This is a genomic window from Arcicella sp. GW821-FHT09D11 (assembly GCF_059416265.1).
The window spans coordinates 57672-519044 of record NZ_JBWKOV010000004.1; the positions used below are offsets into that span (position 1 = coordinate 57672).

Below are 461373 nucleotides of genomic sequence, written 5' to 3' on the forward strand. Positions count from 1 at the left end.
TAGGCTAGTTAAGTGTTAGATTAATGATGAATTTTATAAGTAGGTAATTAATTACGTTTATTCTCCCAGTAGGGCTGAATTTCATTCGGCCATTGTAGGTAACGATAGGGGACATCCATTGCGGACATACATCGTGGACATATGCAATATGTCCCTACCTGTAGGGCTGAATTGCATTCAGCCGTTGTAGGTAACGATAGGAGACGTACATCGCGGACATATTGCATTCATCCATTATTAGGTAACTATACGAGATATACATCATGGACATATACTATATCTCATTACGTTATATTGAAAATTTCTATAATTGTCAGTATTTCTGCAATAAAATCATTTTATAGGCTTTAAAATATGTAATTTTTTCAATTTTTTGTTTGAAAATTCCCCACGGATGATATATTTGTGATAAAATAGTATAGCTTATTCAATACTTTATCCAATCTCAGCATTTATAAAATTACCGTCAATTCTTACGTAGCGTAAATCTAAAATAGTAATAATAAAAATCGGAAAAAGTATTAAAATTATGCATGCAACTTACTATATCAAACCTACCGAAATAAATGATAGTTTACTGAAAACTATTAAAGACCTCTTCAAAAATGAAGAGGAACTTACGATAACGATTTCTTCTGAAAAGAAGCCCAAAGAAACAAAGGAACATCAGGACGAAGTCGAGCAAGCTTACCACAAGTCATTCGGGAGTTGGGAAGACGAGGTAAATACGGAATACCTCATCAAAAAAATCTATTCTGTTGGAAAAAGCCGTCCACGTGATATTGACTAGGCGGTATTTATGTACAACACTTCTCAAAAAATTATAACGCTTTATGAATTGCCCGTGGTTCTCACGGGCATTTTTTTTTGTATTGCTCTTCGATTGTTCATGTAGCACGAGTTTTCAACTCGTGTATTATTTTACGAGTTGAAAACTCGTGCTACATGAACAATCGAAGAATGAAAATCTTAGAGATATTGCGAGATTCTCGAAGAATCTCGCAATATTTAACTAATATTGTGTATAATTAATCTTTTGATATGATAGAAAAAGCTCCCATAATTAAACCGTTTGAAGATTCTATGGATTTAATGATATCGTTAGAAATGAATGGTACATTAAAAAATATTCAGGATGATTATTTGTATTGGGATAAAGCCAAGTATAAATCAAAAGAAATTCAGCCTATTGATTTCTGGAAAGCCATAAAATTTGATAGGTACTTAAAAAGCAAAAGGTTGTACTTTGGGGAGTATAAATTTACTTATGTTTTGACAGATTATATCCAACAAGCACTTCATCATTTTGATTTGAATATTGGCGGTACTTTAGGAAGTAACATTGGAATAGCCGAGACCGATAAAAATAAGTATGTGATAAGTTCTATCATGGAGGAAGCCATCTCTAGTAGCCAAATGGAAGGTGCTAACACCACCAGAAAGCAGGCCAAAGAGATGATTCAGAAAGAGTTGAAGCCTAAAAATAAATCAGAACAGATGATTTACAATAATTATGTTACAATGAAACATATTATTGCCCATAAAAATGATGACATAACACCTGAAAGCCTTTTGTATATCCATCAGCTAATCTCACACGATACCCTTGATAAAGCTGAAGAAGGAGTATTTAGAGATAATGATGATATTCATGTCATGAATCATATCAGTAGTGAAATCGTTCATACCCCTCCGCCCAAGGATGAATTACCTAAGTTAATAGATGCATTATGTGACTTTTTTAATCATGATGACGACACTTTTATTCATCCTATTATCAAAGGTATTATCATTCACTTTATGATTGGTTGGATACATCCTTTTGCAGATGGCAATGGACGGACAGCCCGAGCATTATTCTATTGGTATATGCTTAAAAAAGGCTATTGGCTTACTGAGTATCTTTCTATTTCCAGAATCATCAAAGATTCTAAAATACAATACGAAAAGGCATATTTATATACAGAAATTGACGATAATGATTTAGGTTATTTTATTACTTATCATATCAAAACGATGGAAAAGGCTTTTGACGCTCTGAAAGCCTATATAGCCATCAAGCAAAAAGAGGTAGTTCAGGCGGCTAAGTTTATAAAGATTCCGAGCGTAAATGAGCGAATGGCACAAGTATTAAAAATTTTTAGCGAAGATTCAGACAGGGTAATGAGTATTAAAGAAATAGAAAAAAGGTTTAATATTTCAAACTTCACTGCGAGAGCAGATTTAAAAACGCTTGTAGAATTAGGTTTTTTGACTATTGTGCACGTCAACAAAATCAAGCAAAACTATATTAAATCCAATAATTTTGATGCTATTCTTGAAAAATATCAGGTGCATTAACCTTATGGATTACTTGGTAAAAGTATAACTTCGATACACATTATTCGCTAAGCTTATAGATATTGCGAGATTCTCGAAGAATCTCGCAATATCTATAAGCTTTTATCACTACATCATCAAATACTAAATACAGCAATCCCCTCATTTATTTAGCATACATAAAACTGCATTTTACATCAATAAATCCACGGTTCAAATACTTTAGTTTGTATCGTATTGCTTCTTATGTATAGTTTAGCAGCAGAAACAACGACACACTACTATAAATAAACTTGACAAGCGAAAGTCGAGCATAAAATGACAACTTCGAGACCTGATGTTTTTTGTGAATAGGCTTGGTAATTTGCCCAATGCTATTTGGTTCTAACCGAGCCTATCGCCGCCGCCCCGACTCTTTCTTAGAAGGAGAAGGGGCTTTTTTATTCAAAATGAATGCTGAGGGAGATAGTTATTGAGTGCTAAACTCCAATCGTTCCTATTAGCGGGTGACTTAAGTCCTACTGATTACCCACAAGTATATAATTTATTGATAATCAATGTATAACAACCTCATCCCCCAGCCCCTTCTCCTTCAGAGAAGGGGAGCAGACCTTTGGATTTAAAGCTCCCCTCTCTGAAGGAGAGGGGCTGGGGGTGAGGTTTGAAAGGCGATTTAAGCCCATTTGAACCAATTTTATCAATAATTACATCTTCATTTCAACTTTTTAAAAGATGTGGGTAATCAGTAGGACTTAAGTCACCCGCTAATAGGAAGAATTCTGAGGATTATCTTATATCCAATAATTTAAATACAAAAAAAGCCTTCTGAACTACTCCAAAAGGCTTTTTGTATTGTATAATAACAAGAAACGATTATTTCTTATAAGTAACAGATTTAACAGCTTCGATGGTACGAGCAACGCTTGGAAGAATAGCTTCTAACAATGTCGGTGCGTACGGAAGTGGTAAGTCTAACGAGTTCACACGGATAACTGGAGCATCCATGAAATCAAATGCCCAACGCTGAACGTTATAAGCGATTTCAGATGATAATGCTGCAATTGGGTTAGCCTCTTCAACTACCACACAACGGTTTGTTTTCTTTACAGAAGTAAGCACTGTTTCGTAATCTATCGGTCTAACCGTTCTTAAATCGATAACCTCCGCATTGATGCCCATTTTAGTTAATTCAGCTACCGCTGGCATTACTACTCTAGAAAGCATTTTACCGAAAGTAACAATCGTTACGTCAGTACCTTCTTTTACAATATTAGCTTTACCGATTGGTGTTAGGTATTCGCCATCTGGCACAGGACCTTTGTCGCCATACATCAATTCAGACTCCATGAAAATAACAGGGTCGTTATCACGGATAGAAGATTTCAATAAGCCTTTTGCATCAGCAGGGTTTGAAGGAACTACAACTTTTAAACCAGGAGTGTTGGCAAACCAGTTTTCAAAGTTTGAAGAGTGTTGCGATGATAACTGTCCAGCGTTTCCAGTAGGGCCACGGAAAACGATTGGGCAAGAGTATTGTCCACCCGACATTGACATCATTTTGGAAGCCGAGTTGATTACTTGGTCGATGGCTACCAACGAGAAGTTAAAAGTCATAAACTCAACTACTGGACGCAACCCATTAGCGGCCGCACCAACAGCGATACCTGCAAAACCTAATTCTGCGATAGGTGTGTCAATCACACGGTCTGGACCAAATTCATCCAACATTCCCTGTGATACTTTATAAGCACCATTGTATTCGGCTACTTCTTCGCCCATCAAAAACACCGACTGGTCTCTACGCATTTCTTCGTTTAATGCTTCACGAAGTGCCTCTCTGAATTGTATTTCTCTCATTGGTTATTTTTATCGTTGTGAGGTTGAGAATCGTTGAAACGATTCTGTCTTCAAAATCTGCGTAAAATTAGATAACAAACCTCAGACTGCCAACGGCGAAATGCCTAAATTATGACTTAAATTGTTTGAAATGATTTTTTTATCGTTTTAGTCCTATATGAGAGGGATGAGCTGTGAGTTTTGAGCTGTGAGTTTTGAGTTTAAAGTTTATGAGTGTGCTTGCCTGTCCTTGCCTGATATAGGTTGCCCTGTGTTTTATTAAAGCAAAACCGAGGGGAATATTAAGATGTTACTAAGCTACGGTTGGGCTATTACATAATTATCATGCCTTTTGTCTAACAATGCAAATATATATTTGCATTCTGTTGTGATATATTGTATCTTTGTTATGAGCAATTTTTGTATATCATAACCTGCAACTGCCGGGGTTGCCAGTATTGGCACAGGATACAAAAGATTGCTTTTTTTTATCGCTATACATATCCATCTTTCCTAAATTCACCAGCTTTTTCAATCGTGAAAGGATTCTTGACACGATGATAATAATTTGACTTGTAATTTTTGAAATCGTACAAATCGATAATCAAGTTAAATTTATCGCACAATGCTTTGAAATAGCGAGATTCTCCCGACAGAATGTAGCGTTGTAATACCCAAAGCAAATAATCTATCAGACTTAATTCAGGCGTTTTATTACTCGGAGCAGTAATACACGAAAATGTTATTGCTAATTTGTTTTTTCTAAGCACATTATCTCTCGCAATTGCCTTTTCAATGGCATCTTTAAGCTTAGCAGAACTGCTACCAGACCTCCCTGCTAATATAATTTGGTAGAAAAAGCTATACTAGTGGTTTTTTCTTTTTAGCATAGAAAGAGGCGTCGCCACTTTCATCTATAAAAATGTATTTCTTTGGTAATTTGTTCATGGTAGATTAATAGGGTGTCAACTAAATAATGCTTGAAGAAAGTAGATTAAGGTGTAAAAATTTTGGGATAGCCCTAAAAGAAAATAACTCAGACGAAAATCGTCTGAGCTATTTGATTAATAGTTCTACACCTATTACTCAAAATTAGTATAATAGAAATTAAATAACAAAATTTTATGTAATTTTTTTTTCTATTTCTATAAAAAAAGATGTTTTAGCTACAATATTATTCTGTACTTGTAAAAAGTGTTAAGTTTTTCGCCACTTACTCTCCCTTTAAGTCATCCCTGTGATGGTAATTGATTCACGTTTTAAAGTGAGTAAATCTATTTTCAGGAACTATAATAGTTGATTGTGGAGATAATATCTTGGATGATTAATCCCAAAGGGTACCGTCTAATCCTAAAACGAAGCCAAGCCATAGTCCAACCAGACAGATAAAAAAGCTAAGAACGTTGGCTACTATTTTTTTCCAACCACCTTGGATACGAAGGAAATCTAAGAGATAAAAACATAATCCACCCATTGCTCCAGCAAAGGGAACGATGATGAGGGGTCTTGCCATCCAATATTTTGGCCAGCTAGGGTCGGGGTGTTTTACCTGTAGTAGGAAAAATATAATCAAGGCTAAAGCGATTACTGCTCCTAATGACATTAATTTCCATAATGCAATTGGATGGATTGATGGTTTTGTTAAATCGTTTGTTAGTGTCATGATGATTGTAAAGTAGTTAAGTAATAAATCTTTGCTCAAAGATAATATAAAGTACTTTGTATTTCAAAGTGTTTTGAGGAAAATATTTATACTAATAAGATTCTCTTTGGGACTAGTTTACAGAGTAAAAAAAAAGATTCATGAAAAAAACTGTAGTAGGCTGTCTAAAAAGTTTTTACAGCCAAATATTATTCCGTGAAAGACCTCATCCCCAACCCCTTCTCCTTCAGAGAAGGGGCTTTTTGAGCCTAAAAGTTCCCCTCTCTGAAGGAGAGGGGTTAGGGGTGAGGTTACAAACCAAATAATATTTGGCTATATTTTCCTTTTTAGACAGCCCCATGTTGTAGCAAATATGCAGGACGTATTTTTTACAATAGTACAAATCAGTCATCAGTAGGGCCGAATTGCATTCGGCCATGTCGCAGAACAATAGGGGACGTACATCGTGGACGTATGCAATACGTCCCTACTTTTTATCACCCTCGTTTCCTAGAAACCTCTACTACATTATAAATCTCATACACCTCAGAAAGATGCAATTCAAGGTTAGGATACGTAGATTTATCCGTATTCAGCGACATACATATAATAATACCTTGCTCAACCCAATGGTCAGTGATTCGTTTTACCAAAATGCCCCCTTCGTGAATAATGACATAATCCTCCCATTTGTGGAGGTAAAACTTATTCTTCCAGTATTTTTTATCGACACTCCTGCCCACTACCACATCTCCTGAACAGATAGAATCCCTAGAATTATTATCCATGCTATCGCCCCGCACCTGAAATGCCCTGTAGATACCCCTATAATGTTTATCAACTATGATAGAATGTTTTGGTAACTCTTCTAAAAAAACAGAATCGCCCCAGCCTGTTAGGTATCCCGCATAGGCATAGTGTTCTACCAAGGGGATATTCATTTGAATTTTCCCATTGCCAATATCGACAAACTCGTTGCCAGATTTTGTTTTATAAACATTTTCAGTTTCTAGTAGCCCCTCAAGATTACCAATGATTTCGGCTTCCTCTTTTTGAATATCTGTAAGCTTTTGTTTAGATAGATGGATGAAAAAATCTTCCAATTTTTTATGATCATCCACCTTGGGTTTAGAGCCACGTTGTTCCCAACCATTGATACGGCCACGGGGAATACCTACTTTTTCAGCAAGCTCTTGTTGGGATAAACCAAACTGGATTCTTAATTCCTTGATGTTCACGAAATTATAATTTGTTTCAAAAATGTTTCAGAAATTTTCAATAATTTGTTTCAAAATATTAGTTTTTTGAAACATTTATTCCTATATTTGTATTAATAATAAACAAAGTAACGAAAAAGTATTTAATAGAAACAAGTTTTGTTGAAGTTTTTTTAAGGGAGGTTTAGCAACAAACCTTCATGGAAGAGGCATGAACAAGCACTAAATCTTTTTAATTATCTATGATTTGTTTTTCTTTATCATTAACACACCCAAAGGAATTTGTTTCCTCAATATTGCATTGCGTGCTACTTCACCTGTATCGACGACCGTCGATATATCATACGCGCCTTCTTCTCTTTCAATGGGAGGTAAAATCCCCCTTGGGGGCTTTATGTTGATTAATTTTTTATACCTATACCTAGCTCTATAAACGAATTAGTTCTTAGCCTTTTAATGAAAATCTTTTACACCGTTGAATCACCTATACTCAATTTTAAAACCAGTAGTAGTACATCTTTTTCTTATTATTGAATACCTGTTGGTTTGTGTTAGAAAATCTCTAGCACAAACCAATTATTGCCTCATCTCTGGAGCATAACGAGAGATGCGACCTTTTACGCCTATACCGACACTAAAGTAGCCCCCTATGTATCTCTGGCGAGGAGATTTGATTTTCTCGCTGGAGGTACTAGGGGCAAAAGATATAAGTTTATGAAAAAAACAATGTTCAACACCTAACCTTTCTATTAGCGGGTGACTTAAGTCACCCGCTAATAAAAAGGGAATTTGAATTTTTTAACCATGGTCTGTGGCATACTTGAACACGGTTTAAAAAAACCTCACCCGCAGCGGCGGCCGCCCCAGCCCCTCTCCTTCAGAGAGGGGAGCAGATTATCGAGCTTAAAGCTCCCCTCTCTGAAGGAGAGGGGCTGGGGGTGAGGTTTTTATGGATGCCTACACCGTGGTCTGTGGCACACAGAACACAATACTTGACTATTTTGGTTTGTAAAACCATTGATATTAACATTTAGCTTAGTGTTCTGTGTGCCACAGACCACGGTTAAAGATAAAAGTTTATGAAAAACTAATGTTCAACACCTAAATTACTCTTAGCGGGTGACTTAAGTCACCCGCTAAGAGTAAGGGAATTTGAATTTTTAAACCGTGTTCTGTGGCATACTGAACACAGTTTAAAAAACCTAACCACTAAATCACTCATTCATTCAATCACTCAATGACTCAAGTGTCGTATAATGAAAACCGTTAATTTTTAAACGCCGTCCAAATGAAAGTAATTTTAGAAGAATTAAGCCTTGATAGCTTCAATACCTCGGGGAAAAATACACCCCTGTTTACTGATATGCACAACATTTACGGAGCCGACTGTACAGATAAAACCACCTCCGATACCTATATGTTGTTGTCTAGGAAAGGTCTTTGCGAGTCGAACAGCGCATCTGAAGTATTGAGCTTAGAAGTAGAGGGTGTAGTAGAAATGGATGGGCAAATGAATCGAAGTAAACGTTATGGCAAAGAAAAACGTGGAGGTGAGCATGATGACACAATGTTGAGGAATTATCAAAAAGAAAATGATGTTAAGGGCGATGCCCTGCAACGTGCCAGTAATATAGAAGCAATAAAGCTCCAGTTAACAGAACAAGAATATCAACGGGCATACTTACAGGAGCAGATCATCCAAAGGAATACAGAGTTAAAGAGACTGAATAATGCTTTGGTAGTAGAACAGCAAGCCTTAGTGAACCTAGCCGACAGTCGGGTGAAATGGGGTGCTGAAAGTTTTGTTTGTCCCACCTGCAAACGCGTGCATGAACCTACCAATGTTGAGGCGATGAAACAAAAGATGGTGAAGGTTTTTGAGAAAGATAAGACTGACAAAAGACGAATCATTAAAAAAAAATTGAAGGCATTGAAGTATGCTATCAAGCAGTTGGAGCTGGTGAATGCGGAGGATGTTCGACTCTTGAGGATTTATAAAAGTAATCGGAGTGTGCTAAATGCGGCACTAAAAACCCTTGAGGTGGTTAAGGGGAATAGGCATTCGGATGTTGGATGTCGGCTTTCGGATTTCGGTCGTCAGCTTTCGGAAGTCGGCTTTGGGTCGTCGGATATCGGCTTTCGGATGTCAGATTTTAGGTATTAGCTTTAGGCTTTCGGTCTTCGGCTTTCGGAAGATGGCTTTTAGTTTTTGGCTGTTCGCTTTCTGATATTAGTTCGGCTTTGATTTAGTAATTATATGATGACAGACTACCGACAGCCAGTAACCAAAAATAGATAGCTGATTCCCCAAAACAGACGACCGAAACCCGAAGACCGAAATCCGAAACCCGACGACTGACATCCGAAAGCTGATGACCGAAGACCGAAACCCGACGGCCGACGACCGAAATCCGAAACCCGAATGCCAACAAACATCTAACAACTATGACTAAACAAGCATTAATAGAAGCAATTGCTGCCAAAACACATCATACTGAAGGGCTAGTCTCGGAGATTATCGAGGCATTCAAAAGCGAGGTGATGCAACAGGTATCGTCGGGCAACCAGATAACCATCAGAAGATTCGGGACATTCAAATCGGTGACACGTAAGGCTAAGGTATTAAGAAAGATACAGTCGAAGGAAATAGTCGAACTGCCCGAACGGACGATTGTGAAATTTGTGCCTTCTAAGGAGTTTAAGGTAGAACGCAGTCGCTCGCTTCAAGCGAGTGACGACTATTAAAAGGCTTACAGCCGAAAAAACAGACAAGAGAGTAGCTAATTTAAATGAGGAGGGGAGGATTATCGCCTTTCAAACCTCACCCGCAGCGGCGGCCGCCCCGATCCCTCTCCTTCAGAGCTACGGTTTATACATAAGTTTTAGGCTCTCTTTAAATCTTTAGATGAAAATGTAAAGCTGATAGAAATAGGTTTAAATCAACGTCTAACAACCTCACCCCCGACCCCTCTCCTTCAGAGAGGGGAGCTTTCGACCCCAAAATCTGCTCCCCTTCTCTGAAGGAGAAGGGGCTGGGGGATGAGGTTGTTAGGCTTTGATTACAAATTACTTACATACTTATGTATAAACCGTAGCTCCTTCAGAGAAGGGGAGCAGACCTTCGAGTTTAAAGCTCCCCTCTCTGAAAAGAGCGGGACGCGTAGTCGGGTTGGGGGATGAGGTTGTTATGCGTTGACTATCAATAGATTATACACTTGTGGTTAATCAGTACAATTTAAACCCCACCTAAGCCTATTTTCTAACGGTTAGCCGTGTAGATAGCAAATCAGGGTACAACATTATTAAATATTTCTTCAAACGTATATAAAACAACGTTGACAAATGAGTGGTTATGAATTAACAAAAAAATGGTATGAGTGGTGCGGGAACAATATTGAAATTGTCAAACCGCATCATCATGCTTTATATTTCTGGTGTGTTGAGAAATGCAATCGTCTAGGCTGGGCCGATTGTTATGCCTTGCCTAGCGACGAAGCCATGCACTATTTAGGAATGACCACTTATAAAACGTACACAAAAACGCTAGAAGAATTGATTGGTTTTGGCTTCATAACCATGTGTCGGAAATCTACAAACCAGTACACTGCCAACATAATTGCTTTGGTAAAAAATGCCACAGCACTGCAGGAGCACTTACCACAGCACAGCAGGAGCACCTACCACAGCACGACAGAAGCAACTACCACAGCACAGCAGGAGCAAAGCGAGTATAATAAAACTAATAAAAACTTAGAAAACTTAGAAACAGTAAAAACAACAACAACAATAACAACAAATGATGATGTTGTTGAAAATGAAGTACCTGATTTTGTAAAAGAAGAACAAAAAAAAATTAAAGAGGGGGTGGCTACGGCACCGCAGACGACCTTGGAGGAGATTGAAGCCAATATGCGCAATGCTGCCTTGCTGAAAGAGTCGGCGAAAAGGAAAAATAATATCGATGAGGGGGATTATTACCAATTGTTGGAAAACTTTTTTATCGAAACGCGTGCTACCGATAAAAAAATTTCAAGTGAGTCGGACCACAAACGGCATTTTTTGAATTGGATTAGGATTCAATGTCAAAATAGAGGTCGGCATGGCATGATGCCCCAAAAAGGGAAAATTCAACATAATTATGACTCAATCACGCAGGCGATTTTGGAGCTTAGTGAGGAGTCGGGGTAGGTAAGTTGTCATCCTTCCTATTAGCGGGTGACTTAAGTCACCCGCTAATAGGAAAGTACTCTCTGTCAATAAGTTATATTAAGCCAAAGCACGACAATAATCCCGAAGGGATGAAATATTTATAGCATCAAAGATGCCAACCACGCACTAATTCGACTCCGTAGGAGTCTCACAGCTTAGGTGTTATTTGTTTTTCTATAAATATACCATCCCTTCGGGATTGGGGTTGGTAAAAGTTCTCTTTTTAAAAAACATTATTAAATCAAGCGATGAACACCATTCAACTAAGTCAAAAAACACTGCAAGCTGGCGTGCCTACCGTGGCCCTTGAGAAGCTCACCGAACGTCAGCACGAAATTGTGAAAGCAACCCACGGCACACGCATTGGGCAGATGACCAACGCGGAGGTTACCAAACTGGCAGGCGAAGTTATTTTTACCGCCAAAATGAGACTAGGGTATAGCCAGTCGCAAGGAGATGAATTGAAGGCTGAAATAAGATTGATCATAAATGATTTACGAGAGTATCAAGGACTTACACAGATGGAAGTTCAACTAGCGTTGAAGGCTGGACTTAATGGCGAGTTTTCTCCTGATGGCAAAGTATTCTTTTCCTCCTCCAACTTTGTGCAGTGGCTACGCAAATGGGTAGCCGACAAAAAACAGCCCGTCATGAAACAATATACCGCCCTTGAGCAAGCCAAAGAAAACGTGAAAATAGTCCCTACAGAAGCCGAACAAAAGGAACTTTGTAGGCAAATAGCCCAACAATATGCCGACATCAAGCGCACACATCCCGACTTTGAAGTACAAGTAGCCTCCAGCCTCTACGACGACCTTGAGCGGTTTGGTATCTGGAAAATGGAAGTGAATGAGAAGAAAGAGTTGTTTGAAAAACTACAAAGGAAATATACAAACACTACCCATCAGGAACTCGTGCTGATAGCTAAAAATATAGCCTATAATCGGTTTATAGCGGAAGTTGCCAAAGAAAAACTGATGGCATGACTTCAAGTCATGCCATCAGTATAAGTCGTCGCTCACTCATCAAAGGACATTACAGTCCGTTACCACTAACAATATACGTAACCACACCATTTAACACAACCATAACCCCTCAAACACCATGAAAACACCTTATGAAATTAACTGTATTTGCGAACACCACTATATACGTTTTATGGAAAACGGTATGATTCAACATGAGAAATTCAAGGCGTATGTAATAGAGCAGTGTCGCGTCGTCTTGATAGACCCTAAGAAAAGTAAGGAAAAGCTAGCGACCGAAACCGTGGCACTCAACCAGAAAATCAAAGATACCGTCAGCAAGGTATTTGACAGATGGATAGGGAACTATCATCAACGTACAGGCTACCATGATTGGCGACTTTATAATAGGATTTTGAATTTGAAGTGAGTACTAATCTGGTCGTAGGTTCTCCTACGACCTACAATGATAATGAGCGTCACGCTCATCTTAGCATAAACATTTGATAAATTTCGAGTGAGACGCTCTTCTGCATTTAGGGTCGTAGGAGAACCTACGACCAGCGTTTGAACATACAATCAGCATTTATTACCACCTAAAGCTCAAAAATGACACCCCCTGTCTAGGCAATTTCATTTTGATAAGGGCTTGTCCATTTTTAGTATTAATCCATTCTGGCGAGGTTAACAATTGCAATTGTCCTGCTTTTTCTAATACCTTGATTTGCTCGGCTGTAGGTTGTTTTGGCGACCCCATGCTTTTCCAAACCTCATAAGCATTGCTGTTTTCTTTATCAATACGATAGTGAAAAAGCTGTACTTTTAATGCTGGCAAACCTTTTACCACCACCTCCACCGTAGCATCTGCCACTGGAACGTTATCATCATGATAATTCCAGACCATCACGCCTGCCGAATTGGTGCTTTTTGAAGCAAGTGCATTAATATCAGCCTCGCCACGCACGCTTTCGTCACGTACTTTCTTGAAATCATAAGCCAAATTTTGGGTTACTTCTACTCTGTTTCCTTCCATCATACCAAACATACGGAACACATTCAGCACGGGTTTATCTACGCCGTTGGTCGCTAAATCACGGAAACCACGGAACCATGCTTGGTCTTCAAACTCGAATGCCCATGTAACAGCCCCCAACAAGTTTACACCTCTAGCCTCTGCCAATTCGTATTTTCTGGCAAAAGATGCCGCCGTATAACTTGAATACATGGTGCTATTACGGTATGCATTTTGTGGGTTCAGATCTTCAGAACAAGCCGCACATCCTTCTGGGTCAGACTCACCGATGATAATTGGGAGTTTTTTCAAGCTTGGATACGACGCCACAATTTCAAAGCCTTTGTCAAGGTCACGCAATTGTGTACCCATGTTCATTTGTACATGACCACTCACTACTTTCGGTCCGCCTTTGGCATGGTAAGTAATGAAATCCAAGGGCGAGCCTGTCTTGCCCGTTACGTAGTTTTTACCTTTGGTTACGTGGTCGAGGAAGGTCTTCAAAAAGATAGCCGACTTGTCCCAACCTGGTCCTGTTACTTCTGGTCCACCGATTTTGGCCGATGGTAAAGCACGTTTTACAGCATCTGCCGAATAGTCGTATAGCTTGATATATTCTTCGGTTGTGCCTTTCCAGTAGCCAATGTTAGGTTCGTTCCAAAGCTCCCAATACCAGCTTTCTACCTCTTTCTGACCATATTTTGCTACCGAATGTTTCACCCATTGGTACACCAACTCAGCCCATTTGTTATAATCTTTGGGCGGATATGCCCAGCCCGTATAGATGTCGTTATAATTATCACCCGGCTTCCAGTGGTGACGATAAGGCGTTGGGTGGCTCGACAATGCCTCGGGCATAAAGCCAATTTGAGCGATGGGTCTCATGCCACGCTCGATGAAAGTATCAAAGATTTTATCCACAATCGTCCAGTCGTAAATCGGGTTTCCGTTGGCATCTTCGGTGTAAGCATTGGTAGAACCCCACTTCAATGCCGCCGTGCCGTCGCCCGTCACGAGCAAGCTGTGTACCCTGACATAGACTGGTATTTTACTAAGTTGCGAGATTTCTGTGAGCAATTTCTTGCCATCTTTCATATAAGTATAGTTGGGTTCGTCATAGCCAAACCATGCCCAGATGGGTTTCATGGGCGCTTTGGTTTTGGCTAAATCAACCTGAATCGACACAGGGGCCTGTTCCTGAGCAAAGGCTGGGACAGACATTCCCACAGACTGGGCTGCCAATAATAACAACAATGATGTTTTTCTAAAGAGCATAGTTATTGATTTAAAAATGTTAATATTTTAATGATATGGTTTATGTATGATTATGCTGAAAAATAAGTGCTCCCCCTTTCTATTAGCGGGTGACTTAAGTCACCCGCTAATAGAAAATGAGCTAAAAAAAGGTTGACAAAACAAGTATTTAACAACCCTGTACGGGGCAATTGACGTTGATAAACTAACGCAACTATCTATACGAATACATCCAAATAATGCACCTCCTCTGTAATAGGCATAATGCCATGTTTTTGCAGACAGTTGAAATATAGGCTATCTCCCGCTTTGAGGTGATAGTCGATTTCGCCTACCGTCATCTTCATTTCGCCACTGATGATATAAATAAACTCCTCGCCCTCGTGGTGCAATAGGTGCGGTTTTACCTCACCCTTTCTAGCCACAAACAGCATAGGCTGCATTTTCTTCTGGTGATATTCCTGTCCGAAAGGATAAAAGAAATAGCCCTTATCGGTTTGTCTGAGGTTATCTTCCGCCTTTTGTTTAGTCGTAAGGATGGCATTCAAAAACGCCTCCGTTTCTAGCAGACTGGAAATATTAGTCCCCAATGTATTAGCAATTTTGATAAGCGCCGCCACCGAAGGAATCGTTTTATTGTTCTCGATTTTCGAGATCATGCTTTTAGACAATTCGCTTCCATCCGCTACCTCTTGCAAGGTTCTTTTTTGGTTAGTTCTTAATATCCGAATGCGGTCTCCGATATTAATATTATTGGGTTCATCTGCCGCCATATTTTCAATGTTGAATACTTTGTTTTATGATGTTTACCTTTATTCAACAAAGTTGAATGCAAATGTAAGCGTTATAATTGATTTTGCAAGTTGTTTGTAGAATATTTGCTTACTGACTAGTTGTGAGTGAGTGATTGAGTTGTGATTTATTGGATAATATTTGTTGCCCTACTTGGCGTCTTTTAGATATTTCAACGGACAAATATTGGAGTGTGTAAAATAGGTTATCCGTCTTAATCTCGAAGGGATTAAGACGGATAACCTATTTTTTTTCTCCCCGACTTGCCTATTGCTCGGTGCATTTATTTCAACACAGTGGCGGGTTTGCCAAATGTTGTTAGCAAATTCAAGAAACTTACCAAGGTTCCACTCTTTGTGACGGTATTGTCGAAATCTCTTCCAAATACAAAAGTCAACACCATCGACTTATTGATGGTATATTCAGCATTAAGGGTAAGCCTCCACGAAGGGTTGATTTTTAGCGCAGGGTCGTCCTGTTTACTTACTATCGAACGATACAGCGCCTCGCTACTTACCAATATATGATTATCGATACCCTTATAAATCAGTCTGCCACCAATATCGAAGGTATTCACATCTTTACTTTGCAAGACATTATTAACATCAGCAAAAGCTTTGTCAGGATTTTGTAAATACCTAGCCATTCCTATTACAGACAAATCTTTCCACTCTCCACCACCAACAATCCAAATACCAGCCTTGGCTACTTTCCCTGAGCCTACTTGGTTATTGGGATAATCCCAAGCCACCCCTCCAGCTACATCTATAAATCCGCCTACTCTGGCATAGTTAATTTTAGTAGTAAGTTTTTTAGCCATCGCATAAGCCTCTGCCATCTTTTGCTCACTAAGCGTCCGGATTCGTTCATCACGCTTCTTGGTATATTCAACGTCTTTCTTTCTAAGCTCTTCGATTTTTTTTGTATCAAGAGGTACTACTTCCAGTAAATCATCCATCTGTTTTTCTACACTTGCTATGCTTTCATTAATGCTGATTATAACAGAGTCTGTTTTTATAATATCTCTACGAAACTTTTCTATTTCTCTTAAAATACGGGTACTCTCTTCAATTTGGGCAGTAGTTGCCGAGTCTAATTTTCCTCTTAGCAAAGAAATCTTGAAGCCAACCCCAAACTGAGACTTATTCATTTTAATAGAAGTATCCTGTTTATAAGCGGCCGATATCACTAAGCTTTGGTAGATATTATCAGCCGTAAATTTTCTACTGTTATAATCTCTCAAGGTAATATTCTTGCCTCTAAAAAACCACTTTGGGGCAATATCCAAGGCAAAATTCTTTGGGATAGTTGTAAAACTATTCGAGGCATTCTGGAATTGCAAGCTAAGAGCCTTAGGGTCAGTAGGTTTTTGAATATCGTTGGGCGAAATACCAACCAAAGCTGCTCCTGGCGATGCAGGCGACTTCAACATATCTAACACATAGGTTGAATCTTTCTTTTCATCTGCGCCTCCATTAGTCTGTCCGACTGATGTTTGTATCACTCCCACAAGCAGACAGAATATCAGGCACAATAGTGTATAAGTATTTTTCATAGTATTAAGCTATTATCTGTATAGGTTTAAAAAACTTTATTTTAAAGGTAAACATCACAATCTGTCCTTCTTTAGCATCAAAAATGTCTGAATTAAATATTTGCTCGTTTTTACCGCCTGTCAATTTATACCTAATAAACATTCTGTTTTGGGGATTATTAGGATTATTTATATCATGAACATGGGTAGTGACTTCAAGCTTTTTTAGCCTTAAGACTGCACTATTTCCTAAATCTACCTCAAAATCCCCTTCAAAAATATCATCGCCACTCGAGCTCAATAAATTCTTTAAATTCAGCTCAACATTCGAAACTGCATTTTGTGCAAAGCCAATACTTACTGATAATGTGATTTTCTTATCCTCACTAGCAAGTTCGTAAAAGTCAACAATCGGATTAGGTCCCATGTATTTTTTGTTTAAAGATTTAAAAAATAATTATTATTATTTGCTGACCAAAAATAATGTCTTACCACAAAATAGCTTTAAAATCCTGAGTTTTTCTATCTGAAAACTTATTATACGGTAGAAGTATCACCTAATATAGAGTAGGGACGTAGGGCATACGTCCTTACCTAGCGAATCCCTACCAATAATTCAAAAACTCTTCCTTAATTTTGTTTTCGATACTAATATTTAACTGATGGAAGAGAAAGATTTTGTACCTGCTATGCTTACTGCCCAATGGAAGACCCTTCAACGGGGGCGTAATGCAAAATTCAGGTCTGGGCGGTTCCGCGATTCGATGATGAAGCATTTATCCCTGCAAGAATCTCAGGTAAATACTTTCTATGCCATCATTAATGGCAAGAAGACTGTAGAAACGGGTTACATTAAATATGCGATGGATTTAATGAAGCATTGTTTGTTGATAAAATAGGTGGTTTATTCTTCATTTTATAGTAGGGTAGTAATCCCAAAGGGATAATAACAGAGAACTTTCTATCACCCCTACGGGGTTTTGGTGATGTAATTATTTTTGTTTGCTACAATCCTTTCATCCCTTCGGGATTGGTTCCCCGCAGTCGCTCGTTTCTAACGAGTGACGACTATTACAAGGCTTCCAGCCTAAAAAACTACGGGAGTTGAAAGCCCAAGACCGACATCCAAAACCCCACAGCTTCCCTCCAACATTTCAGCATTTAATACTGTTTTTGTTCATTAAAATAGTAAAACCAGATATAAATACCTGCTTTTACGATGATAAAACAGGTATTTATGACCTGTTTTATTGAGTATTACTATGATAAATTTGTAGGGTAATATTACAAGGGGAGTTCTGAAACCACTTTAATAAACGGGGCGTTACGGAAAAGCCAAACGAGTACGAAAAAACCTTTTATCTTTTAAACTATGGAAAATACCCTACAAACACAAGCAGATGTTGCTGAAACTGATTTAACCACAAGTGGTTTTCAATTTAGAACGCCCGCTGCCATCCAAGATTTTTCAGATACTCCTGCAAAACAGGAGGCGATGAATGAGCTTTGGAGTGCAAACCTCAATGGTTTTACCCAACAAGGAATGTTGAGCAACCCGTGGAATACGACAAATACGCCCCCGACGACCAATTATTACAACCCTGTTGAGAATAACCCAAGTAGTGTCACGGCTAATGTGCAATGGAGTGCATTTCCGGGCAGATTAGCTTATAATTACCCAACAGCGTCTCAAACAGCCTTAGAACAAATGGCAGACACAGGCGTAATGCCTGCGCCGATTTCGGATAATCCATGTGGTGATACAGGAAATGCCGTTCCGTATTTCCCTTATGGCCCTAGAGGCTGGCAAGATGAATATTGCGAATGGGCTGTGACTAGAAACGCTGCTGGGCAAATTACCAGAATTGATTTTACTTGTGAAAACCCCGAATATTGGAATAGCTTATGGTTGATAGACCCTAATAAAGTGTTGGCACTGTATCAAAGCATTTTAGGTAAACCACAAATCACCTTAGCAGACCTAAGCGTGCCTAATATCACTGACCCCATTACCCAAGGGCCTGTTTATAATCCCCTTAATATATGGAATAGTGGTCCTGTTTCAAGTGACACACAAGGCGGAGCCATTCACCTTACCAGTACGCCCAACACTTTACAAACAGAAATAGGACTCGCTACGGCAGCCACTGTTCAACGTAATAATCCTAGCACTGGGAATACCTCTTGGCCATCAAGTGCTTATAATGCCCTACTTTGTGATGCTCAGTATGGACAAAAACATAGAAATAGCGACCCTAACATTGGCGGTACTGTAAACAGTTTTGTAACGGCTGCCAATGTAGTAACCTTAGCAGACCCTCCGGGGTTATATATCCAAACACCTGATTTTTCTGGTAACAATTATGTAGCTCCCAACGGTGACGACGCTGCTGCTTATTGGACAGTTGTCAGAGGTTCGGAAACACTAAATAGTCAGGATGGCACAAAACTACCGGGTAATTTTATCTTGCATGCCGTGTATGAAGTGCCTGCCGACAAGGGCTATACCGTAAGCGATATAACCATTAATGGAAGTCCTATCGAGTGGGGTTCTCAAGTAGCGGCTACCTTTAAAATGCAAATTGTAGCGAGTGCCTATCAAGGTACAAAACCTGCTGGATATGACCCCGTAGGAGACACAACTCCAGCCGATACATTTGCCCAACCAATTCAATTATTTTACGAAAGCTATTTTAATCAGGTATACAATACTAGTGTTCCGAATCCAGTAGATAATCCTATTTCATTGCTGAGCAATAGCACATTTATTCCTCCAACCGTTTTTATTGGCGCAAGCTCGATACAAATGGTACTTATCTGTGGCACTATTACTTATACCGAAGGACAGCCATCAACCTATCCAACAGTAAGCTTCACCAATGCGGGAGTAACTGCTACGGTGACGGCGGTACAAAATAATGTTTATTATGCCGTTCCGGGGAATAGCAAGCCTAGTAATAACTATGCCTTATACATAACGGTTTCTGTGAGCGAAAATGCCTCCGCAGGAGTAACAGGTGTGTATATTACCAATCAAGGACAGGTGATTAGCCAAGCCTTGCCAGCGTTGCTTTCGGTATTACCTATCACGGTTCAAGCAGCCATTCAATGGCAAAACACTGGCGTAGAAGTGGCGCCGTCTAGCTTATTATCTATTTCTTATGTGAGTGGCTTATGGACGGCCAATCCTCAAGACAATAATGGGCAGTTGTATAATGCTAATGGTACGCCTAGTAATATTCCAGCCCCAGCAGGCTATACCATGCCCGGACAAAATGAGGGTGCCTTAATCGGGAAAGTAGGCGATACGGTGTTTTTCATTGGCATGGGTACGACTATTCCTTCAAACCTTTCGGGTGAGTTATTACTATGTATCAATGACGATTTGGATGGTACTTATGGACAAGGTTTTGCGGATAATGAGGGTAGCATTATCGTGAAGGTTACTAGTCTTTAGGTTGTCGGTTTTAGGATATTTTCAAGGTCGCCATGCCATTTGTATGGCGACCAACATAACGCTCTTAATGGCTCATTGTATAAAATGAACTTACCTGATATGACTATAAAAAAGATGAAGAAGGTAGGGCTACTACTTATTCTTCCAATCATATTTATCAATATGATTGCTTCCAATCATCAAAAAATACAGCCAAATTCCTTTGTGGCGGCATCGGATTCATGTGCTTGTTATTCAACTAGTTCCCTTTACAACATTCAGGTGTATTTTAACAACAATGTGCCAGGGGATTTGAATTCATTCAACAATCAATCTCAGGTAGATTGTTTTGCTTGGCAAGAATTCATCGCCTTGAATTGGCCCGTGAATGCTAGCAGTAGCTTTGGCACGCCTTACGACTTGGCGGCGGTACAATGGGAAACGTATATGCCCAGAGAAGTTTTGTTCCAAGACCAAGGCATTAAGCCTCCGAATTGGGGAACGTTGGTGTCAGATAAATATGCGAAAAAGTTCAAGACTCAACGCATGTTGATGAACAAAACAACTACAAAATTATTAACGTTTACCAGTAAGATTGAAAATTCAGACTCCCTCAATGTCTTTAATGTCGAACAAGCAGCGCCTTTGGGAAAACCTAATTGGTTGGGTAGTCAGAACGGCAAGAATGTCTGGTATGAAATCCTGCTTAACAAAGATTATTACGACTTTGTGGTTCAGAAAGGATACTATAATGCCGTCACTCAGCACGATTCTGTGAAGGCAGGGCATCCCATTAATTTTCCTCAGGGAGTTTATAACGGTAAAACAGGCGCCATAGAACTAAAAGCTGCTTGGATGGAAGTAACCGATGCTCAGTCACCTCAGTGGGCTAGGTATAAAATGTCGCGTGCTACGGTACTTGACCCTGCGACCAATCAACTAAGGACAACAACGGTAGCCTTAGTAGGATTGCATATTTTACACAAAACCACCAACCAGCCAACATGGGTTTGGGCTACTTTTGAGCAGGTAGATAATGCCCCTAGCACTACGACGGTGGGCAGTCCACCGTACGGATATAATTTTTATAATGCGAATTGCACTCCTCAACAAATAAAAGTAAAAACAAAAACGGGAGATTCGTTAGTGACAGTTTCGTGTACGCCTAATCAATCACCCCCTTATTATCTAAATCAGGCTGCTTCGGTACCCATCCAAATAACAAGAAGTAACCCAATTGATGTAAACGATGCGGTTCCGATAAATCAGCGAATGCAAAATAGTATCAAGAACGTATATCCTAATTCGGTATGGCAATACTATCAGCTAGTAGATGTGATATGGTCACAAAGTGTTCAAAAAGACCCCACAACGCCGATTGATGCACCGAGAAAATTAAACGCATCAGCCATGTTTAGTGGCGTTCCGATTGTTGCCAACACAACCTTAGAAAGCTACGTCCAGAAAACAAGGACCTGTACCAGTTGCCATGTTTATAGTACGATTGCACCTTATCCCTTAGATACCATCAACAATGATATTTTTGGAGATTTTAGCTTTGCCATTAAATTTGCCAAGTATAAAAAGACTTTTACAAAGCCGTCTAGTAGTAACCTAAAAACAACACATCCTAATCTGAAAAGTTTGAAAAAGGCAATGAAAAAAGTTGCTCTTCAATAGTCGAGAAGGAGTTGGGTGGAGTAATCAGTTCCCTTTCTCTTACCTGGTGACCTAAGTCACTAGCTAAGAAAAAGGGTTTCCACTTTTATTGGCGTCCTAGAAATAATTTTAGGCTGGAAGCCTTGTAATAGTCGTCACTCGCTTGGAAGCGAGCGACTGCGGAGAGCAATCCCGAAGGGATGAAATATTTTACCCAAGGCTGGTGTCTTCACCAGCCCTCATCCAGCAAAGGGAGTTTCGCCTTTGGTGGTGTTTTCACCGCCAAATTATGCCTCAGCCACGTCATTTAGTTTTGATAAATGGTGCGTTGCTTTCGCACGTGTTGTTGGAGAACGAACGCTAACAACGGTGGGAAACTCTTATTTCTAGCGAGGGACTTAAGTCCCTCGCTAGAAATAAACACGTTGATTATCAATTATTTATATACTTGTTGATAATCAATAGGGCTGGAAGCCTTGTAATAGTCGTCACTCGCTTGGAAGCGAGGGGCTGCGGAGAGCAATCCCGAAGGGATGGAATGTTTATAGCACCTTATACCCTACCACCACCATTTACAATGATTTGTTGACCATTTACCCAAGCTCCTTCTGTACTAGCAAGAAATGCCACTACACCTGCGATGTCCTCTGGTTCGCCCATTCTTCCTAGGGTCATTGCTTGCCCAATCCTTTCCAATTCTTCTTTTGAAACCTCTTTTTCCATTAAAGGAGTCTTTGTTGGACCAGGGAAAACACTATTCACTGAAATTTGACGATGACCAAGTTCCTGTGCCAATATTTCAGTAACTACTTTGCCAGCGGCTTTACTAGGAGCATAAATACCAAGACCTGCTGCTGGATAAAGTGAGCTTGTGGAAGAAATCTGAATAATTCGTCCACCATTCCTAACGTGTTTGGCTGCCTGTTGCAACACAAAGTAGGTTCCTTTATAATTTACCGCATTGATACGGTCGAAGTCAGCTTCAGAAACATCAACAATGGGAATACCCATCACCGCAATACCAGCATTGGCTACAACAATATCAATACCGCCAAATGCCGTAACAACAGCACTATAAAGCTTAGTGATTTCGGCTACCGAACTAACATCAGCTTGAAATCTTATGGCTGATCCCCCAGCTTCTTTGATTTCATTCACTACTTCATCGGCTTGTTGGGGGTTCCCCATGAAATTAACGGCTACTGCAATGCCGTCTTGTGCTAAACGGATGGCAATAGCACGACCGATACCTGTTGCTGCACCTGTTATTAATGCTACTTTTTTTGTTGATGCTGTCATGGTTGTTTAATGTTTACCCCAAAAAAATCGTTTTTTTTGTTGATAGAAGCATTACTGTTACTTCCTGCAAATGCTAATATTTTCATGGTCTTCGTTTTATTTTGTCAATTTAATTTTTCCGTATTTCCCAGCATAAAAATCCCGATAGGCATCTGCTATTTCGCCTTGGGTGTTCATCACAAAAGGGCCTTCGGCTACTATAGGCTCTGTATATTCTTCACCACCAAAAAGTAATATATCAATGGCTAGGTCGGAGGTGTTTTTTAGCTCAATTTCACCTGCTTCTCTATCAAATTCTACAAACTCTCCTTTTTGAAATTCAGTATCGTTTAATACCGCATTTTGCGTGGGTAAAAAAGCAGCAACTTCAATTTTATCTTTTATTTCAAACGAAAATTGTTTCCCTGCATTCAATTGAATATGATACAAAAACTGCTCTGAATAATTTGGAATAATTGAACTCAATTCTTGGTAGTTTCCTACAATTACTTTTATAAAACCAGCTTGGTTAGGCAATGTTTTTTGTGGTATATCATTGGCTTGAATCGCTATGTGGGCAGGTTTTTCTGCTTTGTTTTTAGCGGGTAGATTAATCCAAAACTGAAAACCGTGTATATATTTACTATCCGTTTGGCTATCGTAATTAAAATTCTCATCGTGGATAATTCCATTGCCTGCTTTCATCCATTGTGCCCCGCCCGAATGTATTTTGCCAGTATTACCAGCACTATCAAAATGTTCCACTTCGCCTTGAAGCACATACGTCAACGTAGCAATGCCCCGATGCGGATGAGCCCCCATGCCATTTGTAGTGATAATTTCTTTGATGGCTGGCGCTACATAATCCAGAAACACAAAAGGTCCAACTTTGTCGGCGTAGCGATTGGGCAACATTCTACTGATACTTAAAGGGCCTAAATCGGCACTATTTCCTTTTGTTGAAAAACTTGTTTGCTTTTTCATAACTATATGTTTTGATGGTGTAAAATTGCACCCGAACGAAGCCCTAAAACGATGAGATTTGATAAAAAAAAGCGTTGACATTTATCAACGCTTTTTGAAATTTGTTTAATACCATACCGTTTGAACTTGATATGGCTATTATTCAGCAAAACTACCACCGCTCATTGCTTTCATAAAAGCTTGCGGATTCCAGTATTCACGGTAGTTTACAATAAGCCCATCACGGAAAGTTACAAAAGTGGCATAGCTCATTTCATAAGGATTACCATTGCTAATTACTACACCCGATGCACTCCATTCAGCAATGGCCACATTAGCATCATCAGTAGCATAGATTTTTAAGGTAGGGATAGATTTTACATCTATAAAGCTTGGGTAATTGCGTAAGTATTCATAAAGTGCTTCACGACCTTCAAACCTTGCAGGTGTACCTTCTGGGGCAAAAGGAAATTCGGCAACTACATCCTCAGCACAAAGCGCAGACCACCCTTTCATATCCTTGGCAAGAAATGTATCTAAACTATTACGAAGAAGTTGAGTAGCTGCTGAGTTTGTTGTATTGTCCATTTTATTAAAATTTAATGTTTTTTCTTTATTGATTTAACGTTACAAAATTGCATCATTGGCAAGCCCTGCAACGATGAGATATGATAAAAAAAACCGTTGACATTTGTCAACGGTTCTGTAAAATGGAGCATTAAAATGGAACGCTACTTCATCGCTTGTTTTCTGATTCTGCTTAAAGTTTCTTTGGTAATACCCAAATAAGAAGCAATGATGTGTTGCGGAAATCGTTGGATAAACTGGGGGTGATTATCTGCAAATTCTTCATAACGTTTTTCGGCCGTGTTACTGATAGTAGAGCTTAGTCTTCGTTGGTTAGCAATGGCATTTCTTTCGTCCATGAGTCGTATCATTTTTACCAATGCAGGTATTTTTTCCATTAAATCCAGCATTTCGGCCCTTGTAATAATCAGCATTTCGGTATCTTCCCAAGCATCAATATTATAATTGGATGGCGTAAGCATAATAGAACTTTCACGGTCGCCTGCCCAATAGTTTTCGATGTACAGGTGTACTATATGTTCTACGCCTTTGTCATCTACACTGTATTGTCGCATAGCACCTTTTACAATAAAACCAACGTATTTACAGACATCACCTTCTTGCAAAAAGTATTGTTTCTTCCTTAGCTTTTTGGGTTGGAAAGTCGCTTCAATTAAGGATTCTTCTTCGCCTGTAAGGGGTAAATTAGCATATTGGTTGATGTATGCCAAAAGGTTTTTATACATTGATTTTGATGATTAAATTAAGCAGATGCAAAGGTAAGGATTATGAGGTAGGAAGTATTAGTTATGAGATATGAATTATGGATTATGAGTACCTTTAGTTCGCATCTTAGATGCTGGAGTGCTGGGAACCTCGTTCAACGTCGGGGAGGTTTAAAACCCTGACGATTACCCACATCTTTTAAAAAGTTGAAATGAAGATGTAATTATTGATAAAATTGTTTCAAATAGGCTTAAATCGCCTTTCAAACTAAGCTTTGGTCGCCTCATGCCACAGCCTGACTACTTGAAACTCTTATTTCTAGCGAGGGACTTAAGTCCCTCGCTAGAAATAAACACGTTGATTATCAATTGTTTATATACTTGTGGGTAATCAGTAGGGCTGGAAGCCTTGTAATAGTCGTCACTCGCTTGGAAGCGAGCGACTGCGGAGAGCAATCCCGAATGGATGACATATTTATAGCACAAAAAACCCTTATCTACCCCTTGATTCGACTCCTTAGGAGTCGCAAAACATAGAATGCTGTTCATTTTCTTTTTCTATAAACATTTCATCCCTTTGGGATTATCCTTACATGATTCCCAAAAATTGCTCTTCTATTTTCCCTCCATAATAAACCAAGGAACAAATGAAATATACCTTATCGGGTATATTTAGGCTATATCTTTTCCATATTATACCCTATCAGGTATAATTTTATTTATATATCTCCATAATTTATGTATTTCTCTTGATATTATACCCTAAAAGGTATAATTTAGGCAAATCAATTATTAATATACCCTATTGGGTATAATCAGATGAAGATTGTACAGTTTATCAAAGAGAAAAGAAGGAATTTAGGGCTGACTCAAACTGACCTTGCGGCCAAATCGGGCGTTGGGCTTCGCTTTGTTCGAGATTTGGAGCAAGGAAAGCCTACTTTAAGACTTGATAAAGTCAACCAGATTTTAGCCCTTTTTGGTTCAGAGGTGGGCGTAATTAGAAAGGAGGTCGAAGATGAGTAGAAAAGGTAAGGTATTTTATCAAGACCAATTAGCAGGCATTATTACTGAAAACGAAGACGGATATTATTTTCAATATGACGTGGCTTACCTCAATAGTAATGATTGTCCTGCTATTTCTTTGACATTACCCCTCACGGAGAATGCTTATTTCAGTAAAATATTGTTCCCCTTTTTTGATGGACTCATTCCTGAAGGTTGGCTATTAAACATTGCTATCGAAAACTGGAAAATAAATCCGCGCGATAGAATGGGCTTATTGTTAACGGTTTGTGGCGACTGTATCGGTGCGGTAAGTATCAAGGCTTTAAATGATGAAGACCATGAATAAATGTTTATATTGCTACCAAGCCCTAAAGGATAGTGAGAATGACTTTCACTCGAAATGTGCTAAGAAACTATTTGGTGTAGGTGCTGTTCCTGAGATTGCTTTTGGCAAAGAAGAACTTCAAGAAATGGCAAGGCAACTCATCATCACAAGTATTGCCGTAACGGGTGTACAGCCTAAACTTTCTTTGGATTTGGAGAAGATAGATACACGACATCGTAGGTTTACGATCGTTGGTTTGCAGGGCGACTATATTTTAAAACCTTCTTCTGATGATTACCATCAATTGCCTGAAAATGAAGACTTAACGATGAATTTAGCGACACTATGTGGTATAAAAACGGCTGAACATACGCTGATAAGACTTACTTCGGGTGAGCTAGCTTATTTAACAAAACGATTTGACCGAAAAAAAGGGAAGAAGATTCATGTAGAAGACCTATGTCAATTAACAGAAACATTAACGGAACATAAATACAGGGCGTCGATGGAAAAGGTTGGGAAAACTATCAAAAAGTTTACTACCAATGCTGGATTTGATATCATTACCTTTTTTGAAATCAGTGTATTTTGTTTTTTAACAGGTAATGCAGATATGCACCTCAAGAATTTTTCTTTGATGAAAAACGAAATCGGGGAAATTCAATTGAGTCCTGCTTACGATTTGCTCTCTACAAAACTGGCGATGCCTCAAGATACAGAAGAAATGGCGTTAACCATCAACGGGAAGAAAAATCGTTTAAAAAGAACTGATTTCGATATTTTTGCCAGCACCCTTGGTATCAACGAGAAAGTAAAAGAGAATATTTATAAAAAGTTCAGCCTAAAAATTCCCTTGATGCTGGCGAAGATTAACGAAAGTTTTTTAGACGAAGCATCCAAACAATTGTATAAAGACTTGATTAATAATAGGGCTATTGTTTTAGGATAGATTATGCTAACATAGGTTCATTTTTAGGCTGGAAGCCTTGTAATAGTCGTCACTCGCTTGGAAGCGAGCGACTGCGCAAGTTTCAATTCAACCTGCGATATTCATTGGGTGAATAGCCTACGTGTTGTTTAAAGGAACGACTGAAATGTTGCGGATACTTAAACCCTAATTCATAGGCTATTTCACTAACTGATTTGCTCATGTCAAATATCTTCTCTTTGCCGATGTCCATCAGCTTTAGTTGAATATACTCTTGGGCAGATTTCCCTGTTTCTTTTTTGATTAAATCACCAAAATAATTGGCCGACAGATTCAGTTGCTCTGCACAATACCCCACTGATGGCAAACCCAATAGCTGGGGTTTTTCAGAGGCGAAATAGTCGTTCAAGAGTGTTTCAAATCTTCTCAAAATGCCCTTGTTGGCATTATCTCGGGTGATAAATTGGCGGTCGTAATAACGGACACAATAGCTAAGGAATAGGTCAATGTTGGCTACAATCAACGTTTTGCTGTGCTTATCGATGGTCTGTTTGAGCTCAGATTCTATCTTCATAAAGCAGTCGTAGATAATTTTACGCTCGCTTTCGGATAAATGAAGGGCCTCGTGTACTTCATACGAAAAGAAAGTATAGTCATTAATATGTCGCCCGAGGGAAGTACCTCGAATCAAGTCGGGATGAAACAATAACGCATAGCCTTGGGGCTGAAAATACTCTTTGTTTTCAATACCCATCACCTGCCCCGGTGCTACAAATACCAAGGTGCCGTCTTCATAATCATAATAATTACAGCCATAACGCAAATTCCCGCATTTGATGTCTTTGAGATAGATGATATAAAACCCAAAGTACATACGGGCATTTTGTTTAATACCGCCCTTGGAAAGGTCAATCACACTCACCAAGGGGTGGAGGGTCTCGTGGTTATAATAGGCATTATATTGCCCTATTGTATCAAATTTTATGATGTTTTCCATAACCTTATTGTTTCTTCTTATATCAAAGTTAAGGGTAATCTGTTGGTTTTTATCACGCCCATCCCTCAATCAGTAATAATGGTACGTAATCCTGTAATTGGTATAAGAAGCTTTGAAAAATAAGAGAGAATTTTGTAGGGACAAATAGGCTATCGGCTTTAGGATGTCAGCTTTGGGCTATCGGTCATCGGATGTCAGTCATCGGCTTTGGGCTATCGGTCATCGGATGTCGGTCATCGGCTTTGGGCTATCAGTTAACAACATGTTAATTACTGATTTATAAGACTTAAAGTCTTTAGTCTAACATCATTAAGTCTTGTATCTTTGAGTCTTTAGTCTAACGTCTTTAAGTCTTGTATCTTTAAGTCTTGTATCTTTAAGTCTTATGTCTAACGTCATTAAGTCTTGTATCTTTAAGTCTTTAGTCTAACGTCTTTCAATCTCTTATAAAAAAACATCTCAAAAAAATGGAAACAGCTTCTAATAACATCCCAAATCATATTTTTCCACAGGGCGATAGAGGGTCGGTAGACTATTTTACTGGTACTACATGGGTGACGATGTTGGTACAAAAGGGTGGCGACATCAATTATAGCGTAGCCAACGTGGTGTTTGAACCTAATGCTCGCACCAACTGGCATACGCATCCAGCAGGACAAATATTACTGGTTACTGATGGCGATGGTTTTTATCAGGAAAAAGGCAAACCTGCACAGCCTATTAAAAAGGGAGATACCGTAAATATTCCTGCTAATGTGGAACACTGGCACGGCGCGGGCAAAGATGGTCGCCTTGTGCATATTGCTATTAGTAATTATAGAGACGAGGTAAATGTCACTTGGCTACAGCCAGTCTCGGGAGAAGAGTATGGGAGTGTTGTGGAATAGCGATAGGATTGAATTTAAGAGTGCTGCGGTTCAGTGTTTGTTGATATTATTTCCGGAATGCTTGCCATCAGTAAACATCAGGAAAAATCTGAGATTGTTTTTCGGCTGGAAGCCTTTTAATAGTCGTCACTCGTTGGAAACGAGCGACTGCGTGTTTTAACAAAATCATCAAAAAGAACTATGAAAATCAAGAAAACCTGCTTTGCTATCGGCATATTGATAGCTCTATTTTCGTCAAAAAGTGCATGGGCACAACATAAAAATTTAATGGTACGTATCGCAAAAATTGAAGTAGATTCCGCTCAATTAGAAAGCTACAAGGCTATTCTAAAGACTGAAATCGAAACTTCTGTACGGGTAGAATCAGGGGTTTTGAGTTTGAATGCCGTAGCCGATAAGAACAATCCTACGCATATTACAATTTTAGAGGTTTATGCAAGCGTGGAGGCCTACAAGGCACATATCGAAACGCCACATTTTAAAATATACAAAACTTCAACAAAGGAGATGGTAAAGGCGTTACAACTTATTGAGGTCGACCCTATTATGTTGGCTAATAAGCATAAGAATCCGTAGTATTTTTAGCGAACCAACATTTATTATCTAAACATTAACATTTTTCTTCACCTTTGAAACCAATTAAAAGCAAGTTATTTTGCTATGTCTTGAACAAAACTTTACAACAAAAAATGGAAACAACAAACGTAAAAGCCTACGGTGCACAGTCGAAAGAAGCATCATTAGAACAATTAAATATAGTCCGTCGCGAAGTAACGGCTAAGGATATCGAAATCGAAATTCTATATTGTGGCGTATGTCATTCCGATTTACATACCGCTCGCAACGACTGGGGAGGAACGGTGTATCCAGCCGTGCCAGGACATGAGATTGTGGGTAAAATAACGAAAGTAGGTAGCGAAGTAACTAAATTCAAGGTTGGCGACACTGCTGCGGTAGGCTGTATGGTCGACTCGTGCAGAACGTGTGAAAGTTGCCAACACGACTTAGAGCAATATTGCATGACGGGCTTCACGGGTACGTATAACGGCAGAGACAAACATTTGGGCAAACAAACTTTTGGGGGTTATGCCGAAAAAGTGGTGGTAGATGAACACTTCGTTTTGAAAGTACCTGAAAACCTTGATTTGGCGGCTACAGCTCCTTTGCTTTGTGCGGGCATCACGACGTGGTCGCCATTAAGACATTGGAAAGTAACCAAAGGTAGCAACGTTGCCGTGATAGGCTTGGGCGGTCTCGGACACATGGCTATCAAACTTGCCAAGGCATTGGGAGCGAATGTTACGCTTTTTTCAAGGTCTCCAGAGAAAAAACAAGATGCCTTCGACTTGGGGGCTGACGAGATTGTTATCTCGACAGACAAAAGTCAGATGTCGGGAGCCAGAGGGAAGTTTGATTTAATCATTGACACCGTTCCGTATATTCATGACGTTAATCATTATATCCCAACATTAGGCATCAATGGCACTATTGTATTGGTAGGCTATCTTGGTCCACTCGACCCAATGTTGAATACCGTTCCGATGATTATGGGTCGTAAGTCTGTTGCAGGTTCGTTAATCGGCGGTATTGCCGAAACGCAAGAAATGCTTGATTTCTGTGGTGAACATAATATTACGTCTGAAATAGAAATCATCAAGATGCAAGACATCAATGAGGCCTATGAGCGTATGCTAAAAAGCGATGTACATTATCGTTTTGTGATTGATATGGCGTCGTTGAAGGAATAAAATTTGCTTTCGAGATTATTTGCCCCTATACATTCCTAGGGAGGGAATTAATTCCCTCCCTAGGAATGTACAGGACTTTTAGATTTTCATTTAAAACCTACTGATTACCAACAAGTTGATAATTAATTGATAATCAACGATTAACAACCTCATCCCCCAACCCCTTCTCCTTCAGAGAAGGGGAGCATACCTTGGTGCTTAGAGCTCCCCTCTCTGAAGGAGAGGGGTCGGGGGTGAGGTTTGAAGAACGATTTAAGCCCATTTGAACCAATTTTATCAATAATTACATCTTCATTTCAACTTTTTAAAAGATGTAGGTAATCAGTAGCATTTAAAACCTCATCTAATTAACCCATCATTAGGAATGTAGACAATCAGTATATTTTTAACGCTACAGTGCTTCATATGATTGTTTCTTATCATGAGCCATTAGTAACTATTTTTTGAACGTATCCCTACAAAATACCCCTCTTATACGTATATTCCCTATCAAGTACAGATTTTTAATCAACAGTTCTTAATAACACGCTTTACTATCAGGTATAAATACCTGATTTTGTAGGACTTATACTTTATTTTATGCCATAAAAATTGTTTTTTTGATAATCTTTAATTATCTTTGGTTAGCTTATTAAAGTTATCAAAATCATTGTTCTTTTAAATTGCTTAACTATACGGTTTTAATATTATCCAAACAAACAACCAAGGCTATGCAACTAACAGTACAACAATCTGAATTTATCATACCTAAGTGTCAAATCAAAGCCTTGAGTGTTTTTGATGAGAATTTAGCGCACTATTCCCTAGCTACAGAAGTCATCAAACCAGAAATGCCTATTAATTACCGAGGCACAATTTTTTTTATCAGCAACCGAGTATACTAACACACCATAATTTTATTTCTTAAAAGTCAATTTGTGTAATCTTTAGGCGGTGAATTAATTCACCGCCTACGGATATTGTTGTTTGATTGTAGGAGAAGCTACGACTAGATTCGGATACTATAATCCTAATAAATCCCGAAGGAATAAAAGGATTATAGCATTCTTGTTTGGTTACCGAACATTTTTTATATTTGTATCAACAAATAAATAGTATACACCGTATAAAACAACAAATGATTGAAGTATTGGAGGAATCAAAAGCGAATCTGAAGAAACGATTAGAGGTAGCACTTGAAAGCCTAACAGATGATTAAATCAACGAATACCTTGATGCTATTCTGAAAATAAACCAAATCATTGAAGCACTTAAAAACTAAAAAGGGAGTGAAAGCCTCCAATAAAATGATGGTACAAACGGTTAATGTCAAAACTGATGATATTCTCAATCAAGCCAAGGGACTTATTGAAGAGGCAAAGAATTTTATGCTTTCGGAAGGAAAGGTGATTGATTTAAGCAACTGGCTTACCATCAAGAACTATTGCAAAAAGTATGATATTGCTGAAGAGTCGTTGGTTACGAATTGGATTCGTAGGGGTATTATCTCTCAAGAAGATATCCATATATTTCCTGAGTTTAATAATATTAGATTAATCAGGGATAAAAAATATAGATAGACCGTCAGGGTTTTTGTTTATAAGTCCTAATCTCGAAGAGACGCCCGCCTCTGGTCGTAGGTTCTCCTACGACCCTAAATGCGGAAGAGCGTCTCGCTCGAAATTTATCAAATGTTTATGCTAAGATGAGCGTGACGCTCATTATTATTGTAGGTCGTAGGAGAACCTACGACCAGAGGCGGGAAACTGTGGAAATCAATCCCGAAGGGATGAAATATTTATAGCACCTCCATAGGAGTCGCACAGCGTAGAAAGATGTTCGTTTGTTTCTCTATAAACATTTCATTCCCTCAGGATTGATTTGGATAAAACTTACTCTTTACGCTCGCTTTGTGTGGTCATAGATTAGAGTAGGTTGGTGAGTTAGGGGTTTAGAAGGCGATGCCTAGTCCGTAACTAGGCAACCTTATAAAATGCGTTGTATTTTTGCAATGTAACATTACTGGTACACACTGACGTAGTCTAAGACTACGCCAAGCGGGGGCAGCCAATCGCTAAGCGGGGGGCTAGAAGCCTACTGATTACCCACATCTTTTAAAAAAGTTGAAATGAGGATGTAATTATTGATAAAATTGGTTCGAATAGGCTTAAATCGCCTTTCAAACCGAGCGTCAGTCGCCTCATGACATAGCCTGACTACTTGAAGTTCTTATTTCTAGCGAGGGACTTAAGTCCCTCGCTAGAAATAAACGCGTTTATTATCAATCATTTATATACTTGTAGGTAATCAATAGGGCTAGAAGCCTAATAATAGCAGTCACTCGCTTGGAAGCGAACGACTGCGAAAACCAATCCCGAAGGGATGAAAGGATTATAGCAAACAAAAATGATTGCACCACCAAAACCCCGAAGGGGTGACAGAGAGCTTTAGCTTTCTATCACCCCTTCGGGGTTAAATGTTTCCTGATTTCACGGCTTGCTATAATCCTTTCATCCCTTCGGGATTTGGCGTTCCCCACTACCAAACGCCAAATCAATAACCCCGATAACTGACATTCGAACCCCGAAGACCGCAAGCCGACATCCAAAGACCGAAACCCGAGGACCGAAACCCAAAGACCGAAAGCCGAAGACCGACATCCGAAGACCGACATCCAAAGACCGACATCCAAAGACCGAAACCCGACGACCGAAAGCCAATAACCTACCCTCTACGCGCTTCCCCCAAAATAGCCTCATACTCCAACTCTGCATCAGAAACTAACCCTGATTGGGCGATGGCGGTTTTTTGAGATAGGAGGGGTTGGTTGCCGTTGGCGGCTAATAGGTTATTGATTACCTCTTTGTTGTCGCGGAGGGTGAAGGGTACTATCTCGGGCTTGATACGCACATGTTGGACGTCGTTGGCTAGGGTGGTGTTTAGCGTGCCGACGAAGGCTTTGATGATGTTGATGCGTCGCTGAAGGTATTCGTCGAAGATTTCTCGCTTGTCTTGTACCTTCAAATGGGCATCCAGAAACAGCATTTCTAGGGCAATGCCCGAGATTTGGTTCAGCCCTTTTACCGACTCAAAACTAATATCTGGCGTCTGCGTCAGCGAGTAGATTAGCTTGAAAAGCGTGTCTATTTCCAGCTTTACGCTCTCGGGGGCGTGGTCCCACGAAAGGTATTGTGCCGTGGCACCAACCGACCCTTGGATGATGGCGCCGGTTTCGCCCTTTTTGGCAAAGCCTTGTATTTCGCCTTGCACAAAAATCTTCGGTGCGCCGTGGTAGTCGTTGGTGTCGGCAAAGTTGGATAATAGCGTTTCCAATCGCTCGATGATGTGCTGAACGTCGTGCCAGTCGGTTTGCTCTGCTTGTCCGAACACAACGGGGATTTTGCCGATGATGTTGGCGGTACGGCTCACTTCCGTCCAAGTTCCGCCTTGTGGTTTTGCCCAAATCAGGGTCTCTTCATCTGTATACGTTTCAAAGTATTCGGTGGTTTTGTTGTCGATGTCTTTGAAGGAAAACTGTCGCGAGAAGGCCACCAAGTCTTGATTTTTGTTGAAGAATGGATACAAACGGTTGCCGTCCCAAGGTGAAATTGGTAGTACTTTTAGCTTGAATTTCGACGAGAATCCGTACTCATTGCTAGGCTTGGCGAGTTCGGTGATGTACCAAATTTCGGCAAACTGTGTGGTGCGGAGGATGTCCTTGCACATCCTGCGATTAAAGGAGTCTATCTTGTTGTCTTCCAGTATTTTATGCAATGCCGACACGACTGCCTTTTCATTGTCGGTACTAGGTTGGGCGTGTAATACTACGGGGTTGCCAAAGGCAAACGACGTGGCAGTGGATACGATTTTGTTCTGAAACGCTATCGGAATACGCCCTACTTTCTCTACCCGTTGCTCTTCGTTGTCGGTGCGCACTATCTTGTCGGGGCGTTTGGTTTTGTCCAACACGCTGTGTCCGTCTATTTTATACTGTTTTTGATAGGTTGCAATATTGACGTCGTCGATGTTCGACTGTAGTATTTGGATGGAATCGGCAATCGATTCGGTTTTGGTGATGTCTATTACTTTCATGTGGTTAGAAAAATTTTGCTAAATCATTAGCAGTTTTATTGAAATTAGGGAGGTGATAATCAAGGGCATAGGCGATTAAATCCACATATTCGTCGTGTTCCTTGACGGGAAATCCGCAGACTTCATCGACAAAATCGTCGTTCCAATTGTCCGAAACCAAGTACACCCTGCCACATTCTATCTTCGGACTTTGGGCGTTCAAACGGGTGGTTTTGTCGTCCTTGGGCGAGGGCGTTTTGGTGATATTCAACGACGTTTGTGCCGATAATACTTGGATGATGGAAAGCCCATTTGCCTTGGGTTCTATCCTGATACTGCTGTTGTAGGTATAGCCATTGGCTAGGGCAAAGTCGCTCAAAAACCGCAACAGCTCTGGAAATTTATAATATACCTTTTTGGCTTTGGTGATATACAAGGCATTCCCGATTTGGCAGGTGGCTATTATACCGCTTGGGTCGTTTTCTTCCGAGCGGTTCGTATAGGCAGTATCGGCAAAGAAAATGATAGGTTCGGTAGTGTGTATACGTTCAAACTCATTGTTGGAAATATACTGAAACCATTCTTTTTTAATGATGTTCCCGCCGTCTTCGCTTGGCGACTGTTCGTACTGGTTGGCGTAGCCACGACTGCCCAAATCTACCTTGGCTTCTTCCAAGACAGTCCTGTTCAAACGGTTGATGTCCAACAAACCATTGGTGTAAAATTCCTTTAGTTCGGGCGGACTTACCTTTGTGGAGACCTCCGCAGGTAAGCAAAGATGCCTGATGCTTTCGCCTTTTTTATCCAACAAATACCCCGTTACGTCCTTGTCGTGGAGGCGTTGCATGATGGTTATCACGGGCGTATTTTCTTTGTTTACCTTTCGCGATGACAACGTCTTGGTATGTTCGTTCGCCGTCTTGCGGTCGGCATCAGAGGCCGCCTGCGAGGGGTTCAGCGGGTCGTCAGAGATAATCACATGGGCGTGTTTCCCCGTGATGGTTCCGCCCGTGCTGGTGGTGTAGCGTGCGCCAGTTTGGGTGTTTTCATAAGCCCCTTTGGACGATTTATCTCGCCTGATAACCACTTCTGGAAATAACCTTTTGTATTTCTCTGCCGTAATAATGTCCCGACTTTTCACGGAATGCTCTATCGACAAATCGTTGGAATACGAATTGGTGATGATGCGGATACTGGGGTCTTGCGTCCAGAGCCATGCAGGAAACATAATCGTGCTGATGGTCGATTTAGTAGTGCCGGGGGGAATATTAATGATGAGGTCGTAGGGTTTCTTCTCACGACTGATGATGGACTTTGCGAGGGTTTGTAGTTCGTCGCACAGCAAAGGAATGTGCCAGTTGTACACAGGTTCTTCTTTGATGACGACGTCCCAAAAAGACTGCACGAACTCGAAGAACGAGTTTTTACAGGCTTCCCTTTCAATGGCAATCAGCAGGCTATCAGGTATGTCGATATTAGTTTTCAATTTTTCGGGCGATTAATAAGAGTTGTTTTTTTTCGACTTCGGTAAAATCGTCAAGGTTCACCATCCTGCCAGTAGGGGTGGGTGGCTCACTATTTTTGGCATTATTCAAATTTCGTTCGGTTGCGTATAGACCTAAGAGTTTCCTGCGTTCCATGAGCTGATAACGGATTTCGGAGATATACCGAGGGTTGCCGTATTCCTTTACATCTTTGGTGGCTTGCTCGGTGTCGGTCAGGCTAATAAACGTTTCATCGTCGAACAGGCTGATTTGCTCTTTTTCTTTTTTGCTGACCGATATTTTACCTTTCTGTTTCGCCGAATGCTGTTGATAGTCGGTTTTGGATTTCTCCCAAGCTTCCCACAGTTCGGTAATCGCCATGTCTATGCGTTCGAGTTCCAATTGAATGGCTGCATCGATATTGCCCATTCTCTGCCGTCGCCATTCCTCGACTAGCAAAGCAATATCCGCCCGAATGGTTTGGGGGCTGATGGCTTTGTCGGAAGCCATCCGCTGTTGTGCCAACTCGGCTATCTTCCTGACGGAATAGCCCTTTTTGTATAAATCGGCTACGATTTGAAGGCGATGTTGTTTTTTCATGTGTTGTAGAAAAAGGTATGTATGTAGCACGAGTTTCCAACTCGTACATGACTTCACGAGTTGGAAACTCGTGCTACTTTAGTGTTAGCATCATCATTTTATCAAAACAATCACCATCACCACCCCGCCGACATAATTAAGTACCTTGGCAAAAAACAACTTTCTATTAAGTTTTGCCACTGCCTTTTCTTTGTCAACTAAACTATTCTGGTAAAAATCTCGCTCGATGGTCCTGAGGGTTAAATCGCCAGATGTTTGTTCAAGGGTCTTTTGCATGATGCTTAGTTTTTGCTGAAATGCCTCTGCATTGATTTTACTTGCCAGCGCATCTTTTGCCGCCAATTCTGTGAAAATGTAGTAACCCTTGGGCAACAATTTGCGGTAGTGGGCAATGGTAGTATCGCTATTGTTTAAACACGCTGTCGATATAACTTTGGAGGTCTTCGCCTTGCAAGTTATTGATATAGGTGTTGTTAGCATCAATAGTGCTATCAATCTTATGAAACTTTTGTTGGATAAGGCTATCATTTTTAGAGGGTTTAATCATTATTTGTGACCGACTTTCCTGTGGTTTAGGAGACTTTGAGCATTGTAGAAAAACTACAATCAGCACCACAATCAGGAAGGCAAAGAGCAGGGAAACCTTGTCGGCGGTGAGTTCAGTTTTTATTTTATTGATTGTTTGCCAAAGCGTAGCGAAGTTCATAATCGTGTCGGGTTTTGCGGTTTGCGGTATGTAATGTCTGGATTTTTTGGAGTTCAACTTCGTTGCTATCAAGGATTTGCTTCATCCTGAGGTTTTGTTTAGCCAGCTCGTTGGCCAGCAATCGGTTTTCGATAATCACCGACTTAAAGCCCGTTACGCAAGTGTCGCACACCCCAAATTGGTTCTGAGCAACGTTCTCGACTTCCTTGCGCATCACTGCTATCTGGTTGGTCTTTTGGAGCTGTACAGCCAAGTCTGTGGGTGCATGGTGAACTGTCGTAGCCGTCGATTCCTGACAGCTCGTTAGTCCGCTGATGATAAGGCCTGACCAGATAATCAGCGAGGAAATGGTGTTAAATGTACTTTTCATGTAGGTGGATTTTTTTTAAGTTTTCGATGCGGTTAAGCCATCCCCGCAGGAATTTTCGTTGAGTACCCACGCCTATGGCTTGGTAGTAGCGGGTGCGGTATTGGTAGATTTTGGTGTAAAGCTTTCTAGGGTTCGCCTTGTTGATTTTTTGGATGGTTGCTGTCCCAAATACGCCGTCGGGCGTGGCACCTACCATGCGCTGAATGGCCTTTACGTTGGCTTTGTCTTTGCCAGGGCCACAATTCACGAGGATGTCAACGATGGTTTCGGCGATGGCTTGGTTGTGGATGGTTTGAGCGTTGACGTAGTTCCAGTACATGGCTTTATAAATGGGCTTGATGTCGTGCTGGGTCGTGAGGGCAAGGTCGAAAGCCGAAACCTTGCCGTCGGCATCTTTGTCGCATGCAAGGGCGATGGCCCGTAGGCAGGCACGTTTGTAAGTGCTGAGGGTCACGCCGTATTTGGTGGCACCTCCGCGGTCGTATTGGGTGACGGTAAACAAGACACCCTCGGCTTTGAGGAGATGCGGGAAATAGCGGTTGAAGTCTGCTGGAAAAGCAATAGCCGACTTCAATACAATGCCCATTGTAAGGATGAATTTTTTTTTGTTCATTTAAAAAAAGGTGTTTTTTCGGGTGTTCAAGTGTAGTTTTTTGCCTTTTGAAAAAAAAATAAAATTATTTTTTCCAGCTAAATTTTCTAGTGTTCGGATAATACGAAGGTTAACTTTTGGGCTAAAAGAATTATACAAATTTATTCAAAAAGGGCATACAACGGTACTTTTTTTTCATATATCTTTGTGAAAGAAATCTACAATTCTTCTGAAAATTATGAAAGAAAAAATCTTAGCCTCGCTCAAAAACAGGTACAAAAATTTGGGTTTGAGTGAAAAAATTCTCGACGGAATTGCCGATATGTTGGCAAGCACTACTCCCGAAGAATCAGCGATTGAAACCGCCGTAGGTGGGGTCGAAACATTAGCCAAAAGTTTTCAGTCGGAAACCGACCGCATCAGAACGGAAGCCACCAAAGCCAAAGCCGACGCCTTGCGAAAAGAGGATGAAAACAAAAAAGTGGGCGCTACCGAACCCGACACCACAGACATGCCTGCGTGGGCAAAGGGGTTGATGGATGCCAACAGACAATTGACTGAAAAGTTGACGGCGTTGGAGTCTGGAAAGACAACTGAAACACGCAAAAGCTTACTCGAAGAAACATTGAAAGATGCCCCAAGGGCTTTTAAGAACAAGGTTTTAAAAGACTTTGAAAGAATGAACTTTGGCACAGACGATGATTTCACGAATTACCTAACCGACACCCAAACAGACCTTTCGGCTGTCACCCAAGAGATTGCCAACGTTGGCCTTTTAGCACGCCCCGTACCGATAGCGGGCAGTGGGGGCAAAGCCAAAGAGCCCTCAAAGGCTGAGCTGGATAGTGTGATGGGGAATATTATGTAGGTGTTAGTTGTGAGTTAGTGAGTTGTGATTGAGTGATTTTTTTCGCCCGTGGTTTTCAACCGTGGTCTGTGGCACACAGACCACAATATTTTCACTCATAATATAATATAACGCTTCCTCTTAGCGGGTGACTTAAGTCACCCGCTAAGAGGAAAAGAGGAAACTTAGGTATAAAAGATTTCTCCATTATGGATTGATTTTCAATTGCTTATCAATTAGGATAAAACAAATACAGTCATATCATGAAGAATCCCAATATTGTGTTCTGTGTGCCACAGACCACGGTTGAAGCAAAAATCAGCGTTTCAAATCAGCGAAAATCTGCGGGTAATATAACACGCCTAGCTTGTTGGAAATAATTCCAACAAGGGCAGAATATTGTGTTCTGTGTGCCACAGACCACGGTGACGGTTGAATAAAAAAATCACTCAATCACTAACTCACTCAATCACAACTGACTAACTCACTAACTCACAATTCACTAACTCAATCAATCACTAAATCACAATTAATTAAAATGGCAGGATACGCAAACCTTTCAAATACTGATGAAAGCATTTTATCAGAGAAAGATTCAATCGTTATCATGAATAACCTTGAATCCATCAAAGGTGGCAAAACGCTTGATATTACGGGCTTTGGCCCTACAATCATCAAAGCGGGGCATGTAATCATCCGTGAAACAGCCACGGGACTTTTCAAGCCCATGCCACTCGCCACCAACGATACCGTCTACGGATCATTGCCTTCGGGGCATACCTATGCGGGCATTTTGGTAGCCACCATCAGAACCGCAAAACCCTTTGCAGGTATCATGATTCGCGGCACTGTTAATACAGTAGCCTCACCTTTTTCTTTAACCTCAATTTTGTCGGCAGTAAAAACAGCCTTGCCACAATTGATTTTCACAGCAGACGAATAAATGGAACAATCATTATTTATTGAATGGGTAAACAAATGGTTTCCCGGTATCACTACACGCGTGGTGCAAGAGTTAAACGACGCTAAAAATGAATTGACCTATTTACACAGAGCCTTGCTGAGAAAACAGTTCTCTGCAACAGGTAAATGGGAGTCAATCAGCGTGGCGAATACCGCCATCATGGCCGACGTCGTGGCGATGGATAGCGAATTACCTTTGAAAAAGCGTGACTCAATCTCCAAAGCCAACGGCGACATTCCTAAGTTTGGCATGGAGCTAAAGATGAACGAACAGCAGTTGACCAACTTGGACGTAACCATCGCCCAAAACGCCACTGAAAGCCAGATTATTAGCGCCATTTTCAACGATACGCCCAAAGTAATTACGGGTATCTGGGAACGTAACGAGCAGGTGTTTTTACAGGGACTTTCAACAGGTGTAGCCTTGGTAGACAGCGACAACGTGGGAACGGGCATCAGAATAGACTATGGCTATAAGGCTGATAATAAGTTTGTTGCCTCGGTATTATGGTCGTCGGCATCGACAGCCAAGCCTATCGACGACATCGAAAATGTGTTTACAAAGGCAAGTCTTGATGGCAATGTGTTAGGCACTATTTACATGGACAAAACGGCCTTTAATAACATGACCAAGGCGACGTCGTTCAAGGAGATGTTTGCCTTTAATGCGGGCTTCTCAGGAGGGTCTATTCCTTCGCCATCGATTGAACAGGCACGTCAGGTGATTCTCTCACGCTTTGGGGTAAACCTCCAGATTATCGACAGAGCGGTGCGTTACGAGAAAAACGGCGTGCAGACGACTTTCAAACCTTGGCAAGATGGCATGGTGGTATTTACACCAGCGGGACAAATCGGCTCGTTGTTCTATGCTAAGTTAGCGGAACAAAACCACCCAACAGCGGGCGTGACGTATTCTGTGACGGATGATTTTATCTTGGTATCGAAGTTCAGAACCAACCGCCCGTCGCTATCAGAATTTACGACTTCGCAAGCAAGAGTAATTCCCGTGATTTCAAATGTGGAGGGGATTTATACGCTGGACTCGAAAAGTATTGGGTGATTTGTGATTTAGTGATTGAGTGAGTTGTGAATGAGTGATTGTTTTTTACTTCGCTACTCGACTTGTTCTGAAAGGCAAGTCGAGTATGGATAAAGAGGATTTCAAATCCTTTTTATCTGTACTTCGAGATGCCCTTCGGAACATCTCGAAGAGCAAAGCAAGAATCACTTTGTGTTCTGTGTGCCACAGACCACGGAAGTAGAAAATCACTAACTCACAAATCACTCAATGGAACACCTCACAACTAAAACAATCACTAAATCACTCATTCATTCAATCACTCAATGAAATAACTCACTAACTCATCACTCAAAACTCACAACTAGACACATGCCTTCCATCAAGCAAATCATTCAATCACGTATTTTGGAATTTGGGTTTACACTTGCTGACATCACGCTCGATGCATACATCACAAAGACAGGCATAGATGGCAGTCGAGAATACAGCACAGACAACGCCATGGACGCCGACAAGCTGATGTACGCCATCATACCCATGCTTTTGTTAGTACCCAAGGTGTCAGAAGGGCAATACTCACGAGAATACGCTATCGCCAATATCAAAGCCTATTACCAATCGCTTTGTTTAGAGCTTGGTCTTCCTGATACGCTGAATCCAGTACCATCAATCACCGATAAATCAAACCAATGGTAGTATCAACGCAATATCCTTATAGCCTATACCAGTATCAGATACTGGCCTCGAGCCAAGATGCCACAGGCGATTTTGTCAGCAACGGAGCCGAATGGGTATTGATGGCAAAATGTCGTGACGAAACCACTTCCGCCCAACGGATACCCACTGTTGATGATGGCATTGCATATATACCTGATGCGGTAGTGTATTGCGAGGTAGCTTGCGAAGTGATAAACGTTGGGTCAAAAGTACAGGTAAGAAACCCCGACAATAGCATCAGGTTGGAAGGAACTTGCCGAGGATTTTCAAAAGATACGTTTCATAGCAGACTATGGGTTTAGTAAAAACATTCGACCTTTTTGGTATCCATAAAAGGCTTGAGAAAGTAAACGTAAAGTTTAGGGAAAAAGTAATCAAAAGTCTTGACGAGATAGGCGCTGAATGTGTGGATACCGCCCTAGAAAATGCAGACTATGACGACCCAATGGGAAACCTCCGCAGTTCAATAGGCTACGTGGTGCTGGATAATGGCGAGGAAGTCAACTCAGGAGGGTTCAAGCAAATAGAAGGCTCGTTAGGCATCAAGTATGGTTCGCAGAAGGGGAAAGATTTGGCAGAAGAACTGGCGGGCAACCATAGCGAAGGCTTTGTGCTTATCGTAGTAGCAGGCATGGAAAATGCCGCTGCGGAGGAAGCCAAAGGGAAGGATGTGTTGACCTCTTCAGAAGAATTGGCCAAAAAAGAGATCCTGAAAGTACTTAATAAAGTTCAGCAAGAAATGAATGAAGAGCCATGAAAACACAATTCGACCAAATCGCCACGCTTTACGCCATCCTGAACGATTCGAACCTGAAAACTGCCATCAGCGGAGGACTGTACAAATTACGTCGACCCGTCAACAGTAGCCAAGAAGACGTAGTCATCAACAGCCTAAGCATCGGCGAAGGCAACTTACAACGTGGCATCGCCAATGTCAACATCCATGTACCCGACCTCATCGTGAAGCTCAATGGCGAAGCTCAGAACCAACCCAATATCAAGCGTTTAGGCGAATTGAGTAGCCTTGCATACGATATTTTAGCAGAAGTAAGCACCAGTACTTACTCGATTTTTATTCAATCATCCACGATTATCGAAGAGAGAGCCATCAATGCTCATTTTCAAAACATACGATTAATTTTCACTTTTTATAACACATAAAATGGCAACAGTAACCTACGGATTAAAAAGCATTAAATATGGCGACATCGCCAGCGACGGCGGAACAGCAACAGCCTTTGTTTCAAAAGGATTGACCCTTTCAGATACTTTCAAGATTGAAACGGGCGACAACGAAGTGCAGGAATTTATGTCGGAAGAAAACGACTATCCCGAGGAATCCATCATCACGATGGGCAAGAAGCAGTATAAATATACGGTGATGAATGCTGACGCAGACATTGCAGGATTTTTGTTAGGAGGGACGGTAGCCTCAGGCGTTTGGAGTTCACCCGACACAACTTCCAAAATTCAGAAATCTGTTCAGATTGAAACCAAAACAGGGCATATCATCACGATAAACCGTGCCTTAGTATCGGCAAAACGTGCGGGTGAATTCAGTAAAAAAGCCCTGGCAACCATCGAGGTTACGCTGACGGTAATGAAGCCACAAAAGGCAGGCGTATATGCCGAGACTTGGGAAGACCCATCATAATCAGTAAGATTTGAGTAATGAAATAATTGTTAAAAAGCCTGTAATTTTTATAGGCTTTTTTTACAAAATTATCGCAAAAATCGCTATATTTGTATAAGTGTTATGCATCACAAGACTCCCCTAAAAAACGGCTTCGTTTTTAATTTTATTAATTCTTTTTAGCTAATTTTATAGCTGAATCACATAAAAAGACATTAAGATAATAAAATGAAAAAGACCTTAATTATTACCCTAAGCTTATTAATCAGTAGTTACACCTTTTGCCAAATGCCTAGTAGTTTTGATAGAGAAGAGGTAGTGGAAGTGAAAAATACGAAAGCCAAGCTGTATGCCAATGCCCAAACATGGATAGCCAAAACCTTTGGCGACTATAAATCTGTGATTCAATTTGAAGATAAGGAGCAGGGGAGGTTGATTATTAAGGGGTTGTCTGAATTGAATGTAGAATTTTATCCTAATTTTAAATATACCATTACCATTGATGTAAAAGAGAATAAGTATAGGTATTCGATTACTGAGATAAGTGTTGGATTTGCAAGTACTAGTAATTTCGCAAGTTCATATTATCCGATTGAAGAGGAGGCTGATCATCTTAAAAAGATTAAATTAAAATTAGATAATATAACTGCATTATCAACTAGTAATATGTCTAAAAAAGAATTTAAAAAACATCAGGAAGAGGTTAATAGCTTAAAAACAGCCTATAATAGTTATTTTTCTAGAGTATCAAATGTAAAAGATATCTTGGATAGTATTTCTAATTCTTTTAAAACAGCCATGAAAAGTAATGATGATTTTTAAAGTTTAGAGATGTCTTCTTTAACGTATATTTATTAACGTTAAAATAGTTGATTTACATTATCAATAGTGAGGGACTTAAGTCCCTCACTATTGATAATGTACCAAATCTCCTCTATGATTGATATTTCATTCATGGCATGAGTAACTTATAGTTGACATTTAATAGTTTTTTCGGCTGGAAGCCTTTTAATAATGGTCACTCGCTTGGAAGCGAGCGACTGCTGCGATTGTATAAAATTTTTATCACCTACACCCCATGTCTGAACAAGAAATAAACAACCTTGAAAAAAAAGAGATAGACGCTCTGATAGAACGAGGTCTAAAATGGAACTGCAAGAAAAGCTCCATCCTACGATTTGTAGGTTCCGAAACCCGTGAATTTATCATCAAACCCTTTAGCTTAGGCTTAATCCTGATGCTAAGTGCGGAGTTTAAAAAAATAAATTTTAATCCGCAGAAGATTGATGACAACTGGATGTCGGAATCAAAAAACCTGATGGCAACCGCCCCAGAGCCCCTTTCGCGCATCATTATGATAGCCGTGTTAAGGAATAAAGTGTTGATTAAATACTTTGGCGGTTTTGTAGCCAACTATTTTCTGAATAGGGTAGAACCCAAACAGCTTTTGGAGTTGGCGATGATTATCAATCAAATGTGCAATCCAACGGATTTTATACTCTCTATCAAATTTCTTTCGATTCATCAGATGATAATCAAGCCTCCACATTTGATAGAGAAAATAGCGACGGAGGAGGAAGAAGTAATACTGGACTAAAATCAATCTATGGCAGTATAGGCATTATTTCAAAAGAATTTGGCTGGAGTTGGCACGAACTGATGTGGCAAATTCCGTGGGTAACAATTCAAAAGATTTTGGCCGATCAACCAAGGTATAATCTGCCCAAAAAAGAAAGTATTGAAGAAAAGACAATGAAGTTCGAAGATTACCTAAAGACCATTCATAAAGTAAAGAAAAATGAACAATAACGGTGGTGCCATAAGCTTTGATGCTTTGATAAATAATTCTCAATTCTTGAAATCATTTCAGGAGATGGAGGAACGTATCAAGGGTTTTACAAACAAAGCAGCAGCGGAAGCAGAAAAAACAGATACAGTATTTTCGAAATTAGGGAAAGCCATTGAAAATACTTTTACGAGTGATAATCTTAGGGAGGTAGCACAGCAAATCATTAAAGTGCGAGGCGAATTTCAAGCACTTGAAGGCTCGCTGAAGGTAATGCTGGGGTCTAAGGAAAAGGCAGATGAGCTAATGGCACAAGTAGCCGATTTGGCTGCTAAAACTCCTTTGTCACTGACGCAAGTAGGAGAATCTGCGAAGTTGATGGTGGCTTATGGTTTTTCGACAGACACCGTGATAGGGCATCTTCAAATGTTGGGTGATGTAGCACATGGTGTGAATATGCCTATTGAAGACCTTGTGAATACCTTTGGAGCAATCCGTACAAACGGAGTGGCTAGCTTGAGCGACATTGAGGGGATGGCTGGAAAAGGTATCCCTATCTTTGAAGTATTAGGGAATGTGCTGAATACCAACCGTGATGGAGTGGAAAAAATGGTTGAAGCTAGTAAGGTAGGGTTACCTCAAATAGAGCTAGCTTTCCAAAGCATGACTTCTACGGGAGGGATGTTTTCAGGGGTAATGAAGGAACAGGCTAAATCTGTTGATGCATTAATGACCAACTTGGAGGAGTCTATCAATAGGGTATATAATGAAATAGGGAAAGATACTGACGGTTTGGTTGCAGGTACGCTTCAGATGGGTGTTTCGATGCTTGAAAACTACAAGAGCATTGCTAAAATACTTGAAGTATTAGCTATTGCGTGTGGTGCTTACAAAGCAGCTTTATTAGTGGTTAATGCGACTGAGGCTGCTGCAATTGCTATAAAAGGAGGCTGGACGATTGCAACACTAGCAGAGTATCAAGCTTTGTTATTGGTAGAAGGAGCTCAAAAGGTGCTTAATGCTACTATATTGGCGAATCCTTATGTGGCTGTGACAACATTGATTATTGGTTTAGCAAGTGCGGTATATTTATTCAATACAAATACAGCAATCGCCGAAAGGGCACAAAATAGATATAATACAGAACTAGCAGAATCTAATAAAAAAATAAACAATCTAAAAGACGAAACAAATAAGCTTAATAATATTATAAGAAATAATAGCTCTGCACAGGGAGAGCAAATAAAAGCTTATAAGAGACTACAAGAATTGTATCCAGATATGCTTAAAAACATTGACTTGTATAAATACAAGACGATGGATGCGACAAAGAGTCAAAAAGAATTCAATGCTGCTCTTACTGGAATAAAGATTGGAGACACAAAAAATAAAATTGCAGAAGTTGATAAGCGAATTGCAGATAATCAAAAGAGAAAATCTGATTTATTTACAAAGCCCCAACTAGGTGTTAGTGGGGGTGTTACCTCTATGCAAGTTTACTTAGATAATCAAATAAATGCAGATAAAGCTTTAAGGAATGCATTGGCCAAAGGATATGTAAATCTTAGAAAAACACAGATTAACGAAAGGAAGGAATTAGAAAACGAAGGAAGCGTAAAGAATAAAGAGTATTGGGACAAAGAGTTAAAACAACTTCAAACGGAATTTGATAAGCAGGAAAAAAACACAAAAAAGTTTTTGGAATTAAAAGCTACTATTAAGAAAGTTAAAAAGGAACTGAAAAGTTATGAAGTGTCTGATAGTGAAGAAGATAAACCTCATAATACCCCTGCACCTAAAACCCCTGCACCAACCGCTCCAGCCCCCTATGGTAGTATTGCTTATTGGCAAGAAATATCTTCTAAAGCACAGTATATTTATGAGCATAGTAATAACCCAAGTGAAAAAACCGCACAAATAGCAGTAGTACTTGACGCAGAAAAAAAAGTAGCTGAAGGACGTAAGCAATTGGAAGAAGAGCTCTCAAAGGGTAAGATTAAAACTTTTGAGGAAGAGATTGAGGAGAAAAAGAAACAATATGTTTTGTATGAAAATTGGGTAAAAAATATCAGTAAGGAAGTCGCAGATGCTCATCCTCAGTTTAAAGATTTACTTCCTCAAGGGAATAATTATGTTGATTTTCTAAGTAAAAAGATTAAAGAGTTTGAGACTAAACAAAATGACGTCAATCTTGACCCTACCGCAAAAACCGAAGCACAAGGCAATTTAGTAAAGTATAAGATTGAATATCAGATAGTCACTGGGAAAAAATCTGGTGTGGAGTTACTCAAGGAGGATATGTTGAAGGCTAAAAAAGAAGCCAAAAGTTTGGTAGAGTATCTTGAGTATATTGAAAAGCTGAAAGATAAATTGAAAGGCGATACTTCTACAGACGGCATGGCTCAAACCAATACCCTTGTAGAGGAAACCAACCAGACTAATGAGCAAATTGCTGCTAATCTGCAAGAGTATTTACGCAATCATGAAACTTATGAAGAGCAAAAGGACAACATCATCAAGAAACATATAGGATTAAGAGAAGCCTTAGAGAGCCAATATACAGACAAAACAAATGCTGAATATCTTAAGAACCTAGAGAAATTAAAAAAAGGAAAAAAGGAAGAACTTGATATAATTGAAAAAACGAATGAAGAGAAAATAGCTTATCTTAAATCTCTTCAAGATTCTTTACGAATAATTGACCTTAAGTATTTAAAAGAAAAGGTTGAAACAGAGAAAAACAAACTTGATAGTCTGAAAGGAAAAGAAAATACTGATGATTACACTCAGCAACTAAAAAAAGTACAAGATGCAGAAAAAAATCTCAACGACCATCTATTAAGTGTAGTTTCCAAGTTCGCTAGTTTAGGAGGACAATTAGGCGGTGTAATGTCCAAAATGAATGGAGCGATTGGCGATACTGGTCAATTGTTGTCGGGCTTAGCACAAAATGCGGATAACGTTGTCAATGCTTTTAAAAAAGGAGCTACTCCTACGGATAAATGGATGACTGGCATTTCGGCTACGATTGGCTTGATTGATTTGGTTGCTAGTTCAGCCAATGAAAGGGAAAAAGCGGAAGAGGAGTATCGTAAAAATGCCTTACAGTTTGAACAAGATTATAAAGTAGCCATCAATGAGAGAATCGGGGCAGAGACGAAAACAAAAGAGAATGTTTTTGTCAAAGATTACGCTGGTAGGCTCAAAGACGGCTTCAAGATGTATAATGATGCGAGTACGAAATATCAAGAATCATTAAAAAAGCTAGAAGAGGGTAAAGCAAAGGTAGGACAACGAAATGCCATAGATTGGGGTAAAGTGGGTAGTGGTGTGGCAATGGGTGCAGCCTTGGGAACAGCCATTGTGCCAGTAATCGGTACTGCTATCGGTGCGGTTGTTGGGGGGATTATTGGGTGGTTTGGAGGAAAGAAAAAGAAGGATGAGTTTACGGGGCTGTTGAAGGAATATCCAGAATTAATACAAAAGGCTGCTAACGGGCAAGAGATTTTTAACAAAGAATTAGCCGAAACATTGATTAGCAATAACCAGGTGGATGATGCTACGAAGAAACTCTTGCAAGATTCCATCACTTGGTCTGAGCAAATGGAGAAAGCCAAAGGACAAATTAAAGAAGTTATCGCAGATTTGGCGGGCAACTTAGGGAATAACCTAAGAGATGGATTAGTGAATGCTTTTAAAGATGGAACTTCAGCGGCGGAAGCTTTTGGAAAATCTGTAAGTGGTATTCTGGAAGATATGCTTAGTCAATTGTTATTTAACCAAGTGTTTTCTAAAGCATTTGATGATTTGCAGGAACAAATGATGATTAGTGCCGACTTGGATAATGGCGGTGATAATAATTTTATTGATGATTTTAGCGTGTTCTTCTCACAAGCGAATGGGCTTTGGCAACAATTCTATGATCAATTAGATGCTGCTTCGGCATCTGCAAAAAGCTATGGTTTAGATATTTTTCAGAAAAATAAACCTGCAAGTCCTAATTCATTAACAGGCTCGGTAAAAAGTATCACTGAAGATACGGCAGGGCTTTTGGAAGGGAATATTACCCAGCTTAGGGTGGTGGCTACTAGTCAGCTTATCTCACTTCGGAATGTGGAAGTGATTGCTAGTCAGCAACTTACTTTACAAGCCAAGTTCCTGCCTTTTCTGGAAAGAATAGATAATAATTTAGATAAACTTAATTCTGGAGACAATATTCTACGCGTTAAATTTTAAACCCAATGGCTAATGAACTACAACTATACGTACCGTTTAATGAAACTAGCGGAGATATTGCTCTCGATATTGCGCAATATCATTATGATTTAAGCATCGAGGGCGGACAATGGCTGGAAGGCAAAGAAGACCATGCCCTCTATTTTACAGGCGAAGGTCTCGCCCAAACGATGGGCTATGAAATGATTGATTTCAGTCAAGATTTCTCGCTGTCGTGTTGGTTTAAAGCGGAGGCCTCGGGGGAATATCCACACAGCACTTGGCTTTTTTATCAATTCCACGGCGTGTTTGATTTCCTGTACTTGGATGCCAAGACGAAGTGCATCGACTGGACGTTGATTGAAATTATTCAAGAAGGACGAAAGGTGAGGTTGCTCGTGAATACCCACTTGGTGGCTGAACAGGATTTCCCTGACGACTGGGGAATGCCTACTGGCTTTTCGTTAATGAACGATAACAACAATGCAACGGGCTTTTTTGCCATCGACGAACTGAAAATATACGATGGCGTGGTTTATCAAAGTGGCACCATTAATCCTCCTATTATCAAAGAAATGGATATAATTTATAAAATAAACGGTAATAGTTTTAAAAACTATGGCGTGCGGGTTCAAGCCTCGACGGGGATGTTTGATGCCCCAGAAATAAAACCTCCTGTTACGATTGAATGGCAGGATTATCACGGCGATTTTGTTGATTTGAACGACGTTCGCTATAAATCAAAAGTGATTGAGCTAGACTGCTGGCTGTATGCAAGCTCTGCGGAGGATTTTGTCCAGAAATGTACCAATTTTATCAATCAGTTTTATGGTTCTGGGACGAAACGCTTGCATTTTGATAATGGTATCAAGGTGTTTGTGTATGAGGTCTATCTGGCTACGGGGCTGAAAATAGAGAAAAAATGGCGGCCTTCGCAGATGATTGGTAGTTTTAAACTGACCTTAAACGAGCCTCAGCCCATCAAAAGAAGCATTTTGTTTATCCGCAATGACGACAACACGACGGCGTCGATAACGCTGAATAGTCCGAAATTGGTGACCATCTACTGGGGCGATGGTACTAAAACTGATAACGTGTTTGGGGAAGTCACCAAAACCCATACTTATGCTACCAACGGTTATTATTACATCATTGTGGCAGGGGTGATTGAGGAAATTACGAGCTTTTCAACCAACGGAATCATACAAAATGCAGCAAATAGTTTTATCTAAAGCCAATGGCACAACGGTTTTATTACAGAGCATCAACCCCGTTATCAGCATTACGAAGGCCGAACAACGCAAGCAATTATTGGGCATCAATGAATTGAGCATCGAGATAGATGCGAGCGTGCCTGTGGTGATTGAAATTGGCGATAGTATTTTGATGTTTGGCGAGCGTTATACGTGTAATTACCTGCCTTCGCCCGAGAAGATTTCTCAGCACGTTTTCAAGATTAAAGCCACCTTTGAGTCGGTGCAGTACGATTTGCTCAGGGCGATTTATTTTGATACCGACGTCAGTGGTTTTAACACCAGTCCCGACTTTACCCTCACGGGCAACCTGCGAGATTTTGCGGATTTGGTTATCAATAATATTGCAAGGGTTTTTGCAGGTCAGTGGAGCATCGGGTCGTGTGTCAGTACCGAAGAAAAAACGATTAGTTTCAACGACGAAAGCTGTTTGGCGGTACTCCAGAAAATCTGTAAGGAGTTTGACACCGAGTTTGAAATCATCGAAGACGGTCACGGTAATAAGGTGTTGAATCTTGGTAAGATTGGTACGATACTCGCACATACCTACGAATATGGGCAGTCGGGAGGGTTGTATAAACTCAACCGCAATACGTTGTTGGATAAAAATGTGTACAACCGTCTGTATTTGTTCGGAGGGAATAAAAACATTCCTGCGGGCTATCGCAATAACTCGCTGAGGCTGAGGACGGGAGATGCCTATTTACAAGATGATGCTAGTATTGCCTCCTTCGGATTGATTGAAAATACCGTTACTCTGGAAGACATTTATCCCAAACGGCTGGGTACGGTAACTAGTCTAGGCAGTTCGGAATTGATATTTACGGATGCCTCGATGGACTTTGATGTCAATGCCAATTTGGTAGCAGGGGTTAGTCCCAAAATCAATTTTAATACAGGAGGCTTGTCGGGTATTGCCCTTGAAATCTCGCACTATGACCACGCCACTCAAACCTTTACCGTTAATACTTACCAAGACGACCGAGGGTACATCTTCCCGAATGCCACCGACACCGCCTTTCAGATAGCCGTTGGAGATACGTATGTGTTGACAGACATCAATTTGCCAAGCAGTTACATTGCCGCCGCCGAAGCCAAACTGTTGGCAGAGGGCATCACGCTGTTGAACCAAAACAAGTCGCCACGGGTGCAATATGGGTTAGAGATTTATGAATATTACCTCAAAAGCATATCGGGCGGAGGGGCAATCTTGAACTTTTTCAACCTTGGCGACTACATCAACATCATTGATGCCGATATGCAAATCAACGGCAGTACACGGATTACGGGCATCACCCGCGACTGTCAGTATCCCTATCGATACAGCCTTGAAGTAGGCGATTCCGTACAAGTATCCATCGTAGAAAAGGTTTTTAGCGAGATAAAAACCACCAAGCAAATCATCAAACTGAACAGGTTGTATGATGCTACCCGTGCGAGAATGGGTTGGAGAAATACGCAAGAACTGTTGAACATGGTGTTTGATACCGACGGTTTTTTTGACACGGGCAATATTAAACCGCTGAGTATCAATACTTCTATGTTGGTGGTGGGCGTAAAGTCACAGCAGTTTGTGTTGCAGGTAGTGATAGAACCCAATTATCAAGGTCACAAAAATGTCGTACAAGTATCCAACGGCACATTGGTACATTATGCCATTTTTGAAAACAACGTGACCTGGCAAATAGCAGGGGGGAATTATACCTTGCCAGACGATAACGCACGGTATATTTACGCCAAATGTCATAAGACCGACTACAATGATGGTCTGCTGATATTCTCGACAGAGCAAATCAGGGTAGACGACGAGCCATCGTATTTTCATTTCCTTGTCGGCACTCTTCATTCAGTCACGAACGGCGTGCGTTGGATTTCGCTGACGTATGGTGCAACGGCCATCAATGGGAGGTTTATCAAAACAGGACGCATCCAGTCGTTCGACGGGCAAACGTATTTTGATTTAGACACCAATGAGATAGCAGGCAAGATAAGTTTTATCAATGCCAATGGCGACTATAAAAATCTGGAGGAACTGAATCAAGATTTGGAAGATTTTGTAGATAGTACCACCAACTTTATTGATTCGACCTATCCGACGGATGTAATTGACATCAAAGGTCAAATAGATGGCAAGGTAGAGACTTGGTTTTATAACTATGTGCCAACAACAGAAAATGAGCCAGCCGTTAGTTGGGGAATGGAAAGAGATAAGCACATTGATGATTTATTTTTCAATACATCCACAGGGATAGCGTATCGGTATAAACACCAAGGTGGCGTTTACAGTTGGGACGAAGTAAGGGACACGGGCGTAACGGAGGCACTGAACAATGCGAGCATTGCCCAAGATACAGCAGACCATAAGCGGAGAATTTTTGCCGTTCAGCCCTATCCGCCCTATGATGTAGGCGACCTTTGGACGCAAGGTGTGTCAGGTGAAATAATGGTTTGCAAGACCGCTCGTGGAAGTGGCGATTTTGTAGGAACAGATTGGCAAAAGGCTAGTAAATATACCGACGACGCCAGCTTGATAAGTTTTGTAGATGATATTTTTTATCCTACGCAAACAGCCACCCAAACACAGCTAGACGGCAAGATAGAAGCATGGTTTCAGGATGCCGACCCGAACGTTTGGGAGGTAGCCGACCGAGCCAAGCATGACAAGGATATGTGGTATCATTTGACGGATAAGAAGCTCTACCGCTACAAAGCCAGTACCAATTTGTGGGAACGTATACAGGATACCGATGCCTTGGCGGCGTATGAATTAGCGAGTCGCGCACAGGATACTGCTGATGGGAAAAGGAGGATTTTTGTAGATACGCCCTATCCGCCTTATGATGTGGGCGACCTCTGGACAGACGGCACGGATTTGCGAAGATGCATTACCCAAAAGTTGGCAGGGAGTAGCTACAACGCCTTGGACTGGAACATGGCTACCTTTTATGACAATACCAAAACGACCATCGACGGGGGTGTGGTAACCTCAGGGAGAATCCAGTTAGCAGGCGACGACACGAACATCAAGGCAGGCATCACAGGTCAGGGAACGAGCGACGCCTCGGTAAGGTTTTGGGCAGGAACATCTTATGAAAACCGTGCGATAGCCCCGTTCAGGGTTTTGCAAGATGGCTCGACGTATTTCAGAGAAAAATTGGTCTTGACGGACGACAGTAATCAGGAGCAAGCAGGTATTTGTGGAGCAGATAATTCAAGCGACGGGTCGATTCGGGCGTGGTTTGGAGAGACGTATGCCAATAGGGCAATAGCACCGTGTCGGTTTTTTGCGGATGGGACGATGATTGCGACGAAGGGTAAATTTGGTGTTTTAGAGATATTTGGACAAACGATAAAAAATGATTTCAATTCATTGGCACAGATTGCTCTAAGAAATGATACTGAGAGCCAAAGAATTGAAATTGGTACTAATGTAGGTAGTTCTGGAAATAATATTTCGGCAAATGTTGAGCAAAATAAATACAATTCAACTGCTTGGAATATAGGCATTAATCTAAGGGTAAATAATAGCACAAGCAGGAATATTGCCATTTATGCAGAAGATGGAGAGGCTTTATTAAATGAGGCAACCTTGCAGGGGCGGTCGTGTTTGACATTCAATCTGTTTGGATATAACTATGAAGTAGATGTTTCCAAATACGATGTTATCGAAGGCACACCTTTGGCTTTTCCTTGCGGCGTGCATTTTGTCGGGACAGTGTATAATGGCAAAGAGGTAACCTTAATCAATACGAACGACAGTTCTCCTTACTTTTTGTACAGTACGGCAAGGGCTGGTACTGTGGAAATAGCAGGGGGGGAGGTAGTGACGATGATTTATTCAAGCGGGCATTGGTATGTGAAATCTAGATATGATAATGATTTTTAGTAGTAAAATTGCTTCCTATTAGCGTGTGACTTAAGTCACACGCTAATAGGAAGGGAAACGCAATAACAATATTCTTAGTGGGGGACTTAAGTGTTATTGATTATCAACGAGTTGATAAATGATTGATAATCAAAGAATAACAACCTCACCCCCAGCCCGACTACGCGTCCCGCTCTTTTCAGAGAGGGGAGCTTTAAGCTCGATAATCTGCTCCCCTTCTCTGAAGGAGAAGGGTGGCTCGCACAGGGGCTGGGGGATGAGGTTTTCCAACCGTGGTCTGTGGCACACAGAACACAAACAGCCCCTTCCAATTATTTAATAATTATCATGCAACTAAGACAGCCATGCCATAAGTAATTTCGGACGAATGACTTTTTGTTCTGTGTGCCACAGACCACGGTTTTTGGCCACGATTTTTTCAAAAACCTAACCACATAAAAAAAACAACAATGGGAGTTTTATTAGGCGTAAACGGATTTAAAGACAAGCGCATTGTGTATTTTAGCAATGAGCTAAACCTGCCTTCTGTGGGCGATTTTGGCGATTGCTATTTTATCATCAATGGCAACAACTCGTATCTGAAATACTGGAACGGAGCATTTTTCGCCAATGCCTCCGACCGTGAGGACGGTATCAAGGCCGTCTCAGATTATTTCAGGGACTACTATGCAAAATTTGCCGACATCGATACCAACAAGTATTTGGGCAGGTGCAGGGAAATCATGGTAATAGAAGACGAAAACAACGAAGGCGACACGGCAAAGTATTTTTTTGATGGCAGTGCATTAATAAGCAACTTGTCTAAAACGATTTTGAGTAGGATAGAAGCCTTGGAATATGTTCCTATCGTCATCTACTCGTTTATTAACAACGTCAACAATGTTGAGAAAGGCAGTACCGTCACCAGCATTACGTTTAGTTATACGTTCAACAAAAGTGCCAATGCCATCAACATCAACAATGGCATTGGCGTAGTAACGGGCAGTAGTATAACCAAGACCGTTAGCGTAACCACGAACACTACTTACACCCTCACGGTATCCGACGGTAGGAATGCCGTTACCGCCAATAGTGCCGTCAGCTTTTTGAACAAAGCCTATTGGGGTACTAATGCCAATGCTACATTAACCAATGAGGAGGTATTAGGGCTAGCCAACAACACCTTGGCTACCACACGCAACCGCACCCTTACGCTGAATGGCAATGGTGAATACATCTATTATTGCTATCCATCCAACTTTGGCGACGCCAGTTTTAGCATCAGCGGTTTGGCAAGTACGGCTTGGACAAAATCTGTTCAGCATGTAACAAATTCGTTTGGGAATGTAACGAGCTACAATATTTATAGAACACTTTCAGTTCAAAATGGAACAGGGATTAGTATTCAAATAAATTAAACAAAACCAACATTATGTCAAATAATTTAGATACAGGTAGCCTTAACGTTTCTTACTCAAAGAAGCTATGGATTGAAAGCACAGTGGATGGAATGTATAGCATCCCATCAAACAAACGAATTATTGGTATGCTAATAAGCGTACAAGAAAATGGAATCCTTTATAAATGGGATGGCACCAACTTCAACGAGCTATCCAAAGACGACGTAGGGCTCAGTAATGTTGACAATACTGCTGATGTAGATAAACCTATTTCTGTGGCCACCCAAACTGTATTGGATACGAAGTTAGATAATGGCTTTACTATTAGCCAGTTGAGGTTGCTATCTGATGAACAAGTAACTATTACTCAGTTGTTTTACTGTTCAGAAGGAGGCAAAGAAGGTTTTTGGAAATACAATGCAAGTAACACCACTGGAATAGACAATGTTGGTACTTTATTAGTAACTACCTCGGGGAATAAAAGATTAGAGAGAATTGTTGATGAGAATATACTTTTTACATGGTTTGAGGTAAGTGGTGAAACAGACCATACCTCTACATTGAATAATGCAGTCTTAGCTGCTAAATTATTGCATAAGCCGTTGATTTTAAAGGCTAATACTTCTATAACAGTTAATCAAAAGTTCGAATTATATCAATCATTGATAGGTAACAATTCTACGATTTATTTGAAGGACAATAGTACTATTGCGAATGGTGACAGCATCTTAACAATCATGAATCATAACATTACTTTGTCAGGTATTATATTGGATGGTAATAATGTCAATAATATAGGTACAGCTACTAATGGTATATTAGGAATAAGTGCCTATCAAAAGAAGTATCTTACGATTGATAATATAAAAATTATAAACACTAGGAATAGAGCATTAACGATACTGGATTGCCCTAATTTTAAATTCATAAACTCGCTCGTTGACAATTGTGGACGATACACCAGTCAAATGGCAAGTCCTCAAGCTGATAGAATTAGTGTTTTAATTGATAATAATGTTGCCACCAAAGGTACAGAATTTTATATGGGACTTGAATCTTATATTGACAATATAAAGATTACAAATTCTGGGCTTGATGGACTAGTTTTAGGAGTTGGTATGAATGTACTAAACTCAACATTTTCTTATAATGGGCAAGATTTGCTGAATTATTATGATGGCGGAGCGGGTATCTATACCAGGCCTCCTCAAAACTATAATAATGGTGAGATTGATGGGCTCAATATTATTAATTGTAATACCCATTGGAATACAGGTTTAGGTATTGATATTGGTTTTAATGCATTTTCAACCAAAAATCCAATTGGTAAAAATATTACTATACAAAACTGTAAATCATCTAATAATAATTTAGAAGGTATAGGTATTGGGAGTAATCAGGATGTTAGTATTTTAGGTAATTTTTGTTGGAATAATGGCATTAGGGCTTTATACTTTGATGGCAATGTGAACAGTCGGAGAAGTGGCATTGCATTAAATTCTGTTCCTATGGTAAATACCTTGACTTCATACTTCCCTACCAAAAATATATTAATAGAAAACAATACTTGTTATGATTCCAGAGATGTAACAGCGAATAAAACTCAGCAGTATGGGATATACATTGATAATAATCATGAATTAGCAGAGAGTGAAAATTTTATTATTAAAAACAATCACTTAGCAAGAAATGCCCAAAAAACTATTTTACTTCCTGCAATAAATAGGCCTGTTAAACTAGGTTCCATTTTTTATTTTAATGATAATACAGCTGAAAGTTCTATCACAATAGTTCCTCAGAATAATAGCGTAATATCACCAGTTAACCCTAATATTTATTTAAATCCTACTGCTGATTTAAATATAACGGGCATTGATGTATCTATCCTGAATACAATCATTAATGTTGAAAATGTTTCGAATAAAAATATAACGCTAGTAAACAGTACTGCGTTTAAATTATTGGGTAATTCAAATATTGTTTTAACACAGAACAAAACTGCTAAATTCATGTACTGCTTTGAAACAGGAGCATTTTGTTGGAAACAAGTTAATACTGGGAATGAAATAATTAGCAAACTCCTATCAACATCAAATGTCTTTTTGGCAAATCAGGCAATAGGAATTACTGCAGAGGCTACTACAAACTTCAGAGTAGATGCCAATGTGGGGGGCTCAACAATTGCTACAGGAGTTTGGAGTAGAGGAACAATACAGACAGATGTTACCACTAGTGCTTATTATTTTAGAACCGCCACAAGGACTGCCAATAATTTAAGCATTGGTTCAATTGTTCATTATATCACTAGTCAAGGAACACTTGGCAGTAATAATACTATCGAAGAACAAGTAGGTTTTTATGTAGATAGCTCACTTTTAGCTGGCAATGCCAATATAGCTTTTAAAAGTGCCATTCCTTCTGGAGCAAATAATTGGGGCATTTATAATATTGGAACGGCAAAGTCTTACTTTGGGGGTAACGTATTAATTGGCTCTACAACAGACTCAGGGGATAAACTTCAAATAACAGGTACTGCCAAAATCCAACACTTAAAAGGAGGAACTAGTACACCTACTATTTCGGCAGAGTTAGGAGCGGGAACTTCAGCAACTGTCAGTATTTCAGGTTCAGATTTATGTGGAACAATTACTATCACGACAGGAACATCACCCTTGGCAAATGCTGTATTAGCAACCATTAACTTCAATATTGCTTATGGTGTTGCGCCAATCGTCATTATCAAAGAAGCTAATGCTAATGCCGTTGGTGTAAACACGGTTTATGTTCCAGCGAACGGTCAGAGCAATGGCACAACTACTACAGCCTTTAATTTAACAACAGGAGCTACCGCATTGGTGGCATCAACAACCTATTTGTATTACTATCAAGTAATGCAGTAAGCAAAGAATATTACCACTAACACACTAATTAAATTTATATGGCAAACAATACAGGAACATTAGTTACCGCAGCGGTAAGGCCATTCTCTGAAGCAGACAAATTTCCGACAGCATACGGCAATGAGATATTAGGAGGCCTAAAGACCTGTCAATCAATCACCGAACGCAATACCATTCCTACGGAAAGGCTTACTGTCGGTACCCTAGTATACGTTGCAGATACAGACCTGCTATATTTCTGGAACGGGACAAGTTTTGATACAGGAAAAAGGCTAACCAAGAATGATTATGACGATACAGACAAAACATCTGTAAGCACCATCAATCAGTATATTACCTATCCGCTAACGATGGTTAATGGGAAGTACATCAATTTTGCAGGGACAGGCGAAGCCACCTCGTCCAGCAGATGTTACACCACCATCATCAACGACGGAAGCAAGCATTTTATCACCTCCTCTATCGGCGGGTCGGCGATGAAGCTATTGTTTTTTTATGATACCAACAACAACCTTATCTCGACACAGTATCAAGGGAATGATACGGGCGTAAACACCTCGTTTACAGATTTGGAAATACAGTTTCCTAACAACTGTGCGTACTATAAAGTAAATGGCTTTGTGGCGTCTGGAGGCGTTATTTTGAAGAAGAAGCAGAATATGTTCTCTTATCTGGGTAATGTGTTATCGAGCAATATCGTACAAACACCGACAAGCGACATTGAGGGAAAATACCCTTGGAATAACGCCAGCATTCATGATGATGCGACCAAAAAATACGCTACCTACAACATTTTACCGACCGACATTCTGAGGATTAGCACAGCCATCGGCGGGTCGGCGATGTGGGCGATAATCTATTTAAATTCGGCAAACCAAGTAGTAGGCTATGAAAATAGGGGACGAGATGGTTTTGTAGACTTTATTAATGATTATCAGCTTACGATACCCGTTCAGGCAACAAAAATGTACTTGAGTGGGGTGGTAGGACAAAATTACAGTCTGACGAAATACACAGTTTTTACAAAGGCGGTATCGACGGCACAATTATCGACAGAGCAAGAAAGGATTACAAAACTAGAAAATGGCTCATCGAATTTATTATCTGGCAAAACCTTTCTGCATTTCGGAACTTCAATTCCCGAGGGGGGCAGATACCCGACAGATGGGCCAGCCTCTCTTGGTGGATTTGGAATTAATATGGCTGTGGGGAGTTCTACGGCGAGGATTAGTCGGGCAGATGGGTCGTATAATGGTTTGGCTTGGCAAAATTACTGTTATGCCCTTGCCCATACGACGGCAGAAAAACAAACTATCATTAACAACTGGAATACTATTAAAACCAGTTTGTTGAATGCTCCGCCCGATACGCTAAGTACGGCAGAACAGACGAAAATTCTGCAATGCAGTTACGAATACCGATTAAAGCCCTATTTGGATGGCACCAAAACGATGCCCGATTTCTTCATCTTCGATCACGGGCGAAATGACGGCTATAGCAACGATTTGACGACTATACCGACGACAAGAAATGACCGAAGATATTTCATCGGAGCCATGAATTACCTGATAGACTTGATTTTACAATATAATAAGTTTGCAAGAATTGCCTTTGTGGGGCATTACGAAAACGATTTGCTTACACAAGTTTCGCAAGGACAAGAAGTACTCGCCGATTATTGGGGATTTCCGCTTCTGAGGATGTGGGAAAAGACAGGTTTTTCACAACAAATTGTACAAGGTTCAGCAACATTGTGGACACAAGAGCCTTGGAGTAATTACACGAACGGACAAAACACCACGCTAGATATGAACAGACAACGCATCTACCTGCCCGACGGTATCCACCCACATGCTGAAGGAACGGACAAAAATGCATCAAAGTTGCTGACGAAAATTTATGCTAATTTTATTAAGGAGTTGGTGTAGGTACTTTCTTACTGATGGCATGACTTCAAGTTATGTCATCAGTTTTTTTATTAATAATTTTAAGTAATAAGTAATTCTCACAAAAAGGAGTGAAAAATCTAAGGATTAGAGTATTGCTTACGTTTAAAGGTAAAAAAAGTGCTTAGATTTTATATAAATACTTTATAATAACGGAATTTTAAAATACAAATAAAGCACTTTAATTAAGTTATTTATAAATATTTTATTTTTATGGTGAAACATTGGTACTTTATAAGGCTAATATCTTTCGTACTTGTGTTACTAAATTTACCCAAAGTTCTTCTTGTTGAAGTTCGGTCATATGTAAAAGTGTATGACTTGGGGCGTTCATGGCTTGATAAATTGATAATGGTGTATTAAAAAAATCACAAGGTTTAGCTATAATGCTTAGTATTGTAGCACCTTCATGTTTTGCAGCATTTAATAGTTCTGGCAACTCTTTATTTGCTATAAATTCAGAGGCAAAAAAATCTGCACTTGCTACAAAGATGACAATTTTTGCTTTTTTCATTGCATTCTTGATTTCATCTTCCCATTTTTGACCAGGTTGGATTTTAGTATCTTCCCATAACACTAAACCATGGGTTCTTTCTATTTGCTTAAAGTGTCTTTTGAAAGAATCAACAACAATTCTATCATAATGTGAATAACTTACAAAAACTGAGTCTCTTTCAATTAAATTATTGATAATATTTGATTTGTCAACTAAAGTTGGAAATTCCTTTAAGAATTGATTAATATAAAAAAGAGAAGCCTCAAAATTAAAAGTGTATTTTTTTTGGTCATTACTATGAATGTTTTGACGAGCCAAGATAAAAGATTTATATTTAGAAAGTTGAACTTTCAATTCATCTAAGAAAAATACTTTATTTTCAGGGGAATAAAAATCCTCCAGTCTCGTCTTTAATTGATAATTGAAAATCCTTGGATTTCTAAATGAAGATTCAGAATTCACATTGGATTCGAATCGTTCATGATGAAAAAAATTATAGGCTTCAAATCTAATTACCTCTTCCTCTGAAATTTCCATTAAATTATAATTATTAATATTTAGCAGAAAATTATATGTTATTATAACTCTAAAATTTTACGTACTTCGCTAACAAGATTAACCCAGAGCTCTTCCCTTTGTAATTCATTCATGTGTAAAAGGGTATGAGTTGGGTTATTCATAGCTTGATAAATACCTAGTGGAGTATTAGAGAAATCACAAGGTTTTACAATTATACTGAGTATTTTGGCTCCTTCTTCCTCTGCTGCCCTTAAAAGCTCGGGTAATTCTTTATTCGTTATAAAATCTGAGGCAAAGAAATCAGCACTAACTACAAAGATTGCAACCTTTGCTTTTTGCATAGCTTTCTTTATTTCTTCTTCCCACTTTTGTCCAGGCTTTATTTTTGTATCATCCCATAAATCCAAATCATGAGTTCTTTCAAGGTTTTTAAAATGTCGCTTAAACGAATCTACATAAACTCTATCAAGATGAGAATAACTAACAAAAATCGAATTTCTTTGATTTTCAGAATTAACTTGATGCTTTGAAGTTACTAATGCAGGAAGTTCATCAATAAATTGCTGGACATAATATTTACTTGCTTCAAAATTTTTTTGATAATTTTCATCTTCTTGAGGATGATGAAAATTATCAAAAAAACTTAAATCTAAAAGATTCTTTATTTCATCTAAAAAAAATGCTTTAGATTTAGGTGAAAAAAAATCAATTAACCTGTTTTCTAGTTCTAATTTAAATACTCTTGGTGTAGTAAATGGTAACCAATATATAACTTTACCATCATTAGTTTCTTCATTTTTAATAAAGGATTTAGCTTCATATCTTACAATTTCTTCTTCAGTCATATTAGTAATTAGTGTATTATCAAGTTATTATTTAAAATAAATTTAAGCAATGTAAAATCTTAATAGGTTTATTATTCATTAACAGTTTTCGAGAGAGTCTCTAAATGTTTCTTAATATCAAGTGTGTTTTCAACTCTATTAGGCTTATTACTTTTATTTACTATTTTAAGTCTTTGAAAATATTTATCATCATTTTGAATAAAAGAATAAAGTTTAAATCAGTTGGATTAAAATAGTTGTTTTCATTTTTTGAAACATTAGATTCAACAATACCAAACATTTAATAGAAATCAGCTAGTGTTTTTACTCATAACTGCATATTTAAAACTGAAATAACAGTTAATATTAGTCTTTAATTTTCTAAGTCAAATATAACTTAATCTTGTAAGTTTTCTGCAAGAGAATTATGTTAGTAAACGAATTTTTTATTAAGTGGTCATTGAAGAGGGAAAACATAACAATTGGTAATTAATACTCTTCCATTAATTCTAAAAGACAACTAGAAGCTTTAATAAAAAGAATTTTAATCGATTAAACCTTCAGAGGACATTTTTATCTTTCATTCAACTTGTCCTTGCGCACAAATCAAATACCATGAGTATTAAATTAGCTTTTCTACATATATTGTGATAGTTTTTAAGTTTTGAAGAAATAAAACATGAATTACTCGTTTGCTGCTGGTTGCTTTATTTTTCTATCATTTGTTGTTTATATAAACCTACAACATAACATTAAAAATGCTAAAACTTGGTTTAGTAGCTTTTTGATTTGTGTTGGTTTAGCATTAATAGAGCGGGATTTGTATGACAAATATCCAAATTTTGTAGCGTTAAGCGAATGTAGCCGTTTTTTAATCGCACCATGTTTATATTTTAGCATTGTATATTTTACACACCCTAAGTATCACTTTTCTACGTACGATTTACTGCATTTTATCCCGTTTACGATATTTACTTTTTTCGCTTTTAGTTTTTTGATACAACATAAATATCCCATCATATCTCCACCCCAATTGAGCAGATACCTTGGTACAGCCGTATTACTTACATTAAGGGTGCAAATAATCGTGTATTGGACGATGTCATTTGTCTTATTAAGAAGACACCAAAAGGATATTAGATTATTTTCCTCTGAAGATACCTCGATAAATCTTAATTGGCTATTGAGGCTACTGTTTGTTATTTTGGCAGTCATACTTATTGGAATGTTGAAATTCAAATCCTTTCTAGGGTTTGATTATTTACCTGTCTTTTACAGTGTTGCTTGTGGTGCAATTGCCTATTATATTTTACAACAAAAAGAAATCTACCCATTCCCTGATACAATAAAAACAGAGATTCAAGAAATAATTGAAAACAATCATTCAAAAAAGAATACTGCTCCACGGTTAAATGAACAAGAGTCCGTCTTATTGAAATTGAAATTGGAGTCCATCATGGAAAGCGAAAAACCATACTTGCAGAGCGATATTAACTTGTATCAACTGGCTGAAAAACTATCCATCTCTACCCACGATTTATCCTTTTTACTTAATTCCAGTCTTTCCATAAGTTTTAATAGTTTTATCAATAATTACAGAATCAATGAAGCCAAAAGGCTTTTAATATCTAGCAAACACACTTTTTTAAGTATTGAAGGAATTGGCTATGAAGCTGGTTTTAGCTCAAAGTCTGCATTTTTCACTTGTTTCAAAAAAGTTGTTGGCTGCTCTCCTTTGGAATTTAAGAAAAATCAGGATATAACCTAGATTTTTAGTTCAATTGGATAATTCTGAACTTTTCGCTGTGGCTTCACCGATAGATTTGTGTTTTGAAAATTAAAAAATTTGAAACTTAAAATCTGAAAAAGAAATGAATTATTTTAAAAAAATTGGACTAATTATCTTGACAGGATTAGTCTTCCTAAAAGTATTAAGTAGGTTATGCTACTTCGTTTTAAAGCCAATTCCCCTATTATTCCTAATTATTCCTAGTCTTATCATTTTGGTTTGTTATGTTGGGTACTCATTGTGGTGGGTAAAAAGAGAAAAGGATTTTACGAAAATTTACAAGACCAACATCGCAATACTATGTGGCGCTATTGCCCTTGATTTGATTAGTTTCTGTTGGCAAAAATTTTTCCATTTTCAGTTTAATGTGCCATTAGGCATGTTAGACCTGCCTTTTACTGAAATTGATGATGTTTCGTTGATGTGGGCATTTTTCGGAAGGTCATTCCCATTTATTGTAACCATTGGTTTATTGCAAATGACGGGTTCATTATTGCTACTTTTCTCAAAAACCAGAAGTTTGGGGATTTTTACGCTCTTGCCGATCATGTTAACGATTCTAAGTATCGATATTTTTTACCATTTAGACTTTGGGGTGCTTAGTCATGCCATCATGCACGTCCTTGCTTTGTTTTATCTGCTCTTTCAAGATTTTGAAAAATTAAGAGATTTCTTTTTTTCTCAGAACTGGAATACCTCTCATTTGCTTTCAACAAGCCCCATCATTAAAACATTGCTACGATTAATTATTTTATTTTTACCCTTGTTCTTTGTCTTATTGCGTCTTCCAAGAGATAAAAACCCTGAACTTACAGGGAAGTATCAGGTACAAAAATTAGCAATTAATGGTATTGATAAAAAAGCAAAATCAGTTTATGACAGTACCTTAACAAGAGTTTATTTTGATGTAGTCAATGATATTGTATTTGATTTCAACACCACCAATACTCGATTTATAGGTACTTATGAGTTGAAAGAAGGTAAAATTATCGCCAAATGGCATTATCCTCGAAAAGATATTCCCCCATTTACAGGCAATATAAAAATTGAAGGAAATCGTCGAATACTTTCGGGAGTAATGGGTAAAGATACTTTGGAGATAGTGTTGGAAAGATAAAAATACTGAGGAACATACTGATGGCATGACTCCAAGTCATGCCATCAGTTGGATTTTACATTAAAGCGAATGTGGTAATTATTCCTGTCAGTGATTTAAACGAAATGGAAATAAGTTTATAATCTTAAGTTATTACGATTGTCTAATTGCTCGCTATATAATTGAGTGATTAATCCCGATACTGCCTTGTATTATTTCGAATAGTTTTTGACGCAGTATTTAATTAGGAATGTGAAGGATATGCCTTAAATAAAAAAAACTCCAAGCAGATGCTTGAAGTTTTTAGTAGTGGTCTCGTAGGGATTCGAACCCCAAACCTCCTGATCCGTAGTCAGGTGCTCTATCCAATTGAGCTACGAAACCATCTTGTGGTAATGTTTTCCCGTTGTTTCGGACTGCAAAGGTAGTAGGTTATTTTTCTAATCCAAAACAAAAAAGACGAAAAAATTAAACTTTTTTGTAAGTTTCTGATTTTTAGGAAATTAAAATTGAAAGATTTTTGAGGCAATAAGCTGTAAGCTATAAGCAATGAGCTTTTTGTTATGCTTGCCTAAAGCTTATCGCCTACAGCCTAAAGTTTTACCCGCTGATTGAATACGCAGATTTACGCTAATTTATTAAAACTGAATACCAAAAAACTGATACCTGACATCCGAAAGCCGAATACCGATAGCTAACAGCTGATAGCTCAAATCTCACAGCTTAATATATCTTCTCCTTCTGCTCTTTTACTTTGGCATCTGTGATATAATCATCGAAGCTCATTAGTTTATCTAAATAGCCTTTTGGCCCTAGTTCTAAGATACGGTTGGCTACTGTTTGCGTAAGTTGGTGGTCATGACAAGTGAAAAGGATAGTCCCTGTAAAATCTACCATGCCGTTGTTTAATGCTGTGATAGACTCTAAGTCTAAGTGGTTGGTTGGCTCATCAAAGATGGCAACGTTCGCACCCGAAAGCATCATTCTTGAGAACATACAACGCTGTTTTTCACCTCCAGAGATAACAGTACATTTCTTCAAGGCTTCATCGCCTGAGAACAACATCCTGCCCAAGAATCCGCGAATAAACGATTCATCTTTTTCAGCAGAATATTGGCGTAACCAGTCTACCAAATTTAACGAACCATCTTTGAAGTATTCAGCGTTATCGTTTGGTAAATAAGCCTGTGTAGTAGTTACACCCCATTTGTACGTTCCTGAGTCGGCAACACGTTCGCCCATCAATACGTCGAATAAGGCACTAATTGCCAGCGAGTCGCGTGAGAGTACTGCCAATTTATCACCCTTGGTCAATGTGAACGACACATCTTTGAATAAATAACCACCTTCTTGGTTTTTCACGGTTAGCCCTTCAACCGAAAGCAATTGGTCGCCCGCTTCGCGTTCTGGTTTGAAGTTGATAAATGGATAACGTCTTGACGATGGCTTGATGTCATCAACCTGCAATTTATCCAACATTTTCTGACGCGACGTAGCCTGCTTAGACTTAGCAACGTTGGCCGAGAAACGACGGATAAATTCTTCTAATTCTTTACGCTTCTCATCAGTCTTCTTGTTCTGGTCAGCACGCTGACGAGCCGCCAATTGTGATGATTCGTACCAGAACGTATATGTACCACCGTATAGTTGGATTTTTCCGAAATCTAAGTCGGCAATGTGTGTACAAACGTTATCCAAGAAGTGACGGTCGTGAGAAACGACAATGACCGTATTTTTGAAGTTTGTCAAGAAGTTTTCCAACCACAAGATAGACTCGATGTCTAAGTTGTTGGTAGGTTCATCCAATAACAAAATATCTGGCGAACCAAACAACGCCTGTGCCAAAAGTACCTTTACTTTCTCAGAACCAGATACATCTTTTAGCAAAGTATAGTGCAAATCTTCTTTAATGCCTAGTCCACTTAACAACGAAGCCGCCTCTGATTCAGCCTCCCAACCGTTCATTTCGGCAAATTCAGCCTCTAAATCAGCCGCACGGTTTCCATCCTCCTCGGTAAAATCTTCTTTTAGGTAAATAGCATCTTTCTCGATCATGATATCGTACAGACGTTTGTTACCCATGATAACGGCTTGTAGAACAGGCACTTCTTCGTATTCAAAGTGGTTCTGTTTCAACATCGACATACGTTCGCCTGGGTTCATGGTTACTGAGCCAGTCTGCGAGTCGATTTCACCTGATAAAATCTTTAAAAACGTAGATTTTCCTGCACCATTAGCCCCGATAAGACCATAGCAGTTGCCTTCTACAAATTTGATATTTACTTCTTCAAAAAGTACCCGTTTACCAAAACGGAGTGATACATTTGATACGTTTAGCATTATTGTAAGTATTATTGCTGGATATAGACACCGACTAAAAAAATCGCTTTGTCATCTGTTTTTAGGTTGATTATGAAGGTTTTGCTCCGTTTTTCTTATCAAAAAATCAATAATCAACAGCTTTGTATAAAAAATCATACAAAATTACGACAATGTGCTGAATTGACACGATAAAAAGCTGATATTCAAAAATTATTCTTTTGTGTATGAACTGGCTTCTCTAATCCCGTGGTTTGTGGCACACAAAAACCGCTAGTCGTAGGTTTTCCTACGACTCCAAATGACGAAGAGCGTCACGCTCGCATTTATTGATGAAATGGGATGTCTGACACCATGACTGTCTAGGTTGGCGCTGTCTTCAATTTGGCTGAGTACTATTACTTGAGCGAGACGCTCTTTAGTGTTTGGAGTCGTAGGAGAACCTACGATTAGAGGGAGGGGTACCACCTATGGCAAGAAGTAAACTAGAAAGGTGATGTTAGTTCTAATAGTTCAAATTCTTGTCCATGATACTTTCTTATAAGATAATCAAAATAAGGCAATGTCTTTTTCAAATATGAACCACTCATATGGTCATAACTTTTAAAAATAAGATCATGATTATGTATAATTCTTTGGTGAATTATTTTCTCATAAATTTCTTCTTTGTCAATTATTTTAAGTATTTCTTCTCTATTATCCTTGTTAATAGTTATATCCCAATTATACTCATCATTTGATGAAATGAATTTAGAGAATACTTCTGGTATTCTTTCCCAAGAATCACTGGAAATTTTCCATACAGAATTTTCTGGAGTATTCTGGATTATATCTAATAGTAAATCTCTTTCTGTTAGCATTATTCTAGAATTTTATGTCTATCATTTATATGGCTCGAACAACTACAAGTTAGCATTATCCATAGCTTGGACGTGAATTCAGAGACTTCGAGCTAGTATTTCGTTATGTTCGTTGGATTGAATGTAATCTACGACGAGTAACTATGTATCACTAGCGAGGGACTTAAGTCCCTCGCTAGTGATACATAGTTGTAAATCAGCATTTTATGATATAAAAGACATGGTCGTCAATGATTTATACCATATAGGTGCAAATCTTTACGCATGCGATTTTACTAACCTCATAAAACCACAAATAATCATTTATCTGTACTATGAAATGAGTGAGCGTTTAAACTAATTATACCCTAACCAAAAGTTCGCCCAGAGGGCTTCTGCGATACTCGTCACTCGGCAAAGCCAAGCGACTGCGAAGAAGTAAAATGCTTTATCTTGGTATTTTGTGATAACCCATTCATCATGAATATTGCATTCATAATCACTGTTAGAATAAGTAATCTTTTCATTTTTATTGGGTGTAAATATTGCCTGTTATGAATATGATTTATAAATATTCAATAAAATAATAAAATCCACCCAAAAGATGAGTGGATTTTATTAGAAATGAATAAAAATAATCAATTTTTAAAGAAAGACTCACTAATACCCAGGATTTTGCATTGCTTGCTTTTCAGCAGAAGTTAATGCCGCACCTTTGCTATAAATAGCATCAAGGAATGTTTGAGGAATTGGTCTCAATACATGATAATCTTTGATATACGTTACAGCCTCTGGATTATATGCTTTTGCTCTAGCCACTAGGGTTTTTGTTCTACTTAAATCCTCCCAACGGTGGAATTCACCACAAAGCTCTCTTGTTCTTTCATTTAATACTAAGCACAACATTTTGTCATAAGTAGAACTATATCCCAACTTATTAATTACGGCTACATCTTGCGCTGGCAACGTTGTAGCACTTACAATGTCAAGTGCCGTAGCAGTAGTGGTCGTAGCGATATTATTCGATTCATAATAAGAGTTTTCGGTCATGAATGAATTCATATCAGGGTTCGGAACTAACGCTGAAACTACGTACGCAGCAGCACCGTCAGTATAATATGAACGGTCTTCACCACTTTTATAAGCAGCTCTTTTTCTAACAGCATTGATATACGGAAGTGCAGCATCAAAAGAACCTTGTCCAAGGTTTGCTAAACGAATTTTTGCTTCTGCAGCCATTAAATACGTTTCGGCTGATCTTGCCAAAATCTCATCTCTTGTTCCTCTTGTTTCATTGATTGCCAAACGAGCGCCATCAAAATGCTTGCTCAATGATGGGAATCTAACATCAGTCATTAAACTTTTGCCATCAGAAGCGTGAGCAACAAATACAGATGGAATCGTTTTGTTGGTTTTTGAATAGACTATCTCATCCAAGTATTTTGTTTTTGTAAAACGGGTATCGCTTGGACTATTGATTACATACATAATCCCTAAATCACCGTTTACATACTTTCCACTTCCTTTATTAGTTCTGTGTTTGGTTCTGAAACTCTTCCAAAATCTTGAATCATTCACTTGGTCAAAAACATCGTAGGTAAAATAGGTAGGAGCCAAGCGACTATATGGTCTCATTCCTGTTAAATCACGCTGCATATAAGGCATATCATCATAACGAGCCGTAAATACTAGGTGATTGAAATTGAAAGTAGTTGCTGTTAAATCACCCGTAAACTGAGCTGAAAGAATTAATTCAGATAGCGACTCATTCGTTCCATTCGGTTTATTGTATGCCCAAATGTCACCATAGTTGGTGGCTAATGGGTGTCTTGCGATTACTTCATCCGAAAGACTTACCACCTTAGCAAGGTCAGAAGCTTTGGTGGATGTATTCCAAGCATCATTAATTTCACTTGCTCTCGAAAGATATGCTTTGGCTAAATAATGTGCAGCGGCATCTTTGGTAACCTTTGCAGGTGAAGCGCCTGTATTATCCAACAAGTCATAAGCTTTTGTTAAATCATCAATTACTTGAGCATATACTTTTTCAGCAGTCTCACGCGTAAATTCAAGTTCTACAGAAGTACTCACCGTCAATTTAAGAGGTACACCACCGAATTGACGAACCAATTTTAGGTAACTAAACCCACGGAAGAAATAGCCTTCGCCCAATGCCGTTTTTTTGATAGCATTGTTGGTTGAAGTTATCTCTGAGGCAGATTTAATAATCTGATTAGCCAAACCAATGCCAATATAAGAAGCATTCCATGAAGCATCTGCGGCAACAGTATTGGCATTTGAAACGGTAACGATAGATTTCAACCCACCGTCGTAATTATTCCAAGTACCATTAGAAGCATCTCCACCTACGTGAAATTCGTCAGTACCAGAATTCGTTGTACTAAACTGCATTTCGGTACTGAATGGAACGCTCAATACTTGATTATAAGTTCCTACTACCAATGATTGAATACCTGCCTCTGTATCATAGTAGGCTGAACCTCTTCTGGTAGTCAGTTCTTCATCAAGAAATGTTTTATCACAGGATATGTTCGCAAAAGTAGCGACGATGAAAACACCTGTTTTTATATATTTTAGATATGTCTTATTCATTTTGAATTTGTTATAACGTTAAAAATCAACATTGATACCCATTGAGAAGCCTTTGTTCCAAGCTGAATTTCTTAAATCCATATCTATCCAGTCGATGTTATTGAAAATCATTCCTGGGTTCAATGCTTGTACATAAATTCTCGAATGGCTTAACCCAATGCTTTTTGAAAATTTATCAGGTAGGTTATAACCCAATGAAATATTTCTGATTTTAAGGAACGACCCATCTTTATAGCCCAAAATCAACGAGTATGGGTCACCAGTACCTGCTGTATAAATAGGCTTTTGATAATCGGAAGTGGTGTTAACTTCTGTATAGTAATTTACCACACGTTGGTTGAAACGACCAGTCAATCCTTCGCCACCTGTGTTAAATAAGTAACTAAATCTTCCGTATAAGAATATTGAAAGCGAAAATCCTTTGTATTCAAAGTTGTTTGTAAAACCCACCAAGAATTTAGGGATAGTACTACCGATGATTACCCTGTCATTGTTGGCATCAATCTTATAGTCGCCATTTTGGTCAACTGGCCTTGACAAACCTGCTGAGAAATTCTGACCATTTGCATTAAATTTAGCCATCTCTGCTTGGTCAGACCCTTTCCAGATGCCATTTGATTGATAGCCATAAATCACCCCTTGACTTTGTCCGATAAACCAGTTGTTGTTGATATCATCCACTTTTCCATTAGCCAATGTAACGATGTGGTTATCCTGCCAAGAACCATTGAATGTTGAACTCCACTCAAAACCTCCTTTGCTAAAATTCAGCGTATTTAAGGTAAGGTCTATCCCTTGGCTGGCAGTTTCGCCTACGTTGGCATAGGTGTTAACAAAACCCGTTACCGAAGGAATCGTCTTTAACAACAATAAATCAGTTGTGCTAGATGTATAATAGTCTAAGCTACCACTAATTCTTCTTTTAAAAATAGAGAAATCAATACCATAATTGAACTGAGACGTTTTCTCCCATGTTAGATTTTGGTTTGCTAAGGTCGTTAGGTTGAGTACCCCAGAAGTAATTGTTCCTCCGAATGGATAGAAAATAGGATTCAAGCCACCTTTAGTTGAATAGGGGTCAATCGCAGAGTTACCAGTTACACCCACACCCGCTCTTACTTTTAGCTGGTCTATCCAAGTTAGATTAGACATAAAACGCTCGTTGTTCAATCTCCAACCCAAGGCTGTACTTGGGAAAAACGCCCATTTATTGCCTTCTGATAATTGTGAAGCACCATCATAACGTCCTGAAACGGTTACTAAGAATCTATTATCAAAGTCGTAGTTGACACGCCCCATGTAAGAAAGGATTTGTCTTTGTGTCAACGTTGAATTCCAAGAGGTTAATGGCAAGTTGCTAGTTGACAAAGCATTCCATTTCTGACTTGAAAAAGGAACGTTATCAGCACCCATACTACTTTGTTCATAGTCGTATTGGGTCTGCGTTTGTAGCGCAGTAATACCAAGCTGATGCTTATTATTGAAGGTTTTGTTATACGTAAGCATGTTGTCTAACGTATAAGACATCGACTGGTCTTTAATCAAAGCAGCATAACTAGACCCCGTTCTTACTACAGAGTTGGCGTCAAGATATACCCCATCTCTGTTCATTGAAATATCAGGACCAAAATTGATACGGAATTTCAAGCCATCTAGTGCTTTTGTGAATCCACCGAAATTAAATTCTGTATAAAAACTACCAAAAGCTCTTAAATTAATGCGTTGGTCTTGAGAATACTTCTCTTCATTAACAATCGTTTTAACGGCATCATCACCACCCGGCAATTCCACACGCTTTCCAGTAGCATCAAACGGCACGGCATAACTAAAAATAGCTCTTGAACTTTCATAAAGTCCTGCTGTATTTACGTTATTGTTTCTACCCACTGTTGACTGTCCGTACTCATTAATAGAATAAGCAGTATTTAAAGTACCTCCCATTGTAAACCACTCCGTAGGTTTTATATCAATGCTTAGTTTTCCTGAATAACGCTTATATCCTTGCCCTTTAACAGTACCTTGGTTATTAAGAAACCCAAACGAGCCATAGGCTTTCATTTTTTCTGTACCACCACTAACACTCAACGTATGCTGAGCTGTCAAAGATGTTTGAGTAATCATTCCTACCCAATCAGTAGTTTCCACTTTCGAACCGTCCCATGTGCCACTAGCCCATCCTTTTTGAATGTTAGCAAAAGCAGAAGGGTCTGAAGTACCAAGGAAGATATCTTTGTCATTTGCTAGTGTCGGCTGGTCACCACGAGGAAACACTGCTGTATTTGAATAATACTTAGACCATCTTCTGTATTCAATATACTGACCAGCATCCATCAACTTAGATCTGTTCTGCAAGGTTTCTGTCGTATAGGCAGTACTAAGACTGATGGTATATTTACCATTTTTACCTCTTTTTGTCGTAACGATCACTACACCATTAGCACCTCTTGAACCATAAATGGCTGTTGCGGAGGCATCTTTTAGTACGTCAATCGACTCAATATCATTTGGGTTAATATTATCGATACCTCCCGAAATCAATGGAATACCATCTACCACGTATAATGGTGAATTGGAAGCCGTAAGAGAACGAACCCCTCTAATCGACACACTCCCGATTGTACCCGGTCTGTCACTTGATGAAACATCTACCCCAGCTGCTTTACCCTGAATTCCTTGTAAAGCATTACTGACAGGTCGTTGATTGATTTCTGCTGAACTTACACTTACAATAGAACCCGTAACATCAGATTTTTTACGCTCGCCATAACCAACAACAACAACTTCTTCCAATGCCTTAATATCATTCACTAACACCACATTAATCACGCCACGTGAACCTACCGCTACTTCTTGGGTTTCGTAACCTGTCGAAGAAATCACTAACACCGCATTACCATCTGGCACCTCAATTTTGAAAGAACCATCAGCACCTGTGATTGTTCCTTTGGCAGTACCTTTGATTTTGATAGCTGCTCCAGGTAGTGCTTCACCATCACTACTGGTTATCTTACCTGTCACTGGCAAAGCAACCGCTACTTTGTTTGGCAACCTTTCTGAATAGGCCAACCTAATACTTTTGGTAGATACCAGACGTGTTTTACCCTGCACCTGAGTATAACAACCAGCAAAAACCATTAGTACACTCACTCTTAGTAATTTTTTTAGCATTGATTTCGGATTTTAAAATGAAACAGTGAAAAAGAAGTGAAATACATAATTTATCTAATATTTTTTTGTCTTTTTCATAAAAGTATTGCCATGTAAATCCCAAACCTTCATGGTGCATCCTGTAGAAAAGGGGATTCTGAACATATATTTATTCTTTGTTAAGTACTGTTTAAACTTAATATACTTCAAAATGTGCAATTCTTGAACAGGAACGTATAAGCTTAATTAGAAGCAGTTTTTTAGGAAAAGAATATTTTTAAAATCGCTTGAATGGTGGTTTAAATAGTTCAAAATTGACATGGGAAAATCCTATAATCATTAAGTACAATCAACCCATCATAGAGGTGTAATATATTGCACAAAAAAGACAAATCCTGTAGGAAATTAGCGTGAAAGCTCAGCACTTATGTAGTAGTTTTTGGAAGAAATTTACAAAGCCTTAAGGTATATAAATACCTGAAAATTTAGCAGTTGTTTATAAATTAGAGGTTCAATTACACTATAAAATATCCAAAAAAGGAAAGATGAAAATAGAAGAAAAATTATAGGAGGGGAGGATGAGTATTTAATGCGATTAATTAATAATATTTAAGGCATTTAACTAAAAGAACATGAGTAACTTGTTAAGCTAACAAGTTACTCATGTTCTTTTTAGGGTATATAAAATCTTAATAAACTGATTTATTGGTCATAACTATGATAAAAAGGTTGGAATGGTTTAACTGTCTTTTTGCTTTCTCCGAACAGGTTTTTTAGAATAGTAGGCCATGTTTCAGCTGTAAAAGGCAATATCTTAAAATTTCCACTGAACCCTTTGGCATTTTTAAAAGAGTATAAATTATCTGGCCATTCATACTTATTAAAAGTGCTAGATACGTGGGCATTATGACTTACCACAATCCCCTTTTCTGTACGTTCAACGGCAATATTGGCTTTGTTGGCGAGGATGGCAAACCCATTTCCTTTTAAATCTGTAAAAACTGCACAATCAACATGCTGACGGTTTCCTGCAAAATAAAGGTCATTGCTATTTAGGTGATAAATGCCATAATCGCTTAGTTTTTCTTTGCCAGGATAAGCTGCATAAGGACCTTTTCCTACCCATCTAAATTCGGTAAAGGTTGCTGGAATAAGCATCGAAACGCCTGTTTCTACGGCTTCTTCTTTCCCTATTGGAACAAAGTTATATTCGATATTGATTTGTCCATTTTCAGCGAAAGTGTAGGCAATATCTCCCGATATTGAACGCTCTTTTGAACTATCAGGAAAAAATGTGTCATTGATAATCAATTGTTTTGCATCAAATGTTTTTACCTGTGTTGTTGGTTTGGATAACAAATGTTCAGCCCAAAGTGTATGTTTCAGTTTTGACCTCTTGGAAGGAATCGTCGCATTTTGAGCCATAGAAGGTTTACGACCGACCCTCGCAAATAATCCTTCTGAAATGATTATTTCTCCTTGACTATTTTTAAGCTGAATGCCTCCCGTTTCTTTCACAAAGTCAAAACGATAGTTCTCTGATGTGATGCTTTCACCCGATTTGATAGGTTTTGATGCTTTAGGGGCTGAGATATTCGTTAACCTTTCGTTAAGTTCTTTGGCATGAATAGTATACGATTTTTCGTAAAATTGATAGTGTGTATTGTCTTCAAACATTAGTTTTAGGTAGTGTATCATAGTCGTGGGCTTTTCGGGTAAACTAGTGGCAATATTCAACACTAAAGTATCGTGTGGCAAACAATTCATAGGAATTGTTCCTGAACTTAACAGGCTATTATCTGCCCAAACCTGCCATTTGCATTTGACGGCACTTAAATTTGTGAAATCATAACGGTTGACCACCTTTATTTGAAAGGTTTGCTTGCCTGATTTAAAGGTCAAATCGGTATCAAGTACTCTTACAGGAGCATAAACTTTTCTCAGTTGAAAATAATCAACTTGTGGCGTTCTGTCTGAATATACTATACCATCCGTTCCTTGGTTGTCGGCAGTGTCATAAAAGGTGTTTTCTGTCGGCCAAACAAAAGTAGTTTTTTCATCTTTGTTTGGTTTTTTAGGCAATTTACGAAGGATTCCTTGGTCAACAAACTCCCATACTGCCCCGCCCGCTAAGGTTGGGTTAGTATACATAACATCATAAATCTCATCAGCTGAATTAAAATCAAGCCCTAATGCGTGGGCATATTCTGTCATAACCAATGGCTGTTTAATAGTCTTTGCTAATTCTCGTAACTCAGCAGCTACTAAATAATGAGGTGCAAGGATGTCTGAGACCATAGGGTGTTTTACCAACATTTCACGAAAATCTGTTGGTCCTTGTGGGAAACAATAGGGACGAGTGGGGTCTAGTGATTTTACATATTCTCCTGTTTTTAGCCCGATTTTTGTGACAGGATTTTCATTACCGACACTCCAAAAAATGATACTTGGATGGTTTTTGTCACGCCAAATGGTTGATTTTGCCCGTTGTAACAAATTAGGCAAGTAAGTAGAATCTTTCAAGTGTTCTTCTCCAAAACCATACGGAACTTCGTCGTCTACATAAAAACCTAAAGAATCGCATAATGCTAATAAGCGTGGATTAGGAGGGTAATGTGACGTTCTAATAAAGTTGATATTGGCTTCGCGCATCAATTTCAAATCGTGCTTTATTTCAGCTTCAGTAATTCCCCGTCCGTTGATTGGAGAAAGGTCGTGGTGGGTTGCACCCCTTAATTTAATCGGCGAACCATTTAATTTTAGCACACCATTTGCCCAAGAAATTTCTCTGATTCCCACGTGTTCACTATATTCTTGTAGGACATTCGACTCGTCTTTTAAAGTTAAGCGAAGGGTATATAAATAAGGTTTTTCAGCAGACCAAAGGGCAGGGTTATTTATTTTAACTACTTGCGAAAAAGCAATGGTCGATTCCTCTGATGCTTTCTTATCAGGCAAGATTGTGAAAGTATTCACCGTCTTCCCAGCAGCGTTTATGAGTTGTCCGACCAACTTAATATTCTTAGAAAACGATGCACTATTTGTCTTTTCTACGTCGGCTTTTATATGAAGGTTGGCTTTATCTGCCTGTAGGAATGTCTGCAAAAGAACATCTTTGATGTGTACAGGATTCAGACTAAATACCGTAACATCTCTATAAATACCCGACAGCGACCAGTCGTCATTGGTATCGAATTCCCAACCTTTGGGATGAGTTATCACCTTAACGGCTAAAGAGTGTGTTTTACCTGCTGTAACCAAAGATGAAATATCAAAGGTTTGACGGTTGAAAGCACTTGAAAACTCGCCTGCATATTTTCCGTTTACCCAAAAAGTATAGCCAAAGGCGACACCATCAAAGGCAATATAAATGGGACTTCCGTTCCAGTTGGTAGGAATTGAAAAATTAGTACGGTATAATCCCGTTCCTTCTTTTAGTTTTTTGTGATAAATGGGTTCGGCAAAACCTTGTAATTCCCAATTGCCAGGGGTTTTAATGTTTTCCCATTGCTTAGCATCAAAAGTAGTTTCGTGAAACAAGGAATCACCTTTTAGCTTAGACGAAGGGATGTACTTAAACTTCCATGTTCCATTGAGTGAAATACGTTTTGGAGAATCGCCCTTAGAAGGCATTTGTACCTGAGCCAATAAGCTATTGTAGGTACAAGACAAACACGTGAATGCGATTAAAATAGTGTACTTAAAATTCATAGAAATATTGTTAGCATTAACAAAAAGAAAAAATGAGCATTGTTTCTTCTTTGTCAGAAGAAGCAATGCTCAAAATTATGTAGAACACCCTTTTGTTAGCTTAAACGTAATTGACCAATCTTTGACCAAAATTATGGACAAGATAATTTGTTGATTATCAGTGAGTTTTAGGAAGATAGAAGCGTGTGTATATCACAGCATTTTAGCGAGTGATTAAAAATGATAAAGACTTTTGCCCTCATGAGTTTTCAAGTCACAATTTTTAACAAAGCCATTCCCTGCAAATTCAAGGAACAATCCTTTTATTTCACCGAGGGGTTGTATATAAGTGCCTTCAAAAAGAAGTTTGTTATTTACAAACAATGAAACATGCTTGTGATGATTTATTAATTTAACGGTATTCCATTTTCTTAGGTCAATCACAAATTGTGAAAGATTGCTTTTGCTTCCATTAAATACTTGCTCACTAAGGTTGTTCAATACTCCAAAACTACAGCCTTGGTTTACAAACATAAAACGAATTATGCTATTGGTTCCAGCTATTTGAAATTTTGTACTATTACAGTAAATACCATCTTCGTGTAATTTATTCTTAAAGGTAGTTTCAAAAACAAAATCATCAGCATGGTAATTTGTTGGTGTATAATTACACAGTCTGATATACATTCTTCCCACTGTATCCATGCCAGTCTTATAGAGTTGACTGTTATTGATATGAAAAACACTGTCTGTCCCCGTTTTTATAGCAGGAAATTCGTAGTGTCGATTAGGTAAATCTCGTTGGTTATGAAACCCTAGACCAATCCATTTATCCGAACGCACATATACTTTTGTGGTTGCTATGGTTTTACTCTTTGTTTGTAAACTCACTTGAAATATTCCGGGGAATAAATAATTATGTGCCGAGCTTTTCTGTGTAGCATCAACATAAGCCCGAGGAGATTTATCACCAAAATTGACAAAAATACTATCTTTGGTAGAAGGCAATTGCAAATCAAAAAAAACTGTTTGGGGCAAGATTCCTTCTATACGGGCTAATTTAATACTACCAGAAAGGTCATCTGTTGAGATTAAAATTTTGTATAGAAACAATCCACTAATAATAATTAAAGAGATGACTATAACCTGTTGATACTTTTTAAAAATAAAGGGGTTGTTTCTTTTGAGTGTATCTTCTACTTGGGGCAATGATATTGGGCTTATTTGTTGCGGAACATATCTACCATATTTTTTAAGGGCATCAATGGTAGCTTGTTGAGGTAAGTAATCATCATCAACGGAAATTTTTCCAAAGATACGTTTAAGTGTATTTGGACTGATATTCACACCTGTATCACGCATGATTTCGCGACTAAGATTTGCAAAATCACTATGTTTCCAATCAGTAGCTAAACCATTGTTAAAACGATTTTGACAGTAGATAATAATATTATTTAACGTTGTTCTTTTATCCATTAAAATGAATAGTAAATAGTTGAGGAGGTCTGGGACTTTAAATAATTAAAAATATCCTCTTCCTTATAAAACGAAAGTACAAGGTACATTTGAATTACAAAAATAATTCAAATGCAAAATTAAGAATACCTCGACTACTGTTATAGGATGCTAATAAAGTATTAAGAACTGTAGCAGCATTTGAAGGAGATTTTACTTCGAAAAGAACAAAGGAAGGAAAGCAAAAAAGAGAATTAAAGTAGATTAATCTGAAAGTATCACAAAATTAGTGATACTTTCGACCATATATGACCAAATTGTTTTAACCCAATAACCTAACATTTTTTACTCAGTCAAAAGTTTTACAGGGCCTAATAACCCTGACTTTTGTAAGGGCGAGGTTGCACTCCACTTATTATTTTTCGATTGTACAATCCTTTTATTTTCAGGTAAACGGTGGTCGCCAATCAGGCGATTCATCCATGTATTTACGAGTTCAATCTCAATACTATTATTTCCTTTTTTAATCTTTCCAGTAACATTCACCTGATAAGGGGTTGTCCATACTCCACCTACATATTCACCATTTACTTTTATTTTAGCCATGGCAGTAAGGTCTCCCAAATCCAAATATAACTGCTGACCTTTCAAGAGTTTGTCAATAGTCAATGTTGTTCTATAAATGGCCGTACCAGAATAATAACGTATTCGTTCATCATCGCTTTTCGTCCAGTCTTTCAATTCAGAGAATACCACTGGCTCAGAAGGACCTCGCTTTATTGAATCATGTTCAAATGTAACTTGCCACGGAGCATGAACGGTTGCAAGGGTAGTTTGAACAGGAAAATTTGCATGACGTCCATTCGCTGTAGATTTTCCCTGCTTGCGAAATACAATAAATGCACTACCATCAACACTTAAATGTAAGGGAATTTTTGTAGTACCATTGGCTTGTTCAAAGGCTGGCAAAGGCTTTATAGAGCCACTTAAAGCATCCCACAGTTCGGGTTGAAGTCCATTTACTCGAAATGTTGTTGTAAAATCTACCGCCTTGTCGCTAATGTTTGTCAGGAAATAAATTTCTTTTCCATTTACCGTACGGTGAGTATAGCGTATAGACTCGTTATCAGAAAAACAATCCGTTGTTGTATTGATAAGTTTTAGTACCTCCTTAAGGGGCAAGTCATTGATTATCATTCCCTTTCCATAAGCCCGCTGTTTTACCGAAAGGTCGCCCCACATTTTTTTGGCTAGTGCTTGGATTTTTTGGTCAGCACTCGGATAATCTTGCAAGCTTGGTGATTGGCTAGGAGGTGTCCCTACTATAATAGCACCATCTGACACTAATTGTTCAATTTTAGCTAATACTTCAGGACGCATTGACTGTTGAGGAGGAAGCACTAGCATACGATAAGTTGTACCATGCGGTAGTACTAACTTCCCGTCTTTGACAGACATATTACGGATGATTACTTCAGCGTTCACATAATCATAATTATATCCTTTAGGCAACTCTGGTTTACGAATACCTGTCATTTTCGGGATATCTTCCCCAATAAAGTAAGCAATGTCAGCTACATTTAACCCCTGCTGTAGCATAAAATTACAACGTTTATGATACAAGGTAAATAAATCCATTTGACTGAACCATGTATTCTTACGATTGAATTCTGTACCAAACCATGCATCTATGCCGGGATAGTCATTTACATAAGGTTGTTGAATATATACATGCAATAAGGTGCTGTTTACTCCCTCAGTAAATGCCCAATCTCCCACTCTTTTTAATTTCTGAGGATAACTTTTAAAGGATTCATTGTTCTCCCATGAGCCACTGGTAAAAGATTCTGCCCAAACTTTATTTTTTCCATAGATATGTGCTGCCGAAGATGCTCCACGATTTTCGTAGTATTTATCATTGATTGGTCTATCCCAATATTCTCCACTTATCTCATCCGCCTGACCGCCGTATTGAAGAAATTCTCCTGCAAAACCCGAATGTCCATAATTCTCAAGCCATGTTGTCAAGCCATGTTTATGACTTATTGCTGTCAATCCACCGACATAGTCATAAGAGATTTTATCGGCAATTAAACGACGCATATCCCAAAGAAAACGATTTGACAAGTCAATATTTTCGATAATATGTCCTTTCATAACTGGCAAGTACGCGGTAGCATCATATCCATAACGTTGCTTAAATTCGGCTAAAAAACCATCCGTGAAGTTTTGCCCTCCACGTTCATAGCTGTCTAATACTACTACTTTAAATGTTTGACGATTTTTTGCTGGGATGCGTTCTAGTATTTGTCCCAGAAAAGCATTAAAATGGCTTTCAAGGTGCGTTTTATTGATTTTATCAATTTCTAAGCCTTCGGCTTCAAACGAAGCTGGACCATTTCGTACATCAATAAATCGCATACCTGTACGCATAATTATCCAATTGCCATTGGGTACATTCCAATTGAGTGTACCATCTGATGCCATATATTGAGAGATATCCAATACTTGGTCTGCTTGGGGCATCTTGATTGTTGAGTCATAGGGAGTTTGAGTTTTCCACATGGCAGCATCCCAAGCAGGGAGACCGCTGATTATTTTTGCCAGCTTTTTTTCCTGCAAATTTTTAATTGCTGGTGTTGAACTCAAAACAATATTGCTGATTTGACTGTCTGTTTCTCCATTTTTATTAAAAATCAGTCTGAATGCTTTCCCTCTCAATTCATCTATCGGTAGCGTAAATGGGGCATAAGGTTCGAATCCTGTTGCCAAATTCTCTACAGTCTGCGCAGAAAAGACGCTAAAAGTCTGTATACTTTTATATTCATTGTTTTCTTTTACCTGCAATTCAACCTTCATGTTGATTGTAGCTGTTGTATAAAATGTAAGGCTACGAATCGTTGAAATATCGGTTAGTTCAATATCAATCATACCCTTCTTTTCGGATAATACATACTTTGATGCGTTAAGAGCAGAAGATTTAGACACTTGAAGATTAGAAGCAGTTAGCTTTGTTTCGGGTAAATCCAATAAATTTTGCTCATAATCAGGTGCCACTGGAATAGCCAATACTTTTACATCTTGAAAAAATGTATCTGGTTTTACCAGTTGTTGTGATAGTTTAACTGGACCTTTTACACGTACTTCAGACGCTTCTAAATAACGCATAGCCTGTTCAGGTTTTACCCATGGTCCACCAGATTGGCTCCACCCTGGACAATTAAAAATACCAATCTCTATCTTTAAATCAGAAGCCGTTTTTAAAGCAGTTTCTAACACACTCCACCATTCGTCAGAAAAAAACTTCACTTTCCCGAAATATTGTCCTGTAAGGTCTCTTGAAAAACTGGTTCGATTTCGGATATTGGTTCCAATAAATGCCCTATTGATCCCCGCCTTTTTCATTGCTTGCAAATCTTTAATTACTCCTTCCTTAGAAATATGGTCGTTTAGCCAATACCAATAACAAGCCGTTTGAGTACTTTCTGAAGGGGTAGTAAAGCCTTTTTCAATGACTGTAAAATCGCCTGACTTTTGAGCTTGGCAATAGGTTAAATGGCACAGTATTGTTATCGTTACTAAAAAGTATTTTTTCATGCTGGCGTTTTTCACTGTTGTAAATTTATAATATCTATTACAAGTCGATGATTATTAGTAGTTTGTCGTACAGAAGCTAGTGGATAAACGCTTAATTTTCTTCAACGATGAGTACTCCCCAAGGTTCTAATGTTAAACGTTCTCCTTTGTTTACTTTTCGGTCATTTGTCAATTCTTTAGCATCCGAATAGTCATAACTTACCGTCTGACTCTGAGCAGAATAATTATAGAAAAAGTGTACTTTTTTTCCGAAATCATTTGTACCCTCTTTGGTGATTAATGGCCAATGCAAATGCTGGTCATGTGTTTTGATACCTGCCCGTTGCATAGCATCTAAAAGAATTTTTTCTTGCAAAACATCCGAAGGACGAGTTCCTTCATAAACTAAAGAACCTTTTCCAAAAATATTACTGGTAATAGCAGGATATTTTCCGTAAAAAGGGTGGTCGTAATAGGCTAATACTTTAGCAGTTTCTGGAATAATCAATTCAGCCCATTCTGAAACTTTATTATCATTGTCACTCACCCCAAAAGGATTTGTTTTAAGTTTTAATTCTTTGATATTGGCAAACTCCTGATAATAAAATCCACAAACTTTACGGAGTGGTCCTGGCGCAATTGCTGGTCGAACCATCGAGTTTTGGTCACAGAAACCGCTTTTGAACATCATCACTACATGTCCGCCATTTTTTACATAATCAGCAATAACTGTTAGCAAGGAGTCAGACGCTACATACAGAGGAGGGACAATTATAAGTTTATAGTCATTCAAGTTTTTTGCACTATTGGCAAAAATATAATCAACCGCCACACTATTGTTATAGAGCGCACGGTGCATTTGGTCGGTTTGTGAACGATAAGCATTGCTACCATCTTTATAAGGCATAATATTCAAGGCATGATTTGAATCGTAACTAAATAGTATCGCCACTTCTGGTTTAATCTTTAAATTGACTAGGTGTTTACCAATTTTTTTAAGTTCCAAAGCTGTCTTTTTCATTTCATTATACACACGATTGGTATCTAAATCGTGTGATAAAATACCTTTCCAATAGGTTTCTTGCCCATAATGTAAGGAATGCCAATGCCAGTAAGCAACCATATTTGCCCCCGAACCAATGTTGGAATAAACATTCAGGCGTACTTGCCCATTGTAGGGTGGAGCTTGCTCTTTTGAATCCCACCCTGTTGTTTGTCCCGTCGTTTCTGTAACGAGGTAGTTTTTATTTTTCACAGAACGCAGATAATCTCCCGCCATAGCATATTCTGCCCCAGAACATTTGTCTTGTGCAGGTGGATATTTGTTCAAACCAAGCAAATCCATGCTCTTACTTGTAGCAGGTTTGTCAATTTCTGGAGTCGTCATAAAACAGTGCATTACAAACTGGTCAGAGCGTTTGTATTCGCCTACAATGTTGGTTTGCCAAGTCAGAAAGTCTGCAATTACTTTCATTTTATAACGTTCCCATTCTAGCTTATAGCCCGTATTGGTTACATCATCTCTTTTCGGAAATTCATCCCAGTTATTCATGGTCATGCCCCAGTAATTAAGTCCCCAAATCTTATTAAGGGTTTGCGTAGAACCGAATTTCTCTTTGATGTAATTAACAAAGCCCACATGAAATCCATGATTATTTGCTCCTCTTGTAAGGGTTTCATTATCTACCTGATAGCCGATAACGGCAGGATGTTTTGAATAATGACCAGCAATTTTTCGAATAATTCGTTCGGAATAAAATAAAAAAGAAGCATTGGTAATATCAATATTCTGACGGATGCCATAATTTGCTTTTCGACCTTCAGTATATTCTATCAATATTTCTGGGTACCGATGCCAAAGCCATGCTGGTATTGAATAAGTAGGCGTACCGACGATAACTTTGATATTAGCCTTGTGAAGCCTATCGATAATTCTATCCATCCAAGCAAACTCAAACTTACCTTCTTGCGGTTCAAAACCACTCCATGAAGATTCTGCTAAACGAACTACCGTAACGCCTGCATCTTGCATCATTTGTACATCTTTTTCTAAGCGGTCTTCCGTAGGCATATACTCGTGGTAATACGATGCACCATAAAGGATATTATCAAATTTGATTTGAGCAACGATAGGCTGACTGAGCGATAATAGACTAAAAAAGGTAAATAGTCTTAACTTATTCTTGAAGATTGTTTTGAACTGGATGGACATATTAAATACTGTTTGAGTGTTAAATTTAATGAGTAGAAGTCCTCATTTTAATTCAGCAAAGAACAAGAAGAAGACAGTTAAAAGGCTTGCCTTATTGGTTCATTTTTTTGCCCTAATGTACATTTCTACTGTTTTCCTGCTGTAGGAGAGCATGAAACAAAAAAATAGTAGGATATTCACGTCATAATTTTACTTGCTCATGCTGTTAAGAATAATTTATGAATCACCCCTGAACAGATTTGTCAATCGGATAAGTCCTAAGTTCATTCTGTTAGGCTTATTATTTTTTCTTTCCTTATTTAGCAACGCACAACAAGTTCCTGTAAAATTCTCTCACTTAACGGTTGATAATGGCTTGTCGCATACCGATGCCAAAGACATTAAACAAGACAATTTAGGCTTCATTTGGATTGCTACACTTTTTGGATTGGATAGATTTGATGGATATTCAATAAAATCTTTTTACAATAATCTTGAGTCCAAAAACAATGCTTTTAGGAATAGGATAAGAAGTCTGTACCCCGATGAAAACGGAAATGTTTGGTTAGTCACGGATGATGGGATTCAATGTTTTGATACCAAGCATGAACGATATTTGAACTTGAAAACCAATACGCTACAAGCTCAGAACTTAGGCTATAGCAAAATAATCAAACGGAAAGATGGCACCTTGTTTACCCTTAAATCAAATATACCCTTGATTCATTATATCACTAATGAACAAGTAAAGACCTTGCCTATAAAATATCCAGAAAAAGAAAAGTTTCATGATGCCCTTATGGATACTCAGGGGAGAATCTGGCTTTGTAGTAATCGGGAGATTTGGGTATTAAGTACAGATAATAAACTTCGTCAAGTTGCCAGTTTTTCAAGTTTACAGGAAAAAGGACCTATTGCTCAACTGTTTACTAATACAAAAGGAATGTTATCGTTTGTGTTCGGACAAACAATAGGTACTACTAATTTATCTGTCCGTCAGCCTGATAATGATATTATCAAAAGCGATGTTAAGGTTATCAACCAATTTAAGGCAACTCAATCCCTCATAATTAATGATGTGGTACAAGATGCCTTTCAACGCTATTGGGTGAGTACAGACGAAGGACTTCTTTTATTAGATGCTTCTTTAAAACCTTTACAGGAAATTCATGCGACTAGTCTTCCAAATGGATTGAACACGAATCGACTTGCTAAGTTATTAATTGACCGCACACAATGCTTATGGGTTTGTTCCATAGGAGGTGGAGTGAATTATATTGATTTAAACGCCAAACGTTTTTATACCTTACAACATAATCCTGACCTAAAAAATACACTCTCTGGGAATCATATTCGAGCCATTTTGGAAGAAAATGAGCATATTCTTTGGGTTGGGACGCATGAAAATGGACTAAATCGTTATGACCTTCGCACAAAAAAGTTTAGCACGATTGATAAAAAATCAACGCCTTTAGCTCTTCGTAGTGATGTAATTAATGCGTTAACACTTGATAAAAAGGGGAATTTATGGATTGCGACTGATAAAGGTATTGAAATTCTGGCAAAAGATAGAACAACACTACTCATTCCAAAAGGGGCTCAGAACTTTCCTACCTACAGCATCCAAAGCCTTGCCACAGATATTTTTGGAAATATATGGTTTGGGGCTTTAGAAAGAAATATGGGCAGAATTACCTTAGATAGTCTGGGAATCTATCGAGTGCAATATTTTAGCCCAGCTCATTTTATTTTTGCCGATGCTAATAGCCCTCAAGTATTTGCGGCAAGTATGCACGGCATTATTCATTTTGTGCTTAATCAGCAAGGAAAAGTCAGTCGTGTATTTAGGTATAAAAACGAAGGAAGCGTAAACCCTATTAGTTCAAACTACGTGTGGCCTATCAGAAAGAGTTCAAAGAATGTTTTGTGGGCAGGGACACTAGGAGGAGGATTGAACCAAATCATCATAGATTTAAAAGGGAATTATCGTGCTGTTTCATATAGTACAAAACACGGTATTTTTAATGACGTAGAGTGCTTAGAAATAGATAATAATGGGAAAATTTGGCTAAGTGGACGAGGTTTGGAAAGATTTGACCCAAAGGCCAAAACAACAACCAACTATGATTATTATGATGGACTCCAAGGTAATAGTTTCAAAGTCGGAGCATCATTGAAAGGGAAAGACGGACGTTTGTATTTTGGAGGAATTAATGGGCTCAACTATTTTTATCCAGACAGCATTTATACCAATTCCATTCAAGCAAACCCTGTTTTTACAGGACTATTAATCAATAATGTAAAACAAGAAGATACTATTCTTTCAGAGGGTATCTATTTTAGTAAAAAAACAGCACTCAATTACCTACAGAATAACGTGGTAGTTTCGTTTTCGGCAATGCATTATGCTAATCCACTCAAATGTAAATTCCGATACAAATTAGAAGGACTTGATAAAGAATGGATACAGACCGATGGGAAAAATCCAAAGGCAACGTATAGTAATTTAGCGTATGGTGATTATACTTTATTGTTACAGGCGACAAACAATGATGGTATTTGGTCTTCAAAGGTAGCAAGCCTACCTATTTCAGTGACTCCTCCGTGGTGGAAATCATTTATTGCCAAATGGATTTATGCATTGCTGATACTGGCGATACTTATCAGTATTTATCGCTATCAATTAAAATGGTATAGCCTAAAACGAGCAATTGAAATTAGAGATATAGAGGAACAAAAACGAACTGCAATACACCAGCATAAAGAAGAGTTATATCAGCAACAAGTACAATTTTTTACCAATATTTCGCATGAATTTAGAACACCTCTTTCTCTTATTATTGGTCCACTAGAAAAACTAAAAAAAGAAAATAAAATAGCAGACTGGGGCAATACCTTTCATGTTATGTACAAAAATGCCTCAAGATTGTTAAGCTTAATTAATGAATTAATGAACCTACAAAAGGTGTCAGATAATATAATTCAGTTACAAGTTCAACCGATACAGACGAGCGATTTTGTAAGTGATATTGCTAATGAATTTGAAGATTTGGCAGAAAGTAAGGGAATAACATTTAGGTATAAAAACGACAGTCCAGATAGCCCTCAATGGTTTGACCTCCAGATTGTAGAAAAAATAATACTTAATTTATTGTCAAATGCCTTCAAATATACAGCTGAAAATGGCGAAGTTACTTTTTCCATTTTTTCTGATGCAACAAATATTAAACAACGGTTTAATAATAGTATTGCAATCGAGAGTCCAGTCAAAGCGAAAAAATATACCTATTTCTATATTCAAGATACAGGTATAGGAATATCTGAAGAATTTATGCCCAACATATTTGAACGATATTATCGAGTAAGTAATGAGCATACAGGTTCGGGAGTAGGGTTAGCATTAGTAAAGAGCTTAGTATTGTTGCATAAAGGAAATATTTATGTGAGTAGTGAAATCGACAAAGGAACAGATATTCTAGTGGCCTTACCTTGTGATGAAGATGATTATACCACAGCTGAAAAGAGAGCCACTAAGCCCAGACAAGGCTTTTTAGAAAAAACAGAGCTTGATACTAGCTTATTAAATGTTACGATTACCACAAACTTGGATGATATTCAACAAGAACAGGTTGAGCAAATTTTAATCGTTGAAGACAATGAAGAATTAAGGTTGTTTATGCGTTCGGTTTTATCACAAAAATATATCGTTCATGAAGCTCCAGACGGGCTTTCTGGGTTTGATTTAGCCAAGGAACTAATCCCTGACCTGATTATCAGTGATGTAATGATGCCTTTATTAGATGGAATTAGCCTTTGTAAAATGATTAAAGATGACTTTGAAACCAGTCATATTCCCTTTGTAATTCTTTCTGCAAAAGATGCCCTAGAAGCTAAAATTCAAGGGTTGAACTTTGGGGCAGATTATTATTTTGCCAAGCCTTTAAGTATAGAATTGCTTTTATTAACGATTCACAATGTTTTTGAGCAAAAAAGAAAACTTAAACATAAATACACTACCGATTATTACGTAAAAGCATCTGCCTTGACACAATCTACCAAGGATAAAGAATTTTTAGATAATTTTCTGAAATTGATAGAAGATAATATTCAGTCAGAAGAAATCGATGTAGAATACATCTGCGAACATTTTTGTATTAGTAGAACCGCCTTGTACAACAAAATAAAAAGCATTTCTGGACAGTCTGTTGGAGAATTCATCAGAACGATTAGGCTTAAAAAAGCAATTCATATTATGACACATGAACAAGTAACCATCAATGAAGTAGTAGAACGCATAGGTTTACAAAGCGTATCTTATTTCTCTAGGGCTTTCAAAAAAGAATTTGGGAAGTCACCTTCTGTATTTATTCAAGGATTGAAAGGTAATTGAGATTGAAGTAAAAGAAGGTAATTGTAATATTGACAAGAGAGAAGATTTACTTTTCTGTACAATAAACAGAATATGAAGGTAATAAAACAAAAAAATCTACCTTTTGTGGTAGATTTCTGTTCAAATATCATTTATTTGATTGTGTAGAGAGTGAGGGATTCGAACCCCCGGACCTGTAACAGTCAACAGTTTTCAAGACTGCCGCAATCGACCACTCTGCCAACTCTCTTCGTTTTTGATGATGCAAAATTAGTACTTTCTTTCTTTTTGTGCAACTTTAAAGTGAAAAAAATATCAAAAAAAAATAACAAACAATTAACTTGTACTGATTATCAAGTAGATAAAATAAAAAAAACTTTTACACTTTTTTTTTCGTATATGATAATATAGCGTAGCTGAGGGTCTCCTAGGCATGTTTTATTAAACCAAATCCCTCTTGGAGACAGGGGGACATACAATCTTAATATGAAAAATCTACTATTGTCACTATTCATTGCTGTTATTACAGCGGCCTGCAAAGGTTATGCACAGGAGGAAATGCCTCAAAAGTTTGAAATTGAGAAGTCGGACGAGGCGTGGAAGAAAACGTTAACACCTGAACAATTCCAGATTACTCGAAAGAAAGGTACCGAAAAAGCTTTTTCTGGCAAGTATGTGTATAATCATCAGGTAGGAACTTATCATTGTGTGTGTTGTAAGCAAGAGATTTTTACTTCAAATACTAAATTTGAAGCTGGCACCGGTTGGCCATCATTCTGGAGTCCGATAAGTAATACTAATGTATTAGTAGTCTCAAATGACGGCGGAGGGATGTCTCAGGAAGAAGTAATTTGTAGCAAATGTGGGGCACACTTAGGGTATCTTTTTGATGATGGCCCTAAACCAACTGGAAAACGCTATAGTATTAATTCGCTATCGTTGGTATTTGAAAAAAAATAATAAAGAAAAATAATTAAGTTGATTCATACGCTTATTAGTGTATGAATCAATTTTTTAACATTAAAGCTTTCATTTTCTATCTTAATTCACTCCCTAATCTAAAAGTTTTGTCGTAAATTGTCACCTATTTTAGTTTGATAAATAAGTGCGTGATGAACAAGATAAAACAAATTATTCAAAATCTTAGTGTTATTCTTCAAGCAGCTCTATTGAATTCTCTGCATTGGCTTTGGCTTCAAACAGATAAATTGTTGGTTGGGATACTGGGTGAAGAAAAAGTACAATCATTTTACAAACGCCTTGATAGCATTAAGGCTTATTTTTCAGATTTTAAACATAGCTTCGATAAAGAGTCTACCTATTATCGTCCGATAAAAACACTCTGGAAATCTTTTGCATGGACAGTCTTCGCAGGCGCGTTTTATCTTTTTTGTATTCAAACAAACTTTTTGTGGCTAACGGGCGAGATGCCTTCGGTAGGTGAATTACAGAACCCTAAACTTTCGCAATCATCAGAGATTTATTCAGAAGATGGTGTTTTGATGGGCAAATTTTTTCAAGAAAACCGTACTCCCGTTAAAAACTATAGAGACCTTTCGCCTTATTTAGTGAAAGCACTAGTGGCTACTGAAGATGCCCGCTTTTACCAACATTCAGGAATTGACTTTAGAGCCGTCTTTGGGGTAGCTGTAGGGATTGTTACAGGTGCTAGCGAACGTGGAGGAGGTAGTACTATTACGCAACAATTAGCTAAAAACCTTTTTAAAACCCGTAAAAAACAAGGTGTTTCAAAGAAAGGCTTATTTGGATATGTACCTGTTTTGGGTAAATTCGTCATAAAGACCAAAGAATGGTTAACGGCTATTAAGCTTGAAAGATATTATACCAAAGAAGAAATCATTTTATGGTATCTGAATACGGTTGACTTTGGGAGTAATTCTTATGGTATAAAAGTGGCCGCCAAGACCTATTTCAATACGTCGCCTGATAGCTTAAATGTACAAGAATCTGCGGTATTGGTAGGCATGCAAAAGGCTACTAATACGTATAATCCGAGAAGGAATTACGAAAAATCGTTGAAAAGAAGAAATACGGTATTGTCGCAAATGTTAAAGTATGGTTACTTAACTAAAGTCAACTATGACTCTCTGTCAAAATTGCCGATCACTTTAAAAATTAATGAAGAGTCGCCTTATGATGGTACTAGTAACTATTTTAAAACGGCAGTAGCTAAGGCACTTAGAGAATGGGCTGATACCAGTGATGTAGATTTAGACTTATACCGAGATGGTCTGAAAATTATTACTACTGTAGACTCAAGGATGCAAATCTATGCAGAATCGTCGCTACAAGAAGGAATGAGGGTTTTGCAAAAAACATTTGATAACCACTGGGCAGGTAAAAATCCTTGGTCAGACGAAAAAGGAAACGAGATCCCCGGTTTTATTGATACCGTAGCCAAGCGTACAAGCTATTATAAATCGCTGGCAGTAAAATACAAGAACAACCAAGATTCTATTTGGCATTACATGAAAGATGTAAAGCGTAAAATGTGGGTATATTCAAGAAATGGGTCGGGTGAAGAAGAAATGACGATGAGTGCCTACGATTCGATTGTGTATTACAAACGCTTTTTACAAGCTGGTATGATGAGTATGGACCCTTTTACAGGGCACATCAAAGCGTGGGTTGGGGGGCTAGATTTTCAGTATTTCAAGTATGACCACGTTAATCAAGGACGCCGTCAGCCGGGTTCTACTTTCAAGCCCTTTGTATATACTACTGCCATTGATGGACCTAAGGATATGTCACCTTGTTCACAGATTACGGACGAACCTTTTGAGATAGAAGTAGAAGAGAAAGGCGAGAAAAAAATATGGCGTCCGCATAATGCCGATGGTAGGTTTACTTATCAGACGATGTCGCTGAGGCGAGCCATGGCACGTTCTATCAACTCGTGTGCGGCATGGCTTACCAACGAAGTTGGTCCCGACTCAGTCGTGTATTATGCCCAAAAGATGGGTATAAAAAGTCCACTGGCGGCTGTGCCTTCTATCGGGCTTGGGTCAAATGATGTTACCCTCTTTGAAATGGTCGGAGCGTATGGTTGCTTCTTGAACGAAGGAATGTACACCCAACCTATGTTGGTTGTTGAGATTCAAGATAGAAACGGCAATACGATTCATACTTTTGAACCTGAACGTCATCAAGCCATCAGAAAAGAATCGGCTCAGTTGATGAGATATATGCTAGAAGGAGGATTGGAAGAACAAGGGGGTACTTCGCAAAACCTTTGGTCGTTCAAAGATTTATTTGATGGTAAAGACCGCTATAAATCACGTTTTGCAGGAAAAACGGGTACAACCTCAAACCACTCGGATGGTTGGTATATGGGTTTAACTAGTAATTTGGTAACGGGTACATGGGTAGGAGGAGACGACCGCTCTATTCACTTTAGGAGTGGGGCGTATGGTGAGGGTTCCAAGACGGCCTTACCGCTGTTTGGACGATATATGTCTAAGGTAGTGAAAGACCCAACCCTCGAGGCTTATCATCCCGTACCTTTTGAAAAACTGGATATTAAGCGTGTAGGGAAGACATTCAATTGTGTGACAAGATACGCGGCAGTGAATGATTCAACCAGTGCCGATAGCAATGGTGTACGGTCTGATTCACTGGCTCCGATAAGACAAGGAGAGGCTAGGGTAGATACGAGTAGGAATTAGGAAAATGAGGTTCTTATCTTAAATTTTAAAAACTATGACAAAAGAAAGCATCTCGGAATACTTTAAGGAATTACAAAATCAAATTTGTATTGCCTTGGAAAATGCCGATGGAAAAGGAACATTTCATGAAGATAACTGGCAACGTGAAGGTGGTGGTGGCGGACGTAGCAGAGTAATCCAACAAGGGAATGTCATCGAAAAGGGTGGTGTAATGTTTTCGGCTGTTTGGGGAGACCTCCACGAGAAAATGTTGGCTTCGATGGGTTTAACAGAGAAAGTCGACTTTTTTGCGACAGGCGTATCGATTGTATTACATCCGCATAGCCCTAAAGTACCAATTATCCACATGAATGTGAGGTACTTTGAGATGTCTAACGGAACCTATTGGTTTGGCGGAGGTATAGACCTTACCCCGCATTATGTAGTAGAAGAAGATGCCGTTTGGTTTCATCAATACTTAAAAAATATTTGCGACCAACATAACGAGGCTTACTATCCTAAATTCAAAACTTGGGCGGATGATTATTTCTTTAATACACATAGAAATGAAACACGGGGTATTGGTGGAATATTTTTTGATTATCAGAAGCCTAACGAAACCCGTAATAAACAACAATTGTTTGCTTTTGTAAAGGCGATTGGCGAATCTTTTGCACCGATTTATACCCATTTCATGCAAAAGAACAAAGATTTACCTTTTACGGAAGAAGAGAAAACTTTTCAAATGCTTCGTCGGGGACGTTACGTAGAATTTAATTTAGTGCATGACAGGGGCACTAAGTTTGGACTAGAAACCAACGGAAGGACGGAATCAATCCTGATGTCGATGCCACCTATGGCACAATGGGTTTACGATTTTAAAGCCGAGGAAGGTTCAGAAGAAGAAAAAACCTTGAGCTTGTTAAAGAAAGGTATTAATTGGGTTTAGAGGTTTCTCTAAACCTTTTTTTGTCTATCCCCTAATTTTTTCTTCAAGCAATTTAATCTGAATTTGTAAGGAAGTAATTACAGATGATTTACTATCGAGTAATTGTTTTAATAACTGCAACTGTACCTCTAAGCCCTCAATTTGCTGGTGGAGTAATTTATTATGAAACTCTAGCTGTTTGTTACGGTCACTAAAATCACTAGGAGATTCTTTCTGAACAATGCTAGATTGGATAAGTAGGTTTTGTTGTAGTTCCTCCGCAGAAGTAACTGCAAAATCTAGTTTTTGTAAATTATCCAGGTTTATTCCGAAGTAGTTACAAATGGCATCACAAACATCTAATGAAGGGAAAGTATGTCCATTTTCATAGTCAGACAACGCACTTTTACTAACATCCAGTATCTTGCCCAATGCTTCTAATGTCAACTTATTTCTTTTTCTCAGGATTCTGAGATTGGCACTAAACTTACTTTCCATTTAATCTATTATTTGTTAACGCAATTTAACGATTTGTAGGATGTTCTGAAAATCAATAATTTGTTTAAATGGTAATTTGATTTTTCTAAATCAGAAAGGTCTCCGCAACACCTTTCGCAGAGACCTTTAGGTTCAATTATTCAACAAAGGTAACCTCATCCCCAATCCTTGCCCCGAAAGGCTCTCAGCTCAAAAAGTTTTCTTCTCAGCACGCGAGGAAGTTACACGGTCACCGACCGTTGTAGATGAGGTAAATATTTGTAATAACTTTTAGATACTCTTATTCAGCCTCTGCCGACCATACAATTTTTTTCTTTTTACCAACTACCAATACAATTCTGGTAGGGCTTGGCAAAAGCATTAATCTTGCATTAGCAACTGGGTTTTCTTCTAGTTCTACTTCTACGCCAGCATCAGCACCTACTTCAATGCCACCGTCGCTAGTTTCTTTGAACGAACGAGCCAAATAAGCAGTTGGTAATAATACATCTGAATCTGGACAATATTCTTTATGAATTTCTTGCAGAATATTCTCTAAAAAATCAGCGTATTTATCATTAAAATCATCTTCTAAATCGTGAAGGGCTTCTTCTACATCGTCGTAATCACGGTGATCATAACCCATTTGACTAAGAGCGATTCGTTTTTCAAACAAAGAAAGAAGTTCTTTATCAAGTTCCTGAATATTCATTGAATTAAATTTTGTAATTGATATATGCAATACAAAATTGCAAAGTACTTAGTTGAATCTCAAATTTATCGACAAAAATTTATCACAAAAAAATCCTAAACCAAAAAGCTAAGGGGGGCTAAATCCCAAGCCTGTTGAGGATTATACAGAATTTTGCCATCACTAATTTCTAGTGGTGAAGCAATATTATTATGGTACAATTGCCCCGTACCAAGGCCTTGGGGCAAAGGATTGTTGAATTCGGCAGTAAATTGACTGATGGCATTCAAGCCAACGTTCGATTCTAAAGCAGACGTAAGCCACCACCCAATTTTTAAACGATTGGCATTTTCAATCCATTCTCGGCATTGCTGAAAACCGCCCACTAAGGTAGGTTTTAAGATAATGTATTGAGGCATTATTTTTTTGAGCAACTTATATTTTTCAGTGTATTCTCGTACACCGATTAGTTCTTCATCTAGGGCAATTGGAATAGGGGTAACTTGGCAAAGCTCAGCCATTAAATCTTCGTTGCCATGACGAATGGGTTGCTCTATAGAATGTAGTTGATATTGAGCCAGACGCTGTAGCTTAGGCAACACTTCGTCTATCGAAAAAGCCCCGTTGGCATCTACCCTCAAGGTGATTTGTTCAGAAGTATAGCGTTTGCGAATATATTCTAGCAGTTCACATTCTTTATCAAAATCAATAGCACCTACTTTTATTTTGATGGTATGATAGCCAGCCGCTAGCTTTTGGTCTATTTGGCGAAGCATAAAATCTTTGCTTCCCATCCAGACCAATCCATTGATTTCTATTTGGCGTTCGGCCTTTGCAAAGCCATTGTTAAAGGGCTTTTGTTTGCCACCATTCATTAAATCGAGCATGGCGGTTTCGAAACCAAAAACAACCGAAGGAAATGATTTTTCGAGTACCTGTTCTAGGATGATGTTTAAGTTCCAAGGATATACCTCTAATTCAAGGGTATTGAAGTTTTCGCAGATACCAAGTAGCTGTAATTCAAAATCTGGGCGGTCGTCAATACTGAGTCCTTTTAAGGGAGAACATTCACCCAAACCAAAAACAGTAGGATTTTCGGAGTCAAAAATCTTAATGAAGTAGCTATCTTTGTGCGTTAGCACACCTCGAGACGTTCCTGCCTCGAAATTAAAATTCAGTGTATATTTTGCAAAGACAGCTTTAAGACTCATTTTCTGGTAAGCCCAATTGTTTTAAAGAATTTAGCAATAAGAATTTTGCCGAAATAAATAAATTTCAGCAATTATTTTGTAATTAATCGTCTGATTGTGTGTGTATTAATGGTTATGAATAGACCTTCCGAGAGCTAAGTACTTCGTTAAAGTATCTTAAAAGGGATTTGAAATTAGTAAAAAGTCAGAACTCTTTATGAATTTTACAGTGTAAAATTTTTATTTTTTCTGAACAAGGCAAAATTTAGTACTTTTTTGAAGGTAATTTCAAATAAAAGGTAAATATATTGTAACATCATTTACTGCCCGACCCATCCCTAGCGAGGGACTTAAGTCCCTCGCTAGGGATGAGATCTTCAAGGCTTGATTTTAATATTCCTAGTCGCAGGAAGGGTGAGGTAAAACAAAAAAAAACTATGCGGTTTTTTCTTTTTCCTTTTACATGGTTGTATGGTTTCATTACCGATTGTCGTAATTTCTGTTACGACAATCATCTGTTTTTTAAAGTCAGTCAGTTTGAAAAGCCTGTTATCAATATTGGGAATTTAACAGTTGGTGGAACAGGCAAGACGCCACATGTAGAATACTTGATTAAGTTGTTAAAAAATCGTTTTTCAATAGTCATTCTTAGCCGAGGCTATGGACGAAAAACCAAAGGGTTTATCGTAGCCGATGCGTTGGCAACGGCTGAAACCATTGGTGACGAACCGATGCAGTTTTATAATAAATTTCATAAAGTACTAAAAGTTACTGTTGGGGAAAAGAGAGCAGAAGCATTGACGAATATTTTTAAGATTTTTCCTAAAACAGACCTCGTTGTGCTAGACGATGCCTTTCAGCACAGGGCTGTAAAACCATCATTGAATTTATTATTGATGGATTATAACCGACCTATTTACGAAGATTACACATTTCCCGCAGGACGCCTCAGAGAACGCCGTCATGGGGCTAAAAGAGCGGATATATTGATAGTCAGTAAGTGTCCCGATGATTTATCTGTTGTAGCACAACAAAAAATCAGTGAACATATTTTGCCTTATTTATCCCCACAAACACCCATTTTTTTTACAGGAATACGTTATGGTACACCACAGACAATTAATGGAAATATTCAAGGAGCTTGTCATAAAACCGTCCTATTAGTGTCGGGCATAGCACGTCCTGAGCCTTTTGAGGCATATTGTAGACAAAATTTTAAGGTGGTTCAACATTTAATTTATAATGACCATCATCATTTCAATGAGAAAGATTTTAGTTTGATACTGGAAACATTTCATAACATTCAAGAACCAGAAAAAAGTATTTTAATGACTGAAAAAGACATGGTAAAGTTTCAAGCTTTCCTTGACAGTAAGGAGATATCAATGTTTTATCTACCAATTGAGATTTATTTCTTGAACAATAACCATCAATTATTTGATGATTTAATCTTGAGAAGAATGTAGGGCAACAAAATAAAGTTTAAATTGCCTTATTCAAGCTTTTTAGCAATTTATGATGTCTAGTTGGTACATGTGCTTGAACCTCTTTCGCCTTTTTTATTTAATTTTGTATTGTGAATTTTAAAAGATATATCCTGACTTTCTTAGGACTTCTGCTTTCGGAGGTCTTATTGGCACAAATTCCTTCAACTTTTGGTACGGGAAATACGTCAACAAATAATTTTCCGCAAGGAAAAACAACAGATAAACCTAAAAGTCCTACTGGTAGGGCAGGCGTGGATGACTCTACAAAGGTTATTTATGGGCCTACTTCTACCCAATACTTTTTAGAGGAAGATGTTTTCAATAATCGTAAAAAGCTTATCCCGATTGATACTTCCCTTGGCGAAGGACATAATTATAACTTTATTCAACGCAACAGAAACCTGTATCAAGATTTAGGGAATATTGGCACAGCGATACGTCCTATATTTTTTAAAGAACCTGAGCAAATAGGGACGATGCTAGGCTATGATGCCTATTCGCTTTATGCCTTTAAACCTAATCAAGTAAGGTATTTCAATACACGTTCGCCTTTTACCAACTTGGTGTATGTAACGGGGGGTAATGAACAAGATTTATTACAATTTGAATTTAGTAGAAACGTAGATTCTTTATGGAATTTTAGTATCAACCTACAGCGAATAGTGACGAATAAGCAATTGGTAACGAGTTCTACTTCAACCAATAAAAATGCGATTGGTCATTGGGACTTTATGTTGCATACCAATTACCAAACCAAGAACAAGAAGTACCAATTGTTGGCCTACGCCAATTTATCAGACCATAATTCTAATGACGAAGGTGGCGTGTTGCCCCAAGGCAGAAGCTACGATTTGATATTACAACAGGGCAATAATGCGGCTATCGTCAACAATGCTTCTACGCGGGATAAGTTTTATAACCTGCATTTATACCATGAATATGTAGGGTACAAGGCTTTTCAGGTATATCAAGTAGTGGACTATCAGACTAGGAAAGTACAATTTAGAGACCCTGACTATGTAGCCAACTGGACAAGCGGATTTTACCCAATAGCCTATGATTCATTAGGCAAAGGCTATCGCTATACTACTGATACCACTGTTACGAACAAAATGAAATTGGATTCGCTTTATAACGAAAGTCAATATAGCATTTTTGAACATAAGTCGGGTATCAAAGGATTTTACAAAGGATTCAATTATCGTCTTCATTTGCGTCAGCGATTCTTTAGTTTCAGTAACCCTTTGTATAATTATAGTATCAACAGAAACGAAAACTTTTTGGGGGTTTGGTTGAACCAATATTTCAAGGATAGCACTAGAGCCTTTGCGGAAGTAGAATATTTGCTGACAGGTAGTGATTTTAAATTGAATGTAGAGTTTCAAGGAAAGTGGCTAACATTGGGAGGAAGGGCAATGTCTACCTCGCCCACTTTGGTACAGCAAATAACCTTTAACGATGGCTTTAGGTGGGACAAAAATACCAATGTCTTCGTTACCGACCGTGGTATTAGCAATAATATGCAAACCTACCACGCTTATGCTTCGGCGAGTCCTAAGTTTGGGAAACTGACGCTAAGACCAAGCGTTGATATTAGTTTGGTGAACAGTTATATTTATTACGACACGCTAGCATTTGTAAAACAAGCAACCTCAGATATTGCTATTTTTAAAGCAGGTATCGGGTATGATTTTCACAAAGGAAGATTCTCGACAGTAGGGCAATTGTATTTAACCACGACAACTGGATCCGACTTAATCAGGATTCCGAAGATTTTTGCGAATACTCGCTTTGCCTTTGATTTACTCTACAAAAAGAGACTTTTTATTCATACAGGTGTCGAGCTCCACTACAAGTCGAACTACTATGCAGATGCCTATATGCCTGCTATTCAGCAATTTCATTTGCAAGATAAACAAATGATTAATGGGTATGTCCAAGCAGATATATTTGCTGATATGCGTATTAATAGAGTACGCTTGTTTGTAAAATTTGCCAACGTAGCCCAAGGACTTTTAGGCAATGGCTATTATGCCGCCCCAGGTTTTTTAGGAATGGGAAGAACCTTTGGATTTGGCTTGCAATGGTTGTTGTTTGATTAGGAGGAGGACTTTAGGACTAGAAGACTTTAGGATTGGAGGACACAAGATGTTAGATTTTAGACCTAAAAAATCTCCCAAATCAGCGTGTCAAATCTGTGTAAATCTGCGGGTTAAAAACTTTTGAAGAAGGCAGGTTTTAGGACTTGAAGACTTTAGGTATAGGGTTAAAAAAAACACCATTCACTTAATCACTCAATAGACAATTCCGAAAGCCGATGACCGAAAGCTGAAACCTATACATTATGACAAACGAACAAAAACAATACGCTACAAAAACAATGTTGGGTTTAAAACTTCCAACTGACCCACGTTGGGTAAATATTGCGGAGAAAAATATTGGAGAGATATTAATAGACCATGCCTATTGTGAGCAAAAGGCAGCCTCGTCATGTATTTCATTAATCATTCAGTTTCCTGAAAAAGAAAAACTCAGAGAAGTATTGATGCCTGTGGTTTCGGAAGAATGGGCACATTTCAGAATGGTAATTAAAGAATTAGACAAACGAGGCTTATCATTGGGCAATCCTCGCAAGGATTTGTACGTTCATCAGTTATATGAAGGCATGAAACGGGGAGGGTCGAGAGACGAGCAATTGGGCGAACGCCTTTTTATGAATGCTTTGATAGAAGCCCGTAGTTGCGAACGTTTCAGGTTGCTTTCTTTGGAGATTTCTGATGAAAGTCTCAGAGAGTTTTACCATGAATTAATGATTTCAGAAGCAGGACATTATGTTAATTTTATCGACCTTGCTAAGGAGTATTTATCTGAAAGCTATGTGAAACAACGCTGGAATGAATGGCTTGAAATGGAAGCTGAAATCATGAAAAATCTGGAGATGAGAGGAGATAGGGTGCATTAGTTTTTTAGATTGAAGACTTTAGGCCTGGAGGATTTTTAGATTTAAGACGCTAGACGAAAGACATAAGAAGCAAGAGAAAAGGCTTTTGATTCTAGGGCTAAAAAAATCTCCAAAATCAGCGTATCAAATCTGCGTAAATCAGCGGGTAAATATTTTTGGAGACACAAGATTTTATGACTAGATGACTTTAGGATTTTTAGATTTAAGACGCTAGACGAAAGACACAAGAAGCAAGAGAAAAGGTTTTTGATTCTAGGGCTAAAAAAATCTCCAAAATCAGCGTATCTAATTAGCGTAAATCAGCGGGTAAAGATTTTTTGAAGATAGAAGGAACAAGATTTTACTAGGTGACGTGTGATAGTCGATAGCCAATTTAATACCATAGCTGACAGCCGACGACTGATGACTGACAGCCATAAAAATAATTAAAATGCAAACCTTTCTTGATCAAGCTGCTGAACATATTTATAAACAACATACGCTCAATCAGATGAGTCGAGTTTGTATCGTTATCCCTTCACGCCGTGGGGTTTTGTACTTCAAAGAAGCCTTAGCCAGACTTTCCGATAAGCCCTTTTTAGCCCCTGATGTATTGGCAATTGATGATTTTGTAAATACAATGACGGGTGTCCGACAGATAGACCAAGTAGCACTACTGTTTGAACTCTACGATGTTTTTAAAGAAATAGATACGAATGTAGTTTTTGAAAGATTCATGACGTGGGCAAGTACCCTGTTGAATGATTTTGATAAAATAGATCAATATCTAGTAGATGCTAAAGCCCTATTTTCATACATGACAGAAGCCAAAGCCTTAGAGCGTTGGCAGATGCAATTAGGGGAATCTCAAAGAGAGAAAAACCTAAAAACTGACCGTACTGACCGTTATTTTAAGCTATTTGAAAACATCTATTCAGTTTATCTCAATTTGCGTCAAAGGTTAAAAGACAAAGGACTGCATTATCGTGGGATGGCGTATCGGGAGTTAGCAGAAAATGTTGATAAATATATTCTGGAAAAAGAGCGCCACACAAAGTATTATTTTGTGGGGTTTAATGCCCTGAGTGATGCCGAAGAAGCCATCATAAGGACGTTACTGAAAAGAAAAAACTTTGCCGAAACGCTGTGGGATTCGGATACATATTATTTATACAACAAAGACCAAAGGGCAGGAAATTGGCTTCGTCAATATAAAAATGGCGATGAGAAAAACGGTAAGACACCACTCTTTAATGAAGAATGGAAATGGCAGTCGGAAGAACTATTGAAGGGCACAAAGAACATTCAAATTATAGGCGTTTCTAATGCTAGTGTACAAGCCAAAGTAGCGGGAGATATTTATAAAAATTGGCAAAATTCAACTAATCTTACTGCTGATGACAAATCGCAAACAGCCATTGTGTTGGGCGACGAGAATCTGTTAGTACCCGTGATGAATTCTTTAGATGAATCCGTCAAAGATTTCAACATTACGATGGGACTTTCTTTGCGGAACTCCATGCTTTTTACCTTGATAGATGCCCTTTTTGAGCTACAAAGGAATTTAGTAGAATTTAAAACAGAAGATGATGAAACAGTAAAAATTCCAAAATTCTCGCATCGACAAATTGTAAGAGTACTAAATCATCCTTTCTTGAGGAGGTATGAGTTGGTAAAGTTTCAGGTTCAACAAGGGGAGGTTCAAAACGAAAACCCCATCCGCAAAACCCTAAGAGAAATCACTGAAAGAAATCGTGTTTTTTTAAGCTCTAAAGAACTATTAGAAATTGCGGAAAATGAACCACTGTTCACTACAATTTTTAAACATTGGTATAACAAGCCCAAAAATGCAATTAAGTGTTTTTACGAATTAATCGACTTATTAAGGGATGTTTACAGGGATAATCAAGATGCTATTGAAACAGAATACCTTTATCAGTTTTACCTGATTTTGCAGAGAATGGAAGTAATCATGCAAGAACGAGGCGAAACCGTGAGTATCCGTAGTTTCAAAACATTCTTGTATGAACTGATTAAACAAACCAAAATTCCTTTTGAATCTGAAACAGACGAAAGTCTACAAATCATGGGGATGTTGGAAACACGTACCCTTGATTTTGAAAAGGTAATTATACTGTCGGTTAATGAAAAAACATTACCGCAAGGGAAACGTCAAAATACGCTCATTCCCTTTGATGCCCTAAGTGACCCACAGTTCAATTTGCCGACACACAACCATGCTGATGCCGTAATGGCTTATCACTTTTTTAGGCTGTTACAACGTGCTAAAGAAATAGTATTAGTGCATGTGTTACCGTCTGATACCTATGGAGCTGGCGAAAAAAGCCGTTTTATCTTACAGATAGAACACGAATTAGCCAAATTGAATAAAAATTTAAACATTACTTATCCAACCGTAAAATTTATAGGATTAGGAGAGTCGGAAGAGGTAGAAGAAACCCCTTTGCTCATTCAGAAAACCGACGATATTCTGGCATTTATCGAAAATGAAATCACTGATAAAGGCATTTATCCTTCTCAGCTCAACCAGTTTCTAGATTGCTCTTTAAAATACTATTTTACACGCATTGCAGGTATCAAGCAAGAAGAAGAGGTTGAAGAAAAAATAGGCGTTGATACATTTGGTAACTGGGTGCATAAAAACTTTGAGAACATCGATAAAAACTTTGTCGAGAAAGGAAGTACTATCGAGAAAGAAGGTTTACAAATAGTACTGGATAACATCGATGACTATTTAAAACAAGCCTTTATAGAGACGAATCAGGGTTTGAAAGTAGATGATGGCATGAACTTTATTTTATACCAAATTGGTGAAACCATTGTTAAGAAATTTATTAATTATCAATTAACCAACGAGCTTTTCCCGATTGAACTATTAGACGTAGAAAAAACACTAAAAGTAAGTTTCAATGCCAATGTAAATGGCAAAGAATTAGTAGTGAAAATAGCAGGAAGAATAGACCGATTGGATAGGGTGTCAGGTAATAAAATCAGGGTAATTGATTATAAAACGGGTAAAGTAGAAGCCAAAGATTTGCTCATGAAACCCGAAGATTTTGAAGAAAAGCTACTAGGAGATACTGATAAAGACAAATTTCGCCAGCTTTGGCTGTATAAATACATGGTGCTGAAACAGATGCTTTCGGTAAAGGGATTAACCATCAGAGGCGTAAAATTACCAGAGGATGCCAACGAAGTAAGTGCTGGCATTTATTCGTTCCGTAATATAGATGAAGGATTGTTAGAACAAAAAATCAATTTTACGCTGGGAGAAACAGCACAGGAGTTTGTGATAGAATCGGAAAAATACCTCAATCGTTTTGTCAATGAGTTATTAGACCCCGTAAAACCATTCGAAAAAACCAAGGATCAAACCAAATGTGAATACTGTGATTATCGACGGATTTGTGGCAGGTAACAACATCAAAAAGGTAGGGTCGTATGCAATACGACCTCTCTACGACCTTACTAGCAAGGAAACAATTTATATGATACCAAAAATGACGAATGCAATTCGTCACTACTGAACTGTCCCCTTCAAAATATTTCCCAATTATTTTTCCTTCTCTTGTGATTTTTTCACCATGTTGTACACTAATACAGTATCATCAATAAAAAGGATAACATCTTAGTGGACAAAAAGGAAACATTTATCAAAGCAATAAAAGAGAATGAAGGATTTATCTTCAAAATTGCTGCTGTATATACCAATAATACAGACGATAAGCATGATTTAGTACAAGAAATCATTTACCAGCTTTGGAAATCGTACGACTCTTTTAATCACCAAGCAAGTCTGAGTACATGGATGTACAGGATTGCGTTGAATGTAGCAATTTATCAATTAAAAGTCTCGAAAAGAAGAGTTTTGACTGTCCCCATTGATGGTTATTTTTTGGATAATCAAGACAATGATGATAGTGATACAGAAGAACAATGGCAAATATTTAGACAACTAATTGATAGCCTGAATTTATTAGATAAAGGTATTATAATGCTCTATTTAGAGAATAAAAGCTATGAGGAAATTGCTGAAATTATTGGTATTTCAGTGAGCAATGTAGGCACAAAACTTTCAAGAATTAAAGAAAAACTAAAAGCACAAATTACTAAACAACGATAACAATGGAATTAGATGATTTAAAAAACACTTGGGAAAAGGCAAATAGTCCATCAGAAAAACAACGTTTAACCCCTCAAATCATAGACCAAATGACACAGCAAAAATATGACTCGAAAATGAAGAAAATTGCTTATCCAGAAATAGCAGGAATCGCCATTTGTTTAATTGGCGGAGCTTTTATAGCCATCAACTTTTATAAATTAGATACTGTTTTTTTACAAGGTGTCGGTGGTTTATCAATAATGCTATTACTAACGCTTTGTGGAATTAGTTTGTTAAGTTTACGACAATTCAATATATCCACAGATATCAATAAGCCTTACGCAGAAACGCTTAAAATATTTGCTAGTCAGAAAATGCAATTCTTCAAACTACAGAAAATCAATGTAACGTTGTGCTATTTATTGTTGGTTACAGTAATCATTTTATTGTCTAAACTCTTCAATGGTAAAGACATCACAAACAGTAAATATTTTTGGATATTCTCCTTTACGATTGGCTATATCTTCTTATTATTTTACTCGAAATGGGTAGCTAAATTTTATCAGAAAACATTAAAAGAGACAGAAGAATTATTGGCAGAGCTATAACTCTTTTTCAGCATCGGGCTGTTAAATCATATTTTTATTCTTAGCGAGCGACTTAAGTCGCTCGCTAAGAATAAAAATAGTAATAGCATTACTATTTCAATAAGGTAGTATGCTATACGACCCATAATTAATTTGTCTCCCTACAAACTCAAATTAATACCAGCCTGTAAAGCATTGCTTCGCATATACGTTTTTACTTCTTGATTTTGTACCCACGAATTAAATGAATTTTGGGTTGAACCTTCTATATGCAAACCCAATCTTGGAGCAAATTGCCAGCGAATACCCAGGCCAGCTCGAATACCAAACACAAAATCAGAAGCATTTTCAAGATGACCATCGGTGTAGCTAAATTTAGCTTTTTCCGCTAATGCTAAAGACGACATCAGCATCATTCGAGAATCGTTTGCTATATAAGTATAAGAGGTTTGTCTTTGAAAAACAAAATCAGCAAGTGCATATAGTTGAAAATTGATGTATTTTTTCTTTTTACTTTTAAAGGATATAATATCATTCTGAGTGGTTAATGCCAAGCTATAAGTCTTCATCGTATGATTTTCAAACAAGAATACGTCTCTTGTGGTATCTAAAGTATTAGGCACTTTTGTAACAAAACCATCAAACCTATCAATAGGAATATTAACTGTACCAGTTGGCAAAACTGCACTATAATATTGCATACCATTTTTGGTAGTTAAATTTATTTTAGGCGACACCCACAAACTACTCCAAATAGGTAAATAAATGTATGGAGCACCCACATCATAAGTATTGTATGCCAAACTTATGCCCATTCTTGATCTTTTTGTGAGTTTCCACGCAACGCCAGCTTTCAAATTATAGGCTGTTCCTTTGTCAGGATATTGGGTAGTGCCTATTAGGGATTTATCAGATTTTAAAGTCCATTCATTCCAGAGTTTACCATAATCGAATGAAAAGATAGGGTGTTTTAAACTGAATTTAGAGCCTGTATCTTCAGATTTATCCTCATGTTTGTCTAACCCTTCATCAGTCAACGGTTGAATGGGACGAATTTTACCAATAAGGTTTTTATTGTTTTTCGTTGATAAGTCATTCAATTTTAGGTCTTTATGGATGATTATATTCAGATTGTTATTAGCTACCTTGTTGTCTGTAGTAAGTATTGCGGTATTGTTATTGTCAATTGCTACAGATGATGAGTTTGTGGTACTGTTAGTTTTATCACCATCAACTTTAGTTGAATACAATCTTGTATGAGTTGCTGGCTTTCTATAAACCGTAGACTTGACAGCTTTTTGCTTCTCTACATGATTAACAAAACTAACTAAACTACTTGTTGAATTTTCAATATCATTCTTTTCAGATTTACCCTCATTAGCTATGTTGCTTGTGCCTACTTTTTCATCTTTTGAGTTAGCTAATACTTGTGTTGTATTTATTTCTTTACCAAGTGAAGTAATCTCTTGATAATTCGCCTTCAATGTTTCATTATCATCTGTTAAAAACCAGAAAGCGATACCAGCAGCAATGATAAGTCCCAATGATAAGATAGTATATTTAAGCAAAGGTGTTATACCTGCGTTTTCTTTACCAATGGTTTCGGTAGCGATACTACTCCAAAGGTTTTCGGGCGGAGGAAAAGCTTGATTTTCAAGAGACTTTTTGAAAAAGCTATCTAATTTATGTTCTTGGTTATTTTCCATTGTTAGTCTTTATTTCGTTACCCCCGATAATTTTTTCTGTAAAATTCTTCTAGCATCTGCTAAGTTAGATTTAGAAGTACCCTCGCCAATGCCCAATTGTTCAGCGATTTCTCGGTGTTTCAATCCTTCAAAAACATAAAGGTTAAACACCAATCTGTATGATGGTGGTAATTCTTGAATGAGTTGTAAAATTTCTTGGCTTGATAAATAACCTAGGATGTCATCATCGCTTTCTAGGTCAAAAGTCTCCTCATGGTTGTTTATCGTTACCTGCTTCCACTTGGTTTTGCTTCTGAAATACTCTAAGGCAGTGTTTACCACTATTCGTTTTGCCCACCCTTCAAAAGAACCTTCATTTCTGAAATTTTTTAGTTGGTGGTAAATCTTGATAAAACTTTCTTGTAAAATATCCTTAGCTTCGTCTTTGTCAGCCGCATAACGCAAACACACGCCAAACATTTTTGGCGAAATAACTTGGTAAATCTTCTCGAAAACAAGATGATTTCCCTCTTGAAATTGTTCTATGTATGATGAGAGTTTATCAGGCATAATTTTAAACGAATAGCTAAGAAATCGATTTCTAAAGATAAGATGGATTTTGTGTAGAAAAGGTGGGGTGGAGGAGAGAATTTTTTTTGAGATAAAAGACGCTAGATTTAAGACTTTAGATACAAGACTAAAGAAAGCGAATTACAGATGAATGAAAATAACATTAAGACTAAAAAATTCTCCAGAATCTGCGTATTAAATCAGCATAAATCAGCGGGTAAAGATTTTTTGAAAGAACTACTTTATTGGTCATGATTTTTTGCCCGCAGATTTACAGAGATTTGAATCACAGATTTACGCAGATTTTTCTAACGTCCTAAAGTCCCCTAAAATGCAACTAATTAAACCAACCCGCTACTTTCCGAATGAATTAATGGACAAACTTCGCCAAACTGGTGATGAAATAGCTGATAATATCATTCTACAAGTATTTCAGCAAACCGAGATGGCAGGGCTGCGTCATTTTTTCCAATGGCTCAATACTAACGAAACAGAATATTCTTTAGCAATTGTCAACGAATTCGTAAATCAGCAACCCATTTTACCAGACTTTGCTAATTGGAAAATGATGCAAAAAGGCATGAAGTTTTTTCAAGAAAATCAAGAACGTATTAGTATTATGTTGGCTTGTTTGGCTTTGCCGTATTGTTATGCAGGAGCAGATGGTGCAAGAGTGTTAGCAAAATCACAGCGGATTCAAACAGATACCCTAAAGCGACTAGAAGAAACAGGTGACTTTATATTTACCGTAATGCAAGAAAAAAACTGGCACAATGGTATTGCTTATCGTAAAATATTAAAGATAAGATTAATGCACGCCACCATCCGTTTTTTTTCAACATATCATGGAATATGGGATAACGCATGGGGAAAACCTGTCAATCAAGAAGATATGGCTGGTACAAATGGAGCTTTTTCATACATCGTTATCAGAGGTTTAAGGAAGTCGGGGAAAGCACCCGAAAGCACAGAAGCCGAGGCCTATTTGCATGTATGGAATGTAATTAGCCATATCATGGGCGTACAAAAAGTATTAATCCCTAATAACCTTAGAGAAGCCTTTACGCTAGACAAAGTAATTGCCAAGCGCCAGTTTCGGTCGTCTGAAGAAGGTAAGTTACTTACCAAAGCCCTTTTACAAACCTTAGAAAGCTTTGTGCCAAATACGTTGTTAAAATCATTTCCAGCAGCACAAATGCGTTTTTTATTGGGCAATGAAGTAGCAGATTTATTAGGCATTCCTGCTGTTCCATTTGAAAGTAAATTGATACCTTTTATTCCTAGCAAGGTATTATTTAAGAGTTCAGAATAATATTAGCAGAAAGTTGACACTTGCCTCACTTGGCGTAGTGTTCATACACTACGTCAGTGTGTACTGCAATGTTACATTGCAAAAATGCAAGGCCTTTTATAATTATGTTCAAGTTGTGTACTCATACCACTATCCTTTGTGGACTAGGTGTAGCCTTCTAAGAAGGCCTGACACACTGACGTAGTGTATGAACACTACGCCAAGCGAGGTCATTTATATTTATTATAATGTTGTTTAATCTCATTCTAATGTTTTTTTATTAAGCGATTTAGTGATTTTTTAAAAGTCAATCTATAATCTCGTATATTATTTGTTAAGGTCACTAAGTCATAAAGTCTTGAATCTAAAGTCTAGCGTCTACTAGTCCTAAAGTCCCTCCACATATTTTTTGAAATTATCAATCACCGCTTGTGTAAAAGCTTCTTGATCAGGGATAGGCGTTTGGGCTTCTGGGTCGAAGTTTTCAATTAAAATCGTTTCATCGCCATTTGACTTGAATATATTTACAACTTTTCGACCATCAAATAAAGTAGATTTAATGTATTCGTTGATAATTACTTTGTCGTAGATACCCGTAAAATTGAAGGCTACGCTACCATCTTTGGTTTTCATTTTGTAGATAAATGTTCCATTATCTTTTAAATCTAGCGTTACACTGGTAGTTTCCCAATCCTCCGAAGGATTATTCCATTGAATAATATCGGCTGGCGTTGTCCAGCATTTCCAAACCTTTTCTATGGGGGCTTTGATACTTGTTTGTACAGAGAGTGCTTCCATCTTTTAATGATTAAGATTTAATTATTTTTATCAATCAAGAAAATTCAAATAAGTTTTACTTGTTAAATAGATACCAAATTTATCTCAACACTATTCAAATTAAGAAAATAAACACAAAAATGCTAACACCACAATTAAGTTCAACCAACAATCCACAAGCTTTAGTATTTTGGAGTGTGAAGGATTAGAAATACTTATTTAATAAAGTTGCGGATGTAGCAAGCTAACAACTCGAACAACGTGTTATACAATGCCTACTGTTGAAATTGCAGGTACTCGTTATCCAGAAAAAACAATGGGTTTTGTAGATAAATAATATTTTTTAGTATAAAAAGAACAGAAAGTCCTTTCATTGATTTGAGAGGACTTTCTGTTTTATTATCTGTTCAAACCCCACAGGTTTGCATTGGTTTACGTAGATATTTTTTACTTTTATCTTACAATACCAAGATTCAATATTATTAAACGATGAACATCAACATAAATCAATTTGAACAGAATACTTATGATGCCATAGTAGTGGGCTCGGGAATTAGTGGGGGGTGGGCTGCTAAAGAACTTTCGGAAAAAGGATTAAAGGTTTTAGTACTAGAACGTGGGCGAAATATTGAGCACATCACAGGCTATAAAACTGCCTTAACTGACCCTTGGAATTTTGAGCATGGTGGAAAAGCCCCTTTAGATATTATTGCCAAACACCCTATTCAAAACCGCACGGGGTTTACCATTACAGAGTCTACTCATGAACATTTTGTGAATGATTTAGAAAATCCATACATCGAAACCAAACGTTTTGATTGGATTCGTGGCTATCATGTAGGCGGACGTTCATTAATGTGGGGACGTGTTTCGTTACGTTGGAGCGATATTGATTTTGAAGCAAATTTAAAAGAAGGTATCGGGGTAGATTGGCCAATTCGGTATAAAGACATTGCACCTTGGTATAGCTATGCCGAAAAATTTGCAGGAATATGTGGTACACGAGATGGACTGCCACATTTACCCGATGGCGAATTTCAACCACCGATTGAATTTACCTGTGCCGAAGAACATTTCGCAAAAGAAGTCCACCAGAAATTTCCTAATCGTTATTTGATTCACGGTCGTGGAGCACACATTACTAAGCCTACAGCCGAACAAGCTGCGTTAGGGCGTGCTTCGTGCCAGTCGCGTGATATGTGTATGCGTGGTTGTCCGTTTGGGGCTTATTTCAGCTCGCAAGCTGCTACTTTACCCGCGGCTAAAAAGACTGGAAACCTTACAGTACGTCCGCATTCTATCGTGAATTCTATTATTTATGATGAACAAAAAAAGAAAGCAAAAGGCGTAAGAGTAATTGATGAACAAACGGGAGAATGGCATGAGTTTTTTGCCAAAATTGTGTTCTTAAATGCCTCCGCATTGGGTTCTACCTTTATCTTATTGAACTCTGTATCCAACCGCTTTCCAAACGGAATGGATGATAGCGGACAATTAGGGCATAATTTGATGGATCATCATTTCAGAATTGGTGCTTGGGGCGAGATAGATAAATTTAAAGATAAATATTACAAGGGTAGAAATCCAGTAGGAGGGTATGTACCTCGTTTCCGAAATATTGGCTCAGATAAGCGTGACTACTTACGTGGCTTTGGCTATGAAGGGGGAGCAAGAAGATATAGGCAGTCGGGAGGAGAAACAGAATTTGGAGCGGATTTCAAACACAAGCAAACACAAATAGGCAATTGGAGCATGGATTTAGGAGGCTTTGGTGAATGTTTGCCTTATTATGAAAACAAGGTCGAACTGTCTAAGCAAATTTCGGATAAATGGGGACAACCTGTTTTAAAAATGGATGCTGAGTTTAAAGAGAATGAAAAGAAAATGCGTGTGGATATGAAAAATGATGCTGCCGAAATGCTGGAAGCCGCAGGATTCAAAAATGTAAATAGTTATGATGATATTAGTTACCCTGGGTTAGGGATTCACGAAATGGGAACTGCCCGAATGGGACATGACCCTAAGACTTCGGTGCTCAACAAATGGAATCAGGTTTGGGCTTGTAAGAATGTATTTGTAACAGACGGTGCTTTCATGACTTCGGCATCTTGTGTGAACCCATCGCTTACTTATATGGCCATGACTGCCCGAGCGGCTGATTATGCGGTGAAAGAATTAAAAAAAGGAAATTTATAAACAATCTAAAATCAACCAATGAAAACAGTTCAATTGATTGCAGGCTTACTCGTTTGCCTCGTGTTCAGTAATAAAACTTTCGCACAGGATGCTCCTAAAAAAGGGATAGAGATTCTTTCATATAACCACGTGGGTTTGGCAGTAAAGGATTTGAAAGTAAGTGCAAAGTTCTATCGAGAAATTATCGGATTATCGCCTGTAGATGTGCCAGATAACCTATTGGCTATAAGAAGATGGTTTAAAGTAGCCCCGGGGCAAGAATTACACCTATTATTAGGTAGAGAGCAACCTGTAGCGAATAATGATAAAAATGGTGCACATTTTTCATTATCAATTCCTACAAATTCTGCCGATGGTATTGAGGCTTTTTTAAAAGCAAATAATGTGGCTTATCATAGACAAATGCGTTTTGATGGTGCGTTCCAAATCTACGTTACCGACCCTGATGGTTATGTAATAGAATTGAATGAGCCGAAGAAATAGATACAAATGCAGTCGCTCGCTTCAAGCGAGTGACCATTATTAAAAGGCTTCCAGCCTTTATTATTTTTTCGGCTGGAAGCCTCATAATAGTCGTCACTCGCCTGAGGCTAGCGACTGCATATAATGGTCACTCGTTTGAAGCGAGCGACTGCGGTTGTATTACCTTTGACTAGTTTTTATGGGCGAAAGTGGGCAAGCACTGCTATACAGATAATAAGCAGGGTCTGTGACTATACCAGCCGCTACAGGATTGTTGTGAATATAATCTACTTTTTGTTGGGTTACTTTCTGAGAATATAATTCAATGGGATAATTTGTTTTTTGCCAAAACATAAACTCAGCATTTTGTGCATAGCGATTAGCAAAAAACTTAAACATATACATCATCCATTCTTGCCTACTTTCTTCTGGATTCGCTTGAATCAGTTTTAGAATTTCTTTGGCTGAATAACTCTTAAAGTCTCGTAATAAATCGCCCAATCGTAATGCATTATTTCTCCTACAAATTAGATGGATATGACTTGGCATGATTACATATTCAAAGATTTCTAAATCTTTGTGAGCCTGACAATACTTTAAATTTTTAATGATTTCTTCAGTATAGATTTGTCGTGTGAAAACATCAATCCAACCTACTACGGAGAGCGTTATGAAATAAGTAGCATAAGGAACGTTGGCTTTTCTTAGTTCAGACATATTAGTGTTTTTTTTAGGGGTAGATTTAGGCTAGAAGCCTTTTAATAGTAGTCACTCGCCTGAGGCGAGCGACTGCTTGTTTACCTTTCTTAGAAGTTTGGTTTCAACAAATACTTAGCGTAGAAGTCATCAATCACTTTTACGGCATCCGTCGGATTATCTACTAATGAAATCAAGTTTAAATCATCTGGATTAATATTTCCTTCCGAAATCATCGTTTCTTTTACCCATTCTAATAATCCACTCCAATACTTTTTGCCTACCAATACTACAGGGAAACGCCCTATTTTTTGCGTTTGCATCAACGTAAGCGATTCAAACATTTCGTCTAAAGTACCAAAGCCACCCGGCATAATGATAAACCCTTGAGAATATTTTACAAACATTACTTTACGAACAAAGAAATATTCAAAATCAATACTCTTATCACGGTCGATGTAGTCATTTGGTTTTTGCTCAAAAGGCAATTGGATGTTTAACCCTACAGATTTCCCACCTTGTAATTTTGCACCTTTGTTAGCAGCCTCCATCAGGCCAGGCCCACCCCCAGTAATTACGCCATAACCATGGCGAACTAGCTTAGAGGCAATTTCTTCAGCCATTAAATAATAAGGATTTTCGGGTTTTGTTCTTGCCGAGCCAAAAATAGAAACACATGGACCAATCTTTGCTAATTTGTCTACTCCCTCTACAAATTCAGCCATAATCTTGAAAGTTCTCCAAGATTCTTCAGAATGAATTTCTGCCCAAGTATGGTCAATAAACGCTTTTTTAATCTTATCATCGTGCGTCATTAGTTTCTCGCTCTCTCTGTCTGTCATAGCTTTTCGAATTTTAATCGTTAAAAAATATTGATACTTCCGTACCTTTGTTAATGAATAAGTTGAAGTAACGAAAAAAAACGTTAGATTTTACAAATACATACTTTTTTATGGAATTTATCAAGAAAATCGTCATCGGTGGTGACCATGCAGGGTTTGAATATAAAACCGAATTAATAAAATTTTTAACAGCCGAAGGCTACGAAGTAAATGATTTTGGGCCTTATAGTGATGCTTCTTGCGACTACGCAGACTTTGCTCACCCAGTAGCATCAGCCGTAGAAAACAAGGAATATACTTTTGGTATTTTGTTGTGCGGTAGTGCCAACGGAGTGGCTATTACGGCTAATAAACATCAAGGAATTCGTGCAGGATTGGCTTGGAACGTAGAAGTTGCATCATTGATACGTCAGCATAACGATGCTAATATCCTGTGTATTCCTGTTCGCTTCATGAGTTTAGCAGATGCTATTGAAATTACAAAAGTGTTTTTCTCAACTGAATTCGAAGGAGGAAGACATAAAACTAGGATTGATAAGATACCTTGTTAACCTCATCCCCCAGCCCCTTCTCCTTCAGAGAAGGGGAGCAGATTTTAGGGTCTAAAGCTCCCCTCTCTGAAGGAGAGGGGCTGGGGGTGAGGTTGTTAGACGTTGATTTAAACCTATTTCTATCAGCTTTACATTTTCATCCAAAGATTTAAAGAGAGCCTAAAACTTATGTATAAACCGTAGCTCCTTCAGAGATGGGGTGACCTGCATAGGGTAATCCATATATGAAGTTGACTTTTGGGATTAAAAAGTAGTTTCCAATCTTAAAATCTTTTGTGAGAATCTCCCCTTCTCTGAAGGAGAAGGGGGCGGGGGATGAGGTTTGCTTTTAATTCAACTCATAAACACCATTCCCAATCGCATGATATTTGCGGGCTAACACAGGTATTCTTTTGAATAACTTCGGTGTTAGATTTACCTTATCAATAATTACTTCTGGATAATCTTTCTCGAAATTGCTTAAAATATTAATCACATTATTATAGTTATCCAGATTCTCCAGTTCGTATTTTGCTAAACTCCAATTGATATAAGGCGTAGCAGCAAAATTATTTTTGTACTCCTCCATACCATCGCCAAAAACCAGTATTTTTTTATTGCTTAGTTTTATCTCAGGCTCTTCCTTTAGTTTCAAGTTTTTCAGTTGTACAAAAGTTTCTACCCCTTTGAAATATACTGCTTGATAGTGAATCAATAAAACAGCCGAAAACAACGCCAAGCATGTTAGCTCTGCCAGCCAAGCCCTTTTGGTATTATTAAAAAAACTAACGGTAAAAAATGCGATAGCAGGTACAAAAATGATGAATTGCATAGGTGCCAAGAAAGGCATCAAACCAATAGATACAACTCCAGCGATGGCCCAAATCATCATTACTTGTTGACAACGAATCTGGTAGTTGTTGAACCCAACGGCATTTACCAATCTTAGAAAGCCTAATACGCCAAAAGTAAAAGGAAGAAGCAAGGTGGCCAACAAACTTCGGAAGTCATTCAAATCATATTGACGAAGTTGTAATACAGAAGAAATAAAATTTCTAGAGAAAGCGTCATACGTACCATTCAGATAGAAAAATAGTGCAGTAAGTAATAAAGGGAACAAAAAGCCGAATATTGATAAAGAGTGCTGGCGCAACGTAGTACCACTAAAGAATAATAATGAGGAGGTCGCCCACAAAATAAATACCCCTGCTGGAGGATAAAATAAAGTAGCAAGTCCTATAAAAAAGCCAATTTCAAATACTTCATCGGTTGCTTGTAGACGGTTCATTTGTTTAACCAATGTACCTAACGACAGTAATACGAAGGTAGTAGCCATCAATACTGGTGACAGTGTACAGCAGTCGAACGATATGTTCATAAAAAGTAAATAGAACAAACCTGGCAGGTAATTCCTTTTCGCAAAGAGGTCTCTGTTATTGACCATTACGTTGAAGTAAACAGCTTGAAAGTAGGTAAGTAGCAAAGCCACAATTTGGTAAACAGACTGCGAACGTCCAAAGAGTCCGTCGATTCCTGCATATACCAATGTAGAAAGCGGAGCAGTGTTATCCCAGATTTCAGAATACATTACAAAGCCTTTGTTGATTTGCTCGCCAACCAACATCCATTGCAATTCTGGAATCAGTTGTGGCAAACCTACCAAATACACGGGCATTCGGATAAGGATTAGTAAAATCAATAAACTAAAAATTTGATAGACAGCGTTTACTTTAAAGAAACTGAGCATATTTTGTTAAGGTATTCAAGTTTTTCACGAATTTACGGTGAATCCAATAATTATTCCGAAATTTGTGAGATTATTGAAGAAGAGCATAAGAAGTTTATGCAACGGCGCAGATGATGATTATAAGTATTTGCAGAAATTAACATTAAAATGGAATCGAAAAGACAACAACAATTCGCTAAATTAATTCAACAAGATTTGAGCGACATTTTTCAAAAAGATATGCGTACAACTTTCGGAAAGGCATTTGTAACGATAACAGACGTTAAGATGACTCCCGATTTAGCAATAGCAAGAGTATATCTAAGTTTTATGCTAGCTAACGATAAAGCAGGTTTATTACAAGACATTCGTGAAAAATCTAAGCATATTAGAGGGATTTTAGGAAACAGAATTCGTAATCAAGCAAGGATTATTCCAAACCTTGAATTTTTTATTGACGATACGGCAGAATATGCTGCCCAAATGGATGCCTTAATTTCTGGTCTTGATATTCCACCTTTGAAAGAAGGAGAAGAGATAGAGGAGTAGAAAGTTGGTGATTGAGTGAGTTGTGAGTTAGTGATTTAGTGATTCGAAGATGCATTCTAGTTAATAAAAAAAGAATTCCACTTAAGAATCCAGTTTCCCCAATATTTCAATAAAAACTCACAACTCGCAACTCACTAACTTACAACTACCTAATTCACTCAATCACCAATCACTCAATCACTTTATTATGAATTTCCCTTTCTTTATTGCAAAACGATACTTTTTTGCTAGGAAAAAAACATCTTTTATCTCTTTAATATCGATGATTTCGATGTTAGGAGTGGGTGTTGGAACGATGGCTTTGGTAGTTGTTTTGTCAGTATTTAATGGGCTAGAAGATTTCCAAAGAGGCTTATATAAAAGCTTTGATGCAGATTTGAAAGTTAGTGCTAAAAAAGGAAAATACTTTAGTTGCCCACCAGCACTGTTAAAAAAAATCAGCAAAGTTCAAGGTATAGGAAGCATCACACAGGTAATTGAAGAAAACGTGTTGCTACGTTATCGCAATGCCCAAATGGTAGTAAATTTGAAAGGTGTTGACGAAAGCTTTCTTAAACAAGAACGTTTACAAAAAACGATGATTGATGGTCACGCCATCCTTCAAGATAGTGGTATTGCTTATTCCATTGTAGGGTCGGGGATTGCTGTAAAACTAGGAATAGATATTGATGCGTTCTTTACACCTTTAGAAGTATGGTATCCTAGAAACAAGCAAACTAAAACATTGGATTTTTATGCTACCGACGCTTTTAATAAAATGAATCTGGTACCAGCGGGTGTATTTGCGATTGAACAACAATATGATGACAATTATATTTATGCTCCGCTTTCGTTTGCCCAAAATTTATTTGAACTAGAGAATCAGCGAACGGCTTTAGAAATAAAAGTAGCGAATGAAGAGGAGGTGGCGACTATTCAAGATGCACTAAAGGATGTGTTAGGCAATGAATTTGTCGTGCAGAATCAAGATGAACAACACGCTTCTTTATTAAGGGCTATCAAAATTGAAAAGTTGTTTGTATTCCTAACACTTACTTTTATCATAGGTATCGCTAGTTTTAATATATTTTTCTCCCTGTCGATGTTGGCTATCGAGAAAAAAGAAGATGTAAAAACCTTGTATGCCATGGGAGCAGATGCCAGAATCATACAAAAGATATTTTTATTAGAAGGAGCAATTGTAGCGTTTACAGGTGCCATTGTAGGGTTATTATTAGGCTTCACCCTTTGCTGGTTACAACTAACTTATGGCTTTATTTCAATGGGAATAGTCGGTGCGTTAATAGATGCTTATCCTATTAAAATGGAGGTTTCTGATTTCTTCTTTACGGCTGTGGTGGTAGTAATCATTACGTTATTAGCCTCCTATTTTCCAGCTAAAAGAGCAGCTAGTGTTGAGATTGTGTAGAAGATAAACATCGCTTACTAATCCTTTTATCATTAGCGAGGTACTTAAGTGCCTCGCTAGTGATAAAAGGATTAATAGTTTCTTGCTTTGTTTGACCTTATTTAAGGAAACATTTTGTAAAAACGGCTCTTTCGATAATATAAACCTCAAAATCCTTTTCTATTAGCTGGTGACTTAAGTCACCAGCTAATAGAAAAGGATTTTGTCTAAATAATCTATAATACGGATTAAAATATTAAGCTTCGCTCAATTTCTCGCCTTCCCACTTACTCACTACTACAGTAGCCACAGCATTACCCACAACAGATGTTGCCGAACGACCCATATCCAAGAAAGGATCTACGCCCAAAAGCAATACCAAACCCTCTTGTGGAAGTCCAAAGAGCGTCATGGTGCCCATAATTACCACTAAACTAGCACGTGGCACACCAGCGATACCTTTGCTCGCTAATAATAGCGTTAATAACATGGTTACTTGCTGGTCTAAGTTCAATGGCATGCCGTATGCTTGGGCAATAAAACCTGTTGCAAACGTCATATACATCATCGAGCCATCAAGGTTGAAACTATAGCCTAATGGCAATACAAAACCGATGATTCTTTCGCTGATACCCAAGCCTTTCAACGATTCTATTTGTTTTGGCATCGAAGCCTCAGAACTTGCCGTACTGAATGAAAGTAGAATAGCCTCTTTCATCGCAGCCATCAATCGCCAGTAAGGGATTTTTAATAGGTAGCAAATCAGCCAAAGTACTACAAAAATAAAAAATAGCAATGCACTGAAAAAACAAACAATCAAGTAAGCGTATGATACCAAAACACCTAAACCATTGCGTGCAATAACATTAGTCATTGAAGCAAAAACGGCGAATGGAGCTAATAGCATGATATAACCAACTATTTTAAAAATAGCCTCACCAATCCAGTCTATTCCTTTTGATATTTTTTTTCCATGTTCGCCCATGGTTGCCAAGGCTATTCCAAACACAATTGAAATCATGATGATTCCTAATGTTTTGTTTTCAGCAAATACTTGGAAAATATTGTCGGGGAAAATCTCGAAAAGGAAGTCTCTAAAAGTCTTTAAAGGTTTGGCAGTTACGCCTGTTTCTATCCCTGATGGAGGGAGTTTCCAAGTACCAAATTCACCTGGACGAGTAATATTTACAAAAACTAAACCGACCAGTAATGATAAGATAGTAGCGAAATAAAAGTACGCCAACGTTTTCAAGCCAATTCGACCCACCAAGCGGAAATCACCCAATTTAGCCACGCCCACAGATAAAGTACAGAAAATAAGTGGACCTACAATCAGGTGAATACTTCTTAAAAAGATATCTCCTAATAATTTTATATTCTTGCTGGCTTCATTGATTTGCTCTTCACTCAGCTGAGTGTGCATAATTTGCCCTACAATTATTCCGATGATAAATCCGATGATAATTTTAGTGGTAATGTTTAGCTTCATTTAATATTAAGTTTGTTTGTGTCGAAATGATTAGATTTTAATCCTAAATTTCAATGAAATGTATTTTCTCAAAACGAATTAACACAAAAAATCCACCCTTTGCAAATATAGAGTGGATTTTGCTTTATTGAAAGTAACGTTTATAAATCGGTTTTCTATATAAAAATTGAAGATATAACAGTGGATATACTAAGTAATCCGTCAATAAGTAAGGAGTATTAAAGTCGATATTATCAGTGATTATCGTACCTGTTTGCTGGCTTTCTAGCCTATGTTCATGGTGCCAATATTTCAAAAAGAAAGGAAGGACAGTACCTTGGTCGATAAAATAAATGCTGTGTTCGCTATTTTTTTGTTCGATGATGTTTGAAATCCAATCTTGTTTGAAGAAAATAAAGTTCAATACCAGATGCACTACATCTCCTGTTCGACAGCCATCAAACTGTTTAATAACGACAGGAGGAAAAGGAGGGGCGAGTGCTTTGAATAATTTTAAATCAAAGCCTTCCCAAACACTGAGAAGGTCTTGATTTACGGTTGTCTTAATCTGTATTTTCATGGAGTATTAGCTTAAATAAGCCCTGATTTTCCATGCTATTTTTTCGTGTTCAGCCATTAGCCCCGTTAAAAAATCGCTTGTCGCAGCATCTCCCAACTCATCGGCAGTAGTTTTAATATCCTGTCTTAATACCCTGATAATCGTTTCGTGGTCGTTTAGTAATTCTTGCAACATTACTAAAGCAGAACTTTGTTGATGTTTAGTCTCTAATAGTCTGGTTACAGACAGAAACTCGTGCAAAGAAGCCAACGGAAAATGCCCTAGAGTACGAATACGCTCAGCAATTGCATCAATCTGCTCATCTACGAAATCATACAAGCTCTCAAAAAAAGTATGATATTCAATAAAATTGGGACCAGTTACATTCCAATGATAATTTCTGGTTTTGGTATAAAGTACGTATTCGTCAGCTAATAATGTATTCAGAAGTGTCGAGGTTTTCTGTAAACTCTCAATAGAAATGCCAATGTTTGGGGTCATAAATTTATTTTTTTTACTGATAACTTTCTAATCAACTAATTATATAAACCGCTTTTGAGGTAAATATATGGATAATGGCCGCTAAAATAGCCTTTCCAATATTAATAAAAGCACTTGTAATGAATTCAACCGTACTTTTAACCCCATTAGCCAACCATTGAATCAATGATTTTGTAAAATGGTTATTATCGGTTTTTTCAGGCTCTTTTTTTAAAAGAGTAGCTGTTTGTATAACGTCAAATTGTTGATTATTGTTTCTGAGCGTATCTTGTCTAGTACGGTGTTTTGTATGCATTACCGTAGAATATTCAATCAAACCAAAACCCGATGCTTTGGAAAAAACAAAGAAGGTAAGTATGAAGATGAATAAAGTTTTCATTTTTTCAGTTGAGGTCAAAATAACAATGCAAATTAATATAAGCAATTAAGATTGGTATGTAAAATTAAACATAATTATTGGAATATTCTTCATCCTTAAAGTTATTTCAATATCAAAAATGTATCGTATAAACGATTGAAAACAAAGCTTATAGCAGTATATCCAATACGAGTAGTTCACTAAAACCTATTATGCCAACCTCGTGCCATTCGGCACGTTTCTTTCTACTGCGGCTAATACTACTTCGCCATCTGGCAAAATAAAACCTGTTACCAATACTTCTGAGATAAAATTGGCTACTTGTCTGGGTGGAAAGTTCGTCACGCAAATAACCTGCTTACCTACTAGTTCTTCTTTAGTATATAATTTAGTAAGTTGGGCCGACGATTTTTTAAGACCAATTTCTGGACCTAAATCTATGATTAGTTGATAGGCAGGCTTTTTGGCTTTGGGAAAATCTTTAGCCTCTAAAATAGTTCCTATTTGAAGCTTTACTTTCTCAAAATCTTCCCATGAAATACTTTCAGAGCTATCTATGTTTAACATAAGGTAATAATAATGAGTAAAATTATTTTTTGTAAAACAGGTATTTTTACGCTAAAATCTTCTATAAAAACTCGCTTACTTTGTAACAGTAAATCGTACTTGAAAAAAGGAAAAATTTACGTCAGCCTAAGTATTTCAAAATATTATTCTTTTTTAAAGAGTTTGACTAGCCATTTAATTTATGACAGAGCACGCACCTTTTCAATTAACTAGTGAATCTGGTGAGGTATTTAATCCAAACGATGTTGCGTTTGTGATGTATTCTCAAGTGCTTAATTTACTTTTTGTAAAACTAAATAGTAACATTGCTCGGGAGTCTATACAAATAGGAGTACCCAAAAGAAAGAAAAATCTTCTACAAAACTGGCTTGATTACCACAAAATATACTATCCGCCTGAGGATTTCTTATAAATAAAATTACAATACCTATTATATACTTAATAATCTAACCCGTGCAAATTTTAGTTCCTATACACAAACTTCCCTCTTAACCTTATGGTTCTGTGGTACTACCTTTCGAAAGAAAGTGGTACCACTTTTATTTTTCATAGAATTCAATCGGTAAACCATCTGGGTCGCTGAAAAAAAAGAAGCTCTTTCCTGTAAATTCATCCACTCTGATATTTTCACAATCTACCTTACATCCTGTTAGATAATCGTGTGTTTCCTGAATATTGTTCACCTCAAATGCTAAATGCCTTAATCCACAAGACTCAGGGCGTGATGGACGAGTAGGAGGGTTCGGGAATGAAAATAACTCTATTTGATAAACTCCATTTACTGATAAATCTAATTTATAAGATTCCCTTTCAGCCCTAAATACTTCATTCTCAATATTAAACCCAAGTATTTCAGTATAGAATTTTTTAGAAGTAGGATAGTCCGAGCAAATAATAGCGATGTGATGAATTTTATTGATAGCTAGCATAATCTTCTTTTTTATTTTTACAAAGGTATTGATTGCTACAACATTCTTCAACTATAAAGGCTTATTCTTGACTAGTAATTTGGATAATAGGAAAGCTAATTTTAATAGCCTTCCTATTCAATTCATCTTAACTAATACAAACCCATTTCATCAGCACTTGGTCCATAACACCCTGGAATAGGAATATCCAGCAAACGCAAGAAAACACCTAATTGTGCTCTGTGGTGCACAATTTGACAATAAGCATGGCGGATAGTTTCGCTTTTGGGCGTAGTGCTATAAATAGTATCGCCATTCCTTAAAGTCCAGCTTTCATCTAATTGGTCTTCAGTAGCTGCTAATAAATGAGTTTTGGCATCTTCTAAATTTTTTTCGAATAAATCTAATAGGTCGGCTGTCGTATTAATAGTGGCAGGTTGATAATCGCCCACGCCAAAATCTAATTCACTCGTTGTTAATGCCAATCCCACCCACGATGGTAACTCCGCAATATGAGTTGCCAATCTAAGCACAGTCATACTTTTAGGATGAGGTTGCCAGTTGAATTTATCTGCTGGAACAATCGATAACATTTTACGAGTACTAACCGCTTCTTGGTCTAACTCCTTTAAGAACATTGCAATCATCGTCATTTTGTTAGTTTTTTTGGTTGATGATGCAAAGAAACGGTCTCTCACTGACAACCCTATGTCAGTACTTTTTGAAGAGACATAAATAAAATTAATAATTGACAGGAAGCAGTTTCATATAGTCTGATAGGGGGATATGATCATTTTTTTGAAAGGGCATTTGGGTATCTTTTACAACAATAATTCTAGATACCCTGAAATCTCGATACTCGTTTCTTTTATGACACCAAGCAATCAAATGCCAGTTGAAAGCATAGAAAATTAAGCCTATAGGTTCAGCCCGTCGATTACTGATTTCATCACTATTATTCTTATAGTCAAAGTCGATGATAGTTTTAGTAGAAATAGCTTGTTGCAAAGCTGATAGGTATTCATAGTTTTGCTGTTCACGGTTTGGATGAACCTGAATTTTGATATTATCTGAAAGAAAATCTATCTTATCTTTTTGGGCATTGGGCAACACAGACTTTACTTTATTCAAAGCGTTGGTATAATGTTTTTGTATTGATTTATCAGTAAAACGATATACGATAGATTCCATTAATAAAAGTGCATTGGCTTCATCACTCGTCAGAGAAATAGGAGGGAGGAAGAATCCCTGAACGATAAAATATCCTTTGGTTTGTTCAAAACCTAATGGTATTCCTGATTCATTCAAGGCTTTTAAGTCTCTATAAACCGTACGAATACTAATATGGAATTTTTCTGCAATTTTTTCAGCAGGAGTATATTTTTTGGATTGAAGTAAAGTAAATATGCCAAATAGTCTATCAATACGATTCATAAATGCCGAGGTTGAAAAATAAAATAATAGTGAAAATAAATAGAAAATATTAAGTGGAAATAACGTTAGAATAAATAAAAAAATACCAACAATCAACTTTTTGTTAAAAAAAATAATTCTTGATTAATCTTATATTTTTTTCGATTATACAATTGTTTAAGCGTTCATGATTTAGTATCTTTGTTTTAAATAACACACTAAGATACATTTAATAATATTTTTATTAATCAATTTCAAAAAACCTCGTATATTAACATATGTTAATGTTTCCTATTTTTAATTAGGCTTTTAATGAAATAATTAATCATCATATTATTAAATAAATTTGGACTAAGTAAGTAGAACGATAAATGTTAATTTCTCGACTTTTTAGAGAAATGGTTTTCTGTATAATATGTTTTGTTTTGTGCAATCATAAAACTTTCGCAAATGAAACAATCAACCTGACAAACCTTTCTTCACCCTTCAATATAGCTTCTTCACTGGAGTATTTCGAAACGAGTAATTCAAAACTCAGCTTTCGTGATATTCAAAGTAAACCTTTCTCTGCTTATAAAAAAAATAACATTCATGTTGGTTTTTCAGATGCTACTCAATGGTTTAAAATAAGTTTAGTTTCAGCAAAAACATCTAATTGGGTATTTGAATGTGACAATCCAATAATTGAATATTTTGATGTATTTATCCCCCAACAAAATAATCAATATAAGGTATTCAAAGGAGGCTGTTTTGTAGACAAAGATAAAAGAAGCTATAGCTCATATTACCCCATTATTCATTTTAATTTGTTGGCTAATCAACCCAAAACACTTTTTATTAAAACGACCAGTCAAAGAGCTTTTTATGCAACTTTCCTGATAATGCCCGAACCCGTCTATGAAATTAAAAGATATTCAGACGAACGTAAAGTATGGATTTTAGATGGTGTTCAACTTTTGGGAAACTTACTCATTTCTATTATAGCCTTCTTTTTATTGAAAACTAATACCTATAAGATTTTCGCTGTTTATTCATTCTGTATTTTGTATACGATATTAGCTTACCATGAATCTATCGGAGATTTCTTTACCAACGACCCAATACAATCTACCCTCCTCAACGCACTGCCTTATCGCCTTTTGGCTATCCTAGAAATTATATTGACATGCTGCTTTTTACCGATAAATACTTTATATCCTAAATGGATAAAATGGTATTTGTATGCATTCATCGTTTCAACTTTTATATTGACCCTAGCCATCTATTTTGATTATAACTGGAGGTGGATAAAAATGAATGTATTGAACACGCTGATTGTGGATATATCTATCTTGCTACTTTTTGCTTATGCTTATTACAAAAAGGTAAAATTGGAATGGTACTTTGTGTTGTCATTTATATTTAGCTTCACAGGCTTTATTCTTCTTCAACTTAGGCTTTTACAAGTCATAGATTTTGCTTTTATCAATAGCCTTGTATTTTTTTCAGACCCGATCAAAATTACCTTTTTTATTTTGTTAATCTGTAAAATCTACCTCAGGTCTCAACAATCGGAAGCTGACGCTACAAATATGTTAGAATATCAACCTGAATATCACAACATACCGCTTAATAATGATGACCTTCCTTCGCCGATTACCTATTTCCCCGACCCAAATTTTGAACAAGAGCAATTGTCTATACCCATACAACAAGAACAAAATATTAATCAACAAGACGAAATTTTTCTGCAAAGGATAGAACAAATTATTGAAGCCAATTTGTCAGATAGTGCCTTCAATATTACAGACTTAGCCGATGAACTTAATCTAAGTACTGTACAATTGAGAAGGAAATTAAAAACTTTAACGAATCAGACCACCGTTGAATTTATCAGAAATTACCGCTTAAAAAAGGCAGCAGAACTACTGAAAAATCGTAATAGGAATGTATCCGACGTGGCATTTCAAGTAGGTTTTGAAAGTCTTTCATATTTTACAAAAGTATTTCAAGAGTCTTTCGGAAAATCACCATCTGAATGGTCTAAAAGCTTTAAATAGTACTTTTTTTAGTTCGTAATACCTAAAGAATAGTACTTTTTGGATTTTTTTGTCATAAATGAACAAATTTTTGTCGATTTTAAGTTAACGTTTTCAATATCTAAATTGCAATTTTGTAGTAGTAATAATTATATAATTATGAAAAAATTATACCTTACTAAAAGTAGTCAAGTTGCTCTCACAGAAATTCTATATTTAAAGAGTGATGAAAATTATACAGCTATTTATACGACTAATCAAGAGCGTTTGATTGTCGCGCGTACGCTAAGAGTAATGCAAGAAAGAATAGAAGACGCACAGTCTTTTATTAGAATCAACAACAATTATGTTGTTAATATTTCTTTCATGAATGGTTGGCGGAAAGACGACAAAAAGCTAGTAATTATACTTGACGATGGTCAGGAATTTGTAGTATCCAGAAGAAGAGTTAGTGACTTTAGAGAGGCAATACGAAAATCTCCTAAAGCTTTATTATTGAAGAACAAAACCTCTTTAGAAATATAATATTAACCATTTATTTTAATTTTTTAGTACCTAACACACCCTAAAACCACAGAGTCGTCATGCATGATTCAAGCCTGTTAGTAAAGTATTTCTTTATTAGCAGGCTTTTTTGTGTTTAAGAAAAAATCTTTTAAAGATAGCAGTACACTTACAAATATAAAAAGGGCTATCTCTATAATCTGAGACAGCCCTTCGAGCAGTTAATTTATATAGTTTTTGGTTAAGGAATCCTTATTTAGGGTTTTTGGTAGCTGTCGAGCCTGTTCCAGCAGGGTTATAAGCTAATTCGTTGTCTGGAACATCCCAATAATCTAAGAAGCCATAAGTAATTGTAGCTTTTGTATTAACAACAGCAGCCTTGTCAACTACTACAGCGTTGATTCTCCCAGATTCAAGCACGCCCCAACGTCTAGCATCATAGAAAGACAACCCTCTCCAAGCACACGTAACACGTCTTTCTCTTCTAAACTCTTCTTTTGCAGCATCTAATGATAGACCTGTTCCCGCTACAGCGGCAAGCCCAGCACCTTGTGAATTACGGATTGCGTCAATTATTTTCAAAGCATCCTCTTGTTTGCTTAGATACAAATTAGCTTCTGCTTTCATTAATTCATTTTCTTCATAGTTCCCAGCAATCGCAAGTTCGTATAAACCTTCTGCCTGAGTACCATAAACAACAACACCTGCCATACCTTTACCACCATCTAAGATTGTGTAACGAGTATTAAATGAATTACCACGACCAGCATCACCTACCCATGTAGCAGTTAATGCAAAGTTATTCTGAAAGCGCTTGTCCTCAGGTTTGAACTCCTGTACAAATCTTTCACTCAGCTTATAGGTATTTTGTCCTGCCTTTGCAGCAATAGTTTTAGCCATTACCGAACCTGCTGAGGCTGACATAAAATCGTTGTCACCAGCACCACCAGAACGACTTGTGAAAATCAAGTCAGTAGATCTGATACCATTATTGGCTAAATCAAGAATTGCAGTCCATTGGGTTGCAGTCATTGTTTTTACAGGAGTATTAACCAAAATGTTTCTTGCCTTTAGTGTGTTGATATTACGTATCCACATATCAGGAGCAAGAATACCACCCTTACCTTTTTGGCAAAAATCAGGAATTAATCCACCTAACATAGTTCTATAGTCGGCTGATGCAGTAAGCGTTGCTAATATCGTAGATGCTTTATCAAGGTTTGCATTAGCTTCTTTGATAATATCTTCCTTAGATACATATTGATTATTAGTACTACCTGTTTTGTTATTAATTAAACCAGCATAATACATTGAGCCAATACGAGAATAAGCAAAACCTTTCCACCAATAACACCAAGCTTTTAAAACATTTTTCTTAACCGTTGCATCTCCAGTATAGCTAACCCCTTCGATAAGGTCAAGAATAGCATTACAAGAATTGTTCAATGAATACATGTAGGCCCATTCGAAAACGGTAGAATTGGCACCAGCATTTGAATTAATATTGATTGAACGCAAAAATGTGATTTGTTGATTTGGGCTACTTGGGTTTAATACTTTAGTACCATTATCTAAAGTAACAACATCAGGGCAACCAATTTGGTTAGCAAACTGATTAGCAGCTTCCATTCCTACAACATCTGCCATTATTTCGTGAAATCCGATAGCACCAGCCCAAAAACGACCATTTACACCATCATAATATTTTAAATCACGAAATCCATTGGCATAAATACCTCCTAAACCTAAAGATATAATACCAGATTCTGTTGATGCACTCGAGGGAGTGGGTAAGTTAGGATTTTTTATATCTAGTTGATCTTGACAAGAGGCAAGGGAAAAAATTGTGCAGCTCATCAAAATATATTTCTTTATTCTGTTCATATCTTTTTTGTTTAATTATTTGTTATCTCATGCCTGTAGCCATAAACATCTAATAATATCTTTTGACTATCTGCATAATGAAGTTTGATAACGATTAAATATAAATTACTTGATAATAACCTTCGGATATCTTATTAAAAACCAAAATTAAGTCCAACTTGATATGAACGTAAGTTAGGCATGGTGTTGTGATCTGTACCTCTATCCCAAGCAGAATTGTTTGTTCCTGAACTTACCTCTGGGTCAAAACCTGTATATTTAGTAAATGTCAATAAGTTACGTCCAGAAAGTACTAATTGTAATTTTCTGAAAGCTTTTATATTGAAGGCTTTTGCTAAATCAATACCAATTGAAATATTTCTCAGACGAACAAATGAAGCATCTTCATAGAAGTAATCTTTTGTACCATTTGCTTGGCGTTGTGCATACACACCACGATAGAAGGCCGTCCAAGCACCTGTTTGTCCACCAATAGTAATTGGTTTTTCGTAGTCAGCATGAATACCATCACGATACATCCATTGTTTAGTTTGGTTGTAAATGTGGCTACCATGTACCCAGTCAAATTGGAAACCTAATGTTAAATATCCCTTGAAGGTAAAGTCATTGATAAATGACATATTGAATTTAGGGTTCGGGTCACCAAAACTGTATCTATCCGCAGTAAAATATGGTTGTTTAGTTGCTGTCTCTACTACATAACCATTGCTTGCCACTTCGTATTTACTTTGACTTGCCTCTGGAATTTCAAAAGTGCCATCTGGTTTTTTAGCTTTAACGTCTGTTAAATATTTAAAACCATACAGTTGTCCAATTTTCTCGCCAGCTTTCAATACATAGTTTGTACTACCAGCACTTGAGATAATTACGATTTCACCATTTCCAGAAACTGAGGTAATCTCTGAAGTTTGCTTGCTAAAGTTGATAGTAGTATTCCATACAAAATCATTGCTTTTGTAAGCCATTGCACTGATTTGTGCTTGGATACCATTTGAACCAATACCAAATGCATTTGTTTTAAGCGTACCAGCACCAGTAGAAGGAGCGGCATCAACATTCCAAATAGCACCTTCAGTATTACGTTTCCAATAAGTAGCTGATAAACGGATGTCATTCAAAACATTTACATTTTTAGTTAAGTTTAATGACAAATCAGTACCTATTTCTAATTCTTTAGAAACCTCTACATTCAAATCAGGATTGCTTTGTGCTGTTGGGAAATAGAATGCACCACTTGCACCAATGTTTCTTGTACCCAAAGTTACGTAACGGTCAAATGGTCTTGGTTGAATACCCGCTTCGCCATAAGCCGCTCTGATTTTAAATTCACTAAGCGTATTAGCAATACCACCATCTTTCCAGAAATCCAGAGAAGAGAATCTTACATAAGCATCACCACGAGGGAAGGTAAATGGTTTAGACCCACCACCGAAGGCTGAAGAATAGTCACTTCTGAAACCTCCTGAAATCCCTGCAACTTCACCATATTCAATTCTTTGATTAAGAACATAACCGTAAGTAACGAATGGTTCAGTATAAGTTCCTGCTGGTGCACCTGTTGTTCCTGAAAAACTTAGTGGACGAACCAATGATGATGTTCCTTGAGCAGGCGTAAATGGTGTATACGTAGGTAAGCCTAACTGATAAGTTACATACTGGTCATTGGTTTGTTTACGCCAGTCAAACGCTAATTGAGTAGACGTTGTAATCGGAAGGTTGATATTAAAATCTTTTTTGAAATCTGTACGAATTGTAGCAGTAGCTAAGAAGTTTTGTGCATTCTTTGTAATACCAAAATTATCTATCTCTCCTTTTTTATCCGAACCATAGTTGGCCAAATAATAGTTAGAAGGCAACGCAGCTATATTAGGGTTGGTAGTTTGGTTTGCATAAATGTATATATCTTCATCTCGCTGATAATTTATACCATATTTAGCATCTAGTTCTACAAAATCGTTTAATTGATAGTTTAAGTTCAAATTTTGAATAATGTCAACTTTATTCTCATTATGACTTAAGTATTGCTGATAATAATTAGGGTTAAAACCGTTTACCCCTGCTGCATCACCTACATAAGCTGCATAATCTCCATTTGTTAATTTTTGGTCATAATTTGCAAATGGACGAGTATTATTGATAGAATACAGAATATTTCTATCAGTCGATTTTAAGGTATTTTTTGTATATACTAGCTGTGTGATTGAGCGAAACTTTAATCTTGGCGCTATTTCAGCACCAATATTAGCGGTAAGGTTGGTTCTTTTATAGTCACCATTATTAACCACATTACTTCCTTGATAATTATTAGAAAGCGAGAAGGCAAAATCAAATTTATCTTTGCCACCTGATATGGAAAGGCTGTTGTTAACAGTACTAGCAGGCACAAAGAAAGAAGCAAAGTGATCATAATATTTCAAGTTTGCATTATATGGCTTGTTCATTTGGCTAGTTACATCCAAAGGGTTGTAAATAACGTTACCATTATACAAACCTGTAATAGGGTCTTGAGCCAAAATTGGGTTTCCAGCACCAGCACTCAATACATTGTTGTTAGCATCCGTACCAAAAGCATGCAATTGCGCTTTTCTAACGCCACCAATGTTTAAATAAGAGTTTTCGGAAATACTAGAAGAAAAATCAATGTTTAATTGTCCACTTCTACCTTTTTTAGTAAATAACTGAATTACACCATTGGCACCTTGCGCACCATAAATGCTGGCAGAGGCAGCTCCTTGAACAACCTCGATTCTATCAATTACACTTAAATCAATAGAATTTAAGTCAGTAGAAGCAACCTGAATTCCATCAATCATAATCATAGGCGTAGTACCACGGTTAATGGTATTGATACCTCTCAATACAATATTAGTGGCTGCACCAGGAGTACCATTACTACTTGTAATCTGAGCACCCGCTATTTTACCAACTAAAGCCTGATCAATAGAAGCTGTAGGTGCTTGGGGAAGACTTTTAGAAGAGATAGACTCTACCGCAAAAGCTAATTTCGCTTTATTAGTAGCGACACCAACCCCTGTTACTACAATCTCAGAAAGCTGTCTGATATCAGCAGCCATTTTTACATTTATGACAGATTGACTTCCAATGGTAGCTTCTGTGGAAACCATACCGATAAATGAAAATTGAAGTTTTGTATCACCGCTAGGTACATTAATGGAATAACTACCATCAGCACCAGTCTGAGTACCAACATTGGTGCCTTTTAAGCGTACTGTTACACCTGGAAGACCTGAGCCATCCTCGGCCGAGGTAACTTTACCTGTTACTTTTCTATCTTGAGCATAAGTACTTAAACAACAAGACACTATAACAAGGAAAATAATTAGTAATTTTTTTTTCATGTATTAATTTAGTTAATGTTGAAATTGGCTTAATAATACTTAAGCAATACAATATACAAAATTGTACTATACAAACAAATGAAAAATGAAATTTATATACAATTCACGAATTTTTTCGCAATTTTTAGTATATATAATGAATTAAATTTTTATTAATTTCGACCAGTGAGATGAATATTAAGATAAAAGGTAGTGTTTTAGGGATTTATGAAGTGTAAAAAAGCTTAGATGTACAAAGCGTATAATTGGGTATATATACTTATTATTTTGTATTATTTGAAGATTATAGTTTACGTATAATGATAAAGATGCTACTCCTAAGGGTGGGTCATTAAATATTTCTCAAACAAGGTCGATAGACTAAGCACTTACCACTTTTAAAGAGAGAAAATGACTGAAAATAAAAAAGGCCATTGCAAATATTGCAATGGCCTTTTTACTAAATTATTCAATAATCAATTTATTAATATCCTTCGTTCTGCACCAAACTTGAATTGGCATCAGTTTCTCTCATCGGAATTGGGAAAATCAACTTCGGAGAGTTATAAGGATATGACTTTGTTTCATTTCCGAAGTTTTTCGTGAATGTCTGTTTGTTACGTTTGATATCGTGAATCCAGTGTCCTTCAAAAGCTAGCTCGAATCTTCTTTCTTTTAAGATAGTAGCAAGGTTAACAGAAGCGTAAGGATTTGCATTCGCACGTGTTCTTAGTCTGTTAATATCAGTTAATGCACTTGCGCCTACTGGAGTACCACCTACACGGAAGTTTCCTTCAGCACGTGTCAAATACATTTCAGCCAAACGAATCAATGGAATATTTGCAATTTGAACAGCCCATTTAGCCGTAAAAATATCACCTGCATCATAGAAGAAATCACCTCTATCATCAGGAATATCATAGCTATTATAGTGCTGAGGATTAATGATAATATCACCACGACCACCCTGAGATGCAGAAGCAAAGAATGTATTGAATGAGTTATCGTTATCTTGATCAGTTTGTTGAGCAGCAAAAATATCTTCAGATGAGTTTGAAGAGTTATTGAAAGCTTCGAAAAAAGTTGCTGTTAAACTATAAACGTTAGAAGCGATTACCCTGTTAGCAGCTTGACGAGCGCCTTCATAATTTCCTTGCATCAAATAAACTCTTGATAACAATGCAGCAGCAGTATATTTACCAATGAAAAAGCCATTTCTAGCAGGTAAAAGAGACTCAGCACTAGTCAAATCGGCAATAATCTGTAAATATACTTCTTCAACAGTATTTCTTTTTGCAAAGCTAGCCGTTGTAATTTCCAAAGTTGGTGTTGTAATAACAGCTACTCCTAAGTTAGTTTTAGGGTCGCCGTCCTGATATGTCTTAGCATATACTTTTACCAATTCAAAAAGCATCCAAGCTCTGATTACTTTTGCTTCACCTTCTACGGTTTGTTTTTTTGCAGCACTTACTACGCCTAAGTTTGCTAATACGGTATTCGCAATATTAATGGTGCGGTAAGTATCCAACCATGTAGTAGCGGCCTGTCCGTTATCTTTCAATAAGTTTTTACCAAAGATTTGCGCAGGAGCAGCAAAAGTACCTTGCCACTGAATATCGCCATTATCAGCAATTAATTCAGCATCTCTTTGTGGATTACCTCCAAGTACGTCGGCATCAACCATTGAATCGTAGGCACCAATCAAAATAGCTTCAACGTCAGCAGATGTTTGCACAGCCGAAGAGGCATCGATACTATTGACAGGCTTAACTTCAAGTTTATTTTCACAGCCCATTAGCGCAATGCCAAGTGCTATTGAATATATTATTTTATAATTTATTTTCATTTTTATATCCTTTTGTTGTTTGTAATTTATGAGACTATGCTCGTAATAGCTGACTCATAATTTCTAAAAAATAACAATCTTAGAAGCCAAGGTTTAAACCAACAGTTATTGTCTTAGGTTGCGGAGCAGCATAAAAATCGTTTCCAGCTGCTACACCAGTCAAATAATCTGTATTAACTTCTGGATCCCAACCTGTGTATTTGGTGAAAGTTAATAAGTTGTTGGCAGTTGCGTAAACTCTTAATTTTGATAATTTTAGTTTGTTTACAATTGCCTTAGGGAAAGTATAACCTAGTGTTACTGTTTTTAAACGAGTATAGCTAGCATCTTGTAAATAACGAGATGATTCAGCAGTACCATTGGCAACATCTGGTAAATAACGTGCCTGAGGAACCATAGTGATATCACCTGGTTTTTTCCAACGGTTCAACTGGTCGATTGTTTGGTTATCATAAAACTCGCCATTAGCCGACATGAATTTACCAGCACCATTGTAAACGTCATTGCCATACACACCTTGGAATGTGAAGCTTAAATCAGCACCTTTGTAAGAAAATTCGTTCGTAATACCACCAATCCATTTCGGGTTTGGATTACCAATTACAGTATATTGTGCTTCGTTAACATCATTCGTTACACTTCTGTCAATAGTGCCGTCTGCTTTAGTTGAGTTTTTGTAATAAATAGCATCACCATTAGCAGGGTCAACACCAGCGTATTCTGGACCGAAGAAAACACCTAATGGTTGGCCTTCAACTGCACGGTTCAAATAACCACCAGTAATGACTTGTCCTTGAAGATTCAAGATTTTGTTTTTGTTGGTAGCAGCATTTACCGATGCTTTCCATTTCAAATCGCCAAAGCTATTGTCTGTTCTCAATACAAATTCCCATCCTTTGTTTTCTAATTCACCAACGTTTTTCAATAAAGTAGCGAAACCACTTGTTCCTGGTACGTTTACGTTCAATAATAAGTCAGAAGTATGTTTGCTATAATAATCAACTTCAGCAGATATTCTGTTATTGAAGAAACCAATTTCTACACCAATGTCTGTCTGAGCTGTTTTTTCCCATTTCAAATCAGGGTTAGCCAATTGTGTAGCTCTTTGACCTGGAATACCTACATAACCAAAAGCAGCAGAATATAGACCTAATGAAGCATTGTTCGAAATCTCGGCATTACCCGTTAAACCATAACTACCTCTTAATTTCAAATAACTGATTTGACGAATATCTTTCAAGAATTCTTCTTCAGATAAAATCCAACCAGCAGAAGCAGCAGGGAAGAAACCATAACGGTTGTTTGCACCAAAACGTGAAGATGCATCGGCTCTACCACTGAAACTCAACAAGTACTTGTTATCAAATTTGTAGTTAACTCTACCAAAGTAAGATAAAAACGAATAGAATGTTTCAGATGAATTAGCATCTGCTTTAGTAGCACCCGATGAAAGCATTTTGTACGAATTACTTGGGAAACTTCTAGCAGTAGCATCAATATAATTTCTTTTTGATTGTTGGTAACTCATACCAGCCAATGCTTGGAAATCATGTTTCTGAGCAAACACTTTATTGAATGAGAAGAAGTTGTTAGTACTGTAGTTAAATACTAATGTATTTGTTTTATAAGCTTCTCCTTGCGTAGCAGTTGTATTATTACGAGCCGTCTCTTTACCATAATATTGGTCTTCAGCTTGGAATAACATATCATAACCATATTCAGTTCTGAAAGACAACGCAGGTAAAATATTCCACTGGCCATATACATTACCAATACTACGATATACCTCTGTGTTGTTATCAGTATATTTGATACTCAACAATGGGTTATAATACTGCGTAATTACAGCACCGTTATAGCTATCTGTATAGTCGCCTGTACGTGGGTCAATTACTGGTGAAAGTGGTGCTAAAGCAATAATTTGCATTGGCGTAGAAAATGCATTATCATTTGATAAACGAACGTTGAATGAACGAGCCAAACTAGCATTCAAACCAATAGAAATTTTATCAGAAGCTTTGTGGTCTAAGTTCAAACGAGTACTAAGACGTTCGAAGCTGTTTTTTACGATAATACCTTCTTGTTTACTATATGAACCAGAAGCATAAAATTTAGTTTTGTCGTTACCACCACTTACGTTGATATCAAACTGATTTACATTACCTTTTCTAAGTACTTGGTCTTCCCAGTTAGTGCTAGTATAATTAGGAGAAGTTGGGTCATTCCATCTTGCTCTTTCACCTAACGCATAACGGTCAAAACGAGTTTGTCCACCTGCAACATTGTAACCAGCATTAACACGTGCTTCAGTAAATAACTCTACATACTGTGCAGTATTTAAGAACTGACGGTGACCTGTAGCCTCGCTGATACCAGAGAAGTAATTGATATTGAAGTTAGTTTTACCAGCCTTACCTTTTTTAGTTGTTAAAATCACAACACCGTTTGAACCTCTAGAACCGTAGATTGCAGCAGCAGAAGCATCTTTCAAAATCTCGATAGACTCTACATCATTAAAGTTAATGTCTGCAATAGGGTTAGTAGGCCCACCAGTCGTAGATTGATCCGTTGAAGTAATAGGAATACCATCAACAATATAAAGAGGGTTATTACCCGCAGAAACAGAAGAAGAACCTCTGATTCTCATTTTGATACCTTGACCTAACTTACCATTTCCAGATTCAACAAAAACACCCGCTGCTCTACCTTGAATAGCCTGCTCAGCAGAAATTACTGGTAGATTTTCAATTGATTTTGCACTAATCTGAGCAACGTTACCCGTTAAATTTGTTTTCTTCTGTGTACCATAACCAACCACAACTACCTCTTCTAAAGACTTAGCATCTTCTACCAATTGTACATCAATGATAGATTTGCTCCCAATTGTCACTTCTTGTGAAGTAAAACCAACAAAACTAAAAACTACTGTTTTTTGATTGTTTGAAACGTTCAAAGAGTAACTACCACTTGCATCTGTTTGTGTACCTTTAGAAACACCTTTTACTTGAACTGTTACACCAGGTAGAGCAGAGCCATCGCCTGCTGCGGTTACCTTTCCTGTAATACGACGATCCTGAGCAATCATACTCAATGAACATCCAAAAAACAGAAGTAGATTGATAAATAATAAACGTTTGTTCATGAAATATTGGGGTTAATTGATAAAAAAAATAGTTTGCAATTTGTACTTTTTAATGTAATTGATTTTTTAAATGCTGTTTTTTTATAAAAATTTCAACCATTTTGAAATATTATTTTTGTAGAATATTGAAAAATGGATTGAAAAATATAGCTGAAAAATGTATTTTTTTTATAAAAATGAAAATTTATGTTATTAAATCAATCACTTTTTGTGAAAAAAGTAAAATTTATGAATTTAGTCGTTTAATTTGAATAGCAGATGGGAGACTTTTGCTAAGTTAAAAACACTTTTGTAAAATATCAATATAAAATCAAATAAAAAAATAAAACTTGCACTATTTTTATATTAAATTATCTTAAAGTATATTTTCAGGAAGAGATAAGGATTTTGCAAATTCATAACCTACTTTGAAGATATTACTAGCTTTACGGATATCCTGAGGGTCAAAGTTTTTAAGAAGGGGAGGTTCTATGAGGAAATTACATAATCCTAGCCTGCTTTTAGAATTGTTGTTGATGGCTAAGAAAAGTGATTTTTGAACCATTGAGGCCATTGATTTTGGTATTTGATTCATGCCATAAGGATTGCAATGACTACCAATAATATAATCGTATTTACCTATTAATGGTTCTATAGGCATGTTGTTTAAAATACCTCCATCTAACAAGGTTTGATTATTCATCACGATGGGCTCGAAAAGTCCTGGAATACAACACGACGCCATGATGGGTTTTAATAATTCGCCTGAGGAAAAATAAATGGTTTCGCCAGCATACAAATTAGTAGCATTGATGGTAAGGGGAATTTTCAGGTGTTCAAATGAATTATGAGGAATATATTTTAAATAAGCTTCTTCAGCACGTTTCATATTTAACAAGCCTACGCGGCTCCAAGCAGGGCGTAACGCACGCAAAGTATTGGTTGAAACTACTATTTCATAAATCTTATCGGGTGAATATCCTGCACAAAACATTGCCCCTGCAATAGCCCCTGCACTACAGCCAGAAATACCCGAAATTTCAATGTTTTTTTCTTGTAGGGCTTTTAGTATGCCAAGATGAGCAATACCTCTGGCTCCACCACCCGAAAGGACTAGACCGATTTTCATAGTGTTAGGTTGTTTTTCAGCAATACTGATTGTAATCCGTTCGTGTAAAATACTGCTCAAAGTAAACAACTTCTTATAAATTGCAAAGCTTATTGAAACAAAATCATATTAAGAATGAAATTACATACCATAGATGCAGGTTTTTTTAAGCTAGATGGCGGAGCAATGTTTGGGGTAGTGCCGAAATCTTTTTGGCAAAAAACAAATCATGCCGACGAAAATAATCTTTGTTCATGGGCAATGCGATGTTTGTTGATAGAGGACGGCAAAAAGCTTATTCTGATTGATACAGGCATGGGCGAAAAGCAGGATGCTAAATGGCAAAGTTATTATTACCGCCATGGCGAGGGCGATTTGGTGAAGTCTATCCGAGCCAAAGGGTATTCAGAAAATGATGTGACTGATGTCATACTGAGCCATCTGCATTTTGACCATTGCGGAGGTGCCGTAAAATGGAATGCTGATAGGACTCATTTTGAGTTGACTTTCAAGAACGCTCGCTATTGGACTCACTCCGAACACTTTGAGTCGGCTATGAACCCTAATCCTCGAGAGAAAGCTACTTTTTTTAAAGAAAATATTTTGCCTATTCATCAAGCCGAACAACTGTTTTTTACAGATAAAACCATAGAAAAACCCTTTGATAATATAGCAATATTAACTGCCGACGGGCATACCGAGAAGATGTTGATGCCCTTAATAACTTATCAGGACAAAAAGATATTGTTTATAGCAGATACCATTCCTTCATCATCGCATATACCAGTGCCTTATGTGATGGGTTATGACGTTAGACCACTACAAACAATGGAAGAAAAAAGTACTTTATTAAGTAAAGCTGTAGAAAATAATTGGATTTTATTTTTTGATCATGACCCTCTCTATGACTGTGCTAGTATAAAAATGACTGAAAAAGGCTTTAAACCAGCGCATCTCGGCAGATTAGATACTTTTATTTGATTTCTATTTAGCCACGGCGAAATAATTTTGTTGCATCAGTTTTCGTTATTAACTTTAAGAATTATAAAAATAAGTTTATTTATATTATTTCTCATTCAAACAAAATATCTCTTGAATCATGGGCGAATCGTTCAGGGGTATTTTAAAATTTAAGATTGATTCGTTCCTACAATAACAGATGAAATTAAAGAATATCTTACTTTGCTCAAGCGTAGTTTTGACTCCATTTTTAGTAAATGCACAAACTAAACCAGCTGCTAAAAAAGTTGCTGTAAAACCTAAAACAACTTCAGTTATACCAGCTCACACCACGGCGCACTCAGTTTCTTTGGCTTCATTAAAAGACTCAGCTAGTTATGGACTAGGAATTTTGGTGGCACAAAATTTTAAGATGCAAAACATAGAAATTAATGCAGAGCTTTTACAAAAAGGCTTCAATGAAGTAATGAAAGGAGCGCCTACGCCAATTACGGATATGCAGGCAAACCAGTTGCTTCAAAAATATATGCAAAAAGAGCAGTCTAAACAATTTGAACCAAACAGATTGGCTGGTGAAAAGTTTTTGGCTGACAACAAAAAGAAAGACGGAATCGTTACGTTAGCGAGTGGTTTACAGTATCAGATTTTGAAAAAAGGTGATGGCCCAATTCCAACAGCGAGTGATAAAGTAAAAACACATTATCATGGAACATTGATTGATGGAACGGTGTTTGATAGTTCAGTAGATAGAGGTGAACCAATTTCGTTTCCAGTGACTGGCGTAATTCAAGGATGGGTAGAAGCCCTTCAATTGATGCCAGTAGGCTCTAAATGGAGATTGTTTATTCCTTATGATTTAGCATACGGTACTCATGGTAGTGGCCCGACAATTAAGCCATATTCTGCTTTGGTTTTTGAAGTAGAATTGTTGGGTATTGAAAAATAGACTAATGAAAAATAAGATGATGAAATACTTTCTTGCTCTTGTGCCAATTTCGCTCCTTGCGTTTTTTGGCTTACAGTCCTTCTCGCACAATAATGGTAGCCTTTCGGGGGCTGATTATAAATTTGCGGCTGATGATTTACAACCGACTGCTACTCAAAAGAAAGTCGAAAACTTAGTGGCTGAAATCCTAAGTAATTATCATTATCGTCGTGTGCCTTTGAATGACTCTCTTTCTTCTAAAATCTTCGATAATTATATCAAAGAGCTGGATTTCAATAAAATGAATTTCACTGCGAGTGATATTGATGGTTTTGAGAAATTCCGTTATCAACTAGATGACCAATTGAAAAATGGTGAATTGACGGCTGCTTACCAAATCTATAATGTGTTTAGAAACAGGGCAAAAGAACGTTTTACGTTTGTGGCGTCTATGTTATCAAAACCTGTGGATTTTAAGGCTGACGAAACTTATACTCCCGACCGTGAAAAAGCTACTTGGGCAAAGTCTAACGAAGAATTAGATAATATCTGGAGAAAAGCAGTTAAAAGTACTTTGCTAGACTGGAAAATTAGCGGTAAGGCAGATACTTCGGCCATTAAGGATTTAAGAGAACGTTATAAGCGTACGGAGAAATACTTTGACAAGACGAAGAGTGAGGATGTATTTCAACAGTTTATGAATTCGTTTACCGAAAGTGTAGACCCACACACCACTTACTTTATTCCTAAAACGGCTTCTACTTTCAACCAAGAAATGGCTCAGTCGTTTGAAGGAATCGGAGCAACCCTTAGAAACGAAGGCGATTATGTAATGATTGTTGATTGTATCGTAGGAGGACCCGCTTTTAGAAGTAAATTGCTCAACCCGAAAGATAGAATTGTGGCAGTGGCTCAGGGCGACGATAAGCCTTATCAAGATATTGTAGGTTGGTTTACTGATGATGCCGTTAAGCTTATTAAAGGGCCTAAAAACACCGTAGTACGTTTAAAGATTTTGCCAGGCGATGCTCCGATAGGTTCAGTGCCTAAAGAAGTACGTTTGGTACGTGAAAAAATTAAACTGGAAGACGGAACTGCTAAGAAAGAAGTATTAAACTTCAATCGTGATGGTAGAGAGTTCAAATTGGGTTTAATCACTATTCCACTTTTCTATCGTGATGCAGAAGGTGCTAGAAATGGCGAACAAGGGTATAAGAGCACGACAGCCGATGTGAAAAGATTCTTAAATGAATTCAAAGCTGATAAAGTTGATGGTGTAATTGTTGACCTTAGAAATAACGGTGGAGGTTTCTTGAACGAAGCTGTAAGTTTAACAGGGTTATTTATTTCACAAGGACCAGTGGTACAACGCCGTCAGTCGGATGGAGAAATCAGTGTAGAAAACGATAGAGACCCATCTATTACTTATGATGGACCATTAACAGTACTAGTTAACCGTTTCTCTGCTTCTGCTTCTGAAATCTTCGCAGGTGCTATTCAAGATTACAAACGTGGTTTGGTAATTGGCGAGCAAACTTATGGAAAAGGAACAGTACAGAGTTTGGTAGACTTAGACCGTTTCTTGAAAGGTGAGCCAGAAGGAGTAGGGCAGTTGAAAATAACGATGGAGAAGTTTTATCGTGTAACGGGTAGCAGTACACAGCACAAAGGAGTAACACCTGATATCGAGTTGCCTTCTTCTTTCAGTGCATCTGAATTTGGAGAAAGTTCTCAGCCAAGTGCTTTGCCTTGGGATATGATAGCTTCAACTAAATATTCGCCTACGACTGATATCACAGACCAAACTGTGGTGAAATTGAGAACCTTGTATCAAGATAGACTAAAAACGGATGCTGATTTGAAAAAATTAGTAGCTGATATTAACTATATCAAAAAGGCTAAAGAAAAGAAAACCATCTCTTTACAAGAAGACAAGCGTCGTAAAGAAATAGATGAGCAAAAGAAGAAAAATTTGGCTGATTTGGGTGAAGAATTGACAGGAGCTACTGAAAAAGAACCTGAAAAGACTCCGACTGATTCAACTAGCATTGCTCAAGCAAAATTGAAAATTCTGAAAGACAGAAGAAGTAAAGATACTTATCTGAAAGAAAGCGAAAGAATCATCACAGATTTAATCTTGGTGAATCCAGCGACACCTCAGATAAAGCTTAGTAATGTAGAGAAGAAGAAATAGATAAGTAGCTGTAAGCATTAAGCTATAGGCTATAAGCCAAGTCAATAAAAAAGTCTTTAGGAATTTTCCTAAAGACTTTTTTATTGACTTTTGAGTAATGAATTAAAATTAAACAATATAATACAAATGAGTAATTTATAAGCGACTCACCACCGCAGTTAAAATGTATTAATCACTAAACCACTCATTTATTAAATCACTCAATTACAATTCGCAACTCTTACTTCGCTTCCATCTCAGCAGCAATTTTGTCAAAATCAATTGCTCCACACGAGCCACAACCTTTAGGGCAACCTGCATTCTTTTTGATACTGAAATTCTTGATAACAATATTGCCTAAGTATGCTACAGCCGCTAAAAATATGATAGCAATAATGACATTTTCCATGATAGTCTTTATTTAAAGTTAAGACTTTGTGATATTCCAATTACGAACAATCACCTCCTCTAATTCAGAAAACATTCCACAGCCTGCAATTAGTTCACGTCCGAACACGAAATCGTCGCCACCTTTAAAATCTTTTACAAATCCACCTGCTTCTTGAACAATCAAAGTGCCAGCAGCTACATCCCAAGGCTTTAGATTGTATTCAAAAAAGCCCTCAAAGCGTCCGCAAGCAGTATAGGCTAAATCTACAGCAGCTGCCCCAAAACGACGAAGTCCATGTGATTTTTGCATCAATTCTTTCAAGATACCAATATAGTTTTCCATCAATTCAAAATCATAATAAGGAAAACCTGTTGCTATCAAGCTTTCGCCTAGTGTTTTGGCAGAAGACACTTTAATAGGCTTTTCATTCAAATAAGCACCTCCGCCAAGCCATGCACTAAAGCATTCGTCTCTATTGATTTCGTAAACTACGCCTAATACAATTTTACCTTCTTTGATTAAGGCTATTGAAATAGCAAAAACAGGCACGCCGTGGATATAATTAGTAGTGCCATCTACAGGGTCAATAATCCAAGCTAGCTCATGATTTTCGGCTTGTTCCGCTGTGCCTTCTTCTGCAATAAATCCAGCTTCAGGAACAATTTTAGAAAGCCCCTCTACTAAAAGCTCTTCTGTTTGTTTGTCAACATAAGAAACTAAATCATTCAGCCCTTTGTATTCAATACTATCCTTACTAAATTCTGAGGCTGCTTTTCTAACAAATTCTCCCGTCTGACGGGTTAAATTGCTTACTTCTGTTGTTAGTTGTTGTAAGTTCAATGAGTTATTTTGTTAACTTTATTTTCCTGCCCCTCGTTCTATATTATTAAATATGAAATCTGATTTTACCCGCTGATTTTCAGAGATTTTACCCGCTGATTTACGGGGATTTTTAAAAACGAAATCCGATAACCGAAATCCGACGGCTATTTCTTCTTCACCTCAAAAAATATCGCTAAGCCTAAAACGCTTACCAATACAATTGACATAATAAGGTCTACAGTTCCACCTTTTTTAACTGATTCTGGTTCGAATTTAAATTCAATTGTGTGTTTTCCAGCAGGAACTACCATCGCTCTAAGGATATAATCTGCTCTTAGGTGTGGCTTATATTGTCCGTCGATATAGGCTTTCCAGTCTATATTGCCACGGTAAAATATTTCAGAGAAAACAGCCAATTGTTCTGTTTTAGCGTCTGACTGATAGGTTAATGCATTTGGCTTGTACGACGTCAACACAATTTTATTGGCAGCACTGTCTGGCTGAATTTTCAAATTAGCCACTTGGTCAGCAAATCTTTTGTCGATGAAAGCAATATCTTTAGGCTCAAACTTATCTAAAGCTTTCATTTCTTCATCAGCATTGGCTACAATTTTAAATGAATTAACAAACCAAGCATTACCACAAGCCTCTGGATTTTGCTGTGCCACTGGCTGACCTGTCTGCTGATTAGGCATGATGAAATACTTCGTATTCAGCATATTCAATACCTGCATATTGTTTTTGGCAATCTGGTTTTCAATGATTTCTGAATAGCGACGTAATTTAGCCCCATGATACCCACCGATAGATTGGTGATAATACGACGCTTTAGCATCACTACTGAAACCACCAGCGGCTGCGGCATCAAATACTCTGTAGATACTTTTATCTTTCAGAATTTGCTCATCGGCAGCAGTTGGAGTAAATAGTTCTTCGTATTCAGAATTAGAAACGAAGTTGTCATTATTGAAATAGCGTTTGTCAACTCCGAATAAATCTATTACGATTAATAAAATTAAAACAGGATAAAAAATACCTTCTTTGATTTTGCCCGAAACCCATGCCCAGATTAAACCCGCAGCCAATAGTATAAAGGCTAACGAACGGAAAGCATCTGAACGCATCAACGACTCGCGGTCTAGTACAATACCTCTCAGGATTTGAGCATCAACGCCCTTGTCACCTGTGATTTGCATTGCTTCGTCGCCTACAGATTTGAAACTAAAAAACAAGCTTGGTATAAGCGCAAAAATTACGCATAATCCAGCGGTTAATGCCAACCCATAAATCAATGGCTTTTTGATAGTTTCAAATGTTGGTTTGTTATCACTAATCTGTTTTAAAGCCAGCACGCCCAATATTACCATCGCTAGTTGCGTAAGCGATAAAATCATGGTAATAGCTCTGAACTTATTAAACATTGGGAAGTAATCAAACATTGGGTAGTTTAACAAAGGGAAGTTTTTACCCCAAGCAAGCATCGTGAAAAACACGGCTGTGCCTACTAACCACCATTTTAATGAGCCTCTCACTAAAAAAGCACCCAAAGCAAACAAGAAACAAATGATTGCTCCTGCATATACAGGTCCACCCACATTAGGTTGGTCGCCCCAGTAGGCTGGTCCTCTTTCAGTAAATGGCAAAGCGTTCTCTTCTGGAATACCCGCATTAACCATTGCTTTTAAGGTCTCTGATTTTTTGCCTCCCAAGGTTCCGCCCATTGTTCCACCATAAAAATTAGGAATCAATAAAGTGCCCGTTTCGCCAATGCCATAGCTATAACTAAAAGCATAATCGCGGTCTAAACCACCCTTCGACTCTGTATTGCTCGTTAATTCAGACTTACCACGAATGGTTTCTTTAGAGTATTCGTAGTTATTCCAAAGACGCATGGTGTGGTTTGCTACCCCAACAAACGACCCTAAGCCCAATGCTAATAAAGCAAAGACGAGTGATTTGATTTTTCCTTCCTTTACATGGTTGATTATCTCAACAATAACGTATCCGAAAAGCAACAAAGCAAAGTAATAGGTAATTTGTACGTGATTGGCATAAATCTCCAAACTCATAAAGAGTGCTGTCAAGGCTCCTCCCAATAAATACTTGCCTCTAAAGCATAATACTGCCCCTGCTGCTATCATCGGAGCATAAGCCAAGGCAATGGCTTTTGAAGTGTGTCCTGCGGGTAAAATAACCATATTGAGCGTGCAGAAAGCATAGCCGATGGCACCAATGATGGATTGCCAAGTATTTGCTCCCAATACGATTAATAGAATATACATACCCAGCATTTCTAAGAAAATAACGTTGATAGGCAATGGTAAAAAGCCCATTATATCACCACCAATGGTTGAGCCTATGCTATTTGGGTAGGCACCATGAATCATATAGGCAGGCATCCCTCCAAACATCGAGTTTGTCCACCAAGGCACAACACCTGTTGCTTTGGTAAATTCTGTAGATTCGTGTGAAGAAGCCAATGACATGGTGATGTCGTGTTGCTTTAATTTTTTGCCTTGTAAGGCCGGAGAGGCATAAATTCCTGCAAGCACAACAAAAGCAATGACTGCGTATAAATGTGGGAGGAATTTCTTGAATGAAAACTGCATATTTTTTTGTAAGATTTGGACTTAAATTACCTTGTATGCAAAGATAAAGTTTCTAATTTGAAATTTTGCATGAAAGCTACTTACTCCGCTTTAAATTAGGGTTAATAAAAAATAAGGTTAGCAAATCGTTAAATCGAGGCGATGGTTTATTGAAATTTTGAACTTTTTAAGCACCTTTGTGTTTTTATTACGATTGATTAAACCAAACAATACTTGTTTTGTCCAAACGAAAGCAAATTAAAATATATTACAAAATGATGAACAAAAAGATTTTTTCACTTGCCATTTGCTTAATAATTACTGTAGTAGGGGTAAAAGCTCAAGATTCGAAGGCTGGAGTAATTATTGATGCCATGCAGAAAAAGTACAAATCAATGAAAGCATTTAGTGCTTCATTTACGTATGGTGCGGATGGTTCAAGTCAGGTTTTGCAAGGAAATATTACGGTAAAAGGACAAAAATATCGTTTAAAAACAAGCGGACAAGAGATTTATAACAATGGTAAAGAGGTTTCTACGTATATCAAAGAAACGAATGAAGTGAATATTTCGGAATATGAACCATCGGATAATGATTTGAATCCTTCAAGAATTTATTCTTTTGATAAAAAAGGGTATCGTTATGTGTTTATTCAGGAAGTAAAAGAAGGAGCGGAGTCTTATGAAGTAATTGAGCTTTCGCCAGAAAAGAAAGGCACGCAGGTTTCGAAGGTGAAAATTAAATTGAATAAAAAAGATAAGTCTGTGAAAAGCTGGACTATTACCGATAAAAATGGTAAACGTCAGACTTTCAAAGTAAACAATTTTGTTCCTAACGTACCTGTAGATGATAAATACTTTGTTTTTGACAAAAGTAAATTTCCGGGTGTTGAGGTGAATGATTTGAGATAGGTTTCTGTGAGACTTTAGGATGTTGGACTGTAAGACTTTAGGAAACAGTCTAAGCATAATTTTTATAAAATAGATAATAAATGCCACTCACTTCACTAGCGAGGGACTTAAGTCCCTCGCTAGTGAAGTGAGTGGCATTCGTCTTTAACAGCGTTTTCTACTGAATTTCCTTTCTCTCCTCAAACTCTTTTACAAAATTAGGGCTTTCTGTTTTGCCTATCTTGTCCCAAAAGGTAAAGTACAAGCCATAATTGTAGCGATAATATTTATGGTGATGACTGTGATGTGTAGCGCCAATCATGTATTTGCCCAATTGGTTGCCAACGATGTTTTTAGGATAAATTTCAATGTCTAAATGGTTAATGGCCGCAGTGACGGTCATAATAGTTAAATGAATCACGATAGCAAAAATATGCATGGGTAGAAAAATTACAATCAATGGCATAATTAGGGCTTCTAAAATACCTTCGATGGGATGGAACGAGAAGGCCGTCCAAGCGGATGTAATTTTACTTTCATGATGAACATGATGTACTATTTTGTAAACCTTTGGTTGGTGCATCCAACGATGAATCCAGTAATAATAGGTTTCATGAATGAACATCGATAATAGAATACTAACAGGAAACCACATGAGTGGGAATGCATTAATATCCAGATAAATAGCTGTATGTCCTTGTTGCCAAAGTACTGCTGTAAAAGCTCCGATAACAGAAAATATCAAGGCGGTGAGTAATGACCAAAATATTTCTTTGCGGAATTGTTCTGGAGGATATTGCTTTTTGTTGAGCTTTCTAATTTCCCATGTTTTTGATTTCCAAATGTAGAAATAAAGGTGAAATATACTTGCCAACAAAAAGTAACGAAAAACCACTATGGCAAATATGACGATGCATAGCCACAAAAAAACAATCGGTTCAGCAAAGTTGAAATTAAATACGTTTGGTATCATATTGTTTCAACTTTATTGAACCGAAAAATGTTTTAAAAATTTTGAGCTATGAGCTATGAGCTATGAGCTGTCAGTCATCGGCTCTCGGATTTAGTTTGTTGCATGATAGAGGGTAGCGTAAGAAATTTGTAAATCACTAATTCACAACTCACAACTAAAAAAACTCATCACTCACAGCTCACTACTCATAGCTTTAAAGTCTTACAATCTCAGCACCGATAGCATTCAAACGCGTATCAATGTTTTGATAACCTCTATCTATTTGCTCAATGTTTTCAATGATAGAAGTACCTTTTGCTGACATTGCTGCAATCAAAAGAGATACCCCTGCACGAATATCAGGAGACGTCATTCTGATACCTCTTAATTGTTGCTGACGATTTAACCCAACTACAGTAGCACGGTGTGGGTCGCAAAGGATAATCTGAGCACCCATTTCAATCAATTTGTCAACGAAGAACAAACGGCTTTCAAACATTTTTTGATGAATCAATACCGTTCCTTTTGCCTGAATAGCGGTTACTAATACAATGCTTAGTAAGTCGGGCGTGAAACCCGGCCAAGGATGGTCAGAAACGGTAAGCATAGAGCCATCAATGAATGTTTCTAATTCATAATGTTCTTGAGAAGGAACATAAATATCGTCACCTCTGATTTCTAGTTTAATCCCCAATTTTTGGAAAACCAAAGGAATAATGCCTAAATCTGGAATAGAACAGTTTTTGATGGTGATTTCTGATTGCGTCATAGCGGCCATACCGATAAACGACCCAATTTCAATCATATCTGGTAACATCGTATGTTCAGTACCTGTCAATGATTCAACACCTTCAATCGTCAGTAGATTAGACCCCACGCCTGATATTTTAGCGCCCATTCTATTCAACATTTTACAAAGCTGTTGCAAATAAGGCTCGCAGGCTGCGTTGTAAATAGTAGTCGTACCTTCTGCTAATACTGCCGCCATTACGATATTGGCTGTACCCGTTACAGAAGCTTCGTCTAACAACATATAAGAGCCTTTCAATTGCGAGGCATCTACTTCATAAATTCCACCTTCTTCTTGGCTATAATTGAATTTTGCACCCAATTTCATAAAGCCATAAAAGTGGGTATCTAAACGTCTACGACCAATTTTATCACCACCTGGCGAAGGAATTCTACCTTTTTTGAAACGTGCCAACGTTGGTCCTAACAACATTACTGAACCACGGAGGGCAGCAGCTTTTCTTTTATAAGTTTCTGAATTTAAGTAATCAAGGTTTACTTCAGAGGCATCAAACTTTACCGAAGATTCTGCGATGCGAGTACAACGAACGCCCATATCGCCTAGCAGGTCGATTAACTGATTCACATCTCTGATATTCGGTATGTTATGAATCGTTACAGGGTCTTTTGTCAATACTACTGCACACAAAATTTGCAATGCTTCGTTTTTTGCTCCTTGCGGAATAATTTCGCCTTTCATTTGGCGACTACCAGTTACTTTGAATGATGCCATGTTTAAACCTTGTATTGTCTATCTAAAAAGTTGAGATAAGTATTTTGGAACGATAATATTGAAATACCTACATCACAAACTATCTTCTGTTTCTATTATTGCTGTTGTTATTATTATTGTTACGATTATCGTTTCTGCCGTTGTTATTATTACGATTATCGCTTCTACCACCGTTGTTTCGTGGGTCTCCACTACGATTGCCATCGTTTCTTCCTCCGAAGTTCTGACGACCTCCGCTATTGTTATTACGACCATCGTTTCTACCACCGTTGTTACTACTAACGTGTGTATTTGGTGGAGTAGGACGGTTGTTGGCATTACGAAGATTACCTAGCGACGAATGTCCTGAAATAGCATGCACGATAGGAGCAAGGGTATTGTTAGAAATCTCTAAGATATGTCCCCAGATTACCTCGTCGTCTACTACTTCACGATTCCAGTTTTGATAGAACGTTTTCATCAAACGCGCGATATGAGCCACCAAAATACGTTTTTCATTATCGTCTGTTTCTGCAATGGCTCTGGCAATCAACAATTCTACATTACGGCCATAATAGCGATAACGCAATTGATGCGTATTATAAGGAACTGTTTTAGGAAGTTTACCTACAGCATCAGGTGATGGCGGAGGGAAAGGACTATCAACATCCAACTTGAACTTAGACATGATGTATAAATCATCCCAAAGTTTGTTGGTATAATCTTGCGTATCGCGCATATTAGGGTGAACCTGACGCATCAATTCAACCAATAAATATGCATATTTGGTACGCTTCTCTCTATCTTGAACCGTTAGGATATGGTTCACTAATTTCTGGACGTTGGTTCCGTATTCTTTCATGATATAATAAGGACGATTTCGGTATTCGTCGTGAATGGCTCTTGCTAAAAGGCAAAAATAGGAATATTTATTCAATGAATTTCTGAAAGCCTTAAAACTTTCAGCAAGATGAATATTTATAACGAAAGTTTAGGGATAAATATGATAATTCCTACAATTATCGCAAAGATTGAGGCAATTAGCACCGCACCAGCGGCAATATCTTTGGCTTTGCCCGCCAACGGGTTAAAATCAGGAGAGACTAAATCTACCAAGGTTTCGATAGCAGTATTAACGGCTTCCAGTATCCAGACTAAGGCAATTGCTAGCAAAATCCAGAGCCATTCGTTTGAGGAAAGATGAAAATAAAAACCTGCTGATACTACTATGGTAGTAGCTAAAAGATGAATACGAGCATTGTTTTCAGTAATAAACATTGAAACTATGCCTTGAATGGCAAAAGACATACTTTTTATGAATTTCCGAAAATCAATCATTATTTAATAGTAGGTTTTAAATTTTACTAATCAAGATTTTATATTATTCTAGCGTGAGCATTTGATGAAATTCCACTGTTTGAGCGAAGCGAGACGGGTCGCCGTTGCGATTGGAATTTCTTGATTTTCTTTTGCGGTCCGCCGCGCGGTTACTTTTCTTGTATCAGACGGGCACGCCTAGTGAAGAAAAGTAAGGTCTTACAAAAGGAGAAAATAATTTTTTAAGTATAAAATATATGAAACATTAATCATTCAAATGAATTAAGCTATAAAGCATACAATATGCCAAGCCTATAAAAGTAGCAAATTCAAAAGTTATTAAAATAGCCGTTGGATTGCCAAACGAATGTAAAACATATTTGGCTAATGGCATAGGATGAATGAAAAAATCCCATGAATTAAAGCGTTCAATCCTACCCAAAAACACTCCATAGCCCGATAAAGTAATCGAAGCAATAGTAAATACCCTGCTTAGTGATTGAGAGAAACAGGCAGTCCATATTTTCTGAATCCAGTACAAAGAAAGCAGTCCGCAAATCAGACTTACAAAAGCAAAAGTATAAATCATTATCTGATGATGCCAATATGAACTGCCATTATTCGTATAAGGGTAAAGGTGAACCAAATCAGTGATAATATAAGGGGCATTCGGAAAAAACAATAACCATACAATGCTATAAGCCAATATTTTAAGAGGCTGATTCAAGTTGGTGGAAACTAGTTTTTCCATGTATAGCACAATGAAGACAGGTACCCAAGCAAGAAATAGATTCCAATTGATGCCTATTAAATAGATATTATGGAAAAAGAAAGCCTCAAAAAGAAATAAGGATACGGCCATGCCCGACATCAAGCCGAGGCTAATAAACACTTGTTTTCTCCTAGTAGAGATACTATACGTTTTCATGCTCATTTTCTTGGTGTTTAAAGTATAAATGATAATAGCAAAATATATTGACTAGCGAGTAGATAAAAAGAACTGCAAAACCTCCAATAATCCACGTTAATTCATCACCCTCATGTTTGCCATTATATAACATAAAGGCCGTGGCAAAGGCAGTAAGTGTATAGCAACAGAATATGGCGAAATAGTAATAAGTTTTTATATCTACTTTTTTATAGTAGGATGAATATAAAAACAGACACGTTTCAATAATGAATACCTGGATAAGCAATGCAAGCGTGCTATAGAATATTAATATCCCTAAAGCATTAAATGAAAATGTTATCTCATCTACGTATGTAAAGAGTCCTGTAAAAATTACAGCACTCCCCGCTAAGGGTGAAAGAATGATTGCTCTAGCTCTTCTTTTGCTCATTTGCTTATTTGTTTGAAAATTTGCTCATCAGCATAATTCCAAGACTGCCATTGTTTTGCCTTGTAATTATCCTCAAATCGTTTTAATGCGAGTAAAATAAATGCTCTTTGTGAAATGATAGGTGTAGAACTAGTATGATTGTCATTTTTTAAGTGGGTGTAGTTGTATACGTTAGTATTAAGATTGACTTTGGAATTACTTAGTAAAGACTTTGTCGCGGGTAAGGTGTTGTCGCTGAGGTTTAATAAATAGGTTACATCTAGCTGTTTGGCTGTATGAATATTGTATTGAGCAATGGCATTGTCCCAATTGATAAAACTGCTGATAAGCAATAGACTATACGCAAACCAAGTGTTGGTTCTTAATAAAAACCAAAGGGTTTTTCGGTGTTGTACTTTCCAGAAGGTGGTGATGATACCAGCCATAGAAAGTATTAAGAAAACATATACACCTATACGTTTGTAAGTCAAACCAAACTCGGTGATATACAATTGGTTTTTGAAAATAACACCTGTTAATAAGATAGTATTCTGCAAAAGCCATAGATAAGAAAGCCTTTGTAACCATTGATTGTTGGTATAGAAATTCTGGTTAGCTCTGAAATAATACAAAATAAGGCTAACGGCTAAGAGGGAACTAAAAATCAGGGTATTTACGCCTTGATGAACATATTCAGAATAATTTACGCCATTGGGTAATGCCTGATTTGAAAACATGGTAGAAAAATCAACAATGTTAAAAAATAGAATAAGCAAATTCAGCATCGTAAGCGAAATAATACCTTTTGTATTTTCCATTTTTAGGATAGTCAATTGAAAATGTCTTTTCACTTTTCTCTTGACTCTCACTAAGGCATTGGGTTGGGCAACATCCCATTCGGTGAGACTTTCACTAAAAAATTGGTAGTAAAAACCAAAGCTTATGAAGATGCCTAGTCCTAAGAAGAGGAGGTATTTCCCTGAAATAATGTCTAGTGAAAAATGAAAATAGCTTTGGAATACAGGATTGGCAGAAGCATATAAAAAATAAAAGACCAGCGTAATTAATAAAGGGAATATATAGAAGGCGGCAGATTTGCTGATTGAAAAACTACTCTTCTGTTTTGCAGATTGATGAAAAATATATTTATCAAAGCCTTCAAATAATACTTTAAAAAAGGACATCATCAACGTGCCAATGCCCTTATATAAACCTACATACACCGAACTTTGACTATGATTGCTCAGACCAATCAGTAAAACCAAAGAAAAACCATTGGCTATGATAGCCAACATAGAATGTTGCCAAATAATCATAAGAGCCGACAGAATACTTCCGCTGACAGCTATGAGCCAAGTCTTATTATTTAATAAAGCAGGGCGAACGATGAGCATCGTGCTAATAACTACAAGTGTAATAACTAAGAAATTAATGCCAGCCGTTTGTTCATAAAACATATAGCTGAATGTAAGGGAGGTAAGTGCCAGCGAGATTTTTTTAGTATCCATGATATCTTTAGTTGCAAATTACTTTGAGTTTAAATTTTTTATAGAGAGCCTTTGATTAATGCTTCCAAAGCATTCAGGTGTTCTTGAAAAGCCTGTTTTCCTTCTACAGTTGCCTGAAAAGAAGTGTGGGGCTTTTTGCCAATAAAGGCTTTTCTGATTTGTACGTATTTTTCTTTTTCTAAGGCGGTAATATGCGAGGCCAGATTGCCATTGGTAACATTGAGAGCCTCTTTGAATTCATTAAAATCAACCCAATCGTTCACTATCAAGAGTGACATAACGCCTAGCCTTACACGGTTTTCGAATGATTTATTTATGTTAGAAATAATAGTTTTCATAACCTTCAATCTGATAATTTATAAGATTCAATTATCAAACCTTTCAATCAAGATTCATATTTACGGTATGTCAGAATGCCGTAGGTAATGTGTAAAAATGCAAAGCCAATTGCTTACTATTGGTTGAGAAAACCAACAATTAAGCCCAAAACGATTGATAGGAATATTGAAATTTCTCATGATGTTTAGAAAAATGGACAGCTTGCCTGTTTAAGCAGACAAGACTGTCCTGCATAGAACTATTATTCTTTATTATTGTAGGCACGATACCAGTCTATATTTCGTGTTAGATACATCACAACCGTTAGAATGATTAATAAGCCGATACTTCCAAGGAGTAAAGAATAATCTTCCAGTTGTAGTAATGAATAGAAAAATCCATAAAGCAACGAAAGTATGCCATTGAATATCAGTGTTGTGCGTGAATTTTTGAAAATGCTTTGCGTGTAAAATGTAATTAAAGTCAGTATCGTGACACATCCGATTAGGTAGGCAATATTGAAAGAGAGATGTTCGGAAATTGCCAATAAAAGCACATAAAAAAGACAAATGGCAAACCCTACCAAAAGATATTGAATAGGGTGCAAGCGCTTTCGATTAAGAATTTCTACGAAGAAAAAGGCGATAAACGTGATGACAATAAACATCAAATTATACTTGGTTGAACGCATCGTTTTTTGATACTCATCAACTGGCAAAAGTAGTTTTACACCAAATGAACTTTGTAATTCGCCAATAACTTTTGTAGCCACACCGTCTGAATAAGCAACTGTTGTTTGGTCGTGAGGAGTATTATCTTGATAATTTAGGGCTAAACCGATAAAATTACCAACTCCTTGTTGAGGATAATTTCTATTTAGATGCAATTCATTCCAAACAGCTTTAAAGCCTTTTTCAGTTATTTGGCGTTCGTCGGGTAAAGATTCCCCCACGAAACTCGGCGTTCCCCAAGATGACTCTATCGTTACTTTTGTTGTTTTTCCAAATGGGAGAAAATCAATCTCTTTACTACCATTTAGGTTAATGTGAGCGTCAAAATTGATTGTTTCAGCCGCTAAGTTAATCGGGCAACTTGCCCCAGAAGCAAATAAATCTTTTGATTCAATGCCAGAATTCATTTCGGCATCTATACCATTGATTTTTAGTTTAATTGCTTCTTTAATTCCTTTCATATCGGTTATTCCAAAAGAGATAAAAGCTTCAGAAAATAAAAATCTTTCTTTCGGAATTTTCAATAGCTCTACATTAGGCTTTTTGAAAAAGCCCTGTATATGAAGTTGAGCATTATAAAGCATCACGACATAAATTCCCCTATATCTTTTTTCTGGAATCAGTTTTCCAGTAATGTTGAGTTGCTCGGGTAGGAAATGAGCGTATGCTATTACCGTTGACTTTTTACCTTTATCATCTTCCTGAATGATGGTGTAGGGAATGGTAATAACTGCCCCACCAATGGTCTGATTACTTCCCCATTTAGAAGTTATTTCTTCCTCAGCTATATCTCTGGTTATTTGTCTTTCATGAATCAAACTTTCTAACATTGTAGAAGGAATCATCAATAACAGTATGAGAATGAAGATGGAAAAAAGTTTTAGCATGACCGAGCTTTTTACCCAATTATTAAAGCGTTCAAAAAGTGATAGTTTTTCAGGAGTTTCCATGGTTATATTGGAGTTAAAATAGTGTTGTGCAAATTACTTTGAAATTCAAAGTGTAAAGTTTTAAAAAAACGAATGTATACCATTCGTCTAAGTTTGTTATAGAGAGCCTTTAATTAACGCTTCTAAAGCATTCAAGTGTTCTTGAAAAGCCTGTTTCCCTTCGACAGTTGCCTGAAATGATGTATTGGGTTTCTTGCCAATAAATGCTTTTCTCACTTGTATATATCTTTCTTTTTCTAGGGCAGTAATATGCGAAGCCAAATTACCATCGGTAACGTTAAGGGTATCTTTAAATTCATTAAAATCTACCCAGTCGTTCACCATCAAGATAGACATCACACCTAACCTTACACGGTTTTCAAAAGATTTATTTATGTTAGAAATAATAGTTTGCATAATGTTCAATCTGATAATTTATAGGAACTCAATTATCAAATCTTCAAATCAAGATTCATATTTACGGTACATTACTATTCCATAAACAATGTGTAGTACGCCAAAACCAATAGCCCAAAATAGTAAACCAAGCTTCCATTCGTCTAATACACCACAAATTAAGCCCAAAACGATTTCGATATAACCGAGGTATCGAATATCATCATAAGTATATTTAGAGGCATTCACAAGGGCTAAACCATAAAATACCAACGTGGCGGCATCTATTAAATGCGGTGCGTGCTTTAATAAAATCAAGCTAAACAAACCACCCGCCACCAAAGGAATAGCCATGTTTGAAAAGAGTCTTTTAGACGAACTACTCCAAATGTTTATCCCTTTACGTTTGGCATTTCTGATACTAAAATATGCCGAAACGCTAAGTGAAAGTATTAAAACACTGATGCCGTCGATGATAATATATTTTAACAACGGGGCATTGTCTTGTAAATTCAAGTAGTTAGAAGGATACTCAGACAAAATTCTTTGATAGGCCAAATAAGCACCTATCAAGGCAAATGAGCCTGCAAATACGCCTGATAATCCACTAAAGGAAATAAATCGGCTGGAACGTTCCATCATAGAACGTATTTCAGAGATATCTTGTAAGTGTTGATTCATTTTCAAATTACTTTGTATTGCAAAGTACAATCTAAAAAAATAAAATTCCAAATGTTTTTTGAAATTTTATTTAATAATGTTCATTACTCACATTTCCTACGCGTATCAGCCAAGGAAATAATTTTCCAACCGCTTTCGGTTTTATAGAATTGAAAGGCATCTACTCCACAATGTTGGCGTTTGCCATTCACATACAATTCGTAGGGCGTCCAAGCGGTTGCCATGTTGCTATCTACTCTGATTTCGTAGCTTAATACTCTTTCTTCTATTTGTATATTGGCTGGTAATGAGCCAACGTGTTTTATAAAACCATCTGCATTCTCCTCAGTGGTCAAAGCCATAAGGTTGGTCTTACGATCAATACCAATTGACTGCATTCTGATAGAAGGATGGAAGGTACTACGAATCATCGTAGAGTCGTGCTTTTGCATACCATCAAAAAGTTGCACTACTACAGCCTTCACCGCTTTTTCTTCGGGATTTTGAGCCAGAACAGCAAAAGTTGTACATAAGAGAAAAAACAAAAAGTAAATAGATTTTTTTAACATAGCAGTATTGTTTAGTGACAAAGTGAATGAGTAATTTAGGGATTAATTTACAGAAAAATAATCACTAAATCACTCATTCGCTCACTCACAACTATCAAAACTCTGCTGATTTCGGTGTACGTGGGAAAGGAATCACGTCACGGATGTTGGTCATACCTGTTACAAACATTACCAAACGTTCGAAACCAATACCAAAACCAGAGTGTGGTGCTGTACCGAATTTACGTGTTTCTAAATACCACCAAATCGTATCTTCGTGGATGCCTACATCTTTAGTACGTTGTAATAATTTTTCGTAATTATCCTCACGTTGCGAACCACCGATGATTTCGCCAATACCAGGATAAAGTACGTCCATTGCACGAACCGTCTTACCATCCTCATCCAGCTTCATATAAAATGCTTTGATGTCTTTTGGATAGTTCGTCAAGATAACTGGTTTCTTGAAATGTTTCTCAACCAAATAACGCTCGTGTTCAGACTGTAAATCGATGCCCCATTCAACTGGGTACTGGAACTTACCTTCTTTATGGCGTTTTGATGATAACAAAATCTGGATAGCTTCTGTATAAGTAAGTTTTACGTATTCGTTATCAATCACAAAGCGAAGTTTTTCAATCAATGCTAATTCCGAACGCTCTTCTGCTTTTTTAGTTTTCTCTTCTTCTTTCAAACGGTTTTCAAGCAAAGCTAAATCGTCTGCACAGTTTTCTAAAGCATATTTAATGACATACTTTGTAAAATCTTCGGCCAAACGCATGTTGTCTTCCAATTCATAGAAAGCAACTTCTGGCTCAATCATCCAGAATTCAGCTAAGTGACGAGCAGTATTCGAGTTCTCAGCACGGAAAGTAGGGCCGAAAGTATAAATCTTGGATAAAGCCATGGCTCCTAATTCACCTTCTAGCTGACCAGAAACGGTTAGGTTAGTTTCTTTTCCAAAGAAATCCTCTTTATAATTTACAGTACCGTCTTCGTTCAATGGAGGATTCTTAGGGTCAAGGGTAGTTACGTGAAACATTTCACCCGCACCCTCCGCATCCGACCCCGTAATGATAGGCGTATGCAAATAGAAGAAACCGTTATCGTTAAAATATTTATGAATAGCAAAAGCCAATGAATGACGAATACGAAGTATGGCTGAAAATGTATTAGTACGTGGACGCAAGTGAGCGATTTCGCGCAAGAATTCTAAAGAGTGTTTCTTAGGTTGAAGCGGATATTTCTCTGGGTCGGCAGTACCGTACACTACAACAGATTTTACTTGTAATTCTATTCTTTGTCCCGAACCTTTAGATTCTATTAATGTACCTGTTACGGCTACGCACGAACCCGTAGTAATTAATTTAAGCGTTTCTTCTTCAATAATACCTGGTTCAGCTACAGCCTGAATATTATGAATTACAGAGCCATCGTTAATATTAATAAAAATTACATTTGGTTGTACACGTTTGGTTCTTACCCAACCTTTTACGGTTATTTCTTGGCCAACTTGGGCTTCTGCTAAAATTTGCTTGATTTGCATTGGTATAATTTCGGATTTTTGATTTTTAGCTTGTTTATCAACAAACAAAAAACACTCGTACTATTGATTTACTAGAATTCAAAATTACTTACAATTACCGAATTAGATGGTATTTTTCATAGTTTATAATTTATCATACATTAAATTTTATCATTGAACGTTAAAATACTAAAGCGTTACTTGATTGTCTGGCTAGTTAATTTTCTTAAAAAAAATACCTTTATTAACTTTAAGGAATAAATTGACGGGGTGCTTAGTTTTTGATTATTAATATTTTACATATTTTTACTGGAAATAAATTGAAAATAATAAACAAGGTGTAATTAAATTCAATAAATTTGGCAAGATAGTTGATAAGGCTGTCATTTCGAATTTTCATTAACCATTTTGCCTTGATCGTTTTACGATTTCTAAATCGCATTTAATACTTTATGCAAAAATTAAGTCTTAATCAAAGTCTCCAACAAAGGCTATCTCCACAACAAATCCAGTTTATTAAACTGTTGCAGATACCTACTTTTGAATTATCCGCTCGGATTGAGGAGGAGTTAGAAATTAACCCTGCTTTGGAAGAAGGTGCAGAAGTAGAAGTAAAAGAAGCTGATGAATACGATGATGATTTTGACGATTATGCTGATGAAGAATTTAAAGAATATGATGATAGAGACATTGATGTAGAGTCGTACCTGAGTGATGATTATAATGGCTATAAGATGCAGGGAGATGGCAATTCGGATGATGATGATAAGGATATGCCGATAGCCATGTTGTCGAATCTGAACGATCATTTACTTTCACAATTGGGATATTTGAGGTTAGACGAGCATCAAGAAATAATAGGGCAACAGTTGATAGGCTCTATTGAATCAGATGGATATATTCGTCGCCCACTACAGGCTATCGTTAATGATTTGGCTTTTACCCAAGGAGTTTATACCACCATTGAAGATATTGAAATTGTATTAAAACAAATTCAAACCTTTGACCCCGCTGGTATTGGCGCACGAGATTTACAAGAATGTCTTTTACTACAGTTAGACCGAAAAGATATTCACGAACCTTTTGTGCAAGATGCCATCAGAATTATAGAGGATAGCTTTGATGAATTTTCAAAGAAGCATTACGACAAGATTCAAAAACGCTTAGATATCAGTGACGATGCCCTGAAACAAACCATTAAACTGATTACCAAGCTGAATCCCAAACCTGGGGCTGCCGAAGAAGATGGTGGCGTAATTCAATACTTGCTTCCTGATTATATCCTGACGAATACCAATGGTAAATTAGAATTGTATTTAAATGCTAAGAATGCCCCTGAATTGAGGGTGAGCCATTCGTTCCATGAGATGTTGGATACTTATGAGAAAAGTGATAAAAATAACAGGGCTATCAAGGAAACGGTTACTTTTATCAAACAAAAACTAGATTCTGCCAAATGGTTTATTGATGCTATCAAACAGAGACAAAATACGTTGTTAAGAACGATGAAGGCTATTTTGGATTATCAGAATGAGTTTTTTATGACAGGTGATGAAACAAAACTAAAACCCATGATTTTGAAAGACATTGCTACGCAAATTGACATGGATATTTCTACCGTTTCCAGAGTCGCCAGTAGTAAGTCTATTCAAACAGAGTTTGGGTTATATCCTTTAAAATACTTCTTTTCAGAAGGTATCGCTACCGATTCTGGCGAGGATGTATCTAGTCGTGAAGTAAAAAATATCTTGAAGGAATTAATTGATAACGAATCTAAGAAGAACCCTTTGTCGGATGATAAACTAGAGAAATTCTTGAATGAAAAAGGCTATAATATAGCCCGAAGAACCGTTGCCAAATACAGAGAACAATTAAATATACCTGTGGCTAGGCTTAGAAAGCAATTATAAAGTGATGAGCTGTGAGCAATAAGCATTGAGCTTAAGTAAAAGAAAAAATGCTCATAGCTCATAGCTCATAGCTCATAGCTCATAGCTCATAGCTCATAGCTCATAGCTCATAGCTCATAAAATCATAAATAAACAAAAACCACTTGAATACACGTTTTGCCCAAATATTATCAGCATTGTTGCATCCATTAGCTATGCCGACAATTATTTTTGCTGTTCTGTTTTATATTGCACCAGAATCCATTCATAATCTTGAGTTATTTAATGGTACTTCAAGAGTAGGCATGATGAGTTTGAAATTGGGGCTTTTGTTGCTCATATTCTTACAAACTTTTGTACTGCCAGTATTCAGTATTTATGCGCTGTATCGGTTCAAAATTATTACTGATTTAAAAATGGAAACCCTGTCGGATAGGCGAGTGCCTTATTTGGTTACGGTAGCTATTTATACGTTTGTAGCAGTATTTTTCACCTTCAAACTGCATCAGTTTCCCGAGGTATCCCTTATTCTTACCAGTATCGCTTTTTCTATTTCAGCCGTAGCTTTTATTAGTCTTTACTGGAAAATATCAGCCCATGCCGTAGGCATCAGTGGCACCGTAGGGGCTTTGTTGGGGATTGCCATAAAATTTGGTACGGTAGCATTGTTCTATCCAGTATTAATTGCCATTTTGGTGGCTGGTTTTCTCATGTCGGCTAGGTTATATCTTAACGCCCATACACCCGCACAGATTTTAGCAGGATCCATCTTGGGTATTACTGTTAGTTTGTCGGTAGTCATCTTCTTTATTTAAAATGTTATGCTTGCATAATAAATAAAAAAGCCTCAAATTAGAGTTGGTAAATCAAAAAACAACTCTCATGTATCAGCATCTTATCTATCATATTCAGGATGGTGTTTGCACCATTACGCTCAATCGACCAGAGGTTTATAACGCCCTTAACACAGCCCTCATTCAAGAAGTAACCCAAGCCATTGAAGCAGTGCATACTGACGAATCCGTGCGGGTTGTGGTGTTGACGGGTGCAGGCGAAAATGCTTTTTGTGCAGGTGCAGATTTGAAAAGTGGCATGAGCAATGCAACGAGCTTGGGAGATTCCCTTCGGAAAAACTATAATCCTATGATTTTAGCCATTCGCAATTTACCCAAACCCGTAATTTGTCGCCTAAATGGTACAGCCGTAGGAGCAGGCTGTTCGTTGGCATTGGCTTGTGATATCATCATTGCGGCTGATAATGCCAAGATGTCTCAGATTTTTGTGAGTATAGGGTTGATTATCGATGCAGGTTCGTCGTTCTTTTTACCAAAATTGGTTGGTTCACAAAAAGCCTTTGAATTGTGTTCGACGGGCAGGGTAGTAGAGGCGCAAGAATGTTTTGAATTAGGCTTGGTCAATTCAGTAGTACCCAAAGCAGACCTCGACTCAGCAGTCCTTAAAATGGCAAAACAATATGCTAATTCAGCTACGATGGCAATAGGTTTAATCAAAAAAGTATTGAACCAATCATCATTTTCTAGGTTAGAAGAAATGCTAGAATTAGAGGCCATTCATCAAGATTTAGCAGGACAAACAAAGGATTTTGAGGAGGGAGTGACTGCATTTTTACAAAAAAGAAAACCAGTTTTTAAAGGTATTTAAGATAGAAAACAATTACAATAAAAAAAAGTCGTTAGCATGGCCAACGACTTTTTTAATAACCCTAACCCATAAAAAATCTGTAAAAAACTATACTATACGTAATCAGCCAAATTAAAAATTCACCCAAAATCTATTATTAGTTGACGAAGAAATTCGTCAATTTTTGTTTATAATCGACTTAGATATTAAGTATGCAACTCAATGCCAATAGGCTAATACATTGATTTTGCCAAAAAGACAATAAGTAATAAACCCTATGGTTTATACCCTAATATGAAGAAGTGTATTCCAGAGAATACGATTCAACGAGTACCATCAACTCATTTGGTGAAATGATTTGATGATATATTAATTCTAGTACAAGATGTGAAACATTTTCATTAAAAACAAGTTAAATGCGGATTATTTTTGATTTAATGCGAAAATGTACTTTAAGTTTATTGTGAGTCTTAAGCGTGTAATGCTGTTTAATTTACCCTTTATCCCTAGCGAGGGACTTAAGTCTCTCGCTAGGGATTTATGAAATTATTTTAACCCAATTTCATTGTTTCTGGATTCCAAATGACGGGTTTGCCTATTTCAGCACTTTTATTACAAGCCAAGGCTGGGGCGGCGGCTCTTAATCCAAAAGTAGCATCTTCCCAAACTGCTTTGCCTGTCCGAACAGATTCGAAGAAATTGATAAAATGATCAAGCCTTGAGTCATAATTATCCACAGCTTTGAAAGTGATTTCTTTACCATATTGCCATTTAGTATCTTCGTCAGAATATAGGGCTTTGTAGGCTTTTTTAGATTCTTCTTGTTCTGCTTGCGAGAAAGTAAATAGTGAATCATACCCACCGATTTCTGGAGCTTTAGGTCTTTTAAAGTTTTTCACTTTCATACTACTCCACGATAATTCAATTACCCCTTCCGTACCAATCAAACGGGTAGGAGAACCTCCACTACCACCATCAGCTAGGTTTACTCGCGTAAAAAACTGAAATGAAGGATTATTATTCGTTGCAGGATAATTCATCAAAGCCGTAACAATATCGTAGGCATCTCTACCATCTTTCCAAAGATTCAAATCGCCCAAGGCAAATATTTTATTGGGTCCCGTAGACCCCGTAATCGTATGCAAATTGGTTAACAAATGCACAAATAAGTCGCCCGCTACCCCCGTTCCATAGTCTTTATAGTTTCGCCAGCGGAAAAACCTTTTGGCATCAAAAGGCATTTTAGGAGCATCGCCAACATAAGTATCCCAGTCAACTGTTTGGGTAGAAGCATCCGTTGGAATGGTATATTGCCAAGCACCATTGGCAGAAGTACGGTCGTTGGTAGCTTCTACATACACCAATTCGCCAATAATGCCCGACTCATAGATTTTTTTAGCTTCCGCAGTAACGGTGCTACTTGCTACTTGTGAACCTACTTGAAAAACTTTACCCGTTTTTTTCTGAGCCTCAATTACTGCCTTGCCTTCTTCAATATGATGAACCATTGGTTTTTCGCAGTAAACATGTTTGCCTGCGTGCATAGCATCAATGGAGATTTTATCATGCCAATGGTCGGATGTACACACTAATACCGCATCGATGTCTTTTCTATTCAGGATTTCGCGGTAGTCTTTCGTCGTAAAAATATCTTTTCCCCACTTTTCTTTTGCTCTTTCCAATCGTCCAGTGTACAAGTCACAAACTGCCACTAGTTCTACGCCAGGTACTTTCAAAGCAGTATCAGCATCATAATGCCCAATAATACCAGACCCAATCAAGGCGATTCTGACAGTATCATTAGCACTAATTTTTGCGGTTGATTCTAAGGTGAAAGTTTTGCCATAAGCATCACTCAGGGTTGTACCACCAATAAGCATTGCCGAGGTTCCACTGATTTTTCTAATAAAATCTCTTCTTGAATGTGACATAGTTAAATTGGATGTTTGATAGTATATTTTTAAGCGAGGAATTTCGTTAAATAAATTACTACTTAATTTGAACAAATGTGTGTTACTTTATCCTGATACGTTCATTTGGCATTTCAGCCATTTGGCGGTATCTTGCACGATACAATGTACAACTAACAAGATGAACGGAAACCTTAAAGATGGACTAAACCTACTCTCGAAACTTACGCCAAAGCGCATTTGGAATGGTTTAAAAGTGGCTACTAGTTTTTATAATTCTAAACTTTTGGGGAGACCAACGCAATGGGGAATGCCCATTAGTATTTCTTTTGAACCCACTACTTCTTGCAATTTGCGTTGTCCTGAATGCCCAAGTGGACTGCGTTCTTTTACACGCCCCACTGGAATGTTAGAGGGAGATTTATTCAAACGAACCCTTGATGAACTAGAAAGCACGTTACTCTATTTAATCTTTTATTTTCAGGGAGAACCATACCTACATCCACAATTTTTGGATTTGGTGGGTTATGCGGCTAAAAAAGGAGTTTATACTGCCACATCGACCAATGCACATTATTTAACAGATGCTAATGCCAAAAAAACGGTAGAGTCGGGTTTGGATAGATTAATTATTTCGATAGATGGCACTAGTCAAGAAACTTATGAACAATATCGTGTAGGAGGGAAGTTATCTAAAGTAATAGAAGGCACTAAGCATATTGTAAAGTGGAAAAAAGAGTTGAAATCTAGTACGCCTCATATCGTTTTTCAGTTTTTAGTCGTACGACCAAACGAACACCAGATTGAGGAAGTAAAGCAATTGGCTAAAGAGTTAGGCGTGGATGAAGTAGGCTTAAAAACTGCCCAGATTTACGATTATGAAAATGGCTCTGACCTTATTCCGACAATCGACAAGTATGCACGCTACAAAAAACAAAGCGATGGAAGCTATAGTATCAAGAATGAATTGATTAATCATTGCTGGAAAATGTGGCATTCGTGCGTGATTACTTGGGATGGACTAGTGGTGCCTTGTTGTTTTGATAAAGATGCCCACCATCGTTTGGGCGATATGAAAACCCAGACTTTTACTGAATTATGGCACGGAGCATCTTACAAACAATTCCGACAAACCTTAATTCGCTCTCGTTCAGAAATAGAAATGTGTAAAAACTGTACGGAAGGCACTCAGGTTTGGGCGTAGATTCGGGGCTGTCTGCTTTTGGTCTTCGGCTTTTGGTTTTTCTATAGTAGCACGAGTTTCCAACTCGTAAATTAACGATTGCTTTACGAGTTGGAAACTCGTGCTACAGAAACAAAAAAATAACTAGATATGGGCAAGGTATTATTTTTAGGGTTCTGTCTAATAACCTCTTGGTCAATCATTCGACCAGTTGAAGTGCAAACAAAGCAATTGAACTACGGACCTTATCAGGTGGGGTTTAGAATTGAGCATCAATATGATAGCACTCGGATTTATCAACCTAGCAAGGGTATAACGTACCGACCGTTATCTATTCATATTTGGTATCCTGCCAAGAAGGCATCAACCGCTAATCTGATGCTTTACAGAACGTATATAGGGCTAGAAACTCAAAGGGAGGTGTTTGCTCTAACTGATTCTACCCAAGTCGCTACGTATTGCACTAATGTGGTGGGAGGATATCGCCAATACGCCTTAACCTTTATAAAAAATCTTACAGTGAGCATAGATGATATATTGCATGCCCCCACAAAAGCGATTTATAAAGCAATGCCTGTTAATAGGCGGTTTCCTGTTATCGTCTATGCACCTTCGTTGAGCAAATCGGCGAATCAAAATCATATTGCTTGCGAGTACCTTGCCAGCCACGGTTATATTATCATTTCAGTTGCGTCAGCGGGTGAACAATCGCAGACAATGACGAAGGACACAGCTAGTATCATGGCTCAGGTTAGAGACTTGGAATACATCACGGCTCAAGCACAACAACTGCCCAATGTTGATACTTCCAAAATAGGGACTTTTGGATTCAGTTGGGGAGGTATGGCTAATGTCATTTATCAAATGCGGAACCCAAACGTAAAAGCGTTGGCCTGTTGGGATGGTAGCACCGAATATCAAGACTACGATCTTATCAAAACCGTAAGCGATTTTAACCCTGATAAATTGACGGTGCCTTACTTGTATTTCAGCAATCAAAACGAGGACTGGTCCACTTTCCCATTCTTTCGTTCGTTAGCAATTACCACAAAGCATTTATATAAACTTAAAAAGTTAGAACATGCGGAATTTACGGCCTATTGGCCTTTCTATGCTTCTATTAAACCAACTACTTCTTATCAAACTGACAGTTACAGTGCCCTATGCCACTATACATTGGCTTTTTTCGATGCTTATCTAAAGGATAGTAAAAAAGCCAAACGGGTTCTTCAGAATTCAAGTGAGGAAAATGGTTTTAGCACTAAGACAATTACTCGATTGCCGATTTGAGGTGTCTTTTAGTATTAGCAAAACTTATCATTCCGTTGTAAAGAGCAAATAGTGGTTGATAGGCTCAAGATAACGGATTTTGTCAATTGCGCATCGGCATACTAATGGAAAATTCAGGGAATATATCAATATAATTTAACCTTAAAACGATACATTCCTTGAAAGTATTCTTTCATTTTAATTACTTCACCACTTTTTTTAGAAAGATAAAAAAGGGCATAATAATTAGGATGAGTAGCATCTGTATGCTTTAATATCCAACAATTTGTCTTTGTATCAATATTGACAGCTATGGCTTCTTTCCCTCGTTTGGCGTAGTGTTTTTCACTACGTCAGTGTGTCAGGCCTTCTTAGAAGGCAACGCCTAGTAAGCAACGGATAGTGGTATATGAGTACACCACTTGGGAATAATTATAAAATGCTCTGCATTTTTGCAATGTAACATTGCCTGACACTCTGACGTAGTGAAAAACACTACGCCAAGCGAGGGATGTTTATTACTCATACAAGAATAAGTTTAGAAAAATAGTTGAACAAAATAAATAATTGACATCATGTTAAAAATAACTATTTTATTCTTCACACTTTCATTTATTTTATCTTGTGAAAGTAATAGAAAAGTATCAAAAGAAGAAATGGATACCTTTATTGAAAAATATGATAAAGTTCCTTTTTTAGAACTTAAAGGAGTTTTCATTCATTTGAGACAAGCTACACCTGTTTCTGATATTTATGTAATAAGTAAAATGAATGAAGATAAACCTGTTTATTTTATTACCTACAATTTTATACTTGGTAAAATAACCCAAATAAATAAATCTTTGCTACAAAAAAGAGGTATTTCTGATTACTTTACAGATTCCGAAATTAAAGAAATAGTTTACAACTTTCGTAAATATGATTTTGCTCTTGTAGGTGTTGATAAAGATGAAAATGTATTTATTAATCCTTTTGAATATAGTACTCCTCCGTTTTTTCTCAGAGTTAAAATATGACAAATCAAGATACTATTAGAAAAGGGTTTGTATATAAGCATTATAAAGGTAATTGGTATTTGAATTTAACGAAGTGATAAGGTTGTCCCTCGCTTGGCGTAGTGTTTTTCACTACGTCAGTGTGTCATGCCTTCTTAGAAGGCAACGTCTAAGTCCGAACTTGGAAAATTATAAAATGCGTTTCATTTTTGCAATGTAACATTGCCTGACACACTGACGTAGTGAAAAACACTACGCCAAGCGAGGGGGACTCAGCTTTTAAAGATTTTATTCGCAAAAGTTCAGATCAGCTTTCATTTTTGTAAGGTCGCCAAGTAGTTTGGTTTGTACTACATTATCGGCTTTTCCTAATTTTTTGGCAATAGCCACTATGGCAAAATTTAGTGTTTCAATCTCCGTTTTTCGTTTATGATTAATGTCTTGTAAGGTCGAGATAAGCTGGCCGTCGGACATCTTGCTAATCATTAATACACTTTCAATGACTTCCTCTTCAGTTATTTCAATACCAGATAAATTGGCAATTTGAACACACTCGCTAATTACATTCTTGGCTAAATCCATAACGCCTTTATCCCTTAAAAATATACCATTATCAGTATCTAAAAGAGGACAAATGGAATTGAAAACACAGTTTACAATCGCTTTTTTCCAGATAGTATATTGAATGTTCTCTTCTGCTCTAAATTGAAATATTGGGTTGTTTAGCTGGCTTACAATATGTTGGAGGCTATCTTCTTTACCATTAATGATACCAATTTGTGATGCTGCTACGGGTTTGAACCTTACTAGGTTTTCTGCTATTACTTGACATGTAGTAAACAACACACATCTATGAATATCTGTGAACCCTTTTTCAAGAAACGGAGATTCTACTCCTAATCCATTTTGAAGAAGGACTATCGGCGAGTATTTAGCACTTAACTTTAAGGTTTCAGCTAGCTTTTCATTTCCAAAAGATTTATTGGTGACGACCAATATACCATCGAATGCTGAATGGCTAGCAAGGGAACTCACTTCAATTTCGGCTTTCAAAATAGTTTGTTGGTGTGTTTGAACTGATATCGTTTCGTATTGTGTAGGGATGTTGTCTACGCTTCCCCTGATGATATATACGTCTTTGCCCTCTAATGTCAAAAAAACTGCTAACGCTTTACCAACAGCTCCTGCACCGATGATGTATATTTTATTTCCCATTTGTAGTGTTTGATAAAATGTTTACGGATATTTTACTTTCGCTGAATATTTTTATGGTTGCTTTCTGAAAATCTCTTTCGTTGGCTTTATAAATATTGTTTACAAATTTTTGAGGATTAACATCAAACAATGGAAAGGCGGACGACTGTATCTGAATCATGATGCTATGCCCTTTTTTGAAGGTGTGATAAACATCCTGAAGTCGAAAATCCAGATTAGTTTTAAGGTTTGGAACAAGTGGTTCAGGACGGGCGAATGAATTTCTGAATTTTGCTCTCATTATTTCACTACGAACCATTTGTTGGTAGCCAGCCAATTTTATACCTACTGGCGTATAAGGACTATTGGGTTCATTTTGAGGATAACTGTCGATAACTTTAACAAAAAAATCAGTATCAGTTCCTGTTGTCGAAAATTTCAGATTGACTTTTATATCTCCAATAAAGGTGATATCCTCCTGTAACTCTTCGGTTTTAAAAGTTAGCACATCCTTTCTATGAGTAACAAACCTTTGGTCGTCACTCATGTAATTAGGTAAAAACTCAAGGGTTTCAAATACTCCTTCTGCATAAGGAACTGGATTCTTAGGGTCGGATACATATTGCTGAAATCCTTTTTTGGGGAGGACTGCTGATAGTTTTTTATCTCTATGAAGATATAAATCTAAACTAGTGGCATCTTTAACTGGATATGCTGCAAAATTTGTCCATTCTTTTTTACCTGTATCAAAAAGGGAGGCTTTAGGCAATACCGTCCCTTTGTCGATTACGTTTTTTAAATGTTTTTTATAAAATGCTAATTCGATGTTTTTCTGAAAAAATGTTGCTAGACTATCACCAAAATAAATGTTTCCTTGCATGTGGTGCCCCTGTTCTCTGGACCAATCTCCATGACCAAAAGGTCCCATAATCAACGTGTTTGATACAGCAGTGTTGTTTTTTTCTATATGCTTATATATGTCCAACACACCAACCATATCTTCGGCATCGAACCAACCGCCAACATTTAATATGGGTGGCATTTTTGTATGGGTATTCAAATGGGGAATTATACTGCGTTTTTGCCAAAAATCATCATAGTTAGGATGCTTGATAATTTCATTCCAAAAGAAATTATCTGAATACAGTTTCCCAAAATTTTGTAGAGGAGTCATTGATTTATACCAATTGTAACCATTAATGGCGTTAATTTCAGGGAAATGTGCTAGAAACCAATGACTTTCGGTTGGTTTTTGGGGATGAATACCGAAAACTGGCAGGGCATTGCCAACAGCCAACACAAAAGCTCCATTATGGTGGAAGTCTTCAAAGAAAAAATCTGAAATGGGTGCTTGTGGAGACACGGCTTTGATAGCAGGATGTTCACTTAAAGCCCCTGTAATGGCATAAAAACCTGTATAAGAAATTCCGTATAATCCTACATTTCCATTATTGTTCAGGATGTTTTTCAATAACCATTCTATGGTGTCGTATGTATCAGAAGATTCATCTATGTCTTTTGACGTTTTTTTCGACGGAATAAAAGGCGTCATATTTGTAAAAATACCCTCTGACATGTATCTTCCTCTCACGTCTTGCTTGACAAAAATAAATTTTTCTCGCATTACATGGGTTGAATAATACAGGAGCTTTGGGTAATTGCTAGGTCCATAAGGTAAAGAACCAAAGCATGTACGGTGAATTAAGAAAGGGTAGGGGTTTTCACTGGAAATATCTTTAGGAATATAAATGGAGGTGAATAATCTAACGCCATCTCGCATAGTGATGTACACTTCTTGTTTAGTGAAATTTTCACGTACAAAAACTGAATCCTGTTGAGCCAATGTTAGCTTTTGACCAGTTAGCATCAGAGGGAAAAGAACAAGAAAGATGGCAGATAGAAAGTTTTTCATGGGTTGAATATTATTTTAGGTACTCATCTGTAAAATGAGTTTTCTGTTTTGGCTTAGAAAATTTGTTGTTATTGTAACTATCCGAATTACCTTTTGGAATAGATAAAGATTGCCAGTTATCAGTAGCCATTTTACCGATATAAACAATTTGCCCAACATGGTATGGATAATGAGCAAGCTGTCTGTTGATGGCTTCCTGCACGGTATGCCCTTGGTTTCGTATATAAATGACAGTGTCTAAATCGGCATTGGTTAATGTGTTGAGTGTATTGAATAGACAAGTCCACCCTTCATTCCATTTAGTCATTAATTCATCTTTGGTGCGGATGATGTTTTCAAATTCAGTATCCCTATTCCTCCATTCTTTTTCACCATCTGTTGTTAAGAAATCCGACCATCGTGAAAGCATATTTCCAGCAAGGTGGTTTACAATCATAGCAATACTATTACTTTCCTCGTTGTATTGCCAGAAAAGCTTATCATCGCTTACTTGGTTAAAGGTCTTTTCTGCAAGCATTTTGTAATACTCAAATTGCTTAATGGCACTATCTAAATAATTGTTATCCATCTTATTGTATTTTATAATATTCCTTCTTCTAGTTTTTCTAAGTAAATAAACGTTGGAGCTTTTACTCCTGCTTTCATTCTAATGTCAATTAGCTCGGGCGACTCAAAGAATTTCTTTGCATTTTCAAGGGAATTCCAAGCAGAGAAATGAACAATGTTGTTAGCATCCTGTTCGTATTTAAGTAACTCATAAGAAATTTCGCCTGCTAGTTTCCTAATGGTGGCGGCTTCGTCAAATACTTTTTTCCACAATAGATAATCTTTTACTTCGTGTATGATCAAGACGTATTTCATGTTAAAAGAGCGTTTTTGTTTATTTTATAAAACTGATAATCTCCTGTAGTAATTCTTCACTTTTCAATTCATGCCCAAGTCCCTTAGTAAGTTTCAGCGTTGAGCCTCTCCAAGCTTGACTTAGTTTTTCTGAATCTAAATAATTGGTAGATTTATCACCTGTATCATGAACAATCAGGGCCTTTGTTTTAATATATTGGGCAAAATTGATTGCTGAGAAATATGATGGCTTTTGATGTAGTTCTTTTTCAAACTGTTCGGAAATCAATTTGATGGCTTTATTTGAAAGTCCCAAGAATTGAACATAAAACGCAAAAAACTCTTCTACTTTTCCTGGAGCAGCTAAAATAATCGCCTTTTGAATGGATGCCTCTGGATTTCGACTTAGGTAATAAGTAGTAGCAAAACCACCTATTGAGTGCCCGATGATGGTGTGTAAATCGGGGTGATTTTCCAAGAATGCTGACAAAGTTCTTTCATAGATAACTAAATTCATGATTTTGCCCGTAGAGTTACCATGTGCAGGAGCATCTAGTGCCAAAACAGTAAAGTCATGTTCGACCAGAGCGTTAATATATGATTTCCACCTGAAACTATGACTTGCCCAGCCATGAACCAATAATACTTTTTTGGAACCAGTACCCCATCGGTAAGTTTGAATCTTGTTTCCGTCTATATCAAGTACTTCAGCAAAGGCAGGCATTAAAAATGCTTGGTGGTGTGGCTTGAGACCCTTAGAAAATGTAGTACAGAACAGGTTAAAGCCATCTTTTTTTAGCTTTTCAGGAAGTACAAAGGCTAACAGATTGAAATAAAGACCTGTTAGACTTGCTGATATTTTCTTGATGCTTGCCATTCCGAAATTTTAAATAAGAGTAAGTTAAAATAAACCGTTTGGTTTATTTTTGAATAAAAAAATTATCGTAAATATTGTGTACTAATAGTAGCTTTTAGGTTTTCTAACAAGCCATTTAATATTTTAGGGTTATCCGCCAATTTACTCATCATCAGACCCCCTTGAATAACACTAAATATTAAGGTTGCTTCCTTTTGAGCATCTAAGTCATCCCTAAATTCTTTTGAATGGATGCCCTTTTGAATGATTAACGCTAAGCCTCCTAATAGTTCATCTAGTGCTTTTTGTGCCTTTATTTTAAGGAAGGGTAGATTGTCATCAGATTCTATCGCTGTATTAAGTAATGGGCAACCACCTGCTGTTAAAGGACTTATGCTATAGTTTTTATAGAAACTTAAAATGGCGAAGAGTTTGTCTTTGGCAGTATTTTCTTTTTTAATTTTAAAGCGTAAAGCCTCTAAAAGCTTGCCTATAGAATGTTCAAATGCTTCAATAGCAATTTGGTCTTTACTTTCAAAATTTCCATATACACCACCCTTGGTTAGTCCAGTGGCCAACAAAATATCACTCATAGTGGTTGCACTATAACCCTTAGTATTGAAAATAGGAGCTGATTTTTCAATAATGGCTTGTCTGGTAATATCTGATTTCGTAAACATAAAACAAATATAAACCATTCGGTTTGTAAAATGCAAGTGTATTTTTAATTTTTATGAATTAATGTAGGTCACTAAAAACTTCTCTTTTTCAAAAAGGAGAAGATTTTTTTGTTTAATTCAAAAAAACTTTTAAAATTTGCGTAATCACTTACGTAATTGTTTACATAAAATGGATTTAATATCAGAATTAGGCCCTTTGGCTTTTGGAAGTAGGCTCAAACGACTCAGCGAGACCATCATGCGTGGTGGTGAAGATGTCTATCGTTTCTACGGAGTCGACTTTCAACCAAAATGGTTTCCTATTTTTTATTTTCTGTCTCAGAAAAACGAGGCGGGGATTATGGAAATAGCTGAAGGCTTGAATGTTACACATCCTGCCATTATTCAGATGGCGAAAGAATTGGAGAAAAAAGGTTTGATAATCTCTAAGAAGTCGGACGAGGACGCTCGTAAACGTAATTTGAAATTATCGAAAAAAGGAAAGACTTTATTACCGACACTCCAAAAAATTTGGGAGGAAATAAAATTAATGAATGCCGAAATCATCGAGAATCAAGAGCATAATTTACTGATAGCTGTAAAGGAAATTGAAGATGCTTGGACTGAGAAAAGCTACTTAGAACGCTTTAAGGAATTTCATGGATTGTAGGCTTTAGGCAGTAAGCATTAGGCTATATGCCATGAAATTTTCCATAAGAGTACGTTAAAAGACAACTGCAAACACAGCAAAATACTAACCGCTTATTGCCTAAAGCATACAGCATAAAGCCCCAAAATTATGAACCTAACAATCTATCAATTAGACGCATTTACAAATGAAGTATTTGCGGGTAATCCTGCCGCTGTAGTACCTCTTACCGAATGGATTGCCGATGAATTAATGCAAAAAATTGCTGCTGAAAATAACCTTGCCGAAACGGCTTTTTATGTTGCCGAAGGGGAACAATTTCATATACGATGGTTTACGCCAACCGTTGAAGTAAACCTCTGTGGGCATGCCACTTTGGCAACGGCCTATACCATTTTTGAGTACGCTAAATATCCAAAAACAACCATAGCATTTAAGTCTAAAAGTGGCATTCTGAAGGTAGAAAAGAAAGACGATTTATTAGAACTAGATTTTCCCGTTGATATTCCAGTGCTGGCTGAAACGCCTGAGGAATTAATAGAAGGGCTAGGAATAAAACCCATAGAAACCCTAAAAGGCATAACAGACTATTGCTTGGTTTTTGAAAACGAAAGTCAAGTAAAAGCCCTAACGCCCGATTTCAAGACCATTACTAAAGTAAAATGCAGAGGCATTATCGTTACTGCCAAAGGAGATGAGGTAGATTTTGTGTCAAGGTTTTTTGGTCCACAGTCAGGGATAGATGAAGACCCCGTCACAGGTTCAGCCCATACCACCTTAACCGCTTACTGGGCAGAAAAACTAGGAAAGAATATCCTAACAGCCAAACAAATATCTGCCAGAGGAGGGGAGTTACGCTGTACACTAACGGGCTACAGAGTAAAAATGGCGGGTCATGTAGCGCCATATTTAATAGGTCAAATTATAGTTTAAAGAGAACACAAAAATGATACAGATACAATCCTTTGAAAATCAATATACAGACCAAGTAGTGGAGTTAATTTTGAATATTCAGCAGAATGAATTTCAAGTGCCAATTACCATTAATGAACAACAAGATTTATTAGACATACCAAATTTTTACCAACAAAATAATGGTGATTTCTGGATTGCCCTTTACGATAATAAAGTAGTAGGAAGCATAGCTTTGATTGATTGTGGTGAAAATGTTGGAGCCATTCGCAAAATGTTTGTAAAGAAAGAGTTTCGAGGAAAAGAATACGGCATTGCTCAAAAACTACTAGATATCCTTACGGCATCAGCACAAAAAGCAGGCATGACAGACCTTTATTTAGGAACATTGGAGCGCCTACAAGCAGCCATTCGCTTTTATATCAGAAATGGTTTTGAGGCTATCGAGAAACAAAATATTCCTTCTGTTTTTCCTTTTATGCCTGTGGATACTCATTTTTTTGAAAAGAATATTCAAACAAATCCCCAAGAAAACATGGAGAATAATGTACAAATTATTGAATATCAAGAAGCTTATAAAGACGACTTCAAACGCATAAATGTAGAATGGATTGAAACATTTTTCAAAGTAGAGCCTCACGATTTGGAACAATTAGAAGCTCCAGATGAAATTATAGCCAATGGTGGACAGATTTTCCTAGCAAAATTAGGAGATGAGATTGTGGGTACATCTGCCTTAATTCATGATGGAGATGGTATTTATGAATTGGCAAAAATGGGTGTAACACCTAAAGCCCAAGGCTTAGGATTAGGTAAAAAACTATGTGTAAAAACGATTGATGAAGCCAAAGCTCGTAAAGCTAAAAGCTTATATTTGTTGTCGAATACGGCGCTAAAACCTGCCATTTCAATCTACAAAAGCATAGGGTTTGTGGAGGTTCCGATTGGAAAAACTTTATACGAAAGAACAGACATTAAAATGGATTACCCACTTTAGTATGAACATAAAAGTAGTCAATACAGAAGCTGAAATCCAGCTTTATTATACATTATTGCACAAAGCTATTACAGAAGAATCTCAGTTTTTTAGGGTTTCGCCAGTGGATATTGCTGGCGAAGCTTTCCCTACTGAAAATACTTTTGAAAGCTTTACTTTAGGAGCTTTTTCTGACGAAGGAGAGCTGTTAGGAACAGTTGGATTTAAAAGAGAAAGTGTGTTGAAACTCAAACACAAAGGGTTGATTTTCAGAATGTATGTAGCACCCGAAGCCAAAGGATTAGGACTTGGACGAAAACTATTGCAGGCTGCCATCGAAAGAGCCAAACAAGGAGTAGGCCTAAAACAAATTGTATTGACATTGATAGCTGATAATCATCGGGCTAAAAATTTGTATCTTTCGGAAGGTTTTGAAGTATTTAGTTTTGAAAAACAAGCTATCAAAATGAGCGATGATTTGTTTGTAGATGAAAATGCAATGGTGAAATATTTTTAGCTTTTAGATTTAAGCTTTGAGCCATGAGATTTTCTTAGATTTTACTAGATTGACAATAGACGATATAATTTTAAAAATTGCAGATTTACAGATGTCTGCTGATAGAACATATTTCCCTGAAGGCATTTTTGAGTCTTTCAGGGAAAATAATATTTTGCATTATCGTCGTCCAGATACTAATGTTTTTTTTACAACTATTACCGTTTTTACGTTGAATAGTATCAAAGAAAATCTATCTCAAACTTCGCAAACACTTATTGAAAAAATTACTGAAAAAGCGATTGGCACTTATCCACTTTTTCAGAATAAAGATGGACTGAATACCTATAATTTCTTTCAAACAAAACCGTCTCAGCATTTTCCTCATGGCAATATCCTCCACAAACTGAATCACTTTAAAATTCCTGATGATATTGATGATACTTCAATGGTTTTTCTGACGAAGCAATTCTCACAAGAAGAAGCTATTGCTTTGAAAGATAAACTAGTAAAGCATTCAAATGGCTATATACAGACTATCAAAAATACCTTTGAGGAATACAAAACCTTAAAGGCTTATTCTACTTGGTTTGGTAAAAAAATGTATATTGAATTTGATGCCTGTGCTTTATCAAATATGATTTATTGCTTGCTTTCTTATGATATAGCACTCGACCAACATGGGGAAGATGCTGTAAAATACCTTCAACAAATTATCTTATCGAATCAGTATATCAATCAACCCTTTAGAGTAGCACACCACTATGTCCGAACACCTATCATCATGTATCACATAGCTAGGTTAATGGCAAAATTTAGGATTGAGGCTTTAGAACTTTGCAGAGAAAAACTAGTAGCAGATATGTTGGGCTATTTGAAGCGGCCAGATTTAGCTTTGATGGATAGAATCCTTATCGAAACAAGTCTATTACGCTTCAATATCTCCTTTGAAAAAACCGAGCTTGTCGATTTCTCAAAGGAGATATTTACAGGTTTTTACTTCTTTATTGCAGGGTTGCTGACAGCCTACGAAAATCCGATATTATATAAAATTGCTTCTTCAAAGATATTTCATATCAATTGGACTTGCGAAGCCCATTGTTGGGCTTTACTAGCAGAATGGATGACTATTTCTTCACAAAAGGATTCATCGCATTGCCTTCAATCGTGATACTAGCAGAATCACTCAAATCAAATTTAGGTGATAGCAATGCAGTTTTATTCAATGATAAAGTAGATTTACCTTTCAATGAAATGTCCGAATTAGCAACCTTTGAATCTTTTAGATGGAAATGATAGTAACGATCCCAATCATCCCTCCAATTGTGTTTAACTTCTGCATTGTCAGCTTTGATGTTTACCGCCGTTAAATCACAATTGTTTAGCGTTAAGTCTCCAGTCGCAGTACTATTTACAGCTAAATTACTGTTGGCAAATTTGGTGCTTTTACCATTAATTTTTACCGATATTTCATAGCCTTGTAAAGAAATAGCAGGAATTTTAGGAACAGTAATAATTATTTTCCCATATATTTCTGAGCTACTATCAATCTTCAATGACTCTCCTACAACTTTAGCATTAGGCACGTTCTTGATACTGTATTCAGTGCCTTCTTCTATTTCAACATTAATATTATCATAATCTTCTAGTGATATCAATTCAAGGTTATTAAATGGTTTTAGTTTAATAACTTGTTTTGAAATATCAATTTTAGCAACCTTGTTGTTGTATTCAGCTTTAAGCAATATCGTAAAAGAGGTCATACCAATTACTATTATACAAGCCAAAGCTACCAATAATTTATTTGATGTTTTCATAAGGTTTGTGTGCTTAAAAATTAGCTGTTTTAAATGCCTCGAATCTGTCTTTAATAAAATCAAAATCTAGCCCTAACAAATGAATATTTTTAAAGAATACTGGTAATTCATTTCCTAAGAACTCTTCTTTTCTAAAGGCTAGTACTTTGTCTTGGGCATCATCTGATACAAAAAATCCCATGCCTCTTTTAGTAAAAATAATTTCCTTTTGTTGCAAGAACTCGTAGGTTCTCATTACCGTATTAGGGTTTACTTCTAACTGAACAGCTAGTTCACGAACTGATGGGATTTTATCGCCAATCATCCACTGTTTCAGTAAGATACGCTCACAAATATACTCTGCTATTTGGAGGTAAATTGCTTGATTATCTCTGAATTCCATGTTAAACCTCCTTTTCTTTTAATTTAAAATAGGCTATTATTGCTATCACTGGTGCTAGTAAATAATAGAAAGCATATTTTGAGCCATCCATCATGAATTGGAATTCACTTGAAAGATGTTGTCTATTATGATCTCCCATATCAATGTTATGTGAGCCTGAACCAATGATGATTTTGTACAACAAATACTGAATCAATCCCAACGATGCTAATATCAAGAATCCTGTAAAGGCTGTTTTGATGTAAGACATCCTGCCAAAATAAATAGCCCCTAATATCACAAACATCTGTAGGGCAACCCATACACATATTAAGAAACTATAATCTTTATAAGAATCTAGCACCATAGAATACAACATTTCGTTGTGGGGATTGCCAGAAAGCTTTACGAAAGCACCATCAACCAATCCGAAAGTAATTGCATAAACTACAGGAAAGGCAATGAGTGCATAAAACATACCAGCAGTGATTTTTTCAAAGTGCGATGCTGGTGTCATTAAGAAACTCAACGTCTGACTATTGTTGCCAAAATCTTTGAAAAGATAATTTGAAAATAATGTTCCTCCTCCCAAAAGACCAATAATAAACATCATTGTCTGCATGCCTCTTTTTAGCATATAATCATTTTCTGCGTCAAAATTGATGGAATAAATTACCGCAGTAATACAGACAAAAATGACTAGTCCCATCAGAAATATAAACTTGTTTTCAGTCCATTGTCTTTTCACGAGGAGTGAAAAACGGCTGTAATCAAAAAAGTTATTCATAGTATTTTGCTCTAAGTTGTTGGATAGTCATATTCGTGATGACTATTGAGTTAAACAGATAAAGGCTATTGAAAGATGTCTTTAATAGACTGACGATTGGCTAAAGCAGCATTGAATAATAATTCTAAATCTACTTTATTATTTTCGTGACCATTATTAGGCATCACCACTGAAAATCCTCTTATCGAATGTTCAGAATACAAAACTTTCTCATGGTCTGTCACTACAGAAACCGTTTTGAAAGATAATTTTTCAGAAATTTCTTCAGTGGTTGCATGCAATAACACTTCCGAACCGTCTAGGATAATGATAGGATCTATCAAAGAATCTAAATCTCGTACTTGGTGTGTCGAAATCACTATGATACGTTCGTCAGTAGCCACAGAAGCAATGATTTTACGAAACTGACTTTTTGAAGGAATATCCAAACCATTGGTTGGTTCGTCCATAATCAATACTTTAGTATTTGTTGCCAAACCAAAGCCAATCAAAGCCTTTTTCTTTTGCCCTAATGATAACTCCGTAAACTTCTCGTTATCAGAAATCTGAAATTCTTCTAAATATTCCAAAAATTGTTTTAGCGAAAAGTTTGGATAAAATGGCGAATAAGTAGCTACAAAATCCTTGATTTTTACTGGGGGTGTATAAAATTCTTCAGGCAAAAAATACATCTCTTGTAAAAAACTAGGCAGACGGTCTTGAGCTTTATAACCATTTACGGTACAAGAACCTTCGGTAGGAAATAACAAACCCGCTATATTTCTAAGTAATGATGATTTTCCTGCCCCATTTTTACCAAGTAAGCCATATACGTTTCCCGCAGATAGGTTTAGGTTTAAATTTCGGAACACAGGTTTTCGTTTTCCATAATTAAACGAGAGGTTGTTTATTGATATCATATACTGTATTAGTTTAATAGTACACTACAAATATAATACAATAGCTTTTGAAAAAACAAATTGTAGAGATTGAAAATGGAGGAATGGTTTTTTTATATGATAAATGGTGGAGGAATAATATTTATTTAATGTCCTCAAAATAATAGAAGGATGTGCTATTAAGACTAAAATGGAGCATCTCTTATTAAAAAATATAATGCAATAAACTTATTACGAATCATCTAAAACTTCAAACGCTATGCAAACACAAGCACACACATTACCAGCAATTTTATCATTTTTTATTCCAGGCTTAGGTCAGTTAGTCAAAGGACAAATTATCAAAGCAATTATTATATGGGTAATAGCTGGGGTAGTCTCTTTCTTTTTCTGGTGGACATACATCATTCCATTTATTGTTTGGGCTTGGAATGTTTATGATGCTTATACTGATAATTAATCCCTTTATAGATGAATTATGGCAAATTTAAAATCATAAAAAGCGGTCAAAATTAGTTTTTTGACCGCTTTTTATGATTTGGGGGCAATTCCTATTATTACATTGTGTATCAAAAACAAAATTACCTTTCTATTAGCAGGTGACTTAAGTCCTGTTGATTACCCACATCTTTTAAAAGTTGAAATAAAGATGTAATTATTGATAAAATTGGTTCAAATAGACTTAAATCGCCTTTCAAATCGAGCTTTGGTCACCTCATGTCACAGCCTGAATACGTGAAGTTCTTATCCCTAGTGAGGGACTTAAGTCCCTCACTAGGGATAAGAACTTGATTGTTAGCTATTTATATACTTGTGGGTAATCAGTAGGACTTAAGTCACCAGCTAATAGAAAGGTGATTCACCTATACAAGTCTAAAAACTTTGTTATTTAAGAGAACATTCTTGATAACTCACGTTTTACATGCCCTTCGCTACCTCCGCTACTTTATTCCATACCCTAAACACATTCTTATAACAAATCTTTTCAATATCCTTTTCGGTATAACCTCTTTTTAATAAAACATAAATCAAATTAGGCAATTGCGAACAATCTTTTAAACCGTCAGGCAGGGTTGGGCCTACACCATCGAAATCAGAACCTAGTCCTACGTAATCTATCCCTGCAATTTTCTTTACGTGGTCAATGTGGTCGGCTACTCTTTCCACATTCGTTAGTGGTGTTGGATGAAGTTTGTCATAATCCGCTTCATAAGCTTTAGCAGCCGAATCTTTAGGAACTAAATTATGCTCTTTTTGCCATTGACGTAAATGCGTTCTTTTGGTTTCGTAAGTTTTGTTAGAGACAGAATCCAAGAACATCGAAGAGTAGTTAATCATAATCACCCCTCCTTTTTTAGCCATTGCCTTTATCAGGTTATCTGGGGCATTTCTAATAAAACCAGGGGTAAAAGTTCTACAGGAAGAATGAGACGCAATCACAGGGGCTTTGGAAAGCGCTACAACCTGAGCAAAAGTCTCATCAGAAATATGCGAACAGTCGAGCATAATACCCAATCGATTCATTTCTCTGACCACTTGTCTACCAATTGGGCTTAATCCTCGCCATGTATTAGTAGTATCATACGAGGTATCGCAAATAAAATTATCCTCGCCGTGGCAAAGCGTAATGTAGCGTATACCTCTATCATAAAAATACTGCAAATTCGCCAAGTTGCTTTCTACAGGCGAACCGTTTTCCATCCCCATTGGCAATGAAATCAAGCCTTTTTTAAAGTTAGTTTCTATATCAGCAGGAGATTTTGCCAAGGCAAATTTATCAGGGTATTGTTTTACCAAATTCTCGACCATATCAATCAGCGAATCTGCCAAGGCTTTTGAAAATCCTTTTTTACGTTGTAAATCCGCAGGTACGTAAATAGACATAAAAGGAGCTGTTAAACCACCTTTTTTAGCACGTACATAATCAAAATCTCCGCCAGCGGTTTGTATAGATACATCTTCCATCTTGGCGTGGAGGCGATAGGGCAAGTCTACATGACCATCAACGATGATATATTTATGAGCCAGCTCATCCGCTTTTTTGCGAAGTAAAGCCTCTTTATCATCTGTTCGATGTATCGTTGGGACATGCGTGATTTTCTTCTTTGGCTTTCCGAATGATATTCCCTGAGTCAATATCAAAAAAGCGAACAAAGCAATTGAAAAGTAGTTTTTTAGCATCATATTGTCGTGAAGGTTTTATTATTAAATCTACTCAATTTTTACAGAATTATCAGTAATTTGCACGGATAAAGCACTAAAAATTATTGAATATTTGGGCTTTAATCCAGCAATCCATTTTTATAAATATGAAAAAATATGCATTACTTTCGGTTGGTGAGCTCTTGGCCGACTTTATTGGTACGGAAATACAAGAAAGTATTCTTGAAACTTCTACTTTCGAACGGTTTCAGGGTGGAAGTCCCGCCAATATGGCTGCCAATATGGCTCGTTTAGGAATGAATACCGCCTTGGTTTCCTGTATTGGCAACGATAATATCGGTATTTACCTAAAAACAGAAGTAGCCAAAACAGGAATTGACATCAGCCACATAGCCATTGATGATTTTCAGCCGACAAGTATTGTAGTGGTTTCTCGAACCAAAGGCACGCCAGATTTTATTGCCTACCGTATGGCAGACCGTATGCTTCAACCAGAGCATATTCCAGATAGTTTATTAGAAGTCTCCACTATTTTTCATACTACTTGTTTTGCATTGAGCCAAGACCCTGCCCAAACTACTATTGTGGATGCTGCCAAACGAGCAAATGCCCTCCATTGTAAAGTTAGTTTAGATGCCAATTATGCCATACAAATTTGGCCAGATAGAAAACAGGCTTGGGAAACTATTTCAGCCTATTGCTCACATGATGCTTTGGTAAAATTAAGCGAAGATGATGCCGAAAGAATATACGGACATAAAGTATCAGAAGGACAAATCCTGCAAGATTTTCATACAATGGGAGCAGAGCTAATTTGCCTAACCAAAGGCGGAGATGGCTCAATCATCTCGACTGAAAAAGGAACAAAACAAATTACTTTGGGCGTAAAACCCCTCGAAGTAGTGGATGCAACAGGAGCGGGTGATGCGTATTGGGCAGGCTTTCTGACAGCCTATACTGAAGGAGCTAGTCCAGAAAATTGTGCAAATGCTGGGGCTAATTTAGCAGCTTTAAAACTGGTAACTAAAGGGCCGTTACCTGCGAAGGTGGATAAGGGGATTTTGTATGTGTAGCTAAATCAATCAGATTCTACAACTTTTTAAAAAGTTGTAGAATCTAGTCTTTATACTTTGGAAACTAGATTTCTGCAAGTACTTCTTTAAACTCAACTGTTTTAATTCTTGTGACTAAAGGGAATGATATTTTTTCTAAAATGTTAAAATGATTATCTTCTGAAACAAGATAATGGGCATTAGCTGCTACTGCACAATCAAAAAATTTATTATCATCAGGGTCTTGTTCTATGGCATTCCATTCATAAAAACGAATAATTTGAATTACGTTTTTACTCATCATTATCTGTGTTAAGGTGGTTTCTGCATCTTTTACTGAAAAAAACCTTTCAATAATTTCAGCATATTCATCTAATATGTCAGTAGTAACACATAACTGGTATTTTTCTTGTAAAAAGGCTTAAACCCAATGAAATGGAGATTTCCTAGAAATACTTGCTACTAAAACATTGGTATCTAAAACAATTCTGAGCATATTAATGTGCTTTTCGGTCGTGCCCTTTTAATATTTTCTCAAAATCTTCATCAGTATATTCTTTATTAGCAACAGATTCATCCAAATGCTTTTGCATCTTTTGATGATTAAAGTCAATTAATAATTGCTTTAATTCATCTAAATCTTGCTCATTATATTGTTCTTTTACCACTTGTAAAACTAACATCTGAGCTTGAGTTAAGGGAGTTTTTAGCGAGTTTCTCATTGCTTTTCCGTTTTTACAAATATAACTGTTTTAGAGGGCTTTCTAAGCTTAAAATAAGTTATTGATTTTTGAGAAGCATTTAATGTATATCTGGTATTTCTCAAACTTCAGATTAGACAACTTTATAAAAGCTGTCTAAGCTTAATCACGCTACCCAATATAATAAAGTAAAGCTTCTTTCATTTCGCTGGCCGAAACTGAAATGTCATAAGTACATTTACCAATTCCTTCTAATAAAGAAAATCTAATTTCTTTGCCTTTATTCTTTTTGTCTTGTGCTGTTAATGCAATAATCTCTTCTAGTTCACTTTCTTTGATGGTCGCTTTTCCGTACACTGCAAAGATAAATTCCTCAATTTTTTCCAATGATTGTTGGTCAATCATGCCTCTTTTGAAAGAAATATACGCTTCACAAATCATTCCTGCCGCAATGGCTTCACCATGTAGTAAGTGCAATTTGGGCTTGCCTAAATAAAACGTTTCGATGGCATGCCCCAACGTATGACCAAAATTCAATATTTTCCTTAATCCTTTTTCAGTTGGGTCTGCTGCTACTACTGCCTCTTTGATGGCAACAGAATGTGCAATTAAGTCAGCAAAGTTCTGTTCTTCAAAATCTATTTTTCTGATTTCATTCCATTTGTCAGCATCTTGTATCAAACAATGTTTGATAATTTCACCAAAACCCGAACGAAGCTCTTGCTTAGGTAAAGTTTTCAAGAAAACTGGGTCAATCAGAACGGCATTTGGTATTTTAAATACTCCAATATGATTTTTTAATCCTTGAAAATCAATCCCAAGTTTTCCGCCAACACTTGCATCTACTTGTGACAATAAAGTTGTTGGAATTTGAATAAAATCAATACCACGTTTATAAGTAGCTGCACAAAATCCCCCCATGTCTCCAATTACGCCACCACCCACATTGATTACTAAACTATGCCTGTCTAAAGATTGATTCGTTAGTCCTTCCCAGATAACCTCGCAAGTACTTAAATTCTTATTGGCTTCACCCGATTGTATTTTTGTTAGCTGATGTTTAGGTAATAGAGGCTTGATGATAGGATAGCAATGACGATGCGTTTTTTCATCGACAATTACATGAATTTTGGTGTATTGGTTTTCAGCCAGAAATGCTGGGAGACTTTCGGTAATATTGGAAATAATGACAGACATTTTTGATTTTGATTAACGTTTGAGTTGCCCTTCTGGAAGCACAAGGCTAGTCCACATAAAATATGGCTACAAAATTAATCAATTATTTTCCATCAAGACTTACCTTTTTTATTTATAGGATGTATTTTACCAAATCATGGTACGGTTTTAATAATTCATGGCTCGGCGAAAGTTCGGTAATCAAGTAATCTATTTCATTTAAAGTACACACACGCAACCGCAAATCAGAATTTAGTTTTTCTGAAATAGTAGTGGCCACTACTTGTCTTGATGATTTTATCATCGCCTTTTTTACCTGTACTACCTCATAGTCGGAATCACTGATTCCTTCGGGGTCGAAGCCATTAATACCCAAAACGCATAAATCAGCTTTGATGTCATTAATTTTACTGACAACCTCACCTCCGACGCTGATTTTAGAGATATTGGAGATTTTTCCCCCTAAAAAAATCACTTCTACATTCGGATGTTCGGCTAATTCCAAAGAGATTAGTGGGCTTACGGTAAAGAATGTCACATGCAAATTATTAGGCAACTGATTCGCAATGGCTCGCATAGTAGTTCCTCCGCTGGTCAGGATAGTCATTCCATCCTTGATTAGCTTAATCATTTTAATAGCAATTATCTTCTTTTGGTCATAAGCATACGTATCCGCTTGGGTAGCCGAAACATTATATGATTTTGATAAAGCACCACCATGCACCTTCACAATTTTATTGTCGGTAGCCAATTCATTCAAATCACGACGAATAGTGTCTTCTGAAACATTCAGAATTAAACTGAGGTCGGAAGAAAGTATTTTATTATGAAGATTAATCTGGTGGATTATTTGTAACTGCCTTTCCTTTTTTAACAAAACTTTACTTTCTAAAATACTCATGCGTTTTTTTGCAGGTTTTTGATTGAATTTTTGAAAATTAAACAGAAATAAGTTGAAATTTTACGATAAAAATAATGATTTTTGAATTATTTTATTATTTTTGTTAAAAAGTAATTTTAATTATTGCATGAATTCGCCTACTATTTTACTTTTATTGCGGATAAAGATGCATAAAAAAGCATTTAACTCTTCACTCAACCCCCAAAAAATCAAATGAAAAAACATTTCCTATCTACTTTGCTTGGGCTGTTTGTCATGATGTTCTCATTGAACGCTTTGGCACAATCCATTGTCGTAAAGGGTAAAGTTTTGGATGAGAGTAACGAACCCTTAATTGGCGCTTCTGTCATCTTAAAAGGTACTCAAATTGGTACTGCTACGAATGTTAATGGTGAATTTACGTTAAATGTGAACGTAAAAAGCGGAAGTTATGATTTTGAATTTCGTTCGGTAGGTTTTCGTTCGGTCATCAAAAAAGTAATTATTGGCAAAGAAAGCCCAATCGTGTTGTCTGTTCAATTACCAACAGATGCACTTGGACTAGATGAAGTAATTGTAACGGGTACGTCAGTAGCCACTAGCAAAAAACAATTGGGTAATGCCGTTACTTCATTAAAAGCATCAGATTTACAATATTCTGCCGCTACTTCTATTGACCAAGCTTTATCTGGTAAAATTGCTGGAGCACAAATTACACAAAATTCTGGAAACCCAGCAGGGGGTATCAGTGTTCGTTTACGTGGGCCAAGTACAATTGTGGGTTCTTCTGATCCTTTATATATTGTAGATGGTGTAATTGTAAACAATGATTCACGTGAACTATTGGATTTAGGAGGGTATGCTCAAAACCGTTTGGTTGATTTAAACCCAAATGATATTGAAAGAATTGAGGTGATTAAAGGTGCTGCTGCTGCGGCTATTTATGGTTCAAGAGCCAGCAACGGGGTTGTTCAGATTTTTACCAAAAAAGGAAAAGATGGCAAAGCAAGCGTTAGTTTCTCCTCTACTTTCAGAGTAAGTGAAGTCCGCAAGACCTTGCCTTATAATACTTATGGAAAGACTTTCGTCAATACTGTTACAACAGATTTAACACAAACAGATGTAACACGTTATGATTTCCAGAAAGACATTTTCCGTCAAGCAGTAGGAAACGAGCAGTATTTGTCAGTTTCTGGCGGTAATCAAAATTCTAATTATTTCTTCTCTGGCTCGATGTTCCAGAATCAAGGTATTGTTAAAAGCTCTGATTTTAATCGTGCCAATGTAAGAATGAGAATCGGTCAGCATTTGAACAAATGGGCAAGCCTTACCATAGGTGGAAATTATACTTATAGTAGCTCAAACGAAATTCCAAACGGAGGTATCAACGAAGCCTACGGAGCTTTAACAGGATTTATCTTCTCGAACAACTTTGTGAATCCTACCAAAAATGAAACAACAGGGGCTTATCCATCTACAGCACCAACTGCGGTAGTTCGTAGAACAAACCCTTTGGAAGCTATCGACCGTTTCAAGTTTAAACAAAGTACTTCTCGTTTTACGGGTGATGTACAATTAAACCTTACGCCAGTAGAAGGACTAGGAATTGACTATACGTTTGGTTTAGATACTTATACACAATTGGGTACAGCTTATATTCCTCCAGTAAACACTACGCCAAGTTATGATGCTGGTTTGTCTCGTCGTGCTGATGCCAATGTGTTACAACTAAATAATGATTTGAATATTCGCTACCAAACTAAAATAGGTGACCTTATCGAGTCTACTACTGGTGTAGGTGGAACTATTCAATACGACCGTTCGCAGACTACTTCTATCAATGCACAACAATTGGGTATTTTTGGAGAAACCGTTAACAATGGTGCTTTGATAGTAGCAGGGGAAAGTCGTGCAGAGAGAGCTTTCGCAGGTGTTTTTGTACAACAAACTTTTGGAATTGCTAATAAATTATACTTGACAGGGGCTGGTCGTTGGGATGCTGCCTCAGTATATGGTATCGATAATCGTTGGCAGTTTTATCCTAAAGCAAGTGCTTCATACGTAATATCAAATGAAGAATTCTGGAAAAATAGCTTAGAGGATATTTTACCCAACTTTAAAGTAAGAGCGGCTTGGGGACAAGCAGGTAACTTAACAGCCATTGGTGCTTACGACCGCTTTACAAACTATTCACCCGTTACGACAGGTGGTTTAAATGGTTATTTAGCTCCATTGACTTTAGGAAACTTTACAGTAAAACCTGAAAGACAAACAGAATTAGAAATTGGTACTGATTTCAGTTTATTGAAAGACCGTATCGGGGTAGAATTTACGTATTACAACAAAGAAGTAAAAGACCTAATTCTGAACCGTACATTAGCGCCAACTACTGGTTATAACAACCGTTTTGTAAATATCGGTACGATGACCAACAAAGGTTTTGAAGTAATGGTACGTGCTATTCCGATTCAAAATAAAAATGTAAAATGGACTACTACTATCACTTACACACAAAATAAAAACGTAATTGATGGGGTAGAAGGAAACGGAGTACTACCATTTGCAGGTGGATTTAGCCAAGTGGCAGCCGTAAATGGTTATTCGCTAGGTGCTTTTTATTCAACATTCTTCGCACGTAAACCAGACGGTACTTTATTATTAACCCCAGGAGGTTTACCTCAACGTGAAAGAGGAACACAATTAGCCAATGGTCAATATACGATTGGTAGAGATGCTAGTGGACAACCAAGCGGTGCTATTTTAAGTAAAGTAATTGGTAATCCAAACCCTACTGCGGTGTATTCATTCATCAATGAAGTAGAATACAAGAAATTCACTTTCCGTTTGCAGTTGGATGCTATGCAAGGCTTTGATGTATTTAACTTTACTCGTAGAGTTGGCGAACGTGATTTATATGGTGGCTTGACAGGTTATGAACCAGAATTAAAAGGGCAAGTGCCAAAAGGTACAAGTGCTGCATTGTTTAGTATTTTCGAAAATTATATCGAAAAAGGTTCTTTCGTAAAAGTAAGAGAAGTCTCTATTTCGTATATGGCTACTCCTAAAGCGTTGGGCTTGAAAAACATCCGTATTTTATTGGCTGGCCGTAACTTATTATCATTCGATAACTACAGTGGTTACGACCCAGAAGTAAACGCAGCAGGGCAGTCTAATGCTGTACGTGGTTTCGACTTTGTGGAGGTACCTATCCCACGCCAATACTCTATTGGTTTAACAGCTAATTTTTAGGGAATCAATGAATTTTAAAATGTTTAATTAGGATAAAGTTTTAACAAATTGACCAACTCATTCTAAAAATAGATTATTCATTTTTAATTAAGAATAGACGATGAAATTCAAGATAAAAATATTTACAACCAGCCTTTTAGTCGCTTCAAGTATGATGCTGACTAACTGTAGCATGGACATTAAGAATCCGAACGGCCCAACAGACGCTCAGATTTTATCAACACGTGACGGACTTATTACTTTAAGTGTGGGGTTACGTCAGAATTATTCAACTACAGCATTGAGTGCCTTGATTTTAACCCCTGGTACTACATCACGCGAAATCAAAGGAATTACCACTTTTACAAACATCATTGAAATAGAGGCAGGCGGAACCGCTTTGCCTACATTCAATGGTAACGTATTAGGGGTATGGTCTAGAATGTTTCGTATCATGGGCATGGCTGATGATATTATTGCAAGTGCTCCTGGAGCTTTAGCAAGTGATGCTGCCCTTAAAAGTGGTATTGTAGCCCATGCTAATTTATTCAAAGCAATGGCATTAGGTGGTTTGGCAACTTCTTTTGAAAAACTGCCTTTACAAACTGACAAATTAGGACAAGCCATTTATTCTGACCGTACAGAAGCATTAAAACTGGCAGTAAAATTATTAGATGAAGCCGTGACAATGGTGTCGACGACAGCACCTTCGGCTGAGTTTAGAACAAAAGTAACAGGAGCAGACTTTGACCTTATTAATACCATTCAAGCTTATCGTGCAAGATATAACATGATGCTTGGCAACTTTGATGCAGCCATCGCAGCCGCTAATGCGGTGGACTTGTCAAAGAAGTCGTCATTTGTTTTTTCTTCACAAAGCCAGAACCCAATTTATACAGCTACGCAAATCAGCAAAGATTATGCTCCGCGTGATAACTTTGGTTTACCTAGCGCTTTGGTAGATGCTGATGACAAGCGTTTGGCTTTCTATTTAGCTACGCCAGATGTAGTAGTAGGAGGGGAGAAGTTGAAAAGACTAGTAGGCTTTTTTGATGCCGTTGATCGTCCTATTCCTGTGTATTTGCCAGATGAAATGCGTTTAATCAGAGCAGAAGCTAATCTTAGAAAAGCTACTCCAGATCTTGTAACAGCCTTGGCTGATATCAATGCCGTAAGAACACAGGCATCTGGCGATGCTTTTGGCGTAAATGCAGGCTTATCAGCTTATGCTGGCACTGTAACAAAAGATGCTTTATTAATTGAAGTATATAAACAACGTTCTGCCGAGTTGTTTATGACAGGATTAAGATTAGAAGACAGTCGCCGTTTTGGAAGACCTGCTCCACCAGCAAGTTTGATAGAACGTACTCGTAATTTCTATCCCTATCCTGACCAAGAAAGGTTGACGAACCCAAATACGCCAACTGACCCAAGTATTTAATCATCATAAACTAATATATGCCAGATAATAGGGCAAGCGAAAGCTTGCCCTTTATTGTTTTATTAATATTTATTAAAACTATTCCATGTTTTTAATGTATATTTATTTAGTGTTAACTATTTTTTCAATCAAGCTCACCGTAAATTATTACACTTACCAAAATTAGCTTATCATACCAATACCTAGGAACTAAAAAAATCTATAGCCTTCCTTCATCAGCTTGATAGAAGAATGGATTAAAATTGAATATGGATAAAGACCAAACTGAAGGAGAAAGGCTTAAAGAAGTACGTCGTTTTTTAGAATTGGATTTTAGTAAATCATCAGATTTGCAGGATATTGTAGACTTAGCCGCACAGGTTTGTGATAAACCTGTAGCACTTATTACGCTTTTGGATGAGAAAGTAAGCTGGGTAAAAGTAAGGTCTGGTCGTGCGTTTGATGTGGTGCCTAGAGAAACCTCATTTTGCAAATTCGGTATTGAACAAGACGATATTCTGGTAATTCCAGATGCTTCAAAAGATAAACGTTTTGATAAAAACCCTTTGGTGCAGTCAGACCCTAATATAAGATTTTATGCAGCAGCCCCCTTGATTTTAAATAACGGACTTAAACTAGGAACATTATGCTTGTTTGATTCAAAACCTAGTGAAATTAATTTCATACAAGAAAAGGCTTTAGCTGTACTTTCAAGGCAAGTAATGTACCTTATGGAATTAAAATTAGGGCAATTATTACTAAAAAAACAATTAGAACAAACAGAAGCCAGAAATGAATCCTTAAGGAAGATAGCTGTCATGCAATCTCATGAAATTAGACATCCACTTACGTCAATTATGAGTTTAGTTCAGTTAATTAAAGATAAGCTATACGCCGTAGATGAACATTGGTTAAGCATGATGATTGAAGCAACAAGCACTTTAGATAATAGAATAAAGGCTATCGTTAAAGAAACTACTGCTGATAGAAAATAATATTGTACATCAAGATATTTTCAAGGACAACTAAAGATGTAATAGAAGAATATAAACAATAATAAAAGACCGTTAGGGCTTTTTCCTAACGGTCTTTTGTCTAACGCCTTGTTTCTAAATTTCCTAACAATCTTTTGTCTAGCGTCTTGTTTCTAAAAACTACTCTACAGTAACAGACTTAGCCAAGTTTCTAGGTTGGTCTACATTACAGCCTCTTAAAACCGCAATATGATACGATAATAGTTGCAATGGAATAGTTGCCACCAGAGGAATCAAAGCCTCGTGCATAGCAGGGATTTCAATGGTATAATCTGCCATGGTTGGAATCAATTTATCGCCTTCGGTTACAATGGCAATTACTTTCCCTTTTCTGGCTTTTACTTCTTGAATGTTAGATACTACTTTTTCGTAAGAGCTATCTTTAGTAGCAATAAATACAACAGGCATTTCTTCGTCAATCAAAGCAATAGGACCATGTTTCATCTCTGCGGCTGGATAACCTTCAGCATGGATATAGGAGATTTCTTTCAATTTCAACGCCCCTTCTAATGCTACAGGAAAGTTATAGCCACGACCAAGATAAATAAAGTTACGCGAGTCTTTAAACTGCTCGGCAATTACTTTAATTTTCTCATCTGTTTTCAGAACCGTTTCTATTTTCGAAGGAATACGTTCTAGTTCAAACAACAATCTTCTGAAAGTGTCTTCGTGTAAAGTTCCTTTTTTGCGAGCAACGGCAATAGCCATCATCGCCAGCACCGTCACTTGTGCTGTAAAGGCTTTGGTAGAAGCCACACCGATTTCAGGCCCAGCATGCGTATAAGCACCTGCATGGGTAGCTCTTGGAATAGACGACCCTACTACATTACAAACACCAATGATGGTTGCCCCTTTAGATTTTGCTAGTTCAATTGCTGCTAAAGTATCGGCCGTTTCACCTGACTGAGAAATAGCAATTACGAAATCGCCTTCTTTGATGATAGGGTTACGATAACGGAATTCAGAAGCATATTCTACTTCTACGTTAATACGTGCCAATTCTTCAAAGATATATTCAGCTACTAAACCAGCATGCCATGATGTACCACAGGCCACAATCACGATTCGCTTGGTTTTAGCTAATTTTTCAACATAATCACGTAAACCGCCCAATACTAAAAGTCCGCTATCAGCATTTACACGACCACGCATACAGTCGGCTACCGAACGAGGTTGCTCATAGATTTCTTTGAGCATGAAGTGTTCGTAACCACCTTTTTCAATCGCTTCAAGCTCTAATTCTACCGTTTGGATATAAGGTGATTGAAGGATATTATCAACGTTCTTTACTGTTAATTCTCCATCACGCACTACAGCCAATTCATAATCATTCAAATAAATTACTTCGTTGGTATATTCTATAATTGGTGTGGCATCTGAAGCAAAAAAGAATTCACTATCGCCTACACCAATTACTAACGGAGACCCTTTGCGGGCAGCAATTAATTGAGAAGGGTTAGTAGCATCCATAATAACGATAGCATAGGCACCTACTACCTCTTTCATTGCCAAACGAACAGCTTCTTCAAGCAAACAACCTGTATTTACTTGGATATCTTCAATAAAATGGATGAATACCTCTGAATCTGTATCAGAATAAAAAATATGACCTTTCTTGAGAAGGTTTTTCTTGATAGAAGAATAATTTTCTATGATACCATTGTGAATAATGGCTAAGTTTTGGGAAGCAGAGTAATGTGGATGGGCATTTACGTCGTTTGGTTCGCCATGGGTTGCCCAGCGTGTATGCCCTATACCGATGTTGCTATGAAGGTTTTCGTTTTTAAGGGCTTCTTCAAGGTCTTTTACCTTTCCTTTCTTTTTGTAAACATTTAGTCCATCGTTCAATAAAGCAATACCCGAACTATCATATCCACGGTATTCTAAACGTTTTAATCCCTTGATAATTAAAGGATAGGCTTCACGATGCCCAATATAAGCCACAATGCCACACATATATTTATAGTTTAATTGGTTATCACTATTACTCCTTAATTAATTATTTAAATCATTAATCTGGTTACAGAAGAAATAGTCAGTAATATATTGCCACAAAAATAGAGCGGAGAATCCATATTATGGTTCTCCGCTCCAGAATAATTTCAAGAAATTACAGATTATTTTGTAACGTAAGTATAATAGACTTTTAGCTTGATATTATTACGGTCGAAAATCGCACGTGTAACATCAGGGTTTAGTACACTTTTCCCTAAGGCAGGACCTCTTGCACCAGTAGTAGAATTTGTTGCAAATAGCGTAGGAGTAATAATCCAACCATTACTATTTTTTCTACCCGCTAAAATGTTTTGTAAAGAACTCGTCACATTAAAGGAATACTCATTTGTCCTGCTTGCGTAAGATGCTGTCGTACCTTCACCCAATACAAAAGAAAAACTACCTTCACCCGTCGTTGTTGTTCTGAGTGGCCTATTGGCAGGTGTTGTTTCTACCAGTATCAAATCAGTTGGATAAGTATATCCCGCTGGATTACCTTTTGGCTCAAGGATTAATTGAGCTTTGTTGATAGCGATGTCTTTATTATTTTTTAGTTTCAATAAACTTGGGAATTTCACTTTTATCCCAACTCCTGTACCCGACTGTAAATACGCTTCATTATTAGTCTGGCTACTTGGTAAAATATCAGTTGCCTTAGTTAACTTACTGATTGTTGTACCAGTACGAGTAGGCGTTATTTTATTGAATCTTGCATTAAAGCTAGTCCCGTCAGCATTTGTAATAGCCACATAAAAATTATTAGATTTTGTGGTATCAACTGTAAGTGTACTATCTGCAGTATTGGCAGTATTTCTTATAGTATAGGTATATTTATAGTGATAATAAAGTTGCATTTGAACTCCTCCAGACGAGAAACCAACGATTGCTGCATTATTATTACTTTCCGAAACCAGTGCTAAGCCCCTTACAACTTCTTTGAACCCAGTACCTACTAATGCTTCAGTTTTAGCGATGTCTCTTTGACCTTCTAAAAATTTCACAAAAGATGGCTCGGTGATGGGTATTCTAAGCGAGTCAAATTTACCTGTTGTACCCTGAATTACTCTTTTATCTCTGATAGGGCGAATTTTTACATTATTTAATTGACCAATCGGAGTAGGATTCAACGCTGGAGCAGTACTGTTGTTATAATAAACAACGGTAGGGTCGAGAGTCGCAGTTGATGCTAATTGATATAATTTGAAACTCTGATTTTGAAGCGTATCTCCTTGAACAAAACTATAAGGTAAAATCAAACGAATAGAGTCATTTTTAGAAGGATACGTTATCCATTTTACATTACTTCTTCCAGCAGTATCAACGTTAGAACGGATGGTATCGGCTGTTAAGTTTGATATCTGGAAATAGGCTGTAGCTTGTACAGCACCCAAAGTAGGATCAATAAAACGACCAACCAAAAGATTACCTGTACTATAACTAGCGATAGAATCTAATAAAATGGTAGAAGCATCCACTGTTAAAGTATCAGTATATAATAAACCAATGTCTTCAACAAAAACATCTGAACCTACCCCTTTAGGGTCTTCGCAGGCAGATAAAATTGCTAAAAAAGAAAAGAAAACACCAAAAATGAATGCTTTACGCACTTGCCAACTCCGTGTAAATATTGTAGTAACTGTCAATACTCTCTTCTGGAACGTATTCCAATTTTTTTGCGGGTAATTCATTAAAAATAGTGTTAAATTTCTCAGATACTTCTTCTTCCATCGTAATCACGACGTCGGCATATTCTACGCCAATCTTAACAAAACCTTGATAATCTGCTGATTCTAAACTTCCCAGCATATCATCTTCAACATTCAACATTTTTACTTTGTCATATAGCCCTTCAAAAGCAAATTTATGAGCAAAGTCGTTGTTGAAAACAGAAAATACCGTTTTAGAATCTTTAAACATAGGGTCGTTTCTGTAAGTAGTCTTTAAATACAAAGGTATTAAAGCCGTCATCCAGTCGTTACAATGTACTATATCAGGAGACCATCCCAATTTCTTTACAGTTTCAAGCGCGCCTTTACAGAAAAATATTGCACGCTCGTCGTTATCTGCATAAAATCTGTCTTCTTTGTCGGTAAAAACGTACTTTCTTTGAAAATAGTCTTCGTTATCGATAAAATATACCTGTAATTTTGCCGATGGCAAAGAGGCTACTTTAATTGTTACGGGCTTATCGTCGTCACCAACTGGTACCGTAAACCCAGATAACCTTACTACTTCATGAAGTCGGTTTTTACGTTCATTAATTAACCCGAAACGAGGTACTAAGATTCTTATTTCAAACCCTTTTTCCTGCATAGCAGCAGGGAGTTTTCTAACAAAATTAGCTACTTGAGTCGTAGAGAGAAAAGGGTCAACTTCACTGGCAACGTAAAGGATACGCAATTTAGACATTGTTGTCGTTGTTAGGAGCTTTGATGTTGTTAAAAAGTGTTAAAGGGACATAGTAGTTCATGAAGTTGATGATTTTATTGAATGAAATCTTTCGATTTCACCAAAGCAATAAATACTTATTTGCCAGAATCTAAACAACAAACATTCTTGACTGAATTACCTAAAAACTACTAAAACAAAAAGTCAAAGCAAGAAGGATTCACATAAAAATTATGCAAAAATATAAAAAAAATACGGAAATTCCACAAAAAATTGAACGTGAATGTGTTTAGAATGAATAACAACACGTATAAAGTTGTATCAATGACACAATTTTTTGTTCATTTAAACCCGAAAAATTAAAGAATAGAATATTATGCAAGTATTTTTTGAGATTAAGACTTTACAAGCATATTTACAAAATCAGCGTAAGTCAGGAAAAATAATAGGCTTTGTGCCTACCATGGGAGCCCTCCATCAAGGACACTTGTCGCTGATTGAAACCGCTAAAAGCCAAAATGATGTAGTAGTGTGTAGTATTTTCGTCAACCCCACCCAATTTAACAATCCGCACGATTTAGCGGTATATCCCCGTACATTAGAGGCTGATTGTAAAATGCTTGAAGAGGCATCTTGTGATATCGTTTTTGCTCCGAGTGCCTCAGAAATGTACCCGAGCTTACCCACCTTAAAATTTGATTTTGGTACACTTGAAAATGTCATGGAAGGGAAGTTTCGTCCTGGGCATTTTAATGGCGTTGGTATCGTAGTTTCAAAATTATTTAACATTGTACAGCCCAATAAAGCGTATTTTGGACAAAAAGATTTACAGCAATGTGCCGTAATCAATTGTTTAGTCAAAGATTTAAGCTTTTCGCTTGAGTTGGTGATTTGCCCTACGCAAAGGGAAACAGATGGACTGGCGATGTCTTCAAGGAATCGGAATTTAAGCGAAGAACAACGAGTAATCGCTCCAGAGATTTATAAATCTTTATCGGCTGCTGGTAAATTACTCAAGACTAAATCATCTACAGAAGTCAAGCAGTTTGTAGCAGCATATTTTGAGGTAATTGAAGATATCGAATTAGAATATTTTGAGATTTCAGACTTTGAAACCTTATTGCCTATTGAGGAACTTTTGGAAGGAAAAACGGCTTTGTGTATTGCGGCTTTCTTGGGCAAAACCAGATTGATTGATAACATAATTATTTGAAATAGTCAATCATTAGGAAGCAGTAAAAATAATCTATCTTTGTAGCATAATTTTCAAAGAGTAGGTTAACACTGTTTGATATTCACGTTTATTAAAAAATTATTATGTTTCTTCATGTAATGAAATCAAAGCTCCATAGAGTAAAAATTACTCAAGCGGAGTTGAATTATGTCGGAAGTGTCACGATTGACGAGGATCTGATGGATGCCGCCAATTTGCTTGAAAATGAAAAAGTACAAATTGTAAATAATAACAATGGCGAGCGTTTTGAAACGTATGTAATTAAAGGAGAGCGTGGCTCAGGTACTGTTTGTTTGAACGGAGCCGCTGCCAGAAGAGCCCAAGTTGGCGATATTGTTATTATTATTGCTTATGCAATCATGACAGATGAGGAGGCTCGCGTGCATAAACCGAGTTTGGTCTTTCCTGATGATAACAACAGATTGGTAAATTAGTGTGTTGCTGTCTTTCTTGTTCAAATTGAGTATTGGTAAAATTACCGATTGATTATTTACCAATACTCAATTCCTATTTGTTGACTTCTCTTATGAAAAAAATACTTCAATATACCATTTCGCTAGTTTTGGCGGGAGGTTTGCTTTGGTTTGTGTTTAAAGACATCAGTTTGTCTGAAATGCTTGAAGAGTTCCGAAAAGCAGACTATAAATGGTTGATGCTTTCTGGAATTTTGGCAATCATCGCCCATGTCAGCAGAGCCCTCCGCTGGAAAATGCTAATGAAACCCCTTGGATACCGACCATCCACTTTTAATACAACCCTTGCTGTTTTTATTGGTTATTTTGCTAATTATGTCATTCCCAGAATGGGAGAAGTATCACGATGTGGAAGTTTGAAAAAAACCGATGATATCCCTTTTGAAAAATCATTTGGAACGGTATTGACGGAAAGAATTTTTGATGTAGTATCCTTGTTGATAGTATTATCCTTAAACTTGATTTTAGAGTTTGATAAGCTACAGCATTTTTTCATGGAACAATTCGCTTCAAAAATATATTTGATAGTTGGGCTATTGGCGTTTTTAGCCGTAGCGGGTATTGTAGGAATTTATTTGTTCAGAAAATATCAGCAAAAATTATCAGATGTGCCTGTGCTTGGTAAAATAGTAGGCTTTTTGAATGGCTTATTGGATGGTTTGATGAGTATCAAAAAAATCGAAAAGCCGTATCTCTTTATCTTTTTATCAGCCAATATTTGGGTAATGTACTGGCTTTCGGCGTATGTACTTTTCTTTGCGATTCCCGAAACAGCGCATTTAAGTTTATTGGCTGGACTGACTGTACTAACGATGGGCTCATTTGGCATGGCAGCGCCAACCCAAGGAGGCATTGGCCCTTTTCATTTTTTGGTAGGAAACGCCTTAGTGCTTTATGGCTTGCCACAGAAAGACGGTATTATTTTGGCTACTTTTATACATGGCTCGCAAATGGTTACGTTGTTAGCTTTAGGGGCACTAAGTTTCTTGATTACCTTATTTATTAAACCGAAAACTAATGACACAAGACAAAGTAGTAACCCTTAATGAAGCAATAGAACGAGCGGAAAATTGGCAAAGTGAAGGGAAAAAAATAGTTTTTACAAATGGCTGTTTTGACATCGTGCATTTAGGACATATTGATTATTTAGAAAAGGCCAGAAACCTTGGCGATAAGCTAATTTTAGGATTGAATACTGATGCATCCGTAAAGCGTTTAAAAGGCGAAAGTCGTCCTGTTGTGAATGAATATGCTCGGTCAAGAATGATGGCTGCCTTTGAGTTTATTGATGCTGTAGTGCTTTTTGATGAGCCTACTCCCAAAGAGTTAATCGAAAAAGTGAAGCCCGATATTTTAGTAAAAGGGGATGATTATACGATTGAAACTATTGTAGGGGCAGATTTTGTTATAGCAAAAGGAGGGGAAGTAAAAACAATACCTTTGGTAAAAGGTTATTCTACCACTACATTAATAGAAAAAATTAAACAAATTTAATAGCGAAGTAAATAGTGATTGGTGAATAGTCTGCCGTTGCGGTAGTATTTCAAATTGCTAACTATCAGTTGTTTACGATAAATAGAAACCTCCGTTAAATTGTATTGATTACTATTGTATAAATTAATTACGAGTTATTAATATTCAAAACTCATCACTCACAATTCATAACTTTTACTTATGATAGGCATATATTTAATTACTTTAGTTTTTGCAGGAATTGGAATGTTCGTGCAATGGAGATTAAAAAGTAAATTTCAACAGTACTCAGAAATTGGTTTGGCGAATGGGTTGTCTGGACAAGAGATTGCAGATAAGATGTTGCGTGATAATGGGATTTATGATGTAAGAATTATTTCTGTAGAAGGACAATTAACCGACCATTATAATCCAGCAGACAAAACTGTCAATTTAAGTCCTGATGTATTTTATGGCAGAAGTGCTTCAGCAGCGGCAGTAGCAGCCCACGAATGTGGACACGCTGTTCAGCATGCTAAGGCTTATTCTATGTTACAGTTTCGTAGTGCTATGGTGCCAGTATTGAGCATTGCTAACAACTTTATGCCCATAGCATTGATGATTGGGATGATGCTTTTGTATTCTACGGGTAATAAATTAGTATTGACGATTGGCGTGGCGATGTTCGCTTTAGCTACTTTATTCAGCTTTATTACATTACCTGTAGAGTTTGATGCTTCAAGAAGAGCTTTAGCTTGGATGAGCGAACGCAATGTGGTAACACAACGCGAACACGAAATGGCAAAGGACGCACTTTGGTGGGCAGCAATGACTTACGTAGCGGCTGCTTTGGGTATGTTAGCTCAATTATTGTATTATGTGTCTTTACTCTCAGGCAGAAGGAGCGATGATTAATTAGATGATTATGAGTTAATTTGCCATTAAACACGAGTCATCCTGAATTTTAAAGTTACAAAAAAAGCGGTCGAAATTAGTTTTTCGACCGCTTTTTTATGATTGATAAAATTCAGGAAACTTATATTTCTATGATAACTTACTAAATTTTACTTAGCAAGTTTACTATTTTTATAACCATACATAAAATAGATAACCAAACCGATAGCAAGCCAGATTAAGAAGATTGTCCAGTTAGTAATGCCTAATTCAGTCATTAAATAAAGGTTTGTCAGAATCCCTAGAACTGGTAAAATCGAGAATTTGTGCATATAAGCAAGTACTGCTAAACCAGCCCACACTAACCAGAAAACAATTAAAAGTGGTTTGGTTTCAAGCTCAGAGAAGAAAACATTATTATTAATAGTAAAAGCCAGTGCAATAATTAATAGCGGACCAACGATAAACTGCCCATTCAAATAAGGAATTTTGAATTTAGCATCTTTAGATAAACCTTGATAATCTAAATATAGCACGCCTCCACAAACCAAAATAAAGGCAAAGAATGTCCCTACACTAGTTAAGTCAACAAAGAAGCCCATATCCAAAAACAAAGAAGGGACTGCTACTACAAAGCCTGTAACGATGGTAGCGAAACTTGGCGTTTTGAATTTAGGGTGAATTTTAGAAAAACGTTTCCAAAGTAAACCATCACGACTCATAGCCATCCAGATTCTTGGTTGTCCCATTTGGTAAACCAATAAAGCACTCGTAATGGCTACTACGGCTGAAACCGAAATAATACCTGCCATGAAATTAAAATTGATTTTTTGGAAAACATACGCCAAAGGGTCATCAACTTTTAATTCAGTATAATTCACCATACCCGTCAAAACTAGCGTAATACAAACATATAATACTGCACAGATGACTAAGCAGTAAATCATCGCTCTTGGTAAATCTCGTTGTGGATTTTTACATTCCTCCGCTGTGGTAGAGATTGAATCAAAGCCGATAAAAGCAAAGAATACTGATGCTACGCCCCCTAGCACCCCCTGTACTCCATTAGGAGCAAATGGTGACCAGTTTTCGGGTTTAACATAAAATGCTCCTACTGAAATTACGAGTAGAATCACCACTAATTTTAATACAACCAGAAAATTACTAGCAGTTCTTGATTCTTTCATTCCCACATATACTAATGATGTTACGAGCATCGTAATAACCCCTGCTGGCAGGTCGATTAGCAACTTGATATTCCCTAAAACAGGTGCATGTTCATAGGCCTTTGCAGCGAATATATCACTATCAGTTTGTTTGGCAGTAACATCTAGACTAGCCAAAAATGCCTTATGAGCAGTACCATAATCTATCGTCAGGTAATCTGGAAAGTTTATGCCAAAACCATGAAGCATACCTACAAAGTATTCAGACCATGAGATGGCTACCACCATATTAGATACAGCATATTCCAGAATCAAAGCCCAACCGATAATCCATGCGAAAATCTCACCAAATGAAACATAAGCATACGTATAGGCACTTCCTGAAACAGGTACCATTGAAGCAAATTGTGCGTAGCAGAGTGCTGTGAAAATACAAGCAATAGAAACGAAGACAAAAAGTAATGAAACGGCTGGGCCGCCCTCAAAGCTTGCTCTACCAATTGTACTAAAAATACCAGCCCCGATGATGGCTGCAATACCGAATGAAGTAAGGTCTCTGACTCCAAGAATCTTCACTAATCCCCCCCCATGTGAGTCTTCGCTTTGTTGTAAAACGTTATTAATAGATTTGCGTCTGAAAATAGAATTGTCTGACATTTAGTTTGAAGTTAAGTATTTGCCATTGAAAATATTCTTAAATCTAAACAAGTAAATTGATAATGCCATAAATAATTAAGATAGATTCGTATTTCAAAAAATCAAATTATCTTTGCATTTAGATCATTGTAGTATTTCAAGGTTATTTGAAATATAATCAATTCTCATGAACCCAGTCTGTTATAAGCTTGAAGAAATAAGTGAAATTTCAATCTTAAAAATTGAAGCACTTTGCTCTAAAATAGCTAAAATTCCTTTATGAATCAAATCGCAGTAGTCATTTTAAATTATAATGGTCAAAAACATTTAGCTGATTTTTTACCCTCTGTTATACAATATTCATCTTGTGCTACAATATACATTGCAGACAATGCTTCTACAGATGCTTCGCTGGCATTATTAAAAACTGAATTTCCAACAGTTAATATTATTGAGCTTACCGAAAATCATGGCTTTGCACAGGGGTATAACGAAGCATTGGCATTGGTAGAAGCAGAGTATTATGTATTACTGAATTCTGATGTCGAAGTGACTCCGCATTGGATTGAGCCCATTATTGAATTGATGAATAATGATAAGACTATTGCGGCTTGTCAACCTAAAATAAAGGCTTATGACCAGAAAAGTCATTTTGAATATGCAGGAGCCGCAGGAGGATTTATTGACCATCTGGGTTATCCCTTTTGTCGAGGAAGAATTTTTCAGGAAATAGAAGAAGACTTAGGGCAATACAACGATAACAAAGAAGTATTTTGGGCTACGGGTGCGTGTATGTTCGTAAGGGCAGATGTATTTCATCAGGTAGGGGGCTTTGACGGAGACTTTTTTGCACACATGGAAGAAATCGACCTTTGTTGGCGTATACATCATGCTGGCTATAAAGTATATACTTGCGGTACTTCTGAAGTATTTCATGTAGGCGGAGGCACTTTACACAAATCGAACCCTTATAAAACTTTTCTGAATTTTAGAAACGGTTTGGCAATGCTGTATAAAAATCATCCAGAAGAAGGCTTTGCATTGGCTATCTTAACCAGACTAGTGCTCGACGGAGTCGCTGGAATAAAGTTTTTGTTTTTTGATACGTGGCAAGACTGTTGGGCTGTGGCAAGAGCTCATTTTGATTTCTATGCTCACTATTTTAGTTGGTATAATAAACGTAAACAGCTTCAACGGAAAAAAAATATCAGCACCGTATATCGTAGAAATATAGTTTGGCAACATTTTGTTAACGATGTGAAAACATATCCAGAAATACCTCAATAGGTATTACAATTCCCAAACAGAAGGATTGTTGTATTGACGAAGATAACGGCGGATATTCATCCAGAAGGCAAGCACTAAATAAAGGATTACTGGCGAACCAACAGTAATGAAAGATACATATACAAAATACAAGCGAATGCTACTGGTAGAGATACCTAATTTCTCACCAATTTTTGTACAAACCCCAAAAACGTGGTGTTCTACAGAGTATTTTAATTTTAATGTATTTGACATGGCTTTAGGTCAAAAAACTGAGTGCTAATTAATTATGCTATAAAAACTATATTAAAGTTACGTTGTTTTAATGGTTTATCAAAAAAAAATAGTGTCGTACAAAACGTATTTTTAAGAGTTATATTATTTTAATAATAATTTGTATTGAAATGGTATAATTTAATATAAATATAGTTATATTAAGTTTTTTATTTTTTAAAAAATATTTATTTAAAAATAGGAATACACAAAATTATACTTACATTTGGGTATTAATAGTAACAAGAGTGACAAGTTTTTAGTACAAAGTAATTAGTTTTCAAGAGTCCGTTGGTTCCCTTAGGTTCAATTCTCCTTGATTATCACATGCTTCGAATATCAATCTTAACTTTTATGGCTATTAATTATCAAAAGGCAGTTATGATGCTTTTGGATAACTATTTGTATCATTATCAAACATTCTTTTTTACGTCATGCAAACAGGAACAGTTAAATTTTTTAATGAAAGCAAAGGCTTCGGCTTTATAGTTGACAGTGAAAGTGGACAAGAAATATTTGTTCACGTAACGGCATTAGGTGGAATTCATTTACGCCAAGATGACAAAGTTTCATTCGATATCGTAGAAGGTAAAAGAGGTCTTAACGCTGCCAATGTTAAGAAATTGTAGTTAGTGTAAGTGCTGTTTTAGTGGATTCAATACGAAAGAATCGTAAAATAAAGTTCAGTACAGTATTATTGTGAATAAATTTAAAGTTTTGGTTTCATTACAAATGTAGCAGAACTTATTGTAGACCTGTTTGCTATGTTGCTTGGGATTAAAATTTTAATTCTATTTAGGTTATAAATTACTTCTTAACTATTTAAATTTTAAGAGTAAAAGGCGAAAGCCGAGTTAGCGAGACAAATCTTTCTTCTTTTAGAGGATTTAAACATATTAGTTTTGCATATATTGATTACCAGTATAATCAGAACAAACCGTAGTATTTTTTATTTTTTCAATTTTTTTTATATCAATTTTTATGCAAACTGGTAAAGTTAAATTTTTCAACGAATCTAAAGGCTTTGGATTTATCGTTGATGATGAGTCTAATGAAGAAATCTTTGTTCACGTAACAGGATTATCTGGCACAACGATTCGTGAAAATGACTCTGTTTCTTTCGACGTACAAGAAGGAAAGCGTGGCTTAAATGCTGTGAATGTGAAGAGAATCTAATTTTTTTTAGATAGATAGTCATTTAAAACCCTGGCCTTTTTAGGTTGGGGTTTTTGTTTTTTATAAATTGTCGCTTTCTCATTATAAATATTTAAAGCAGATGATGGCACAAGTAGAACATATCGGAATAGCAGTAAAAGACTTGGGTATTTCTAACGAATTATTTTCTAAACTTTTGGGTGTAGCGCCATTTAAACAAGAGGAGGTAACGTCTGAAGGGGTGATTACTTCATTTTTTCAGGTGGGACAAACCAAAATTGAATTACTGGAAGGTACTCATGAGAATAGTCCGATTACAAAGTTTATCGAGAAAAAAGGAGAAGGCATCCATCATATCGCTTTTGAAGTAGCCAATATTTATGAGGAGATGGAAAGACTAAAAGGAGAGGGCTTTACCTTGTTGAATGAAGTGCCCAAAGATGGTGCAGACAATAAATTAGTATGTTTTCTACATCCAAAAGGTACAAACTCAGTATTGGTAGAGATTTGTCAGAGTAAAGTATAAAAAAAGATTAGAAAAGATTGTACAGCTTTACAAAAGTTGTCTAATCTCAAGACAGATAGAAAAAAAGATTCGACAACTTTTTTAAAAGTTGTCGAATCTAAAGCTCAATACTAATAACGTTTAACTTTTAATTCTTGCAAACCACCATCAAAATTAATGTTGATTTTTTTGCTAGCTTTTTCAAAATTTGGTGTTTCCCAATGTCCATTTTTTTGAATAAATCCATCAAAATCTTTAGAGTTTAGTCCACCATCAATATCTATTCTACAACCAACAGCCTCAGGAATATTAAACTCGATAGAAGTTAAACCAGATTCTACTTGTACGTCTAAATTATCTACTTTGTCTCCTAGTTTAACATCCGTTTCAGTTACCCCAGTTTTAATAGAAAGCTTTTTGACTTTATATTCACTCAAATCGAAGTCTGCTTTGCCTGCTCCAAATTCAAAATTCATATCCCACAATACGCTTGGGTTTAACTTTAAATTGATTTTGTTATGATTATCATCGCTAAGGTTAAAATGATTTTTCTTTCCTTTTAAAGCAAAAGCAATGTTTGGACTGCTAGAATCGCCTGTTTTCTTAAGCGAGATATTACCGAAATTTAAGTCCGCATCAGCTTCTACTAAATCATTTGAAGAACCATTAATGACAAACTCTGCTGCTCCACCTGTAAATTCAAATGTTGCCGATTTAACTTGTGGACTCATTGATTCTACAAGTTTTTGCTTTGTTCCTTTAAAATGATATTCCTCGTTGTCATTATCATGATCATCGTCGTCATCATCATCCAAGTCGATATGAACATCATGGTCGTTGAAAGCGTGTTCTACTTTATCTTTACAGCTCCTTACAATAACAATAGGAATAGCTATGCAAAGTAAAATAATAGTAATGACAGTAGCTGAACGACTGCTTTTGCCAATAAAAGCAACCAATCCTAAATAGATTAATAAAAGTGGCCAAAGTCTTGAGATTTCGTGCCAATTGATATTAAACCAACCAAACTCTTTCCCTAGAAATAGGAAACCAAGTAAGATTAAAAATCCTCCGGTAAAAATACTTTTTGAATTCATCGTTAAAAAGCGTTTAAGTTTTGAAGCCGTTATTAATAACCGTTTTCGTATATTCATAACGGCCTCAAAATGTCGATTTAGAAGTTAGTTTTGTCGTTATCGTTATGGAAGTTGATTTTATCTTTTTCTTTGAAGATAATATAACCACCCACACCGATTAAAATAAGAGGCCAGAATTTGCCAAAGTCAAAATCAGGAATCCATTCGTCTAATAAGAATATCGTACCTAATACTATTAAAATAATGCCCCAAACTTTGCTTGAATCCTTTTTCATGTTAGTAAATGTTGTTGAGTTAAAATTTGAATCTTCTGGAGTACTTGTTGTTTCCCACTGATGTTTCACTGGCAATGCTATCCACAAGATAATATACATCCAGAAAAAAATACCATGAGTAAATATTAAACCCAAAAATAAAAGTAATCTGACTATTGATACATCAAAGCCGAAGCGTTCTGCTAGTCCAGCTGCTACACCCCCTAATTGTCCTTTTGAAGGTATGCGATAAAGTGAATCGTTCATGGTTGTTGTTGTTTAGTTTTTTTGTTTAGAGTTTTATAAAAAGCTGGTTTAAAAATAATTTTAAATAGTTCTTTTCGTTTGATGGATGAAATTTATACCGACCTTAAAGATTATCAATCTGAAAATGAATAGACGGTACATTTGACTTTATGAATGGATTTTTTTGATGGCGAGTTTTAAAATAAAAAATCCTTTAAGCATTTTTAGCCCAAAGGATTTTTAATGATGTAAGCAATAAGTTATGGCTTTTTGAGTTTGAGTTTGGCTTCTTCAACCTTTTTTTGCTGATTTACAAGCCCTTCATTCATCAATAACTGATCTTTTTTGTTTTGTTCTACTTCCATTTGAAGTCTTTCTAGCTCAAGTCTATTTTCCTCTATCTTCAATAAAAGCTTATCTTTTTCTTTTTTATTGTTTTCAATGGCTCTTGTCAGTTTGTCGGACGTCGTTACAGATTTAAGTTGTCTAGTTTTAATATCTTCCACATTTTTTTCTTCTACTCTAACCTCTTCATGGCGTTTTAGTACCTCTACAAAATCATTCAAAATCTTTTCGGCTGCTAAATACTTTGGATGCGAGCCATTAACATATACTTCGTCACCAAAGCCTATTGAAAGGAAAATTTTACTTCTCCCTCTTTCGGCGGTAATTTTACTGACCACCATCACAGGGTCTGGTGAAATACTTGGTATTCTAGCCCCTGTAATTCTAAAAACATTATTTCTGCCTACTTCTACACTTCCGTATTTGGCAAGCTCATTTTGCCAACTTTGCTTGATGTACTTATCTTCAATAGATACAGTAGTGTATACCCCCTCTTTGGTGGCTTTATCTATTTCTTGGGTTCCCGAGAATACTTGTGCACGAATACTTTGAATACTTATTAATAAAAGAAAAACTAAACACAGCTTTTTCATAAATAAAAAAAATGGTTATTATGAATGATTTGGTTAAATGCTTTTGCAAGTTAAGATGCTAAGGTTGTTTCAACAAAATAAGCCAACGTTAAATTAACCTATAATACAGATTAATTTGTAGATAATTTTAGATAGATTTATATGAAACAATCATCAGATATACCATGAAATTAAAATTACTTATCTTTTTCAGCCTCATTGCCCATTTGGCGGTAGCTCAAAATACAGATTGGTCTTTAGAAGGCTTTTCTAAACCAAAAGAAAACCCAATTTTAATGGCCGACTCTAGCTATGTATTTGCTTGTCCGATGACTAACACGTCGGTAAAATGGCAAAAAGCAGATATTTTTAATCCCGCAGCTATTGTTAGAAACGGAAAAGTATATGTTTTATTTCGGGCAGAAGATATACCCGGCACAAAAATAGGCTTTCGTACTTCTAGGATAGGGCTAGCAGTAAGCGATGATGGCATTCATTTTACAAGAAGAAAAACGCCCGTATTATTTCCTGCGAAAGACGAATTTTCTAAATACGATAATCCTGGTGGATGCGAAGATCCACGAGTTGTACAACGGGCAGATGGTACGTATGTCGTAGCATATACTGCTTGGAATAGAGATGTCGCCAGACTTTGTATTGCAAGTTCTAAAGACTTAATACATTGGAAAAAACATGGTCCTGCTTTTGGAAAAGCCTATGATGGAAAATTCGTGAATATATGGTCGAAGTCAGGCTCGATTGTTACTAAAATGGAAAATGGTAAGATTACAGCTACTAAAATTAAGGGTAAATATTGGATGTATTGGGGAGAAAAAGGAGTCAACATAGCCACTTCCGACGATTTAATTAATTGGACACCACTAGTAGAATCAAACGGCGAATTGAAATTTGTCATGAATACCAGAGCAGGCAAGTTTGATAGCGATTTAACCGAACCCGGTCCGCCAGCGATATTGACTGACAAAGGAATTTTACTATTATACAATGGAAAGAATGCCAACGGAGAAACAAGGGATATGAAACTTCCGGCCGAAACGTATTCGGGTGGACAAGTACTTTTTGATATTAACGACCCTACAAAAGTGATAGAAAGACTTGATGAATGTTTTATCAAACCAGATTTGCCACATGAGATGCGTGGACAATACAAAGCTGGCACTACCTTTATTGAAGGGTTGGTCTTTTTTAAGCAAAAATGGTTTTTATATTATGGCACTGCCGATAGTATGGTGGGCGTGGCTATGAAAAATGGTTTGTAAAATGACTCTTTTGTATCATTCATTTCTAGCGAGGGACTTAAGTCCCTCGCTAGAAATAAGGCTTGAAAACTCATTCGCCTTTGTTGGTGTTTTCACCAACAAATCAAGCGTCAGCAACACTCCAAAGAAAGAATAAAATCAAACTATTAAGTTGATAAGTTACTGACACTTAGATTGTTGGTGAAAAACACCAACAATGGATAAGATTTAAAACTTGGCATGACTTCCAATTAATTGTGAGCTATTATAAAACTTTCAAAGTCATGCCATGAGTGACTGAGTGATAACCAAATTAATCCTTCGCAAAGCGAACGATAAGATTGGTTACTTCAAAAATACAACGAGCAGGCTTTTTTTCATCTGGAACAATAATCCTAAAAGGACCTTTGCCGTTGGGTAGAGGTTTACCTTCCATTTGGTCGGCTAGGATAATCACTCTATCAGTAAAACTAGAGTCTAATTCAGTCAATGAAAAAAGTACTTCATAGCCATCTGCTGCTTTTACGATAAGGTATTTACTTAGATTTTCGCCTCTTAACTGTTTGCCTAACGTAACACCAGCCTTGCCTAATATTTCTGTTACGGGTACTCCCGAATATTTGTAAACTTTTCCATCGCGGTCTTTGGTACTGGTTTCTGCACGCTTCATTTTTGATAAATCATCAGCATTTAGTGTTAAAGGAGTCAATACTTCTCCTTCTACTTTTATAAATGATTGAGCAGGTTTGGTTTGCGTCCAAGCAAAATGAGCGGTCAGGCTCATAAAAATGATGGAAAACAACAATTGTTTTTTCATGGCTAATTATCTTTTGTGTGGATTTGAAAAACGAGGGTCATTGATAAACGTCTCGTCGGTAAGCATTTGTAAAAAAGCAATCATGTCACTTTTCTCTTTAACACTAAGGTGAATAGTGCTTCCGCCCATATTGTTAACCGTTCGTTGTAAAAAAGGACTTAGTGTGGCACTTTGCTTGATATGATCACTATAATGGTCTAGTACTTCATTCAATGTCTTGAATCTTCCATCGTGCATATAAGGAGCCGTAAGGGCGATATTGCGAAGAGAAACCGCTCTGAACCTGCCATTGTCGATGGCTAAACCAGTAAATTTTTCTCGACCAATATCGCTTGGGATGCTATCTAAACCATTATTATGAAATAGCTCTGAAAACATTTTTGGTCCTGTATGGCAATGTCCGCAATTAGCCCCACGTATGCCTTTTTCAGCCATCGGATTGGTAAAAAAAAGCGACATACCATTTGATTCCTCAAGCGTAGGAGTGTATTTGCCTTGTAAATAATGATCATATTTAGAGTCCGCAGAAATCAGTGTCCGCTCAAATTGTGCGATAGCTTTTACAATTTGTTCACCTGTGATGGTGGCTGTCCCAAAAACTTTTTTGAAAAATAGTGGATAGAAGGTAGTCTTTTGAAGTTTACGCGCTACGTTTTCCATCGACTCGCCCATTTCATTAGGATGTGTGATAGGTTCAGTGACTTGCCCTTCTAAACTGTTGGCTCTGCCATCCCAAAAAAACGAACGAACCCAAAGCAGATTTGCTAACGACATACTATTTCGGGTAGTAGGCACTTTACCAACGCCCATACTAAAAGCTTGCCCATCAGTAAATGCCAGTTTCTGTTGATGACATGAACCACAAGAAACAAGATTGTTGGATGATAACTTAGGTTCATAGAATAACATTCTCCCTAAAAATACACCCTGTTTAGTAAGAACATTTTTAGCATTTGTATTAATTCTATTGCCGAAATAAGCTGGATACTTCAATTCATAGTCACCGATAGGTATATCCTGTTCATGGCGTATTTGAATAGTAGCCATCGCAAAGCAACCAACAATGATTAGTGTTAGTAAAGAAACCAATTTTTTAGAAAATATTTGGTTTGATATACTGACTCCAGTAGCCATAAAAATCTTTTGAATATACCTTTTTGTCAAGAAAGCAATATGAGTTCGCCTTTTCGCTATATTTTTAAAAATATAGCGATACAAACCTAAATAATGAATTTGATATAAGCAATGCAATATGTAAAAAAGGCAATGCAAGTATTCCAACGATTGTGATTGATGATGCCAGTAGCTGTTTTAAATTACTTAATTCCACGGATAGGAAAATTCAACGTTTGGATATCTCCGTAATTAACAAAACAGCATAGCGATATAAATCAAGACTATTAATTTATATTTGCGAATATCATACTTTACAAATATGAAAATTACATCTTTAATCTTAGCAGCGGGTAGTTCAAGCCGTTTGGGAAGTCCCAAACAGTTAGTAACATATAAAGGGGAAATACTCATAAGTAAAATTACTCAATTAGCATTGGATGTAACGAATCATGTACTTGTAATACTAGGTGCGAACGAAACCTTGATTCAACCTAGATTAAGTGAGCTTGTTCAAGAAAATCAGGAACGTTTAACAATAAAGGTCAACACTCATTGGAATGAAGGTATTGGTAATTCTATCAGCTTTGGAATCAAAGAAATTGCGGGCGAATCTGATGCAGTATTGATTTTATTATGTGACCAACCACTTGTAAATGAAGCAATTTTGCAAAAAATGTTGCAAGTATTTGCAAATTCAGAGAAAACAATCGTTGCTTGTAAATATGCAAACCAATTTGGGGTGCCTATTTTGTTTGATAAAAAATATTTTGAAGTATTAATGGCATTAGAGGGAGATAAAGGTGCAAAAGTAATTTTGAACAATTATTTAGATGAGATTGTAGCGGTTGATTTCCCTGAAGGTATATACGATATTGATACAGAAGATGATATAAAAACGGTTTCTGCCCTTCATTGAGGGATAAAAAACAAAAAAGCCGAAGTATTAGCTTCGACTTTCTGAAAAATAATCTAATAGAATGGCTAAAAGTACGCTGGCGGGGATACTAAGATTCTGATTATTTTTATTAATGGATCATTGTTAAAATGGTGGTTAAGCATTGTTGAAACGACTCTGGCGGATAAATAATAATAAAAATGTATATAAACACATCAATAATTTATTATTATTACTAGTAGAGTAATTCACAATGCAAAGCTATGCAATGTTTGCTTGTTTAGAAATAGCCAAAGTGTCTATTTTACACAATTTCCTAAAAAAAATTAGTATAAAATACTCACATCTTTTTTTGCAAAGAAAATGTAAATTCTACAAAAAACAATGGAATCTTTATCTAATAATTCTATAGAACAATTATTCCGTAAATGTTTAGATGCAGTAAGTATGGTAGCGGGAAGTGCTACGGAGAAATCTGTTGAAAAATATTTACAAGAATTAGGCTTTTTTAGCCTTAGTTCTACTTTGCCCAATGCAGTGTATCAGATTCTGGATATGCGAACCCTCACCTACAGATTTGTCGCTAATACCGAATTGGCACTGGGTATCCATCCTGACGAATTTATAGAAAAAGGCGTCCCCATGGTATTAGGAACTATGGTTCCTAGTATGCAGAATGTATCGGCCATTCCAGAGTTATTGCGATTTATGTACAATTCTATCCGACAAGCCCCCCGTGATGCCCGTGAAAGTTTTGTTGCCTATGGATATGGTATGCAATATTATAGACCTAGCAAAAAACCTTTTCATTCAATGGTGCAATTGATAGGGTTAGAGTTTGATGATGAGGGGTTGCCTACTTTATGTTTTTTGATAGACCAAGACATCGAACATCTGGTAAAGAAATTGGATAATTATTTAGGCAGAGTAAGCTTTAGGCAGAGTGACCTTGTTACCACTTTTTCCTCTACAGAAATGCAACTAAAAAAGCAGGATGTTTTTTCGGATAGGGAATTAGACGTACTGAAAATGCTTTTGAGAGGCTACGAATCAAAACAAATTGCAGAGAAATTGTTTATCAGTTCGCATACTGTAGATAATCACCGAAAAAATATGATTCGTAAGCTAGGTGCTCGCGATACTACTGCCCTGATACAATTAGCTAAATTGATAGGTATTCTAAAGTAACGAATCAGCTTTAATGAATACTTAAACTATCCTTTGCCAGAAATATTTTTACTTTGTGTAAAACTACTATTCATTATTTTTAGTTAACAATTAGATTATTGATTAATAAAAGAAAAGTAGCACAACCAGAAACACTCAAAGTATTGATACCTTCTAAAGTCGAAATAGCTCAACAATTAGATATTCTTCCCGATTCATCAAAGGAATTTAGTATTGATGCTGTAGAAGATGTAAAGGACGAAGAGATTGCTTTGGTCGCCAAACATCTTCTAACATTACCAAATGTATCTTCCCCAAAAAGGATTTCTGAAAATACTGACGATACGATAACGCTTGATTTCAACAATGAAGGCGATTTGATATATTTAATAGGCACTTCTAAAAACGACATTACTGCTTCTGAATACTTATCTGCTTATAAAAACATACAAACATCTGTTGCTTCGGTTTTAGATTGGCAGGAAGAAAAAAGTATTCAGGAAGTATTAGCACAATTAATTGAAAATAAAGCTATTCAGTCGGCTCGTAGTGTATCATGCGGAGGTTTGTTTGTAGCGTTGGCTAAGTCGGCAATACCTAATAGCTTAGGATTTAGTATTAGAACCAATTCAGCTTTCCGCAAAGATGCTTTTTTGTTTGGCGAAGCTCAAAATCGTGTATTGGTATCCATTACACTAGACCAATATACTATTTTTGACGCCACCATAGCAGCTACCGACGTAAAGGCAAGTTTCTTAGGAAAAGTAAAGAAGGGGAATTTCTTGATTGATGCTGAAACAATTATGGCTACATCTGAAGCAAAATATTTGATTGAGAAAACTTGGTTGACTGATGAAACCAAGTAAGTGTTTATAAAAAAAGGTTGCCTCAAAAACATTTGTTATATTGTGTTTTGAAGCAACCCTTTTTAGGAAGAACTTACATTTTACTAAGGATCAATCAATTTATGCTTGTTGTTATATGCTACAATAAATACGATTACCTCGCCAATAATACCCACTGTCGCAGTGAAGGTATCTCCCAACCAAATTAATAAAAAAGCAAAAACGATAAACAAGCCAATCAACTGTGCGGTCGAAAGTTCGTTATCTTCTGAGTGTTGTGTTGAATTAGACATCGTTAAAAAATTTTGTGAATATATAATTTATACTAAGATATGAAAAAATGTAAAAATTTCAAGTGGATTTTAGTGTTTAATTGTGTTTTTTTTCAATTGATAGTACAAACTTATGTGCCAGCTCAGGAAAAATTAATTTCTCTGGGTAATTCTTCTGTTAAATTAAAAAACAACAACTTTTACTTGTTGAAGATTGTCGATGAGCGTAGTGATAAGCTTAATATCGGACTGGTGCATAATCAAGAAAAAGATGGTGTGTATTTGGATGTAGTAAAGGGCGTAGCAAAAGCAAGTAATGAATTTTTAGCGAAATTCTCCAAAAAGAATCCTGCTGCTTATCCTATTATTATCAGCATCAAAGAACTAAAAGTGGTAGAAAAAATAGTGAATCCTAAAACTATTAATGGTCAAAGTGAAGTAAAAGTAACATTTAGTTTTATGCGAGACACTACCTTACTTAATTTGACAACCTTCCAAACTAAAATTACGTTTACTCGCAGTTTTAATGCCGACAACCATTTTGAATACCTCATTGGGCGATTGTTGGATAAGTCACTGATATATTTTGACCAATGGATGACAATTAATTTCGATAAAAATCCAGCCTTGGCCAAATCACTTAAAATTAATATTAAAGCGGATTATGGTGTAGATAATCCTGTAAGTGGCGATACCGTTTTTTGGTCGCCCAAGCACAAATTATCTTGGCAAGATTTTGAGGGCAAAAGACCACAAAATACAAAGTATGCCGCACAAGTTTTTACGAATTTTGAGTACGGAGCCTTTACAGATATTAAAGACGGAGTATTGATAATCGATTTACAATTAAAAGCTTATTTATTGAAAAGTTCTTCATGGACGATGGGCATGCTTACAGAATATAGCCTTGCTCATGAACAATTGCATTTTGATATTACCAAAACAATTATAGAGCGTTTTAAAAAGAAAGCTACTAAAATATTGACGCTCGATAACTACGACAGCGAATTACAGCTATTATTTATTGAAATGTATCGAGAATTTAATCGTTTGCAAAGGGAATATGATGCGGATAGTAACCATAGTATTAATTTTGTAGGACAACAAAAATGGCAATCGTTGATTTCAGAGGAATTGAGAGAAATACGATAACCACAAAAATTTTAATTAACAATGCGAAAATTATCAATGGAAGACCTCAACCGCTTGACTGTGGAGGAATTTCAACAAGTAGAAAAGTTTCCCTATGTGCTGATTTTGGATGATATCAGAAGTATGAACAACGTAGGGTCGGTATTTAGAACAGCAGATGCTTTTAAGGTAGAAAAGGTGTTTTTGGGCGGTATTACGGCTACACCTCCACACCGAGAAATCCAGAAAACGGCTTTAGGGGCAGATGAAACCGTAACTTGGGAACATGTTGAAAACGTATTGGCATTGATAAAGACGCTCCAAGCGGAGGGATATATCGTAGCGGCAGTAGAACAAGTAGAAAATAGTGTATCTTTATTAAGCTTTGAACCCCAATTAGACAAAAAATATGCTTTTGTGTTCGGGAACGAAGTTTTTGGTGTAAATCAATCAGTAGTAGAGCAGGCTGATTTTTGTTTGGAAGTGCCCCAATTTGGTACAAAGCATTCTTTGAATATTTCAGTAACTACAGGTATCATTTGTTGGGATTATGTTAGCAAGTATTTAATTACAAAAAATAATTAATATTAGTTTTTGAAAAACTTAACACGAAAAACTTTTTTGCTTTCAACCTTATTAATACCTTCGTCTCAATTAAATAACAATAATTTAATATTAAATTAATATTGAACATGAAATCAAATAATAAGACTCTTGCCAACGAAATTTCAGCCCTTATTTTAGGAAAACTCCACGGGTTAAATGCAAAAAGTGCTAAAAAACTAGTAAAATCTGTTGATAAAACAACTGAAGACCTAGTGAAAAAATATACTAAACTTCAGAAAGAGGAGATTGACGAGAAAGAGAAGGAAGCAAAAAAAGAAGCTAAAAAAGCAAAAGAGAAAGCTGAAAAAGTAGAAAAAGAAAAAGCGAAAGCAGCAGCAAAAGCAGAATTGGCAGCCAAAATTGCGATAGTAACAGAAGACGAGCCAGTGGCTGAAAAAAAAGCTAAGCCTACTAAGAAAAAAGCAGCAGAAGTTTCAGAAGAAAGCACAAGTGCTGAGACTAGCGAAGAAACAGAAGCGTAATTATTACCGACTATCAAACAAATAAAAGAGTTTATCAAAAATTGACACCATTTTTGATAAACTCTTTTTGTTTTGTACTGTCGTTGTAATTCTTATTAGCTTTCTGCGACTTATTCCAAAACTTAAATAACTTTTAAACCCACACCGTTGATGTCGAATATTTTAGAAGCCCACCATGTGGTAAAGCGCTATGCAGGACACACTGCCTTGGATGATGTTAGTATAGAAGTACCAGCAGGCTCAATTTTTGGGTTGTTAGGTCCAAACGGAGCAGGTAAAACATCGTTGATAAGAATCATTAATCAAATTACTGCTCCCGACGAAGGACACATTGTGCTACTCGGTGAAAAATTACAGCCCAAACACATTGAAGTAATCGGCTATTTGCCAGAAGAACGAGGGTTGTATAAAAAAATGAGAGTAGGAGAACAGTTGCTGTATCTTGCCCAATTGAAAGGCATGAGCAAAGCGGATGCTACCGAAAAGCTGAAACACTGGTTTATAAAATTTGATATAAAAGACTGGTGGAATAAAAATGTTGAAGACCTTTCAAAAGGGATGCAACAAAAAACACAGTTTATCGCTACGATTGTACATGAACCTAAATTGATTATTCTGGATGAACCTTTCTCTGGTTTTGACCCCATCAATGCCAATCTTTTAAAAGACGAAATATTAGAACTGAAACAAAAAGGGACAACCATCATTTTCTCTACCCATAGAATGGAGTCTGTTGAAGAATTGTGTGACCACATCGCACTAATCAATAAGGCTAAAGTGGTGCTTCATGGAGCCAAGAAAGAAGTGAAAAATCGTTTCAGAGAAAATTCTTATACGATAGACTTCGTGGGTTCGTTAACCGAAAATCCTTTAGCTTTTGAATTGTTAAATACTAAACCTTTGGACGATGGAATTACACGAGCAAACATCAAACTAGTGGAAGGCGTATCTGTAAACCAATTGATTGCCATTTTGATTGAGCAAGTAGACCTTAAGTCTTTCAATGAAAATATTCCTTCATTCAATGATATTTTTATAAAAGTGGTGGGTGGTGAAGCAAACGACATTCTTTAAGAAACATTGCTAAATCCATTCAATCAGCATTCCTTTTAAAAAATCCCCAAAACTATGAATAAGATTTTACTGATTATCCAGCGCGAATATATTACCAGAGTAAGAAAAAAATCTTTTTGGATTGCTTCTCTCTTAGTTCCCGTTCTGATAGCGGCAGTATATGCCATTCCCCTTTATTTATTTTTGAATTCAAACGATACCAAAACTATTGAGGTAGTCGATGAAAGTAATTTATTCAAAGGTAAGCTTCAATCAGATGATGATGTTGCTTTTAAATTTATCAATGGTTCATTTGAGCAGGCTAAGAAAAACCTAGTAAAAAGTGGAGCCGATATTTTAGTGAACATCCAAAAGGATATTCTTGATAATCCGAATGGTGTGAAAATGGTAGGGAAAAAAAGCATTGGCATATCTACACAATACAAAATTCAAGGGAAAATTCAGACAGAATTACGTAATATTAAACTGATAAAAGCCAATATAGACTTAAAGGTATTGGAAGATAACAAGGTAAACGTAAATGCTAAAACCTATACGTTGGATGACGAAGGTGGCGAACAAAGTAGTAGCTCGGCAGGAGCGATGATTTTAGCAGGTATTTTTGGTTTGATTCTCTATATCTCTGCCTTTTTATACGGTTCACAAGTAATGAATGGTGTAATCGAAGAAAAAAGTAACAGAATTATTGAAGTAATGATTTCGTCTGTTCGTCCTTTTCAATTAATGATGGGTAAAATTGTGGGTGTTGGGCTAGTCGGGCTTACGCAGTTTCTCTTGTGGGGTGTACTTACTTTTGGAGCGTCTAGTGCTACAACGGCCATTATGTCAAGTAAAATTCAGGAGAAAGTTCAGACCCTTCAACAATCTGGAGCGAGCAAGGATGAAATCAAAAAATATAAAGAAAATGTAAAAGATACCAATCCATTATCAAGTATTTCACAAACGATTGATAACATATCTTTGACAAAAATCATTATCTGCTTCTTCTTATTTTATATGGGTGGATATTTGTTGTATAGTTCGCTTTTTGCTGCGGTAGGTTCGGCTGTAGAGAACTCTACAGAAGCACAACAATTTATGTTTCCCGTCACGATACCTATTATCTTATCATTTATACTTGGTCAGATAATCATTCAGAAACCAGATAGTTCAATCGCTTTTTGGGCATCTATGTTCCCCCTTACCTCACCGATAGACATGATGGTTAGGTTACCTTTTGGTGTATCAAATTGGGAAATTGCCCTGTCTTTTGCATTACTTGTCCTTGGTTTTCTGGGCACTACATGGTTTGCAGGCAAAGTATATCGCGTAGGTATCTTGATGTACGGCAAGAAACCCTCTTGGAAAGAGATTAGTAAATGGGTGTTTTATAAGGGATAACAGTCTTATTATCAATCATTTATCACTAGCGAGGGACTTAAGTCCCTCGCTAGTGATAAATGATTGAATTTTATATCCAGTAAAGCAACCTATATGAGGCAATGACAACTACTCACTCAAGACTCACAATTCATCACTCATAACTGTCTCCTCTCACTCTTTCGGCTTATTTAACAAACCTAAATCAGGCTGAGAATATTTTAAAATTTTGATATACATATCCGTTTTAGTCTGAAATACCCCTTCAATATTCGGAATCCTTTGATTAATTACTTCAAGTAAGTGATTATTATCTCTACACATGACATCTACTTGAATATCAAAATCTCCTGACGTAACCGCCAAAAAACTCACCTCTCTGAATTCTTGTAATTGTGCAGCTACAGATTCAATCAGGTTGGCTGGTCGTACCGAAATTTTGATATGCACATACGCATGAAAGCCTACTCTGGCAGTATTTACACGGCCAACTATTTGAATGGTTTTATCTTCAATTAGTTTACTTGCTCTGCTTCGTATCGTACTGGCTGATGTTTTTAAATTTTCAGCCATATCTGTAAATGAGCGACGCCCATCTTCTTGCAATTGTCCTAGTATGGCAAAATCTAGCTCATCTAAGTCAAATGAAACATCGTTGTTATTGGTTGGTTGTGTAAGGCTCATGTAGTAGAAAAAGGCTAAGTTGAGGTATTAATTTCGTAAATTTAACTGAAAGATAAAAAATAAATAAAATATAGTTATTGCAAATTCAGCAAAAAATAATCAATTTTTGATTAAAAAGTTAGAAAAAGAGTGTATTTGAAATAAAAATAACAAAAAGTACTTAGATGACAACTATCTATTTAAGCTCGCAAGTTTTAATGAAGGTTAGTTTTATAAAACTTATAAATACTTCATATAAAATTTTACAGCATTGAACCTAAGCCAAAAATTAATAGTTGAGTAGGTATAGTATCAATTTGCATTGAAGACAAATCAAGAGAGGTAAAATTTAATGATGATTTCCACCACAACTACTTATCAGGCAGCTCAAATGGTTTCTGAAACCATTGAAAGCCATTTTATATTTCACCATCAAAATGCAGTGAGGCATGATGGTAAAATACTTGCCCCTATTCCTAATAGTTTGGTCATAGAATCAATTATCGATGTTGGCTTTTGGGCGAGTCTCCGTCGTGAAGAGGGGCGTTCTCCTAAAATATCACTTGCCTTTTTACCGCCCTTATTAACCGAACGTCCCTTAATTTTTGAACATAGATTAAAGTTTAATCCTGATGTACTAACGAAATTAGCACCCTCTGTAGAACATGCAGGTATCCACTTAGGCGTTTGGATAGAAGATGATGAATTATATATTTGGGGAACTACTACCAATATTCCAGGCTTATGTTTTGTCTTAGAAGTTGTTGAACCAGGCCTGTTGGTCATCAAACATCGCAGAACAGATGGCTTTGGTAAATTTATCAATGTTGCTGTATTGAAAGGCGACCAAATAAAGGTAATCGACGAAAGCAGTGGTACTATGCCCGACTGCCCAGCAGTGTTGGGTTCTATGATTGGTATCGCTTCGCCTTCCTCTTGGAATGATTCCTTGAATGTACTTGTCCAGCTAGCAGTAGCCATGCGAGCACACCAAAGAGGAGGTGCCCTTTTGATTGTACCTTCTAAAAATGATAATTGGCGTTCTTCTATTATTTACCCTATTACTTATGCCCTCAGCCCTGTTTTCTCGGGTCTTTCTTTCTTGAATGAAAAAGGATTAGACATCTATAATCCTGCCTTGCAAAATAAGTTAAATCAAGCGATAAATGGTATAGCGGGGTTAACAGCCGTGGATGGTGCTACTATCATTAATGACCAGTTTGAAGTATTGGCTTTTGGTGCAAAAATTGGGCGTTCGCCATCAGGTAAAGCGTTAGAAGCCATCTTAGTAACAGAACCCATCGTTGGCAATGAACCTCAGGTAGTACACCCAGTTCAGAATGGAGGCACTAGACACCTTTCTGCAGCACAATTTGTGTATGATCAACGGGATGCGATTGCCTTAGTAGCTTCGCAAGATGGAAGATTTACTATTTTCTCGTGGTCTCCTTGTGAAAGAATGGTACATGCACATCGTGTAGATACGCTATTAATATAGTACTAGCACGTAAGCGTGAGGCCGTCGTAGGCGAGTTTTATATAAGAAGGTAATTCTTCTTCTACATCTCTATGCAGTCCCATCTGGTGGCTGATATGAGTAATATAAGCTTCGTCAGGCTTGATTTTCTCGAGTACCTCTATGGCTTCAGAAAGGGTAAAATGTGATAAATGCTTTTCTTTACGCAAAGCACCAATTACGACAATTTTAGAACCTCTTACTTTTTCCAGAGATTCTTCCGAAATATAGTTTACGTCGGTGATATAGGTGAAATCGCCTATCCTAAAGCCATATACTGGCAATTTGAAGTGTAATACTTCAATAGGAGTGAAGGTAACGCCTTCAATATCAAAAGGAGTATTATAATGAATTTCGTTCAGGGTAATTTGTGGAGTGCCGGGGTATTTTATAGCAGTAAATGCATAAGCAAATTCTTGCTGAATTTGCTCAAGTACTGACGGACGAGCATAAATAGGCATATCTTTCTGTTGAAAGAAATTGTATGCTCTTACGTCATCCAAACCAGCAGTATGATCTTTGTGTTCGTGCGTGAAAATAATAGCATCCAGCTTGTGAACACGTTCACGAAGCATCTGCTGACGAAAGTCGGGGCCAGTATCAATAACAAAGCTTTTGTCGGCTATTTCTAGGTGAATAGAAACCCTAAGACGTTTATCACGAAAGTCGAGAGATCGGCAAACTTCACAACCACAAGCAATTACAGGTACTCCTTGGGATGTTCCAGTGCCTAAAAAAGTAATTCTCATAGAATTATGAATTATCAATTATGAGTTATGAATTAATAATATTCGAGTAAATTATCTATCAACTCTCAGCTTCATAACTCATAACTCATTTTTCATAACTATTCGGTAAGTGCTTTTACTTGAGCAACCAATGCATCAAAGTTCAAAGGTTTAGCAAGCATATCATCAAAACCAGCTTCTTTGAAATCTTCCATAGAATAGTTTCTAGCATTACCAGTAATAGCAATAATTGGTATTTTAGCTTTAGCTTCGTCTTTCAAACTACGTACTGCTTTAGCACATTCCATTCCGTCCATTACGGGCATATTGATGTCTAGCAAAATGATGTCAAAATCTTCTTTCTCAAGAGCATCTAACACTTGTTGCCCATTTTTAACAGAATGGATTTCGAAATTTTGAAATTCTAAAATCTTCTTAGCAAGGTTCTGGATAACTGAGCTATCTTCGGCAATCAGGACTTTCTTCATACTTAAGGTTAATGATTGATTAATATGGTAAAGATAAGTAACAGGAAACAATTAACAATTACCAATTAAAAATTAAGCGTTTTTTTTGTAATAAATCTTAGTTTTTATATTAAGTATTTACATGTATAAACGCTGTAAAGCTAATGAAAAATATTAAAAATCGGCTATCAAATGATGAGCAAATTCAATAAAATGATATTTTTCATCAATTAGTCCTACAAAAAAAGAGGTTGCCTGCCTTTTATAGCAAACAACCTCTTTGATATGCTTATAGCAATTACTTTACTGTGAAAGTTACGGCTACTTTATCCCACATTAACGTTACATTACCATTGTTTTCAGCTTTGATGGTAAAACGTTCAGTCATATCGTTAGCCCTAGCTGGAGCCGTTACTCTTAAAACGTCTTCTGCTTCACTGTATTTGAATGCACCCCATTGTTTAGCAACTTTGTTGAAAATAATCGTCCATTCTTTTTCACCAGGAATCGTAAAAAAACCATATTTTCCAGCTTTCAATGTTTTTCCTTGTACGACTACATCTTTACTTACTTCAAAAGTTGTTGCTTCGTTTGCACCAGTACGCCATACTTTACCCAAAGGGGCAAGGTTGCCATCCCAAACATTACGTCCTTTTACGGCTGGCTGGCTATAATTGATTGTGAGAGTAGTTTCTCCGATAGTAGCAGAAGTAGTTGCTGGTGGAGAAGGCATTTTAGACTTGTCGTTACTTGCTTCGTGTTGTGCATTGCTGATGAAAGCGGTGATAGAAAATAACGTCAATAAAATTAACTTTTTCATTTTTGTAAATCTGTTTAAGTTTTTTGAAAGGAGTTCTTCACCTTAGGAAACGCAAAAGATTTCATAAAGTTTTATTTTAATGGAGTTATTTTGTCTCAAATTTGTTATATTTTTATTAAATGATTATTTTATTTTATTAAATGAAGAAATTTCTATTTTCAGAGAACCCCACATTGACCTATTTCGATATACAGTATGAGCAGGAGAACATTCGTAGGGAGCGACAAAGGGCTGGGGTTTTATTACTTTTTTTCTCGATAAGTTTTATCAGTTATGCCCTGTTTGCCAAAACGGTGTATCAGTTGAATTATTTAAATGGGCACGAAGGCATCCCTCAGATTATATTTTTGTATTTAGCATTTATGACTTTCTATGAACTGACGGTCTGGCTATCTATGAAGTATCTACTGAAAGTAATGAATAAAATGCCTTTGGTAGCGAAGTTTGGTAATGCAACGCTCGAAATTACGTTACTCACCTTGGTCATGTATTTTGCGGGACAAGAGTACAACCATCCTATCCTGATAGTACTTTCTCCGTTGGTGTATATCTACTTTATTTTTATCATTCTATCAACGCTAAGGCTGAGTTTTGCCGTGTCGTTGTGGACGGGCCTATTGGCAGGATTAGAATACTTTTTTCTGAGCTACCACCTGATAGAATCTGGAACGATTGTTTCAGAGCATGATATTTATACCAAACAAATGTTTTCATATCTGCTCAAAACTTTCTCCTTGGTTTTTGGTGGTTTGTCGGCAGGTTATGTGGCTACGCAGATTAGAAAGAGCATCCAGCTATCCATAGAACGGATGGAGACCCAAGAACATATCGTAGAAATGTTTGGGCAGCAGGTTTCGCCAGAAGTAGCGCAGGTAATGTTAGAGCAAAATGGTATTCTGAAAGCGAAGCACCAAAAAGTTAGTATCATGTTTTTGGATATCCGTAATTTTACGGTGTATGCTGACAAACATACTGCGGAGGAAGTAATGGAGTATCAGAATGCTTTTTTTGAGGTAGTGGTTAATACCGTTAATGAATACAATGGTATTGTAAATCAGTTTTTAGGGGATGGTTGCATGGTTACTTTTGGCGCACCCATTAATTTAGAAAACCCCTCTGAAAATGCCGTAAAAGCAGGACTGGATATTATCGAAAAAATCCAGAAGATGAATGAGTTGGGTTCGATACCTAATACAGGCGTAGGCATCGGTATTCATACAGGAGATGCCGTAGTAGGAAATATCGGAACGGACTCTCGTCAGCAATATAATATTACGGGGAATGTAGTAATTCAAGCTGCAAGGATAGAACAATTGAACAAAAAATACCAATCTCAATTGCTGATAAGTCAGGAAGTAATGGATGAAATTTCTGCTATTCCGATTGATACAAAGCAAGTAGGCTCTGTTAAATTGAAAGGAATGGAGAACGAGATGTTTTTATGGAAATTGGCGTAAAATGCTTTTGACAATTCTTTATTTCTAGCGAGGGACTTAAGTCCCTCGCTAGAAATAAAGAATTGATTATCAGAATTGTAGTGATGAAAGATATAAATACTAGAAAAACAACCCTGCCTTCACCGAAAACAAATGATTTTCTTCTGAAATACCATACATGCCCGTAATCACCACCATATTAAAAGGGGCAATCCAAATACCACCACCATAGCTTTGGTGCCATTTCTCTGAGTTTTCGTTTGGATTCCAAACCCTACCAACATCATTAAAGGCAAGTACGCCTGCATAAGCTGGAAATAAATATGATTTGAAATTGAGTACTTTTATGCGAACTTCTGTATTGTTATAAAAAGAAGATTTACCTGAAAAACGAGTACGTCTGAAACCCCTGAGGTTTGTTAAACCGCCCAATGAATTAGCCTGATACAATTCATAATCATCAAGGTTTACGCCTCCTCCAAAACGAGTTGCCAAGCTAACAACTGCGGGTAATTTAAAAGTATAATAAAATGATAAATCAGTTTTTAGGTTGGCATAATTGTTCTTAGTAACATCATTTGCACCTCGCTGAATAGTGGCATCAAAGTTCCATAAAATACCTCTGGTTGGAAAAATGATATTATCACGATTATCAAGGATAAAACCAGTTTTTAGACCGATAAAATTTTTGTCCTGATAGATTTCATCACCATGTGGGGCGAACTCGTTGATAAACCGTTTAGGGTTTTCTTTGATGTGCCATTCATTTCTTGCAGCACCATAATATATTGTTAGCTTATTAAATCGGGTTTTGAAAAGGGCTGTAATCTCTTCGTTTTCATATTGAATTCTGTAATAATCAATCCCTTTCTCTTTTTTGTATTCCGATTCGTTACTCAACCCAAAGAAGTTATCAACCAAACCACCTTGTTGAATATTGGCTTTTAATTCAAAATCGGTTTTGCCGATTACGTCAGTGAATTCTCCTTTATAGAAAATATTGTATGAATTAGTACCAAAAGCGTAATTACCCGAAATACTGTGCTGAGAAGCAAAAGGTTCTTTTCTAAAACCTTGGCGAGTCCATTGCAGACCAGTTCCTACAAAAATACCATCGTCAACGTTATAAGCAAAAGAAGCTAGCGGAGCTATTCTATCATACTTAAAAGCCTCGCGGTTATAATCGTTTACGTTCTTTTTATTACTGGTTAAATCCTTGCTCTCCGACCCTAAATTGAGCGTTGTATTATCTTTTTTATCATAAATAATGGTTTTTTTAGCTAAACCAGTGACAGAAGACGAGTCTGTAAAAATGTCTTTCCCTTTTCCGCCAATCAAACGCACCCTGATGCCTTTGTTGGCTTGACCAAATACTTTGAAGTTGTCTTCCCCGTCTAGTCCCCAAATCCTGATTTCTTTCGTGATTTTTGGGTCAAATGTTCTTTCATAAAGTGTCCGACCGATTCCGCCATTTTTCTTTTGGTCAAAGACTGACACTTTGGTTTGCCCATCTTCAAGTCGGCTTACAAAAAAATATTCATCCTTATCACTTCCCAGAATATCTACTTCTTTACTCAGAAATTTATACAACTCTTTAGTATATCCCGGAAGGTCGTCACGGCGTTGTTTTAGTTTTTTGGCAATAACTAGTGAATGCTCTGGAAAATTAGGGAAGTGCGTGATAGCAGAATCAATCACCGCATCACTAATTTTTTGTTGAAGTTCTTTTGCCATCGCCATCCAATCGTTCTCGGAAGATTGAGTCAGGAACGAACGGTCAAAATAGCGTGCATTAAATGCCAAACCTGCCACATCACGAATTTTATAATCAAACCCTTGAATTTTAGGCAATATCCATTTTCGAGAAATAATACGAGGTAAAACGCCTTCGTTTACAAAAAAAGCTTGGTCACGGTCACGTGGAATAGGTCTAAAGCTCAAACCTTTGTCATGACCATTTTCATAACCAGCCCAACGCCATTGATCTTCGTGGCGGTCCCAGTCGCCAATCAGCATATCTAATAACCTTGCTCTGATTACTTCTTTTTCGTTAATTTCATTGTGGTTATCTTCGGCTAATTTTTCAACTACTTTTTGGGTACTTTGGATTTTTTTAGAACCCGCAAAACTACCCTCTGGTCGTTCTTCAAAAAGAGCTAATTGGTTCGTGAAAAGGCGTTTGTAGTTGCCTAACACATTGCTTTCTGGAATAATCACCAACGAAGGATTCGTATGCAGTACCCCAGCAGCTTCTGCCAAATGTGAAGCCACCAAAGCTGCAAAGGGGTGTGAAGCAGAAATTTGGTCAGAAACAATATCAGTAGTAAACTGACTGCGGATAGCTTCTGGAACGGCTCTTTCTGGATATTTTTCTACGGAACGCGTAACAAATTGTTCGCCTTTAGGATTTTGATAACGTAATGAAAGCGTCTGATAACCTCCTCCGCGTTGAATAACTTTTAATCCTCCTTCTTCCTGTTCAAAATCAAGTGTTCTAGGTTTGATGGGCGTTGTCCAAATATCTCTATAATTGTTCCCCAACATAAAAGCTTTGAATTTCCCTGCTTTATATTTTGGGTTAGGTACAACACCCTGAAGATGGATTTTTTCGGTTTGTAAGTCTTTAGGGTCAATCGTGTTGGTATCCAACAGGATATCTGTACTATACAATTCATTACCATCTTTGCCATCACCGCCAAAGAATATCAACTTGATTTGGTTATCATAGAAATCTAGACGAGCAAACCCAATTTGCGAACTAGCAAATTTAGAATCGTTGCCCATTTTCACAGGCGTATTTTTTGAACCCGCCCCCGAAGTAATATAGTTGATAGAATCTCGCTGAATTAATTGTAGATTATGTTCATGTCCGTTGGCATAAATTACGTTTTTGTATTGCTTAAAAATGCCTACCAATCCATCACGCATTTGCTTATATTTAGGATGTGGAATATCTTGGATATTACCAATAAGGGTACGATACAATGGATAAATAGAGCCAAGTACTGGCAGAGGGATAGGCACTCCTAATTCATGAAATGGGAAAAGGTGGTCTTGTAAAGTATAATAACCACCATGAGAGCCATGCGAATACATGGGATGGTGCCCAACTACTAACACTTTTTTATGGCGGTTTCTATCCAGAATATCATTGACACTTATCAGCATTTCTTCCAATGACTTTACTTCACAGTCAGAATCTGCTTCTGGTTTTTTCCAAGGATGTAGCCACCATTGCGTATCAAGAATGACCGCAGTGATTTGGTCGTTCAGGGCAACTTCATGGGGTGTAGGACATCCACCTTTTGGAAAAAATACGTCTTCTCTTTTCAAAAAATCAGAAACAAATTTTTCCTGATTTTGGATATATTCCCAACCTTTTTTGCCTCCTTGTTGCCAGTCGTGGTTACCAGGAATGATAAAGGGCTTTCCTTGATAATCTTGCAAAATGCTTAATTGGTCAGCCAAACGTTCCTCATCATTTTTGCGATTAGGCTCATCGATATTACTTAACCCTTTAGGATACACATTATCTCCAAGAATCATGATGGTTGATTGCTTGCCTGCTTGTTGCATTTGCTTTTTCAAAGGGCTTAACACCATGTTTTTGCCATTCTTCGGAGGTTCGCCAGCATCACCAATTAAAAAAACTGAATAATTAGGCTTTTTTTGGCTAAAACCGATTTCAGCAGTAAGCAATAATAAAGGCAACAATATACTGAAGCTTTTGAAGATAAACTTTTTAAAGGGAGTCTCCATGTTTTCTTGGACGATTGATATGTTGGTTTAGTAAGATAGTATTTTTCTTAGTACTGAATTAATTTGTGCTAAGAAAAATCAATTAACAGTAATCTCAAACTATTATTTTTTATAATCAAAAGCCAAAATGTAGCCATCTCCGCCAGCGCCTTCTGATGAAATATACAAGTTGCCATTTGGTGTAAAACAAATGCCTTCGGGTTGTTTATATAAATTGGGGTTTAAATCTATAAGGGCTTCCTTGGCTCCGTCTTTAGACAAAATCAAAAGCTTTTTGCCTTGCGAAGCAATAATAAATACTTGTTGAGTAATTGGGTGAATAGCGATGCCCGATGGACGGAAAGTTTTTTTGCCATCTTTACCAATTAATTTTTCATCTGGAATAGCGATAGATTTAAATAAAATTTTCCTTTTAAAATCATAGGCATAAATCATCTTTTTATTATCTACCTCCTTTATTCTTTCTTTGGCTGCTAGTAATAAATTGCCTGTGGTAGGGTCATAGCTAAGACCTTCGTATTCAACAACATCAGGGTCTGAACAGTCGATTTCTCTTTCATAAGACTCGCCAATTTTAAAGCTCTTAATTAAGCCATCACTTCTCAATACAAATACCTCATTACCTACTACTTCTATGCCCTCATAATCACCTGATTTTCCGAAGGGAATCTTCTCACTAATTTCTTTTTTTGTTAAATCAAAAATAAAAACTTTACCTTCTTCGTCATTAATGCAGGCCAATTGATTATTTTTATAAAATGACAGTCCAGAAATTTCTTTAAGGCTCTTCGGTAAGGTTATTTTTTGACTCGGATTTTCCAAGTCATAGGGTACTGTAAACGCTGTAGTGTTTTCTTGAGGCATTTCTTTTTCTTTGTGCTTTTCTTTCTTTGCACAAGAAAAAAGAGATAATGGAACGAAAGTTAGTAGAATTAGAGTTTTGGAAGAGATCATCATGCTTTTATTTAATGTTGTAAGTTGATTATGCAAACGGAATTGCTCATAAAGGTACAAGAATATGCTGAAGGAATTTTAAACAAATTGCCTGCGGAATTGATTTATCATAATTTTGGACACACCCATCATGTGGTAAAAGTGACGGAGGAAATTGGTAAAGCTTCTGACCTCTCGGATAAAGCCCTTGAGACGATTTTGATTGCAGCTTGGCTACATGATATCGGTTATCAGCAAGGTTGTATCAACCATGAGGATAGAAGTAAACTTATGGCCAAAACGTTTTTAGAGGGCTTAGAAGTTCCAGAAAAGCGTATTGATAAAGTTTTGGGCTGTATTGAAGCCACCAAAATGCCACAAAATCCGCAGAATCGTAAAGAAATGATTTTGTGTGATGCTGACTTATCGCACCTAGGTTCACCCGAATTTATGAATTATTCTGAAAACTTACGGATTGAATTTTGCTCTATTTTAAAAAGCATTGGTGAGAAAAAATGGTGGGAGTCGACAGTAGAATTACTACAGCATCACCAATATTTTACAGAATATGCCCGTGAACATTTTGAACCACGGAAACAAGAGAACTTAAAAAAAGGCTTACTGAAGTTAGCAGAATTTCAAGGGGGAAGTTTTAAATTTAAATTCCCTTGGGAAGAAAAGGAAGAAGACAAGGAAGATAAAGAAGAGATGAACGATACTAAGTTTGAAAAGAAACAAAAAAAAGAAGCTGACAAGATAAAAAAACCAGAACGTGGTATAGAAACCATGTTCAGAACAACCTCTTCCAATCACTTTCAGTTATCAGCGATGGCAGATAACAAAGCCAACATTATGATTTCGGTTAATTCAATCATTATCTCTTTGGTACTCAGTGTGCTGGCGAGGAAATTGGAAGATTGGCCTAATCTAATATTACCAACAGCTTTGCTGACCATTGTGTGCTTGGTGGCTACGATTTTTGCTATTTTGGCAGTCCGTCCTAATGTTACTTCTGGTAAGTTTTCCCGTGAAGACATTGAAGGGAAAACAGCCAATTTACTTTTCTTTGGTAATTTCCACCAGATGGAATTAACTGATTATGAATGGGGTATGAAAGAAATGATGAATGATTCTGATTTCTTATATGCCAGCATGACCCGTGATATATATTATTTAGGGAAAGTACTTGGCAAAAAATACAAATTTCTGAGGTTTTCGTATACCGTATTTATGTTTGGTTTTGCGGCCTCGGTAGTATCTTTTGCCATAGCTATGTACTTTTTTAAGTAGTTTTTTTGTCGGAGTGTCCCAAGCTTTTTTCTGGACAGACAAGGTCTCGTACTATCTGTTTTAATTCTTTGGCTTCGGGGAAATGTCCTTCTCTTTTTCTATCAAAAATTACTTCTTGTTCTAAAAATACTTGAAAACGCCCAGAGACTTCGCTTGGGCGTAGGCTTACTTCTTGTAGTTCATCTACAAAAGTTGTCAGTAATTCCTGTGCCATCCATGCCGAACGCATCAGCCAATTACATTTGGGGCAATATTCTATGGTTATTTTTGGTTTCATGGTTTTGTTAGCTGTCAGCTTTGAGCTATCAGCTATCATTTTTTTAATTGTGGTAAATTGGTTTCGGTCATCTAATTATAGCTTTCAGTCATCGTTCGGATTTTGAATAAAAAATCTCCGTAAATCTGCGTATCAATCTGTGAAAATCTGCGGGTAAATCAGCTTTTAGTTATTATTCTTGACTCTCAAACCGTGGTTTTAGCTATGGGTTTTCGGCTATCAGCTTACGACCGACAACCGGTTGCCGATAACTCAAAGCTGAAAGCTCAAGGCTCATAGCTGTCACAAATTCCACCAATAAGTAAACTTCAATACAATTGCACGATTTTTAATATTTAAACTCCCTGGAATATAGTTATCAGTATATACTAAAAATATATCAGAGGCAGGTTTATATCTCCATTGGACACGACTATTGATATTGACATTTTGTACCTGCTCGTTATACTGTATAAACGTAGTCCAGAATAATTTATTAGTAAATGTAATATCAATTTTAGGACTAACTAGCCAAAAGTTTGATTTTACAATTAAATCATTTTGGTCTTTTACAGGGATTTTTACATCACTAATTTCCACATAATTGATATTGGCCGATAAGCTTACATAAGGCTGAAAACGATAACCTATGTCGCCCGAAATGCTAAGTAATTTACCATCACCAAAATAACTACCATAACTTCCAGTAAAGCCAAAGGTATATTTTTTCCGAGGTGTAGATAGGTAATTGATATTCATCGAACCAAATTTGTGTTCACTTCCAGCGGCTAGTTTATCGTTACTTCCCTTATTGGTAGGGTCGAAAGCAAAAGGCAATTTGATATAGTTGGTTTCGTAATAGGCAGTAAAACTACTACGGTCTTTCATGGTAAAAAGATAATAATATTGCCTTTGTAAATCTGTCAGTAATTTATCGGCATTCCAATACGCATAGGTTGAAAACAATGGGCCATGCGTCTGCACTATGCTAGCTTTGTTTTTTGGATAAAAATTATACTGTATCGGTACCGTAATTTTATGATAGCCCGTACGGGGTACATAGCCAATTTCAGGATTATAATTCTTCCCTACATATTCGTATTGAATGCCTGCATCCACTGCTAAACCATTATAGTTTAAATTAAAGGCACTTACAAAATCATCGTCCTTGCTATTAGGACTGAATGATTTTAAATACATTGCTTTGCCTATCCATAAATTACTGGCTGAGGCTAAATTGTATTCAAAGCCTACATTTCTGTTGTACTGATTAAAGCCCTTATTGATATTTTCATCGTAACTAAGCGATTGCTTATTCAATAGCATCATGCTAATATTTGAACGGCTAAATACTTTTTGTTGAAGTACCAAGGCAGAAAAGTTTTGAGCAGGTCTGTTTTCCAAACTACTCACACCCGTTTGGATATTCATAGCACCAATTCTGAGGTCGTTATTGATTTTACCGCTTAGTCTTACACCATAATCAATAGGAACGCCTAGTCCAATTCTTCTTGAAAAGAAAGGACGAATACTGCTCAAGCCAAAATTATTAAAGAGGTCGGCATTTTCAAGGAAAAATTGTCGCCGTTCAGGGAAGAACAACTCAAATCTACTAAGGTTCGTTACTTGGCGGTCTACATCCACTTGTGAAAAATCAGGGTTTACCGTTAAATCCAGATTCAGGGCAGACGAAACGGCAATTTTGGCATCAACACCAAAATCCTTTCTAACACTCGTCGAGCTAGCATCTTGAAAGTTTTTACTTGTTCCACCTAACACATAAGGAATAATTGAAATATTGCTTTTGGGAGTAGGAGGAGGGGTATCCCAAACCATTGTGCCTGTATAAGCCAAGGTAATACTAAAATATTGACGAGGGATTTTTGCCCACGTAGATTTTTCACCAGATTTGAGGTCTAATCTACTAAAATTCATCCCCCATTTGGTTTCCCCAGCCTTGTATCGAAGTGTTTTGAAAGGAATAGCGGCTTCAAATATCCAACGGTCGCCCAAGTATTTGGTTTCAGAAAACCACTTATTATCCCAGTTGGCATTCAGGTTTGTTCCTTCCGAAATAATGCCATCAAATTGTGCACCAGCCGCATTGACCCCAAACACAAAACCATTGGTCAAATCATTGAAAGGTTCGAGAATCAACCAAAAATTATCGTTATTCCCAAAATTGAAATCCCTTTTCAGCGACTCTACTACAAAGCCTTTGTTTTTAATTTTTTCATAACAAACAGCACTGATGTACAAAAAATGTTCATCATAAGTAAGGCGTACTTCTGTGGGGGTTAAACTCAGTGAAGTATCCATGGGCGTCATCATCCAAAAGTCTTTGGCAACATCAGTATTCTTCCAAGCTTCATCATCCAAAATACCATCAATTTTAATTTTTGTATGAGTCTTTTGGATATTGAATTGAAAAGCATCATTAATTTTTTGTGAGAAGCCAGAGAAAGCAACAAATAAGATTAATAATAACAGTAAGGGTTTATTCATTGTATAACGTTAATAGCGTTTGATTGATGTACGAAGATACCACTAATCCCTATGATTAAAGACCATAGCCATTGATAGGCTTTTCTATCCTGCCAGACCCGACAAACACGCCTTGTAGTTTATCCGTTTTTCGTTACATTATCAGAATATTAAGGCTTTTTTGTAATTCTACTCATCATTGATTAAATTGAGTGTAATTGTCAATCCTTAAAACCACATCAAATGAAGTCATCGCCTCCTAATCAAGGAAAACTAGTTCGCTCTATTGGACTTACCTCAGCCGTCGTGCTCATTATCAGCTCTGTAATAGGCACGGGCGTTTTTAAAAAAGTAGCTCCAATGTCCGCCGAATTGCAGTCTCCTTCTTTGGTATTAATTGCATGGTTAGTAGCAGGACTAATTAGTTTGGCAGGGACATTATCTAATGCTGAGGTTGCCAGTATGTTGGCAGATTCAGGCGGTGAGTTTGTTTACTTTCGCAAAATCTATAATCGTTTTTTTGCTTTTTTGTTTGGCTGGACCAACTTTGCTGTCATTCGTACTGCTTCTATTGCTTCCATCGCCTACGTTTTTGCACAATCCCTGAATAGCGTTTTCCCTTTTCCTATCACGGCAGCTTCTTTGGCCGACGTTAGCGTCTTTGGTTTACATCCTTTAGATAACCTCAGTGTAAAATTAGTAGCCATTGCTTTAATTATATTTTTGACCTATTTCAACTATAAGGGATTGAAACTGGGAGAAAACCTTAGTAGGGTATTAACAGCGTTGATGACTACCGTAATGTTATTGATTATTGTCTTGGGTTTACTTTCAAGCGTTGGAAGTTTTGAAAACATTACTACCAATAGTGTGAGATACAGTGCCGATGCCATGTCAGGTGCTACTCTTTTCAAGGCTTTAGCTTTGGCGTGTTTAAGTGCCTTTTGGGGATATGAAGGTTGGGCAAGTGTTGGTTTTATTGGGGGAGAAATGAAAAATCCACAACGAAATCTGCCTTTGGCCTTGATTATCGGCACGTTGATTATCATGGTGTTGTATATGTCTATGAACTTTGTGTATTTATATATTTTGCCCATTGATGAGTTTATCAAAATCTATGAATCCAAGAATGGAATTGCAGCTGTAGCCGTAGTTAGTCATTTTCTAGGTGCTTGGGGCGGGATGTTGATATCTGGATTAATCTTAGTAACTACTTTCAATTGTGCCAGTACTACTTTATTATTAGCATCAAGGTTGTTTTATGCGATGGCACACGATAAAATGTTTTTCAAAAGTGTAGATTATATTCACCCTGTTTATAATACTCCTTCACGTGCATTGTTTATCCAAGCTATTTGGACTTCACTATTAGTATTATCAGGAACATTCGACCAACTGACCGATATGCTGATTTTTGCTGCCTTTATTTTTTATGGAGCTACTGCTTTTGGGGTATTTGTATTACGTAAAAAAATGCCCGATGCACATCGTCCCTATAGAGTAATTGGGTATCCAGTAGTTCCTGCTGTTTTCGTACTTTTCTGTATCGTCCTTATCGTAAATACGTTAATCGAAAAACCAGAGGAAGCACTCAGTGGACTGGGATTGATGGCAACAGGTTTGCCTTTTTATTATTACTGGACTCGGAAGAAAGAATAGTTTTATATTGTCACTGCCCTGTGTTCTGTGTGCCACAGACCACGGAGAAGAAGACTATTTAAACAGCTCTTTTGATATTAACATTTTTAAAAACTCTTTCTATTAGCAGGCGACTTAAGTCGCCTGCTAATAGAAAGGTCTCCATCCGTGTTCTGTGGCACACAGAATACACTTCAAATAACTAACCTAATTCATCGTAATAAAACGGTCATTCGTCACTACTTCAGGTTTTGTAGTGCCTATTTCCACATTTTTAACGATTGTCGTTTCTCCATCACTAATCTCAATAAGATACTTTCCATCTTCCAATTCTTCTAAATTAAGTTTACCAAAGTATAGCTTATCTTTTTTCCTAAGATATTCAGCAAACAGCACAAAGCCAGATTTACTTTTTAAAATCACTGATGCTTTTCTGCCTATAATCTTCTCGACTACTACACTCATTCTAAGACTATTCACAGTTTGATATACTGCTACTTTCAGCGTCCTTTTATCATTTGTTGATTCATCGCCAGCATTAGCCATGAAAGACACTGTTGAAAATAAAGCAATGACGAAGGTTTTAAGTAAGGTTTTCATTTTTTTACTGTTTAGAATTTAAAGGTTCATTTTAAATTGTTTAGAAATTACTATTACGCTTACTATAAATAGGTTCATATCATTTTACTGGTATCGACTTTAGGTGTTATTATAAAATGAGGTGTTTTGTTCTTGTGTTTAGGTTTATGTTATCAAAGATATATGTAAAACATGGTATCTTGCAATGCAAAGTACCGTAATCGGTTTAAAATCCTTCTGAATGGTAAACTTTCTTAAAATACAAATGATTTTGGTTTAAGCGGATGCTTTAAAGTTGATGAGTTTTGATTTAAAAAAACGCAGTTCTCCTAAATCTCAGTCATAAGATGCAGGGAATGATTTGAAGGTTGCACTTATTTTAAAAAATATTATCCTTGATTATGTAACAGGGTTGTCGAATCCAATGTCCAATCACTAGGGAGGGACTTAAGTCCCTCCCTAGTGATGATAATTTGTACCAAATAATTTTTATTGTGTTTGAAATAGCATTATTCCATCATTTAATAGGGCATTAATATATCACTAACATTACAACATCATTCTTAAAGATTTAATCATTTCCCCTTGGTTTAAGATAACCCTTCGTTTACAGGCAGGTAATATGACAGGACTAAGTTTGTGACTTCAAACCCAAACTCTTATTACAAGATGAAACATAAAATTTTACTGAATCATGTTAGCTTGTTTTTCATTGCATTACTTATGCTAAGTAATGTAGTGTTGGCACAAGACAATGTTCTAACTGGGAAAGTTATCGAAAAGAATGGCGATGTAATTCCAGGCGTGAGTATTTCTATCAAAGGTACTACGCGTGGTACTACTACAGATGGCAATGGTGTATTTAAGTTGCCATTGGCAAATGATAAAATGGTGTTGGTATTTCGCTACATTGGTTTTGCTACACAAGAAATTGTGGTAGGAAATCGTACAACATTAGATGTAACCTTATTAGCGGAAAACAGACAATTAGAAGAAGTTGTCGTAACGGCATTAGGGATTAAGAAGGAAGCCCGTTCAATTGGTTATACTACCCAAGATGTAAAAGGTGAAGACTTAGTAAAAGCACGTGAACCTAACCCAATCAACTCTTTAACGGGAAAAATCGCAGGTTTAACAGTTTCTTCTTCTGCTGAAATGCTAGGTCGTCCGCAATTGATTCTTCGTGGTAACTCTGATTTACTTTTTGTTGTTGACGGTGTACCCATCAACTCTGATACTTGGAATATTTCTTCAGACGACATCGAAACGTATTCAGTTTTGAAAGGACCAAATGCAGCGGCATTGTATGGTTTTCGTGGACAAAACGGTGCGATTTTGATTACAACGAAAAAAGGCTCGAAAGACAAACGTCAGTTTCAAGTAGATTTCAATTCAAGTACAATGGCTGAGCCAAGCTTCTTGGCAGTGCCTACTCGTCAGAGCGAATATGGTTATGGTGTTAACTATCAGTATGCTTATGGTAACAAAACTTATGATGAAGACGGTAAATTCCGTCGTACAAACATTTGGGGGCCTCGTTTTGAAGGACAAAATGTACCACAATACAATTCGCCCGTAGACCCAGTAACAGGTATTCGTCAGGGGACACCTTGGTTAAGTGTTGGTAAAGATAACTTTGCTCGTTTTATGGAAACGGGAATTATCTCTACGAATAATATTGCCCTTTCGGCAAGCGGTGAGAAATACGATTTGCGTTTGTCTATCGCCAACAACTATCAAAAAGGAATGGCACCAAATACCAAATTGAATATTAATAACTTCAATATCAATGCTGGGTACAACTTTACGGATAGATTAAGATTAGAAGGAAACATCAACTTAAGTCTTCAAAATTCACCAAATATTCCAGAGCCAAGTTCAGGGCCAGAAGGTTATACGTATATCTTTAATGTATATGGTTCTAGTAGCTGGGATATTGCTGATATGCGTGATTATTACAAAGGCCCACAAGGTAAGCCAGGCGTTCAGCAGTATTATGCTGAATATGGTCGTGAAAATAATCCATATTTCATGGCTTATGAATGGCTACGTGAGCATAAAAAAACTGACGTATATGGATATGCGAAATTGAGCTACAAGATTAATGAATTCCTGAATTTTTCTGCCAGAACCCAAATCACTACTTGGACTCAATTCCGTACAGAGAAGTTGCCATATTCGATGATTACCTATAAAACACCAGATTTAAGACAAGGTGATTATCGTGAAGACAGAAGAAACTTATTAGAAAACAACTCAGATTTCTTGTTGAGTTTCAATAAGCCAGTAACGAAAGACTTAACGATTTCGGCTATTGCAGGGGCTAACCTTAGAACTTATAGCTATAACTCAAGCTGGGCATCTACTGACTTTTTGATTGTACCGGGAGTGTATGACTTCAGTAACTCGAAATATCCTGTAAAAGCCTATAACTACCGTGCTGACATGGAAGTAGCAAGTGCCTATTATACAGCAGACTTTACTTACAAAAACTTCTTGACGTTAGGAACAACTGGTAGAATTGACAAACTTTCTACGTTGCCTGCTGATAACCGTAATATTTTTTATCCATCGGTTTCATTGAGTACAGTAGTGTCAGATTATATCAATTTACCACAAGCAGTTTCTTTCTTTAAATTGCGTGGGTCGTATGCTAACGTAAAAGGTGGTTTAACGCAGTCGACTATCGGTACAGCGTATCAAGCTGTAACTGGTCAGGCACTTGCTAGTGGTTTATTAGGATATGGTGCTGAAATTGTTTCTGCTTATGACGGCCCAAGCTATGATAACCAAAACTCATACAACATCAATACTTCTATTTACAACAACACACCGATAGCCAACTATTCAGGGACGATTGCTAACCCAGCTTTACAGAGCTTCTCGGTTACTTCTTATGAAGTAGGCTTTGATATGAAATTCTTAAGAAACCGTTTGTCATTAGATGCTACTTACTTTACATCTATCAACGGCCCGCAGATTTTCCCTTTACCTGTCGCTTCTTCTTCGGGTTATTACAACCATACAATCAATGGTGTAACAACTCAGAAAAACGGATGGGAAGTTTCATTAAATGGTTCAGTGTTGAAAAATCCTAATGGTTTAAACTGGAACGTGTTAGCGAACTTCTCTACTTACAAAGAAACGTTGAAGGAAATCTACGGTGGTGAAACAAGTATCTATTTATCGGGTCCTGACCACGTTTTCCATATCGGAGACAGACTTGATGGCTATTATGACTATAAGTTCTTGAGAAACGGCGAAGGGAAAGTAATCTATTCGTCTAACGGTGTGCCTTTAGTACCGCCAACAGGAACAAACAACAAACAATTATTAGGAAATACAAACCCTGATTTCGTGTGGGCATTGAACAACAAATTCTCTTACAAAGACTTCAATTTTAGTTTCCAAGTTGACGGACGTGTAGGTGGTGTCATCAACGACCGTGTATGGGCTTACCAAGTAAACTCAGGTACTGCGATGGAATCTGTAACGGGTGCATTAGGTGAAGCTCGTTTGAAAGAATGGCAAAGTACAGCTTTGGGTACTAAAACTGCTGTACCAGCTTACATTGGCGATGGCGTTGTAGTAGCAAGTGGAACCATTAAATATGATGCTACTGGAAATATTGCTAACAGTAGTGAATTATCATTTGCTCCAAATGCTAAAGTAGTAACTGTTCAAAGTTATATGCAAGGTGTTTATAATGCCTTCCAATATGGTGAGCCTTATTTGATTAGCAAGACTTACATGAAATTAAGAGAAATAGTGATTGGTTATACTGTTCCTGCAAGATTATTAGGCAATAACAAATTTATCAGAAATGCTTCTGTGTCATTAGTGGGACGTAATTTATTGTATTTCGCAGAACGTACTGACTTTGACTTAGACCAATATGGTGCTGGGTATAGTGCTTCAAGCAGAAGTACACAAAAAGACCCAGGTTTGCAGTCGGCAACTACTCGTCGTTATGGTATCAACATTAGCTTGACATTCTAATTTGGCTGTCGGTATTCAGCTATCGGTTGTCAGTGATTAATAACTGATAGCTGAGGTCTGACAATGCTTAAAAAATATTTTTAGATATAAATCAGAAATAAAAATGAAAAGATATTTCAAAAAATTATTAATCATATTACCAATTTTGGTAGCAACTACTGGTTGTCAGGATTATGATCAATTATTACCAAACCCAAACGTTGCCAGTGAAAGTAATACGATTCCGCCTGAATATTTATTGGGTAGAATAACCTATGATATGTACGCTGGTGGTGGGGTAGTAGATGGAAGACCAGGAAACGTATCTGAACAACCTTTCGACCAAGCTCACCGTTGGAATCAATTTATCGTTTCTAACAACTTGTATTATGGTGGTAAAAATACCTACGATTGGTCGGTAACGGCTACACCTTATGGTATGTTGAAAAATGCCATTAAGATGGAAGAACAAGCTTTGAAAACGTTAGGAACAAAAACAAATGCTTATGGTGCGGTAGCAAAATTTGTGCGTGCTTATACAGCTGTTTGGCTTACACAACGTTTGGGTGATGTACCTGTGAGCGAAGCAGGTCAAGGTCTTGAGAACCTTACACCAAAGTATGATGCACAAAAAGATGTGTATATCAGTGCTTTACAATTATTAGAAGATGCTAATAATGACTTCACGAGCTTAATTGCTAATAGTACACAAGCTAGTATTTTAGCAGGAGATATTCTATTGGGTAATGACATCAAAAAATGGCAAAAAGCTGTCAATACGTATAAGCTAAGAGTATTGATTTCATTAAGTAAAAGAGCTGACGATACACCAGAGTTGGGTATTAAACAAAAATTTGCAGACATCGTTAACAACCCAACGAAGTATCCAGTAATGGGAAGTAATGCTGATAACATGGTTTTTACTTTCAATTCAGCGTATAACACCTATCCGCATACTCCTAAAGACGGTAATAATAACTACCAAAACATCGGTTCGGCATATTTGAAATTGACTACTGTTAATGCCGACCCAAGAACGTTCATCGTTGCTACTCCTGCACCAGCAGAGCTTGCTAAAGGAAAAACAGTAAGTGACTTTTCTGCTTATGTTGGTTCTGATATTTCTGATGCTGTGGCCGATTTATTTACCAATTCTACGGCGGGTAAATATTCATTTACAAATTTCAATCGCTACTATGGTTCAGTAGTTGGTCCAGAGCCATATATACTTATGGGTTATTCTGAAATGAATTTCAACATTGCTGAAGGTATCAACCGTGGTTGGGCAACAGGTGATGCCGCTACTTATTACACAAAAGGTATCAATGCATCGTTAGCATTTTATGGATTATCAGAAGGAGCTACTTTGACTATTGGAGACTTAACGGGTAAAACATTAGGAAATATAAATGTATCAATTGCTAGTTTTTTAGCTAATCCGAATGTCGTTTACAAAGGCAATAACACGAATGGTTTAGAGCAAATCCTAAATCAAAAGTATATTTCATTCTTCCAGAACTCAGGTTGGGAAGCATTCTATAATCAACGCAGAACGGGTTATCCTAAAACATTCATTACTGCTGGTAGTGGTATTAATTCAGTAGGTAAAGTGCCTCTTCGTTGGTTGTATCCAGTAGATGAATCAACTTATAACCCAGAAAACTATACAAAAGCATTAACGCAATTTGGTGGTAAAGACGATATTTATTCGCCTATGTGGTTATTGAAATAATTAACTGTTTTACTAAGATTTACAAGAGAAAATGCGTGGTAAAACGGTTTTCTCTTGTAGCATCACATTAATGTACTATTTAAGAAAAACATGAAAAAGATACTTTTTATACTTTGCTTATTCACTGTAGTAACAGAGTCATTCTCGCAAGATAGTTCAGTGGTTTTTAACCCGAAACGTCAGGTTAAATTAGAAGGCGGAAGCAATTTTCGTGATTTAGGGGGCTATCCAGCGGCTAACAAAAAGCATGTGAAATGGGGACATATCTATCGTTCGGCTGATGTAAGTAAATTAACAGATAATGATTTGGCTACTTTGTCAAACCTGCAACTTGCTACCGTATGTGATTTACGTGGTCCTGATGAGTTAAAAACTAACCCTGACCGTTTGCCTATAGGAATAAATTATATTAACCTACCTGCTGGAAGCGAAAAGGTACAGTCTAATCTTAACTATGCTACCATGAACCGTGATTCATTAATGAATTCATTTTATGGCGCTACTACCCATTTGAAGGCAAAATATAAGCCAATGTTCGAGCAATTGTTGGTATTGCCTAATGATAAATCATTGATGTTTCACTGTACTGCTGGCAAAGACCGTACTGGTATGGGAGCAGCGTTGATACTTTCTGCATTAGGCGTTGATAAAAAATATATTGTGGCAGACTATGCCGCTACGAATGTTTTTTGGAAAGATACTCGCGAAAAAATGTTACAGTCTATGGCAAAAAACGATGCTGCTATGACTGCCATGAAACCAATGTTGGCCGCTAATCCAACTTATATCAATACTTTCTTTGCTACTATCGACAAACAATATGGTTCAATGGATAAGTTCTTAGAAAAGGAAATTGAGCTGGACAAAGAGGATATTAAAAAGTTGAAAAAATTGTACTTAGAGTAATATTGAGTGATTTAGTGATTTAGTGAGTTGTGATTTAGTGATTTAGTGAGTCTTGAGTTGTGAATGGTGAGTTATTTATTGAGTGATTGTGTGAATGGTGATTTAGTGAGTTGTAATTATCTAACATTTGTTGCTCAGTGTATTAAATTAATTATACATAACTCTTTAATATACTAAAAGAAATGGGGTGTTGTCTTGCAACATCCCATTTTTGATTGTTACCAGTTAAAGACAACCTATGTTAGGCAATGACAACTCAAAACTCACCATTCACAACTCAAGACTCACTAAATCACTAACTCACAACTCACTCAATCACTAACTGTTAATAATACATTAAACTATCTAAACACAGAGCAATCCAAATCTTCTTAGTAATTTTGAAACTTAATTCAAGGCTCTGTGATTATTTAAGTAATAAATTAACATTGAAAGCCATAATACTAATGTGAAATTTATTGAATGTGAAAAATGTTAATCACACATCACTCATTCACTAAATCACTCAATGAATATAAAATGACGAAAAGAACTTACTATTCCCTTATTCTGATACTTGGTAGCCTAACGGCCTTAGCGCCTTTTTCTATTGACATGTATTTACCGGGTTTCCCTGCCATTGCAAAAGACTTGAACACTACGGCAGCCAAAGTATCTCTTACTTTATCTGGATTCTTTATTGGTATTTCAGCAGGGCAATTGCTTTATGGCCCTTTGCTAGACCATTTTGGTAGAAAAAAACCATTATACTTTGGTCTCTCGCTATATATATTGGCTTCGATAGCTTGTATATGGGTTAAAAATATTGATAGTCTAATTGTACTCAGATTCATCGAAGCTATCGGTGCATGTGTGGCTACAGTAGCTTCTGTAGCGATGGTACGCGACCTTTTCCCTGTGCAAGATAGTGCCAAAGTGTTTTCGTTATTGATGTTGGTGTTGGGTGTATCGCCAATGGTAGCACCTACTGTAGGGGGTATCGTTACCGCTAATTTTGGTTGGCAGGCCGTTTTTATTATTTTAAGCGTCATTGGGGCAGTACTTTTATTAGCAGTAATACTTTGGTTACCTAATAGTTTTAAGCCAGATCCTTCGCATTCATTAAAGCCTGAACCTATCATCCGTGATTTTATCTCTGTAATTATAGAACCACAATTTTATACATATGCTTTAACAGGAGCTATCTCTTTTGCAGGCTTATTTGCTTATGTATCAGGGTCGCCGTTGATATTTATGAGCGTTTTCAAAGTAAACGAGCAAGTTTATGGTTGGATATTTGCCTTTTTGTCTATTGGGTTCATTGGTGCTAGTCAATTAAATAACATAGTACTTCGTAGGTTCAAGAGCGAGCAAATCATTCCAGTAGCCCTCAGAGCACAAGTATTAATAGGTTTTATTTTCTTAGTGGCTTCTTATAACGACTGGCTCAATCTAGGCATTACTATTTTTATGCTTTTCCTATTTCTTTCTTGTATTGGCTTTGCCAATCCGAACATGGCAGCCCTTTCATTAGCACCCTTTTCAAAAAATGCAGGAACAGCTTCAGCCTTGATGGGAGCAATACAAATGGGAATGGGCTCTTTAATTTCGGTAATAATTAGTATGTTCGATGAACCCTCTACCTTACCGATGGTAGCCGCTATGGCAGGTTCGGCATCAATTGCTAATATTGTATATTTAGTAGGCAAAAGAACGATTAAGCAAGAAGTAGAGGTGAGTGAAAATACCGAAGCAGGTTTAGTACATTAGAATCTGGCAAAGACTTAATAATTATTTGGATATTAAAAACAATTGAATTTTAATACCATTATTATTTAAGACATTCCATATAGCGGTAACCCTTGCGGTTACCGTTTATTATATCAATCAGACGGTAACCGTAAAGGTTACCGCTACGTAACCTACCTAAATTAATTACGTTATTAAGCTCCAAATTGTAGCAAAACTACCGCTTAATAAAAATCACCCTACTTTCTGTCTGATTCCTTGTTGGTTATTACATTATTACCTTATGTTTGTAATGCCAATTCACTACTACAAAAAAATAGACATCCGCAGTTAAATGGGAATGACTATATACATATATGAATATGTATGATATCTCCTATAAAGTTTCAACGACCACTTCTTTAAATAAGCCACGTCCACAAAGAGTTTGAGCTAATTGTTCAAAAACAAACTCCTTTTATTTTAATTGAGCTTATGAATTCTCATGACGTATAGTGTCTTTATAAAACGCTAGAAAAACGCCATGTTATAGATTTATGCATCTTAAAACAATTAAAACAATTAAAACATACAAACATGGAAACCTTAGAATTATTGAGATTGGCTACAATTGAAACAGAATCAAGAGCATTGAAATCTTCTAGTATAGAGATTTTGAACTACAAACCTGATATTAAAAAGAGCAAAATATTGTTAACCCAACAGGGAACGGCAACATTATTTATGGCTAAAAAAAGAGAACCACTTTTAGATGAAATATATAAATACCTAAAATCAGGTGTTGGCACTGAACAGACCATTGTTGAAAAATTTATCAAACAATTTAGTGATATCAAAGAAATAGCACTAGAAGAAGCAGTACTCCTACAAAAAAAGCAAAACTTGCTTGCCTCTGTCAGATACGGAGGAAAAACATTGCTAGAAGGCTTTTTTATACCTGAAAAAATCAAAGTAGTAGGAGCATCCTTCCCCTATAATGGCGGAGGAATTTTAGAAGAAGGCTTTAAATTAATACAGCATTATAGCAAAGAAAATTTAAAAGAGGAGCTTCAATGTTTTATCGTATTGCATGAGCCTAATTTAACGAAAGCCGAAGCAGATATTCTTAAGCAATTGCCACTCAACCAGTTTGAGTTAAATATTGGTACTAATCCACGTGGATATGCAACGGCTTTAATTGCCATTGCCGCAGCGGTGAGTTTGGCCACGGGGATATGTTGCCCCCATAGAAATGAAGATTTTGTAATACCAAATTATGCTTTTGACCCTTACGATGTCCACCTGCCTGATGCTGTTTTAAAGCAAATCTCAGTGTCGGCGGCGGCCTCTGAAATATTAAAAATTCGTAGAAACTTTCTAGTTCATAAATATTAAAGTAGTTGTTTGATGGATATTTATGAATATATCATCCTCATATTCTTTGCGTCTTGGCTTGTATTAACTGTTATTTTTCATTTTCCATTAACGGGTAATTATAAGCTAAGACTCAAAGACCCCTTTGGTATTATTCCTGATTGGCGTTTTTTTTGTCCGACGCCTATCAAGAATAATTACCATATTTTATGTCGAGAGCTTTTAAGCAATGGCGAAAGCTCTGCTTGGCGTGAAATACAAATGTTACCTGCTAGAAGCTTGTTGGATGCTGTCTGGAATCCAGGGAGAAAAACCCGAAAATCATTTTTAGACATCACTATTGAATTGGCTAATGTAGCCACTACAAACAGAGACGAAGAAAATGTAATAGTTGGTTCCATTGCATATTTAACAATACTCAACTACGTTACCCAAGCCAACAGCAATGATAAATGTCGGTTCATACAGTTTGCTTTGATGACGAGCTGTTCTATCAACAAGCTCGAAAAATCAGAATTATTATTGTTATCAAAATTACATTTAATAAAAGATGAGCATCCAACTAGAAATACTTAGCTTAACTAGATTAATCTGTGGGGTCTGTAGTATTGTTTATGCCCTTGAAAAACTATTATATAAAAAGCCAACGCATGATTTATTAAGCTGGGAGGTGTTGCAATTAAGGCATCCTATCTTTATAAAAATACCTATATTCAATCAACTATGCGCTGAGAAAGGAATAAAAACAGTAACCATCGTTTTTCTTATTGCTTCAATAACTTCTATCGTTACTGACATCGAGCTACTATTGATTTTATGCTATTTCATGATGTCAATATGTTTGCTGATTTTTTCAGCAAGAAGTGCTTATGGGATGGATGGCTCTGACCAAGTAATATTCCTCATTGCTACTTGTTTGTTTTTTATCTACCTCCACAATACAGTTATCACAAGGCATATAGCATTTACGTTTATTGCACTACAGTTACTCTTTAGCTATTTTATTTCAGGATATGCAAAACTCACTGCCAAAGTGTGGAGGAATGGTGAAGCATTAGTTGGCATCATGGGGAATGATATTTATGGCAATGAGAATGTATATACGTTGTTATCTAAAAACATTAGAATATCACAATTGTTGTCTTGGGTTGTTTTTGGCTGGGAAGCACTATTTTTTATCTGTATATTTTGTAATCAACACATATTTATTTGTTTTATCACAATTGGCTTCTTATTCCATTTAACAAATGCCATCATAATGGGCTTAAATACATTTTTCCTTGCTTTTGTAGCTTGCTATTTCCCTTTGATACATTGCTATTTACTGGTTCATAGCGATGCCGTATTTAGTTTTCAAGTATTGGGTTGTCAGGTTTTTATGGCTTGAAGAAGATTTTTATCAAAAACTTAGATAAAGGCAAAAAGACTTATTTACCCTAACTCATTACTTGTTCCAAGGATACCATTACTTATTGCTTAAATCTAAGATTATTATGTTTTGTATATTCATAAATTTCTACAGCATATTTTTAAAAATTCATTATAAATTTTTATTTTTATGTAAGCGTTTCTTAAGATTACTCTATTCTACACTAATAAAAATTGATATATGGATATCTATAATGATAATGAAAGATTTATTTCGATTTTGTCCGACTATGGCTTCAAAGTAACATTTGGCAATGAAACGGATACTACTTTTTTAAAGAAGGCATTACAAGCCTTAATCAGCTCTAATCTATCAATAAGAGAAATTAAATTTTTCAAAAATGAAATATCAGCTATCACAGTTGACAGCAGAAGTGGCATTTATGATATAGCTTGTGTTGATGAAAATGGAAATCATTTTATTGTAGAGATGCAATTGAGTGAATATCCTGAATTTATTCAGCGAATGAAATTTTATGCTTTACATCGTTTTAATACGATGGTAAAAAAAGGAGCATATAAATTTGAGAACCTGTCTAAGATATATTGTATCGGTATTTTAGCAAAAAATATTTTCCCTTTAATTAAAGATTATCATAATATAGCAGTACTAAGAAATCATAAAAATGAAATTATTGATAATCAAATGACGTTTATAACATTAGAGCTGAGTAAATTCACAAAGCAACTATTTGACATACAAACAGATTTGGATAAACTGATTTATACAATGAAAAATTTACATACTGTTACAGATACCTCTCAATTTCCTACTTTTTGGGATGAAGAATGGCTTAAAAAAGCCATTCATGAAGTAGATTTGCGGGCTATGACAGCAGAACAGAAACTTGCCTATGAAATGGCTATTTCTGCAAATGCCTTAGCAGTAAAAAATGAAAATAAAAAAATTGAAGAAATTCGTTTGGCTGATAAAAAGGAAGCCATTAAAAAAGCCCTAAAATATGGTAAACTTTCAATTGAAGAAATAGCAGATTACAATAATATTTCTATTGATTTTGTTCTTGCTGTTCAGAAGGAAACATCAAATATTTAAACGATAATTAAATTTTTCAAAATAAAAAAATCGAGTATGCTAATGATATTACCCTTAGCATACTCGATTTTTTTATTTAACAATTACTTACCCAATATTATCAATATCAAAAGGCAATGTACGGATTCTTTTGCCTGTTAAATTATAGATAGCATTGCAAAGGGCAGGAGCGAAAGGCGGTAGGCCTGGCTCACCCACACCACCTGGGGCTTCTTCGTTATCAATAATATGAACTTCAGTTTTAGGCATTTCGCTGAACCTCAAAACATTATATTGATGGAAATTGCTTTGTTCAGCCATGCCATCTTTGAAGGTAATGCCGTTTTTGATAGCCGCAGTCAATCCCATCACGATATTCCCGTCAGTTTGGGCTTTTATATTATCAGGGTTTACCGTCATACCACAGTCGATTACCGAAACTACTTTGTCTATTTTTACCCCTTTACCATTTTTAGAAACCGTAACCGCATGGGCTACTATTGTTCCGAACGAACGAGCAATGGCAATGCCTATCGCTTGGTTTTCTGGAAGTTTCTGGTGATAATTAGTTTTCTTAGCTAAAGTTTGCAATACTCTAGTGAATCTTGAAGCATCCGCCAACATATCTAAACGGAAAGCCAATGGGTCAGTATTAGCAGCATGAGCTAACTCATCAATAAAGGATTCTTGTCCGAAAGCAGTCGTTGAAGAATATACCGAACGCCACCAAAGAATAGGAATATCAGTTTCTGCTAAATGGAAAGATGCTTTTCTATTGGTAAAATCATAAGGACTATCTTCGGTATTGGCCGTTTCAATCGCCCAATCATCTGGCGCATTTTTCAATGGATTGCCAAATACTTGGTGCTGAATAGAGCTACCTACAATTTTATGATTCACTGCCACAACATTACCTTTATCATCTAAGCCACCTTGCATCGCCGAAAGCATACCGGGACGAAATGGCCCTTGTGTAGTATCGTCTTCGCGTGTCCAAATTACTTTTACGGGAGCTTTGATTTGTTTTGACAAATTAGCCGCTTCCATTACGTAATCAAAATAGGCTTTTCTGCCAAAAGCACCGCCCATAAAAGGCACATTCACTTTTACATTTTCAGGCTTGATATTCAAGTATTGAGCTAGTTGCGGAATCAATCCATCTGGCCCTTGAATAGGCGCCCAAACTTCTACTTTATCACCTTGTACCCATACCGTAGCATTTTCAGGTTCTAGCGGAGCATGAGCCAAAAATGGAGTTTCGTACTGAGCTTCTATCTTTTTATTGGCTCCTTCAAAACCTTTGTTAAAGTCGCCTACTTTTTCTTTTTTATACTCTTGTCCTTCGGTTTTGGCTAAAGTACGCAAGTTTTCAAAGTATGCATCCGTTGAAATTTTATCAGAACCCTGAGCATCCCAAGTGATTTTCAATGCTCTTCGTCCTTTCAATGCTCCCCAATAGGTATCAGCTATAACGGCTACCGTTTCTACGGCTTTGTGTGGCATCTTACGTTCTGATTTCAGTACGTGCTTTACGCCTTTTACCTTCATAGCTGCCGAACCATCAAAATTCACTACTTTTCCATGAATAGTGGGTGAGCGTTCGATGCTAGCAAACAACATCCCTGGAATATCTGAATCGATACCAAAAATAGCGGTTCCATTTACTTTTGAAGGAATCTCTGGACGAGGTACTGATTTGCCCAATAACTTAAAATCATTAGGACTTTTTAGTTTTGGATTTTTAGGCACTTCTAATTTAGAGGCTTCCTCTACTAGTTCACCATACGTATAAGATTTTCCTGAAGGTTTATGAAAAACCTTGCCTGCTTGGGCATAGCATTCTGTAGTAGGTACTTGCCATTTTTTGCTGGCAGCCGTAATCAACATTTCTTTTACCGCAGCACCTGCTTTACGCATTGGTAGCCAACGTGTACGAACCGAAGACGACCCGCCCGAAAGTTGAGCGCCATATTTTCCTTGTCCGTCAGTATTACGGATTTCTACTTGATCTAAGGTTACTTCTAGTTCTTCGGCAATCAATAATGGAAGCGACTGGTAAGTGCCTTGTCCCATATCTGGGCGGGCATTGAAAAGAATAATCTTACCATCATCATTAATTAAAATGTATGGATCCAATTCTATTCCTAATGCAGCGGTAGTAGTATCAATTTTGTGAAGGCTTTCTGCTTTTCCGAGGGAAGAAAAAGAAAAGCCTATTGCCAATATCGTACTGGCTTTTATGAAGTCTCTGCGTGAGTTATTCTGTGTCATGTTCGTGTGGTTTAAAGATTACTTACCAGTAGAGTTCGTTCCCTCGTGCATCAATGCTGCTGCTCGATGGATGGCCTTACGGATACGTGGATAAGTACCACAACGACAAATGTTTCCAGACATCGCATCATCTATTTCGGAATCTGTGGGATTACTTTTTTCTTTTAATAACGCCACAGCCGACATGATTTGTCCTGACTGACAGTAACCACATTGTGGCACTTGTTCTTCAATCCATGCTTTCTGAACGGCACTATCAGTATTTGCTGAAATGCCTTCGATAGTCGTTATTTTGTTGGTCGCCTTCACTGTTGAAACAGGCGTCGAACAAGAACGAATAGGCTGACCGTCTAAGTGGACAGTGCAGGCTCCGCAAAGTGCCATCCCACAACCAAACTTAGTGCCTTTCAACCCTACATAATCGCGAATAACCCACAAAAGGGGTGTGTCGGCATCAGCATCTACATTATACTTTTTGCCGTTTATTAATAGATTATACTTTGCCATAATTTTAATTTATTGAATCGGAGAGAAGGCCATGAGCTTTAAGCTGTAAGCATTCTCTCTATTTTGTATTTAACGTAATGATTGTTAATGTTCTAAAGTTTTAAGTCGTAAGCTTTGAGCAATGAGCATTCTCTCTATTTTGTATTTAATCTTACTAAAATAATGCTTGATATTTTAAAGCTTTAATGCTGAGAATTTTACTTTATCCCAAAAACAGCTTATAATTTATTGCTGATTGCTCATAGCTCACAGCTTTCAAGCTATTCTACCCCATAAGCCATTATCTTATTTTTCAAGAAAGTGGGGATGATTAATAGTTTTTTGCTTGGAATATACTCAAAATCAGCCGTGTTTACTTTTGCATCAACAAAGTCAAGTAATAATTGTGTTTTTCCTTCTGTGTTGATATGCCAAACTTTTCCTCTCCATTCAGAAGCAAAATATCCTTTTTTGCCATCTGTTAAAATACCATCGATACCGCCCATTCCTTCAGCAATGGTTGAAAATTGTTGTGACTGTAAATCATAAGCCAATATTTTACCATCACCATTGCCAGCAATCAACTTACCATTTTCAAAGAATAATCCATTTGGACTTTTCAATGGTGCTCCTTCTACTACTTTTACAATCTGCCCTTTGTCTAATTTCCAAAGTCTGTCCGAACGCATATCCGTAAAATAAACGATTTTGTTTTTCGTATCTACGCCTATATCGTTCAAGAACTTCGCATCTGGCACGTCGTATTTGTTTAATACTTTTCCAGACTTAGCATCGATTTCTACCAATTTAAAAATTTCAGTTACATACAGTTTACCATCTAAAAAGCCCAAGCCTTTAGTCGATTGCAAGTTTTCAGTAAATTTCTGTTGCGTAACCTTTCCATTCAAATCTACTTTGGCAATATAACTGTTTGAGTTAGTAGCGGCTGGCCCACCATTGATACAAGAAACAAACACTGTTTTAGATTTAGGCTCAAACAAGATTGATTCTGGTGTAAGAAGACTTGTTGTATCGCTTTCCCATAACTTTTTAAGGCTTACTTGTGCTTGTGAAGAATTTGCTGAAGCAACTAAAACAACTAGTGATGCTATTCTCAATAGATTTTTCATAAAATATTAGATTTAAAAATAAGAGTGTTTGGATATAAATTAGTTCTTAAGTTAGTATTTTCTAATGACTTTACTATCTTTTTTTAGATGTATGAATGCATTTTGAAGCTATAGTGCCTAATTTATTGTATTAGTATTATGCAATTTATTTTTAAAATTAAACAATTGCCATTTTAATACTTCAAGGAGGGACAAAAAAAAAGCGAAAACACCTACATCCAAATAAGATGATAAGTGCTTTCGCTAGCAAAAATGTTGAAGATTATCACCAATCAGGAGTAACGCCACCACGTACTCTTGAATTAAGCGATACCCTGAGGCCTATCATGGTATTCTTGAAACCTGTAAAATCCTTATTAGGTATACCACGATTATTGTAGGCAAGAACAGCTTCTACTCTTAAAATTCTTAAGATGCCGTCTACTCCATAGCCCACTTCGATATTATGGATATTGTTGTTGGCAGTATAAAGGTAGTTGGCAAAAAGGTCTTCACGGATGCCTTTGTTACGTATCAGGGTCGATTGTGTCAACGCAAATTTCCTAAGACCAAACATCGTCATGATGTCAATGTATGACCCATTGGTTGAAAAATAAAATGGGTCAATTAACTTTTTACTTACCCCCCAAATATAGTTATCATAAAAACCTACCAAACGATGGGTAGTGAGGGCTTCGCCAATGGCAATCGTGTTATTGTTGCCATTAAAGTGCTTGTAGTCAGCAAAAGTCATTTTTTTTGCACTTAAAAAAGTACCTGCCTGAGCGATATAATTGAAATTTGTATTGATGCTCAACGGGAAATTGTGTGCAATGCCTAGCTCAATCGTATGGAAATCTATTTCACTACCAAACAATTTAGGAATAGCACCACGGTACTTGAAAGTAATTAATGGCGACGACGAGAAGTCTACATAACGAATATTATTACGGTATTGCTTTTTCAGCGTAGGGCGATAGTTAATCTGAAAATTAGCTAAGAAGGCATCATTGTTCTGAAACTTTGTATCGGGTAGTTCCTGACTTTTAGGAAAGTTCGGAGAGTATGCATCTCCCCCATAATTAAGCCAATAGTAGTTTGTCGTATTTTCTAGTGGATAGCGTTTTGCCCATTCCAAGGACGTTTTAATCCCTAAAGTATTAGAAAAACGGTCGGTGAATGAAATATTGATAAAGTCTTTTTCGTAGATTTTAACAAAGTTCTTTTTAAGAATAAGCGTCGATAACGAGTTTAAATCTAGGGCTACTGGCGTATCTACATTGTATTGAGAGATAAACTTTCCACCTGAAATACTTATTTCTTCTTTCTGCGTTTTCCAACGGAGTTTCAACATTCCCATCGAACGATTCTGGGTAACTGAATAACGCCAAGTAGGGTCAATCTCAAACCAATCGTATCGATTTCTTCTGAAACGAAATAAAGCACCCGTATTAAATACAAAGCCTTCTACAGTATTAAAGTTGAAATCTAGGACAGGAGATTTGTAATAGATTTCATAAGGATAGAATCCACGTTTGGTATCTCCCCAAAAATAAGAACGGCTAAACAATACACTACCAATGCCAAATTTTTGATTGGCTTGTCGGTAGGTCGAAAACTCGTCAGGTTGTAGCGGTAACGAATTTTTGTTTTGTGAATTAATGGGTAAATTCGGCGTGAAAGCCTGAAAGTCGGTATTATTTTTTAAGTCACTCCAAACATTATCGTTTTGGCGTTCGGCATTGCGTACAATTTCAACTTTATCATAGCGCTTCAAACCAGAGGCAATGTTGGCATCACTCCATTGGTTTTTTAGGTTTGTTCCCAAAGCCGACATCACTTGTTTGAATTGTTGCACTTCAAAATTACGTTCTTGCACATTCACTATTTCGTTGAACTCGCTTTCGTCAGGACGAATTAAATCGGGAATAATTTTATGGGCAATGTCCTGATAATCCCAGACTTTGGCCATATAAGTATATTCACCTTCAAAGCCCATCAAAGCTCCTGTGGCAACAATTTTATACTGTTGAGGTACCCACTGGGTATTAAAACGGGCATAATTGATGGTGATATGATACGTAATATTGTAGTTTTTGACGGTTAAGTCTAAATCTTGTAGATAAAAATCCCCGTCAGTCAAAGAGATTATCCCACTAAATACTTTTTCATCATTGTTGTGTTTAGGAGTAACTTTGATGTTGTAAACTTTTACCTTATTAATAGTTTTGGTATCTACCAATTCAAAATCGTAGTATTGGAAAGCCTTGGGTGAAAGCGGTGAAATAGCGCCTGTCCCTAAAGTAGCTTTATAGAAATTCGGGTTTACGTATTTGTCAGGACGAGCCTCGGCATGATAATTATTTCTCAACGCTTTGTGTTGAAAATAATAAGTATTATTACTGCTAACATAAAACTTAGCAAAAGACTCAGATTGGTAAACAAGCTTTTCTGCTATCCCTTCTTTAGCAAGTAAAGGCTCCCAAATATTTGGGATTGTATTCCATTTTGCCGAATTTTGGATAAATACTTCTGCTTCGTAATTCACAAAAGATTCATCATGCACTGGAGCAAGCTTGATAGCCTTCTGAATGATTTGGGTTACATCCGAGCTTGGCGCAGTATCATTTTTTTGAAAAGCGTATATATTATATAAATGGAAAATCAAAAATATAAATAAAGCACTTGTTTTTTTTGGGAACATATTTCTTATTTTGTTTCAGTCATCTAACATAAGTTATAGGAAGCTTTAGAGAGATGGGAAACGGAATTTAAAAGTTCAAAATCAAATAAAAAATTATTGGAGCAGAATATATTAAATACTTTTTAGAAAAGGTAGAACAACAAATTTACTAACAAACTTTGGTAGAATTATTTGTTGTTGATAAATCTTACTTTTATTAATGACATTAACCGCCTGTCAATTTATTTAGAATTTATCTAAACAAAGCAATTAATTTCGTTGTTAGGACAATTAAACAGAGGTTATTTCTTTATTTAAAGACAATAATATCACCCACATTCAAACACAAAACATATGCAATCCACTCAGTTAAGCCTTATTGTTAAGAAACTAACCGAGTTTTACGGTACTGATTTTGATAACTTCGCTTACCAATCGCCTCTTTCTAAACTAAAAACATTTAGTGCTGATGAAATTGATGTATTTGTTAATGCGCTGACTCAAGCCGCCCGTAAACAACAATTCTTAGTAGTAGAAAATTATGCCAGTGCGCAAGATTTCCCAGAACTCCTCAGAGGGAATAAACATCCAGTAATTTTTTTTGATGAAAGCGAAGATGCTATTAAAATCATTTTTGCTGCCAGAAAACTAAAAGACAATGAACCTCAATTTTATCAATTTGCCGATAATCGGGATGTAGAGAAGATTTCAGAAAATGAAACTTTCCAGCCTGTCAAAATCAATAATCATGCCGATAGTACTAAAAATGGCAAAGTAAGATTTTTGATTGTTTATCCGCTCGAAAACATGGATAATATTGCTGCACCAGAAGAATTGAGTCCGACGAAGCGGTTATTCAGGATGCTAAAAGCAGAGCGTAAAGACATCGGATACATTTATATTTATGCCATTGTCGTCGGAATAATCAGTTTAACTCTTCCGTTAGGTATCCAAGCAATTATAGGTTTAGTATCTGGTGGGTTAGTTTTTAGTTCGGTTTATGTATTGATTACCGTCGTAATATTAGGTGTTATTATTTCAGGTATTTTACAGATATATCAACAAACCTTGGTTGAAGTACTACAAAGAAGAGTTTTTGCCAAAGCCGCTTTTGAATTTACCTACCGAATTCCCAGAGTAAAATCAGAAGCATTATTAGGCTCGTATGCCCCAGAATTAATGAACCGCTTCTTTGATATTCTCAATGTTCAAAAAGCCCTCCCCAAAGTATTAATCGATATTACTGCCGCCTTAATTCAGATTCTCTTCGGCATGATTCTATTGTCGCTGTACCATCCTTACTTTATTGCATTCGGTTTACTGACTATCGCTATCGTCACTTTTGTGGTGTATATCAATGCAGGAAAAGGGATGGAAACTAGTTTGGCTGAATCGAAATATAAATACAAGGTAGCCCAGTGGTTAGAGGATATTGCCCGAACATTATATGCCTTCAAATCGGCAGGTTCTACCAATTTGCCAATGCAAAGGATGGATTATCTGGTGAATAATTACCTAAAATATCGTAAAAAACACTTCAAGGTACTATTGATATTGTATGGCAATGCCGTTTTCTTCAAGACGTTCGTTACGGCTGTTTTGTTGATTCTAGGAACTTCTTTGGTAATAGACCGCCAAATTTCTTTAGGGCAATTTGTGGCTTCCGAAATTATCATTGTCTTGGTGGTAAACTCAGTAGAAAAACTAATTTCTGGAGCAGATACCGTTTTTGATTTATTGACGGCTGTCGAGAAAATAGGGTTTGTAACCGATTTACCTTTAGAACGCCAAACGGGCTTAAATATCAATTTTCATGAAAATGCCCAAGGACTTGAGATTAAATTAAAGGATTTGAGCTACCGTTATCCGGGTGGAGCGAAACACGTCTTGAAAAAACTTAATTTAGAAATTAAGCCTAAAGAAAGTATTTGTATCACAGGTACGAATGGCTCGGGTAAAGAAACATTATTAAAGATACTTTCAGCTATTTTTACTGATTTTGAAGGAGGCATTACCTACAACGGGATGTCTATCAGAGACGTAAAATTAGATTCTATCAGAGACGCCATTGAAAGAAACTTAGCACTTGATGCCATCTTTGATGGTTCATTGTTGGATAATATCGCCATGGGTCGCTCGAGTGTGAAATTTAGTGATGTAAAGTGGGCTTTGGATAGCTTGAATTTAAGTGATTTTATTGCTGAATTGCCCGATGGATTAAATACGCCAATGATTGCAGGAGGAAAACGTTTTTCAGAAAGCTTTATCGCTAAAATTTCAGTAGCCAGATGTGTCGTAGAGAAACCTCAGCTACTGATGATTACGGATATTTACCGAGAATTGCATAAGGCAGAAAGGCTGAAAACAATTGCGTTTTTAACGGATAAGGCTAATCCTTGGACACTCCTTACCATCTCAAACGACCCTATGGTAATGGCTGCTTGTGACAAAGTAATCGTATTGAACGAAGGCGAAATCGTATTACAAGGCAGGTACCAAGATTTAATCAAAGACATCAACTTTCAAGAAGCTATAGATTAAGATATGTTAAATTTATCAAAACAAAGTATCAGTAAGCAGGTAAACGAGCAATTTGAATTGCACTCGCTTAATACCTTGCATACACCACGTTCGGCAGTAATTCTGAAACGTTGGCTGATGGCTATCGTAGTGATTTTATTATTGATTTTATTTTTGCCTTGGCAACAGAACGTTACGGGCAAAGGTGATATTTCGGCTTTTACGCCTAAAGATAGACCACAGAATGTACAAAATATTATTTCGGGAAGAATAGAAGAATGGTTGGTAAAAGAAGGCGATTTAGTAGAGAAGGGTGATACCTTATTGGTGATTTCAGAAACGAAGGATGATTATTTTGACCCCAACCTGCCTTCACGTTTACAAGAACAATTAACTGCCAAAAAAGCTGGACTAGCTAGTTACCAAGCTAAAATTGATGCCTTATCACAGCAGATTGTAGCATTAGAGCAAAACCAGAAATTTAGTTTGCAAAAAGCCAGAAACAAAGTGAAGCAGGGCTTTCTGAAAGTAACTTCTGATAGTACGGATGTGATAGCCGAACAAGTACAATTTAATATTGCACAAGTAAGGTATGATAGGGGCGAAGACCAGTACAAAAATGGTGGGTTGGTTTCGCTAAGCGAATTGGAATCACGTAAATTAAAATTGCAGGAAACAAGAACCAAATTGGTTTCTACGCAAAATAAATTAGCGATTTCTCGTCAGGAATTAACCAATGCACAAATTGAACTTAATTCTATTGGTGCTGAATACGCTGAGAAAATTGCGAAAGCTGAGTCTGATAAAAGCTCGGCATTTTCATCTTTGGCAGCTGGTCAGTATGAAATTTCACAATTGAGTAATAAAATTACCAATGTGGATATTCGTAGAAATCAATATTATATCAAAGCGCCCCAAGAAGGCTATGTAGTGCGTGCCTTAAAAGCAGGTATCGGCGAAAACATTAAAGAAGGGGAATCTATCTGTACCCTTCAACCTTTCAATCCAGAAATGGCAGTTGAATTGTTTGTCAAAGCAATGGATGTGCCACTGATTACAGAAGGACGTGAAGTACGTTTGCAATTTGAAGGTTGGCCATCATTGGTATTTTCAGGTTGGCCATCGGCTACGGTAGGTACTTTTGGCGGAATTGTCAAAGTAATTGATAGGATAGATAATACGAAAGGCGAATACCGCTTGCTGATTGTCCCTAAAATTGCTAAAGGCGAGCAAAAATGGCCAAAGCAATTAAGAATGGGTTCGGGCGTAGTAGGTTGGGTAATGCTCGACGACGTACCAGTTTGGTATGAAATCTGGCGTCAACTGAATGCTTTCCCACCAACATTAAAACAAGAGCCAGAAGGAGCTTTAAATCAGAAAAAAGCAAAGTAAAATGAAACAATCAATAATTAGTGGTGTTCATCAATCTAATGCTTTTGATAGGAAAGGTTTTTCAACACCACGATTTTATACCATATACGTCTTTATACTATTAATGAGTGTGATTAGTAATGCTAATGCACAAGCAACATTTAGTTATGAAGATTTTAAAAGTTTGGTTTTAAAGAATCATCCAACCGTAAAACAAGCCAATTTATACTTGGCTGATGCCGATGCCGAAATTATGCAAGCCAGAGGGGCTTTCGACCCGAAGTTATCATCAGATTTTGACAGAAAGGCGTTTAAAGGGGATGACTATTATAACCGCTGGCATAATGCCCTAAAAATTCCTACTTGGACGGGTATAGATTTTAAAGTGGGTTACGACCAAAGTACTGGTAAAAAGCTGTTGGCGGAAGAATCATCCCGACTCATCGTGGCGGGTTTAAGCGTGCCGATTGGTCAAGGCTTGGTGATTGATGCCCGAAGAAATACATTGAAGCAAGCTAATTTAGCCAAGAACATTGCCGAAACAGAGCGCCAAAAGCTGATTAACAAAACCATCTTGTATGCTGCCAAAAGCTATTGGGAATGGTGGTTTAGTCATCAACAATTACGATTTGTACGTGAAGGCTACGATTTGGCAAACCAAAGATTTATCGCTACTCGCGAACGTTCGAGAGTAGGCGAACAAGCTACGATAGATTCTGTTGAGGCTAAGATTACGCTACAAGACCGTGAAGTAGCTTTAGAACAAGCTCAGGTAGATTTACAGAATACTAGGTTGGCATTATCCAACTATCTGTGGGATGATAAAGAAAATCCACTTGAATTGCCAGAAAATGCTTTTCCACCATCGTCGGCGGTCATCAAAGTAGATGAAACTACCCTTCAAGGTTTGATTAGTCAGGCAAAATTAAGACATCCTGAAATTCAGAAATACGATTTGAAAATCCAACAATTAGGGATTGAAGAAAAGTTTAGAAGGGAAATGCTAAAGCCGACGCTGAATGCTAATTTCAATTTTATTGCAGATAGTTTTAGCTCAAATCCTGCTTATTCATACGAAAATTCCTTTTCGACCAATAACCACAAGCTGGGCTTTGAGTTTATTATGCCCCTGTTCCTAAGAAAAGAAAGAGGGAAGCTACAGCAAATCAGAATCAAACAATTGAGTACAGGTTTTGAATTGAATCTGGCACGCCGTGAAATCATGAATGATGTATATGCAGCTTATAACGAAGTGAAAAACTATGAACGTCAGCTACGTATTCAGCAAGATGCGGCAAAGAACCAAGAACTATTAACCAAAGCCGAACAACGGAAATTTGAAATAGGTGAAAGTACTTTATTCTTGATTAACAGTCGCGAAAGTAAACTGATTGATATGCGCATAAAAGTAGAATCGTTGAAGAGTAAATACGAGAAAGCACTGGCAAATTTAGCTTATACGGCTGGACTTACAGACTTGCTGTAAATTTATTTATAGAAACCCTTTGGATTGTCAATTTGTATTTGTCGTAAATTTTAGCTATCTTTTCAAAATTGAACATCAACGTTTGTTCGTTCTGTATGCTAAAATACTTTACTTTAGCGCCAACAAGTTCAATATAATCCTTGTTAGACGAGCAAAATTTAAACTAATATAAATTGACATTTCAAGATTTCAACTTTGATTCAAAGCTTTTAGACGGCCTAGAGTCGATGGGTTATACCAAACCAACTGCAATACAAGAACAAGCTATTCCGCTGATTCTTCAAAATAAAGATTTAATTGCCTGTGCTCAAACTGGAACAGGTAAGACTGCTGCTTTTTTGTTGCCAACTTTGCATAAGATTATCAATACGCCTGATAAACAGAGGCACCTCAATACGCTGATTATCTCGCCTACTCGTGAGCTTGCCACGCAAATAGACCAACAAGTAGAAGGCTTGGGTTATTTTACGGGTATCAGCTCTATTTCGATATATGGTGGAGGTGATGGCGCTGCTTGGAATCAGCAACGAAAAGCCCTTGAAGATGGTGCAGAAATCATTATAGCTACCCCAGGAAGGCTAATCGCTTTGTTGCAAATGGGAAAGATAAACTTCTCTCATTTAAAACATTTGATTCTGGACGAAGCCGATAGGATGTTGGATATGGGTTTTTATGATGATATTATCAAAATCATCAAGTATTTACCCGCTGACAGACAGACGATTCTTTTTTCTGCGACGATGCCTCCCAAAATCAGGTTGTTGGCTAATACTATTCTGAATAATCCAGAGCAAGTAAATATTTCTATTTCTAAACCATCAGATGGCATTTCGCAACAAGCGTATTTGGTGTATGATACCCAGAAAATAAAATTATTGACACATCTTTTGGAAGAAGGGAAATATAGTAGTGTTATTATTTTTGCTTCAACCAAGGAAAATGTAAAGCAATTAGACAAAGAACTAAGACAAGCAGGACTGAAAGCCAAAGCGTTTCACTCTGACTTAGATCAGAAAGAAAGAGAAGAGATTCTGAGAGAGTTCAAAAGTAAATCTTTGCCCGTGTTGATTGGTACAGATATTCTTTCAAGAGGAATAGATGTAGAAGGAATCAGTTTAGTGGTTAATTTTAATACGCCAAACGACCCTGAAGATTATATCCACAGAATCGGGAGGACGGCTCGTGCGGCAACTACTGGTGTAGCCATTACTTTTATCAATGACAAAGACCAGAAGAAATTTGCTGCGATAGAAGCCTTGATAGGAAGAGAAATTCCTAAAACGCCATTGCCAGAAGGAATGGGCGAGGCGCCAGTTTATCAGCCTAATAAAAGAGTTAATGCAAGTGGATTTAAGAAGAAGCCATTTAAGAAAAAGAACAAAGTGGTTAAGAAAGAATAGTAAAGTATGAGTGTTGAATTACGAGTGCTGTGTATTTTATAAATAGAGACTACTCATCACTCACAATTCATAACTCCTACTTAAAAATGCTGTAGTCAGTAGTTTTTTAATAAAATTGATAAGTACTGCCTACAGCAAATGAGTATGTTGCCCTGAAAAACGCCTATTATCTCAGAAATATCATCTCAACCATGTAATTTTGTAGCTTAAAAGCTAAAATTATCGAATCGTCTTCAACATATATACTATCGGAATCAGAAAAACACTTTGTGCAAACACATCTTCATGATGATGTAAATCAGTTACTTTTACAAGCAAAGCGTTTTCCAACCCTCAATATCCCTTATTTAGTAGCACAAATTCAGGCTAGACAAAAAGCTAAAAACAAACTGCCAGAATGGACTGAAAACCTTGATGTTTTCTTCCCCAAAATGCTGTCGCTAGAACAATCTTCTTCTGAAATTACAGCTAAGTTTAAAGCAAGTCTGGTAAACGGAGAAAACCTGTTAGACCTAACAGGGGGTATGGGAATAGACCTTGCTTATATGAGTAAAGGCTTCAATAAAGCTTTTTATGCTGAACAGAATAGTGAGTTATTGAAAGTTACTCAGCATAATTATGAGGTACTCGGTATTAAGAACATACAATTTATTGGAGGAAATTCTGAAACTTGGTTGAAAGAGAACGAAGATAAATTTTCATGGATTTACCTTGACCCACATAGGCGTGACGATACGGGTAACAAAGTAGTAAAATTACAAGATTGTGAGCCTAATATATTGGAAATCAAAAGCTTGATTTTTGAAAGAACGGATAACATACTCTTGAAGGTATCGCCTATGTTGGATATTGATTTAGCCATATTGGAATTAAAAAATGTATCAAACGTATATATCATTGCTGTGGGAAATGAGGTAAAAGAAATTTTATTTCACCTGCAAAATGACTACTATGCAGAAGCTAAAATCACCGCCATTAATTTTCTGAAACAAGGTCATTCTACTGAAACAAAGTCAACTGAGAAACACGTTTTCACCTTCCAGAAGTCGGAGGAAAAAACGGCTATGATTGGTTTTAGCAGTCCACAACAATTTTTGTATGAACCCAATGCGGCTATTTTAAAATCAGGTGCTTTTAGAATGGTGGCGCAACAATTTGGCTTACAGAAAATTGCTCCGCATAGTCATCTTTATACTTCTGAGAAATTAGTCAATGATTTTCAGGGCAGGGCTTTTCAAATAAAAGCAGTTTGTAAATTAGATAAAAAGGAAATTGCGAAATATATCACAGGAAATAAAGCAAATATCACCATCAGGAATTTTCCTTTGACTGTAAAACAAATCAGAGAAAAGTTGAAGCTGAATGAAGGCGGAGATGATTATCTTTTTGCAACCACCGATGCGCAAAATCAGAAGATTGTTATTGTTTGTAGTAGATAGTAAACTTTTCCCGCAGATTTTCGCTGATTTTAAAAGCGCGGATGATGGAGATTTTTAGCAAGGATAATCAGTGTAAATCAGCATATCAATCTCTTTAAATCAGCGGGTAAATATTTCCCGCAGATTCTCGCTGATTTTAAAACCGCAGATGATGGAGATTTTTTAGTAAAAAATATCTCACAAAAAATCAAAACATACTAGTCTGATAATTTCCTGTATGTTTAGCCTCATGTTCTAATAGCCATTTTTTTCGCCATAAATCACCGCCATAGCCTACCAAAGACCCATTTGCCCCAATTACTCTATGACAGGGTACGATAATATTAAATTTATTTGCCCCATTAGTAGTGCCAACCGCACGAATGGCTTTTTCATTGCCAATCCTTCTTGAAAGCTCTAAATAGGAAATCGTTTTGCCATAAGGAATAGTTACTAGTTTCTCCCAAACTGATTTTTGAAAATCTGTACCTTCGTGTTGAAAGGGAATATCAAAATCCTTGCGAGTACCCTCAAAATATTCTTGTATTTGTTGCTCATACGTTTCAATGATGGCTGGAACATACAAGGTTGCTTCTTTGCGTGGACTAGGCTTTTTTTGTGTTTCTACAAAAAGAATAGACGTAAGATAGCTTTCAGTAGCAGATACTTCAAGCTGTCCGAGGGGAGACTCAATATATTTTGTAAAAATTTCAGTACTCATATTTGCGAATGATTAGCAAGGTTTGGTTTTTATTTGAAGAAAACAATTCAGTATTTTGCAATAAAAAAACATGAATCAAATCTTCCTTCCTGTTCCTGCACAGTTTTCTTTTCAAGAATGCTTATGGTTTTTAGATAGAAACTATGATGATTGCCTGCACGAAGTTCGGGAAAATTCTGTTTTGAAACTGCTTTCCATTCATGAAAAACCAACTTTAATTGAAATTAAAGCACTCGACAATCATTTGCAGATAGATGTATTAACAGGGGAATGTGCCAAAGATGAAATCTGTCATTTTGTGACAGAATGGTTTGATTTAGAACGAGATTTAATGCCATTTTATCAGTTATTAGCCAAAGACGAGGATTTAGCTTATATGATTACTGACTATCACGGTTTGCGACTATTGGGTATTCCTGATTTGTTTGAAGCCTTATGTTGGTCGATTATTGGACAGCAGATTAATCTTAGTTTTGCGTATAAGCTCAAACGTAGATTGACGGAAACTTATGGTTACAAACAAACCTATGAAGGGAAAGACTTTTATCTTTTTCCTAAACCCGAAATAATTGCAAAGCTAACCGTAGAGGAACTTAGAAATATGCAATTTTCGACCCGAAAAGCAGAATATTTAATTGAGATTGCCCGTACTTTTTCAGAGAAAATACTCTCAAAAACCATGTTAGAAGAACTTTCAACAGCAGAGGCTATTAAAGCGTTGGTGGCTATCAGAGGAATAGGGGAGTGGACGGCAAATTATGCTTTGATGAAGTCGTTAAAGCGTTTAGAATGTGTAACTTACGGAGATGTAGGGTTGTATAATGCCTTGAATGCTTTGAAAGGTTTGCCTAAAAAGCCTTTAAGGGCAGACTTAGAAATCTTTTTTAAAGCCTTTCAAAAGTGGGAAGCCTATACTGTTTTTTACCTATGGAGAAGTTTAGCGGTGAAGAATAAGGCAATTCAATCAATTTGAGCGTAAAAAACTGTAACTTTGTTAATTCAAAAACTGTCAATCTGACAGAAACTAACAAATGGCAAAACTTTTGACAGTATTAGGGAAGTATAAAAATAAAGCGAAAAGTATATTGAAAATGGAAAATAAAGAAGAATTACAGACAGAAGAACAAGCGTTGAACCAAGAAACTGACAATGTTTCTGAAAATATAGAGGCAGTTGTTGAAGAAACAGTGGAAATTTCTGAAACTGAAAAACTTCAAGGAGAAATAGCGGAGTTGAAAGATAAATATTTACGCCTATATTCTGATTTTGATAATTTCCGTAAACGTACTGCGAAAGAGAAATTAGAAATGATTCAGTCGGCATCAGAAAAAGTAATTGTAGATATTATTCCAGTGATTGATGATATTGAAAGAGCTACTGCCAACGCACAAGAAGGAGAGATTTCTGAAGGAATCCAATTGATATTCAATAAATTAAGTAATACTTTGGCTACAAAAGGTTTAAAACCAATGGATGCTAAAGGACAAGTATTCAACCCTGATGTTCACGAAGCAATTACCCAATTCCCAGCCCCTACAGAAGAAGACAAAGGGAAAGTATTTGATGTAGTGGAAAAAGGATATTATTTGAACGAAAAAGTAATTCGCTTTGCAAAAGTTGTTGTAGCAAACTAAAAATATTATTAGAGTAATGTTATAATCCATAAAATATTGGATGATTTCCTGCTTAATTACTCAATTCATTGATTAGAAAAGATGGCAAAAAGAGATTATTACGAAGTATTAGAACTTTCTAAGTCAGCTTCGGAAGACGAAATAAAGAAGGCATATCGTAAGATGGCTATTAAATATCACCCAGATAAAAATCCTGGGGATAAAGCTGCTGAAGATAAATTCAAGGAGGCCGCTGAAGCCTATGAAGTGTTATCAAACGCCCAGAAAAAAGCTCAATATGACCGTTTCGGTCATGCAGGAATGAGCGGAGCTGCTGGCGGAGGTGGCGGTTTTAATGGCGGAGGAATGAATATGGATGATATCTTCAGCCAGTTTGGAGATATTTTTGGTGATAACAATCCTTTTGGTGGATTCTTCAATGGGGGTGGTCAACAACAAGGACGTAGAACTAGAAAAGGGTCCGATTTAAGAATCAAACTTAAATTGAACCTTGAGGAAGTAGCGAATGGTGTTGAAAAGAAAATAAAAGTAAAACGCCATGTCACTTGTAAGCCTTGTAGCGGAAGCGGTGCTAAGAACGGTACTGAACTACAGTCGTGCCAGACTTGTGGTGGTTCTGGACAAGTGCGTCGTGTTCAGCAGACCATGCTTGGACAAATGGTGACAACTTCTACTTGCCCTACTTGTAATGGTGAAGGTAAGATGATTAAAACACGCTGTGAAGTGTGTTTTGGTGAAGGTAGAGTATTAGAAGAAGAAGTTATTCCAATCAAAATTCCTGCTGGTGTAGCTGAAGGCATGCAGTTGTCGATGACTGGCAAAGGAAATGTGCCTCCTCGTGGTGGTGTGGCTGGCGATTTATTAATCGTCATCGAAGAAGAAGCAGATGAAGTATTGCACCGTGATGGTACTAACGTAATCTATGACTTATACCTTAATTTTGCGGATGCTGCTTTAGGAACTTCAGTAGAAGTACCAACAATCGGTGGTAAAGCGCGTATAACGATTGATCCAGGAACACAAGCGGGTAAGATTCTTCGTTTAAAAGGAAAAGGTATCAAAGAGTTGAACGGTTATGGCGTGGGCGATGAATTAATCCATGTTAATATTTGGACGCCTAAGAGTCTTAGCCGTGAAGAAACTGAACAACTTGAAAAGTTCAGAACCTCGCCAAACTTCCAACCAAAACCAAGCAAAAGCGACAAAAATTTCTTCGAAAAGATGAAGGATTTTTTTAATTAGGACTTTTTTTGAGACTTTAGACGCTAGACATTAGATTTTAGACTTGAGGAATTTTGGACTTGAGGACTTGAAGATTTTTTAGTCGTAGTTTTTTAAATATTAATCCCCTTATTCAGTGATGAGTGAGGGGATTTTTTATGACGCAGTCACTCGGCTAAAGCCAAGCGACTGCGTGTAGGTATTAAATTTTTCCTATAAACTTAATCATATCCAACTATCAATACGCCCAGAGGGCTTCTGCGAATAGTCGTCACTCGCCTAAAGCCAAGCGACTGCAATTACATCATGAATAACAAAAAATCCCCTTACTCATCGCTGAATAAGGGGATTAATATTAAAAAACCTAAGACTAAAAAATCTAAAATCTAAAATCTAGCGTCTATTATCTTAAAGTCCTAAAGTCCATCATCCTAAAGTCTAAAAGAAAGTCCTAAAGTCCATAATCCTCAAGTCTATACAAAACCTAAGAATTCGCTTTTGTCATTTGCTTATCAAACATCGCTTGGTATTTCGCAGCTTCAGGCAATTTAGCATTTTTTACACCCTCGATGATAATTTGCATCTCATAAAGGTTTGTCTGAATTTGTCTACCGTCGCTACTCTTTTTGTCGATTAAGTAATAATCCAAGGCCTTATTATTTCTGTTCATGATAGTTTCAGCCATTTCTAATCCTTTTTTCTTATCGCCAGCGGCTAAGTATAAGGCTACAAAATTTGCTGAAAGCTGGTCGTAAGGAATCGTTTTATCAGGCATTACTTTCAAGCAATAGTCTAAAGCAGCTCTAGCTTTATCTAATTTACCCTCACGAACCAATTGGTCTGTTAAACGTAAGAAAGCCAAACGAGCCGTTACTACTGGAACCTCTAAATAGAAATCTGAATGATAATATGTTTTAGGATTATCCAAATCTCTCCAGAACATCTTCTTTGTCATATTATTATACATGATGTCAGTATTTACAAAACCATCCTTCGCTTCAGGCACTTTGAAAGGCATCAATCTGTAAGCATAACCTTCTAGTTGCATATATTCTTTCAAGTTCAAATAACTTGCAGAAGGCAAAGTAGTTGCAAAGTAAATTGGGCGTTTCCAACCAGTTGCTGCATTTTGAGCAATCAAATCTAGTTGAATAAGCTCAGGCTTCATGATACCACCTTTACCTGTTGACCAAGCCATTTGATTTGTCACGAAAGGCTCCATATCTTTTGGAACAAATCCTGATTTTTTAACAGCCTCAACATCGATTGGTAAAAATAGGTTTTCAGTCGGCAACGTATTAATCATTGAGCCATCCGTCAAAGGCACTTTAATGGCTTGATTATCATCCTTTACTAATTTCAAATATTCAAGTAAGTTGATGCCCGTTTTTACATTTGGGTTTTCATAATACATGATTTGCTCGTTCAAACCTTCCAAGAAACGGTCTTTAGGTAAAGAAATCGGAAGTGCCTGCGAATCATACGTTTTACGCTTCATTTGGTCGATATACCAGTCTGTTCCTAATAATGAAAGGTTACAAACACGTACGTCAGTACGGTAGCCCTCTACCTCTTGAACATACCATAATGGGAATGTATCGTTGTCACCACCAGTAAATAAAATTGCATTTGGAGCACATGAATTCAACATGTTTTTAGCAAAATCTATTTGGTGATAACGGTGGTTACGGTCGTGGTCATCCCAGTTTTGTTGAATTAAAATCACAGGAACAACAGCCGTTACGACAGTGGCAACAGTACCAGCAACTACACCATTCTTTAAGAATTTACCTAACCATTCAGCCAATTGAATTACGCCTAGACCAATCCAGATAGCAAAGAAATAGAACGAACCAACATAAATATAATCACGCTCACGAGGTTCAACTGGCGGAGAGTTCAAGAAAACAACCAGTGCTAAACCTGTCAGTAAGAACATTAATGTAGTTACTAAGAAGTCGTTTTCGTTTTTACGTACTAATAATACAAAACCACATATCCCTAAAATCAGTGGTAGCCAGAAATAGTTGTTTCGTGCTTTATTATGTGCTAGTAATTCAGGAAGTTCGCCTGAACGAGTATAATCGATTACACCAGCATCTTGAATATCACTTTCGCGACCAACAAAATTCCAAAGCAAATACCTCATGTACATATGTCCCATTTGTTTTTTGAACATAAATTTCATGTTGTCTATAAAAGTTGGTTTTTCACCCGGTGCTAAATCCAAGATTTCCTCGTACAACTGAATATGCTGAGGAGCGCTACTGTAAACACGTGGCAACAACATTTGTCCGTCTTTAGAATAGATTAGCTTTTGCTTATAATCATATACCTCATACTTACCATCCTTCATTTTGTAAACAGGAGCACCCTTTTCTACACTTTCAACAGTAGCCGTATAAATTGGACCGTATAATAATGAGCGTTCTCCGTATTGTTCACGTTTCAGGTATTTTACATAATTCAAGATATTGCTTGGGTCGTTTTCGTTAATAGGCGTATTGAACGTAGAACGAACAAAAGCCAAGTTATACGACAAATACCCAATCAATACAAAAACCAACGAAAGCAATGATATATTAAGCGTAACTTTTTGTTTTTTGATAGAATATAAAATTCCCCAAACGATTGCACCTACCAAGGCGATGATGAAGAAAATTGCACCAGTACCATAAGGCAATCCTAAGCCATTCGTAAATAATAATTCGAATTTGAAAGCCATTGAAGGAATACCCGGAATAATAGCAGAGTTAATCACTCCGAGAATTGCTAAGCCAATCAATAATGCAATGATACCTCCTTTGAAAGTAGGAACAGGATATTTTTTGAAATAATATAACAATGCCAACGCAGGAACAGTAACCAAGTTCAGTAAGTGAACACCGATTGAAAGTCCAACGATATAGGCAATCAAAATCAACCAACGGTTTGCTGTAGCTTCATCTTCGATGATTTCCCATTTGAAAGCCGCCCACACTACCAACGCAGTAAAGAACGACGACATAGCGTACACCTCTGCCTCAACAGCCGAGAACCAGAAAGTATCTGAGAACGCATAAGCTAATGAACCAATAACACCAGCACTTAATAAAGTAATGGCTTCGCCTTTTGAAAGCTCTTCAAATTTTTTGTTGTAAACCTTACGTCCGATTAACACAATCGTCCAGTGCATAAACAATATCGTCAAAGCACTTGATAATACTGACATCATGTTGACCCAGTATGCTACTTGGGTAGTATCTGAACCAGCCAATAACGAGAACATTCTACCCAACAACAAAAATAGGGGCGCTCCCGGAGGGTGCGGAACTTGGAGTTTAAAAGCACAGGCGATAAATTCACCACAATCCCAGAAGGAAGCAGTGCGTTCAACTGTAGCGGTGAAGACAAATAATGAAATAGCAAAGACAATCCAGCCTATGAGATTGTTGATTTTTTTAAAATTGTTCATTGAGGGGTACGTTATCAGTTATTTGTTGATTCTTATTTTTTGGTAAAAATCTATAATCAACGTAAGCAAAAGACAAATTTGAATTCAAAAATACTAAATAAGATTGGCTTGAAGAGGGTAGGGCTGTTAAAATGTGTTAATTCTGCTAAGAAGTAGTTGAATTTTATGAACTTATATAAAATAAAAAGACCTGATTTTACAGGTCTTTTCAAAGCTCATTAATAAATCGTCTATAATCCTTCAAACTGACGTAAGAATCTCACATCATTTTCAGTGAATAATCTTAAGTCTTTGATTTGATATTTTAACATCGTAATTCTTTCGATACCCATTCCGAAAGCAAAACCTGTGTATTCCTGAGAATCAATACCACATTGCTCCAAGACGTTAGGGTCAACCATTCCAGAACCTGCAATTTCTACCCAACCAGAGTATTTACAAACATTACAACCTTTGCCTTTACAGATTAAGCAAGTAATGTCAATTTCAGCCGAAGGTTCAGTAAAAGGGAAATATGACGGACGATAACGCACTTTAGTATCCTGCCCGAACATCTCTTTGGCAAAATAATAAAGGGTATCTTTCAAGTCTTTAAAACCAACGTTTTTATCAATATACAAACCTTCTACCTGATGGAACAAACAGTGAGCTCGGGCAGAGATAGCCTCGTTACGATACACACGCCCCGGCATGATAGAACGCAAAGGAGGTTTTTGGTTTTGCATCAAACGAATCTGTACGTTGGATGTATGCGTTCTTAACAAAATATCATCCGCTACGTTTCCGCCTTTTTTCTCAATAAAAAAAGTATCCTGCATTTCACGGGCAGGGTGATTTTCGGCAAAATTCAATGCCGTGAAATTATAAAAATCAGATTCTATTTCTGGTCCATCCGACACATTGAAACCCATTTTAGCAAAGATTTCGATGATGCGGGCTCTTACCAATGTAAGAGGATGAATACTTCCGTTTTCAAAAGGAACGTTTGGAAGGGTTAAATCAAATTCAATCGCCACTGATTTTTCGGAACTAGCTTCAATCAATGCTTGAAATTCGTTGAATTTAGTCTGAGCAGCATCTTTCAACGTATTCAATGCTTGTCCAACAGCACGACGTTCTTCTTGGGCAACGTTTTTAAGTTCATCAAAAAGGTCGCCAATCACGCCCTTGCGTCCTACATAAGCGATACGGAAAGCTTCAAGTTCTTCCTTTGTGGAAAGCTGAAAATCAGCAATTTGCTGATGTATGTTGTTAATCTTATCTTGCATTTATCGGTATTGAATGCTGTGAGCCAAAGTGGTTGTTTACGTTGGCATCTTAAAGAATTTTGAGTGATTGTTTCTTGAAGATATGCAAAATTACACTATTCGTACTTAGAGGGCAAAAAAAATTGACAAATTTAGCTATTTGTCAATTTTTTAAAGGGTTAGTCTTTTCTATAAAATAAATAAAAAAGAATACTTAGGATTCAAATTTTATAGCCTAAAATATCAATTACCTCAGCATTTTAGATACTAAAGGGGGGGGGAGCAATTATTGCTTTCATCTTATTTTTAAAAACGTGTATCTCCGCCTGAGTTGAGAGGTAAAGAGAAACTTTTGCTTACTTCTATTAAATATAAACACAAGATAATTTATTCAAAAATTATCTTGTGTTTATTGGATAATGAGTTAAAAAGTAATTGTAAAACCATTTGTATTGAAGTAGAATTTTCCAATAAGGTTCTGTTTTGAAATTATTAATTAGCAGCGTTCTTCTCTGTGTATCGGTTATATTAATAAGATTTATAGTCAGTATTGAATTTCTTTCAAATTCAGTAACAGCATTTTCAATATCAGTAATTTGTTCGACTGAAATGTAGTACCAAACTTCTCTTATTCTTTCTAATGTATCATAATTAAGATTAAGGGTAGAGATTGATTCATCATAGTTACTATTGAGCGAAAACATTAAACCAGCTTTTCGATATGAAATTTCTTGTTCAATGGTGGATATATAAAAAAGAGGCTCAATAAACTCATTTTTTCTTTTATGGTTACAAGTATGGTATGTTGAACCTCTTGGGAAATCTCCTTTGCAAGAAACAGTTAGGTTCTCATAAGATATTTCAAGAGGAAAAGGAGGTGTGTTTAACCTAACATTTGACATTTCAAAAACAGATTGTAAACAAACATTGTTTCTAATTACTAGGTGATGAGTATATTGATTTAATATTTGCTGAGAAGTAGTTGATTGCGGAACAATGTGTTCTAGTGTAGTTGTATCATCATTTGTCAACTGACACATACAATAACAACATAAATGGTCTTGTTCATCTAAAAGCAATTGTTTTAGATTTTGTCTTAATTGTTGTTTGAATAATCTACTGTCATACTTAATTGGTTTATAGCTGTTCGATATGTTGTTCCAATTGTTTAATAAAAAGGCGTTAACTAAATTATTCCCATCAACCTGCCGTAAATTTTTATTAATAAATTTCATAGCTATTTATTGGCTTCTATTTTATCGTTTATTTCTTTTTCAATTATTTTATTGTCGTTCCCAACAATGGAAAATATCTCATTCCATATTTTTTTTGCATCAGATTCCTTATTTCTTAACTTAAGAATAACATAAGAATCAATGAGGCTATCAATTGTTGACTGTCGAAATTGGGTTTCCATTATATCCATTAAGCTAGTTGTATAATCAATTCCATAAATATTTTCCACCTGATTCCAACTATATTCATTTCCTTCATTTTCCAAACGAATGATTTTATTTTCTTCTTCTATATTATTATTACCTTTTAAATTACTTATTACCAAAGGCGAATGACTAGATACAATGAATTGAATCTCTGGAAATGTTTTTTTAAAGCGATTTAGCACTTCTTGTTGAAGTGTTGGATGGAGATGTAATTCAATTTCATCAATAATTACAATACCTGTAGGTTCTGAGGTTTTATTTAGAATAAAACTTCGGTATGCAATATCAAAAACAATGGAGAAAAGGCGTTTGTATCCCATTGGTAAGTTATCAAAAAACATTTTCCTCCCATCAATGAATTCGAACTGAATATGTTGCTCTGTCTTGTTTGTACCAATTACTTTTATTTGTTTTATTTCAAAATCTTTGTTAATAAATTTATATTTTTCGTCTAGAGAATCTGTAAATCTTTTTAATCTATCATCTACGAAGTTTAGTTCAATATACTCAGGATTATTCTTTAGCTTATTTCTAAGGGTCTCAAGTTGTTTCCTTAATTGCTCTGCTTTTTGTTCCCATCTAGCAATGTCTTCTCTATTTTTAGTAGTGGTTTCAATCAAGAGATACAGGTCATTTAATTCATTAATTACTTGATAGTCAGACCTATTAAAATTATTAAGAGATGTGTAAACTTTAGTGTATCTTTCCTTCCACAAACCAATACAGTTATTTTTTTCGTCCCATTTATAGTATCCAAAATTGCGAGGTAATCCATTTTCAGAAGCCAATACAGTTTTCGCATATCCACTGATATTTGATTCGATATGCGGGAATGAATCTGCGAAAAAAGCCAAAATTGGTAATGGCTTATTTATATCATTCTCGTTATAATAACGTTGAAATTTTTCAAAAGCCTTTTTATATAAAGAAGAAGCAAGACCTCCGCCTTTTTTATCTTTTACCATTGCCCATTCAATTATTTCATTGTTTAAAAAAGCTTCATTTGAAAGCTTGATAGGATATATATAATCATTAATTGATGAATCAAACCTTGCATCAAATGTTCCTTTGTTATCTATAGCTGCTACTTTTAAGTCAGGAGAACTCGTTCCAATAGTCTGTATCCCTTTGATTTCATTTTTGCCAAACGGAAAGCTGAGTGAGTAAACTAATGCTGTTAATAGATTTGTTTTCCCTGTTCCATTATTCCCAATTAACACAGTTGCTTTTCTTCCAAATAGAATTTCATAGTTTTTGAAACACCTGAAATTTTCAATATTTATTTTATTAATTCTCATATCTTAATAATAATCTTTAAAGAATAGTTTTTTCTGAATATTCAAAGTTTTTAGATGGAGATATTTAAAAAATCAATTTGTAATTATATCAATAAAATATTACAGATTTATATTCCTTATTCATCTTTTGTAATTAGTCGTTATGAAAGCTCTTATATAGAAAATATTATATGTATAAAAAAACTAAATATAATACTAAATTTAGGCAAGATTATTTTAGAAATAATTTTAAAGAGTTATTCATTAATAACTACCACCATTATAAAAAAGAGTCCAATACCTCAAATAAACTAAAGTATCACACTTGACAAAAATAAAGAATTCTAATAATTCATGACGCAAAATTTATTGAAATTTGTTTGCCACAAGCTAAAGTAGAAGCTAAATTTAGAATCGATTCTAATACATGAAATAGTAAAAATGAATTACATAAGCTAAGAATCATTTTTTATAATGTTAATCCCTTTCGTGAAATTTCGCCTTTAGTTTTAAGAATATATAGAGCATTTATAGCATTTTCTTCACTATTATAGTAGTACTTCTTGATGCCATCTATTGATATAAATAATCGATTGTTTATCTCAGTCATTATTTCTCCTTCGACACCATCAGCAAAAACTATTTTACCATTTACAAACGAGCGTACTGGAGGGATGGTATTATCAAAAGGAGGCTCTTGAGAAAAGTTATTTATTACAGGGTTTACAGGAATGGTATTAATGGATGGATTAGGTGAAATAGAATCAGAGACTGGCGAAGGCTCTACTATTTTTCCTTTTAAAGTAGCTTCAGCAATAATAGTCAAAAGCCTATTGTTTTCTTCCATTAATTCTATGCTTTTATTGATTTTCCAATACCAGCAATTCACTTCTCGTAAAAGCCAAAATATTCCAATTATAATAGCAAACGCAAATAATACCCCAACAATTAAAGTAATTAAAAATCCAGATGTTTCAGACATGATGTAAAATATTATAAGTTGAATGGAATGAAAAGCAATATATTAGATAATTACTTCCTCAACAAATTATCCTTCAAAACTTTGTCTAATACCTGCTCTTTGAAACTTCTGCTCAATGGAATTTTGAAGCCTTGTATGAATATTTCATTGTTTTCAATCGTCTTTATTTTTGAAACAGCAATGATATACGATTTATGCACTTGAATAAAGTGCTTGTTATCCAGATATTCCTCCACAGCCTTTAACGAAATCAAGGTCATGTATTTATTTGTTTCAGTTTGGATAAAAACATAGTTTTCTAAGGCTTGAATGAATAGTATTTCCTTGATAAATATCTTCTCGAATTTATGATCACATTTGATAAAGAAGAAATCGTTTCGCTCAATTTCTTCTATCATGCCAGCTTTATGATTCCGATATTGTTGATATTCTCGGGCTTTGGAAACGGCTTTGAAAAAGCGATTGAAGGTGATGGGTTTTAGTAAATAATCCATCACATCAAACTGAAATCCCTCTAATGCATAAGTTTGATAAGCCGTGGTGATGATTACCATTGGCAAATCTTTTTTAATTTTCAGGAAATCTAAGCCACTCATAAACGGCATTTGGATATCCAAAAATATTAAATCTACAGGTTCGTTTTCAAGCAGTTTATCAAGCTCTAATGGATTTTCTGCCATTCCCACTAACGTTAAATAATCGATGGCTTCCACATATTTAGCCAATCCTTCCCTTGCCAGAGGCTCGTCATCTACGATTACACAAGTTAATTTCATGCTTAAATTGTTTGAGGAATGAGATGTTGCTTTTTATTGAATGCCAATTTTAACACCACTTTATAACTATTGCTAGCGTCATTAATCGCTAGTTTGTAATGCTTGGGATATAATAAATCAAGTCTTCGTATGACGTTTTTTAGACCTATGCCGCTATTTTCATACATACCATTGTCTGATTTCTGAGCCACCACAAAACTATTTTCTATCATTAGATTAACCATCTCACTATCAATGTCTAGCCTCATGCTGATATAGTTTTTTTGTCCTTTGCCTTTTGAAACATGCTTAAACGCATTCTCTACAAATGGCATCAAGATAAACGGTTCAATCGTTTGCCCGATAGCGGAATGATTATTGATTTCAAATTTTAAATCAGTTTGTTTTTCGTCCAACCTCAGCCTTTCTAATTCAATAAAGTTATTGAGAAAGAACAATTCTTTTTCTAAGGCTATTTCGTTTTCGTTGCATTCGTATAGTTGATAACGGAGCAAGTCTGAAAATGAAGCCAAGGATTCAGAGGCTAAATCGGGGTTTTTATGAATCAAGACAAAGATGGAATTGATAGTATTGAACAAAAAATGAGGATTGAACTGCGATTTCAGGTATTTTAATTCTGTTTCCAATTTCTCTTTTTCCAATACATGTTGCTTTCGTTCTGATTGAATCCAATTTTTGGTCAGTTTGATACTCATTGCAAGGGTCGTACTCGCCATCGTCGACGGTAAAGCATTTATCAGGAAAAAGAACATAAAATCGCTCGGTTCTCTTTGATAAAGTTCCTTGAAGGTAAAATCAGAAAGATAAGCACTGGTATAATAGCCCGCGACAATAAACCAAGAAGTACTAAGCACAACGAGTAATAAAAATAAAATATACAGCCCGTATTTACCTTTTTGAAGGTAATGAGGAATCAGGTAAAATAAATTAAAATAAACCGCAATGGCTTGGAAGACCACATAAAACAAGAATTTGATAGAGTAGGCACTACTCAATAAATTATTGGCTACGGCACTAATATTACGGATAGTCAGCATCCACCAAGCGATGTGGTACAAAAACCAAAAAGGGATATGGTATAGTTTATATTTAATAAACCAACTGTTCTTTGAAAAGATATTAGCTTTGTTATTGAACATTTTATAAAAGAGAATAGCTTGCAAAATACGTTGACGCTCAATAATAACCTATCGATATTGACGAACGACATCAGTAAAATGACAAGATGTAATAATGACTCTTTAACCTGATTTTAAGCGTTTTCTGCATTTGGTCAATACAAATCTAAGGCTTGTCAATCAAATTATTTTATCTTGGAAATGTACTGTTGTTTTGACTGACAATCAAAATGACAAGCTCATGAAAACCAATGCCTTACTGATAATAACTGCCACTTTAATGGCAACAACTACTTACGGACAAATTACTGGTAAAATAATTAATAAAACCAACGAAGCCATACCTTTTGTCAATGTTGTATTATATCAAGCCAATGATACTACTATCGTTAAAGGAACCAATGCAGACGAACAGGGTATGTTTTCATTATCATCGACCAAAGAAGGTGTTTTTTTGATAGGCATCAGTAGTGTAGGATACCAATCTATGTTTACAAAACCTATCACCATAGCCATACAAAACGAAGCTGTGGACATAGGAGTTTTGCAAATGGCAGACAATGTTAATGCACTAACCGAAGTAGTAGTAAGTGCCAAAAAGGATTTGATTCAGACTACGCCAGTCGGACAGGTGATAAATGTACAAAGTAGCATCATGACCAAAGGGAGTTCTGCCCTACAGGTGTTAGAGCGATTGCCTGGAGTAATCATCGACTACCGAAATAATAGCTTTAGTTTAAACGGACAAAGTGGCGTGGCTATTATGATTAATGGTAGAACAGTTCGCTTATCGTTGACGGAAGTAATGGCAATGCTCAATGGCATGAATGCTGACAATATTGATAAAATAGAAATCATTACGTCGCCAACTGCCCAATATGATGCCGAAGGTGGGGCAGGACTAATCAATATTGTCTTAAAGAAAAATGAATATGAAGGGACAAAACTCAATTTTTCTTCAACGTTAGGTTATGGGTTTAGAGAGAAAGCATCGGCCTCTATTAATGTGTCACATGGCACTAAAAACTCCAATTACTATGCTTCCTACTCGATGCTACACGACGGTGCTAAATCAAGCTGGCAGGCCTATGGTGCATTGAATTTTCCTGCTTTAGGAGGGGCTTATACCAGTAGTTTTTATAGTGCTACGGTTAACTTAAAAAATAGTCATAACCTTTCGTTGGGGTTTGACCACAGACTAAACCCCAAAACATTAGTGGGAGGGAGCGTAACCTACTTGAATTCAACTACGAAACCCAATGTGCAAAGCGATGGCTTTTATGATTTTCAATCGGGTAACTACTTTGCCATGAAGATAAATTCGTTAGGCAATAATCTTGGGCAGAATATCCAATCTTCCGCATTTTTAGAAAAACAACTATCTGTAAAATCTAAACTGAACGTTGACGCCAGTTATTGGTATTTTAAGAACAACAGTCCATCTTTGATTAATAGCACCTATTATGATAAAGAGGGAGAAATAATAAAACCATCGTCATCAGTTTTTACAGAAGGTAACAGAGGTGAAGGCATTTCTGAACTGAATATTGGCGTGTTGAAAAGTGATTTTTCGACGAAGTTAACTGATAAAATAAATATTGAAACGGGCATCAAAGGGAGTTATTCTAGCAATACAAATAATAGCAAGGTAGAAAAAAAGGAGAATGACGTTTGGATATTAGATAGTCGTTCTCAAAGCACTGTGATTAGTAACGAAAGTATTTTAGCAGCTTATTCTTCCTTTGATTTTACTTTAAATACCAAAACATCTTTGACGGCAGGTTTGAGGTATGAGTATTGGGCAAGAGATATTAACCATCAGACAAATACCTATTCTCAATTTTTCCCTTCTCTAAATTTGAGTCATAAAATAGCTGAAAATAGTAGTGTTGTATTGAATGTTTCACGCCGAATCAGCAGACCCGCTTACAATGACTTGATTGCAGGCTTATTTTATAATGACCCTAGTTCGGTTTTTACAGGAAATCCATTACTAAAACCGAGTATTACCAATGCCTTCAAAACCACCTTTACCCATAAAAACATCAGTATTGGGCTAGGTATCCAACACGAAGTAAATCCAATCATTCGTTATCAATTAAGTACTACTGTCGCCAAAGATATATTTATCTTATCTCCTCAAAATCTGGATTTTATGAATAGTATCAGCCTTACTACTAATGTGCCGATTCAGCTTTTTAGTTGGTGGAAAATAAATATAGGGGGAACAACCGCTTATCGTAAATACAGAGTAGGCTATACTCCGCAAGTAGCCGAGAAGGCGTATTTGTTCCATAATTATTTCTTAAATCAGACCTTGAGTCTGCCACAAAATATCGAATTAGAAATTACAGGATGGCATAACACTAACCAATTTGATGGTCCCAATATGATAAAAGGGTTTGGCGTACTGAATATGGGCATAGCCAAAAAGCTAGATAAAGACAGAGGAACGATACAATTGGCGATTACGGATATTTTTAAATCCATGAATATTTATACCGAAGTAGGCGTAGTTACACCTGTCGTATTTATCGAACAAAATAAAGTGCATTATATGGATGAGACCGCTTATGCAAGAATTTTTAAATTAAGTTATTCCAGAAGCTTTGGCAGTACAATCCGTAGTCGTAGTAAAACAAATAATGTAGAAGAGGAGGGGAGTAGGATACGGTAGTGACTAACCTCATGGCATGACTAACGATTTGTCTGTTTATTATCACAGTAGTCTGTTAAGTCATGCCATGAGTAAAAACAAGAACTCATCCCCCTTCACAATATGGAAGAATATATTTTATTAATATTTCAAAAGGTAGTTTTGATTTGGAAGAATTATAACTATTCCCTGTAAATGCTACCACTAAAGCTAGGTCTGGTATTACCATAATATATTGCCCACCGTTGCCTGATGCAAATATTACATTGTGCCTGATTTTATCTGTTTGTATTGCTTCATTATACCAAGTATAGCCATAAAAGGTAGGCTGTGGTAGGGCATCTTTAGCTTTTGAGATTTTTACGTTTGAGAAATTTTCAATCTTGGTAATTGGCTGGGTAGCTTCCTTTATCCATTTTTCAGAAACAATCCTTTTGCCTTTATACGTCCCTTTGTTCAATACCAATGCTCCAATTTTAGCCATATCAGTCGGCAATATATAAAATGAACCCGCAGTCATTCCGTGTCCAGCAGGGTCTTTCGTCCAGCGATAATTTTTAATGCCTAAAGGCTGAAAAAGAAACTTGTCAGCGAATGCTAAAATAGACATTTTTGAGGCATTGGAAACAATACCACCAAGTATCATTGTATTGCATGACGTATATGCCCAATGCGTCCCTGAAGGATGAAGCATTGGTAAATCAAGTGAAAACTTTACCCAATCTTTAGTCTCCGCCATTTCATCCTCGCAATCTTTGGCGCCATCCCATTCTTCACAATCAAACCCTGATTTCATTGCTAAGAGGTGTTGGATTGTCATGCTTTCTTTTCTACTATCCGAGTTATTAAAATTTTTGTATTCAGGGAAGAATGAATAAACCTTTTCATCAACACTCTTTATATAGCCCTTGTCAATAGCGATGCCGACAAGCAGTCCTGTGATAGATTTGAAAGACGAGCGAGTATCATGTAAGCTAGCTTTTGTCAATCCATTAAAATATTGTTCATAGATTAATTTCCCTTTTTGTGAAACTACCATACCATCAATATTAGGGTATGCACCATGTTTAATAGCAATAGTAAGACTATCCAACAGCGTTTTGTTTACCTGAGAGAAGGATGAGATTGAAGTAAAAGCAATGATTAAACAGATGAATAAGATGATTTTTTTCATAGTGATGAGTGATAAGGTTCAGTTTACTCAAATCTACCAAAGAATCCAATGTATTCAAATGTTTGTAGGGGAAATTAAAGTTTCAATTGTAAGTGTTATTCTTAAGAAGTGTTAATTAAGTGTAATATTTTTTAGTATATTTGATTAATAAACAGCTACAAATTATGACACAGGTAGTATTGCAAATAGAAAATGAGAAGGACTTAGAGTCAATTCTGACAATAGCTCAACAATTAAATATTAAACACTTTACAACGAATACACATTTTCAAGATTCGAATGTATTGACGGAATCGGAACATAATCATCGAAAAAATGGACTGTCTAAGTTCAGAGGCATCCTTAAAGCAAATAGTGGTTATTATCCATCAAAATCAGAATTGTACGAACAATAACTAACATAAGTCATTCAGAGTTCTAAAGTCATAAAAAAAGCGGTCAAAATTAGTTTTTTGACCGCTTTTTGTGATTGATGGACAACGAATTCCTACTGTTTGAGCGAAGCGAGGCGGTTCGCCGCTGCGATTAGGAATTCTTGATTTTCTTTTGCGGTCCGCCACGCGGTTACTTTTCTTGTATCAAGACAAGAAAAGTAAGGACAAGGCGATAATAAATGTCAATCTTCTAAAATTCATTATCTAAAAGAAAAAAATCAAAATAATGCATATTTACATTAAAAACCAACCCATCAATACAATACCCAAGTATCCTTCGAGCCCCCACCTTGCGATGAATTAACTACCAATGAACCTTTACGTAAAGCTACACGGGTAAGTCCTCCCGGAATCACTTTTACGCCGTCTCCATAAAGAATGTATGGACGTAAATCAACGTGTCTGCCTTCTGAATGGTCATCAATCAAACACGGTACTCTCGACAGTGAAATCGTAGGTTGAGCAATGTAATTTCTAGGATTTGCTTTGATACGTGCTTTAAATATTTCTTGTTCCTCCTTCGTCGATTTTGGACCAATCAACATACCATATCCACCTGCTTCGTTTGCTTCTTTTACTACTAATTTCTCGATGTTTTCTAATACATACTTACAATCATCTTCTTCACCACAAATAAAGGTTTCAACGTTCGGGATGATTGGGTCTTCGCCTAAATAATATTTGATGATTCTTGGTACATAAGCATAAATTACTTTATCATCTGCCACGCCTGTTCCGGGGGCATTCGCCAAGGCAATTCTACCTTTTTTGTACACATCAAAGATACCTGGAATACCAATTAAAGAATCTGGATTGAAAGCCTTAGGGTCTAAGAATGTATCGTCAATTCTGCGATAAATAACATCTACAATCTGGAATCCCTTAGTAGTACGCATTTTTACATAACCATCATGCACTACTAAATCGCGTGAATCTACCAATTCAACACCCATTTGTTGAGCCAAATAAGAGTGCTCGAAATAAGCTGAATTATAAATCCCCGGTGTCAGTACACAAACCGTAGGGTTTGGTCGGTCGCTGATGTGTTGTAACATCTGCAACAATTTGTTTGGATAATCTGAGATAGACTGTACTCTGGTTTTACCCAATACTTCTGGAAAGGTACGTTTTAGCAGTTCTCTGTTTTCGAGCATATAAGAAACACCCGACGGACAGCGGAGGTTGTCTTCCAACACCATAAACTTACCATCGTCGCCACGAATCAAATCTGTTCCCGTAATGTGGATATAAATGCCTTTTGGTGGACGAATACCAACGCAAGGGCGTAAAAAGTCTTTTGAAGTTTCAATCAATTCACGGGGAATGATGCCGTCTTTCAATATTTTTTGGTCATGATAAATATCATCCAAAAACATATTCAATGCCGTAATGCGTTGTATCAAACCTTTCTCGGTTTTTTTCCAGTCATCCGCTTCTATTACTCGGGGGATAATATCAACAGGCATGATGCGTTCTGTTCCTTCATTTTCCGAGTAAACATTGAAAGTAATACCCATTGCCATTAAAGAGCGTTCTGCTGCTTGGTGGCGACGAATAAACTCCTCAATCTTTAACTGTTCTACCCGTTCCTTGAATGCTTCGTACCCCATACGCACATTACCTTGTGCATCAAACATTTCATCGAAGAAGCCTTCGGTTTGGTAGTTGTCAAAACTAAAATTCATAGGCTTTTGATAATTTATTAGTTGTTATTATTCTAATTTAAAAAAATAATACTGCGTGTCAAAATTGTTTTCCCAAAGAAAATTCTGAAAATGATAAATATCACAAAATATGTTGAAAAATGAGTAAAATTACTTACCAATTTTCCTGCTAAGTTACTCTTTGAACTTACTAATCAAGCAATCCGTTGCATAAATATAGTATTTTTCAAGAAATGAAACGGAAAGAGTTTATAAAAGCCTCTGTAGGGGTACTAACGATGTCAGCATTAGGAACATTAAAAGCATTTTCAGACCAGTTATCAAAACAAGAACAAAAAACGCCATTATTTTTTATTGGGCATGGCTCACCCATGAATGGCATCGAAAATAATCAATTTAGTCAACAATGGGCAACTTTAGCCAATGATTTTCCGGAGCCTACCGCAGTAATTGTTATTTCAGCACATTGGCTTACAAGAGGTACTTTTGTAACGGCAATGGAAAAACCGAGAACCATTCATGATTTTGGAGGATTTCCCAAAGCATTGTTTGATGTGCAGTATCCAGCCATAGGAAGTTTGGCAATAGCAGAAGAAACCCAAAAACTGATTACTAAAACGGATGTACATTTAGACCACGAATGGGGATTGGATCATGGCACGTGGACGATTATTCGCCATATCTATCCCAAAGCCAATATTCCAGTATTACAATTAAGCATTGATTATCACCAGTCACCGCAATATCATTATGAATTGGCACAAGAATTGGCGGTTTTACGGCGTAAAGGGGTATTGATTATTGGAAGTGGCAACATGGTACATAACTTACGCATGGTAGATTTTCGGAGAATAGACGGGGCTTATGGCTATGATTGGACAATAGAAATGAATGAGAAATTCAAAAAGAATATTGCCGAGAACAATCATAAACCTTTAATAAATTATGAAAGTATGGGCGAGGCTGCTAAATTGGCTATTCCAACGCCCGACCATTACTATCCATTATTATATATTTTGGGTATGCAAGAAAAGAACGAGGAAGTGAGTTTCTTTAATGATGTGCCTGTGGGTGGTTCTTTAACGATGACTTCTGTAAAAATTGCATAATTAGTGAACGGTAAATAGTGATTGGTGATTAGATTAGTATTTCAAATTGCTTACATAATAAATGATTGACAAAGCCCAATATTCTTTTTTAATAAAACAAAAAGCCAAAGAATTGGGCTTTGACTATTGTGGTATTTCTGAAGCAGGATTTTTGGAGGAGGAAGCTCCTAGACTAGAGAATTGGTTGAAAGCCAATCAGCATGGCAAGATGCAGTATATGGACAACCATTTTGATAAAAGGCTAGACCCAAGACTATTGGTGGATGATGCCAAGTCGGTGGTTTCCTTACTCTTTAATTATTATCCTGCCGAAAGACTTCCCGAAGGCGTAAATGATTTGAAACTATCAAAATACGCTTATGGCAAAGATTATCATTTTGTGGTAAAAGAAAAACTGCAAGCTTTTTTAGCCTATATTCAAGAAGAAATCGGGGAAGTAGGAGGGAGAGCTTTTGTAGATTCTGCACCCGTCATGGATAAGGCTTGGGCAAAAAAAGGGGGCATAGGATGGATAGGTAAAAACAGTAATATTATCAATAAAAACCAAGGCAGTTTCTTTTTTATCGCAGAGCTGATTTTGGATTTACCGTTAGAACCCGACGGCCCCGTAAAAGACTATTGTGGTACCTGTACACGTTGTATAGATGCTTGTCCGACGGATGCCATCGTCGAACCTTATGTAGTAGACGGCTCGAAATGTATCAGTTATTATACCATTGAGCTAAAGGAGGCAATACCCATAGAAGCCCAGCATAAGTTTGAAAACTGGTTTTTTGGCTGTGATATTTGTCAGGATGTTTGTCCGTGGAATCGTTTTTCAAAACCACACCAAGAACCCCAATTTAACCTTCATCCCGACTTGGCGAATTTTACTAAAAGCGATTGGGAAGAAATCACCGAAGAAGTATTTCAAACCATCTTTAAAAAGTCACCTTTGAAAAGAACTAAGTATGCAGGACTAAAAAGAAACATAGAATTTTTAAAGTAATTGTAATTATATTAGCTTTGAATTGTAAGCGATGAGCTATAAGCTATAAGCTATAAGCGATGAGCTATAAGCTATAAGCTATAAGCTATAAGCTATAAGCTATAAGCAATGAGCTATGAGCGTTTTTTCTTATCCTCTCAATCTAATTCTATTTATGTTAAGATGGGAACCAAAGCCTAAAACTCATTGCTCAAAGCTCATTGCTCATAGCTCACAACTAAACAACAATAACTATGAACCAAGAAATTATTAACCTTTTTGATGAGTACACGCACAAACCTTTGACGCGTGAGGATTTCCTTAAACGCCTTGTTAAGTTAACAGGGAGTACGGTAGCTGCCATGACGGTATTACCACTGCTAGAAGTGAATTATGCTCATGCCGCTACTATCCCTGAAAACGACGATGATATCGAAACATCAGATATTACCTACGAAGGTGATGGCTGTACGATGAAAGCCTATTTGGCTCAACCCAAAAAAACCAAAGGGAAAATTGGTTCAGTGATTGTCATTCATGAGAATCGCGGACTCAATCCACATACCAAAGACGTAGCACGCAGGGTAGCAAAAGCAGGCTATTACGCTTTGGCAGTAGATGCCCTTTCGCCTTTGGGAGGAACCCCAGAAAATGAAGATGAAGCACGTAATTTATTCAGTAAATTAGATGCTACTAAAAATACCAACAACTTCTTAAAAGGCTTTGATTACCTAAAGACTTTACCCAAAAGCAATGGCAAAACCAGTTGTGTAGGTTTTTGTTGGGGCGGAGGATTGGCTAATCAATTAGCGGTTAACTCGCCAACGTTAAATTCAGCAGTAGCCTATTATGGTCGCCAACCAGAAGCGGCTGATGTACCAAAAATAAAAGCCAAATTGTTATTACATTACGGCGGACTAGACGAACGTATCAACGCAGGCATTCCAGCGTATGAAACAGCCCTAAAAGCAGCGGGTACGAAATACGAATTATACGTTTACGAAGGCGCACAACACGCATTCAATAACGACACCGCACCCACCCGCTATAACGCAGAAGTAGCCAAAAAAGCGTGGGACGCCACATTAAGAGTATTCAAAGAAACGATTTCGTAGATAGATAGCTATGAGCAGTGAGCTTTGAGCTATCAGCTTTCGGCTATCAGTCATCGGCTATCACTAAGCTGTGAGCTATGAGTCATCAGCTTTGAGCTTTTTTAACATGAATACAAATGGGTAATAAGCTTTGAGCCATCAGCTTTTTTAAGATGTTCTCTTTTTGCATTTGCGTCAGCATTTAATGAAATTCTACTGTTTGAGCGAAGCGAGTTTAGAATTTCTTGACTTTCTTTTGTTACTTTTCTTGTGTCAAGACAAGAAAAGTAAGGACTTTAAGAATAAAAATCTTATTTAAAGACAAAAAAAATAAGTCTTTAAGAATAAAAAAGTCTTAATTAAAATTGATATTTTATTTTTGGGAACAAACCAAATATAATTAATATTAAAAATATAATCAATCTCAGCAACATGACTTTTGAAGAATTAACACAAAAAATCACCGCTTTGGCAGCCGCCAAAGGAGGACTAGGCTCATCTATTAAATTTGCAACCGATGCAGGAAGTATTTTTATTGGTGCAGACGGAAGCGTAAGTAATGCCGACGAAGCCGCAGATTGCACCATTGGCGTAAGCCTAAAAGATTTACAAGGCTTAATGACAGGCGATTTGAATCCGATGACAGCCTTTATGTTTGGTAAACTAAAAATCAGTGGTGATATGGGTATTGCCATGAAATTGAAGGATTTGTTTTAAATTTGTAGCACGATTTGGTACGAGGCGGCGTCTCGCTATCGTTACCGAACTCATTCAATCCACGATTGCGGGACGTCGCAACTATCAAATCGTGTTACAAATTCATGTTTAATCAAGATACAATTTGTGCCTTAGCCACTCCGCAAGGCATTGGAGCCATTGGCGTAATTCGTGTTTCTGGACCAGAAACCTTCCCGATTGTCAATAAAATATTCAAAGGTAAAAACCTAGAAAAACAACTTTCGCATACCATACATTTCGGTACCATCAGAGACAACGAAACCATTGTTGACGAAGTATTGGTATCGCTTTTCAAAGCACCCTCGTCTTATACCCGTGAAGATACCATTGAAATATCTTGTCATGGTTCAGACTTCATTATCCAGAAAATCCTTAAACTGTTATTGCGTGAGGGCGCTAGACTAGCGAACCCAGGCGAATACACACAACGTGCTTTCCTGAACGGACAGTTAGACCTTGCCCAAGCCGAAGCCGTAGCCGATTTAATAGCCTCAGATTCAGAAGCCTCGCATCAGACAGCCATCAATCAAATCAGAGGAGGATTTTCAAAACAAATTGCTCAACTCAGAGAAGCCCTGATTCATTTTGCGTCTTTGATAGAACTAGAATTAGACTTTGGTGAAGAAGACGTAGAATTTGCCGACCGTGACGATTTGCGTCAATTAATCTTTAAGATTCAGAAAGTACTGATTCCCTTGATTGATAGTTTCGAGATGGGCAATGTTATCAAAAATGGCGTGCCGACAGTTATTGCAGGGAAACCAAATGCAGGGAAATCGACCTTGTTGAATCGTTTATTGAACGAAGAAAAAGCCATCGTTTCAGACATTGCTGGAACTACCCGTGATGTCATTGAAGACGAACTCTTTATAGAAGGCATCCGATTTCGCCTGATTGATACCGCAGGGTTACGTAAAACCACTGATACCATCGAGGCTATTGGAGTAGAACGTACTTTGCAACAAATGGATAAAGCTAGTTTGATTGTCTATTTATTTGATGCTTCAGAAATACAGCTTTCAGAAATTGCCCAGCAGATTTCAGAATTCAACGCACCATATCTATTAGTAGGCAATAAAGTAGATAAATTATCGCCTGATAAGAAATCAGCTTTTGATACCACCTATCCAGACATTCTTTGGATTTCAGCATCCGAGAACAAAAACATAGACACCTTAAAGGATACACTGGTTAGAAAAGTAAAAACCAGAGAAATAAAATCTGGAGATACGGTAGTGACCAACCTCCGCCACTATCAACATTTATTACAAACCAACGGAGCATTAGAAAACGTTTTACAAGGCCTAGACCAAAGCATCACAGGCGATTTCCTAGCCCAAGACATCCGTTTCGCCCTACACCACCTAGGCGAAATAACAGGTCAAATCACTACGGATGATTTACTAGCCAATATTTTTTCTAAGTTTTGTATTGGGAAGTAAAAAGGTTTTTAGATTACTAATATTAAATTAAGCAGGTTGCTATTTTAGCAACTTATTATTATATTTGAATATGAGAATAATTGCTAAGAGTACTATACGTAATTTTTGGTTACTTCATCAACAAGCAGAATTTCCTTTATTAGATTGGTATAATACAGTAAAGCAATCTAATTGGACTTCCCCAAATGACGTTAAACAAACTTATGGAAATGCCAGTATCGTTGCTAATGATAGAGTAGTTTTTAATATCAAAGGAAATGATTACAGATTGGTTGTTGAGATAGATTACGAATACCAATTAGTTTTTATTATTTGGGTAGGAACCCACAAAGCATACGATAAAATAGACGTTACTAAAATAGAATACAATGGATAACATAGTAGATAATAAATATCATCAACTAGCATTGAGCAAAGTTCGTACATTGATGAAATTAAAGCCTAGCAAAGACAGCGAACAAGGACAAGAGTTGGAAATGCTTATTTCATTGATAGAAGCATACGAAGAAATACACGTTCCTATGCAAGCCAGTGACCCTATCGCATATTTGCAGTATAAAATGGAACAACAGAATCTAAAGCAAGTAGATTTAATTCCTTATATCGGAGATAAAACGAAAGTATCTAAAATAATGAATCGTAAACAAGAGCTTACAGTACAGATGATAAGTCGCCTTAGTAAAGGGTTAAATATTCCTGTGAACTTTTTAATACCTTCGTTGAGTGTATAAAATAAATGAAATGATAGAAGAGGTTTAATGACCTCTTTTTTTATGCTTCTGTAATTCTCAATAGATTGTAAGTCATATAAGTATGTGGAACAATTGTCAAGAGTAAAAAACGCTTAATTCACAAACGGCAATTCCACAAAAAACTCCGTTCCCTTATCTGGCTCGCTTTTTAGCCAGATTTTACCATGATGGGCTTCTATAATCTGTTTCGTAATGTATAATCCTAAGCCAAATGGTTGTTCACCTCCAGTGCCTTTTCTCCTAGCCGATGTAAATGGGTCAAATATTTTATCCTGCATTTTGATAGGTATGCCTATTCCTGCATCTTTTACGGTAGTAAGCGTCCCACTTTCTGACGATTTAGTATTGATGTAAATACTGCTACCCTCTGGACTAAATTTGATGGCATTCACCACTAGGTTATTAATCACCCTCGATATTTTGTCCCTATCAATATTCATCTTAATATTCGTATCCGTATTAAAAATCAATTGCTGACGCTTGTCTTTCGCCTTGAAACGTAGTAGTTGTACACATTCATTCAGTAATCCATCAAAGGATGTCTCTTTTTTGTCAAGGTCGTGCTTTTGCTCAAAATCAGTTTTTAGTAAGTCATTAATTAAATTTAGGCTGTTGTTAATCGATACCTGCATCAATTGTATTAGCTCGCTATCGTCTTCGTCCATTTCTTTTTCGGCGAGCATCGAAGTCATTGCACCTACTGCTCCAATCGGATTTCGGAGGTCGTGTGCTACAATTTTGATAAGACGGGCATAGTTTTTATTCATCGTCTCTAAATCATGCATGGTTACTTCTGCCTGTTGGAATTGTAGTCTTAGTGCCTCTCTAGACTTTTGGGTATTTTTCCAGTTTCGCCATAATATAATAATCATTACGATAGCCATCACACTGATTAAGATGGCTAATATCAGCAACCTAGATTGGTACTTTGCCAATAGGTTTGATGATTCAAGTTGTTGTTCTTTAGCTGCAAAGTCTTGATAATCAATGCCAAAAAGGTTTTCTTGGGCATCGACTTCATCATGAATTGTTTGACTTTGATTACTATATAAATATGCTTTGGTATAATCCTTTTGCTCGGCATACAAAGATGCTAGTTTTCTAGCCATGACCCCACTGTCTACTAAATAGCCTTTTTGAACCGCTATATCCAACGCTTGCTTGTAATATTTAGCCGCACTTACCTTATCCTTTTGATACACCTTATCTCCCATATCAATCAATAAAAGCATCGCCATGCTATAAAGATGACTATTTAATGCTCTTTCTGTTGATGCTTTTAATAGCGCTATACCTTTATCAAACTGATTATTTTTAATATAATTATCCGCTGTTAATAGTTCATACATTAACAGCATACGGTTGTCTCTATACTTAACTGCTATCTTTCTACCTTTATTAAGATAATGGTTTAGCGAATCTTTACTAACCTTGTCTGAGTATTTGGTGAAATAGTTGAAAATAACCAATGACATGATTGAATCACGGCTTAGTTTTTTGCCTAGTTCAAGTGCCTGATTGTAGTTACTAAATGCCTTTTTTTCTCGTCCCATTGCCTCATAAATGATAGCCATATTCATCAAGGCTTGTACTGTATTTGAAGAATCTCCAATGGTTTTGTACAGCAAATATCCTTCATTAAAATAACGTAGGCCATATTGTATATTGCCTTTGATGCTATATACAATCCCAAGATTATTGAGCGCATCAGCTTGCCCCTTTTCATATTTTAATCTATTGGCTATTTCCCTAGCCTTTTTGGTATAATAAAAGGTACTATCAATGTTTTTTTCATATAAAAGTATCCCAATCCTATTTAACGTATTTACATATACTAAGCTATCCTTTATAATGGGTAGCGATTTTTGTAGTTTCAAAAGTTCATTAGATTGCCCATAGCAAAACTTGCTACAGGAGAATAAGAGTAAAAATAAGGTAAGCTTTTTTATATAATAAAGGTATTTATAAGCCATGATTGTTTATAAAATTATTTATGAATGGATAAGAAGGTTTAATAATAAGTAAAGTTGATATAAAGAACAATTTACTGTAAGCATCTTCAAATATATAGTATTTAGGTATATATTACTGATGGCATGACTTGAAGTCATGCCATCAGTTGAGAATGGTATTAATTCACAAACGGCAATTCCACAAAAAACTCCGTTCCCTTATCTGGCTCGCTTTTTAGCCAGATTTTACCATGATGTGCTTCTATAATTTGTTTACTGATATACAACCCTAAACCAAATGGTTGTTCTCCTCCTGTGCCTTTTCGCTTTGCCGACGTAAATGGATCAAATACTTTATCTTGCATTTTTACGGGTATGCCTATTCCTGCATCTTTTACAGTAGTAAGTGTGCCACTTTCCGTTACTTTCGTAGTAATATAAATATTGCTCCCTTCGGGACTGAATTTGATAGCATTCCCTACTAGATTATTAATCACTCTTGAGATTTTATCTCTATCAATATTCATTTTAATATTCGTATCTGTATTGAAAATCAATTGCTGACGCTTGTCTTTTGCCTTAAAGCGAAGTAATTGTACACATTCATTCAGTAAGCCATCAAAGGATGTTTCTTCTTTATGGATGTCATGCTTTTGTTCGAAGTCAGTTTTTAATAAATCATTAATTAAGTTTAGACTATTGTTGATAGACGTCTGTATTAGTTCTATTAGCTCGCTATCGTCTTCGTCCATTTCTTTTTCGGCGAGCATGGATGCCATTGCCCCCACAGCTCCAATCGGATTTCGGAGGTCGTGCGCTACAATTTTGATAAGGCGTGCATAGTTTTTATTCATCGTCTCTAAATCATGCATGGTTACTTCTGCATGCTGAAACTGTAGTCTTAGTGCTTCTCTGGACTTTTGGGTATTTTTCCAGTTACGCCATAAGATAATAATCATTACGATAGCCATCACACTGATTAAGATGGCTAATATCAGTAGCCTAGATTGATATTTGGCAAGCAGATAAGATGACTCTAATTGCTGTTCTTTAACAGCGAAATCTTGATAATCAATGCCAAAAAGGTTTTCTTGAGCATCTATTTTGTCATTAATGGTTTGGTATTGCTTGCTAAATAAATAGGCATTATAATAATCTTTTAGTTCAGCATAAGTAGCGGCTAATTTCCTTGTGAGTAGCTCACTATCAACTAAATAACCTTTGGGAATAGCGATGGCAAGGCCTTGTTTATAGTATTGAATGGCTGTTAACTTATCCCGTTGATACATCTGGTCTCCCATATCAGTCAAGATAATCACAGAAACATTCGAGAGATTATTTTTTAATGCATCGTCGTTAGCCTGTTTTAATAAAGCCATGCCTTTATCAAACTGGTTGTTTTTAATATAATTATCAGCCGTCAATTGGTCATAGGCTAATAGGATACGCTTGTCTTTGTACTTTGCAGCAATGTTTCTGCCTTTATTGAGGTAATAGTTGAGCGAATCTTTACTAAACTTAGTGGGGTATTTGATAAGGTAATTATAGATTACCAATGAAAAAATAGAATCATGACTTATCTTTTTGCCCAATTCCAGTGCCAGATTATAATTAGTAGACGACTTCTTTTCTCGTCCCATTACCTCGTAAAGAATGGCGATATTCATCAAGGTTTGGACAATGTTTGACGAATCTTGAAGTTTTCTGTAGTGAATATTTCCTTCGTTGAAATAACGTAAGCCTAGCTGTATATTTCCCTTGATGAAATAAAAGATGCCGAGGTTATTCAATACATCCGCTTGACCTTTTGCATACTTTAGCCTATTGGCTATGGCACTAGCCTTTTTGGTATAGTAAAACGTACTATCAATGTTTTTTTCATACAACAACGTCGCAATTCTATTGAGGGCATTGACATACTTTAGACTATCACTTATCGTAGGTAAAGATTTTTGTAGTTTCAGTAGTTCATTAGATTGTGCATGGCAAATCTGAGAGCAAGAAAAAAATAGCACAAAGAATATGAGCTTTTTTTTAAAATAGAGAAGTTTTTTAAAGTGCATATTTTTATATGATTTATAGGATACTAAGGTTTAATAATTTTAACGGTAGTAAATAAATGTAGTATTTATAAAAATATTGCTAAACTATATAGCTTTAGTATAAAATTTGATTGGTATGTTAATGTACCCAAATATATTGTTTTTCGTGATTCAAACAGCCTTTCGGTATAAATAATTGATAAATACTCGAGATTTTTGGCTGTTGCTATTACTATTAAGGCAAAATAGTATTAGTAGAAACAACTCAATTTAATATTTAAGCAAAATCTCGATTAGCTTGTTGTTACTATACCCTAAGGAACAGGATGGAATAATCACTAAATCATATCAAGTTGCAGTTTTAAATCATGCGGATGGTTAATCCATAAATATTTAACATGAAAAAACTGATTCTAGTACTGGCGTGTTCGCTTTTAGGATGCACGCAAATGGTAGCACAAAAAACAGCGAAAGCTACTTTCCCTGATGGTAGCCCAATATCGAGCTGGTTTACGACTAACAAAAAAGTGACGCTTGCACAGCTTGGCAAAGCGTATGTGATTACCGATTTTGGCGTTAAGCAAGATAGTACGCTCGTACAAACAGAGCTTATCCAGAAAACAATTGATGTAGCAGCCCAAAAAGGCGGAGGTGTAATCATCATTCCGAAAGGCACATTTATGAGTGGTGCTTTGTTTTTCAAACCCAAAACGCATTTGTATGTATCAGAAGGTGCGGTATTGAAAGGGTCAGATAATATTGCTGATTATCCTAAACTGCCTTCAAGAATGGAAGGACAAAGTTTAGATTATTTTACAGCCTTGGTAAATGCCTACCAAGCAGATGGTTTTACCATTTCTGGTAAAGGAACGATTGATGGCAATGGCTTACACTACTGGGAGGCATTCTGGGCTAGGCGTAAAGAAAATCCAAATTGTACCAACTTAGAGGTTTCTCGCCCTCGACTGGTATTTATCTGGAAGTCTAATAATGTACAAGTGCAAGATGTAAAACTTCATAATTCAGGTTTCTGGACGAGCCACTACTATCAATGCAATAATGTGAAAGTATTGGATGTCCATATTTTCTCGCCCTATCAGCCCGTTAAAGCCCCTAGTACGGATGCCATCGATATTGATGTTTGTAATAATGTGCTTATCAAAGGCTGTTATATGTCGGTCAATGATGATGCCATCGCATTGAAAGGTGGCAAAGGTCCGTGGGCAGACCGTGTACCAAACAATGGCGCCAACACCAATATTATCATAGAAGATTGCGAGTTTGGTTTTTGTCATTCGGCACTTACTTGTGGTAGTGAGGCTATCCACAACCGTAATATCATCATGCGAAATTGTCACGTTAGTGAAGCAACAAGAATATTGTGGTTGAAGATGCGACCAGATACGCCACAACTTTATGAATATATCAGCCTAGAGAACATCAAAGGACAAGCCCATAGTTTGTTGTTTGTAAAACCTTGGAAACAATTCTTTGATTTGCAAGGACGTAAAGATGTACCTCTTTCGTATTCAGACCATGTGAGCTTGAAAAATATTGAAGTAAAATGTGATATTTTCTATGACGTAGCCATTTCTGAATATGACAAGTTATCGAACTTTAGTTTTGAAAACTTTACCGTAGAAAGCAAAAATGCTTCGATTGACAAAAGCGTGGTAAAAGGCTTTACATTGAAAAATGTAAAAGTGAATAATAAAATGATTGAGTAGTTTTTAGCATTCGCTAATGGCATGAGTAATTTTAACGTCTTTATTCCTAGCGAGGGACTTAAGTCCCTCGCTAGGAATAAAGACGTTTTCTGCCCTTGTTGGAGTTTTCTCCAACAAGCTATGCGTCAGCAAAGTTACTAGTATAATTAAATCGCCTCCTCATTAGTATCATGATTAATCATCCAATCAATACCAAATTTATCCTTAAACATCCCAAAGTAAGAACCCCAAAAAGTATCTTGCAAAGGCATCGTTATTTTTCCACCCTCTGAAAGTGCACCAAACAATTTATCAGCTTCTTCTTTTGAGTCTGCATTGATAGAAATAGAGAAATTTGTACCCGCACTTACATCTCCCATCGTTGTAGATGAATCGCTACCCATTAAAATAGTCTTGCCAATGGGCAACGACATGTGCATAATTCGCTCGCCATCACTTGGTGACATTTGCTGATCCGACGGAGCGTCCTTAAATCTTCCTACATAGGGAAATTCACCGCCAAATGCCGATTTGTAAAAATTAAAAGCTTCTTCGCAGTTACCATTGAAGATTAAATAAGGGTTAATTGCTGCCATGTTTGTTTTTGATTAAAATTTATTTTTCAAGTATTACTTTTAGATTTTTCAGTCCATCTTCTAAATCTTTGCCTATCAATGCTTCCATATCATAAAACAGCATCATCAAATTCATAGGGTAGGACATATGCCCTTCAAAAGTCCATGTAACTTTCGTTTGGTTTGCTCCCACAGCGTCAGTCGTGATGTGTGAAGGCGCTGTCGATTCAAAAGGTTCCATAAATCTTACCTCTGTATCTAATCTTTGTCCCTCTATAATTTTCAAGATTTCTTGCTCTCCTTGACCCACATCGGTACTATCACTTTTCCAAGCAGATATAAACCCTACGGTGCCGTCAGTCCCTCGAAATTCTTTTTTCATCGCAGGGTCCATCTTTGCCCATACGCTATAGTCGTTTTGGTTTTTCAAATATTTAACATAGTTAAATACCTCATTTTTAGGCTTGTTGATAGTGATTTCTCTTACTACTACATAATCTTTTTGAGTAAATAATGCAATTAGTAAGAACGCAGCAATGATGATTACGACAACCAGCAGGATTTTTTTTGCAATTTTCATATTAGTTAAATTTTGAAGTTTAATGATAAAACAAATGTATGGTAATGCATTGATTTTCAAAGGGTAGAATGTGTCAATTTTAAGTTAAATTGCGTCAAAGTGCTTGAGCAACAGAAAATTAATGGTATTTAGGATATTTCTGGGATTAATTTAATATCAATATTGTTCAGACCATGAGATAAGCGCATAAATATCACTTAATTTGCATAAGAATTATTCAATAAATTAATTATGACACAACCCACAGGAAAAATTTTTACACCCTATCAGATTTTCATGATAGCGGTTTTAGCCTTTATTCAATTTACGGTAATACTTGATTTCATGGTATTGTCGCCTCTAGGGGCTATTTTAATGCCCACTTTAAAAATCACTACTTCTCAATTTGGCTTTGTTGTGTCAGCTTATGCTTTCAGTGCTGGGGCTTCTGGTTTATTGGCAGCAGGTTTTGCCGACAAGTTCGATAGGAAGAAATTCTTATTATTTTTCTATGTTGGTTTTATCATCGGCACAGCCCTTTGTGCGTCGGCAACGAGCTATAATTTCCTATTATTTGCCCGAATCTTCACAGGGATTTTTGGTGGCGTAATTGGCTCTGTAGGTTTTGCCATTATTTCTGATTTATTCAAACTAGAAGTACGAGGAAGGGTAATGGGTTTTGTACAAATGGCCTTTGCGGCAAGTCAGGTATTGGGTTTACCGATTGGACTTTTATTGGCTAATAGCTTCGACTGGCATGCCCCTTTTTGGATGATAGTAGGAGTGAGTGCGGTAGTAGGAGTAGTCATTTTTGTTAAAATGGAACCTGTTACCGAGCATTTGAAAATACAAAGTGATTCAAATGCATTCCAACACCTTGCCAAAACCATTAGCGAACCTCACTATCTGAGGGCATTCCTTGGAACGATATTGCTTTCTACGGGTGGATTTATGCTAATGCCTTTTGGTAGTGCTTATGGTACTAACAATTTGGGCTTAAAATTATCAGAACTACCCATCATGTACGGTGTTACGGGTATATTCTCTATTTTCTTTGGCCCTATGATTGGTAAGCTCAGTGATAAATTGGGCAAGTTCAATACTTTTTTGATAGGCTCTATCATCAGTATCATCATGGTAGGTATCTATACACAATTAGGTATTACGCCACTTTGGGTAATTATTGTATTGAACGTAATCCTTTTTACAGGGATTTCGGCACGGATGATTTCATCTTCTGCCTTGATGACGGCCATTCCTTCGATGAAAGATAGAGGTGCTTTTATGAGCATCAACTCTTCGATTCAACAAATTTCGGGGGGTGTTGCCTCTTTTATCGCAGGGTTGATTGTTGTTCAACAACCTAACGGTATTTTAGACCATTATGACACTTTGGGCTATACTGTGATTGGCTCGATGGTCGTTGCGATTGGCTTGATTTATTGGGTAGACCAATACGTAAGACAACGCGAAGCGAGTAAGAAATTAGAAGATATGAAAGTGTAGATTGAGTTGATGAGTTTAGCTACCAAATACGTTTATATTTATTCCTAGCGAGGGACTTAAGTCCCTCGCTAGGAATAAGGCTTAAAACCTCATCCGTATAGTTGAGACCTTCTGCCTTTGTTGGAGTTATCTCCAACAAACTAGCGTCAGCAACACATTATGCTTATTGCTTACGCCCGATTTGTTGGTGAAAACACCAACAAAGGCAGAAACTCATATACTTTTAACTCATAAACTTCCAACCCGTGGTCTGTGGCACACATACCACGGGTTAAGGTTAAACCCTTAAACTCCTAAACCCTAAACTCATATACTTTTAACTCATAAACCCTAAATCATTCCCTTAGTATTCAAAAGTTCCTCCAAAGAATTACAGAAAGAGAACACCCTATGTACCTCTCTCGCAGGTTTCGCTTTAATCTCTTCAAAACTAAGCCATTTTACTTCTTGAATAATTTGCTCTTTTAATTCAGGGTCAAAGCCTTTTTCTACCTTCCCTTTCTCAAGATTGACTTTAAAGAATAACTCAATAGCATGAAGTGGCGTCTCTATAAATTCGCTGACAAACATAAAATGTTCTATGGAAACCTCTGTGAAAGTTTCCTCTAAAAACTCACGTTTTATCCCTTCTATCACATTTTCACCATACTGTAATCCTCCCCCTGGTGGGCACCAAAAAGCCGCATTTTCAATCACACCCTTATGGTTTATCATCAAAATTTTATCATCTTGCACACAAATACCGCATACTCTTACACGTAATTGTTCCCCATACTGCGCCATCACTTGCTCATGAACTCTATCTATCATCGCTACTTAGGTTTGTTGAAAATCGTTGTTTATAGTGGCTTTATTATGCTCAATCGTCTTGATGTATTTAATACTTCCTGCATTAAATATCTGAATAAAACCTCGTTCAGTCAAATCTTGCTCCTGATTAATACCAAATCTTTTGCTTTCCTGTGTATCTAGCCAAAACTGTTGGGCATCCGTGCTTTCCACTTTCTGAAAGCCCAAGGTCTCATAGCTTCTTCCATCCGACCAATCTCTATCGGCGTATGACATCACATCGTCTGGCTCATGTTCGTTGATAAAAGCCTTTAGCAGTTTGTCCATTCCGCCCACTACATGATGTTTTTTGAGCGTAGCAAAGCGGAGCAATTCATAAGAACGAGTACCTGCCCGCTCACCATATTTCATAGCCCTTCCTGCACTAAACGTAGCAACTGCAATCAACAAAGGCTGATTTGGGTGTTGAATAATGGTTGGTTCAATGAATTTTTCAAGGTACTGAGCTTTCAGAAATAAGCCATATTTGAACTTCGACTTGACTGACCCCTGTAAATGGTTTGCATTTAAAAATGCTTCTGCCGTTGGATTATCTATCCTTTCTACAAAGCAATGTCTTGCATTCAAGCGTTTTGAATGTCCACACATGGCCAAAATTCTGGCACTTACTAAGTCGGGATTACTGTTCCAGACGTCTTCCCAAAGGTGGATAATTCTTTGGTGTTGGCTTTGTATATCTTCAGATAAATCTTTGAAGAACTCAAAGCTTAGTTCAGTCGTTTGAAAGGTCTGTAGTGAAATAAAATGGATGAATAATTGATGTTCAGTCAGGTAAATTACTTCAAAAGGAGAGGCTAATGTCTTTGTTTCAAAAGAAATCTGATGGTTATTCAATACATGATAAATGGCTTCTTTCCACACAAGACTATTGTTTTGAAGTGAGATACACTTTGTCAATCATTTCCTGATACTCTGATTCGGTTTCCGAAAAAACCGTAATTCCTCCACCACTTTTAAAGATAAGCGTTTGGTTGGCTGTTTTTTCGATAAAACGAATCATGACGGCACTATCTAAGTTTTCGCCATCAAAGATACCAAATACCCCTGTATAATACCCTCTCTGATAGTTTTCGGCTTCTTCGATAATTGCTAATGTTTGGGCTTTAGGAGCACCACAAATAGACCCCGCAGGTAATAATTTGAATAATAAAGTCCCGATTTGTTCATGAAAGTTGTCAGGCAATTTTCCACAAATCTCCGAGCTTACTTGTAATAAATCTCCCTCAGAAGTTTGTACTTTACTAATATACCGAAAGCGTTCTACCCACACTTTTTCTGACACCATACTGATATCATTTCTGATTAAATCTACGATAGTAGCATGTTCTGCAAGTTCCTTTTTGTTTTTCAATATCTCTGCTTCTGCATTCGGAACATTCGCAGAAATTGTACCTTTCATAGGATGAGAAGAAATAATACCGTCCTTTATTTTTACAAAGATTTCGGGAGAAAAAAGCACAAATTCATCCTTGAAAAACAATTGATATTCGGCTGAACTACGTTCAAAAATTTCCTTCAAATTCAAATTTACTTTGATAGGAGTGGGCTTGGTCAGGTTTACCAGAAAGCTGTTGCCTCGTAACAAATGATGTTTTACGATGTCAAATGACTGTTGATAGGCTTGAAAACTAATCGGATATTTTTCTAAATAGAAAGGTTTTTCAAGTAAAGGTTTGTCAATATTGAAATTACGTTTCGTGCCGATTTTATACAAAATGTCTTCTTTTTCAGCTTCCTCAAGGGGCAATACAATCGGCTTTTTCATCTCATAATCGATGATGAAAAGAAAAGGTTTACGGTCACGACCCAACAAATTCATTTGTTCAATGGCGGTAGTAGCCTGATTGGGAAGTATTTGAGATTTGAAAGACAAGGGTGGTTGAAGTAAATAAAACTAAGGGTTAATGGATTACCCACAAGTTGATAAACAATTGATAATCAACTTATAATGACCTCATCCCTCAGCCCCTTCTCCTTCAGAGAAGGGGAGCAGACTCTGGGTCTTAAAGCTCCCCTCTCTGAAGGAGAGGGGCTGGGGGTGAGGTTATTACACTTTGATTATCAGCTAATTATATACTTATGGGTAATCAGTAGGACTTAAGTCACCAGCTAATAGAAAATATTAACTAAACCGTGGTCTGTGGCACACAGAACACAAAGCAAATGTTCATATCGATGATTTTATAAACTAACATACTCAAGTATTGTGTTCTGTGTGCCACAGACCACGGTTTAGGTTTAACCTCTGTAAATAAAACAATGAAAAAGACCTAAAAAGTTTATAAACCTTTTAGGTCTTGGAGATTAATATCTGTCAAACATTACTTTAAATCATTGATTTCCTGTTCAGAAAGACCTGTAGCCTGAATAATTGTTTCGATTGAAATTCCTAAAGAAAGCATGTTACGAGCTACTTCTAGCTTACCTTCTAATATCCCTTTCAGCATCCCTTCGATTTCTCCTTCCTCTCTGGCAGTATCCAATGAGTTCTTTAAATCTCTGTAATACTTCAAGCTATCTTCATAAGATAATACTTGCTCTTGTGTAAACTTCGCTATTTCTGCGGTTTCAAATACTTTCTCGAAAATTTGTTCTCGCAAACTATCTGGGACTCTATCTAGCTTATTTAGGTTACTAATTACATACAACCATTTATCAAATCTCGTCTCTAATTCATCAATTGTTTTCTTGAACTTAGGCATTTCTAAGTAGATGAAAGTCAACTTGTCATAAAATACTTTATTTGTTTCTGTGTCTTTCAACTTTACATCATACCTAAATTTATTGGGTTCATTTTTATCTGCATCGAAAACAAAATCAAGAATGGCAATGGTATAAACAGCCTTTAATTCATAATTCCAATCTGCTCGTTTAGCTTGCTCTCTGATTGGAAAAGTTGAATAGTAAACTGTTCTATCTTTAAAGAAATTCTGTTTAGTCTTTTGTAGCTCCACGATAAATTTCTCTCCACGTTCATTTTCACAATACAAATCAAAAATGGCTTTTCTATCTAATTCTGTCAGACCAAGATTTTCAGTTTTTAGATAGTTTAACGCTGTGATTTGTCCTTGCTCTTCTTTTAATAATTCGTTCAGAAAATCCAATAACAAGTCTTTGTTTAGCTCCTCGCCAAACAATTTCTTGAAACCGTAGTCGGTAAAAGGATTAATATATTTCTCTACAAATTCTGCCATTTGTGTGTAATTTAAAACATCTGGTTTAAATAAACGACAAATTTATGGGGTAATTTTCTGATAATTAACGAGTTACTTAAGTGACTGTTTGCTTAAACAGCAAGGGTTTTTCTCACAGGTCTTTTATCTTATTTAATTACTAATCATTTTCAAGAAATAGAAGAAAAGCTCATCACTCAATGCTTAAAGCTTATAACTAAACAGCACTTCTCCCTTTCTCAATAGCCTTCGCTAATCCTGATACATCTGAACCACCAGCCGTTGCAAAGAATGGCTGACCACCGCCACCACCTTTTACTTCTTTAGCCATATCACGGATGATTTGCCCAGCGTTTAGTCCTTTATCAGCTACCAAATTATCGGCAATCATGACTGCTAGTTGTGGTTTGCCTGCTACTTCCGACCCTAATACGCAATACAAATTATCCACTTTAGCTTTTAATTCATACGCTAATTGCTTCAACGCATCGGCACTTGGTACTGAAATCACCTCAGCAATGACATTTACCTCGCCAACTACTTGTACTTTCGTCAATAAAGTTTCTTTGATAGCCTGTAATTTTTCACCTTCAAAGGCTTCTATCTTTTTACTTAAAACAGCTTTCTCTTCTAGCAAAGCTTTCACGGCTTTTACGACGTCTGATTGCCCTTTGAATAAACCTTTTAATTCGTTCACAATCGCCAATTGTTCTTCAAACATTGCCAACGCATTTTCACCCGTATAGGCTTCTACACGACGAACACCTGCCGAAACAGAACTTTCTGCTACGAATTTGAACAAACCGATTTGCCCAGTTGCTGGCACGTGTGTACCACCACAAAGTTCTACCGAGAAATTAGGGTCAAACGTAATGACACGAACAAAATCTCCATATTTTTCTCCAAATGTAGCCGTTGCTCCTGCGGCAACTGCTTCTTTGATAGGTACATTGCGTTTTTCATCCAAAGCGATGTTTGCTCTGATTTTAGCATTGACGATGTCCTCAATTTTCGTCAATTCTTCATCCGTCACTTTCGAGAAGTGCGAGAAGTCGAAACGAGTAAGGTCTTCGTTTTGATATGATCCTTTTTGTGAAATATGCGAACCTAATACCTCGCGCATGGCCGAAAGCATCAAGTGCGTAGCCGTATGGTTTGAAGTAATTTTACTTCTACGAGCCGTATCTATTTTGGCTACTAAGTTTTTATTAGTAGCATATTGTTCAACAAATTTCTCGAAGTTTTTATCCGTAGAAATATGGATAAACAAATCGTTTTCCTTTTTAGTATCCGAAATTTTTACCGTTAATAACTCCTCACTCGGCACTCCTAACTCCAACACTCCAGAGTCTCCCACTTGTCCACCCATTTCTGCGTAGAAAGGCGTTTTATCTAACACGATATGGTATTCGCTTCCTGTTTTTGTTTTTACTTTACGGTATTTGATAAGGTTTGCCGATGCTTCCGTTTCGTCATAACCTACAAATTCAAAGTCAAAATCTTCGTCTGAAACAATCGTCCAGTCGGTAGCTTCTTTCGATGAATCCTTACGAGAACGATCTTTTTGTGCTTGTAGGGCTATTTTATAGCCTTCTTCGTCGATTGATAAACCATTTTCACGCGCAATCAAGGCAGTTAAATCAGAAGGAAAACCGAAGGTATCGTTTAATTCAAATACGATTTCTCCTGCAATTCTTCCGTTTTCCTCTGTTTCAGCAATGATTTTATCCAATCTCGTCAACCCTGTTTCCAACGTACGCAAGAAAGAATTTTCTTCTTCTAAAATTACTCTTTCTACAAATTCTTGTTGAGCGATTAATTCAGGGAAAACGCCATCAAATTGTTCAGCCAACAATGGAATGATGCTGTGCATAAATGGCTCACGGAAACCTAAATAAGTATAACCATAACGAACCGCACGACGCAAGATTCTACGGATTACATAACCCGCTTTGTTGTTTGAAGGCAACTGTCCGTCCGCAATCGCAAAAGCAATCGCACGAATATGGTCAGCAATTACTCTTAGTGCAATGTCTTCCCACTTCGCATCACCGTATTTTTTGCCTGCTTTTGCCGCTACAAAATTGATGGTATTAGAGAACACATCTGTATCATAATTCGATTGTTTGCCTTGAATTGCCATACACAAACGCTCAAAGCCCATGCCTGTATCTACGTGCTTGGCAGGTAACGAAACCAATGAACCATCCGCCATGCGTTCAAACTGCATAAATACGTTGTTCCAGATTTCTACCACTTGTGGGTGGTCGGCATTGACTAATTCTTTTCCAGATTTTTTGGCTACTTCGACCGCATCACGTAAGTCAATGTGGATTTCAGAACATGGTCCACATGGGCCAGTATCGCCCATTTCCCAGAAGTTATCTTTTTTATTTCCTAAGATAATACGGTCTTCGCCCACCATTGATGCCCAAATGTCCCACGCTTCTTGGTCGAAAGGCACGCCGTCTTTTTCGTCACCTTGAAACACAGAAACATAAATTCTATCTTTTGGCAATTTGAATACCTCCGTCAATAATTCCCAAGACCACGCCAAGGCTTCTTTCTTGAAATAATCCCCAAACGACCAGTTTCCCAACATTTCAAACATGGTGTGGTGATAGGTATCAAACCCAACGTCTTCTAAATCATTGTGTTTACCAGACACACGCAAACATTTTTGTGTATCGGCAATACGCTTTGACGGAGGCGTACCATTACCCAAGAAAAAGTCTTTGAACTGAGCCATCCCTGAGTTGTTAAACATCAAGGTAGGGTCGTTTTTGGCAACAAGAGGAGCTGAAGGAACAATTAAGTGACCTTTAGATTGAAAGAAGTCTAAAAACTGTTTGCGTATTTCTTTGGAAGTCATTATAAAATCGGAATTTGGTTTGTCCGAAGTAATGCTTCAGACAGTCTCTTTTAAATTAACCGCAAAATTAGTGAATAGTCTTGGAGAATGTTAGTAATTCAAGAGAAAATGAAATGATATGGAAAAAATGATGGTTTTTTAGGGGCTTGAATTGCTCAAAGACTATGATTTTACTTTTCACAGGATGATTTAACCGATGGTAAAAATAGGTAGATGTTGCTAATAGCAGGAAGCATTGTCTGAATAAAATCATGACAAAAGATGATGTGATGGTGTCTGAACTTATCAGACAGTTACCTATTTTTCGGGAGATATACAACGTTTTTTATTGATTTTTTGTCATTAATTAGTATGCGTATAATATAAGCGTTAGGGGATTTAGGGCTAATTTTTAATAAAAGAACCTTTAGGAAATGAGATTATTAAGGGCTAATCTTTTCATTAGCGGGTGACTTAAGTCCTATTGATTAGCCATAAGTGCATAAGTAATTGATAATCAATGAATAAAACCTCATCCCCCAGCCCCTTCTCCTTCAGAGAAGGGGAGCAGATTATCAAGCTTAAAGCTCCCCTCTCTGAAGGAGAGGGGTTGGGGGTGAGGTTAATGTATTTTGTTACAATCACTCATGGCATGACTTTGCCAATTCTATGGTTTTTGACAAATATTTGGCAGTCATGTCATGAGTTTTCACACAAATATTTTTCCTATCGTTTATTCAGGGTACGACTTGGTTAGACTTATGGTTTTTACCAAGTATTTTATAGTCATGTCTTGAATTTTAAAGCACTTTATTACAAGAAAACACGTTGCTAACCTATTTTTTTTGCTTTGGTATTTGCTCCTGCAGTGCTGTGGTAAAAAAGGCTACAGCACTGCAGGAGCAAATACCAAAGCACTGCAGAAGCAAAGCTAGTATAATAAAACAATAGAAAACTATTAAACCTTAAAAACAATAACAACAACAATAATAAAGAAAATTGATGTTGTTGATTTTTTTATTGATTGATGATAATGATTTTTACTGTAAAAATCTCTTAAAAAAATAAGGCAATAGTGTTTTGTTTTTTAAGAAAAAATCGCTATTTTTATAAAAGTTTTACAAACTGGTGCCCCCCGAGTTTTTTGCTAAAATTTACATTGTTTTTTAAGCTGAACAAATTAACTACACCCTACAAAAATGAAAAAATATATTGCCAATATTATTTTGATATTTGCCTGCCTGATTCTCCCATCTTATCTTGTTTTTATTAGAAAATACTTGAACGTCAAGTCGTTGCATGGTGTTTTTTCTTTATGTGCTGAAGTCGTTAAAGGACAATTGGCTGTTTATCAACGCCTGATTCTTTCAGTGAAATCTCAGTTGCTGCTATATGTTAGCCCTAGCGTTATTGAAAATAAAAGGCCGCCTAATCATTGCCTTCAATTCATGCATGACCAAGACGAGTTACCGCCGTAGGGGCATATCCAAAGTGTTTTTTGAAGGCAAAGGAGAAATGAGATAAGTTTTCAAACCCTACCTCAAGGTATAAGTCAACAGGGTTTTTCTTCTTTTCACTCAGCAGATAATGGGCTAGTGCTAATCGTTTTTGGGTAAGCCATTTTTGTGGAGTTGTATTGTAGGTCTTTTTAAAGTCACGCTTGAACGTCGTAAGACTTCGTCCTGTCAGGTAGCCGAATTTTTCCATCGTCATATTAAACATGAAGTTTTTCTCCATGTAATCCGACAAGTTGATTTTGCCCGGTTCTTCAAAATTGGCGAGTAGGGTATCTATGCTGATGTCGATAGTCCGCAGAATAGTGATGGCCTCCTCAATTTTAATGTTGGCAATATTGTGAGGTAGGGCATCTTTTAAATCAAAATAGGGAATTAATGATGCAAGGCAACTTTCTAACAAAGGGTGTTTATTGAAACTCCGAACGTTTTGTGGCTTTGGCAGATGGTTAGTAAAAGGCTTGTTTCTATGATAAAAATCCTTGAGCCTTTCTTTGGTTAAATGCATGGCAACGGCTTTGTGTGGTTGCCCATTTAAGGGATAATTAATAATCGTAGTCGGCTGATTGCGTGGGATTAAAAAGATGTCACCTGCACCAAAGTAATGCGTACTATCGGCCTGTACAATCTTGGTTTCGCCAGAAATAAACCATATCAACATGTGGTGTTCAAAAACAGTTTCCGTTTTGAAAGTACCTTCACCGAATTGTGAAAGCTTGATGTCTGGGGTCAGGTAATGTGTTTGAAATGCCATGTTTGTTGCAATTTTATAAAATACCATATCAGCCAAAAAAACTTTTGACTGATATGGTATCACCGAAATCAAATGTTCATTAATGCTCAAAAACTACCCCTGTCATTGCCTCACTTAAAGCCCATAATCTTTGTGCATCAGCGGTATCGATTGAATAGGGCTTTACGCCATGAAGGGTAAGAGGGTCGCCAAAGTTGTGTTCAATTTGTCCCTCATCAATGACTGCAATGTCGCAATTTTCACAATATAATCCGCCTATATTGTTTAAAAAAGCACTTGTAGCACACCATACCGTGGTGGCTGCGCCTTGTTCAGTATTTTTTAGTTTTGCTGCAACAGCTTCAAAGATGTTTCCGTCGGCATCGTGTGTGCCCATTTGCTGAAACAATTCCATCGGAGCTACACGCCCTAAATCTGTACCAATGACAGACCCAGGATGCACGGCAAAAGAATGAATATTGAATTGCTCGCCCAGTTGGTCAAGCCCAACGGTAAACAGGTTATTGGCCGTTTTAGATTGTCCGTAGCCTTGTAATGTTTCGTATTCACGGTGTTGGAAATTAGGGTCGTCAAAATTGAAAGGAGCCATTTGATGTCCGTAAGAGGACACATTAATCACCCTAGCGCCGTCGGCTTTTTTTAAGGCAGACCAAAGCCTTGCCGTCAACTGATAATGTCCTAAATGATTGGTAGCTAGCTGTGATTCATATCCACGGCTGTCGCGTTGCAAAGGAACCCACATGATACCCGCATTATTGATAAGCAGATGAAGCGGTCTGCCCGAAGCGATAAATTCTTTCGCAAATAAATCAATCGAATCGGGGTTCATCAAATCCATTGTCGTTACTTCAACATGAGGGATATTCTCCAGATTTTTGAGGGCTTTTGCCCTATCCCGAGCAGGCACAATTACGGTCGCCCCTGCGGATACCAAGGTTTTGGTCGTTTCCAGACCAATGCCTGCATAGCCACCCGTAACGATGGCAATTTTTCCTGTAAGGTCTATTCCTTTGATAACGTCGTGTGTGGTAGATGTTGCATTAAAGCCCGAGCCTATCGGTTTTTGTAATGTTGTATGGTTGTCTAGTCTCATTTTTTTTTTTGTTTGATTGATACAAAATTAGCTATTGCTGAACCAGACAACTTTGTTTTAAAGACCGTATTTGCTTTGTTTTAAGGGCCATTTGTTTGTGGGCGTATGCAATACGCCCCTACGTTTTCAAACCGTGTTCTGTGGCACTACCACCGTGGTCTGTGGCACACAGAACACAACACCTGACTATTTTGATTTGTAAAAACCAACGCTATCAGCATTTAGCTTTGTGGTTTGTGTGCCACAGACCACGGTGGTGGAATTGCTCAACTGATGGCATGACTTCAAGTCATGCCATCAGTAATCAGCGTACCCAAACCCACACTTCTCAAATATAAATAAATCAATAAAATCTTGTTTTATATAAGTTTGTAACTGTACTTTTACGCCCAATGTCGATTGTCGAAAGGATATCAACAGTCGATTTATCGGAAATTAGCCTAACCAACTCTTTGTTGAGCGTACACACAAACCCTTATTTTATCTTTGGAAAATAGCGTATTAACAGATAACGAGCTCATTGATTTAATTAGAAATGATGATTCCTCCGCATTCGAGGTATTGTATCGTAGATATTGGCAAAAGCTATTTGTTACCGCCCTCAACAAAACACAGGATGATGATTTGTCTAAAGAAATTGTACAGGAAATTTTTGTAGACTTATGGGAACGCAGGGCTAGTCTTCAGATTACGAATGTGCCAGCCTATCTGCAAACCGCTACCAGATTTAAAGTAATATCGGCTTATAAAGCAGAATTACAAACCCAAATTGAATTTTTAGAAATACCCACCAACCAAAGCACTAGCGACCAGCTCGACCTTGAAGATTTTGAAAGAGCCTTGTCTGCTGCGGTGCAATTACTGCCCGAAAAAACCCGAGATATCTTTGTGTTGAACCGTTTGGAAAACAGAACGGTGAAAGAAATTGCTGCAACGCTCCAAATCCCTGAGCGTACCATTGAATACCATATTACCCAGTCGCTACGCTTTTTACGCTTGCACCTGCAAGACTTCTTCCTTTCGCAAGGTATTTGCATTCTCCAATTTTTATTGTACTATAAAAAGAACTTTTTTAATTAATGTGCCTTTTTATATAAATATTAATAGAAAATGAATATTTAATTGCGGTTAAGTACCATTTTCCTGACTTATATATAACAGCCTCCTTCAGCTTGGTGAAGCGAGGAAATATTCCTTACAAACAGATGAGCAAAATCCAATTTAAAGAAATCTTAGAAAGATACCTCAGCGGTACTTGTAATGCTCAAGAGAAAAAGATTGTTGAGCAGTGGTATGAACTGCTGGATGAGGATTATAGAGTCCTTTTTCCAAATATGGATATGGCTTCGTTGGAAGAGGTGATTTGGGAGAAAATAAAACCACAAATGGCTGAACAAGCTCCTGTGGTAGTAGTACGCAAAGTGTGGTATCAGTCACCCGTAAAATGGGCTTGGGCTGCTTCGTTGGTTTTGCTCGTGGGCATCGGTGCTTGGGTGATGTTACAGTCGCCTATCATTTCGCCTACAGATGCCCTGACGTCCTCAGCAACTTTGCCAAAGGCTGGCTTAGTACACGTTGATAACAAAGGGCAAACCCAAAAATTAGTGAAACTACCCGACGGCACGATTGTGAAACTGAACGCTGGGGCATCTATTGAATATCCTAAACAATGGGCAAGCGACAAAAGAGAGCTTTTCCTGACAGGCACAGCATTTTTTGAAGTAGTGCGAAATCCAGAACAGCCGTTTTTGGTATATGCCAATGATATCGTAACGAAAGTATTAGGTACTAGCTTTTGGATAAATGCACAGTCGCCCGACAAAAAGGTAGAAATAGCAGTGGTAACGGGTAAGGTTTCGGTATTTAAACGTGACTCAAAGGCGGATTATATTTCAGCCAATACCAAGAGTGGTGTAATTCTGACGCCTAACCAACAAGTAGATTATTTCCCTGAAAATCAGGTGTTTGTTACCAGAATTGTAAAGGAGCCAGTATTGATATTACCAGATATACACCATAAGCAAGTAGCGATTACACTGCCCACTTTTGTGTATGACGAGCAGTCAGTAGCAACAGTCTTGGATGAAATCGGCAAGGCATACGGCATTGAGATTATCCTAGAAAACGAGCAAATTAATAATTGCCCTATTACTGCCGACCTGTCGCAGAGTAGCCTTTATACCAAATTAGATATTATTTGTGCCACCCTCAAAGCCAGTTATGAGATACGTGGAACGAAGATTCTGATTAGTGGGAAAGGGTGTTAAAGCAGAATACTTAACCATTTAAATATACATATAGTGAATATTACCTTTCATAAAGTAGATGCCAAATTGATTACAAGCGTCTGAAGTAGTAAAGACTTTGGACAAAAAAAGGCTACCCGTGCGCCAACACTGATAGCCAAAAGTGTTATGTCAAACCGTTCAAAATTTAACAAAAACAAGTAAAAGTATGCAAAAAATTCAAAAAATTAAACCTCCCTTGCTAAGGATTATGAAATATTCTTTGCTACAGTTGTTTCTGGCATGTGTTTTCTCTTCGCTATCCGTAGCGAATGTCTATACACAGGAGCTTCTCAACCGTACAGTGAGCCTAAAAGTTGACAATGCAGCTTTCAAAAATGTATTGCTCAACCTTGAAAAAGAAGCAGATGTAAAGTTTGTTTATAGTTCTCGCTCGGTTCAGCTTGACCGAAAAATGAGTGTACACGTTACCGACAAAAAGCTTTCTGAAGTATTAGATATGGTGTTGCGTCCGTTGATGTTGAACTACCAAGTGGTTGGAGGACAGATAATTATCAATACAGTAGATGAAGAAGACAAGGCTTTGTCGGAAGCAAACGTGGTAGCACAACCCATCAAAGACCAAACCGTAAAAGGGAAAGTAACTGACGAGACAGGTGCAGGATTACCGGGGGCTAATGTATTAATTAAAGGAACTAAAAAAGGTGTAAGCACCAACGGAAATGGAGAGTTCTCGATTAGCTTTCCCGATGGTAGCGATGTTGTTTTGGTGTTTAGTTCTGTTGGTTATATTACTCAGGAAACTGCGGTAGGAAGCCGTACATCCATCAACATTTCGTTAGTTCCAGACAACAAATCTTTGGCAGAGGTGGTAGTAGTAGGATATGGAACGCAAAAGAAGAGTGACGTAACAGGGGCGATTTCATCTATCAACGAAAAAGCCATCAAAGAAGTACCAACCTCCAACATTGGTTCTGCCTTACAAGGACGAGTAGCAGGTTTAGAAATTCAGCGAGCAGGCTCAACCCCAGGGTCGGGCAATCAGATTCGTATCCGTGGTGAGCGTTCTATCAACGGTAGCAACGACCCGCTGATTGTATTAGATGGTATCCCGTTTGATGGTGGCTTGAATGATATTAATAACAACGACATTGCCTCAATCGATGTCCTCAAAGATGCTTCGGCTACGGCTATTTATGGTTCTAGGGGTGCGAATGGTGTTATTTTGATTACGACTAAAAGAGGGAAATCTGGGGAAACAAAAATTACGTATAATGGCTATTATGGCGTAAGCAGTATTATCAATAAATACCCTGTTTATAATGCCGAACAATACCAAGCTACCCGTAATATCTCGGTATACTCTTCGGGCTATATGCCTGGAGAAATAGCCTCTATCGCTAGTGGCAAAACTACCGACTGGCAAGATTTGATGTATAAAAACGGCTATATCACCGACCAAAACATCAGTGTGTCAGGTGGAAAAGATGAAAATCTATTCACCATTGGCGGAGGATATTTCAAGGAAAGTACTGTATTGCCAGGTCAGGATTTTGAACGTTTTACGGTGAAAGGTTCAACAGATACTAAAATAGGACGCATCCTGAAATTTGGGATTAGCTCGCTCACTACGCTTACTACTACCAATGGTTCACAGTTTGTAAACCCAATGTATCCGATTCTTACGCTAAGTCCGTTGATGCAACCTTATGATGCCAACGGCAATATCGTGATTTCGCCAGCAGGTAATAATGATGACGTAAACCAGTACAACCCATTGTTGTTGTACAGAGATACCAATTCTTGGGTAGATAGAGTACGTCGCTTGCGTACCTTCAATAGCTTGTATGCCGAAGCTCAGTTGGCAGAAGGATTAAAATATCGTATAAATATTGGGGTTGATTTAAGTTTTCAAGAGAACGCTCAATTCCAAAAAGGAGATAGCTATTTCAGACCCAATGCCAATAGTTTGGGAAGCATGAACAATGCAAAGGCTTCGTCATTATTGATGGAACATTTATTATACTATGACAAAACAATCGCTAAAAAGCACAAATTGAATTTCACAGGTTTGTGGAGTGTTCAAAAGTCTCAATCATACAATACTTATATCAAGAGAGAAGGTATCGCCGCTGATTTTATCCAGTTTTACGACCTATCACAAGTAACAGACGAGGCCAAAGCCAATACTGTTATCAGCGGTAGCGAGTCATCAAGAGGGATGATTTCGATGATGGCACGTATAAACTATGCTTATGATGACAAATATTTACTAACCCTTACGGGTAGGAGAGATGCCTCTTCGGTGTTGGCAGATGGTCACAAAACATTGTTTTACCCTGCGGTATCTGTAGGATGGAACATTGCTAACGAAGAGTTTATGAAAGAGATTCCTGTCATCGCCAGTCTGAAATTACGTGCAGGTTGGGGAACAACTGCTAACCAGTCTATCGGGCCATACTCTACGCTAGGGGGCGTAGTGCCATATTTATACCAAGGTTCGCAAACAGTACCGATTAAGTACAACTTCGGTTCGACAGTCGTATCAGGATATAACATCAATACGTTGCCTGACCAAAACCTTACTTGGGAAAGCACAGAAGGTAAAAACGTAGGGGTTGATTTTGGGATTTTAGACAACCGCATTACGGGTAGCGTAGAATGGTATCATCAATATACTAAAGGTATTTTATACGGAGTGACCTTGCCTGCGACAACGGGGGTAACAGGACAGTATTTGACCAACGTAGGAGAAATGAGTAACCACGGGATGGAATTCTCGGTATCGTCAGTGAATGTAAAAACGGCACAAGGTTTTACTTGGAATACAGATTTCAACCTTTCGTTCAACCGTAATAAATTAGAAAAACTAGACGGTTCGGTTACGCAAAACATTGCCAATGGTTTATATGTTGGGCATCCGTTGACTGCCATTTATGACTATACTAAGTTGGGTATCTGGCAATTGAACGAAGCCGAACAAGCTGCTAAATATGGCTCAGTGCCGGGACAATTGAAATTGGCTGATTTGAACAATGACGGAAAAATTACGGATGTAGACAGAAGCGTAATCGGTAGCGGACAGGCAGATTTTCAGGGTGGTTTGACCAACCGTTTTTCTTATAAAGGCGTCGATTTATCAATCGTTTTATTTACACGTGTAGGCGGAACGTTAGTGAGTACTGTTCACCAGCCATTATCGAATTATTTAACCAACTTAGACGGACGTAGAAACCAATTAGCCGTTGATTATTGGACGCCCGACAACCCGACTAATTCATTCCCAACGCCAGCAGTGGCTAACCCTAGTCCTGTAGGTGCGGCATGGTCGACATTGGGTTATTTTGACGCTACTTTCCTGAAAGTAAGAAGTATTAATCTTGGGTATAATTTGCCAGCATCTTTGTTGAAAGTAATCAAAGCATCATCAGTAAAACTTTACTTTACTGCTAGCAATCCGTTTATTTTATTCTCGCCTTATGTTCAGGCAGGAGGGATAGACCCTGAACCAAGCGGACAAGGTTCTAATGGTTTAGTGGGCGGTGGCCCAGGTAATATTTCAGGCAGAAACTTGAATATTCGCCTTACGACGCCATCTACTAAAAGCTTCATTTTTGGCATGAATGTGACGTTCTAAACGTAGGAAGGATTGATTGCACAACAAATGATTTAACATTTTTTATTCGATACATAATGAAATTAAAACATACATTTTCAGCTTTTCTATTGGGCATAACGGCATTTGCTTTTTCTGGGTGCCAATCGGTCTTGGAAGAAACCCCAAGAACTGCCTTTACGATAGATTATTTCAAAACGCAAGACGGTCTGCAATCTGCTATTTATACCGCTTATGCAGGGTTAAGATATGACTTCGGCCCCATCGGGGCAATGGTCTTGGGGAATGTTGGGACAGACGAATTTACCTATGGCGACCAAGGAGCTTCTGGGCAGACACTGGAATGCGGTATCTATAGCATTAGCCCTACCAACGGCGCCATTGGTACACCTTGGAACAGGAATTATTCCAACATCAATCTTTGTAATGCCGTAGTGGAATTTGCCCCAAATGTGACGATGGATGCTACGAACAAAAGCAAATTGTTAGGCGAAGCCCGTTACCTGAGGGCGATGTACTACCTATTGTTGGTAGAAAATTTTGGAGCCGTTCCGTTAGACTTAGGTTCTGGCGATTTGAAATTCAATAGTACGCCTAGTTGTACTTTTAGAAGAAATGACCCAGATTTGTTGAAGAAAAACTTCCAGTCAATGGTAGATGATTTATTGTTTGCGGCTGAAAATCTCCCAGACCAGCGTCCTGCGGGGGAATATCGTTTGGCGAAAGGAGCAGCTTTGCATTTATTGGCAAGAGTATATACGTACCGTGCCTATTCGGCAGTAAAGCAAGCAACCGATTTTCAGAGTGCCTACGACACTGCTAAAAAACTAATTGACGGTAAAGCCAAATATGGTACAGATTTATTACAAGACTTTGGCGATGTACACAAAGAAGGAAACGACTATAACAAAGAATTGCTTTTTGCTGTAGAGCGCTTGCCATTGAACAACATTGCCAACGAAGTAGTAAACCCAAGTTCGGATTTTGACCAAAAGGTGAATATTTCTTGTAATATGTTTGTATCTAACTATACGGCTGTTACCAAAAATGGTGTGACGATTTTCCCTGTCCGTGTATTACAATATGGTCGTCCGCTTCGTCAGTTTTGCCCAACCCGTTGGACATTAGATGTAGCCTTTGCAGACAAGCTAAACGATAGCCGTTTTAACAATACTTTCCGAGATACTTATCCAGTAGCTACTTTTTACACGGCTGGTTCATCAGACTACACCAAATATGTAGCTGATATGGCAGCAATAGGTTTTGCGTTGGGCGATACCGCTTTTTATATCGCTCCAACCGATGCCATTGCTAAAACGTTGAAAGCGGCTAATAAAAAGTATGTGATTTATTCACCTTCGGAAACGTATAGCAATCAAAACAGGGCCAATAATATTTATCCTGCTTTGAGAAAATACGAGGCCGTCAACCGTAACTCTTACCAAGATATATCTGGTCGTCCGTTTGTGGCAAGTAAATTTTCAGAAGTGTATTTGTTAGCCGCAGAGGCTGCTATGGCTTTAGGAAAAAATGCAGAAGCAGCACAGTTTATCAATGTGTTACGTGACAGAGCAGCTTATCGCCCAGGACTTTCGGCAACAGAATTAGCCAGTAGAAAAGCTAAAATACAGGTGTCAGCAAGTGATATTACGCTAGATTTTATCTTGGATGAACGTACCCGTGAATTATGTGGAGAAAGCATCCGTTGGCCAGATTTAGCCATGCGTGGCAAGTTGGTAGACAGGGCTAAGAAATACAATCCAGATGTTACTAACCTGCAAAGTTTCCATTTGTTACGCCCAATTCCACAGTCGCAATTAGATGCAACGTGCGAAACAGATAAATCTCAATATCAAAATCCGGGGTATAATTAATATAATATTTGAGTTGCAAATAATTGAGAATAATCAAAAAGAAGACAAAACCTGATGTTCTTTGGTTTTCAACCTCACCCCCAACCCGACTACGCGTCCCGCTCTTTTCAGAGAGGGGAACGTTTGAGCTCAAAAGCCCCTTCTCTGAAGGAGAAGGGGTTGGGGGATGAGGTTGAGTGCAGAAGAATATTTACTTTTTACTTCTTTCCACGATTGATGAACAGACAAAACATGAAAAGACATACATTATTATATAAGCTAGCACTAGTAGCCTCGATGGGCTTGTCGAGTGCTTGCGAAAAAGACCCCATTAATATTCTTAATGCCAATACTTACACAGCGGATGGCACGTTGAAAACCGCTACAACGGCCTTCCCAGTAGGATTGAGTATTGATTATGATTTATTTCTGAACAATGCTCAATATCGTGCTGTAGTAGCGGCTGATGCACAAAGTACTACCTTCGGCTATCACATGAAGCACGGAGCATTAGTAAGAAACGACGGAACGATTGACTTTACCAAAGCGGATGCCTTGTATGATGCCTGTAAAAGTGCAGGTATCGAAGTATTTGGTCATACGTTGGGTTGGCACCAAAACCAAAATGCTACCTACATGAAAACGATAACAGGCGGAGGCTCTGGTCCGACGGCTGTAAACCTTGTTGCTAATGGTAGTTTTGAAAGTGGCTCGGGTGATAATTTTAATAACTGGGGGAAATACAACGGAGGGACATCATTAGTAGCTACTACCGTTACCTCAGAAGTTCAGGCTGGTACAAAGGCATTGAAAGTAATTGTAGCTGCCGACGGTAATCCTTGGGCTGTACAAATGGCTAGTGACGAGTTTGCTACTACGGTAGGCAAAACGTATAACATGACGTTTTTTATCAAATCGGCTGTTGCAGGTGGACAAATGCGTATATCTACAGGCGGTACGGGTTCAACGGCTCAGTATTCTGGGAACTACTCAACCTCGACAGATTGGGTACAAAAAACGTATTCCTTTACGGCTAATGGCCCCCTTACGCGTGTATTGATTGACATCGGGAGCAAAGCCAATACGTATTTTATGGATAACGTCGTGGTAGTAGATGCCTCTGCTTCTGTGCCACCAACGGGCGGAGCCTTGGTAACGGCAGTTGATAATGCCTTGAAAGATTTTATTACACAGACGGTAACGCATTACAAAGGAAAAGTAAAAGCTTGGGACGTGGTCAACGAACCAGTCTCTGAAAGTGGTACATTGCGTACGGATGCTAACACCACGGTAGCTGCGACAGCGACAGACTTTTTCTTTTGGTCTAAATACTTAGGTCGCAACTGGGCATTAAAGGCATTTCAATATGCTGCCGCTGCCGACCCAACGGCTGAGTTGTACATTAACGATTATAACTTAGAGTCGAACAGTGTAAAACTAGATTCTTTGATTGGCTATGTAGCAGAATTAAAAGGCAAAGGAGCGAAGATAACTGGAATCGGCACGCAAATGCACGTGCTTTGGAATACGCCTTATAGTGGTATTGATAATATGTTCAAGAAGTTAGCCGCTACGGGTTTAAAAGTGCGTATTTCAGAACTAGACGTTCGGGTGAATCCTAACAAAAAGGCTCAGTTTGTCTTAAACAAGCAATTTGAATCATATCAAGCTGATATGTATGCCTATATTGTACGTTCTTATTTGACAAACGTTCCTGTAGCACAGCAATCAGGGATTACGATTTGGGGAATATCAGATAATACAAGTTGGCTGTATGAAAATGGCTTAGATTTTCCTTTGTTGTTCAATAAAGATTATTCTAAAAAAGCGGCGTATTATGCTGTTTTGAAGACTTTGAAGGAGAAGTAGTTTAGGAAGTTGTAGGTAATCAGTCACCCGTGGTCTGTAGCACACAGACCACAGTGCTTGACTATTTATGTTCTGTGTGCCACAGACCATGGGGAAGTACAAACTGATGGCATGACTTCAAGTCATGCCATCAGTGAGACATAAATAAGCTTGAATAAAGAATATAAATACCAAGAGAACCTTAAGAATAGCTAAATTTGCTATACCTTAAGGTTTTTCTATTTTTTGACTTTTATTACATAAAAAGTACCCACGCTATCATCATGAAAAGCTACGCTAAAAAAGCCTTTATCTTTCGAGATTCCGCTATTCAAGCAGAAATCAATGCGCTTGATGCTGTCAATGATCATCAGCGAATAGTGTATTTATTGACGGCTTATGAATTTACTTTTGATATGGTACGTGCCTTAGAATTAGCCTTGTTTCATACCTATGCTAGTCCGAGTATTTCGGGACTCTTGCAAAAGACAGGAGAGTTTGAGCGAAGAGGACAAAAAAGATATGATGATACAGGCATCCTGATTGCCCAATTTATGCAAGCAGGTTATGATAGCGAATTAGGCAAAAGGGCAATTGCTCAGATGAATAAAATTCACGGTCATTATCGCATTGCCAATGACGACTATCTATTGGTATTGTCCACCTTCGTGTTTTATCCCATCAATTGGATGGAAACAAATGGTTGGCGAAAAATGACTGACAATGAGCAGTTAGCCTTGTTTCTCTTTTTTAAAGAAGTCGCCAAACGCATGAACTTAGTAAATATCCCTGAAGATTTAGCTGCTTTAAAATCCTTTGCAGCACAATACGAAGAACAATATTTTTGTTATGCTAAAAGTAATGAAGTAATTGCCGATGCGACTATTAAGATTGTTGCCAATTGGTTTCCAAGCTTTTTGAGGTTTGCGGTAAAGCCTGTTTTTGCGGCATTGATTAATGAAAAACTACGAGAAGCCTTTGGTTATAAAAAGCCTTCTGAGCTATTTTGTGGATTGCTCCATGCCAGTTTTCAGGTAAGAAAACAATTTTTAAAATATATTACGTTTAAAAAATATCCTACAGAAATATCCAATACCTATTATCGAACCTATCCAAAACATGAGTTTACGATAGAAACCCTTGGCCCTGAATATTTAACGCGGAAGAAATAATTTGTAAAAGTGTATTTTGTTCGGTAAATTTACTTTGTTCGTTTATTTAGAACAATGTATAAATCCGAACAAAATGGAGAATCAACAAGAAATAGCCTATTTGGCAATAGATACTTTTAGTGAAATAAGTCATTTAGATGCGACATTTCAAGTTAGCAAGAATGATAAAATAGATGGCTTTTTAACAATAAAAGATAAAGAAAATGACCAAGAAATAAATTTAGCAGTTGAGATAAAAACCAAACTACAAAATGCTCATATTGCAAAGCTATTGTTGCAAAATAATGAGCATGAGCATTTTATCGTAATTGCTGAAAGTATCATTCCTGATTTACGCAAAAAATTAAGAGGATTGCATATTAATTACTTAGATATTACTGGGAATGCTTATATTAAATATCCGAATGTCTTTTATTTTGTTGAAAATAATAAAATAAATTCATCAAAACTGTATGCTAGCAATAGTCCTTCTGCAAAGAAAACATTGACAAAAAATGGATTAAAACTTGTGTTTCATTTGCTTGAACATCCTGCTCTTTTACAGACAACCTATCGTAAAATGTCAGAGGTCGCTCAAGTTAGTCTTGACACAGTACATAAAACGATTGTAACGTTAAAAAACTTAGGGTTTATTATTCCTCTTGATGGTAAAAAGGATTATTTGTCAAATATTCCAAAGTTATTTGAACGTTGGATGATTGATTATGATGCAAAGCTTAAACCAACTTTGTATATTGGAAAATATAGAAGCTTACCCAATATAGATTGGAAAAGTATAACCTTAGATAATAAAAGTAAATGGGGTGGAGAAGCTGCTGCCGAAATCTTGACAGACTATCTAAGAGCTACAAATCTTACACTTTATACAGAAGATGGAAGAAGTGAACTTATGAAAAAATATAGGCTCGTTCCTGATAATGTAGGGAATATTGATGTATTTCATGCGTTTGCAAAAACGGATGAAGATACTAATCAAACAGTAAGTCCTTTATTAGTCTATGCCGATTTAATAAATTCTACAGATTATAGAAATCAAGAAACTGCACAAAAAATCTATGAAAAATTCGTTCAAGATAAGTTATGAACAAATAAGAACAGAAGCGCTAAGAAGTGTTTTTGAAGCTTTTGAAAGAGCCTTCGTTAATACAGGTGTTGATTTTTATGTAATTGGGGCGTTAGCGAGAGATTATTGGTTTTCAAAGCATCACATAGAGACCAAAGGAACTAAAGATATTGATATAGCGATTCAGATTGCTAATAGTTTGAAATTTGAAGCAATAAAACAATATTTAGTAACATCAGAAGGCTTTACGATTCATAGTGAAAATCCTATTTTAGTATTTGATGCTCATGGTATTCAAATTGATTTGTTGCCATTTGGAGCGGTTGAACAGGATGGGAAAGTGTTTTTAAATAGTCGGGCTTTTCCTGAAATAGATGTGGTAGGAATTAAGGAGGTTTTTGAAAGAGGCGTCATTGAAGTGAATGAAAATGGATTGGTCTTTAAATTATCGAAGCTAGAAGGTATTGTTATTTTAAAATTTATTGCTTTCAACGACCGTCCAGAAGATAGAGGAAAAGATATTGTTGATATTGGAATGATTTTAAAAAACTATTTCGATATAGCCAGTGATGACATCTATGATTTTCATCAGGATTTATTTGATGAGGATTTAGGAATAGAATATATTGCAGCAAGAGTATTAGGACGAGAAATGCGCCATGTTTTGGCATTATCCCAAACACTTGATACTAGGATACAAACAATTATTGAGGATGAAATGATGCTCAGCCAAGAAAGTTATATGCTGAGAATTTTAGTTACGCAAATACCCAATACTAATATTAGTTTTTGGAAAGAAATGTTGATTAATCTTTTGAAAGGAATTAGAGAAAAAAGTTAAACTTTTAATTACTCCGTCAAGTATTCTACAAAAGTTCTATCTTTGCAATGTTTATTAAATCCTTATTTTGTTTCTTTATAAATGGAAAGTATTGCCCTAACCAAACGATATTATTCAATTTCGGAAGTTGCCCAGATGTTTGATATGAACATCTCGAAACTTCGTTTTTGGGAAGAGCAGTTTCCTTCTCTGGAACCTAAGCGTGATCGTTCGGGCGATAGAAAATACACCCAAGAGGATATCAAGCATCTTGAAGAGATTGTAGATTTGGTTGAAAATCAGGGATATACCATCGAAGGAGCGAAAAGAGCATTAGAGAATCAGAAACGTAAAAAACAAGAAAACCAAGCGATTATCGATAAGTTAACAGAAATTAAGAAATTTATGAAGAGTCTTCGGGAAGCGATGGATGAGCCAAACGAGGAGTCTGAAAAATTAGCCGATAGTTAATTTTATCATCTACCATCAATCAAAATTTATCAAATTCTACCTTATTAATATGTCTACAAAAGAAAAATTACACTACCAAATTGCACTAACCTTGATTCCTAAAATCGGAGATGTGCTTATTCGTCAACTTATTAGCTACTGTGGCTCAGCAGAGGAAGTCTTCAAAACACCTGTTTCTAAACTACTCAAAATCCCGAATATCGGTAAAACATTAGCCCTGAATCTTCAAGATAAGTCTGTGTTAGACAAAGCATTTGCCATTATTGAAGAAGCAGAGAGACAAGAGGTTAATTTGCTGTTTTATACGGACAAAAACTACCCGAATCGGCTAAAACAACTTTATGATGCGCCAGTATTATTGTATTATAAAGGGAATGCCAATTTGAACCATACCAAGACAGTCGCCATTGTAGGCACTCGTCAATGTACTGAATATGGCAGAAATGTTACAGAAGAAATCATAGATGATTTAAAAGCTTTTAATCCTTTAGTCATCAGTGGATTGGCTTATGGGATAGATATTGCTGCCCACAAAGCTTGCTTGAAAAGCGATGTTGCTACGTTGGGAGTAATGGCTAGTGGTATCAATTTTATTTATCCTTATCAGCACAAAAATACGGCTATTCAAATGCAGGAAACAGGGGGGATTATTACCGAACAAACGTTTGGAGTACAACCTGACCCAAGATTTTTCCCACAAAGAAATAGGATAATAGCTGGAATGTCGGATGTGACAATTATCATTGAAGCCGCCGTAAAAGGAGGGGCTTTGATTACGGCAGAATATGCCAATAATTACCATCGTGATATTTTTGCAGTGCCCGGACAGCTAGGCAAGTCCTTTTCAGAAGGTTGTAATAAACTTATCAAAGAAAAAAAAGCGGAGATTTATACCAGTATTAAGGATGTAGTAGAAACATTAAATTGGGATTTAGTAGGGCATGAGAAAAACCATAGCCTTAAAAACACATTAGACTTGACCAATTTTACTGACGATGAGAGTCAGGTGATGGCACTGCTCCATAAAAATCAGGTGATGGAAATAGATGTATTGGCTTGGCAGTCTCAGATTCACATTGCCAAATTATCATCATTATTGTTGAATTTGGAATTTCAGGGTGTATTGAAATCCTTGCCGGGGAAGAAATATGCTATTTCAATGCGGTAATTGTTAAGGTAATTGTGTTTTGGATGTCAGCTTTCAGCTTTATTCAAATGTTATGAGAAATTCGCAATATCTCATGTTTGTGAATTTCTCATAACATTTGAATTTTTAAAAGATTTCATAGATTTTGAATTTATACTCGACCTTACTTTTTGTCTTGATACAAAAAGTAACAAAAAAATCAAGAATTCCTAAACTCGCTCCGCTCAAACAGTAGGAATTCGATATCTCTGAATCAGCAAAAAGCGGTCTAAATTAGTTTAGGCCGCTTTTTTGTAATTTAAATTCGGTATGACCTATGTTTGATGTTTTCCGAATTCCTACTGTTTGAGCGGAGCGAGTTTAGGAATTCTTGATTTTCTTTTGTTACTTTTCTTGTATCAAGACAAGAAAAGTAAGGACTAGACGATAATAAATTTATATTTAGCTAATAGCTGATTATACTTTCCATTCCGAAGGATTATGTCTCCATTCTTGCAAAGTGATTTGCTGACTTTCAGAAACATAGTTTTTAGCCACTGCTTCCTTAATAAGTGTTTCATAATTACTCAAAGTATACACTTTCAAGTTTTTCTCAGCGAAATTTTTGTCCGCAATCTCAAAGCCATACGTGAAAATAGAAACCATTCCTAATACATTTGCTCCAGCTTCACGCAAAGCATCCACTGCTTTTAAAGAACTGCCACCTGTTGACACTAAGTCTTCAATTAAAACTACTTTTTGTCCAGCCTTAATTTTTCCTTCTATTTGGTTACCCATACCATGTTTTTTAGGTTCAGGACGAACATAACAGAAAGGAAGGTCGAGCCAATCTGCTACTAATGCTCCTTGTGCAATACCTGCTGTAGCAACGCCAGCAATAATATCAACATCGCTCCAATAAGCTTTAACAGCCGATGCAAGCCCATTTTTGATAGCAGTACGCACTTTTGGATACGAAAGCGTGATTCTATTATCACAGTAAATAGGTGAGTTCCAGCCAGATGCCCATTTGAAAGGTTGGTCGGGGCTTAGTCGAACAGCCTTAACTTCAAGTAACATAGAAGCGACTGTTTCTGCAAGAGTACGTTGTGCCATTTTGGGGTTTTTGTTAAATCTATGTGCAAAATTAAAAACTCTCAGTAATGTTTCGTAACAAAAGTTTAATTTTACGATGAAATATAAATTTTCATTTTAATTCACGAGCAAATCATTAGGGACCAATCAAACTAAAAATGATAATTTTCATTAACGAAAGACCTATCAAGGTCATTGGGAAAAAGAAAGCCCAAGCACTCACATCAACAGAATTTGACCACTTAATAGATGCTCAGCTAGAAGCCATTAAAGCCAATAGTCTACAAGGACACGTATTGATTATCAATGTGCTTTCTCCGACGGTCTCTAGGTTATTTACTATTTTAAAAAATGACGAGCTTCCTAATTTACAATCCATAACGTTAGTTTCAGCCAATAAAGATGCTACCGAAGACCAAATCAAATCTCAATACAAAGTTGTGCGAGCCGCAGGAGGCGTGGTGAGAAATGAAAATGGTAAAGTATTGATGATGTATCGTTTGAAAAAATGGGATTTGCCCAAAGGCAAATTGGATAAAGGTGAATCTTTCAAAATAGCTGCCGTACGTGAAGTAGAGGAGGAGTGTAATGTTAAGGCCAGATTAGAAGAAAAAATCTGTACGACTTACCACACCTATACCTACAAAAACGAAGCTATTTTGAAACAGACAAAATGGTATTCAATGGAACTGATTGATGCTGGCAAAATGAAACCTCAGTTGGAGGAAGGCATTGAAAAATTAGAGTGGATGGATAGAAAACAAATCCATACTGCGATGATTAATTCCTATTATTCTATTCGCTTTGTCTTGAAAAAATACTTTTACGAAGGAGAATAGCAGTAGGCTTAATCAAAAAAGTCTGCATGGAAATTTAATAGAAATACTTCATGGGTTGCACGGGTGACAGCCGTGTAAAGCCATCTGATGAAGTCTTCGTTGATATTTTCGTCCGTCAGGTAGCCTTGCTCAACAAAGACAGCATTCCATTGTCCACCTTGCGACTTATGGCAGGTAAGGGCATAAGCAAATTTTACCTGTAGAGCATTCAAGTAAGGGTCTTTCCTGATGTCTTCGTTTCGGAGTTTTTTACTGGCTATGTGGGCATAATCAGCCGAGACGGAATCATACAGTGCTTTGTTTTCATCTTTTGACATCGCAGACGTGTTGGTATAAAGCGTACTGAGCATTACTTTGGCATCGATGGTCGGATGGTCTTCATAATCTAGCAGTCTGAGCGTAAGGGTAGCAAACCTAAAACCATGCATTTCTTCGATACCCCTGATTCTCATCACCTCCACGAAATCTCCATTGGCCAAAAAGCCCGCAGGCGAATCCTCCGCAAGCCAATGATAGTTATTTCTGACAATCATGAGTAAGTCGCCCGTCGATAATTCATCTTCCATCGAAAAGATTTGCTGACGGATATAACGGTTATACTGAACAGCCGTTTTATTAGAGCGCGTCAGGATAATCGTGTTTTCACGACCAAACTTTCGGTAAGCATAATTCAGCCCATCTTCTAGTTTCTCACCCGTCATTTTAAAGAAATCCTTAAAGCCTTTGGTATTAAAACTAATTTGAGGTTTTTCGTCTTTTAGAATATCACGCAGATTGGTTGCATTAAACAAAATGCCCGATTCTGCATCCTGACGCATTACTTCGGTTAATTCCTGTTCCATGACACCCACATGAAACTGACCTTCCATATAACCTTTTTCTAGGGCAGGAGACATCAACTTGCCCACAGGAGGTAATTGAGCGGTATCGCCCACAAAAATCACTTTATTAAAATTATAATCAGCCTCAGGATGTGTAAAAATAAATTTCATCAAGTCGGTCAATAATCCTGGCGTACCAAATTCAGCATCATCCGAAATCATCGAGGCCTCATCAATGATAAAAATAGTCTTGGTCGCATAATTATTTTGTAATTGAAACTCCAAACTACCCGTATACTGATTAGCTACTTGTCTGTAAATCTTTTTATGTATCGTCAGCGCTTTGGTTTTAGAATAGTTGCCCATCACCTTAGCAGCCCGCCCTGTAGGAGCAAGGAGGATAGCTTTGTAGCCAAATTTAGGCAACACCTTCATAATCGTACTTAGCACGGTAGTCTTACCCGTACCAGCATAACCCTTCAACAAAAAGCATAAAGGTCCAAAATCATCTTGATTAGGGATGAATTTATCCATTTTCAGGAAAAGGTCTAATTGCCCATTGGTAGGTTCAAAGGGGAACTTTTGGCGTAGTAAGAAAGAGGGGGTGGGTTTTTCTGTTGACATTTATTCAAAAATATAAGAGTTCTTCAATGAAATTTCGGTAATCGTAGTCGTTAATATCAAATTCTTCTATTGAATTAGTTATTTCTCTTCTGAAATTCCGAATAGCTCTTAATCGCATTTTAATTATACTTTTATCATTTAAATTAAAAACTTTTATAGTCGCTTCAGCTCGCGCTGAATATTCTTTTCCCTTTGTTTCATTGACGAGAATCTCTCCAGTACTTGTGTCAAAAAAGAAGAAATGACTGGGAATATAATCATCAGCATCAGGTCGTAAAATTAAGTCATTATATTGAGCTAACTTAGGTTTATTACACCCTCCACAAGCTAGAAATAGATTTGTCCAATCGTATGCTAGTCTTGTGAACTCAGGGTTACTAATAGGTTTGAAATGATCTATTTGAAGGTCTATTTTACCTCTTTCATCAAGCGGATATTTATCACAATATGAACAATGATTGTGTGTTAAGTTACCAAGAGCTTTTACAATTTCATCATGATAATTTGTAGCCCCTTTTCTCCAACTCAGTTTGTGTGTAGGATTTTGTTGTCTTTTTTCGAGAAATTTTTCAGTCCATTCTTTTGATTTCTCTATTAGTATTTGAGGTTCTGATGCAGCACTTCTTGTTATTTTATACATTTGAAAACTAGGCGATAACTTGTTTACGAATTCTGTTAATTTGATGTATTTGCGGAGTAATGAAAGACATAATTTCGTCAGGTCTAGTTTGATTTTGAAAGATTGAAATAATTTGTTGCCATCTTTCTAACCTTGCTTCATTACCTTTTAAAATTTCTTTTGTGATTTCTCTGAATTCTTTGAGTAGTACTTCAATGTCTTTACCAAATCGCTCTTTAATACCAAAAACTTCTTCTAAAATAGTATCGTAACTCTCAGCATCCTCTGTTAAAACAGGCTCGCCATCCAAAACCGCATAAGCGCCTTCTTTCTTTAATTTATGCACCCAAGCACCATCCACAGAACCCACTACAAAAGGAGAATGCGTAGAAATGAAAATCTGTGCATTTTTAAAGAGCTTTTGAACGACAGGCAAAATTTTACGTTGCCAAGCTGGGTGAAGATGTACTTCTATTTCGTCTAAGAAGAGGATGAAGTTTCGGTCGAAGATTGGCAAATCTTTTTCCCATACCATTCTATCTAATCGCATCAATAAATCCCCGATCCAAGAAATCAATGATTTTAAGCCGTCTGGCAAAGTATCAAATGATAATTGTTGGTTATCAATAATTATAGAAATACTAAGGGGGTCATATTCAAAGTCAAATATAATATTGCTTGAGGTTATTGAGCTTATTGTACTTTCAATTCGTTGAACAGACTCTTTATATTTATCAGCTTTTACAATATCATTTTTCCCTCTTGCAATAAATTCTTTAGTTTTAATATTTGCAATCCATTGAATTAATGTTTTTGGGTCTATGTTCTTATTGAATTGGAGAGCATTTACTAAAGGATGAGTTGTTATCTCTTCCATTGCATTTATTTCAATATCAACAATATAACGATTACTTGTATAAGCAAAAAAGGCACAAGAGGGGATTTCGTATTGAAAAGTTGCATTAGAATCTATTTCTTGTAATCTCTTAACACGACTTCTTAACGGGATTGTAATTTCAATTTGATTTGTTTCATTTATTAGAAAAGGATGTGAAAGTGGAAATTCAACGGTATAATTAACTTTTTCAATTGTTGGATTGAATGGTTTTCTAAAGTTCCAACTTCTTTTATAAATGCTATCATCATTATTTTTATCGGCAATACTTGCTAACAACATTAAAATCGTACTCTTCCCAGTCCCATTCTGACCAGTCAAAATATGAATTTCAGCTTTTTCAGGGTCAGTCTTTTTAGGAAAGTCCATTTTTAGATGCTCAAAAGCTCCTATTTTATTGATTTCTAAACTTTCTATCCGAAAATTTTCCATGATATCTTTGGCTTGTTTTCTTAAAAATACTCAAAATATTGATGTAATCACTTATCAAGTCTAAATCAATAACATTTTTTCAAAATGCTAAGTTTATACCTGAATCGGTGCTTGGCTATTGGGAAATAGTATTTTGCTTAGAGTATGTTTAAATTTCGAAAAGATTTATTTTTTAAAGTTTTATCCTATCTAGGCGTCAGCATTTAGTGAAATTCCACTGTTTGAGCGATAGCGAGACGGGTCGCCGTTGCGATTGGAATTTCTTGACTTTCTTTTGCGGTCCGCCGCTGCGGTTACTTTTCTTGTGTCAAGACAAGAAAAGTAAGGACTTTGGAAAGGAAATATTGCTTTTTGGATATAAACGAAATATAATTTTCAAACATGTTCTAAATACAAAAGTAAGAAAAGCCATTGATTGAAAGAAGACAGCAATAAAAAAGTGTCAAATCTCAGGCATATTTACCATGAAATCTGACACTTTTACTATCACTATACAATACAAAACACTTAGAATACTCTAAGCCCAATAGTCATTTGCCAAAGGCTTCCTTTTTGTGAATAGTTAATGCTTTTTGATAAATCGACTACATTTGAGATGTCTGAAAGACTACCTTCATAACGTAAATCTACTGATAATGAGCCAATGTCTAAACCTGCACCTGCCTGATACCCATAAGAGGCATTTTTGAATGATTCTCCGATGCTGCTTGAATAGTTTTTCAAGTCATCCCCAATACTTTCTGATACCTTAAATGACGCTAAAGGCCCAGCATTCAGACGAAGAGGTCCAAGCTTATAGCCAATCAATAAAGGTACATCAATACTTGTGTAATCAACGTTTACTTTTTTTGAATTAAAGTCCATGCTTCCACCCTTTGCCGAGAAAATTAATTCTGGCTGTAAAAATATCGTGTTCCCAATGCGGAAATATACGCCACCAACATAACCCGTTTTTGTATCTAAACTTTGTTGTAGATTTGCCCCAGCCGACTGATTTTTGAAATCAGTTTTTAATTGAGAAAAGTTTACACCACCTTTGATACCGAAGGTAAATTGAGCAAAAACACTGCTGGTTTTTGTCAAACAAAATAGGACGAGGAGTAATAAGATTTTTCTTTTCATCATAAGTAAGAGTTTGTTTCAACGACAATATAACGGTATATTTTAGACAAGAAGTACTTTATTCTTCATTTTTTTTAATATAATTTAGTAATCGGTAGGTATTTTTGATTTTAAATAAGTAATTGACAAATAAATGTGAGTATAGTCCTAGCGCAGGATTAATTAAGAAATTATAATTCTTGTTATCTGTTGATAATGAGTGTGTTAAATGTAAATATGGCAAAAGTAAAAACCTCATTTTTCTGTCAAAACTGTGGGAATCAGGCTCCTAAATGGCTGGGTAGATGTCCCGCTTGTGGTGAATGGAATACCTTCGTAGAAGAAGTAGTACAGAAAGATGAACCCACAAAAGGCTCTTGGAAAGTGTCTACTTCGTTGAAAGTAGCATCAAAACCTAGGGCTATTCAAGAGATTAATTATCAGGAACAAGACCGAATTTTAACAAAAGACAGAGAGTTAAATAGGGTATTAGGAGGAGGCATCGTATTAGGTTCTTTAATCCTGATTGGCGGTGAACCGGGCATTGGGAAATCGACGTTGATGCTCCAAATTGCCTTGATGCTTGATAACTACAAAGTATTATATGTTTCTGGAGAGGAATCAGAACATCAAATCAAGATGCGGGCAGAACGGTTGGAAAACAAAAGTGATAATTGCTTTATCCTGACAGAAACCCAAACTCAAAATATCTTTAAGCAAGTAGAGACTTTTGAACCTGATATTTTGATTATCGACTCTATCCAGACGCTACAATCATCTTTTATCGAAGCTGGAGCAGGAAGTGTGTCGCAAGTAAAAGAATGTGCGGCTGAATTAATGAAATTCGCAAAAGAATCAGGCACGCCTGTGTTTATCATAGGACATATCACCAAAGACGGTTCGTTGGCTGGTCCGAAGGTATTAGAACACATGGTAGATACCGTCCTTCAGTTTGAAGGCGACCGCCATTTGGCGTATAGGATTCTACGCACTACCAAAAACCGTTTTGGAAGTACGTCTGAACTAGGCATTTATGAAATGCTCAATTCGGGATTAAGAGAGGTATCTAATCCTTCCGAAATCTTGATTTCGCAAAGGGATGAAGACTTTTCTGGAATTACCATCGGGGCTATGCTAGAGGGCAATCGCCCGTTGTTAATAGAAACCCAATCGCTAGTTTCTATCGCTACTTATGGCACACCACAACGAAGCTCGACAGGGTTTGATGCCAAACGATTGAATATGCTGTTGGCAGTATTGGAAAAAAGAGGAGGATTTAGATTGGGCAATCAAGACGTTTTCTTGAACATTGCAGGAGGTTTGAAAGTAGAAGACCCTGCCATTGATTTGGCAGTCTGTGCGTCTATCGTATCTTCTTACGAAGATATTTCTATACCGAGTACCATTTGTTTTGCGGCAGAAGTAGGGCTAGGTGGAGAAATCAGGGCGGTAAATCGCATTGAAAATCGTATTTCCGAAGCCGAAAAATTAGGTTTTAAAGAAATATGGATTTCAAAGTTTAATGCCAAAGGCTTGGATGTAAATAACTATAAAATCAAAGTCAGCATGGCTTCAAGATTGGATGAAGTGTTTATGCAGATTTTGAGGAAATAATTTGAATATGAGTTACCCTTAATTTAAAAATTATAAAAAAGTGGTCTAAATTAGTTTTAGACCACTTTTTTGTGATTGATGGACAACGAATTCCTACTGTTTGAGCGAAGCGAGACGGGTCGCCGTTGCGATTAGGAATTCTTGATTTTCTTTTGTTACTTTTCTTGTATCAAGACAAGAAAAGTAAGGACAACGAGATAGGATAAAATCTATAAAAGCTCATTATTTAAAGAAAAATTCGGTATCCCATATTTTTATAAATCATTCCCATGTATACTCAATGAGATTAAGGTATAAATGATATTCTGAGTCTTAACACTATTAAAAATCTCCTTCAAATGCTTCGTCAAAGCTTCTTCTGTTTCTATGGCTGAAGAATATAAGGTTGAATCTAAATAGATACTGCAAGGATAGAAAAACAGCGATTTTTGTTCGATTGTTAATAGTGAATACTGATATCCTTTTGAATTGAGAATTTTAGTATCTGGGGCTTCTATTTCAAAGATATACTTAATGATGCCACTATTGTTTTCAATCGTTTTCCTGATACTTGCTTTAATCGTTTGCTGGGTGATTTGTTCTAAAAAACTAGCTTGTTCTAATAAAACTACTTTAGGACTGCGTACGGGTTTATTCAGAGAAAATTCTGGCCAAAGGTTTTCTGATTTCATAATAAGGCGGATATTATAGTATAAATTATGGTTAGTATGTTATTTTTAGACGGTATTCTAAATTAAAATTTCTATGGGTTTTTATTGAAATAGAAAAATTTGTAAGATTAATTTAATATACATTTTTGGGTTAAAATCAATGATTAAGCGGTTTATAACTGATTTTAATCAAAATGTTATATATTTTTTAAGAATAAGAATATAATCTATTTAAGAAATATATTACTTATTAAATCAATTTCAATATAGTGCATTTTTTCAATATTCTTCAATTCTTTTCCCACTTTTTAGAAGTCTTAGCCGCAAGTTTGTATTTTTGTAAAAACATATACATTATTCATCTTCAATAGTTAATTTGATTTTCAATCATTGATGTTCAGCCTACTTTTTGAGCAAATAATACAGATTGATTTTTTTTAATAATCACATGGCAAGACCTTCTAAAAATACTGACGACACAACTAAATCCATCAAAAAAGCTAACGAAACACCCCTTGCCAAACAGTATAATCAAATAAAAGCGCGTTACCCCGGAGCATTACTATTATTCAGAGTAGGTGATTTTTACGAAACTTTTGGAGAAGATGCCGTGCGTGCTTCAAAGATTTTGGGTATTACGCTTACGCGTAGAAATAACGGAACTGCCGACGACCATCTGGCTGGTTTTCCACACCATTCCTTAGATACTTATTTACCACGTTTAGTCCGTGCGGGTGAACGTGTAGCTATTTGCGACCAACTAGAAGACCCTGCCACTGCCAAAGGCATTGTAAAAAGGGGCGTGACCGAATTGGTTACCCCAGGGGTTTCGTATAACGATAATGTGCTTGATACCAAGCAAAACAACTACTTAGCGGCTATCAGTTTTTCCTCTTTTTCTTCGGAAATCATAGGGATTGCTTTCCTAGATATTTCTACGGGAGAATTCCTTTGTTCGCAAGGAAGCCCTGCTTATATCGAAAAGCTTTTGCAAAGCTTTGGCCCATCAGAGGTGCTTTTTTGTAAGAAGAACCGACAAGAATTTACTGCGTTGTTTGGTGATAAGTTCAATACATTCGGCATTGATGATTGGGCGTTTACCCGTGATTTTACCTATCCATTGCTAACGAATCATTTCAAAACCAATTCGTTAAAAGGTTTTGGGATAGAGTCGTTGGCAGAAGGTATCATTGCCGCGGGGGTAGTGATGCACTATTTGGCAGAAACAGAACATAAAGAGGTAAGCCATATTTCCAGAATCAATCGACTGGAAGAAGAAAAATATGTGTGGTTGGATAGGTTTACTATCCGCAATTTAGAATTGGTCTCTGCCCAACAAGAAGGGGGTATTTCCTTGATTCAAATTCTTGACCAAACCATGACTCCGATGGGAGCGAGGTTGCTCAGGAAATGGTTAGTATTACCTTTGAAAGAAAAATCTTTGATTCAAGAGCGTTTAGAAACGGTTTCCTTTTTCAAAGAAAATACTGATTTGCGTGAATTTATTGAGCAACAGCTAAAACCCATTGGAGATTTAGAACGCCTTATTTCAAAAGTAGCTGTTCGTAGAATCAATCCGCGTGAACTAGCTACCTTAAAAAGAGCCTTGTCGCGTATAGAACCTATTAGGGAATTATTGATAAATTCAGTGCATTCTGAAGACAAAACAAAATCGGCTCAGACGGCCAATGTAACGATGTTACGGAAGTATGCCGACCAGTTGAATCCTTGTCAGTTTTTGTTAGATAAAATTGAAAATGAGTTGCGTGACGAATCATTGCCAATTGTGACAAACCAAGGATGTATGATTAAGGCTGGGGTAGATGAAGAACTAGACAGGCTTTTAGGCATTGCTCATACGGGGAAAGACTTTTTATTACAATTACAAAATCGTGAAATAGAGCGTACAGGAATTTCGTCGTTAAAGGTTTCTTTCAATAAAGTATTTGGGTATTATCTGGAAGTGACCAATGCCCATAAAGATAAAGTGCCGAACGATTGGATTCGTAAGCAAACTTTAGTGAATGCCGAACGATACATTACCCCCGAACTAAAGGAATATGAAGAAACCATTTTGGGTGCAGAAGATAAAATTGCAGTGATTGAATTCAGAATTTTTAATGAATTAGTCAATGTCGCAAACGATTATGTGCATCAGATTCAGCAGAATGCTAAAATCATAGCTGTATTGGATGTACTGACGAATTTTGCGAAAATTGCGGAGAAAAATAATTATGCTAAACCTCAAGTGTCTGATAGTAAAGAACTTGTTATTAAAGACGGTCGCCATCCAGTTATTGAACAGCAATTGCCTTTAGGAGAAAATTATGTCCCAAACGATTTGTTTCTGGATGATTCAAGCCAACAGATTATCATTATCACAGGACCCAACATGGCGGGTAAATCTGCCCTCTTACGTCAGACGGCCCTTATTGTGTTAATGGCACAAATTGGCTGTTTTGTGCCTGCTAGTGAAGCTAAAATTGGGGTTGTCGATAAAGTATTTACCAGAGTAGGAGCAAGCGATAACCTTTCAAAAGGGGAGTCGACTTTCATGGTAGAAATGACTGAAACGGCAAGTATTTTGAATAACCTGTCAGATAGAAGTCTTGTGCTAATGGATGAGATTGGTAGAGGAACTAGTACCTATGATGGCGTATCTATCGCATGGGCAATTGCTGAACATTTGCATAATCATGCGAATTATCGTCCTAAAACACTCTTTGCTACGCACTATCATGAATTGAACGAACTGGCGAATGATTTTCCAAGAATCAAAAACTTTAATGTTTCAGTAAAGGAAATCAACGGCAAAGTAATTTTTATGCGGAAGCTAAAAGAAGGTGGTTCAGAACATAGTTTTGGTATTCATGTGGCGCAGTTGGCAGGTATTCCACAGCCAGTGGTGTATCGTGCAAGTGAGATTTTGGTTGAACTAGAAAAAAATCGCTCAAAAGAACAGCATCGCCAGACAATTAGAGATATGCCTAAACAGAATTTCCAAATGAATATTTTCGGAGGCGAAGCTAATCCTAAATTTGAAAAAATCGAAAAGCTATTAAAACACCTTGACATCAATGCGATGTCGCCAATCGAAGCACTTTTGAAATTAAATGAGGTGAAGAAAGCTATTGAATAAGTTCAGTTCAATAATTTGAAAACCGTGTTCTGTGGCACACAGAACACGGTTTGAGAACACCAACAAAGTCAAACTCTTAGTCACTAGGGAGGGACTTAAGTCCCTCCCTAGTGACTAAGAGTTTGCTGTCAACAATAGTCTTGATATTGAACTATAAGATTATGTTTATAAATTTATAGTTCAATATACAACATAATGTTATCCTGTAGTTGTCTAAATCAATGATATAATATTTATGAAAAAAGCTTTTATCCTATTTATGATAGTTTTGTGTGGCAATGTTGGGTTTGCTCAGCGTTTCTACGCTACTATTTTTGATAACCTCCCTCAAAGCTATCAGCTCTATCCAAGAAATGAAAAAAACGAAGCCTCAGTTCCTATCTCTGGAAGAATAGAACTGGAAGGCTGGTCATATTTTTCCCTCAAAGTATATCGAAATAAGCAATTAATTGCCTATCAAAGAGCCCCTGTTAGCTATAAGAATAGTCTAGGTACTTTTGCCTTTACGCCTGTTGTGATTAAAGCCGAAAAAGCGGAATACGACTTTAAAATATTTGCTGTAAAAGGAACAGATTCCTTGGATTTGGTTACCAGAGAAAATGTAGTCGCTGGCGATGTGTATGTAATTACGGGGCAATCAAACTCTACTGCATTTTTTTCAGAAACCCAAACGAATGAATTTTGTAGAACCTTCGGTAAAATAACAGGCACTTATAATGTGGAAGCGTATAATCCAGCCGATACGCTATGGACGTTATCTAACCAAGAAGTATATTTCAAAAATGTAGGAACGCTTGGCTATCAATTTCAGAAATACATATTAGATAATTTTGGTATCCCTACTTGTTTGATTAATGCAGGCTTTCACTGGTCTTCTGCTCGTCAGCATGCCAATCGTACGGCATCCAACCCCGCAGATTTGAACAATGGTTATGGTAGAATGCTATATCGTTTGCAAAAAGCAGGGGTAGACAAATATGTTAAAGCACTAATTTACAGACAAGGAGAAACGGAAGCTTATGGTGAAGGGGCTGATTTTGGAGGATACTTCGATACGTTTTATAAGAACCTGAAACTAGATTTACCGTCTATTAAACAACTCTACGTCTATCAAATAGACATTATCAATCCAGCTGTGGGCGAAGCTCCCAAAGTGCGAGAAACCCAAAGAGCTTTGGTTGATAAATATCAGAACCTACAGGTGGTGGCTTCCATAGGTACAGCAGGTTTTGATGGGTTACATTATACTACAGAAGGCTATACCCAGAATGCTATAGAATTAGGCTGGTTGGCTGGTCGTGATTTTTATAATGTATCAAATACGGATAATATAGATGCTCCTAACGTCCGAAAGGCGTACTTTTCTCAAGCCGATAAAAGTGAAATAACTATCACTTTTCCAGTGGGGCAGGAGCTTACTTGGAACGAGAAAACAAGGAATCTTTTGATGAAAGATTTCTTCTATTTGGATGGTGTCGCGGGCAATGTAGTGAGCGGCACGACTGTCGGGAATAAAGTAATCTTAAAATTAAAGACGAGTAGCTCGGCTACTAAAATATCTTATTTGCCTTCCTTTATAGAACCCACCAGTCCCGACTATCCCTATACTGGTCCATACATCACGAATAAAAAAGGGTTGAGGGCACTTTCTTTTTATGAATTCAAATTAGAGGAAGTTCCTACTACTAAGCTAAATGCTGTGGCTACTAATTTTGAAACGATAAAATTACAATGGGAGGCTATCGCAGGCATTAATGGCTATATTATAGAAAGAAAAACTGCGTCAACAGCTTTTCAACAGATTGCCCAATTGAGTGCTAATATCTTGGTTTATGAAGATAAATCTTTGAAAGGAGGAGAGCTTTATACCTATCGCATAAAAGTAGTGGGCAATTATTGGGAGTCGCTGTACGCGAATGCCGAAGCTAAAACGCTTGCTTATTTAGCCACACCTGCATTGGCTGTAAACATTGTTTATAACAATTCCCTGAGTCTTTCATGGCAAGCTGTTACTCAATCAACTGCTTATCAGATTGAAAGAAAAGTAGGTACAGAAGATTTTAAACTATTGAGTACCCAACCTGCCAATCAGTTGACGTTAGTGGATAAAGATTTAACGCCTAATACCACGTATGCTTACAGGATTAAAGCCATCGGAAATCTGACAGAATCATTATATACTACTGTAGAAAGTAAGACTCCTGCATTATTAGCAACCCCTGTGTTACAAGCTGAATCAGTAGCCTATGGCATTGCTAAAATTTCATGGAAGAGCATTCCTAATGCGACTAGTTATGTGTTAGAAAGAAAAGTGACTGAATCAGGGAGCTACGCGGAGTTAGCCAAATTAGATGCTTCAAGAACTGATTTTCTGGATATGCCACTCACCGAAAAAACGAATTATTATTATCGTTTAAAGGCTTTTGGAGATAAAACAGAGTCACTGTATGCTGCTATGTTGACTGTTACTACACAATCAGTTTTGGGGGTAGAGGAGGAGCAAAATTTGGGTTTGAAATTATATCCTAATCCGAATAAAGGACTTCTGATAATTGACTTTCCGAAATCGGTAAGTGGACAAATTTCAATCATTGATTTTAGAGGTGCCAAATTATTAGAAGAGTCAATTAAACAACACGATAAGCATCAAATCGATTTAAGTCATTTAGCGAAGGGAAATTATATTGTCATCTTTAATAATAGCGATACAAGTATCTCTAAAAAACTTATCCTTGAGTAATGTTTTGGGTATTCAAGGATAAAAATATTCTTGAATACCTGATTTTTATGAAAGCCTGTCTAATAATTAACTTCCATCAAAAATAGTCCTTGCGGAGGGGCAGCACCACCAGCTTTTTGGCGATTTTTAGATTGAATGATTTTTTCAAAGTCTTCGATACTGATTTTGCCCATTCCTACCTCAATCAACGTTCCGACGATGGCTCTTACCATTCCCCTGAGGAAACGGTTTGATTTGATGTGAAATACCAAGATACCATTTTCTCTTTCTTCCCAACGTGCTTCCATGATGGTACAGTTGAAAGTGAATACCTGCGAATGCAATTTGCTAAAGCATTCAAAGTCTATGTACTGGAAAAAGTATTTGCAGGCCTCGTTCATGGCTTCGATGTTCAATTCAGGCGTGAATTGATAACATAAATCTATCAAGAATGGATTTTTCTTTCGGGAGATATGATATTCGTATTTTCGTGAACTTGCCTCAAACCTAGAGTGATAATCATCTGCTACTTCAAAAATGTTTAAGATTGAAATATCAAAAGGAAGCATTTTGTTCATTCTGTAAACGATATTCGCTGGATTCGGAATGGCTTCTTCTAAATCAAAATGGGCCGTTTGGTGCTTGGCATGAACGCCCGTATCAGTTCTGCTACTTCCTACAATTTCAATCGGTTTTCTTAATAAAATAGACAGTACTTTTTCTATCTCTCCCTGAATAGTACGGGAGTTTTCCTGTGCTTGCCAACCACAATAATTTGTGCCTTTATATGAGCATTCTATAAAATATCGCATTTGCCTTTAAAAGGTAATAGTTGTATGAAAGGAAACATGGGCATCCATAATTCTATCTAAATTCGTAAAGTTAAAGGGTTTTACAGTTTTGGACTTGTTCTACTTCTTACTTTTTGTCTTGATACAAAAAGTAACAAAAAAATCAAGAATTCCTAAACTCGCTTCGCTCAAACAGTAGGAATTCGGGAAATACTAATCAAAAAGAAGCGGTCAAAACTCACTTTTGACCGCTTCTTTTTGATGTTAAAACTCGAGATGACTTATGTTCAATGAATGTATGAAGAAAACTATTTCATATTATGATACACGTTCTGAACATCGTCATCTTCTTCCAAACGTTCGATTAGTTTTTCAACATCGGCCATTTGTTCTTCCGTTAGTTCTTTGGTATCATTTGGAATTCTTTCAAAATCAGCACCTAATAATTCAAAACCTTTTTCTTCCAAGAACTTCTGGATAGCTCCAAAGGCTGTGAATTCTCCATAGATGTTTACTTGATTGGTTTCTAAATCCAAGAAAATCTCGTCAGCACCGTAATCAATTAGTTCTAATTCTAATTCTTCAACGTCTATTTCAGCCGTTTTAGCGATTTTGAAAACAGATTTACGTTCGAAAATAAAATCTAACATCCCTGTTGTACCTACGCTACCTCCACATTTAGTAAAATGACTTCTGATATTGGCAATAGAACGATTGGTATTATCTGTAGTACATTCTACTAATACAGCAACACCATGCGCCGCATATCCTTCATACACAATCTCTTTATAGTCTTCTTGCTCTTTAGATGATGCTTTTTTGATAGCACGCTCCACATTGTCTTTCGGCATATTTACTGCCTTGGCATTCTGGATAATGGCCCGTAAACGTGAATTTGAATGAGGGTCTGGTCCACCCGATTTTACTGCAATGACAATATCTTTACCGATTTTGGTAAATGTTTTTGCCATTTGTCCCCATCGCTTAAATTTTCTTGCTTTACGAAATTCAAATGCTCTTCCCATTTCTATTTTTAATTGTGATTGCTACCTTTTCTTTTTGAGTTTGCAAAGTTAGGAATTATTAGGTTTTTACGCAAAGGAGAGTTTGTTTTAGCCTTTGCGATTCTACAAAAAAAGCCCATGAATTTCACGGGCTTCTCAAGAATTATATTTTTGTTGACCTACCAACCATCATCAGCTTTTGGTTTTACGTTGGCCGCAGATGATTTTTTTACGGCTGGTTTGTTCGTAGCAGCTACTGGGCTTGCCGAAGCAGCAGTTCCTTTCGCTTGCGTATCCAAGTCTGTACGGCTGAAAACACGGCTAACGATTTTCCAATCGTTGCCAAATTTTAGCATACTCAATAAGTCAACATATTTAAAATCACCGAAACGTAATTCAACGGTTGCTAAGGCAGATACCCCAATGTATGAATATCCAACTAGTTTTGTCGAACCTCCTTTTGTTTCTATTCCTCCAGCAGGAGTCGTCGAAATAAATTTAGCCACAGGAATATCTTGCAAAGCGCCTGTATTCGTATTTACAGTCCTGAGCATAGCCGTTGGGTGAAAAGCAAGGTTCAAGCGGGCTGCATCACCTTTTAAAACACCATCCAAATAATTATTTACACAAGTTTTGATAGCATCGTCTTCACTCTGTGCCTTTACAGAAAATGAAAGACATAACAACAAGCAAAAGGAATGGAGGAGTAACTTTGAGATTCTCATGTTTTTTGTAATTTTCATAAAGGTTTTTGTCCCTCTAAAATTAGCTTTTTTTTATGATTTAACGACTTTTTTAATACTTTATTATTGAGTAATTCTTACCAAATTATTCTATTTCTAATTCGCCAGGCATGTTTTCTCCGCTCATAAAATACCATGCTTTATCTGGATATAAAATAGATTGCGCTACTTTTATTCTACCTAACGCCCTGTTGGAAACATTCTGTAGAATAATGATAGATGAATTGTCTCTATTATTGTGCATATAATAGTTTTTAAATCCATGCCACCAGCCCGTATGGAAGGTCAGCCAAGTGCCATCATCCAATAGTTGAAGGCGCCAGCCATAGCCGTAGTTTTTGGTGAGTAAGTTTTTAAAAGAATGCACTGGCAAGAAAGCTTCGTTCAGTGTCGTCATTTTTACTAATTTCTCGCTGTTCAAAGCCATGTCCCACTTATACAAGTCTTCCACGGTTGAATATACTCCTTTGTCGCCCACTACGCCATCAAGGTGGTCGAATGGTACTGGCCAAAAACCTCTGCGACGAGGAGTATAACCAATGGCTGCTGTGGAGTTCAATTCGGGCTTGCTAGGGTCATACACAAAACTTCTTGACATACCCGCGGGTGCAAATAAATTTCGTTTGGCATATTCTCTAAAGTTCATCCCCGAGAGCTTCTCGACGATATAAGCTAACAAAGCGTAGTTTGAATTGTTATAGTTGAATCTGGTATTGGGATAATAATTGATACCGGGCTTATAACGAGCAAACAAATCGACTATCTGACTATTTGTCAAGGGTACTTTTTTATTGACAATTTTGTCTAAACAGTACACATAATTCGGAATGCCCGAACTATGCGACAACAAGCTTTTAATGGTAATACTTGGGTCGTAAGGAAAATTCGGAATGTATTGATAAACGGGGTCATCGTAATCAATCAATCCTTTTTCGTGTAATTGCATGATAGCAACTGCTGTAAACTGTTTGGATACCGAAGCTAACTGAAATTGCGTTTGAGTACTGTTGGTATCTTTGCTCGAAAAATTGGCATAGCCAAAGGCTTTCTTGTAAATAATTTTTCCGTATTGAGAAACCAAAACGGCTCCATTAAATCCATTCAGTTTATGCAATTTTTTGAAAAAAGTATCAAGCTTACTCGCTTTTCTGACAGCTATTTGTGGATCAAATAGCTTCGCAATGCTATCATTTCTGATGGAAATGTCAGAGGAGGTTTTTTTAGCTAATTGCTTGGGTTGATGTGAGCAGGCTAATAAAACAATGCCTGAGATAAAGCAACTTACAAAAATGTGTTTTGTGTATTTCAATATTATCACGATATGATTAAGGATTATATTTTCTATCGAGTGGTCGATTAATCAAGCAATTTACTGCTGGAATTTGAAAATTGCCAATCTCTTCTCTAAATTGAATTCAATTTTACTATTTTAAATCAAACGATTCTGATGTCAAAAAGATATATTATTCAAAATAAAAACTTAGGAACATCGCCTGGAACGCTTACCTATGTGGGGCAAGAAGTGAGTTTTGAAACTAAAATATGGTGGACTAGCTATAACTTTGATAAGTATGAAATTAGCGAAGTCCCTGATTTGGGTAATTTTAATGTCGAGCTTGCCGATGATAAAACTTATTGGATGAACGTAGATGGTATTCATGAACCTGCCGTAATAGCGAACATTGGCGATATGTTTAATTTACACCCGTTGGTATTAGAAGATATTTTGAATACCCACCAAAAGCCCAAGTTTGAATATTATAACGACGACCAGCTTTTTGTCACCTTAAAGATGATAGAGTACAATCCTTTTACCCGTGAAGCTGAAATAGAGCATTTGAGTTTTGTAATGGGTGATGGCTATCTAATATCCTTTCAAGAAGAACGCTCCCGAGATATTTTTGAACCTATTCTTACCAGAATCAAGGCATCTGCGGGTAAAACCCGTAAAAATGGGGCTGATTATTTAATGTATTCTTTGATAGACTTAGTCGTCGATAATTACTTTACCGTGCTGGATAAATTCTCTGAAAACATGGAACAGTTAGAGGAAGATATTATCAAAAATCCTAATCCAAAAGCATTGAATGAACTCTATAGTATGAAGAGAGAGCTTACGATAATGAGGAAAACTATCTTTCCCCTTCGTGAAATGTTGGCAAGTCTTATCAGAGAAGAAGCTCCGTTAATCACCGCGAATACTAGCCTGTATTTAAGAGATGTATTAGACCATGTGATGCAGGTAATTGAAACAGTCGACTCGTACCGAGATTTGGGGGCGTCATTGATGGATTTATACCTTTCGCAGGTAAGTAATAAGATGAATAACGTTATGAAAGTGCTAACGGTGATTTCTGTGATATTTATGCCCCTCACTTTTGTAGCGGGGATATATGGGATGAATTTCGACAATATGCCCGAATTGCATTGGCAATATGGGTATTATGTGGTGTGGATTGTGATGGTAATATTGGTAATTGTGATGTTAATATGGTTTAAACGGAAAAACTGGCTCTAAACATAAAAATATTTTTTTTGCTTTTATAGGGCTGATTTTACACCTGTTTTTATGAAATAAAGCACCTATTCGGTTGATTTATATATTTTTTGAATGCCTTCTTTATTAAAATAGCAGTTTTTGAAAAATTAAGGTAAAAAAGGAAACCTTTGCCAGAAAAAATACAATAAAAAAACTTTAAAATTCAATAAAATATTTTTTTCAGAGAAGTCCGTTTAAAAAATAAGTACTTCAAGCCTTAAAAATGGACTTTTTGGAAAAACAGCTTTCAAAAAGTAAATCGTTAAATAAAAAAAATAAAAATTCACAAAAAGTAGCCTTTCACAAATCTTCTGAGTAGAATCCTCTATAAGGGTAACAGCTTGGTTTTTAATGAGTTTTGTATGAAATTTGTATAGGAATAATAAGATTTATATTTCTATCGGTCAACGAATCATTAAATTTTGTGAATATGGAAAGTGCATTTAATTCAATTTTACTTATATCAGGCCCACACGGCACTTATGAAGGAGTACCACCGTTAGTAATGGCTGGATTTATAATCGTAGCTGGGGCATTAATATTTTTAGGTATTTATTTAAGCAGAAAACGTCGCGAATGGCTTCAACATTCAGTATTGACAAACGGTCAAGTTGTAGAAGTAAGCAAACGTTATGAACGTAGTGATAAATTAGGTCAAAGCCCAATTTTCTTCCCTGTCGTATCATTTATCGTAAACGGAAGACAATTTAAAATTGAAGCCGACAAAGGAATGTCTATGCTTAGTCAAGTTGGACAAACGATGCAGGTAAGATATAATCCAGAGAACCCTTATGATTCAGCTTTAGGAGAAAGAAGTATCCCAGGCTTGAATCCATCAGTTTTCTTGATTTTAGGAATCGTTTTATTATGTACTAGCGCATTATTGATGTTTTAATGTAGCACGAGTTTTCAACTCGTAAATTAAAGTCAAAAAAAGTGGTCAGAAAACTAATTTCTGACCACTTTTTTTTGATGTAGTACGAGTTTTCAACTCGTAAATAAATAATACACGAGTTGAAAACTCGTGCTACTAAATGTGCAATGTTTTGCAAACAAAAATTACAATATTTCAACATTTTTATCTCTAAAGCCTGATAATAAATTATCAGTAGGCGATAAACTCGTGATTAAATAGTCTAATGCCGTAAAATCGCATACCTTATAATTCTCTTCTCTGTTGATTTTCTCCTCTATCACACAAGTAACGATTTTCCTTGAAATACTCATCATTTTTTGTTTTAATAAAGACTCTTCATAGTGACGAATCGCTAACCCCAACTCTGGATTGATACTGTTTGTACCCATAAAATATAGATCAGCATGGATATGCTCTAAATCCTGAACCGTCTTTGAGCCAAGGGTTATTTGATAGCGTTTGTAAAAAGAACCACCTAATAGAATGATTTCCACCCTTGGATGCTCCGCTAAGGCTGTAGCTAAATGAGGATTGTTTGTCACAATGGTAAGTTCCATATTTTTAGGGAGTTGCTCGGCTATATAAAAATTGGTTGTTCCTCCATCCATCAAAATGATTTTGTGGTTTTCAATCAATTTCATTGCTTTCTTAGCAATTGTTACAAATTCTGTATTCACAATCCCCAACCCTTTACTTGCCTTGATAGATAAGTAGGAATTAGCGATAGCACCACCATGTACTTTTTTCAGAAGCCCTCTGTCTTCAAGTTCAATAATGTCACGACGAACGCTGTCGTAAGATACATTTAGGATTTGTCCTAAATCAACTAAAGTTACTTTTTTGTCTGTACTTAGCTTATCTAAAATTATTTGTTGACGTTCTTCTTTTAACATAATACCTAATTAGGAGGATAAATATTTTAATATTGAAATTGTTTGCAATTATTTGCAAATATACTTGCATTTATGCGAAAAGTTTGCATAAATTTGTATTGCAAACATTAGCCATTTTTTAAAAGAATACTATAACCATTTTTATATCAAACAATAAAGCAGTCAATCGAAAGCATTATACTCAAAATTGGTTTTGATTGAATTATGTTTTAAAAGGTTGAAAGTTAAAAGTGCAAGAATTATTTCTTGCACTTTTTTTATGACCTATAATTGATAGAAAACACGTTTTACTCTTTCGCTTACACTGGTTAACACTTCGTAAGGAATTGTATCTATCTTCTGAGATAATTCGGTAATAGTCAGCACTTTATTAAAAATAATCACTTCGTCTCCTTCTTGAACATTTGGTACATCAGTGATATCCACCATCGTCATATCCATGCATACATTGCCAACCACCTTGCATCGATATCCATGAATCAGTACTTCACCCACGCCTCGGCCATACCCTCTGTCAAAACCATCAGCGTATCCAATTGCTATGGTAGCAATTTTTGTATCTCGTTTCAATTCGCCTTTTCTGCCATAACCGACAGTTTCTGAAGACTTTACCAGCTTAATTTGCGAAATTACCGTTTTTAAAGTACCCACAGTCTGCAAATTTACCTGGTCTTCGGGTTTGGCGGCTACACCATACAGCCCAATACCAAGTCTTACCATATCCAGACGAGCTTCGGGGAAACGGGCAATACCAGCAGAATTAGCTAAATGACGTGAGGGAATATAGCCCAAGGCTTCCGAGATTTGATTCGCCATTTCGGTAAACGTTTTAACCTGCTGTCTTGTAAAATCATCAAAATCAACATCATCTGCTGCTGCTAAATGGCTAAAAATGGTTGAAACCCATAAATTGGGGTTCGATTGCAAACTTTTCAATAATTCGGGCAAAGCCTCTTTCTCAAAGCCCAACCGATGCATCCCTGTATCAATTTTAAGGTGAATTTTCGAGCTGAGATTACGGCTATCAATGTATTCAGAAAACTCATGGAGGATTCTTAAACTATATATTTCAGGCTCAAGCGAATAAGCCACCAATTGCTCAAAATCATTAGGAGAGGGGTTCATCACCATAATTGGTAGATAAATGCCGTTTTGTCTGAGCGAAACTCCTTCATCAGTATAGGCAACGGCTAGGTAATCAACGCCATGGAATTGAAGCAAATTGGCTACCTCTGTGCTACCAGAGCCATAGGCAAATGCTTTCACCATTACCATCATTTTAATCTGTTGCCCCACTTTGTCACGATAGTAATTCAAATTATTGGTAATGGCATCCAGATTGATTTCAAGGATAGTTCCATGCGTTTTTTGAACAAGTCTATTTACTATTTGTTCAAAGCCATATTTCCTTGCCCCCTTGATAAGAATAGTAGCATTATGCAATGATTTGATGGCTTGACTTTCCAGAAAATCCTTCGTGTTTTTATAAAACTGAATATTTGTATCAGTTTTGGCCGAACTAGCTATAAAATGATTTTTATTGCGGGAAATTACATCGCCGATACCAATAAACTGTGCTAAGTGCCTTTCTTTGACTAAATGGGCTATCTGTTTATAAAGTTCTTTTTCGGGGATACCAGTCTCCAATAAATCGCTCAGGATAAGTACTTTTTTCTGTTTTTGTTTTTGTTGGCTCAAGAAATTCAATGCGATTGTCAAGCCTGCTAAATCATTGTTATACGTATCATCTATCAAATAATTAGCATTGGTTCCTTGCTTCATTTCTAAGCGCATCGAAACTGGACGAAGGATTTGTAGTCTTGCCTGTATTTCAGAGGTGCTATACCCCAAATGCCAAAGCGTAAGGATGCAATGAATCGCATTTTCGATAGAGGCTTCGTCGGTAAAAGGAATATCGAGCGTTGTGCTGAATCTTTCTGAGTTAGGCGAAATAGCAGTTAAGTCTAAAAAGACTTTCGTATTTTCATTGTATATTTCCCAAGAGACACGCGCGCCAGTATTGGCCATGCGTGACCAATTAATAATTTTACAATCGGGGTTTTCAACCATGAAATCCGTTTTGATAATTTCATCAATCGCTACATAATCGGCACAATAGATTAAAGTAGATGCATGCTTGAAAAGCTTGATTTTTTCTTTAATCTTCTGTGAATTACTACTAAAAAACTCGTTGTGGGCTGTGCCTATATTCGTGAAAATACCAATGGACGGTTTCACTACTTTCTCCAGCTTTTCCATTTCCTCCACCTTGGAAATACCCACCTCGAAGATACCTAAATTATGACTTTCATTGATTTGCCATACTGAAAGCGGAACGCCAATTTGTGAATTATAACTTTTGGGACTTTTTACAATTTTAAAACGATTACTCAATAATTGTGCTAACCATTCTTTAACGATGGTTTTGCCATTGCTGCCAGTGATGCCAATAACAGGTAAATTAAATTGCTCGCGATGACGCTGAGCCACCTCTTGCATGGCAGTGATGCTATCTTCCACTTGCCATATTTTGGCATCTGTAAATTTCTTTAATTCGCGTACAATAGCAGGATTGAGGGCATCGGTTTCTACCACAAATTCGCGTACGCCTTTTCGGTATAAATCATCTAAAAACAGATGTCCGTCGTGATGTAAACCTTTAATCGCAAAGAAGATAGACCGCTGTGGTGATGACAACTGGCGACTATCATTCAAAAGATATTGTGCTTTAGTGTTGATGGGTAATGCTTTAAATTCCACGATTGTTATATTATAATTGTCTCAAAGATAAATACAAAAAGGCGATACAAAAATTGTATCGCCTTCAAAATAATGCAAATTTTTATTAGTTATTGCAATGCAGCAACACCTGGTAATACTTTACCTTCCATGTATTCTAACAATGCACCACCGCCAGTTGAAACATAAGAAACTCTGTCACCATAACCAGCGTTGTTTACTGCTGAAGCAGAGTCACCACCACCGATTAATGAGAAAGCGCCGTTTTCTTCTGTCGCTTTCACTACTGAATCTGCGATAGCGTTTGTTCCAGCCGCAAAATTAGGGAATTCAAATACGCCCATTGGGCCATTCCATAATACTGTTTTTGATGCTTCAATTACTTTCTTGAAAATTTCTGCCGTTTCTGGACCGATGTCCAATCCTTGCCAACCGTCTGGAATAGCACCCGAAGCTACTACTTGGCGTTCAGCATCGTTAGAGAACTTATCAGCACACAAGTTATCTACAGGCATATATACGTTAACACCTTTTTCTTTCGCTTTAATCAAAATTTCTTTGGCTAGTTCTACTTTATCTGGTTCAGAAATTGAATTTCCGATTTTACCACCTTCAGCCAGCACGAAAGTGTATGTCATACCGCCACCGATAATCAAATTATCAACTTTATCTAAAAGACGCTCGATAATCAAGATTTTATCAGAAACCTTAGAACCACCCATAATGGCTGTAAACGGACTCTCAGCACTTTCTAATACTCTTTGAGCATTCTCAATTTCAGCTTGCATTACATAACCACAAATTCTATCTTCAAAAAACTGACCAATTACTGCTGTTGAAGCATGCGCACGGTGTGCTGTACCGAAAGCATCATTTACCCAAACATCACCTAGCTTAGATAATTTCTCAGCAAATTCAACATTTCCTTTTTCTTCTTCTTTGTAAAAACGAAGGTTTTCTAACAATAAAATTTCTCCGCTTTGTAAACTAGCAGCCAAGTCAATAGCAGATTGACCGATACAATCATCTGCAAATTTCACTGGGCGACCAAATACTACTGAAAGAGGGGTTACAAGGTGTTTTAATGAGTATTTATCTGTAGGGCCATCTTTCGGGCGACCTAAGTGAGACATCAAAATCACCGAACCACCATCATTCAAAATTTTAGTGATTGTAGGAATTGTAGCTTTGATACGAGTATCATCAGTAATCTCAAAACGCTCGTTTAAAGGCACGTTAAAATCTACTCGGACTAAGGCACGTTTGCCAGCAAAATTGTAAGAATCGACAGTTTTCATGGATAATTAAATTATGTATTTTTTATTAATGGCAAAATAATATTTTGATAATATTGAGTATTTCAAAATATTTCTCTCTTTTATCAAGAAAGTAGACCTTTTGGTTGTTTAGGTAAAATTCGGACTAAAAGTATTACTAACAAAACCGAATTCAAAAAACAAATATACATTTTTCATCATCATTCACGAAAAAAGTAAATAATTTGAGTATTTTTTCTTAGATAATCATTGAATGGTTATATTTAATATTGCTATGTCAATATTCACTTCCAGCACCACCTCCGCCACTGCTTCCACCGCCAAATTTGAAAGGCTTATCGTGTGTATTTATTTTACTATTTACTACTTCAGCCAATAAAAGCGTGTCTAAATTAAAGCCCTCTAGGTTGTTATCAGGTGCATAAGTGAAGCCATATTTAGGTTCCTTCAAATAGTTGATGGCTACAAATGCTCCGCCAATCATCAAGCCTCCACAAATTAACAAAGCAATCTCAGTAGGAATTACTCCGAAATAATGTCGATAAGTAAAAAAAGAAAAAGCCATTGTAAGCAAGCCTAACATTAGGAAGGTACGATCACGTTTTTTGAGGCCTATATACACATACGCGAATGGAATAGCAGTAGTAAAGAAATAGAAAAGAGGAGCAAGACCTATTTGTGGCGCTACACTTGTAAAGACCTTATTAATCATGGCGTTACCCTCGCGAACGATAAAATAATTTACACTGAGATAGAACGACGCAATGGATAAGGTTTTTAAAATATCCAATGACGTTTCGTAATAAAGGTAATCTTTCCGCTGACTAAGTTTTATGACCAATCGATTCATGCCCAAGGAGAAAAACATCATCACAAAAGGTAAAATTGTTTTACCAACAGTAAATTCAAGACAAAAATCAACTAGCATGATGATAAGCAAAAAATAAATCCCACAAGCTACCAAGGCATCGGCATAGCGGATATAAGCGATAACAAAAAAGGGTAAAAAGAAAAAGCATTCTAACCAAGCAGGTAAATGAGAGGACTCTAACAGATAATAGATGAAAGTACAAAAAGCGCCAATGGAAAAATAGATTAAGGCATTATCGATACCTGATTGAAAAACTTGCTTTTCTCTTATCAAATATTCTAATAAAATAACCGCAGCAATGGCAAATATGATGGACAAAATAGTAGTGCTAGCAATAGGACTTTGTGTGAACGCGTTTTCAAAAATTAAGTAAAGCAACGAAATGCTAAATATACAAGCCAACGCCGTAAAAAGGAATAAGGCTATTTTGATAAAGACATTCGGTTGATAATAATCAAGGACAAACTGCTTTTTGACGTCAGCATTTTGCTGTTCAGTCAACAAACCTTTTTCAAACCAGTTTTGAGCTTTAGCTTGAAGGTAAGCGTGTTCTATCCATTGTTGTTGATATGCTTTCATAGATGTTTAGTTAGAAGTTTTAAGAATTTTCTTGAGATTGAACAACAGAAATATTACTCCTATGCCAGAGGCGATAAAGTAATAAGCCGCAAACCAGTTATTGACAGTTATCAAATCAAAAATGATATTCGTGATGGCTATATAGCCAAAAATAACCCCCGTCAACAAGAAAACATAAGATTGTTTGATTTTAGCATATAGGAACAATACTACGCTGATGGCTATGACGGTAAAAAAGTAGGTGTATTGAAGGTTTTCCTTAAAAATACCCACTGTGGCTGCTACCAAGGCCAAATTGCTCCCAAACAGAATGTACGTAAATGAAAAATGCCTTTTCAAGAGTTTGTATTCAGAAAGAAAGCCAATGGCCATGTAGGAAAGTCCCAAGCAAATAGAAGTAAAGATAAAATAAGGGGCAGTGAAATCATTATTAGTAAGGATAGACACAGGAGAAATAGAAACGCCTACCCACGAAGCAAAGGCAGTAATAGCCATTGAAAGCACTCCTCGATGGTCGAAAAAATAGGCAGTAAAGAAAAAAACTACGGCAGGAATAAACGTAATCAATCCGTACTTTTCTCCGAACAGGTCATATTGATATTGCAAGTATCCTTCTAAGGTAAGGAAGCTCAGACAGCCCAATAGCAACGTGAAGTCGGCAAAGAGATTATTTTGCTCAACCAGTTGCCAAGTAAATGGTTGCCTCTTCCAAAACGAAAAACCAAAACCTGCTACTACTAGCACGCTAATAAAAACGACAATAGCAGTATGCCCAATAGAATCGAGATTTTGATAGATAACAATGCCCAAACCGCTACTTAATAAAAATATACCTGCGTATAATATTAGCTTTAGTTCATAGTGCAGGGAAAAGGGTTTTTTATCTTCAAAGTCAATTATATGTTGCCCTGTTTGTGCAGATATAATAGCTTTCTCTTGAAATATTTCAAGGACTTTTTGGTTTGTCATACCTAAATAGGATTATTTATCTTTGTAAATTACGAAAAAAATATTTGATGGCTCCCGAACGAATAGAACTTCCTCCAAAATATTACTTAGAATACTTTCAATATTTATTGACTTTTGTCCAGAAAAAGTATCAACATATTCTGAACGAAAGTGAACAACAATTCTTGTCTCAATTTGATGCATTAACAGAAGACGAGCAATGTTTGTACATACGCTTTGTGAACAGAACAGGTTCTTTTTTTAGGGTTGAAAAATTGAAATATGCTGAAATTGAAAATATTCCAGCGGTACTGAACAGTTTGATTATTAAAAATTTTGTAGAACCACTCGGAATAAATCATCTTCAATATGCGTACGAAGTATTAGATATTTTTAATAAAACCGAGCTGATTTTTTTAGCCAAGATGCTCAACCTACCTACCAAGGGCAAATCATCTTTAAAAAAAGAAGAAGTGCTTGATTGGCTTTTAGAGGTGGGAGATTGGGAAGAAATGCTGTTTTTATTAGATGAAAAAGATTTCTCAAAAATTCATGCCATCGAGCATTCTGTCGTGAAAGTATGTTTTGAAGAGGAGGTACAACTATTGAAATTTCTTTTCTTTGGAACGCGTCATGGCGATATGTCAGAGTTCGTAACCCGCGATTTGGGCTATCAGAATTATGAGAAGTATGACGAAGATAAAATGGTGGCTTATTTTCAGACCCGACAAGAGGTAGAAGATAAACTAAAAGTGAGCTTGGCGAGGGAAGATTTTTATGTGATGCAAGAAACCAAAGTAGATTACCTTGAAATTTATAATTGGTTTATGGATTGGGCTGAAACACATGGAAAGGAACTGTCGGAAATAGCCATTCCTACCTTTGAACGCTTTACGTTGAAAGTAGGGGCTTACCTAGAGAAAATCAAAGCCTTGGACGAAGCCCTGATAGTTTTCCGCTTAACGGAGCAGTCGCCTTCCAGAGAAAGACAAGTACGGATTTTAGACAAGCTTAAAAACAAAGAAGAAGCTAAAGCCCTTTGTGAGGTAATTTTAGCAGAACCCCAGAACGCAGACGAACACTTTTTTGCAGAAGATTATTTGAATCGTTTGGAGGCACAGTTGCAAAAAAAGAAATCAAAGAAAGCCATTACCCAGCATTTGCATGGTTCAGAATCAATTATGATTGATTTAGTGTGGAAACGGCAGGTGGAGATGGGCGTGATAGATTATTACGAAAGGCAATATAAAAAGGCGACTTTTACCGAAAACCATCTTTGGAGGAGCCTCTTTGGATTATTATTTTGGGACATTATTTTTGATACCGAAACCTTGTCTATTCATCATCCCTTACAGCGTTCACCGTCTGATTTATTCAAACCTACTTTTTTTGAAAAGAGGAAAGAGAAGATAGAAGAGCGCCTTCAGATGTTGGAAGATATAGATGCTACGGCAATTTATATTTACAATATTTTCTTCGAAAAATATGGCATCACTAATCCATTGGTAGATTGGTACGGAGGACTTTTTCCGTTGATTCAGACCGTTTTAGAGAAGCTATCTTCTGAACAAGTTAGTGCTATTATGCTAGAAATGGCGAGGAACTTAAGAGAAAATATTCGGGGTTTTCCAGACTTATTTATGTGGGACGATGGCGAATATTGTTTTGTAGAAGTGAAGTCGCCAACCGATAGTTTATCTAATCAGCAACTGTATTGGCAACGCTTTTTTGAGAAAATAAATGTACGGTCAAAAGTACTGAGAGTAGCGTGGGAAAAGCCTAATTTGGACGAGTTTTTGTAGATTTCAAAGGGTTTTTTACCCGATTAAAAGCCGAATTTTGCACTTTTCTAATATAATTACCCTGTAACTATATAGTAGCATTCAATAACTTTGATTATTCAAAGAATGTGTATTTAACATTTGGATAATTGAAATTTAATGTCGAAATTCATTTAAGAAAAAGCTCAAGATAAGTTATAAACCCTGTCTTAGTCGGTAGGGTTTTTTTGACTAAAACGGAGAGTTCTTTGTTTTGACTTTAATGTTTCTTATTTCCATTTGTGTTGAATTATATTTTTTGTTTGATTGCAATAAAATAGATGTGTAGCGTAAGTGAAATTTGAATGAGAAACATTAAGGTAAAACAGAGAACTACTCCAATGAGCAAAAAAGCTTTGATTGAGGGCTTTCTTTTTAAAATTTGTTTAACTTAAACACCGAGTGCGTATGAAATTACAAGTGCATTCAATTCACTTCGATGCTGACATCAAGCTATTGGAGTTCATCCAGTCAAAACTAAACAAACTGGATACCTTTTATGACCGAATTACTGGAGGTGAAGTATTTCTAAAAGTGGATAAAGGAGATACAAAAAAGGTCAGAAGTAAAATGTTGGAAGTTAAAATTAATTTACCCGGCGGGACGCTTTTTGTAAAAGAACAGGGTAAGACATTTGAAGAAGCAATGGACATCGCCATTGAAGCACTCAAAATCCAACTTAAAAGATTTAAAGAACGAATACAAGATAAAGCTAATCCGACAAGAAACGTTTTAATGTCGATGGCAATGGAAAGTTAATATTTTAGTAAGTGCAATTTAGTAAGTGTAATTTGCTTTAAGGGGAGCTTCGCAAGAAGTTCCCTTTTTTATTTTCTAAAAATAGAGTATAAATACAGGAAATGTTGCTTGTGATGTATTAGATAATATTAAAAAAATGGTTATATAGTATCAAAAAAAAAGGCATCGATTGATGCCTTTTTTTTTGATAGATAATATATCTAAATTATGCCAAGCCAAATTTAGCTTTTACAGCATCTACATAGTCTAATTTCTCCCAAGTGAAAAGCTCAACTTCTTTCTCAAAAACAACGCCATCTGGCCCTTTGAAAGATTTCTTCACGATTTCGTTGGTACGTCCCATGTGGCCATAAGCAGCCGTTTCTGAATAGATAGGGTTACGTAATTTCAAACGTTGTTCGATAGCATAAGGACGCATATCGAAGATTTCTTCAACTTGACGAGCGATTTCTCCATCTGTTAAGTCTACCTTGCTAGTACCATAAGTATTGACAAAAAGACCACAAGGCTGAGCCACCCCGATAGCATAAGAAACTTGTACCAACACTTCGTCAGCCAAACCAGCAGCCACTAAGTTTTTAGCGACGTGACGCGTAGCATAAGCCGCCGAACGGTCAACTTTTGAAGGATCTTTACCAGAGAATGCACCACCACCGTGCGCACCTTTGCCACCATAAGTATCAACAATGATTTTACGGCCTGTCAAACCTGTATCTCCGTGAGGTCCACCGATTACAAATTTTCCAGTAGGGTTGATGTGGTAAGTGATGTCGCCATCAAATAAACCTTGTAATTCAGGTTTACATTTATCTTTTACTCTTGGAATAACAATATTGATAACATCAGCCTTGATTTTTGCTAACATTGTTTCGTCATCCGAGAATTCATCATGCTGTGTTGAAACAACAATGGTATCAATTCTTTGAGGAACGTTATCGTCAGAATATTCAATAGTTACTTGTGATTTTGCATCTGGACGAAGGTAGTTAATCAATTCAGGTTCGCTGTTACGAATGGCTGACATTTCCTTCAAGATTTGGTGAGCCAAATCTAACGCCAAAGGCATATAGTTGTCGGTTTCTTTGGTTGCATAACCAAACATCATTCCTTGGTCACCAGCACCTTGCGCATTTGCTTTCGATTCAAAATCATCAGCCGTTACTCTATCAACACCTTGGTTGATATCAGCAGATTGATCATGGATAGCCGAGATGATACCACAAGAATTTGCCTCGAACATATATTCAGATTTTGTATATCCGATTTTACGAATTACATCACGGGCAATGGTTTGAACATCTAAATAAGTATTAGTTTTTACTTCTCCTGCTAACACTACTAAACCTGTGGTTACAAGGGTCTCGCACGCTACTTTTGAAGAAGGATCAAACGCCATGAAATTATCAATGAGGGCGTCTGAGATTTGGTCAGCAATTTTATCTGGGTGTCCTTCCGATACCGACTCAGAGGTGAAAAGATATGCCATTATGAATATTTTATAATTTGTGAATCAATCAAAGCACAAATTTATCACTAATATTTTTATTTGACAATTTGGCTTATTGAATGCTGTATTTATAGATAAATTATCTTTAAATAAGTCTATATTTAAGGATATTGACTATAAAAACGAATGTTACCATAAAATATTAGGACTAATAATACTATAATTTAATAGAGTTTTGCCAATACAACACTTTTTGCACCCATGATAAATGGCAAAGTAGGCATACTTTGCATCAAGGCAATGTCTTGCCAGATAGTACTATCTTCATCCAGAAACTTTAATACATCTGCTGGACGATTATATTGAAATAACTTAGTGAATATCATATCAGCAGGCATTCTTTTATGCAACATCACATTGAGGAGTATACTATCTAACAACGCCTTCCAGCGACTTGTATTGAAATTACCAGGAAATATTATCGACTGATTTTCAGTATGGGCTACGACTAAATCCGAGACTAATTTTTGTAAAAATCGTTGGCTACGCTGAAAACTATAACCCGTTGAGGCTTTAACATACCCACCTGCCGTACCAATCCTGATAATTTTTGGAGAGGGAGAAATTACTTGCGGCTCGTCGGACATGGGAATAACGCCCGACTCTATTTCAGTGATTCGATAATCATCAATCTTCAACACCTCTTGAATATATTGTTTTAAGGTATTGTTATAGGAAGCTTCGTTGAGGAGGTTGTCTGAAAAAACCGTAAATTCAACCAATGCTTTAGTAGCGGAATGAGGCAAAACATATACGAATCTACATTCATTTTGCTGTGCTATTCTAAAATCAAAAAGCGTAGGTTTTTCTGGTTCAAAGCTTGGTTGAGTAGTTTCAATGATCCAACCCTTAAAATGTTGGAGCATATTATGGTAATTGGGTTTATTGAAGCTAGACACCGTAATGCTATCAAACACAAAGCCATTGGCTATAAATGTACCTTTGTTGGTCACCACCTCTGCTGAGGTAACAGTTCCACTAATCTTTTCAATATCAGCCTGCAAAAAACTAACGTTTGGGTTTTGTTTCAGGAGGGGAATAATATATTGATAAAAGTCTTCACCCCGAAGCATTTTGTAGGTGTACTCTTCAATATTCATAAATCTGGCAAACTGTTCCTTTCCATAGAACCAAAAGCCATTCCATTTTCTATAGATAATATCCTCAAAGGGGCTAGCATCTTTCTCCCAAAAACACCAAGTATGGTCATTAGCCCGTTTTACATCACGGTCGATAATAAGGATAGATTCATTCTTCAATAAGCTTTTATTCAAGTAAAAAGCCAAAGAAAGTCCAGCCATACCACCACCAGCAATGATATATTGATAAGTATTTGGAAGAGTTTGATTCATTATTCAGTAGAAGAAATATCAATTTAATGATATTAACTTGAAAATAGGGATGTTGTTTTGGAAATTGTGTAGTTGTCAGCTTTGAGCTTTCAGCTGTGAGGTTTTTAGGGTAAGGGTTTTTACTCTTGTTGGAGTTTTTCTCCAACGAATTTTGTGTCAGCAATATTTAATAATAATATTGTAAAAATAATTGGCAAATTGCTGACGCATGACTTGTTGGTGAAAAACTCCAACAAAGGCTAAACCACAATATGACTATCAAAAAAACAAATAAAATGAAAAAAAATGTTCTTTTATGCTTTGTGTTATTTCTGACTAGTCCCTTGGTTTTTGGACAAACTAAACAAGATACTTTAGCAATCAGACAAGCTGCTCTTGACTATATAGAATCTCAACACAAGCCAAACCCTGCGCAAATGGACAAGGCATTACACCCTAGAATGGTTAAACGTACCTTTTGGAAAGACAAAGCAACAGGGAAAGACTATGTACGAGAAACGACAACAGAGTCGATGGTTTTGCTTGCAGAGAGTTATAATAAGAATGGCGATAAATTTCCTGCATCACCTAAAAAAGAGATTTTTCTGCTTGACGTTTCAGAGCGTACTGCCTCTGTAAAATTAATTGCAGACGAATGGATTGACTATATGCACATTGTGAAACTGAATGGTAGTTGGAAAATTATCAATGTTCTTTGGCAGTATAAAGACATAAAACAGCATTGATGGGAAAGACTAAACTGATAAACAACGAATGGCTAACATAGATTTGACAATATGGTGGACTTAAATGTTTTTGTGAAAAACCTTTATAAGATTCTACATTAATAATTCTATTGAACATTAATGCTAAAAATGTGCCACCTCATCAGCTCGAAAACCATTATGTGCTATTTTAGAAAAATACCGATTAAATAATGAAACTGTTTGACAAAATATTCAAATCTAGCAAAACAGCTGAACCAGCGGACTTGACAACAATAACAAGGACAGAAGTACTTGAAGGGTTTTCTATTCCAGGAATAATACAGAATATGGGATACCACTTTACAGACTTACAAGTGTATAGTGATGGACTGATTTCTTGTTGGGAAATGGTTGACTTACCAATGTTTAAGGAAAAATTGAATCAAGGTTGGGTTGTTACATCCATTCCAGATGGAGAAGCTATTTCTGTTTTTAATTTAGGGTATTGGAACATTGAGCAGGGCGAATGGCTACACACTAAAGATAGTTTGTATAAGTATGTTTATTCTTTGGTAAAACGGCTCAATCCGACTCTTGAAAATTTGCACAATTACTACGGTAACAATTCAAAGATGGTAGGACAAGTAAATGTTGCAAAGCATTTTTTGCAACAGCCTAAACCCTACTATTTTGATGACCCAAATTCTTTCTTTCCTAAAAAAATCAACGGAGAGAAATTTCATTTGTTTTATCGAAATGACGACACGAAGACATATTTAGCTGAATTATCTTTATACAAAAATGGGTACATTGAAATTACCAATTTACCGACTAAGAAAACGTTCAAATTTGAAGACATACATGGGTTTATTGACAAAGGGACAATCACCACCGAATTAAAAACTGGGGAAATTGTTACAATCTTGAATTTAGGTTCTTTCAAAATTGTTTCAGGAAGCGGTGTTGATATAAAATTCAAACTTAATGAATTAGCTGACAAATTTAACGAGATTAATGGTAAAGAAAATAGTATTGCAAAATGTGCAAGGATTTTTGAAGAGTACAAACAAAGCCCCACAAAGAAATTAAGAAATGAGTTGAAAATTGCTTATGAAGAAGTTCCAGAGCATCAACGATTTTTTGTTGGGACGATGGACACAAAGGATTATGAAGTTCGTCAAGTTATCTATGGTGATATTGTAAAAAAAGAATGGGAAGAAGATTACGGCTACGACTATCCATATGACGATATGCCAAAACCAATTGACGAATGATAAAAACAACTTCAGCTCAATTTTTCTACCTGCTTGGCATAGAATTACAAAATCAACTATATTTATATAATACTTATCTGCTTTTAAATCAATATAAATCTAAACTTTATCTATCTTAAAACTTCTTTAGTAAGCACATATTATGGAAAACCAAGGAGCATCTGTAGTCATAACGCATCATATCATAGAAGGCAAAGAAGAGAAATATGAAGAATGGCTCAATGAAATTGGTCCAATTTGTAAGAGTTCAAACGGTTTTGTTGATTGGCAAATAATACGCCCAATTCCTAATCTAACGTTTATCTATACTGTTATTATTCGTTTCGATTCAATTACAAACCTTAAAAATTGGATAGAGTCTTCAGAAAGGAAACAGCTCATCGAAAAGGTAACTCCACTATTTGCTAGAGATGATAATTATGTTATAAAAAGTGGATTAGATTTTCTTTTTGTTTCAGAAACTGAAAAGCCCAAAGCACCTGTTCGTTGGAAACAGTATTTAGTAACGTGGTCTGCTATCTATCCATTATCACTCATTATTCCATTACTTATTTTACCAGTGTTGAGGTTTTTGCATTTTCCTCAGATTCGATACTTGGACTCACTTTTTATTTCAGGGGTTATCGTTTTTCTGATGGTTTATGTTGTAATGCCTCATTACACAAAACTTATAAAAAACTGGCTTTATAGGTAAGCTATCTTCCGCCTTCATTGGTCTGGGCGTCGCCGTGATAAACAGTAACAAAAGCTAAATTGAAAAATAATATTAGAAAAGAAACCAATCCCGAAGGGATGATATATTTATAGAAAAAGGAAAAAAGAATAGTATGACTCCGAAGGAGTCGTATATGAGGGGGTCATTTTAAGCTATAGACATTTGAATCCGAAGGATTCTTTCATTCATACAATTTTTTAAGGTTATAAGCTTCTGCCTACAGATACCTATTTCAGGTGGATTTTATTTGTTTTAAGTCATCCCATCTGTTTGAAAAAACTTTTTTAATTTTTTCAAATATTTCTGTAACCTTTCATAATTACTGCGGTTACCAGTACAAATAACACAAAATCATATTTAATTACTTGGATAATCTTTCTGACAACGCACTCATGCTAAAAGTAAAAGCTGGAGACCTCGACAAGATGGGTCTGCTCTTTGAACGGTACCATCGTTCTCTGTATGGCTTTCTTTTTCACATGACTAACCAGAAAGAAGCAAGTGAGGATATGACTCAGAATGTTTTTTATCGCATGCTTAAATATAGAAATGCGTTTGTGGGTGATGGTGAGTTTAGAACTTGGATGTATCATTTGGCTCGCAATGTGTTGAACGACCATGCTAAAAAGAATATCAGAAATAAGGCTCAATACGATATAAAAGATTTTGAGGAAAGAATAGGAGGGAGTACACTGGCTGATGAGCAATTTGAGAAAGAAGAAGAATTGAACATGCTCGAAAAAGCTCTTGGTAGTTTAAGTACAGAAAACCGTGAATTATTGATTTTGAGTAGGTATCAGGAATTGAGTTATCAGGAGATTGCCAAAATATTGGATACTACCGAAGGGGCAATTAAAGTAAGGGTGCATCGTGCGATGGGTCAATTAAAAAGTATTTATTTTAAAATTAATGTATAAAAAGGCAAGTCTTATGAAATGTGAATATGATAAAGAGCGACTTACTTATTTGTTGAATAATCCTATCAACGATGTTGAACGTATAGCGTTAGAAGAACATTTAATTGAATGTCCTGATTGTCAGAAAGAGTTTGAGCAATCTCAAACATTATGGACAATGATGGGCGAGCTTCCTAAGCCTATGCCTTCTGCGAATATGCGCACTGATTTTTATGCGATGTTGGAAGATTATAAAGAAACCGTTGCCGAAAAGAATAATCCGTTGACCAGTATATTGGCAAAATTCAAACAGCTTTGGACGATTCAACCTGCTCTGCAACTGTCGTATAGTTTTATGCTTTTAATTGTTGGACTTGGCATTGGTTATTTTATCAATCATTCAAATGATAAACTAACTTCTAATCAGGAAATAACGGCTTTGTCATCAGAAGTTCAGGAAATGAAAAAAATGATGATGATGTCGTTATTGGAAAACCCTTCGGCCTCTGAAAGAATGCGTGCGGTGAGTTATTCAGAAGAAATTACAGAAGTGAATACACAGGTAGTAGAGGCATTATTGATGACGCTGAACAATGATGAAAATGTAAATGTCCGCTTGATGACCTTGGATGCCCTTACCAAATTATCACATAATGCGAGGGTTCGTGAAGGATTGGTGCAAAGCATTACTAAGCAAGATTCGCCCTTAGTACAATCAGCTATTGCTGATGTAATGGTAAAATTACAGGAAAAAAAGTCGATAAAACCCCTTCAAAAATTGCTTAAACAAGACAATCTCAACGAGATGGTCAAGGACAAAATAAAACAAAGTATTAATCAACTCATTTAAATAAACCTTTACATCATGAAAAAAACATTATTCTCCTTTATAATAGGAGTGGTACTCTCTTGTGCCCAATCGTCAACAAATGCACAGAAATTTGATGAACATCTTCATAAAGAATTTGAGGTATCGAAGACAACCACTAACATTTTAGCCATTTATAATATCAATGGTTTTGTAAAAGTAGAAGGCTATGCTGGCACTAAAGTAGTCATAGAAGTGGATAAAAATATTTCTGCCCGAGAGGAAGATGATGTAGAGACTGGCAAAAAAGAATTCCAGTTGGCATTTGAACAAAAAGGCGATAGTATTATTGCTTATGTGGCTCAACCATTTGATTCTCGCCCTAATCGCAATAACGAACGAAGAAACGATAAACACATAGATTATCATTATAACGTATCGTATACGGTAAAGGTACCCTATAACATGAACTTACATATTTCGACCATCAACAATGGATATGTAGAGGTAAAAGACGTTGCGGGAGCATTGCACTTACGCAATATCAATGGAGAGATTTCTGTAGCTAATGCCAAAGGACAAAGTAATCTACATACCATTAATGGAAATATTACGATAAACTACGTGAGCAATCCTCCAGAACCATCGTCTTATTATACCTTAAATGGTGACATCAGGGTTAGCTATCTCAATGATCTTTCGGCAGATTTACAGTTTAAGAGCATGAATGGACATTTCTACACAGATTTTTCTAATACTGAAGTATTGCCAACGCAGGTAGTGAAGAATAAAGAGACCAAGGGAGAAGGAACTGTTTATAAACTAAACAAAACATCGTCTATCAGAATAGGCTCTGGCGGAAAAGCTTACCGCTTTGAAACCATGAACGGAAGTGTATATATCAAAAAACAACCATAAAATATTTATTACAAAAAATATATCAAACAGATGAAAACAATAAAAAAAGCAGGATTTCTGCTACTATCAATCCTATTGATGAACAGAGCCGTGGCTCAGACAGAATCAAAAGACCAGATAACGGTGCCTTTGACCGACCCAACTAAGCCATATTCGTTGACAGTGAAATTAATCAATGGCTCAATCAAAGTAGCTAGCTATGCTGGCAAAGAAATAATAATCGAAGCACAAGCAGCCTCAGGCAAAAAAGAAGAAAGCAAAACCAACGCCGAAGGTATGAAGCGCATCGTGGCAGACAATGGATTGGAGCTTACGGCCGAGGAAAACAATAACAAAATAATCGTACATTCTGATTCTTGGAAAAGAGCCGTTAACCTTACCCTAAAAGTACCACAAGGTGGAAATTTTAAACTCCATACCATCAATAATGGAGATATTACGGTAGATAACATCAATGGAGAAATGGAGGTAAACAATGTAAACGGTGCGATAAAACTGTCTAATATTTCAGGTTCTGTCGTGGCGAATACTGTTAACGGAAACATCATTACCAGTTTCAAATCGGTGGATGCTAAAGCACCAATGGCATTTACAACGTTGAACGGAAATGTAGACATTACTTTTCCTGTTACGATTAAAACGAATGTTAAGCTAAAATCTGATAGAGGAGAAATACTAAGCGATTTTGACATTGACATCGACAAAACTCAACCTAAGACAAATACAGCCAGTGAAAAAGGGATGTATAAAATTAAAATTGAAGACTGGATTTATGGGAAAATCAATGGCGGTGGCCCTGAAATCATGATGAAGAATATGCATGGTAATATATATCTAAGAAAAGCCAAATAAACCTATTTTAACTTAATCAATAAAGAATCTGTAGGTTTAGCATTTGTGTGAAACTTACAGATTTTAACCTCACCCCCAACCCCTCTCCTTCAGAGAGGGGGGCTTTGAATCCAATAGTCTGCTCCCCTTCTCTGAAGGAGAAGGGGTTGGGGGATGAGGTAACCTATTGACCTGTTTACTTGTAATTAATTTTGAAAAAATTGCAACAAATTAGTAAAACCTCTTGTCCTTGTCATAAAAAAAACCTCAACAAACAACCTAACAAACTATGAAAAAAATACTCTTGCTGATGCTACTGCTATTTATTGCTAGTATTAGCTTTGCCCAAACGTTTACTATCAATGGAACTATCAAAAATCAACAAAATGAAGTAGTTCCTTTTGCTACCATTGCCTTGCATCATACCAAAGATTCTTTGTTAGTAAAAGCTGATATTGCCACAGAAGATGGCGTGTTTAAAATGGCTAATATTGCTAAAGGACTATACTATCTTCAAATTAATGCGGTAGGTTTCAAAAGTTTTAGGTCTTCGCCCATTGAAATAATCAATCAGAATATTGATTTACCGCCTTTTACCTTATTAACCTCTGTCAAACAGTTGGAAGAAGTAAAGGTGGTAGCTTCCAAACCTTTGATAGAGGTGAAGCAAGACAAAATAGTTTTTAATGTAGAGAATAGTATTAATGCGACAGGCTCCAATGCGTTAGAATTATTACAGAAATCTCCCGGAGTACAAGTAGATAAGGATGAAAACGTGTTGATAAAAGGCAAAGCAGGCGTCAGGATTTATATTGACGGAAGACCGTCGCAGATGAGTGGGAAAGACCTTGCTTCAACCCTCAGAAGTATGAACTCTGCTGATATCGAAGCCATTGAAATTATCACCAACCCCTCCGCTAAATATGATGCCGCAGGTGACTTAGGTATTATCAATATCCGTTTGAAGAAGAACCGAAAAATTGGTACCAATGGCAATCTTAGTCTTGGGGCTAATTTTGGTATTACCCCAAAATACAATAGTTCACTGAATATCAATCATCGTGATAAAAAGGTTAACCTTTTTGGTTCGTATAGTTATAATCAAGGGGCTTGGCATAATACTACTTTGGATGACCAAATTCTGAACAATACCATCTATAATAAAACGTGGCATGGCTTATGGAAGGATACCTCGCAAAGTGCCAAAGTTGGCGTTGATTATTACATTGATTCAAAAAATACGATAGGCTTTAGTGTCAATGGAAGAATGAGCGACCATAACGGCGGAGGAGAAAGCCAAACGCTGATTGGCAAACGATTTAGCTCAGTCCCTGATTCTGTAGTACTTTATTCGCAAACATCTAACCCTGAAAAAAACAAGAACCTCAACTTAAATCTAAATTATCGTTTTGCTGATACTACGGGGCATGAACTGAATGTTGATGCCAATTATGGTATTTTTACTTCTAGGGGTATCAATTATCAGCCCAATAGGTATCAGTTTTATTCGCCAGAGATTCCTGCTATCGAACGAAACTATGTCAGTAAAACTCCGACAGATATTACAATCAGTTCTTTTAAAATTGATTATGAACAGCCTTTCCAAAAAGGAAAATTGGGGTATGGAGTAAAATGGTCGGATGTAACGTCTGATAATACGTTTGATTTCTTTAATGTCATAAATAATACAGAAGTCAGAGATATAGACCGAAGTAACAGATTTACCTATACGGAAAGAGTATACGCTGGATATATAAATTATAATGTTCAGTTAAACAAGAAATGGGATTTTCAAGTAGGGTTGAGGGCTGAAAATACTAAGTCGCTAGGTAATCTTACCAGTTATAAGCACAACGATTTAGATAGGGTAGATACTACTTACCTGAACTTTTTCCCAAGCGGAACGCTATCATTCAAGGCATCTGATAATCATTCTTTTAACCTTAATTATAGTCGCAGAATCAATCGTCCGAGTTATCAGAACCTGAATCCTTTTGAATATAGGATTGATGAATTGGTGTATTCAAAAGGGAATCCATTCCTCCGCCCTGAATTAGCCAATAGTTTTAAATTGACCCATGTGTATCAATCTAAATTAACAACTTCTTTAGGATATTGGCGAACCAAATTCCCAGTGGTGGGTCTAAGGATTCCTTATGATAGTAGCCGAACCTATTTTATTTCTAGGAACTTAGATTATTCTGAAGGAGTAAGTTTGGACATGAGTATCACCGCTTCTATCACAAAATGGTGGCAAATTTATTTCAATGTGAGTGCCTATCACAATATCTGGAAAGCCAATCTGGAAAATGGATTAGTCATTAATAACAGCACAGCGGCACTTAATTGCAACGGACAGAATACTTTCAAGATAAAAAACAACTGGACGATAGAATTATCAGGTTGGTATAATTCCCCCTACCGAAGAATCGATTACAACTCGGGAATGGGTATGATGGACATAGGTGTGCAAAAGAAGTTTTGGAGTGACAACGCCACTTTCAAGGTTTCTTATAGTGATGTATTAGGTACTGCCCGTGGTGGGTATCATTCACGCTATGCAGGAATTGAAACAAATTTAAGATTCACTTTTGAAGGGCAACAATTGAAATTTAGTTTCAATTACCGCTTCGGAAATAAGGAAATCAAAGGAGCGAGAAGTCGTAAATCAGGTTCTGAGGATGAAATGAATAGGATTAAGGGAGGGTGATAAATGTTATCATTCCCTATTAGGGGGTGAGGTAAGTATTAATTATTTTTCAAATGTTTGATAGTCAATACCTTATCACTAGGGAGGGACTTAAGTCCCTCCCTAGTGATAAGAGTAATCCTAATAAAACTTAGGCAAAGGATTCAATTTTAGATTTTGTCTTTGATGCCAATATGGATAAATTGGGGGCACTTCACTGGCTTGGTCTAATTTCTTTACTTGTTCAGTTGTCAAATTCCAACCTACCGCATCAATATTTTGAAGGAGTTGTGCTTCGTTTCTAGCACCGATAATGATACTCGATACTGTTGGTCTTTGCAATACCCAGTTGATGGCTACTTGTGCTAAGGTTTTGCCCGTTTCTTCTGCTACTTCATCCAAGGCATCGATGATATTATAAAATACTTCTTCGTTGATTACTGCTTCTGGAATGGGGCTACCACCTTGCGCTACTCTGCTATCTTGTGGCAAAGGTTGGTTTCTACGATATTTTCCGCCCAATCTACCTGCCGCCAAAGGTGACCAAATAATTCCGCCAACTTTTTGGTCTAAGCCCAAAGGCATTAGTTCCCATTCGTATTCACGATTGGCCAATGAATAATATACCTGATGTGCTACATATTTATTCCAACCATATTTGTCAGCAATGGCTTGAGATTTCATTAAATGCCATCCCGAAAAATTTGAAGCAGCAATATACCTGATTTTACCACTTTGAATTAAATCATCTAATGCCCTTAATGTTTCTTCAATAGGTGTGTTGCCATCAAAGCCATGCATGTGATAAAGGTCGATATAATCAGTGTTTAGGCGTTTTAAACTCCCTTCTACTTGCTTAATCAAACGATAACGAGATGAACCCTGATTGTTTGAACCCTCGCCAAAAGTAAAAGTAGCTTTGGTCGAAATAATTGATTTATCTCTTTTGCCAGCCAGTGCTTTTCCTAGAATCTCTTCTGAAAGCCCTTGAGAATAAACATCGGCAGTATCGAAGAAATTGAGACCTGCCTCTAAACAAATGTCTACTAAACGAGTAGCTTCTTCTACCTGAGTGCTTCCCCAAGCTTTAAAAAAATCGTTTCCACCACCAAATGTAGCAGTACCAAAACTTAGCACAGGCACTTCTAAGCCTGATGCACCTAACTGTCTGTATTCCATTCTTTATTGATTTTAGAGATTTGTTATATACTACTCTTTAAGGAGTAGCTGATAGTAAAATCCAAAAAGTAAAAAGTTGGTTCGTTTTTGGTAAATAAGATGTTAGACTTTAGGACTTGAGGACGTTAGATTTAAGACTTGAAGACGCTAGACTTAAGGACTTGAGGATGTTAGATTTTAAGATGCTGGACTTTAGGTGTTAAATTTAAGGTGCCAAACTTAATGACTAAGTCCAAATTCTTCAAGTCTTAAGTCTAGCGTCTTCAAGTCTAACGTCTTAAAGTCTTCAAGTCCAAAATCAAAACAGCTCCCCGAAACATTCAGGAAGCTGTCGCCTATTCACCTAACCACTAAAATAGTTTTTCTTTAATTAGCATACATTGACCAATTGGTAATCAAGCAATTGATTTTATTGTAAACTGTCTTATTATATTTTGAAACGCCACTTTGCGACGTCTAGCAATGTCTATCTTTTGTCCATCTATCATAATTACACATGGCTCACCTGTAGTACTGAATGCTTTTAAATATCTTAAATTAATCAAGAAAGATCTGCTTACTCTTACAAAATCATGGGGCTCAAATAATTCACAAAATTGTTTTAACGTTTTTGAAAAAAGTCTTTTACTACCATTCTTATAATGTACAAAAGTATAATTTCCTTCGCCTTGACACATCACAATTTCATCGATAAAGATTTCTGTTTTTCCTCTTTCTAAGAAAATAATTGTTCTTTTTTCACGACCATATCGTTTTGAAGAAAAGAGAAAATTGGTTTGGATTGGTAAGTTCATAGTTGTTTGGTTTACATAATCACCTTGATGAATATTTTTCCATAGTACAAAACAAAAGACTTTGCTTTCAATATTTTAGCGTAAAAACACTTTAATTGCTTAATTGCGTATTTTTACCCTCCGTAAAACCCCCTTTTGTGCTACATTTTCTTAGTCGTAAAAGCATTGAAAAATGGTAACAAGAAAATCAGAAAAATTTATGGTTTGAAGACACACGAATAATCCTTAATTTTGTAGGAAAACAAGATTGGTGGTTTTTCACGAATCATATTACAAATACTATGCTTTCAGAACAAGAAGTACTTCGCCGACAAAAGCGCGAAGATTTAATGAAGCTCGGAATCGACCCTTATCCAGCTGAACTATACGAAATCAATGTAACTGCCGAGGATATTCAGCAGAATTATGCGAACAATAAGATTGATTATAAGAATATCTCGATTGCAGGTAGATTAATGTCTTTCCGAATTATGGGGAGTGCATCTTTCGCAGAATTACAAGATGCTACAGGCCGTATTCAATTATATTTCCGTAGAGACGACCTTTGTCCAGATGAAGATAAAACGCTTTATAATACAGTTTTCAAGAAGTTATTAGATATTGGTGATATCATTGGGGTGAAGGGCTATGTGTTTACTACCCAAACAGGAGAAGTTTCTATTCATGTTACCGAATTCAAGATTCTGAATAAATCATTACGCCCATTGCCAGTAGTAAAACGTGATGAAGATGGAAATGTGTTTGATGGTTTAACAGACCCAGAAACACGTTACCGTCAGCGTTATGTCGATTTGATTGTTAATCCAGAAGTAAAAAATATATTTATCAAACGTTCAAGAATTGTAACGACGATGCGTACAATTTTTGATGGAAAAGGTTGGTTAGAGGTTGAAACACCAATTCTTCAACCAATTCATGGGGGTGCTTCTGCTCGTCCGTTCAAAACACACCACAATTCTTTGGATATTCCTTTATATATGCGAATTGCCAATGAATTGTATTTGAAACGCCTTATTGTAGGCGGTTTTGATGGCGTGTATGAGTTCGGCAAAATGTTCCGTAATGAAGGAATGGACAGAACTCACAATCCTGAATTTACTTCTTTAGAATTCTATGTAGCCTATAAAGACTACAATTGGATGATGGAAATCACCGAAGAAATTTTCGAGAAAGTTGCCATCGCTACCAACGGACAAACGAAAGTAAAAGTTGGCGAAAACGAAATTGAATTTGCTGGACCATTCACACGTTTGACGATTGCAGGAGCAATTGAAAAATACACAGGTGTTAATGTAGAAGGTATGGACGAAGTAACGCTTCGTAATCACTGTACTTCATGGGGTATAGAAGTGGATGCTTCGATGGGAACGGGTAAATTGATTGACGAAATTTTCGGTGAGAAAGTGGAAGGCAATTTGATTCAGCCAACGTTTATTATCGACTATCCAGTTGAAATGTCTCCGTTGACTAAAAAACACCGTAGCAAACCAGGGTTGGTAGAGCGTTTTGAATTATTTGTGAATGGTAAAGAAATTGCCAATGCTTATTCAGAATTAAACGACCCGATTGATCAGCGTGAACGTTTTGAGGAACAATTGAAACTAGCTGAAAGAGGTGACGACGAAGCAATGGCGATGGATGAAGATTTCCTTCGTTCATTAGAATATGGGATGCCACCAACAGCAGGTATTGGTATTGGTATCGACCGTCTGACGATGTTGATGACTAATCAAACGACTATTCAAGAGGTATTATTCTTCCCTCAGATGCGTCCAGAGAAGAAAGCTGAACTTTCTACTGATGCAGAATATGAGGCAATTGGTGTACCAACAGCATGGATACCTGTACTTCAAAAAATGGGCTTTATGACTATCGCAGGACTGAAAGAGGCTAATCCAAACAAAGTATTTAACGATTTAGGCGGAATGCGTAAAAAGTTAAAACTAGATATTTCAATTCCTACTAAGGACGATGTTCTTAAATGGTTTGAATAAAAAATAGAAAACGGCTACTTCATCGAGGTAGCCGTTTTTTTTACTCGCAGATTTATTAAATAATCTCCGAAAATCTGCGGTTTAAAATTTCCAAAATCTGCGGGTAAAATCTTTTCCCGCAGATTCTCGCAGAAAAGTATCGCTGATTTTTAAATAATTCAAAATCTCCGAAAATCAGCGGTTTTTAAATCTCCAAAATCAGCGGGTAATATATTTTCCCGCTGATTCTCGCAGAAAAGTATCGCTGATTTCCGCTGATTTTGATAATTTAAAACCTCCAAAATCTGCGGGTAAAATCTTTTTTCACAAATTCACGCTGATAATCTAAAAAATGACAATTTATCAACCTTGGTTTGCAATAATCGGCTATTTTGTCATGTAAAGATTATTTAAAATAAAAAACATAAGACATAATGGCATTAAAATGTAGGTGGTATAGGATTTGAGATAAAAGGGATGTCCAGCTATTATAAAAAGGACAAAACATTTTAACATTTAATCAAAAAACATTAAACAACATAAAACCATGAAACTTGTTAGATTCAATAACCCAGCATTCCAATTTTTCAATGAAGATTTCAACAACATTTTAAAAAACATAGACACCATGTATCCTTCAAAACAACACCATAGTGTAGCATATAATAACATTCCTGCTGTGAATGTAAAAGAAGTAGAAGGCGTATTTCATATTGAAGTAGCTGCTCCAGGTTTGAAAAAAGAAGATTTCAAATTAAGTCTTCATGAAAACCGTTTGACTATCTCGACTAAGAAAGAGCAATCAAATGAAGAAAAAACTGAGCAATATACTCGCCAAGAATTTAATTACACTTCGTTCCAAAGAACATTCAATTTGCCTAAGTCGGTAGACGGAGAAAAAATAGAAGCTACTTATGCTGACGGAATATTGAATATTTCACTTCCTAAAAAAGAAGAAGTAAAACCTGCGGTTAAAGAAATAGCAGTAGCGTAATAGATTAGCTTGCGCTAAGCTTTTAACCATGAGCTTCAAGATTATTAAGATCGATTCCTTCTCTGAAAAATAGTGTTAGAGAAGGAATCTTTTTGCCCTAAATGTTATATTATTGTTCTACAAAAAACTCATCACTCAAAGCTGATTACTTACTAATAAGTATTTTCTTAAAATATGTTAAAAAGCTTTAGAGGAATGCACCTTAAAAAAAGTTTTAGCGTTAAATTAGCAGATGTGAATTAAAGATCAAAAATTTATTCAATCTTGTATTGTTTTGTAAAATTTAACAAAATATCACAAACCATGGAAATTAAAAGTAATGTAAAAAACCTAGCTATAGCCGGAATATTGAGTAGTGCTACTACGCTTGGAGCCTATAAGCTTTTTTTAGAAAAATCATCATCAGACGCCTTATTTACCAATACGCCTTCTGCTTTCACACGAATGGTTTCAAATGTTGGAGCTGTTCCAGCAGGTGCACCAGGTGAGTTTACGTATGCGGCAGAAAAAGCTACGCCTGCGGTAGTACACATTAAAACAAAAATGACACGCAACGTTAGCCGTCAAATGATGGACCCGTTTGAAGATTTCTTCGGAGGTTTTGGCGGAGGTGGTCGTCGTCAACAAATTGAACCTCAAGAAGCATCAGGTTCTGGGGTAATTATTAGTTCAGACGGTTATATTGTTACTAACAACCACGTAGTACAAGATGCCGACGAAGTATCAGTAATTTTGAATGACAAACGCGAGTTAAAAGCAAAAGTTATCAGTACTGACCCAGCGACGGATATTGCAGTAATTCAAGTAAAAAGTGCTAATCTACCATTCTTAACTTTTGGTGACTCAGATGCTATCAGAGTAGGAGAGTGGGTGTTGGCTGTAGGTAATCCGTTCAATTTAGAATCGACTGTTACAGCGGGTATTGTTTCAGCAAAAGGACGCCAAAACATTATCGACCGTGGTGGAGATGTTAATCCATTAGAATCATTTATTCAAACAGATGCAGCCGTAAATCCGGGTAACTCTGGTGGTGCTTTGGTTAACTTAAAAGGAGAACTAATAGGTATCAACACTGCTATTTATAGCCGTACTGGTCAATTTGCAGGATATTCGTTTGCCGTACCAGTAGGAATTGTTAAAAAAGTAGCGGCTGATTTGATTAAATATGGCAATGTGCAACGTGGCTATTTGGGTATCAACATTACCGAAGTAAACGCTAAATTGGTTGAGGAGAAAGATTTAAAAGTAGGTGATGGCGTATATGTAGGTGGTTTCCCAACAGTAGGCGGAAGCTCTGCTCAAGCTGCTGGATTAAAAGTAAACGATGTAATTGTAAAAATAGACGGTATCGAAACCAGATCAATGTCTAAATTGATGGAATTGGTAGGTCGTAAACGCCCAGGCGAAACAGTAGTAGTTACTGTAAACCGTGATGGAGACCTTAAAGACTTCAATGTTGTGTTAAAAAATAAAGATGGCAACACAAACATTGTAAAAGGTGAAGTGGTTGGAAATGTTGTAAAAAGTGATTTTCTAGGTGCTAAACTTGCTAATTTGAGTGATGGCGAAAAAGCTAAATTCAAAATTAGTGGCGGTGCAAAAATCACAGAAGTTGATCCAGAAGGTAGATTAGGCTACCAAGGATTAGATAAAGGCTTTATTATCACTAAAATTGATGAAAAAACTGTTACCGATGCAAAAGAAATAGCAGACGTTTTAGCTAATCGCAAAGGTAAAGTTAGACTTGAAGGTATTGATGTAGACGGTACACGCGTACTGATGATACTTTAATAATTCTTTATATAATAGTACTAAAAAACCTGTAAAGCACTGCTTTACAGGTTTTTTTATGGCTTGGCTTCAAGGGTTTCTAATGCCTTTGCTAATTCCTTTGCCCAAATTGGATAAGCGTCGTATTGTAAATGAATGCCATCTAATGAGAATTGTGGTTTTAGTTGATTGTTTTCAGCTAAATATGGGTTAGCATCCACATATATCAATTGATTTTCTTGACAAAACCTCGCTAATTTATCATTCAACAGGGTGATTTCTTGATTAATATCGGGCATCGACGTATAGACTACTGCTTGAACAACTATTTTGATTTGCTGTTCTTGAAGTATTTTAATCATTTTTTGATAGTTCTCAAAAACCCGTTGTTCGGGTACACCAGCTAGCAAATCGTTTATACCGCCTTCAATTACGCAAATCTTGGGTTTAATGTGGGGTACTTGCAGTGTTAAGTCTTTTAAAATATGCAAAGTGATTGCCCCACCATAAGCGATGCTGTAAATATCATTTCTTCCTAAAAGTAGTGACCAGTTTTCTTGTGCAATCAAAGAATCACCAATCAATAAAATATTTTTTGATTTCACTGGGAATAAATATCGATAGAGTTTTAGCCTAAACTGGTATGCCAAGATGCCACCTGTGATGATAAATAAGAGATTCAGTAACAATGAAAAAGTTAGTAGTTTTTTCTGCATCATCAATAGGTTTTAATGTCAAAACTATCAGCATCTAAATAAGCAGGGAATTGTTCTCTGAATTCAGCTAAACTTTTTTTATGGAGTACCTGTGTGGTTACAATTTCAATATTTTCTTCATAAAAAAGTTGATTACCTTTAAAATCAATCACTGCCGAATTCCCCGAATAGATTAAATCCATTCCATCTTTGCCTACACGGTTTAACCCTACTACATACGCTTGGTTTTCAATAGCACGGGCTTGCAGAAGAGTATCCCACACTTTTGAACGAACCGCTGGCCAATTAGCTACATATATCAGTAAGTCGTAAGCTTGATTCACATTCCTAGACCATACGGGGAACCGTAAATCATAACAAATAAGCGGGCAAATTTTCCAACCTTTCAATTCCACAATTAGCTTTTTTGTACCGCCTGTAAAATAATGATGTTCGCCCCCCATTCTAAATAAATGACGTTTGTCGTATTGCTCAAAACTACCATCAGGACGCATCCAGAGTAATCTATTGAAAAAATGATTTCCATCTTTTACAATAAAACTTCCAGTGACAACGGCATTGCTTTGGGCAGCTTGTTGTTTCATCCATTTTTGCACGAAAAAATTCATTGGCTGTCCCACCTCGTTAACATTCATCGTAAAACCAGAATTAAACATTTCTGGTAAAATAATAAGGTCAGTAGGCGTATCAATCAGCGCAATTTTTTCTTCCAACATCGCCAAATTAGCAGTGGTATTTTCCCAATATAAATTCGTTTGAATAAGCGTTACAGAAAGGTCTTGCATAAATATATCTTTTAAGAGAATAATCGTGGGATGAGTATTATCAAAAATAGTGATTTTCTATGGCTCAATCAAATAAAGCAACCAAAGCAAGATACATTAGTCCGAAAAAGTGTTTTCTTTTGTATAGAAAAAACAATTTATAAAAACTATGAAAAGAATACTCTCCCTCTCATTATTAACGATTTGCATAGCATTATTGGGCTTCAAAAATATTGAAGAACATCCTACTTTAGAAATTGGAGCTGTTGCTCCTAATTTTAATTTAAAGGGAACCGATGGCAAAATGTATACGCTCAATTCTTTTGCCAAAGCCAAGCTTTTAGTAGTCGTATTTACCTGTAATCACTGTCCGACAGCACAATCTTATGAAGAGCGTATCAAAAAGCTCGTAACCGAATACCAAGCCAAAGGAGTGCAAGTAATTGCCATTTCTCCAAATGACCCTGTAAGCGTGCGTTTGGATGAAATGGGTTATACCGATTTAGGTGATAGCTACAATGATATGAAAATCAGGGCTAAGGAACATCATTTCAATTTTCCTTATTTGTATGATGGTGATACGGAAGTAGCCTCTAAAAAATATGGCCCTGTGGCGACGCCGCATGCCTTTATTTTTGACCAGAAAAGAATATTAAGGTACTCAGGAAGAATAGATGATGTTGAGAAACCAACGGGTACACCTAAAAATCACGATACCAGAAAAGCCCTTGACGAATTATTAGCGGATAAGCCTGTAACTGTGAGTAAAACCAAAACCTTTGGCTGTTCGATAAAATGGGGAGGTAAAAGAGAATTGGCGGAACAAGAAAAAATAGATTGGGCAAAAGAACCCGTAGCGTTGGAATCAATCGATGAAGCAGGTATAAAAAGTTTATTGAAAAATGATTCAGGAAAGTTAAGATTAATCAACGTTTGGGCTACTTGGTGTGGGCCATGTGTGGCTGAGTTGCCTGATTTTATGACTATCAATAGAATGTTTAGACAACGAGATTTTGAATTAGTGACTGTCTCGGCAGATAAACCAGACAAAAAAGAGAAAGCTTTGGCAACGCTGAAAAGATTACAGGCTTCGAACAAAAATTATATTTTTAATTCTGACGATGCCTACAAACTGATAGAACTTATTGACCCAAAATGGCAAGGAGCATTACCTTATACTTTATTAATAGAACCAAACGGAAAGGTAGTGTATCAGAAACAGGGCACGATTAATCCTCAGGAAATGAAGAGAATTATTGTAGACAACCCTGCTGTAGGAAGATATTATTAGGCTGAATTTTATTTAAGTATCATAAAAATAAGTTATTCCGAAGTTCCCCTAAAATTGTCCGTTTTGGAGACAATTTGAGAGGTTTTCTAATTATTATTATATTGTCCTTACTTTTCTTTCCTTGATGAAAGAAAAGTAACAAAAGAAAATCAAGAATTCCTAAACTCGCTTCGCTCAAACAGTAGGAATTCGGGGAAAATCAATCACAAAAAAGCGGTCAAAAACTAATTTTGACCGCTTTTTTGTGATTTTAAAATTCGGGATGACTCATGTTTGATTTAGGGATACAAATTATAGTTCCGTTAGGAATACAATATCGGTAGAAGACGCATTCTATTAACTTCTCCAAGCCCCATCGGGGCGAAATATTTCGCCCCGATGGGGCTTGGAGGGGAATGTTATAGACAAGGTGCCTACCGACATCCCGCCGCTACGAGGCTATTTGTTAAACTACTTTATTTTAAGGAAAAGTTAGAAAGGGCTCCTATTTTGTTGATAGGTTTTCGTGAAATGTCATGTTATTTGCACGATTGGTCAAGGACGATTTCGATGGATTAAATCAACTTTGTATCATCATTAAACAACCAGAAAACATGAAATCAGAAATCTTAGTACTAGGCTCAACAGGAAGTATTGGTTATGCTTTTACCGAAAATTTACTTCGCAAAAATATTCCAGTAAGTATCATTGTTCGTGATGTAGCCAAGGCAACAAATCTTTTTAAAGACTTTGACAATGTAGAAATCATCAAAGGTGATGTGCAAGATTTGAATCTTTTAAAACAAGTCTCTGCCGACAAAAAGTATATTTTTCACGGGATTAATTATCCTTATGACCAATGGTTTGGCAACATGGATGTAGTGACTGCAAAGATTATTGAAGCTGCCAGTATCAATCAAGCAATGATAGTTTTTCCTGGGAATGTTTACAATTATGGTAAAACCCCATTAATTAAAGAAGATTCTCCCGAGAATCCTTGCACTCGAAAAGGAGCTTTGCGTGTTGAGTTAAAGAAGATGTTGAAAGATGCTGCCTATAGTGGGAAATGTAAGGTATTAGATGTGTGTTTACCAGATTTTTGGGGTCCTAATGTATTGAATGAGGGTATAAAGCCTTTTTTTATGAATGCACTTAATGGTAACGCTCTTCCTTATTCTGTTCGAGTTGATATTCCACATCAGATGGTTTTTACCAAAGATGCTGCTGAAATGATGGTAAGATTAATGCAAAGAGGTGTGCAGCAACCTTATGAAAATTATAATTATGGCGGACAAGTACATCCAACAATCAAAGGTTTTCTTAACCAGATTTCAAGGTCAGCCGATGCTCCTGAAAAGATTACGGTTTATCCAAAATGGTTATTTACAATATTAGGAATTTTTATGCCAGTAATGAAAGAAGTAAAAGAGATGCTTTATCTTTTTGAGGGAACTGTAATACTGGACGACAGTAAAGTGAGAAGTATTTTTCCAACTTTCAAAGAAACCCCTTTACAAGAAGCCATCACTGAAACGTTGGATTGGTTTAAGGAGAATGAGCTTGAGAAGTAGCTCAGAGGGGTAAGCCTTGAACAATGAGATTTTTTAGTTTAACATTTTACCTTTTAAACAAACAGATATTAAATACATAAAACATTATGAAAACTATATTAGCACTTGAAGAAATGGCTGAATTTGTATTAGGAATATTAATATTCAGTCGCTTAGAATTTGCATGGTGGTATTTTCCAGCATTATTGTTAACACCAGATTTAGGAATGTTAGGTTATTTAGTTAATACTAAAGTGGGTGCTTGGCTATATAATTTTGTTCACCATAAAGCCTTAGGCATTAGTATGTTAGTGCTAGGATTCTATCTGCAAAACCAAGTGATTTTATTAATGGGAACAATCCTGTTTGCACACTCTGCCTTCGATAGAATGATGGGCTATGGTTTAAAATATGAAGACAGTTTTGGAAATACGCATTTGGGAAAGATAGGGAAATAGGTGTCAGCTTTGAGCTATGAGCTTTAAGCTTTAAGGGTGTTTGTTATATAAGTAATGAGTCAAAATGAATAATCAATAAATCACTCATTTACTAACTCACTCAATTACTCACGCTACCATTTTAGGGTTTTTGCGATAGACAGTTGGTGTATATCCTGTCCACTTTTTGAAGGAACGAAAGAAAACACTTGGCTCTGAATAGCCTAATAAATAAGCAATGTCTGTCGTGCTTAAATGGGTTTCTTGTAGATGTTGAACAGCCAAATTCTTACGAATATCATCAAGGAGTTGCTGAAAAGTGACTCCTTCTTCTTTGAGTTTCATTTGTAGTGAACGTAACCCAATGCCCAGATTCCTAGATATATTAAACAATGACGGTTCTTCCCCTTTTAGTCCGTCCAAAATCTCTTTCTTAACCTTTTCTTTGATAGAATTATCTTGTTTTAGACTCGTCAGAATACTTTGAGCATGTTTATCAAATAAGGGAAAAAGATTGGGATTAGCATTCAGGATTGGGTAGTCCAAATACTTTTTTTCAAAAACTATTCCTGTAATATCACTTTCAAAGAATACTTGTTCAGTCTTAAAAATACGTTGGTACTCACTTAAATGTGATGAATAAGCAGGATAATTAAAATGCACTGCATGAAGGGGTAATGCTCTACCAAGCATACCTTTTACGGCTTCATTGTAAATAGATAATTCAGATTCAAAAGCATAGTGCGGATAAAGCATATCCTCGCTTAATTGCGTTAAAGTTACATAAGCCAAATCGTCTTTTATATAAAACTCAGTTTTTGAGCCATCACAAACGATGTCTTGATATTGGCAAAGTTTTTCTAAGGCTTTGCCTAGTGTCGGGCAGTGCATCATTACGTAAGCTAAAATCCCTACGGCAACAGTATTGATAGATTCCCCTATATGCAATGCTAAATGTTCATCGCCCGTCATTTCCACGGCTTCTTTCCATAATTCTTGCACTTTTCTGATAGGCAAACGAGCGTCAGGGTCTTGAAGCATATCTGCTGTTAATCCTACTTTTTCGCACAGCACATTGTATTCAGCACCTCTCTGTTGGGCTGAATAAAGAATTAGGTTGAAAGAAGAAACAGAAAGTGTGTTGGACATATTGTTAAGCTGTGAGCAATGAGTTATGAGCTTTGAGTTGTAAGCTATGAGCTGTGAGCAATGAGATATTTAAGGTAAAAAAGGCTTACAGCTCAATGCTCATAACTTACAGCTAATATCAGCAATAAATTTATTTTTTTAGCCTGAAAAAGCTCACAGTTTAATGAGATATAAGTTATGAGCTTTTATGTGCTTGCCTAAAAAAGCTCACTGCTCATAGCTCATTGCTCAAAGCTTACTTTAAATAACGCCAATCTTCGTTGCCAGTCAGAGCCAATAGAGATTCATAAATCAAATTAATTACTGCTTGTACATCGTCTTTTGCAACGGTTTCAACAGTTGTGTGCATGTATTTCAATGGTAAAGAAATCAACGCAGACGCTACCCCTTCGGTTGCATAAGCAAATGAATCAGTATCCGTACCAGTAGAACGAGAAACTGCCTGACGCTGGATTTTAATTTCTTTAGAGGCAGCTACATCAATAATAAAATCACGTAAGTTATTTTGTACAGCAGGGCCATAGCAAATCACTGGACCAGCACCACATTTTAAATCACCTTGTTCTTTTTTATTGTACATCGGCGACTGTGTATCATGGGTAACGTCTGTAACAATGGCTACGTCTGGTTTCAAACGTCTTACAATCATTTCAGCACCACGTAAACCGATTTCTTCTTGTACAGCATTGACTACATACAACGTAAAAGGTAACTCAACCTTGTTTTCTTTGAGCATACGCGCTACCTCCGCAATCATAAAGCCACCAATGCGGTTATCTAACGCACGACCAACATAATAACGATTGTTTAACTCTGTTAAACCATCTTCAAAAGTTACAACCGTTCCAACATGAACGCCCATTTCTTCCACTTCCTTTTTGTTGGCGGCACCCAAATCAATAAAAATATCATTAACAGTTGGTGCTTTGTCTTTTGACAAATCACGCACGTGAATAGCAGGATAGCCAAATACGCCTTTTACAACACCCTTTTTAGTATGTAAATTACAACGCATAGACGGAGCAATCACGGCATCAGAACCACCATTTCTTCTTACGAAAATATAACCATTATCGTCGATATAGTTTACAAACCAAGAAATTTCGTCAGCATGTGCTTCGATAACTACTTTATAAGATTTTGCCAGTGAAGCAGTGTTTGGTTTAATAACGCCAACGGCTGTACCATACACATCAATAATAGTTTCGTCGATATAAGGTTTGATATAGTCTAACCAAATTTGTTGTCCCGATGCTTCAAAACCAGTTGGCGAAGCATTGTTGAGGTATTCGTAGAGAAATGTTTTTGCGTTTTCAGTCATAATTAAAGTATTGATATATTTCGAAATGTCATTTTTACAAAAATACAAAACCCCAAAGGTTTTTAAAGCCTTTGGGGATAAAAATCAATTTTTAGTTAAATATCCTGCAAAAAAGAAGCTCAAAGCTCATAACTCAAAGCTCACTGTTACAAAGGAATATTCCCATGCTTCTTCCTTGGTAAATTAGCTACTTTATTTTCCAGCATTTTAAAAGCCCGTATTAATTTCTGACGCGTTTCTGAGGGCTGAATTACTTCATCAATATAACCCCGATGTGCCGCTCGATATGGATTAGCGAACTTCTCGGTATATTCCTCTACTTTTTCTTGTAGTTTCTCAACAGGGTTTTCTGCTTCTGATATTTCTCTTTTAAAAATAATCTCCGCCGCACCTTTTGCCCCCATCACCGCAATTTCTGCCGTTGGCCAAGCATAGTTCATATCAGCACCAATGTGTTTGGAGTTCATTACATCATAAGCGCCTCCATAGGCTTTGCGAGTAATTACCGTAATTCTTGGTACAGTGGCTTCACAGAAGGCATACAAAAGTTTTGCTCCATGAGAAATGATGCCACCCCACTCTTGGTTAGTGCCAGGCATAAACCCTGGTACATCTTCTAACACCAATAATGGAATATTGAAACAATCGCAAAAACGAACAAATCTAGCGGCTTTCTGACTTGCCTGAATGTCTAATACGCCCGCCATCACGATAGGTTGATTGGCTACTATACCAATACTTCTACCTGCCAGACGAGCAAAGCCCACTACAATATTTTCAGCATAGTTTTTATGCACTTCAAAGAAGGAGTCGGTATCAGTAATATGCTCAATTACTTCCTTGATATCATAAGGCTGATGAGGGTTCTCTGGAATAATGCTATCCAAGCCTTTTCGTTCTTCATTTCCTATTTCATAGGGTAGGGAAGGAGCCTTGTCTTCGCAGTTTTGAGGGATGTACGATAATATTTTTTTGATGTTATTGATACAGACCACTTCATTGGCACAAGAAAAATGTGTTACGCCCGATTTGGTAGAATGCGTAGAAGCGCCGCCCAATTCTTCGGAAGTAATTACTTCATGGGTAACAGTCCTTACCACATTCGGACCAGTTACAAACATATAAGAAGTATTTTCAACCATTAAAATAAAGTCGGTTATTGCTGGCGAATAAACGGCTCCACCTGCACATGGCCCCATGATGGCAGAAATCTGTGGAATTACGCCCGAAGCCAAGGTGTTTTTATAAAAAATATCCGCATACCCTGCCAATGAAGTAACCCCTTCTTGTATTCTAGCGCCACCAGAATCATTCAGACCAATAATAGGAGCCCCATTTTTCATAGCTAAATCCATAATCTTGCAGATTTTCTCCGCATGCGTTTCGGATAACGCCCCACCAAAGATGGTAAAGTCTTGGGCAAATACATAGACCAAACGCCCATTTACGGTGCCATAGCCCGTAATCACTCCGTCTCCTAAGTAATATTCTTTATCTAACCCAAAATCTTTACAGCGATGCATCACGAATTTACCAATCTCTTCAAAACTGCCTTCATCCAATAGCAACGTCACCCTTTCGCGTGCTGTCAGCTTTCCTTTTTTGTGTTGAACCTCAATTCGCTTTTCACCTCCACCCAATAAAGCTTCAGTGTTTTTCTTTGCTAATTCATCAAATTTTACTTGATTGCCCCCTGTATTCATTTTGAATGATTTTGTTCTATTGCTTTGTTTTAATTCTTATCAAAGATATACTTTCAAATAGCAATTACCTGCAAAAACAATATAGTTTCTTGATTTTGTATAATTTTATTTTTTTTGCGTATTTTAACATAAACTCTAACGATATTCTGATAAATTACACAATAATAAATATAAATAAACTGTATTATGCTAGATTGAATGCTTATCTTGGTTCGTTTTTATCAAAATTGTTTTATCTCCACTCAATAAAGGTTGTAGTTTGGTTGAACAATATTGAGATTGAAAGACAAAAAATATTAAATGAAGCATGAATAAAAATTACTTTTGGAAATTTTTCATACTATTTTTTCTACAAATTGCTCGACAAGGTTTTTCTCAGATTGGAGGTAATCAAAGCTTCAGCTTTTTGAATATTCCCAGCAATCCTGTCACGTTAGCTTTGGGTGGAATAAATGTTTCGCATACCAATAAAGATGTAAATGTACTTTTCCAAAACCCTGCTCTTTTAGATACCACTTTGCATAATCTTTTAGCTGTAAATTATATTCCTTATTTTGCTGGCATCAATTATACCACGGCTGCTTATGGTCGAAGTTTCAAGAAAAACATTGTCGCTTTGGGTGTTCAGTCGGTTAATTATGGCAATTTTCAATTAACAGATGCTGCTGGAAATATTCTTGGACAATTTACCGCTAATGATGTAGCACTTACGTTATCTAGTGCTAGGACTCAAGGCAATATTACCTTTGGTGGAAGTATAAAATATGTATCTTCTGTCGTAGAAAATTATTCAGCGGTAGCTCTATTGTTAGATTTTGGTGCTATATTTAAGCATCCTACTCAAGCATTAACGCTTGGGATAAGTGCAAAAAATGTAGGGGCTTTATTAAAAGCGTATACTCCCTTTGATAAAAGCAATTTACCTTTTGATGTACAAGCAGGTATTAGCTTTAAACCTAAATATATGCCAGTCCGTTTTTCGTTTACGGCTCATCATTTATATCAATACGATATTGCATACTTAGATAAAACCATCATCAAAAAAGACTTTAATGGTAATATCATTGAGAATAAAGTAGGTTTAGCAGATAAAATAGCAAGACATTTTGTAGTTGGCACAGAAATTTTGCTTAATAAAAATTTTCATGCTTTAATTGGATATAACCATTTAAGGGCTGCCGAGTTGAGTCAACAGAATATCAGTGGCTTTTCTGGGTTCTCTTTGGGGTTTTTAATACACACCAAACTTTTTGATTTTTCCTATGGGTATTCAGGCTATAATACTGCAGGAAATTTGAATAGTTTTGGTTTAGTTTGTGACTTAAACAGAATAATAAAATAAAAATTCACCGACCCACACGTTGGTTAAAACCCAAATTCGTGGAACGTTTAAAAGATGGCAAATTTAGAATCATTAACTCCTAAACAAATTGTCGCAGAACTCGACAAATACATCATTGGGCAAAAAGATGCCAAGAAAAATGTAGCAATTGCACTACGAAATCGCTGGAGACGCATGAATGCTCCAGAAGATATGCAAAAAGAAATTACACCCAATAATATCTTGATGATTGGCTCTACTGGTGTTGGAAAAACAGAGATAGCCCGTAGATTAGCCAAGTTGGCAGATGCTCCGTTTACCAAAGTAGAGGCATCAAAGTTTACAGAAGTAGGGTATGTGGGGCGTGACGTAGAATCAATGGTCAGAGATTTAGTTGAATCGTCTATTCACTTAGTACAATCAGCCAAAAAAGAAGAAGTAAAAGATAAAGCCTCTGAAATTGTAGAAGAGATTATTGTGGAAGCATTGGTGCCATCAATGGGCAAAACAGGTAAAAAGAAAAAGCAAGAGAAGGTAGGTTTTGATAGTAACGAAGTCCCTGAAAGTGACGAAGAATTGAACCAAAGAACCAGAGAGCTATTTCGTGAAAAATTAAGAAGAGGAGAACTTGAAAATCGTAAGATTGACATTGCCGTTCGCAGTGTAAATACGCCTAATATCGGGGTGATGGGTGGACCAATTGATGAAATGTCGATGATGAATATTTCTGAAATGATTGGAGGAATGTTGCCCAAAAAAGAGAAAAAGCGTAAGATGACTATCGCTGATGCACGTAAGGTACTTTTGGAAGAAGAATCAGCAAAACTGATTGATATGGATGAAGTAAAGGAGGAGGCCATCAGAAAAGCAGAGAACTTAGGGATAATATTCATTGATGAAATAGATAAAATAGCCTCGTCAAGAAGTGGCGGAGGTGGCCCCGATGTAAGTCGCGAAGGCGTACAAAGAGATATGTTGCCCATTGTTGAAGGCTCTACGGTGAATACTAAATATGGCGTCATTAATACTGACCACGTGCTATTTATTGCAGCAGGTGCTTTTCATGTTTCAAAGCCAAGCGATTTGATTCCCGAATTACAAGGTAGATTCCCTATCAGAGTAGAATTACAAAGCTTAAAAGAAGAAGACTTTTATAGAATTTTAAAAGAACCTAAAAGTGCTTTGACGAAGCAGTATATTTCTTTATTGCAGTCTGAAGGGGTAGAGTTATCTTTTGATGATGATGCTTTAGCAGAGATTGCCAGAATCGCTTTTGCGGTAAATTCAGAAGTTGAAAATATCGGAGCAAGACGTTTACAAACGGTAATGTCACATTTATTGAACGATATTATGTTTGATATACCTGATGTAATAGTTCCCAATGAAAAAATAGTGATTGGCAAAGAACTAGTAATAGAACGCTTGGGAGGAATGGTAAAAAACAGAGATTTGAGCCAATATATTTTGTAAGGAATCAATGTTTAATTCATAAAAAAGAGCTTCTTGAAATTTTCAAGAAGCTCTTTTTGGTACAATACCTTTAGGAAATTGGGGCTAATTACTTACCTCTTTCGTTATAAACTTTTTGTAATTTGATAGCTACAAAAGTAGAAGCACCCATAAGTACGATAAAGAAAGCCCAAGTTAATAATGTTCCAGACATTTTTATATGATTTTGAAGGTTCAAATATTCGATTTTTTCTTGCTTACAAAGGTAACTAAGAATTACCAAATATAGATTATCAGTGATTAATTCTTTGTTTAATTTAACTACTAAATACGCAAAATACAGTTTATAATACGCCTTTTGTTGAAGGGAGAATATCTAAATCTTTAATTTCACGCTTGGTTGCCATTTTGATAGCCTTTGCAAAAGCCTTAAAAATAGCTTCTATTTTATGATGCTCATTATCAGCTTCGGCTTTGATGTTCAAATTACATTTAGCAGTATCAGTAAACGATTTGAAGAAATGGAAGAACATTTCTGTAGGCATTTCCCCGATTTTCTCACGCGAGAATTTAGCATCCCAAACCATCCAGTTTCTTCCAGAGAAGTCAATCGCTGCATGTACCAAGGCTTCGTCCATTGGCAATAAATAAAATCCGTAGCGGGTAATTCCTTTTTTATCACCCAACGCTTTTAAATAAGCCTCGCCCAGAGCTAATGCCGTATCTTCAATCGTATGGTGTTCATCGATATGTAAATCGCCGTTTACTTTGATGGTCAAATCTGCACCCGAATGTCTCGCCAATTGGTCTAACATGTGGTCGAAAAAGCCTAATCCAGTATCAATGTTTGATTTACCTTTTCCATCTAAATTGACAGTTACCCAAATTTGCGTTTCTTTCGTAATACGTTCTATGCTACCAATACGCTCTGGTAAACGTATAAACTGATAAATTTCATCCCAATCTTTAGTGGTAATAGCGATAGCCTCTTCTAATGCTTTATCTTCTGATTGGGCATCACCTAAATAAATTGCCTTAGCTCCTAAATTAACGGCTAATTGAACATCCGTCAGTCTGTCGCCTAAAACGAAAGAATTTTTTAAGTCATAAACGGTTTCATCAAAATATTTTTGCAACATTCCCGTTCTTGGCTTACGTGTCGGAGCATTTTCGTGTTCAAAGGTATGGTCAATGTGAACATCTGCGAAATGAATATTTTCATTACTCAACGTTTCCATCATTTTGTTGTGTGCAGGCCAAAAAGTATTTTCTGGAAAAGAGTCTGTTCCTAAACCGTCCTGATTTGTTACCATTACCAATTCAAAATCTGCCTCTTCGGCTATTTTGCGAAGATTAGAAATTGCTTTGGGAAGAAACGCTAATTTTTCTAGAGAATCTACTTGGAAATCTGTTGGAGGTTCAACGATAATAGTACCATCACGGTCAATAAACAATATTTTTTTCATAAAATATAATATGATTCCAAAATCATGAATTTGAAATGGGAATCACAAAATTAGTACGACAATCCTAGAGTTTTATCACTTTTTTCAAATTTGCTTGATGTTTATTGTTTTACATACCTGATTTTTGCGTAAAAATCTATTTTTAAGCAAAAGCAGTAAATTTCAGAGAGGGAATAAATTGTAAAAATTGAGTGAAAATTCTTAGGAAAGATTTGCCATTGAAAACATTTTGAGTGTTTTTTAAATAATAAGGTTGTAATTTTGAATCGACATTAAAAGAATTATAAAAATAAGAGTATGAATTTATTTGGAGAACTTAAAGAGCTGTTTGCAGGAGATATTCCATTAAAAATTGCTAACATAACAGGGGAAACTGAGGCGAAAGTAAAAGTGGCTATTGATGGACTAATCCCTACATTAATTGGAGGTTTGATGAAGAGAGTCTCTAATGAAGCAGGTGCTACTACTTTAATGAATGTTATTCAGCGTGGCAAACACGATGGAAGTATTAATGATAGATTAGATGACTATTTAAGAGATAAAGAAAGCTTTGCTCCCCTTTTTGAACAAGGAAGCAGTGTAGTTAGTATGCTTTTGCCTGATAAAAAAAGCTCTGTAGCTACCTTGATTTCACAGTATGCTAGTATCAGAAATTCATCTGCTACCTTAATAATGGCTGGCGTTGCACCGATTATTGTGGGTAAATTAGGGAAGTTGGTCATTAGCCAAGGGCTAGATAAAATACATTTAGCTAATTATTTATTAGAACAAAAGGCTTATTTGATTGACGAAACACCAGAGGCTCTTCAACCTAAAATGATTGATACTTTAGGTATTGCGGTTTTCATGAGTCAGGAGATAAAACCAATACAGTTTGCTCCGGCGGCGCCTATTAAATCTGTTTCTGTGAACAATCCTGTGGCTGCCAAACCAATGGCAGAACAGAAAGTAACCTACTCAGGGAAAAACTACGAAAGTGAAGCGTCAGAATCAATGAAAATTCCTAAATGGTTTTTGCCTTCAATATTAATCGTAGCAGTAATAGCTGGACTAGGATATTTTGCTTTTACTTACGACTGGAAAAGCCTTAGTAATTCATCTACTGCGATGACCGATTCATCTGATATGGAAGAAGTAACAGGTGCTGTTATTGATACCAGTAGTCTATCAAAGGACACTACCGTTGCTAAAGTAGATACGGCTAGCACCATTAGTGAAACAAAAACAATAGGAGTGAATTTGCCAAATGGTCAAAAAGTCGATTTGACAGATGGTTCTTTTACCTATAATTTTGCTCGATACTTGTCTGATTCAGTTGCTGCTCCAAACAGAACTTTCACATTTGATCATATCGGATTTGAAGGTAATACAGCAGCCCTAACAGCAGGGTCTGACAAAACTGTTACTGATTTAGCAAAAATTATCTTGGCTTATCCACGTGTACAAATTAAGCTAACAGCTTTTACTGATAATACAGGTGACTCTCTCCAGAATATAAGATTAACAGCCAGACGTGCAGTAGCCGTTAGAAATATCTTAATTGGTAATGGTATTAAAGATACTAGAATTGATTTTGCAGGAAGAGGCTCTCGAAACCCTATTGCAAGCAATGCTACCGAAGAAGGTAAAGCTAAAAATAGAAGAATAGAATTGAAAGTAGTGAAGAAATAAAAATATGAGTCACCTCATAATTTTTCGTTTATAATGATGAGTTTTAGTAAGGATTGTATTTATTGTCTTGTCCTTACTTTTCTTGTCTTGATACAAGAAAAGTAACAAAAGAAAATCAAGAATTCCTAAACTCGCTTCGCTCAAACAGTAGGAATTCGTTGTTTCTCAATCACAAAAAAGCGGTCTAAAAATCAATTTAGACCGCTTTTTTGTGATTAAAAATTCAGCATAACTAATCGTTCCATTACATATTTTTGATTTATTAACGATAACTCAAACGATTTGCCTGCCAATTGCTTGTTTTTACACCAGTTTGGTTATCCGTTTGTACTTGCACTGAAACTTTTTTAGTAGTAATTAAATAATTAGCCAATGCCGCTGCTAGTTTTTCTTCTTCAGGATTAGGTAATCCGTCTAACATCGCTGGTGAAAAATATAAATTGATAAACCTTGTATCGAAATTGCCCGACAAGAATGCTTCGTGTTGCATCACAAATTTGCAGAAAGGTAAAGTAGTTTCAATGCCAGAGATTTTGAATTCATCAATGGCTCGAATCATTTTAATAATCGCTTCTTCACGGTTTTTACCATAAGTAATCAATTTTGCTATCATTGGGTCGTAGAAAATCGGAATAGTCATTCCTTGCTCAAAACCATCGTCTACTCTTACACCATTTCCTTCGGGTCTGACATAGGTATTCAACGTTCCGATGTCTGGAAGGAAATTATTTTTTGGGTCTTCCGCACATACCCTAATTTCTATCGCATGCCCGTTTATTTGTAAATCTTCTTGTTTGAATGAAATGCATTCTCCCTCCGCAATACGAATCATTTCCTTTACTAAATCAATGCCTGTGATTAATTCAGTAACGGGATGCTCTACTTGTAAGCGAGTATTCATTTCTAAGAAATAAAAATCAAGCTTTTCGTCTACAATAAATTCTACCGTACCAGCCCCATAATAATTACAAGCCTTAGCCACGTCAACCGCACAACGCCCCATGGCTTCGCGGATTTCAGGTGTTAATACAGAGGAGGGAGCTTCTTCAACAACTTTTTGATGACGACGTTGAATAGAACATTCTCGTTCAAACAAATGAACTACATTTCCATGCTGGTCGCCCAATACTTGAATTTCAATATGCTTGGGGGCGGTAATATATTTTTCAATAAAAACGGCTCCGTTTCCAAATGATGTAATGGCTTCAGAAACCGCTCTATCCATTTGGTCATCAAAGTCCTCTTCTTTTTCAACTACTCGCATTCCTTTCCCTCCTCCACCTGCGGAGGCCTTAATCAATACAGGATAGCCAATTTCTAAAGATTTCTCTTTAGCAGTAGCTCTGTCTGTAACAGCATCAGGCGTACCCGGCACCATCGGAATATTGTATTTAGCGACAGTATGTTTTGACGTTAGTTTATCTCCCATCAACTCAATACTCTCAGGCGAAGGCCCAATGAAGATTAGGCCCGCATCAATTACTTTTTGGCAAAATGAAGCATTTTCAGAAAGAAAACCATAGCCTGGATGAATGGCATCTACCTGTAAGTCTTTACAAATTTCAATGATTTTATCTCCTAATAAATAAGATTGGTGTGAGGGTGGGGGACCAATGCATACAGCTTCGTCAGCAAAACGGACGTGTGGCGAATTTCTATCTGCCTCAGAGAAAATAGCAACTGTTTGAATATTAAGTTCGCGAGCAGTACGCATAATGCGTAAGGCTATTTCTCCACGATTGGCTATTAAAATCTTTTTTATTTTTGACATACACTAGGCTCAGGTTTTATATTGCTTTTAGTATCTCTATCAAACAAAGATAAACTTTAGCTAGAAACTTATTGGTTTTTTTAATTTTTTCTGGTAAGCGTTATATGTTTAAGAAGATAATTTTTAAAAGAAAAATTTAATTAGAAGCTTCAGCATTTAATTAAAAGTAGCTATCGTAAGTAAGGCTGTTTTGAAGTGTTAGCTTACAGCATTGGTTAAACAGATTTTTTTGAAAAAAAAGTAAATATTTTTCTTGAAAAATAAATTCTTGGTACGGTAATTGTTTAATAAATAAGCGTTGGTAAGAAACAATTACTAAAATGTATTTTTAAGGTTAATTACAAAAAAATATTTTATTGTATTTTTTTTATGAATACAAAAAATGTTTTAGCTTTTGGATAAGCGTACGTTTATTGAGATAAGTGAAGATAATTCATGAAAATTAATAATAGCTTTAATTGTAAAATTACAAAATGTGTATAACTAATTGATAATCAAGTATTTAATATTAAGCGATTATACGTCTTTTGTCTTTTGAAAATTAGAATTAAATTTGTAGTTAATATTTAAGACAAGATAGTTATATTATAAAAAATAAACTTTACAAAGATTTTAATAAATTAAAGGATTACTCAAAAATTACCATAGATTAAAAAGATAAGTTACTAAAACTATCGTTAACTTAATGTTCTAATTTATAGAACGAAAATAAATAAAATGAAAACAAAAATTCTATCAATTGTATTCGGCTTAGGCATTATTGCTTCTTCATGCGTATCTGAACTTGTTGTTGACGATAAAGTTGCCAATGATATTAATAATCTAGTAGTACCTGCTGGTTTCAATTGGTCTACAGCAAGAGATGTAAATTTCAAAGTATCAATAAGTGATATTCGTTTTAAAAACTCACTTCACGTAGTTTCTGTTTACACTTCAGACCCATCAACAGGTGTAGCAAAAGCACTTTCAAAAGGAACAGCTTCATTGGCTTCTCCTTTCCAAACTAAAATTTCAATTCCAGCTGGTGTTAAAGAAGTTTACTTTGTGAAAACAGCTCCTGATGGTACAAAATATACTCAGAAAGTATCTTTAACTTCAGCAAGTAGCCTTGCAGTAGCTTTAGGTGCAACTGCTTCTGGAAGATTGAGTGCAAACACTGAATTATATGCTACTACAGAAACAAGTCCTGATTGTAGTACTGGATGTGAGATGTCTGTAAGCAGCGCCACAACTATTGACCTTGATTCAAAAACTGGGTCACAAACAATTTGTTTGACAGGTAGCGATTATACTGTAAACTTCAATCCAAATACATTAAATGGTGGTACGCTTCGTATTTGTGGTACTAACATTACGCTTAATAATTTGAATTTCAATTCAGGTGCTAAGTATACTGTAATCATTACTTCAAAGGGTTCTGCTAATTTCAGCAATGTAAACTGGAACTCTGCTGACGTAACAGTGAAAAACTTTGGTACGTTGAATTCTTCAGGTAACCTTATTGTTGGTGGTACTTTCTATAACTACGGTGTTGTAAATGCTAATTCAGAATTACAATCTCGTGCAGGTTCAAATATCATTAACGAAGGAAAAATCGTTGTTAAAGGTGCTTCTCCATTAGATGGCGCAATGACAAACAATGCTGAAATTTCATTCGCTGGTGAAGTTAGATTAAATTCTTCTGGACAAACAGTAACAAACAATGGTACAATGACTGCTGCTGGAAACTTTATCATCAACAGTTCTAGTATCATGACTAACAATAGCTATATGACTGTTGCTGATATGCAAGTAAATAGCTCAAGTGTTCTTAATAACAAATGTCATTTAATTGTTAAAAATACACTTGGGGTAGATAAAGTTATCAATAACGATAGTTATATCTCTGTAGGAAGCTGGACACGTATCAATGGCTCAGGTGTTGTAAACTTGTATAATGGTGCTTTATTTGTAACTAACTCTTTATCAACTTACGACGGTAAAATTACTGGTACAGGCGATAATTATTCATTATTTAAAGTATTAACTGCTGCTGGTGGTAACATCAACAACGGAGGTGGTCAGAAACTTACAGGTACTGTTCAATTCTCAGAACCAAGTGATGCGCTTAAAGCTGATTTCTTAGATAAAGTTGCTCAGAAAACTAAAGATGCTGGTATTTATATCGCAAAAACATCTTGTAACGAAGGAAACGGAACTGCACCAGTATCAAGTGGTGACTCAGATAAAGATGGTGTTATCGATTCAGAAGATGCTTATCCAAATGATGGTACAAAAGCATTCAACAACTACAATGTTCCTTCAACAGTAGCTTTTGAAGACCAATGGCCATCTGTAGGAGATTATGACTTGAACGACGTTATCCTTGCCTTTACTTACACTATCGTTACAAGTTCAACTAACCAAGTAGTTCAAATCAAAGCGGATTACACACTTCAAGCAACGGGTGGTTCATTCAACAATGGTGCAGGTATTCAGTTTAACATTCCAAGTGGAAATGCTAAGAACTTTACAGGTACTTCTACTATTGGTGCAGGCTTAGAAGCAGGTCAAGACAGCGTAGTTGTAATCTTATTCGGTAACGCTAGAAACGAACAATCAGCATGGAATACACGTCCAACCGAACCAGCAGTAGCTTACAAGACTTACTCATTCTCATTTGATGTAACAAACGGACCTTCTATCGGTGCATTTGGTCTTGGCTCATACAATCCATTCATTTATAATGGTGGTTTGGATAGAGGTTATGAAACACACTTATTCGGTAAAAATCCTACAAAATTAGTAACCAAAGCTTTGTTTGGAACGAAGAATGATGCTTCTACTTCAGTTGCTTATTATGCAACATCTAAAAAATTACCTTGGGGAATAGAAATATCAACAGCGAACTTCAAATATCCAAAAGAAGGCGTTAAAATTACTGATACATATTTGAAATTTGAAAACTGGGCATCGTCTGGAGGTACTTCAAGTGTAGACTGGTATTCAAATACAGCGGATGGTTATAGAAATGTTTCAAATATTTTCAATCCATAATCTTAAGTAGTTTAATCAAAAAGAGCTTCGGAATTAACTTCCGAAGCTCTTTTTGTTATAAGATAAAATATTATTAAATAATGAATCAAAATTAAATTACGTTGTGACATGGATTAAAACATTGCCTATTACAACTCAAAATTCCCAAATCAAGACTCACAACTCATCACTCAAAATTCACAACTCAAAAGTCTTATTCTTCCTCAAAATCTGCCCTATTAAATAAAGCTTTAAAGGTTTCAGACATAGCAATAAGGTCGTGAACCTTATTTTTTGCCAATTTCAATGTCCTGACTTCTTGGGAATCATGAATTCTTTTATCGAAATGATTCCATAAATTAATCATGTCGTTCATGTTTTCAGCAAAACGCTCTACAATATACCGTTCAAATTTAGGCTTTTCTCCCTCAGCCAAGTAAAGAATGATATGAAAGTTTTCGTCAACAAAAAACCACGAAAGATGACTTTTGGTAAAGTCCTTAATCATAGCATTATTATCTACCAAGAAGTCTATAATATCAACTTCATTGTTGATGGAATATAGGTTTTGATCGTTTTTCATATCATTATTGTATTTTTTTAAGAAGATACACTCTAAAAATTTTACAAATATTTGACTACTATAAACGTTAGGCATATTCAATATAATAATAAGAATTGATATTTTCGATGAAAAAATATAAGTTCTTGAAATATTACTAGAAATTATTAGGGAATTGTCTAATTCAAATGAAATCACACTTAATATTGAGACATTTTTGCAGAAAGAAAATAATACCTTAACTTTGTGATTATTTAAAGATTATAAAATGTTTTTCTCTTGAAATATATAACAATATTTATACAGCAAAATATTTTATAATTGAGTTCATAGAATGCGAGGTTGCTTTCGTGAAGCTTATATTAGTTATTAATCATTAAAACATAAAAAAAAGTGGATATTTTCGATAAAGTCAGCAAAGGTCTGGGGCCTATCGGTGCCCATGCTCATTATTCTCATCACTACTTTACTTTCCCTAAGTTGACAGGAGAGCTAGGGCCAAGAATGACCTTCATGGGAAAAGAAATGTTAAACTGGTCATTGAACAATTACTTAGGTTTAGCTAATCACCCTGAAGTTCGTGAAGCTGATAATAAGGGAACGCAAGATTATGGTTTGGCTTATCCAATGGGCGCTAGGATGATGTCAGGTAATTCAGATTTACATGAGGAATTTGAAGCTCAATTAGCTGAATTTGTTGGAAAAGAAGATGCCTTTTTATTGAACTTTGGTTACCAAGGAGTAATGTCAGTAATTGAGTGTATTTGCGACCGTAACGATATTATTGTTTATGACGCCGAAGCACACGCTTGTTTGATTGATGGTATTCGTTTGCACAAAGCTAAAATGGGTGATTATTATAAGTTTAATCACAACGACATGGATTCTTTGCGTAAAAACTTAGAAAGAGCTACTAAAAAAGTAAAAGAAACAGGCGGAGGTATTTTAGTAATTACTGAAGGTGTTTTCGGAATGTCGGGTAAAGTAGGTTCATTGGATGAAATTGTGAAAATGAAAGAAGATTTCAATTTCAGAATTTTAGTTGATGATGCTCACGGTTTTGGAACAATGGGGCCAAACGGTCGTGGCGTTCATGAAGAATTAAACTGTATTGATGGAATTGATTTATACTTCTCTACTTTCGCAAAATCGATGGCATCAATTGGTGCTTTTATTGCAGCAAGTAAGGAAATTGTAATGTTCTTAAAATATAATATGCGTTCGCAAATCTATGCAAAAGCATTACCAATGCCATTTGTAGTAGGTGGAATGAAACGCTTAGAATTGATTAAAAAGCATCCAGAATTCCGTGAGAAATTATGGGAGAATGTAAGAGCTATCCAAACAGGATTTAAAGCAAAAGGATTTGATGTGGGTGAAACTACATCTCCAGTAACGCCGATTTTCTTACATGGAGACTACGAATTATCACACGTAACAGCACTTGTTCGTGATATGCGTGAAAATATGGGTGTGTTCTGTTCTATCGTAACTTATCCAGTTGTACCGAAAGGACAGATTATGTTAAGAATTATTCCTACGGCTTCGCATACTTTAGAAGATGTGGCGTATACGCTAGATTGCTTTGAAAAAGTACAACAACGTCTTCAAGATGGTACTTATCGTAGAATTGCTGAAGAATTCTTAGCTCAGCAAGCAGAATTAGCATAATTTATATAGGTTTTTGACTTATTTCGCTTAAATTTTGGTGCTTGGATTTGTAAGATGTAATAAAATAGCTATATTTCGGACACAAAAAATGCGTCTCAACGCTATTAAAGGCTTTTTCAACCAATTATCAACTTAAATCCAGTTTCTATTATGAACAGATTTGCAGAAGTGAAGGACTTAATTTTGTCCTTAGAAGGAGATTTCGATAAGTTTTATGACAAAGGCAATCAAGCTGCTGGTACTCGCGTAAGAGGTGGTATGCAACAATTGAAAACTTTAGCTCAAGAAATCCGTACAGAAGTTCAAGAGATAAAAAACAATGAAGCGAAATAATGCTAAATAGTTAAGATTTAATAAAAAGGCTCAATGATTATTGAGCCTTTTTATTTTGGATTAGAATTCTTCTTTATTCATGATGGATGCCGAACCTTCAGTGGTTTTCTTCCCAGTTTGTACATCAAAAATTTCTGTCGAAATTTCTCCAATGTGTTTATCAGCATTAATAGCTGTTACAGTGAATACTGCTTCATATTCGTTATCCACAAACATTGGACGTTTGTATTCAGAACTCTGCTTTAAATAAACACTTCCATAGCCTGGAAATTCTGTTCCCATGATTTTTGAAAAAACGCTTGAGGCAAGTGCTCCATGAATAATTGGGCGTTTGAATGAAGTAGTTGCTGCAAATTCAGCATCTAAATGAAGAGGATTGTTATCTCCTGATACTTTAGCAAACAAAATCACATCTTCTTGTGTAAAAGAAAATTTATGACGGTAAACTGTTCCGAGTTGAATCATTGTTAAATTAATCTGTATGATTGTACTTAAATAAAGGTAAAATTACGACAATTTCTCTCCAATATTAAATGTTGGGTTATTTGAATAGGTAATCACATATAGAAATAGTGATTGGTAATTAGTAAATAGTAATTGTTAATTAGTTGTGCTTGCCTTTCAAATTGTATTGATTACTTATCACAGTTATTAGTCTTTAATTTTAAAGCTCACAGCTTATAGCTTTTATGACGAATGATCGGCAACAATTACCCATTCTCCTTTTATTTTTCGCCAAAGCAACGTATAATGTCCGCCAACATCACCTTTTTCAGGGCGAGTTAAATGCCATTTACCCACCACAAAACAGGCATCTTTCGCAATAAAATTTACCTTAATAATATCAAATTTCAATTGCCCCATGGTGGCTTTATCGGGATAGTTTTTACGGTAACTTTCTAAGGTTGCTTTGTATCCATATTTAACGCCACTTTTGCCAATGTACATTAATGAATCTGAAACCCAGTAGCCATGCATGAAGTTTTCAACATCGCCATTGTTCCATGCTTTTGTCTGAGCATCCAAAATGTTTAGGATTATTTCCTTGTCTTTGCCCGTTTGAGCGAACACATTCAGTGATATGAATGTTAATGAAAGTAAGAGTAATTTTTTCATCCCTTAATTTTTGTGTAAATTTGAATAGATATTAAAAATGATATTCAAATATAAGAATATGTTTAAATACTCTTGATGTAGAGTTTGCTTCCTTATGAAATTCAAAGAATTTTACGAAAAATACAAAGATTATTATTTAGTTGACGGAATGATGTATTTATCATTCATCATTATGATAATATTGATGTTTATCTTTTTTAGCTGATATGGTTTGGTTTGTGATGAATCCTAAGTCGGGGACTACTACACCCGCACAAAAAAATAAGATTACTAGTTTAGTAGGAAAACAGGCAAATACAAAGTTGTTTTTTACTGACTATAGTGGGCATGCGACAGAAATTGCCCAACAAGCAGTTAAAGAAGGTATTGTTAAAGTGATTGCTGTTGGTGGAGATGGCACTGTGAACGAAGTAGCACGTGGCTTGGTTGGGTCGCATACGGCCTTGGGTATCGTTCCGATTGGTTCAGGTAATGGTTTGGCTAGGCATTTGAAAATTCCATTAAAGATAGAAAAGGCCATTAATTTTGCTCTTTCGGCTCATTTGTCTGCCATAGATGTATGCTTTTTGAATGAGATTCCTTTTTTTTGTACGGCAGGAGTAGGCTTTGATGCGTATGTAGCCAATGAATTTGCACAACAAGATTCACGTGGACTTAAGACTTATGCAAAGATGTCTCTAAAGTCATTTAGAACGTATAAGGCAGAATCGTATCATTTAGAATCGAGAGAGAGTACAGCCATCAAAAATGCTTTCTCGATTACCTTTGCCAATGCAACACAATATGGTAATAATGCTTTGATTTCGCCAAAATCTAAAATTGATGATGGTTTAATTGAAATGGTTGTATTAAAGCCCTTTCCATTTGGTGCCGCACCAATCATTGGTGTACGTTTATTCAGAGGAACCCTTCCGAACTCAAGGTATATTGAAACGGCATCTGACACAGAATTTATCTTGAAAGCAGATGAAAATTTATTGATTCATTATGATGGAGAGCCTTTGCAGTTATCTACTAATGTGTTGAAAATTACGCTGAAACCCAAAGCTTTAAAAGTAATTGGTTATGTCTAAAAATAAAAAAATACCAGTTGGAGTAGTGTTTTCTACCAATCCAGATTTTGATTTTGCCTTTGAAAATGATGGGGAAGTTGAAACTTTAGCACCCAATCAGCAAAATCTAAAAGTCCAGTTAGACAAAAAAGCACGTGCTGGAAAACAAGTAACGCTAATTTCGGGCTTTGTTGGAAAAGATGATGACTTAGAAGTATTATCTAAAAAACTCAAAAATCTTTGTGGCTGTGGAGGCTCTGCCAAAGATGGAGAGATTTTGATACAAGGAGATTTTAGAGACAAGATATTAACATTCTTGACTACGTCAGGATATAAAGCTAAAAAAGTAGGAGGGTGATTAACCCTCCATTAAATCTTTCAAGATTTTCTGTGCTGCAACCGAGATAACCGTACCAGGGCCAAAAACGCCAGATACGCCAGCATCATACAAAAATTGATAATCCTGAGCAGGAATTACGCCACCAGCAATTACCATAATATCTTCACGGCCATATTTTTTCAATGCTTCAATCAGCGCAGGAATTAGCGTTTTATGACCTGCGGCTAAACTAGAAGCGCCCACAATATGCACATCGTTTTCAATGGCTTGCTTGGCTACTTCCTCAGGTGTTTGAAAAAGTGGCGTAATATCTACATCAAAACCAAGGTCGGCAAAACTAGTCGCTATTACTTTAGCACCACGGTCATGCCCATCCTGTCCCATTTTAGCCACCATTATTCTAGGTCGCCTGCCATCCATATTGGCAAATTCATTAGCCATTTCTCGGGCTATTCTAAAATTTTCGTCGTCTGTCACTTCTGCTGAATATACTCCTGAAATAGAGCGAATAATGGCTTTATGTCGGCTAAATACTACTTCTAACGCATCTGAAATTTCCCCTAATGTAGCTCTTAAACGAGCAGCTTCAATGGCTAACTCTAATAAATTTCCCTCTCCAGTTTTAGCCGAATCAGTTAATTTTTCTAAGGCATCCTTAACGGCTAAGGTATTTCTTTGGGCTTTAATGTTGTTTAATCTTTCAATTTGTGAAAGCCTCACCGCCTGATTATCTACATCTCTTACTTCCAGTTTGGTTTCTGTATCAATTTTAAAACGGTTCACACCCACAATCACATCTTTTCCTGCATCAATCCTTGCTTGCTTTCTAGCGGCAGCTTCTTCAATCCTCATTTTGGGTAAGCCTGTTTCAATGGCTTTGGCCATTCCGCCCAATTCCTCTACTTCTTCAATCAGTTTCCAAGCTTTTCTTGCCAACTCTTGCGTTAAATATTCAACATAATAAGAGCCACCCCAAGGGTCAATTACTTTCGTAATGTTGGTTTCCTGTTGAATATATAACTGCGTATTACGGGCTATTCTTGCCGAGAAATCAGTCGGTAATGCAATGGCTTCGTCTAATGAATTGGTATGCAAACTTTGTGTATGCCCCAACGTAGCTGCCATGGCTTCAATACAGGTACGCGCAACATTATTGAAGGGGTCTTGCTCAGTAAGCGACCAACCAGAGGTTTGGCAGTGTGTTCTGAGCATCAAAGACTTATCATTCTTAGGATTAAATTTCTTTACTATTTTTGCCCATAGCAATCTGCCCGCACGCATTTTAGCAATTTCCATAAAATGATTCATGCCTATCGCCCAAAAGAACGATAACCTCGGCGCAAAATTGTCAATGTCCAAACCCGCCTGAATACCTGTTTTTAAATATTCTAGTCCATCCGCTAAGGTATAAGCCAATTCTAAATCTGCTGTAGCTCCTGCCTCTTGCATGTGATAGCCCGAGATAGAAATAGAGTTGAATTTAGGCATATTTTTAGCGGTATAAGCAAAAATATCAGCAATAATACGCATAGAAGGAATAGGCGGATAAATGTAGGTGTTCCGCACCATAAATTCCTTTAAAATATCGTTCTGAATAGTACCAGATAGCTTTTCTGGCGCTACACCTTGCTCTTCGGCAGCTACGATATAAAATGCCATAATGGGTAAAACAGCCCCATTCATCGTCATCGAAACAGACATTTCGTCTAAGGGAATCTGGTTGAAGAGTATTTTCATATCTTCCACAGAATCGATGGCTACGCCAGCTTTTCCGACGTCTCCCGTCACTCTCGGATGATCTGAATCATAGCCACGGTGAGTAGCCAAATCAAAAGCGACAGATAGTCCTTTTTGTCCAGCCGCTAAATTCTTACGGTAGAACGCATTCGATTCCTCGGCCGTTGAAAAACCAGCATATTGGCGGATTGTCCAAGGTTGTTGGGTGTACATCGTAGCATACGGACCTCTCAGAAAAGGAGATAAGCCTGCCCCAAAACCAAGGTGTTCGGACTCTTTTACATCTTCAATGTCAAAATAAGGTTTGATAAAAATACCTTCTGACGAACGCCATTTCTGAGTAGAACTAGTGTTTGTCTTTTCTTCTTCCTGACTTTGATTATCCAACGATATTTTTGATAGATTCGGTCTCATGGCTTTGCTTCGTTACTATACTTCAAAAATGGCTGATAAATGTAAATTAGGGAGTAACGCTAAATCACTATCATGGTTAGGTGAACTCTTTACCTTTTTTTGAAATGGCTTTTCATCAAACCTGAATTTATTTACACCCACCATTATATACTTGTTCTGTGCTAATTCCTCTTGTTTTCTCAGGTGTTCAAGGCTGATTTGCTCTTGAATAAAACCCTTTTTGAAAGCTTCCATAATGCCACCCATTTCTTCTACCTCTTGAAGGAGTTTAAAAGCTTCATCAGCTATTTCTTTGGTAAGTACCTCAATAAAATAACTACCTGCCGAAGGGTCGATTACCTTGTCAAAATAGCTTTCTTCCTTCAATATAATAGAAATGTTGCGTGCTATTCTATCACCAAAATCGTGAGCGTCTTCTTCTTCGCTATCAAAAGGTAATATGCTGATGGCGTCGCAACCACCGATAATGGCAGACATGGCTTCGGTAGTAGTTCTTAATAAGTTGGTTTGTGGCGTGATTGATGCATGATAATACGAAGAAGTTTGGCAATGAAACGACGTAGCATTCGTCAAAGAAGCATCAATGTCATAGCCTTCTATTACTATTTTTTTCCATAAGAATTTTAAGGCTCTAAGCTTCGCAATTTCAACAAAATAATTGGTGCCTATCGATATTGAAAATTCAATATTTTTAAGAATATCTTGTATCGCTAGCCCTTCTTGACTAAGCTTATCTATCACTTCAATGGCTTGAGCTAACAAGAAAGCCAGCTCTTGAACAGCATTTGCACCAGCATTATGGTAATGATGACTGGATAAATTAAGGGCTTTAAATTGAGGAGAATCTTGTACTTTTCTAAGAAGTTCTCCAGTACTTTTCCAGTAGTTTTCATCCCAATTGCTCGTGTACATCCATCTTTCAAAGGGATTATTTACAATGCCTCCTTTTAATTGATAGGGTGCAACCTTTTGTAACTCATTTACTAAATTTAAAGCTTTATTTTCTACTTTAAAAAAAAAGGGTGTGTCAGATAGTTTGAAATTGTGTAACAATTTCTTAATTTCAACATTAGAAAGTACCACGTCGCTTAAGTCAATCAGAAAAGAATCAACACCCGATTTTAATAGTTTGAGTATCAATGAATTAGTCTCTTTTTCTGATGTATATCTAACCATTTCCCGATATTGCCAATTGAAGTTAACTCTTTGATTTTGAGCTTGTTGTATGTGTTTTGTAGATTGAAAGTCAATATCTTCAGAAGCATAGTACGGTTCTATGTGAATATTTTTGTCAATATTCCAAATCATTGTTTCGTCGAAGTTTTTACCTTTTAATTCTTTGACGGCCTGTTGTTTCCATTGCTGTTTTGTATGAGCATGGAATTCATTAAAAAGTTTATTCGCCATATAATTATTTTCTGAAATATTTGACTTTTCAAAGTTAACGAAATTTATGAATTTAGACTTTTCAAAACAAAAAAACAAGGAAAGTTACCAAATATGCTGGTGTTATTGTACTATACCATGATGTAAAGCTTTCATATTAAATTAAAATTTATTTTAAATGAGAATGAAACGAAATTGATTTTTCTCTCCAAGAAAATTCACTATTTTTGCCATCCTTTTGAGGGAATCAAATATAGATTTTCAGTTAGATAGCTAATCGTTTGAAAATCAAATATTTAATAAAGTGCTTTTTTTAAGAGCCGCCAATATAGCTTACTATGCATTCAACATCTCAACTTCAAGCAAGGCAAGTTTGGTCAAAGTGCCTTGAGATTATACATAATGATATCAACGAACAAAGTTTTAAAACTTGGTTTGAACCTATTATACCCCTGAATGTAAGTAATCAAACTCTTTCTATACAGGTACCAAGCCAATTTTTTTATGAATGGCTTGAGGAAAACTATATCCATGTGCTCCGTAAGGCGATAGATTATACTTTAGGAAAAAATGGAATGCTTGAATACTCGATTATTGTTGACAAAGGAGACAAGAAAAATCCACCCATCGCATATAATATTCCGAATCAAAAACCAACAGTTCCAGTTCCAGCGCAGCGTAAACCAGAACCTACTTTATACGAAAGTCCGTTTCAATTAAAAGATTTGGATTCGTTAGAACTAGATTCTTATTTAAATGAACACTATACCTTCGATAATTTCGTAGAAGGAGATTGCAACCGTTTGGGACGTTCGGCGGGCTTAGCAGTAGCCCAAAGACCCGGTGTTACGTCTTTCAATCCATTAATGATATATGGAAGTGTAGGATTGGGTAAAACACACTTGATTCAAGCGATTGGTAATTATATAAAAAATACACAAACCAATAAGTTTGTACTATACGTTACGTCTGAAAAATTTTGTAATCAGTTTATCAATGCCATTAAAAATAATACGCTACAAGCATTCACCAACTTTTATATGCAGGTAGACTGTTTGATTATTGATGATGTACAGTTTTTGGCAGGGAAAGAAAAAACACAAGAATCTTTTTTCCATATTTTCAACCATTTACATCAGTCGGGCAAACAAATTATCATGTCGTCTGATAGGGCTCCTAGAGAATTGGCTGGTATGCAAGATCGTTTGCTATCACGTTTTAAATGGGGATTAACAGCCGATGTACAACAGCCTGATTTTGAAACGAGGATTGCTATTTTACAGAAGAAATTACAAGCTGATGGCATTTATATTGAAGACAAAGTAATAGAGTACTTGGCTCATAGTATCGATACCAACGTCCGTGAAATGGAAGGCGTTATCGTTTCATTGATGGCACATGCTTCGCTGAACCGTAAGGAAATAGACATGGATTTGGCTAGGACTACGCTCAAAAATATTGTAGTCGATAATGAGAAAGAAGTAACAGTAGATTCTATTTTAGATGCTGTAACAAGTCATTTTGATGTAAATATGTCGGATTTGAAAAGTAAAAGCCGTAAGAAAGAAACGGTTTTCCCTCGTCAAATTGCCATGTATCTGATGAAGGAATTTACCAATTTACCTTTAAAGTCAATCGGTTATCATTTTGGTGGTAGAGACCATAGTACGGTAATCCATGCCGTTCAAACCATTAGCATTATGCTGGAGACGGATAAAGAGGTAGAGAAGACCATGCAGAAATTATATAAATATTTCAACCGAGTAAGAGTGAAAAACTAGGTATAAAACCAAGAAAAGCCCGAAGATAAAAGTAATTTTTCTTCGGGCTTTTTTGTGTATTGCCTTGTAAAGTTGTTTTCAACTTGTATTTTTGTTTTACTATTCAGCTCTTCAAATATAATCTTATGAAAAAAAAGGTACTCTTTACCCTCTTATTAATAAGTACATTTTGTGTGAAATCTTTTGCCGAAGATATTGACCCAATTGAACTTATGCCATTGAAGCATACAAACGTGGTGATTGATAACCCCAAAGGGAAACTAAAAATCAAGTTTGTCTTAAATGATTATAGAGATACTGGCGATACAACCAAACCTAAAAGTTTGTTTGCCAAGCTTAAAAATATAGTAAACGGACTATTAGATGCGTCTGACAACCCACCTTTTAAAGTACAGATAGTAAGAGAAAAGAAAAATTAAAAGGGTTGAGTTTCAAAAACTCAACCCTTTTAATTTTTTATGACAAGGCAAATTTAATAGCACCAGTAATACTCAAGATGGTGAAAAATGAAATAATATATAAGAAAAACAAGATAAACGATTTGAAGATAGTTTTCACTACTCTTTGTCGGTAAACTACTTTCAAGGCTACTATAAAATAGAGGGCAAAGCCGAACATCGTTGCCGTTAGGGCTTGTCGCCAATATCCTAAAAATATACCTCCTCCTACAAAAATAACAATCATCAGAAACATCACGCTATGAATATGTATTGAAAAGATAAGGTGTTCATAATAATAGCGGGTATGCCCTTCATTAATTCTTGGTATTCCTTGATATTTCCTTATTTTTCTAAATCGAATCAAATACAATACCCAATCCCACATGTAACGCAAAATCCTAAAAGGATATGTAAAAAAGCTATGAGTACGTGTACTATAAATGACTTTTAATAAATAAGCCACAATAGGCATCAGAATAAACATCATTACTGAAAATACCCCAATACCAAAATGAGTGATTTCTCGGATAGCCTCTTCTGCATCGTTTTCAAAGGCTAATTCATAGTGTGTAACATTTCTTAAAAAGCCTCTTTCCAGTGGTTTTAGCCCCATGATGTTCATCTCATGTCCTTTTTTCTCTCTGATAACAAGCAAACTATCCAATTCTCTATCAGACATCTTAAGAAGCCTTTCTTTGTAAGCTTTGTTTTCAAGGTTTCCATCACTTCCTTTAATCGTAATGACAGTATCTTGAAAATAATAGATAGGAATCTCAGCATTATTCTTCAAGGAATGTAGTCTTAAGGTATATTTTAGCTGATTTTTTGTACCAATAGTTTCAGTAAAATATTCACTCATTTCATTACTTACATCGGTTAGTTCTTGTGTATTGACACTGTCCAACACAATTTGTTTCTGAATCGCAATTAGCCTTTGGCGTTGTTTTATTTCAGGCAAGTTTTTGATTAATACTCTTAATGTATCGTCTTCTTGGATATTCATTTCATCCAAAATTTCGCTTACGTCAAGGTCAACAAAATCTATCCAACTATTCGTTTGATTTTTTAGTTCTTTCGTTTGTTCGTCTAATTCCTCTAGGTCTTCAATATCACTTTTTATGCTATCATAACTTTGTTGAGCTTCATACAGACCGTTGGTATCATTGGATGATTTAATAGCTTTTAGCTTTTGAGAAGCCGCTTTTAGTTTTTTCTTATTTTCTTTTTCGGCTTTACTTTTAGTATTAGATACTTCATTTACAAAACCATCAAAAGAGCCATTCTGTCCTTGTTCAATGGCTCTGTCTGCCATGATGCCTAAGAACAAAAAGAAGACGGCAGAGGCTAGAAAATACAGACGGATAGGAGGGATGTAGCGCCCTCTGCGTCCTTCAAGGAAATCTTTCGTGATTTTACCTGGATAAAGAAAAATAGACCGTAGTGTATTGAATAATTTGGTGTCGAGATGAGTAAACCCTTCGATTACTTCAAATAATAAGTGACCGACGGGTACTTTCAAATCATGGTTTTCTTGGCCACAATTTGGACAAAAATTATCTTCAGGTCTTAATAATGTATGACAATTATGACAAATTTCTACTTTCCTACGTTTTTTGTGTTCAGACATTCTTATGGGTATTACGAAGCCAGATTTAGATTTTCTTTTGAAAGTAATAAAAAAAAGGTGAAAATCATTTGATTTTCACCTTTTTAATGCAAAAAACTATCTAGTTTCTGCTAAAAGTCCAATTTATTCTAATTCGCCATCATCAGCAATGTTAGGCTCTAGCGTATCAAGCAAGGCTTTCTCATCACCTTTGATTTTTTCCTTGATTTTGTTTTCAAGTTCTTCTAACAAATCAGGATTGTCTTTCAACATATCTTTCACGCCGTCACGTCCTTGACCTAAGCGGTTAGTACCATAACTGAACCATGAACCTGATTTTTTTACCACTTCCATGTCGACTGCTAAATCTAATACTTCACCAGCCTTAGAAATACCTTCGCCATACATAATGTCGAATTCAACTACTTTGAACGGAGGAGCTACTTTGTTTTTAACAACCTTTACACGCGTACGGTTACCGATTACATTGTCGCCATCTTTGATTTGACCAATTCTACGGATATCTAAACGTACTGATGCATAGAATTTCAAGGCATTACCACCCGTTGTTGTTTCAGGACTACCAAACATTACGCCGATTTTATCACGTAATTGGTTGATAAAAATACAGCAACAACCAGTTCTATTGATTACCCCAGTTAATTTACGCAATGCCTGAGACATCAAACGAGCTTGAAGCCCCATTTTAGAATCACCCATATCACCTTCAAGTTCAGCCTTAGGAACAAGGGCTGCCACAGAGTCAATCACACAAATATCAATTGCACCAGATGAAATCAATTGTTCAGCAATTTCTAAAGCTTGTTCACCGCTATCAGGCTGTGAAATCAATAAATTAGCCGTATCAATTCCTAATTTTTCAGCATAAGCTTTATCAAAAGCGTGTTCAGCATCAATAAAAGCTGCTAAGCCACCTGCTTTTTGAGCTTCTGCAATACAGTGCATCGTTAAAGTAGTTTTACCCGAAGATTCTGGTCCGTAGATTTCGATTACTCTTCCACGGGGTACGCCCCCTACACCAAGGGCTAAATCTAGTCCTAATGAACCTGTTGAAATGACAGGAACATCAAGTACTTTACTATCCGACAAACGCATTACTGTACCTTTGCCGTAAGCTTTGTCTAATTTTTCAAGCGTTGTTTGTAATGCTTTTAATTTTTCGTTGGCAGGATTTGTTGCCTCCGCTTGTTGTTTTGCCATGATGGATTTTAGGTTAAATTTTGGTTTTAATTCGGAAAATCAAGTTGCTCATTGAAATTTTATTAAAAACAACGTGCCATAGGGAATCAATGAAAAGATTTTGCTGTCATTGATAAGTAGAACTCAATACCCGAATTCAAAATTTTTATTGGTGAAATTACCAATTTTTCAGCAATTTAAAGTACTTTGCTAGCAAATGTTCAGACGATTTTTTCAAATAACTTTAGCCCTCTTTTTGTTTACAGCTCAGTATAGCTTTGCTCAGTTAAACAATACTCGCTTGGAGACTTTCCAGCACATCGATTCCACCAAAAATCAACAGCTTTATTTTCAATTCGATAGCTTCAGTTTTCTGAAGAATAATGAATACTTTGGAAAAATAGCAGACGGTTATACCCTTTTTGGTAATCAATTTTCGCCAAAACTTATTTATCAACCCGCACCCAATGTTAGCATAGAAGCTGGGGTGTATGCTTGGAAAGATTTTGGCAATGATAAATTCACGGCCGTTCAGCCAATTTTTACCATCAGGGTTCAAAAAGATTCTTCCCAGTTTTTATTTGGCAATTTGTATGGACAATTGAATCATCATTTGGTCGAACCGATGATGAATTTTGAGCGAGTGATTCTGAACCGCCAAGAATTTGGTATCCAATACACCAAACGCACTTCAAAGACTTTTTTTGATAGTTGGATAGACTGGCAACAGATGATTTATAAAGGCTCGGATTTTCAAGAGAAAATCTTTGCAGGATTTTCTTGGAACAAGCGTTTGGTTCAACGAAAAAACTTTAGGCTATCTCTTCCTGTTCAATTGACTTTAATGCACCATGGTGGGCAAATAACGAGCGATAAAGATACCAATCAAGTAGTAACCTATACGAATGTTGCCCTTGGCGTAGAAGCTGAATTGAAAACCAACGGTTTTATTCAAAGCATCAAAACACAGAACTACTGGTTAGGTTATCGTCAAAATTCTGGTTATAGTCCGTATTTTTCAGATGGTTCGGGTATTTATTTGAATATATTAGCCGAAACCAAGGTGATGAATTTGATGTTGAGCTACTGGCAGTCAAATGGTTATAGCTCAGAAATGGGCGGAGATTTGTACCAGTCTATTGGAAGAATTTACAGAAACCCCAATCAATTAGAAAAAGAACGTAAGCTATTATTCTTTAGGTTTATGAAAGATTGGAAGTTGATTGATAACCTATGGCTAACATTCAGGTTTGAGCCTTATCTGGATTTAAACAATCATTCTTTTGAACATTCCGAAGGTTTATTTTTAACCTATCGACAAGGTTTTAAACTTAAATAGTAAATGCAAAATAAACTTTATTTTATAATTTTGCATTATTCATTAAACATATATAAAACTAAGAAAATGAAAAAGTTAATACTAGTATTATCATTAATGGCAGGAGCATTTACCATTAATGCGCAAAGTAAATTTGGAGAAGAAATTACAGAAGAAGGTGCAATATCGACGACTGAATTAGTGAAGAAAGCAGAAAATAATGAACAAATTGTGGCCAAAGTTTCGGGCGTTGTTGAATCTGTTTGTCAAGTAAAAGGATGTTGGATGAAAGTGAAATTAGATGATGGACAAACGATGCGTGTTACCTTCAAAGACTATGGATTTTTTGTACCAAAAGATATTGCTGGTAAGATAGTGGTGATAGATGGCACAGCTAAAGTAAAAACTACTTCGGTGATTGATTTAAAACATTATGCAGAAGATGCTGGAAAAAGTAAAGACGAAATTGCTAAAATCAAGAAACCAGAAAAAGCTTTAGGTTTTGTAGCTACTGGTGTAATTGTGAAGTAAGAGAGCTTTGAGTTGTCAGTAATGAGCTGTGAGCGATGAGTTTAAAGTGTTGTTTTAACTCTAAAAATAAAGTGGTTTGTTTGTGGAGGAAAATTAAATGGCATCATGAAAAAAGTAATCACTAAATCGCTCATTCACTAAATCACTCAATAACAAAAAAAGTCTCAGAGAGAATTCTCTCTGAGACTTTTTTTGTTAGAATCTTAATATAAAATCCTGTTTAGGTTGATTTTTTCTAAAAAAAACTAAACCAATAAAAAACAAGTCTATTGTAATCATCACACTCGGATGTGCCTTGATGTATTGCCAAGCTTCCTGCATTTCTTCTGACCAATGGATGTCGTCAAATATAAAAAGCGAAGATTCGTGTGCCTTTTCTAAACATATTTCAAAATACTTAACTGTGGGTTCATAACGATGATTGGCATCAAAAAAAGCAAAATCAAGCCTCTCAATTTTTGCGATTTGTTCAGTCAACGTTTCATCTAAATTCCCTACTACAATTTCTATATTATTGGCTTCTAATGCATCGAAATTCTCTTGGGCAATTTTTGCGGTGGTTGGGCATCCCTCAAACGTAATTATTTTGGCATCTTGCTTGGCCTTGGACTCATACAGTGTGGTGACACCCAATGAAGTTCCTAAATCGAAAATTACCTTTGGCTCAAGATGTTGAATAAGCCTGAAAATTAATTTACCAAATTTTGATGGCTTTTCTGCACTTTTAGCAATTTGCTTAATTTGCCTAGATGTTGATTTGTGTATTTTAGAACCTGCCCCAAAATCAGTGATTTCGATTACAGTCGCATTTTTCAACAAACGTTTACGCAAATCTTCAATAGCTGTAAAATATGGTGACTTAAACTTTTTAGCGAGAATAATTTGTGTATAAAGTTGAAAAACAAAGGGCGAATGAATAGCGTGCTCGTTTTTGGAAGCAAGTAAATATTGAAAATATCTTTTAAGCAAAATTAATAGGATTAATGAGTTATAAGTTATGAATTTTGAGTACTGATATACAGTATTTTAATTCATTCTAAAAGGAGCAACCATCGTAAAGTCAGGAATGACAACATTAAAAAATTTGCCATCAAAAATACGCTCCATCTGATAAGTACCTGCCATTTTGCCAAGCGAAGTGTTTAAATTACATCCGCTTGTATATTCATAAGACTGACCCGGTTCTAAAGTAGGTTGTTGCCCTACTACACCTTCGCCTTCTACTTCACGCACAAGTCCGTTAGCATCATGAATATACCAATGACGACGCAAAAGTTTTACAGTATAATCGCTTCCATTATGAATTTTGATATGATATGAAAAAACAAAATTTCCTTGAAATGGATTAGAATATTCAGGTTGAAAGTGGGTCAAAACGCTTACCTTTACACCATTTGTGATAGCTGAGACCATTTTTTAAATTGGTTTTTTTACAATATATTTTACCGAAAATTACATTACATTGTCTGAAAAATCAACGTAATTGAGAAATTTATTAAAACCCATTGAACAATGAACGTAAAAATTGAAAATTCTTGGAAGGAAAAATTAAATCCAGAATTTGAAAAGCCTTATTTTAAGACCTTGGTTGACTTTGTTAAAAACGAGTATAGCATCGGAACAGTATATCCACCCGGAAAACTTATTTTCAATGCTTTTGATAAATGTTCTTTTGAGAATACTAAAGTAGTCATTCTGGGGCAAGATCCCTATCATGGAGCTGGTCAAGCAATGGGACTTTCTTTCTCTGTAAATGATGGCATACCTGCTCCTCCGTCATTGATTAATATTTTTAAAGAAATAAAAGAAGATTTAGGCATTCCAGTGCCCAAATCAGGTAATTTAGAGCGCTGGGCAAACCAAGGAGTATTGTTGTTGAATGCTACGCTAACCGTTCGGGCTTCACAGGCAGGGTCGCACCAACGAAAAGGGTGGGAAGTTTTTACCGATGCTGTCATTAAGTGTATTTCCGAAGAAAAAGAAGGCGTTGTTTTTATGCTGTGGGGAAAGTATGCACAGGATAAAGGAGCAATCATAAATGCTTCAAAACACTTAGTTTTAAAATCTAAACATCCCTCGCCAATGGCCGCCAATTCGGGTGGCTGGTTTGGGAATAAGCATTTTTCTAAAGCTAATGAATATTTAGAAAGTAAAGGCTTATCTGGTATTCAATGGTAATTAAACTAAAAAATAATCTCAGATGAAAAAAGTATTGTTAATTGCCGCAATTTTAGTGAGTCAGTTTTGTTTGGCACAGAATAAATTTGAAAATGAAATCAAAGCTTTTGAAAAAAGCGATTCAATTTCAATGCCAGCACCCAAGCAAATATTATTGGTTGGAAGTTCTTCTCTTCGCTTATGGACTACCTACAAAGAAGATTTAAAAGGCTATGCCGTTATTAATAGAGGATTTGGTGGGTCTGTGATGAGTGATGCCAATGAGTATTTTAACAGAATTGTGGCTAAATATCAACCTAAACATATTTTAGTGTATGAAGGCGACAACGACTTAGCATCGGGAAAAAGCCCCGAAACAGTGTTTGAAGACTTTAAAATATTTGTTGAGAAAGCAAAAAAACAGTTACCTAAAGCTACTATTGCGTATATTTCAATTCGTCCAAGTATTGCTAGGGTAAAAATAGTAGACCAACAAAAAAAGGCAAATCAATTGATAGAAGACTATTGTAAAACAGCTAAAAAGCTTCATTTTATCGATGTTCAAAAGCACTACTATTTACCTAATGGTGAGCTGATGCAAGATGTTTTCGTAGCTGATAACCTACATTTGAATGCAAAAGGCTACCAAATTTGGACAACTGCGATTAGAAAATACTTGGCAAAACATGTGAAATGAGTATAGCTGTGAGCTGTAAGCCGTAAGAGTGGAGCTTTACTGATTACCCACAAGTTTATAATTAATTGAAAATCAGTATATTTAGCCCTAGCAAGGGACTTAAGTCCCTCGCTAGGGATGAGGTCTTCAAGGCTTGGTTTTAAAAGCAATTTAAGCCCATTTCAACTTTTTAAAAGATGTTGGTAATCAGTAGGATTTGAGCTGTTCGCTAGTGCAGTTTAAAGTGTTGATATACTGTTTTATTTGTACTACAACGAAGTTTATTTTTAAATTGAAAATTATGAAATATTTCCTTTCAATGCTTTTGCTCATCGTAGCGCAATTTGCTTTTGGGCAAAATGTAACTATTTCGGGAAAAGTAGATAATGCTAAGGGCGATACACTTATTTTAGTGTATGATGCTTTGATGTTAGGCGTTAAACCATCGGTGCAAAAAACAGTTTTGACAGGTGAAAACCGTTTTCAGTTCAAGTTAACAATTCCGCAAAATGCCATAATAACATTAAAAGTAAAGGAGCAAAGCATTGAGTTGTTTGTAGGAAAAGGGAATCAGATTGAGCTTGAATTTGATGCTGAAGATGTGAATAAGCCAATCATACTGAAGGGAGATAAGGCGTTAGAAAATAATTTTCTAACAAAATTTTATCACCAATTCAAGACTGACTTTACACCAGCATTAATGGTAAAAAAAGTAATGCAAGTGCCTGTAGATGAGCTTGAAATGAATTTATTTGAATCAAAAAAAGCACAATCGGACTATTATAAATCATTTCCAGACCAAGTCAAATTTTCGGACGAATTCAAGCAATATATTGAAAATCAGATTCGATGGAATTATTGGGCTTATATATTAGCGTACCCTATCGAAAGAGGAAATGCCAATCAAGCCCAAGCACAGGTTTTATCATTGCCAAGCACGTTGTTAGAGGGATTAGACGAGAAAAAGATTCAAGATGAAACGGCCTTGCTTGCTTCTTCTTATCGTAGCTTTTTGGTTTATTATATCACTTATTTTAATACCAAGGCTCACGGCTTTCAGAAATATGCTGATGTAAATAAATCTATGGAAGACAAGCACCTTTTTGCCAGAGAACATTTGCCTGTAAAAGCCTATCAGTATTATTTAGCTTATTTATTGAATAGTCAGTGCCAATATTGCCTGCCTTCGGTTGTCCGAAATACCTTTGCTGCTTTAACGGCTACCCCTAATTCAGATCAATATGCCAATTTGATAAAAGAAAAATGTGGCGAAGTAATGAGCAAAAAAGACGAGGTAGTAAAAGCTAAAGAGGAGGACAATAAATGGTTTAAAGCAATTACACCAGATGGTAAAGAATTATCATTGGCTAGTTTAAAAGGGAAAGTGGTTTACTTAGATTTTTGGGCTTCTTGGTGTGGGCCATGTCGTAAAGAATTCCCTTTTTCTAAACAATTGCAGGAAAAGCTAAGCGAAAAACAACGCAAAGAAGTAGTTTTCTTATACATTTCTATCGACGAAGAAGAACAGAACTGGCGTAAAGCAATGAAAGAGTTGGATATTGAAAATCAGAAAAATATCTATTCAAAAGGAGGGTGGGAGTCTGGTGCAGCCAAGTTTTTTAAGCTTGAGTCTATCCCAAGATATATGCTGATGGATAAAAAAGGTAATATCGTCGACAGTGATGCCAAACGCCCAAGCGACCCTAAAATTTTGTCTGATATTTTGAAGTTGGTAGGGGAGTAGAAGTCAATAAACAAGGCTATTCGACTTGTTCCGAAAGTGCAAGTGGAACGATAAAATAATAACATTCTCTGAACGTTTAACACAACCACTCTATGTTAAAAAGATATTCAGTTTTCATAGGAATAGTCATTTCACTATCACTACTCCTAATAGCTACCTTTTACTATCCAGGGGGCTCACTATTTGACAAAAACTCGATTGGTTATGACTGGAAAAGCAATTTCATCAGTAATCTTTTTGGGGAGAAAGCAGTGAATGGTTTAGATAACCCTGCTCGTTTTTGGGCTATTGCAGGAATGATTTTTCTTTCCGCAAGTTTTGCGCTGTTCTTCATTGAATTCTCAAAGAAAATACCGAACAAAGGTGCTGCTAATGTCATTAAATACTGTGGAGCTATCGGTATGATATTTACTTTTTTAATAGCGACACCCTTGCATGATATAATGATTACTATCGCAAGTACAATGTTTCTTCTCAGTCTATTTTATATTACCGTTTTTATTTTCAAGTCGAAGCTACATTTATTCAAATACCTTTGTGTTATTTGCCTTCTTGTTTTTTATGGTACTTTATACCTTTTTGGCTCTGGGAATTTCCTGAGTTTTTTACCCATCATGCAAAAACTTACATTTGCTATTGCGATAATTTTAATATTAGGATTGGAACATTTTACCACAAAAGAAGATTTTGAGCATATCAAAGCAGATAAATAAATGCGGTAAGATTACTCATGGGATGACTTGAAAAACCCTTTTTATTTGTTGGTGACTTAAGTCCTATTGATTACCTACATCTTTTAAAAAAGTTGAAATGAAGATGTAATTATTGATAAAATTGGTTCAAATAGGCTTAAATCGCCTTTCAAACCGAGCTTTGGTCGTCTCATGTCACAGCCTGAGTACGTGAATTTCTTATCCCTAGCGAGGGACTTAAGTCCCTCGCTAGGGATAAGAAATTGATTGTTAGTTATTTATATATTTGTGGGTAATCAGTAGGACTTAAGTCACCAGCTAAGAGAGAGGGTTGAATATTAACAATAATTACAATTCAAAACGTTTTCCTTGTTGTGGGAAAATAAGATTTAATCCTAACGTATTTTGTTCAGTTAATTGTTTTTTGATTTTAGCTTCGTTAATGGCAGGAGGTTTTAAATGAGTTATTATCACCTTAAAACCTTTCAAAGCTTCTTTCCCTGTTAAATCACTCAGTTTATTCATTTCTTTCATAATCCAGTTAGGCGTAAGATGTCCGAACAGCGATTTGTCAGGTTGTTCATTAGGAAACGATACTTCAATAAAAATACCTCTCAATTGTTTTTGTTGAATCAGTGGGGCAATTTCTTTCCAAAGTAAAGCCAATTTATCACTTTTTTCAACTTCATCTGAACCAGTATCGCCAAGGTATAAAGCATAATCGTTCTGGCTCTTGATTAAGAAAGCTGTACTTTCATAAGGATTAACATGGCTTAAAGATAAAGCCTTCACCGTCATTGAAGTATTCGTGATGTTACTTTCTTCGCCAACTTTTAATGTTTGGAAATGGTATTTTTTTATGAGGAATCCTTTGCCTTCATCACCAAAATTTGCCCACGTTTGGTCATTAAAATAATGATTTTGCATCATTTCCATGCATTTACCCGTTGCATAAACAGTTTTGGAAGAATCCCCAGGAGAATTAATAATCAAGCCAGAAACGTGGTCTAAATGGGCATGCGAAATAAAATATCCCTTGATGTATTTCCTTAATACTTCCGTAGCAGATACTTTAAATACTTTGTTTTGTACGGCTTTTTCTATACCTGCATACACTGTTCCAGCATCCAGACACACATAATCATTGGTAGCGATAGGAGCGAGCATATAAGCCGAAAGGTTTTTTTCATCTGTTCCGCCTTTTACACCCAAGGGAACTACTTGAAAGGCCGAAGGCTGTTTTTGCTGAGCAAAAAGATTGGCAGATAATAAAAGCAAAATAAATAATGAACGGTAAGACATATTTGATGGAGTTGATGGTTTGTCGGAAATGTGAGAAATCAGTGCATAAAAATACCTCCTTCTTTTGAGAAAGAGGTATTTTGTAGATAAAGATTTTAAAAATTAAAGTATCTTATAAATATCTACTGAATCAATTTTATCCTTCAATTCCTTGATATTGATACTTGACTTAATAGCCGAATCTTTCTTTTTCTTTTTCGCTCCAAGTTCTTTTATTAAATCATCATAAACCATCTGTGCTGGGCGGTCGCCTACGGCTTCTATAATATTATTAGCTTTGGCTACGCTGATAGCTTGTTTTACTTGGTCGAAATAGCGGTTTTCTAAATCAAAATATTGGTCATGGATACCAATAAAACGATTACACAAAGCTTGCAAATAGTCTAGATTATTATTTACATGACGAACATCCAATTCTGTCTGCAACATATCGCTTAAGTTTATTTTGCCATCTTTCTGAACATACTTACTTTCAATATCGCCAATTCTTTTCTTTACATAATCTGTATTGAACTCATTAACCATATAATTGAAGTAGTCATCCAGTGTCTCTTCATTGCGCATATCTCTTGGATTATAGCCTACTTTATGCACATCCTTTTTGAATTTTTCCAATAAATCTAATTGGAGTGCTTCTAGTAAAGTAACAGTTTGAGAGCTAGAGTTTGTATTCGTTAAATTTGCTTTGTCTAACGCATTATAAAAGCCAGTATATCGTTGTAATTCTTTTTCAAACTCACGAATTTTATCAAAATTCACCTGTTTGTCTTGTACACCCGCTGCATAGGCAACGTTTACAGCAGCCGTAGAAAGATTTACAGCTTGGGAAGCATAAGGAATTAGTCCTACGATGGGACTATCTTTCAAACTCTTCAAGACAGTCATAAAACGTTCGTTCTTTTCTTTTTTTGTGAAAATAGCTTTGTTTTGAGCCGTCTTCATGATTACCTCCTCAAAAGAAAATCCTAATGGTCCTTTTTCAACCGAACTAAGTTTTTTGATATAGCCTTGGTAGTCTTGGTTAATTACCTGTGATTTCAAATCGATAATATCATCACTTAAAATTTTATATACCTCCGCACTTTTTATCAAGTTAGTTCTAATTTTCTCCCATTTGGTCTTATCACTGAGCGATTGATTCTTAGAAATGTCCGACAGTGAACGACTTTGCATTTCTAAGCGGCTTTTTAGGTTTTCGTTTTCGCTTTGAAGCTTTCCTATGGTACCTTGAATATTTATAAATACAGAATCTGAGAAGACTTGCGAAAAACCCGTATTAATACAAATTAAATAGCCGATTAAACTTAATAAGATTGATTTTTTCATGGAATAATACAAATTGTTATTTTAGATATAACGCTTATATCTATTTAAATATTGGTTAAAGTTTTCACAAATTTTACATAAATCTGTTTGGTTCTGCAATAATTTTTGAAAACGGAATATTCTTTTCAGTAGGATGGATAGAAAGCCTTTTTAATTATATAACATTTTAAGACCATAAATGCATCTCGATGTTGTGTGATACTATTAGTTGATTAGTAAAATTGTGAAGGCAAAATTTTATTTTCTAAAAAAAATGCAAAAAACATTTGCTAATACAAAACATTGGCGTACCTTTGTGAAAAATTAATACAAAAAACATCCGCACGTCTCTGTGTACGTTTCGTTGGATACGAAACAATTCTTCTCAGGAACTTTTTACAGTTCTAAGTCGGTCTCCCAGAGCTTTAACGGATGTTCGGGCATCATTAAAGCAATTATTTCAAATCAATTACAAATTATTAGTCTCAGGAACGAGTGGAGCATCAGGTCGATGCCCTCAATCTTCTTCATGTCGTTTGATAGGCTATACAAACAAAGGCAACGAAATCTTTGAATACCACATATCCTAAAGAAATTGGTTTTATCCTATTTCTTACTGATTGTGCACGTCTTTGAAATCGTTTTAGAAAAATCATGAGTGAAATCACAAGATTAAGATTCGATGAGCTTTCCGTGTCGGAAGACATCAAAAATGCAGTAAAGGACATGGGGTTCGAAACTGCTTCACCAATCCAATCAGAAGCAATTCCTTATTTATTAGAAGGTCGTGATGTAATCGGACAAGCACAAACAGGTACAGGTAAGACTGCGGCGTTTGGTATCCCGATGATTGACAAAGTTATCGCTTTCGATAAATACGTACAAGGTTTAGTACTTTGCCCAACACGTGAGTTGGCTGTTCAAGTAACTGAAGAAATTAAAAAATTATCAAAATACAAAAAAGGCGTTTGGGTAACTACTGTTTTCGGTGGTGATTCAATCGAACGTCAAATCAAGTCCTTAAAAGCAGGTGCAAACATCGTTGTTGGTACGCCAGGACGTGTTATCGATTTAATCGAAAGACGTGCTTTGAAACTTGAAAATGTTAAAATGGCAGTTCTTGACGAAGCAGATGAAATGCTAGACATGGGCTTCCGTGAAGATATCGAAAGTATCTTACAAGAAACTAACGAAGACCGTCAAACAGTTTTCTTCTCAGCTACCATGTCTAAGCCTATCATGGCCTTGACTTCTCGCTACCAGAATAACCCTAAATTAGTGAAAGTAGTGAAAAACGAAATTACTAATGCTAACATCGAACAATTATACTTTGATGTAAAAGGAAAAGCTAAATTAGAAGTAATGACGCGTTTGATGGATTTACATGCTGTTAAATTAGCGTTGGTATTCTGTAACCAGAAGAAAAAAGTTGACGAAGTTGTAGAAGAATTAGTATTACGTGGTTATGCAGCAGAAGGTCTTCATGGAGATTTACGCCAAGCACAACGTACAAATGTAATGGCTAAATTCCGTTCAGGCGTAGTAACTATCTTAGTAGCTACAGACGTTGCTGCACGTGGTATTGACGTAAGTGATGTGGATGCTGTATTTAACTATGACATTCCATTAGATGAAGAATATTATGTACACCGTATCGGTCGTACTGGTCGTGCTGGTAAATCAGGTAAAGCATTTACTTTAGTAGTAGGTTCAGAACGCAACCGTCTACGCGACATCATGAATTATACTAAAGTTAAAATTGACAAAGGTGTAATTCCATCATTCTCAGATGTTGTTGGTGTGAAAAAAGGAATGTTTATCGAACGTCTTCAAAATACTATCCAAGCGGGTGATTTAGAATTGTTCGGTGATGTATATTCTTCATTAGAGCATTCAGGATTTACTGCTGAGCAAATTATTGCTGCTTTAGTTAAAATGAACATGGGTGTTGCTAAAAACGAATTCGCTGATGAAAACTTAGACGGAGAAGCAGAACGCAATGCACGTAGAAACGAGCGTAGTGGAAGTGGTGACCGTTTCGGAAGCAGAGATGCTGGTCGTGGTGGAAATCGTGAATCAGGAAATCGTTTTGGAAATAGAGAAGGTGGTAGCACTGGCCGTTTTGATCGTGGTAATTCACGTGATGACCGTTCAGGTGGTCGCTCAAACGACCGTCAGCCTCGTTCTTTTGAAGACCGTGGTCCTCGTACAGACAAAGCTGGTAAGCCATACCGTCAGGATGCCAACATGGTAAGAATGTTTGTTAACATTGGTTTTGACGAAAAGATTTCTCCTGCTAATATCGTAGGTGCTTTCGCTGGAGAGTCAGGAATTCCTGGAAATACTTTAGGACAAATCAACATCTTTGATAAATATTCATTTGTTGATGTTCCGAAAGAATATGCAACTACTGTTTTGAACCGTATGGAAGGCGCTTCTATTAAAGGAAAAAGAGTAAATGTTGAGATTGCTAAACCAAGCAATTAATCTCAAAATAAGATAGTTGAAAACGCCACTGTGATTCGTCACAGTGGCGTTTTTGCTTTATATCAGGTATACATTTTATCAAGAGTTTTAGCTACTTCATGTGGAATTACTTAGTATCTATTTTTGATAAACGCTATCTCAAGATTTCAAAGAAGTTAGACATTGCCAAATACTTATGATTACTAGGTGATGAGTATGAAATATTATTTTGTATTAAGTATAAATAACCATATAATATGTAAGTCTTTTAGTGATATTCTGTAAAATACTTTGGATAGATTAGTTTTTTGAAAAATTAATAACACTTTGGTTTATTAAAAAAATGCCAAAATATGGTATTAATAAACCTTTTTGTTGTATTTATTTTATTTTCAAGATGTTATTGGAAAAAAGTACTTGTTTCAACAATTGTTACTGTATACTTTCACATATCAAGTTTGTTAACGAAAAATTAACAAATTAGTCATTATAAGTATAAATCATCAACTAACTAAAACTCCATTATTGCATGAAGAAGAGACTTCTACTTACCATGCTGTTAGTCTTCAGTGTGAGCATACTCTTTGCTCAGAATAAGATTACAGGAAAAGTCACAACGTCAGAAAATGGCTCCGAGCTACCAGGAGTAAGTGTATCCGTAATGGGTACAACTCGTGGAACCACAACAGGTGCAAATGGCGCATTCACCATCAATGCTTCACCAAGCGAAACGCTTGTATTTACCTTCGTAGGTTTTAAGCCTAAGTCTGTAAAGGTGGGTAACCAAAAAACAATCAATGCTCAATTAGATTTAGATATCTCTGAATTGAACGAAGTTGTAGTAGTAGGTTATGGTACTCAGAGCAAGAAAGTAATTACTGGCTCAGTAACATCGGTATCTGGAAAAGATATTGCTTCACAACCAGTACAATCATTTGACCAAGGTCTACAAGGACGTGTATCAGGTGTAAATATCACTACTCCAAACGGTGTATTGAACAATGCTCCTATCATCCGTGTACGTGGTACATCTTCAATCAACCAAAGTTCATCTCCATTAATCGTAATTGACGGAATGCCTATCAACTCGGGCGATGTATCAGCAGGTGGTTATACAGTTAATAACCCTCTTGGTGATATTAACCCATCTGATATTGAGTCAGTTGAGATTTTGAAAGATGCTGCTGCTACGGCTATTTATGGTTCTAGAGCGGCTGCAGGTGTAATGTTGATTAGTACTAAAAAAGGAAAAGAAGGCAGAGCAAAATTATCGTATGATACTTGGGTAGGATCTACACAAACATTTAGAAAGTTCAAAATGTTGGATGCACAGCAGTTCATGGATATTAAAAATGAAGCTGCAAAAAATGCTGGTTTAGCGAATCAATTTTTCCCTTCATACAATGCTGACGGTAGCTTAGTAAATACAAACTGGTATGATTATGTATATCAAACAGGTATTTCACAAAGCCATAACTTAAGCTTGAATGGTGGAAACAAGGATACAAAGTATTCGTTCTCAGTTGGTTATACTGATCAAGCAGGTATGGTTAAGAAAAATACCTTTAGCCGTATGACAGGCCGTATGAACGTTTCGCATAAATTGAATGACTATATCACGATAGGTTCAAACCTTACTTATGCAAACAGCTTTAACCAATCGCCTAACACAGGAACAACAGGTGCTTTCTCTACAGGTGGTCTAGGTCGTTTACCAATGGTATTGGCTCCAAACATTGCTCCTTATAATGCGGATGGTTCATATAACATCAACAAAGCAGGTAACAACATGGGCTTGGGTAATAACTTACAAGGTCCGGGTGGATATTATAACCCAATCCCTGATTTGGATTTAAGTAAATTTACTTCAGAGAATGCTCACTTAATCGCAAATGTTTTTGCTGATGTTAAATTGTACAAAGGCTTAGTATTCAGAACATCTTATGGTATGGATAATACGCAAGTTGAAGATATCAGCTTTAGTAATCCAGTTCATGGTGAAGGTGGTGGTAGTAACGGTATTGCTACTAACTATTATACAAATATCAAGCAGTGGAACTGGCAAAATTATTTGACTTACGATTTCAATATTGGTAAAAATAACGCGACTATTGTAGTAGGTACTGAAGCTCAGAAATTTACAGTTAACCGTTGGGGTGCTACAAGAAACAACGTTTCTGACCCATTCTTTACTAGCTTCCAAGGTAGTTTCGTAAACAACGTGGCTGGTACTAGTAACTACCAAACTCAAAATGGTTTACTTTCTTATTTTGGACGTTTGAACTACGATTACGACAAAAAATATATCGCTTCATTCACATTACGTCGTGATGGTTACTCGGCTTATGCTACTGGTAACAAATGGGGTAACTTCCCAGGAGCATCTTTAGGATGGCGTTTATCTGAAGAATCATTCTGGAAAGAGTCTTCTTTAGCTAATACTGTAAATGAATTGAAATTGCGTACTAGCTGGGGCCGTGTAGGTAACACTGGTGTAAGTGACTTCGCTTCTTTAAGTTTATTTGGCTCTGGTTTATATGGCTCATCACCAACTTGGGCATTTGCGCAGGCAGGTAACCCAAATCTTAGATGGGAACAAAGTACTAAGTTAGATATCGGTTTAAGCTATGGTTTGTTCAACGACAGAATTTCTGGGGAAATCAACTATTACAAAAATGATATTACAGACTTAGTATTGGCTGAGCCTCAAGCACCTTCACGTGGTGTACCTAACAACTCAATCAACACAAACGTTGGTTCGATGATTAACAAAGGTTGGGAATTTACATTGAGTGCTTTAGTACTTGAAAAGAAAGGATTTTCTTGGAATGCTAACTTTAATATCTCGACAAACTCAAACGAAGTATTGGCTTTAGCAAACAACAATGCTGACATTATTGCTTCAACAGGTGGTTTGGAAAGCTCAAACATCGTTCGTGTTGGTTATCCAGTAGGTAGTATTTTCGTAGTAGAAACAAGAGGCGTTAACCCTAAAAATGGACAACGTATTTTTGTAAATGCTGCTGGTAAAGAAGTACAATATTCACACCCAGGAAAATGGACTTATGTAGCTGATGGAACAACTGCTCCTGCAATTACTGGTTCAGACCGTATGGTATGGGGTACAGCTTTCCCTACATTCTTTGGTGGGTTAGACAATACTTTCAAATACAAATCATTTGATTTAGGTGTATTCTTACAATTCTCAGGAGGTAACTATATCTATAATGGTACAAAAGCAGGTCTTCGTGACCAACGTGCTTGGAACAACCACACTGATATCTTGAATCGCTGGCAAAAAGACGGAGATATTACTAATATCCCACGTTTAGTATTTGGTGATAATATCTCAAATGGTTCTTCAACGCCAATCTCTGAAAACGTAGAAAAAGGTGATTTTATCCGTATGCGTAATATCTCTTTAGGCTATACTTTCAAAAAAGGCTTGTTAGAAAAAGCAAAAATTTCGAGTGCTAGATTGTATGCTCAAGTGCAAAATGCATTTATCATTACAGGATACACTGGTGCTGACCCTGAAATTTCAACTAACCGTAACTCAAACATTGCTCCTGGTGTTGACCGTAACTCTACACCTCAAGCACGTACTTACACAGTTGGTCTATCAGTTAATTTCTAATTTCAAATTGATTTTAAGATGAAAAAAAATATAAATAATCCTTTTAGAAGCGTAGGAAAGACTGTCAAAATATCGATGGCTTCTATCATGCTGCTAACCACGATGTTAGCTTGTGATGAAAAAAGTTTGCTTGAACCAGCTCCTATTACATCATTATCAGATTTACAAGCTTTTTCAACACCAGACCGTGTTTTAGCACAGGTAAATGGTTTGTATTCAAGTGCAAAATCTGGACAATTGTATGGTGGTCGTTATTATGTCTATAATGACGTACGTGGCGAAGAGTTTTTGAATGTAACTTCTAATGCTGTAACAGCCTTACAAACTTGGAACCATACAAACAACTCGTCTTCAAATGAGCCTACCAATATGTGGAATGCCGCATATTTAGCTATCAACCGTGCCAACTTGTTTGCTGAAGGTTTAGATAAAAATGCAGGCGTGATAGATGCTACTTTGGCTACACAATATAAAGCTGAAGCTAGATTTTTGAGAGCCTTAATTTATTATTCATTAGTAAACACTTATGCGCAGCCTTATACGAAAGATAATGGTGCAAGCTTAGGCGTACCTTTACGTTTGACGGGCGAAGTAGGTAGTGGTAACAACAATTTGAAGAGAAGTACTGTAGCAGAAGTATATACTCAAATTCTTTCTGATTTGACTTATGCTGAGCAAAACCTTCCTGCTACTTATGCTTCAGCAGCATTGAATACTACTCGCGCACACAAAAACAGTGCGATTGCGATGAAAGTGCGTGTAAATTTGACAATAGGCAAATGGGCTGATGTAGTGACAGAATCAAATAAAATTGTTTCAACGAGTGCTCCTTATAAAGCAGCTACTGGTGTTGCTAATGCTTTACAAGCGTCTGTAGCTTCTGTATTTGCAGCACCTTATACTACAGTTGAATCTATCTTCTCGTTCCCGATGGGCGATAACGATTTACCAGGTACTCAAAATGGTTTGGCTAGTTATTACTTACCTTTAATTGGTATTGGTGATTTCTCTTTGAATCCTGCTGGTATATTGGCTAGTACAGCTTTCTCTGCAACAGATGCTAGACGTGTTAATTTTGTAAAAAATGATTTTGCAAGTGACGCTGGTCGTTACCGTTTAACAAAATATCCAACTGGTCCTGTTCACAAAGATTTTGTGCCAGTATTGCGTTATGCTGAGGTTTTGTTAAACCTTGCTGAAGCTAAAGCTAGATTAGGTGGTGCAAGCGTTGATGCTTCTGCATTAGCTTTGTTAAACGCTGTGAGAGGTCGTTCAACGACAGCTTATACTGCTGCTGATTTTGCGACAGGAACAGCTTTAGTAAATGCTATTTTAACAGAAAGAAGAATTGAATTCTTAGGTGAAGGTTTCCGTTCAATTGATTTGCAACGTAATAATTTACCACTTCCTGCTAAAGCTAACATTGCTGCGATTCCTGTTACATCTCCAGCTTATATCTGGCCGATTCCACAGACAGAAATCAACGTTAATAAAGATTGTGCTCCTAACCCATAATTATTAATGTAGCTTTTACTAAAAAGGGTCAGTTGGAATATTTCAACTGACCCTTTTTAGTAAAAGCTATTCATATTAAGCTTCCATAAATTAAGCAATCAATAAGGGTTTATTAATGCTAGTTTGGCAAAAAAGTCTTCAAACAGTAAATGAGTATCTAAGTGATTATAAACCCTGATGCTTCGTCCTTTATGATTATATTCGTAAGCACCAAGCTTATTGATTTTTGGAGCCAGCTTCACAACATAATTACTTGATGATGGATCAGCTTCAAAAGATGATTGAAGAGCTGTCAACAATACTAAAGGACTATCTCCTAAAACATAGGTCTCGCCAATATTATAATAAGGTTGGATTCTCTTCATCAAATTTTCTAACACAGTAGTCAAATAATTCCCTACTTTCCCTGTTGGTTTAACTTTTACCAAAAGTTCCGAGTAAGAAACGATACACTGTCGATAGGCATTTCTTGGTATTTGCCACAAAGCAATATTCGATTTATTGAATACAACCGCTGCCGCCGAAATGTCTATTTTAAGGTTATATTCTGGGTCAGAAAAATTAGGAGGAGGTAATGCCAAATCATTATATTCAGACCCACCAATCCAAATTAATGTCAACTTATTGGTGATTTGAGGGTTTGTTAAAACAGCCGATGCAATCTCCGTTAAACCTGCACCGCAAAGTACATACAAGGGCAATTTAGTATCAGTGCGTAAAGCTTCTTGGATAATAAAATTGACAGCTTCACTTTTCACAGGCGTGCTATCATTCAACATGGCAGTATTTGAACCCGCAAAGACAGAGATATTATTTTTAATTGCCATTACTTGTAATAATTCCTTTGCTTTATTCGCAGCATTTTCTGCTTGCGTTTTTGAAGGGTCGAAGCCATCATTGACACTTAAGTGCGAGCCAATAATACCTCTTATTTCTACTGAAGGAGAAAGCAGTAAATGTGCAAGCTGAAACAATCCATCAGGGTCACCACTGAAATCATTGTCAACAATTACGCGTATTCGTGGTATTACTGCACTATTATTGGAAGTATTCTGAGCAAATAATAGGATGGGGGCTATCAATAAAAATATTGATAGTAAAAGATTGTGTTTTTTTAGCATTGGCTTTTCATGGCTTGATAGATTGATTAGAAAATCAAATTTACATTGGTTTTCTAATTACAAAGTAAATTCATGAAAAAGATTTTTGTTGGTTATTGTGGATGTTTTCGAAGCAAAAGGGTGACAAAGTAAACTAATTGTAATAAAAGAAAGGATAATGTAAAACTACTTCAAAGTATTATTTTTCTCAATCGCTAGTTTTTAATCAATGCTTTGATGTTTAGAAATTTGTATTATTTCTACTAATTAAAATAGAGTTTTACGTGTTAGTTTTTTGAAAAACCATGCAAATCTAGTAATTTGTTGATAAAATAGTAAATAACTATACTTACAATTAAAAACTACATAAACACTTTATTATAAATAATATGAAATTAGCTATTTACCCTAGATTAAAACATCAATGGAAAATGTATAAACTATTTATAGTTTGTACGATAATATTTTCAGTAACATTCACATGTACAAAAAAAGCTGACATTATACCATTACCCGTTGTAGCAACCTCTTTAGTAGTTTTTAAGTCTGCTGATGATGTTTCGATAATGTTAAGTCGTTTGTACTCACTTACTAAGTCTGGTCAGCTATTTGGAGGGCGTTATTATGTATACAATGATGTTCGTGGAGAGGATTTTTTGAATACAACCTCAAATGTTGCTACAGCATATGAAGTGTGGCGACAAAAAATTACCGCAGTTTCATCAGAACCTAGTGAAATGTGGGCAGCTGCTTACAAAGCAATAAATCATATAAATGGTTTTATTGAAGCATTAAATAAAAGTCCTTCTTATGTTGATGCAGCCACAGCAACGAAATACAGTGCTGAAGCTAGATTTCTAAGAGCTCTTAATTATTATGCTTTGATTAATACTTTTGCTCAGCAATATATCAGAGATGATGCTCAAAACCTTGGAGTTGTTTTACGCTTATCAACACAGTTCTATGGTACTGATGATTATATGCATATGAGACGAAGTACGGTAGGTGATGTTTATGAACAGATAATAGCAGACCTAAACTATGCAGAAGAAAATCTTCCTTCTTTATATCCTACCTCAGCTTTAAATAATACTAAACCTCATAAAAATAGTGTGATTGCCTTGAAAACTCGTGTTTATTTAACCATGAGAAAATGGAGTGATGTAGTGAGAGAAGCCAATAAAATAGTTTCGCCTACAGCTCCGTTCAAAGCTCTTACTGGTGTGGCAAATACATTGCAAACATCTGTCGTTTCTGTTTTTATTCCTCCATATAAATCGACGGAATCTATGTTTTCGTTTCCAATGGGAGAAGAAAATGAAAGTGACTTGCCAGGAAAAAACAATGCTTTAGCGAGTTTCTACATGCCATTGATTGGGAATGGAGATTTTGCTTTAAACCCTGAAGGTATTCTGGCTAATGCCGCTTTTACAAGTACTGATGCTAGATATATAAATTTTGTAAAAAGAGATTTTGTAGGAGATCAAGGTCTTTATCGATTAACAAAGTTCCCCACCGGACCAGACCACAAAGATTATATCCCAGTAATCCGTTATGCAGAAGTATTGTTAAACCTAGCAGAAGCAAAAGCTAAACTAGCAGAAGACCGGATTGATGCTTCGGCTTTAATTTTATTAAATGCTGTTAGAGGACGATCTACTACTGTTTATGCTGATAATAAATTTACTACAGGAAAAGATTTAGTTAACGCCATTTTGACCGAAAGAAGAATAGAATTTTTAGGAGAAGGTTTTCGTTCAATAGATTTACAACGTAACCTTTTACCTCTTCCAGCTAAAGCTAATGTTAGTTTGATTGAAACAACAGCATCTGCATATATTTGGCCAATTCCATCCACTGAGATTGCATTAAATAAATACATGGTACAAAATCCATAATTTATTAGTTAACCAAAGCGGTCAATTGACTGCTTTGGTTTTAATTCAAATAAAATATAAACTCCCTGTTCTGACTGTCCCATGCCTTTGCCTTTTCTATGGTGTTCTTTATTAATATTAGAAATGGTGAATGAAATTGTCTTCTAGACAAACTAAAATAAAACCAACAACTGTATCAACTTTGTTGGTATTTTTTATATGTAGATTTGTTACTTATGGACATCTCGTTGGAGATAACTCCAAGAAGGGAGAAGATGTAGCAGAATTGTCAACTTTTCAAAAGTTGACAATTCTAATGTATCTTGTACCAAAAAACCTTCTGACTACCACATGACTTTCAGAAATCGTCTTCAATATTTACTCGTTAAACGTCTCCAAATTGCTAACAAAATGGCTTTGTCGCTGATTCAATCTGGGGCGATTATGGTCAATGGTTTGATGGTTAATGAGAATGTCATTATCAACCTTGAAGATGAAGTCATTTATAATAATCAACTTATCAAAGAAGGTAAAAAAATGATTTATCTAGCCTTCTATAAACCCAGAGGCATAGAAACGACATTGAATACCAGTATTCCTGAAAATCTGAAAGAGATTTTGCCTTTTGAAGACGCGCTGTTCCCTGTAGGCAGGCTAGATAAGGAATCTGAAGGCTTATTATTATTGACAAATGATGGTCGCTTGTTTGATAAAACACTTCGTAAAGAACACCAAACCGAAAAAGAGTATTTGGTGACGGTCGATAAAGTAATTGATGAAGAATTTATTACTAGAATGTCAAGCGGTATACAAATCATGGGTAAAATGACTTTGCCTTGTCAGGTAGAAAAAATTACGGATTTCAGTTTTAAGATTATTTTAGTGCAAGGGCTAAATAGACAAATTAGGAGAATGTGCTATCAATTGCACTACGAAGTATTAGAGCTTATCAGAACCCGAATTGGGAAAGTATTATTAGAAAACCTAACGCCCAGCACATACAGGTATTTATCAATGACAGAAATTCAACAGGAAGTTTAACCAATGATAGGTATAAGCAAAATGTTTTGCTATTTTCGTCTTTCATTCATCAATTAAAAATCATGAACAAAAAACACTTTACTAAACTATTATTAACCCTGATACTTATTCCAGCAGGATTGTTTGCTCAGGGCATTAATTGGGATACTGATGGTACTTCTTATACTTCATTGGAAGGGAGTCAAATCTCAAGAGTAAGTCTTCCTTCTTTACAAAAAACAGTTATTGTTACCTCAGATTTACTGATTCCTAAAGGACAAACCACAGCTTTATCAATCAAAAACTATACCTTTTCAGAAGATGCTAAAAAAGTATTGATTTTTACCAACAGCAAAAAAGTATGGCGTTACGAAACGCGTGGCGATTATTGGGTATTAGACATTGCCACCAAACAACTTAAGCAATTAGGAAAAGGCATGCCTGTATCATCTTTGATGTTTGCGAAGTTCTCACCTGATGGGTCAAAAGTTGCGTATGTTTCAAAACATAATATTTATGTAGAAGACCTTGCAACCAACAAAATTAAAGCATTGACCAAAGATGGAACTACAAAACTAATCAACGGTACTTTCGACTGGGTTTATGAAGAAGAATTTGATTGTAGAGATGGTTTTCGTTGGAGTCCAGACAGTAAATCTATTGCCTATTGGCAGATTGATGCTAATACCATTCGTGATTATTTCATGTTGAATACCACAGACTCTATCTACTCGCAAGTAATTCCTGTAGAATATCCAAAAGTAGGAGAGAAGCCTTCGGCTTGTAAAGTGGGCGTTGTAGATATTGCTACCGCTAAAACGATTTGGATGAAAGTGCCGGGGGAGTCAACCAATAACTATATTCCTAAAATGGAATGGGCTGGTAATTCATCTGAAATCATTATTCAGCAATTGCCACGCAAGCAAAACGAAACAAAATTGATGCTTTGTAATGCTAAAACTGGCGTAGCCAAAACTTTTTATACTGAATCTGATAAAGCTTGGGTTAATGTAAATAACCGTGCAGGTGAGTCTGTAGGCTGGGATTGGTTGAAAAATGGAAAAGATTTTATCTGGCAATCGGAAAAAGACGGTTGGAATCACTTATACATTATTGGAAAAGATGGCAAAGAAAAGTTGATAACTGTGGGTGATTTTGATGTAATTAGTTTCTTAGCATTCAATGAAGAAACGAATGTTATTTACTTCACAGCTTCGCCAGAAAATGCTACACAACAATATTTATATAGAACTACGTTAGATGGGAAAGGTAAAGCAGAAAAAGTTTCACCTTTAAACCAAGCAGGAACACATAGTTATAATATTTCGCCAACGGGTAAGTTCGCTCAACATCGTTTTACTAGCTCAACAGTTAGTCCCGTAAGTGAAATGATTACGTTGCCCGACCATAAACCTTTTAATCAAGCAGAAGGTATTGATGCGAAAATAACAAAACAAAAACCAAGAAAAAACAAGGTTGAATTTTTGAAAATCAAGACCGAAGATAATATTACAGTGGATGCGTGGATGGTAAAACCTTATGATTTTGATTCTACTAAAAAGTATCCAATCGTATTTATGGTTTATACAGAACCTGCTTCAGCAACAGTAAAAGATACTTATTCGGCAGGCTCAAATGGTTTATACGTTGGTGATATGGCAAAAGATGGTTATATCTATGTGTCAATTGATGGAAGAGGAACACCATCACCTAAGGGTCGTGAGTGGAGAAAAGCAATTTATCGTAAAATTGGACAAATCAATATCCGTGACCAAGCAATGGCAGCGAAGGAATTATTGAAAAATAAATACATCGACCCTACAAGAGTAGCTGTTCATGGTTGGAGTGGCGGAGGGTCAACTACGTTGAATTTATTATTTCAATACCCAGAAATTTATCAAACAGGTATTGCTGTAGCGGCGGTAGCGAATCAGCTTTCTTATGACAATATTTATCAGGAAAGATACATGGGCATTCCTCAAGAAAACAGAGAAGATTTTGTGAATGGTTCTCCGATTACTTATGCTAAAAATTTGAAAGGAAATTTATTATACATTCATGGAACAGGGGATGATAATGTACATTTTCAAAATGCTGAAATGTTGGTAAATGAACTGATTAAATACAACAAACAGTTTCAATTTATGGCATATCCAAATCGTTCGCATGGCATTTATGAAGGCGAAGGAACAAGAATGCACTTAAATACATTGTACACTAATTACTTGAAACAATATTGTCCACCGGGTGGAAGATAGTAATAGCTTTGAGTGATGAGCTTTGAGCATTCAGCCGTATTTCTAACAAAAACACCCGATAGGTTTTAACCTATCGGGTGTTTTTGTTAGAATGCTTTTTAATAATGCTACAGCACCGAACCTTTTATCCCTTCCAACAACCCTTTCCAAAGCGTATAGAAAAAAGGCTTGTCAGGGATCCTTTGATAATTGATAGTAGCAATTCTTGGAGGTTTCTTTCCTGTTGGATTACTTTTTTTGATGATAAATGTATTGGCGATAAAAGATAATAGTTTCCGTTTTTTAAAGACACCGTCTTCAGGAGGAAATTTATATATCATTACATTTAGGCCTTGATAGAGCATCGTAGTAGAGCCCTTCAATCCGAATTTATTCCCATGCATATCAAAAGCAAAATAACTAAGATAGCCTTCCTGAGTTTTAGCCATTACTAAAGCTTCCGTTACCTGATTTACAGTGGATAATTGCATATTAAATACTTTGCCACTACAACTAAAATCTCCTTGTTTATCTGCTACATTGAAGCGAAAAGAAAAATGAACATTTGCTTTATTAATCAATTTAGATTTCAAAAAAACGATGCAATTTGGATTTTTTGCTAAGGGGATAGAATCATTTGTAAAGTTATAGACATGACCATTCGCTTTGTCAAAAATGACATTGCCCACTAAATTTGTTTGAGGATTATATTCAGAATACGTTATTTTAAAACGACTTAATTTTATCGTATCAATTAAAAATTTAAGTTGCCATTTTCTAAAAGCTTCATGTGGGAAAGGGCGATAATCCATTTTCTTACGTGGCTTGAAAAGACGTGTATCGGTAAATACATTTATCTGCCCATTGTTAATACCAAGGGCTTTAGCATAGATTTTTTTCTCCTCAAAAAGTTTGTATAAATCTATAGAATCTAATTTGATATTTTTACAAACAATACTGATTCTATCATCTCCATTAGTTTTATTGCCATAAGCAATTTGCTTATACTGTGGTTCATATTCCAAGTGTTCAAGCGATAATGATTTAGATTTAGTAGAGAATAATAACTCCTTTATTTTAAATTTATTCAATGAATCTTCTGTCAGTATTTCTAGTTTATCTAGCTTAAAAACACACTCTTTCATATAATAAAAACGACTTTTATCACGATGAGACGTTGAATCTATTAATAAGTCTGTGAGCTCAATATCCAAATGTTCTACCTTGCTAGTACTAGGCGTTTTCTTTTCAGAATGATTAATATAAGTAAAATTGATATTATCTAAACTTACCCTTTCTACAGAAAATGATTTTACAAATTTTGAGAGTATAGTATAGAATGGCGTAATGGTTTTAAAAGAATTATAATATTGCCTGTGATGGTTAATCCGAATAACTGGTTCTTTGATGCTGATTGATTGTAAATGTAACTTTGATGAAAAAATAATTGTCCAAGGATTAATTCCTGTTAAATGAATTTCATCTACTTGAGCTTGATAAATATTATCAGGCATTTTTTTTGCTAAATCCAGTTGCTTATACAAAGTAGTATCTGCTTGCCAACGCACGCCCAAGATGCGTGCTTCACCACCAGTAATATTATACTGAATGTCTTTAAAGTCAATGTGATATAAACTGTCTGTACTTTTTAATACAGCATATTGAATGCGTTTTGATAATAATGGTTTTAATCCCCATAGTCCTACGATGGTTGCTATTGCTAAAAATGCAAGTAATGTATAAAGACTAACAATTAGTACTTTTTTGAAGGGATTTTTTGGATTTTGTGTCATAGAATTAATGGTAAAGAGTCAACTACTTAAAGACCTAAATTTCTATGCCAGTAGATAGTAAAATAGCGATATATGATAAAATAAATGTTAGTTTGCCCAACATACTCAACATAAGGCGATTTACTAACCAATTTTCACGATTTTAATCAATAATCAATTTTGATATATTTAAAATAAATAATGGAAAATGAGTGGCATTTAGAGAATGTTATCATTCAGCATTCAAATATTTTAATTGTTTAAATAAGGCGAATTCTGTAAATTGAAATAAAAAATCAACAAAATGAGGTCAAAACATTTACTTACTTTATCAATCTGCTTAATAGGTTTAGGGGCTTGTAAAACGACGCAACCCAACCAGCAAAATACTTCTCTTCAAAAACCAGTTGAAAATCAAGGGTTTTATCAATTTAGTAACGAAGACCCCAATGCCTCGCCTTTCTTTGCTAAAAAGGCATCTGTATATGCCAAAAATGGAATGGTTGCGGCTACTCACCCAGTTGCGTCTCAAGTGGGCGTTGATATACTAAAACAAGGAGGGAATGCTATCGATGCCGCAGTGGCTACGCAGTTTGCCTTGGCAGTGGTTCACCCAGCAGCAGGGAATATCGGGGGCGGTGGTTTTCTGGTTTATCGTGATAAAGACGGCATAAGTTATACGTTGGATTATCGAGAAAAAGCCCCTGAGAATGCTAACAGAGACATGTATTTAGATGAAAACAAAGATATAAAGGCAGGTCAGCCTAGTTGGTTAGGGCATTTGGCTAGCGGTACACCTGGTTCAGTCGATGGCTTAGAACAAGCCCATAAACGCTTTGGAAAGCTTACTTGGAAACAAGTATTACAACCAGCGATTGATTTAGCTGAGAATGGTGTAAAACTGACTGCTCGCGAAGCTAGAGGATTAAATAATGTAAAAGCTGATTTACTAAAGTTTAATCCGACCAAGAAGTATTTCATGAAAGAAGATACTGCTAAGTGGGTTGAAGGAGAAATACTCATCCAAAAAGATTTGGCAAAAACGCTTAGGTTGATACAAGAGCAAGGAAGAAAAGGCTTTTATGAGGGAGAAACAGCTAAATTATTATTAGCTGAAATGAATAGAGGAGGAGGAATCATCACTCAAAAAGATTTAGATAGCTATCATTCAGCTTGGCGTGAACCAGTGGTTGGGAATTATAGAAACCTAAAAGTAATTTCAATGCCCCCACCATCAAGCGGAGGAATTGCTTTATTACAACTACTGAAATTTGTTGAACCATATCCTCTTCAAAAATGGGGTTGGCATAGCGACTCCACCACACAGGTAATGATTGAAGCGGAACGTCGGGTATATGCTGATCGTTCAAAGTGGTTGGGTGACCCTGATTTTGTCAAAGTCCCTCAAAAGGAATTATTAGAGGCTGAATATTTGAAGAAACGCTGGCAAGATTTTCAGTTTTCGCAAGCAACTGATAGCAAAATGGTAAAAGGCGGTGATATTTCGGGTTACGAAAGCACAGAAACCACCCATTCATCTTTTGTAGATAAAGAAGGAAATGCAGTATCCATTACTACTACTTTAAATGGCTCTTATGGAAGCAAAGTAGTGGTGGATGGAGCGGGTTTTTTAATGAATGATGAAATGGATGATTTTTCTATTAAGCCAGGCGTGCCTAATGTGTATGGATTGATTGGGAATGAAGCCAATGCAATTGCTGCTAACAAAAGAATGCTCTCTTCGATGACACCAACGATTGTTGAAAAAGATGGTAAACTTTTAATGGTCTTAGGCACTCCAGGTGGGTCTACTATTATCACTTCGGTTTTTCAAGTGTTTTTAAATGTTGTTGAACACCAAATGTCTATGCAACAGGCAGTTGATGCACTCCGTTTCCATCACCAATGGACACCCGACAGAACTACTTTTGAAGAGGGGGCTTTTACAGAAAAAACCTTGATAAGAATGCGTGAAAAAGGGTATAAGTTAGATTCACAGAAAAATACTATCGGTAGAATGGATTGTATTTTAGTATTGCCAGATGGTATTTATGAAGGCGGAGCAGACGTAAGGGCAGATGATACAGCAGTAGGATATTGAGGAGGATTCTTTATCACTAGCGAGGGACTTAAGTCCCTCGCTAGTGATAAAGAATTGATTGTTAAATGCTTATGTACTTTGGGTATTCAGATGTGTTATTATTCTATTTCGTTAAACCAAAAGCTTCTGCAATCAACTCAAAAGAATGTAGCCTGTCTTCTTTATTATCTGTTAATGTCGATACCATTATTTCATCAATATCAAATTCATTAGCTAGTCGTGTTAATTTCTCTTTTACTTCATCTTTTGTTCCTGATATTATTCTAGCACTATTGGCTTTAATTCTAGCAGCTTCTGCCATAGAGAAATCATAGTTCTTTATTTCTTCGTAACTAACAAATTGATCAAACAAACCTTGTTCAAATTTAACTAGCGTATAGTCATGGAAGTGTCTCATCTGTCTAGCTTTCTCTTCTGTATCTGCACAAATGACTGATAAGGCAAGTAACTCTTTGGGTTGAGCAAATTGCGATGAAGGAGTAAAGCTCTTGCGATAATGTTCGACAATGTCTGGATTTACGTGACCGTTGATAAACTTGGCCACTGCCAAGCCCATTCCAAATTGAGAAGCAATTGCACTACTTCCACCACTAGAACTTAAAATCCATTGCATAGGAATAGTAGAAGCCTGTGGAATAGCTAACAATCTTCCTTTTGAAGTACCAGCGCTATCTGTAAAAAAATGCTGAAGATGACTCAACTGTCTTAAATAACTTTCTTCTTTAAAATCATTGGAAGGGTTCAACAAAGATGCTGTGATGGTATCTCCCCCTGGAGCTCTCCCCATCCCTAAGTCTATACGTCCTGGGAATAATGTTTCAAGCATCCTGAAATTTTCTGCAACTTTTAAAGCACTATGATTGGGCAACATTATTCCTCCAGAACCTATCCGTATATGGTCGGTTTCGTCGGCTAGTTTTACCATCAATACTTCAGGCGTTGACCCCGCAATAAAAGTTGAATTATGATGTTCGGAAACCCAAAAACGATGATAGCCTAAACGCTCGGCTAGTTTAACTGTTTCAATGGTTTCTTGAATGGCTTGAAGGGCTGTACTATTTGGGTGTATAATTGATTGGTCTAATATACTTAATTTAATCTTTTTCATTTGAGCTGAAGTTTATTATTATCATTTCTGTGTTGTCAGATAATAACGAATTTGCCCAATCATTGATTCAACTATCTTTTTAATTAATAACAGAGCAATATACGTAATGCTCTGTTATTTGGTTAGCCTCTGGCTGTAATCTCATCTTTAACTTTTTTCATATTTATTCCCATAATTACTAAGACAGGAATAAAGGCTCCGGGCAAGGTTGTAGAAGCAACAAAGCCACCCTTTTTATTCATTAAAAATAAACTAGCTCCCAAGAGGACGGCAAATACCCCTATAAAAATACCAATTATTAATTTCAGCTTATTTTGTTTGGCTTTCAGTTCCTCTAAAGTCATTTCTTGTAGTTGTTTCTCTTTCATGTGTTTAGTTTAAGGATTTGCGTTTGGTTTAATGGATTGATTATGAAAGGCATAATCATTTTTATAGCTATAAAAATAAACAAAAAAATGAGATTTATTGATAAAGTATTTTAAATAAATATACCGATATATTTAGGAGATTTTTTCTTTTTGAAAAGAAAAAACACACTTAAGAAGTGTGTTTTAAACCAAATTATCATATATATGTTTGTATGTTGGTAAAATATTATGCGTGAACTTGTGTTTGTCTTTTGAATGCTTTTTTCACGAGAAAATAAATAATTAACGCTGATAATACGCCTGTTAGGAAATCGGTTACTGGTACCATTACAGCTGTATATACCATCATTGAGAATTCAAATTTGCCTAAATGCTTTATCTCTTTTATTTCCGAAGGCTTAATCATATTCGTAGATACCCAGACTAAAATACCGCCGATACATGCCATTGGAATGAGTTCTAGGTATTCGGCTAAATAATATGCCATAGATAATTTCAAAATTGCTTTGAAGTAACCTGCCAAAGGTGTTTGTGCTCCTGCCTTGATGCTTGTAGCGGTTCTTGCTAATGCGCCAGTACAAGGAAATCCTTGGACAAGTGGTGTAATGATTTGTACCATTCCTTGTCCAAAAAATTCTTTGTCAGGGTTAAAAGGCGTTTTTTCGTTGTTGGCTAATTTATCAGCCATTGATGAGCATAAAATGCTTTCAACACCCGACACAAATACGATGGCACAGACATAATAAATAATGTCAATGACAACAGTACTATTTAAATCAGGTAAAATGGGAGGGGTAAATTTGAAAAAATTATTAGGTATAGAACCATATAAATCTTTAACCAAAATAATGTTCTTGTCTTGCAATACTGTGGCGGACAGTACTGTAGCCAAGCCCATTGCAATAACAGGACCAGGAATGAAAATAGAAATTCGTAATAGTATCTTAGTTAATGCGAAGGTCAGTACACCCAAAAAGATAGACCATCCATTAATCAAATGTAAATTTTGGAAGGCAACCTGAATATTATCAATAAAACCTCCACTTAAATTTTCTTCTTGGCCTAATAAATCAGAGAATGATTCAATGCCAAGAATGTCTTCAAGATTAGTCAGAGCAATCACCAGAGCAATGCCTACTGTAAACCCCACAATAATTGAATTGGGAACGAGTTTTGCAAACCTACCAAAGCCAAAAATACCCATGATGATTAATACAACTCCTGAAATGAGGGAAACCAAAATCAGAAAGCCATGAGCCGTTTCAAATACTCCACCATTAGTAGGTCCATATTTGGCCATCAAGCTGGCAATAACAGGAATAAAGGCTGCTGTAGGGCCATAAACTTGATATTTAGAGCCACCAAACGTTCTACCAACTACACATGCTAATGCTCCTGCAATGATGCCGTGTTCTGGACGCATCCCCATTGCCATTGCAAAGCCCATCGCCATTGGGATGGCGGTCATAGCTACAATCAATCCAGCACTGAAATCTCTGTAAACTATTTTTAACCATGACTCTTTGGTTAAATCCTCCCAACGTGAATCAAAAAAAGTAAAGAAAAGCTTAATTCTTGCTAGGGGAGTAGTTGGAAACGTATTTTTGCTCATCTTTATTTTAGTTAAATAGTGCTACTAATTGTTCATGCTCTGTTTGGTCAAAATCATTTTCGATACTTACTTCAATCACCTTATAATTTGATTTTTTGAGGAAAGGAGTGGGGTCAAAAGAATTTTTTGATTCTTTTAGCTGATAGTTTTTAGCAATGTAAATTTCGTCGACTGCGTTTGCTTCAAGGAAATTTTTCATCGCACTTGTAGTATATCCATGAAATAATTCAATATTGATATACTTTAGCTTACCTTCAAATCTGTTGCGGATAATTTCTAATGCTTCCTTGAATTCGGGCGTTATATGGGTGGATACTATCTTTTTAGGCGTATAGAATAATAATTCTGTAATGGAATCACCCAAGTATTCGGCATATAATAATATTACCTCTATAGCGTCTTCGCTATAGGGTTCCAACGCAAGTTTCAGCGTGTTGAGCGATGCAACACGAAAGTCAATCGGGATTAAAATAGTTTTTTTCATCACTTATCTTTTAGATGTTGTGACAAAACTATTTTGAGGAGATTATAAACTTTTAAGAACGAGATTAGAATTCGATTAGAAAAGATATTAATCTTCCATGAGCGGGATTTTGATTTGAACTTTCGTTCCTATATTTACTTGCGAACTAACGACCAAGTTACCTTTGTGTAAGTGAATAATGTTTCTGGTGAGGGGCAGACCAATGCCGTAACCTTCAAACAAGGTAGTATTAGATGCGCGGAAGAATGGGTCATAAATAAAGGCAATTTCAGATTCAGGAATACCAATGCCTTGGTCTTCAACGATGATAATCACCTGTGAATTGCTTGATGCAATATGAATAGTGACAGGTTTGTTGTTAGAGTATTTACAAGCATTGTTTAAAATGTTGGCAAAGGCAAGGTGTAATAATTGTTGATTGCCCTTTACTTTTAGTTTTTTTGGGTCTTCTGGAAGAAGGCGTAAATCAACCAAGATTTTGTTATTAGGATTAAGCTTATCAATCAAGCTTTTGCTTACCCAGATGATTTCGTCGATACGAACCTTCTCAAAAGTAATAGCCTTCCCTTTATACCCCGTTTGCGCTAAAAAAAGTAAAGATTTTGTGATTTCATTCAGCCGTTCAGCTTGTTGAAGAATGTTTTTGAGTGCCATAGAATATTCTTCAGAAGTTCGAGGCTTTAATAAAGAAAAATCTGCCTCGCCAATAATGGTTGTCAGGGGTGTGCCAAGTTCGTGTGATGCGTTGCTAATAAAATTCTTTTGTGTTTCAAAAGCCGTTTCAATACGGTTGAGTAGTTCGTTGAAAGTGCTGGTTAACTCGCTGATTTCTATGCTTTTGTCGACATTGTTTTCAAGGCGAAGGTGAATGTTTTCAGTACTAATTTGTTTTACTTTATCGGTAATTTCCTTGATGGGGTCGAAGATGTGCTTTGAAAAATAGAATGAAAAGACAACCACAATTAAAACCACCATCGAAATTCCAGCAATCAGTACAGACCTTAAAAAAATCAAATGGTTTAAGGCATAATAATTTTCTGCTGAAACAATGACAAAGTATAGTTTTGCGCCTTTTCTATATTGCGAACCAGCGATGAATAAATTACCATCCTTTTCTTTGTAAGTTTCTGCTTTAGAAAGTGAAATAAGGAAATGAAGCGGTAATTGATGCTTATCGGCAATTTCTTGAAAATGAACATCAGGGGTAATTTCAATCAAGTATTCCTTCTCTTTTTCAAGCTTTTCTAAATGTTGATTTCTTAAGTTTTTTAAATATTTAGCATTGAGCGTTCCAGAATTCAAACTGTATTGTGCAGATATTCTTACACGAGCTTCGAGCCTTTTATAAAAATCGACATACGAATATTTGTCCAGAAAATAATAAATAGAGAGACCAAACACAACAACGATTGTGCTACTCAAAAGCCCAAGTATAATGGCTAATTTCGTTTGTGTTTTCATTTTTCTTTTAGTACATAGCCCATTCCAACAACGGTATGAATGAGCTTATGGTCGAAATCACCATCGATTTTTTTCCTTAGATAATTAATATATACATCAACCACATTGGTACCCATATTAAAGTTGATGTCCCAAGCACTTTCCAAGATGTCTATTCGTGAAAGCACTTTGCCTTTATTTTTTATCAAAACCAATAATAGCCGATATTCTGTTGCGGTTAAGGATATTTTCTGATCACCTCGGGTTACGGTTTTGGCATCATCATCAATGATTAAATCGCCGATAGCATAAGTTACTCTCGCATTATCGTCTGGAATATTATCAATATAGGAAGTCCTTCTTAGAAGAGCATTGATTCGAGCATATAATTCAATGAATTTAAAGGGCTTTACCAAATAGTCATCTGCACCTGTGTTTAGACCTAGGGCAATGTTTTCAGAAGTACCAAGGGCTGTCAGAAAAAGGATAGGTGTTTTGATGTGGCGTGAACGTAATTCTCTGCATACTTCGATACCATTTTTATCAGGCAACATAATGTCTAAGATGATGAGGTCAAAAGAAGATTCAGCAGCCATGCTAAGTGCAGTATTGCCATTTAGGGCAACAGATACTTCAAAGTTTGCTTCGTCTAAGCCTTTTTTTAAAAAATCGACAACGTTAATTTCGTCCTCTACTAAAAGTATTTTTTTATTCATGGTTCATTTCATTCTGCCTAATTTTACTTATTTCCGAAGCATCACTTTCTTCGCTTTCCTGATTTTCATGGTAGCATAGAAACGAATTTTTTCGTTATGAATTACCCATCCGCCAAAAGCACCTATTAAGCTACCAATAGAAATATCTATAAAACGTGTTACGAAAAGTAAATTTGGCTCTTGTATCAACGGATTTGCAGCTTCTGCCAGTAGTATTGTCATGGGCGTGATAAAAATAACAGCCAAAGCGTAATGTCTTACCACTAGTACCTCAATAATAAATTGTAGGAAGATAATACTGATGCAAATACTAAGAGGAGCGTTAACAATGGAGAGAATAACCCAACAAAGTCCTAAACCCAAAAAGGTACCTAAAATACGGTGGACTACTCTTTCCCAGATATGGTAGAGCGTAGCACCTTGCATGACCGCAAGGCAGGAAATGGGTATCCAATAGGGATTTTGAAGTGTTAACACATGTCCAATCAACATTGAAAAAAACATGAATACTCCAATAATCAATGCTTCAACCAAGTCGGTGTATTTACTTTTAACTAATAACTCAGAGATGAGGACAGCATCTTTTTTAGAACTTTTATTTTTCACTAAAAGACTATAGAGCAAAGCTAAAGAGCAAGCCAACATTGTTCCCATCGCTACCAAGCCAATTTTTTCGGGCATAACTTTTAAGTCATGAGGCATACCTCCGGCCAGAGAGGCTATAAAAATAAAAAAGAAACTTGCGGGTGGTTTTGTTTTAAAGTAAAGGTTAATCCAATAAACTATCGTAGCGTATATACCAAAGACTATTGTTGAAATAAGTGGATTGAAACTAAAAAGAAGCCCAATGGTATAAGAAACCAAGAAGCCGAAAGAACAAATTAACATAGTAGCCATGCGACTAACCAGAGAGTTTGCTATGGGTATATATAATATTACAATGCCAGCAAGGCTTGCCAATAAGCCAGATTTTATATTGTCAACGTATAAACCTGTGAGCAACGGAATACCAATGCATAGTGCAGCCAATACAGGAATATGCCACAGCCTATCGCTCTGTTTTATTTTAAAGAAACCTTTAACTTCTTGGTAAAAAAGCTGTTTAATAGATTGCTCTTGCATATTATTTCAATGATAATAAATCGCAATACCAGAAACCGTTATCAAATGGATTGTTTTGTTTAGAATCGTCACAATCATAGCTATCATCGTCTTTTGGCTTTGAGGAGGTATATTTCCGATAAACGATTTCTCCTTTTTCAAACGCAATGGGTTGTTTGAAAATTGGCCCATCAAATACAAAAGTATGAAACTCCCCGTTCTCGCCACAAGGGTCAACATTCTCAGGTAAGTCATTTAAAAAGCTTTCGTCTATGATTCTACCTACAAAGCTTTTATCCAAATACTTATCATTGACACAAGTTGTGATGGTTTTGAACCCTACATCCAGAAACTCCTTGATAATATCTTTGGTAGGTATTTTCCATAAAGGAAAAACACCTTTCAAGGCTAATTCAGCTAATTTGTTTTCTCGATATAAACGTAAATCTTCTAAAAAAATATCTCCAAAGATAGACACTGTTGCTCCTTTAGTCTTTAAATCTGTCAAAGTAGCTTTCATGACATCCTCGTATATTTCCATCGTAGGCATCTCGGGTAGGTACATTTTTACGAGGGGAATGCCAATACTTTCAGCCTGTTGTATCAATAATTCTTCGCGAACGCCATGCATTGATATTCTACGGTACTCTTCATTGATACTGGTCAGCAAACAATTAACTTTATATTCTGGTGACTGTAAGATTTTGTATAAACTCAAAGCAGAATCTTTCCCTCCACTCCAATTAAAAATTGCTTGCTGTTTTATCATGCTGTAAAAATAGGTTTTTGTTGGGAATGAATCATTATATTATGACTATTCCAATATATTAGCTTAACCAAAAAGTTGAGAAGGTTTGATAAATCTATATTGACAATAAACTAGATTAGAATTGTAGGATATTACAAATACGAGTGATTTGGAGTTTAGGAAATGAAAGAAAATAACGGAGTAAATAAAAATATACTACATTTAATTAATAATTACTTTTTATCAGAAAGTTTTTGCTTAATATCTTTAACAAAATCTATCGAAACCCCTGCTATATCTGCTATTTGTTCTAGGGATAAGCTTAGTTTTTCAAGTAAATTAACTACAAATTTAATCTGCTCTTTTTCTCGTGCCTGATCTTGTCCTCTCAAATAGAGAACATCTCTTTCTTCGCTAATATATTTTGCAATACTGTCCATGGCATTTTTTAAATTTAGTTCTAAGTTACGCAATTGTGCTAAAACACGCAATTGATTGAAGTACCTTTTTAACGAAAAATCTCCGTCTGAGGTTTCCTCAATCCGATGAATAATTTGTTTTAAAACATCTTCTATATTTTCTTGTTTAAAATTACCTAAAATCCCTAGAACAACCTCCTCAGGTTGTTCTGATAACAAAAACTGATGATAGTCTATTTCAGCAAATGTTATTAATAGAAACTCAAAACTCATTCGTTTCCGCTCAAGTTTCCTAGGCATTTTAGGATGTGAAGACCCTAAAAAGATAACATATTGTACAATAGGTAAATCATACTTTCTATCCAGCATTATAAAATATTCAGCCATTCTATAAACCATTTTAGGCTCATCAACTACCTGAAATTCAATTTGGAGTATAAAAATATTTCCTTGTGCATCCGTAATTTTCTTTAAAACATCTGGCTTTCGCTCTTTTGTATACTGAATATCATCAGGCAATTCTTCAGAAGATGTAGCTACGATACCAAGTAGATTTTGCATTAAATTGGGTATAACAGCCTCGATATTTTCTTTGAAAATCTTGTCGTATTGATTTGATTGGTGTTGGTGCTTACCTTTTTTCATAGGAGTAGATTAATTGTTAATCAAACGTTTGGTAAAACTATTATAAACATTCTTTATCCTCCAAACATCTTCGCCACAAAGAAAGCTGCTCCAGCCGCTGCTGCTCCAATAAGGGTTACTTTGATAGCTCCTGTCAATGGATTTTGCCCTGTTACTTTGCTTTTGAAATAGCCAAATATAAATAAGGTGATTAGTGTCACAACCATAGAATACAATAATCCTTGATGTGCATCCTCCACAGCAAAGTAAGGTGAGAGTGGAATGATTCCGCCGACGATGTAGGCTAAACCAATTGTCAAGGCTGAATTTCTGGCTCGATTGATATCTGGTTTTTCTAAGCCTAATTCAAATTTCATCATAAAATCTACCCATTTCTTTTTGTCTTTTGAAAGGGCTTCAACCACGATAATCTGTGCTTCTTCGTCCAAACCGTAGTCAGCAAATATTTCTCTTACTTCTTCTTTTTCACGTTCTGGTACTCGTTCTACTTCTTCATATTCGCGTTTTAGTTCAGCATCATAATGCTCTACTTCGGTTTGTCCCGCCAAATAACCGCCTAAGCCCATAGCGATTGAACCCGCTACAATCTCCGCAATACCAGCCGTTGTAATGATAGCAGTATTAGCAACAGCACCCGATAAGCCCGCTGCCAAGGCGAAAGGAACTGTCAGTCCATCAGACATTCCGATAACAATATCTTTAATAAAATCAGAGCTTTCTAGATGTTGTTCTTCCATGTTTTCTTCAGTAAGGGTTATGTATTGCAAGGTAGTTTTTTTGCTTTAAAGTTCGTGAAATTGCCCATAAATAAAAAAGAAGAACCTCAGGTTCTTCTTTTTTAGACTTTAAGATTTAGGACTTAAAGATACAAGATTTTAGACTAAAAGATATTAGATACAAGATTTCTTAATAGACTTTCAAGAAGCCTGCTTTTAGCATTTTGTGTCTAACGTCTTGTGTCTATCGTCTTTAAATCTTATTGAAATTTATTCCGCCACCCCTACATAGCGTGTTTCCTTCATTTTAGAGGCAATTGAGATATAAATCAAGAATGAGATAAACATCAATCCTGCGAAAAACCAGAAATATTTAGCGCCGTCTAGTTGAGCAAAGAAACCTTTGTTAGCAATATTTTCGTTGATAAGAGAAACCGCTAAATTACCGATAGAAACCGTTGAATAGAAAATAGCAGTCATGGTAGACTTCATTGATTTTGGCGAATTAGTATAAGCATATTCTAAGCCTGTAATAGAAACCAAGATTTCGCCCCAAGCTAAAATCAAATAGGCTAATACTTGCCACCAAACAGAGGGCTTACCACCACCATCAATACTTTCTTGAATCAAAGCAATAATAACAAAAGACAAGGCTGTTAGGAAGAATCCAACGCCTAAACGGCGTAGTGGCGTAGTTTTGATACCTAGTTTTTCAAAGAATGGATAGACAACATAGGTAAAAACAGGAATAAAACTTACTAAAAAGAAAGGATTAAATACTTGAACTTGTTCAGATAAGAAAGTAAAACCAAAGCCTGAGTTTAAATCTAATTTTTGAGCTTGTAAAACCCATTCTGATAAATTTTGGTCCCACAGTGCCCAGAAAATAGGGATAAAAGCAAAAACAATAATCAAACGATAAACTGCCTTTACGTCATCAACTTTCTGTGGGTCATAACTTGCTTTCGCTACATCTAGCCAATGGTCACCCTTCTGTTTCTTGCCCATATTTACTAAGGCATTGAAAGAAATAAATAAGAAATTATTTCTATTTATACCCATTGGAGGCACTTTTACATATTTATTTCTACCAGAAAAAAAGATAATAGTAGCCAACACCATTAATATTCCTGGAACTCCAAATGCCCAAGCTGCTCCATATTTTGCATAAATGATAGGAATACAAACATTAGACACTACAGAGCCTGAGTTGATTGAAAAATAAAACCAACCATATACTTTTGACATTAAATGTTCATTAGTCTTGTCGAATTGGTCACCAACATTGGCAGATACGTTGGATTTGATACCCCCAGCACCAGACGCAATGACAATCATACCTAATGAAAACAATGCGAGGTTTGTATCAAACATCGCTAACATTAAATGTCCAATACAGTATAATACAGATACATATAAAATCACTTTATACTTTCCGAAAAACCAGTCAGCTGCTATACCACCCAAAATAGGCATGATGTATGCCAAGGCAACAAACATGTGTACTTTTTGATTAGATTGAGCTTCGGCAGTTTGTTGAAGAAGTGGATTGAAAGTAGGATTGAAAAATTGTGCGATCAAAAAAGTAGGAAGAATTGAACGCATCCCATAAAAACTAAATCGTTCGGCGGCTTCATTCCCGATAATATATGGAACAGCTTTAGGATAGCTATTTGATTTTTGAACCACCTCGGTTTCAATGGATTTTGATGTCATAAAATAAAAGTGTTAATCAAGTTTGTGAATGAAATGTAAAGAAAATGTTAAGATTAAGCTTGACAAAATTATGCTAAAATACATTCTCTGAGTTTTAGAAACAATTCTGACTACTTATTGAAAAGATTGTTAAATATACAATTTTTGTACTTTACTGCTAATTATATTTAAAAATCTTCACTTTTATTGTCTTAATCTAATTTTTAGCCAAATAAAAATAATCATTTTAACTTATAAAACTACCATAGGCATTGATAGTTAATACTGAATCGGGTTAGTACAAATCCTTATAAATTACTATTCGTGAAACATTTTGTGGAACACTCTTTGCTTATGTGGTGAGAAAGGACGATATTTGAAGTCTGTTATTTGAGGTACTGGGAATTGAGAATTAACTTTTAGTAATAAGAGAGTAAGAATTATCAAAAATACTTTTTATAGCTTCTTTTCACTATTTATAATTTAATAACCTAGCTTAAAAAAGACTGTAACTCAGAAAAATCCAAGATGGGGAAAATAATTGCCATAGCCAACCAAAAAGGAGGAGTTGGAAAAACGACAACCACTATTAACTTGGCGGCAAGCTTAGCCGCTCTCGAATTCAGAACACTCATTGTTGATGCTGACCCGCAGGCGAACTCTACCTCTGGTTTAGGATTCAACCCAAAGGAAATCGAAAATTCAATTTATGAATGTATGGTTGATGGAGTAAATGTACAAGATATTATCATTGCTACAGATTTACCGTATCTCCATATTATTCCTTCTCATATCGATTTGGTGGGTGCCGAAATTGAAATGATTAACCTTCGTGACCGTGAACAGAAAATGAAGGAGTCGTTAGGCGTGATTCTTGACAATTACGACTTTATCATTATCGACTGTTCTCCATCGCTTGGTTTAATTACTATTAATGCCCTCACTGCCGCAGATTCAGTGATTATTCCTGTACAGTGCGAGTATTTTGCTTTGGAAGGCCTAGGTAAATTATTAAATACCGTTAAAATCATTCAATCTCGTTTAAATACTAATTTGGCGATTGAAGGTATTTTATTGACAATGTATGATTTAAGAGTACGTTTGTCAAACCAAGTAGTTGCGGAAGTAACAGCCCATTTTCATAATATGGTATTCAATACCATCATTCCTAGAAACATTCGCCTTTCAGAATCACCAAGCTTTGGTGTACCAGCCATTGCGCATGACTCAGAAAGCAAAGGGGCAATTAGTTACCTAAACCTTGCTCGTGAGGTTTTGGCTAAAAATGGATATGTCACCCAAGAGTAGATTGTTCTTCATAAGTTGATATTTATTTCAGAAGAATCTGTTCTTTTTTATAGTAGAAGAAATGAGTAAAGTAGAAATCCCAGCAGTAAAAAAACGTGTCGGACTTGGTAGAGGCTTAGGAGCTTTACTTCAAGATTCTGACGAGGTAAATAACACGCAGAGCCGTCACCAACCGGCTACGCCAATCGAACGTCCTACTCGTTTAGAGCAAATCAGTTCGATGAATGAAATATCGGTTGATTTGATTGAAACCAACCCTTATCAGCCAAGGACGCATTTTGACGAAGAGGCCTTGAATGAATTAGCAGATTCAATCAGAGTACAAGGGATTATTCAACCAATTACTGTCCGCCAGATTGCACCTAATAAGTTCCAATTGATTTCTGGGGAACGTCGTTTACAGGCTTCAAAAAGAGCAGGCTTGAAAAGCATTCCTGCTTATGTAAGAACTGCCGACGACCAACAGATGCTAGAAATGGCATTGATTGAAAACATTCAGCGTGAAAACCTGAATGCCATTGAAATTGCCTTAAGTTACCAGCGATTGATTACAGAATGTTCTTTAAAACAAGAAGAACTAGGAGATAGGGTAGGGAAGAACCGTACAACGGTTAATAACTATATACGTTTACTGAAATTGCCAGATGTTATCCAAGTGGCACTCAGAGATACTAAAATATCGATGGGGCATGCTCGTGCTATCATCAATATTCCTGATAGAGAACAACAATTAGATATCTTTCAGAAAACAATTGCAGATGATTGGTCTGTTAGAAAAGTAGAGGAGGCAGTTCGTGAATTAGCGAATGCATCTTTAGTAAATACTGCTAAAAAAGCTATTGGAGGAGGAGTAAAGCAGGAAATCAGAAGTTTACAGTTTCGTTTACAAGCTTATTTTGGAGCTAAAGTAACAGTAAAAGCAGATGATAAAGGCAAAGGAGAAATTAAAATTCCATTTACTTCTCAGGAAGAACTTGATAAAATATTATTGGCTATAAAAGCTTAGTTGAGAATCCAGTCCTTCTACTATTTCAAAAGAGGACTGGATTTTTCTCTTAAAAAATCTTAATTACCCTTCACCAGACGGAATATTAGCGGTAATTTTGCGTTGAAGTTCAAAAACTAAAATGAAGAAATTACTAGTTGGCTTATTTTTTTTTCTTGGCTTGTTGCTTGAAAACCAAGCGCAAGTTTTGAAAGGAGGTAAAGTAGAAAGTCTAAAAGACTCAGTAGAAACTGCAATTGCTAAGAAAGATTCTGTAAAAAAGCCTTATAAAATCATTCCTAGAGTTTCCACTATCCGTTCGGCAATGGTGCCTGGTTGGGGACAAATTTATAATAGACAATACTGGAAATTGCCTTTGGTATATGGCGGATTTGCAGTCAATATTTATTTTATTGTTACGAATCATGCTAGATATGCATATTATAGACAGCAATATATCGATAACTTCCAAGTAGCAACTCCACCAGCAAATGCCAAAATTACGTTATATGGAGACGATAGCGGATTACAGAGAGAATACACTTCTGCACAACTCAATACGATTGTAAATGGTTATCGTAGGAACAGAGATGGTTCATACCTGATTTTAGCTGTAGTATGGGCTGCGAATATCATTGATGCTAACGTGACGGCTCATTTAAAGACCTTTGATTTGACGGATGATATTTCTCTGAAAATTCAGCCGACACTTACAAGCCCCGATATGATGAATGCAGTGTACGGTGCCAAAATTACTTTTGCTTTTAAGTAATAAAATTTAATAATAAATCCCGCTTGGGAATATTCAATTATACAATCAAATTTTTAATTATGAATATTGTTTTACTCGGTTATGGAAAAATGGGAAAGGTTATTGAGAAAATTGCCTTAGACCGAGGTCATCAAATAGTTGCTCGTATTGACATCACTAATCGTCATGAGTTTGAAGCCTTAAGTCCTTCACAAATTGATGCAGTCATTGAATTTAGTCACCCTTCTTCTGCTTTTGAAAATGTTAAAGCATGTTTAAATAAAGGTGTTCCTGTGGTGTGTGGCACAACTGGCTGGTTAGAAAACAAACCAGAAGTTGAAGCCTTAGCCATTGAAAAAGACGGTGCTTTCTTTTGGTCGTCCAATTATTCTATTGGGGTAAATATCTTTTTTCAATTGAATAAAACGTTGGCAAAACTAATGAAACCGCAGAAACAATATTCGGTGTCGACTACAGAAATTCATCATACTGAAAAGAAAGATTCTCCCTCTGGGACAGCCATCACGATTGCTGAAGGATTGATAGAAAACCTTGAAGGCAAAAGCAAATGGATAAATAATGAAAATCCTGCTGATGACGAAATTGCTATTTGGTCGGCACGTGAAGGGAAAGTACCAGGAACGCACATTGTAAAATATATTTCAGATATTGATCAAATAGAAATCTCACACGTTGCTCATGGTCGTGAAGGTTTTGCCTTAGGCGCAGTCATTGCAGCAGAATGGATTGTAGGAAAGAAAGGCGTTTTCGGTATGAGTGATTTGTTGGCTTTTTAGCTTTCTTTAAGCTATGAGCTATGAGTTATCAGCCATGAGTAATGAGCTAAAAAAACTCAAAGCTTAATGCTCATAGCTCATAGCTCATAGCTCATAGCTCATAGCTAAACTGTAATTCTATTATAAACTATACGACTAACCTTAGGAAAATTATTTCCAACACATATAAAATGTCAGAAAAAAAACAACCTGTACAAAAATCAGCTTTCCGCGAATGGATTGATTCAGTAGTATTTGCGGTAGTAGCGGCAACTTTAATACGTTTCTTCTTTTTTGAGGCCTATACAATTCCTACACCATCAATGGAAAGTTCACTGATGGTAGGTGATTTCCTGTTTGTAAGTAAATTACATTATGGTGTTCGTACACCCAAAACGCCCCTTCAAGTACCTTTAACACATCAGAAAATATGGGGAACAGATATTCCTTCTTATTTACGTTGGTTAGATTTACCTATCAAGCGTCTTCCCGGATTCTCTGAGGTAAAGCAAGGTGATGCCGTAGTATTTAATGTGCCCAACTACTCGCCCGACGGAGATGCCCCAGTTGATTTAAGAACTTATTATATCAAACGTTGTATCGGAACACCGGGTAAAACATTAGAAATTCGTGATACACAGGTATATATCGACGGGAAACCAATGGAAAATCCGCCGAAATTACAGCATGAATATATCTTAAAAGTAAAAGAGCAATTAACAAATGAGTTCTTTGAAGAGCATGATATTTTTAATGGAGTAGATGCTACAGGACAACAGAATGCTAACTGGATGGAAGTGAACTTGACTGCACAAGATTCTCTAATAGGTGGTTTGCACGATTATATCGTAAATACTTATCAAGGAAATATCGATGAGTTCAAAAAAATGAAATCATTTGTGAGCGTAGATTTATTAAAGGCGCCAAAAAATACACCTGACGGACAAGATGGTATGACTAATGATGATGGTGCTACGCCAATGTTTGGTAGTTCGTATATCTGGAATAGAGATAACTATGGTCCTTTGTTGATTCCTAGTAAAGGATTAACCATCAAGCTAGATTCTGGTAATGTAGATAAATACAAATACATTATTAAATACTACGAGGATAACAAAAATGTAGTGATTGATGGTCATAGAATCATGATTGATGGCAAAACAATCACTTCGTATACATTTAAGCAAGATTATTATTTTATGATGGGGGATAACCGTCATCATTCAGCGGATTCACGCTATTGGGGTTTTGTTCCTGCTGACCATGTTGTAGGGAAAGCAGTATTTATTTGGATGTCATTAGACCCTAATAAGAACTTCTTGAGCAAAATTCGTTGGAATAGAATCTTTAGATTTGTTAACTAGCAGATTTAAGCCCAATATCAAAACGTGTAAATGAAATTTTAATCATTTACACGTTTTTGTTTTATAGCCAATCTATCAACTCATAGATTATTGATAAAATTCTTTTCAATTACTGTAATTGATTAAATATTTTTCCGACTAACGATAGGAAACATATTTTCAAGACAGATAAAATGACAGAGAAAAAAGAACCTATAACAAAATCGCCTTTCCGAGAATGGATTGATTCCGTAGTATTCGCAGTAGTAGCAGCCACTTTAATTCGCTTCTTCTTTTTTGAAGCTTACACCATTCCAACCTCTTCGATGGAGAGCTCTATGATGGTGGGAGATTATTTATTTGTAAGCAAACTACATTATGGCGTTCGTACGCCTAAAACACCCCTTCAAGTACCCTTGACACATCAGAAAATATGGGGAACAAATATTCCATCTTATTTATCATGGATAGATTTACCAATCAAACGCTTGCCAGGCTTTTCAGAAGTAAAGCAAGGAGACGCAGTAGTATTTAATGTCCCCAATTTCACGCCTGATGGTGATGCCCCTATTGATTTAAGAACGTATTATATCAAACGCTGTATAGGAACACCTGGTAAAACCATTGAAATACGTGATACACAAGTATATGTTGATGGGAAACCGATGGACAATCCTGTAAAGATGCAACACAAATACCTGCTTTATGCCAAGCAAGATTTACAGACTTTAAGTGCGGAGGAGGCCAATATTTTTGAAGAAATGGGCATTACCAATGGTGTTGATGGTGCTGGCGACCCTAATGACAACTTTACTATCCCTTATACAATGGATGAAATTCAAAATATTGATTCTACCAAAAGTAATTTTAGGTACGTTATCAATACATCACAAGAAAACGTAGATGTATTAAAGCAAAAACCTTGGGTACAATACATTAAAAAAGTAATTATGCCAAAAGGGATGACTGATTTACAAGATAGCAGAACGAATGATGATGGATCTACAGCGATGTTTGGTAGTTCTTATGTTTGGAACAGGGATAATTTCGGACCATTGCTGATTCCTAAAGAAGGCTTGACGATTCCACTAAATGCTGTCAATGTTGATAAATATAAATATGTTATCAAATATTATGAAGGGAATAAAAATGTTGTAATTGATGGATATAAAATCTTGATTGATGGTAAGGCAATCAGTTCTTATACCTTTAAGCAAGATTATTATTTTATGATGGGCGATAATCGACATCATTCAGCTGATTCCCGTTATTGGGGCTTTGTACCTGCTGACCATATCGTTGGCAAAGCTGTATTCACTTGGATGTCTTTAGACCCCAACAAGAGTTTCTTTAGCAAAATTCGTTGGAATAGGGTATTTAGATTGGTGGATTAAGAGAATAACTATAACTGAGGTCTAAGAAAATGTTTATTTCTTAGACCTCAGTTAGTAAGATATATTATTTACTTTATTTTTTACATATATTTTAGTACTCTTTTCTGTTTTCAAGTCCATTCCCATTGTACTACTTGTTTGTTGAATTGTCTTAATTAGATTTATTTCTGTAATCAGTTTAGTATTTGTATCTACCGATAATTCACCTTCATAATTTTCTGAATTCGTAGAAGTTGTGATATTAATTTCCCCTACATCTTTAGTTTGGTTAGTATTATTTCTGTAAATCTGGCCTTTGAGAGTAATTAAAGCTTGATTATTGTCAAGTTTAGTGCATTTATATCTATTAATGAAAATCTTTTTACTCGTTTTTATAGTATCTGTCCAACTTTCATTTAATGAAAACGTAGATTTGTTAAGAAGCAGATAATCCCATTCATCTATAGGATGTAGTCGTACTGTTTCTTCCCAAATATTCTGAAACATAGTATTTTGATAAGTACTCTCTAAGCTGTTTGTTCTGAGATTAAAGATAGACTCTTCAGGAGCATTTATATAGATATCATATTTTTTTCCTAATAACTGTGTAGTTTGATCTCTGTCAAAAGTGTTTTCAGAGTCGTAGGTTTTCTCTTCTGTTTTAGTTTTTATCTTAATTTTAACTTGTTTTATTACTCTGTTGACTTGTAATAAATCATCTGATTTCTTCTTTACTTTTACCTCTCTTGTTGTACTTCTTTGTTGTGTACCCATATTCTGAGTATAGGTTAATCCATTCTTTGATACTGTATTCGAGTTGGGTTCAAATTGAGGAATTATTTCAATTTGGGTAGTGAGAGTCTTATTTACCAGTTCAACTTGCGAGAAAATAGGAAATAGGTTGTAGAAAAAAATAAGGGACATTAATAGGTATTTCATGATGTAAAAAAATTAAATGAGTGTTGATTGCAAAATAATTGATTTAAATTTATATTTACAAATGATTAAGAGGGTAATCAAATAAATTTTTAACATCTAAAAAATAATTTTATGAAAAAACTAATAGTAATTCTATGTTTATTAACTTGTTGTTTTACTACTACCTTTGCTAAAAATAATATTAAACCAAAGGCTTCTACAAGTAATAATAGTAACAGCAGTCTTCTTTTAAAGAAGACAATTTCAGATAAGAAAGTTCTAAATACCTCAAACGTACTTTCTAAGTCCTTTTTTGATCTTTGCTTATATGCAAGCGAATCGTGGGTAGATGATGACGCTTATATTCATGAAGTGTCATATTATATAATTTGTGGGGCACGTCCTATAGTAATAGTTGCTATTGTCGAAGACGTAGTTGGTCCTGAATAATTAATTAAATACATTTACGATTACCCTCTGATCTACATATTTAATAAAAACTACATGCGACAAATTAAAACCATTTTAAGTTTATTCCTATTTATAACTTTACATCAACTTCAAGCTCAAAACTTTTCTGTTTGTTTACATTTTTCTCCAAAGCCAACTAGTGCTATTTGTTCCATTTTGCTAAATAATAAAGTAGCAAAGACCTTTGTAGCGAAAGATACCTGTATTAACCTGAATATATTAGGTAGAAGTCAACACTCACTAGAAGTAAGGGCACTTGGCTATAAAACTGAATCAATAATTTTTAATTTAGATACGCTACGTAAGCCACTCATTATTATTCTTCAAGAGAAAAATATCCTTTTACAAGAAGTAGAGGTAAAGGCTTCACCTTTAATAACGATGAAAGGTGATACACTTGTAATTAATGCTAAAAATATTTTTACCAAACCTCAAAGTGATGCGACAGAATTAATAAATAATCTCCCAGGAGGAATGATAACTCCCAATGGGCAAATTTATTTGTTTGGAAAACCAATTAGCAATATTACAATAGAGGGCATGAGCATATTTGGTGGAAATCCTAAAACTATTTTGATGCTTTTAAAAGCAGATATGGTTTCTTCTTTAGAAATTCTACCTAATGCTGATAACCAAAGAAATGAAATAAATATCAGATTAAAAGAAGGTAGAAAAAAAGGTATTTATGGTGAAGTAGAAGCGCTAGCAGGCTCATTTGATAGAGAAAGCGGAGTAATAAAAATTAATAGAATATCTCCTAATAAGTTTTTGAGTTTTTTTAGTACAGCCAATAATCTAAATCAAAAAAATGCAACAATAGGTAATTCCATTAGTTTAGCGAGTAGTTTTTTTAAGAGAATAGATGGAGCATATTCTTTAACAGAGTTTATAGATGGTTATGCCACAGAGACTAGTAAATTCAAATATTTACCAACCTCAATAAATGATGATGGTGTTAATACAAATAGGACAACTGGTATAAATTATAGTTTTAAGGTTAAGAACCAAGATTGGATTGCTTTTTCAGTGTTGGATGCAAATAAAAGAGATTATAGAGAGTTAAATACAAAATCTCTTTATTTTTCAGATAAGGAATTATTTAAGAATAGTACAGATAACAGAACATATAAAACTTTTGAATGGCTTAATACAGTAGGGTTGAACTGGAAAATTGATACTAAGAATACCCTAAAGTGGCTACAAAGTTATCGTTGGACTAATGCTACAATAGTTAGTAAATACAATAGTACATCTTCTGTTTCTTCAATAGATGCAAATGATCTTAATATTTTTGATAATCAATCTTATTGGACTCAACATAATTTTATTGCCAATCAACAATTACAATTGATTCACCGCCATCAGAAGCCCGGAAGAGTGTCATCTTTATATTTAGCTGGATATTGGGAGCAAAAGAAGAATGATTTTCAATATGCTAATATACTTAAACAAGCAGCATCATTATTAGATTCTAACAATCAGCTTCGTAATCAACCCTTTAATAATCTCTTTATAGATTTTCAGTTTCAGCACAGTTCGCCCTTATCACGAACATGGCTATTAGATACAAAAATATTTAATAAAATTGATAACAAGTACTATAAACAATCGATATACAATTGGAATACAACTAACAATGCCTTTGACAATTTACTTAGTTCTTCAAGTATTCCAAAATTTGATGTACTCAGTTCAGAATTAGGTGCTCAAGCTGTATTACTTTATAAGAAAAGACACTGGCAGTTAGCTTCTGGCTTAGGGTTAACATATTTAAACTTTTCGAAGAAATTTCCAGAAAGTATAATTGAAGATAACCGAATGGTTTTTATTCCTAAAATTTATGCTGAGTATAATATTTTGCCAAAGGGGAAAGTGTCAGTTTTATACCAAAAAAAATATCAATATCCTGATACTCAACAATTATTTCCAATTCCAGATAGTTCAAATGTTACCTCAATTCAGCTAGGAAATCCATCTTTATCCATCATGGAAAAACATGCCTTTAAGCTAAATGTAAACTTTCCATCTGCTTCAGGAAAACTATTATCATTAAACTTGAATTATGAGTTTACTCCAAACAATATTATTGGTGGCCAGTCCCTTACAGGTGTAACAACTAACAATTATTATCTCCAGAAGAATTTAGCTTCATCGTATTGGCAAGTTATGGCTTCGTATAGTTTGTTTAATCAACCTAAATGGAGTTTGTATACTATCAATTCACTTGCTAATATCAATAACTATACTGTTTTAGATAATAATACTCTCCCTATCAAAATGTACTATTATTATACTAACTTATCGCTAAAATGGAATCCAATTAGAACTACTTCTTTAAAACTTGATTGGAAGGGAAACCTTTTTGGAAATGATTTAGGAAATAATATAAAATGGAATTTTAGGAATGAATTTTCTTTTAGAGCAGAATCACAACTCACTGAAAAACTATTTATCAATAGTAATTTGACGGTCTTTCAAAACTTCTTTCAAAAAAATATTAGGACTATTCCTGTGTTAGATTTAACAGTCTCGGGCTATTTATGGCATAATAAGGTAAAGCTAAATGGAAGTTTAATGAATGTTTTCAATCAAAATCCTACCTACAGCTATTCTGCTAATGGTAACGAAACTACTGAGCAATCTAAAAACTTTCTACAAAGATATTTTTCTTTAGGTGCAACATTGTATTTGAGCAAATGGGGGAAATAAATAGTAATAAGTTCAGTTGTTTTTATGGATGATAATAATCTTATTTTTTATAGCCATTCATTCTTTTATAAAGTCCATTCATCAAAATTATAGGAAATACTAGGTCAATAAATTTATTTAATGGCCTAGTAGACTATTTTTGTAGTAAAAAAATAATGATAATATGAGAAAAATATTCACAGTAATCTTTACATCATTTGTTACTTTTCATGGTTTTGCACAATCAGGAATTAAAGAGAATGAAGTAGCGAGAATCATCAAAACCCTTAGTGCCGATGATATGATGGGTAGAAGAACTTTTACGCCTGGTATCGAAAAGGCTTCACTATTCCTACAAAATGAATTTAAGAGAATTGGATTAAAACCTTTGACTGGACTTACTTCATTTGAACAAAAATTCAATATGTATTCACTGAAGCCACAACAAGCTGCTGTTTCTTTGAATAATACAACCCTTGAAAATGACAAATACTTTTTTGTAACTGCTAAAGAATCTCTGTCATGGACAGACCCCTCTAAAGTATCCGTTTTCTATGTTAATGAAAATGATAATTTGAGAAAAGCTTATGGCGAAATCAAAAAGAAAAACCTAGATGCTATTGTACTGGTTAATCCTAAACATCAAAAGATGTTTGCTAACTACAAACGTTATTTAGGCAATGGCTCAATGAGCGAAAGTGTAGGTAAAGGAGAATCACAATTATTTGTTTTAGCAGATTCTACCCAATTGAGTTCAATAAACGTAGCATTAAAAAATAGTGTAGAAACGCTTCCACTTGCGAATGTGGCAGGAACGATTCCTGGAAAAAGAGCAAATGAGTATTTGGTATTCTCGGGGCATTACGACCACCTTGGTTATCAAAAAGCCGTTGAAGGAGATTCTATTGCTAACGGAGCAGATGATGATGCATCTGGTACTACTGCCGTTGTTACTTTGGCTGATTATTATAAAAAATTAGGCAAACCTGAACGTACTCTAATTTTTGTATGCTTTACCGCAGAGGAAATTGGTGGGTATGGCTCACAATATTTTTCAAAGCAACTAAATCCTGATGAAATTGTAGCGATGTTTAATATTGAAATGATTGGTAAACCATCAAAATTTGGGGCTAATTCTGCTTTTATTACAGGATTTGAACGATCAGATTTTGGAACATTCCTACAAGAAGCCGTAAAAGGTACAAGTTATAGTTTTCATCCTGACCCATACACTGAGCAAAACTTATTTTATCGTTCAGACAACGCTACTTTAGCAAGATTGGGTGTCCCTGCTCATTCTATTTCATCAGACCAAATTGATATTGATAAATTATATCATTCTGTTAATGATGAGTTTGAAAGTTTAGACATGCCTCACATGACTAATATGATTAAAGCCATAGCGGTAGGGTCGAAGCCAATGGTGGATGGAAAGGTAACTCCAAAAAGAGTCAATAAAGCGGAGGTAGATTAATTTTTGTCAATAACATGAGTCATCCCGAATTTTCTCATAAATCTGTAAAATTTCAAAGATTTTTGGATTTATACTCGACCTTACTTTTTGTCTTGATACAAAAAGTAACCGCGACGGCGGACCGTAAAAAAATCAAGAATTCCTAATCGCAACGGCGACCCGTCTCGCTCTGCTCAAACAGTAGGAATTCGGTGTTCATCAATCATAAAAAAGCGGTCGAAATTAGTTTTTCGACCGCTTTTTTATGATTTTAAAAATTGGGATGACTCATATTTAAATACTATACATCTGCAATTTTCCAGCCTTCACGATATTCGCGACCAACAAATTGGTTGGCATCATCAAAGTTGGTGATTTTCATATCACCACCATTCCAAATTAATTTGTTTCTTCCATAGAAATCAAAGTTTCCTTTTTCGTTTTTCTTACGAAGCATATAACTACGAATCGCTAAATTTCCCATCAATACCGTTTCGGTAAGTGGCCCTGAATAATCAAACGAAGATGTCAATCCTTTATGCGCTTTACTATCGTACCCCGCTTTACAAGCTTCTGTCCAACTAACTTGATGCCCATATTCAGGTAAAGATTTTACATCAGTCTGGGCTACTTTAGGTGCTTCAATTTTTTCTCCTGAATTCAAATATATTTTAGGGTCATTTCCATACATACCTATGGTCATGATACCTTTTGTACCCGTAAGAATAATACCATTTGCTCCACCGTCATTACTAATGGCTTCGTTAGCAGGAATCAAATCTGGGTGCATTGGTCTGATACCACCATCCATCCAAATCATTTTCATCGCTGATTTGTTCTTCTTTGTTGCAGGGAATTTAATTTCAACGTGTGATGAAGGTGGACAACCTTCAGGAATATACTCAGGAGTCCAATCTTTGATAAATACGGCGCCTACGCTACATTCCACTTCAGTTGGATAGCCTAAGCCTAAAATTCTAAAAGCAGAGTCAATTGTGTGGCAACCAATGTCACCTAATGCTCCTGTACCAAAATTCCACCAGCCACGCCATTTGAAAGGGTGATAAAGCGGATGATAATCAACCCACTGTGCTGGTCCAACCCAAGTATCCCAATCTTTTGGCGCCATCGATTCAATCAATGGTGGTTTGTCTGTGGGAACAGGAATTCCTTGAGGCCAAACTGGACGGTTTGTCCAAATATTTACAGTGTGAACATTCCCAATTTTACCTTCATCAAACCATTTGATAGCTGTATTCTGAGCAGGGTTAGACGAACCCTGATTTCCCATTTGGGTTACTACTTTATATTTTTTTGCAGCCTTAGTCAGCATTCTAGCCTCTGCAATATTGTGTGTTAATGGTTTTTGTACATATACGTGTTTACCCATTTGCATACATTGCATCGCTGCATAAGCATGGAAATGGTCGGGAGTTGAAATCGTTACAGCATCAATGTCTTTAGACATTTCTTGTAACATTACCCTAAAATCACGGTATTTTTTGGCATTAGGAAATTTCTCGAAGGTTCCTTTGGTTCTGCCCCAATCTACATCACATAATGCTACGATATTTGAAGTCCCATTATTATAAGCATTAATAATATCGGACTGCCCCTTACCACCTGCACCGATGGCTGCAATATTGAGTTTGTCGCTAGGAGCAATATAGCCTTTGCCTAATACATGACGGGGTACAATAAAAAAGCTACCCAACGCCAAAGAACTCGTTTTAAGAAAATCTCTTCTAGAGTTTTGTTGTTTAGAATCTGACATAGTTAAATTGGAATTTATTTTAGAATAATGCTACAAATTAGGTTTATTATCCCAAATAATTGTCCTGATTTAATAATAAAATAGTCAGTAAAAATATATTATTTACTTAGTTTTAAATGATAGCCCACACTAGGAATTAAGAAAATATTATTGCCAGTATCAGTAATCCCGACAGGTACAAGAATATTCAAATCAAAAGCATGTCTTGCTCTATCAAAACGTAAACCACCAGAAATAACAAAACCATTGTCAATACTTACTTGGTTACCAACTGCAAAAAAGTTTTCTGTAAAAAAAGTAAGATTAGGGGAAACTTTTTTCATATATCCTACTGAAAGCCCAAAACCACCGTTCGTATCTTCTGTAAAAAATATTGGACTAACGTTTAAAAAACTCTCTTTTTTGCCAAAGCTAAAAGAAGGAATAATAATAGAAGTATTACCTATTTCTTTTCCTCCTAAGTGATTTCCAGTAACCGAAAAATTAAAGTTTTCTTTAGATATGATGTTTACTTTTGCTTTTATTGAATAGAATTGAGTAGGAACAATGGTAAAAAAGCCAAAACCTATACTGACTCTGTCTCCTAAAGCAGCAGCGAATTCACTATAATAGAATAGAATATTATGATATTCAAAAGCATCTTTTTCCATTGCAAAACCAGTAGGAGCAACAAGCAGCCGATTAACAAAACGGTTTGGATAATAAGGTTTGTTACTGATAGGGTTGTTTTTATCGTACAATTCAATACTTACAATCTGAGCGACATCGACAGTAACTAACCCTAAATTATCGGTTTGAATTTTGCTTTGTACTGCATTCTGTTCAATGACTCTACCTAATAATTGTGTACCATCTTTTAGCCGAATAATATATGAATTTGGCTTCGTTTTAGTAGTATCTGTTTTGTAATAATCTTGAGCAGTAATCGTAAAACATACTGTAAGAAGGCAAAGTAAGAGTAATATTTTTTTCATTAGCTGTAGTGAAATAGGAGGTTGATTGTATTATCAGAGGTTTTTTAAATGTAAATATGATTTTGAATAAACTAATATTCAATAATTAAATTTCTTGTAGTAGGCTAGGAAAGAAAACGTATTTTCCACGATAGCGTTTATCAACAGCATCGTTCAAATCATCTAAATAATCGTTTTCAAACACTTCAAACCCTTCTATACTATCAAAAACGTATTGGAAAGAATATGTTACACCACCGTTATCGATTTCAGTCAATAACTTCAAGATTTTGTAGCTTTTAGGAAAGCCTGTTAGCATTACTTTCGGCACATGAATGGCTCGCATCCAATCAAGAAAATCTTGTTCCGAGTTGATATCAATATTGTATGTAATATTATGAAATAACATAAAAGATAATTGTGAATGAATGAGTGAGTTGTGGGTTTGTTTTAGTTAGTGAATTAGTGAGTTGTGATTTAGTGATTGTTTTTAGTTGATAATGACTGAATTGTAGGTTAGCGAATTATGATTTAGTTAGTTTTGTGTCTTTTTATTTACAATGTCCTAAATCTTATACTCCTAAATTTAGTCTAGTGTTTTTCAGTCCTAAAGTCCCAAATCCTATACTCCTAAATCTTGTGTCTAGCGTATTTCAGTCTTAAAGTCCTAAAAGAAAACACTCACCTAATAGTCGATAATTTAATCTTTGTTCCCCAAAGTGCTAAGAAAATAACAGAGATGAAATAGATAACATTCCTAGAATCGATTAGTCCTCTTCCAAGAGCATCATACTGATAATCGAGTCCTATTTGAGCGAAAATATAGCCAAAATCCCCTAAAAAAGGCAACTGAGCCAGTTGACCTATTCCGTAGTAAAGTACTAAACAAATCGTAAAAGCTAAGATAAATGCTGTTACTTGATTATCTGTTAGGGAAGAAGTAAAAATACCAATAGCCGCAAAAACACAAGCCAAAAAGAAAAGCCCTAAGTAGGAACTCAACACAGCAGCCGAATCGACATTGCCTTGTGGATTACCTAGTTGATAGACAGAATAATAGTATAAGGTAGTAGGCAAAAGCGCCAACAAAACTAAATAACAGCTAGCGAAATACTTACCTAAAATAATTTGCCAAGTAGAAAGTGGCTTAGTAAATAATAATTCTATCGTACCCGTTTTTACTTCCTCGGCAAAAGCTCGCATTGTGGTGGCGGGAATCAAAAATAAAAAGATAAAAGGAGCAATCTGAAAAAAAGATGATAAATCTGCAAAGCCAAAATCAAGAATATTGTCCTTAAAAAACCATACGAATAAACCAGTTGCAGTAAAAAATACACCAATAACAATATAACCGACGATGGAGCTTAGGAAAGTATTTACTTCTTTTTTGAAGATTTGATACATAATAATTTAAAAATTTGAAATTGAGTTTGCTAGCTTTTAGCTAATGTAAAATAAACGACGTTATTGTGTGAATTAAAGGGATGCATAAAGTATTTTTAATTCACAACTCTTAGTTAACTCAATTATTTACAAAACATTATTCAAAAATTGATTTTTCTTTTTTCAGAATTGCAGAGATAATCAAAGCCACAATTAAGCCACCAATAAAGCCCGCTATAACGGTGAAAATAAAACCAATACTTGGGTCTGTAGCATAACCAATAATTTTTTCATTCATTTCCATCTGCGAATCTGTAGCACCTTGCTCTTCCATTTTTTGGCGCATTAGGTTGGCTTGTTTAATCATTTCAGAATTATCGATGTACTTTAAATAAAGAATATTAAAGCCCCCAGATACAACTCCCCAAATAACGCCAGAAAGTAAGCCTATTCCCAAGCCTTCACTATAATCCATAAAGCCATTATTCTGACTTTTGTAATCATTCATTGCCAACACTTGTATCAAACAAGTAAATGCCAATCCTATTAGAAATAAGAAGAAGCCTGTAGAAACATCTTGATTATTTTTTACTCCTAAAAGTTGAGTGCCTACTGATAGGATAATAGAGATAATCCCTGCGATAATTCCCCATTTTAGCGCAATTCTTGTGGTAGTAGTTTGGCTTTCCATTGTTTAAGGTTTTTTTACATATTGATATTGACGTCTGAAAAACAGAGAAATCATAATAGAAATGAGTACTCCGAGTGGCACTTTGCCTTTCAAACCAATAATTTCGTCAATGGCGATGTCCTTAGGAGATAAAATCTTAAAAGCTTCCAAAATACTATTGAATGATGCTACTCCCATCTCTTGGATATATCCATTTCTTACTTTTGGCATTTTAAGCATAGCTGTTGTTTGTTCTATGTATTCGGCTAGAATAGTATTGCCACCTGCACTCAACCAAAAATAAAGACCTAAAGCACTAACGCACGCTCCAACAATGTTAGTAAGATTAGCCACAGCAAAACCTTCCCAGAAATGTAGCGTACTATCTGGATTGTGTTTACGATAGTTTTTTACCGCAAATATCATCACTACAATGCTAAATAATAAAGAAGGTGCTTTTTTGCCATCTAAAGGAATCTGGCCTATACTTTTTAAAACAAAACAATAAGCTAAAGTCAGCAATCCTGCAATAATACCGTATATGATGATTGTTTTTGTAAACGATTTATTAAACATTCTTTTGTTGGTAAAATGATATTTAGCTGTGAGCCTTGAGCTATAAGCTGTGAGTTTTTATACAATACAATTAAAAAAGCTTAAAGCTCACTGCTCAAGGCTTATAGCTCACAGCTAAACAATTACTTTTATCGCTTTCCCTCTCAATGTTTTTCCAATAAATGGAGAATTTTTTGAGGCAGAGATAATTTTTTTCTCACGATATACCCATTCTTCGTCTTCCGAGAAAACAGTCAGATTAGCTTTTTCGCCTACTTCTATTTTTGGTACGCTAAGTTGAAGAATTTGTCGTGGATTTACAGTGATTTTCTCTATTAAATCTTCCAATGAAATTTTTTCATTATAAGTATTAATAGCAGCGAAAAGAGTTTCTAGCCCAATCACCCCAAATTCTGCCATATCAAACTCTAATTTTTTAGATTCTTCGTCTTGTGGATTGTGATCTGATACGATAGCATCAATTGTTCCATCTTCTAAACCATCCCAAAGGGCATCGACATCTTCTTGCGTACGGAAAGGAGGGTTTACTTTAAAATTAGTGTTGAATTCTGACAAATCATTTTCAGTAAAACAAAGCTGATGGGCATACACATCACAAGTAATAGGAAGCCCAATATCTTTACCCATTCTGATTAAATTTACTGATTCTGCCGAAGATATACCAGAGAAATGTAATACACTTTTATCGACAGGCAAGTCGGTAAAAGGAGTATTCAATACATATTCCAACAACTTCAAATCACGCATTAGCATAATTTCTTCAGCCATTTGAGGCATTCCTTTCATTCCTAAAAAAGTACTCATCATGCCATCGTGCATTTGACCAAAATGAGTAAGGTTAGTATCTTCTGGACGATTGATTAATACGCCACCGAATTGAGAAAGATACTGTAACGTTTTTAAGAAAATATCTGGATTTTGAATAGGGTTTTCACCATCAGTAAAGGCGATAGCTCCTGCATGATGAAGGTCTATCATTTCAGTAAAATCATTTCCTTCACATTTTAAAGTAACAGCCGCCATTGGATGGAACTTTACTTTTTCTCCAGCTCGTTTTAAATAATTCACACTTTCGCGTGTTTGAATTACGGGCTTGGTATTAGGCAACAAAGCAATTTCAGAGAAACCTCCCGCTAGGGCAGCAGCTTCCATCGACTGAAAACTCTCTTTATATTCGTGTCCTGGTTCTTTAGGGTGTACGCGTAAATCGAACCAGCCGATTGATACGCAAATATCTTTACCTTCAATAATTTCATCGGCATCCAAATCGATTTCGTCCTCAATTTTTTGGATGCTACCATTTTCGACAAAAATATCTTTTACCTGACCGTTCAGGTCGTTGTTTTTACAAATTATTTTAACGGAACGAATAAGAATTTTCATATTTATGTTTTACCACAGGTTGAAAAAAGAGATTGTTAGATATGATTAACACTGGGCTTTGTACATCAAAAAAAAGCCCTGATTGTCAGGGCTTTATAAAGTATTTGTTTTGGATTAATATCCAACGTGTTCTTTGTAAGAATCAGTATCCATCAAGGCTTCAACATCAGCAATGTTAGCTACTTTCATTTTAATCATCCAACCTTCACCGAAAGGGTCAGAATTTACTAATTCAGGAGCATTTACTAATGCTTCGTTGACTTCTAAGATTTCGCCAGCAATTGGCAAAAATAAATCAGAAACAGTTTTAACGGCTTCTACCGAACCAAAAATTTCGTCTTGTGCTAAGGTTTGTCCTGCTGTTTCAATTTCTACATATACAATATCTCCTAATTCACTTTGTGCAAAATCTGTGATACCTACTGTAGCAATATCACCTTCTAATTTCACCCATTCGTGTTCTTTTGTATAACGAAGCTCTGCTGGAAAATTCATCTGTGTTGGTTTTGTTGATTTTTGAATTGGGTCGCAAGTTAAATTAAAATTAGTAAAGTTCAAAAAGCTTCTCAAGCAAACT

377 protein-coding genes, 2 tRNA genes and 1 pseudogene are annotated in these 461373 nt (G+C 36.4%); 190 read left to right on the top strand and 190 right to left on the bottom strand.

What is annotated here, in order from left to right:
• Window positions 1-529 precede the first annotated feature (529 nt).
• Both AC07N0_RS13080 and AC07N0_RS13085 read left to right on the top strand, forming a co-directional pair.
• A complete protein-coding gene (locus AC07N0_RS13080) occupies window positions 530-790 on the top strand; it encodes a hypothetical protein (RefSeq protein ID WP_492800068.1) in 261 nt (86 codons plus the stop codon).
• Window positions 791-1083: 293 nt separating this feature from the next.
• Window positions 1084-2340, top strand: coding sequence for a Fic family protein (locus AC07N0_RS13085; protein ID WP_494589523.1), 1257 nt, complete (start codon window positions 1084-1086; stop codon window positions 2338-2340).
• Between the two features lie 852 nt (window positions 2341-3192).
• On the opposite strand, the gene AC07N0_RS13090 is transcribed toward AC07N0_RS13085, so the two are convergent.
• The 4 genes from AC07N0_RS13090 to AC07N0_RS13105 all read right to left on the bottom strand — a co-directional run bounded on the left by AC07N0_RS13090 (window position 3193) and on the right by AC07N0_RS13105 (window position 7035).
• Window positions 3193-4176: a pyruvate dehydrogenase complex E1 component subunit beta gene (locus tag AC07N0_RS13090; protein WP_492800066.1), complete on the bottom strand. Its 984-nt coding sequence runs from the start codon at window positions 4174-4176 to the stop codon at window positions 3193-3195.
• Between the two features lie 473 nt (window positions 4177-4649).
• Window positions 4650-4925 carry a hypothetical protein gene (locus tag AC07N0_RS13095; protein ID WP_494589524.1) on the bottom strand — a complete coding sequence of 92 codons (276 nt, stop codon included), beginning with the start codon at window positions 4923-4925 and terminating at the stop codon, window positions 4650-4652.
• A gap of 554 nt (window positions 4926-5479) precedes the next feature.
• The gene (locus tag AC07N0_RS13100) at window positions 5480-5818 is read right to left on the bottom strand and encodes a potassium transporter KefB (protein ID WP_494589525.1); all 339 of its coding nucleotides are present in this window, start codon (window positions 5816-5818) and stop codon (window positions 5480-5482) included.
• Between the two features lie 476 nt (window positions 5819-6294).
• Window positions 6295-7035: a helix-turn-helix domain-containing protein gene (locus AC07N0_RS13105; RefSeq protein WP_492800063.1), complete on the bottom strand. Its 741-nt coding sequence runs from the start codon at window positions 7033-7035 to the stop codon at window positions 6295-6297.
• A 1267-nt stretch (window positions 7036-8302) separates the two neighbouring features.
• Between AC07N0_RS13105 and AC07N0_RS13110 the strand changes: the two genes are divergently transcribed.
• The 5 genes from AC07N0_RS13110 to AC07N0_RS13130 all read left to right on the top strand — a co-directional run bounded on the left by AC07N0_RS13110 (window position 8303) and on the right by AC07N0_RS13130 (window position 12618).
• A complete protein-coding gene (locus AC07N0_RS13110) occupies window positions 8303-9178 on the top strand; it encodes a hypothetical protein (RefSeq protein WP_494589526.1) in 876 nt (291 codons plus the stop codon).
• Between the two features lie 281 nt (window positions 9179-9459).
• Complete coding sequence (locus AC07N0_RS13115) at window positions 9460-9759, top strand: HU family DNA-binding protein (RefSeq protein ID WP_494589527.1); 300 nt, start codon at window positions 9460-9462, stop codon at window positions 9757-9759.
• A gap of 597 nt (window positions 9760-10356) precedes the next feature.
• Window positions 10357-11202 carry a DUF7833 domain-containing protein gene (locus AC07N0_RS13120; RefSeq protein ID WP_494589528.1) on the top strand — a complete coding sequence of 282 codons (846 nt, stop codon included), beginning with the start codon at window positions 10357-10359 and terminating at the stop codon, window positions 11200-11202.
• A gap of 392 nt (window positions 11203-11594) precedes the next feature.
• Window positions 11595-12209: a hypothetical protein gene (locus AC07N0_RS13125; RefSeq protein ID WP_494589529.1), complete on the top strand. Its 615-nt coding sequence runs from the start codon at window positions 11595-11597 to the stop codon at window positions 12207-12209.
• A gap of 118 nt (window positions 12210-12327) precedes the next feature.
• The gene (locus AC07N0_RS13130) at window positions 12328-12618 is read left to right on the top strand and encodes a hypothetical protein (RefSeq protein ID WP_494589530.1); all 291 of its coding nucleotides are present in this window, start codon (window positions 12328-12330) and stop codon (window positions 12616-12618) included.
• A 159-nt stretch (window positions 12619-12777) separates the two neighbouring features.
• On the opposite strand, the gene AC07N0_RS13135 is transcribed toward AC07N0_RS13130, so the two are convergent.
• The 4 genes from AC07N0_RS13135 to AC07N0_RS13150 form a co-directional block, all read right to left on the bottom strand.
• Window positions 12778-14421: a GH39 family glycosyl hydrolase gene (locus AC07N0_RS13135; RefSeq protein ID WP_494589838.1), complete on the bottom strand. Its 1644-nt coding sequence runs from the start codon at window positions 14419-14421 to the stop codon at window positions 12778-12780.
• A gap of 251 nt (window positions 14422-14672) precedes the next feature.
• A complete protein-coding gene (locus tag AC07N0_RS13140; protein ID WP_494589531.1) occupies window positions 14673-15227 on the bottom strand; it encodes a helix-turn-helix domain-containing protein in 555 nt (184 codons plus the stop codon).
• A gap of 302 nt (window positions 15228-15529) precedes the next feature.
• Window positions 15530-16801 carry a hypothetical protein gene (locus AC07N0_RS13145; RefSeq protein ID WP_494589532.1) on the bottom strand — a complete coding sequence of 424 codons (1272 nt, stop codon included), beginning with the start codon at window positions 16799-16801 and terminating at the stop codon, window positions 15530-15532.
• 4 nt (window positions 16802-16805) lie between these two features.
• Window positions 16806-17207 carry a hypothetical protein gene (locus AC07N0_RS13150; protein ID WP_494589533.1) on the bottom strand — a complete coding sequence of 134 codons (402 nt, stop codon included), beginning with the start codon at window positions 17205-17207 and terminating at the stop codon, window positions 16806-16808.
• A 235-nt stretch (window positions 17208-17442) separates the two neighbouring features.
• Between AC07N0_RS13150 and AC07N0_RS13155 the strand changes: the two genes are divergently transcribed.
• From AC07N0_RS13155 to AC07N0_RS13165, 3 genes are all read left to right on the top strand, one after another.
• Window positions 17443-17679, top strand: coding sequence for a hypothetical protein (locus tag AC07N0_RS13155; RefSeq protein WP_494589534.1), 237 nt, complete (start codon window positions 17443-17445; stop codon window positions 17677-17679).
• A 473-nt stretch (window positions 17680-18152) separates the two neighbouring features.
• Entirely contained in the window at window positions 18153-20237 is a 2085-nt protein-coding gene (locus AC07N0_RS13160) for a DUF8225 domain-containing protein (RefSeq protein WP_494589535.1), read from the top strand.
• Between the two features lie 99 nt (window positions 20238-20336).
• Window positions 20337-21896 carry a hypothetical protein gene (locus AC07N0_RS13165; protein WP_494589536.1) on the top strand — a complete coding sequence of 520 codons (1560 nt, stop codon included), beginning with the start codon at window positions 20337-20339 and terminating at the stop codon, window positions 21894-21896.
• A 531-nt stretch (window positions 21897-22427) separates the two neighbouring features.
• Here the strand turns inward: AC07N0_RS13165 and AC07N0_RS13170 are convergent.
• The 4 genes from AC07N0_RS13170 to AC07N0_RS13185 all read right to left on the bottom strand — a co-directional run bounded on the left by AC07N0_RS13170 (window position 22428) and on the right by AC07N0_RS13185 (window position 25429).
• On the bottom strand, window positions 22428-23174 hold the full coding sequence (locus AC07N0_RS13170) for a glucose 1-dehydrogenase (RefSeq protein WP_494589537.1): 747 nt from the start codon (window positions 23172-23174) through the stop codon (window positions 22428-22430).
• Between the two features lie 96 nt (window positions 23175-23270).
• Complete coding sequence (locus AC07N0_RS13175) at window positions 23271-24137, bottom strand: pirin family protein (RefSeq protein ID WP_494589538.1); 867 nt, start codon at window positions 24135-24137, stop codon at window positions 23271-23273.
• Between the two features lie 138 nt (window positions 24138-24275).
• A complete protein-coding gene (locus tag AC07N0_RS13180) occupies window positions 24276-24704 on the bottom strand; it encodes a nuclear transport factor 2 family protein (protein ID WP_494589539.1) in 429 nt (142 codons plus the stop codon).
• Window positions 24705-24847: 143 nt separating this feature from the next.
• A complete protein-coding gene (locus AC07N0_RS13185) occupies window positions 24848-25429 on the bottom strand; it encodes a Crp/Fnr family transcriptional regulator (protein WP_494589540.1) in 582 nt (193 codons plus the stop codon).
• Between the two features lie 798 nt (window positions 25430-26227).
• Here AC07N0_RS13185 and AC07N0_RS13190 point away from each other — a divergent pair.
• Genes AC07N0_RS13190 through AC07N0_RS13200 form a run of 3 tightly spaced genes read left to right on the top strand, consistent with a single transcriptional unit; the run spans window position 26228 to window position 27690 of the window.
• On the top strand, window positions 26228-26434 hold the full coding sequence (locus AC07N0_RS13190; RefSeq protein WP_494589541.1) for a helix-turn-helix transcriptional regulator: 207 nt from the start codon (window positions 26228-26230) through the stop codon (window positions 26432-26434).
• The gene (locus AC07N0_RS13195) at window positions 26427-26762 is read left to right on the top strand and encodes a HipA N-terminal domain-containing protein (RefSeq protein ID WP_494589542.1); all 336 of its coding nucleotides are present in this window, start codon (window positions 26427-26429) and stop codon (window positions 26760-26762) included. Before AC07N0_RS13190 ends, AC07N0_RS13195 begins: the two co-directional genes overlap by 8 nt.
• Window positions 26755-27690, top strand: coding sequence for a HipA domain-containing protein (locus AC07N0_RS13200; RefSeq protein WP_494589543.1), 936 nt, complete (start codon window positions 26755-26757; stop codon window positions 27688-27690). Before AC07N0_RS13195 ends, AC07N0_RS13200 begins: the two co-directional genes overlap by 8 nt.
• An 82-nt stretch (window positions 27691-27772) precedes the next feature.
• Here AC07N0_RS13200 and AC07N0_RS13205 read toward each other — a convergent pair whose 3' ends face one another.
• Window positions 27773-28666 carry a helix-turn-helix domain-containing protein gene (locus AC07N0_RS13205; RefSeq protein ID WP_494589544.1) on the bottom strand — a complete coding sequence of 298 codons (894 nt, stop codon included), beginning with the start codon at window positions 28664-28666 and terminating at the stop codon, window positions 27773-27775.
• Between the two features lie 467 nt (window positions 28667-29133).
• Between AC07N0_RS13205 and AC07N0_RS13210 the strand changes: the two genes are divergently transcribed.
• From AC07N0_RS13210 to AC07N0_RS13225, 4 genes are all read left to right on the top strand, one after another.
• Window positions 29134-29553 (top strand): cupin domain-containing protein, encoded by a 420-nt coding sequence (locus tag AC07N0_RS13210; protein ID WP_494589545.1) that lies wholly within the window; start codon window positions 29134-29136, stop codon window positions 29551-29553.
• Window positions 29554-29820: 267 nt separating this feature from the next.
• Window positions 29821-30129: a putative quinol monooxygenase gene (locus tag AC07N0_RS13215; RefSeq protein ID WP_494589546.1), complete on the top strand. Its 309-nt coding sequence runs from the start codon at window positions 29821-29823 to the stop codon at window positions 30127-30129.
• Between the two features lie 113 nt (window positions 30130-30242).
• Complete coding sequence (locus AC07N0_RS13220; RefSeq protein ID WP_494589547.1) at window positions 30243-31301, top strand: NAD(P)-dependent alcohol dehydrogenase; 1059 nt, start codon at window positions 30243-30245, stop codon at window positions 31299-31301.
• Between the two features lie 1286 nt (window positions 31302-32587).
• Window positions 32588-32860 carry a hypothetical protein gene (locus AC07N0_RS13225; RefSeq protein WP_494589548.1) on the top strand — a complete coding sequence of 91 codons (273 nt, stop codon included), beginning with the start codon at window positions 32588-32590 and terminating at the stop codon, window positions 32858-32860.
• Window positions 32861-34004: 1144 nt separating this feature from the next.
• On the opposite strand, the gene AC07N0_RS13230 is transcribed toward AC07N0_RS13225, so the two are convergent.
• Window positions 34005-35372: a phage portal protein gene (locus AC07N0_RS13230; protein ID WP_494589549.1), complete on the bottom strand. Its 1368-nt coding sequence runs from the start codon at window positions 35370-35372 to the stop codon at window positions 34005-34007.
• Between the two features lie 4 nt (window positions 35373-35376).
• Window positions 35377-36492, bottom strand: a complete 1116-nt coding sequence (locus AC07N0_RS13235) for a hypothetical protein (protein ID WP_494589550.1) — start codon at window positions 36490-36492, stop codon at window positions 35377-35379.
• Between AC07N0_RS13235 and AC07N0_RS13240 the strand changes: the two genes are divergently transcribed.
• Window positions 36476-36637 carry a hypothetical protein gene (locus AC07N0_RS13240; RefSeq protein WP_494589551.1) on the top strand — a complete coding sequence of 54 codons (162 nt, stop codon included), beginning with the start codon at window positions 36476-36478 and terminating at the stop codon, window positions 36635-36637. The two genes, AC07N0_RS13235 and AC07N0_RS13240, sit on opposite strands and share 17 nt — an antisense overlap.
• Before the next feature lie 189 nt (window positions 36638-36826).
• Here AC07N0_RS13240 and AC07N0_RS13245 read toward each other — a convergent pair whose 3' ends face one another.
• The 5 genes from AC07N0_RS13245 to AC07N0_RS13265 form a co-directional block, all read right to left on the bottom strand.
• Window positions 36827-37435 (bottom strand): hypothetical protein, encoded by a 609-nt coding sequence (locus tag AC07N0_RS13245; protein ID WP_494589552.1) that lies wholly within the window; start codon window positions 37433-37435, stop codon window positions 36827-36829.
• A 93-nt stretch (window positions 37436-37528) separates the two neighbouring features.
• Window positions 37529-37777, bottom strand: a complete 249-nt coding sequence (locus AC07N0_RS13250; protein WP_494589553.1) for a hypothetical protein — start codon at window positions 37775-37777, stop codon at window positions 37529-37531.
• Window positions 37778-37838: 61 nt separating this feature from the next.
• Window positions 37839-38141 carry a hypothetical protein gene (locus tag AC07N0_RS13255; protein ID WP_494589554.1) on the bottom strand — a complete coding sequence of 101 codons (303 nt, stop codon included), beginning with the start codon at window positions 38139-38141 and terminating at the stop codon, window positions 37839-37841.
• The gene (locus AC07N0_RS13260; RefSeq protein ID WP_494589555.1) at window positions 38107-38511 is read right to left on the bottom strand and encodes a hypothetical protein; all 405 of its coding nucleotides are present in this window, start codon (window positions 38509-38511) and stop codon (window positions 38107-38109) included. Before AC07N0_RS13260 ends, AC07N0_RS13255 begins: the two co-directional genes overlap by 35 nt.
• Window positions 38495-39124 carry a glycosyl hydrolase 108 family protein gene (locus tag AC07N0_RS13265; RefSeq protein WP_494589556.1) on the bottom strand — a complete coding sequence of 210 codons (630 nt, stop codon included), beginning with the start codon at window positions 39122-39124 and terminating at the stop codon, window positions 38495-38497. Before AC07N0_RS13265 ends, AC07N0_RS13260 begins: the two co-directional genes overlap by 17 nt.
• A gap of 217 nt (window positions 39125-39341) precedes the next feature.
• Between AC07N0_RS13265 and AC07N0_RS13270 the strand changes: the two genes are divergently transcribed.
• The 16 genes from AC07N0_RS13270 to AC07N0_RS13345 all read left to right on the top strand — a co-directional run bounded on the left by AC07N0_RS13270 (window position 39342) and on the right by AC07N0_RS13345 (window position 61631).
• A complete protein-coding gene (locus AC07N0_RS13270) occupies window positions 39342-39971 on the top strand; it encodes a hypothetical protein (RefSeq protein ID WP_494589557.1) in 630 nt (209 codons plus the stop codon).
• Between the two features lie 517 nt (window positions 39972-40488).
• Window positions 40489-40893, top strand: a complete 405-nt coding sequence (locus AC07N0_RS13275; RefSeq protein ID WP_492800043.1) for a hypothetical protein — start codon at window positions 40489-40491, stop codon at window positions 40891-40893.
• Between the two features lie 180 nt (window positions 40894-41073).
• Window positions 41074-41973: a major capsid protein gene (locus AC07N0_RS13280; RefSeq protein ID WP_494589558.1), complete on the top strand. Its 900-nt coding sequence runs from the start codon at window positions 41074-41076 to the stop codon at window positions 41971-41973.
• A gap of 330 nt (window positions 41974-42303) precedes the next feature.
• Window positions 42304-42630: a DUF6706 family protein gene (locus AC07N0_RS13285; protein ID WP_494589559.1), complete on the top strand. Its 327-nt coding sequence runs from the start codon at window positions 42304-42306 to the stop codon at window positions 42628-42630.
• Window positions 42624-42953 carry a hypothetical protein gene (locus AC07N0_RS13290; RefSeq protein ID WP_494589560.1) on the top strand — a complete coding sequence of 110 codons (330 nt, stop codon included), beginning with the start codon at window positions 42624-42626 and terminating at the stop codon, window positions 42951-42953. Before AC07N0_RS13285 ends, AC07N0_RS13290 begins: the two co-directional genes overlap by 7 nt.
• Complete coding sequence (locus AC07N0_RS13295; RefSeq protein WP_494589561.1) at window positions 42944-43408, top strand: hypothetical protein; 465 nt, start codon at window positions 42944-42946, stop codon at window positions 43406-43408. The genes AC07N0_RS13290 and AC07N0_RS13295 overlap by 10 nt, the downstream gene beginning before the upstream one ends.
• Window positions 43405-43812, top strand: a complete 408-nt coding sequence (locus AC07N0_RS13300; protein WP_494589562.1) for a hypothetical protein — start codon at window positions 43405-43407, stop codon at window positions 43810-43812. The genes AC07N0_RS13295 and AC07N0_RS13300 overlap by 4 nt, the downstream gene beginning before the upstream one ends.
• Window position 43813: 1 nt before the next feature.
• Window positions 43814-44305 carry a hypothetical protein gene (locus AC07N0_RS13305; protein WP_494589563.1) on the top strand — a complete coding sequence of 164 codons (492 nt, stop codon included), beginning with the start codon at window positions 43814-43816 and terminating at the stop codon, window positions 44303-44305.
• Window positions 44306-44512: 207 nt separating this feature from the next.
• A complete protein-coding gene (locus AC07N0_RS13310; protein ID WP_494589564.1) occupies window positions 44513-45106 on the top strand; it encodes a DUF4468 domain-containing protein in 594 nt (197 codons plus the stop codon).
• Between the two features lie 256 nt (window positions 45107-45362).
• Window positions 45363-45881, top strand: a complete 519-nt coding sequence (locus AC07N0_RS13315) for a hypothetical protein (protein ID WP_492800034.1) — start codon at window positions 45363-45365, stop codon at window positions 45879-45881.
• A gap of 201 nt (window positions 45882-46082) precedes the next feature.
• Window positions 46083-50306 (top strand): tape measure protein, encoded by a 4224-nt coding sequence (locus tag AC07N0_RS13320; RefSeq protein WP_494589565.1) that lies wholly within the window; start codon window positions 46083-46085, stop codon window positions 50304-50306.
• A gap of 5 nt (window positions 50307-50311) precedes the next feature.
• The gene (locus AC07N0_RS13325; protein ID WP_494589566.1) at window positions 50312-51517 is read left to right on the top strand and encodes a hypothetical protein; all 1206 of its coding nucleotides are present in this window, start codon (window positions 50312-50314) and stop codon (window positions 51515-51517) included.
• Window positions 51495-55424: a hypothetical protein gene (locus AC07N0_RS13330; protein ID WP_494589567.1), complete on the top strand. Its 3930-nt coding sequence runs from the start codon at window positions 51495-51497 to the stop codon at window positions 55422-55424. Before AC07N0_RS13325 ends, AC07N0_RS13330 begins: the two co-directional genes overlap by 23 nt.
• Before the next feature lie 449 nt (window positions 55425-55873).
• Window positions 55874-56821, top strand: coding sequence for a hypothetical protein (locus AC07N0_RS13335; protein ID WP_494589568.1), 948 nt, complete (start codon window positions 55874-55876; stop codon window positions 56819-56821).
• 14 nt (window positions 56822-56835) lie between these two features.
• Complete coding sequence (locus AC07N0_RS13340; protein WP_494589569.1) at window positions 56836-59703, top strand: hypothetical protein; 2868 nt, start codon at window positions 56836-56838, stop codon at window positions 59701-59703.
• Window positions 59704-59741: 38 nt separating this feature from the next.
• Window positions 59742-61631 (top strand): hypothetical protein, encoded by a 1890-nt coding sequence (locus AC07N0_RS13345; RefSeq protein ID WP_494589570.1) that lies wholly within the window; start codon window positions 59742-59744, stop codon window positions 61629-61631.
• A gap of 250 nt (window positions 61632-61881) precedes the next feature.
• Here the strand turns inward: AC07N0_RS13345 and AC07N0_RS13350 are convergent, their stop codons facing one another.
• Both AC07N0_RS13350 and AC07N0_RS13355 read right to left on the bottom strand, forming a co-directional pair.
• Window positions 61882-62682 (bottom strand): toll/interleukin-1 receptor domain-containing protein, encoded by an 801-nt coding sequence (locus AC07N0_RS13350; protein ID WP_494589571.1) that lies wholly within the window; start codon window positions 62680-62682, stop codon window positions 61882-61884.
• Between the two features lie 41 nt (window positions 62683-62723).
• Window positions 62724-63509, bottom strand: coding sequence for a toll/interleukin-1 receptor domain-containing protein (locus tag AC07N0_RS13355; protein WP_494589572.1), 786 nt, complete (start codon window positions 63507-63509; stop codon window positions 62724-62726).
• A gap of 1078 nt (window positions 63510-64587) precedes the next feature.
• On the opposite strand from AC07N0_RS13355, the gene AC07N0_RS13360 reads away from it, so the two are divergent.
• Together AC07N0_RS13360 and AC07N0_RS13365 are read left to right on the top strand one after the other, a co-directional pair.
• The gene (locus AC07N0_RS13360) at window positions 64588-65256 is read left to right on the top strand and encodes a helix-turn-helix domain-containing protein (protein ID WP_494589573.1); all 669 of its coding nucleotides are present in this window, start codon (window positions 64588-64590) and stop codon (window positions 65254-65256) included.
• 103 nt (window positions 65257-65359) lie between these two features.
• Window positions 65360-66394 carry a hypothetical protein gene (locus AC07N0_RS13365; RefSeq protein ID WP_494589574.1) on the top strand — a complete coding sequence of 345 codons (1035 nt, stop codon included), beginning with the start codon at window positions 65360-65362 and terminating at the stop codon, window positions 66392-66394.
• 289 nt (window positions 66395-66683) lie between these two features.
• On the opposite strand, the gene AC07N0_RS13370 is transcribed toward AC07N0_RS13365, so the two are convergent.
• The 9 genes from AC07N0_RS13370 to AC07N0_RS13410 form a co-directional block, all read right to left on the bottom strand.
• Window positions 66684-66757 (bottom strand) — tRNA-Arg (locus AC07N0_RS13370).
• A 339-nt stretch (window positions 66758-67096) separates the two neighbouring features.
• Complete coding sequence (locus AC07N0_RS13375) at window positions 67097-68713, bottom strand: ABC-F family ATP-binding cassette domain-containing protein (protein WP_494589575.1); 1617 nt, start codon at window positions 68711-68713, stop codon at window positions 67097-67099.
• A 464-nt stretch (window positions 68714-69177) separates the two neighbouring features.
• Window positions 69178-69552: a hypothetical protein gene (locus AC07N0_RS13380; protein WP_494589576.1), complete on the bottom strand. Its 375-nt coding sequence runs from the start codon at window positions 69550-69552 to the stop codon at window positions 69178-69180.
• 639 nt (window positions 69553-70191) lie between these two features.
• Window positions 70192-72144, bottom strand: a complete 1953-nt coding sequence (locus AC07N0_RS13385; protein ID WP_492803042.1) for a RagB/SusD family nutrient uptake outer membrane protein — start codon at window positions 72142-72144, stop codon at window positions 70192-70194.
• A gap of 18 nt (window positions 72145-72162) precedes the next feature.
• Window positions 72163-75312: a SusC/RagA family TonB-linked outer membrane protein gene (locus AC07N0_RS13390; protein WP_492803044.1), complete on the bottom strand. Its 3150-nt coding sequence runs from the start codon at window positions 75310-75312 to the stop codon at window positions 72163-72165.
• A gap of 681 nt (window positions 75313-75993) precedes the next feature.
• Window positions 75994-79002 carry a glycoside hydrolase family 2 TIM barrel-domain containing protein gene (locus tag AC07N0_RS13395; RefSeq protein ID WP_494589577.1) on the bottom strand — a complete coding sequence of 1003 codons (3009 nt, stop codon included), beginning with the start codon at window positions 79000-79002 and terminating at the stop codon, window positions 75994-75996.
• A 213-nt stretch (window positions 79003-79215) separates the two neighbouring features.
• A complete protein-coding gene (locus tag AC07N0_RS13400; protein WP_494589578.1) occupies window positions 79216-80457 on the bottom strand; it encodes a hypothetical protein in 1242 nt (413 codons plus the stop codon).
• 324 nt (window positions 80458-80781) lie between these two features.
• Window positions 80782-84033, bottom strand: a complete 3252-nt coding sequence (locus AC07N0_RS13405) for a glycosyl hydrolase (protein WP_494589579.1) — start codon at window positions 84031-84033, stop codon at window positions 80782-80784.
• A 91-nt stretch (window positions 84034-84124) separates the two neighbouring features.
• Window positions 84125-86224, bottom strand: coding sequence for a beta-galactosidase (locus tag AC07N0_RS13410; RefSeq protein ID WP_494589580.1), 2100 nt, complete (start codon window positions 86222-86224; stop codon window positions 84125-84127).
• Window positions 86225-86423: 199 nt separating this feature from the next.
• Here AC07N0_RS13410 and AC07N0_RS13415 point away from each other — a divergent pair, with 199 nt between their 5' ends.
• Window positions 86424-90593: a hybrid sensor histidine kinase/response regulator transcription factor gene (locus AC07N0_RS13415; protein WP_494589581.1), complete on the top strand. Its 4170-nt coding sequence runs from the start codon at window positions 86424-86426 to the stop codon at window positions 90591-90593.
• A gap of 144 nt (window positions 90594-90737) precedes the next feature.
• Here AC07N0_RS13415 and AC07N0_RS13420 read toward each other — a convergent pair.
• Window positions 90738-90822 (bottom strand) — tRNA-Ser (locus tag AC07N0_RS13420).
• Between the two features lie 236 nt (window positions 90823-91058).
• Between AC07N0_RS13420 and msrB the strand changes: the two genes are divergently transcribed.
• The 3 genes from msrB (at window position 91059) to hemF (ending at window position 95186) form a co-directional block, all read left to right on the top strand.
• A complete protein-coding gene (gene msrB / locus AC07N0_RS13425; protein WP_492803178.1) occupies window positions 91059-91532 on the top strand; it encodes a peptide-methionine (R)-S-oxide reductase MsrB in 474 nt (157 codons plus the stop codon).
• Window positions 91533-91684: 152 nt separating this feature from the next.
• A complete protein-coding gene (locus tag AC07N0_RS13430) occupies window positions 91685-94258 on the top strand; it encodes a penicillin-binding protein 1A (protein ID WP_494589582.1) in 2574 nt (857 codons plus the stop codon).
• Between the two features lie 34 nt (window positions 94259-94292).
• Complete coding sequence (hemF, locus tag AC07N0_RS13435; RefSeq protein WP_494589583.1) at window positions 94293-95186, top strand: oxygen-dependent coproporphyrinogen oxidase; 894 nt, start codon at window positions 94293-94295, stop codon at window positions 95184-95186.
• 24 nt (window positions 95187-95210) lie between these two features.
• Here the strand turns inward: hemF and AC07N0_RS13440 are convergent, their stop codons facing one another.
• The 3 genes from AC07N0_RS13440 to AC07N0_RS13450 form a co-directional block, all read right to left on the bottom strand.
• Window positions 95211-95663 carry a helix-turn-helix transcriptional regulator gene (locus AC07N0_RS13440; protein WP_492803182.1) on the bottom strand — a complete coding sequence of 151 codons (453 nt, stop codon included), beginning with the start codon at window positions 95661-95663 and terminating at the stop codon, window positions 95211-95213.
• Window positions 95664-95943: 280 nt separating this feature from the next.
• Entirely contained in the window at window positions 95944-96354 is a 411-nt protein-coding gene (locus tag AC07N0_RS13445) for a hypothetical protein (RefSeq protein ID WP_492803184.1), read from the bottom strand.
• A gap of 95 nt (window positions 96355-96449) precedes the next feature.
• Complete coding sequence (locus tag AC07N0_RS13450) at window positions 96450-97544, bottom strand: o-succinylbenzoate synthase (protein WP_494589584.1); 1095 nt, start codon at window positions 97542-97544, stop codon at window positions 96450-96452.
• A gap of 416 nt (window positions 97545-97960) precedes the next feature.
• On the opposite strand from AC07N0_RS13450, the gene lpxK reads away from it, so the two are divergent.
• From lpxK to AC07N0_RS13480, 6 genes are all read left to right on the top strand, one after another.
• Window positions 97961-98989, top strand: a complete 1029-nt coding sequence (gene lpxK, locus AC07N0_RS13455) for a tetraacyldisaccharide 4'-kinase (RefSeq protein ID WP_494589585.1) — start codon at window positions 97961-97963, stop codon at window positions 98987-98989.
• A 110-nt stretch (window positions 98990-99099) separates the two neighbouring features.
• Window positions 99100-101112 (top strand): putative porin, encoded by a 2013-nt coding sequence (locus AC07N0_RS13460; protein WP_494589586.1) that lies wholly within the window; start codon window positions 99100-99102, stop codon window positions 101110-101112.
• Window positions 101113-101354: 242 nt separating this feature from the next.
• Window positions 101355-101972: a MiaE family protein gene (locus tag AC07N0_RS13465; RefSeq protein ID WP_494589587.1), complete on the top strand. Its 618-nt coding sequence runs from the start codon at window positions 101355-101357 to the stop codon at window positions 101970-101972.
• Window positions 101973-102402: 430 nt separating this feature from the next.
• Complete coding sequence (locus AC07N0_RS13470; protein WP_494589588.1) at window positions 102403-105390, top strand: PD-(D/E)XK nuclease family protein; 2988 nt, start codon at window positions 102403-102405, stop codon at window positions 105388-105390.
• A gap of 213 nt (window positions 105391-105603) precedes the next feature.
• On the top strand, window positions 105604-106095 hold the full coding sequence (locus AC07N0_RS13475; RefSeq protein WP_494589589.1) for an RNA polymerase sigma factor: 492 nt from the start codon (window positions 105604-105606) through the stop codon (window positions 106093-106095).
• Window positions 106096-106097: 2 nt separating this feature from the next.
• The gene (locus AC07N0_RS13480; RefSeq protein WP_494589590.1) at window positions 106098-106685 is read left to right on the top strand and encodes a hypothetical protein; all 588 of its coding nucleotides are present in this window, start codon (window positions 106098-106100) and stop codon (window positions 106683-106685) included.
• 140 nt (window positions 106686-106825) lie between these two features.
• Here AC07N0_RS13480 and AC07N0_RS13485 read toward each other — a convergent pair whose 3' ends face one another.
• Window positions 106826-108370: a hypothetical protein gene (locus tag AC07N0_RS13485; RefSeq protein WP_494589591.1), complete on the bottom strand. Its 1545-nt coding sequence runs from the start codon at window positions 108368-108370 to the stop codon at window positions 106826-106828.
• Window positions 108371-108379: 9 nt separating this feature from the next.
• On the bottom strand, window positions 108380-108919 hold the full coding sequence (locus AC07N0_RS13490) for an RNA polymerase sigma factor (RefSeq protein ID WP_494589592.1): 540 nt from the start codon (window positions 108917-108919) through the stop codon (window positions 108380-108382).
• Between the two features lie 331 nt (window positions 108920-109250).
• Between AC07N0_RS13490 and AC07N0_RS13495 the strand changes: the two genes are divergently transcribed.
• Window positions 109251-110231, top strand: coding sequence for an oxygenase MpaB family protein (locus AC07N0_RS13495; protein ID WP_494589593.1), 981 nt, complete (start codon window positions 109251-109253; stop codon window positions 110229-110231).
• Window positions 110232-110597: 366 nt separating this feature from the next.
• On the opposite strand, the gene AC07N0_RS13500 is transcribed toward AC07N0_RS13495, so the two are convergent.
• A complete protein-coding gene (locus AC07N0_RS13500; protein WP_494589594.1) occupies window positions 110598-111008 on the bottom strand; it encodes an SRPBCC domain-containing protein in 411 nt (136 codons plus the stop codon).
• Between the two features lie 468 nt (window positions 111009-111476).
• On the opposite strand from AC07N0_RS13500, the gene AC07N0_RS13505 reads away from it, so the two are divergent.
• Both AC07N0_RS13505 and AC07N0_RS13510 read left to right on the top strand, forming a co-directional pair.
• On the top strand, window positions 111477-113183 hold the full coding sequence (locus tag AC07N0_RS13505) for an FAD-dependent oxidoreductase (protein WP_494589595.1): 1707 nt from the start codon (window positions 111477-111479) through the stop codon (window positions 113181-113183).
• An 18-nt stretch (window positions 113184-113201) separates the two neighbouring features.
• A complete protein-coding gene (locus AC07N0_RS13510) occupies window positions 113202-113666 on the top strand; it encodes a VOC family protein (RefSeq protein ID WP_492803204.1) in 465 nt (154 codons plus the stop codon).
• A gap of 159 nt (window positions 113667-113825) precedes the next feature.
• Here AC07N0_RS13510 and AC07N0_RS13515 read toward each other — a convergent pair whose 3' ends face one another.
• Together AC07N0_RS13515 and AC07N0_RS13520 are read right to left on the bottom strand one after the other, a co-directional pair.
• On the bottom strand, window positions 113826-114362 hold the full coding sequence (locus tag AC07N0_RS13515) for an REP-associated tyrosine transposase (protein WP_492803206.1): 537 nt from the start codon (window positions 114360-114362) through the stop codon (window positions 113826-113828).
• Between the two features lie 89 nt (window positions 114363-114451).
• Window positions 114452-115183 carry an LOG family protein gene (locus tag AC07N0_RS13520; RefSeq protein WP_492803208.1) on the bottom strand — a complete coding sequence of 244 codons (732 nt, stop codon included), beginning with the start codon at window positions 115181-115183 and terminating at the stop codon, window positions 114452-114454.
• A gap of 110 nt (window positions 115184-115293) precedes the next feature.
• Here AC07N0_RS13520 and rpiB point away from each other — a divergent pair, with 110 nt between their 5' ends.
• A complete protein-coding gene (gene rpiB, locus AC07N0_RS13525; RefSeq protein WP_494589596.1) occupies window positions 115294-115734 on the top strand; it encodes a ribose 5-phosphate isomerase B in 441 nt (146 codons plus the stop codon).
• Window positions 115735-116062: 328 nt separating this feature from the next.
• Here rpiB and AC07N0_RS13530 read toward each other — a convergent pair whose 3' ends face one another.
• Window positions 116063-117460 carry a hypothetical protein gene (locus AC07N0_RS13530; RefSeq protein ID WP_492803212.1) on the bottom strand — a complete coding sequence of 466 codons (1398 nt, stop codon included), beginning with the start codon at window positions 117458-117460 and terminating at the stop codon, window positions 116063-116065.
• Between the two features lie 147 nt (window positions 117461-117607).
• On the opposite strand from AC07N0_RS13530, the gene rbfA reads away from it, so the two are divergent.
• Window positions 117608-117988 carry a 30S ribosome-binding factor RbfA gene (rbfA, locus tag AC07N0_RS13535; protein WP_309921334.1) on the top strand — a complete coding sequence of 127 codons (381 nt, stop codon included), beginning with the start codon at window positions 117608-117610 and terminating at the stop codon, window positions 117986-117988.
• A gap of 187 nt (window positions 117989-118175) precedes the next feature.
• Window positions 118176-119396 carry an ABC transporter permease gene (locus tag AC07N0_RS13540; protein WP_492803214.1) on the top strand — a complete coding sequence of 407 codons (1221 nt, stop codon included), beginning with the start codon at window positions 118176-118178 and terminating at the stop codon, window positions 119394-119396.
• Between the two features lie 235 nt (window positions 119397-119631).
• Here AC07N0_RS13540 and AC07N0_RS13545 read toward each other — a convergent pair whose 3' ends face one another.
• The 5 genes from AC07N0_RS13545 to AC07N0_RS13565 form a co-directional block, all read right to left on the bottom strand.
• Window positions 119632-120864 (bottom strand): dicarboxylate/amino acid:cation symporter, encoded by a 1233-nt coding sequence (locus AC07N0_RS13545; RefSeq protein WP_494589597.1) that lies wholly within the window; start codon window positions 120862-120864, stop codon window positions 119632-119634.
• Between the two features lie 124 nt (window positions 120865-120988).
• Complete coding sequence (locus AC07N0_RS13550; protein WP_494589598.1) at window positions 120989-121423, bottom strand: SRPBCC family protein; 435 nt, start codon at window positions 121421-121423, stop codon at window positions 120989-120991.
• Between the two features lie 6 nt (window positions 121424-121429).
• Window positions 121430-121903, bottom strand: coding sequence for a Dps family protein (locus tag AC07N0_RS13555; protein WP_492803219.1), 474 nt, complete (start codon window positions 121901-121903; stop codon window positions 121430-121432).
• 31 nt (window positions 121904-121934) lie between these two features.
• Window positions 121935-122282 carry a hypothetical protein gene (locus AC07N0_RS13560; RefSeq protein ID WP_492803221.1) on the bottom strand — a complete coding sequence of 116 codons (348 nt, stop codon included), beginning with the start codon at window positions 122280-122282 and terminating at the stop codon, window positions 121935-121937.
• Between the two features lie 189 nt (window positions 122283-122471).
• The gene (locus tag AC07N0_RS13565) at window positions 122472-122828 is read right to left on the bottom strand and encodes a tRNA-binding protein (RefSeq protein WP_494589599.1); all 357 of its coding nucleotides are present in this window, start codon (window positions 122826-122828) and stop codon (window positions 122472-122474) included.
• 181 nt (window positions 122829-123009) lie between these two features.
• Here AC07N0_RS13565 and AC07N0_RS13570 point away from each other — a divergent pair, with 181 nt between their 5' ends.
• Window positions 123010-123240 (top strand): hypothetical protein, encoded by a 231-nt coding sequence (locus tag AC07N0_RS13570; RefSeq protein WP_494589600.1) that lies wholly within the window; start codon window positions 123010-123012, stop codon window positions 123238-123240.
• 127 nt (window positions 123241-123367) lie between these two features.
• Here AC07N0_RS13570 and gloA2 read toward each other — a convergent pair whose 3' ends face one another.
• The 3 genes from gloA2 to AC07N0_RS13585 form a co-directional block, all read right to left on the bottom strand.
• On the bottom strand, window positions 123368-123757 hold the full coding sequence (gloA2, locus tag AC07N0_RS13575) for an SMU1112c/YaeR family gloxylase I-like metalloprotein (protein ID WP_494589601.1): 390 nt from the start codon (window positions 123755-123757) through the stop codon (window positions 123368-123370).
• Between the two features lie 131 nt (window positions 123758-123888).
• A complete protein-coding gene (locus AC07N0_RS13580; protein WP_492803228.1) occupies window positions 123889-124389 on the bottom strand; it encodes a DinB family protein in 501 nt (166 codons plus the stop codon).
• A gap of 88 nt (window positions 124390-124477) precedes the next feature.
• Window positions 124478-125170: a helix-turn-helix transcriptional regulator gene (locus tag AC07N0_RS13585; RefSeq protein WP_494589602.1), complete on the bottom strand. Its 693-nt coding sequence runs from the start codon at window positions 125168-125170 to the stop codon at window positions 124478-124480.
• A 404-nt stretch (window positions 125171-125574) separates the two neighbouring features.
• Between AC07N0_RS13585 and AC07N0_RS13590 the strand changes: the two genes are divergently transcribed.
• A complete protein-coding gene (locus AC07N0_RS13590; RefSeq protein WP_494589603.1) occupies window positions 125575-127188 on the top strand; it encodes a helix-turn-helix domain-containing protein in 1614 nt (537 codons plus the stop codon).
• Between the two features lie 138 nt (window positions 127189-127326).
• Entirely contained in the window at window positions 127327-127692 is a 366-nt protein-coding gene (locus tag AC07N0_RS13595; RefSeq protein WP_494589604.1) for a LytR/AlgR family response regulator transcription factor, read from the top strand.
• Between the two features lie 231 nt (window positions 127693-127923).
• Here the strand turns inward: AC07N0_RS13595 and AC07N0_RS13600 are convergent, their stop codons facing one another.
• The 5 genes from AC07N0_RS13600 to AC07N0_RS13620 form a co-directional block, all read right to left on the bottom strand.
• Window positions 127924-129555, bottom strand: a complete 1632-nt coding sequence (locus tag AC07N0_RS13600; RefSeq protein ID WP_494589605.1) for a RagB/SusD family nutrient uptake outer membrane protein — start codon at window positions 129553-129555, stop codon at window positions 127924-127926.
• 134 nt (window positions 129556-129689) lie between these two features.
• Window positions 129690-132914 (bottom strand): SusC/RagA family TonB-linked outer membrane protein, encoded by a 3225-nt coding sequence (locus AC07N0_RS13605; RefSeq protein ID WP_494589606.1) that lies wholly within the window; start codon window positions 132912-132914, stop codon window positions 129690-129692.
• A gap of 463 nt (window positions 132915-133377) precedes the next feature.
• Window positions 133378-134739 (bottom strand): RagB/SusD family nutrient uptake outer membrane protein, encoded by a 1362-nt coding sequence (locus AC07N0_RS13610; RefSeq protein WP_494589607.1) that lies wholly within the window; start codon window positions 134737-134739, stop codon window positions 133378-133380.
• 79 nt (window positions 134740-134818) lie between these two features.
• Complete coding sequence (locus AC07N0_RS13615; protein ID WP_492803235.1) at window positions 134819-137881, bottom strand: SusC/RagA family TonB-linked outer membrane protein; 3063 nt, start codon at window positions 137879-137881, stop codon at window positions 134819-134821.
• A gap of 355 nt (window positions 137882-138236) precedes the next feature.
• Entirely contained in the window at window positions 138237-138989 is a 753-nt protein-coding gene (locus tag AC07N0_RS13620; RefSeq protein WP_492803237.1) for a patatin-like phospholipase family protein, read from the bottom strand.
• Window positions 138990-139103: 114 nt separating this feature from the next.
• Between AC07N0_RS13620 and AC07N0_RS13625 the strand changes: the two genes are divergently transcribed.
• The 3 genes from AC07N0_RS13625 (at window position 139104) to AC07N0_RS13635 (ending at window position 143047) form a co-directional block, all read left to right on the top strand.
• Complete coding sequence (locus AC07N0_RS13625) at window positions 139104-139949, top strand: MBL fold metallo-hydrolase (RefSeq protein ID WP_494589608.1); 846 nt, start codon at window positions 139104-139106, stop codon at window positions 139947-139949.
• Window positions 139950-140127: 178 nt separating this feature from the next.
• Window positions 140128-140874, top strand: a complete 747-nt coding sequence (gene bamJ, locus AC07N0_RS13630; protein ID WP_492803241.1) for a BamJ family beta-barrel-assembly machinery protein — start codon at window positions 140128-140130, stop codon at window positions 140872-140874.
• Window positions 140875-140878: 4 nt separating this feature from the next.
• A complete protein-coding gene (locus AC07N0_RS13635) occupies window positions 140879-143047 on the top strand; it encodes a carboxy terminal-processing peptidase (RefSeq protein WP_494589609.1) in 2169 nt (722 codons plus the stop codon).
• A gap of 220 nt (window positions 143048-143267) precedes the next feature.
• On the opposite strand, the gene AC07N0_RS13640 is transcribed toward AC07N0_RS13635, so the two are convergent.
• From AC07N0_RS13640 to AC07N0_RS13650, 3 genes are all read right to left on the bottom strand, one after another.
• Window positions 143268-143435, bottom strand: a complete 168-nt coding sequence (locus AC07N0_RS13640; RefSeq protein ID WP_494589610.1) for a FeoB-associated Cys-rich membrane protein — start codon at window positions 143433-143435, stop codon at window positions 143268-143270.
• A gap of 18 nt (window positions 143436-143453) precedes the next feature.
• Window positions 143454-144257 (bottom strand): inositol monophosphatase family protein, encoded by an 804-nt coding sequence (locus tag AC07N0_RS13645; RefSeq protein ID WP_494589611.1) that lies wholly within the window; start codon window positions 144255-144257, stop codon window positions 143454-143456.
• A gap of 146 nt (window positions 144258-144403) precedes the next feature.
• On the bottom strand, window positions 144404-146848 hold the full coding sequence (locus AC07N0_RS13650; protein WP_494589612.1) for a putative glycosyltransferase family protein: 2445 nt from the start codon (window positions 146846-146848) through the stop codon (window positions 144404-144406).
• A 254-nt stretch (window positions 146849-147102) separates the two neighbouring features.
• Between AC07N0_RS13650 and lolA1 the strand changes: the two genes are divergently transcribed.
• A complete protein-coding gene (lolA1, locus tag AC07N0_RS13655; protein WP_494589613.1) occupies window positions 147103-147738 on the top strand; it encodes an outer membrane lipoprotein periplasmic chaperone LolA1 in 636 nt (211 codons plus the stop codon).
• Window positions 147739-147895: 157 nt separating this feature from the next.
• On the opposite strand, the gene AC07N0_RS13660 is transcribed toward lolA1, so the two are convergent.
• From AC07N0_RS13660 to asnS, 13 genes are all read right to left on the bottom strand, one after another.
• A complete protein-coding gene (locus tag AC07N0_RS13660) occupies window positions 147896-148690 on the bottom strand; it encodes a sterol desaturase family protein (protein WP_494589614.1) in 795 nt (264 codons plus the stop codon).
• Window positions 148691-148883: 193 nt separating this feature from the next.
• On the bottom strand, window positions 148884-150191 hold the full coding sequence (murA, locus tag AC07N0_RS13665) for a UDP-N-acetylglucosamine 1-carboxyvinyltransferase (protein WP_492803251.1): 1308 nt from the start codon (window positions 150189-150191) through the stop codon (window positions 148884-148886).
• A gap of 79 nt (window positions 150192-150270) precedes the next feature.
• Entirely contained in the window at window positions 150271-151107 is an 837-nt protein-coding gene (locus tag AC07N0_RS13670; RefSeq protein ID WP_309921222.1) for a DUF4290 domain-containing protein, read from the bottom strand.
• Window positions 151108-151148: 41 nt separating this feature from the next.
• The gene (locus AC07N0_RS13675) at window positions 151149-151478 is read right to left on the bottom strand and encodes a diacylglycerol kinase family protein (protein WP_492803253.1); all 330 of its coding nucleotides are present in this window, start codon (window positions 151476-151478) and stop codon (window positions 151149-151151) included.
• Window positions 151479-151752: 274 nt separating this feature from the next.
• Window positions 151753-152421, bottom strand: a complete 669-nt coding sequence (locus tag AC07N0_RS13680; RefSeq protein ID WP_494589615.1) for a DUF1361 domain-containing protein — start codon at window positions 152419-152421, stop codon at window positions 151753-151755.
• On the bottom strand, window positions 152402-152827 hold the full coding sequence (locus AC07N0_RS13685; RefSeq protein WP_494589616.1) for a hypothetical protein: 426 nt from the start codon (window positions 152825-152827) through the stop codon (window positions 152402-152404). Before AC07N0_RS13685 ends, AC07N0_RS13680 begins: the two co-directional genes overlap by 20 nt.
• Entirely contained in the window at window positions 152824-154314 is a 1491-nt protein-coding gene (locus tag AC07N0_RS13690) for a DUF4153 domain-containing protein (RefSeq protein WP_494589617.1), read from the bottom strand. The genes AC07N0_RS13685 and AC07N0_RS13690 overlap by 4 nt, the downstream gene beginning before the upstream one ends.
• Window positions 154315-154352: 38 nt before the next feature.
• Complete coding sequence (locus AC07N0_RS13695; RefSeq protein ID WP_494589618.1) at window positions 154353-154652, bottom strand: winged helix-turn-helix domain-containing protein; 300 nt, start codon at window positions 154650-154652, stop codon at window positions 154353-154355.
• 242 nt (window positions 154653-154894) lie between these two features.
• Window positions 154895-156313 carry a cell envelope integrity protein CreD gene (gene creD, locus AC07N0_RS13700; protein WP_494589619.1) on the bottom strand — a complete coding sequence of 473 codons (1419 nt, stop codon included), beginning with the start codon at window positions 156311-156313 and terminating at the stop codon, window positions 154895-154897.
• 96 nt (window positions 156314-156409) lie between these two features.
• On the bottom strand, window positions 156410-156709 hold the full coding sequence (locus AC07N0_RS13705; RefSeq protein WP_492803262.1) for a winged helix-turn-helix domain-containing protein: 300 nt from the start codon (window positions 156707-156709) through the stop codon (window positions 156410-156412).
• 48 nt (window positions 156710-156757) lie between these two features.
• Complete coding sequence (locus AC07N0_RS13710) at window positions 156758-157369, bottom strand: hypothetical protein (protein WP_492803263.1); 612 nt, start codon at window positions 157367-157369, stop codon at window positions 156758-156760.
• Between the two features lie 83 nt (window positions 157370-157452).
• Window positions 157453-157917, bottom strand: a complete 465-nt coding sequence (locus AC07N0_RS13715; protein WP_494589620.1) for a nuclear transport factor 2 family protein — start codon at window positions 157915-157917, stop codon at window positions 157453-157455.
• A 94-nt stretch (window positions 157918-158011) separates the two neighbouring features.
• A complete protein-coding gene (gene asnS, locus AC07N0_RS13720) occupies window positions 158012-159442 on the bottom strand; it encodes an asparagine--tRNA ligase (RefSeq protein ID WP_492803266.1) in 1431 nt (476 codons plus the stop codon).
• Between the two features lie 431 nt (window positions 159443-159873).
• Between asnS and rpoN the strand changes: the two genes are divergently transcribed.
• The 3 genes from rpoN (at window position 159874) to AC07N0_RS13735 (ending at window position 162972) form a co-directional block, all read left to right on the top strand.
• On the top strand, window positions 159874-161331 hold the full coding sequence (rpoN, locus tag AC07N0_RS13725; protein ID WP_494589621.1) for an RNA polymerase factor sigma-54: 1458 nt from the start codon (window positions 159874-159876) through the stop codon (window positions 161329-161331).
• A 143-nt stretch (window positions 161332-161474) separates the two neighbouring features.
• Window positions 161475-162125: a hypothetical protein gene (locus AC07N0_RS13730; RefSeq protein WP_494589622.1), complete on the top strand. Its 651-nt coding sequence runs from the start codon at window positions 161475-161477 to the stop codon at window positions 162123-162125.
• Window positions 162126-162192: 67 nt separating this feature from the next.
• Complete coding sequence (locus tag AC07N0_RS13735; RefSeq protein WP_494589623.1) at window positions 162193-162972, top strand: enoyl-CoA hydratase/isomerase family protein; 780 nt, start codon at window positions 162193-162195, stop codon at window positions 162970-162972.
• 530 nt (window positions 162973-163502) lie between these two features.
• Here the strand turns inward: AC07N0_RS13735 and AC07N0_RS13740 are convergent.
• Complete coding sequence (locus AC07N0_RS13740; protein ID WP_494589624.1) at window positions 163503-164882, bottom strand: Gfo/Idh/MocA family protein; 1380 nt, start codon at window positions 164880-164882, stop codon at window positions 163503-163505.
• 160 nt (window positions 164883-165042) lie between these two features.
• Between AC07N0_RS13740 and AC07N0_RS13745 the strand changes: the two genes are divergently transcribed.
• From AC07N0_RS13745 to AC07N0_RS13755, 3 genes are all read left to right on the top strand, one after another.
• Window positions 165043-166065, top strand: coding sequence for an SPASM domain-containing protein (locus AC07N0_RS13745; RefSeq protein WP_494589625.1), 1023 nt, complete (start codon window positions 165043-165045; stop codon window positions 166063-166065).
• Window positions 166066-166581: 516 nt separating this feature from the next.
• A complete protein-coding gene (locus AC07N0_RS13750) occupies window positions 166582-167334 on the top strand; it encodes a dienelactone hydrolase family protein (RefSeq protein ID WP_494589626.1) in 753 nt (250 codons plus the stop codon).
• Between the two features lie 554 nt (window positions 167335-167888).
• Window positions 167889-168329 (top strand): hypothetical protein, encoded by a 441-nt coding sequence (locus AC07N0_RS13755; RefSeq protein WP_494589627.1) that lies wholly within the window; start codon window positions 167889-167891, stop codon window positions 168327-168329.
• A 267-nt stretch (window positions 168330-168596) separates the two neighbouring features.
• Here the strand turns inward: AC07N0_RS13755 and AC07N0_RS13760 are convergent, their stop codons facing one another.
• The 6 genes from AC07N0_RS13760 to AC07N0_RS13785 form a co-directional block, all read right to left on the bottom strand.
• On the bottom strand, window positions 168597-169523 hold the full coding sequence (locus tag AC07N0_RS13760) for a ketopantoate reductase family protein (RefSeq protein WP_494589628.1): 927 nt from the start codon (window positions 169521-169523) through the stop codon (window positions 168597-168599).
• Window positions 169513-171414 carry a CocE/NonD family hydrolase gene (locus AC07N0_RS13765; RefSeq protein ID WP_494589629.1) on the bottom strand — a complete coding sequence of 634 codons (1902 nt, stop codon included), beginning with the start codon at window positions 171412-171414 and terminating at the stop codon, window positions 169513-169515. The genes AC07N0_RS13760 and AC07N0_RS13765 overlap by 11 nt, the downstream gene beginning before the upstream one ends.
• 10 nt (window positions 171415-171424) lie before the next feature.
• Entirely contained in the window at window positions 171425-171982 is a 558-nt protein-coding gene (locus AC07N0_RS13770) for a DUF1572 domain-containing protein (RefSeq protein ID WP_494589630.1), read from the bottom strand.
• A gap of 11 nt (window positions 171983-171993) precedes the next feature.
• Window positions 171994-172275: a hypothetical protein gene (locus AC07N0_RS13775; RefSeq protein WP_494589631.1), complete on the bottom strand. Its 282-nt coding sequence runs from the start codon at window positions 172273-172275 to the stop codon at window positions 171994-171996.
• A 19-nt stretch (window positions 172276-172294) separates the two neighbouring features.
• Entirely contained in the window at window positions 172295-173131 is an 837-nt protein-coding gene (locus AC07N0_RS13780) for an alpha/beta hydrolase (protein WP_494589632.1), read from the bottom strand.
• 62 nt (window positions 173132-173193) lie between these two features.
• Complete coding sequence (locus AC07N0_RS13785) at window positions 173194-173790, bottom strand: TetR/AcrR family transcriptional regulator (protein WP_494589633.1); 597 nt, start codon at window positions 173788-173790, stop codon at window positions 173194-173196.
• 169 nt (window positions 173791-173959) lie between these two features.
• Here AC07N0_RS13785 and AC07N0_RS13790 point away from each other — a divergent pair, with 169 nt between their 5' ends.
• The 5 genes from AC07N0_RS13790 (at window position 173960) to AC07N0_RS13810 (ending at window position 177973) form a co-directional block, all read left to right on the top strand.
• Window positions 173960-174439 carry a MarR family winged helix-turn-helix transcriptional regulator gene (locus tag AC07N0_RS13790; RefSeq protein ID WP_492803300.1) on the top strand — a complete coding sequence of 160 codons (480 nt, stop codon included), beginning with the start codon at window positions 173960-173962 and terminating at the stop codon, window positions 174437-174439.
• A 129-nt stretch (window positions 174440-174568) separates the two neighbouring features.
• Window positions 174569-175351: a PhzF family phenazine biosynthesis protein gene (locus AC07N0_RS13795; RefSeq protein WP_494589634.1), complete on the top strand. Its 783-nt coding sequence runs from the start codon at window positions 174569-174571 to the stop codon at window positions 175349-175351.
• A 13-nt stretch (window positions 175352-175364) separates the two neighbouring features.
• A complete protein-coding gene (locus tag AC07N0_RS13800; protein WP_494589635.1) occupies window positions 175365-176327 on the top strand; it encodes a GNAT family N-acetyltransferase in 963 nt (320 codons plus the stop codon).
• A 1-nt stretch (window position 176328) separates the two neighbouring features.
• Entirely contained in the window at window positions 176329-176823 is a 495-nt protein-coding gene (locus AC07N0_RS13805) for a GNAT family N-acetyltransferase (RefSeq protein WP_494589636.1), read from the top strand.
• Window positions 176824-176872: 49 nt separating this feature from the next.
• A complete protein-coding gene (locus AC07N0_RS13810) occupies window positions 176873-177973 on the top strand; it encodes a hypothetical protein (protein WP_494589637.1) in 1101 nt (366 codons plus the stop codon).
• On the opposite strand, the gene AC07N0_RS13815 is transcribed toward AC07N0_RS13810, so the two are convergent.
• The 4 genes from AC07N0_RS13815 to AC07N0_RS13830 form a co-directional block, all read right to left on the bottom strand.
• Window positions 177930-178619 (bottom strand): hypothetical protein, encoded by a 690-nt coding sequence (locus AC07N0_RS13815; protein ID WP_492803309.1) that lies wholly within the window; start codon window positions 178617-178619, stop codon window positions 177930-177932. The two genes, AC07N0_RS13810 and AC07N0_RS13815, sit on opposite strands and share 44 nt — an antisense overlap.
• 13 nt (window positions 178620-178632) lie before the next feature.
• A complete protein-coding gene (locus tag AC07N0_RS13820; RefSeq protein ID WP_309919152.1) occupies window positions 178633-179001 on the bottom strand; it encodes a GntR family transcriptional regulator in 369 nt (122 codons plus the stop codon).
• A 1-nt stretch (window position 179002) separates the two neighbouring features.
• Window positions 179003-179767 (bottom strand): hypothetical protein, encoded by a 765-nt coding sequence (locus tag AC07N0_RS13825; RefSeq protein WP_494589638.1) that lies wholly within the window; start codon window positions 179765-179767, stop codon window positions 179003-179005.
• Window positions 179768-179832: 65 nt separating this feature from the next.
• On the bottom strand, window positions 179833-180666 hold the full coding sequence (locus AC07N0_RS13830) for an ABC transporter ATP-binding protein (RefSeq protein WP_492803312.1): 834 nt from the start codon (window positions 180664-180666) through the stop codon (window positions 179833-179835).
• A 238-nt stretch (window positions 180667-180904) separates the two neighbouring features.
• Between AC07N0_RS13830 and AC07N0_RS13835 the strand changes: the two genes are divergently transcribed.
• Window positions 180905-181105 (top strand): hypothetical protein, encoded by a 201-nt coding sequence (locus tag AC07N0_RS13835; protein WP_309919161.1) that lies wholly within the window; start codon window positions 180905-180907, stop codon window positions 181103-181105.
• Window positions 181106-181563: 458 nt separating this feature from the next.
• Here AC07N0_RS13835 and AC07N0_RS13840 read toward each other — a convergent pair whose 3' ends face one another.
• The gene (locus AC07N0_RS13840; RefSeq protein ID WP_494589639.1) at window positions 181564-182829 is read right to left on the bottom strand and encodes a dipeptidase; all 1266 of its coding nucleotides are present in this window, start codon (window positions 182827-182829) and stop codon (window positions 181564-181566) included.
• 125 nt (window positions 182830-182954) lie between these two features.
• Between AC07N0_RS13840 and AC07N0_RS13845 the strand changes: the two genes are divergently transcribed.
• Window positions 182955-183881 carry a carbohydrate kinase family protein gene (locus AC07N0_RS13845; RefSeq protein ID WP_494589640.1) on the top strand — a complete coding sequence of 309 codons (927 nt, stop codon included), beginning with the start codon at window positions 182955-182957 and terminating at the stop codon, window positions 183879-183881.
• 64 nt (window positions 183882-183945) lie between these two features.
• On the opposite strand, the pseudogene AC07N0_RS13850 reads toward AC07N0_RS13845, so the two are convergent.
• From AC07N0_RS13850 to AC07N0_RS13865, 4 genes and pseudogenes are all read right to left on the bottom strand, one after another.
• A pseudogene (locus tag AC07N0_RS13850) lies at window positions 183946-184263 on the bottom strand (putative toxin-antitoxin system toxin component, PIN family); the annotation flags it as partial.
• 94 nt (window positions 184264-184357) lie between these two features.
• On the bottom strand, window positions 184358-184582 hold the full coding sequence (locus AC07N0_RS13855; RefSeq protein WP_494589641.1) for a DUF8507 family protein: 225 nt from the start codon (window positions 184580-184582) through the stop codon (window positions 184358-184360).
• Window positions 184583-184732: 150 nt separating this feature from the next.
• Window positions 184733-185758 carry a 3-dehydroquinate synthase gene (gene aroB, locus AC07N0_RS13860; protein ID WP_494589642.1) on the bottom strand — a complete coding sequence of 342 codons (1026 nt, stop codon included), beginning with the start codon at window positions 185756-185758 and terminating at the stop codon, window positions 184733-184735.
• A gap of 112 nt (window positions 185759-185870) precedes the next feature.
• Window positions 185871-186638 (bottom strand): DeoR/GlpR family DNA-binding transcription regulator, encoded by a 768-nt coding sequence (locus AC07N0_RS13865; RefSeq protein WP_494589643.1) that lies wholly within the window; start codon window positions 186636-186638, stop codon window positions 185871-185873.
• A gap of 213 nt (window positions 186639-186851) precedes the next feature.
• On the opposite strand from AC07N0_RS13865, the gene AC07N0_RS13870 reads away from it, so the two are divergent.
• From AC07N0_RS13870 to AC07N0_RS13880, 3 genes are all read left to right on the top strand, one after another.
• Window positions 186852-189866 (top strand): SusC/RagA family TonB-linked outer membrane protein, encoded by a 3015-nt coding sequence (locus tag AC07N0_RS13870; RefSeq protein ID WP_494589644.1) that lies wholly within the window; start codon window positions 186852-186854, stop codon window positions 189864-189866.
• Between the two features lie 100 nt (window positions 189867-189966).
• Complete coding sequence (locus tag AC07N0_RS13875; protein WP_494589645.1) at window positions 189967-191286, top strand: RagB/SusD family nutrient uptake outer membrane protein; 1320 nt, start codon at window positions 189967-189969, stop codon at window positions 191284-191286.
• 248 nt (window positions 191287-191534) lie between these two features.
• Complete coding sequence (locus tag AC07N0_RS13880) at window positions 191535-192260, top strand: GAF domain-containing protein (RefSeq protein WP_494589646.1); 726 nt, start codon at window positions 191535-191537, stop codon at window positions 192258-192260.
• 159 nt (window positions 192261-192419) lie between these two features.
• Here AC07N0_RS13880 and glmS read toward each other — a convergent pair whose 3' ends face one another.
• From glmS to AC07N0_RS13895, 3 genes are all read right to left on the bottom strand, one after another.
• Window positions 192420-194255, bottom strand: a complete 1836-nt coding sequence (gene glmS / locus AC07N0_RS13885; RefSeq protein WP_494589647.1) for a glutamine--fructose-6-phosphate transaminase (isomerizing) — start codon at window positions 194253-194255, stop codon at window positions 192420-192422.
• 161 nt (window positions 194256-194416) lie between these two features.
• Window positions 194417-195982 (bottom strand): DUF4270 family protein, encoded by a 1566-nt coding sequence (locus AC07N0_RS13890; protein WP_492803329.1) that lies wholly within the window; start codon window positions 195980-195982, stop codon window positions 194417-194419.
• Window positions 195894-196703: a glycogen/starch synthase gene (locus AC07N0_RS13895; RefSeq protein WP_309919185.1), complete on the bottom strand. Its 810-nt coding sequence runs from the start codon at window positions 196701-196703 to the stop codon at window positions 195894-195896. The genes AC07N0_RS13890 and AC07N0_RS13895 overlap by 89 nt, the downstream gene beginning before the upstream one ends.
• Before the next feature lie 355 nt (window positions 196704-197058).
• Here AC07N0_RS13895 and panC point away from each other — a divergent pair, with 355 nt between their 5' ends.
• The 5 genes from panC to AC07N0_RS13920 all read left to right on the top strand — a co-directional run bounded on the left by panC (window position 197059) and on the right by AC07N0_RS13920 (window position 200756).
• Window positions 197059-197895: a pantoate--beta-alanine ligase gene (gene panC / locus AC07N0_RS13900; protein ID WP_494589648.1), complete on the top strand. Its 837-nt coding sequence runs from the start codon at window positions 197059-197061 to the stop codon at window positions 197893-197895.
• 104 nt (window positions 197896-197999) lie between these two features.
• A complete protein-coding gene (gene panD, locus AC07N0_RS13905; protein ID WP_492803334.1) occupies window positions 198000-198350 on the top strand; it encodes an aspartate 1-decarboxylase in 351 nt (116 codons plus the stop codon).
• Window positions 198351-198442: 92 nt separating this feature from the next.
• Window positions 198443-199435 (top strand): lysylphosphatidylglycerol synthase transmembrane domain-containing protein, encoded by a 993-nt coding sequence (locus AC07N0_RS13910; protein WP_492803335.1) that lies wholly within the window; start codon window positions 198443-198445, stop codon window positions 199433-199435.
• Window positions 199407-199883 (top strand): D-glycero-beta-D-manno-heptose 1-phosphate adenylyltransferase, encoded by a 477-nt coding sequence (gene rfaE2 / locus AC07N0_RS13915; protein ID WP_494589649.1) that lies wholly within the window; start codon window positions 199407-199409, stop codon window positions 199881-199883. The genes AC07N0_RS13910 and rfaE2 overlap by 29 nt, the downstream gene beginning before the upstream one ends.
• A 180-nt stretch (window positions 199884-200063) precedes the next feature.
• Window positions 200064-200756: a zinc metallopeptidase gene (locus tag AC07N0_RS13920; protein WP_494589650.1), complete on the top strand. Its 693-nt coding sequence runs from the start codon at window positions 200064-200066 to the stop codon at window positions 200754-200756.
• 149 nt (window positions 200757-200905) lie between these two features.
• Here AC07N0_RS13920 and AC07N0_RS13925 read toward each other — a convergent pair whose 3' ends face one another.
• Window positions 200906-202558, bottom strand: coding sequence for an amino acid permease (locus AC07N0_RS13925; protein ID WP_492803340.1), 1653 nt, complete (start codon window positions 202556-202558; stop codon window positions 200906-200908).
• A 258-nt stretch (window positions 202559-202816) separates the two neighbouring features.
• Here AC07N0_RS13925 and AC07N0_RS13930 point away from each other — a divergent pair, with 258 nt between their 5' ends.
• A complete protein-coding gene (locus AC07N0_RS13930) occupies window positions 202817-203824 on the top strand; it encodes a glycosyltransferase family 2 protein (protein WP_494589651.1) in 1008 nt (335 codons plus the stop codon).
• A gap of 3 nt (window positions 203825-203827) precedes the next feature.
• Here the strand turns inward: AC07N0_RS13930 and AC07N0_RS13935 are convergent, their stop codons facing one another.
• Window positions 203828-204058: a PspC domain-containing protein gene (locus tag AC07N0_RS13935; RefSeq protein ID WP_492803343.1), complete on the bottom strand. Its 231-nt coding sequence runs from the start codon at window positions 204056-204058 to the stop codon at window positions 203828-203830.
• 452 nt (window positions 204059-204510) lie between these two features.
• Between AC07N0_RS13935 and AC07N0_RS13940 the strand changes: the two genes are divergently transcribed.
• The 3 genes from AC07N0_RS13940 to mce all read left to right on the top strand — a co-directional run bounded on the left by AC07N0_RS13940 (window position 204511) and on the right by mce (window position 205757).
• Window positions 204511-204705, top strand: coding sequence for a cold-shock protein (locus tag AC07N0_RS13940; protein ID WP_309919211.1), 195 nt, complete (start codon window positions 204511-204513; stop codon window positions 204703-204705).
• A 352-nt stretch (window positions 204706-205057) separates the two neighbouring features.
• Window positions 205058-205252: a cold-shock protein gene (locus AC07N0_RS13945; RefSeq protein ID WP_184132988.1), complete on the top strand. Its 195-nt coding sequence runs from the start codon at window positions 205058-205060 to the stop codon at window positions 205250-205252.
• A 100-nt stretch (window positions 205253-205352) separates the two neighbouring features.
• A complete protein-coding gene (gene mce / locus AC07N0_RS13950; RefSeq protein ID WP_494589652.1) occupies window positions 205353-205757 on the top strand; it encodes a methylmalonyl-CoA epimerase in 405 nt (134 codons plus the stop codon).
• 110 nt (window positions 205758-205867) lie between these two features.
• Here mce and AC07N0_RS13955 read toward each other — a convergent pair whose 3' ends face one another.
• The 3 genes from AC07N0_RS13955 to AC07N0_RS13965 all read right to left on the bottom strand — a co-directional run bounded on the left by AC07N0_RS13955 (window position 205868) and on the right by AC07N0_RS13965 (window position 208271).
• Window positions 205868-206833 (bottom strand): toast rack family protein, encoded by a 966-nt coding sequence (locus AC07N0_RS13955; RefSeq protein ID WP_492803348.1) that lies wholly within the window; start codon window positions 206831-206833, stop codon window positions 205868-205870.
• A gap of 77 nt (window positions 206834-206910) precedes the next feature.
• Window positions 206911-207354: a PspC domain-containing protein gene (locus AC07N0_RS13960; protein ID WP_494589653.1), complete on the bottom strand. Its 444-nt coding sequence runs from the start codon at window positions 207352-207354 to the stop codon at window positions 206911-206913.
• A gap of 239 nt (window positions 207355-207593) precedes the next feature.
• Window positions 207594-208271: a hypothetical protein gene (locus AC07N0_RS13965; protein WP_494589654.1), complete on the bottom strand. Its 678-nt coding sequence runs from the start codon at window positions 208269-208271 to the stop codon at window positions 207594-207596.
• A gap of 164 nt (window positions 208272-208435) precedes the next feature.
• Between AC07N0_RS13965 and AC07N0_RS13970 the strand changes: the two genes are divergently transcribed.
• Window positions 208436-209530, top strand: coding sequence for a glycoside hydrolase family 130 protein (locus tag AC07N0_RS13970; protein WP_494589655.1), 1095 nt, complete (start codon window positions 208436-208438; stop codon window positions 209528-209530).
• Between the two features lie 292 nt (window positions 209531-209822).
• Here the strand turns inward: AC07N0_RS13970 and AC07N0_RS13975 are convergent, their stop codons facing one another.
• Together AC07N0_RS13975 and AC07N0_RS13980 are read right to left on the bottom strand one after the other, a co-directional pair.
• Complete coding sequence (locus AC07N0_RS13975) at window positions 209823-210326, bottom strand: molybdopterin-dependent oxidoreductase (protein ID WP_494589656.1); 504 nt, start codon at window positions 210324-210326, stop codon at window positions 209823-209825.
• A gap of 6 nt (window positions 210327-210332) precedes the next feature.
• Entirely contained in the window at window positions 210333-211460 is a 1128-nt protein-coding gene (locus AC07N0_RS13980) for a cytochrome-c peroxidase (protein WP_494589657.1), read from the bottom strand.
• Between the two features lie 301 nt (window positions 211461-211761).
• Between AC07N0_RS13980 and AC07N0_RS13985 the strand changes: the two genes are divergently transcribed.
• From AC07N0_RS13985 to AC07N0_RS13995, 3 genes are all read left to right on the top strand, one after another.
• Window positions 211762-212358 (top strand): nucleotidyltransferase family protein, encoded by a 597-nt coding sequence (locus AC07N0_RS13985; protein WP_494589658.1) that lies wholly within the window; start codon window positions 211762-211764, stop codon window positions 212356-212358.
• Window positions 212359-212721: 363 nt separating this feature from the next.
• A complete protein-coding gene (locus AC07N0_RS13990) occupies window positions 212722-213525 on the top strand; it encodes a response regulator transcription factor (RefSeq protein WP_492803357.1) in 804 nt (267 codons plus the stop codon).
• 98 nt (window positions 213526-213623) lie between these two features.
• A complete protein-coding gene (locus tag AC07N0_RS13995; RefSeq protein ID WP_494589659.1) occupies window positions 213624-214370 on the top strand; it encodes an AIR synthase-related protein in 747 nt (248 codons plus the stop codon).
• Between the two features lie 83 nt (window positions 214371-214453).
• Here the strand turns inward: AC07N0_RS13995 and AC07N0_RS14000 are convergent, their stop codons facing one another.
• Window positions 214454-214642: a hypothetical protein gene (locus AC07N0_RS14000; protein ID WP_494589660.1), complete on the bottom strand. Its 189-nt coding sequence runs from the start codon at window positions 214640-214642 to the stop codon at window positions 214454-214456.
• A 39-nt stretch (window positions 214643-214681) separates the two neighbouring features.
• Between AC07N0_RS14000 and AC07N0_RS14005 the strand changes: the two genes are divergently transcribed.
• The 5 genes from AC07N0_RS14005 (at window position 214682) to AC07N0_RS14025 (ending at window position 219294) form a co-directional block, all read left to right on the top strand.
• Entirely contained in the window at window positions 214682-215773 is a 1092-nt protein-coding gene (locus AC07N0_RS14005; RefSeq protein WP_494589661.1) for a hypothetical protein, read from the top strand.
• A 21-nt stretch (window positions 215774-215794) separates the two neighbouring features.
• Window positions 215795-216337: an RNA methyltransferase gene (locus AC07N0_RS14010; protein ID WP_494589662.1), complete on the top strand. Its 543-nt coding sequence runs from the start codon at window positions 215795-215797 to the stop codon at window positions 216335-216337.
• Between the two features lie 107 nt (window positions 216338-216444).
• A complete protein-coding gene (locus AC07N0_RS14015; RefSeq protein WP_492803361.1) occupies window positions 216445-216840 on the top strand; it encodes a hypothetical protein in 396 nt (131 codons plus the stop codon).
• Window positions 216841-216990: 150 nt separating this feature from the next.
• Complete coding sequence (locus AC07N0_RS14020; RefSeq protein ID WP_494589663.1) at window positions 216991-217914, top strand: ABC transporter ATP-binding protein; 924 nt, start codon at window positions 216991-216993, stop codon at window positions 217912-217914.
• A 54-nt stretch (window positions 217915-217968) separates the two neighbouring features.
• Window positions 217969-219294 (top strand): ABC transporter permease, encoded by a 1326-nt coding sequence (locus AC07N0_RS14025; RefSeq protein WP_492803363.1) that lies wholly within the window; start codon window positions 217969-217971, stop codon window positions 219292-219294.
• A 153-nt stretch (window positions 219295-219447) separates the two neighbouring features.
• Here AC07N0_RS14025 and AC07N0_RS14030 read toward each other — a convergent pair whose 3' ends face one another.
• Entirely contained in the window at window positions 219448-219957 is a 510-nt protein-coding gene (locus AC07N0_RS14030) for an Lrp/AsnC family transcriptional regulator (protein WP_323250816.1), read from the bottom strand.
• A gap of 331 nt (window positions 219958-220288) precedes the next feature.
• Here AC07N0_RS14030 and AC07N0_RS14035 point away from each other — a divergent pair, with 331 nt between their 5' ends.
• Window positions 220289-221434 (top strand): putative sensor domain DACNV-containing protein, encoded by a 1146-nt coding sequence (locus tag AC07N0_RS14035; protein ID WP_494589664.1) that lies wholly within the window; start codon window positions 220289-220291, stop codon window positions 221432-221434.
• Between the two features lie 2 nt (window positions 221435-221436).
• On the opposite strand, the gene AC07N0_RS14040 is transcribed toward AC07N0_RS14035, so the two are convergent.
• The 3 genes from AC07N0_RS14040 to AC07N0_RS14050 all read right to left on the bottom strand — a co-directional run bounded on the left by AC07N0_RS14040 (window position 221437) and on the right by AC07N0_RS14050 (window position 223467).
• Complete coding sequence (locus AC07N0_RS14040) at window positions 221437-222201, bottom strand: MBL fold metallo-hydrolase (protein ID WP_494589665.1); 765 nt, start codon at window positions 222199-222201, stop codon at window positions 221437-221439.
• Between the two features lie 98 nt (window positions 222202-222299).
• Window positions 222300-222668, bottom strand: a complete 369-nt coding sequence (locus AC07N0_RS14045; RefSeq protein ID WP_309919265.1) for a response regulator — start codon at window positions 222666-222668, stop codon at window positions 222300-222302.
• A 277-nt stretch (window positions 222669-222945) separates the two neighbouring features.
• A complete protein-coding gene (locus tag AC07N0_RS14050) occupies window positions 222946-223467 on the bottom strand; it encodes a DUF2911 domain-containing protein (RefSeq protein ID WP_494589666.1) in 522 nt (173 codons plus the stop codon).
• A gap of 140 nt (window positions 223468-223607) precedes the next feature.
• On the opposite strand from AC07N0_RS14050, the gene AC07N0_RS14055 reads away from it, so the two are divergent.
• Window positions 223608-224924: an adenylate/guanylate cyclase domain-containing protein gene (locus AC07N0_RS14055; protein ID WP_494589667.1), complete on the top strand. Its 1317-nt coding sequence runs from the start codon at window positions 223608-223610 to the stop codon at window positions 224922-224924.
• 99 nt (window positions 224925-225023) lie between these two features.
• Here the strand turns inward: AC07N0_RS14055 and AC07N0_RS14060 are convergent, their stop codons facing one another.
• Both AC07N0_RS14060 and AC07N0_RS14065 read right to left on the bottom strand, forming a co-directional pair.
• A complete protein-coding gene (locus AC07N0_RS14060; RefSeq protein ID WP_494589668.1) occupies window positions 225024-228662 on the bottom strand; it encodes a BamA/TamA family outer membrane protein in 3639 nt (1212 codons plus the stop codon).
• A 102-nt stretch (window positions 228663-228764) separates the two neighbouring features.
• Window positions 228765-229526, bottom strand: a complete 762-nt coding sequence (locus AC07N0_RS14065) for an SdiA-regulated domain-containing protein (RefSeq protein WP_494589669.1) — start codon at window positions 229524-229526, stop codon at window positions 228765-228767.
• Window positions 229527-229646: 120 nt separating this feature from the next.
• On the opposite strand from AC07N0_RS14065, the gene AC07N0_RS14070 reads away from it, so the two are divergent.
• Window positions 229647-230885 carry a Pycsar system effector family protein gene (locus tag AC07N0_RS14070; protein ID WP_492803375.1) on the top strand — a complete coding sequence of 413 codons (1239 nt, stop codon included), beginning with the start codon at window positions 229647-229649 and terminating at the stop codon, window positions 230883-230885.
• Here the strand turns inward: AC07N0_RS14070 and AC07N0_RS14075 are convergent.
• Window positions 230878-231162, bottom strand: coding sequence for an Rdx family protein (locus AC07N0_RS14075; protein ID WP_492803377.1), 285 nt, complete (start codon window positions 231160-231162; stop codon window positions 230878-230880). The genes AC07N0_RS14070 and AC07N0_RS14075 overlap by 8 nt on opposite strands.
• A gap of 282 nt (window positions 231163-231444) precedes the next feature.
• Window positions 231445-233646: a DUF5916 domain-containing protein gene (locus AC07N0_RS14080; protein ID WP_494589670.1), complete on the bottom strand. Its 2202-nt coding sequence runs from the start codon at window positions 233644-233646 to the stop codon at window positions 231445-231447.
• Window positions 233647-233868: 222 nt separating this feature from the next.
• Between AC07N0_RS14080 and AC07N0_RS14085 the strand changes: the two genes are divergently transcribed.
• Window positions 233869-235284 carry an APC family permease gene (locus tag AC07N0_RS14085; protein WP_494589671.1) on the top strand — a complete coding sequence of 472 codons (1416 nt, stop codon included), beginning with the start codon at window positions 233869-233871 and terminating at the stop codon, window positions 235282-235284.
• A 186-nt stretch (window positions 235285-235470) separates the two neighbouring features.
• On the opposite strand, the gene AC07N0_RS14090 is transcribed toward AC07N0_RS14085, so the two are convergent.
• Window positions 235471-235863 carry a hypothetical protein gene (locus tag AC07N0_RS14090; RefSeq protein ID WP_492803382.1) on the bottom strand — a complete coding sequence of 131 codons (393 nt, stop codon included), beginning with the start codon at window positions 235861-235863 and terminating at the stop codon, window positions 235471-235473.
• Window positions 235864-236511: 648 nt separating this feature from the next.
• On the opposite strand from AC07N0_RS14090, the gene AC07N0_RS14095 reads away from it, so the two are divergent.
• The 8 genes from AC07N0_RS14095 to AC07N0_RS14130 all read left to right on the top strand — a co-directional run bounded on the left by AC07N0_RS14095 (window position 236512) and on the right by AC07N0_RS14130 (window position 248021).
• Window positions 236512-239841, top strand: a complete 3330-nt coding sequence (locus AC07N0_RS14095) for a SusC/RagA family TonB-linked outer membrane protein (protein ID WP_494589672.1) — start codon at window positions 236512-236514, stop codon at window positions 239839-239841.
• 103 nt (window positions 239842-239944) lie between these two features.
• Window positions 239945-241552 carry a SusD/RagB family nutrient-binding outer membrane lipoprotein gene (locus AC07N0_RS14100; RefSeq protein ID WP_494589673.1) on the top strand — a complete coding sequence of 536 codons (1608 nt, stop codon included), beginning with the start codon at window positions 239945-239947 and terminating at the stop codon, window positions 241550-241552.
• A gap of 90 nt (window positions 241553-241642) precedes the next feature.
• The gene (locus tag AC07N0_RS14105) at window positions 241643-242458 is read left to right on the top strand and encodes a tyrosine-protein phosphatase (protein WP_494589674.1); all 816 of its coding nucleotides are present in this window, start codon (window positions 241643-241645) and stop codon (window positions 242456-242458) included.
• 519 nt (window positions 242459-242977) lie between these two features.
• Window positions 242978-244207, top strand: a complete 1230-nt coding sequence (locus AC07N0_RS14110) for a multidrug effflux MFS transporter (protein ID WP_494589675.1) — start codon at window positions 242978-242980, stop codon at window positions 244205-244207.
• A 555-nt stretch (window positions 244208-244762) separates the two neighbouring features.
• Entirely contained in the window at window positions 244763-245560 is a 798-nt protein-coding gene (locus AC07N0_RS14115) for a hypothetical protein (RefSeq protein ID WP_494589676.1), read from the top strand.
• Window positions 245561-245572: 12 nt separating this feature from the next.
• Entirely contained in the window at window positions 245573-246115 is a 543-nt protein-coding gene (locus AC07N0_RS14120; protein WP_494589677.1) for a hypothetical protein, read from the top strand.
• Window positions 246090-246926 carry an HTTM domain-containing protein gene (locus AC07N0_RS14125; RefSeq protein ID WP_494589678.1) on the top strand — a complete coding sequence of 279 codons (837 nt, stop codon included), beginning with the start codon at window positions 246090-246092 and terminating at the stop codon, window positions 246924-246926. Before AC07N0_RS14120 ends, AC07N0_RS14125 begins: the two co-directional genes overlap by 26 nt.
• Before the next feature lie 222 nt (window positions 246927-247148).
• Window positions 247149-248021 (top strand): Rpn family recombination-promoting nuclease/putative transposase, encoded by an 873-nt coding sequence (locus tag AC07N0_RS14130; protein WP_494589679.1) that lies wholly within the window; start codon window positions 247149-247151, stop codon window positions 248019-248021.
• Window positions 248022-248108: 87 nt separating this feature from the next.
• Here AC07N0_RS14130 and AC07N0_RS14135 read toward each other — a convergent pair whose 3' ends face one another.
• The 4 genes from AC07N0_RS14135 to AC07N0_RS14150 all read right to left on the bottom strand — a co-directional run bounded on the left by AC07N0_RS14135 (window position 248109) and on the right by AC07N0_RS14150 (window position 254570).
• Complete coding sequence (locus tag AC07N0_RS14135; protein ID WP_494589680.1) at window positions 248109-250271, bottom strand: xanthine dehydrogenase family protein molybdopterin-binding subunit; 2163 nt, start codon at window positions 250269-250271, stop codon at window positions 248109-248111.
• 18 nt (window positions 250272-250289) lie between these two features.
• Entirely contained in the window at window positions 250290-250778 is a 489-nt protein-coding gene (locus AC07N0_RS14140; protein WP_494589681.1) for a (2Fe-2S)-binding protein, read from the bottom strand.
• Window positions 250779-251038: 260 nt separating this feature from the next.
• Window positions 251039-251887, bottom strand: coding sequence for an SMP-30/gluconolactonase/LRE family protein (locus AC07N0_RS14145; protein ID WP_494589682.1), 849 nt, complete (start codon window positions 251885-251887; stop codon window positions 251039-251041).
• A 265-nt stretch (window positions 251888-252152) separates the two neighbouring features.
• The gene (locus AC07N0_RS14150) at window positions 252153-254570 is read right to left on the bottom strand and encodes a DUF5686 family protein (RefSeq protein WP_494589683.1); all 2418 of its coding nucleotides are present in this window, start codon (window positions 254568-254570) and stop codon (window positions 252153-252155) included.
• A gap of 333 nt (window positions 254571-254903) precedes the next feature.
• Here AC07N0_RS14150 and AC07N0_RS14155 point away from each other — a divergent pair, with 333 nt between their 5' ends.
• The 5 genes from AC07N0_RS14155 to AC07N0_RS14175 all read left to right on the top strand — a co-directional run bounded on the left by AC07N0_RS14155 (window position 254904) and on the right by AC07N0_RS14175 (window position 262765).
• Window positions 254904-257090, top strand: a complete 2187-nt coding sequence (locus AC07N0_RS14155; RefSeq protein ID WP_494589685.1) for a peptidase domain-containing ABC transporter — start codon at window positions 254904-254906, stop codon at window positions 257088-257090.
• Between the two features lie 3 nt (window positions 257091-257093).
• The gene (locus tag AC07N0_RS14160) at window positions 257094-258461 is read left to right on the top strand and encodes an HlyD family secretion protein (RefSeq protein WP_492803405.1); all 1368 of its coding nucleotides are present in this window, start codon (window positions 257094-257096) and stop codon (window positions 258459-258461) included.
• A gap of 1 nt (window position 258462) precedes the next feature.
• Window positions 258463-259926: a TolC family protein gene (locus AC07N0_RS14165; protein WP_494589686.1), complete on the top strand. Its 1464-nt coding sequence runs from the start codon at window positions 258463-258465 to the stop codon at window positions 259924-259926.
• Between the two features lie 173 nt (window positions 259927-260099).
• Window positions 260100-261326 (top strand): DEAD/DEAH box helicase, encoded by a 1227-nt coding sequence (locus tag AC07N0_RS14170; protein ID WP_492803409.1) that lies wholly within the window; start codon window positions 260100-260102, stop codon window positions 261324-261326.
• A gap of 269 nt (window positions 261327-261595) precedes the next feature.
• Entirely contained in the window at window positions 261596-262765 is a 1170-nt protein-coding gene (locus AC07N0_RS14175) for a class I SAM-dependent methyltransferase (protein ID WP_494589687.1), read from the top strand.
• Window positions 262766-262952: 187 nt separating this feature from the next.
• On the opposite strand, the gene AC07N0_RS14180 is transcribed toward AC07N0_RS14175, so the two are convergent.
• Window positions 262953-263465: a methylated-DNA--[protein]-cysteine S-methyltransferase gene (locus AC07N0_RS14180; protein WP_494589688.1), complete on the bottom strand. Its 513-nt coding sequence runs from the start codon at window positions 263463-263465 to the stop codon at window positions 262953-262955.
• A 70-nt stretch (window positions 263466-263535) separates the two neighbouring features.
• Between AC07N0_RS14180 and AC07N0_RS14185 the strand changes: the two genes are divergently transcribed.
• From AC07N0_RS14185 to dnaJ, 3 genes are all read left to right on the top strand, one after another.
• The gene (locus AC07N0_RS14185) at window positions 263536-264438 is read left to right on the top strand and encodes a DNA-3-methyladenine glycosylase family protein (RefSeq protein WP_494589689.1); all 903 of its coding nucleotides are present in this window, start codon (window positions 263536-263538) and stop codon (window positions 264436-264438) included.
• A gap of 58 nt (window positions 264439-264496) precedes the next feature.
• Window positions 264497-265099: a nucleotide exchange factor GrpE gene (locus AC07N0_RS14190; protein ID WP_309919367.1), complete on the top strand. Its 603-nt coding sequence runs from the start codon at window positions 264497-264499 to the stop codon at window positions 265097-265099.
• Between the two features lie 81 nt (window positions 265100-265180).
• Window positions 265181-266341 carry a molecular chaperone DnaJ gene (gene dnaJ, locus AC07N0_RS14195; RefSeq protein WP_492803417.1) on the top strand — a complete coding sequence of 387 codons (1161 nt, stop codon included), beginning with the start codon at window positions 265181-265183 and terminating at the stop codon, window positions 266339-266341.
• A 463-nt stretch (window positions 266342-266804) separates the two neighbouring features.
• Here the strand turns inward: dnaJ and AC07N0_RS14200 are convergent, their stop codons facing one another.
• From AC07N0_RS14200 to AC07N0_RS14230, 7 genes are all read right to left on the bottom strand, one after another.
• The gene (locus tag AC07N0_RS14200) at window positions 266805-269774 is read right to left on the bottom strand and encodes a glycosyltransferase family 117 protein (RefSeq protein ID WP_494589690.1); all 2970 of its coding nucleotides are present in this window, start codon (window positions 269772-269774) and stop codon (window positions 266805-266807) included.
• 230 nt (window positions 269775-270004) lie between these two features.
• Window positions 270005-271042: a phenylalanine--tRNA ligase subunit alpha gene (gene pheS, locus AC07N0_RS14205; protein WP_492803420.1), complete on the bottom strand. Its 1038-nt coding sequence runs from the start codon at window positions 271040-271042 to the stop codon at window positions 270005-270007.
• 377 nt (window positions 271043-271419) lie between these two features.
• On the bottom strand, window positions 271420-272256 hold the full coding sequence (locus AC07N0_RS14210; RefSeq protein WP_494589691.1) for an HNH endonuclease: 837 nt from the start codon (window positions 272254-272256) through the stop codon (window positions 271420-271422).
• A gap of 2 nt (window positions 272257-272258) precedes the next feature.
• Window positions 272259-273761: an AAA family ATPase gene (locus AC07N0_RS14215; RefSeq protein ID WP_494589692.1), complete on the bottom strand. Its 1503-nt coding sequence runs from the start codon at window positions 273759-273761 to the stop codon at window positions 272259-272261.
• A gap of 448 nt (window positions 273762-274209) precedes the next feature.
• A complete protein-coding gene (locus tag AC07N0_RS14220) occupies window positions 274210-274722 on the bottom strand; it encodes a hypothetical protein (protein ID WP_494589693.1) in 513 nt (170 codons plus the stop codon).
• A 50-nt stretch (window positions 274723-274772) separates the two neighbouring features.
• Window positions 274773-275498, bottom strand: a complete 726-nt coding sequence (locus tag AC07N0_RS14225) for a LytR/AlgR family response regulator transcription factor (protein ID WP_494589694.1) — start codon at window positions 275496-275498, stop codon at window positions 274773-274775.
• Between the two features lie 2 nt (window positions 275499-275500).
• Window positions 275501-276637, bottom strand: coding sequence for a sensor histidine kinase (locus tag AC07N0_RS14230; RefSeq protein WP_494589695.1), 1137 nt, complete (start codon window positions 276635-276637; stop codon window positions 275501-275503).
• 220 nt (window positions 276638-276857) lie between these two features.
• Between AC07N0_RS14230 and AC07N0_RS14235 the strand changes: the two genes are divergently transcribed.
• Window positions 276858-279293: a TonB-dependent receptor gene (locus AC07N0_RS14235; RefSeq protein WP_494589696.1), complete on the top strand. Its 2436-nt coding sequence runs from the start codon at window positions 276858-276860 to the stop codon at window positions 279291-279293.
• Window positions 279294-279378: 85 nt separating this feature from the next.
• Here the strand turns inward: AC07N0_RS14235 and AC07N0_RS14240 are convergent, their stop codons facing one another.
• A complete protein-coding gene (locus AC07N0_RS14240; protein ID WP_494589697.1) occupies window positions 279379-280446 on the bottom strand; it encodes a serine hydrolase domain-containing protein in 1068 nt (355 codons plus the stop codon).
• A gap of 164 nt (window positions 280447-280610) precedes the next feature.
• On the opposite strand from AC07N0_RS14240, the gene AC07N0_RS14245 reads away from it, so the two are divergent.
• Window positions 280611-280841: a hypothetical protein gene (locus AC07N0_RS14245; protein ID WP_494589698.1), complete on the top strand. Its 231-nt coding sequence runs from the start codon at window positions 280611-280613 to the stop codon at window positions 280839-280841.
• A gap of 293 nt (window positions 280842-281134) precedes the next feature.
• On the opposite strand, the gene AC07N0_RS14250 is transcribed toward AC07N0_RS14245, so the two are convergent.
• Entirely contained in the window at window positions 281135-282565 is a 1431-nt protein-coding gene (locus AC07N0_RS14250; RefSeq protein WP_492803432.1) for a circularly permuted type 2 ATP-grasp protein, read from the bottom strand.
• 257 nt (window positions 282566-282822) lie between these two features.
• On the opposite strand from AC07N0_RS14250, the gene ygiD reads away from it, so the two are divergent.
• The 7 genes from ygiD to AC07N0_RS14285 all read left to right on the top strand — a co-directional run bounded on the left by ygiD (window position 282823) and on the right by AC07N0_RS14285 (window position 288625).
• Complete coding sequence (gene ygiD, locus AC07N0_RS14255; protein ID WP_494589839.1) at window positions 282823-283653, top strand: 4,5-DOPA-extradiol-dioxygenase; 831 nt, start codon at window positions 282823-282825, stop codon at window positions 283651-283653.
• Window positions 283654-283714: 61 nt separating this feature from the next.
• Entirely contained in the window at window positions 283715-284641 is a 927-nt protein-coding gene (gene queG, locus AC07N0_RS14260) for a tRNA epoxyqueuosine(34) reductase QueG (protein ID WP_494589699.1), read from the top strand.
• 233 nt (window positions 284642-284874) lie between these two features.
• Window positions 284875-285735 (top strand): dienelactone hydrolase family protein, encoded by an 861-nt coding sequence (locus tag AC07N0_RS14265; protein ID WP_494589700.1) that lies wholly within the window; start codon window positions 284875-284877, stop codon window positions 285733-285735.
• A 411-nt stretch (window positions 285736-286146) separates the two neighbouring features.
• Window positions 286147-286431 (top strand): SCP2 sterol-binding domain-containing protein, encoded by a 285-nt coding sequence (locus tag AC07N0_RS14270; protein WP_492803438.1) that lies wholly within the window; start codon window positions 286147-286149, stop codon window positions 286429-286431.
• A 104-nt stretch (window positions 286432-286535) separates the two neighbouring features.
• Window positions 286536-287894 (top strand): tRNA uridine-5-carboxymethylaminomethyl(34) synthesis GTPase MnmE, encoded by a 1359-nt coding sequence (gene mnmE, locus AC07N0_RS14275; protein ID WP_494589701.1) that lies wholly within the window; start codon window positions 286536-286538, stop codon window positions 287892-287894.
• Window positions 287895-287964: 70 nt separating this feature from the next.
• A complete protein-coding gene (locus AC07N0_RS14280) occupies window positions 287965-288270 on the top strand; it encodes a type II toxin-antitoxin system HigB family toxin (RefSeq protein ID WP_494589702.1) in 306 nt (101 codons plus the stop codon).
• Complete coding sequence (locus tag AC07N0_RS14285) at window positions 288263-288625, top strand: helix-turn-helix domain-containing protein (protein ID WP_492803446.1); 363 nt, start codon at window positions 288263-288265, stop codon at window positions 288623-288625. The genes AC07N0_RS14280 and AC07N0_RS14285 overlap by 8 nt, the downstream gene beginning before the upstream one ends.
• Window positions 288626-288738: 113 nt before the next feature.
• Here the strand turns inward: AC07N0_RS14285 and AC07N0_RS14290 are convergent, their stop codons facing one another.
• A complete protein-coding gene (locus AC07N0_RS14290) occupies window positions 288739-290523 on the bottom strand; it encodes a tetratricopeptide repeat-containing sensor histidine kinase (protein ID WP_494589703.1) in 1785 nt (594 codons plus the stop codon).
• Between the two features lie 254 nt (window positions 290524-290777).
• Window positions 290778-292613: an ATP-binding protein gene (locus AC07N0_RS14295; RefSeq protein ID WP_494589704.1), complete on the bottom strand. Its 1836-nt coding sequence runs from the start codon at window positions 292611-292613 to the stop codon at window positions 290778-290780.
• Between the two features lie 425 nt (window positions 292614-293038).
• Between AC07N0_RS14295 and AC07N0_RS14300 the strand changes: the two genes are divergently transcribed.
• Window positions 293039-294367, top strand: a complete 1329-nt coding sequence (locus AC07N0_RS14300; RefSeq protein ID WP_494589705.1) for a rhamnogalacturonidase — start codon at window positions 293039-293041, stop codon at window positions 294365-294367.
• A gap of 146 nt (window positions 294368-294513) precedes the next feature.
• On the opposite strand, the gene AC07N0_RS14305 is transcribed toward AC07N0_RS14300, so the two are convergent.
• Both AC07N0_RS14305 and AC07N0_RS14310 read right to left on the bottom strand, forming a co-directional pair.
• Window positions 294514-294942 (bottom strand): VOC family protein, encoded by a 429-nt coding sequence (locus AC07N0_RS14305; protein WP_494589706.1) that lies wholly within the window; start codon window positions 294940-294942, stop codon window positions 294514-294516.
• 19 nt (window positions 294943-294961) lie between these two features.
• On the bottom strand, window positions 294962-295501 hold the full coding sequence (locus AC07N0_RS14310) for an SRPBCC family protein (RefSeq protein ID WP_494589707.1): 540 nt from the start codon (window positions 295499-295501) through the stop codon (window positions 294962-294964).
• 231 nt (window positions 295502-295732) lie between these two features.
• Between AC07N0_RS14310 and AC07N0_RS14315 the strand changes: the two genes are divergently transcribed.
• Window positions 295733-296986 carry an MFS transporter gene (locus tag AC07N0_RS14315; protein WP_492803456.1) on the top strand — a complete coding sequence of 418 codons (1254 nt, stop codon included), beginning with the start codon at window positions 295733-295735 and terminating at the stop codon, window positions 296984-296986.
• A 330-nt stretch (window positions 296987-297316) separates the two neighbouring features.
• On the opposite strand, the gene AC07N0_RS14320 is transcribed toward AC07N0_RS14315, so the two are convergent.
• From AC07N0_RS14320 to alaS, 5 genes are all read right to left on the bottom strand, one after another.
• On the bottom strand, window positions 297317-297796 hold the full coding sequence (locus AC07N0_RS14320; RefSeq protein ID WP_323254087.1) for an NUDIX hydrolase: 480 nt from the start codon (window positions 297794-297796) through the stop codon (window positions 297317-297319).
• Between the two features lie 6 nt (window positions 297797-297802).
• Complete coding sequence (locus AC07N0_RS14325; protein ID WP_494589708.1) at window positions 297803-298696, bottom strand: hypothetical protein; 894 nt, start codon at window positions 298694-298696, stop codon at window positions 297803-297805.
• Window positions 298697-298700: 4 nt separating this feature from the next.
• On the bottom strand, window positions 298701-299708 hold the full coding sequence (locus AC07N0_RS14330; RefSeq protein WP_494589709.1) for an aminodeoxychorismate synthase component I: 1008 nt from the start codon (window positions 299706-299708) through the stop codon (window positions 298701-298703).
• A 448-nt stretch (window positions 299709-300156) separates the two neighbouring features.
• On the bottom strand, window positions 300157-301029 hold the full coding sequence (locus tag AC07N0_RS14335) for an Rpn family recombination-promoting nuclease/putative transposase (RefSeq protein ID WP_492803462.1): 873 nt from the start codon (window positions 301027-301029) through the stop codon (window positions 300157-300159).
• Window positions 301030-301225: 196 nt separating this feature from the next.
• Entirely contained in the window at window positions 301226-303880 is a 2655-nt protein-coding gene (gene alaS / locus AC07N0_RS14340; RefSeq protein WP_494589710.1) for an alanine--tRNA ligase, read from the bottom strand.
• Between the two features lie 1178 nt (window positions 303881-305058).
• Between alaS and AC07N0_RS14345 the strand changes: the two genes are divergently transcribed.
• Window positions 305059-305337 (top strand): hypothetical protein, encoded by a 279-nt coding sequence (locus AC07N0_RS14345; protein WP_492803466.1) that lies wholly within the window; start codon window positions 305059-305061, stop codon window positions 305335-305337.
• On the opposite strand, the gene AC07N0_RS14350 is transcribed toward AC07N0_RS14345, so the two are convergent.
• Entirely contained in the window at window positions 305306-306127 is an 822-nt protein-coding gene (locus AC07N0_RS14350; protein WP_494589711.1) for an AraC family transcriptional regulator, read from the bottom strand. The genes AC07N0_RS14345 and AC07N0_RS14350 overlap by 32 nt on opposite strands.
• A gap of 79 nt (window positions 306128-306206) precedes the next feature.
• Window positions 306207-307220 carry an SDR family NAD(P)-dependent oxidoreductase gene (locus AC07N0_RS14355; RefSeq protein ID WP_494589712.1) on the bottom strand — a complete coding sequence of 338 codons (1014 nt, stop codon included), beginning with the start codon at window positions 307218-307220 and terminating at the stop codon, window positions 306207-306209.
• Between the two features lie 140 nt (window positions 307221-307360).
• Here AC07N0_RS14355 and AC07N0_RS14360 point away from each other — a divergent pair, with 140 nt between their 5' ends.
• The 11 genes from AC07N0_RS14360 to dprA all read left to right on the top strand — a co-directional run bounded on the left by AC07N0_RS14360 (window position 307361) and on the right by dprA (window position 321477).
• Window positions 307361-307558: a hypothetical protein gene (locus tag AC07N0_RS14360; protein ID WP_494589713.1), complete on the top strand. Its 198-nt coding sequence runs from the start codon at window positions 307361-307363 to the stop codon at window positions 307556-307558.
• A 148-nt stretch (window positions 307559-307706) separates the two neighbouring features.
• Window positions 307707-308300 carry an RNA polymerase sigma factor gene (locus AC07N0_RS14365; RefSeq protein ID WP_494589714.1) on the top strand — a complete coding sequence of 198 codons (594 nt, stop codon included), beginning with the start codon at window positions 307707-307709 and terminating at the stop codon, window positions 308298-308300.
• A 125-nt stretch (window positions 308301-308425) separates the two neighbouring features.
• The gene (locus tag AC07N0_RS14370; protein WP_494589715.1) at window positions 308426-309487 is read left to right on the top strand and encodes a FecR family protein; all 1062 of its coding nucleotides are present in this window, start codon (window positions 308426-308428) and stop codon (window positions 309485-309487) included.
• Between the two features lie 187 nt (window positions 309488-309674).
• Window positions 309675-313103 carry a TonB-dependent receptor gene (locus AC07N0_RS14375; RefSeq protein ID WP_494589716.1) on the top strand — a complete coding sequence of 1143 codons (3429 nt, stop codon included), beginning with the start codon at window positions 309675-309677 and terminating at the stop codon, window positions 313101-313103.
• 56 nt (window positions 313104-313159) lie between these two features.
• Entirely contained in the window at window positions 313160-314956 is a 1797-nt protein-coding gene (locus tag AC07N0_RS14380) for a RagB/SusD family nutrient uptake outer membrane protein (RefSeq protein WP_494589717.1), read from the top strand.
• A 231-nt stretch (window positions 314957-315187) separates the two neighbouring features.
• On the top strand, window positions 315188-316804 hold the full coding sequence (locus AC07N0_RS14385) for an endo-1,4-beta-xylanase (RefSeq protein WP_494589718.1): 1617 nt from the start codon (window positions 315188-315190) through the stop codon (window positions 316802-316804).
• A gap of 263 nt (window positions 316805-317067) precedes the next feature.
• A complete protein-coding gene (locus AC07N0_RS14390; protein WP_494589719.1) occupies window positions 317068-317955 on the top strand; it encodes an oxygenase MpaB family protein in 888 nt (295 codons plus the stop codon).
• A gap of 73 nt (window positions 317956-318028) precedes the next feature.
• The gene (locus AC07N0_RS14395) at window positions 318029-319039 is read left to right on the top strand and encodes a type IV toxin-antitoxin system AbiEi family antitoxin (protein WP_494589720.1); all 1011 of its coding nucleotides are present in this window, start codon (window positions 318029-318031) and stop codon (window positions 319037-319039) included.
• The gene (locus tag AC07N0_RS14400; RefSeq protein ID WP_494589721.1) at window positions 319011-319859 is read left to right on the top strand and encodes a nucleotidyl transferase AbiEii/AbiGii toxin family protein; all 849 of its coding nucleotides are present in this window, start codon (window positions 319011-319013) and stop codon (window positions 319857-319859) included. Before AC07N0_RS14395 ends, AC07N0_RS14400 begins: the two co-directional genes overlap by 29 nt.
• A gap of 81 nt (window positions 319860-319940) precedes the next feature.
• Window positions 319941-320309: a MerR family transcriptional regulator gene (locus tag AC07N0_RS14405; RefSeq protein WP_494589722.1), complete on the top strand. Its 369-nt coding sequence runs from the start codon at window positions 319941-319943 to the stop codon at window positions 320307-320309.
• Window positions 320310-320358: 49 nt separating this feature from the next.
• A complete protein-coding gene (dprA, locus tag AC07N0_RS14410) occupies window positions 320359-321477 on the top strand; it encodes a DNA-processing protein DprA (protein WP_494589723.1) in 1119 nt (372 codons plus the stop codon).
• A 435-nt stretch (window positions 321478-321912) separates the two neighbouring features.
• Here dprA and pyrE read toward each other — a convergent pair whose 3' ends face one another.
• The gene (pyrE, locus tag AC07N0_RS14415; protein WP_309919504.1) at window positions 321913-322551 is read right to left on the bottom strand and encodes an orotate phosphoribosyltransferase; all 639 of its coding nucleotides are present in this window, start codon (window positions 322549-322551) and stop codon (window positions 321913-321915) included.
• Window positions 322552-322688: 137 nt separating this feature from the next.
• On the opposite strand from pyrE, the gene AC07N0_RS14420 reads away from it, so the two are divergent.
• A complete protein-coding gene (locus tag AC07N0_RS14420) occupies window positions 322689-323369 on the top strand; it encodes an NUDIX hydrolase (RefSeq protein ID WP_492803492.1) in 681 nt (226 codons plus the stop codon).
• Window positions 323370-323377: 8 nt separating this feature from the next.
• Here the strand turns inward: AC07N0_RS14420 and AC07N0_RS14425 are convergent, their stop codons facing one another.
• The 4 genes from AC07N0_RS14425 to AC07N0_RS14440 all read right to left on the bottom strand — a co-directional run bounded on the left by AC07N0_RS14425 (window position 323378) and on the right by AC07N0_RS14440 (window position 327885).
• Entirely contained in the window at window positions 323378-324814 is a 1437-nt protein-coding gene (locus AC07N0_RS14425) for an ATP-dependent DNA helicase (protein ID WP_494589724.1), read from the bottom strand.
• Between the two features lie 4 nt (window positions 324815-324818).
• Window positions 324819-325454: a retron system putative HNH endonuclease gene (locus AC07N0_RS14430; protein ID WP_494589725.1), complete on the bottom strand. Its 636-nt coding sequence runs from the start codon at window positions 325452-325454 to the stop codon at window positions 324819-324821.
• Window positions 325455-325461: 7 nt separating this feature from the next.
• Complete coding sequence (locus AC07N0_RS14435; protein ID WP_494589726.1) at window positions 325462-326760, bottom strand: AAA family ATPase; 1299 nt, start codon at window positions 326758-326760, stop codon at window positions 325462-325464.
• A 507-nt stretch (window positions 326761-327267) separates the two neighbouring features.
• Complete coding sequence (locus AC07N0_RS14440) at window positions 327268-327885, bottom strand: porin family protein (RefSeq protein WP_492803498.1); 618 nt, start codon at window positions 327883-327885, stop codon at window positions 327268-327270.
• Window positions 327886-328098: 213 nt separating this feature from the next.
• Between AC07N0_RS14440 and radA the strand changes: the two genes are divergently transcribed.
• Window positions 328099-329475, top strand: a complete 1377-nt coding sequence (gene radA, locus AC07N0_RS14445) for a DNA repair protein RadA (RefSeq protein ID WP_494589727.1) — start codon at window positions 328099-328101, stop codon at window positions 329473-329475.
• A gap of 254 nt (window positions 329476-329729) precedes the next feature.
• On the opposite strand, the gene AC07N0_RS14450 is transcribed toward radA, so the two are convergent.
• Complete coding sequence (locus AC07N0_RS14450; protein WP_494589728.1) at window positions 329730-330146, bottom strand: hypothetical protein; 417 nt, start codon at window positions 330144-330146, stop codon at window positions 329730-329732.
• 427 nt (window positions 330147-330573) lie between these two features.
• On the opposite strand from AC07N0_RS14450, the gene mutS reads away from it, so the two are divergent.
• Both mutS and AC07N0_RS14460 read left to right on the top strand, forming a co-directional pair.
• Window positions 330574-333264, top strand: coding sequence for a DNA mismatch repair protein MutS (mutS, locus tag AC07N0_RS14455; protein WP_494589729.1), 2691 nt, complete (start codon window positions 330574-330576; stop codon window positions 333262-333264).
• A gap of 235 nt (window positions 333265-333499) precedes the next feature.
• Entirely contained in the window at window positions 333500-336004 is a 2505-nt protein-coding gene (locus AC07N0_RS14460; RefSeq protein ID WP_494589730.1) for a T9SS type A sorting domain-containing protein, read from the top strand.
• Between the two features lie 59 nt (window positions 336005-336063).
• Here the strand turns inward: AC07N0_RS14460 and truA are convergent, their stop codons facing one another.
• The 4 genes from truA to AC07N0_RS14480 form a co-directional block, all read right to left on the bottom strand.
• Window positions 336064-336795, bottom strand: coding sequence for a tRNA pseudouridine(38-40) synthase TruA (truA, locus tag AC07N0_RS14465; protein ID WP_492803505.1), 732 nt, complete (start codon window positions 336793-336795; stop codon window positions 336064-336066).
• Between the two features lie 287 nt (window positions 336796-337082).
• A complete protein-coding gene (locus AC07N0_RS14470; protein WP_492803507.1) occupies window positions 337083-337799 on the bottom strand; it encodes a YebC/PmpR family DNA-binding transcriptional regulator in 717 nt (238 codons plus the stop codon).
• Between the two features lie 158 nt (window positions 337800-337957).
• Window positions 337958-338503, bottom strand: coding sequence for a nuclear transport factor 2 family protein (locus tag AC07N0_RS14475; protein ID WP_494589731.1), 546 nt, complete (start codon window positions 338501-338503; stop codon window positions 337958-337960).
• 103 nt (window positions 338504-338606) lie between these two features.
• On the bottom strand, window positions 338607-339830 hold the full coding sequence (locus tag AC07N0_RS14480; RefSeq protein ID WP_494589732.1) for a serine hydrolase domain-containing protein: 1224 nt from the start codon (window positions 339828-339830) through the stop codon (window positions 338607-338609).
• A 138-nt stretch (window positions 339831-339968) separates the two neighbouring features.
• Between AC07N0_RS14480 and corA the strand changes: the two genes are divergently transcribed.
• Entirely contained in the window at window positions 339969-341039 is a 1071-nt protein-coding gene (gene corA, locus AC07N0_RS14485) for a magnesium/cobalt transporter CorA (RefSeq protein ID WP_492803512.1), read from the top strand.
• Window positions 341040-341490: 451 nt separating this feature from the next.
• Window positions 341491-341955 carry a DUF3592 domain-containing protein gene (locus AC07N0_RS14490; protein WP_492803514.1) on the top strand — a complete coding sequence of 155 codons (465 nt, stop codon included), beginning with the start codon at window positions 341491-341493 and terminating at the stop codon, window positions 341953-341955.
• Window positions 341956-342119: 164 nt separating this feature from the next.
• Here AC07N0_RS14490 and AC07N0_RS14495 read toward each other — a convergent pair whose 3' ends face one another.
• The 5 genes from AC07N0_RS14495 to AC07N0_RS14515 all read right to left on the bottom strand — a co-directional run bounded on the left by AC07N0_RS14495 (window position 342120) and on the right by AC07N0_RS14515 (window position 349304).
• The gene (locus tag AC07N0_RS14495; RefSeq protein ID WP_492803516.1) at window positions 342120-342869 is read right to left on the bottom strand and encodes a DeoR/GlpR family DNA-binding transcription regulator; all 750 of its coding nucleotides are present in this window, start codon (window positions 342867-342869) and stop codon (window positions 342120-342122) included.
• A 264-nt stretch (window positions 342870-343133) separates the two neighbouring features.
• Entirely contained in the window at window positions 343134-345629 is a 2496-nt protein-coding gene (locus tag AC07N0_RS14500; protein WP_494589733.1) for a bifunctional UDP-N-acetylmuramoyl-tripeptide:D-alanyl-D-alanine ligase/alanine racemase, read from the bottom strand.
• An 89-nt stretch (window positions 345630-345718) separates the two neighbouring features.
• Window positions 345719-346906, bottom strand: coding sequence for a phosphoglycerate kinase (locus AC07N0_RS14505; protein ID WP_492803520.1), 1188 nt, complete (start codon window positions 346904-346906; stop codon window positions 345719-345721).
• Window positions 346907-347162: 256 nt separating this feature from the next.
• Window positions 347163-348335 (bottom strand): hypothetical protein, encoded by a 1173-nt coding sequence (locus AC07N0_RS14510; RefSeq protein ID WP_494589734.1) that lies wholly within the window; start codon window positions 348333-348335, stop codon window positions 347163-347165.
• Between the two features lie 6 nt (window positions 348336-348341).
• Entirely contained in the window at window positions 348342-349304 is a 963-nt protein-coding gene (locus AC07N0_RS14515; protein ID WP_494589736.1) for a DUF2157 domain-containing protein, read from the bottom strand.
• A 47-nt stretch (window positions 349305-349351) separates the two neighbouring features.
• Between AC07N0_RS14515 and AC07N0_RS14520 the strand changes: the two genes are divergently transcribed.
• Window positions 349352-351085 (top strand): VRR-NUC domain-containing protein, encoded by a 1734-nt coding sequence (locus AC07N0_RS14520; protein ID WP_494589737.1) that lies wholly within the window; start codon window positions 349352-349354, stop codon window positions 351083-351085.
• A gap of 426 nt (window positions 351086-351511) precedes the next feature.
• Entirely contained in the window at window positions 351512-351862 is a 351-nt protein-coding gene (gene hpf / locus AC07N0_RS14525; protein ID WP_309919573.1) for a ribosome hibernation-promoting factor, HPF/YfiA family, read from the top strand.
• A gap of 205 nt (window positions 351863-352067) precedes the next feature.
• On the opposite strand, the gene metK is transcribed toward hpf, so the two are convergent.
• Window positions 352068-353348: a methionine adenosyltransferase gene (gene metK / locus AC07N0_RS14530; protein ID WP_492803527.1), complete on the bottom strand. Its 1281-nt coding sequence runs from the start codon at window positions 353346-353348 to the stop codon at window positions 352068-352070.
• A gap of 185 nt (window positions 353349-353533) precedes the next feature.
• Window positions 353534-354721, bottom strand: coding sequence for a lycopene cyclase family protein (locus tag AC07N0_RS14535; protein WP_494589738.1), 1188 nt, complete (start codon window positions 354719-354721; stop codon window positions 353534-353536).
• A 275-nt stretch (window positions 354722-354996) separates the two neighbouring features.
• Between AC07N0_RS14535 and AC07N0_RS14540 the strand changes: the two genes are divergently transcribed.
• The 8 genes from AC07N0_RS14540 to AC07N0_RS14575 all read left to right on the top strand — a co-directional run bounded on the left by AC07N0_RS14540 (window position 354997) and on the right by AC07N0_RS14575 (window position 363559).
• Window positions 354997-355446: a nuclear transport factor 2 family protein gene (locus AC07N0_RS14540; RefSeq protein ID WP_494589739.1), complete on the top strand. Its 450-nt coding sequence runs from the start codon at window positions 354997-354999 to the stop codon at window positions 355444-355446.
• Window positions 355447-355691: 245 nt separating this feature from the next.
• Window positions 355692-356681, top strand: a complete 990-nt coding sequence (locus AC07N0_RS14545; protein ID WP_494589740.1) for a DUF7638 domain-containing protein — start codon at window positions 355692-355694, stop codon at window positions 356679-356681.
• A 142-nt stretch (window positions 356682-356823) separates the two neighbouring features.
• Entirely contained in the window at window positions 356824-357375 is a 552-nt protein-coding gene (locus AC07N0_RS14550) for an antibiotic biosynthesis monooxygenase (RefSeq protein ID WP_494589741.1), read from the top strand.
• Between the two features lie 413 nt (window positions 357376-357788).
• Window positions 357789-358313, top strand: coding sequence for an RNA polymerase sigma factor (locus tag AC07N0_RS14555; RefSeq protein ID WP_309919630.1), 525 nt, complete (start codon window positions 357789-357791; stop codon window positions 358311-358313).
• A gap of 13 nt (window positions 358314-358326) precedes the next feature.
• On the top strand, window positions 358327-359142 hold the full coding sequence (locus AC07N0_RS14560; RefSeq protein WP_494589742.1) for a HEAT repeat domain-containing protein: 816 nt from the start codon (window positions 358327-358329) through the stop codon (window positions 359140-359142).
• Between the two features lie 15 nt (window positions 359143-359157).
• Complete coding sequence (locus AC07N0_RS14565) at window positions 359158-360018, top strand: DUF4097 family beta strand repeat-containing protein (protein ID WP_494589743.1); 861 nt, start codon at window positions 359158-359160, stop codon at window positions 360016-360018.
• Window positions 360019-360048: 30 nt separating this feature from the next.
• Entirely contained in the window at window positions 360049-360870 is an 822-nt protein-coding gene (locus AC07N0_RS14570) for a DUF4097 family beta strand repeat-containing protein (protein WP_494589744.1), read from the top strand.
• Between the two features lie 268 nt (window positions 360871-361138).
• Complete coding sequence (locus AC07N0_RS14575) at window positions 361139-363559, top strand: TonB-dependent receptor domain-containing protein (RefSeq protein WP_494589745.1); 2421 nt, start codon at window positions 361139-361141, stop codon at window positions 363557-363559.
• Between the two features lie 120 nt (window positions 363560-363679).
• On the opposite strand, the gene AC07N0_RS14580 is transcribed toward AC07N0_RS14575, so the two are convergent.
• Window positions 363680-364717: an aldo/keto reductase gene (locus AC07N0_RS14580; RefSeq protein WP_494589746.1), complete on the bottom strand. Its 1038-nt coding sequence runs from the start codon at window positions 364715-364717 to the stop codon at window positions 363680-363682.
• Between the two features lie 395 nt (window positions 364718-365112).
• A complete protein-coding gene (locus tag AC07N0_RS14585) occupies window positions 365113-365511 on the bottom strand; it encodes a LytR/AlgR family response regulator transcription factor (protein ID WP_492803542.1) in 399 nt (132 codons plus the stop codon).
• Between the two features lie 281 nt (window positions 365512-365792).
• Between AC07N0_RS14585 and lysS the strand changes: the two genes are divergently transcribed.
• The 3 genes from lysS to AC07N0_RS14600 all read left to right on the top strand — a co-directional run bounded on the left by lysS (window position 365793) and on the right by AC07N0_RS14600 (window position 370269).
• A complete protein-coding gene (gene lysS / locus AC07N0_RS14590; protein ID WP_492803543.1) occupies window positions 365793-367505 on the top strand; it encodes a lysine--tRNA ligase in 1713 nt (570 codons plus the stop codon).
• Window positions 367506-368031: 526 nt separating this feature from the next.
• Window positions 368032-368478 carry an Hsp20/alpha crystallin family protein gene (locus AC07N0_RS14595; RefSeq protein ID WP_494589747.1) on the top strand — a complete coding sequence of 149 codons (447 nt, stop codon included), beginning with the start codon at window positions 368032-368034 and terminating at the stop codon, window positions 368476-368478.
• 303 nt (window positions 368479-368781) lie between these two features.
• A complete protein-coding gene (locus tag AC07N0_RS14600; RefSeq protein ID WP_494589748.1) occupies window positions 368782-370269 on the top strand; it encodes a Do family serine endopeptidase in 1488 nt (495 codons plus the stop codon).
• A gap of 56 nt (window positions 370270-370325) precedes the next feature.
• Here the strand turns inward: AC07N0_RS14600 and AC07N0_RS14605 are convergent, their stop codons facing one another.
• Complete coding sequence (locus tag AC07N0_RS14605) at window positions 370326-370964, bottom strand: SGNH/GDSL hydrolase family protein (protein WP_494589749.1); 639 nt, start codon at window positions 370962-370964, stop codon at window positions 370326-370328.
• Window positions 370965-370966: 2 nt separating this feature from the next.
• A complete protein-coding gene (locus tag AC07N0_RS14610) occupies window positions 370967-371749 on the bottom strand; it encodes an amidohydrolase (RefSeq protein ID WP_494589750.1) in 783 nt (260 codons plus the stop codon).
• Between the two features lie 148 nt (window positions 371750-371897).
• Between AC07N0_RS14610 and AC07N0_RS14615 the strand changes: the two genes are divergently transcribed.
• From AC07N0_RS14615 to AC07N0_RS14625, 3 genes are all read left to right on the top strand, one after another.
• Window positions 371898-373019: a redoxin domain-containing protein gene (locus AC07N0_RS14615; protein WP_494589751.1), complete on the top strand. Its 1122-nt coding sequence runs from the start codon at window positions 371898-371900 to the stop codon at window positions 373017-373019.
• Window positions 373020-373612: 593 nt separating this feature from the next.
• Complete coding sequence (locus AC07N0_RS14620; protein WP_494589752.1) at window positions 373613-374569, top strand: NmrA family NAD(P)-binding protein; 957 nt, start codon at window positions 373613-373615, stop codon at window positions 374567-374569.
• 86 nt (window positions 374570-374655) lie between these two features.
• The gene (locus tag AC07N0_RS14625) at window positions 374656-375006 is read left to right on the top strand and encodes a DUF4260 domain-containing protein (RefSeq protein ID WP_494589753.1); all 351 of its coding nucleotides are present in this window, start codon (window positions 374656-374658) and stop codon (window positions 375004-375006) included.
• Window positions 375007-375114: 108 nt separating this feature from the next.
• Here the strand turns inward: AC07N0_RS14625 and AC07N0_RS14630 are convergent, their stop codons facing one another.
• The 3 genes from AC07N0_RS14630 to AC07N0_RS14640 all read right to left on the bottom strand — a co-directional run bounded on the left by AC07N0_RS14630 (window position 375115) and on the right by AC07N0_RS14640 (window position 379158).
• A complete protein-coding gene (locus AC07N0_RS14630; RefSeq protein WP_494589754.1) occupies window positions 375115-376134 on the bottom strand; it encodes an AraC family transcriptional regulator in 1020 nt (339 codons plus the stop codon).
• A 235-nt stretch (window positions 376135-376369) separates the two neighbouring features.
• On the bottom strand, window positions 376370-377455 hold the full coding sequence (locus tag AC07N0_RS14635; RefSeq protein WP_492803559.1) for a M42 family metallopeptidase: 1086 nt from the start codon (window positions 377453-377455) through the stop codon (window positions 376370-376372).
• Window positions 377456-377601: 146 nt separating this feature from the next.
• Window positions 377602-379158, bottom strand: a complete 1557-nt coding sequence (locus AC07N0_RS14640) for an acyl-CoA carboxylase subunit beta (RefSeq protein ID WP_494589755.1) — start codon at window positions 379156-379158, stop codon at window positions 377602-377604.
• 307 nt (window positions 379159-379465) lie between these two features.
• On the opposite strand from AC07N0_RS14640, the gene porQ reads away from it, so the two are divergent.
• Together porQ and hslU are read left to right on the top strand one after the other, a co-directional pair.
• Window positions 379466-380500 carry a type IX secretion system protein PorQ gene (gene porQ / locus AC07N0_RS14645; protein ID WP_494589756.1) on the top strand — a complete coding sequence of 345 codons (1035 nt, stop codon included), beginning with the start codon at window positions 379466-379468 and terminating at the stop codon, window positions 380498-380500.
• Window positions 380501-380554: 54 nt separating this feature from the next.
• Entirely contained in the window at window positions 380555-381949 is a 1395-nt protein-coding gene (hslU, locus tag AC07N0_RS14650; protein WP_492803564.1) for an ATP-dependent protease ATPase subunit HslU, read from the top strand.
• A gap of 323 nt (window positions 381950-382272) precedes the next feature.
• On the opposite strand, the gene hisB is transcribed toward hslU, so the two are convergent.
• Window positions 382273-383394, bottom strand: coding sequence for a bifunctional histidinol-phosphatase/imidazoleglycerol-phosphate dehydratase HisB (hisB, locus tag AC07N0_RS14655; RefSeq protein ID WP_492803565.1), 1122 nt, complete (start codon window positions 383392-383394; stop codon window positions 382273-382275).
• A gap of 297 nt (window positions 383395-383691) precedes the next feature.
• On the opposite strand from hisB, the gene AC07N0_RS14660 reads away from it, so the two are divergent.
• Window positions 383692-385065, top strand: coding sequence for a DUF937 domain-containing protein (locus tag AC07N0_RS14660; RefSeq protein ID WP_492803567.1), 1374 nt, complete (start codon window positions 383692-383694; stop codon window positions 385063-385065).
• A 262-nt stretch (window positions 385066-385327) separates the two neighbouring features.
• On the opposite strand, the gene AC07N0_RS14665 is transcribed toward AC07N0_RS14660, so the two are convergent.
• Window positions 385328-386836, bottom strand: a complete 1509-nt coding sequence (locus AC07N0_RS14665; RefSeq protein WP_494589757.1) for an acetyl-CoA carboxylase biotin carboxylase subunit — start codon at window positions 386834-386836, stop codon at window positions 385328-385330.
• 717 nt (window positions 386837-387553) lie between these two features.
• Between AC07N0_RS14665 and AC07N0_RS14670 the strand changes: the two genes are divergently transcribed.
• Window positions 387554-389872, top strand: a complete 2319-nt coding sequence (locus tag AC07N0_RS14670) for an LruC domain-containing protein (RefSeq protein WP_494589758.1) — start codon at window positions 387554-387556, stop codon at window positions 389870-389872.
• 193 nt (window positions 389873-390065) lie between these two features.
• Here the strand turns inward: AC07N0_RS14670 and AC07N0_RS14675 are convergent, their stop codons facing one another.
• Complete coding sequence (locus AC07N0_RS14675; RefSeq protein ID WP_492803572.1) at window positions 390066-390434, bottom strand: hypothetical protein; 369 nt, start codon at window positions 390432-390434, stop codon at window positions 390066-390068.
• A gap of 372 nt (window positions 390435-390806) precedes the next feature.
• On the opposite strand from AC07N0_RS14675, the gene AC07N0_RS14680 reads away from it, so the two are divergent.
• The gene (locus AC07N0_RS14680) at window positions 390807-392084 is read left to right on the top strand and encodes an aminotransferase class I/II-fold pyridoxal phosphate-dependent enzyme (RefSeq protein WP_494589760.1); all 1278 of its coding nucleotides are present in this window, start codon (window positions 390807-390809) and stop codon (window positions 392082-392084) included.
• Between the two features lie 150 nt (window positions 392085-392234).
• Window positions 392235-392417 carry a BF3379 family histone-like protein gene (locus AC07N0_RS14685; protein WP_492803576.1) on the top strand — a complete coding sequence of 61 codons (183 nt, stop codon included), beginning with the start codon at window positions 392235-392237 and terminating at the stop codon, window positions 392415-392417.
• 60 nt (window positions 392418-392477) lie between these two features.
• On the opposite strand, the gene AC07N0_RS14690 is transcribed toward AC07N0_RS14685, so the two are convergent.
• Both AC07N0_RS14690 and AC07N0_RS14695 read right to left on the bottom strand, forming a co-directional pair.
• The gene (locus AC07N0_RS14690) at window positions 392478-392882 is read right to left on the bottom strand and encodes a MaoC family dehydratase (protein ID WP_492803578.1); all 405 of its coding nucleotides are present in this window, start codon (window positions 392880-392882) and stop codon (window positions 392478-392480) included.
• Between the two features lie 222 nt (window positions 392883-393104).
• Complete coding sequence (locus tag AC07N0_RS14695; protein ID WP_494589761.1) at window positions 393105-393533, bottom strand: YybH family protein; 429 nt, start codon at window positions 393531-393533, stop codon at window positions 393105-393107.
• A 221-nt stretch (window positions 393534-393754) separates the two neighbouring features.
• Between AC07N0_RS14695 and AC07N0_RS14700 the strand changes: the two genes are divergently transcribed.
• Both AC07N0_RS14700 and AC07N0_RS14705 read left to right on the top strand, forming a co-directional pair.
• Window positions 393755-394606 carry a diacylglycerol/lipid kinase family protein gene (locus AC07N0_RS14700; RefSeq protein WP_494589840.1) on the top strand — a complete coding sequence of 284 codons (852 nt, stop codon included), beginning with the start codon at window positions 393755-393757 and terminating at the stop codon, window positions 394604-394606.
• Window positions 394599-394943: a translation initiation factor gene (locus AC07N0_RS14705; protein WP_492803582.1), complete on the top strand. Its 345-nt coding sequence runs from the start codon at window positions 394599-394601 to the stop codon at window positions 394941-394943. The genes AC07N0_RS14700 and AC07N0_RS14705 overlap by 8 nt, the downstream gene beginning before the upstream one ends.
• On the opposite strand, the gene scpA is transcribed toward AC07N0_RS14705, so the two are convergent.
• Together scpA and AC07N0_RS14715 are read right to left on the bottom strand one after the other, a co-directional pair.
• Window positions 394944-397076, bottom strand: coding sequence for a methylmalonyl-CoA mutase (gene scpA, locus AC07N0_RS14710; protein WP_494589762.1), 2133 nt, complete (start codon window positions 397074-397076; stop codon window positions 394944-394946).
• 15 nt (window positions 397077-397091) lie between these two features.
• On the bottom strand, window positions 397092-398483 hold the full coding sequence (locus AC07N0_RS14715; protein ID WP_494589763.1) for a methylmalonyl-CoA mutase family protein: 1392 nt from the start codon (window positions 398481-398483) through the stop codon (window positions 397092-397094).
• Between the two features lie 317 nt (window positions 398484-398800).
• Here AC07N0_RS14715 and dnaA point away from each other — a divergent pair, with 317 nt between their 5' ends.
• Both dnaA and AC07N0_RS14725 read left to right on the top strand, forming a co-directional pair.
• A complete protein-coding gene (gene dnaA, locus AC07N0_RS14720; protein WP_309920157.1) occupies window positions 398801-400243 on the top strand; it encodes a chromosomal replication initiator protein DnaA in 1443 nt (480 codons plus the stop codon).
• A gap of 125 nt (window positions 400244-400368) precedes the next feature.
• Window positions 400369-400662 (top strand): hypothetical protein, encoded by a 294-nt coding sequence (locus AC07N0_RS14725; protein ID WP_494589764.1) that lies wholly within the window; start codon window positions 400369-400371, stop codon window positions 400660-400662.
• Window positions 400663-400699: 37 nt separating this feature from the next.
• Here the strand turns inward: AC07N0_RS14725 and AC07N0_RS14730 are convergent, their stop codons facing one another.
• On the bottom strand, window positions 400700-402310 hold the full coding sequence (locus tag AC07N0_RS14730; RefSeq protein ID WP_494589765.1) for a DUF3667 domain-containing protein: 1611 nt from the start codon (window positions 402308-402310) through the stop codon (window positions 400700-400702).
• A gap of 123 nt (window positions 402311-402433) precedes the next feature.
• Window positions 402434-403510, bottom strand: a complete 1077-nt coding sequence (recA, locus tag AC07N0_RS14735; protein ID WP_492799016.1) for a recombinase RecA — start codon at window positions 403508-403510, stop codon at window positions 402434-402436.
• Between the two features lie 196 nt (window positions 403511-403706).
• Between recA and AC07N0_RS14740 the strand changes: the two genes are divergently transcribed.
• Together AC07N0_RS14740 and AC07N0_RS14745 are read left to right on the top strand one after the other, a co-directional pair.
• Entirely contained in the window at window positions 403707-404828 is a 1122-nt protein-coding gene (locus AC07N0_RS14740; protein WP_494589766.1) for a lipid A deacylase, read from the top strand.
• 66 nt (window positions 404829-404894) lie between these two features.
• Complete coding sequence (locus tag AC07N0_RS14745) at window positions 404895-405338, top strand: DUF4920 domain-containing protein (RefSeq protein ID WP_494589767.1); 444 nt, start codon at window positions 404895-404897, stop codon at window positions 405336-405338.
• A gap of 195 nt (window positions 405339-405533) precedes the next feature.
• On the opposite strand, the gene AC07N0_RS14750 is transcribed toward AC07N0_RS14745, so the two are convergent.
• On the bottom strand, window positions 405534-406307 hold the full coding sequence (locus tag AC07N0_RS14750) for an O-methyltransferase (RefSeq protein WP_494589768.1): 774 nt from the start codon (window positions 406305-406307) through the stop codon (window positions 405534-405536).
• Window positions 406308-406364: 57 nt separating this feature from the next.
• A complete protein-coding gene (gene apaG, locus AC07N0_RS14755; RefSeq protein WP_309920139.1) occupies window positions 406365-406751 on the bottom strand; it encodes a Co2+/Mg2+ efflux facilitator ApaG/CorD in 387 nt (128 codons plus the stop codon).
• 99 nt (window positions 406752-406850) lie between these two features.
• Here apaG and ung point away from each other — a divergent pair, with 99 nt between their 5' ends.
• The 4 genes from ung (at window position 406851) to AC07N0_RS14775 (ending at window position 410628) form a co-directional block, all read left to right on the top strand.
• A complete protein-coding gene (ung, locus tag AC07N0_RS14760; protein ID WP_494589770.1) occupies window positions 406851-407516 on the top strand; it encodes a uracil-DNA glycosylase in 666 nt (221 codons plus the stop codon).
• 22 nt (window positions 407517-407538) lie between these two features.
• Window positions 407539-408192 (top strand): GDSL-type esterase/lipase family protein, encoded by a 654-nt coding sequence (locus AC07N0_RS14765; RefSeq protein ID WP_494589771.1) that lies wholly within the window; start codon window positions 407539-407541, stop codon window positions 408190-408192.
• 280 nt (window positions 408193-408472) lie between these two features.
• The gene (locus AC07N0_RS14770) at window positions 408473-409915 is read left to right on the top strand and encodes a redoxin family protein (RefSeq protein ID WP_494589772.1); all 1443 of its coding nucleotides are present in this window, start codon (window positions 408473-408475) and stop codon (window positions 409913-409915) included.
• Between the two features lie 92 nt (window positions 409916-410007).
• Window positions 410008-410628, top strand: a complete 621-nt coding sequence (locus tag AC07N0_RS14775) for a hypothetical protein (RefSeq protein ID WP_494589774.1) — start codon at window positions 410008-410010, stop codon at window positions 410626-410628.
• A 327-nt stretch (window positions 410629-410955) separates the two neighbouring features.
• Here the strand turns inward: AC07N0_RS14775 and AC07N0_RS14780 are convergent, their stop codons facing one another.
• Window positions 410956-411909 (bottom strand): MBL fold metallo-hydrolase, encoded by a 954-nt coding sequence (locus tag AC07N0_RS14780; protein ID WP_494589775.1) that lies wholly within the window; start codon window positions 411907-411909, stop codon window positions 410956-410958.
• Window positions 411910-412011: 102 nt separating this feature from the next.
• On the bottom strand, window positions 412012-413235 hold the full coding sequence (locus tag AC07N0_RS14785; protein ID WP_492799026.1) for a hypothetical protein: 1224 nt from the start codon (window positions 413233-413235) through the stop codon (window positions 412012-412014).
• A 633-nt stretch (window positions 413236-413868) separates the two neighbouring features.
• On the opposite strand from AC07N0_RS14785, the gene AC07N0_RS14790 reads away from it, so the two are divergent.
• From AC07N0_RS14790 to AC07N0_RS14800, 3 genes are all read left to right on the top strand, one after another.
• Window positions 413869-415701 (top strand): DEAD/DEAH box helicase, encoded by a 1833-nt coding sequence (locus tag AC07N0_RS14790; protein ID WP_494589776.1) that lies wholly within the window; start codon window positions 413869-413871, stop codon window positions 415699-415701.
• 508 nt (window positions 415702-416209) lie between these two features.
• Complete coding sequence (locus AC07N0_RS14795; protein ID WP_492799028.1) at window positions 416210-419317, top strand: SusC/RagA family TonB-linked outer membrane protein; 3108 nt, start codon at window positions 416210-416212, stop codon at window positions 419315-419317.
• Window positions 419318-419335: 18 nt separating this feature from the next.
• A complete protein-coding gene (locus AC07N0_RS14800; RefSeq protein ID WP_494589777.1) occupies window positions 419336-420832 on the top strand; it encodes a RagB/SusD family nutrient uptake outer membrane protein in 1497 nt (498 codons plus the stop codon).
• A 98-nt stretch (window positions 420833-420930) separates the two neighbouring features.
• On the opposite strand, the gene AC07N0_RS14805 is transcribed toward AC07N0_RS14800, so the two are convergent.
• A complete protein-coding gene (locus AC07N0_RS14805; protein ID WP_494589778.1) occupies window positions 420931-421953 on the bottom strand; it encodes a nucleoside hydrolase in 1023 nt (340 codons plus the stop codon).
• A 368-nt stretch (window positions 421954-422321) separates the two neighbouring features.
• Here AC07N0_RS14805 and AC07N0_RS14810 point away from each other — a divergent pair, with 368 nt between their 5' ends.
• The 3 genes from AC07N0_RS14810 (at window position 422322) to AC07N0_RS14820 (ending at window position 427087) form a co-directional block, all read left to right on the top strand.
• Window positions 422322-423830, top strand: a complete 1509-nt coding sequence (locus tag AC07N0_RS14810) for a RagB/SusD family nutrient uptake outer membrane protein (protein ID WP_494589779.1) — start codon at window positions 422322-422324, stop codon at window positions 423828-423830.
• Window positions 423831-424160: 330 nt separating this feature from the next.
• Window positions 424161-424850, top strand: coding sequence for a pseudouridine synthase (locus AC07N0_RS14815; RefSeq protein ID WP_494589780.1), 690 nt, complete (start codon window positions 424161-424163; stop codon window positions 424848-424850).
• A 62-nt stretch (window positions 424851-424912) separates the two neighbouring features.
• Window positions 424913-427087 carry a S9 family peptidase gene (locus AC07N0_RS14820; protein ID WP_494589781.1) on the top strand — a complete coding sequence of 725 codons (2175 nt, stop codon included), beginning with the start codon at window positions 424913-424915 and terminating at the stop codon, window positions 427085-427087.
• 107 nt (window positions 427088-427194) lie between these two features.
• Here AC07N0_RS14820 and AC07N0_RS14825 read toward each other — a convergent pair whose 3' ends face one another.
• Complete coding sequence (locus AC07N0_RS14825; RefSeq protein ID WP_494589782.1) at window positions 427195-428859, bottom strand: hypothetical protein; 1665 nt, start codon at window positions 428857-428859, stop codon at window positions 427195-427197.
• Window positions 428860-429142: 283 nt separating this feature from the next.
• Here AC07N0_RS14825 and ggt point away from each other — a divergent pair, with 283 nt between their 5' ends.
• Window positions 429143-430939, top strand: a complete 1797-nt coding sequence (ggt, locus tag AC07N0_RS14830; RefSeq protein ID WP_494589783.1) for a gamma-glutamyltransferase — start codon at window positions 429143-429145, stop codon at window positions 430937-430939.
• A 103-nt stretch (window positions 430940-431042) separates the two neighbouring features.
• Here the strand turns inward: ggt and AC07N0_RS14835 are convergent, their stop codons facing one another.
• From AC07N0_RS14835 to AC07N0_RS14885, 11 genes are all read right to left on the bottom strand, one after another.
• A complete protein-coding gene (locus AC07N0_RS14835) occupies window positions 431043-432047 on the bottom strand; it encodes an LLM class flavin-dependent oxidoreductase (RefSeq protein WP_494589784.1) in 1005 nt (334 codons plus the stop codon).
• A 122-nt stretch (window positions 432048-432169) separates the two neighbouring features.
• Window positions 432170-432415, bottom strand: a complete 246-nt coding sequence (locus AC07N0_RS14840) for a hypothetical protein (protein ID WP_492799037.1) — start codon at window positions 432413-432415, stop codon at window positions 432170-432172.
• Between the two features lie 226 nt (window positions 432416-432641).
• Entirely contained in the window at window positions 432642-434027 is a 1386-nt protein-coding gene (locus AC07N0_RS14845; RefSeq protein ID WP_494589785.1) for a SulP family inorganic anion transporter, read from the bottom strand.
• A gap of 7 nt (window positions 434028-434034) precedes the next feature.
• Window positions 434035-434511: a hypothetical protein gene (locus tag AC07N0_RS14850; protein WP_494589786.1), complete on the bottom strand. Its 477-nt coding sequence runs from the start codon at window positions 434509-434511 to the stop codon at window positions 434035-434037.
• Window positions 434512-434598: 87 nt separating this feature from the next.
• Window positions 434599-435972 carry a sensor histidine kinase gene (locus AC07N0_RS14855; RefSeq protein ID WP_494589787.1) on the bottom strand — a complete coding sequence of 458 codons (1374 nt, stop codon included), beginning with the start codon at window positions 435970-435972 and terminating at the stop codon, window positions 434599-434601.
• Window positions 435969-436667: a response regulator transcription factor gene (locus AC07N0_RS14860; protein ID WP_494589788.1), complete on the bottom strand. Its 699-nt coding sequence runs from the start codon at window positions 436665-436667 to the stop codon at window positions 435969-435971. The genes AC07N0_RS14855 and AC07N0_RS14860 overlap by 4 nt, the downstream gene beginning before the upstream one ends.
• Window positions 436668-436694: 27 nt before the next feature.
• A complete protein-coding gene (locus AC07N0_RS14865) occupies window positions 436695-437789 on the bottom strand; it encodes an FUSC family protein (protein WP_494589789.1) in 1095 nt (364 codons plus the stop codon).
• Between the two features lies 1 nt (window position 437790).
• Complete coding sequence (locus tag AC07N0_RS14870) at window positions 437791-438537, bottom strand: Dph6-related ATP pyrophosphatase (RefSeq protein WP_494589790.1); 747 nt, start codon at window positions 438535-438537, stop codon at window positions 437791-437793.
• 212 nt (window positions 438538-438749) lie between these two features.
• Entirely contained in the window at window positions 438750-439580 is an 831-nt protein-coding gene (locus AC07N0_RS14875) for a hypothetical protein (RefSeq protein ID WP_494589791.1), read from the bottom strand.
• A gap of 53 nt (window positions 439581-439633) precedes the next feature.
• Window positions 439634-440317 carry a VIT1/CCC1 transporter family protein gene (locus AC07N0_RS14880; protein ID WP_494589792.1) on the bottom strand — a complete coding sequence of 228 codons (684 nt, stop codon included), beginning with the start codon at window positions 440315-440317 and terminating at the stop codon, window positions 439634-439636.
• A 249-nt stretch (window positions 440318-440566) separates the two neighbouring features.
• Window positions 440567-442012, bottom strand: a complete 1446-nt coding sequence (locus AC07N0_RS14885; RefSeq protein WP_492799045.1) for a POT-type proton-dependent oligopeptide transporter — start codon at window positions 442010-442012, stop codon at window positions 440567-440569.
• A gap of 507 nt (window positions 442013-442519) precedes the next feature.
• Between AC07N0_RS14885 and AC07N0_RS14890 the strand changes: the two genes are divergently transcribed.
• The 6 genes from AC07N0_RS14890 (at window position 442520) to lepB (AC07N0_RS14915) (ending at window position 448548) form a co-directional block, all read left to right on the top strand.
• On the top strand, window positions 442520-443299 hold the full coding sequence (locus AC07N0_RS14890) for a ParA family protein (RefSeq protein WP_309920033.1): 780 nt from the start codon (window positions 442520-442522) through the stop codon (window positions 443297-443299).
• A gap of 61 nt (window positions 443300-443360) precedes the next feature.
• On the top strand, window positions 443361-444305 hold the full coding sequence (locus AC07N0_RS14895) for a ParB/RepB/Spo0J family partition protein (RefSeq protein ID WP_309920031.1): 945 nt from the start codon (window positions 443361-443363) through the stop codon (window positions 444303-444305).
• A 121-nt stretch (window positions 444306-444426) separates the two neighbouring features.
• Window positions 444427-445056, top strand: a complete 630-nt coding sequence (locus tag AC07N0_RS14900; RefSeq protein ID WP_494589793.1) for a DUF5683 domain-containing protein — start codon at window positions 444427-444429, stop codon at window positions 445054-445056.
• Window positions 445057-445115: 59 nt separating this feature from the next.
• Window positions 445116-445832: a 4-hydroxy-tetrahydrodipicolinate reductase gene (gene dapB / locus AC07N0_RS14905; protein WP_492799047.1), complete on the top strand. Its 717-nt coding sequence runs from the start codon at window positions 445116-445118 to the stop codon at window positions 445830-445832.
• A 170-nt stretch (window positions 445833-446002) separates the two neighbouring features.
• The gene (gene lepB / locus AC07N0_RS14910) at window positions 446003-447175 is read left to right on the top strand and encodes a signal peptidase I (RefSeq protein ID WP_494589794.1); all 1173 of its coding nucleotides are present in this window, start codon (window positions 446003-446005) and stop codon (window positions 447173-447175) included.
• Between the two features lie 173 nt (window positions 447176-447348).
• A complete protein-coding gene (gene lepB, locus AC07N0_RS14915; RefSeq protein ID WP_494589795.1) occupies window positions 447349-448548 on the top strand; it encodes a signal peptidase I in 1200 nt (399 codons plus the stop codon).
• A gap of 51 nt (window positions 448549-448599) precedes the next feature.
• Here lepB (AC07N0_RS14915) and AC07N0_RS14920 read toward each other — a convergent pair whose 3' ends face one another.
• Window positions 448600-449466 carry a hypothetical protein gene (locus AC07N0_RS14920; RefSeq protein WP_494589796.1) on the bottom strand — a complete coding sequence of 289 codons (867 nt, stop codon included), beginning with the start codon at window positions 449464-449466 and terminating at the stop codon, window positions 448600-448602.
• 111 nt (window positions 449467-449577) lie between these two features.
• Between AC07N0_RS14920 and AC07N0_RS14925 the strand changes: the two genes are divergently transcribed.
• The 3 genes from AC07N0_RS14925 (at window position 449578) to AC07N0_RS14935 (ending at window position 454078) form a co-directional block, all read left to right on the top strand.
• The gene (locus AC07N0_RS14925) at window positions 449578-449895 is read left to right on the top strand and encodes a hypothetical protein (protein WP_494589797.1); all 318 of its coding nucleotides are present in this window, start codon (window positions 449578-449580) and stop codon (window positions 449893-449895) included.
• A 54-nt stretch (window positions 449896-449949) separates the two neighbouring features.
• Window positions 449950-452625 (top strand): outer membrane beta-barrel protein, encoded by a 2676-nt coding sequence (locus AC07N0_RS14930; RefSeq protein WP_494589798.1) that lies wholly within the window; start codon window positions 449950-449952, stop codon window positions 452623-452625.
• 163 nt (window positions 452626-452788) lie between these two features.
• Window positions 452789-454078: a M28 family metallopeptidase gene (locus tag AC07N0_RS14935; protein WP_494589799.1), complete on the top strand. Its 1290-nt coding sequence runs from the start codon at window positions 452789-452791 to the stop codon at window positions 454076-454078.
• A 280-nt stretch (window positions 454079-454358) separates the two neighbouring features.
• On the opposite strand, the gene AC07N0_RS14940 is transcribed toward AC07N0_RS14935, so the two are convergent.
• From AC07N0_RS14940 to gcvH, 8 genes are all read right to left on the bottom strand, one after another.
• Window positions 454359-455831, bottom strand: a complete 1473-nt coding sequence (locus tag AC07N0_RS14940; RefSeq protein ID WP_492799051.1) for a Gfo/Idh/MocA family protein — start codon at window positions 455829-455831, stop codon at window positions 454359-454361.
• A gap of 98 nt (window positions 455832-455929) precedes the next feature.
• Window positions 455930-456805 (bottom strand): hypothetical protein, encoded by an 876-nt coding sequence (locus tag AC07N0_RS14945; protein WP_494589800.1) that lies wholly within the window; start codon window positions 456803-456805, stop codon window positions 455930-455932.
• A gap of 85 nt (window positions 456806-456890) precedes the next feature.
• On the bottom strand, window positions 456891-457193 hold the full coding sequence (locus AC07N0_RS14950) for a DUF4286 family protein (RefSeq protein WP_494589801.1): 303 nt from the start codon (window positions 457191-457193) through the stop codon (window positions 456891-456893).
• A gap of 272 nt (window positions 457194-457465) precedes the next feature.
• Window positions 457466-458188 (bottom strand): gliding motility-associated ABC transporter permease subunit GldF, encoded by a 723-nt coding sequence (gene gldF / locus AC07N0_RS14955; RefSeq protein WP_492799053.1) that lies wholly within the window; start codon window positions 458186-458188, stop codon window positions 457466-457468.
• A gap of 136 nt (window positions 458189-458324) precedes the next feature.
• Window positions 458325-458858 (bottom strand): DUF4199 domain-containing protein, encoded by a 534-nt coding sequence (locus AC07N0_RS14960; RefSeq protein ID WP_492799054.1) that lies wholly within the window; start codon window positions 458856-458858, stop codon window positions 458325-458327.
• A gap of 3 nt (window positions 458859-458861) precedes the next feature.
• On the bottom strand, window positions 458862-459413 hold the full coding sequence (locus AC07N0_RS14965) for a DUF4199 domain-containing protein (protein WP_494589802.1): 552 nt from the start codon (window positions 459411-459413) through the stop codon (window positions 458862-458864).
• 114 nt (window positions 459414-459527) lie between these two features.
• Window positions 459528-460796 carry a dihydroorotase gene (locus tag AC07N0_RS14970; protein WP_492799056.1) on the bottom strand — a complete coding sequence of 423 codons (1269 nt, stop codon included), beginning with the start codon at window positions 460794-460796 and terminating at the stop codon, window positions 459528-459530.
• Window positions 460797-460910: 114 nt separating this feature from the next.
• Window positions 460911-461291 (bottom strand): glycine cleavage system protein GcvH, encoded by a 381-nt coding sequence (gene gcvH / locus AC07N0_RS14975; RefSeq protein ID WP_492799057.1) that lies wholly within the window; start codon window positions 461289-461291, stop codon window positions 460911-460913.
• Window positions 461292-461373 lie beyond the last annotated feature (82 nt).

Excerpts from the sequence above, each read along its gene's own strand:
- AC07N0_RS13080 (WP_492800068.1), top strand. The coding sequence starts at position 530 with ATGCATGCAACTTACTATATCAAACCTACCGAAATAAATGATAGTTTA.
- AC07N0_RS13085 (WP_494589523.1), top strand. The coding sequence starts at position 1,084 with ATGGATTTAATGATATCGTTAGAAATGAATGGTACATTAAAAAATATT.
- AC07N0_RS13090 (WP_492800066.1), bottom strand. The coding sequence starts at position 4,176 with ATGAGAGAAATACAATTCAGAGAGGCACTTCGTGAAGCATTAAACGAA.
- AC07N0_RS13100 (WP_494589525.1), bottom strand. The coding sequence starts at position 5,818 with ATGACACTAACAAACGATTTAACAAAACCATCAATCCATCCAATTGCA.
- AC07N0_RS13110 (WP_494589526.1), top strand. The coding sequence starts at position 8,303 with ATGAAAGTAATTTTAGAAGAATTAAGCCTTGATAGCTTCAATACCTCG.
- AC07N0_RS13115 (WP_494589527.1), top strand. The coding sequence starts at position 9,460 with ATGACTAAACAAGCATTAATAGAAGCAATTGCTGCCAAAACACATCAT.
- AC07N0_RS13120 (WP_494589528.1), top strand. The coding sequence starts at position 10,357 with ATGAGTGGTTATGAATTAACAAAAAAATGGTATGAGTGGTGCGGGAAC.
- AC07N0_RS13125 (WP_494589529.1), top strand. The coding sequence starts at position 11,595 with ATGACCAACGCGGAGGTTACCAAACTGGCAGGCGAAGTTATTTTTACC.
- AC07N0_RS13130 (WP_494589530.1), top strand. The coding sequence starts at position 12,328 with ATGAAAACACCTTATGAAATTAACTGTATTTGCGAACACCACTATATA.
- AC07N0_RS13135 (WP_494589838.1), bottom strand. The coding sequence starts at position 14,421 with ATGTCTGTCCCAGCCTTTGCTCAGGAACAGGCCCCTGTGTCGATTCAG.
- AC07N0_RS13140 (WP_494589531.1), bottom strand. The coding sequence starts at position 15,227 with ATGGCGGCAGATGAACCCAATAATATTAATATCGGAGACCGCATTCGG.
- AC07N0_RS13145 (WP_494589532.1), bottom strand. The coding sequence starts at position 16,801 with ATGAAAAATACTTATACACTATTGTGCCTGATATTCTGTCTGCTTGTG.
- AC07N0_RS13150 (WP_494589533.1), bottom strand. The coding sequence starts at position 17,207 with ATGGGACCTAATCCGATTGTTGACTTTTACGAACTTGCTAGTGAGGAT.
- AC07N0_RS13155 (WP_494589534.1), top strand. The coding sequence starts at position 17,443 with ATGGAAGAGAAAGATTTTGTACCTGCTATGCTTACTGCCCAATGGAAG.
- AC07N0_RS13160 (WP_494589535.1), top strand. The coding sequence starts at position 18,153 with ATGGAAAATACCCTACAAACACAAGCAGATGTTGCTGAAACTGATTTA.
- AC07N0_RS13165 (WP_494589536.1), top strand. The coding sequence starts at position 20,337 with ATGACTATAAAAAAGATGAAGAAGGTAGGGCTACTACTTATTCTTCCA.
- AC07N0_RS13170 (WP_494589537.1), bottom strand. The coding sequence starts at position 23,174 with ATGACAGCATCAACAAAAAAAGTAGCATTAATAACAGGTGCAGCAACA.
- AC07N0_RS13175 (WP_494589538.1), bottom strand. The coding sequence starts at position 24,137 with ATGAAAAAGCAAACAAGTTTTTCAACAAAAGGAAATAGTGCCGATTTA.
- AC07N0_RS13180 (WP_494589539.1), bottom strand. The coding sequence starts at position 24,704 with ATGGACAATACAACAAACTCAGCAGCTACTCAACTTCTTCGTAATAGT.
- AC07N0_RS13185 (WP_494589540.1), bottom strand. The coding sequence starts at position 25,429 with ATGTATAAAAACCTTTTGGCATACATCAACCAATATGCTAATTTACCC.
- AC07N0_RS13190 (WP_494589541.1), top strand. The coding sequence starts at position 26,228 with ATGAAGATTGTACAGTTTATCAAAGAGAAAAGAAGGAATTTAGGGCTG.
- AC07N0_RS13195 (WP_494589542.1), top strand. The coding sequence starts at position 26,427 with ATGAGTAGAAAAGGTAAGGTATTTTATCAAGACCAATTAGCAGGCATT.
- AC07N0_RS13200 (WP_494589543.1), top strand. The coding sequence starts at position 26,755 with ATGAATAAATGTTTATATTGCTACCAAGCCCTAAAGGATAGTGAGAAT.
- AC07N0_RS13205 (WP_494589544.1), bottom strand. The coding sequence starts at position 28,666 with ATGGAAAACATCATAAAATTTGATACAATAGGGCAATATAATGCCTAT.
- AC07N0_RS13210 (WP_494589545.1), top strand. The coding sequence starts at position 29,134 with ATGGAAACAGCTTCTAATAACATCCCAAATCATATTTTTCCACAGGGC.
- AC07N0_RS13215 (WP_494589546.1), top strand. The coding sequence starts at position 29,821 with ATGGTACGTATCGCAAAAATTGAAGTAGATTCCGCTCAATTAGAAAGC.
- AC07N0_RS13220 (WP_494589547.1), top strand. The coding sequence starts at position 30,243 with ATGGAAACAACAAACGTAAAAGCCTACGGTGCACAGTCGAAAGAAGCA.
- AC07N0_RS13225 (WP_494589548.1), top strand. The coding sequence starts at position 32,588 with ATGATGGTACAAACGGTTAATGTCAAAACTGATGATATTCTCAATCAA.
- AC07N0_RS13230 (WP_494589549.1), bottom strand. The coding sequence starts at position 35,372 with ATGAAAGTAATAGACATCACCAAAACCGAATCGATTGCCGATTCCATC.
- AC07N0_RS13240 (WP_494589551.1), top strand. The coding sequence starts at position 36,476 with ATGTCCCGACTTTTCACGGAATGCTCTATCGACAAATCGTTGGAATAC.
- AC07N0_RS13245 (WP_494589552.1), bottom strand. The coding sequence starts at position 37,435 with ATGAAAAAACAACATCGCCTTCAAATCGTAGCCGATTTATACAAAAAG.
- AC07N0_RS13255 (WP_494589554.1), bottom strand. The coding sequence starts at position 38,141 with ATGAACTTCGCTACGCTTTGGCAAACAATCAATAAAATAAAAACTGAA.
- AC07N0_RS13260 (WP_494589555.1), bottom strand. The coding sequence starts at position 38,511 with ATGAAAAGTACATTTAACACCATTTCCTCGCTGATTATCTGGTCAGGC.
- AC07N0_RS13265 (WP_494589556.1), bottom strand. The coding sequence starts at position 39,124 with ATGAACAAAAAAAAATTCATCCTTACAATGGGCATTGTATTGAAGTCG.
- AC07N0_RS13270 (WP_494589557.1), top strand. The coding sequence starts at position 39,342 with ATGAAAGAAAAAATCTTAGCCTCGCTCAAAAACAGGTACAAAAATTTG.
- AC07N0_RS13275 (WP_492800043.1), top strand. The coding sequence starts at position 40,489 with ATGGCAGGATACGCAAACCTTTCAAATACTGATGAAAGCATTTTATCA.
- AC07N0_RS13280 (WP_494589558.1), top strand. The coding sequence starts at position 41,074 with ATGGCCGACGTCGTGGCGATGGATAGCGAATTACCTTTGAAAAAGCGT.
- AC07N0_RS13285 (WP_494589559.1), top strand. The coding sequence starts at position 42,304 with ATGCCTTCCATCAAGCAAATCATTCAATCACGTATTTTGGAATTTGGG.
- AC07N0_RS13290 (WP_494589560.1), top strand. The coding sequence starts at position 42,624 with ATGGTAGTATCAACGCAATATCCTTATAGCCTATACCAGTATCAGATA.
- AC07N0_RS13295 (WP_494589561.1), top strand. The coding sequence starts at position 42,944 with ATGGGTTTAGTAAAAACATTCGACCTTTTTGGTATCCATAAAAGGCTT.
- AC07N0_RS13300 (WP_494589562.1), top strand. The coding sequence starts at position 43,405 with ATGAAAACACAATTCGACCAAATCGCCACGCTTTACGCCATCCTGAAC.
- AC07N0_RS13305 (WP_494589563.1), top strand. The coding sequence starts at position 43,814 with ATGGCAACAGTAACCTACGGATTAAAAAGCATTAAATATGGCGACATC.
- AC07N0_RS13310 (WP_494589564.1), top strand. The coding sequence starts at position 44,513 with ATGAAAAAGACCTTAATTATTACCCTAAGCTTATTAATCAGTAGTTAC.
- AC07N0_RS13315 (WP_492800034.1), top strand. The coding sequence starts at position 45,363 with ATGTCTGAACAAGAAATAAACAACCTTGAAAAAAAAGAGATAGACGCT.
- AC07N0_RS13320 (WP_494589565.1), top strand. The coding sequence starts at position 46,083 with ATGAACAATAACGGTGGTGCCATAAGCTTTGATGCTTTGATAAATAAT.
- AC07N0_RS13325 (WP_494589566.1), top strand. The coding sequence starts at position 50,312 with ATGGCTAATGAACTACAACTATACGTACCGTTTAATGAAACTAGCGGA.
- AC07N0_RS13330 (WP_494589567.1), top strand. The coding sequence starts at position 51,495 with ATGCAGCAAATAGTTTTATCTAAAGCCAATGGCACAACGGTTTTATTA.
- AC07N0_RS13335 (WP_494589568.1), top strand. The coding sequence starts at position 55,874 with ATGGGAGTTTTATTAGGCGTAAACGGATTTAAAGACAAGCGCATTGTG.
- AC07N0_RS13340 (WP_494589569.1), top strand. The coding sequence starts at position 56,836 with ATGTCAAATAATTTAGATACAGGTAGCCTTAACGTTTCTTACTCAAAG.
- AC07N0_RS13345 (WP_494589570.1), top strand. The coding sequence starts at position 59,742 with ATGGCAAACAATACAGGAACATTAGTTACCGCAGCGGTAAGGCCATTC.
- AC07N0_RS13350 (WP_494589571.1), bottom strand. The coding sequence starts at position 62,682 with ATGGAAATTTCAGAGGAAGAGGTAATTAGATTTGAAGCCTATAATTTT.
- AC07N0_RS13355 (WP_494589572.1), bottom strand. The coding sequence starts at position 63,509 with ATGACTGAAGAAGAAATTGTAAGATATGAAGCTAAATCCTTTATTAAA.
- AC07N0_RS13360 (WP_494589573.1), top strand. The coding sequence starts at position 64,588 with ATGTCATTTGTCTTATTAAGAAGACACCAAAAGGATATTAGATTATTT.
- AC07N0_RS13365 (WP_494589574.1), top strand. The coding sequence starts at position 65,360 with ATGAATTATTTTAAAAAAATTGGACTAATTATCTTGACAGGATTAGTC.
- AC07N0_RS13375 (WP_494589575.1), bottom strand. The coding sequence starts at position 68,713 with ATGCTAAACGTATCAAATGTATCACTCCGTTTTGGTAAACGGGTACTT.
- AC07N0_RS13380 (WP_494589576.1), bottom strand. The coding sequence starts at position 69,552 with ATGCTAACAGAAAGAGATTTACTATTAGATATAATCCAGAATACTCCA.
- AC07N0_RS13385 (WP_492803042.1), bottom strand. The coding sequence starts at position 72,144 with ATGAATAAGACATATCTAAAATATATAAAAACAGGTGTTTTCATCGTC.
- AC07N0_RS13390 (WP_492803044.1), bottom strand. The coding sequence starts at position 75,312 with ATGCTAAAAAAATTACTAAGAGTGAGTGTACTAATGGTTTTTGCTGGT.
- AC07N0_RS13395 (WP_494589577.1), bottom strand. The coding sequence starts at position 79,002 with ATGAATTTTAAGTACACTATTTTAATCGCATTCACGTGTTTGTCTTGT.
- AC07N0_RS13400 (WP_494589578.1), bottom strand. The coding sequence starts at position 80,457 with ATGGATAAAAGAACAACGTTAAATAATATTATTATCTACTGTCAAAAT.
- AC07N0_RS13405 (WP_494589579.1), bottom strand. The coding sequence starts at position 84,033 with ATGAAAAAATACTTTTTAGTAACGATAACAATACTGTGCCATTTAACC.
- AC07N0_RS13410 (WP_494589580.1), bottom strand. The coding sequence starts at position 86,224 with ATGTCCATCCAGTTCAAAACAATCTTCAAGAATAAGTTAAGACTATTT.
- AC07N0_RS13415 (WP_494589581.1), top strand. The coding sequence starts at position 86,424 with ATGCTGTTAAGAATAATTTATGAATCACCCCTGAACAGATTTGTCAAT.
- msrB (WP_492803178.1), top strand. The coding sequence starts at position 91,059 with ATGAAAAATCTACTATTGTCACTATTCATTGCTGTTATTACAGCGGCC.
- AC07N0_RS13430 (WP_494589582.1), top strand. The coding sequence starts at position 91,685 with ATGAACAAGATAAAACAAATTATTCAAAATCTTAGTGTTATTCTTCAA.
- hemF (WP_494589583.1), top strand. The coding sequence starts at position 94,293 with ATGACAAAAGAAAGCATCTCGGAATACTTTAAGGAATTACAAAATCAA.
- AC07N0_RS13440 (WP_492803182.1), bottom strand. The coding sequence starts at position 95,663 with ATGGAAAGTAAGTTTAGTGCCAATCTCAGAATCCTGAGAAAAAGAAAT.
- AC07N0_RS13445 (WP_492803184.1), bottom strand. The coding sequence starts at position 96,354 with ATGAATATTCAGGAACTTGATAAAGAACTTCTTTCTTTGTTTGAAAAA.
- AC07N0_RS13450 (WP_494589584.1), bottom strand. The coding sequence starts at position 97,544 with ATGAGTCTTAAAGCTGTCTTTGCAAAATATACACTGAATTTTAATTTC.
- lpxK (WP_494589585.1), top strand. The coding sequence starts at position 97,961 with ATGCGGTTTTTTCTTTTTCCTTTTACATGGTTGTATGGTTTCATTACC.
- AC07N0_RS13465 (WP_494589587.1), top strand. The coding sequence starts at position 101,355 with ATGACAAACGAACAAAAACAATACGCTACAAAAACAATGTTGGGTTTA.
- AC07N0_RS13470 (WP_494589588.1), top strand. The coding sequence starts at position 102,403 with ATGCAAACCTTTCTTGATCAAGCTGCTGAACATATTTATAAACAACAT.
- AC07N0_RS13480 (WP_494589590.1), top strand. The coding sequence starts at position 106,098 with ATGGAATTAGATGATTTAAAAAACACTTGGGAAAAGGCAAATAGTCCA.
- AC07N0_RS13485 (WP_494589591.1), bottom strand. The coding sequence starts at position 108,370 with ATGGAAAATAACCAAGAACATAAATTAGATAGCTTTTTCAAAAAGTCT.
- AC07N0_RS13490 (WP_494589592.1), bottom strand. The coding sequence starts at position 108,919 with ATGCCTGATAAACTCTCATCATACATAGAACAATTTCAAGAGGGAAAT.
- AC07N0_RS13495 (WP_494589593.1), top strand. The coding sequence starts at position 109,251 with ATGCAACTAATTAAACCAACCCGCTACTTTCCGAATGAATTAATGGAC.
- AC07N0_RS13500 (WP_494589594.1), bottom strand. The coding sequence starts at position 111,008 with ATGGAAGCACTCTCTGTACAAACAAGTATCAAAGCCCCCATAGAAAAG.
- AC07N0_RS13505 (WP_494589595.1), top strand. The coding sequence starts at position 111,477 with ATGAACATCAACATAAATCAATTTGAACAGAATACTTATGATGCCATA.
- AC07N0_RS13510 (WP_492803204.1), top strand. The coding sequence starts at position 113,202 with ATGAAAACAGTTCAATTGATTGCAGGCTTACTCGTTTGCCTCGTGTTC.
- AC07N0_RS13515 (WP_492803206.1), bottom strand. The coding sequence starts at position 114,362 with ATGTCTGAACTAAGAAAAGCCAACGTTCCTTATGCTACTTATTTCATA.
- AC07N0_RS13520 (WP_492803208.1), bottom strand. The coding sequence starts at position 115,183 with ATGACAGACAGAGAGAGCGAGAAACTAATGACGCACGATGATAAGATT.
- rpiB (WP_494589596.1), top strand. The coding sequence starts at position 115,294 with ATGGAATTTATCAAGAAAATCGTCATCGGTGGTGACCATGCAGGGTTT.
- AC07N0_RS13530 (WP_492803212.1), bottom strand. The coding sequence starts at position 117,460 with ATGCTCAGTTTCTTTAAAGTAAACGCTGTCTATCAAATTTTTAGTTTA.
- rbfA (WP_309921334.1), top strand. The coding sequence starts at position 117,608 with ATGGAATCGAAAAGACAACAACAATTCGCTAAATTAATTCAACAAGAT.
- AC07N0_RS13540 (WP_492803214.1), top strand. The coding sequence starts at position 118,176 with ATGAATTTCCCTTTCTTTATTGCAAAACGATACTTTTTTGCTAGGAAA.
- AC07N0_RS13545 (WP_494589597.1), bottom strand. The coding sequence starts at position 120,864 with ATGAAGCTAAACATTACCACTAAAATTATCATCGGATTTATCATCGGA.
- AC07N0_RS13550 (WP_494589598.1), bottom strand. The coding sequence starts at position 121,423 with ATGAAAATACAGATTAAGACAACCGTAAATCAAGACCTTCTCAGTGTT.
- AC07N0_RS13555 (WP_492803219.1), bottom strand. The coding sequence starts at position 121,903 with ATGACCCCAAACATTGGCATTTCTATTGAGAGTTTACAGAAAACCTCG.
- AC07N0_RS13560 (WP_492803221.1), bottom strand. The coding sequence starts at position 122,282 with ATGAAAACTTTATTCATCTTCATACTTACCTTCTTTGTTTTTTCCAAA.
- AC07N0_RS13565 (WP_494589599.1), bottom strand. The coding sequence starts at position 122,828 with ATGTTAAACATAGATAGCTCTGAAAGTATTTCATGGGAAGATTTTGAG.
- AC07N0_RS13570 (WP_494589600.1), top strand. The coding sequence starts at position 123,010 with ATGACAGAGCACGCACCTTTTCAATTAACTAGTGAATCTGGTGAGGTA.
- gloA2 (WP_494589601.1), bottom strand. The coding sequence starts at position 123,757 with ATGCTAGCTATCAATAAAATTCATCACATCGCTATTATTTGCTCGGAC.
- AC07N0_RS13580 (WP_492803228.1), bottom strand. The coding sequence starts at position 124,389 with ATGACGATGATTGCAATGTTCTTAAAGGAGTTAGACCAAGAAGCGGTT.
- AC07N0_RS13585 (WP_494589602.1), bottom strand. The coding sequence starts at position 125,170 with ATGAATCGTATTGATAGACTATTTGGCATATTTACTTTACTTCAATCC.
- AC07N0_RS13595 (WP_494589604.1), top strand. The coding sequence starts at position 127,327 with ATGAAAAAATTATACCTTACTAAAAGTAGTCAAGTTGCTCTCACAGAA.
- AC07N0_RS13600 (WP_494589605.1), bottom strand. The coding sequence starts at position 129,555 with ATGAACAGAATAAAGAAATATATTTTGATGAGCTGCACAATTTTTTCC.
- AC07N0_RS13605 (WP_494589606.1), bottom strand. The coding sequence starts at position 132,914 with ATGAAAAAAAAATTACTAATTATTTTCCTTGTTATAGTGTCTTGTTGT.
- AC07N0_RS13610 (WP_494589607.1), bottom strand. The coding sequence starts at position 134,739 with ATGAAAATAAATTATAAAATAATATATTCAATAGCACTTGGCATTGCG.
- AC07N0_RS13615 (WP_492803235.1), bottom strand. The coding sequence starts at position 137,881 with ATGAACAAACGTTTATTATTTATCAATCTACTTCTGTTTTTTGGATGT.
- AC07N0_RS13620 (WP_492803237.1), bottom strand. The coding sequence starts at position 138,989 with ATGAAAATCGGTCTAGTCCTTTCGGGTGGTGGAGCCAGAGGTATTGCT.
- AC07N0_RS13625 (WP_494589608.1), top strand. The coding sequence starts at position 139,104 with ATGAAATTACATACCATAGATGCAGGTTTTTTTAAGCTAGATGGCGGA.
- bamJ (WP_492803241.1), top strand. The coding sequence starts at position 140,128 with ATGAAATTAAAGAATATCTTACTTTGCTCAAGCGTAGTTTTGACTCCA.
- AC07N0_RS13635 (WP_494589609.1), top strand. The coding sequence starts at position 140,879 with ATGAAAAATAAGATGATGAAATACTTTCTTGCTCTTGTGCCAATTTCG.
- AC07N0_RS13640 (WP_494589610.1), bottom strand. The coding sequence starts at position 143,435 with ATGGAAAATGTCATTATTGCTATCATATTTTTAGCGGCTGTAGCATAC.
- AC07N0_RS13650 (WP_494589612.1), bottom strand. The coding sequence starts at position 146,848 with ATGCAGTTTTCATTCAAGAAATTCCTCCCACATTTATACGCAGTCATT.
- lolA1 (WP_494589613.1), top strand. The coding sequence starts at position 147,103 with ATGATGAACAAAAAGATTTTTTCACTTGCCATTTGCTTAATAATTACT.
- AC07N0_RS13660 (WP_494589614.1), bottom strand. The coding sequence starts at position 148,690 with ATGATACCAAACGTATTTAATTTCAACTTTGCTGAACCGATTGTTTTT.
- murA (WP_492803251.1), bottom strand. The coding sequence starts at position 150,191 with ATGGCATCATTCAAAGTAACTGGTAGTCGCCAAATGAAAGGCGAAATT.
- AC07N0_RS13675 (WP_492803253.1), bottom strand. The coding sequence starts at position 151,478 with ATGTCTTTTGCCATTCAAGGCATAGTTTCAATGTTTATTACTGAAAAC.
- AC07N0_RS13680 (WP_494589615.1), bottom strand. The coding sequence starts at position 152,421 with ATGAGCATGAAAACGTATAGTATCTCTACTAGGAGAAAACAAGTGTTT.
- AC07N0_RS13685 (WP_494589616.1), bottom strand. The coding sequence starts at position 152,827 with ATGAGCAAAAGAAGAGCTAGAGCAATCATTCTTTCACCCTTAGCGGGG.
- AC07N0_RS13690 (WP_494589617.1), bottom strand. The coding sequence starts at position 154,314 with ATGGATACTAAAAAAATCTCGCTGGCACTTACCTCCCTTACATTCAGC.
- AC07N0_RS13695 (WP_494589618.1), bottom strand. The coding sequence starts at position 154,652 with ATGAAAACTATTATTTCTAACATAAATAAATCATTCGAAAACCGTGTA.
- creD (WP_494589619.1), bottom strand. The coding sequence starts at position 156,313 with ATGGAAACTCCTGAAAAACTATCACTTTTTGAACGCTTTAATAATTGG.
- AC07N0_RS13705 (WP_492803262.1), bottom strand. The coding sequence starts at position 156,709 with ATGCAAACTATTATTTCTAACATAAATAAATCTTTTGAAAACCGTGTA.
- AC07N0_RS13710 (WP_492803263.1), bottom strand. The coding sequence starts at position 157,369 with ATGAATCAACACTTACAAGATATCTCTGAAATACGTTCTATGATGGAA.
- AC07N0_RS13715 (WP_494589620.1), bottom strand. The coding sequence starts at position 157,917 with ATGTTAAAAAAATCTATTTACTTTTTGTTTTTTCTCTTATGTACAACT.
- asnS (WP_492803266.1), bottom strand. The coding sequence starts at position 159,442 with ATGCAAATCAAGCAAATTTTAGCAGAAGCCCAAGTTGGCCAAGAAATA.
- rpoN (WP_494589621.1), top strand. The coding sequence starts at position 159,874 with ATGCAAAAATTAAGTCTTAATCAAAGTCTCCAACAAAGGCTATCTCCA.
- AC07N0_RS13735 (WP_494589623.1), top strand. The coding sequence starts at position 162,193 with ATGTATCAGCATCTTATCTATCATATTCAGGATGGTGTTTGCACCATT.
- AC07N0_RS13740 (WP_494589624.1), bottom strand. The coding sequence starts at position 164,882 with ATGTCACATTCAAGAAGAGATTTTATTAGAAAAATCAGTGGAACCTCG.
- AC07N0_RS13745 (WP_494589625.1), top strand. The coding sequence starts at position 165,043 with ATGAACGGAAACCTTAAAGATGGACTAAACCTACTCTCGAAACTTACG.
- AC07N0_RS13755 (WP_494589627.1), top strand. The coding sequence starts at position 167,889 with ATGTTAAAAATAACTATTTTATTCTTCACACTTTCATTTATTTTATCT.
- AC07N0_RS13760 (WP_494589628.1), bottom strand. The coding sequence starts at position 169,523 with ATGGGAAATAAAATATACATCATCGGTGCAGGAGCTGTTGGTAAAGCG.
- AC07N0_RS13765 (WP_494589629.1), bottom strand. The coding sequence starts at position 171,414 with ATGAAAAACTTTCTATCTGCCATCTTTCTTGTTCTTTTCCCTCTGATG.
- AC07N0_RS13770 (WP_494589630.1), bottom strand. The coding sequence starts at position 171,982 with ATGGATAACAATTATTTAGATAGTGCCATTAAGCAATTTGAGTATTAC.
- AC07N0_RS13775 (WP_494589631.1), bottom strand. The coding sequence starts at position 172,275 with ATGAAATACGTCTTGATCATACACGAAGTAAAAGATTATCTATTGTGG.
- AC07N0_RS13780 (WP_494589632.1), bottom strand. The coding sequence starts at position 173,131 with ATGGCAAGCATCAAGAAAATATCAGCAAGTCTAACAGGTCTTTATTTC.
- AC07N0_RS13785 (WP_494589633.1), bottom strand. The coding sequence starts at position 173,790 with ATGTTTACGAAATCAGATATTACCAGACAAGCCATTATTGAAAAATCA.
- AC07N0_RS13790 (WP_492803300.1), top strand. The coding sequence starts at position 173,960 with ATGGATTTAATATCAGAATTAGGCCCTTTGGCTTTTGGAAGTAGGCTC.
- AC07N0_RS13795 (WP_494589634.1), top strand. The coding sequence starts at position 174,569 with ATGAACCTAACAATCTATCAATTAGACGCATTTACAAATGAAGTATTT.
- AC07N0_RS13800 (WP_494589635.1), top strand. The coding sequence starts at position 175,365 with ATGATACAGATACAATCCTTTGAAAATCAATATACAGACCAAGTAGTG.
- AC07N0_RS13805 (WP_494589636.1), top strand. The coding sequence starts at position 176,329 with ATGAACATAAAAGTAGTCAATACAGAAGCTGAAATCCAGCTTTATTAT.
- AC07N0_RS13815 (WP_492803309.1), bottom strand. The coding sequence starts at position 178,619 with ATGAAAACATCAAATAAATTATTGGTAGCTTTGGCTTGTATAATAGTA.
- AC07N0_RS13820 (WP_309919152.1), bottom strand. The coding sequence starts at position 179,001 with ATGGAATTCAGAGATAATCAAGCAATTTACCTCCAAATAGCAGAGTAT.
- AC07N0_RS13825 (WP_494589638.1), bottom strand. The coding sequence starts at position 179,767 with ATGAATAACTTTTTTGATTACAGCCGTTTTTCACTCCTCGTGAAAAGA.
- AC07N0_RS13830 (WP_492803312.1), bottom strand. The coding sequence starts at position 180,666 with ATGATATCAATAAACAACCTCTCGTTTAATTATGGAAAACGAAAACCT.
- AC07N0_RS13835 (WP_309919161.1), top strand. The coding sequence starts at position 180,905 with ATGCAAACACAAGCACACACATTACCAGCAATTTTATCATTTTTTATT.
- AC07N0_RS13840 (WP_494589639.1), bottom strand. The coding sequence starts at position 182,829 with ATGATGCTAAAAAACTACTTTTCAATTGCTTTGTTCGCTTTTTTGATA.
- AC07N0_RS13845 (WP_494589640.1), top strand. The coding sequence starts at position 182,955 with ATGAAAAAATATGCATTACTTTCGGTTGGTGAGCTCTTGGCCGACTTT.
- AC07N0_RS13855 (WP_494589641.1), bottom strand. The coding sequence starts at position 184,582 with ATGAGAAACTCGCTAAAAACTCCCTTAACTCAAGCTCAGATGTTAGTT.
- aroB (WP_494589642.1), bottom strand. The coding sequence starts at position 185,758 with ATGTCTGTCATTATTTCCAATATTACCGAAAGTCTCCCAGCATTTCTG.
- AC07N0_RS13865 (WP_494589643.1), bottom strand. The coding sequence starts at position 186,638 with ATGAGTATTTTAGAAAGTAAAGTTTTGTTAAAAAAGGAAAGGCAGTTA.
- AC07N0_RS13870 (WP_494589644.1), top strand. The coding sequence starts at position 186,852 with ATGAAAAAACATTTCCTATCTACTTTGCTTGGGCTGTTTGTCATGATG.
- AC07N0_RS13875 (WP_494589645.1), top strand. The coding sequence starts at position 189,967 with ATGAAATTCAAGATAAAAATATTTACAACCAGCCTTTTAGTCGCTTCA.
- AC07N0_RS13880 (WP_494589646.1), top strand. The coding sequence starts at position 191,535 with ATGGATAAAGACCAAACTGAAGGAGAAAGGCTTAAAGAAGTACGTCGT.
- glmS (WP_494589647.1), bottom strand. The coding sequence starts at position 194,255 with ATGTGTGGCATTGTGGCTTATATTGGGCATCGTGAAGCCTATCCTTTA.
- AC07N0_RS13890 (WP_492803329.1), bottom strand. The coding sequence starts at position 195,982 with ATGAATTACCCGCAAAAAAATTGGAATACGTTCCAGAAGAGAGTATTG.
- AC07N0_RS13895 (WP_309919185.1), bottom strand. The coding sequence starts at position 196,703 with ATGTCTAAATTGCGTATCCTTTACGTTGCCAGTGAAGTTGACCCTTTT.
- panC (WP_494589648.1), top strand. The coding sequence starts at position 197,059 with ATGCAAGTATTTTTTGAGATTAAGACTTTACAAGCATATTTACAAAAT.
- panD (WP_492803334.1), top strand. The coding sequence starts at position 198,000 with ATGTTTCTTCATGTAATGAAATCAAAGCTCCATAGAGTAAAAATTACT.
- AC07N0_RS13910 (WP_492803335.1), top strand. The coding sequence starts at position 198,443 with ATGAAAAAAATACTTCAATATACCATTTCGCTAGTTTTGGCGGGAGGT.
- rfaE2 (WP_494589649.1), top strand. The coding sequence starts at position 199,407 with ATGACACAAGACAAAGTAGTAACCCTTAATGAAGCAATAGAACGAGCG.
- AC07N0_RS13920 (WP_494589650.1), top strand. The coding sequence starts at position 200,064 with ATGATAGGCATATATTTAATTACTTTAGTTTTTGCAGGAATTGGAATG.
- AC07N0_RS13925 (WP_492803340.1), bottom strand. The coding sequence starts at position 202,558 with ATGTCAGACAATTCTATTTTCAGACGCAAATCTATTAATAACGTTTTA.
- AC07N0_RS13930 (WP_494589651.1), top strand. The coding sequence starts at position 202,817 with ATGAATCAAATCGCAGTAGTCATTTTAAATTATAATGGTCAAAAACAT.
- AC07N0_RS13935 (WP_492803343.1), bottom strand. The coding sequence starts at position 204,058 with ATGTCAAATACATTAAAATTAAAATACTCTGTAGAACACCACGTTTTT.
- AC07N0_RS13940 (WP_309919211.1), top strand. The coding sequence starts at position 204,511 with ATGCAAACAGGAACAGTTAAATTTTTTAATGAAAGCAAAGGCTTCGGC.
- AC07N0_RS13945 (WP_184132988.1), top strand. The coding sequence starts at position 205,058 with ATGCAAACTGGTAAAGTTAAATTTTTCAACGAATCTAAAGGCTTTGGA.
- mce (WP_494589652.1), top strand. The coding sequence starts at position 205,353 with ATGATGGCACAAGTAGAACATATCGGAATAGCAGTAAAAGACTTGGGT.
- AC07N0_RS13955 (WP_492803348.1), bottom strand. The coding sequence starts at position 206,833 with ATGAATTCAAAAAGTATTTTTACCGGAGGATTTTTAATCTTACTTGGT.
- AC07N0_RS13960 (WP_494589653.1), bottom strand. The coding sequence starts at position 207,354 with ATGAACGATTCACTTTATCGCATACCTTCAAAAGGACAATTAGGGGGT.
- AC07N0_RS13965 (WP_494589654.1), bottom strand. The coding sequence starts at position 208,271 with ATGAAAAAGCTGTGTTTAGTTTTTCTTTTATTAATAAGTATTCAAAGT.
- AC07N0_RS13970 (WP_494589655.1), top strand. The coding sequence starts at position 208,436 with ATGAAATTAAAATTACTTATCTTTTTCAGCCTCATTGCCCATTTGGCG.
- AC07N0_RS13975 (WP_494589656.1), bottom strand. The coding sequence starts at position 210,326 with ATGAAAAAACAATTGTTGTTTTCCATCATTTTTATGAGCCTGACCGCT.
- AC07N0_RS13980 (WP_494589657.1), bottom strand. The coding sequence starts at position 211,460 with ATGGCTACTGGAGTCAGTATATCAAACCAAATATTTTCTAAAAAATTG.
- AC07N0_RS13985 (WP_494589658.1), top strand. The coding sequence starts at position 211,762 with ATGAAAATTACATCTTTAATCTTAGCAGCGGGTAGTTCAAGCCGTTTG.
- AC07N0_RS13990 (WP_492803357.1), top strand. The coding sequence starts at position 212,722 with ATGGAATCTTTATCTAATAATTCTATAGAACAATTATTCCGTAAATGT.
- AC07N0_RS14000 (WP_494589660.1), bottom strand. The coding sequence starts at position 214,642 with ATGTCTAATTCAACACAACACTCAGAAGATAACGAACTTTCGACCGCA.
- AC07N0_RS14005 (WP_494589661.1), top strand. The coding sequence starts at position 214,682 with ATGAAAAAATGTAAAAATTTCAAGTGGATTTTAGTGTTTAATTGTGTT.
- AC07N0_RS14010 (WP_494589662.1), top strand. The coding sequence starts at position 215,795 with ATGCGAAAATTATCAATGGAAGACCTCAACCGCTTGACTGTGGAGGAA.
- AC07N0_RS14015 (WP_492803361.1), top strand. The coding sequence starts at position 216,445 with ATGAAATCAAATAATAAGACTCTTGCCAACGAAATTTCAGCCCTTATT.
- AC07N0_RS14020 (WP_494589663.1), top strand. The coding sequence starts at position 216,991 with ATGTCGAATATTTTAGAAGCCCACCATGTGGTAAAGCGCTATGCAGGA.
- AC07N0_RS14025 (WP_492803363.1), top strand. The coding sequence starts at position 217,969 with ATGAATAAGATTTTACTGATTATCCAGCGCGAATATATTACCAGAGTA.
- AC07N0_RS14030 (WP_323250816.1), bottom strand. The coding sequence starts at position 219,957 with ATGAGCCTTACACAACCAACCAATAACAACGATGTTTCATTTGACTTA.
- AC07N0_RS14035 (WP_494589664.1), top strand. The coding sequence starts at position 220,289 with ATGATGATTTCCACCACAACTACTTATCAGGCAGCTCAAATGGTTTCT.
- AC07N0_RS14040 (WP_494589665.1), bottom strand. The coding sequence starts at position 222,201 with ATGAGAATTACTTTTTTAGGCACTGGAACATCCCAAGGAGTACCTGTA.
- AC07N0_RS14045 (WP_309919265.1), bottom strand. The coding sequence starts at position 222,668 with ATGAAGAAAGTCCTGATTGCCGAAGATAGCTCAGTTATCCAGAACCTT.
- AC07N0_RS14050 (WP_494589666.1), bottom strand. The coding sequence starts at position 223,467 with ATGAAAAAGTTAATTTTATTGACGTTATTTTCTATCACCGCTTTCATC.
- AC07N0_RS14055 (WP_494589667.1), top strand. The coding sequence starts at position 223,608 with ATGAAGAAATTTCTATTTTCAGAGAACCCCACATTGACCTATTTCGAT.
- AC07N0_RS14060 (WP_494589668.1), bottom strand. The coding sequence starts at position 228,662 with ATGGAGACTCCCTTTAAAAAGTTTATCTTCAAAAGCTTCAGTATATTG.
- AC07N0_RS14065 (WP_494589669.1), bottom strand. The coding sequence starts at position 229,526 with ATGCCTCAAGAAAACACTACAGCGTTTACAGTACCCTATGACTTGGAA.
- AC07N0_RS14070 (WP_492803375.1), top strand. The coding sequence starts at position 229,647 with ATGCAAACGGAATTGCTCATAAAGGTACAAGAATATGCTGAAGGAATT.
- AC07N0_RS14075 (WP_492803377.1), bottom strand. The coding sequence starts at position 231,162 with ATGAAACCAAAAATAACCATAGAATATTGCCCCAAATGTAATTGGCTG.
- AC07N0_RS14080 (WP_494589670.1), bottom strand. The coding sequence starts at position 233,646 with ATGAATAAACCCTTACTGTTATTATTAATCTTATTTGTTGCTTTCTCT.
- AC07N0_RS14085 (WP_494589671.1), top strand. The coding sequence starts at position 233,869 with ATGAAGTCATCGCCTCCTAATCAAGGAAAACTAGTTCGCTCTATTGGA.
- AC07N0_RS14090 (WP_492803382.1), bottom strand. The coding sequence starts at position 235,863 with ATGAAAACCTTACTTAAAACCTTCGTCATTGCTTTATTTTCAACAGTG.
- AC07N0_RS14095 (WP_494589672.1), top strand. The coding sequence starts at position 236,512 with ATGAAACATAAAATTTTACTGAATCATGTTAGCTTGTTTTTCATTGCA.
- AC07N0_RS14100 (WP_494589673.1), top strand. The coding sequence starts at position 239,945 with ATGAAAAGATATTTCAAAAAATTATTAATCATATTACCAATTTTGGTA.
- AC07N0_RS14105 (WP_494589674.1), top strand. The coding sequence starts at position 241,643 with ATGAAAAAGATACTTTTTATACTTTGCTTATTCACTGTAGTAACAGAG.
- AC07N0_RS14110 (WP_494589675.1), top strand. The coding sequence starts at position 242,978 with ATGACGAAAAGAACTTACTATTCCCTTATTCTGATACTTGGTAGCCTA.
- AC07N0_RS14115 (WP_494589676.1), top strand. The coding sequence starts at position 244,763 with ATGGAAACCTTAGAATTATTGAGATTGGCTACAATTGAAACAGAATCA.
- AC07N0_RS14120 (WP_494589677.1), top strand. The coding sequence starts at position 245,573 with ATGGATATTTATGAATATATCATCCTCATATTCTTTGCGTCTTGGCTT.
- AC07N0_RS14125 (WP_494589678.1), top strand. The coding sequence starts at position 246,090 with ATGAGCATCCAACTAGAAATACTTAGCTTAACTAGATTAATCTGTGGG.
- AC07N0_RS14130 (WP_494589679.1), top strand. The coding sequence starts at position 247,149 with ATGGATATCTATAATGATAATGAAAGATTTATTTCGATTTTGTCCGAC.
- AC07N0_RS14135 (WP_494589680.1), bottom strand. The coding sequence starts at position 250,271 with ATGACACAGAATAACTCACGCAGAGACTTCATAAAAGCCAGTACGATA.
- AC07N0_RS14140 (WP_494589681.1), bottom strand. The coding sequence starts at position 250,778 with ATGGCAAAGTATAATCTATTAATAAACGGCAAAAAGTATAATGTAGAT.
- AC07N0_RS14145 (WP_494589682.1), bottom strand. The coding sequence starts at position 251,887 with ATGAAAAATCTATTGAGAATAGCATCACTAGTTGTTTTAGTTGCTTCA.
- AC07N0_RS14150 (WP_494589683.1), bottom strand. The coding sequence starts at position 254,570 with ATGTTCCCAAAAAAAACAAGTGCTTTATTTATATTTTTGATTTTCCAT.
- AC07N0_RS14155 (WP_494589685.1), top strand. The coding sequence starts at position 254,904 with ATGCAATCCACTCAGTTAAGCCTTATTGTTAAGAAACTAACCGAGTTT.
- AC07N0_RS14160 (WP_492803405.1), top strand. The coding sequence starts at position 257,094 with ATGTTAAATTTATCAAAACAAAGTATCAGTAAGCAGGTAAACGAGCAA.
- AC07N0_RS14165 (WP_494589686.1), top strand. The coding sequence starts at position 258,463 with ATGAAACAATCAATAATTAGTGGTGTTCATCAATCTAATGCTTTTGAT.
- AC07N0_RS14180 (WP_494589688.1), bottom strand. The coding sequence starts at position 263,465 with ATGAGTACTGAAATTTTTACAAAATATATTGAGTCTCCCCTCGGACAG.
- AC07N0_RS14185 (WP_494589689.1), top strand. The coding sequence starts at position 263,536 with ATGAATCAAATCTTCCTTCCTGTTCCTGCACAGTTTTCTTTTCAAGAA.
- AC07N0_RS14190 (WP_309919367.1), top strand. The coding sequence starts at position 264,497 with ATGGCAAAACTTTTGACAGTATTAGGGAAGTATAAAAATAAAGCGAAA.
- dnaJ (WP_492803417.1), top strand. The coding sequence starts at position 265,181 with ATGGCAAAAAGAGATTATTACGAAGTATTAGAACTTTCTAAGTCAGCT.
- AC07N0_RS14200 (WP_494589690.1), bottom strand. The coding sequence starts at position 269,774 with ATGAACAATTTTAAAAAAATCAACAATCTCATAGGCTGGATTGTCTTT.
- pheS (WP_492803420.1), bottom strand. The coding sequence starts at position 271,042 with ATGCAAGATAAGATTAACAACATACATCAGCAAATTGCTGATTTTCAG.
- AC07N0_RS14210 (WP_494589691.1), bottom strand. The coding sequence starts at position 272,256 with ATGAAATTTATTAATAAAAATTTACGGCAGGTTGATGGGAATAATTTA.
- AC07N0_RS14215 (WP_494589692.1), bottom strand. The coding sequence starts at position 273,761 with ATGAGAATTAATAAAATAAATATTGAAAATTTCAGGTGTTTCAAAAAC.
- AC07N0_RS14220 (WP_494589693.1), bottom strand. The coding sequence starts at position 274,722 with ATGTCTGAAACATCTGGATTTTTAATTACTTTAATTGTTGGGGTATTA.
- AC07N0_RS14225 (WP_494589694.1), bottom strand. The coding sequence starts at position 275,498 with ATGAAATTAACTTGTGTAATCGTAGATGACGAGCCTCTGGCAAGGGAA.
- AC07N0_RS14230 (WP_494589695.1), bottom strand. The coding sequence starts at position 276,637 with ATGTTCAATAACAAAGCTAATATCTTTTCAAAGAACAGTTGGTTTATT.
- AC07N0_RS14235 (WP_494589696.1), top strand. The coding sequence starts at position 276,858 with ATGAAAACCAATGCCTTACTGATAATAACTGCCACTTTAATGGCAACA.
- AC07N0_RS14240 (WP_494589697.1), bottom strand. The coding sequence starts at position 280,446 with ATGAAAAAAATCATCTTATTCATCTGTTTAATCATTGCTTTTACTTCA.
- AC07N0_RS14245 (WP_494589698.1), top strand. The coding sequence starts at position 280,611 with ATGACACAGGTAGTATTGCAAATAGAAAATGAGAAGGACTTAGAGTCA.
- AC07N0_RS14250 (WP_492803432.1), bottom strand. The coding sequence starts at position 282,565 with ATGAATTTTAGTTTTGACAACTACCAAACCGAAGGCTTCTTCGATGAA.
- ygiD (WP_494589839.1), top strand. The coding sequence starts at position 282,823 with ATGTCAGCATTAGGAACATTAAAAGCATTTTCAGACCAGTTATCAAAA.
- queG (WP_494589699.1), top strand. The coding sequence starts at position 283,715 with ATGATTGACAAAGCCCAATATTCTTTTTTAATAAAACAAAAAGCCAAA.
- AC07N0_RS14265 (WP_494589700.1), top strand. The coding sequence starts at position 284,875 with ATGAACCAAGAAATTATTAACCTTTTTGATGAGTACACGCACAAACCT.
- AC07N0_RS14270 (WP_492803438.1), top strand. The coding sequence starts at position 286,147 with ATGACTTTTGAAGAATTAACACAAAAAATCACCGCTTTGGCAGCCGCC.
- mnmE (WP_494589701.1), top strand. The coding sequence starts at position 286,536 with ATGTTTAATCAAGATACAATTTGTGCCTTAGCCACTCCGCAAGGCATT.
- AC07N0_RS14280 (WP_494589702.1), top strand. The coding sequence starts at position 287,965 with ATGAGAATAATTGCTAAGAGTACTATACGTAATTTTTGGTTACTTCAT.
- AC07N0_RS14285 (WP_492803446.1), top strand. The coding sequence starts at position 288,263 with ATGGATAACATAGTAGATAATAAATATCATCAACTAGCATTGAGCAAA.
- AC07N0_RS14300 (WP_494589705.1), top strand. The coding sequence starts at position 293,039 with ATGAAAAAACTGATTCTAGTACTGGCGTGTTCGCTTTTAGGATGCACG.
- AC07N0_RS14305 (WP_494589706.1), bottom strand. The coding sequence starts at position 294,942 with ATGGCAGCAATTAACCCTTATTTAATCTTCAATGGTAACTGCGAAGAA.
- AC07N0_RS14310 (WP_494589707.1), bottom strand. The coding sequence starts at position 295,501 with ATGAAAATTGCAAAAAAAATCCTGCTGGTTGTCGTAATCATCATTGCT.
- AC07N0_RS14315 (WP_492803456.1), top strand. The coding sequence starts at position 295,733 with ATGACACAACCCACAGGAAAAATTTTTACACCCTATCAGATTTTCATG.
- AC07N0_RS14320 (WP_323254087.1), bottom strand. The coding sequence starts at position 297,796 with ATGATAGATAGAGTTCATGAGCAAGTGATGGCGCAGTATGGGGAACAA.
- AC07N0_RS14335 (WP_492803462.1), bottom strand. The coding sequence starts at position 301,029 with ATGGCAGAATTTGTAGAGAAATATATTAATCCTTTTACCGACTACGGT.
- alaS (WP_494589710.1), bottom strand. The coding sequence starts at position 303,880 with ATGACTTCCAAAGAAATACGCAAACAGTTTTTAGACTTCTTTCAATCT.
- AC07N0_RS14345 (WP_492803466.1), top strand. The coding sequence starts at position 305,059 with ATGAAAAAATATATTGCCAATATTATTTTGATATTTGCCTGCCTGATT.
- AC07N0_RS14350 (WP_494589711.1), bottom strand. The coding sequence starts at position 306,127 with ATGGCATTTCAAACACATTACCTGACCCCAGACATCAAGCTTTCACAA.
- AC07N0_RS14355 (WP_494589712.1), bottom strand. The coding sequence starts at position 307,220 with ATGAGACTAGACAACCATACAACATTACAAAAACCGATAGGCTCGGGC.
- AC07N0_RS14370 (WP_494589715.1), top strand. The coding sequence starts at position 308,426 with ATGAGCAAAATCCAATTTAAAGAAATCTTAGAAAGATACCTCAGCGGT.
- AC07N0_RS14375 (WP_494589716.1), top strand. The coding sequence starts at position 309,675 with ATGCAAAAAATTCAAAAAATTAAACCTCCCTTGCTAAGGATTATGAAA.
- AC07N0_RS14380 (WP_494589717.1), top strand. The coding sequence starts at position 313,160 with ATGAAATTAAAACATACATTTTCAGCTTTTCTATTGGGCATAACGGCA.
- AC07N0_RS14385 (WP_494589718.1), top strand. The coding sequence starts at position 315,188 with ATGAAAAGACATACATTATTATATAAGCTAGCACTAGTAGCCTCGATG.
- AC07N0_RS14390 (WP_494589719.1), top strand. The coding sequence starts at position 317,068 with ATGAAAAGCTACGCTAAAAAAGCCTTTATCTTTCGAGATTCCGCTATT.
- AC07N0_RS14395 (WP_494589720.1), top strand. The coding sequence starts at position 318,029 with ATGGAGAATCAACAAGAAATAGCCTATTTGGCAATAGATACTTTTAGT.
- AC07N0_RS14400 (WP_494589721.1), top strand. The coding sequence starts at position 319,011 with ATGAAAAATTCGTTCAAGATAAGTTATGAACAAATAAGAACAGAAGCG.
- AC07N0_RS14405 (WP_494589722.1), top strand. The coding sequence starts at position 319,941 with ATGGAAAGTATTGCCCTAACCAAACGATATTATTCAATTTCGGAAGTT.
- dprA (WP_494589723.1), top strand. The coding sequence starts at position 320,359 with ATGTCTACAAAAGAAAAATTACACTACCAAATTGCACTAACCTTGATT.
- pyrE (WP_309919504.1), bottom strand. The coding sequence starts at position 322,551 with ATGGCACAACGTACTCTTGCAGAAACAGTCGCTTCTATGTTACTTGAA.
- AC07N0_RS14420 (WP_492803492.1), top strand. The coding sequence starts at position 322,689 with ATGATAATTTTCATTAACGAAAGACCTATCAAGGTCATTGGGAAAAAG.
- AC07N0_RS14425 (WP_494589724.1), bottom strand. The coding sequence starts at position 324,814 with ATGTCAACAGAAAAACCCACCCCCTCTTTCTTACTACGCCAAAAGTTC.
- AC07N0_RS14430 (WP_494589725.1), bottom strand. The coding sequence starts at position 325,454 with ATGTATAAAATAACAAGAAGTGCTGCATCAGAACCTCAAATACTAATA.
- AC07N0_RS14435 (WP_494589726.1), bottom strand. The coding sequence starts at position 326,760 with ATGGAAAATTTTCGGATAGAAAGTTTAGAAATCAATAAAATAGGAGCT.
- AC07N0_RS14440 (WP_492803498.1), bottom strand. The coding sequence starts at position 327,885 with ATGATGAAAAGAAAAATCTTATTACTCCTCGTCCTATTTTGTTTGACA.
- radA (WP_494589727.1), top strand. The coding sequence starts at position 328,099 with ATGGCAAAAGTAAAAACCTCATTTTTCTGTCAAAACTGTGGGAATCAG.
- AC07N0_RS14450 (WP_494589728.1), bottom strand. The coding sequence starts at position 330,146 with ATGAAATCAGAAAACCTTTGGCCAGAATTTTCTCTGAATAAACCCGTA.
- mutS (WP_494589729.1), top strand. The coding sequence starts at position 330,574 with ATGGCAAGACCTTCTAAAAATACTGACGACACAACTAAATCCATCAAA.
- AC07N0_RS14460 (WP_494589730.1), top strand. The coding sequence starts at position 333,500 with ATGAAAAAAGCTTTTATCCTATTTATGATAGTTTTGTGTGGCAATGTT.
- truA (WP_492803505.1), bottom strand. The coding sequence starts at position 336,795 with ATGCGATATTTTATAGAATGCTCATATAAAGGCACAAATTATTGTGGT.
- AC07N0_RS14470 (WP_492803507.1), bottom strand. The coding sequence starts at position 337,799 with ATGGGAAGAGCATTTGAATTTCGTAAAGCAAGAAAATTTAAGCGATGG.
- AC07N0_RS14475 (WP_494589731.1), bottom strand. The coding sequence starts at position 338,503 with ATGAGAATCTCAAAGTTACTCCTCCATTCCTTTTGCTTGTTGTTATGT.
- corA (WP_492803512.1), top strand. The coding sequence starts at position 339,969 with ATGTCAAAAAGATATATTATTCAAAATAAAAACTTAGGAACATCGCCT.
- AC07N0_RS14490 (WP_492803514.1), top strand. The coding sequence starts at position 341,491 with ATGGAAAGTGCATTTAATTCAATTTTACTTATATCAGGCCCACACGGC.
- AC07N0_RS14495 (WP_492803516.1), bottom strand. The coding sequence starts at position 342,869 with ATGTTAAAAGAAGAACGTCAACAAATAATTTTAGATAAGCTAAGTACA.
- AC07N0_RS14505 (WP_492803520.1), bottom strand. The coding sequence starts at position 346,906 with ATGAAAACTGTCGATTCTTACAATTTTGCTGGCAAACGTGCCTTAGTC.
- AC07N0_RS14510 (WP_494589734.1), bottom strand. The coding sequence starts at position 348,335 with ATGAAAGCATATCAACAACAATGGATAGAACACGCTTACCTTCAAGCT.
- AC07N0_RS14515 (WP_494589736.1), bottom strand. The coding sequence starts at position 349,304 with ATGACAAACCAAAAAGTCCTTGAAATATTTCAAGAGAAAGCTATTATA.
- AC07N0_RS14520 (WP_494589737.1), top strand. The coding sequence starts at position 349,352 with ATGGCTCCCGAACGAATAGAACTTCCTCCAAAATATTACTTAGAATAC.
- hpf (WP_309919573.1), top strand. The coding sequence starts at position 351,512 with ATGAAATTACAAGTGCATTCAATTCACTTCGATGCTGACATCAAGCTA.
- metK (WP_492803527.1), bottom strand. The coding sequence starts at position 353,348 with ATGGCATATCTTTTCACCTCTGAGTCGGTATCGGAAGGACACCCAGAT.
- AC07N0_RS14535 (WP_494589738.1), bottom strand. The coding sequence starts at position 354,721 with ATGAATCAAACTCTTCCAAATACTTATCAATATATCATTGCTGGTGGT.
- AC07N0_RS14540 (WP_494589739.1), top strand. The coding sequence starts at position 354,997 with ATGAAAAAAAATGTTCTTTTATGCTTTGTGTTATTTCTGACTAGTCCC.
- AC07N0_RS14550 (WP_494589741.1), top strand. The coding sequence starts at position 356,824 with ATGGAAAACCAAGGAGCATCTGTAGTCATAACGCATCATATCATAGAA.
- AC07N0_RS14555 (WP_309919630.1), top strand. The coding sequence starts at position 357,789 with ATGCTAAAAGTAAAAGCTGGAGACCTCGACAAGATGGGTCTGCTCTTT.
- AC07N0_RS14560 (WP_494589742.1), top strand. The coding sequence starts at position 358,327 with ATGAAATGTGAATATGATAAAGAGCGACTTACTTATTTGTTGAATAAT.
- AC07N0_RS14565 (WP_494589743.1), top strand. The coding sequence starts at position 359,158 with ATGAAAAAAACATTATTCTCCTTTATAATAGGAGTGGTACTCTCTTGT.
- AC07N0_RS14570 (WP_494589744.1), top strand. The coding sequence starts at position 360,049 with ATGAAAACAATAAAAAAAGCAGGATTTCTGCTACTATCAATCCTATTG.
- AC07N0_RS14575 (WP_494589745.1), top strand. The coding sequence starts at position 361,139 with ATGAAAAAAATACTCTTGCTGATGCTACTGCTATTTATTGCTAGTATT.
- AC07N0_RS14580 (WP_494589746.1), bottom strand. The coding sequence starts at position 364,717 with ATGGAATACAGACAGTTAGGTGCATCAGGCTTAGAAGTGCCTGTGCTA.
- AC07N0_RS14585 (WP_492803542.1), bottom strand. The coding sequence starts at position 365,511 with ATGAACTTACCAATCCAAACCAATTTTCTCTTTTCTTCAAAACGATAT.
- lysS (WP_492803543.1), top strand. The coding sequence starts at position 365,793 with ATGCTTTCAGAACAAGAAGTACTTCGCCGACAAAAGCGCGAAGATTTA.
- AC07N0_RS14595 (WP_494589747.1), top strand. The coding sequence starts at position 368,032 with ATGAAACTTGTTAGATTCAATAACCCAGCATTCCAATTTTTCAATGAA.
- AC07N0_RS14600 (WP_494589748.1), top strand. The coding sequence starts at position 368,782 with ATGGAAATTAAAAGTAATGTAAAAAACCTAGCTATAGCCGGAATATTG.
- AC07N0_RS14605 (WP_494589749.1), bottom strand. The coding sequence starts at position 370,964 with ATGCAGAAAAAACTACTAACTTTTTCATTGTTACTGAATCTCTTATTT.
- AC07N0_RS14610 (WP_494589750.1), bottom strand. The coding sequence starts at position 371,749 with ATGCAAGACCTTTCTGTAACGCTTATTCAAACGAATTTATATTGGGAA.
- AC07N0_RS14615 (WP_494589751.1), top strand. The coding sequence starts at position 371,898 with ATGAAAAGAATACTCTCCCTCTCATTATTAACGATTTGCATAGCATTA.
- AC07N0_RS14620 (WP_494589752.1), top strand. The coding sequence starts at position 373,613 with ATGAAATCAGAAATCTTAGTACTAGGCTCAACAGGAAGTATTGGTTAT.
- AC07N0_RS14625 (WP_494589753.1), top strand. The coding sequence starts at position 374,656 with ATGAAAACTATATTAGCACTTGAAGAAATGGCTGAATTTGTATTAGGA.
- AC07N0_RS14630 (WP_494589754.1), bottom strand. The coding sequence starts at position 376,134 with ATGTCCAACACACTTTCTGTTTCTTCTTTCAACCTAATTCTTTATTCA.
- AC07N0_RS14635 (WP_492803559.1), bottom strand. The coding sequence starts at position 377,455 with ATGACTGAAAACGCAAAAACATTTCTCTACGAATACCTCAACAATGCT.
- AC07N0_RS14640 (WP_494589755.1), bottom strand. The coding sequence starts at position 379,158 with ATGAATACAGGGGGCAATCAAGTAAAATTTGATGAATTAGCAAAGAAA.
- porQ (WP_494589756.1), top strand. The coding sequence starts at position 379,466 with ATGAATAAAAATTACTTTTGGAAATTTTTCATACTATTTTTTCTACAA.
- hslU (WP_492803564.1), top strand. The coding sequence starts at position 380,555 with ATGGCAAATTTAGAATCATTAACTCCTAAACAAATTGTCGCAGAACTC.
- hisB (WP_492803565.1), bottom strand. The coding sequence starts at position 383,394 with ATGAAAAAAATATTGTTTATTGACCGTGATGGTACTATTATCGTTGAA.
- AC07N0_RS14660 (WP_492803567.1), top strand. The coding sequence starts at position 383,692 with ATGAATTTATTTGGAGAACTTAAAGAGCTGTTTGCAGGAGATATTCCA.
- AC07N0_RS14665 (WP_494589757.1), bottom strand. The coding sequence starts at position 386,836 with ATGTCAAAAATAAAAAAGATTTTAATAGCCAATCGTGGAGAAATAGCC.
- AC07N0_RS14670 (WP_494589758.1), top strand. The coding sequence starts at position 387,554 with ATGAAAACAAAAATTCTATCAATTGTATTCGGCTTAGGCATTATTGCT.
- AC07N0_RS14675 (WP_492803572.1), bottom strand. The coding sequence starts at position 390,434 with ATGAAAAACGATCAAAACCTATATTCCATCAACAATGAAGTTGATATT.
- AC07N0_RS14685 (WP_492803576.1), top strand. The coding sequence starts at position 392,235 with ATGAACAGATTTGCAGAAGTGAAGGACTTAATTTTGTCCTTAGAAGGA.
- AC07N0_RS14690 (WP_492803578.1), bottom strand. The coding sequence starts at position 392,882 with ATGATTCAACTCGGAACAGTTTACCGTCATAAATTTTCTTTTACACAA.
- AC07N0_RS14695 (WP_494589761.1), bottom strand. The coding sequence starts at position 393,533 with ATGAAAAAATTACTCTTACTTTCATTAACATTCATATCACTGAATGTG.
- AC07N0_RS14700 (WP_494589840.1), top strand. The coding sequence starts at position 393,755 with ATGAATCCTAAGTCGGGGACTACTACACCCGCACAAAAAAATAAGATT.
- AC07N0_RS14705 (WP_492803582.1), top strand. The coding sequence starts at position 394,599 with ATGTCTAAAAATAAAAAAATACCAGTTGGAGTAGTGTTTTCTACCAAT.
- scpA (WP_494589762.1), bottom strand. The coding sequence starts at position 397,076 with ATGAGACCGAATCTATCAAAAATATCGTTGGATAATCAAAGTCAGGAA.
- AC07N0_RS14715 (WP_494589763.1), bottom strand. The coding sequence starts at position 398,483 with ATGGCGAATAAACTTTTTAATGAATTCCATGCTCATACAAAACAGCAA.
- dnaA (WP_309920157.1), top strand. The coding sequence starts at position 398,801 with ATGCATTCAACATCTCAACTTCAAGCAAGGCAAGTTTGGTCAAAGTGC.
- AC07N0_RS14725 (WP_494589764.1), top strand. The coding sequence starts at position 400,369 with ATGAAAAAAAAGGTACTCTTTACCCTCTTATTAATAAGTACATTTTGT.
- AC07N0_RS14730 (WP_494589765.1), bottom strand. The coding sequence starts at position 402,310 with ATGTCTGAACACAAAAAACGTAGGAAAGTAGAAATTTGTCATAATTGT.
- recA (WP_492799016.1), bottom strand. The coding sequence starts at position 403,510 with ATGGCAAAACAACAAGCGGAGGCAACAAATCCTGCCAACGAAAAATTA.
- AC07N0_RS14740 (WP_494589766.1), top strand. The coding sequence starts at position 403,707 with ATGTTCAGACGATTTTTTCAAATAACTTTAGCCCTCTTTTTGTTTACA.
- AC07N0_RS14745 (WP_494589767.1), top strand. The coding sequence starts at position 404,895 with ATGAAAAAGTTAATACTAGTATTATCATTAATGGCAGGAGCATTTACC.
- apaG (WP_309920139.1), bottom strand. The coding sequence starts at position 406,751 with ATGGTCTCAGCTATCACAAATGGTGTAAAGGTAAGCGTTTTGACCCAC.
- ung (WP_494589770.1), top strand. The coding sequence starts at position 406,851 with ATGAACGTAAAAATTGAAAATTCTTGGAAGGAAAAATTAAATCCAGAA.
- AC07N0_RS14765 (WP_494589771.1), top strand. The coding sequence starts at position 407,539 with ATGAAAAAAGTATTGTTAATTGCCGCAATTTTAGTGAGTCAGTTTTGT.
- AC07N0_RS14770 (WP_494589772.1), top strand. The coding sequence starts at position 408,473 with ATGAAATATTTCCTTTCAATGCTTTTGCTCATCGTAGCGCAATTTGCT.
- AC07N0_RS14775 (WP_494589774.1), top strand. The coding sequence starts at position 410,008 with ATGTTAAAAAGATATTCAGTTTTCATAGGAATAGTCATTTCACTATCA.
- AC07N0_RS14780 (WP_494589775.1), bottom strand. The coding sequence starts at position 411,909 with ATGTCTTACCGTTCATTATTTATTTTGCTTTTATTATCTGCCAATCTT.
- AC07N0_RS14785 (WP_492799026.1), bottom strand. The coding sequence starts at position 413,235 with ATGAAAAAATCAATCTTATTAAGTTTAATCGGCTATTTAATTTGTATT.
- AC07N0_RS14790 (WP_494589776.1), top strand. The coding sequence starts at position 413,869 with ATGAGTGAAATCACAAGATTAAGATTCGATGAGCTTTCCGTGTCGGAA.
- AC07N0_RS14795 (WP_492799028.1), top strand. The coding sequence starts at position 416,210 with ATGAAGAAGAGACTTCTACTTACCATGCTGTTAGTCTTCAGTGTGAGC.
- AC07N0_RS14800 (WP_494589777.1), top strand. The coding sequence starts at position 419,336 with ATGAAAAAAAATATAAATAATCCTTTTAGAAGCGTAGGAAAGACTGTC.
- AC07N0_RS14805 (WP_494589778.1), bottom strand. The coding sequence starts at position 421,953 with ATGCTAAAAAAACACAATCTTTTACTATCAATATTTTTATTGATAGCC.
- AC07N0_RS14810 (WP_494589779.1), top strand. The coding sequence starts at position 422,322 with ATGAAATTAGCTATTTACCCTAGATTAAAACATCAATGGAAAATGTAT.
- AC07N0_RS14815 (WP_494589780.1), top strand. The coding sequence starts at position 424,161 with ATGACTTTCAGAAATCGTCTTCAATATTTACTCGTTAAACGTCTCCAA.
- AC07N0_RS14820 (WP_494589781.1), top strand. The coding sequence starts at position 424,913 with ATGAACAAAAAACACTTTACTAAACTATTATTAACCCTGATACTTATT.
- AC07N0_RS14825 (WP_494589782.1), bottom strand. The coding sequence starts at position 428,859 with ATGACACAAAATCCAAAAAATCCCTTCAAAAAAGTACTAATTGTTAGT.
- ggt (WP_494589783.1), top strand. The coding sequence starts at position 429,143 with ATGAGGTCAAAACATTTACTTACTTTATCAATCTGCTTAATAGGTTTA.
- AC07N0_RS14835 (WP_494589784.1), bottom strand. The coding sequence starts at position 432,047 with ATGAAAAAGATTAAATTAAGTATATTAGACCAATCAATTATACACCCA.
- AC07N0_RS14840 (WP_492799037.1), bottom strand. The coding sequence starts at position 432,415 with ATGAAAGAGAAACAACTACAAGAAATGACTTTAGAGGAACTGAAAGCC.
- AC07N0_RS14845 (WP_494589785.1), bottom strand. The coding sequence starts at position 434,027 with ATGAGCAAAAATACGTTTCCAACTACTCCCCTAGCAAGAATTAAGCTT.
- AC07N0_RS14850 (WP_494589786.1), bottom strand. The coding sequence starts at position 434,511 with ATGAAAAAAACTATTTTAATCCCGATTGACTTTCGTGTTGCATCGCTC.
- AC07N0_RS14855 (WP_494589787.1), bottom strand. The coding sequence starts at position 435,972 with ATGAAAACACAAACGAAATTAGCCATTATACTTGGGCTTTTGAGTAGC.
- AC07N0_RS14860 (WP_494589788.1), bottom strand. The coding sequence starts at position 436,667 with ATGAATAAAAAAATACTTTTAGTAGAGGACGAAATTAACGTTGTCGAT.
- AC07N0_RS14865 (WP_494589789.1), bottom strand. The coding sequence starts at position 437,789 with ATGCAAGAGCAATCTATTAAACAGCTTTTTTACCAAGAAGTTAAAGGT.
- AC07N0_RS14870 (WP_494589790.1), bottom strand. The coding sequence starts at position 438,537 with ATGATAAAACAGCAAGCAATTTTTAATTGGAGTGGAGGGAAAGATTCT.
- AC07N0_RS14875 (WP_494589791.1), bottom strand. The coding sequence starts at position 439,580 with ATGAAAAAAGGTAAGCACCAACACCAATCAAATCAATACGACAAGATT.
- AC07N0_RS14880 (WP_494589792.1), bottom strand. The coding sequence starts at position 440,317 with ATGGAAGAACAACATCTAGAAAGCTCTGATTTTATTAAAGATATTGTT.
- AC07N0_RS14885 (WP_492799045.1), bottom strand. The coding sequence starts at position 442,012 with ATGACATCAAAATCCATTGAAACCGAGGTGGTTCAAAAATCAAATAGC.
- AC07N0_RS14890 (WP_309920033.1), top strand. The coding sequence starts at position 442,520 with ATGGGGAAAATAATTGCCATAGCCAACCAAAAAGGAGGAGTTGGAAAA.
- AC07N0_RS14895 (WP_309920031.1), top strand. The coding sequence starts at position 443,361 with ATGAGTAAAGTAGAAATCCCAGCAGTAAAAAAACGTGTCGGACTTGGT.
- AC07N0_RS14900 (WP_494589793.1), top strand. The coding sequence starts at position 444,427 with ATGAAGAAATTACTAGTTGGCTTATTTTTTTTTCTTGGCTTGTTGCTT.
- dapB (WP_492799047.1), top strand. The coding sequence starts at position 445,116 with ATGAATATTGTTTTACTCGGTTATGGAAAAATGGGAAAGGTTATTGAG.
- lepB (WP_494589794.1), top strand. The coding sequence starts at position 446,003 with ATGTCAGAAAAAAAACAACCTGTACAAAAATCAGCTTTCCGCGAATGG.
- lepB (WP_494589795.1), top strand. The coding sequence starts at position 447,349 with ATGACAGAGAAAAAAGAACCTATAACAAAATCGCCTTTCCGAGAATGG.
- AC07N0_RS14920 (WP_494589796.1), bottom strand. The coding sequence starts at position 449,466 with ATGAAATACCTATTAATGTCCCTTATTTTTTTCTACAACCTATTTCCT.
- AC07N0_RS14925 (WP_494589797.1), top strand. The coding sequence starts at position 449,578 with ATGAAAAAACTAATAGTAATTCTATGTTTATTAACTTGTTGTTTTACT.
- AC07N0_RS14930 (WP_494589798.1), top strand. The coding sequence starts at position 449,950 with ATGCGACAAATTAAAACCATTTTAAGTTTATTCCTATTTATAACTTTA.
- AC07N0_RS14935 (WP_494589799.1), top strand. The coding sequence starts at position 452,789 with ATGAGAAAAATATTCACAGTAATCTTTACATCATTTGTTACTTTTCAT.
- AC07N0_RS14940 (WP_492799051.1), bottom strand. The coding sequence starts at position 455,831 with ATGTCAGATTCTAAACAACAAAACTCTAGAAGAGATTTTCTTAAAACG.
- AC07N0_RS14945 (WP_494589800.1), bottom strand. The coding sequence starts at position 456,805 with ATGAAAAAAATATTACTCTTACTTTGCCTTCTTACAGTATGTTTTACG.
- AC07N0_RS14950 (WP_494589801.1), bottom strand. The coding sequence starts at position 457,193 with ATGTTATTTCATAATATTACATACAATATTGATATCAACTCGGAACAA.
- gldF (WP_492799053.1), bottom strand. The coding sequence starts at position 458,188 with ATGTATCAAATCTTCAAAAAAGAAGTAAATACTTTCCTAAGCTCCATC.
- AC07N0_RS14960 (WP_492799054.1), bottom strand. The coding sequence starts at position 458,858 with ATGGAAAGCCAAACTACTACCACAAGAATTGCGCTAAAATGGGGAATT.
- AC07N0_RS14965 (WP_494589802.1), bottom strand. The coding sequence starts at position 459,413 with ATGTTTAATAAATCGTTTACAAAAACAATCATCATATACGGTATTATT.
- AC07N0_RS14970 (WP_492799056.1), bottom strand. The coding sequence starts at position 460,796 with ATGAAAATTCTTATTCGTTCCGTTAAAATAATTTGTAAAAACAACGAC.
- gcvH (WP_492799057.1), bottom strand. The coding sequence starts at position 461,291 with ATGAATTTTCCAGCAGAGCTTCGTTATACAAAAGAACACGAATGGGTG.